Origin of the sequence: Nocardioides potassii, assembly GCF_021648885.1 — a bacterium.
Classification (GTDB): domain Bacteria; phylum Actinomycetota; class Actinomycetes; order Propionibacteriales; family Nocardioidaceae; genus Nocardioides; species Nocardioides potassii.
In genome coordinates this window covers 110,866-439,009 of record NZ_JAKJHZ010000010.1, presented here as the reverse complement: position 1 = coordinate 439,009, position 328,144 = coordinate 110,866, and the positions used below count along the sequence as shown (strand labels likewise).

Sequence of the window (328,144 nt, the reverse complement as noted above, 5' to 3'; positions counted from 1 at the left end):
AAAGAAATCCGCGACCACCCCACCCCAACCCCACAAAAGAGGCCAAGACAAGACAGTCAACGGGGCAAAACAAACTAATTCGTCGACTAATCAAACACACTGTTGAGTTCTCAAGGATCAGACGCACCCGTTCCTCGCCGGCTTGGCCGGTTCGGTCGCGGGGCAACCTGCAGAAACTTACCGGGCGCTCCACCCGCCGTCAAACTCGCGGGCTTCGTGCTCTGGTGGTCGCGCCAGGTTTCCGCTTCAGCTGACCTTCTGGCCAGGAGGCGGCGCCACTTGCGGCGACGAGAAGAACTGTAGACCCTCCGTCCGGGCGATGCCAAACCGGGGGGTGCCCGCGCGCAAAACCGCAGGTCAGGGGCGTGCAGACCGTCTCGGTGCGGCCGGCCGGTAGGTGCTGACGGTCGGGTCGCCGGTGATCCAGAACCGCCACGGTCGCTCGGCGGCGTGCCGCAGACCGACCCGAGGTCCGGTGCTGATCGCAGGGACCGGGTCCCCCGGTACCAGCGCGGGACGTACGCCGTTGTCGGACAGGTCGATGCCCAGCGCACGGCACAGGCGCGCGGGTCCGCGCGCCAGCTCGCGGTCGCGGACGCCGGGTCGACGCGCTCGCGCGACGTCGAGCCCGTCCACCACCTCGCCCGCGCGGAGCAGCACCGCGCCGGGGTCTCCGTCAGGACCGGTGACGAGGTTGGCGCAGTGGTGCATGCCGTAGACGAAGTAGACGTAGAGGTGGCCCGGCGGGCCGAACATCACCGCATTGCGCTCGGTGCGCCCGCGGTAGGCGTGCGAACCGGGGTCGGCAGGGCCGGCGTACGCCTCGACCTCGGTCAGGCGCAGCGAGACTCCCCCGTGGGTGAGGACGGAGCCCAGCAGCCGGGGCGCGACCTCGAGCGGGTCGCCCTCAGCCCAGTCGTCCACGGTGCCCCGTGGTGACGGCCCGCAGCTCGTCGAGCTGCTCGCGCACGCGGGCCGGGGCGGTGCCGCCGCGTCCGGACCGCGAGGCGACCGATCCCTCGACGGTGAGCACCGAGCGCACCTCGGGCGTCAGGTGCGGCGAGATCGCCGCAAGCTGCTCGTCAGTGAGCTCGGGCAGGTCGCAGCCGAGCTCCTCGCACCGTCGTACGCAGGCACCGGCGAGCTCGTGCGCCTCGCGGAACGGCACTCCTTGCCGCACCAGCCACTCGGCGACGTCGGTGGCGAGCGAGAAGCCCTGCGGTGCGAGCTCGGCCATCCGCGCGGTGTTGAAGGTCAGCGTGGCGACCATGCCCGTGAACGCCGGCAGCAGCACCTCGAGGGTCTGCACGGAGTCGAAGACCGGCTCCTTGTCCTCCTGGAGGTCACGGTTGTACGCGAGCGGCAGCGCCTTGAGCGTGGCCATCAGGCCGGAGAGGTTCCCGATCAGCCGGCCGGCCTTGCCGCGGGCGAGCTCGGCGATGTCGGGGTTCTTCTTCTGCGGCATGATGCTCGACCCCGTCGACCAGGAGTCGTGCAGCGTCACGAAGTCGAACTCCCGCGTGGACCAGAGGATGACCTCCTCGGCCAGCCGGCTCACATCGACGCCGACCTGGGCCAGGACGAAGGCGAGCTCGGCGACGAAGTCGCGCGCCGCGGTGCCGTCGATCGAGTTGGCGGTGGAACCGGTGAACCCGAGCTCGGCGGCCACCAGCTCGGGATCGAGGCCCAGGCTGGACCCCGCCAGCGCCCCGGAACCGTACGGCGAGTCGGCGGAGACCCGACGGCGCCAGTCGTCGAGCCGGTCGAGGTCACGCACCAGCGGCCACGCGTGGGCCAGCAGGTGGTGGGCCAGCAGCACCGGCTGCGCGTGCTGGAGGTGGGTGCGCCCCGGCATGATCACGTCCAGGTGCCCGGCAGCCTGCGTCACGAGCGCGTCGACGAGGTCCGCGACGAGGCGCGAGACGACCAGCGAGTGGTCGAGGAGGTAGGCCCGGAAGAGCGTCGCGATCTGGTCGTTGCGGCTGCGGCCCGCGCGCAGCCGGCCACCCACGTCGGGACCGACCTCCGCCAGCAGCAGCCGCTCGAGCGCGCCGTGGACGTCCTCGTCGGTCGGCTCCGGGACCAGCTCGCCGTCGGTGAACCGCTGTGCGAGCGCATCGAGGCCGCGGTGGATCTCCGCCTCCTGCTCCCCCGTCAGGTAGCCGGCGGCCCCCAGCGCCTTGGCGTGCGCGTGCGAGCCTGCGATGTCGTACAGCGCGAGCTGCCAGTCGAAGTGGGTGGAACGCGAGAGGTCCTGCAGCTCGGGTGACGGACCGCTGGCGAACCGCCCGCCCCAGAGGGAGCCCTCGTTGGTCGTGCCGGAGGTGCCGGACGGGCCAGGAGCATTGGTCATCAGTCGGTCCCGGACTCCATCGCCGCTGCGTCGAGCGCGCTGTCGTCCTCCGCCTCGGAGCGGGCGGAGGGGTTGTCGGTGATCCTGTCGTAGCCACCCTCCTCGATGGCGCCGAACAGCGTCCCGTGCTCGACGAGCACCTGGCCCTGGTCGAGCGGCTGGGCGGCGTACATCTCGAGCTTGGCGCGCGAGTCTGCGATGTCCAGGTTGCGCATCGTCAGCTGCCCGATGCGGTCGGTGGGCCCGAAGGCGGCGTTCTCGGTGCGCTCCATCGACAGCTTGTCGGGGTGGTAGGAGAACGCGGGCCCGCTGGTGCTGAGGATCGAGTAGTCCTCGCCACGGCGCAGCCGCAGGGTGACCTCGCCGGTGACGAGCGAGGCGATCCAGCGCTGGATCGACTCGCGGATCATCAGCGCCTGCGGGTCCAGCCACCGGCCCTCGTAGAGCAGGCGACCGAGCTTGCGGCCCTCGTTGTGGTACTGCGCGACGGTGTCCTCGTTGTGGATCGCGTTGACGAGCCGCTCGTAGGCGACGAAGAGCAGCGCCATGGCGGGCGCCTCGTAGATGCCGCGCGACTTGGCCTCGATGATGCGGTTCTCGATCTGGTCGGACATGCCGAGCCCGTGCCGGCCGCCGATCGCGTTGGCCTCGTGGACGAGCGCGACCGGGTCGTCGTACCGGATGCCGTTGATGGCGACCGGGCGGCCCTGGTCGAAGCGGATCGTGACGTCCTCGGTCTCGATCGCGATCGACGGGTCCCAGAACTTCACGCCCATGATCGGCTCGACGGTCTCGAGCGAGACGTCGAGGTGCTCGAGGGTCTTGGCCTCGTGGGTGGCGCCCCAGATGTTGGCGTCGGTGGAGTACGCCTTCTCCTGGCTGTCGCGGTAGGGAAGGTTGTTCTCGGTCAGCCACGCGCTCATCTCGTGCCGGCCGCCGAGCTCGGTGACGAAGTCGGCGTCGAGCCACGGCTTGTAGATCCGGAGGTCGGGGTTGGCGAGCAGGCCGTAGCGGTAGAACCGCTCGATGTCGTTGCCCTTGAAGGTCGAGCCGTCGCCCCAGATGTTGACGTCGTCCTCGTGCATCGCGCGCACCAGCATCGTGCCGGTGACCGCGCGGCCGAGCGGGGTGGTGTTGAAGTAGACGCGGCCGCCCGAGCGGATGTGGAAGGCGCCGCAGGCGATGGCCGCGAGGCCCTCCTCGACCAGCTGGGTCTTGCAGTCGACCGCACGCGCCAGCTCGGCACCGTATTGCATCGCGCGGGACGGTACGCCGGAGATGTCGGGCTCGTCGTACTGGCCGATGTCGGCGGTGTAGGTGCACGGCACCGCTCCCCTGGCGCGCATCCAGGCGACCGCCACCGAGGTGTCGAGGCCGCCGGAGAACGCGATGCCGACGCGCTCGCCGACCGGGAGGGAGGTGAGGACCTTGCTCACAGGGAGTCCTTTTCGATGTCTGGTGCGGACGTGTGGTGGTTGGCCAGGTCGAGGAACCGCTGGGCGAGCGCGTCGCCGCCCTGCGGGTCGCGGCCGATGACCAGGAGGGTGTCGTCTCCGGCGATGGTGCCGAGGACGTCGCCGAGGTCGGCCTTGTCGAAGGCGCTGGCCAGGAACTGCGCGGCGCCGGGCGGGGTGCGCAGGACGACGAGGTTGGCGCTCGCCTCGGCGCTGACGAGGAGGTCGGCGCAGAGACGGGCCAGGCGGTCGCGGCCGGCGGCGCTGTCGCGGGGTCCGACCACCGACCGGTCCCCGCCCTCGCCCGGGACGGCGTACACGAGCGCGCCGTCGGCCCCGCGCACCTTGACCGCGTCGAGCTCGACGAGGTCGCGGCTCAGCGTCGCCTGCGTGACGTGCACGCCGTGGTCGCCGAGGAGCTCGGCGAGCTCGGTCTGCGAGCGCACCGGGTGGGCGGTGACGATCTCGACGATGCGCTGGTGGCGTGCGCCCTTGGTGAGGGGTGTCAGCCCTCGGGCGCTCATGAGTGGTCCAGGAGCCAGGTGAGCACGGCCTTCTGCGCGTGCCGGCGGTTCTCGGCCTCGTCCCACACCACCGACTGCGGCCCTTCGATCACCTCGTCGGCGATCTCCTTGCCGCGGTAGGCGGGCAGGCAGTGCATGACGATGGCCTCCGGTTCGGCGTGGGCGAGCAGCTCCTCGGTGACACCGTAGGGCGGGAAGATCCGCAGCCGGTCACCCGCCTCCTCCTCGCGGCCCATGCTCACCCACGAGTCGGTGATCACGACCTCGGCGCCCTTCACGGCCTCCACCGGGTCGGTGGTCAGCTCGACGGAGCCTCCGGTGTCCTGCGCGATCTCGCGCGCCTTCGCCACGACGTCGGCGTCGGGCGAGAAGCCGTCGGGAGCGCCGATGACGACGTGCAGGCCGGCGCTCGCGCCGGCGAGGACCCAGGAGTTGCCCATGTTGCAGGCGCCGTCGCCGACGAAGGCCGCCCGGACGCCCGCGAGGCGGCCGGTGTGCTCGCGCACGGTCTGGAGGTCGGCGAGGAGCTGGCAGGGGTGGAACTCGTCGGTGAGGGCGTTGAGCACGGGCACGCCGGCGTACGACGCCATGGTGACGACGTCGGACTGGTGGGCGGTGCGCCACACGATCGCCGCGGCCTGCCGGCCGAGGATGCGGGCGACGTCCTCGACGCCCTCGCGCGAGCCCATCGCGGCGAGCCCGCCGTCCACGGTCATCGGGTTGCCGCCGAGCTCGGCGATGCCCGCCGCGAACGACACCTGCGTGCGCAGGGTCGGGCGGTCGAAGACGAGCGCGACCGTCTGCGGGCCGCTGAGCGGCTTGTGGTCGAAGGGCGCGGCCTTCATCGCATCGGCGAGGTCCAGGACCTCGAGCAGCTCGGACGGCGAGAGGTCGTCGTCGCGGAGGAAGTGGCGGGTGCTCATGGTGTCTCCTGCGCCGCGGAGCGGGCGTCGTCGAGGATCTGCGGGAGGGCGTGGCCCAGGGCATCGAGGTCCTCGGTGCTGATGACCAGCGGCGGGACGAAGCGCAGCCGCGTGGGGCCGGTGGCGTTGAGGATGAAGCCGGCCGCGCGGGCCGCCACGACGGCGTGCGGTGCGTAGGGACCGTCGAGCTCGGCGCCCCGCATCAGCCCCGCCCCGGTGACCTCGACGACCCCGGCCTGCTTCGCGAGCAGCGAGGCGAGCTGGTCGCCCCGGGCGCTGGTCGCCACGAGGAGGTCGTCGGCGACGATCGCGTCGAGGACGGCGAGCGCGGCCGCGCACGCGACGGGGTTGCCGCCGAAGGTCGTGCCGTGGTTGCCGGGCTGGAGCAGCGTCGCAGCCGCGCCCCGGGCGACGGTGGCACCGATCGGGATGCCGCCGCCCAGGCCCTTGGCGAGGGTCACCACGTCGGGCTCGACGCCGTCGAGGAGCTGGTGGCCGAACCAGGCGCCAGTCCGGGCGATGCCGGTCTGCACCTCGTCCAGCCACAGCAGCGCGCCGTGGTCGTGGGCGATCCGCTGGGCGGCGGCGAGGTAGTCGGCCGACGGGACGACGACTCCGGCCTCGCCCTGGATGGGCTCGAGGACGACCGCGGCCACGGTCTCGTCGACGGCTGCCTCGAGCGCGGCCACGTCGTCGTACGGCACGAAGGTGACGTCGCCGGGCAGCGGCTCGAACGGCTCGCGGTACGCGGCCTTGGAGGTCAGCGCGAGCGCCCCCATCGTCCGGCCGTGGAACGACCCCTCGGCGGCGACGAGCCGCGTGCGGCCCGTACGACGGGTGAGCTTGAGCGCCGCCTCGTTGGCCTCGGCGCCGGAGTTGCTGAGGAAGACCCGGGCGTCGTCGCCCCAGCCGAGCAGCGCGACCAGCCGCTCGGCGAGCGAGACCTGCGGCTCCGTGGCGAAGAAGTTCGACACGTGGCCGAGGGTCGAGAGCTGGGTGGTGACCGCCTCGACCAGCGCGGGGTGCGCATGGCCGAGCGCGTTGACGGCGATGCCGGCCAGCAGGTCGACGTACTCCTTGCCGTCGGCGTCCCAGACGTGGGCCCCCTCCCCGCGGACGAGGGCGAGGGCGGGCGGGCCGAAGGTGTTCATGACCGCGCCGGCGTAGCGGTCCTGGATCGCGCTCATGGCTGGTCTCCCTTCGGATAGGGCTTGCGTAGTTTCGTTGCCGCCCCCGGCAGCACCTGCGTGCCGACGCCCTCGTCGGTGAAGATCTCGAGCAGCACGGCGTGGGGCTCGCGGCCGTCGACGACCGTGGCGCGCGGCACTCCCCCGACGACGGCCTCGTAGCAGGCGCGCATCTTGGGGATCATCCCCGCGTCGAGGGACGGCAGCATCTCGCCGAGGGCCTCGGGACTGATCTCCTGGATGAGGTCGTCGGAGTTGCCGTAGTCGCGGTAGAGGCCCTCGACGTCGGTGAGGACCATCAGCTTCTCGGCACCCAGCGCGACCGCGAGCGCGGCGGCGGCGGTGTCCGCGTTGACGTTGTGCACCAGTCCGTGCGCATCGGGGGCGACCGAGCTGACCACCGGCACCCGGCCGGCCTCGATCAGGTCGAGGACGGCCTCGGGGCGGACCTCGGCGACCTCGCCGACGAGGCCGAGGTCGACCTCCTCGCCGTCGACGACCGTGTTGGTGCGCTCGGCGGTGAACAGGCCGGCGTCTTCACCCGACAGCCCGACCGCGAGCGCGCCGTGCTGGTTGATGAGGCCGACGAGCTCGCGCTGCACCTGCCCGACGAGCACCATCCGGACGACGTCCATCGCCTCGGGCGTGGTCACCCGCAGGCCGCCGCGGAACTCCGACCGGATGCCGAGCCGGTCGAGCATGGAGGAGATCTGGGGACCCCCGCCGTGGACGACGACGGGCTTGAAGCCGGCGAACCGCAGGAACGCGATGTCCTCCGCGAAGGCGACCTTGAGCGAGTCGTCGGTCATCGCGTTGCCGCCGTACTTCACCACGACCGTCTGGCCGTGGTAGCGCTTGAGCCACGGCAGGGCGGCCGCGAGCGTGCGGGCCTTGGCGGGGTCGGGGCGGCTGGGATGGGGCGTGGGGCCGCTGGGGTTAGTTCCGGTCTCGATCATGAGCTGTAGGCGCTGTTCTCGTGGACGTAGGCGTGGGTCAGGTCGTTGGTCCAGACGGTGGCGCGGGCGTCGCCGGACTTGAGGTCGATGGTCACGCTGACCTCGCGGCCGGTGAGGTCGATCGACGAGGGGTCCTCGGCGGGCGTGGACTGCCGGCACACCCAGACGCCGTTCATCGCGACGTCGAGGTCGGCGGGGTCGAACTGTGCCGTGGTGGTGCCGACCGAGGCGAGCACGCGGCCCCAGTTGGGGTCGTTGCCGAACACGGCGGCCTTGAAGAGGTTGCTGCGGGCGACGCTGCGGCTCACCTCGACGGCCTCCTCCTCCGAGGCGGCGTGCAGCGTGGTGATCGCGATCTCGTGGTCGGCCCCCTCGGCGTCCTTGAGCAGCTGCATGGCCAGGTCGGTGCAGGCCTGGGTGAGGGCTGCCGTGAAGTCCTCGGGCGTGGGCGTTATCCCGCTGGCGCCCGAGGCCAGGACGGTGACCGTGTCGTTGGTGGACATGCAGCCGTCGGAGTCGAGCCGGTCGAAGCTGACCCGCGTCGCGGCCCGGAGCGCGGCGTCGAGGTCGGCCGCCGGTACGACGGCGTCGGTGGTGATGACGACGAGCATCGTGGCGAGGGCGGGGGCGAGCATCCCGGCGCCCTTCGCCATCCCGCCGATCGACCAGCCGGCGCCCTCGACGACGACCGTCTTGCTCACCGAGTCGGTGGTCATGATGGCCTCGGCGGCGTCGAGACCGCCGTCGGCCGACAGCGCCGCGGTGGCCGCGTCGACGCCGGCCAGCAGGTGGCCACGGTCGTTGGCCAGGCCGATGAGGCCGGTCGAGCAGACGACGACGTCGATCGCGCCGATGCCCAGGCACGACGCGACCTGCTCGGCCACGGCGTGGGTGGTCTGGAAGCCCTCCGGGCCGGTGTAGCAGTTCGCCCCGCCGGAGTTGAGCACGACGGCCCTGACCGTGCCGTCCTTGACGACCTCCTGGCTCCACAGGACCGGGTTGGCCTTGCAGCGGTTGGAGGTGAAGACGGTGGCCGAGTCGAAGGTCGGCCCGTGGTTGACGACGAGGGCGAGGTCCTTGGCGCCGGTGGACTTGAGTCCTGCAGCGACGCCTGCCGCGGTGAAGCCGGCGGGGTGGGTGGTGGTCATGGTGCGAGTCCGATCGTGGAGAGCCCGGTGGCCTCGTCGAGGCCCAGGGCGAGGTTCATGCACTGGACGGCGGCTCCGGCGGTGCCCTTGGCGAGGTTGTCGACCACGGCCACCGCCACCAGACGTCGTACGCGCTCGTCGACGGCCACCTGTACCTGCACGGCGTTGGAGCCCAGCACCGACTGCGTCTGCGGCCACTGGCCCTCGGGCAGCAGGTGGACGAACGGCTCGCTGTCGTACGCCGTCGCGTAGGCGTCGCGCACCGCCGCGAGGTCGACCCCGTCGAGCAGGGGCGCCTGGACGGTGGCGAGGATGCCCCGCGACATCGGGACGAGGAGCGGCGTGAAGCCGACCGCCACGGGTGAGCCGTGGACGGAGCTGAGGTTCTGGACGATCTCGGGGGTGTGCCGGTGGACGCCGCCGACGCCGTAGGCGCTGGCGTTGCCCATCACCTCGCTGCCGAGCAGGTGCGGCTTGGCGGCCTTGCCGGCGCCGCTGGTGCCGGACGCCGCGACGACCGTGACGTCCGGCTCGACGAGCCCGGCGGCGAGCGCCGGGACGATCGCGAGCGTGGAGACGGTCGGGTAGCACCCCGGCACCGCGATCCGCTTCGCGCCGCGCAGCACCTCGCGCTGGCCGGGCAGCTCGGGAAGGCCGTAGGGCCACGACCCGGCGTGCTCACCGCCGTAGAAGGCGGCCCACTCCTCCGCGTCGGTCAGCCGGAAGTCCGCGCCGCAGTCCACGACCACGGTGTCCTCGCCGAGCGCCTGCGCGATCGCGGCGGACTGGCCGTGCGGGAGCGCGAGGAAGACCACGTCATGGCCGGAGAGGTTCTCCACCGTGGTGTCGGCGAGGACCCGGTCGGCCAGCGGCAGCAGGTGCGGCTGGAGCGCCCCGAGTCGCTCGCCCGCGTTGGACCCAGCGGTCAGCGTGCCGATCTCGACCCCGGGGTGGCCGAGCAGCAGGCGCAGCACCTCGCCCCCGGCGTACCCACTGGCTCCGGCGACGGCGACTGACACGGTCATGTGCATGACTATACATATCTCTGCATGTCTTGCCGAATCGAGGGAATGTGGGAGGCGCGTCGTCGGCCTCCTCCCCTACGGTGCGGGAGTGACCCGTCTCCCTACCTCGCTCTCCGCCGAGGCCTACCTCGACCACGTCCGCTCCGAGTCCGCGCGCTTCCGCGAGGTGCTGACCACCTGCGACCCCACGGCTCGCGTGCCGTCGTGCCCGGACTGGGACGCCGCCGACCTGCTCTGGCACCTCGCCACGGTGCAGCGGTGGTGGGCCGAGGTCCTGTCGGCGCGGCCGGCCCGGCCCGAGGAGGTCGACCCCGAGCGCCCCGAGGCGTACGACGACCTGCTCTCGACCTTCGACGAGCGGTCGGCCGAGCTCGTGCGCGTGCTCGGGGAGGCGGACCCGGCCGACGAGGCGTGGAACTGGTCCGACGACCACACCGTCGGCTTCATCCTGCGCCGGCAGGCACACGAGGCCCTCATCCACCGCGTGGATGCCGAGCAGACGGCGGGAGTCGACTCCGAGCTCGATCCGCTCCTCGCGAGCGACGGGGTCCACGAGTGCCTGGCGGTGATGTACGGCGGGTGTCCTCCATGGGGCCGCTGGGAGCCGGGCGAGGGTCTGGTGCGCGTCGACGTCACGGACACGGGCGAGTCGTTCTGGGTCCGGTTCGGGACCTTCTCCGGCACCGACCCGGACAGCGGGACGACGTACTCCGACGAGGAGGACTTCCACGTGGTCGATCCCCCGGGGGACGGCGACGTGGAGCCCGACGCCGTCGTCGACGGCACCGCGGCGGCGCTCGACCTGTGGCTCTGGAGCCGGGGGAACGACACCGACATCTCAGTGGTGGGTGATCGAGAGGTGCTCGACCGGTTCCGCGCGATCGTCGGGTCGCCGATCAACTGATCCACCACGTCGACAACTTCTGGGCGGCTCGCGGCGTCTTGGTCGGTATGCCTGACTCCTACGGACCAACCCGCGTGCCGCCACGCCGTCGCGCCGCGCTGGCCACCGCCCTGACGATCCCGCTGACGATCCCGCTGACGCTCATCGCCGCAGCTCCGTCGCATGCCGAGCCGCTGACGTGCCAGGGCAGGACCGTGACGGTCGAGGGCAGCACCGGCACACCTGGCGACGACGTCATGGTCGTCGGCCAGACGCTCGGCGGGGGCGCGAGCGCCGGTGAGGGCAGCGACCTGGTCTGTGTCCGGATCACCTCGAGCTCGGAACCCTTCGTCTTCACCGTCGACGCCGGTCCCGGCGACGACACGGTCGTCAACGAGTCCACCGACGGCAACGCCAGCCTCACCGTCGTCCTCGGCGCCGGCAGCGATGCCTACACGGGCAGCGAGACCGGCGAGGCCGTGCACGCAGGGACCGGTGACTGGTCGCGACTCGGGGGCTCCACCGACACCGAGAGGGACGTCATCGACACCCGCGGCGGTGGTGACTCGGTCTACTCCGGCTCGATCGACGCCGGATCGGGCAACCGCGACCAGCTGACGCTGGGCGAGGGCGACGACCGTCTGCACTGGGCAGGCGTGCAGGCGGGACCGACGCCTGACCTCGGCGGTGGCGCCAACACGCTGCACCTCTACCGCGGCTGGCAGGGCAACGACCTCGCCGTCGACCCCCCCACGGGCACCGCTGCGGTCGACGGCCGGCCGGTCCTCCGGTGGTCGGGCGCGGTGACGTCCTGGACCGTGCTCGTGGACAACCTTCGCACCACCTTCACCGGCACGGACGCCAACGAGCGCGTCGTCTTCGGCAGCGGCAGCCCGGTCCCCTCCCAAGGACTCATGGCGCCGCCGAGCCCGGACGCACGCCGTACCGTCGACCTGCGAGGTGGCGACGACAGCCTGGTGTTCTACGACACCGTCGGTGGTGACCTCGTGGGCGGCGACGGGCGGGACCGAGTCGAGCTGGGGTACTGCGTGGAGGGCGCCGTGCGGGTGGGGGTGGCCTACACCTGCCTGCGCAACTCCAGCCCGCGTCTCGAGTTCACCGGCGCCATGGATGCGTGGGAGGAGGTCGTCCTCGCCGGGGCCTACGTCTCCCTGGTGGGGACCGAGTCCTCCGAGGTGCTCAGAGGCTCCGGCGCGAGCATCCGGATGAGCGGACGCGGCGGCGACGACCTCCTCACCGCGTCTCGCCAGCGGAGCACCATGGACGCCAGGCGGCCCGTGGTCATGCGCGGTGGCGACGGTGACGACATCCTGACCGGCACGTACGGCGACGACCGGCTCGTCGGCGGAGCGGGTGGGGACCGTGTCTCCGGCAGCTCGGGTGCCGACCTGCTGCTAGGCGGCTCGGGTCGCGACCGGCTGTCCGGCGGCAAGGGGGCCGACCGGGTCCGCGGCGGCACGGGGCGCGACCGCGCTGACGGCTACGACGGCCGCGACACCTGCGCCGCCGAGGTGCGCCGCTCCTGCGAGCGCTGAGCGCGCTGGGCCTCGAGTCTCCAGGAGACTCAAGGCCCAGCGTGCAGGTGCCGAGCGTGGATCAGGCGCGCTGGACGGCCCCGGTCCGCTCGACGGCGACGGCCACGGCGGCGTCGCGGGCGGCCGCTGCCTCACCCTCCTTGAGGGTCCGGTCGGGCGCACGGAACCGCAGGGCGTAGGCCAGCGACTTCCTGCCCTCACCGACCTGGTCGCCGGTGTAGACGTCGAAGAGGCGGATGGACTCGAGCAGCTCGCCCGCCCCCTCGCGCAGCGCCGACTCGACGTCGGCGGCCGGCACGGAGGTGTCCACCACGAGGGCGACGTCCTCCTTGGCGACCGGGTACGACGAGAAGGTGGGCGCCGGCCGCAGGTGGACGGCGTGGGCGATGAGGAGGTCGAGGTCGACCTCGGCCGCGACGGTGCGCTTCGGCAGCCCGAACGCCTGGCAGACCGTCGGGTGCACCTCGCCGGCGTGACCGACGACCTCGCCGTCGACCGACAGCTCGGCGCAGCGACCGGGGTGCCACGGTGCGAGCTCGGCCGAGGTCACGGTCAGCTCCAGCCCGAGCGACGCCGCGACCGATCGCACGGCCTCGACCGCGTCGGCCCAGCCGACCGGGCGGGGCGCACCCCACCAGCCGCCCGCGACCGCGTCACCGGCGGCGACGAGGGCCAGGTGCAACGGCTGGGCAGGCAGGGCGGCGTCGAGCGCGGCGAACTCCTCGTCGGTGGGACGGCGGTCGACCGGCAGGATCGCGGCCGGGCCGGCGTGGCGCGGGAACGTCACGGTGCCGGTCTCGAAGATCGCCAGGTCGGTGTTGCCGTGCCCGACGTTCTTGCCGGCGGTGCGTAGCACGCCCGGCAGCAACGTCGTGGTCATGAACGGCGCCTCGGCGCTGAGCGGGTTCGACAGCCGCAGCAGGTCGCGCCGCGGGTCGTCCTCGGGGAGCCCGAGGTCGTCGAGGTCCGAGGTCCCGACGAACGGGAAGCTCACCACCTCCACGAACCCGTCGCCCGCGAGCGTGCGGCCGATCCTCCGGCGCAGCTGCTGCGGACGCGTCAGGCCGCGCCCTGACGGCGGCGTCGGCAGGACCGAGGGCACCTTGTCGTAGCCGACGAGCCGGATGACCTCCTCGGAGAAGTCCTGCGCGTCGGTCAGGTCGGGGCGCCACGGGGGCGGGGTGACGGACAGCGTGCCGCTGCCCGACCCGTCGACCGACACCTCGCAGCCGACGGCGCGCAGGCACTCGATGCTGCGCTCCTCGCTGATGTCCATCCCCGACACGCGGGCGGCGAGGTCACCGGGGACCTCGACGACGGGCGTCGCGGGCGGCGCGCCGACGACGGTGACCCCGGGCTCGGCCCGGCCACCGCCGTGCTCGACGAGCAGCTCGACGACGCGGTCGGCCGCGGCCTCGCAGATCGTCGGGTCGACACCGCGCTCGTTGCGCCGGCCGGCCTCGGAGGTGATCTTGTGGCGGCGACCGGTGCGGTACATCGACACGGCGTCCCAGTGGGCGGCCTCGACGAGGATCGAGGTGGTCGTCCCGGACATCTCGGTCGTCTCGCCGCCCATCACGCCGCCCAGACCGATGATCCCGGAGTCGTCGGCCACGACGAGGTCGGCCGGGTCGAGGTTCCGCTCGGTGCCGTCGAGGGTGGTCAGGCGCTCGCCGTCGCGCGCACGGCGCACGACGAGCGGGCCTTGCACCTTGTCGGCGTCGTAGCCGTGGATCGGCCGACCGGTCTCGAGCATGACGTAGTTGGTCACGTCGACGGCCAGCGAGATCGGGCGCATGCCGCTGGCGGTGATCCGCTGGACGATGTGGTCGGGCGTCCTCGCGGTCGGGTCGAAGCCGGTGACCGTGCGCGCGACGAAGACCGGGCAGCCCTCGGCATCCTCGACGACGACCGGGTGCCCCTGGTCGTTGGCCGCCGGGGTCTGGCGATCGGCGGGGTCGCGGAAGTCGCTCGCGCCGTCGACGGAGACCAGCACCTCGCGCGCGATGCCACGGATGGAGAGGGCGTAGGCGCGGTCGGGGTTGATCTCGAGCTCGATCGTCTCCTCGTCGAGCCCCAGCACGGGTCGTACGTCGTCTCCGGGCTGACCGGCGTCCGGGGGCAGCACGATGATGCCGTCGTGGTCGTCGCCGAGGCCGAGCTCGCGGGCCGAGCAGATCATCCCGGCGGACAGGTGCCCGTAGGTCTTGCGGGCGCCGATCTCGAAGCCGCCGGGCAGCACGCCGCCGGGAAGCACGGTCGCGACGAGGTCACCGGGCTCGAAGTTGTGAGCTCCGCAGACGATGCCCTGCGGCTCACCGGTGCCGTTGGCGTCACCGACGTCGACGGTGCACCAGTTGATGGTCTTGCCGTTCTTCTGCGGCTCGGGCTCCATCGTCAGCACGCGGCCGATCACCAGCGGACCGGTGATGTCGCGCCCGGGGCTGACGACCGCCTCGAGCTTGAGGCCGGTCAGCGTGAGCCGGTCGGTCAGGTGCTCGGTCGTCGTGCCCGCGGGGACGTCGACGTGCTCCAGGATCCAGGAGAGGGGTGCCTTCATGTCAGATCTCCGTCCCGAAAGCGCTGCTGAACCGCACGTCGCCCTCGAACAGCGGACGCAGGTCCTCGAGGTCGTGGCGGAACATGAACGAGCGGTCGATGCCCATGCCGAAGGCGAAGCCGCTGTAGACCGACGGGTCGACGCCGCACGCGACGAGCACCCGCGGGTTGACCACGCCGCAGCCGCCCCACTCGATCCAGCCCTCGCCGCGGCAGGTGCGGCACGACGCCGGGTCGACGTTGCGGCACACGAAGCAGAGCACGTCGACCTCGGCAGACGGCTCGGTGAAGGGGAAGTACGACGGCCGGAACCGGGTCGCGATGCCGTCGCCGAAGAGCTGGGACGCGAAGTGGTCGAGGGTGCCCTTGAGGTGGGCCATCGTGATGCCCTCGTCGACGACGAGGCCCTCGACCTGGTGGAACATCGGCGAGTGCGTGGCGTCGTACTCGTCGGTGCGGAACACCCGGCCCGGGCAGACGACGTAGATGGGCGGCTTGCGCGTCAGCATGGTGCGCGCCTGCACCGGCGAGGTCTGGGTGCGCAGGACGACGTGGTCCTCGGCCGGCTCGGTCCAGAACGTGTCCTGCATGGAGCGCGCGGGGTGGTCGGGACCGAGGTTGAGGGCGTCGAAGTTGAGCCACTCGGCCTCGACCACGGGCCCCTCGGAGACCTCGTAGCCCATGGCCACGAACAGGTCCGCGATGAGCTCGGACTGCAGGGTGATCGGGTGCCGACCGCCGCGACGGCCACGGGTCGTGGGCAGGGTGACGTCGACCGCCTCCTCGACCAGCATCCGCTCCTCGTGCTCGGCCTCGAGGACGGCCTGCCGGGCGGCGAGCGCCTGGTTGACGGCGCCGCGGGCCTGGCCGATGCGCTGGCCGGCGTCCTTGCGGGCCTGCGGCGGCAGCGCGCCGATCTCGCGGTTGGCGAGCGCCAGCGGCGACCGGTCGCCGGTGTGGTCGATGCGCACCTGCTTGAGGGACTCGAGGTCGCCGGCTGCGGCGATCGCGGCCAGGGCCGCCTCGCGCATCTCGTCGACCTGCTCGGCCTTGAGCGGGGTCACCTCGACAGGGTCGTAGTCGGTGTTGGGGCCGGACATGGCTCTCCTTCGCGCGGCGCTACCGATGTCGGCCGCGAAGTCATCGAGTGGCTTTCGCGCGGCGACAGCAGGTCAGCCGCAGAGTCTAGGGATGGACGAGCGTGGGTCGGACGGGGACTCCCCGGACCCGGATGCGTCAGCTGCCCGACGGACCAGGTCCGGGGCGCAGAAATCGCAAGCTCGTGTCCACGACCGCGATGCTACTCCCCGAAGTCGGTCCACACGTCGGCGCACCCGTCCCGCGGACCAACCGTTGGCCTGGTGCCGAGGTCGAGCGGTGCGACCGCGTCTGCCGCGCGCGCGCGACCGAGGTTCCAGGCACGCGGGTCGTCGAGGACGTCCGGGCGGAGCGCGTTGAACGGGTTGTCCTGCAGCACGCAGCGCGCGACCTCGGCCGGCAGCCGGTCCACGATCACCGGCGCGGCGTCCACGGAGAGGGTCTGCAGGTAGCGCAGGTCGAGCTTGCCGGTCGCCTCGTAGCGGTCGAGGTTGCGCTCGGCCACCCAGGCGTCCGGGTTGATCGCGGCCAGCCCGACGAGGGCGAGGGCGCCCGAGACGAGGGCGACGCGAGGCAGCCAGCGCCCCCTCCCGGCAACGCCCGCCACCATGATCGCGAGGACGACCGAGCCGAGCCACCCCTCGAAGACGTCGACGAAGAGCCGCAGCGTCGTGAAGCCGTACGCGTCCTGGTAGACCGCCATCCCGCGCAGGGCGGAGGCCACGACGAGCAGCGTCAGCACGCAGAGCAGCCCGAGGGAGCCGACGAGCCAGCGACGGTCGTCCGGGCCGTCGCCCGCGCGGCGGGACGCGACCCAGACGACCAGCACGGTGAGGGCCGTGGCGAGGGTGAGCTGGCCGAACCCCTGGTGCACGTAGTCGGCATAGGTGAGGCCCGTCGACTCCCGGATGTAGTCCTCGCCGCCGACCAGCGCGCGGGCCTGCGCGGCGATGAAGGCGAGGAAGACCGCATCGACGACGAGCACCGGGACGAGCCACTCGAACCGGTTGGTCAGCGGTGCGGGGCGCCGGCCGTCGAGCACGTCGACCTGCGAGGGGTTGAGCGCGAGGTAGGCCGCACCGAGCGTGACGGCGAAGACGAAGCAGGCCAGGAAGGCGCGACCGACGACCTCGTTGAAGCTCAGGCTGGGCACGAGCGCGTCCACCCACGACCCGAAGACGGGGTTGGCGGTGGCGAAGATCGTGCCGAAGACGCCGAGGGCCAGCACGGACCACGCCGTCGTACGCACGACGGCCGGGGTCTGCGAGCCGGTGCCGGCGAGCCGGACCGAGCGTCCGAACCACGGCAGCCCGCGCAGTGAGGCGAGCGGCCACGAGATCCCGGTGAGCACGAATCCCGGAAGCGTCCGTGCGCCGGTCACCCCGCACAGGAAGACGGCCGTCGCGGCGAGCAGGCACAGCACCTGCACCCACTCGGCGGCGAGCAGGGTCATCGGCAGCACCAGCAGGACGGCGAGGCCAGTGCAGGCAAGCGTCCACGGGTCGCGACGGCCCCGGGCGGTGAGCCAGGCGGCGGTGCCGCAGGCCAGTGCGGCGAGGGTCCAGCTGATGCCGGGACCGTGGAACGAGAGTGCGACACCGGCGACGACACCGGCGACAGCGGCGGCGAGGACCGTCCGCCAGCCCGACGACCTGCCCGGCTCTGGCCAGAACCGGCCGAAGAGCGCGTCCATGCCGGTGCCGGGGCGTGCGAGGACGGGAGCAGGCGACGTCGGCCCGGTGGGGGCAGTGGTGGTCATGACGGACTCCGGGGAGGTCGAGGCGGGAAGGGACGGGTCGGGTGAGCCGATCTCGAGCCGCAGCCGGGCGCCACGGCCGGAGTCGGGGTCGAGGAATCGCAGCGTGCCGCCGTGGAGCTGGGCGACCCACCGGGCCACCGCGAGGCCGAGCCCGGTGCCGCCGCCTCCGTCGGTGCCGAACCGCTCGAAGACGCGCTCGCGGTCCTCGGGCGCGACTCCCCCGCCCTCGTCGGTGACCTCGAGCCACCAGCGCCGTCCGGTGTCTCGATCCGCTCCTCCGGACACCCGGACGGTCGTGCCGGGCGGCGCGTGCCGACCCGCGTTGTCCAGGACGTTGACCAGCAGCTGGCGCAATCGGGCGGGGTCGCCCTCGACGTCCAGGTCGGCCGGGACGGTCACGTCGAAGGCCCCGGTGCGGCCGGCGGCGGCCACCTGGGCTACGGACTCCTCGACGAGCGAGCGGAGGACGACCGGTTGGCGGTCGAGCTCGACGACCCCGGCCTCGAGCCGCGAGAGCTGGAGCAGGTCGTCCACGAGCCGCCCGAGCCGCTGGGCCTCCTCCAGCGCGGCGCCCAGGTGCTCGGCGTCGGCCGGTACGACGCCGTCGGCGAGGTTCTCGAGCAGTGCCGTCATCGCCGTGAGCGGCGTACGCAGCTCGTGGGAGACAGTCGCGATCAGGTCGCGTCGCTCGCGGTCGACGGTCGCGAGGTCCTCGGCCATGCGGTTGAAGGCCGCAGCGAGCTGCCCGACCTCGTCGGTGGCGGTCGTGAGGACGCGCCCCGAGTAGTCACCGCGCGCCATCGCTCGCGACACCTCGGTCATCCGGCGCAGCGGCGCCACCATGCCCGCTGCGAGCAGCTGGGTGACGCCGAGGGCGAGCGCGACGGTGACCGGCAGCACCAGCAGCGGCGGCACGTGGGCCGCCGAGCCGAGCAGGCTGAGCAGGACGGCCACGACGACGGAGGCGGCGACGAGCAGCCCGAGCTTGACCTTGAGGCTCGACACGGTGTCGAGCGGTGTGGCGGTGCGCGGAGTCACGGGAGGGCCTCGAGGGCGTAGCCGACGCCGTGCACCGTACGGATGCGCTCGGCGCCGACCTTGGCGCGCAGCGCCTTCACGTGGCTGTCGACGGTGCGCGCGGCACCCGCGCTCCCCCACGAGTCGCCCCAGTCCCACACCTCGCGGAGCAGCCGGTCGCGGCCGAGCACCTGTCCTGCCTCCCGCGCCAGGCACAGCAGCAGGTCGAACTCGGTCGGGGTCAGGTGGACCGGCTCCCCCGCGACCGTCGTACGCCGGGCGCCGGGGTCGATGACGATCGCACCGACCTCGAGGGTGGCGGGTCGCTCGACGGCGAGCGCCTCGGCGCGTTCGACGCGCCGCAGCAGCGCGGCGACGCGGGCGACGACCTCGCGCATCGAGAACGGCTTGGTGAGGTAGTCGTCGGCGCCGACGCCGAGGCCGACCAGCACGTCGGCCTCGTCGTCTCGCGCGGTCAGCATGAGCACGGGGACCGGCCGCTCGGCCTGGATCCGCCGGCAGACCTCGAGCCCGTCGAAACCGGGCAGCATCACGTCGAGCAGCACGACGTCGGGCTCGACGGAGCTGGCCCGCTCGACGGCCGAGGGACCGTCGAAGGCCTGCTCGACGACGTACCCCTCGGCGCGCAACCGCTGGGCCAGGGCGTCGTTGATCGTGCGCTCGTCCTCCACCACGAGGGCGGTCCGCGAAGGCGTGCTCGACGTCATGCCCCGACCCTAGGAGCCGCGACGGGCAGGAGGCGGGGACGACTCGTGAAGGTTGTGTGGAGGTCGGGAGGGTCAGTCCGGCCGCTGGTCGTCGCTCGGCCAGTCGACCATCACCCGGGCGCCGCCGCCGGGGGCGTCGTCGATGGTGACCCAGCCACCGTGGGCGCGAGCGAGGCCGCCGACGATGTACATCCCGAGTCCGCTGCCACCCGAGTCACCGGTCGTCCAGAACTTCGTGAACACCCGGCGTCGGAGCTCGACCGGGATGCCGTCGCCCTCGTCGTCGACGGTGATGCGTACGCCGTAGGGGCTCTCCGCGCGCGCCAGGCCAACGCGGACCTCGCCCTGGCCGTGCCGGATGGCGTTCTCGACGAGGTTGGTGACGACCTGGGTGAACTTGTCGGGGTCGGCGAACACGTCGGGCAGGTCGGCCTCGACGTCGAGCCGGATCTCGCGCGACGTACCGGCCTCGATCGAGTCGACCACCCGACGCACCAGCACCTCGGCGGACGACTCGCGCGGGTAGAGCTGCAGGCGGTCGGTGTCGATGCGGGCGACGTCGAGGAGCTCGGCGATCAGGCGCGCGAGGCGGTCGGCGTCGGCGTTGACGGTGGTGAGCATCAGCTTGCGCTGGTCGTCGGTGAGCTTGTCCCAGCGGTTGAGCAGGGCCTGGACGAACCCCTTCACGCCGGTGAGGGGCGAGCGGAGCTCGTGGGCGACGGTGGCGACGAGGTCGGAGCGCTCGCGGTCCAGCCGGGCCCGCCCGCGCCCGCTGCGCAGCCCGACGGCGATGCCGAGGACCGGCCCGAGGGGCTCGTTGCGCACCAGCTTGGCGGTGGTCAGCACCTCGTCACCGGATGCGTTGAGCCAGGACTGCTCCGGCACGCCACGGACCGTCGAGATGCTGTCGAAGGGCCGGTTGACGTCGAGCCAGGTGCGGCCGTCCTGGTCGAGCAGGCGCAGCACGTCGCCCAGCGGCCGGGTCGCCGCCTCCTGGGGGTCGATGCCGAGCAGTGCAGCGCCCTGCGCGTTGAGGATGGTGACGACACCGTCCCGCGTCGCGCCGAGGATCCCGTCGGGGTAGGCGTCGGCGAGCGACCTCAGCCGGGTGGGCGTGCTGTCGACCTTCCTCTCCCCGGACACGTCGCTCACCCTAGGGCAGGTCGGGCCTCAGCGACTGCGCCTTCGGTCGGCGGAGCCCGGCGCGGCGCAGCGCGGAGACGAGCTCGCGGGACGTGACCGGCACCGCGCCGGCGGCGACCATCGCGTCGTAGAAGTCCGACGGGACGTCGTAGTGGTCGCGGTCCCAGCCGCGGGCGGGGATGCCGTGGGCGGCCGCGAACGCGTGCGCCTCGTCGTACGACGTGTCGCTGGCCAGGTGGGACCAGAGCCGGTCCCACCTGGCCACGGCAGGCGGATCGATGAGGATCACGTCCGCGAGGCTAGCCGGTCGCCGGCGCCCCGCACGCTGCTCTTCCAAGCGCCTGCGTAGAACCCGCGGATCGCGGAGGCCACCTCGGCGGGGACCTCCATCGACGCGAAGTGCCCGCCCTCGGGGTGCTCGGTCCAGGACACGATGTTCGTGTTGTCGCGCTCGGCGAAGGGACGCATGGACCGGAAGTCGTCGGCGAAGACGGCGACGCCGATCCGTCCCTCGTTCACCCGCTCCTCGACCGCCTGCTCCGCGCGGTAGGCCTGCACGGCACCGCCGCTGCTGTTGGTGAACCAGTAGAGGCTGACCTGGGTCAGGACCTGCTCGCGGGTCACTCGCGACGTGCCGTTGCCGAAGCTCTCGAACAGCTCGTTGTAGGCCAGCTGGCCGACCGGCGAGTCACTGAGGGCGGCGGCGATGGTGCGCGGGCGGGAGGCGTTCATCGAGGCGTAGCCGTTGACGGTCTGGAACCACCCGGCGAACTCGAGCGCCGCGTGGTCGGCCGGAGTCATCCTCTCGAACTCGGCCGGGTCGCCCGACGGGAACGAGAACAGCTGCAGCACGTGGGCACCGAGGAAGCCCTCCGGTGCGAGCATCGCGAGCGCGCGGGCGACGATCGCACCGTTGTCGGAGCCGTGGGCGCCGTACGACGAGTAGCCGAGGCCGCGCATGAGGGTGTCCCAGGTGCGGGCGACGCGGGTCGAGTCCCAGGCGCCGTCGCTGAGCGGCTGGCTCCAGCCGACGCCGGGGATCGAGGGGATGACGAGGTGGAAGTCGCCCGTCAGGTGCTCGATGACGTCGAGGAAGTCGACGAACGAGCCCGGGTAGGTGTGCAGGAGCAGGAGCGGCGTGGCGTCCTCGTTGGCCGAGCGGACGTGCACGAAGTGGATCGTCTGGCCGTCGATCTCCGTGAGGAACTGCGGGTGCGCGTTCATCCGCTCCTCCTGGGCACGCCAGTCGAAGTCGGTGCTCCAGTGCTGCACCATCTCGCGGAGGTAGGCGACGGGGGCTCCGGCCGACCAGTCGTCGGTGCCGGCGGTGTCGGCCGGCTCGGCGGCGTAGCGGGTGCGGGCGAGCCGGGCGTGCAGGTCGTCGATGGCGTCCTGGGGGACGGCCACCGTGAAGGGGCGCAGGTCGAGGGGTCGGGACGGGTCCTGGTGAGTGGTCATGCCGGTACGGTAGGACGCATTCCGGCACGGAACGCGCCGCTATTTCCCACCGCATCAGAGGGAGTCGTCGTGCCTCTCCAGACCTCCTCCCGCCTGCTCGCGCTGCTGGGCCTGCTGCAGGCGCGATCCGTCGTCCCGGCGGCGGACCTCGCGTCTCGGCTCGGTGTCGGGGAGCGCACCGTCCGCAAGGACGTCGAGCGCCTCCGCGAGCTCGGCTACCCGATCGACTCCGTGCGGGGACCCACGGGCGGCTACCGGTTCGGTGACCACGGCCGGCTGCCTCCCCTGCTCCTGGAGGGCGACGAGGCCGTGGCGGTGGCCGTCGGGCTCGGCTCGGCGGCGACGGTGCGGGGGCTCGAGGAGCCCAGCGCCCTGGCGCTGGGCAAGCTCGAGCAGGTGCTGCCCGACCGGCTCCGCCGCCGGGTGCGGGCGCTGCACGAGAGCACCGACGTGGGCCCGGCCAACACCGCCACCAACGTGGCGGCGCCGGCCGTCGACGTCGGGCTGCTGGCCGACCTGGCCGCGGCGATCCGCGACCACGAGGGACTGCGGATGCGGAACCACCCGGGCGGCGACCCGGACGCCGAGGAACGGGTCGAGGCCGACCCCTACCGGCTCGTGAGCTGGCAGGAGCGGTGGTACGTCGTCGCCCGCCGCCGCGACGACCGCAGCTGGCAGGCCTACCGCGCCGACTGGATCGAGCTCCGCACTCCCGGAGCCGGGCGGTTCGCGCCCGACCCGTTGGAGGGCGGCGACTACGCGGCGTTCGTGCTGCGCGACGTGGCGTCCACCGGCTGGGCGGTGCACTGCCGGATCGCGGTGGACGCCCCCGCCGAGGAGGTGCTGAGCCGGATCAACCCGACCGTGGGCGTCGTCGAGACGGTCGACGAGTCGCACAGCGTGCTGGCGACCGGCGCCGACAGCGTCGAGATGGTCGCCGTGTGGATCGGCCTGCTCGGCCTCGACTTCCACGTCGACGCCCCGCCCGAGCTGGTCACCCACGTGGCCACGCTCGCGGAGAGGTACGCCGCTGCGCTTCCCGTCGACCGCGGATGAGGTGTCAGCCGCGGTGGGCGCGGGCCGTGGCGTAGAGGCACACCGCGGCGGCGGTGGAGAGGTTGAGGCTCTCCGCCCGACCGGCGATCGGGATGCGGACCCGGTGGTCGGCGAGGCCCGCGACGTCCTCGGGCAGTCCCCACGCCTCGTTGCCGAACAACCACGCCACGTCGTCGGCGAGCAGCTCGTCGATCTCGAAGAGGTCGAGCTCGCCCGCGCCGTCCGCGGCCAGCACGTCCATGCCCGCAGCCCGCACGCGGCGCACGGCGACCTCCGTGTCGGGCTCGACGGCGACGGGGAGGTGGAACAGCGAACCCACGGACGCGCGGACGGTCTTCGGGTTGTGCGGGTCGACGCTGTGGCCGGTGAGGACCACTCCCCCGGCTCCCACCGCGTCGGCGGTGCGGATGATCGTCCCGGCGTTGCCGGGGTCTCGGACGTCGGCGCACACCACGAGGGGCGGCGAGGACGTCTCGAGCAGCTGCTGGAGCGGTACGTCGACGAAGCGGCACACCGCGACCACGCCGGCCGGCGACACGGAGTCCGACAGCGCGGCCATCGCCCGGTCGTCGACCAGGACGACGTCGTCGACGCCGCCGAGGAGGTCGTCGTACCGCTGCGCGGCGTCGGGTGTCGCGAAGACCTCGACGACGCAGGGCTCGCCGTCGTGCGTGGTGGCGCCCAGGGCGCCCTCGACAGCCTTCGGGCCGTCGGCAAGGAAGAGCCGCCGCTCGGTGCGTACCGAACGTCGGCTCAGCTTGCGAGCCTCCTTGACGCGGCTGTTCGTCGCGACGAGGGGAGTGCTCATGTGTGGCTTCCGGGGTCTCGTGACGGTCGCGGGGCGACCTCCTCGACCGACGGAGATGTCAGGCGGAGACCTTGGGCGCGTTGACGTCCTCGGGCAGCGCGGCCTTGGCGGCGTCGACGAGGGCGGCGAAGGCCGGGGCGTCGTTGACGGCGAGCTCGGCGAGGATCTTGCGGTCGACCTCGATGCCGGCGAGGCCGAGGCCCTGGATGAACCGGTTGTAGGTCATGCCGTTGGCGCGGGCCGCGGCGTTGATGCGCTGGATCCAGAGCTTGCGGAAGTTGCCCTTGTTCTTGCGGCGGTCGTTGTAGCTGTAGACCAGCGAGTGGGTGACCTGCTCCTTGGCCTTGCGGTAGAGCCGCGAGCGCTGGCCGCGGTAGCCGCTCGCGCGGTCGAGGGTGGTACGACGCTTCTTCTGGGCGTTCACTGCGCGCTTCACGCGTGCCATGGGGTTACTCCTTGGTGCATTGGGATGAAGACGGGGAAGGCGGCTGAGCCAGCCACCGGTGGGACGAGGCTCAGATGCCGAGCATCTTCTTGGCGCGGGCGACGTCGGCCTTCTCGAGCTCGACCACGCCGGCGTTGCGGCGGTGCTTCTTGCGGCTGCCGGTGGTCGGCGCGGACGCGAACGCAGCGCCGGACTTCCGGCCGGCCTGCAGGCGCTGGATCTTGCCGGAGCCGGTCACCTTGAAGCGCTTCTTCGCGCCCGAGTGGGTCTTGTTCTTCGGCATGTCTGCCTCAACTTCCTTGTGCGTGCGTGGTTCGGGGTGGATCAGACGGGGTGGTGCGAGAGCGAGGCCTGAGCGGAGCTCAGGCGTCGATCTCCGGGTCCAGGTTCTCGGAGCGGCGACGCTCCTTCTTCTGGGCGACCGGGCCGGCTGCGTGCGCGGCCTCGCGCTCGGCGTCCTCGGCGGCCTTCGCCTCCGCGCGGGCCTGCGCCTTGGTGGCACGGGCGGCGTCGGCGTCGACCTTGGCGTCGGCCTTCTTCTTGTGCGGGCCGATCACCATGGTCATGTTGCGGCCGTCCTGCTTGGGCGAGGACTCGACGAAGCCGAGCTCCTGCACGTCCTCGGCGAGCTTCTGCAGCAGGCGGAAGCCCAGCTCGGGGCGGTGCTGCTCGCGACCGCGGAACATGATCGTGATCTTGACCTTGTCGCCGGCGCCGAGGAACCGCACGACGTGACCCTTCTTGGTCTCGTAGTCGTGGGAGTCGATCTTCGGACGAAGCTTCATCTCCTTGATGATCACGTTCGTCTGGTTGCGACGGGCCTCGCGCGCCTTCTGGGCGTTCTCGTACTTGAACTTGCCGTAGTCCATGAGCTTGCAGACCGGGGGGCGTCCCTGCGGGGCGATCTCGACGAGGTCGAGGTCGGCCTCCTGGGCCAGCTTGAGTGCCTGGTCGGTCGGCACGATCCCAACGGTCTCACCGTTGGGTCCGACGAGCCGGACCTCGGGTACGCGGATCCGCTCGTTGATGCGCAGCTCGGTGCTGATGCTTCCTCCAGTGGTTCGGGTGGAGGGAGCCCGTCCTGCGTCGTCCCGGTGGAACCGGTGGGACCGGTGGGAAATGCAGAAAGGCTCCCGCTGTGTGCCAAGCGGGAGCCAGTCATCACACGTCGCCCCTCTCGGGGGACCTGCTGCCATCGCTGCGACCTACGCAGTGGTGGTGCTGGGACCGGGACCCGACGACCTGTGGTGCTGGCGGTCGATGCGGGTGGGAGACGGTGGTGCTGCCTCCGCTTGGCGGGATCGGTGTCGCACGAGTTCTGCGGCACTGATCGGTCAACACGGAAGGTTAGCGGATCATTCCCCCGGGGACCCAATCTGCGGCCCGACCCAGCCGTGCCCGTCCCCCACGCCGACGAGCCGCCAGCCCGCGGCCAGCCGGGGCAGGTCGTCGCCGTCGACGACGTACGTCACGGGGCCGGCGAGGTCGAGGAGCAGCGCCTCGGCACCGTCCTGGACCGCCGCGGTGGCCGCAGTGGCCGCGGTGACGGGCACCGGCCGCGCCTCCGGGTCCCAGCGCGCCATCGACTCGAGCGAGCTGAAGGCCAGCAGCGCGGTGCTGCCGTCCGCGGCGCGGACGAGCACCGCCGCCATGTCAGCGGTCTTGTCGTGGGCGAGCCCGTGCTCGTCGACCTCGACCTCGCCGAGCACCGCCACGACGGGCACGAGCAGGCGCGTGTCCTGCAGCACCGCGAGCACGTCGCCCGACGAGGCGTCGCCCGCGGCGTGGTCGGCCAGGACGCGGTCGAGGTCGGGATCACCCGCGCCGGCGTCGTCGGCGAAGCCCGGGTCGGGGATCGTCCGCACGAGCGGCTCGGTTGCGGGCCCGTCGTGCGCGTGGTCGTCGTGGTGCACCCCGTCATTGTCCCGGAGCCGTGGAGCGCTGTGGGACTCTGGCCCCGTGGAAGGGACTACCTGGGCCGCACTGACCGCCGCTCTCACCGTCGCCGGCGCGATCTGGACGTGGATCGCGTTCCGCCGCCGCGGTGCGGCCAACGGGCTGCGCGCGCTCGGGTTCACGCTCCTCCCGGCCGCGGCGTGGCTGACCGGGACGCTCGAGATGGTCGTCGAGATCGCCGGCTCCGTCACCGACTGGGCGACAAGCCTGGTCTTCGACGTCATGACCTGGACGGGCGTCGGCCTCGCCGGCCTCGCGCTCGTGCTGTTCGTCGTGAGCGGCTTCATCCGCGACCGCCAGCTGGCGCGGGCACAGGCGGCGGGCGGCACGTCCGGGCCCACCGGCGCGCGGTCGACCGGCCGGCGCGAGCTCCCGGCCACCTCCGAGCGCGGCAGGGGTGGGTCCCCGATCGACGACGAGATGGCCGACATCGAGGCCCTGCTGCGCAAGCGCGGCATCGAGTGAGCGAGCACTTCGTCGACCGCAACCGCCTGTGGTCACGTCTCGACGCCGCCGTCGCCGCCCTCCCCGAAGCGCCGCCGACACCGATCGCGGTCGTCGACCTCGACGCCTTCGACGACAACGCCGCCGACCTGGTGCGCCGTGCGGCCGGGAAGCCCGTCCGGGTCGCATCGAAGTCGATCCGCGTCCCTGCGCTGATCTCGCGGGCGCTGGCCCACGACGGCTTCGCGGGCGTGCTGTCCTACACGCTCGCCGAGGCGCTGTGGCTCCACGAGTCCGGGGTGAGCGACGACATCGTGGTGGCCTACCCCACCGTCGACACCGCCGCCCTGCGCCGGCTGACCTCGTCCCCCGCGGCGGCCACGGCCATCACGCTCATGGTGGACGACCCGGCCCACCTCGCGCTGCTCGACGCCGCCCGCGCGTCGGACGTCGAGGTCCGCGTCGCCCTCGACCTCGACGCGGGCCTGCGACTGGGCGGCCAGCACATCGGGCCGAAGCGCTCCCCGCTCTTCGACACCGCCGACGTCGTCGCGTTCGCCCGCCGCGTCCACGAGCACGCCGGCACCCGGCTGGTCGGCGTGATGACCTACGAGGGCCAGGTCGCCGGAGTCCAGGACGACGTGCCCGACCAGCGCACGAAGTCGCTGCTCGTACGACGCCTCAAGCAGGCGTCGATGGCACAGCTGGCGGTGCGCCGGCGCGAGATCTCCGACGCGCTCGCCGACGTGACGGAGCTCGAGTTCTGGAACGGCGGCGGGTCCGGCTCCGTCGAGGCCACCGCTGCCGACGGTGCCGTCACCGAGATCGCTGCCGGGTCCGGGCTGCTGGTCCCCGGGATCTTCGACCACTACGCGTCCTTCGACCCACGCCCGGCGGCGTACTTCGGGCTGCGCGTGTCCCGCAAGTCGAGCCCGACCATCGCGACGGTGCACGGCGGCGGGCTCATCGCCAGCGGACCGACGGGCGAGGACCGCTCCCCCGTCCCGTGGGCGCCGCCCGGGCTGCACCTCACCGGGCTCGAGGGCGCCGGAGAGGTGCAGACCCCGCTCACCGGGCACCCGGCCGCGCTGCTGAAGATCGGTGACCTGGTGTGGTTCCGGCATGCCAAGTCGGGTGAGCTGTTCGAGCACGTCCGCGACGTCCACCTCCTGGCCGGCGAGACGGTCACCGAGGTCGTGCCGTCCTACCGCGGCTGCGGCCTGGCCTTCTGATGGCCGCCGATCCCGCCGAGGTCGCACGCACCGTCATCGGCCGCGTGCTCGCCGCTCCGCCCACCCTCGGCCCCGGACGCCTGGTCTGCGTCGACGGACCCGCCGGGTCGGGCAAGACCACGGTGGCCGCGGCGATCGAGGCCGCCGCCGACGACGTGGTCGTCATCCACTGTGACGAGCTGCTGCAGGGCTGGAGCGGGCTCCCCGGCCTCGCCGCGACGGTCGAGGCCTTCCTCGCTCCGCTCGCGGAGGGACGGACCAGCCGGTGGACCCGGTGGGACTGGGCGGCGGACGACTGGGCCGAGTCCCACCCGGTCGAGCCGGGACGCCTGCTCGTGCTCGAGGGCGTCGGCTCGTGGTCACCCGCGATCGCCGGGCTGGTCGGTGTGCTCGTCTGGGTCGAGGCCGGCGAGGAGGTGCGGCTCGACCGGGGCATGGCTCGCGACGGCGAGGCCATGCGCGAGCACTGGCTGCGGTGGCAGGTCGACGAGCGCGCGCTGCACGCCGCGCTCCGCACGCGCGAGCACGCCGACCTCGTCGTGTCGACCGACTGACCGCGGCGCCCGCGCGGGCGTCGTACGGGTCCTGCGGATGTCTAGGGTGGCCGTCATGGTGTTCCCGAGCGGTGAGCAGTACGAGATCGCGGCGGCGGGGTACGTCGCCGTGGTCACCGAGAGCGGTGCCGCGCTGCGGGTGCTGCGCCACCACGGGCGCGACCTGGTCCACGGCTTCCCGGAGACGGAGATGTCGAGCGGCGGTCGGGGCCAGCTGCTGATGCCGTGGCCCAACCGGATCCGCGACGGCCGCTACTCCTTCGGCGGTCGCGACCTCCAGCTCGGCCTGACCGACCCGTCCAAGGGCAACGCCTCCCACGGGCTCGCCCGCTGGGCCGCCTGGACGCTCGAGGAGCACACGGACACGTCCGTGTCACTGGTCTACCGGGTGATGGCGCAGACCGGCTATCCGTGGGCGCTCGACCTGCACGTCCTCTACGACCTGTCGGCCGACGGCCTCGTCGTCACCCAGACCGCCACCAACCTCTCCCCCGGCCCGGCGCCGTACGCCAGCGGGGCACACCCCTACCTCGCCGTCGGCGACTCGATCGAGGACCTCGAGCTGCGGGTGCCGGCCCGCACCCGGCTGCTGGTGGACGACCGCCAGCTGCCCGTCGGCTCCGAGCCGGCGGCGGGGTCGTACGACTTCACCTCGGCCCGCCGCATCGGCGACGCGGTGCTCGACGAGGGCTACGGGGACCTCCTGCGCGAGGACGGCCGCTGCACCGTCACCCTGACGGACCCGGCCGGCGGGCGCGGCGTCGCGCTGTGGGTCGACGAGCGCCACCACTGGCTCCAGCTGTTCACGCCGCCCGCGGTCGACGGCGTACGACCAGGTGTGGCCGTCGAGCCGATGACCGCTCCCGCCGACGCCTTCAACTCCGGCACCGACCTGGTCACGCTCTCGCCCGCCGGCACCGACGGCGACGAGCTGTCCGTGTCCTGGGGCATCCACGACGTCGGGACGTCATGAGGATGCAGGGCTCGGACCCGGAATTCTCATGACGTCCGCGGGTGGACGACGTGGGACCCCGCCGAGCGTCGGGCTACCGGTCGGGCGAGGCCTCGCGGTTGATGAGGGCCCGGACCTGGCGTACGCCGTCGCGGGCGCGGGCGCCGTCCGAGCCCTGGAAGGCCATCGCCGAGATCGTCGTGCCGTCGGCGAGGTCGAGGGTCGCCCACGGGGCGCCGTCGGGCAGGTGGATGGCGAGGACCTGCTCCCAGTCGAGCTGGCGGGTGCGGAAGCCGTTGACGACCACCAACGACTCCATCTCGGCGGTCACGCGGGCCCGGGCGAGCGCCCAGCCGCAGGCGCCGAGCCCCGCTCCCATGAGCAGGACGGTGATCCGCTGCAGGACGTTGAAGCGCTCGCGCACGGAGTCGTCGAAGCCGTACCAGGCGGCGGCGCACACGACGAGGAGCATCACGCCGAAGCCGATGACGGCGATGCGGACGCCGAAGGGCCGCCACGTGCGCGGCAGGGACGGCAGGGGCTGGGGATCAGAGCCGGCAGGCATGGATGTCCGTGAGCAGGATGGCCCGGGCACCGATGGACCACAGGTCGTCCATCAGCCTCTGCGACCCGGCCCGCGGCACCATCACGCGGACAGCGACCCAGCCCTCCTTGCCGAGGGGCGAGATCGTCGGGCCCTCGCGGCCCGGTGCGAGCTCGGTGGCGGCGTCGAGGTTCGCCTGCTCGATGTCGTAGTCCATCATCACGTAGCTGCGCGCGACGAGGACGCCCTCGAGGCGGTGCTGGAAGATCTCGAACTCCTCAGGCACCTCGCCGCCGCGCGTGATGAGCACGGCCTGCGAGTCGAGGATGACCTCGCCGAAGGTCTCGAGCCCGGCGGCGCGCAGGGTCGACCCGGTCTCGACGACGTCGGCGATGACGTCGGCGACGCCGAGCTGGATGCTGGTCTCGACGGCACCGTCGAGGCGCGTGACGGTGGCGTCGATGCCGTGGCGGAAGAGGTGGTCCTCGACCACGCCGACGTACGACGTCGCGATCCGCAGTCCGGTGAGGTCCTCGAGCGAGGAGTAGCGCCCGGCGGGGCCGGCGAAGTGGAACCGCGAGCGTCCGAAGCCGAGGTTCATCACCTCCTGGGCCTTGGCGCCGGAGTCGAGGAGCAGGTCGCGGCCGGTGATCCCGGCGTCGAGCGTGCCCTCACCCACGTACAGCGCGATGTCGCGCGGGCGGAGGTAGAAGAACTCGACGTCGTTCTCCTGGTCGACGAGCGCGAGCTCCTTGGAGTCGCTGCGCTGGCGGTAGCCGGACTCGCGCAGGATCTCGGTGGCGGCGACGGACAGCGACCCCTTGTTGGGGACGGCGATGCGGAGGGTCATCCGGGTCTCACTTACAGGTGTGCGTAGACGTCATCGAGGGTCAGGCCGGAGGCGAGCATGAGCACCTGCGCGTGGTAGAGCAGCTGGCTGATCTCCAGCGCCGTCGCGTCCTTGCCCTCGTGCTCGGCGGCCATCCAGGACTCGGCGGCCTCCTCCAGGAGCTTCTTGCCGATGGCATGGACGCCGGCGTCGAGCTGCTGCACGGTGCCGGACCCCTCGGGGCGCTCCGCGGCCTTGGTGGACAGCTCTGCCCACAGGTCCTCGAACGTCTTCACGGTCCCCAAGCCTACGGCGCCCGCTCCCCCGTCCCGTCGTCGGTCCCGTGCGCGGACCACCCCTCGGGGTGCTGGGCGTGTCGGAGGGGCGCGCTACGGTCGAGGCATGACTGAATCGAACATGCATTCGGACGACCCGACCGCCGCCGGCGAGACCCAGCCCGAGACCCAGCCTGAGACCCAGCCCGAGACCCAGCCCGAGACCCTGGGCGGCCCCCAGGGCGACAGCACGCGCAAGGACCCCGAGGAGTGGGTCACCGGCGACGAGCCGATGACCGGCGCCCAGCGCAGCTACCTCGACACCCTGGCCCGCGAGGCGGGCGAGGAGCTGCCGGCCGACCTCACCAAGGCCGAGGCCTCGGAGCACATCGACCGGCTGCAGTCGAAGAGCGACCGGACGTCCTGACCCGGCGCCCGTCAGCGGTAGGCCGCCACCACGCGCGCGGTGTCGAGCGCGGCCGCCGCGGCCTCCCAGCCCTTGTCCTCCGACGAGCCCTCGAGCCCGGCCCGGTCGAGCGCCTGCTCCTCGGTGTCGCAGGTCAGGACGCCGAAGCCGACCGGGATCGCGTGGGCGACGCTGACCTGGGTGAGCCCGTCGGTGGCAGCCGAGCAGACGTAGTCGAAGTGCGGCGTACCGCCGCGGATCACGACGCCGAGCGCCACCACGGCGTCGTACCCAGCCTTCGCCAGCGCGGACGCGACCACCGGGAGCTCGAAGGTCCCCGGCACCCGGACCACCTCTGGCTCGTCGATGCCGTACGCCGCCAGCGCGCGGGTCGCGCCGTCGACGAGGCCGTCCATCACCTGGGTGTGCCAGCTCGCGGCGACGACCGCGACCTTGAGGCCGCTGGCATCGAAGGGCTGGCTCGTCGGTGCTCCTGCGCCGCTCATCTCGGTTCTCCTGTCTGGTCGATCGTCGGGTCGATCGTCGGGTCGGTCAGGTCGGGCAGGTCGTGGCCCATCCGGTCGCGCTTGGTCAGCAGGTAGGCCACGTTGTGGTCGTTGGGCCGCACGGTCAGGGGGACGCGCTCGGTGACGTGGACCCCGAAGTCCTCGAGGCTGGCGGTCTTGTCCGGGTTGTTGGTGAGCAACCGGACGGAGGTGACGCCGAGGTCGCGCAGGACCTGGGTGGCGGTGCCGTAGTGACGCGCGTCGGCCGGCAGGCCGAGGTCGAGGTTGGCGTCCACGGTGTCGCGACCGCCGTCCTGCAGCTGGTAGGCCTGCAGCTTGGCGACGAGCCCGATGCCGCGACCCTCGTGGCCGCGGAGGTAGACCACCACTCCCCTGCCCTCGGCCACGATTTTCTCCATCGCCTCCTCGAGCTGGGGTCCGCAGTCGCACCTCTCGCTGCCGAAGACGTCACCCGTGAGGCACTCGCTGTGCACCCGGGTCAGCACCGGCTCGCCCTTCTCGATCGCCTCGGAGATGTCGCCGTGGACGAGCGCGACGTGCTCGCTGTCGTCGATGGTGATGCGGTAGCCGTAGGCCGTGAAGTTGCCGTGCCTGGTGGGCAGCCGGGTCTCGGCGACCCGCTGGACGTGGCGGCCGTGGCGGCGCCGGTAGCGGACGAGGTCGTCGATCGAGATCATCGCCAGACCGTGCTCGTCGGCGAACTCGCGCAGCTCGGGGCCGCGCTTCATCGTGCCGTCGTCGTTGACGACCTCGACCAGCACGCCGGCGGGGGTGAGTCCCGCAAGGGTGGCCAGGTCGACCGCGGCCTCGGTGTGCCCGCGTCGTACGAGCACGCCGCCCTCGCGGTAGCGCAGCGGGAACACGTGACCCGGGCGGGTCAGCTCCCACGGCTCGGTCGCGGAGTCGGCCAGCGTGCGGGCGGTGTGGGCACGGTCGGCGGCGCTGATGCCGGTGCTCACGCCGTCGCGGGCGTCGACCGAGATCGTGTACGCCGTGCGGAGCTTGTCCTTGTTGTGCGGCGTCATCAGCGGGATCTCGAGCCGCTCCAGCATGTCGCCGGGCATCGGCACGCAGATCACGCCGCTGGAGTGCCGGATCGTGAAGGCCATCAGCTCCGGCGTCGCCTTCGCGGCGGCGAAGATGATGTCGCCCTCGTTCTCGCGGTCCTCGTCGTCGACGACCACGACCGCCCTGCCGGCGGCGATGTCGGCGATCGCCCGCTCGACGGAGTCGAGGCGTACGGCATCCGTCATGCGGGGATCGCGTCCTTCTCGTCGACCTCGCTGGTGTCGGTCACCGTACGGGCGTCACGCAGCCACACGACGAAGCCGATGACGACGAAGACGGCGTAGAAGAGGTACATGCCCGCGGTCGGGTAGTAGCCGGCCTGGACGAGGGTCGTCACGCCGACGACGTCGACGAGGATCCACACGAGCCAGAACTCGACCCACCCACGCGCCATGCCGTACGTCGCCAGCATCGAGCCGGCGAGGATCCACGCCTCGGTCGTCGGGCCCCACGAGCCGAGCACCTGCGTCAGCAGGACGTACGCCGCGGCGTAGCCGACGACGCCGAGGACGACCAGCTGGACGCGCTCGGCGTTCGTCGCCCAGCGCGGTGCGATGGCGCCGCCGTCGGAGGCCCCTCCTGCGTTGCGCACCTGCGACCAGCGCCACCAGCCGTAGACGGACACGACGGCGAAGAAGACCTGGCGGCCTGCCTGGCCCCACAGCGGCTCGTCGATGTGGCCGGACAGCTCACCGGTCGCGAAGACGGTGAAGAGCAGCACGTTGCCGACCAGGCCGATCGGCCAGGCCCACACGAAGCGCTTCATGCCCAGGATGGCGCTGGCGAGGCCGAAGAGGTTGCCGATGACCTCGCGGGCGCCGAGCTCCCCGCCGGGGACGGGGATGGTGCCGTGGACGAGCCACTCGAGCAGGTCGTTCATGAGTTGTCCTTGTCGTCGTTCTGCAGGGGGTGCGCGGGGGTGGGTGGGGTGGGGAGGTAGCCGCCGAGGAGCTTCTCGACGTGCTTGGCGATGACGTCGGCCTCGAGGTTGACCAGGTCGCCGACGCGGCGGCTGCCGAGCGTCGTACGGGCGAGGGTCTCGGGGATGAGGCTGACGGTGAAGCTGGTCTCGCGGGCCTCGACGACGGTGAGGCTGACTCCGTCGACGGTGATCGAGCCCTTGTCGACGAGGTAGCGCGACAGGTGGGCGGGCAGGGAGACCTCGACGACGTCCCAGTGCTCGCTGGGCGAACGCGAGACGATCTCCCCGACCCCGTCGACGTGGCCCTGGACGATGTGTCCGCCGAGCCGCTTGTCGACGGTGACCGCCCGCTCGAGGTTGACCCGGTCTCCGGCGGTGACGCCGCGCAACGAGGTCTTGTCGAGCGTCTCCTGCATGAGGTCGGCGGTCCAGCGGCCCTCGCCGAGGTCGGCGACGGTCAGGCAGCAGCCGTTGACCGAGATCGAGTCGCCCAGGCCCGTGCCCTCGAGCACGGTGTTGGCCTCGACGGTCAGGCGGATGGCGTCGCCCTGGTCGGTGACCTCGGCGACGGTGCCGAGCTCCTCGACGATGCCGGTGAACATCAGCTGCTCCTCTGCATGGTGGGGGTCTGGGTGGGGGTCCGGGTGGGGGTCTGGGTGGGGGTCATGGTCAGGCGCACGTTGGTGTCGTCGCCGTCGTGGCCCTGCAGCACTGCCACGTCGGTGACGTGGAGGTGGACGGCGTCGGCGATGGTGGTGATGCCGAGGTCGGCCACGGCGCTGCTGCCGGCGCCGAGCAGCATCGGGGCGACGTAGGCCACGACCTCGTCGACGAGCCCGGCCTCGAGGAAGGCGCGGGCGAGGGTGGGGCCGCCTTCGAGGAAGACGTGCTGGCGGTCGCGGGCGAACAGCGCGGCCAGCGCCTCGCGCGGGTCGCGGGTGCGCAGGTGCACGGTCTCCGCACGATCGTCCAGGATGCGCCGGTCGGGCGCGAGGTCGCGCAGCCCCATGACGGCGCGCAACGGCTGGTGGGCGACCGGTTCGTCGACCTCGTCGCGGACCGTCAGCTCCGGGTCGTCGACCTCGACGGTGCGCGTGCCGACGAGCATGGTGTCGCAGAGGCCGCGGAGCCGGTGGGTGTCGAGGCGCGCGGCGCGGCTGGAGACCCAGCGACTGGTGCCGTCCGAGGCGGCGCTGCGGCCGTCGAGCGTCGTGGCGAACTTCCAGGTGACGAACGGCCGGCCGTGCTCGAGGGCGAAGGTCCAGGTGCGGTTGACCGCGCGCGCCTCCTCGGCGAGCAGGCCGCCCTCCACCTCGATCCCGGCCTCGCGCAGGCGGGCGGCGCCGCCCACGGCGACAGGGTTGGTGTCGGTCTGCGCGAACACGACACGACGTACGCCGGCAGCGATGAGGGCCTCCGAGCACGGCCCCGTCCGCCCGGTGTGGTTGCACGGCTCGAGGGTGACCACCGCCGTCGTGCCGTGGGCTGCGTCGCCGGCGGCCCGCAGCGCCTCGACCTCGGCGTGCGGGTGGCCGGCGCCGCGGTGGAAGCCCTCGGCGACCCTCGATCCGTCGCTGTCGAGCAGCACGCAACCGACCCGGGGGTTGGGACCGAGTGGGACGCCGGGCGTGACGGCGAGCGTCAGGGCGCGCTGCATCGCGCTGCGCTCCGCCTCGCTGGTCGTCATCGCCGCCTCCGGGTCCTGTGGATGGACTCCGGGGGGCGTTCGACGCTGGGCGCCGCCCGACAGGGCGTGCGCCGAGCCGTCAGCGTGCACTTCTCATCCGGACTATGACCGTCGGTCCAGGAGTTCCACCTGGTCAACCGGCCACTGGCTGTGGTCGGGTCGCGGACTGTGACCGCCGGTGCGGAGTTCCACCGCCCCCAGAGCACGCAAGCTCTTCGTGGTCGCAACTGTGCCACAGCGCCGTGCATTCCCTCGCCGGTGTCCGGGGGTGACGTGCGTGACACCTTCCGGTCCCCCGATCGGCGAGGGCGATCACCCGCTGGCCGTCAGGACGTCATACGGACGGGGCAAACGGTTGCTCCGTCCGTATGACGTCGTGGGTCTCAGACGTCATCGAGGAAGCGGTCGAACACCCGCGCGCCGAACTCGAGCGCGTCGACCGGCACGCGCTCGTCGACTCCGTGGAACAGTGCGGTGAAGTCGAGCTCGGCGGGCAGGCGCAGGGGCGCGAAGCCGTACGAGCGCATGTCGAGCTTGCGGAAGTGCTTGGCATCGGTGCCGCCGCTCATCAGGAACGGCGCCACGAGCGCGTCGGGGTCCTCGGCCATCAGGCTGCGGGTCATCGCATCGACGAGGTCACCGTCGTACGGCGTCTCCCACGGCTGCTGGTGCGACTCGAGCTCGAAGTCGATGCCGTCGCCGGCGAGCTCGTGGAGGGTCGCGAAGAACTCGTCCTCGTAGCCGGGCAGGAAGCGGCCGTCGACGGTTGCGTGGGCGTCGGTCGGGATGACGTTGGTCTTGTAGCCGGCCTGCAGCGTGGTGGGGTTGGCGGTGTTGCGGATGACGGCGCCGAGCATCTTGGCGGCGTCGCCGAACTCCTCGACCAGCGCCTCGGCATTGTCCGGCGTCGCCTCGGTCCCGGCGAGGTCGCCGATCGTCGCGAGCAGCACCTCCATCGCCGGGGTCAGGCGCACCGGCCACTGGTGCGATCCGATGCGGTGCACGGCGCCGGTCAGGCGGGTCACCGCGTTGTCGGCGTTGATCATGGAGCCGTGACCGGCGCGGCCACGGGCGGTCAGGCGCATCCACGCCATGCCCTTCTCGGCTGCCTCGATCAGGTAGACGCGGCGACCCCGCACGGTCGCGGAGAAGCCGCCCACCTCACCGACGGCCTCGGTGCAGTCGGCCAGCAGGTCGGGGTGCTGCTCGACGAGGACCTCGGCACCGTGGTGGCCGCCGGCTTCCTCGTCGGCGGTGAAGCAGAGCACCACCTCCCGGCCCGGGGCCTCGCCCGCGGTGGCCCGCGCCCGGACGACGCTGAGGAGCATCGCGTCGAAGTCCTTCATGTCCACCGCGCCGCGACCCCAGACGTACCCGTCCCTGATCTCCCCGCTGAACGGGTCGACCTGCCAGTCCGACGCCTCGGCCGGTACGACGTCGAGGTGGCCGTGCAGCAGCAGCGGGGCGCGGCCGTCGCCGCCGCCCCAGCGCGCGACGACGTTGGCACGACCGGGGCTGCCCTCGATGACCTGGCTCTCGATCCCGACCTCGTCGAGCAGCGTCGCGACGTGCTCGGCGGCCTTGCGCTCCCCCGGTCCGTCGCCGTTGCCGTAGTTCGACGTGTCCATGCGAATGAGGTCCTGGCAGAGCTGCACGACCTCCGCGGCGGGGTCGTAGGAGAGGTCCCGGGAGGGCTGTGCGGAGGCGTCGTCCATGCCCTCCATCCTGCACCAGTTGTGGACGTCTTCCCCGATGCAGTGACCCACGAAAGCCTTTGCTACTGTTCTCCAGCACTCGTCCGGGTGGCGGAATTGGCAGACGCGCTAGCTTGAGGTGCTAGTGCCCGTATTAGGGCGTGGGGGTTCAAGTCCCCCCTCGGACACAGAGACGGAGAACCCCGGGTCGTCGACCCGGGGTTCTCCGCGATTTCGTGGTCCTCCTGCAACCTCCCCGGCGGCGGTGGCGTCCTGTAGGTGGACCGGCCGATCCGCGGCCGCGCACCCTCGGGAGGCACCCATGCGCCGCACCCTCACCACCCTCCTGCTCATCGCGGTCACGCTGTCGGTCGCGGCACCGGCCGGCGCCACTGCCGCACCTGGGTCGGTGCGCACCGTGACCTACCAGGGCCACGGCGCCACGGTCACCCTCGAGCACCTCGACCGCATCTCCGCGACGTCGAAGCCCTTCCAGCGCTTCGTCGAGCGCCGGCTGACGAGGCTGTGGCAGGACAACGATCCCCGACCGAGGTGCCGCACGGCGGCCACGATGGTCGTCAAGACGTGGCGCTCCGACGGCTACGCGCTCATCAGCGACATGGGCAGCTTCGCTCCCTGCCCGGACGGCGGCTACGTCCAGATCGCCGTCCGCACGGACGGGGGATGGCGCACGCCGGTCCGGCTCGGCGCGCAGGAGCCCTTCCGCTGCCGCGACCTGGTGTCGTACGACGTCCCCGCCGCGGTCGTGCCCGACGGGACGTGCTTCGCCGGTCAGGACCTCGTGTCGTACGACGACTGGCTCACGACCCACTGACACCGGTCGCACACACGACGGACCCCGGGCCACCCGACCCGGGGTCCGTCGTTCGAGGACCGCGCTCAGCTCTCGAAGGCGTTGACGACGTCCTCGTCGATCGTCTTGACCGGACCGGTGAACCAGTTCTTGGCGGAGGCCTGCCACCAGAGTGCGAGGAGCAGGAGGACGGCGACGACCATGATCGGCGCGTAGTTGACCGCCGCCCAGTCGAACTCGTCGCGCCAGGGCGCGCCGAACGGCGAGGTGGGCATCATCAGGAAGAGCCCGACGACGACGATCTCGATGACGGCGACGAGGTTCATCCACTTGTACTTGCTGCCGTTGTTCCAGCTGCCGACCTCGAACGAGTCGCCGGCGCGCCAGCGCAGGTAGATCGGGATGGCGAACGAGAAGTAGAGGCCGATGACGGACACCGACGTGACCGCGTAGAACGCCGTGGGGATGCCGTTGACCGACTTCAGCGCGGGCAGCGTGATCAGTGCACCGAGGACGGCGGCGAAGATCACCGCGTTGGCCGGGGTGCGCTGGGCGTTGACCTTCGACCAGTAGCGCGAGCCCGGCACCGCGCGGTCACGGCTGAAGGCGAACATCATCCGCGACGTGGACGTCAGGCAGGCGGTGGCGCAGAAGAGCTGTGCCGCCGAGGAGACGAAGAGCAGCAGGCCGCCCCAGGTCGAGCCGAGGGCGGTGTCGAAGACGTAGGCGACGCCACCGGCCGGGATGCTGGCGTAGTCCGGCTGGCCGTCGACCTGCGGGATCGCGAACGTCACCGCGAGCAGCAGGATGTAGCCGCCGACGGCGGAGTAGAAGATCGACTGCCAGATGGCCCGGGCGGCGGTCCGCGCCGCGCCCTGCGTCTCCTCGGACAGGTGCACCGAGGCGTCGAACCCGGTGATCGTGTACTGCGTGAGGATGAAGCCGAACGGGATGATCGCGAAGAAGTAGACGAGGCTGCTCGTCGACCCGTCGGCCCAGCCCGAGCCGTTGAACTTGTCGGTGAAGACCTGCGACACGCTGAGGTGCTGGTCGGGGACGATGATCAGGACGAGCACCAGGAACGCGGCACCGGCGACGTGCCACCACACCGAGATGTTGTTGATCACCGCGAGCAGGTGGCTTGAGAAGATGTTGACCACGGTGATGAACGCCAGGATCACCAGGAACAGCACGAACACGAAGTTGAGCGAGAAGGTGTCCTGCCAGCCCCACGCCAGGAACGTCAGGTGGAAGAAGGTCGCGCACCCGTAGGCCACCGACGCCGTCACCGCGATGAGGCCGATCAGGTTGAGCCACCCGGTGAAGAAGCCGGCCGCGGGGCCACCGAGCTTGGACGCCCAGTAGTAGATGCCGCCCGAGGTCGGCATCGCCGAGACGAGCTCGGACATCGTGAAGCCGATGATGAGGATGAAGACCGAGATGATCGGCCACGACCAGGAGATCGAGACCGGGCCGCCGTTGGCGATGCCGGCGCCGTACGTCGTCAGGCAGCCGGCGAGGATCGAGATGATCGAGAACGAGATCGCGAAGTTCGAGAAGCCGGACCAGGAGCGTGCCAGCTCCTGCTTGTAGCCGAGCTTGGCGAGGTGCTCCTCGTCCGCACTCATGCTGCGCTGCGCCGGCATCTCGGCTGGGGACTCTGCGGACATGTGCACACCTCTCGGGGCGTAGTGGATGCTCGGCAACCTAGACCCGGCCTTGCCCGCTTGTGAATACCCCGGTCCAGAACTCCGGGAAATTGGTATGAACTCCGACCATTGACGTGTGGAGGTGGTCACGTCGAGACTGTCGCGCATGACCGCCCAGCCCCACGAGCACCTCACGGCAGCGGTGCTCCGGCCGGTCCGCGGTCACCACGCGTTCGAAGGCTGCGTCGAGCAGCTCGCGACCGCGATCCGGCTCGGTGTCTACCCCGTCGGCAGCCTGCTGCCGCCGGAGCGCGAGCTGGCCGAGCGGCTGGCGGTCAGCCGCGCCACGCTGCGCGAGGCGATCGCCGCGCTGCGGCAGGCGGGACTGGTCGAGACCAGGCGCGGTCGAGGCGGAGGCTCGTCGGTGACGTCGCAGGCACGCGGTCGCTTCACGGGCGGGCTCGCGAAGGTGTCGGCGGCGACCAAGGCGGAGTGGCTCGACGCGCTGGAGTTCCGGCGGGTGGTCGAGCCGGGAGCGGCCCACCTGGCCGCCAGCCACGACCTCGGCGACGTCGACCGCGACCGGCTCGCCGCGTCCGAGGAGGCTGTGCACCAGGCCACCGGCAAGCGTGCCCACCGGCAGGCCGACTCGCGGCTGCACCTCACGATCGCGTCGCTGAGCGGTTCGTCGCTGCTGCAGGAGGCGGTCACGTCGGTCCAGTCCACCCTCGACTCGATGCTCGGTGCGATCCCCGCGCTGGAGCCCAACATCGGCCACTCGCACCGCCAGCACCGCCTGATCTGCCGAGCCATCGTCGACGGTCGACCCGACCGTGCCCGCAAGGTGATGGAGGACCACTGCGACGACACCGCCGCGCTCCTCCGCGGCCTGCTGGGATGACTTCCGCACGCCCGCACGCCCCACGCACTCCCCACGCCCTACGCCGCACTGACCAGGAGAACCCGTGAGCACACGCAACGACCGGCACCTGACCATGGACGACCTGCGCCAGCGCATCGAGGCCGGCGAGGTCGACACAGTCGTGCTCGCCTTCACCGACATGCAGGGCCGCCTCCAGGGCAAGCGGCTGCACGGGCGGTACTTCCTCGACCACGTCGTCGGCCACGGCACCGAGGGCTGCAACTACCTCCTCGCGGTCGACGTCGACATGAACACCGTCGACGGCTACGCGATGACGTCGTGGGAGCAGGGCTACGGCGACATGGAGTTCGTGATGGACGAGCAGACCATCCGGTTGCTGCCGTGGCTGCCGGCCACGGTCATGGTCCAGTGCGACCTCGAGTGGGCCGACCACCGGCCGGTGTCGGCCAGCCCGCGCGCGATCCTCAAGGCGCAGCTCGACCGGCTCGCCGAGCGCGGCCTGGTCGCGCTCGCCGGCACCGAGCTGGAGCTGGTGATCTACGACGACACCTACGAGGAGGCGGCCCGCAAGGGGTGGACCGACCTCACGCCGGCCAACCAGTACAACGTCGACTACTCGATCCTCGGCACCACGCGTGTCGAGCCGCTGCTGCGCGACATCCGCAACCACATGTACGCCGCCGGGCTGGACGTCGAGGGCGCGAAGGGCGAGTGCAACTTCGGCCAGCACGAGATCGGCTTCCTCTTCAACGACGCCCTGACCACCGCCGACAACCACGCGGTCTACAAGAACGCCGCCAAGGAGATCGCCGCCCAGCACGGCAAGTCGGTCACCTTCATGGCCAAGCCCAACCAGCGCGAGGGCAACTCGTGCCACATCCACATGTCGCTGCGCGGCGCGGACGGTGAGCTCGTGTTCTGGGACGAGGAGAAGGACGCGCGGACGCCCCTCTACGACCGGTTCATCGCCGGCGTCCTGGCGACGGCGGCGGACTTCACGCTGTTCTTCGCGCCCAACATCAACTCCTACAAGCGGTTCGCCGACGGCTCCTTCGCTCCCACCACGCTCGGCTGGGGCATGGACAACCGCACCTGCGCGATGCGCCTGGTCGGTCGCGGCGCGGGCGCCCGGATGGAGAACCGGATCCCCGGCGCGGACGCGAACCCCTACCTCGCACTGGCCGCGATGATCGCCGGCGGGCTCCACGGCATCGACGAGGAGCTGGAGCTCGAGCCCGAGCTCACCGGCAACGCCTACGCCTCGGACAAGGCGCGCGTGCCGAGCACGATGGGCGCCGCGCGCGAGAGGTTCCACACGTCTGCCGTGGCCCGGGCGGCCCTGGGCGACGAGGTGGTCGAGCACTACACCAACATGGCCGACGTCGAGCTGGCGTCGTACAACGCGACGGTCACCGACTGGGAGCTGCGCCGCGGCTTCGAGCGGCTGTGAACGAGAGGACGAGACGACCTTCATGACCACCCTGATCAACCCCACCACGGGCGAGGAGCTCGACCGCTCCCCCGCCTCGGCGACGCTCGAGGAGGCCGACGCCGCGATCCAGCGCGCGCACGACGCCTTCGGGGCGTGGCGATCCGTCGCGCCCGGCGAGCGGGCCCGGCTGCTGCGGGCCTTCGCCGCGATCGTCGACGCGCACAACGAGGAGCTGGCCCAGCTCGAGGTGCTCAACGCCGGCCACACGATCGGCAACGCGCGGTGGGAGGCGGGCAACGTCCGCGACTGCCTCAACTACTACTCGGCGGCACCCGAGCGGCTCTTCGGCCGCCAGATCCCGGTGCCGGGCGGCACCGACGTCACCTTCCACGAGCCGCTCGGCGTGGTGGGGATCATCGTCCCCTGGAACTTCCCGATGCCGATCGCCGCGTGGGGCTTCGCACCCGCGCTGGCGGCCGGCAACACCGTCGTCCTCAAGCCCGCCGAGCTCACCCCGCTCACCGCGATCCGGATCGGTGAGCTCGCGGTCGAGGCCGGCCTGCCCGCGGGCGTCCTGACCATCGTCCCGGGCAAGGGGTCCGTCGTCGGGGAGCGCTTCGTCACCCACCCGCTGGTGCGCAAGGTGTGCTTCACCGGCTCCACCGGGGTCGGCAAGAAGCTCATGGCCGGCTGCGCCGACCAGGTGAAGCGGGTGACCCTCGAGCTCGGCGGCAAGAGCGCCAACATCGTCTTCGCCGACACCGACGTCGCCGCGGCGGCCGCCAGTGCGCCGTACGCCGTCTTCGACAACGCCGGCCAGGACTGCTGCGCCCGCTCGCGGATCCTCGTCCAGCGCTCGGCGTACGACGAGTTCGTGGGGAGGCTCGAGACCGCGGTCAAGGCGCTGCGGGTCATCGACCCGGCCGACGAGCAGAGCGAGATGGGACCGATGGTCTCCTCGGGCCAGCGCGACACGGTCCAGGCCTACATCGACGGCGCCAGCGTCGCCTTCACCGGCACCGCGCCCGACGGCCCGGGCTGGTGGCTTCCGCCGACCGTCGTCGAGTCGCGCGACACGGGCGAGGCGGTGTGGCGCGAGGAGGTGTTCGGCCCGGTGGTCGCGGTCATGCCGTTCGACGACGAGGACGAGGCGATCGCGCTCGCCAACGACTCCGACTACGGCCTGTCCGGGTCGATCTTCACCTCCGACGTCGGCCGTGCCCTCCGGGTCGCGCGCAGCGTCGAGGCCGGCAACCTGTCGGTCAACAGCCACTCGTCGGTGCGCTACTGGACGCCGTTCGGCGGCTACAAGCAGTCCGGCCTCGGCCGCGAGCTCGGGCCGGACGCGCCGAACGCGTTCACCGAGGAGAAGAACGTCTTCATCGCCCACTGAGAGCCCACTGACAACCCACTGAGTCATCACAGATCTCGACACGCCGCTCGTTCCTCGCGGCTGCTCGATCACCTAGAGGAGAGGCACATTCACATGGCAGGACGCATCGAGGGCCGCACGGCCGTCGTCACCGGGGGTTGCAGCGGCATCGGCCTGGCGACCGTACGTCGTTTCGTCGAGGAGGGCGCCCGCGTCGTCATCGGCGACATCGACGACGCGAGCGGCGAGGCGCTGGTCGCCGAGCTCGGCGGCTCCGACGTGGCGACGTACGTCCACGTCGACGTCACCTCGAAGGAGCAGGTGGACGCACTCTTCAGGACGGCCAAGGACACCTACGGCTCGGTCGACATCGCCTTCAACAACGCCGGCATCTCGCCGCCGGAGGACGACTCGATCCTCGACACCGACCTCGACGCGTGGCGCAAGGTGCAGGAGGTCAACCTCACCAGCGTCTACCTGTGCTGCAAGGCGGCGCTGCCCTACATGCTCGAGCAGAAGCGTGGCTCGATCATCAACACCGCGTCCTTCGTCGCGGTGATGGGTGCCGCCACCTCGCAGATCTCCTACTCCGCCTCCAAGGGTGGCGTGCTGTCGATGTCGCGCGAGCTCGGCGTGCAGTTCGCCCGGGAGGGCGTGCGGGTCAACGCCCTGTGCCCCGGTCCGGTCAACACCCCGCTGCTCAAGGAGCTGTTCGCCAGCGACGCCGAGCGGGCCGCGCGCCGGCTCGTGCACGTGCCGATGGGCCGCTTCGCCGAGCCCGAGGAGATGGCCAACGCCGTGCTCTTCCTCGCCTCCGACGAGTCGAGCTTCATGACCGCCAACACCTTCCTGGTGGACGGCGGCATCTCCGGCGCCTACGTCACCCCGCTCTGACGCCCGCCATGTCCAACGGGACGGACGCACCGGTCGTCGGGCTGACGACGTACCGCCAGGAGGCGGCGTGGGGCGTGTGGCACACCCGGGCCGACCTCCTGCCGACGGAGTACGCCGTCGCGGTGGAGGCCGCCGGCGGCGTACCGCTGCTGCTCCCGCCCGTGGCCGCCGCGGGTGCGGCCGCGCGGGTCGTGCAGCGGGTCGACGCCCTCGTCATCTCCGGCGGCGCCGACGTCGACCCGGCGCGCTACGGCGCCGAGCCGCACGAGCGCACCACCGGCCTCCGGCCGGACCGGGACGAGTGGGAGCTGGCGCTCCTGACCGCCGCGGACGAGGCCGGCCTGCCGGTGCTGGGGATCTGCCGGGGCATGCAGCTGATGGCGGTCCACGCGGGCGGCACGCTCGACCAGCACACGCCCGACCTCGTCGGCACCGACGCCCACTCCCCCGGCGGCGACGTCTACGGCGACGTCGAGGTCGAGACCGCGCCGGGGTCCCGGCTGGCGACCCTCGTCGGGCAACGCGTCGAGGTCGGCTGCCACCACCACCAGTCGGTGGCCACCCATCCCGGCTTCACGGCCGTGGCCCGTGCCGTCGACGGGACGCTCGAGGCGATGGAGGCCGACGGCGACCGGTTCCGGATGGCCGTGCAGTGGCACCCGGAGACCCGGGTCGAGATCGGGCTGATGGCCGGCCTGGTCGCGGCCGCCCGCGAGCACGCCGCCCGCTGAGCCACACGTGTCCGCGACGTGGCCCTCGATCCGCTCGGTCGGGGGCCACGTCCCGGACACGTGTCGGGTCCGGTCCCTCAGACCCGCCGCTCGCGGTTGCGGCGCAGGGTCGACGGCAGGGTCAGGACGATCGCCAGGAAGACCCCGACGAACATCCCGATCGAGTTGGCTGCGACGTCACGCGGGTCGGAGACGCGGCCGGGGATCTCCTTCTGCACCGTCTCGATCATCGAGGTGAGGACGATGCCGGCGGCGAGGGCCACCCACCACAGCCGGGTGCCGACGAGCAGGAGCAGGAAGACGCCGAGGGGCACGAAGAGCCCGATGTTGGCCAGGAACTCGATCCGCTCCACCGAGAGCCGGTAGGTCAGCGGGTCGAGCTCGGGGTAGCGCTGCATCCGGGCCAGCACCCGCGTGGCAAGGCCGTAGTAGTCCGGGGTCCCCGACCCCGGGGTGAGGGTCACCACGGCGACGAACGCCCCGTAGAGCAGGGTCAGCAGGCCGAGGAACGGATGTCGGTGCAGCACCTCACCCATGATCCGGGTACGACCAACGCCTCAGGCGTACGCCACCCCGGTCAGCTCCTCGGAGAGGTCCCACAGGCGCGCCGCGTCCTCGGGCCTGTCCAGCGCCGGCCACAGCGACTGCCGTCCGGGCGGCCCGCCGGCGTTGCCGGGCCACTGGGGTCCGTAGAAGCCGCCGTCGTCCCCGGTCGTCACCGCCACGAGCGCGGGCAGCTTCGCTGACTCGACGGTCCCGACCAGCAACCCGTGCGCGGACAGCCAGCGGATCATCCTCACCGCGGTCGTGTCGTCGGAGCGACCGATCTCGGGGCGGGCGGCGAGCAGGCTCGTCGGCGCGACACCGGGGTGCGAGACGTTGCTGGTGATCCCCCAACCGGCGGCGGCACTGCGCCGGCTGAGCTCGAGGCCGAACAGGCCGCACGCGATCTTGGACTGCCGGTAGGCCGCCATGCCGTCGTACGACGACTCCCACGACGGGTCGTCCCAGCTGATCCTCCCGCGGCGGGCGGCGACGCTCGCCTGCGTCGTCACGCGCGCCTGCCCGGCTCGCAGGAGCGGCAGGAGCCGTCCGGTGAGGGCGAAGTGCCCCAGGTGGTTCGTGCCGAGCTGCAGCTCCAAGCCGTCCGCCGTCGTCTGCCGCTCGGGCGGCGTCATCACGCCCGCGTTGTTGACCAGGAGGTGGATCGGCTCTCCCTCCGCGACCAGCCGCTCCGCGAGCGCCTCGACGGACGCGAGCGACGACAGGTCGAGGTCGTGCAGCGTGAGGTGTGCTCCGGGCACCTCGGCGCGGATCTTCGCAACGGCGGCGTCTCCCTTCGGCCGGTTGCGCACCGGCACCAGCACCTGGGCGCCTGCGCCGGCGAGGGCGGCGGCGATGCCGAGCCCCATCCCGTCGCTCGCGCCGGTGACCAGGGCGCGCCGCCCGGTCAGGTCGGGGAGGTGGATCTCGTACTGCTTGGGTCGCACGTGCGGCTCCTCTGTCGTGGATGTCCCACCAGCGTGACCGAGTGGCCAGAGCTCATCCACGGCCTGACGATCCGTGGATCCGGTGACCACCACCGGCGAGGATGGCCGCATGATCGACCGAGCCGGACTGGCCGACTTCCTGCGCCGACGCCGCGAGGCACTGCAGCCCGAGGACGTCGGGCTGCCGCGCGGCGCGCGACGTCGTACGCCGGGCCTGCGACGCGAGGAGGTCGCGGCGCTGAGCCACATGTCGACGGACTTCTACTCGCGCATCGAGCGCGAGCGCGGGCCCCAGCCGTCCGAGCAGATGGTCGCCTCGATCGCCCAGGGCCTGCACCTCTCGCTCGACGAGCGCGACCACCTGTTCCGGCTCGCGGGGCACCACCCGCCAACCCGCGGACCGGCCGGCGACCACGTCGCGCCCGGCATGCTGCGGATCTTCGACCGGCTGGCGGACACCCCGGCGGAGATCGTCACCGAGCTCGGCGAGACGCTGCGCCAGACACCGCTCAGCGTCGCGCTCGTCGGCGACTCGCGGCGGCACAGCGGTCCCGCCCGCAGCCTCGGCTACCGCTGGTTCACCGACCCGGCCGCCCGCCGGCTGCACCCGCCCGAGGACCACGACTTCTACTCGCGGATGTACGCCTCCGGCCTGCGCGGCATCGTCACGCTGCGGGGACCGGGCTCGCGCGCAGCCGAGCTCCTCGACCTGCTCCTCGAGCGCAGCGAGGAGTTCCGCGAGCGGTGGGCCGAGCACGAGGTCGGCATCCGGCCGCGGGAGGTCAAGCGCTACCTGCACCCGGCGGTCGGCGAGCTGGAGCTGAGCTGCCAGATCGTCCAGGACCCGTTCCAGTCGCACTCGCTGCTCGTCTACACCGCGACGCCCGGCAGCCCCAGCCACGAGCGCCTGCGGCTGCTGGCCGCGGCCGACGTTCCGATCGGCTGACGCGTCAGTCGACCACGACCCGCAGCGTGGCGAGCGTGGGGTCCGCTGCATAGGCGATGCGGACGCCAGCCAACCGCGCGTGACCGAGCGCCTGGAGCGCCTGGTCCGTGATGCGCTCGCCCGGCGCCAGCACCGGGATGCCGGGTGGGTAGGGCGCCACGAGCTCGGCACTCGTCCGGCCGACAGCGCTCGTGACCGGGACGTGCTCCGACCGCGAGAAGAAGGCCTGCCGCGGCGGCACCACGGCCTCGGGCTGGACGCCGTACGACGCCGGGCCGACCGCCGCGCGCGCCGGCCCGCGGTGCCGCTCGACCGAGTCGACGAGCGCGTCGGTGAGCCCGGCCACCGTCCCGGGCGTGTCGGCGAGGGACACGACCGCGACGAGGACGTCGCGGTCGGCCGACTCCACAGGCAGGCCGGCGTCGAGCAGGTCCTGCTCGACGGCGTTGCCGTCGACGCCGGCCCGGGACAGCACGACGGTCAGCTTGAGCGGGTCCACACCCGGCCCGTCGAGGACAGCCAGCCCGTCGACCGCCCGGAGTCGCGACCGCGCCTCGCGGTTGGCGGCGATCGCCGCCCCGAGGAGCTCCTCACCGTCGCGCTCGAGCAGCGCGCGGGCGGCGTCCGTGCTGGCGAGGATCGCACCGGCCGGGCTGGTGGTGGCGGTCGCCTCGACACCGGCCTCCAACCGGGCCGCGTCGACCCGCCCGGTGCGGGCGAGCACGATCGCGGCCTGGCTCCAGGCGGGGAGCGTCTTGTGCGCGCTGGTCACCATCACGTCGGCGCCGAGCTGGAGCGGGTGCCGCGGCAGGTCCGGGTGGAAGCCGAAGTGCGCGGCCCACGCCGCGTCGACGACCAACGGCACGTCGTGCTCGTGGGCGGCGTCGGCCAGGCCTGCCACGTCGCCGACCGTGCCGACGTAGGACGGGTCGCCCACGAAGACGGCCCGCGCGTGCGGGTGCGCCTCGAGTGCGCGTCGTACGGCGTCCGGGGCGACGCCGAGCGGCAGGCCGGTCGCCGGGTCGACCTCGGGTCGGACCCACACCGGGGTCAGCCCCGCGAGCACCAGCCCCAGCAGCATCGAGCGGTGGAGCGTGCGGCTCACCACGACGGTGTCACCGTCGTCCGCGACGGCGAGGGCGACGGACTGGTTGGCGTGCGTGGCGCCTCCGGTGGAGAACCGGCACACGTCGGCGCCCCACAGCCGCGCCGCACGTCGTTCGGCGTCCGCGAGCACGCCCCCGGTCAGCTTCATCGTGTCGAGGCCGGCGTAGAGCGGGACGTCGCCCGCGACCACGTCGCCGACGAGGTCGTGCCGCTGCTTGTGCCCGGGGATGGTGAACGGCGTCGGCGCCGCCTCCTGGAACCGCAGCCACGCGTCGAGCAGCGGAGCGTCGTCGCGCAGCCCGCGCGGGTCGGTCGGCATGGGCCGCAGCCTATTGACCGACCGGGCCCGACCGGGCCCGACTAGGTCAGTCGGACTCCCAGTAGGGGCCCGTGGCGTAGCGGTCGGGCTCGACGGTGGTGACCGGGCGACGGACGGTGGTCCAGCGACCGTCGTCGGTCCTGACCCGGAACTCGGCGTAGGTGGTCGTGTAGGCGTCGCGCGAGTTCCGCGTGAGGTCCCACTGGTAGTTGAAGTTCTTGAGGTACTTCTTCGCGACCCGCGCGCCCTGGATGGTCATCCAGAGCTCGTCGTTGGCCGTGCTGAGGCTGGCCCAGTTGGACGACCCGGTCAGCACCATGTTCGTGCCCTGGACGCCGTTGTAGGTGCCCTGGATGACGAAGTACTTCTGGTGGCTGTAGTAGTCGAGGATCAGGTCGTCCTCGCCGTCCTTGTTCAGGTCGTAGTCGTCGTCGGTGTTGTAGTCCATCCCCGTCGAGCGGAGGGGGATGCGGCCGCGCGCGGTGGGCGCACCGAGGATCTGCTTGGTGTGGTAGCCGATCAGGCCGTAGCTGACCCGGAAGTCGCAGCCCTCGGCGAACTTGTTGCGGATGGCTGCGGCCAGGTAGTCGCCGCGGCGCCCGCGCATGGTGTGCATCGACAGCGCGAGCTTGGTGCGCACCGGGTTGCCGGCCGCGTCAGGCGTCACGCACTGGATCTTGTTGAGCATGTCGAGCACGAGGTCGTTCTTCGGACCGGAGAGCCGGGGGAACGCCCAGACGGTGTGCTTGTCGACCGAGTCGTCGCAGACCGCACCCGTCGGCGTCCCGCAGAAGAACCGAGGCGGGCGGCGGACGTCCCAGTCCTTCTTCATGTTGTTGAAGAGCGAGACGTACTGGCGGAACAGCTCGTGGTCGCCGTGGGAGAAGTAGAGGTCGTTCCACTGGTGGAGCGCCGCGTTGAGCATCAGGTTGGCCGACCCGACGGCGATGACGTCGCGCTGCCGCCCGGCCTTGCTGAACGAGTAGAACTTCGAGTGCAGGTTGTTGTACTCGTTCTGGGTGCTGCGGCAGCTGGCCACGCACTTGTAGATGAAGCTCTTCTTGTTGCGGTTCTTGCCGACCTCGGCACGCACCAGCTGGATGGCGCGGGTCTCGAGGTGGTCGTTGAGCAGCATCTGGACCTTGACGCCGCGCTTGTGGGCGGCCACGAGCGCGTTGGCGACCGGCACCCGGTCGAAGGAGTAGACCGCGATGCGGATGATCGCGCCGCGCTTGGTGTGGCGGATGGTCTCGATGATCTTGCGCTCGATGGCGAAGTGCCCGGCCTTGCGGTGCGGGTCGTTGAAGAAGGGGCCGTTGGGCGCCTTCCACCTCTTCTTCCGGGGCTTCGCGGCGAGGCTGGTCACGACGGGAGAGGACTGCCCGACGGACGACGGGGCCGTCACGGTCGCGGTCGCGGGGACGGCGGAGACCAGCGAGATCCCGAGCACCAACGACAGGGCCACCAGCAGGGGCGAGAACCTCGACACGACCACACACCTTCCCGCGGGGCCGTGCGCCGGCCGCACCCCCGAGGTACTAGAGGACGACATCGGAGGCACGAAGGTCAAAACGGGGCCGTCGTCGGTGGCGTGCGCGAGGGTGTCCCCGTGTCCTCCACCGCCCGCGTCCACCTCTCCCGGCTCCCCGGTGAGCGGGTGCGGGTGGTCGACGGCGACCACACCGAGGTGCTCGACCCCGCCGCGCTGCCGTCGTACGTCGCCGGGCGGGAGGCGCACGGCGACGAGCCGCGCTGGGTGTGGGACGACACCGCGCGGTGGTACCCCGCGCTGCTGGAGGCCGGGGTGCGGGTGGCGCGCTGCCACGACCTGCGGCTGTGCCACCGGCTGCTGCGCCGCGCTCCGGCCGTCGACGCCTCGCTCCTCGACGGTGAGGAGTCGGCGCTGTGGGACCGGCTTCGTCCGTTCGAGCCGTCCGATCCTGCCCTGTTCAGCGTCGACGACGCCGGCGAGCACCTGCGGGCCGACCTCGAGGACGCCCGGCAGGTCGCCGCGGTCGCGGCCTCGCCGGAGGCCGTACGCCTCTCGCTCCTCGTCGCGGCGGAGTCCGCGGGTGCCCTGGTGGCCGCCGAGATGACCCACGCCGGTGTGCCGTGGCGGGTCGACGTCCACGACCGGCTGCTCACCGAGCTGCTCGGGTCGCGCCCCCCGCGTGGCGCCCGGCCGCGGCTGCTCGAGGAGCTCGCCGACGAGGTGCGGGGCCTGCTGGACAGCCCCGACCTCAACCCCGACTCGCGACCCCACCTGCTGGCCGCGCTGCGGCGGGCCGGCGTCGAGGTGCCGGACACCCGTCGGTCGACGCTGCGGCGGGTCGACCACCCGGTCGTCGAGCCGCTCGTGCGCTACAAGCAGCTCGCGCACCTGTTCTCGACCAGCGGCTGGACGTGGATCGACCAGTGGGTGCGCGACGGCCGCTTCCGCCCGGTCTACCAGCCCGCGGGCTCGGCCACCGGTCGCTGGTCCTCCAACGGGGGCGGCGCGCTCTCCTTCCCGGTACAGGTGCGCTCGGCCGCCGTGGCCGACGAGGGGTGGGTGCTGGTGGTCGCCGACGTGGCCCAGCTCGAGCCCCGCGTCCTCGCAGGGATGAGCGGCGACCAGGCCCTGGCCCGTGCGGCCAGGGGCGCCGACCTCTACCAGGGCATGGTCGACGACGGCGCCGTCCCCACCCGGCAGGACGCCAAGCTCGGTCTCCTCGGCGCGATGTACGGCGCCACCAGCGGCGAGAGCGGCCGGATGGTCGCCGGTCTCACCCGGCGCTACCCCGCGGCCTTCGGGCTCGTCGAGGGGGCGGCGCGGTCCGGCGAGCGGGGAGAGGTGGTCCGCACCCTGCTCGGTCGCGGCTGTCCCGCCCTCGGCGGCGGCTCCTGGGACGAGTCCCCCGACGCCCCACCCGACGACCTCGACGACCAGGACCGCCACCGCCGCGCCTACGGCCGCTTCACCCGCAACTTCGTCGTCCAGGGCACGGCCGCCGAGTGGGCGTCGTGCTGGCTGGCCGACCTCCGCAACCGGCTCTGGCGTCTGGTGGACGAGGGGCCGCTCGAGGCGCGCCCCCACCTCGTCTTCTTCCTCCACGACGAGGTCGTGGTCCACACCCCCGCCGACCTGGCCGACCGGGTGGCCGACGAGATCGGCGCGTCAGCGGCCGCCGCGGGCGCGCTGCTCTTCCGCGAGCTGCCCGTCGACTTCCCGCTCAACACGTCGATCGTCCGGTCCTACGCCGAGGCCGGCAAGCCGGGCGCACCCCCTACGGTGGACGCGTGAGCACGTCACTCCGCATCGGTTTCGTCACGGGCGCGACCCCGGACAAGTGGGCCCGCCACTGGCGCGACCGCCGACCCGAGCCGCTGGAGCTGGTGCCCGTCACCGAGGCCCACCAGCTCGACGGGGTGCTCGACGGCAGCCTCGACATGGCGATCGTCCGGCTACCCGTCGACCGCGACGGCCTGCACTGCGTCCGGCTCTACGACGAGGTCCAGGTCGCGGTCGCGTCCCGCGACCACGTGCTCGCCGCCGCCGACGCCGAGGTCAACACCGGCGACCTCGTCGACGAGCAGCTCGTGCGCCCCCACAGCAGCGGGTGGCGGCCGAGCGCCGACCAGCTCGACTGGCCGCCGATGGACGAGCGGGAGGCGATCGAGACGGTCGCCGCCGGCACCGGCGTGGTGATCCTGCCCATGTCGGTGGCCCGGCTCCACCAGCGCAAGGACGTCGTCAGCAGGGTGGTGTCCGACCTCGCCCCGACCACGATCGCCCTCACGTGGAAGGTCGAGCGCGACGACGACGTCACCCAGGCGTTCGTGGGCGTCACCAAGGGACGGACCGCCAACACCTCCCGCTGATCAGGCGTCGCTCAGTCCGTCAGGAGCTGACCGACCACGAGCAGCCCGACCATCACCACGAGGAACGGCATCAGCACCCAGAAGTAGCGCAGGTCGACATACTTCTTCTTCTCGTTCGGGTCCCACGGACCCTGCGGATCATGGCTCCCCGGGTTGATGATCATGCTCCACCCTCGCACAGATCGGCGGTCTGGAGCGGGACGGACGGGGTACGGGCCCCCATGCGCATCGTGATCACCGGAGCCAGCGGCAACGTCGGGTCGGCCGTCCTGCGGCGCCTGTCGCCGGACGGCCACGACCTCGTCGGGGTCGTACGACGTCCGCCGGAGGCCGTCGGGCCGTTCGCCGGCGTCCAGTGGGCGTCGATCGACCTCGCGGCCGGTGACGTCGACGCCCTGACGGCGGTCGTCACCGGCGCCGACGCCGTCGTCCACCTGGCGTGGGGCTTCCAGCCCTCCCACCGCGAGGACCACCTGCGCGACCTCGGCGTCGGCGGCACGGGCACCGTCATCGACGCCGTCACCGCGGCCGAGGTGCCGCACCTGGTCCACATGTCCTCGGTCGGCGCCTACTCCCCCAAGCGCGACGACGAGCCGGTCGACGAGTCGTGGCCCACCGACGGGATCCGGACGTCGATGTACAGCCGGCACAAGTCGGCCGCCGAGCGTCGGCTCGACATGCTCGAGCGGGACGAACCGGCGGTGACCGTCACCCGGCTGCGACCGGGCATCGTCGGCCAGGGTGCTGCCGGCAGCGCATTGCTGAGGTACGGGTTGCCCGCGGTCGTCCCGGCCCGCGTCCTGTCCCACGTGCCCGTGCTCCCGCTCGACCGCCGGCTCGCCATCCCGATGGTGCACGCCGACGACGTCGCGGACGCGGTGGCACGGGTGCTCGCCGCCCGGGCTCCCGGCGCCTTCAACCTCTCCGCCCCGCCGACGATCACCGCCGGGTCCATCGCGGACGTGCTGGGCGCACGGCTGGTGCACGTCCCGTCGGCCGCGGTTCGGGCAACGGTCTCGGCGAGCTGGCACGCCCGGCTCCAGCCGCTCGACCCGGGGTGGATCGACCTGGCCTACGCCGTCCCGCTGCTCGACACGTCCCGGGCGAGGAGCGAGCTCGGCTGGACACCGCGCCGGGACGCCCTGTCGGTGCTCGCGGAGACCGTGGCCGGCATGCAGGACGCGGCCTCCGGTCCGTCGCCGGTCCTGAGGCCGCGCACGGTCGCCGCCGGCGTACGGCGCGCGCTCGGCCGCGGGCCGGTCAGCACTCGTCGTACGCCATGAGCGCGCGGGACGTCATGCGGTGGGAGCAAGCGCTTGCCCCGTCCGCATGACGTCCGGGATCAGCCGCGGTGCTTGCCGCGGCTGGAGTGCGGGGTCGCCATGACCTCGCGGATGCGTTGCTCGTCGAAGTCCTCGCCCAGCCAGTCGAACAGGCCGCGGAGCACTCCGGGGTCGGCGACGTAGTCGTCGTAGTGGACCCGGTACGCCGCATCGCCCAGGCCCGCGACGGTGCCGAGGATCTTGTCCTCGATCGCCGTCACCTGCGCCAGCGGGTCGTCCTTGTGCGTCCAGTAGTTGCTCGCGGCGACGTCCTCGAGGCGCCGGGTGTTGACCACGAACCGGGCGCCCGGGAAGACCTGCTGCAGGAAGTCGACGTAGTCGGGCAGGTCGGCGTCGTACCAGCGGATCTCCTTGTAGCCGGTGACCCGCGTCGACGGCTCGGGCCGCAGCAGCGTCGCCTCGGCCAGGGCCCGGATGTGCTGGAGCGAGGCCAGCTCGGGGAACGACTCGATGCCGAACCACGGGTGGGTGGGCTCGGCCGCCCGCACGGGGTCGACGCGCGCCTTCTCCGCCAGACCGCTGCGGTGGAAGTCGTAGAGGTGGCGCATGGCGTGGCGGTTCTCGCCGCGCAGCAGCCAGCCGGGGATCGAGTTGAGGATGCCCATCAGCAGCGTGGAGCCGGACCTGCCGTAGGTCATCACGAACACGTGCCTGAGGTCGCGCACGGGACTCACCACTCCCTGATCACCACGAGCGGTCCAGCGGGCGACCCTCGTGGAACCCGGCCGCCGACTGCACTCCGACCAGCGCCCGCTCGTGCAGCTCGACGAGGTCGGCCGCGCCGGCGTAGGTGCACGACGAGCGGACCCCGGAGCAGATCTGGTCGATGAGGTCCTCGACGCCGGGCCGCTGGGGGTCGAGGTACATCCGCGACGAGGAGATGCCCTCCTCGTAGAGGCCCTTGCGGGCCCGGTCGTACGACGACTCGCCCGAGGTGCGGTTGGCCACCGCGCGGGCCGAGGCCATGCCGAAGGACACCTTGAACGGCCGGCCGTCGGCGTCGTGGACGAGGTCGCCCGGCGACTCGTGCGTGCCGGCGAACCACGAGCCGATCATCACCGACGACGCCCCGGCGGCCAGGGCGAGAGCAACGTCGCGCGGGTGACGCACTCCCCCGTCGGCCCAGACGTGCTTGCCCAGCTCGCGCGCCTGGGTCGCGCACTCGAGGACCGCCGAGAACTGCGGCCGGCCGACCCCGGTCATCATCCGGGTGGTGCACATCGCGCCCGGCCCGACGCCGACCTTGACGATGTCGGCGCCCGCCTCGATCAGGGCGCGGGTCCCCTCGGCGGAGACGACGTTGCCGGCGGCGACCGGGACGCCGGGCGACAGCGACCGGACGGACTGCAGCGCCTGCACCATCCGGTCCTGGTGACCGTGCGCGGTGTCGACGACGAGGCAGTCGATGCCGGCCTCGAGCAGCGCGGCCGCGCGCTCCTTCACCTCGCCGTTGACGCCGACCGCGGCAGCGATCCGCAGGCCACCGTTCGCGTCGACCGCGGGCGTGTAGAGGGTGGCGCGGAGCGCGCCGAGCCGGGTCAGCACGCCGACGAGCTCGCCGGAGTCCGACACCGCGACGGCCAGCGGGGCCTTCGCCCGCTCGGTGGCGTCGTAGACCTCGCGGGGATCGGCGTCCTCGGCCACCGTGACGACCGAGCCGCTCATCACCGTCGACACCTGCGCGAAGCGGTCGACCTCAGCGCAGTCGGCCTCGGAGACGACGCCGACCGGACGGCCGTCCTGCACGACGACGGCTGCCTTGTGCGCGCGCTTGGGGATCAGCGACAGCGCCTCGGCGACCGTCTGGTCGGGGCGCAGCTCGATCGGGGTGTCGAAGACGAGGTGCCGCTGCTTGACCCACGCGACCACGTCGGCGACGACCGGGATCGGGATGTCCTGCGGGATCACGGTGAGGCCGCCGCGTCGCGCGACGGTCTCGGCCATCCGCTTGCCCGCGATCGCGGTCATGTTGGACACGACGATCGGCAGCGTGGCGCCCGTGCCGTCCGAGGTGCTCAGGTCGACGTCGTACCGGCTCGCCACGGAGGACGAGCGGGGCACCATGAAGACGTCGTCGTAGGTGAGGTCGTGCGCGGGGGCTGCGTCGAGGAACTGCACGTGGGCGCACTCTACGCGGCCCGTACGACGTCAGCCCTGCGCCGCGGCCGCCTCCTGCAGCGCGGCCCACGTGCGGTCGACGTCGGCCAGGGTCGTGCGCCAGCTGCCGACGGCCAGCCGGATGGCCGCGCGGCCGTTGACGGTGGTGTGGCTGAGGTAGGCCTCGCCGGAGGCGTTGACGGCCTCCATCGCCGCGAGCGTCTGCTCGTCGCCGGCCACCAGCCGGAACACCACGAGGGACAGCGACGGCTCGGTGACCATCGCGAAGCGGTCGTCCGCGGACACGAGGTCGGCGACGTGCTGCGCGAGCTCGACACCGCTGCGGACGTGCGCGCGGACGCCCTCGAGCCCGTAGGTCCGCAGCACGGACCAGAGCTTGATCGCGCGGAAGCGCCGTCCGAGCTGGGGGTGCCAGTCGCGGTAGTCGACGACCTCGCCGGACTCGGTGGCAGCGTTGCGGAGGTACTCCGGGAGGATCGAGAGCGCACCGGTGAGGGCGGCCCGGTCGCGCACCCAGAACGTGCTGCAGTCGAAGGTCGTCAACAGCCACTTGTGCGGGTTGGTGACGAACGAGTCGGCGGCCTCCACCCCGGCGAGGTGCTCGCGGTGCTCGGGGCACACCGCCGCGACGCCCGCCCAGGCGGCGTCCACGTGCAGCCACACGCCCCACTCGCGGACCACCTCGGCGACGGCCGCGATGTCGTCCATCGCACCGGTCGAGGTGCTGCCTGCTGCGACGTGGACCATCACCGGCCGGAGCCCTGCCTCGACGTCCTCGACGATCGCGTCCCGCAGCGCGTCGACGTCCATCGCCTGGGTCGCCGGGTCCACCTCGACCGCACGTACGGCGTCCTCGCCGAGGCCGGCCATCATCGCGGCCTTCACCAGCGACGAGTGCGCCTGCGTCGAGCCGTAGACCCGCCACGGGACGTCGCCGACGCCCGTGAGCCGGGTCGCTCCCCCGCTGGCCCGGTGCAGCGCCGCGAGCAGGGCCGTGAAGGTCGCCGTCGAGGCGGTGTCCTGGATGACGCCGCCGCCCGCGCCGTCGCTGCGGAACGCCTCCGGGAGCCCGAGCGCCTCGGCGAACCAGTCGAGCACGACCTGCTCCACCTCGGTGACCGCGGGGCTGGTCGCCCAGATCATCCCCTGCGCGCCGATACCGCTGGAGAGGAGGTCGCCGAGGATCGCGGCCGGCGACGAGTTGGCCGGGAAGTAGGCGAAGAAGCGCGGGTGCTGCCAGTGCGTGAGGCCCGGCACGACCACGCGGTCGAGGTCGGCGAGGACGGCGTCGAACGGCTCGCCGGTCTCGGGGGCCGAGGCGGGGAGCTGACGTCGTACGTCGCCGGGGGCGACCTGGGCGCGCACCGGCAGGTCGTCGAGCGAGGCCCAGTAGTCAGCGATCCAGTCGATCGCGGCGTGACCGTGGCGGCGGAACTCCTCGGGCGACATGTGCCCCTCCGGCAGGTGTCCGGGCTGCGTCGTCTCGTCAGGCATGGCCCGAACGTACCGGTGCGGATTGAGCCGCCGTACTCAGCCCGGATCGGTAGTTCGGCAGGTCCACCGGCGGCGGCGCGCGAGCACGCTGCTGCCATGCCCACCAAGAGCGACACCACCACCAAGAACACCCCCGCCTTCGCCGCCCAGGCCGCGATCTCCTTCGGCGCCTCGCTCTTCGCGATGCTCGTCGCCGTCTACTTCATGGACACCGACCCGTGGATCAAGGGCTTCCTCGCCCTCGGCACGCTCTACCTGACCACCTCCACGTTCACGCTCGCGAAGGTCGTGCGCGACATGCAGGAGGACAACACCGTGATCCACCGCCTCGACATGGCCCGTCTCGAGAAGATGATGGCCCAGCACGACCCCTACAAGTCCGCCTGACCCTGAAGCGCTGACCTCCCCCCTTCGTTGCCAGACCGCAGACAAGACGACCGGGCACTTCGCCGCAACGAAGTGCCCGGTCGGCGCCTGTCTGGGGTCGTGCTACTTCAGCTCGGAGCTGGTCAGCCCGAGGATCCGGCGGGCGACGATGAGCTGCTGGATCTGCTGGGTGCCCTCGAAGATGTCGAGGATCTTGGAGTCGCGCGACCACTTCTCGAGCAGCTCGACCTCGCTGTAGCCCAGGGTGCCGCACAGCTGCACGCACGACAGCGTGACGTCCGAGCCGACACGGCCGGCCTTCGCCTTGGCCATCGAGGCCTCGAGCGAGTTCGGCTGGCGGTTGTCGGCCATCCACGCCGCCTGCATCATCAGCAGCTTGGCGCCCTCCCAGTCGGCCTCGAGCTGGAGGAACTTCGCCGCCGCCGCGCTCTGCCGCTCGGCCGGCCGGTCGTAGTCGATGACCACGCCGGCCTGGTCGAGAAGGTCGCGGGTCAGGTCGAGCGACGCGCGGGCACAGCCGACCGCCATCGCAGCCACGAGCGGCCGGGTGTTGTCGAAGGTCGCCATCGCCCCGCCGAAGCCCGACTTGGTGTCGATCTCCGGCGAGCCGAGGAGGTCCTCGGCGGGCACGCGGCAGTCGGTGAAGGTGATGGCGGCGGTGTCCGAGGCCCGGATGCCGAGCTTGTGCTCGAGCCGCTCGACCTTCAGGCCGGGGTTGTCCTTGCGGACCAGGAACGACTTGATCGCGGCGCGACCCTGCTCCTTGTCGAGGGTGGCCCAGACGACGACGCTGTCCGCGCGGTCACCGGAGGTGACGTAGATCTTCTCGCCGTTGATGACGTACTCGTCGCCGTCCTTGACCGCCGTCGTCGTGAGGTTGGCGGAGTCCGAGCCGATGCCGGGCTCGGTGATCGCCATCGCGGCCCACGTGCCGGCGTACCGCTCGAGCTGCTCCTCGTTGGCGACGGAGGCGATCGCGGAGTTGCCCAGACCCTGGCGAGGCATCGAGAGCAGCAGGGCGGTGTCGCCCCAGCACATCTCGGCGACCGACAGCACGGAGGCGAGGTTGGCGCCGTTGCGGACCGTGCCGGGCTCGGCGTCGGGCTTGTCGTCACGTCGTACGCCGCCCGCACCGGCGCCGCCGGTCGCGCCGGTCTCGCTCACGCCGTCGATCAGCGCGGCGAGCATGTCGAGCTCCTTGGGGTACTCGTGCTCCGCGCGGTCGTACTTGCGCGAGATCGGGCGCAGCATGTTCATCGCCAGCTGGTGGGCCTGGTCGATCAGTGCCGCGTGCTTGCGGGGGGTCTCGAGGTTGATCATCAGAGCATCACCACGCCTTCCATCAGTCCGACCGCTCTCAGGTCGCGGTACCACCGCTCGACCGGGTGCTCCTTGACGAAGCCGTGCCCGCCGAGGAGCTGCACCCCGTCGAGGCCGATCTTCATGCCCTTCTCGGCGCAGAGCCGGCGGGCCAGCCCGACCTCGCGGGCGAAGTCCTCGCCGCGCGTCGCGCGCGAGGCCGCCTTCCACGTCAGCAGGCGCATCGCCTGCAGCTCGATCGCGATGTCGGCGACCATGAAGGCGACCGACTGGCGGTGGCTGATCGGCTCGCCGAAGGCCTCGCGCTCGTTGACGTAGTCCTTCACGTAGTCGAGGACCGCCTGGCCCGTGCCGACGGCGAGGGCGCACCACGCGAGGCGCGAGAGCCGCACGCACTCGCGGTAGGCCTCGCCGTCCGTGTCGCCGAGCAGGGCGTCCGCCCCGACGCGTACGCCGGTGAGGTGCAGGCGCGACAGCGCGGCGGCCCGCAGGCCCATGGACGGGTCGGCCTCGACCTCGAGGCCGTCGGTCCCGGCCTCCACGAGGAACAGCGCCGGCGTCCCGTCGAGCTGGGCGGCGACCACGAACAGCTCGGCGTCGGCACCGCGGACGACCGCGGACTTCACGCCGTCGAGGACGAAGCCGTCGCCGTCGCGCAGCGCGGTGGTCGACAGCTCGAACGGGTCGAAGAGCACGGTCGGCTCGGCGATCGTCAGCGCTGCGGCAGGGACGTCCGGTCCGGTGAAGGCCGGCAGGTAGGTCTGCTGCTGCTCGTCGGTGCCCCACAGGCCGATCGCGGTGGCGACGGCCCCGGGCGCAAGGGCCGCCACGGCAAGTCCCATGTCGCCCTTGGCGAGCGCCTCGGCGACGAGCGCGCCGGCGGTCGCGGACCGCTCCTCCATGATGCCGCCGAGCGACTCGGGGACGCCGAGGCCCGGCAGTCCGAGCTCCTGGGCCGCGGCGAGGACGTCGTCCGGCGGGGCACAGGCGTCGTCGGCGGCCGCGGCGCCGGGACGCAGCAGCTCGGCGGCGAGCTCGTCGACGACGGACACCAGCATGGCCTCGTCCTCGGTCGGGTTGAGGTCGAAGACACCGCGCGACTCGGCGCGGGCGGGCCGCTCCCCGGCGGTCCGGCGGCCCGCACGCGCGAAGGTGCGACCGGCAGCGGTCGCGACGCGGAAGCCGTTGCGGGTGGTCGAGTAGACGACCTGCTCGCTCTGCTTGCGCAGGCCGACGCGGTCGATCAGGTCGCTCTGGGCGAGCCGGTTCACGGCCGCGACGGCGAGGCCGATCGGGTCGCGCGTCTCACGCGACGACAACCCGTGGCGCCCGCCCGGGCGGAGGCTGTTGAGGAGGGACATGACCCAAATGTAACTCTGAGTTACACCCTTGGCCAGAGGGTTTGCCGTGGTGCCGGTCACCCGTGGCCCGGTCGTTAGGATCCTCCGCATGCCCGACGAGGACACGACCGAGCCCCGCGCCCCGCACGGCCCGCTGCCGACGGGCGGGACGCCCCGCCCGATCACCCGCTGGGGCACGCCGGTCATGCACCGCGCCCAGGCACCCGTGACGTCGTACGACGACGCGCTCGCGACGCTGGCGGCCGACATGGTCGCGACGATGTACGCCGCCGACGGTGTCGGGCTGGCCGCCTGCCAGGTGGGCGAGGACGTCGCGATGTTCGTCTTCGACTGCCCCGACGACGAGGGCGTGCGCACCGTGGGCGTCGTCTGCAACCCGGTGCTCACCCTGCCCGAGGGCAAGGACCGCCACCTCGACTCCGACGACGAGGGCTGCCTGTCCTTCCCCGGCTCCTTCGAGCCGTGCGCGCGCCCGGACTGGGCGCGCGTCGACGGCACCGGCCTCGACGGCGAGCCGGTGAGCTTCGAGGGCGACGGCCTGCTCGCGCGCTGCCTCCAGCACGAGACCGACCACACCCTCGGCACCGTCTTCGGTGACCGGCTCTCGGCCAAGTCGCGCAAGAAGCTGACCAGGAAGCACGACGCCGCGGCCGAGGACTACCCGCTCACCTGGCCCGCCTCATGAGTGCTGACCTGAGGGTCACCCGGGAGAACGCCCGGTTCCAGCAGTGGGAGGCGCTGCTGACCAACCGGTCCAAGCGGCACCGCTCGCGGGAGTTCCTCGTCCAGGGCGTGCGACCGATCACCCGCGCGGTCGAGGAGGGCTGGACGGTGCGCGCGCTGCTGCGTGCCGACGGGACGTCGTCGGCCTGGGCCGACGGACTGTGGTCGACCACGGAGGGCGAGCGGGTGCTGGTCTCCCCCGACCTCCACGCGCGGCTCAGCGGGCGCGAGGACGGGTCGGAGCTGGTCGCGGTCGTCGAGATGCCCGAGGACGGGGTCTCGCGCCTCGAGGAGTCGTCCCGGCCCCACGGCCCGGTCGTCGTGTTCGACCGGCCGACCAGCCCGGGCAACATCGGCACGCTGGCCCGCTCCGCTGACGCCTTCGGCGCCTCCGCGCTGGTGGTCACCGGCCACGCCGCGGACCCCTACGACCCACAGGCCGTCCGCGCGAGCACCGGGTCGCTCTTCGCGCTGACCGTGCTGCGGGTGCCCGGGCCCGGACCTGTCGTCGAGCACGCCCACGCCCACGGCTACCGGATCGTCGGCACCGACGAGGAGGGCAGCGCGCTCTCCGACGTCGACCTCGGCGGCCGGGTGGTCGTCGTGGTCGGCAACGAGACCCACGGCCTGTCGTCGGGGTGGCGCGCCGCCTGCGACGACATCGCGAGCATCCCGATGGTCGGCTCGGCGTCGTCCCTCAACGCCGCCGTTGCCGGGTCCATCGTGCTCCACGAGTCGCTGCGCCAGCGCGGCTGAGCCGGGGGTCGGCGCGATGGAAGCAGTGCTCGACTGGGTCGTCCTCGTCATGCGGACGGTCGGCTCACCCGGCGTCGGGCTGGCCACCGCGGTGGAGACCGTGTTCCCGCCCGTGCCGAGCGAGCTGGTGCTGCCGCTGGCGGGCTACACCGCGAGCCAGGGCCACTACAGCCTGGTCGCCGCCATCGCGTGGGCGACCGTCGGCTCGCTCCTCGGCGCGCTGCTCCTCTACTGGCTCGGCGCGGCCTGGGGGCTGGAGCGGATCTGCGCGCTCGCCGACCGGATCCCGCTCATGGACGCCGACGACGTACGGCGGGCGGTCGCGTGGTTCGGCCGGCACGGACGCACCGCGGTGTTCGTCGGCCGCCTCGTCCCCGGGGTGCGGAGCCTGATCTCGATCCCCGCGGGCATCGACCGGATGCCGCTGCTGCGCTTCTGCGTGTTCACCACGGCGGGCAGCCTGGTGTGGAACGCGGCGCTGATCCTGGCCGGCTACGAGCTCGGCGAGCAGTGGCACGTCGTCGAGGGCTACGTCGGTCCCGCGAGCAACGTCGTCTGGGTGCTGCTCGGCATCGCGCTCCTCGTCGTCGTCGCGCGGCGGCTGCGGCACCGCCTCAACCAGTCCGAGCGGTGAGCACGACAGGTCCTCCGGGTCCAGAAGCTGTCCTGCTGAGAAGTTGTCCTCCTCACCGCTCCGGGGAGCGTCAGCGGCGCGCGGCGGCGTAGCAGGCGACCGCGGTCGCGGCGGCGACGTTGAGCGAGTCGATGCCGGCGCGCATCGGGATGATGGCGCGGCGGTCGGCCGAGGACTCCCACCGCCTCGACAGCCCGTGCCCCTCCGAGCCGAGGACCAGGGCGAGCCGGTCGACGCCGTGGACGGCCTCCTCGATAGGCACCGAGTCGGCCGACAGCGTGAGCGCGACCGTGGTGAAGCCGCGGCGCGACAGGTCCGGCAGCGCGTCGTACCAGTCCGGCAACCGGGTCCACGGTGTCGAGAACACCGCGCCCATGCCGACCTTGATCGAGCGGCGGTAGAGCGGATCGGCGGTCCGCGGGGCCAGCAGCACGGCATCGAAGCCGAGGGCCGCGCCGGAGCGGAAGATCGCCCCGACGTTGGTGTGGTCGACGAGGTCCTCGAGGACCAGCACGGACCGCGCGCCGGCCAGCACCTCCTCCACCGACGGCAGCGGCCGCCGGTGCAGCGACGCGAGCGCCCCGCGGTGCACGTGGAAGCCGGTCACCTGCTCGATGAGCGCCTCGGAGAGGACGTAGCACGGCGCGCCGGTGCCGGCGATGACGTCGCCCAGGCCCTCGAGCCACCGGGGCGCCATCAGGAACGACCGGGGCGCGTAGCCCGCCTCGACCGAGCGGCGCACGACCTTCTCGCCCTCGGCGAGGAACAGCCCGTGCTCGGCCTCCAGGCTCTTGCGGAGCTCGACGTCGCGCAGGTCGCGGTAGTCGGCCAGGCGGGGGTCGTCCGGGTCGGAGAGCTCGACGACCGGGTCGGGTCTCCGGTCGGGGTCAGCCACGGGGGAAGTGTGCCGGACGCGCCACGGCGACCACGTCACCGACGACGATGATCGCCGGGGGCCGTACGACGTGCGCGACGAGGTCGTCGGCCAGCGAGCCGAGCGTGGTGAGCACCGTGCGCTCGGTCGGCATCGTGCCGTCGACGATGACGGCCACAGGGGTGTCCGCCGCGCGCCCGCCGTCGACCAGCGCGGTCGCGATCGCCGGCGCGTTGTCTACCGCCATCAGGAGGACGACGGTCCCGCGCATCCGCGCCACCGCGTCCCACGCGACGAGGGAGTCGGGGTGGCCGGGCGGGAGGTGGCCGGAGATCACGGTGAACTCGTGGGCGACGCCGCGGTGGGTCACCGGGATCCCGAGGCGGGCCGGGACCGAGATCGCCGAGGTCAGCCCGGGCACCACGGTGACGGGGACGTCCGCCGCTGCGCAGGCGAGCAGCTCCTCGAACCCACGGCCGAAGACGAAGTTGTCACCGCCCTTGAAGCGCACCACGCGCTTGCCGGCCCGCGCGCGGTCGACGATGACCTGGTTGATCGCCTCCTGGGTCGCCGAGCGCCCGCGCGGGAGCTTGGCGACGTCGATGAGCTCGACGTGGGGCCCGAGCTCGTCGAGCAGCTCGCGGGGTGCGAGCCGGTCGGCGACGACCACGTCGGCCGAGGCCAGCGCGTGGCGTGCCGCGACGGTGACGAAGTCGGGCTCCCCCGGTCCGCCGCCGACCAGGACGACACCGGGGGTGCGGTCGTGGGCGTCGGCGGCCGAGAGGTGACCATCGCGCAGCGCGGTGACGATGTCGTCGCGCAGCATCGCCGACTTCCGCGGCTCGCGGTTGCCGAGGACGCCGACCGTGACGCTGCCGTGGTGGCCGACCGCGGGCGTCCACGCCGTACCGCCGAGGGCGTCGTCCGCACGGACGCAGAAGGTGTGGCGCGCCTCCGCCGCCGCGGCGACGCGGGCGTTGACCTCGGCGTCGTCGGTGACCGCGACGACGTACCACGCACCGTCGAGGTCGGACTCGGTGAACTCGCGCAGGTGCAGGGTGAGCTCGGCCGCGAGTCCTTCGAGGGCGGGCGTCACCTCGGGGCTGACGAGGGTCACCTCCGCGCCGGCGGCCAGGAAGGTCGGCACGCGGCGCTGGGCGACGTGACCGCCGCCGACGACCACCACCTTGCGGCCCGCGAGGACGAGCCCGGCGAGGTAGGGGTGGGGATCGGCCATGCCCCGATTGTCCCTTTTCCGGGCGTGGGGGCCGTGGCTAGGTTCGGGATATGAGCACCGGCATCGAGCGACCCGTGTCCCCCAACCCCTACGACCTGCTCCCGGCGACCGCGTCCTTCACGGTCACCAGCGACGACGTCACCGACGGCCAGCCGCTGAAGGACGACCAGGTGGCGGCCCTCGGCAACACCTCCCCCCAGCTGAGCTGGTCCGGAGCGCCCGAGGGCACCCAGTCCTACGTCGTCACCTGCTTCGATCCCGACGCCCCGACCCCGAGCGGGTTCTGGCACTGGGTGCTCGTCGACCTCCCGGCGGACGTGACGTCCCTCGACACCGGTGCCGCGTCGGGCGACCTGCCCGGCTCGGCGTTCCACGTCCGCAACGACGGCGGCGAGGCCGGGTTCATGGGAGCCGCGCCCCCGGAGGGCGACCAGGCGCACCGCTACTTCTTCGTGGTCCACGCCGTGGGCGAGCCGAGCCTGGGCGTCGACGCCGACGCCTCCCCGGCCGTCGTGTCGTTCAACCTGGCCTTCAAGACGCTGGGCCGCGCGATCCTGCACGGGACCTACCAGCACTGATCCTCGCCTGACTCCCGGCTCAGACGCCCACACCGGCCCGAGGGGCCCGGTGGTCGCGGACCTCGTGGTCCAGACCACCGGGCCCCTTTTCCGATTTCACGCCCTGCAGAAACAGTCAAGACGCTTTGATCTCTCCGAGTCCGATTCTTGAGCCTTCACGCGCGCTTCACGCGTGAAGTCGGCTGAAGACTCGACACCACCCGTGAGCCGTCCTTATCGTTCGGATCAAGTTCCACTAGTTCTTCTCAAGATCCACTCCCCCGATCTCGTGGATCCGCCCCCTGGAGGACCGACCGTGCGCCACCACCGCTCCGCCGCCCGGCTCGCGACGCTCGCCGTCGCGACCGCAGTGCTGGGCGGCGTCCCGGTGGCGGCCGACGCCAAGGACTGGAGCGGACCGCGGAGCACCGCCAACTGGTCCGGACCGCGCGTCACCGCGCACGCGGTGAAGACCACCGGCACGGGCATCGACCTCGACGTCACCGAGACCCCGGTGGCCAGCGAACCGCTCGAGGACTCCCTCCTGGCCGAGATCAACGACGCCCGCGCGGCCAACGGACTGCGCAAGATCTGGAACCTCGACTCCTGCACCGACCAGCTGGCCGAGGAGTGGGGACAGCGCATTGCTCGCACCGGCATCTTCGAGCACCGCGACCAGGGCGAGGTCGTCCGCCGCTGCGACACGTCGTGGGCCGGCGAGACGCTCGTCCGCGGGGTCGGGCTCACCCCGGACGTCATGGTCGACCTCTGGCTCGACTCCCCCGACCACCGCGAGATCCTCCTCAGCCCGCGAGCACGCCGCGCCGGCATCTCGATCGAGCAGGACGCGCAGGGACGCGTGATCGGCGTCGTCAACCTGGTCCGCCAGAACTGACGTGCGCCGCACCCCACAGGTGTGAGACGATCCCCGGCCCCTCGTGGGTGAGCCGGGGGTCGTCTCGTGCAAGGGGGGTCGGATGCTGCACGTCGCTGTCGCGACCCGAGCGTTCCGCCGCTACTCGACCTACCGGGCTGCGACGCTCTCGGGCATCTTCACCAACTCCGTCTTCGGGGTCATCTACTCCTACGCCTACCTCGCGCTGTGGGACGCCAATCCCACCGCCGGCGGGTACGACGCCCGGGACGCGGTGACGTACGTCTGGCTCGGCCAGGCGCTCCTGATGACGATCGCGCTGTGGGGCGGCGGCACCACCGACGACCTCGCCGAGCGGATCCGCACCGGCGACGTGGCGATCGACCTCTACCGCCCCGTCGGGCTCGTCGGCTGGTACCTCGCGAGCGACCTCGGCCGGGCGGCGTACCACCTGCTCACCCGTGGCTTCGGCCCGACGATCATCGGCCTGGTCGTCTTCGACATCGCGCTGCCCGGCTCGGTGCTGGACGCGGCCGCCTTCGCGGTGTCGCTGGTGCTCGCGGTCGTGGTGAGCTTCGCGATCCGGTTCCTCGTGGCCAGCACCGCCTTCTGGCTGCTCGACCAGTCGGGGGTCAAGGTGATGAGCGGTGCCTTCGCCATCTTCTTCAGCGGCATGATGCTGCCGCTCGTGCTCTTCCCGGGCTGGCTCGGCACCCTGGCCACCGCGCTGCCGTGGGCGTCGTACGTCCAGGTGCCGGCCGACATCTGGCTGGGCAAGCACCGGGGTGCGGACCTGGCCGCCGCCCTCGGCTTCCAGGTGGTCTGGGCCGTCGTCCTGCTCGCGGCCTGCCAGGGCGTGCTGCGCCTCGCGACGCGCAAGGTGGTGGTCCAGGGTGGCTGAGCCCACCTCGCACCTGCGTACCTACGGGCAGATCGCCTGGCTGTGGGTCCGCGCGGCGTGGCAGTACCCGACGTCGTTCGTCCTGCTCGCCGTCGGCAACGGGCTGATCACCGGCCTGGACTTCGTCGGCCTCTGGATCATGTTCTCGCACCTGCGCGACCTGGCCGGCTTCACCCTGCACGAGGTCGCCCTGCTCTACGGCAGCGCGTCGCTCGCCCTCGCCATCGCGGACACCGCGATCGGGAGCGTCGAGCGGATCGGCACCTACATCCGCACCGGCCGGCTCGACCAGATGATGACCAAGCCGGTGCCGCTGCTCGTGCAGGTGTGCGCCGACCAGTTCACGCTGCGACGGCTGGGGCGGCTCACGCAGGCGGCCGTGGTGTTCGGGTGGGCGTGCACGTTCGTCGACTGGACCCCGTTGCGGGTCCTCGTCGCCGGGTCGATGCTCATCAGCGGCGCCCTGGTGTTCTTCGGGCTGTTCGTCGGCTTCTCGTGCGTCCAGTTCTGGACGACCGACGCCACCGAGTTCGCCAACGCGTTCACCTACGGCGGCGCCACCGTCACCCAGTACCCGCTCACGATCTTCCCCCGCGAGGTGATGGTCGGTCTCACCTTCGTCATCCCCGTGGCCTTCGTGAACTGGTACCCCTGCCTCTACCTGCTCGGCCGGTCCGACCCGTTCGGCTCGTCCGACCTGCTCCAGTTCGCCTCGCCGCTCGCCGGCGTCCTCACGATGGCTGCCGCGCTCCTCGTGTGGCGCACGGGCGTCCGCCACTACACCTCCACCGGGAGCTGACCATGTCCCCTTCGCAGCCCGACCATCCGTCCCAGCCACTGATCGACGTGCGCGACCTCGAGCGCACCTTCGACGTGCGCCGCAGGGTCGAGGGCCACCGGCGCCGCGTCCGCGAGCAGGTGCAGGCCGTGCACGACCTCACCTTCTCCGTCGAGGCGGGCGAGATGGTCGGCTACATCGGCCCCAACGGCGCCGGGAAGTCGACCACGATCAAGATGCTGACCGGCATCCTGGTGCCGACCGGCGGCGAGCTCCGGGTGGGCGGGCTCGACCCCAGCCGGCAGCGCGTCGAGCTCGCGCGGCGGATCGGGGTGGTTTTCGGGCAGCGCTCGACGCTGTGGTGGGACCTGCCGCTGATCGACTCCTTCGAGCTGCTCCAGAAGATGTACCGGATCCCGGTGCACCGCTACCGCGAGAACCTCGACCGCTTCGTCGACCTCCTCGACCTCGGCGCCCAGCTCGACACGCCCGTGCGCCAGCTCAGCCTCGGCCAGAGGATGCGCGGGGACATCACCGCCGCCCTCCTGCACGACCCCGAGGTGATCTACCTCGACGAGCCGACGATCGGCCTCGACGTGGTCAGCAAGGGCCGGCTGCGCGAGTTCCTCCGCGCGCTCAACGCCGAGCGCGGCACCACGCTGCTGCTCACCACCCACGACCTGCAGGACATCGAGGCGCTGTGCGACCGGGTCATCGTCATCGACCACGGCACGTCGGTCTACGACGGCTCGCTCGCCGGGCTGCACGCCCACGGTGGGTCGACCCGCACGCTGGTGGTCGACCTCGTCGACGAGGCGCCGCCCATCGACGTGCCCGGTGCCGAGGTGCGCGCGGTCGAGGGGCCGCGGCAGTGGCTGTCGTTCCCCGCCGACGCGAGCGCCGCCCCGGTCGTCGCCGCGGTCGCGTCGTCGTACGACGTCGCGGACCTGTCGATCCAGGAGCCGGACATCGAGGACGTGATCCGCGAGCTCTACTCACGAGGAGCCTGAGCCCGTCCCGCTCCTCAGCCGTGGAGAGAACGGTGGCGTTGTGACTCCCTCTCGGGAGAGGTGAGCGGCTGGCGCTCCAGGACGAGCATCGCGCGGTCGTCGTCGCCGCGCCTGACCTTCTTGAGCACCCGGCGGGGCAGGCCGGTGAAGCCGCGGGCGTCGACCGCCTCGAGCGCGACCCCGCGCAGCCAGTCGATGCCGGCGTCGAGGTCGCGGTCGTGGGTCTCGATGACGCCGTCGGTGTAGAACAGCAGCGCCTCGCCGGGCCGCAGCCGGCCCCGGCTCGGGGTGAAGTCCGCCTCCGGGATCACGCCGAGTGCCATCCCGCGGGCGTTGTCGACGTCCCAGCCGCGCTCGCCGAGGTGCCAGTGCAGGGCGGGCGGGTGGCCGGCGCTGGTGATCGTGTAGTCGCCGGTCACCAGGTCGACCTTGAGGTGCACGGCGGTGGCCAGCGACTCCTCGGACTCCTGGCGCAGCAGGAAGTGGTTCGCCGCGGACATCAGCTCGGCGGGCGGCAGCGCGCCGATGAGGCCGCCGAGGGCGCCCGCGAACTGGAGCGCCTGCGGGCCGACCGACGTCCCCTTGCCGCAGACGTCGACGAGCGCCATCTCGAGCCAGCGGTCCTCCCGCAGGTCGGCGACGAGGAAGTCGCCGGCATAGCTCGGTCCGTTGGCGGTGATGGTCGCCGACTGCGAGCGCCACCCGTCCGGGAGGTCGGGCACGACTCCCTGGCGCTGGAGCCGGTCGCGCAGCTGGCTGAGCACCGCCTCGCTGAGCGCCATCGGGAGGCCGGAGCGCTGCTTGCTCACCTGGTAGAGCGCCAGGGCGAGGCCGATGACGAAGATGACCAGCGCCGAGGTCCGGCTGGCCGTGGCGAAGCTCGTCTCGATCGAGGTCCACCAGGCGACGACGACCATGGCGAGCCCGAGCACGAGGAGCGGCACGAACCGGAGCAGCATCGTGCCGATCATCAGCAGGAGGAACCACAGCGAGATCGGCACGACCTTCTCGGCGATCGCCCCGATGCCGACCGCGGCGGCGACGAGGCCGAGCAGCACCGCCAGCAGGAACGCCTGGCTGCCGCGGGAACCCGTACGCCAGCCGTCGACACGTTGCCGGACATAGGTGGAGATCCCGCGCACCAGAGAATCCCACGCGTTCGACACAGGCGAAGGGTAGAACCGGGCCGCCCCCCTCGGAGGCCGAACCACGAAACCCGTCCCCCCGGCTCGATAGGCTCCGAACATGCCTTCGGTGCCGCCCCAGGACGACGTCCTCGGACCCGACTACCGGGTCGAGACGATCACCCTCCCGCCCGACGACGAGGGGCCGGTCTTCGCCACCGTCGTGACGCTGGAGCCCGAGGTCCCCAACGGTCGCGCGGTCCTGCACGTCCACGGGTTCGCCGACTACTTCTTCCACGACGAGTACGCCCGGTGGTGGGTCGCGCGCGGCTACACGTTCTACGCGCTCGACCTCCGCAAGTACGGCCGGTCCCTGCGCGACCACCAGACCCCGCACTACGTGTCGGACCTCAGCGAGTACTTCGCCGAGATCGACCTCACCTGGTGGCGCATCACCGAGCGCGACGGCTTCCGGCACGTGGTGCTGTCCGCCCACTCGACCGGCGGCCTCACCATGTCGCTGTGGGCCGACGAGCGCCGGCACCCCGAGATGGCCGCGCTCGTGCTCAACTCGCCGTGGTTCGACATGCAGGGCGCGGCCTGGCTGCGCAGCCGCGCGACCGGGGTGGCGATCGAGCGGCTCGGCACCACCCGCCCGATGCGCGAGATCCCGCGCAAGGTGAGCGAGGTCTACGGTCGCTCGCTCCACGCCGAGCACGGCGGCGAGTGGGACTACGACCTGGCGTGGAAGCCGCTGGAGTCGCGCCCGGTCTACATCGGCTGGCTGCGCGCCGTGCGCCACGGCCACGCCCGGCTGCACCGCGGGCTGGACGTCCCCTGCCCCGCGGTCGTGCTGTCCTCGGCGAGGTCGTTCTTCGGCGAGCAGACCGACGAGACCGCGTCCACCCACGACATCGTCCTCGACGTCGAGCAGATCCGTCGCTGGGCCTCGTCGGTCGGCCGACACGTCACCTCGATCGCCATCGAGGGCGCGATGCACGACGTCGTGCTCTCCCGGCCCGAGGTCCGCGAGCAGGTGTACGCCGTCCTCGACCGCTGGCTCGGCGCGTGGGTGCCGGAGGGCTGAGCGCTCACCCCTCGTGGCGCGCCTCGGCGACGACCTCGCCCGTGAGTCCGTCGACCAGCGTGCTCCCGGCGACCGCACCCCGCAGGGCGCGCAGTGCGATCGCCTTGCGGCTGAAGGAGTCCACCGGCTCCTCGTCACCGGGCGGGCTGACGACCCACCTCCGCAGGTCCCGTGCCGCTCGCGGCGCGCGGTCGGGCTCGGGCTCGCGCTCCGCCGCGGCGACGTACTCCCCCTGCAGCGCCTCCGCTAGCCGCGCGGCGCGGACCTTGCCGACGCCGGGATGGGTGCGCAGCCCGCTCGGCGCAGCGTCGGCGATCGCGGTGAGGCTGCCGTACGACGACAGCAGGCTGCGCGCCATCGCCGTACTGATGCCGGGGACGACGGACAGCATCGCCTCGGCCTGGGCGGAAGGGTGCCGGGGGCTGCGGCGCGGCCCTTCGGTCCTGGTCGTGGGGTGCGGGCGACGGGCGCGTCGCGCGAGCCGGACCAGCCACGCGGCACTGTCCTCGGCGTCGAGGCTGTGCAGGACGGTGAACCCGTCCTCGACCAGCCGGCACACGGCACCACGCCAGGCGTCCTCCGCGATGCGCGGCTCACCCTCGATCAGCAGCACGGCCTGCGGGAAGACCGACTGCAGCCGTTCGGCCTGGTCGAACAGGCGACCGTCGCGGATCGACGCGCCGAGGTCAGAGGGACCCTTCCGCTCGACGGCCAGGTCGGGACCGAGCACGTAGTCGCCCACCGGCAGGTCGGCCAGCTCCACCTCGAGGCCCGCGGCGACCAGTGCGGCCGCGATGGGGCTGTTGCGCTCGCGGTGGTCGACGAGCACGGGAGAGGTGTCCGGCACGTCACGACGCTACCCGCGAGGAGGTCGGGGCATGCGCCGCGTCAGAGCTGACGCCGTACGCCGGGGTCGTGCTGCGCGGCGCGCACCTGCGACTCCCAGCCCTCGGACATCGCCTCGGCGCTCGGGCCGCGGCGGCCGAGGGGCAGCACGGCGCGGCCGTCGCTGGCCTCCAGCTCGAGCGCGAGCGCCGCGTACAGGCTGAGCGCGGCCAGTGCGAGCCCGACCCAGCCGGCGAGGCTCATCCACCCCGTGCCACCGTCGAGGTGCGCGACGCCGGTGACGGCGAACCGGACCGCGCTGAGCGCGATGACGCACGCCGGCACGAGCTTGCTCCGGGCGGAGGCGGCCGGGACGAGCAGGCACGCCGCCGAGCCGAGGAGGACGACACCGAGCCCGTCGACGGCCGCACCGGGCGGGTTCGTGAGCGTCGCGAGCCCGACGGCTCCCCACGTCCCGGCCAGGATCCCCATCCCCGTCGCCGCCACCGGGTCACGGGCCAGGAAGCCCATGACGGACGCCACGAGCTGCAGGGGCACGGTGAGGGCCAGGACGGCCAGGGCCACCGTGCGTCCCTGCGTCGGAGCGATCCACTCGAGCTGCAGCGCGGCGAAGGACGAGGTCGCGACGCCGAGGGCGAGGAAGCCGAGCGGGAGCGGCGTGGCGATCGGTCGGAGCACCACGCGCGCGTCCACGGCGGTCGAGGTCGGTGTGCTCATGACGTCCGGTACCCGCGCGGGGTGGTGGGATACGAGGAGCCCGGGCGAGGAACGAGCACCGCGCCGATCGTCAGGGGTGGGCGGCTTGAATGTCCCCGTGTCTCCCCTCCCTCATCGGCAGCCTGCTCCGCCCTCGACCGAGCTCCGTACGAGCGGTCGCTGATGGCGCTCCTCGACAGCTCGACCGGCCTCCTGGTGACGGCCGCACCCGGCACGGGCAGCACGGCGCTCCGCGCTGCGCTGCTCGCCCGGCCGACGGTCAGCGAGGTGCCCGACGTGGAGGCGATCCGGGCCCGCGACATCGACGTCAAGCACGCCACCGCCGGCGAGCTCGTCGGCGCGGGGTTCCTGCCGGCGGACCACGGGTTGCGGATCGTGACCACCACCCGCAACCCGTTCGACTTCTACGTGGCGGAGTACGAGCGCAACCGCCGCCGGTGGGTCCACGACCTGCGCGACCCGGACTCGTGGGTGCACGCCACACCCGGTGCGGTCGGGCGCATCGTCGACGCGGTGACCCTCGAGTTCGGCGACTGGCTGAGGGGCGTCATCTCCGAGCCGGGACCGCGCCGGATCAACCGCCGCCACGTCGACGAGGCCGACGTCGTCCTCCGGATGGAGCACCTCGAGTCCGACCTCCAGGAGCTGGTCGGCCTCGAGGTCGCGGTGGCCGCCACCAACGTGACGGACCGCGGGCGGGCGTACTGGCAGGCGTACGACGTCGCCAGCCGCGCGCTCGTCGAGACCAGCCACGCCGAGGACCTGGAGCGGTTCGGGTACGCGTTCTAGGCGAGCACGTCGTCGGGTGCAGCCGGTCGCCGTGGGACCGCCCGTGGAAGCCCCATCACGCCGCGGTTTGTCGAGCCGCTCGTGAGGGACGGCGCTCCCCGCTGGTCGACTAGCCCGCGAGGGACGGACAGACGTATCGAGACCTTGCTCGCCAGCAGCCCTCGGTGGTTGAGGTGCGAGCGCAGCGAGCCTCGAAACCACCCTGTGGAGCTCGACACGGCTGTCGGTGCTCTGATCTAGAATCGAACACATGATCGACACACTGGCAGGACCCGGACCAGGTGAGGCAGACACCCTCACCGCCTCCGACCTGCTCGCGTCGATCCGTGCGGAACGTGTGGCTGAGAACGCGGCTGCCGCCCGTCAGCTCGACCTCGCCGCCCGCTGGGCCGACCTCCACCCACCCGAGTCCATCCACACCGCCGCCGCTTTCGAGGTCCGCGGGTCGGAGCACGAGGAACCCATCGCCGGTGACGGCTGCCCGCTGGTGGCGGAGTTCTGTGTCGCGGAGCTCGGCACCGTCCTCGGGATCTCGACGACGGCGGCGAAGAAGCTCATCGGTCACGCCCTCGAGCTCCGCCACCGCCTCCCACGAATCTGGGCACAAGTGCACACCGGTGCGGTGCCGGCGTGGCGTGCCCGGCTCGTCGCCGAGACCACCATCCACACCACCCCAGCGCTCACACGCGAAGCCGCCGCCCACGTCGACGCCCAGGTCGCCGCCGTCGCCGGCCGCATCGGCACCGCTCAGCTCGACAGGCTGGTCGCCGAGACGATCAAGAGGTTCGACCTCGCCGCCCCGGACCCCGCATCCGATCCCGTGGACGGCTACCTCTCGGTCGATCCGAGGCACGTGACCTTGCACGACGACGACGTCCACTTCGCCGGGACGATGCGGTGGGAGGCCGAGCTCGGTGTCGCCGACTCCCTCGACCTCGACGCGGCCGTCGCCCACGGGGCCGAGCTCCGCAAGGCCATGGGATCGACCGCCTCGTTGGACGTCCGGCGTGCCGAAGCCCTCGGGGACCTCGCCCGCACCCAGACCGCCCTCGACCTCGCCTTCGCGCGTAGCGGTGGTGGTTTCGAGGCTCGCTCCGCTCGCACCTCAACCACCGACATGGATGGTCGAGTAGCCGGTGAGGAACGAGCCGGCGTATCGAGACCCCATATCTCTGACGACCGTCTCCCGGCGGCCCGCCAGGTCGTCCTCCACGTCCACTTAGACGCCCAGACGGTAGGTGAGCAGACCGTGTTCGGTCCCACCGGCCGCATGGAGGAACGCAACAAGCTCCTGCTCCTCGACCAGCTGAAGGGTTGGTGCAGCGACTCCCGCACGAAGGTCACGGTCAAGCCGGTGGTCGACCTCAACGCCACGTTGTCCGTGCCCGGGTACGACATCCCCGACCGGATCCGCGACCAGGTCATCCTCCGCGACCAGACCTGCGTGTTCCCGTGGTGCACGAGACCCGCGCGGCGCTGCGACCTAGACCACGTCATCGCGTTCGACCACAGCGCTGAAGCAGAAGGCCGACCGCAACCCGGGCCCACCGCCACCTGGAACCTCGCGCCCTTGTGCCGGCACCACCACCGCCTCAAGACCCACACGGCGTGGCGTTATGAGATGACCGGCAACGGCGTCTTCGAGTGGACCAGCCCGCACGGCCACCGCTACCGACGCGACCACACCGGCACCATCCCAGTCGACCCATTCGACCCCATCGACTCGGTGAGCGATCCAGCGGAACCGATAGAGCTCGGGAACGGACCCGACGATGACCCGCCACGCGTTCCCCGTCAGCATCGACGATGACCCCGCCCCACACCCCGCCGGTCCACACGACGGCGGGGGTCGTGGCGCGTCCACATCCGCAGGTCTGGCCACGGCCACGTCCGACCGTGCGAGCCGGAGGCCCGACGACCAGGCGCGGCCTCAAACGGCTGTCCGATCGAACCGGACAGCCCGCCGAGGAGGGACATCGGTCGCGACCGAGGAGCGACGGCGCACCCGGCGTCGCACGACCACGACGGCGACGGCAGCTCGCACCCGCCCGCTCGTGCCTCGCGGGCTGCTCGACCAGCGGGGAGGTCACGTCTTTGTACGCCCGACCACGGATCGTCGAGCCAAGTCCGTCGCGCGCAGGCGTGTAGCCCTGTTTCGCCGTCGTGTCCTCGGAGTGCAGAAGTGCGCCGCGCCTGGTCTGGACCGCAGGCCCACGACGGCAACGCGGCAGTAACCGGACAGAAACCACCGGGCACAGGACAGCCGTTCCCCCGCTGCGCGTGGCGGCCGGTCCCACGCTGACAGGCGCACCGCATCCGTGGTGCTTATTACTCGTGGGGAGTAGGAATGAACACCTTCAGCAAGCTGGGCGGAGCCGCGCTCGCGGTCGCCCTGGGCATCACCGGAACCACGCTCGCGGCCGGCCCGGCTGACGCCGCCAAGCCGACCCGGATCAAGGGAACCGTCACCAGCGAGAGCGGCACGCCGCTCGCCGGCATCAAGGTCACCACCCTGGCCGACGTCAACGGCGAGTGGGTCGCCGTCGACGACGCCCTCACCGACGACCTCGGCAAGTACAACGTCGGCAAGCTCGACGACGGCTCCTACCTCGTGCGCTTCGACGACCCGGCCGGCACCTACGCCCCGGAGTTCTACGACGACGCCGCCACGGCCGAGACGGCGACGCCGGTCGAGCTGGCCGTCGGCGACATGCCGACCCTCGCCGTGGCAAGGCTCGCCGGGGTGGCCCACCTCGTCGGCACCGTCACCGGCAGCGACGGCGCGGGAGTCGCCGGTGCCGAGGTGACGGCGTACGCACTCCAGGGCACGGAGTGGGCCTCCGTCGGGACGGTGACCGCCGGCAGCGACGGCGCCTACGACATCGGCGGTCTTTCCGGAGGCGTCCACACGCTCGGCTTCCGCGACCCCGTGTCGGGCGTCACCGAGTACTGGAACGACAAGGCGACGCTCGCCGAGGCCGACACCGTGACGGTCCCGACCGCGGACCACTACGACGTCACCCTGGCCACGCCGCTGCCGCCCGCACCGCAGCCCCCGACGCCGTCCGTGACGCCGTCCGTGACGCCGACCCCGCCGTCGGTGACGCCGGTTGCGACGACCACGCCGGTCGAGCTCATGGCCGCCGTCGCCTCCGTCAAGCGGGGGCGCATCAAGGGCCTGGCCGAGGTCGGTCGGCGACTCCGGCTCACCACCGGGATGTGGAGCCCGTCGACCGTCACGCTCAAGGTCCAGTGGCTCGCCAACGGCAAGAAGATCCGTACCGCGACCACGATGCGCCTCAAGGTGACCGACAAGCTGGTCGGCAAGCGCATCTCGGCGCGGATCGTCGCGTCGGCTCCCGGACACACGTCCAGCAGCGTCACCACGAAGCGCACCAGCCGCGTCGTCGGCTGACGCAGCCGTCGTCGCCGCCCCTCCCCCGTCCGGGGAGGGGCGGCGCCGTCGTCCTCACACCAGCAGGACGACCAGCGCGGTCAGGCCGACGACGGCGATGACAGCGCGCAGGAGGGTCGGCGAGAGCCGCCGGCCGACCGTGGCGCCGAGCTGGCCGCCGATGACCGAGCCGAGGGCGATCAGGCCCGCCACCGTCCAGTCGATGTCGGCGACCGCGATGAAGACGACCGCGGCGACGGCGTTGACGATCAGCGCCAGGACGTTCTTGGTGGCGGTGTGCCGCTGCATCGAGTCGGCCACGCCGATGCCGAGGATCGCCATCAGCAGGACGCCCTGCGCGGCGCCGAAGTAGCCGCCGTACACACCGGCGAGCGCCACCGCCGGCCACACCCACCACACGCCGTGGTCGGGGATGCCGCCGCGGGCCTCGGCGCGGGCGGCGACGCCGCGCTGGATGCGCGGGCCGAGCACCACCAGCACGACGCCGAGCAGGATCAGCACGGGCACGATCGCGTCGAAGGCCGACGACGGCAGCACGAGCAGGAGCACGGCGCCGACCACGCCCCCGATGAACGACGCGACTCCCAGTCGCAGCACCCGCGCGCGCTGACCGGCGAGCTCGCGCCGGTAGCCGATGGCGCCCGAGAGGCTGCCGGGCACGAGTCCGACGTTGTTGCTCACGTTGGCCGTGACCGGGGGTACGCCGAACGCCAGCAGGGTCGGGAACGTGATCAACGTCCCCGACCCCACCACCGCGTTGATGGTGCCTGCGGCCACTCCCGCGAGGGTGACCAGCACGGCCTCGATCGGACTCACTGGCCGGCAGGTGCTCCCGGCTCGGCGGGGCCTGCAGGGTCCGCGGGGTCCGTGGACGCGGCCTGGGCGGACTTGCCCGGGTTGGCCGCGCTCTCGGCCTCGGCGATCGCCTGCTGCACGGCCTGGTTGGTCGCCCGGGTCTCCGGGTCGTCCGAGCCGCGCGGCAGCACGGGCTCGGACGAGCCCATGTCGACGCGCTTGCGCGGCGTGGCGTCCTTGGGGATGCCGGCGATCTCGTGGATCGAGGAACCGAGACCCTCCATCGCCTTGGTGATCTCCGACGGGATGACCCACACCTTGTTGGCGCTGCCCTCGGCGATCTTGGGCATCATCTGCAGGTACTGGTAGGCCAGCAGGGACTGGTCGGGCTGGCCGTCGTGGATCGCCTGGAAGACGGTCTGGATGGCCTGTCCCTCACCCTGGGCCCGCAGGATGGCGGCCTCGCGGTCCGCCTGGGCACGCAGGATGAGCGACTCGCGGTCACCCTCGGCGTTGAGGATCGCGGACTGCTTATTTCCCTCGGCGGTGAGGATCGCCGACTGCCGCTGGCCCTCGGCGGTCAGGATCAGCGCCCGCTTGTCGCGGTCGGCACGCATCTGCTTCTCCATGGCGTCCTTGATGGACGGCGGCGGGTCGATGCCCTTGATCTCGACGCGGTTGACGCGGATGCCCCACTTGCCGGTGGCCTCGTCGAGCACGCCGCGCAGCCCGCTGTTGATCTCGTCGCGGCTGGTGAGCGTCTGCTCGAGGTCCATGCCACCGACGATGTTGCGCAGCGTCGTCATCGTGAGCTGCTCGACGGCCTGGATGTAGTTGGCGATCTCGTAGGTCGCGGTCACCGGGTCGGTCACCTGGAAGTAGATGACGGTGTCGATCGACACGACCAGGTTGTCCTCGGTGATCACCGGCTGGGGCGGGAAGCTCACCACCTGCTCGCGCAGGTCGATGAGGTAGCGCACCTTGTCGATGAACGGAACGACGATGTTGAGTCCCGCAGGCAGCGTCCCCTTGTACTTGCCGAACCGCTCGACGATGGCCGCCCGTGCCTGGGGCACGATGCGGACCGTCTTGGCGAGCAGGACGACCACGAACAGGACGACGAGCAGGAACAGGACCAGCAGTGCTGTGCCCATGGTTTCCCCCGATCTTCTGTGGTGCTGGGTTCTGGTGTGGGTGGCGGCGGTGGTTGCGGCTGCGGCTCAGGGCTCGAGCGTGGCCACCGGGTGGACGTAGGCGGTGGCGCCCTTGATCTGGAGGATCTCGACGGTCTCGCCCGGCGCGATGCGCAGGTTCTCGTCGTAGGGCAGTGCGGACCAGATCTCGCCACCCACCTTGATCCGGCCGGAGGCGAGGCCGGTGATCTCCTCGGTGACCAGGCCGCGGGTGCCGACGAGCTTGCCGTGCCCGAGCGAGAGCTCCGGACCGGAGTGGAGGCGCTTGACGAAGGCGGGACGCACGAGCGCCAGGGCCGCGACCGACGCACCGAGGGCGAGCACGATCTGGGCGACGAACGGCAGCCCGACCAGGGCGGCGACCATCCCGATGACGGCGCCCGCCGCGAGCATCGCCAGGACGAGGTCGAGGCTGAACATCTCGGCGACGCCCAGCGCGATCGACAGCGCCAGCCACGTCTCCCAGAGGTGGTCGCGGATCCAGTCCATGCCCCGACCCTATCCAGTCGTGCGCAGCGACGGAGGAGGTCAGGACCCCATGCGGCGCGGGGGACGACGACGAGCCGCGAACCGGTCGTCGGCCCGGCTGAGCAGCAGGGGCATCCCGAAGGTCGCCGACAGCGTCTCCGCGGTCACGACGTCCTCGACCGGGCCGGCGTCGACGATGCGCCCCTCGCGCAGCAGCAGGGCGTGGGTGAAGCCGGGCGGGATCTCCTCGACGTGGTGCGAGACGAGCACCGTCGCCGGCGAGTCCGGGTCGAGGGCGAGGTCGGACAGAGTCGCGACCAGGTCCTCACGACCACCCAGGTCGAGGCCGGCGGCGGGCTCGTCGAGCAGGAGCAGCTCGGGGTCGGTCATCAGCGCCCGGGCGATCTGCACGCGCTTGCGCTCGCCCTCGCTGAGGGTGCCGAACGTGCGCTCGGCGAGGTGGCTGGCACCGACCTCGACGAGCAGGTCGTGCGCCCGGTCGTGGTCGAGGTCGTCGTAGGCCTCGCGCCACCGCCCGACGATGCCGTACGACGCCGAGACCACGACGTCCTTGACCAGCTCGGACTTCGGGATCCGGTCGGCGAGCGCGGCGCTGGTCAGCCCGATGCGCGGGCGCAGCTCGAACACGTCGGTGGTGCCGAGCACCTCGTCGAGGATCCCGGCGACGCCCGAGGTCGGGTGGAGCTGGGCGGCGGCGACCTGCAGCAGCGTCGTCTTGCCCGCACCGTTGGGGCCGAGGACCACCCAGCGCTCGTCCTCCTCGACCAGCCAGCTGACGTCGTCGAGGAGCAGGGCCTGGCCTCGACGCACGGTGACCCCTGCGAACTCGATGACCGCGACCATGGTCCGCACCCTATCCAGCAGGGAGGGCGCGGTCCGGGCGGACACGGCGGGCTGACCCGACCGGGGTAGCCTCGCCCGCGATGCTCGCGCTCCCCCACTCCGCCGTCCTCGCCTGGTGGCTCACCGCGTGGCTGCGCGGCCACGAGCAGACCGACCACGTGCTCGACGTCCTGGCCGCCGACACCCAGCTGCTCGAGGGCGGCTCGGCGCTCGACCTGCTGACGATCGCCCGCGCGTCCGGCGCGTCGTACGCCGGTCTCGCGCTGCCGGTCGAGGGCGACCTCCTCGGCCTCGGCGGGCCGGGCGACTTCAACGCCGCCGCGCTAAACGCCGGTCAGGCAGTGGTGGCCGGGACCTTGGGGCTGGTGCCCGAGGAGCAGGGCGAGACGGTGCAGTGGCGCGCGCACGACGCGGCGCCGCGCCAGCTGCCGGACGTGGGTGAGGCCGACCGCACCCTGCGCCAGACGCTGCTCGGCGCCGCCGGCGACCTGGCCGACCTCGACGTCGCCCGCTGGCGCCCCGAGGCCGCCGACGCCCTCATGAACCTGCACCACCGACCCGGCCTCGAGGCGCCGCTCGGCACGCCACCGCGCTGCGTCGACCTCGCCGCCCGTGGGCTGCAGGCGTGGGCCATCGTCGACCTGGCCCTCGTCGACGACGGGGGCGCGCTGTCGTCGTACGAGGTCGAGCGGCGGCGCGGCCTGCTGCAGCCGCTCGGCCGTGCGGCGCGGCGCGCGATCGTGGCCGCGTGCTCGCCCGACGTGTGGCCGGAGGGCTGAGCGGCGACAGACGTCCGGGCCGGGACCCCGTGAGGGATCCCGGCCCGGGATGCTCGTCGTGCTGGTGTGTCAGCTGCCGTACTGGCCGCTGCCGTAGGGCGGCGGCGGGGGCGGCGGGTAGCTGCCGTCGTAGGCCGCGCCGTAGCCCGCGTTCTTCGGGTTGGGTCCGAACCGGTTGTCGGGCTTGGAGTCGGTGCAGTACCAGACGATCAGCACGATCCAGCCGACGATCGGGATGAGGCCGATCAGGATCCACCACCCGCTGCGGTCGGTGTCGTGCAGCCGTCGCACGCTGACCGCGAGGCCGGGCAGGAACAGCGCCAGCGTCACGAGCAGGCCGACGACCTGGCTCGACAGGGCGGCGTCGATGAAGCTGGCGACGACGCTGAGGATGATGTTGAAGAGCGTGAAGTACCAGTACTCCGAGCGTCGCGCCCGGCCCGAGAAGTCGACGTACTTCGAGAAGCACGTGCGGACCGCGGTCATGAAGTCCATCTGTCCCCCTGTGTGATGGCCTCCCGCCGTGGGACGACCGTGTGCGAGAAAGGTAGGGCAGCGGGCACCTCTCTGCCAGCACCTCCACCGCACCGGGTCGGCGCGACCGCAGCGCGGACGCCGCCCCGCGGCCTCCGGAGGGCGGGGCTAGCCTCGTCCCACCATGAGCACCCAGCCGGACGAGCCGAAGACCCTGCTGGTCACCCTCACCGGCAAGGACCGGCCGGGCGTCACGTCAGCGATCTTCACCGCGCTGGCCGCGGCGGGCGTCGAGGTCATCGACATCGAGCAGATCGTGCTGCGGCGACGGCTGGTGCTCGGCATCCTCGTCACCGCCCCGCGGGACTGGAAGAAGCTGCGCGACGTCGTCGAGCGGACCGCGGCGGAGCTCGACATGAGCGTCGAGGTCGACCGCGGCGCGGGCGACAACCGCAGCCGGTCCGGCGACCGCTCGCACATCACGATCATCGGCAACCCCCTGCGGGCCACGGCGATGGCCGCGATCGCGGGCCGCATCGCCGACTCGGGTGCCAACATCGACAAGATCGAGCGGATGGCGCGCTACCCGGTGACGGCCATCGAGCTGCACGTGTCGGGCGCACCGGCCGACAAGCTGCGCCCGCTCCTCGCCGCGGAGGCGGTCCGCCAGGGCATCGACCTCGCCGTCCAGCGCGACTCGCTGCACCGCCGCGGCATCCGGTTGATCGTGATGGACGTCGACTCCACCCTGATCCAGGGCGAGGTGATCGAGATGATCGCCGCGCACGCGGGCCAGGAGGCCGAGGTGGCCCGGGTGACCGAGGCCGCGATGCGCGGGGAGATGGACTTCGAGGAGTCGCTGCGCGAGCGGGTCGCGCTGCTCGAGGGCGTGCCCGCGTCGGCGCTCGACGACGTCTACGACTCGATCGCGCTCGCGCCGGGTGCCCGCACCATGGTGCGCACGCTGCGGCGCCTGGGGTACCGCTTCGCGATCGTGTCCGGCGGGTTCACCCAGATCACCGACCGCCTGGCGGCCGACCTCGGCATCCACTTCGCCCGCGCCAACGAGCTCGAGATCGTCGACGGCCGGCTGACCGGCCGGATCCTCGGCGACGTCGTCGACCGGGCCGGCAAGGCGGCTGCGCTGCGCGAGTTCGCCGACGAGGTCGGCGTACCGCTCGACGCGGTGATCGCGATCGGCGACGGCGCCAACGACCTCGACATGCTCAACGCGGCCGGCCTCGGCATCGCCTACAACGCCAAGCCGATGGTGCGGGACGCCGCGGACACCGCGGTCAACGTGCCCTACCTCGACGCGATCCTCTACCTGCTGGGGATCTCCCGCGAGCAGATCGAGGACGCGGACGCCGCAGCGGGCTTCGTCACGCCTGCTCCCCCGCTGCTGGACTGAGCCTGCCGACCGCGACGCACCCGCCGACGTCGGGGTCGGTCCCGACCGTCGTGGTCAGCCCCGCCGCCGCCATCGCCCCGGTCGTGAGTGCGGCCTGGCCGGGACTGGTCTCGATGAGCAGCACTCCCCCGGCAGCCAGCCATTGCGGCGCGGCCGAGGCGATCCGCCGGTGCAGGTCCACGCCGTCCGCACCACCGTCGAGGGCGGCTCGCGGCTCGTGGTCGCGCGCCTCGGGCGGCATGTCGGCGATCCGGTCGGTCGGCACGTAGGGCGCATTGGCGGCCAGTACGTCGATGCGCCCGCGCAGCCGGTCCGGGAGCGCGTCGAAGAGGTGACCGAGGTGCGCCTCTGCGGTCGGGGCGTTGGTCCGGGCGCAGCGCAGCGCCACCTCGCTCAGGTCGGCGACGTGCAGGTCCACCCGGTCGTCGAGCGACGCCGCCACCGGACCCACGCCCGCGCACATCTCGACCACGACCGGCCGGCCGGTTCGGCCGGTTCGGTCGGCGACCTCGCGCAGCGCCGTACGGGCCAGCAGCTCGGTGCGGCGACGCGGCACGAAGACGCCCGGCGCCACCACGAGCCGCCGACCGAGGAACTCGACCCACCCGAGGACCGTCTCGAGCGGCTCGCCCCCGACGCGGCGGTCGACGAGCGCCTCGAGCCCCGCTGGGTCGGAGGTCGCTGCCGCCAGCAGCGCCGCCTCCTCCTCGGCCCAGACGCAGCCGGCCGCGCGGAGTCGTACGACGACGTCGTGAGCCGTCACGCGCCGCCGACGTGGAACGCGTCGAGCCGGCCGGTGCCGGGCCCGAGGTGGGTCCACGGACCGTCGACGGTGAAGACGGCGAGCGCGGCGGTCGGGAAGCCGCGGGTGACCATGCCGGTGGTCGCGTCGTCGTCGCCCTCGCCGTCGTCGATCAGCTCGGCGACGTAGGCCATGGTGGGGTTGTGGCCCACCACCACGAGGGTCGAGACGTCCGCCGCCGTCTCGCGGAGGAGGTCGAACGTCGAGTCCGCCCCGGCGGCGTAGAGCGCCTCGGAGAACTGGGCTATCTCGTCGTCCCAGCCTGCTCCTGCGGCGACCTGCGCCCACGTCTGCCGAGTGCGCAGGGCGTCGGACACGAGGGCGCGGTCGGGAGCGATGCCCTGCTCGGCGAGCCACCGCCCGGCAGCCTGGGCGTCCTCCTCGCCGCGCGCGGCGAGGGCTCGTTCGTGGTCGGACGGTGCCGTCGCCTCGGCCTTGGCGTGACGCATCACCACGAGCCGACGAGGGGACCTGCCCCCCATGTCACTGCCTGAGTCCGTCATTCGCCCAGCCTTTCAGCCGCTAGCCTCTCGTGTCATGCCCCACGGACCACTCATGATCATCGGTGGTGCCGAGGACAAGGTGCGCAAGCCGACCATCCTCAAGCACTTCGTCGCGCTCAGCGGTGGCCGCGACGCCCGCATCGCCGTGATCCCGACGGCCTCCTCGCTCGGACGCGAGGTCGTCGACGTCTACGACGCGCTCTTCAGCAAGTTCGGTGCTGCCCGGGTCGAGTCGGTACGACCCGAGAGCCGCGAGCAGGCCCACGACCCCGTGCTCGTCAAGGCCCTCGACGACGCGACCGGCATCTTCATGACCGGCGGCAACCAGCTCAAGCTCTCCTCGATCGTGTGCGGCACGCCAGTGGGCGACGCGATCATGCGCGCCCACGAGCGGGGCGCGGTGGTGGCGGGCACGTCGGCCGGCGCCAGCATCCAGTCGTCGCACATGGTCGCCTTCGGCGTCGGCGGTGCGACCCCCAAGCAGCGGATGACCCAGGTCGCCGCGGGCCTCGGGCTCGTGGACACCGCTGTCATCGACCAGCACTTCGACCAGCGCAACCGCTACGGCCGGCTGCTGATGATCGTCTCCCAGAGCCCGCAGCTGCTCGGGATCGGCGTCGACGAGGACACCTGCGGCCTCGTCGAGGACGTCGACGGCGACCTGCTGATGCGCGTGCTGGGCAAGGGCGCGGTGACGATCTTCGACGGCGCGCGGATGGTGTCGAACGCCTACGAGGCCACGCGGTCCTCGCCGCTGCTCGCCAGCGGGGTCGTGTTCCACGTGCTGCCAGAGGGCTCGGTCTTCAACCTGTCGACCCGCGTGCTCGTCCCGCAGGAGCCGGTGGTCGACCCCGAGGACGCCGACGAGCTGGCCGAGGCCACGCGTGACCTGCGCCAGCTGGCGCGCGACATCGCGGCCGCCGACGCCACGCCGGCTGCCATCCGCCGTCGCCTCGCGCTGCGGCGTACGCGCAAGCAGCCCGATGCCACGAACGAGTCCACCTCTACCGATGGAGAAGATGCATGAGCGAGCGGCCCACGCCGGACCTGCAGATCGTGGAGACCCGCGTCTACCGCGGGGCCAACGTCTGGTCCTACGACAAGTCGATCCACCTCGTCGTCGACCTGGGCTCGCTCGAGCAGTTCCCCACCAACACCATCCCCGGCTTCACCGACGACCTCGTCGCGATGCTGCCCGGGTTGCGCGAGCACTCCTGCTCGCGCGGCCGGCGCGGTGGCTTCCTCGAGCGGCTCAACGAGGGCACCTGGCTCGGCCACGTCGCCGAGCACGTAGCACTCGCGCTGCAGCAGCTCGTCGGCCACGACATCCGCCGCGGCAAGACCCGCCAGGTCAAGGGCGAGCCCGGTCGCTACAACATCATCTACGGCTACATCGACGAGAACGTCGGCCTCACCGCCGGCCGCCTCGCGGTCAGGCTCGTCAACCACCTCGTCGAGGGCGACCCCGACTTCGACTGGGAGACCGAGCGCGACGAGTTCATCCGCCGGGCCGAGCGCACCGCCTTCGGTCCCTCGACGCAGGCGATCGTCGACGAGGCCGTGTCCCGCGACATCCCGTGGATCCGGCTGAACCAGTACTCGCTCGTCCAGCTCGGCCAGGGCGTCCACGCCAAGCGGATCCGCGCGACCATGACCTCGGAGACGTCCTCCATCGCGGTGGACGTCGCCTCCGACAAGGACCTCACCACCAAGCTGCTCGGTGCCGCCGGCCTGCCGGTGCCCAAGCAGGAGTCCGTGCGCTCGGTCGACGCCGCCGTGGCCGCCGCGCGCCGGATCGGCTACCCCGTCGTCCTCAAGCCGCTCGACGGCAACCACGGGCGCGGGGTGTGCCTGGACCTGCAGGACGAGGACGACGTACGCGCTGCCTTCCCGGTCGCAGAGGGGCAGTCGCGCCGCGGCAACGTCATCGTCGAGTCGTTCATCACCGGCAAGGACTACCGGTGCCTGATCATCGACGGGAAGATGGTCGCGATCGCCGAGCGCGTCCCGGCCTCGGTGACCGGTGACGGCAGGGCGACCGTGCAGGAGCTCGTCGACCTGACCAACGCCGACCCCCGCCGCGGTGTCGGGCACGAGAAGGTGCTCACCCGGATCAAGGTCGACGAGGCGGCCGTGGAGGTGCTCGCCGACCAAGGGCACACGCTCGACTCGGTGCCCGCCGAGGGCGAGATGGTCAAGCTCGCGCTCACCGGCAACATGTCGACCGGCGGCATCTCGATCGACCGCACCTTCGAGGCGCACCCGGAGAACGTCGAGATCGCCGAGGAGGCCGCGCGGATGGTCGGCCTCGACATCGCCGGCATCGACTTCATCTGCCCCGACATCACCGAGCCGGTCCGTGAGACCGGCGGCGCGATCTGCGAGGTCAACGCGGCGCCCGGCTTCCGGATGCACACGCACCCGACGATCGGCGAGCCGCAGTTCATCGCCAAGCCCGTGGTCGACATGCTGTTCCCGCCCGGCGCGACCTCGCGGATCCCGATCGTCGCGGTGACCGGCACCAACGGCAAGACGACGACCAGCCGGATGATCGCCCACATCTTCAAGGGCCTCGGCCGCAAGGTCGGCATGACCTCGACCGACGGCGTCGTGATCGACGAGCGGCTCGTCATCCGGGCCGACGCGTCAGGCCCGCGCTCGGCGAGGATGGTGCTGCAGAACCCGCGCGTCGACTTCGCCGTCTTCGAGGTCGCCCGCGGCGGGATCCTCCGCGAGGGCCTCGGCTACGAGCGCAACGACGTCGCCGTCGTCCTCAACGTCCAGCCCGACCACCTCGGCCTGCGTGGCATCGACACCGTCGAGCAGCTCGCCGACGTGAAGGCGGTCATCGTGGAGGCGGTGCCGCGCGACGGCCACGCCGTGCTCAACGCCGACGACCCGCTGGTGCGCGAGATGCGGCGCAAGTGCTCCGGCCAGGTCGTGTGGTTCTCGATGGAGGAGCCGGGCAGCGAGGTGCGCGACATGATCGACTCGCACTGCCGTCGCGGCGGCAAGGCGATCGTGCTCAACCCGACCGAGCGCGGCGAGATGATGGTCGTGCAGCACGGACGCCGGGAGATGCAGCTGGCGTGGACCCACCTCCTGCCGGCGACCTTCAACGGCCGGGCGCGGATGAACGTCCAGAACGCCCTCGCCGCCGCGGCCGCCGCCTTCGCGGCAGGCGCGCCGCTGCACGACATCCGGCAGGGCCTGCGGACCTTCTCGACGAACTACTACCTCTCCCCCGGCCGCCTCAACGAGGTCGAGGTCAACGGCGTCAACGTGATCGTCGACTACTGCCACAACGCGCCCGGCATGAAGATGCTCGGCGACTTCGTGGACCGCGTCGGCGAGTCGCTCGAGTCCTCGCACGACCTCGCCCGCCCGTCGCGGATCGGCATCATCGCCACCGCCGGCGACCGCCGCGACCAGGACATGATCGACCTGGGCCGGGTCGCTGCCCAGCACTTCGACGTGTGCATCGTGCGGGAGGACGTGGCGCTGCGCGGTCGCGACCGCGGCGCGACCGCCGAGCTCGTGCTCCAGGGGGTTCGCGAGGCGATGGACGAGGGCGCGCGCTGCAAGCAGGCCGAGCTCGTGCTGGAGGAGATCGAGGCCGTCCGGCACGCGATGAGCCGCGCCAACCGCGGCGACCTGGTGGTGGTGTGCGTCGACAAGCACGCCGAGGTGATGGCCGAGCTGGAGAACTGGTCCGACACCGCGCAGGCCGGCTCGGCGTCGAACCCCGATGCCCCGTCCGCCGACCCCGACTACACGCCGGCCGCCTCGGAGGGCTGAGCGACCGCCGAACCCTCACACCTGCGTCGGAGACCTCGAGGGCTCGGGCGCCGGCACCCGTTCGCCGAGGAGCGCGACGCCGATCGCCCCCGCGAGAGAGACCACGGCCGTCACGATCACGGCGCGGTGCCAGCCGTCGACCAGGCCTTGGGCGGTCGCCACGCCGGTCGGCGCGGCCACCACGGACACGACGGTGACGCCGAGCGCGGACCCGAGGTAGCGCGCGGTGTTGTTGGCACCGCTGCCCAGGCCCGCCTGGCCCGCGGGCACGCTGGCCACGCTCTCCCGGCCCATCGCCGCATTGAGGATGCCGGTCGCCACACCGGCGAGCAGCAGCCCGGGGACGAACCTCGACGGGCCGCTGACCTCGCTGATCCCCAGCACGGACAGCTGGCCGGCGGCTATCACGGCGAGCGCCACGGACATCTGCGTCCGGCCACTCCACCCCACGGGCAACCGGCGGGCGAGGACGGCCGTGACGACGCTCGGCAGGGACCAGGCGAGCATCAGCCAGGCGGCCGTGGTCGCCGAGATCGCGAGGGCCGCTCCCACGAACCCGGAGACGTACGACATCAAGGCGATGATGCCGGCGCCCGTCGCCAGCCCCGCGATGTTGACCGCGCGGAAGGCCGGTCGGCGGAGCAGTCCGAGGTCGAGCATCGGGTGGGTGCTCCGACACTCCACGACGACGAAGGCGACCAGCAGCGCGACGCCGAGGCCCAGGAGTCCGAGCGTGTCCGGCCGGTCCCAGCCCGCGCGGCCCTCGGTGAGGCCTGCGAGCAGGGCGGCGGTGCCGAGCGCCATGAGCAGCACACCGGGGACGTCGAGCCTGGCCCGCGCCGCCGACCGGGACTCGGGGCACGCGCGCCCCGCCACCGCGAGGACGAGCCCGGCGACGCCGATGACCACGTACACGTCTCGCCAGGAGTGCAGCAGGCTCAGGTAGTTGCCCAGCAACGGGCCGAGGGCGATGCCCGCCCCGATGCTCGCACCCCAGAGCCCTGTGGCACGCCCGCGGTCCACCGGGTCGGGGTGGGCGGCAGCGATCATCCCGAGACCCGCCGCGACGACTGCGGCCCCGCCTGCTCCTGCGGCCACCCGGGAGAGGACGAACGTCGAGACGTCCCCCGAGAACGCCCCCAGCAGTGAGGCGATGCCGAGCACGGTGGATCCGATGACGAACCACCTCCGGCGGCCGTAGTCGTCGGCGAGCCGGCCCGCGGTGAGCAGGAGGGCGCCGAGACCGATGCTCATCGAGCTCAGCACCCAGGTGCCGCCCCGGTGCCCCGCGCCGAGTCCTGCGACGGTCTGGTTGAAGTTGGCGAGCGGAGCGGTGAAGGCCACGAGCACGGCGACCGTGCCGAGCGAGGCGGTCGCGAGGGTACGGCGTGGTGTCACGGCACGATCCTTCTGGTTCGATCAACAGACCAAAGAGACGGTAGCATCGAACCATGGCCCTCGGCACGGACTACCCACGGCAGGACTGCGGGATCGCTCGATCGCTCGAGGTGGTGGGCGAGCGCTGGACGCTGTTGATCCTGCGCGACTGCTTCCTCGGGGTGCGGCGGTTCTCCGACTTCGAGGCGCACCTCGACATCTCGAAGGCGGTCCTGACTGCCCGCCTCGAGGCCCTCGTCTCGGCCGGGCTGCTCACGCGCGTCGGCCGGGGTCATGCCAGCTACGAGCTGACTCCCGAAGCGATCGACCTCTGGCCCGTCCTCCACGGCCTCGCCCAGTGGGGCGACCGGCTGACCAGCCCCGGTCGTCCCCGGCGGACCTTCCACCACGTCGGCCACGGGGCCGAGTGCGGCCTGCTGGGCGGCGACGGCCGGTGCACGGCGTGCGGGACCGCTCCTCTCCCCAGCGACATCGAGACCCGACCCGGCCCCGGTGCCGATCCCACGCTCCGCGACGACCCGGTGTCCCGCGCGCTGCGGGCCCCGCACCGGCTCCTGGAGCCGCTGGTCACCCGGTGAGAGCGGCGCGCACCTTCTCCGCAAGGACCTCGGGGGTGTCGGCCGTGCCGCCGTGCTCCGCGATCCAGTCGTAGGCCTGCTGGCGCTCGGCGTGGCACATCAGGCCGACGACGTCGCCGGCCTCCGCGCGCCCGACGAGGGCCGCCAGGCACTCGACCTCGGTCTCGTAGGTGTCGATGTCGGTGACCCCGACGCGCGCGGCGCCGGCGCGCAGCAGCTGGTCGATCTCGTCCATGGTGCGCCCGCGGAGGTACCACTCCTTGTGGCCGATCGCGACCACGTCACTGCCCTTGGCGCCGATCTCGCCGAGGGAGTCGATCAGCTCGTCGGTGCGGTCGCCGACGGCGCCGAGGCCCAGCAGCAGGCGCGCGCCCGGACGTCGTACGCCAGCCATGATCTCCAGCAGCGCCTCGAGCCCGGCCTCGTTGTGCGCGAGGTCCATCACGACGGAGACGTCGCCGGGCAGGGAGAAGAAGTTCATCCGGCCCGGGTTGTGCTCGGCGTCCGGCCGGAACGACGTCAGCCCCGCGACGACGTCCTCCCTGGACAGGCCGATCGCGAGCGCGGCAGAGGCCGCCGCGAGGGCGTTCTCGATGTTGAAGCGGGACAGGCCGGCGAGCGTCATCGGTACGTCGACGAGCTCGACCAGCGGGTCGGGGTCGGCCCCGGGCGTGAGGACCGTGATCCAGCCGTCGATGACCGTCGTCGCGCGACCGCTGCCGTGGCTGAGGACCTCGCGGATGGCCGGGGAGTCCGGGTCGCGGCTGAAGATCCAGGGCTGCGCGGCGATGACGGACTGCATGGCGACGACGCGCGGGTCGTCGCCGTTGAGCACCGACCAGCCGTCCTTGCGGGTGATCCGCGGGACCACGGACTTCACCTCGGCGAGCTGGTCGACGGTGTCGATGCCCTGCATGCCGAGGTGGTCGGCGGTCACGTTGGTCACCACGGACACGTCGTTGCGGGTGATGCCGATGCCCTTGAGCAGGATGCCGCCACGCGCGGTCTCGGTGACGGCGAGCTGGACGCCGTCGAGACCCAGCGCACGCGCCGCACCGGACGGTCCCGAGTAGTCGCCCGCCTCCACCAGCACACCGTCGCGGTAGACGCCGTCGGTGTTGGACCAGCCGACGACGAGCCCGCTGGTCCGCGCGACGTGGGCGATCATCCGGCTCGTCGTGGTCTTGCCGTTGGTGCCGGTCACGGCGACGACCGGGATCCGGGGCGTGATGGTGGTGGGCCGGCCCCCACGTTCCGCCGATCGCACCTCGTCGGCCGCCGCGCTCACTGCGGACTCCACGTCGGGGGTCGGCAGGGCGTCGAGCGCGTGCGCCACCGCGTTGCCGAGCGCCGTGGCACGGCCGCGGTTGCGCCACGGGAAGGCGACCACGACCACGTCGGGGTCCGACGTCGGCCGCACCCGTACGGCGAGCCGCTTCGTGCCGGCCTCGCTCGCGATCGCCCGTACGAGCCTCTCCACCGCGCGCAGCGCGAACCGCTGGCGGAAGCCGGACCCGGCGCCGCCGGGACGCGACGTGCGCAGGCCGATCCGCCTGGCGAACCGCAGGACCGCCTCGTCGCCCGCCTCGGTGATCGTCGAGACGTCGAGCGTGAGCTTCACCGCGGCACGCGGGAAGTAGAGGTTCGGGCCTTCGAGGATGCGCAGCTCGACGAGGGAGGTCACCCGGGGAAACTACCGAACAGCGGACCCGGTCCTACAGGCCCATCGCGTGGAAGCCGCCGTCGACGTGGACGATCTCCCCGGTGGTGGCCGGGAAGAAGTCGCTGAGCAGCGCGCACACGGCCTGGGCGGTGGGCGTGTGGTCGGTCTCGTCCCAGCCGAGCGGAGCACGGTCCTTCCACGACGACTCGAGGTCCTCGAAGCCGGGGATCGCCTTGGCGGCCAGCGTCTTGAGCGGGCCGGCGGACACCAGGTTGCAGCGGATACCGTCGGGACCGAGGTCGCGGGCGAGGTAGCGCGAGGTGTTCTCGAGTGCGGCCTTCGCGACGCCCATCCAGTCGTACGCCGGCCACGCGGTGGTCGCGTCGAAGGTCAGCCCGACGATCGAGCCGCCGGGCTGCATCAGCGGCTTCGTGGCGACGGCGAGCGACTTGAGCGAGTACGCCGACACCTGCACGGCCTGGGCCACGTCGTCCCAGGGGCCCTCCATGAACTTGCCGCCGAGCAGCGTCTCCGGGTTGCCGTAGGCGATGGAGTGGACCACGCCGTCGAGGCCGTCGACGTGCTCGCGCACCTGGTCGGCGAGGCCGGCGAGGTGGTCCTCGTCGGTGACGTCGAGCTCGAGGACCGGCGGCTCCTGCGGCAGCCGCTTGGCGATCCGCTTCGTGATGCCGAGGGCGCGGCCGAAGTTGGAGATCAGCACGGTGGCGCCCTGCTCCTGCGCGACGCGCGCAGTGGCGAAGCCGATCGAGCTGTCCATCGTGACGCCGGCGACGAGGATGCGCTTGCCGTCGAGGATTCCCATTGCGTGTCCTTCTCTCTCGAGCTCTCTCGGGGTCGTGCGGGTCAGTGGCCCATGCCGAGGCCGCCGTCGACGGGGATGACGGCCCCGGTGACGTAGGCGGCGCCGTCGGAGGCGAGCCAGGTGACGGCCGAGGCGATCTCGGCCGGGGACGCGTAGCGACCCAGCGGCACCTGAGTCCTGATCGCCGACTTCTGCTCGTCGGTGAGGACGTCGGTCATGTCGGTCTCGACGAAGCCGGGTGCGACCACGTTGGTGGTGATCGAGCGGCTGCCGAGCTCGCGGGCCAGCGAGCGGGCGACGCCGACGAGCCCGGCCTTGGACGCGGCGTAGTTCACCTGGCCGGCCGAGCCGAGCAGGCCCACCACCGACGAGATCAGGATGATCCGGCCGTGACGCAGCCGGAGCATGCCCTTGGCGGCGCGCTTGGCGAGGCGGAAGGTGCCGGTCAGGTTCGTGTCGATGACCGAGGACCAGTCGTCCTCGCTCATCCGCAGCAGGAGCGTGTCCTTGGTGATCCCGGCGTTGGCGACGAGGACCTCGACCGGGCCGTGTGCCTCCTCGACCTGGGCGAAGGCCGCCTCGACGGCGTCGGGGTCGGTGATGTCGCAGCGGACGTCGAGCGCACCCTCGGGGGCACCGCCGTTGCGGGTCGTGACGGCCACCTTGTCGCCCTGGGCGAGGAAGGCCTCGGCGATCGCGCGGCCGATGCCGCGGTTGCCGCCGGTGACGAGTACGGAGCGAGGGGTGCCGGGCTCGGGGGTCTGGGTCACGGACCCGACGCTAGTGATTACCGCCCGGTACGAGGAAACGGGTCACTCGTCCTCGAGGCGGAACCCGACCTTCATCCCGACCTGGAAGTGCTCGACAACGCCGTCCTTGGCCTGGCCGCGCACCTGGGTGACCTCGAACCAGTCGATGTGGCGCAGCGTCTTCCCGGCGCGCTCGATGCCGTTGCGGATCGCCTGGTCGATGCCGTCGGGAGACGTCCCGACGATCTCCGTGACGCGGTAGGTGCGGTTGGTCATGGCTGCTCCTCGGGCGGTGGGATGCGGGGTGCGGGCGACGCTGTGGGAGCCGTCACGAGCCCGTGTCCTCGCGAGCCTAGCGACGTACAGTGGAGGTCATGGCGAAGGCGGACGCGGTACGCATCACGACGGCTCGTTCGAGCGCTGCCGACGACATGCGTTCGCGGCAGCGCCGCTACTTCGTGTCGATGTCGATCCGCATGGTGTGCTTCTTCGCCGCCGTCGCGGTCGGGCCGGGCATCTTTCGATGGATCCTGGTGGCGGCGGCGGTGTTCCTGCCGTTCTTCGCTGTGGTGATTGCGAATGCCGGAGACCAGCGAGACGATGGATTCCGTCTTCCTGACGGGCCGGGAGCGAAGGAACTGACGGCCGGCGATCCGGATCGTTGAGGAAAACTTGAAGCAACGGAGTCATCCAAAAGTTTGGTTTTCACTCACCGCCGTGGAATGATTCCCCTCGCGAACGCAGCATCCCCCGTCTGTGCTTCGCACCTGAGGTGCCGGACAGCTTCCCCCCGTGGCTGTCCGGCACCTCTGCTTTTCACCCCTCGATCCGTGCCACCCGGGAGGCCCGCGATGGACGACCTCGACCGACCCGTCTGCTCGGCGAAGGGCTGCCAGGCCGACGCCGTGTGGGACCTGCAGTGGAACAACCCCAAGATCCACACCCCGGAGCGCCGCAAGTCGTGGCTCGCGTGCGACGAGCACCGGGCGTCGCTCACGGACTTCCTCGGTGCGCGCGGGTTCCTGCGCGACGTCGTACGCCACGCGCCGGAGGCCTGAGCGGCGCTTCAGCCGCCGATCGCGGACATCGGGCGGTCGGGCTGGAGGAACGTCACGTCGTCGATACCGTGGCCGGCTCGCTTGCCGCGCATGGCGATCACCCAGCGCTCGGCGATCTCCTCGTCGCCGGCCCCCGAGCGCAGCGCCGCACGGAGGTCGGACTCCTCGCGGGCGAAGAGGCAGTTGCGGACCTGGCCGTCCGCGGTGAGGCGGACCCGGTCACAGTCGCCGCAGAAGGGACGGGTGACCGAGGCGATGATGCCGACGGTGGCCGGGCCGCCGTCGACGTCGAAGAGCTCGGCGGGGGCGCTCCCCCGCGGCTCGCCGTGCGGCGTGAGCGTGAACTCTGCGGCGAGCTGGTCGTAGATCTCGTCGGCCGTCACCATCGCGGCGCGGCTCCAGTCGTGCTGGGCGTCCAGGGGCATCTGCTCGATGAAGCGCAGCTCGTAGCCGTGCTCGATGCTCCAGCGCAGCAGCTCGGCCGCCTGGTCGTCGTTGGTCCCCCGCAGCAGTACGGCGTTGAGCTTGATCGGGCCGAGACCGGCGGCCTTGGCCGCCTCGAGGCCGGCCACGACGTCCTTGAGCCGGTCGCGGCGGGTGATCGTCGCGAAGGTCTCGGGACGGACGGAGTCGATGCTGGCGTTGATGCGGTCGAGACCGGCGTCGGCGAGCGCCTGCGCCGTGCGCGCGAGGCCGAGCGCGTTGGTCGTGAGCGACGTCTCGACCCCCAGGGCGTGCGTGCGGCCGACGATGTCGACGAGACCGCGCCGCAGGAGCGGCTCGCCCCCGGTGAAGCGGACCTCGCGGATGCCGAGGCGCTGGACCCCGATGGTGATGAGCCGCACGATCTCGTCGTCGGTCAGCGTCTGCTCCGTCGGGAGCCAGTCGAGCCCCTCCGCCGGCATGCAGTAGTTGCACCGCAGGTTGCACCGGTCGGTCAGGGACACGCGCAGGTCCGTGGCCACGCGGCCGAAGCGGTCCGCCAGGGGTGTCGTCACCCGGCCCAGCCTACCGAGGCACCCTGCAACGTGCTGGGCAGTCCCGGATAGCCTCGTCGGGTGCACACCCTGCGGTTCCTGGTCTCGCGCCGCTGGATCACCTTCGCCCTCGTCGTCGTCTTCCTCGCCTGGGTCGCCTGGCGCTTGGGCGAGTGGCAGTTCCACCGGCTCGACGACCGCCGCGAGCGCAACGCGATCATCGAGCGCAACGAGAAGGCCGGCCCCGCACCGGTCGCCGACGTGATGGCTCCCGGGCGGGCCGTGCCCGAGGCGTCCGAGTGGCGCATCGTCGAGGCCACCGGGACCTACGCGGTCGACGACACCGTGATCGTCCGCTACCGCACCCGGGACGGTGAGGCCGGCGTCGACGTCGTCGTACCGCTCGAGCTGGCCGACGGGACCAGCCTCCTGGTGGACCGCGGGTGGTACGCCACCACCAACCGCGGCGCGACCACCGCCGACGTACCGGCGCCTCCGAGCGGCGAGGTCACCGTGACGGGGTGGGTGCGCCGCGACGCCGAGGGCGACAGCACGGAGGTGAGCGGCCGGTCCACCCGCGCCGTCAACAGCGAGGCGATCGCCGACGCGCTCGACCGCGAGGTGGTGGGCGGCTGGGTCGACCTGCGCACGGAGTCGCCGGCTCCCGCCGAGGCACTCGTGCCGGTCGAGCTGCCCGAGCTGAACAACGGGCCGCACTTCTTCTACGGCCTGCAGTGGTGGTTCTTCGGGGCGCTGGCGGTCTTCGGTTTCTTCTACCTCGTCTACGACGAGGTGCGCGGCGGTCGCGGACCCCAGCGACCGGCGCCCAAACGGCCCGCGACACGTCCCGCGGTCCCGCGACGCAAGACGTGGCGCGAGCGCCTGGACTCCGCGAGCGAGGACGACGACCCGGAGCCCGCCTCAGAACCTGCCTCAGAGGCTCCGCAGCAGCCCGCCGTCGACGGGAAGCATCACGCCCGTCAGGAATGACGCCGCGGGCGACAGCACGAACGCCGCCACCGCACCGAACTCCTCCGGCTCGCCGTAGCGGCCCAGCGGGATGCTCGCCTCAGCGGTACGGCGAGCCGCGTCGGGGTCGCCCGTCGAGGCGTCCAGCTCGGCGACCCGCTCGGTCGCGATGCGCCCGGGCAGCAGCCCGTTGACGCGGACGCCTCGCGGTCCGAGCTCGTCGGCGAGGGTCTTGGCGACCATCGCCAGACCGGGACGCAGGCCGTTGGAGATCGCCATCTCGGGCAGCGGCGCCCGCACGCTCGAGGAGAGCACCAGGCCGAGCGAGCCGCCGGCGGGGAGCGCGGTGCCGACCTCCCGCGCGAGCCGTACGGCGCCGAGGAACACCGACGCGAAGGCCGCGCTCCACTGCTCGTCGGTGATCGACGTGACCGGGCCCTTGGGCGGCCCGCCGACGCTGATCAGGGCGCCGTCGACGCGGCCCCACGCCTCGTCGGCGGCGGCGAGCAGCCGCGCCGGGGCGTCCGGCTCGGCGTTGTCGGCGACGATCCCGACGGCGGCCTCGCGGCCGGCGCCGTCGTTGAGGGTCGCGACCGCCTCGTCCAGGGTCTGCTGCGACCGGCCGGAGACCACCACCCGGGCGCCCTCGGCGACGAGCACGTCGGCCGTCGCGCGCCCGAGCCCCCGCCCGCCGCCGGTGACGAGGTAGACACGGTCGGTCAGCTGCAGGTCCATGCTCGCGACCCTAGCCCTGAGCGGCCACGCGCTCCTCGCGGAACTGGGTCGCGTGGAGGGTCGCGTAGAGGCCGCCGGCGGCGAGGAGGTCGGCGTGGGTGCCCTGCTGGACGACGCGGCCGTCGTCGAGCACGAGGATCAGGTCGGCGTTGCGGACCGTGGAGAGCCGGTGGGCGATGACGAGCGACGTACGCCCCTCGAGCGCGGCGTCGAGCGCCTGCTGGACGGCGGCCTCGGACTCGCTGTCGAGGTGGGCCGTCGCCTCGTCGAGGACGACGATCGAGGGCGCCTTGAGCAGGAGCCGGGCGATCGCGAGCCGCTGCCGCTCGCCACCGGAGAGCCGGTAGCCGCGGTCCCCCACGACGGTGTCGAGGCCATCGGGCAGGGACCGCACGAGCGTGGCGATCTGCGCCGCCTCGAGCGCGGCCCAGACGTCGGCCTCGACGGCGCCCGGGCGGGCGTAGAGCAGGTTGGCCCGGATGGTGTCGTGGAACATGTGCGCGTCCTGGGTGACGTAGCCGACCACGTCCTCCAGCGACTGGAGCGTCACGTCGCGGACGTCGTGGCCGCCCACGCGCACGGCACCCGACTCGACGTCGTAGAGCCGGGCGACCAGGTGCGTGACGGTGGTCTTGCCCGCGCCGGACGGACCGACCAGGGCGACCATCGAGCCGGACTCGGCGACGAACGACACGTCGTGCAGCACCTGCCCGGTGTCGCGCGACTCGGTCCGGGCGACGGTCTCGAGCGAGGCGAGGGAGATCTCGTCGGCGCGGGGGTAGGTGAACGCGACGTGGTCGAACTCGAGCCGCGACGCCGTCGGCGGGAGGGCCACGGCATCGGGCTTCTCCTGGATCAGCGACGGCAGGTCGAGCACCTCGAAGACGCGGTCGAAGCTCACCAGCGCGGTCATCACGTCGATCCGGACGTTGGAGAGCCCCTGCAGGGGGCCGAGCAGCCGTGTCAGCAGCACGCCGAGGGCGACGATGGTGCCGACGGACAGGTTGCCGCGGATCGCCAGCCAGCCGCCGATGCCGTAGACGAGCGCGGTGGCGAGCGAGGGGACCAGCGTCATCGCGGCGAAGAAGATCCGGGTGAGCAGCGAGATGCGCACGCCGAGGTCGCGGACGACGGCGGCCTTCTCGGCGTAGGCGACGTCCTCGGCCTCGCGGCGGCCGAAGAGCTTGAGCAGCATCGCGCCGCCGACGTTGAACCGCTCGGTCATGGCGTTGCCGAGGTCGGCGTTGCCGTCCATCTGCTGGCGCGACAGGTCGGCGAGCCTCGCCCCGACGAGCCGGGAGGCCAGGAGCAGGATCGGGAACAGCGCGACGCACAGCAGGGTCACCGGCCAGCTCAGGAACAGCATCGTCACGCCCACCACGACGGCCGCGATGATGTTGGAGACGGTGCCCTGGAGCGTGGAGGTGAAGGCGCGCTGGGCGCCGATCACGTCGTTGTTGAGCCGGCTGACCAGTGCACCGGTCTGGGTGCGGGTGAAGAAGGCCAGCGACTGGCGCTGCACATGGGCGAAGACCTGCGTGCGGAGGTCGTAGATCAGCCCCTCACCGATGCGGCTCGACAGCCACCCGGTGATCAGGCCGAAGGCGGCGTCGACGACTGCGATGAGCGCGACCAGCGCGGCCAGCGACACCACCAGCGACGTGTCGCCCCTGCTCACGCCGTCGTCGATGATCGCCTTGAGCAGCAGCGGCGGCGCCACGACGAGGCCGGCATCGACGACGGTGATCGCGAGGAACGCGACGATCAGCCGCCGGTGGGGTCCGGCGAAGCCGAGCACCCGGCGCAGCGTCTGGCGCTCGATCTTGTTCTCGACCACGCTGCGGTCGCTACGCAGGTGCCGCCACGGCGGCCCTCCGCCCATGCCGATCGACACGCCAGTTCCTTCCGTCGAGCCCCGTGCTGCCGCAGGAGAACGCCCGCGACCCGCTCAGTGTTCCGGAGGGGTACGACGCTCAGCCGGCGAGGGCGGCCGCGACGGCGCGGAAGCGGCGTACCTGCGCCTCCCGCTCGAGCCGCCGCTGCTCGTCCAGGTCGCGGTCGGCGGCACCCTGCAGCAGCGCCTTCGTCTCCGGTACGACGCCGGGCATCGGCGCGACGAGCGCGGCCGCCAGCTCGGCGACGGCAGCGTCGAGCTCGGCGGCCGACACGGCGGCGGTGGCGAGGCCGATCCGGACGGCCTCGTCGGCGGCCACGATGCGCGCGGTGGCGCAGATCTCGAGCGCCCGGGCGTAGCCGACGTGCTCGACCAGGGGCTTGGTGCCGGTGAGGTCGGGCACGAGGCCCAGCGCCGACTCCTTCATGGAGAACTTCGCGTCGTCGGCGACCACGCGTAGGTCGCACGAGAGGGCGAGCTGGAAGCCGGCGCCGATCGCGTAGCCGCGGACCTTGGCGATCGAGACGAAGCGGGGGTCGCGCAGCCAGGTGAAGCCCCGCTGGAACTCCTCGATGCGGGCCGAGGCCTCCTCGTCGCTCAGGGACAGCAGCCCGATCACGCTCTGCTCGCCCGAGGTCGCCGGGTCGAGCATCGCCCGGTCGAGGCCGGCGGAGAAGGTCTCCCCCTCCCCCGTGACCACCACGACGCGTACGTCGTCGGGCAGCGTGCGCCCGACCTCGCCGAGCGCCAGCCACATCGCCGGCGTCTGCGCGTTGCGGACGTCGGGACGGTCCAGCGTGACCGTCGCGACCGGACCGTCGAGGTCGACGCGCAGGCCGACGGCGGCGAGCTCTTCGGGAGTCATGGCCGCAGATTACTACCCGTGAGTAATGTGTGGTTTCGAGGCTCGCTCCGCTCGCACCTCAACCATCGAACACGTGCGCTCGCACCTCGACCACCGAACACGAGCGCTCGCACCTCGACCACCGACGGAGGTCAGGCGAGGGACACCAGGTCGGCGTACTCCTCGGACCAGAGGTCCTCGTCGCCGTCGGGCAGGAGGAGCACCCGGTCGGGGTCGAGCGCGCGCACGGCGCCCTCGTCGTGGGTGACGAGGACGATCGCCCCGGTGTAGCTGCGGATGGCGTGCAGCACCTCCTCGCGGGAGGCGGGGTCCAGGTTGTTGGTGGGCTCGTCGAGCAGCAGCACGTTGGCGCTCGAGACGACGAGGATCGCCAGCGCGAGCCGGGTCTTCTCCCCGCCCGACAGCACGCCGGCGGGCTTGTGGGCGTCGTCGCCGGAGAAGAGGAACGACCCGAGCACCGACCGCGCCTGGGTGTCGGTGAGCTCAGGTGCGGCGGAGTGCAGGTTCTCCAGCACGGTCCGGTTGACGTCGAGCGTCTCGTGCTCCTGGGCGTAGTAGCCCATCTTCAGCCCGTAGCCGGGCACGACCTCACCGGTGTCGGGCTTGTCGACGCCCGCGAGGATCCGCAGCATCGTGGTCTTCCCGGCGCCGTTGAGGCCGAGGATCACCACCCGGCTCCCCCGGTCGATCGCGAGGTCGACCGCGGTGAAGACCTCGAGCGAGCCGTAGGACTTCGACAGCTCGGTGCCCATCAGCGGGGTCTTGCCGCAGGGGGCGGGATCGGGGAAGGCGATCCGGGCGACCTTGTCGGCCGCGCGCTCGCCCTCGATGCCGGCCATCATCTTCTCGGCACGCTTGAGCATGGACTGCGCGGCCTGCGCCTTGGTGGCCTTGGCGCGCATCTTGTTGGCCTGGTCGGTGAGCACCTTCGCCTTGTTCTCGGCGTTCTGCCGCTCACGCCTGCGGCGCTTCTCGTCGTCCTCGCGCTGGGTGAGGTAGTTGTGCCAGCCCATGTTGTAGATGTCGATGACGGCGCGGTTGGCGTCGAGGTGGAACACCTTGTTGACCGTCGCCTCGAGCAGGGCGTTGTCGTGGCTGATCACCACGAAGCCCCCGCGGTGCGCCTTGAGGAAGTCGCGCAGCCAGATGATCGAGTCGGCGTCGAGGTGGTTGGTGGGCTCGTCGAGCAGCATGATCTCGGCGCCGGAGAAGAGGATCCGGGCGAGCTCGACACGGCGGCGCTGGCCACCGGACAGCGTGCCGATCGGCTGGGCGAGGATGCGCTCCTCGATGCCGAGGGCGGCGGCCATCTGGGCGGCCTCCGACTCGGCGGCGTACCCGCCCCCGGCGTGCAGCTCGGCGTCCGCTCGCGCCCACCGCTTCATCCCCCGCTCGTGGACCTTCGGGTCCTCGCTGGCCATCTCGAGCTCGGCCTCGCGGAGACGTCGTACGACCTCGTCGAGGCCGCGTGCCGACAGGATGCGGTCGCGCGCGATCACCTCGGGGTCGCCGACCCGCGGGTCCTGCGGGAGGTAGCCGACGTCGCCGCTGCGGAGGACCTGGCCGTCGGCCGGGGTCCCCTCGCCGGCGAGGATGCGGGTGAGGGTCGTCTTGCCGGCGCCGTTGCGCCCCACGAGGCCGACCTTGTCGCCTGCGGCGATGCGGAAGGTGACGTCCTCCATGAGGAGCCGCGCACCGGCCCTGACCTCGAGCTTCTGGGCGGTGATCATCTCGGGCGACATCCTACGAAGGGGTGGAGGCCGGAGCCCCATCGGCGATCCCACGCGCTAACCTGCGCGCAGGATCGACGACGTGGATCGACCACCCGGATCGACCACCTGCGAAAGGCAACGCCCATGCGGTTCAACCCCAAGGCCGACATCAGCGGTGGACGTGTCCGCGACGTCGGCGGCAGCGGCGGTGGCGGGGGCGGCGGGATGCGGATCCCGATCCCCGGCGGCACGCGCGCCGGCGGCGGCATCGGTGGCCTGATCATCATCATCCTGTTCGTCGTGCTCACCCAGTGCGTCGGTGGCGGCGGTGGGCTCCCGAGCCCCGGCGGTGGGACGAGCTCGCAGGGCCAGGGCCAGCCGCAGGGCATCGACCCCAACGACGACCGCTACGCCAACTGCAAGACCGGCGCGGACGCGGCCGACGACCCGGACTGCGCGCGCAAGGCGACGGCGGTCTCCCTCGAGGACTACTGGTCGAGCGAGCTGCCGAAGGAGACGAACATCGAGTTCGTCCCGGCGACGATCAACACCTTCGCCGGCGCCGTCGACACCGGCTGCGGCCAGGCCACGTCCCAGGTCGGTCCCTTCTACTGCCCGTCGGACCAGCAGATCTACCTCGACACGACGTTCTTCAAGGACGTGCTGGAGGGCCAGCTCGGCGGCCAGGGCGGCGACTTCGTCGAGCCCTACGTGCTCGCCCACGAGTACGGCCACCACATCCAGAACCTGATGGGCACCATGGGCAAGGTCCGCACCCAGCAGGGCGCCGACTCCGACGCCGTACGCCTCGAGCTGCAGGCCGACTGCTACGCCGGCATGTGGACCGCCTACGCCGAGGACAGCAACCTGATCACCCTCGACGACGGGGACATCAAGGAGGCCCTGGACTCGGCCAAGGCAGTCGGCGACGACCGGATCCAGCAGAAGTCCGGCCAGGGCGTGGACCCCGAGGGCTGGACCCACGGCTCGTCGGAGCAGCGGATGGCGTGGTTCACCAAGGGCTACGAGGGACGCACGCTCGACTCGTGCGACACGTTCTCCGCCAGCCAGCTCTGATCAGGCGAGCAACGCCTCGATCTGGTCGACCTGGCGCTGCATCGCTCGGATGTAGGGCGCGACGCTGGGGTGGCGGAACTTCCCGGCGAGCGCTCCCTCGCCGTCGGCGACACGCGCGAGCGCCCAGTCGAGCCGGGTGAGCGCGGTGTAGACGGCCATCACGCGGGCGCCGGTGCGTACGTCGTCGGCGCCGGCGAGGCCGGGCGGCAGGGCGGCGACGTACGCCTCGACGAGCGGCTCGACGTCCTCGCGGGTGGCGAGCGAGAGGTAGCCGAGGTCCGTGCCGACCGGGCCTCGGCCGAGGTGCGCCCAGTCGATCGCGACGGCACCGCCGTCCGCGCTGCGAGCCGGGATGTTCGCCGACGACGGGTCACCGTGCTGGGCGACCTGCGGCAGCGCGTCGCACACGTCGAGCCACTGCGTGCGGTGCGTCCAGAGGTGGTCGGCGATGTCCGCCATCGGCGTCCTGGCGAGTGTCTGCCAGCCTCCCCGGTGCGCGACGAGGGCGAGCCGGCTGCGTAGCTGGTCGCGGGCGAGCCAGGCGTGGTCGCCGAGCTCCGTGGCGGCGAACCGGCCCAGGCAGGCTGCCAGCCACAGTCCCGGCGCGTCCTGGTGCTCGACGCGCTCGTGGACGAGGGTGACCCCCTCGTCGTCCTCCTCCACGCGGACCACCTCGGGCTCGCGGAGCCCGGGCGATGCGGAGACGACGCCGCTGAGGGCGACGTCCGCGGCGCGGCGCCAGTAGTTGACGTCGCCCGGCACCAGCGCGGAGGGAGCGTCGTGCGGGTCGGGCCGGCGCAGCCGCTTGACCACGACCTCGCGGCCGCCGGAGGTGGCGGTCCAGACGCCGGCGGTCGCCGGCCCTCCGCCGGGAAGCGGCCGCCATCCCGGCTCCGGTTGCCACCCCGACCCCCACGCGGAACCGTGCATGAGCGTGACGCTAGCCGATGTCACGGCTGCGGTAGCGCGTCCATGCCGCGAGGAGCGCCACGGCGGACACCGCGGTCATCACCACCTCCGGGGGCCAGGTGAACACCTCTGCGGGGTAGCGAGGCACGTGGTGGAACGGGGAGAGACCCAGTACCCAGTCCGGCAGCCCCACCCCCGGTCCGACCTGCCCGACCGTGACGAAGAGCGCGAGGAGCGCCCAGCCCGCGACCGCCCACCGGCTGCGGACCGACAGGAGGAGCAGTGACAGCGCGAGCACCAGCCACACCGCGGGAGCCTGGACCAGCGAGGCACCCACCGCGCCGAACCCGTCGCCGCGTCCCAGCGCGGTGGCGACGCCCGCGACCAGCAGCAGCCACGTGCTGCCGAGCACGGCCGATCCACCCACGGCCAGCAGGAGCAGCCGGCGCGAGGTCGCGGTCGCGAGCACCGTCTCGGTGCGACCGTCGTGCTCCTCCCCCGCGGCCCGGGTGACGGCGCCGATCCCGAAGAAGGTGATGACGACTGCGACGACGGACGCGATGGCGAAGACGAGCGAGTCCTGGAGGCGGCCGACGCCGCCCATCGCCTCGACGATCGCGCGGGTCCGGTCGGTGTCGAGCAGGTCGCCGATGCTGGGCACGATCGAGCCCATCAGCGCGCCGATGACCGCGATCCCGACGGTCCAGCCGACCAGCGCGGTCGCCTGCTGCCGTACGACGAGCGCTGCCGCGTCGCGCAGCCGCGGCGAGCCGACCGCCGGGCCGGGGCGGTCGGGCAGCACGCCCGACCCGAGGTCACGCCGCCGCCGGAGCGCCAGCGCGCCGACGGCCAGGGCACCGGCCAGCAGCAGGTAGCCGAGGAGCAGCCACACCCGTGGCTGCGACCACGCGCTGAGCTGCGTGCCCCAGCCGAAGGGCGTCAGCCACGACAGCCAGGACGCCGACGTCGTGTCACCGACCACGCGCAGGAGGTAGAGGGCGCCGATGGTCGCGGAGGCGAGGAACCCGACGCTGCGGGCGCTGCTCGAGAGCTGGGCCGCGAGCAGGGCGATGCCGGCGCCGACCAGGCCGATGCCGGTCCACGACGCGCCGAACAGCAGCGACCCGACGACCGGCAGTCCGCAGGCGATGTCGGCGACAGCCGCCAGGACGCCGAGGAGCAGCGACGCGAGAGCTGCCTCCAGCACGGCTGCGGCGGTCGGGGCGTCCGCTCCCACGGCCGTCGCGCCGACCAGCTCCGCGCGGCCGGTCTCCTCCTCGACGCGCGTGTGGCGCCGTACGAGCACCACGGACATGAAGGCGACGAACACCGCGTAGAGCACGGTCATCTTGGCCATCGAGAGCTCGCCGAGGCTCGTGGTGTCCAGGATCGGCCCGTAGAGCGCGACGATCGCCGGGCTGGCGTCGAGTGCCTCGGCCGCGGCGACACGCTCGGCCTCGGTCGCGTAGAGGGGCCCGGCCGCGGCGGCACTCGCTGCGACCGTCGCCAGGAGGACCAGCACCCACGCGGAGACGAGCACCCGGTCGCGGCGCAGCGCGAACCGGAGGAGCAGGCCGGTCCCCATCAGGTTCACGACGTGCTCCGGTAGGCGTCGAGGAAGAGCTCCTCGAGGGTGGGCGGCGTGCTGGTCAGCGACAGCACGCCCGCCGCGGTGAGCGCGGCGAGCAGGCCGGGGAGGCCGGCGGGCTCCACCGACGCGCTCACGACGCGGCCGTCGACGTCGAGGTCGTGCACGCCCTCGAGCCGGGACAGGTCGGGGACCTTGCCGGCGACCTCGGCGCGCACCCGGTTGCGGCGCAGGTGGCGCAGCTCGTCGAGCGTCCCGGACTCGACGGTGCGGCCGCCGCGGATGATCGTGACGCGGTCCGCGAGCCGCTCGACCTCGCTGAGGATGTGGCTCGACAGCAGGACCGTCGTGCCGGCGGCGCCGTGCTCGGCGACGCACTCGTTGAAGACCTGCTCCATCAGCGGGTCGAGCCCCGAGGTGGGCTCGTCGAGGACGAGGAGGTCGACCGGCGCGGCGAAGGCGGCGACCAGCGCGACCTTCTGCCGGTTGCCCTTGCTGTAGGCGCGGCCCTTCTTGGTCGGGTCGAGCTCGAAGCGCTGGAGCAGCTCGTCACGGCGTGTGCCGCGGGGGTCGATCCCCCGCATCCGCAGGAGCAGGTCGATGGTCTCGCCGCCCGACAGGTTCGGCCACAGGCTCACGTCGCCGGGGACGTAGGCCAGCCGGCGGTGGATCTCGGTCGCGTCGCGCCACGGGTCGAGCCCGAACACCGTCGCCGTGCCCGCGTCGCTCCCGAGCAGGCCGAGCAGCACCCGGATGGTGGTCGACTTGCCCGCGCCGTTGGGTCCGAGGAACCCGTGCACCTCGCCGGGAACGAGCTCGAGGTCGAGGCCGTCGAGGGCTCGCGTGCGACCGAACGTCTTGACCAGGCCGTGCACCTCGATCGGGTTGCTCACGCCAGCCACGGTACGACCTCGGGCGTCCCCAGGACGTCGGGGGGATCCGGGGTTCGAACGCCGGGTTCCCATGGCGTCAGGCGTTGGTGACCTCGACCCTGATCGCCTGCGCGTCCGTGACCGCCCGGTCGAGCACGGCACGACGCGGGTCCGGGACCGCGAGCCACGGCTCGACGACGGTGAGACGGGCCAGGCGCGGGTCCGCGAGCACCGCGTCGACGGCCGCGTGGTCGCCGCCGGTCACCACGACGCGTACGCCGCTGAGGATCCGCGCGGCGTGGTCGGCCGCGGCCTCGTAGGCCTGCCGCGCCTGGTTGTCCCGTCGCCGCGCGAACCGCTGCTGGCTCTGGCCGCCGGCCTTGGTCCGCCCCTGGACGTGGCGCTGGCCGATCTTGTGCTCGGCGAGGTCCCCGCCCGCAAGACGGGCGACCGCGAAGCCGCCCTTGCGGACGAGCAGCACGCCCCACGTGCCCGGCGCGACGACGGCCGCCGCGAAGGCTCCCGGCTCCGCCGGGCCGTCGTACGACGTCGCGAACGGCAGGTGCGCGGTGAAGTCCGAGCCGTCCTCGGCGACGCCGCGCAGCGCGCCGTCGCTGACAGCGAGATCGGCTCCCCCGTGACCCGCGACGAAGTTGTCCACCCAGCGCTCCCAGCGGGCGGACGGGACGAGGACCAGCGGCACGCCCGAAACCTAGCCCGCCGCCCTGCGATAGGTGAGCCACAGCGCGCCCCCGGGCGTGGACACCGTGTCGACCAGCTCGAGGCGGACCAGGTCGGGCAGCGCGTCGGACAGCCGACGGCCTGCGGGGTCGAGCACCGGAGCGACGGCCAGCTGCAGCTCGTCGACCAGGCCCTCGGCCAGGAGCGACTGGGTCAGCGTGATGCTGCCGTGCAGCCCGATGTCACCGTCGCCGGGCCGCTGCTTGAGGTTCGCGACCACCTGCGCGAGAGGGCCGCTGACCACCTCGACCTCACCCCACTCGCGCTCGAGCGGTCGCGAGGTGACGACGTACTTCTTCACGCGGTTGGCGAAGTCGGCGAACGGCTCGCCCGGCACCGTCGGCCAGTAGCGCGACCACTCGTCGTACATGCCGCGACCCAGCAACAGGCAGTCCTGGCGCGCGATGAGCTCGGCCTCCTTCGCCTCCATCGTGGAGTCGTACGCCGGCGGGCCGGGCGCGTCGACCGGGAAGCCGCGCGTCGGGTCGTCGACGGCGCCTTCGAGCGAGCAGAGGTGGAAGCTGACGAGGCGACGGGACATGGAGATCCTCAGGGGCGGGTGCAGGTGGGGGTTCGGGGCCATCGTGCCCGAGGCGCCGCTTCGCTCGCGGGGCTACTCTCGTGGGACCCACGACTCTCGGAGGTTGCACCGTGCGCCGACTCATCGTCCCCGTCCTGTCCACCGTCCTCGGCCTCGGCCTGGTCGCCGCTCCCCCGGCCTCGGCTGGCGTCGCCCGCGACGGCGACACCTTCCCCGCTCGGATCGACCTTCCCGACGGGTTCCAGCCCGAGGGGATCACCATCGGGCCGGGCGGCAACGCCTGGCTGGGATCGCTCGCCGACGGCGACATCGTCAAGGTGTCGTTGCGCACCGGCGAGGTGCAGCCCGCGTTCGAGGGCACCGGCGTCCCCGCCGTCGGGCTGAAGCGGTCGCGCGACGGACGGCTCTACGTCGCCGGGGGCGACTCCGGCACGCTGCGCGTCATCGACACCGCGACCGGGGCCACGACGTCGTACGACGTCGACGGCGGCTTCGTGAACGACGTGACCCTCACGACGAAGGCCGCGTGGTTCACCGACTCGCAGAAGCCGCGCCTCTACCGCCTCGACCGTGACGCCGGCGTGCCCGCCACGACCGCGACGCCCGTCCCGCTGACCGGTGAGTGGGAGCAGGGCGCCGGATTCAACGCCAACGGCGTCACCACCGCGCCCGGCGGCAAGGCGCTGCTCGTCGTCAACTCCGGCGCCGGCACGCTCTACCGCGTCACCACCGCCGGCGTCGCCACGAAGGTCGACCTGGGCGGCTACGAGCTGGTCAACGGCGACGGGATCCTGCGCCACGGCCGGCTGCTGTACGTCGTCCGCAACCGCGACAACGTCGTCGAGGTCGTCCGGCTCGACCGCACGGGGCTGGTGGGCGAGGTCGTGCGGCACATCACGAGCGACGAGTTCGACGTGCCGACGACCGTCGCCCGGTTCGGCAAGCGCCTCTACCTGCCCAACGCGCGGTTCGGCGTCGACCCGGCCGACGCCCCGACCTCGGCGTACTGGATCACCAAGGTCCGCGGCGGCCGCCGCTGAGCGGTGACGCCGCGACCTCCCACAGGTCCGCTCAGAGGAACTCGAGCGGGTCGAACTGGTCGATCGGGATGATCCGGACGCGCGGGAGCGGGGTGTTGAACGCGCCGAGGTCGTACTCGAGGTCGAAGATCCTCAGTCCCGGCAGGTTGCGGAACTGGGCGTTGACGAACTCGGTGAAGCCGATGACGCCGACCTGACGGCTGCCGTCGCACAGCGCCGAGACCTGGTCGACGAAGTCGCCGTCGTGGCTGACGAGCACCACGTCGGCGTCGCGGTCCACCAGCGCCTCGGCCGTGCGCTGGATGGCGATGTCGACGATCTTGCCCTCACCGCTCAGCGGGATCGGTCGGAAGCCGATCGCGAGCAGGGCCTGGACGAAGCTGGTCGGCAGCTCGGTGCTCGCCGCCAGGTAGAAGAGGCCGGTGACCTCCTGGTCGAAGGACCGCTCGGCCCACTCGAGCAGCCGGTCCCAGCGCGGACGCTCCTCCGGCCGCGGGCGCCGGCCCAGGATCGAGGTGCCCAGGGTGGCGTCGATGTTCTCCCCGTCGACGAGGAGGTAGGTCATCCGCTCGGCCATGCGAGGACTCTCCCACACCTCGTGTGCTGTTCTAGGGCTGGTAGACGACCCGGAAGGACTCGACCACCTCGTCGCCGGTCGCCGTCACGTCCGTCACCTCGACGAGTGCGCGAGGCCGGCCGGACCCGTCACAGAGGATCGACAGCGTCCCGGTCTCCGGGTAGTCACCGGCGTAGTCGTCGCCGGGCGCGCTCGTCCGGCCCTCCTCGTCGGCCAGCACCTGTGCGACGAAGGCGTCGGACTCCCCCGCCGAGTCGCCGTACGCCCACGCGGGCGGCGGGACGGACTCGAGCGTGGTGGGGCCGAAGTAGGTCGGCGCCGCGTTGAGCTTGGCGTGGTAGCGGGCCAGGTCCCAGAAGACGCGCAGCTCCTCGTGGTCGAACGCGACGTCGGACGGGTCTGCCTCGGGCTGCTCCATGCGGGGAGCCTAGCCACCGCCCGGGTGCGTCAGGCCACGGCGGCGACGTAGGCGGCGAAGGCTCGCGCCTCGTCGACCGAGCCGGGTCGCGGGTGGTCGTCCCGATCGAAACCGCGGTCGCGGTCGGCCTGCACCTGCTGGAGCAGCGGCCGCCAGCGCGGGTCGCCGTGCATCATCGCCCACCGCAGCGCGTCACGCTTGCTGGCCACCTGCGCGGTGCGCACGGTGTAGAGGCTGCGGCACGCCTGGACGACGAGGTAGCGCTGGCACCACGCGACGCTCGGCGGGCACCAGCCGAGGACGTCGTCGGTGAGGGTGGCGAGACCGGCTCGCGCGCGGTCGCGCAGCACCTCGTCGGGCACCGCTCCGACGACGTCGGCCGGGCACGGACCGACGAGGGTGATGCCGTGCTCGCGCAGGATCCAGCGCGCCCACGGCTGGTTGCAGTGGGTGCTCCACTCCATCTGGTCGTTCCCGTGGTCGACGTAGAGCCACTCGCGGTCCAGGCCGTCAGCGCTCAGCAGGTCGTCGGCGAGGGCGTAGGACCCCTCGAGGTGCCTGTTCCAGAAGCCGTCACGGTGCGGGAGGTCGCGGTGCAGCGCGCGCAGCGCCGCCTCCTGCTCGGCATCCGGCCGTTCCCGGACGACGACGAGGAAGTCGCAGTCGCTGTGCAGGTCACCGGCCCCGAGGGCGAACGAGCCCTGCAGGTACGCCCCGACGAACGAGTCGCCGAGCGCCTCCTGGGCGCCGGTGACGAGGTCGTGCAGCACACCGTTGAGCTCGGCGTAGCGCGTCGGGTGGGGGTTCAGCACGGGAGGAGTGTGCGCTCGTGCTCAGCGTGTCGCCACCGGTTTTCGCCTCGAGCCGTTGCTCCACCCAGGCAGGTTCCGAGCCCGACCTCAGACGTTGAAGCCCAGTGCCCTCAGCTGCTCGCGGCCGTCCTCGGTGATCTTGTCGGGACCCCACGGCGGCATCCAGACCCAGTTGATGGCGACGTCGTTGACGATGCCCTCGAGGGCGGACTCCGTCTGGTCCATGATCACGTCGGTGAGCGGGCACGCCGCCGAGGTGAGGGTCATGTCCAGCACCGCGTTGGCGCCCTCGTCGAGGTGCACCCCGTAGACGAGGCCGAGGTCGACGACGTTGATGCCGAGCTCGGGGTCGACGACGTCCTTCATCGCCTCGGTGACGTCCTCGATGGTCACCGTGGAGGTGCCACCGGTGGCCTCGGGGACCTCGGGGAGGTCGCCGTGGTCGACCTGCGGGGACTCGGTCATGAGATGGCTCCTTCGTCTTCGGCCTGGGCCTGGGTGGTCGCGTCCTTCCACGCCATCCAGGAGAGCAGTGCGCACTTCACGCGCGCGGGGAACTTGGCGACGCCGGCGAACGCGATGCCGTCCTCGAGGACGTACTCGTCGGGCTCGACCTCGCCCTTGCCCTGCATGAGCTCGAGGAAGGTCTGGTGGATCGACATCGCCTGGTCGACCGGCTTGCCGATCACGAGGTCGGTCAGCACGGACGCCGACGCCTGCGAGATCGAGCAGCCGACGCTGTCGTAGGACACGTCCTCCACGACCCCGTCCGCGAGGTGCACCCGGAGGGTCACCTCGTCGCCACAGGTCGGGTTGACGTGGTGCACCTCGGACTCGAACGGGTCACGGAGTCCCTTGTGGTGCGGGTTCTTGTAGTGGTCCAGGATGATCTCCTGGTACAGGTTGTCGAGCTCGGCGCTCATCGGTCATCCCACCTTGAAGTAGCTGCGGGTGTGGTGGAGGCCCTCGACCAGCGCGTCGATCTCCGCGGGGGTCGTGTAGAGGTACGACGACATCCGGGTCGTGCTCTGCACGCCGAACCGCGCGTGAGCGGGCTTCGCGCAGTGGTGACCGGCACGCACGGCGACGCCGCGCGAGTCGAGCACCTGGGCGATGTCGTGGGGGTGGACGCCGTCGAGCTCGAACGAGATCGCGCCACCGCGCTCGGCCGCGTCGAGCGGGCCGAGGACCTTCACGCCGGGGACGGTCTGCAGGCCCTCGAGGGCGTAGGCGGTGATGGCCTGCTCGTGCGCGTGGATCGCGTCGAGCCCGATGTGACCGAGGTAGTCGACCGCGCAGCCGAGGCCGACGGCCTCGACGATCGGCGGCGTGCCGGCCTCGAAGCGGTGCGGCGCCCTGGCGTACGTCGACCGCGCCATGGTCACCGTCTCGATCATCTCGCCGCCACCGTGGAACGGCGGCAGCTCGTTGAGCAGCTCCTCGCGACCCCACAGCACGCCGATCCCCGTCGGGCCGCAGACCTTGTGGCCGGTGAAGACCAGGAAGTCGCACCCGGCCGCTTGGACGTCGACGGTGAGCTGCGGCGCGGCCTGGGAGGCGTCGATCACCGACAGGGCACCGACGGCCTTGGCGCGGGCGACGAGGTCGGTGACGGGGTTGATCGTGCCGAGCATGTTGCTGACCCAGGTGAAGGCCAGCACCTTGGTGTGCTCGTCGACCAGCTGGTCGGCGTTCGACAGGTCGAGCCGGCCGTCGTCGGTCAGGCCGAACCACCGCAGCTCCGCGCCCGAGCGCTCGCACGCCAGCTGCCACGACACGATGTTGGAGTGGTGCTCCATCTCGGTGATCACGACGTTGTCGCCGGGACCGAGGTCGATCGTGCGGGCCAGCAGGTTGAGCGCCTCGGTGGCGTTCTTGGTGAAGACCACCTCGTTGCGCGACGGCGCGTTGAGGAAGGCCGCGACGCGGTCGCGCGCCCCCTCGTAGGCCTCGGTCGACTCCGCGCCGAGCTGGTGCATGGCACGGGCGATGTTGGCGTTGTGCCGCTCGAGGTGGTCGACCATCGTGTCGATGACGACCTGCGGCTTCTGCGAGGTGTTCGCGCTGTCGAGGTAGACCAGCGGCTGCCCGCCCGCGAGCGTGCGCTCGAGGATGGGGAAGTCCTTGCGGATCACCTCGAGATCCGGGAGCAGTCCCTTCATCGGTCTTCCTCTCTCAGTCGGTGGTCTCGTGACGGTCGCTGCGCGACCTCCTCGACCAACGGGCGGGTGCCTCAGGCGTTCGCCTTGACGTACTTGTCGTAGCCGTTGGCCTCGAGCTGCTCCGCGAGCTCCTTGCCGCCGGACTCGGCCACCTTGCCGTCGACGAACACGTGGACGAAGTCGGGCTCGATGTAGCGCAGGATGCGGGTGTAGTGGGTGATCAGCAGGACACCCTTGCCCTCGCGGGCGCGGAACCGGTTGACGCCCTCGGAGACGACCTTCAGCGCGTCGATGTCGAGGCCCGAGTCGGTCTCGTCGAGGACGGCGACCTTGGGGTCGAGCAGCTCGAGCTGCGCGATCTCGTGACGCTTCTTCTCACCACCGGAGAAGCCCTCGTTGACGCTGCGGGTGCCGAACGACGGGTCGAGGTTGAGCTGCTCGAGCGCGGCGTTGACGTCCTTGACCCACGTGCGGAGCTTGGGGGCCTCGCCGTCGAGGGCGGTCTTGGCGGTGCGCAGGAAGTTCGACACCGAGACGCCGGGGACCTCGACGGGGTACTGCATCGCGAGGAACAGGCCGGCGCGGGCGCGCTCGTCGACCGACAGCGACAGGACGTCCTGGCCGTCGAGGGTCACGGTGCCGCCGGTGATCGTGTACTTCGGGTGACCGGCGATCGAGTAGGCCAGCGTCGACTTGCCGGAGCCGTTGGGGCCCATGATCGCGTGGGTCTCGCCGTCGTTGATGGTGAGGGTGACGCCCTTGAGGATCTCCTTGGGGCCGTCCTCGGTGTCGACGGTGACGTGGAGGTCGGTGATGACGAGCTTGCTCATGCGGGGGTGACTCCGTTCAGGGTGGTCTCGGTGTCGACGTAGACGTCACTGGTGCCATGGGCGTTGGCGCGTACGTCGACGGGGAAGGTGGCGACCGGCTCGGTCGCCGGGAGGTTGGTGGGCTTGCCGGTGCGCAGGTCGAACATGGACCCGTGCAGCCAGCACTCGATCTGGCAGCCGCCGTCGGTCTGCTCGACCTCGCCCTCGCTGAGGGCGACCTCGGCGTGGCTGCAGGTGTCCTCGATCGCGAAGACCTCGTCGCCGTCGCGCGCGATCGCGACGTCGTACCGGCCGAGGGTGACCGCGAGGGCCTTGTCGGACTGGATCTCGTCCAGCGCGCAGGCACGAACGAATGCCATCAGGACTCCCGACCGAAGGCGGCGAGGTCCTGGAGGACGTTCTTGGCGAGCTCGGCCTCGACCGTGGTCAGCAGCCGGTCCTCGATCGACGGCACGCCGACCTGGCGGATCAGGTCGTTGAAGAAGCCGTGCACGACCAGGCGCTGCGCCTCCTTCTCCGACACACCCCGCGACTGGAGGTAGAAGAGCTGCTCGTCGTCGAAGCGGGCAGTGGCCGAGGCGTGACCCGCACCCTCGATCTCACCGGTCTCGATCTCGAGGTTGGGGACCGAGTCGGCGCGGCAGCCGTCGGTGAGGACGAGGTTGCGGTTCTCCTCGTAGGTCTCGATGCCCTCGGCGACCTTGCGGATCAGGACGTTGCCGATCCACACGGTGTGCGCGCCCTCGCCCTGCAGGGCTCCCTTGTAGACCACGTTGCTCTTGGTGTGCGGGGCGTTGTGGTCGGCGAAGAGCCGGTGCTCGATGTGCTGGCCGGCGTCGGCGAAGTAGAGGCCGAGCAGCTCGGCCGAGCCGCCGGGGCCGTCGTAGGTGACGTTGGCGTCCATCCGGACGACGTCGCCGCCGAACGAGACCGCGGCGTGCTTGTAGGTGGCGTCGCGACCGACCCGGGCCTGGTGGTGCGCGAGGTGGACCGCGTCGTCGGCCCAGTCCTGGATGGACACCACGGTGACGTCGGCACCGTCACCGACGACGATCTCGACGACGGCGGCCATCGCCGACGAGCCCTCGTGGTTGATCACCACGACCGCCTTGCTGTGGGCACCGAAGCGCATCGCAACGTGCCCGGCCTCGGTGGTGGAGGCGTCCTTGCCGTCGAGCGAGATGACGATCGGCTCGGCGACCTCGAGGTCGGCCGGCACGTCCACGACCAGCGAGGCCGGCACCTCGGCCAGGACACGCGCGGCGAAGCGCGTGTTGGGCACGAGACCGCTGATCCCGCGCAGGGAGCGTGCCTCGTCACCGCTCACACCCTCGATGCGGACGCCCTCGGGGGTGTTCCAGGTGCACGAGGTCGTGCTCCGGTCGAACGGCGCGTCGGCGTGCAGGCCCTTCAGCCGCTTGAGCGGCGAGAAGCGCCAGATCTCCTCGCGCCCGGTGGGCACGGGGTGGTCGGCGACGTCGAAGGAGCCGACGGGGTTGAGGTGGCTCTCGATCGTGTCCTGCTCCAGGGCGGAACGGACGGAGTCGGTCGTGACGGTCAAGGTTTCTCTTTCTACGTTCAGCAGCTGGCGTTCAGTCGGTCCTGTCCTCCGGAGCGCTCGGCGCGTCGGCTGCGCCGCCGCGTCGTGCGCTCCGGATCAGGGGTCAGCCGACCGCGCCCTCCATCTGCAGCTCGATCAGGCGGTTGAGCTCGAGGGCGTACTCCATCGGCAGCTCCTTGGCGATCGGCTCGACGAAGCCGCGCACGATCATCGCCATCGCCTCGTCCTGCTCCATGCCGCGCGACATGAGGTAGAAGAGCTGGTCGTCGGAGACCTTGGAGACACTCGCCTCGTGGCCCATCGACACGTCGTCCTCGCGGATGTCGACGTAGGGGTAGGTGTCGCTGCGGCTGATCTGGTCGACGAGCAGCGCGTCGCACAGCACGTTGGACTTCGAGCCGTGGGCGCCCTCGTTGACCTGGATCAGCCCGCGGTACGACGTACGGCCGCCGCCGCGCGCGACGGACTTGCTGAGGATCGACGAGGAGGTGTGCGGCGCGGCGTGCACCATCTTGGCGCCGGCGTCCTGGTGCTGGCCCTCGCCCGCGAAGGCGATCGACAGCGTCTCGCCCTTGGCGTGCTCGCCCATCAGGTAGATGGCGGGGTACTTCATCGTCACCTTGGAGCCGATGTTGCCGTCGACCCACTCCATCGTCGCGCCGGCCTCGCAGGTCGCGCGCTTGGTGACGAGGTTGTAGACGTTGTTGGACCAGTTCTGGATGGTCGTGTAGCGGACGCGCGCGCCCTTCTTGACGACGATCTCGACGACCGCGGAGTGCAGCGAGTCCGAGGAGTAGATCGGTGCCGTGCAGCCCTCGACGTAGTGCACGTAGGAGTCCTCGTCGGCGATGATCAGCGTCCGCTCGAACTGGCCCATGTTCTCGGTGTTGATCCGGAAGTAGGCCTGGAGCGGGATGTCGACGTGGACGCCCTTGGGCACGTAGATGAACGAGCCGCCCGACCACACCGAGGTGTTGAGCGCGGCGAACTTGTTGTCACCGACCGGGATGACGGTGCCGAAGTACTCCTTGAAGAGGTCCTCGTGCTCCTTCAGTGCGGTGTCGGTGTCGACGAAGACGACGCCCTTCTCCTCGAGGTCCTCGCGGATCGAGTGGTAGACCACCTCGGACTCGTACTGCGCGGCGACGCCGGCGACGAGGCGCTGCTTCTCAGCCTCGGGGATGCCGAGCTTGTCGTAGGTGTTCTTGATGTCCTCGGGCAGGTCCTCCCACGAGGCGGCCTGCTTCTCCGAGGAGCGCACGAAGTACTTGATGTTGTCGAAGTCGATGCCGCCGAGGTCCGAGCCCCAGGTCGGCATGGGCTTGCGGTGGAAGAGCTTGAGGCCCTTGAGGCGCAGGTCGAGCATCCACTGCGGCTCGGACTTCTTCGCGGAGATGTCGCGCACGACGTCCTCGTTGAGGCCGCGGGTGGCGGCAGCGCCGGCGTCGTCGGAGTCGGCCCAGCCGAACTCGTACTTGCCGATGCCCTTGAGCGACGGGTTGAGCTCTTCGATGGAGGTCATGCCTTCTCCTTCTTCACTGCGGGCTTGAGGGTCTGGGGGATGCACGTGGTGCAGACGCCGTCGCCGTGGGCGATGGTCGCGAGACGCTGGACGTGGGTGCCGAGGACCGCGGCGATGGCTTCGGTCTCGGCCTCGCACAGCTGCGGGAACTCGTGGGCGACGTGGGAGACCGGGCAGTGCTGCTGGCACATCTGCTCGCCCACGCTCTGCCCGTTGGCTGCAGGCAGGTCGCGCACCGAGGCGGCGTAGCCGTTCTGGGTGAAGACCTTGGCCAGCGCCTCGGCGGGGCTGAGGTCCGGGTCGAGCTCGGTGACGGCGGCGTAGTCGCGCTCGACGAACGAGACGCGCCGGCGGGCGAACTCGAGGACCGCGTCCTCACCTTGGGTCTCGGCGAGGAACCGCATCGCCTGCACGGCCAGGTCGTCGTACTGCTGGTCGAAGCTGTCGCGCCCCGCCTGGGTCAGCACGAACACCTTCGCCGGGCGGCCCCGGCCGCGGGCGCCGTAGACCTTGGGCTCGCGCGACTCCACGACGCCCTCGGCAGCGAGGTGGTCGAGGTGGCGTCGTACGGCGGCCGGGGTGAGGTCGAGCCGGTCGGCCAGGTCGGCGGCGGTGGACGGGCCGTTCTCGAGGATCGTGCGGGCGACGCGGTCACGCGTGGGCGCATCGCCCTCGCGCACTGCCGTCGACGTCCTCACGAATTCCACAACGACAGTGTGTCGTTATTGCTTCCCGCCGTTCAAGCAAGGGTCCCCTAAGTGCGGTCCCCGGACGCGCCGACGGGCGTGACACCGGGAGGAGTCACGCCCGCCGACAGGTCGAGCTGGTGGTTCTGGTGGAGCTCAGGTCACGGCACGGTCACCGTGACGAACGTCGGCGCGAGCGCGCCGTCGTACTCCAGCACGCCGAGGTAGCGAGCCGCCGGGTCCAGGCCGGACCACACCGCCTTGAAGGAGGTGGGCTGGCCCTGGGTCACCGGCACCGGGTTGGGCTCGGCGTGGAACCCGCCGAGCGTGGTGGTGGGCGTGACCAGGTACCGGTCGTAGCGGTACGCGATGCCGCTCTCGCCGCTGGCCGCGGCGTAGCCGTCGACCTCGACCAGGTAGGTCGCCGCCTTCGGGTTGGTGAGCGTGACCCGCTCGTCCGCCGAGCCCGTCGCCGACTGTCCGGCGAGCGCCACCGGCGTGCCGGCCGCGTTGAGCTCGTAGACGTAGAGGTCGAGGTCGGCCCCGTCATTGGCGGCGTCCACGTCGAAGCGGGCGAACTTCGTGCCCGCGGCGATCGTGACCTTCTCGGAGTAGGCCGTGCCAACCGCGAGCGTGCCCGCGTTGGTGGTCGCCTTGGCCAGTCCGCTGGTCTTCACGTTCAGGTCTCCGGTGAAGCCCGCCGTGATCGCCACGTCGGCGCTGCCGGCGGCACCCGAGCCCTTGACCTCGGCCGGGGCGGCGACCGCCACCGGCCGCAGCGCGACCGGGAGGCGGACCGTGGTGGGTCCGGTGAGCGTCGCGAAGCCGGTCGAGAACGCGCCGAGCTCGGCGGTCGTGCGCGTGAAGGTGAAGGTCACCGTCTGCTTCTCACCCGCCGCCCCGAACGTCAGCGACGGCTTGTCCGCCACAGCCGTGAAGCCCGGGACGGACACCGCGACGTTCCACGTGCCCGCCTTCAGCGCGGTGAACGTGCGCTTGATCGTCACGCTCGAGGTGACCTGGCCCTTGGCCATCGACGGGATGTTGAGGTCGGTGGCGTTGATCCCCGTGACCCCGGTGATCGGGTAGCCCTGACCCACCAGGAAGCTCAGCCACTCGTTCGGGGTCGACGTCACGACCAGGCCCGGGTCGAAGAACTTCGTCGGGTCGACGTGACCGGCACCCTCGTCGAACGGGTTGGTGTTGGCGGAGCCGTCGGCCTTCTTCAGGTCGTAGGCCGTCGTCATCATGGCCGACTTGACCTCCATCGGGCCCCACGTGGGGTTGACCCCCAGGATGAAGGCCGCGAGTCCGGCGATGTGCGGGCTCGACATCGAGGTACCGGAGTAGAGGTCGAAGCTGCGACCGCCACCCGACGGGGGCGCCACGGCCGCCAGCACGCTGACGCCGGGAGCCGAGATGTCCGGCTTGATGACGTCGGAGTCGTTGGCGACTGCCGGGCCGCGCGAGGAGAAGCCGGCGATCTGCGGGATGGGGGTCTCGACGCCGGTGGTGTTGCCGACCACGAACGACGCCGTGGCGCCGGCCGTCGCGGCGTACGCGCGGATGGCGTCACCCGCGGTCTTGTCGACGTGGACCGTCGGCACCGAGTGGAAGTCGGCGTCGAGGCTCTGACCCGCGGACGGGTTGGCGAGCACCATGGCCACGCCGCCGGCCCGCTTGACCTCCGCGCTCTTGGCGACACGGTCGTAGGTGCCGCGCGCGCAGACGACGATCTTGCCGGCAGCCTTGGCCGGGTCGAGGGTGTTCGGGCCGCAGAGGCTCAGCGCCGTCGCGTCCGCGCCGGCGAGACCGCTGGCGGAGGAGTTGACGATCGCCGTGGAGGGCACCGCCTGGTCGGAGATCGACGCGCCCTTGTACTTCGCGCCGTTGCCCAGCACGACGGTGTTCTCGTAGTTGACGTGGGTCGAGGCCGCCACCGTGGTGATCCACGGGCTGTTGTGCGCGACGGTCGAGGCGGTCGGGCCGCTGTTGCCGGCCGACGCCGAGACGAAGATGCCCGCGGCGGCTGCGTTGAGGAACGCGAACTCGACCGCGTCGACGACCGTGTCGGTCGCACCCGAGATCGAGTAGTTGATGACGTCCACGCCGTCGGCGATGGCGTCGTCGACCGCGTCGAGGGTCGATGAGGTGTAGCAACCGCCGGTGTCGGGGTCGGTGTCGCTGAAGCAGACCTTGTAGGCCGCGATCTTCGCCGCCGGCGCCATGCCGCTGACCTTGCCGAAGTAGCGGCCCTCGACGCTCGCGTCGACGCCGTTGTTGCCGGCGGCGGTGCTGGCGGTGTGCGAGCCGTGGCCGTCACCGTCGCGGGTCGAGATGTACTCGGCCTCGTAGCGGTCCTGCGGCTTCACGCTGTCGAGGAACGCGTCGGGGTAGTAGCGCGCGCCGATGAGCTTGCTGTTGCAGTCGTCGGCGGTCCACTTCTCGCCGGGCTCGCAGACGCCGCGGAAGGTCGAGCCGTCCGCCTTCTTGAAGTAGATCGTGTTGCCCTGGCGGTAGATGCCGTCGGCGCTGGTGGGGTTGCGGCCGATCTTGGAGCCCGCGAAGGACGCCGACTCGGGCCAGATGCCGGAGTCGAGGATGCCGACCACGACACCCTTGCCGGCCTTGGCGACACCGCCGTACTTGGCCCACTGCCCGTTGGCGCCGTCGAGCCCGAGGAACGTGGGGGACTTGTAGGTGTCCAGGCTGAACGCCGTGTCCTTGACCACCATCAGCACGTCCTTGGACTGCGAGAGGTCGGTGGCCTGCTTGCTCGACAGGCGGGCGGTGAAGGAGCTGGCAGCGAGGGTCGAGCGGCTCATCACCTCGGCACCCACCTGCGCGGCGAGCCCGTTCTGGCGCTTGGTCAGGTAGGCCTGGTAGGCGGCGACCTTGTCCGAGCGGGCGTCGAAGGACTTCCCGGGGGCGGCCGCGGTGGCCTTGAGGCCCGCCACGCCGCCCGCGTACCGGGTCGCGGCGTCGTCCCGGAGGACCACGACGTAGCGCCCCGCGGTGAGGGTCGAGGCCTTGGGGGCGATCGCGGTCGTCATCGACCGGTCGGTCTTCTTGGTGGCAGCGGTCGCGCTGGGCATGCCCGCCGCCAGGCCGCACACCACTGCGGCCGTGGTCAGGACGGCGAGGCCGCGTCGCGCGCCCCGCCCGGTGAAGTGGATCGACACGTATTTCCTCCGAGGTGTACGGACACGGCGAACGGCTCGCCGTCGGCGCGCACGACCGGATCGCGGTCTGGGTGCGAGCCAGATCACAGAAGGCCATGGGACGGCCACAGTCAAGAGCAGCGGGACGAAAAGCGACGAAGCGGTGACAAATCGATACCTACGGGTGTACCCCACGGGTGACGAGCGTCTCGCCGCCACCGCGGCGGTGGTCCTCGGGGACCCTCCCTAGACTGACGAGGTGTCCACCGCCGCGCCCGCCGTCTCGGTCGACGGCCTGGTGATGCGGTACGGCGACAAGGTGGCCGTCGACGGGCTCTCGCTCGAGGTGGCCCGCGGGACCATCACCGCCGTCCTCGGGCCCAACGGCGCCGGCAAGACCACGACGCTGGAGACGTGCGAGGGCTACCGCGCGCCCCAGCAGGGCACGGTCCGCGTGCTCGGTCTCGACCCGCAGCGCGACCGTGCCGAGCTCCTCCCCCGGATCGGCGTGATGCTGCAGGCCGGCGGTGCGTGGAGCGGCGTGCGGGCCGAGGAGATGCTCGAGCACATGGCCTCCCTGCACGCGCGGCCGCTGGACACGAGGATGCTCGGCGAGCGGCTCGGGCTGGGCGACTGCGGCCGCACGCCCTACCGCCGCCTGTCGGGTGGCCAGCAGCAGCGGCTCGGCCTGGCGATCGCGCTGGTCGGGCGGCCCGAGCTGGTCTTCGTCGACGAGCCGACCGCCGGCATGGACCCGCAGGCGCGGCGCACGACCTGGGAGCTGCTCGAGGAGGTGCGGGCCGACGGGGTCACCGTCGTGCTGACGACGCACCACATGGACGAGGCCGAGCACCTGGCCGACCGGATCCACATCATCGACCGCGGACGCGTCATCGCCACCGGGACCCCGGGCGAGCTGACCCGCGAGGGCCGGTCCGCGACCATCCGGCTCGTCGTCAACCGCCCCTTCCCGGACGGTGCTCCCGAGTCGCTGCGCGCCGAGCTCGGTCCGGGGACCGAGGTCCGCCAGCTCGACGAGGTCAGCATGCTGGTCCACGGCCCGGCCGACTCGATGACCCTCGGGCGGGTCTCGCGGTGGTGCGAGGAGCACGACGTCCTCCCCGAGACGCTCAACCTGGGCCAGCGCAACCTCGAGGACGTCTTCCTCGACCTCACCGGACGGGAGCTCACGCCGTGAGCGCGACCTTCACCCCGGCGCCCGGCGGCGCACCCCTCTCGCGGATGGTGCTCGCCCAGGCCCGGATGGAGGCGCGGCTGATGCTGCGCAACGGCGAGCAGCTCCTGCTCGCCGTCGTCATCCCCGTCATCGTCCTCGTGGGTGGTGTGGCCGGGGCGGACCGGCTCGGCCTCGACCTCCAGGGCCACCGGCCGGTCGACGTCCTCACGCCCGGCGTGCTGGCGCTCGCGGTCATGTCCACCGCCTTCACCTCCGTCGCCATCGCGACCGGCTTCGAGCGCCGCTACGGCGTCATCAAGCTGCTGGGGGCGTCGCCCCTGCCCCGTCACGGCCTGCTGCTCGGCAAGGTCGTGGCACTGCTCAACGTCGTCGCCCTGCAGCTCGTGGTGCTCGTCGTCGTCGGCCTCGCCCTCGGCTGGCGGCCCGCGCTCGACCACCCGCCCACCTCGGCCCTCGGGCTCGTGCTCGCCGTCGCTGTCGGGACCGCTGCGTTCGCCGCGCTCGGCCTGTTCGTCGCCGGCGTGCTGCGAGCCGAGGCGACGCTGGCCCTCGCCAACCTCGTCTACCTGCTGCTGATGGCCGGCGGCGGCGTCGTGCTGCCGACGTCGACGTACGGCTCTGCGGGGTCCGTCATCCAGTGGCTCCCCTCGGCCGCGCTCGGCGACGCGATGCGCGCGGCGCTGGTCGACGCTGCCGTGGACGGGCGCTCCCTGCTCGTGCTCGCCGTCTGGGCCGCCCTCGGCACCGCACTGACGGCCCGGACCTTCAGGTGGGAGTGACCGTGCTCCAGACGCTGCTCGACCGGCTGGCCCGCTACCTGTGGCCCCTGGCCCTGGCCAACCTCGTCGCCAACATCGGCATCGTGGTGACGGGCGGCGCCGTACGCCTCACCGGCTCCGGCCTCGGCTGCCCGACCTGGCCCCGCTGCTCGGACGAGTCCTACGTCGCGCACGGCGAGCTCGGGGTCCACGGCGTGATCGAGTTCGGCAACCGCATGCTGACCTTCGCGCTCGCGGCCGTCGCCGTGCTGTGCTTCCTCGCCGCACTGGGCGCCGCCCACCGTCGCGCGACGCGGCTCTCGCTCGTCATCGGCCTCGGCATCCCGCTCCAGGCGGTCATCGGCGGGATCACGGTGCTGACCGACCTCAACCCGTGGATCGTGTCGGGCCACTTCCTGCTGTCGATGGCGATGATCATGGTCTGCGTCGCGCTGGTCGACGAGCTGCGCAGCCCCGACCGGGCGCCGGCACCTCCCCTGCCCCGGGCGCTGGCCTGGGCGACGCTCGCCGTCGGCTGGGTCGTGCTCTACCTCGGCACCGTGGTGACGGGCGCCGGCCCCCACGCGGGTGACACCGAGTCGCCGCGCAACGGCCTCGACCCGGCGACGGTGTCCCACCTGCACGCGTACGCCGTCTACGCCCTCGTGGCGCTCACGGTCGCGCTGCTCGCCGTCGCCGTGCGGGGCGGCCACCCGTGGCTCGCCCGGGTCACCGGGCTCGTGCTCCTCATCGAGGTCGCGCAGGGCGTGCTGGGGTGGACGCAGTACTGGCTCGACCTGCCCGTCGCCCTCGTCGCCCTGCACATGCTCGGGGCCGGCCTGCTCGCGGCGGGACTGGCGCGGATCGCCCTGGCCGTCCTGCCCCACCACGCGCGCCACGAGGCGCGCGCGGACGGGCAGGAACAGCCGAGGGCGGCCACCCGCCTCCCCTGATCCCGTTGTCGGCAGGGGTCAGCGGCGTTCGAGCTTGCGGGCGAACACCACGGTCCGCTGGGCGTAGTCGTCGGCCTTGCACGCGACAAGCACGATCCGAGGTGGCCCGGACACCGAGTAGAGGTGCCCCATCCGCCGGGAGGCGGGCCAGTACTCGCGTCGCGTCACCTCGAACCGGCAGCCGGCCACCGTGATCCGGTCGCCTCTGCGTAGCTTCCCCCACCTGTCGGCCACGCCGTCGCCGGCCCGCCACGCGTGACCGGCGTACACGGTGCTGCCGCTGGGGTCGCAGGGTGGGTCGCCCTTCGACCACGTGTAGACCGTGCCCCGCAGGCGCGATCCCACGGCGAGGGTGCCGCGGCGCGTCGGCACCTCGACGACGACCGCGTCGGTGCCGGTGCGGGCGATCGTGAGCCGGTCAGGGGCGGCGGCGTCCGCCGCACCCTGACCGACCGGCACCAGCACTGACGCGAGCAGCGCGGCCGCGGCGACGGTGCGACGCATCACGCCCCGGTGTGGGGCGCGACCTCGGGAGCCTGCGCGCACGCCTTGCGGGTGAACGTCAGCGTCCAGACCGACCTGCCCTGCAGCCGGTACGACGCGTCGGCGGCGGTGGCACGGACCGTGACGGTGCGTGTGCGGGCCTTCAGCCACACGCCCTGCCGGAGCGCCTTGCCCTTGGCGGTGTAGACGACGCCGTCGCGCTTGGCCACCTTGAACAGGTCACCCTGGCGACCGCACTTGTCGATGCGGCGCGCGCCGGCCCTGACCACCAGCACCTGCGCGGGCAGGACCTCGGGCGGCGTGGTCACCGGAGGCGTCACGACCGGCGGGTTCGTCGTGGGCGGCGTCGGGCAGGCGACGTTGCTGTCCGTGGGCTCGGGGTAGGTGACGCTCCTCTGCCCGTTCGGGAACGTGTATCCCGGGTCGGCGGTGATCGTCAGGCTGCCGTCGGCGTTGGACGTCGAGGTCCACGGCCCGCTCGGCACGGTGCCGAAGCGGGCGTTGCCCGGACCGCAGTCGTCGACCACGGGCACGGACGGCGCGGTCACGGTCGTGACGTTGCAGCCGTCGCTGAACTCGCCGACCTCGACCGAGTCCCCGTTGGTGGAGTAGATGTTCTGCCCGTCGCGCACCCACTTGCCCTGCACGGTGAGGTTGATCGCGGACGTCGGCTTGGTGGTCACCGTCTCGGTGACGGTCCTGGTCTGCGAGCCGCCGATGACGGTGCCGACCGGCAGGACCGCCGTCCGGTTGGACTGCGTGATGGTCTCGGAGATGGTCTCGCTGTTCGCGATGGTCCAGGTGACGGTCCAGCCGCCTCCCTGCTTGCACGTCACCGTGCCCGTGACGGTGTTGTGGTGGGCACTGGCGGCCCCCGCCACCCCCAGCACGGCGAAGCCCACCGCGAGGGCGAGCGTCATCATCCGGGACACGGCGCGGTGGCCGGTCCCCCTGTTCTCCGTGCTCCCCCGTGGACGGCGTCGGCCGCTCGGTCGTGCCTCGGACAGGCGCGCGCGTGGCGCTGCTGCAGTCATCCTTCTCGTTCTCCCCGGTGTCGGGGGCAGGCCCTTGTGCCCACCCCGGCCTCCGATTGAACGAGACGGTCACGTCCCCGAACACGGGGGCTGGTCTCAAGAAGATGTCCAGAGATCGCCCGACCCCCGCACGGGGTGTCAAGGGAGTCTCAGCGTCCGAGCAGGGGGTCCAGCGCGACGGCCACGAAGAGCAGCGAGAGGTAGAGGTTGGAGGCGTGGAACAGGCGCATCGGGTTGATGTCGGAGAGCGCCTCCGAGGACTTCGCCCGCGACCACATGCGGTGCGCCTCCACGAGGAAGACCGCGCCCAGCACAGCGGCCGCGACCGGGTAGACGAGGCTGGTCCCGGCGACCGGCCAGAGCAGCAGCGACGTCGCCACCATCACCCAGCTGTAGACGACCACCTGCCGCCCCACCTCGGCGGCCGGCTTGACCACCGGCAGCATCGGGACGTCGACGTTGCGGTAGTCCTCGCGGTAGCGCAGCGCCAGCGCCCAGGTGTGCGGCGGGGTCCAGAAGAAGACGACGAGGAACAGCACGACCGGCGTCCAGGCGAGCTCGCCCGTCACCGCGGTCCAGCCGATCAGGGCCGGGAAGCAGCCGGCCAGTCCGCCCCACACGATGTTCTGGGTGGTGCGGCGCTTGAGCACCATCGTGTAGACGAACACGTAGAACGCGTTGGCGAGCACCGACAGCGCCGCCGAGAGCACGTTGACCCACAGCGCCAGGACGACGGTCGAGAGGACCGCGAGGACCGTGGCGAACACCAGGGCCGAGACCGGCGAGACGATGTGGCGCGGCAGCGCGCGACGACGCGTACGCCGCATCTGCTCGTCGATGTCGCGGTCGTAGACGCAGTTGTACGCCGACGCGGACCCGGCGGAGAGCGCGCCACCCACGACGGTCGCCGCGACCAGGCCCAGGGAAGGGATGCCCCGCTCGGCGAAGAACATCACCGGGACGGTCGTCAGCAGGAGCAGCTCGATGACCCGCGGCTTGGTCAGCCCGACGTAGGCGCCGACGACGTCGCGCCAGGTCTTGGCCGCGGTCTCGTCGAACGTCGACCCGGTCCCTTCGCCACCGTCCGACGGTCGCGCAGACGCATCGGCGTGCGGACCGGCTGAAGACACGGTGGAGGACCTCGCGGGACGGGTGGGGATGAGACGTGGACCAGGGGGAACCGAAGGGTTTCGACGAGCTGTCGAACCGGCGTCCTGAGCCACCCTCGGGTGGGGTCGAGTCTACTCGGCCACGACGCTAGGCTCGCAGTCGAGGGGCCTGTGCTCCGCGTTGCACTCCACCGAGAGGAACTGTGTTGACCACGAAGTCCGCCCTGCCCGCCACCCTCGACTGGGACGACACCGACAAGCTCGGCGTCGACACCGCCCGCGTGCTCGCGATGGACGCGGTGCAGAAGGTGGGCAACGGTCACCCCGGCACGGCGATGAGCCTGGCGCCGGTGGCCTACCTGCTGTTCCAGAAGGTCATGCGGCACAACCCCGCCGACCCGGAGTGGGTCGGCCGCGACCGCTTCGTCCTCTCGTGCGGGCACAGCTCGATCACCCTCTACACCCAGCTCTTCCTCGGCGGCTTCGGCCTCGAGCTCGACGACCTCAAGGCGCTGCGCACCTGGGGCTCGAAGACCCCCGGCCACCCCGAGCTCGGCCACACCGCCGGCGTCGAGGTCACGACCGGTCCCCTCGGCCAGGGCGTCGGCAACGCCGTCGGCATGGCCCTCTCCGGTCGACGGGTCCACGGCATGCTCGACCCCGACGCGGCTCCGGGAGAGAGCCTGTTCGACCACCAGGTCTACGTCCTCGCCTCCGACGGCGACCTCGAGGAGGGCGTCAGCTCCGAGGCCTCGTCCATCGCGGGAACGCAGCAGCTCGGCAACCTGACGATGATCTACGACCGCAACCGCATCTCGATCGAGGGCGACACCGACATCGCGTTCACCGAGGACGTCGCGGCCCGCTACGCCGCCTACGGCTGGCACGTGCAGACCGTCGACTGGACCAACGGCGGCACGGAGTACGTCGAGGACGTCGCCGCCCTCTACGCCGCCATCCGCGAGGCACACACCGTCGGCGACAAGCCGTCGATCATCGTTCTCGACACGGTCATCGCCTGGCCCGCACCCAACGCCCAGGGCACCGAGGCCGCCCACGGCAGCGCGCTCGGCGCCGACGAGGTCGCCGCGACGAAGAAGGTGCTGGGCTTCGACCCCGACAAGACCTTCGAGGTGCCGCCCAGCGTCATCGAGCGCACGCGCGACCTGCGCGAGCGCGGAGCCGCCTGGGCCGCCGAGTGGGACGAGGAGTTCGCCGCCTGGTCGTCGAAGAACACCGCGTCGGCCGACCTGCTCGCCCGGCTCAAGCGCCGGGAGATGCCGGCCGACCTCGCCGAGTCGCTGCCGACGTTCGACGCCGACGAGAAGGGCGTCGCCACGCGCTCGGCCTCCGGCAAGATCATCAACGCGCTCGCCCCGGTGCTGCCGGAGCTGTGGGGCGGCTCGGCCGACCTCGCGGGGTCCAACAACACGACCATCACCAGTGCCCCGTCGGTCGGCCCGGTGGTCGCCGAGGTCGGTGAGTGGAGCACCGACCCCCACGCCGGTCGGGTCCTCCACTTCGGCATCCGCGAGCACGGCATGGGCGCGATCATGAACGGCATCGCGGCCGACCGCCTGACCCGCGTGTTCGGCGGCACCTTCCTCACCTTCTCCGACTACATGCGCGGCTCCGTGCGCGTGGCGGCGCTCAGCCGGCTGCCGGTCACCTACGTGTGGACCCACGACTCCATCGGTCTCGGCGAGGACGGACCGACCCACCAGCCGATCGAGCACCTCGCGGCCCTGCGCGCCATGCCCGGCCTCGACGTCGTACGGCCTGCGGACGCCAACGAGACCGTCGCCGCCTGGCAGACGATCCTCGGCCACACCGACCGTCCGGCAGCGCTCGCGCTGACCCGCCAGAACGTGCCGGTGTTCCCGCGCGGCGAGGACGGCTTCGCCTCGACCGAGGGTGTCGCGCGCGGTGGCTACGTCCTCATCGACTCCGAGAAGGCCACGCCCGACGTGATCCTCATCGGCACCGGGTCCGAAGTGCAGCTCGCTGTCGAGGCCCGCACGCTGCTGGCAGCCGACGGCATCGACGCCCGGGTCGTCTCGCTGCCCTGCCTCGAGTGGTTCGAGGACCAGGACGAGGCCTACCGCGACATGGTGCTGCCGCCCACCGTCAAGGCCCGCGTCTCCGTCGAGGCCGGCGTCAAGCAGGGGTGGCGCGAGCTCGTCGGTGACCACGGCCGCATCGTCTCCATCGAGCACTACGGCGCGTCCGCCGACTACGCCCGCATCTACGCCGAGTTCGGCATCACGGCCGAGGCCGTCGCCGACGCCGCGCGCGACAGCGTCGCCGTCGTCACCGCCTGACCGCGCCACACCGACCGCCAACCGGCCACCACGTGGCCACCACTGGGAGGAAGCCCATGAACGACCGTCTCAAGGCCCTGGCCGACGCCGGGGTCTCCATCTGGCTCGACGACCTGTCCCGCGAGCGCCTGGAGACCGGCAACCTCGCCGAGCTCGTCCGGGAGAAGAACGTCGTCGGAGTGACCTCCAACCCCGCGATCTTCCAGACCGCGCTGGCCGACGGTGAGCGCTACGACGCGCAGGTGCGTGAGCTGGCCGCCGAGGGAGCCGACGTCGACCGGGCGACGCTGGTCATCACCACCGACGACGTGCGCGAGGCCTGCAAGGTGATGCGCCCCGTCTTCGACGCCACCGACGGCGTCGACGGCCGCGTCTCCATCGAGGTCTCCCCCGGCCTGGCGCACTCGACCGACGACACCGTCACCGAGGCCGCCACCCTCTACGAGACGGTCGGCGAGCCCAACGTGATGATCAAGATCCCCGGCACCAAGGAGGGCTGGCCCGCGATCACCGAGACCATCGGGGCCGGCATCTCGGTCAACGTGACGCTGATCTTCGGGCTCGAGCAGTACGAGAACGTGATGGAGGCCTACGTCGCCGGGCTCGAGAAGGCGAAGGACAACGGGCACGCCCTCGCCGACATCCACTCCGTCGCGTCGTTCTTCGTGTCCCGCGTCGACACCGAGATCGACAAGCGGCTCGACGCGATGACCGAGGGACCGGGCACCGCCGCCGACCTCAAGGGCAAGGCCGGCGTGGCCAACGCCCGGCTCGCCTTCCAGATGTACGAGGAGTTCTTCAGCGGGCCGCGCTGGGAGGCCCTCGAGGCCGAGGGTGCCCGCAAGCAGCGCCCGCTGTGGGCCTCGACGGGCGTGAAGAACCCCGACTACGACGACACGATGTACGTCGTCGACCTGGTCGTCGAGAACACCGTCAACACCATGCCGGAGAAGACCCTCGACGCCGTCGCCGACCACGGCGAGGTGCGCGGTGACCGGGTCCGCCCGTTCTACGACGACGCGCACGCCCACATGCACGCGCTGGCCGAGGCGGGCATCGACTACGACGACGTGATCGAGGCCCTCATCAAGGAGGGTGTCGACAAGTTCGTGGTCGCCTGGGACGAGCTCCAGACCACGCTCGGCAAGTCCCTCGAGGCCGCACGGCAGTGAGCGCCGGCGCCACCGACCCCAGCACGACCGACGCCTGGGCCTCGCTGGCCCGGCTCGCCGAGTCCTACACGCCCGACCTGCGCGCACAGCTGGGCGACGCCGGCTTCGTCGCGGACCGTTCGCTCACCGCGGCCGACCTGCACGTCGACCTGTCGAAGAACCTCGCCGACGCCGACGTGGAGGCGGCCCTGTTCTCCCTGGCTGACGAGGTGTCGGTGGCGGCGCGCCGGGACGCGATGTTCGCCGGCGAGCACATCAACGTCACCGAGGACCGGGCGGTGCTCCACACCGCGCTCCGGCTCCCGGCGTCGGCCTCGCTGACGGTCGACGGCCAGGACGTCGTCGCCGACGTGCACAAGGTGCTCGACCGCGCCTACGCCTTCGCGGAGCGGGTCCGCTCCGGCGAGTGGACCGGCGTCACCGGCCGGCGCATCGAGACGGTCGTCAACATCGGCATCGGCGGCTCGGACCTCGGCCCGGTCATGGCCTACGAGGCGCTCGAGCCCTACCGCCAGGACGGACTCACCTGCCGCTTCATCAGCAACATCGACCCGACCGACGCGGGCCAGACGCTGAAGGGGCTCGACCCGGAGACGACCCTCTTCATCGTCTCCAGCAAGACCTTCGGCACGCTCGAGACGCTGACCAACGCCCGGCTGTGCAAGGCCTGGCTGCTCGACCGTCTGCCGTCCGGCGCCGACGCGGACGACGCGGTGGCGAAGCACTTCGTGGCCGTCTCGACGGCGCTCGACAAGGTCGCAGACTTCGGGATCGACACCGACAACGCGTTCGGCTTCTGGGACTGGGTCGGCGGTCGCTACTCGATGGACTCGGCCATCGGGCTGTCGCTCATGGTGGCCGTCGGCCCCGACCACTTCGCCGACCTGCTCGCCGGCTTCCACGCGATGGACGAGCACTTCCGCACCGCGCCGGCCGAGGCCAACGTCCCGCTCCGGATGGGGCTCCTCAACGTCTGGTACACCAACTTCCTCGGAGCCCACACGCACGCCGTGCTGCCCTACTCGCAGCTCCTGCACCGGTTCCCGGCCTACCTGCAGCAGCTGACGATGGAGTCCAACGGCAAGGGCGTGCGGTGGGACGGCGAGCCCGTCGGCTACGACACCGGCGAGGTGTTCTGGGGCGAGCCGGGCACCAACGGACAGCACGCGTTCTACCAGCTCATCCACCAGGGCACGCGACTCGTACCGGCGGACTTCATCGCCTTCGCGCGGCCGTCGTACGACCTCAAGGACGAGGTGGACGGCGACCAGGTGGACGTCCACGAGCTGTTCCTCGCCAACTTCTTCGCCCAGACCAAGGCGCTCGCCTTCGGCAAGACGCCCGACGAGGTGCGGGCCGAGGGCGTCGACGAGGCACTCGTGTCCGCGCGGACCTTCCCCGGCAACCGGCCGACGACGTCGATCATGGCGCCCGCGCTCACGCCGTCGGTGCTGGGTCAGCTCATCGCGCTCTACGAGCACATCACGTTCGTCGAGGGCGCCGTGTGGGGCATCGACAGCTTCGACCAGTGGGGCGTCGAGCTGGGCAAGCAGCTCGCCCAGCAGCTGCGGCCGGCGGTCTCCGGCGACGCCGCCGTCGCGGCCGAGCAGGACGCGTCCACGCAGTCGCTGATCCGCTACTACCAGGAGAACCGACGCTGATGAGCACCGTCAACCCGCTCCGCGACCCGCAGGACCGCCGGCTCCCCCGGATCGCCGGGCCCTGCGGCATGGTCCTCTTCGGCGTGACCGGCGACCTGTCGCGCAAGAAGGTCATGCCGGCGATCTACGACCTCGCCAACCGCGGGCTCCTGCCGCCCGGCTTCAGCCTGGTCGGCTTCGCCCGGCGCGACTGGGCCGACCAGGACTTCGCGCAGATCGTGCACGACGCGGTCAAGGAGCACGCGCGTACGCCGTTCCGCGAGGAGGTGTGGAAGCAGCTCGCCGAGGGCTTCCGCTTCGTGCCCGGCAACTTCGACGACGACAACGCCTTCGACCAGCTGCGACGCACGGTCGAGGAGCTCGACCAGCTGCGCGGCACGGGCGGCAACATGGCGTTCTACCTCGCGATCCCACCGGGCTTCTTCGGCGACGTCGTGGGCCAGCTCAAGGAGCACGGGCTCGCGGACCACGGTCCCGACCAGTGGCGCCGCGTCGTGGTCGAGAAGCCGTTCGGGCACGACCTCGAGTCGGCGCGCGAGCTCAACGCGACGCTGGCCGAGGTCTTCCCGTCGGGATCGATCTTCCGGATCGACCACTACCTCGGCAAGGAGACGGTGCAGAACATCCTGGCGATGCGCTTCGCCAACAACATGTTCGAGCCGATCTGGAACTCCAACTACGTCGACCACGTGCAGATCACGATGGCCGAGGACATCGGCATCGGCGGCCGAGCCGGCTACTACGACGGCATCGGCGCCGCGCGCGACGTCATCCAGAACCACCTCCTCCAGCTGATGGCGCTCGTCGCCATGGAGGAGCCGATCGCCTTCGACGCCGAGAGCCTGCGGATCGAGAAGCAGAAGGTGCTCGCGTCCGCGAAGCTGCCACCGCGCCTCGACACGACCACCGCTCGCGGGCAGTACGCCCCGGGCTGGGCCGGCGGCGAGAAGGTCATCGGGTTCACCGAGGAGGAGGGCATCAAGAAGACGTCCGCCACCGAGACCTTCGCCGCGATCACCGTCCACGTCGACACCCGCCGCTGGGCCGGCGTCCCGTTCTACCTGCGCACCGGCAAGCGGCTCGGCCGACGCGTCACCGAGGTGGCCGTGGTGTTCAAGCGGGCGCCGCACCTGCCGTTCACGTCGACGGCGACCGAGGACCTGACCAAGAACGCGCTCGTCATCCGCGTCCAGCCCGACGAGGGCATGACGATGCGGTTCGGTGCGAAGGTGCCCGGCACCGCGATGGAGATCCGCGACGTCAACATGGACTTCGCCTACGGCGGCTCCTTCACCGAGGCCAGCGCCGAGGCCTACGAGCGCCTGATCCTCGACGTCCTGCTCGGCGACCCGCCGCTCTTCCCGCGCCACGAGGAGGTCGAGCTGTCGTGGAAGCTGCTCGACCCGGTCATCGCGCACTGGGCGAGGAAGGGGCGGCCGGAGCCCTACGAGTCCGGCACCTGGGGGCCGGAGTCGGCCGACAAGATGCTCGCCCGCGACGGACGCGTCTGGAGGAGGCCGTAGATGCCACCCCACGCTGTTCCTCGCCTCCCCCGCTCCGCTCCTCCGCCGAACAACACCGAGGGGACCCCGACAAGATGATCGAGCTGACCGACACCAACTCATCGAAGATCGCCGCGGAGTTCGTCCGCGCCCGCACCCGCGCCGGCAGCCCGGCGATGGGCATGGTGATGACGCTGATCATCGTCGCGCCGGAGGACGACGCCGCCGAGGCGATGATCGCCGCCAAGCGCGCCTCGCGGGAGCACCCCTCGCGCGTGCTTGGCGTGATCCTGGGGGACGCTCGCGGCTCCTCGCACGTCCACGCGCAGGTGGGCAGCGGCGACGGCTGGGGCGGCGAGACCGCGCTCATCCGGCTCAAGGGCGAGGTGGTCAAGCACGCCGAGTCCGTCGTCCTGCCGCTCCTGCTGCCCGACTCCCCCGTCGCGATCTGGTGGCCGACCGCTGCGCCCGAGGACCCGGCCTCCGACCCGCTCGGTGCCCTCGCCCAGCGACGGATCACCGACTCCGCCTCGGTCTCGCGCGGCAGGTCCACCGCGATGCGTACGCAGTGCGAGACCTACGCCCCCGGCAACACCGACCTCAGCTGGACCCGCCTCACCCCGTGGCGCGCGCTGCTCGCGGCCGCGCTCGACCAGCACCCGCTCAAGGTCACCGGGGCCAAGGTCACGGCCGAGCGGGTCAGCCCGAGCGCCGACCTGCTCGCCGCCTGGTTGACCGACCGCCTCAAGGTCGAGGTCGCCCGCGGCACGTCCGACGGCCCCGGCATCACCGAGGTCAGCATGGACACCAAGGAGGGCCCGATCCGGATCTCCCGGGCGGACGGCCGGCTCGCGACGTTCAGCTCCCCCAACCGGCCTGACCGGCCGGTGGCCCTCAAGCGGCGCGAGATACCCGCCCTCCTCGCCGAGGAGCTGCGCCGGCTGGACGAGGACGACATCTACGCCGCGACCGCCGCCAAGCTGGTCAAGCTCCGGAGCAGCAAGTGAGCGCGCCCGTCGTACGCCGTCACGACGACGCGGACGTGCTCGTCGGCGACGTGGCCTCCGCCCTGCTCGAGCGCCTCGAGGCGGCGCAGGCGCGCGGCGAGGTGCCGCAGGTCGGCCTCACCGGCGGGTCGATCGCCGAGGAGCTGCACCGTGAGCTCGCCCGGCGTGCCGCGGACTCCTCGGTGGACTGGTCGCGGGTCGTCTTCTGGTGGGGCGACGAGCGGTTCGTGCCGCGCGACTCCCCCGACCGCAACGCGCGTCAGGCGCGCGAGGCCCTGCTCGACCACGTCGGCGTCGACGAGGCCCACGTGCACGAGGTGCCCGCCAGCGACGAGGTGGAGACAGCCGAGGAGGCCGCCGAGGCCTACAGCGCGACGATGCGGTCCGAGGGGGCCGGCTTCTTCGAGGTGCTGATGCTCGGCATCGGCCCCGACGGGCACTGCGCGTCCCTCTTCCCCGGCCACCCGGCGCTCGAGGCCCGCGACGCGATCGCCGTCGCCGTCCACGACTCCCCGAAGCCCCCGCCCGACCGGGTCACCCTGACCTTCGAGGCCATGGAGCGGTGCCGCGCCGTCTGGTTCATCGCCAGCGGCGAGGGCAAGGCAGAGGCGGTCGCCCGCGCCCTCGCCGAGGACGGGTCGGTCCAGGAGACCCCCGCTCGCGGCGTCACCGGCGACGAGACGATCTGGTGGCTCGACGCCGACGCCGCGTCCGCCCTCCCCGACTGACCGGGCACGTCGTGCCCGTCCGGGCAGGTGACCGGGCACTTCGTGCCCGTCCGGACAGGTGACCGGGCACATCGTGCCCGACGCAGCAGTTGACCGGGAACTCGATGCGGGTCAACGCGACAGATCGATGTACGACCTGTGGCGCGCGCCCCGGACGGCCTCGGCCCGGAGGAAGCCGCGTCTCAGACGATCGGCAGCCGACAGCTCTGTGCCGTAGACATCTAGCTTGGTGAAGATGTCCATGCTCCACGCGCGTTGCTGCTCGAGCCACGCGATGCGCCGTTCGTCGTGCTGCCGCACGTCTTCGTCATGAAACAGCTCCCCGAAGTACTCCGCTCCATATCGCACGCCGGGCTCCCCCACGTCGATGCGGTACTTCGGACGTCCGTTGTCGTCGTGGACCCAGACCTGCGTCTGCGGTGTGCCGATGTCGGCGTCGTACCAGTGCAGGCGCAGCGCGCTCTCGGGCGGAGACTCGGCCTTGGGGTCGCCGATCGGCGCCAACGCCCGGAGCTGGATGACACCGCGATATCCCTTGAACCGTTCCACCTCGTCCAGCAGCAGGCCGTGATCGAGGCCCTGCCGCAGGAACCCGTCAATGGCGCCGAGCGCGTCGAATCGCCAGAGCAGGCGGCCGAGGTCGCAGGTCGTTCGGAGCTGCGTGGTCAACCGGAGTCCATCGATCTCCGTGAGGTCCGCCGACGAGAAGTCACGAATGCCACTCGTGACACCCGGGCGCCGCAAGCGGCTGGCTGCACCGCTGAAGATGTCGAGGTTCGGCATCGTGTGAATGGCAGATCGCGGGAGGGCGTCGACCCCGTGCACCCACGCCGCCGTGCGGTCAACGGCGACTGCGTGCTCCGGTACCAGCAGCTTGGTCGCAGCCACTCTCAACCGCAGCGAGTCGTCCAGGTGGGAGGCGACGAAGACGCCGCGAAGGACGGGTCGCAGCAGGCCCTTCTGCACGAGTCGTCTCCGCAGACTGGCTCCGACGCCGAGGGAGTCGGACTCCTTGGCTGTGAACGGTCGGTCTACCGGCAAGGGCGCATCGGAGCCGAGGACCATCACGTCCTTGGCCCAGGTCGGGGTGACGTGCATGCCCCCACCGTGCCGCGCACGACCGGGCCCGCGCTCGCGTCATCCACAGGGCTGTGCACGAAGTGCCCGGTCACCCACCGCGGCGGGCACGAAGTGCCCGGTCACCCACCACGGCGGGCACGAAGTGCCCGGTCACCCACCACGACGGGCACGAAGTGCCCGGTCACGTGCAGGTCAGAAGATGATCTCGCCGGCCTTGCGGCGCGAGCGGAGGAGGGCGACGGCCTCGTCGAGGATGTCGGCGGCCTCGGTCTCCGAGCGACGCTCCTTCACGTAGGCGAGGTGCGTCTTGTAGGGCTCGATCTTCGGCGCCGGCGGCGGGTTCTCGCTGTCGAGGCTGGCCGGCAGGCCGCACTTGGGGCAGTCCCACGACTCGGGAACGCTCGCCTCGATGGCGAAGGTCACGACCGAGCGGTGGTCATGGCTGCAGAAGTAGGTGACGGTCTGCCGAGGAGCGGCATCGCCGCGCTCGGCCTCACCCATGGGACCAGCTCCGACCCGGCTACCCCGGATCGCGTTTCCAGCACCAGCCACGACGGCTCCTTAGAAGAGTGGGGGGACTCAGTTGCCCGAGTAGGCCTTCAGCAGGCCCAGGGCGACGATGCATGCGAACCAGATGACGCCGACGCCGACCGTGAACCGATCGAGGTTGCGCTCGGCAACCGACGATCCCCCCAAGCTGCTTGAGACGCCGCCACCGAACATGTCGGAGAGGCCGCCACCGCGGCCCTTGTGGAGCAGCACCAGCAGGATCATGATCGCGCTCGTCAGGACGAGCAGGACGGTGAACAGCAGAATCACGAGCGGAAGCCTACGTCACGACGGCGGCCGACCGGCCAGCGCCTCACAGGACCGGCATGTCGTAGAACCGGCAGATGCCGCCGAACTCGTCGACCTGCAGGCTCGCGCCGCCGACCAGGCAGCCGTCGACGTCCGCCTTGTCCATGATCCCGCCGACGTTGGCGGCCTTGACCGACCCGCCGTACAGGATGCGGAGCGCGTCGGCCGCGGCGTCGCCGTGGACCTCGCGCACGCGCTCACGGATCGCCGAGCAGACCTCCTGCGCGTCGTCCGGGGTCGCGACCTCACCCGTGCCGATCGCCCAGACGGGCTCGTAGGCCACCACGAGGCCGGCGACCTGCTCGGCGGTGAACCCGGCGAGCGAGCCGTCGACCTGCGACAGCGTGAAGGGCACGTGCTCCCCCGCCTGGCGTACGTCGAGCCCCTCGCCGACACACACGATCGGGACCATGCCCGCGGAGAGCGCCTTGTGGGCCTTGGCGTTGACCAGCTCGTCGCTCTCGCCATGGTGCTGGCGCCGCTCGGAGTGGCCGACCACGACGTAGGAGCAGCCCAGCTTGCTGAGCATCGCCGCCGAGATCTCGCCGGTGTAGGCGCCGTTGTCGTGGACGGACACGTCCTGCGCGCCGTAGCGGATCGCGAGGCGGTCCCCGTCGACCAGCGTCTGCACCGAGCGGATGTCGGTGAACGGCGGCACCACGACGACCTCGACCTTGCCGAAGTCATGGCGCTTGTCCGACAGCGTCCAGGCGAGCTTCTGGACCAGCACCACCGCTTCCTGGTGGTTCAGGTTCATCTTCCAGTTGCCCGCCATCAGCGGGGTGCGGCTGTCTGCCACGGTCAGTCCCTCTCGAGTACGGCGATGCCCGGGAGCTCCTTGCCCTCCAGGAACTCCAGCGACGCGCCACCGCCGGTGGAGATGTGCCCGAACGCGGCCTCGTCGAAGCCGAGCTGGCGCACGGCGGCGGCGGAGTCGCCACCACCGACGACCGACAGGCCGTCCACCTCGGTCAGCGCCTGCGCCACGGCACGCGTGCCGTCGGCGAAGGCGTCGACCTCGAAGACGCCCATCGGGCCGTTCCAGAAGACGGTCCGCGCGTCGGCGAGCGCGGCCGCGAAGGCTGCCGCCGACTCGGGACCGATGTCGAGACCGAGCGCGTCCGACGGGATCTCGGAGGCCGGTACGACGCGGGGCTGCGGCTCGCGGTCCCCCGAGGGGAACGCGGTGTCGACCACGACGTCGGTCGGCAGGACGATCTCCACGCCCCGGTCCGCCGCCTCGGTGAGGTAGCGGGTGCAGGTGTCGAGCTGGTCCTCCTCGAGCAGGCTCTTGCCGACCTCGTGACCCTGGGCCTTGAGGAAGGTGAACACCATCCCGCCGCCGATCAGGATCTTGTCGGCCTTGTCGATGAGGTTGTCGATGACGCCGAGCTTGTCGGACACCTTCGAGCCACCCAGCACGACGACGTAGGGCCGCTCCGGGTGCTCGGTGAGCCGGCGGAGCACGTCGACCTCGGCCGCGACCAGCCCGCCCATCGCGGACGGCAGCCTCAGCGCGACGTCGTACACGCTGGCCTGCTTGCGGTGCACGACGCCGAAACCGTCGGAGACGAACGCGTCGGCCAGCTGCGCGAGCTGCCCGGCGAACGACGCGCGAACGGCGTCGTCCTTGCTGGTCTCGCCGTCGTTGAAGCGGACGTTCTCCAGGACGGCGACCTCGCCGTCCTGGAGTGCCTCCACCGTCTCCGTGGCGCTGCTGCCCACGGTGTCGGTCGCGAAGGCGACCGGCCGGCCGAGCAGCTCGGCGAGCCGTTCGGCGACCGGCTTCAACGAGTACTTCGGGTCGGGCGACCCGTCGGGGCGGCCCAGGTGGGCGGTGACGACCACCCGGGCGCCCGCCTCGGCGAGCTGCTGGATGGTCGGCACGCTCGCGCGGATCCGGCCGTCATCGGTGATGGTCGTCCCGTCGAGCGGCACGTTGAGGTCCGAGCGGACCAGCACGCGCTTGCCCGTCAGGTCGCCGAGTGACTCGATGCCTGCGGTCTCTGCCATCGACGTCAGAGCGACGAGCCGACGTGCGTGATGAGGTCCGCGAGCCGGTTCGAGTAGCCCCACTCGTTGTCGTACCAGCCGAGCACCTTGACCTGGTTGCCGATGACCTTGGTCAGCGGCGCGTCGAAGATGCACGACGCCGGGTCGGTGACGATGTCGGTGGAGACGATCGGGTCGGTGGAGTACTTGAGGAAGCGGCCGTCGGCGGCCGCCTTCACGATCTCGTTGACCTCGTCGACGCTGGTCTCGCGCGAGGCCTCGAAGGTGAGGTCGGTGGCCGAGCCGGTGGGCACGGGCACGCGCATGGCGTAGCCGTCGAGCTTGCCCTTGAGCTCGGGGAGCACCAGGCCGATGGCCTTGGCCGCACCGGTCGAGGTCGGGACCATGTTGAGGGCCGCGGCGCGGGCGCGACGCGGGTCCTTGTGGATGTTGTCCTGGAGGTTCTGGTCCGCGGTGTAGGCGTGGATCGTCGTCATCAGGCCCTTGGTGATGCCGAGGCCGTCGTTGAGCGCCTTGGCCATCGGGGCGAGGCAGTTGGTCGTGCAGGACGCGTTGGAGATGACGGTGTGCGCGGCCGGGTCGTACAGCTCGTGGTTGACGCCCATCACGATGGTGATGTCCTCGTTCGAGGCGGGCGCGGAGATGATGACCTTCTTGGCGCCCGCGTCGACGTGGGCCTTGGCCTTGGTGGCGTCGGTGAAGAAGCCGGTGGACTCGACGACGACGTCGACGCCGAGGTCGCCCCAGCTGAGGGCGGCCGGGTCGCGCTCGGCGGAGACGGCGATCTTCTGGTCCCCGACGTAGATCGAGGTGTCGTCGCTCGTCACGTCGGCGTCGAGGCGGCCGAGGATCGAGTCGAACTTGAGCAGGTGGGCCAGCGACGCGTTGTCGGTCAGGTCGTTGACGCCGACGATCTCGATGTCGGCGCCGGAAGCGCGCACGGCGCGGAAGAAGTTGCGGCCGATGCGGCCGAAGCCGTTGATGCCTACGCGGACGGTCATGAGTGATTCTCTCCTTGGGTGGGGGCCTTCGGTGACCCCGTGGACAGCTCTGGCCTTCGGTGACCAGCACGAACGACCCTAGCGGGTACGGATGGGGCGTTCGAGCGCAGTCTCCCGCGGTACGGACAGGTAACTTGGATCGATCCAATGGGTGGGACGAGCGTCACCCTATCCGGCCCCGCGGGCCTGCTCCGTGGCCGAGTCCTACGGTTGTCGGCCGAGATCTCGGCTGACAACCATTGCGGTCACCGGACATCCGGTGACTCCAGAGCCGGTGGAGCGCTCAGGCGTCCTCGGCGAGCATCTCCGGCGTGAGGGAGGCCTCGGTGTCGGGGATGCCGAGCTCCTCGGCGCGCTTGTCGGCCATCGCGAGCAGGCGGCGGATGCGGCCGGCGATCGCGTCCTTGGTGAGGACGGGGTCGTGGAGCTGGCCGAGCTCCTCGAGCGAGGCCTGCTTGTGCTCGAGGCGGAGGTGGCCGGCCTGGCGGAGGTGGTCGGGGATCTCCTCGCCGAGGATCTCGAGGGCGCGCTCGACACGAGCGCCGGCGGCGACCGCGGCGCGGGCGGAGCGGCGCAGGTTGGCGTCGTCGAAGTTGGCCAGCCGGTTGGCGGTCGCGCGGACCTCGCGGCGCATCCGGCGCTCCTCCCACGCCATCAGCGACTCGTGCGCACCGAGCCGGGTGAGGAGCGCGCCGATGGCGTCGCCGTCGCGGATCACGACACGGTCGATGCCACGCACCTCGCGCGCCTTGGCCGAGATGCCGAGGCGTCGGGCGACGCCGACGATGGCGAGCGCTGCCTCGGGGCCGGGGCAGGTGATCTCGAGCGAGGAGGACCGGCCGGGCTCGGTCAGCGAGCCGTGGGCGAGGAACGCCCCGCGCCAGGCGGCCACCGCGTCACAGCCGCCACCGCTCACGACGGCGGGCGGCAGGCCGCGCACCGGCCGGCCGCGCTGGTCGAGCAGCCCGGTCTGGCGGGCGAGGGCCTCGCCGTCCTTGGTCACCCGCACGATGTAGCGGCTGCCCTTGCGGATGCCGTTGCCCTGCACCATGACGACGTCGGAGGGGTGGCCGTAGACCTCGGAGATGTCCTTGCGCAGCCGACGCGCAGCCGCTCCGGTGTCGAGCTCGGCCTCCACGACGATCTTGCCGCTGACGATGTGGAGGCCGCCCGCGAACCGGAGCATCGAGGCGACCTCGGCCTTGCGGCAGCAGGTCTTGGTGATCTGGGTGTTGGCGAGCTCCGCCTTCACCTGCGCCGTCATTGCCATGATCGGAATCCTCGCATGCGCGTCAACGACCCTCGGCCTCGAGAGGGGCGGTGCTCGGGGCGGCTCAGCCCTCCTCGATGATGCCCCCGAACGCGGCGGCCAGCCGGTCGGGGTCGTGCCTCGGCTCGCCGGGAACGGCGATGTCCGCGACGACGAGCCGTGCACCGTGGTCCGCGACGACCTTCTCCAGCCGCTCGCGGTCGCCGGCCAGGGCGGAGGAGTCGACCAGGACGGCGTGGACGGTGAGGTCGGGGGCGTGCTCGAACAGCACGGCGAGGTGGTCGGCGGGCCCGAACCCGGTCGTCTCCCCCGCCTGTGCCTCGAGGTTGAGCACCACGACCAGGCGGCCGTCGGTCTCGGCGAGGGCGCGACGCAGGCCGGGCACCATCAGGTGCGGGATGACCGACGAGAACCACGAGCCGGGTCCGAGCACGACCCACTCCGCCGCCCGGATCGCCTCGACGGCCTCCTCGCACGCCTCGGGGTCCTCCGGGACGAGGGCGACGGACTCGATCTGGCCGCCGGTCGTGGCGACCTCGACCTGGCCGCGCACGACCGTGACGCCGTCGGGGTCGGCCGGGTCGGCGCCCCGCACCCGCGCGGAGATGTCCATCGGCGTGGTCGCCATCGGCAGCACCCGCCCGTGGGCGCCGAGCAGGCGGCCGACCCAGTCGAGCGCCCGCACGTGGTCGCCCATCAGCTCCCACAACGACACGATCAGCAGGTTGCCGGTCACGTGGCCCTGCATCTCGCCCTGTCCGGCGAACCGGTGCTGGAGCACCTCGGCCCAGGTGCGGCCCCACTCGTCGTCACCGCAGAGCGCGGCGAGGGCCATCCGCAGGTCCCCCGGGGGCAGTACGCCGAACTCGCCCCGCAGCCGGCCCGACGACCCACCGTTGTCGGCGACCGTCACGACCGCGGTCAGGTCGTCGATCGTGAGGTCGTCGTGGAGCCGGCGCAGCGCCGAGAGCGTGGCGAAGAGCCCGTGCCCGCCACCCAGGGCGACCGCGGCCTGCGCGGTCCCGCGGGCCACGTCACTCCCTGCCGAGGTCGCGGTGCGCGGTGCGGACGGAGTAGCCGGAGTCGCGCATCCGCGCGGCGATCTCCTCCGTCATCGCGACGCTGCGGTGCTTGCCGCCGGTGCAGCCGACGGCGACCTGCATGAAGCGCTTGCCCTCGCGGAGGTAGCCCTCGGCGACGGTGGCGAGCACCGGGAGGTACTGCTCGAGGAACGTCCCCGCGCCGTCCTGCGAGAGGACGTAGTCGGACACCGCCGCGTCGCGCCCGTTCTGGGGTCGCAGCTCGGGGACCCAGTGGGGGTTGGGCAGGAAGCGCATGTCGGCGACCCAGTCGGCGTCGACCGGGATGCCGTACTTGAAGCCGAAGCTGATGACCGTCACCTTGAGCTGGGTCGACGCGTCGCTGCCGAAGAGCTCGGTGATCCGGTCCTGCAGCTGGTGCACGTTGAAGTTGGAGGTGTCGAGCAGGACGTCGGCGTCGGCGCGGATGTCGGCCATCACCTCGCGCTCGCGCTGGAGGCCGTGGAGCAGGCGGCCGCCGGCCTGGAGCGGGTGGGGCCGACGTGCGGCCTCCTGGCGCCGGACGAGCACCTCGTCGCTGGCCTCGAGGAACAGCAGCGTCGTGGGGCGTCCGGTCACCTGCTGGTGGCGGTTGGCCTGGAGCGAGTCGAAGAACGACCCCGAGCGCACGTCGACGACCACGGCGATCGGCTGGTCGATCCCGCGACTGTCGTCGACGAGGCGCACGACGTCGCGCACCAGCGTCGGGGGGAGGTTGTCGACCACGAAGTAGCCGAGGTCCTCGAGCTCCTTGGCGGCCGTGCTGCGCCCCGCCCCGGTCATGCCGGTGACGATCACGAGCTCTCCGGGCGTCGGGTCCGTCACTCAGTCCTCCTCGATCTCGCCGGTGGCCGTGTTGATCCTGGGCTGGGAGGCAGTCTTGCGGGTCGCGTCGGCCTTCGCGACCGCCTCCTTGATCGCCGTCGCCGTGCGTGGACCGATGCCCGGCACGAGCGCGATGGCATCAGGCTCTGCCTCGCGCAGCTTCTTCAGCGAGCCGAAGTGCTTGAGCAGCGTCTTGCGGCGCACCTCGCCGAGGCCGGGGACGTCGTCGAGCATGCTCTCGACCATCGACTTGGAGCGCCGACCGCGGTGGTGGGTGATGGCGAAGCGGTGGGCCTCGTCGCGGATCCGCTGGAGCAGGTAGAGGCCCTCGCTGGTGCGGGCCATGATGACCGGGTCCTCCTCCCCCGGCAGCCACACCTCCTCGAGCCGCTTGGCGAGCCCGCACACGGGGATGTCGTTGATGCCGAGCTCGGACAGCGCCTGCTGGGCGGCCGCGACCTGGGGCGGGCCCCCGTCGACGACGACCAGCGACGGGGCGTAGGCGAACTTGCGGGGACGCCCCGTCTCGGGATCGACGAGCATCGGTCCGGAGTCGGTCGAGACAGTCTCGCTCCTGGCCTGCTCGTCCTGGAGCCGCTTGAAGCGGCGGGTGATCACCTCGTGCATCGAGGCGACGTCGTTCTGTCCGTCGACGCCGCGGATCACGAAGCGCCGGTACTCCGACTTGCGGGAGAGCCCGTCCTCGAAGACCACCATCGAGGCGACGACCTCGGTGCCCTGGAGGTTGGAGACGTCGTAGCACTCGATGCGCAGCGGGACCTCGTCGAGGCCGAGCGAGGCCTGGATCTCCTCCAGCGCCCGGTTGCGGGTGGTGAGGTCGCTGGCGCGCTTGGTCTTGTGGAGCGCGAGCGCCTGCGCCGCGTTGGTCGCGACCGTCTGCTGGAGGTCCTTCTTGTCCCCGCGCTGCGGCACGCGGATGGCGACCTTGCTCCCCCGCCGCTCGCCGAGGAGCTCCTCGAGCACCTCGTGGTCCGGCGGCAGCGCCGGCACGAGCACCTCGCGCGGGATGGAGTCTCTCCCCTCGTCGGCACTGACGCCGCCGTAGAGCTGGAGGAGGAAGTCCTGGACGAGCTCGGGCGTGCCGCCCTCGTCGGTGCGGTCGGCGACCCAGCCGCGCTGGCCGCGGATGCGTCCGCCCCGGACGTAGAAGATCTGCACCGCGACCTCGAGCGGGTCCTCCACGAGTGCGATGACGTCGGCGTCGGCGCCGTCGCCGAGGACGACGGCCTGCTTCTCCAGCGCCCGCTCCATGGCCCCGAGGTCGTCCCGCAGCCGGGCGGCCTTCTCGAAGTCGAGCGCCTCGCTGGCGGCGTACATCTCCTTGCGGATCCGCGCCATGAACGGCTTGGTCTGGCCGGCCATGAAGTCGCAGAAGTCGTCGACGATGCGGCGGTGCTCCTCCTCGGTGACGTTGCCGACGCACGGGGCCGAGCACTTGTCGATGTAGCCGAGCAGGCAGGGGCGGCCGATCTGGCTGGAGCGCTTGAAGACGCCGTTGGAGCACGAGCGCATCGGGAAGACGCGCAGGAGGATGTCGACGGTCTCGCGGATCGCCCAGGCGTGGCTGTAGGGGCCGAAGTAGCGGGTGCCCTTGCGCTTCGCGCCGCGCCCGACCATCACGCGCGGGAACTCGTCGCCGACGGTCACCGCCAGCCACGGATAGGACTTGTCGTCGCGGTACTTCACGTTGAACCGCGGGTCGAACTCCTTGATCCAGCTGTACTCGAGCTGGAGGGCCTCGACCTCCGTGTCGACGACGGTCCACTCGACGCTCGCCCCGGTGCTCACCATGGTGGCCGTCCGGGGGTGGAGGTTGCCGATGTCCTGGAAGTAGGACGACAGGCGGGCCCGCAGGCTCTTGGCCTTTCCGACGTAGATGACGCGGCCCTTGGCGTCGCGGAACCGGTAGACCCCCGGCTGGGTGGGGATCGACCCGGGCGCGGGTCGGTAGGAGCTGGGCGTGGCCACGGTCAAACCCTACGGGCGGCCCCCGACATCCCTGACCGGGAGGGAGGCCGCCCGATCAGGGACGTCGGACTCAGTGAGCGGTCACTTCCTGACCTTCGTGGGGCGCGACCTCGCGCTGGCCTTGACGAAGCCCAGCTTGCTGCCCGTGACCTTCACCGCGATCTTCTTGCCCTTGAGCGATCGCGAGATCCGGAGCTTCTTGCCCGTGGCCCCACGGATCGCCTTCTTCCCAACGAACCACTGATAGCGGAACTTCGTGCCGCGGGTCCAGCCCTTCGTCCTGGCCACCACGCGCTTGCCGACCTTGGCCTTGCCGCCGACGGTCGGCCGCGGCGAGGCGAGCTTGCCGATCCGGACCTTGCGCGTCTCATCGGAGCGGGTGAAGCCGCCCGTCTCGAAGCCGGGAGCGCTCGGGTACTCCTTGACCTGGATCCGCTTCTTGAGGTCGCGGAAGGTGAGGCGGTACGTCGACTTGCGGGCGCCCTTGATGAGCTTGCCGTTGCGCAGCCACTTGTAGGACAGCGTGAGGCCGGGCGGGGTCGTGCCGAGGTCACTCACCCAGTCCAGCCCGGACGCGGTCAGCACCTGGCCGACCCTGGCCTTGCCGCTGACGGTGACCCTCGACTTGGTGCCGTTGCGGTAGTAGAAGGTCGCCGGCGCGACCACCTGGGACGCGGACGCCTGGGGGCTGGGCTCGAAGCCGACCGCGTAGCCGTTGGCGGTGACGCCGAGCGTGCCGCCGACCATGCCGAGCGACGGGGTGAAGGTGGACTCGTCGGCCTGCGGGATCGGCTGGCCGTTGAAGGTCCACTGGTAGCGCACCGCGGTGGCACCCGGGAAGCTGGCCGCGGCGGTCACCGTGGTCAGCGCGGTCGGCTTGCCGAAGCCGACCGAACCGGCGCCGAGGGCTCCGTTGGGGGCGGGCGAGCGGCTCACCGTGACGGTGGAGGTGCCGCTGACCCCGACCCGCACCGTGCCAGAGGCGTTGGACCACGCCGCGTCGCCGGGACGCATGGCGCCGGTGTCGGCGGCAGCGCCGTTGGTGTCGACGAGGAACGAGCCGGTGCTGGCGTCCTCGCGCTCGATCACGACCCCGGTGCGGTAGGTCTGGCCGCGCACGAGGAAGTCGGTGCGGTTGGCGGCGTACCACGAGCCGGCGTCGGCGCCACCGCCGTCGCGGTAGTCGACGAAGTAGCGCTTGCCGTCGTCGGGGTTGATGAAGTGGACGCTGCGCAGCCCCGATCCCGACGCCCGCGGCGCGAGGTTCCACGAACCCCCGCCCAGTCCGTCGACCGCCTCGCCGGCGGCCACGATGCCCTCCTCCATGCGGTAGACGGTGCCGAGGGCCGGGTTGGAGTAGTTGCTCGGTCCCGCTCCCATCACCTCGTAGTTGCCGCCGTACTCCTGGAAGCGGTTGTTGCTGTGCTGCAGGCCCACGTTGTGGCCGTACTCGTGCTCGAGGATCACGCGGAAGCCCGTGCCGGGCTCGGCCTCGATGATCACCGGACCGCCGCTGGCGAGCGAGGTGCCGACGCGTCCGCGACCCGCGGCCTCGCTGCCACCGCAGTTGTCCGGCACGACGACGACGAGGTGGTTGGGCGAGGCGCCGGAGAAGTCGACGCCGGGGAACGCCTGGGCACCGACGTTGCCCGCGATGGCCCCGAAGCTCGCTCCGTTGTTGCTCAGCCCGCAGTCGGTCGAGGACCCGGCGCCCGCCGCCACCGGCACGACCCCGGTGACCGTGCTCCACGACGGGATCACGCCGGCCGACTCGCGCACCCAGTACTGCTGGGCGCCGGCGAGGCCGTCGAGGATCTGCTGGTCGGTCAGGCCGATCGGTCCGAAGTTGGTCACCTTCGCCACGTAGGTGCTGTGGGGCGCAGGCCCGGGGGCCGGAGCCGCCGGGGTCGCCACGCGCGCGTCGACGACCTCGAGCGGCGTGCCCGAGGAGGCGGCGCGGGCGAGGGTGCGGGAGCGGAGCGATCCGGTGAGCACGCGCCCGTCGCCGGCTCCCGGGGCGGCCACCGTGCCGCGGAAGTGGGACAGCGGCTCGGCCGTGAAGCCGTCAGCCAGCTCGACCGTGCGCCCGGAGGGCAGCAGCAGCGAGTAGCGGTCGGGGTTGCCGTCCTCGCCCGCGAGCACGACCACCGTGCCGCTGACGTCGACGGTGTCCCGGCCCGCGCTCGACGGCCCGCTGGGGGCGGCGGAGGCGCCTCCCCCGGCCGGCACCATGAGTGCGGCAGCGACGGCTGCGGCCGTCGCGATGGTGGTGCGTGGACGTGCTGGACGACGTGACATGCCGTGCTCCCCCGTGTGTTCGTGCCCGTCCGTACGGCCGGGTCGGGGAGCATCATGTCTCACCGGCCCGGGGTTCAAACCTCGGGCGCGGCGAGACCTCGTCAGGCCTGCGTGATCGAGTCGCCGTCGACGGTGATCTGGACCGACTCGAGCGGCGAGCTGGCCGGCCCGGACTGCGGCGACCCGTCCTCGAGGGAGAACTTGCTGCCGTGGCACGGGCACGGGATGTCGCCCTCGGTGCTCGACTCCACCAGGCAGCCCTGGTGGGTGCACACCGCGGAGAAGGCCTTGAAGTCCCCCGCGGTCGGCTGCGTCACCACGATCTTGGAGGCCGCGACCACGAAGCACCCGCCGACCGGTACGTCGGACGTGCTGGCGAGGGCTGCCCCACCGCCGGACGACCCGCCGCCGTCCTCCGACGGCGACGACTGGTCGCTCGGGCTGGAACTGCTCGAGGATCCGTTGTCGGTGGCCGTCGAGTCACTGCCGCACGCCGTCAGCAGCGGCACCCCCACGGCGAGAGCGGCGGATCCGGACAGGGCACGTCGTCTGTTGATGGAGGTCATGCGGCCAGACAGTAGTGAGCGGACCTGTGAGGATCCTGTGATCCGTCAGGCCTTCTTGCGCGCGGCCGCCTTCTTCGCCGGGGCCTTCTTGGCCGTGGTCCTCGTCGCAGCAGCCTTCGTCGTGGCAGCCTTCTTCGCAGCCGTCTTCTTCGTCGTCGTCGCGCGAGCCGGGGTCGAGCTCGCGGCGGCGGCCCGGCGCGGGCGACCGGGCTGCTTGGCGCCGCGTCCCTCGAGGATCGGCTTGAGGAAGGCCCCGGTGTGGCTCGCCTCGACCTCCGCGACCTCCTCCGGCGTGCCCTGCGCAACGACGTAGCCGCCGCGCGAGCCACCCTCGGGTCCCATGTCGATGAGCCAGTCGGCGGTCTTGATGACGTCGAGGTTGTGCTCGATCACCAGCACGCTGTTGCCCTTGTCGACGAGTCCGGACAGGACGTGGAGGAGCTTGCGGATGTCCTCGAAGTGGAGGCCGGTGGTCGGCTCGTCGAGGACGTAGACCGTGCGGCCGGTCGACCGCTTCTGCAGCTCGCTGGCGAGCTTGACGCGCTGCGCCTCGCCGCCCGACAGGGTCGTGGCGGGCTGGCCCAGCCGGACGTAGCCGAGACCCACCTCGCCGAGGGTGTTCATGTGGCGCGCGATAGCGGGGACGGCGGCGAAGAACTCGGCCGCCTCCTCGATCGGCATGTCGAGGACCTCGGCGATCGTCTTGCCCTTGTAGTGGACCTCGAGCGTCTCGCGGTTGTAGCGCGCTCCGTGGCACACCTCGCAGGGGACGTAGACGTCCGGGAGGAAGTTCATCTCGATCTTGATCGTGCCGTCGCCGGAGCACGCCTCGCAGCGCCCTCCCTTGACGTTGAAGGAGAAGCGGCCCTGGAGGTAGCCGCGCATCTTCGCCTCGGGCGTCGAGGCGAAGAGTCGGCGGATGTGGTCGAAGACGCCGGTGTAGGTCGCCGGGTTGGACCGCGGGGTGCGGCCGATCGGCGACTGGTCGACGTGGATGACCTTGTCGACGTGCTCGAGCCCGGTGATCTTCGTGTGCCGGCCGGGCACGGTGCGGGCGTTGTAGATCTGCTTGGCCAGCGAGGTGTAGAGGATGTCGTTGACCAGGGTCGACTTGCCGGAGCCCGAGACGCCGGTGACGGCGGTGAAGACGCCGAGCGGGAAGCTGACGTCGACGTTCTGCAGGTTGTGCTCGCGGGCGCCGTGGACGGTCAGCTCGCGGCCGACGGTGCGCGGGCGTCGTACGGCCGGGACGGGGATCTCGCGACGACCGCTCAGGTATTGACCGGTCATCGAGTCGGGGTGGTCGAGCAGGTCCTGCACGGAGCCCGAGTGGACGACCTGGCCGCCGTGCTCGCCGGCACCCGGGCCGATGTCGACGACCCAGTCCGCCACGCGCACGGTGTCCTCGTCGTGCTCGACGACGATCAGCGTGTTGCCGAGCTCCTTGAGCCGCAGCAGCGTCTCGATGAGTCGCTTGTTGTCGCGCTGGTGGAGGCCGATCGAGGGCTCGTCGAGGACGTAGAGGACGCCGACGAGGCCGGCGCCGATCTGCGTCGCGAGCCGGATCCGCTGGGCCTCGCCGCCGGACAGCGAGCCGCTGGGCCGGTCGAGGGAGAGGTAGTCGAGACCGACGTCGAGCAGGAACTGCAGGCGCTCCTGGATCTCCTTGAGGACCCGCTCACCGATCTGGCGCTCGCGCACCGACAGGTCCACGGTGCGGAGGTAGTGGGCGGTCTCGTTGATCGGCATCGCGCAGACCTCGGCGATGTTCTTGCCGCCCTGGTCGCGCGCACCGAGCGTCACCGCCACCGACACCGGCTTGAGGCGGGTGCCCTTGCAGGTCGGGCACGGCACCTCGCGCATGAACCCCTCGAACCGCTCGCGACTGGTGTCGGACTCGGCCTCGCGGTGGCGCCTCTCGACGTAGGGGCGGACGCCCTCGAACGCCGCGTAGTAGGCGCGCTGGCGGCCGTAGCGGTTCTTCGTGACGACGTGGACCTTGGTCTTGTGGCCCTCGAGCAGCGAGGTGCGGGCCTTCGGTGAGAGCTGGTCCCACGGGGTGTTGAGGTCGAAGCCGAGCTCCTCGCCGAGCGCGTTGATCAGGCGGAGGAAGTAGTCGGCGACGTGCGCGCCGCTCCACGGCGCGATCGCACCCTCGCCGAGGGTGGCGCCCGGGTCCGGGACGACCAGCTCCGGGTCGACCTCCATCTTCGTGCCGAGGCCCGAGCAGACCGGGCAGGCGCCGAACGGGGAGTTGAACGAGAACGACCGGGGCTCGAGGTCGTCGGTGTCGATGGTGTGGTCGTTGGGGCACGCCATCTTCTCGGAGAACTTCATCTCCCGGCCGGGGTCCTTGGCGTCGAGGTCGACGAAGTCGAACACGACGAGCCCGCCGGCGAGGCCCAGCGCGGTCTCGACCGAGTCGGTGAGGCGACGCTTGGACGACTCCTTGACGGCGAGGCGGTCGACGACGACCTCGATGGTGTGCTTGAGCTTCTTGTCGAGCGTCGGCGGCTCGTCGAGGCTGTGGGTCTCACCGTCGACGCGGGCCCGGCTGAAGCCCTGCTGCTGGAGCTGGCGGAACAGCTCGACGTACTCCCCCTTGCGACCGCGGATGACCGGCGCGAGCACCTGGAAGCGCCGCCCCTCCTCGAGGCCGAGGATGCGGTCGACGATCTGCTGCGGCGTCTGCCGCTCGATCGGGGCGCCGCAGGTCGGGCAGTGCGCGCGCCCGGCGCGGGCGTAGAGAAGGCGGAGGTAGTCGTAGACCTCGGTGATGGTGCCCACGGTGGAGCGCGGGTTCTTGGAGGTCGACTTCTGGTCGATGCTGACGGCCGGGCTCAGGCCCTCGATGAAGTCGACGTCGGGCTTGTCCATCTGGCCGAGGAACTGGCGCGCGTAGGCCGAGAGGGACTCGACGTAGCGGCGCTGGCCCTCGGCGAAGATCGTGTCGAAGGCGAGGCTGGACTTGCCCGACCCGGAGAGGCCGGTGAACACGATGAGGGAGTCGCGCGGGAGGTCGAGCGAGACGTCCTTCAGGTTGTGCTCACGGGCGCCCCGGATGATGAGCTGGTCGGCCACGGTGGTCCTTCGGCTGGCGGCTGTCGGCGAGTCGAACACATGTTCGCCTCGGCGGCGTCCCTCGGTCAAGGCGACGCACCACTCCAGACTAGGACCCCCCACCGACAAGGGGCTCATCGTCCACCCGGCAGGGTGGATCTGCGGGGTGGCACGATGGGTGCCGTGACCCGCTCCGAAGGCCCGCCCGCCGGGCTCGCCGACCTGATCGCGGAGGCCGACGGAGCGCTCGTCCGCACCGTCGACGGCCTGGACGCCTCGGCGTACGCCCAGCCCTCGCTGCTCCCCGGCTGGACGCGCTCGCACGTGGTGGCGCACCTGGCGCTCAACGCGGAGGGGCTGGCCGGGGTGCTGCACGGCGCCCACGTCGGACAGCCGCGGCCGATGTACGCCTCGGGCGAGGCCCGCGACGCCGACATCGCCGCGCTGGCGGACGCCGGTCCTGCCGAGCTCCGCGAGCGGCTGCTCGCGGCGACCGGCCGGTTCGCGGAGGCGCTGGCGGCGATGCAGGAGGCCGACTGGGACGGTCGTTTCGAGCGGACGCCCGGAAGCCCCGACTTCGCGCTGGCGAACGTCCCCCTGATGCGGGTGCGCGAGGTCGAGATCCACCACGCCGACCTGGGCACCGGCTACACCGCCGCCGACTGGCCGGAGTGGTTCCGCGTCATCGTGCTGGACTCGATGACCAGGCGTGCCTACCCCGCGCCCTTCGGCGTCCGGCCGACCGACCTCGACCGCACGTGGCACTACGGTGAGGGGCGCGGCGGCCCCCTCGTGAGCGGTACGTCGGCCGACCTCGGCTGGTGGCTGACGGGCCGGGGCGACGGCGACGGCCTGACATCCGACAACGGCACACTCCCGGAGGTGGAGGCATGGTGAACGACGGCTACACGGGGGACGTCTCCCCCGGCGGCGACCCCGACGTCCTGCAGCTCGGCTGCCTGACGCTCACCAAGGTCGCCGTCGACCCGGAGATGTCCAACAACTGCTACCTCCTGCACTGCGGCGAGACCGACGAGCTCGTGCTCATCGACGCCGCCGCGGAGCCCGAGCGCCTGCTCGGGCTGATCGGCGACCGGTCGCTGACGTCGATCGTGACGACCCACCAGCACTGGGACCACCACCGGGCGCTGGCAGCGGTCAGGGCCGCACACCCGGACGCCGTCGTGGTCGCCGGCGCTCCCGACGCCGACGCGATCGAGGAGCAGACCGGGGTCCCCGTCGACCGCCGGGTCGGCGAGGGCGACAAGGTGGCCGTCGGCACCTGCGACCTGCGGGTCATCCCGATCGCCGGCCACACGCCCGGCTCGATCGCGCTCCTGCTCGACGACGCCGAGGTGTCGCCCGACCCGCACCTCTTCACCGGCGACTCGCTCTTCCCCGGCGGCGTCGGCGCGACCTTCGGCGACGCCGACGCGTTCGCGCAGCTCATCGGGGAGGTCGAGACCAAGGTCTTCGACCGGCTCCCCGACGAGACCCGCTTCCACCCCGGCCACGGTGCGGACGGCGTCCTCGGCGACGAGCGGCCGCACCTCGCCGAGTGGCGCGAGCGCGGTTGGTAGCCCCGCACACCCTCGTGGCACGCTGGACGTCATGAGCACGCGTGAGCTGACCCTGGCCGACTTCGAGCAGACCGTCAGCGGTGAGGGCATCGTGCTCGTCGACTTCTGGGCGGCGTGGTGCGGTCCGTGCCGCCAGTTCGCGCCGGTCTTCGAGAAGGCGTCGGAGGACAACCCCGACATCGTCTTCGGCAAGGTCGACACCGAGGCCGAGCAGCAGCTCGCCCAGATGGCGGCGATCAGCTCCATCCCGACCCTCATGCTGTTCCGCGACGGCGTGCTGCTCTTCAACCAGGCCGGCGCCCTGCCGGCACAGGCCCTGTCCGGCGTGATCCAGCAGGCGCGCGACCTCGACATGGACGACGTACGCAAGCAGGTGGCCGCGCAGCAGGAGGCCGCCGCCAACGCCCCGCAGGACGAGGTGGGCCTCGACGACTTCGCCGCCGCGCACAGCCAGGGGGCGTACGTCGTCGACGTGCGCGAGGCCGACGAGGTGGCCGGTGGGCGCGTGCCCGGCGCCGTGCACATCCCGATGAACGAGATCCCGGCCCGCATGGCCGAGCTGCCGCAGGACCAGGCGTTCTTCGTCGTCTGCGCCGTGGGTGGGCGCAGCCGTCAGGTCGTCGACCACCTGCGTGCGCAGGGCCTCGACGCCCTCAACGTCGCGGGCGGCACGAACGGCTGGGCCCAGCGCGGCTGGCCGCTCGACCGCTGACGGCCCTACAGCATCCGGCGCAGGACCGCCGGGCGGAGGTTCGTGAACAGGTGCGCCGCCAGCGCCGCGAAGAAGGTGACGTGCGCGGCCACGTGGAGCGGCAGCCACGCGTCGTCCCCGGTGCCGAGCAGCACCAGCCCGGAGAGCGGTACGACGACGAGGAGCAGCATCAGCGCCTTCTCGGTCGCGCCGGCGAGGCGACGATCGCCCGCTGACAGGTGCTCCGACCACGGCGGCAGCCCGGCGAACCTCCGGACGACCGGGCGCAGGACGCCCAGCGCCAGCACCGAGAGGCCGAGGAACAGGTGGAGCTCGGCGAGGTCGAACCCACCGCCGAGCATGTCGTAGTCGCCGGCGCGCGCCTCGCACGCCTCCTCGAGCCGGTCGAGCCGGTCCTCGAAGGCGTCCGTGGTGTCGCCGCCGCTGAGGTCCTCCCCCGGCGGGTCGCAGTCCTCTCCCCCCTCGTCGTCGAGGTCCAGGTTGTAGCCGACGAGGAACTGGGCCGCGACCGCCGTCACCGTCAACCAGTGGACCAGCTTCTGCACCGGCCGATAGCCGCGGACAGCGTCCTCGGTGGCGGCGGTCGTCGCGGACATGCGCGCGATCGTGCCAGACGCGAGCGTCGCGACGGACCGCCCCACGGGCTGGGATAGCCTCGGCGCGTGCTCATCTCCGACGCCCAGAAGGTCCTCTTCGTCCACGTCCCCAAGACGGGCGGCGTGTCGGTCGAGGAGACCGTCAAGGAGGCCTGCGCGGACGCTCGCAAGGCGAGCAAGAAGATCGGTCGCCATGCCACGCTCGGCAAGATCCTGCGCAACGAGCCGCAGGTGATCGACTACTGGACCTTCGGCTTCGTCCGGAACCCGTGGGCGCGGATGGTGTCGTGGTACTCGATGATCGACGCCTGGAACCGGCGCCACGGCCCCGCCAGCGGGAAGCCGCAGGACGTCAAGCACGGCTCGATGCGCGACGGGAACGAGATGTGGCGCGCCGCGGCGGCGTACTCCGGGTTCGACGAGTTCGTGATGCGCGGGACCGAGGAGCTCCCCCGCGTCGGCACGCCGCAGATCTCCTACCTGCGCGCCCCGAGGTTCAACCGGGAGGTCGACTTCATCGGTCGCACCGAGAACTTCGTCGCCGACCTCCAGCGCGTCCAGGTCCACCTCGGGCTCGAGCCGAGCACGCCGGTGCACAAGAACAAGTCCAAGCACGGCACCTACCACGACTACTACACCGACGAGACGCGCCGGCGCGTCGCCGAGGTCTACGCCGAGGACATCGACCTCTTCGGCTACACCTACTGACGACTGACGACCGGCCGAGCGTTAGGACCGGGGCCGCTTCGCCAGCCTGGTGCCGCGCGCGCCGGACCACTCGCCTGTGTCGGCAAGCCGGTGCCACACGTCGTACTCCGGGGCGAACCAGGCCTCCAGCCGCTTCCTCGTCGCACCACTGAGGTGCCCGCGTTCCGCCGAGGACACGTTGCGACGCTCGAACTCCAGCGGCGCGCCGACGCGCTCGCCGAACCACGCGGACCACACCTCGGGTCGGTCGACGCTGAAGATCCGGTCGACCGCGACAGCCCCCTGCGCGCGGATGAACTTCGCCGGCCGCCCGGCCGGGACCGGCGCCTCGTCGTCGCCCGAGACGTAGCGCAGTGCAAACTCCTCGAAGTCCATGTCGGCGGTCGAGTGACGGCTCCCGTCGCGGGCGCGGTAGCGCCACCACGACTCCAGCCAACCGATCGGCTCGCGGAACATCGTGACCAGCTCGTAGGACTCGCGGGGGTGCCCGTCGGCGGCTAGCTGCTCCATCCGCGTGTGGACGAAGCCGCGGGCCGGCAGGTGCTTCTGCGCCGGCGGTGAGCCGACCACCTCGGTGGCGTACGGCGTCAGCGTCCGCTCGAGGGCCGTGCTCGCGGTCTTCGGCAGGGCGAGGAGCACGAAGTCGCGCCCGGGGCCGAGTCCGAGGAACGTCATCACGGGCCGATCATCGCACCGAGGCGATGGGCGCACGGCTGGCGCCGCCTGCCACCCGTGCGTGGGTTAGCCTCGCGCCGTGCTGATCTCCGACGCCCGGCGCGCGCTCTTCGTGCACGTGCCCAAGACCGGCGGCGTCTCGGTCGGCGTGGCCTTCGAGCGCTGCTGCCCGGACGCCCGCAGCAAGACGCCCGGCGTGAAGCCGCCGCTCGGCCGGCACGCACCGTACGAGCGGATCCTGCGCGCCGAGCCGCAGGTGGCCGACTACTGGTCGTTCGCCTTCGTGCGCAACCCGTGGGCGCGGATGGTGTCGTGGTGGTCGATGATCCAGGACTGGGACCGCGAGTGGGGACCGTCGAGCGGCCGACCGCCCGGCGAGAAGATGCAGGGCAACGACATGTGGCGCGCCGCGGCGGCCTACTCCGGCTTCGAGGAGTTCGTGCTGCGCGGCACCGAGGAGCTCCCGCGGGTCGGCCGACCGCAGGTCGACTACCTGCGCGCCGGCGACCGCGAGGTCGACTTCGTCGGCCGCACCGAGACGTTCGGCGAGGACCTCCAGGAGGTCGAGCGACGCCTCGGCGGCGAGCCCACCCGGGTGCCGCACCGCAACAAGTCGCCCCACGGCAGCTATCGCGACTACTACTCGGCCGCGTCCCGCGACCGGGTGGGCGAGGTCTACGAGGCCGACTGCGAGGCCTTCGGCTACACGTTCTGACGCCCACCGACGGTCGAGGAAGTCGCGTTGACGACCGTCACGAGACCAGGTCTCGTCACGGGACTCCGTCACTCCTCGACCGACGGTGGATGGTCCACGTCGTCCGAGCGGTCAGCTCGCGCGGTACTGCGTCCACGCGTCGCTCATGCGCGCGGCCTGGCCCGGGGTGAACTGGTACATGCAGGAGTCCTGCGTGTAGTCCATGTAGTTGTGGATCGGGTCCGTGCCGGGCTGCTTGAGGCACGAGTCGGTCGAGTCGGGCGGGCAGTTGAACTGCGGGAACGCCTCGGCCGGGGTGTCGGACACCTGGTCGCCCTGGCCGGTGCAGCCGCCCTGGAACGTGTGGTAGAGCGCCAGCCAGTGGCCGACCTCGTGGGGCAGCGTGTCGCCCTCGGAGTAGATGCCGGCCGTGCCGCCTGGCATCGACTCGTCGAGGATCACCACGCCGTCGTTGGTGTCCAGGCTCTTCTTCGGGAAGGTCGCCCACCCGAGCAGGTCGTCGCCGATGTTGGCGGTCCACACGTTGAGCGTGTTCTTGCCGCCGACACGGGTCGCGGCCTTCATCTCCTTCTCGACGCCGCCGGGGACGACGCCGTACCAGGCGTCGTTGTAGGAGAAGTCGATGGCCTGGAGGGCGAACGTGAAGGGTGTCGGAGCGGAGGCGCCCGGGGACCTCTTGCCGGCCGCGCGACCGGCGTAGGCCTCGTTGAGCACGGCGACCTGGTTGTTGACGAGTGTCGTCAGGCGCGTCTCGGCGGCGCTGATCCCGTTCGCCTCCTCGGCGGCCGGCAGCACGACGTGGAAGTACGTCGGGACGGTGACGGACCCGCTCGCGAGGGTCGCGGCGTTGGTGAGGTTGGCGTACTCCTCGCCGGTGCCCTTGAAGGGCGCCGGCTCGGCCTTCTTCGAGCCCTTGCGGACGCGGGCGTTGGCCGCGGCGTCGGAGTGGGAGTCGGCGCACGCCTGGGCGCCGGGCGAGGACGCCACGGCGGTGGCGGGGACGGCCGCGGTGGCGGAGAGGGTCGTGGCGGCCAGCGCCATCGAGCCTGCCACCACGAGGCCGCGCAGGGGACGGGAGTGTGACATCCGAGGATCACCTGTTCTGTGTGGATGAGGGACCGGAGCAACGTAACCGCGGAGTCGGTAAAAGAGATAGACCCCCAGGTGTCCAGGCTGGACACCCTCTTCCCACAGGTCGCGGCCGCTGGAAGATTTCCACCCGTGGACGCACTCGACGGCTGGACCCGCTCCGAGCACACCGACGACGTCGCGGGGAGGCCGACCACCCACCCGGTGTGGCGGCGCGGCTCGGGCCCGGGGGTGATCGTCATCCACGAGATGCCGGGTCTCACCACGGGCGTGATCGCCTTCGGCCAGGAGCTGGTGGACGCGGGCTACACCGTGCTGCTCCCCCACCTGTTCGGCCCCGTCGGCCGGCCGTTCGGCAACGCCGACGTGGCCCGCACGTTCCCGAAGGTCTGCGTCAGCCGCGAGTTCACGAAGTGGGCCACCGGCGTCACGACGCCGGTCGCCGGGTGGCTGCGCTCGCTGGCCCGCGAGCTGCACGCCGAGCTCGGCGGCCCGGGCGTCGGCGCGCTCGGCATGTGCTTCACCGGCGGGTTCGCGCTGGCGATGATGGTCGACGAGTCGACCGTCGCGCCCGTGGTCTGCCAGCCCAGCGCGCCCTTCATCGGGCCGCCCGGTCGCGCCGCGGACCTCAACCTCTCCCCCGCCGACGCGGACGTCGTACGGCGCCGGGCGCGCGAGGGTTGTGCGGTCCTGGGCGTGCAGTACGCGTCCGACCCGCTGCCGGGAACCCGCTTCGACACCCTCGCCGAGCTGATCGGCGACGCCTTCATCCGCGTCGATCTCGAGGGCAAGGGCCACTCCACCGTCACCGAGCAGCGCTCCCAGCAGGCTGTCGACGCCGTGCTGAAGTTCTTCGGCGAGCGGCTGCACGCCACGGCGTGAGCCGACCTCGCTCGGTCAGTCCATCGAGGCGAGCAGGCGCCTGAGGGTGGCGAGGGAGCGCTCGGCGATCCAGGGTGTGGTGTCGCGGTAGTAGGTCAGCGCGCTGATCGAGGGGGCGAGCGCGAAGCCGCGGGCTCGTCGGTAGGCCGCCTCGTCGAGGCCGACCTCCGAGCGGTAGAGGTCGGCGACCTCCCCCGGCAGGTAGCCCCACATCGCGTTGAGCTCGACCGCCGGGTCGCCGCGACCGGCGGCACCCCAGTCGATCACCGCGGCCAGCCGGCCGTCACGGACCAGCAGGTTGCCCTCGTGGAGGTCGCCGTGGAACCAGCGCGGCTCGCCGTCGTACGCCGGAGCGGCGAGGGCGTCCTCCCAGAGGGCCAGCACGGCGTCGAGGTCGACGAGCGACGGATCGGCCCGTGGTGCCCACTCCCGCACCCAGTCGTCGTGTGCGGCGAGCGGCGACCCTCGTCCCGCCGTCTTCGCCGGGCCGTCCATGCCGGGCACCGCGCGGCAGGCACGGACGAACGCGGCGAGCGACACCGCCCACTCCTCCGGGTCGAACGTGTCCGGCGTCGGCGTCTCGCCCTCGATCCACGGGACGACCGTCCACTGCCACGGGTAGCCGTGCCCGGGCTCGCCCAGCGCCAGTGGCGCGGGGACGGGCAGCGGCAGGTGCTCGGCCAGGCGGGGCAGCCACTCGTGCTCGAAGGCGACCGTCTCGGCAGGGCCGGGCATCCGCGGCATCCGGACGAGGAGGTCGTCCCCGAGGCGGAACAGCTGGTTGTCCGTCCCTGCGGGGGGCAGCCGGACCAGCGGCAGCGAGGCCCACTCGGGCAGCTGGTCGGCCAGCAGGTGGCGGACGGTCTCGTCGGCGACGAGGACCTCGTCGGCATGCATCCCGGTCATCGCCGAGGACACTAGTACTGGTCAGTAATGTGGGTCGCGTGAGTTTCCTGCGTCGCCAGACCGTCCTCGCCGCTCTCGTCGCCAACGCCGTGCGGCCTCCGAAGGGTCGCCGCGCCGGCGTCCCCGCGTTCTTCGCGGGCTGGATGCTCACCGAGACCGCACCCCAGGTGCTCGCGCTGACGGCCGTGGACATCGCGACCCACCTCACCCGGGGTCGCCGACAGGGACGCGCCGCCACCGCCGGGCTTGCGCTGGCCGGAGCGAGCGCGCTCGGGCTCGCCCGGATGGTGCAGCAGAGCGCGAAGGTGGCCGACCGCTTCGAGGACGCGCTCGTGGAGGGCCTCGGCGTCGACTACGTCGAGCAGCTCGACCAGGCGCCCGACCCGGCTGACCTCGCGACGCCGTGGCGGCGCCTGGCGCGGCCGTTCAGCTTCAAGGACGAGGGCGTCCGGGTCATCCGCGACGTCGCCTACAGCGACGCGGGACGCCGCGGGCACCTCGACATCTACCTCCCGGCCGCCGAGGACGCGATCGAGGACGCCCCGGTCCTGCTCCAGGTGCACGGCGGCGCCTGGGTGCTCGGCGACAAGGAGCACCAGGGCCGGCCGCTGATGAACCAGATGGCCGCCAAGGGCTGGGTGTGCGTCGCCATCAACTACCGGCTGTCGCCCCGCGACCCGTGGCCGGCCCACATCGTCGACGTCAAGCGTGCGATCGCGTGGATCAAGGACAACATCGCCGATTACGGCGGCGACCCCGACTACCTCGCGATCACCGGCGGCTCCGCCGGCGGGCACCTCACGGCGCTCGCCGCCCTGACCCCGGGCGACCCGGACTTCCAACCCGGCTTCGAGGACGCGGACACCAGCGTCCAGGCAGCCGTCCCGTTCTACGGCATCTACGACTTCGCCGGCTCGACGGGGCTGACCAACGCGATCGGGATGCGCGACTACTTCCTCGGCCCGCGGGTCATGCAGACGACGTGGGACGACGCGCCCGAGGTCTACGAGGCGGCCTCGCCGATCCTGCGGATCACGCCCGACGCACCGGACTTCTTCGTCATCCACGGCGAGGTCGACACGCTCGTCGCCGTCGAGCAGGCCCGTCTCTTCGTCGCCGCGCTCCGTCGTACGTCGCAGAGGTCCGTCGTCTTCGCCGAGCTGCCCGGCACCCACCACGCCTTCGACGTCTTCCACTCCATCCGCAGCGGCGCCGCCGTCCACGCGGTGGACCGCTACCTGACCTGGCACTGGAACACGTGGCGCCACGGGCTCGAGGCCGACAGCGGCGTGGAGCCCGAGGAGCTCCGGGGCGAGAGCGCCTGAGATGAGCATGCCGGAGGACCTGCTCGCCCGTGCCCGCGCGGCGAAGGGGTTCATGCCCGAGGACGAGGGCGAGCTGCTGCACGAGTGGGCGCGCGAGCGGCTGCCGCACGGTCCCGCCCTCGAGGTCGGCACCTACTGCGGCAAGTCGGCGATCTGGCTCGGCGCTGCCGCACGGGAGGTCGGCGGGGCGGTGTTCACGGTCGACCACCACCGCGGCTCGGAGGAGAACCAGGCCGGCTGGGAGCACCACGACGACACGCTCGTCGACCACGACCTCGGGGTGATGGACACGCTGCCCACGTTCCGGCGGACCATCCACGACGCGGGGCTCGAGGAGCACGTCGTGGCCATCGTCGGCAGGTCCGAGACGGTCGGCACGTGGTGGCGCACGCCGCTCTCCCTGCTCTTCATCGACGGCGGGCACGGCGTCGAGCCGGCGCGCACCGACTTCCGCACCTGGCCGCGGTGGGTCGCGGCCGGTGGCATGCTCGTCATCCACGACGTCTTCCCCGACCCGGCCGACGGCGGACGGCCGCCCTACGAGGACATCTACCTGCCCGCCCTGGCCAGCGGCGCCTTCACCGAGGTGGAGGCCGTCGGGTCGATGCGGGTGCTACGCCGTACGGCGGGCGAGGCCGGCGACGCGCTCTGACGAGCAGCCGCACTCCAGCCCGATCTCGGCGAAGTCGGGCGCGAAGGTCGTGCCACGCATGATGTCGGCGCCGGCCGTGCCGTCGGTCAGGGCGTCGACGGCGAGGATCACGGCCGCGGCGGTGTAGGTGGTCTGCTCGCCCGGCCAGTTGACGCCCACCTCGTCGACCTCCGTGGGGAACACGTAGCCGGTCCAGTAGGAGCCGTCGTCGGTGCGCAGGTGCTGCATGTCGGCCAGCAGCTGCTCGGCGCGCTCGCGGTCGCCGATGGCCTCGAGCGCCAGCACCAGCTCGCAGGTCTCCGCTCCGGTCACCCACGGGTTGGTCGACACGCAACGGATCCCGAGACCCGGTACGACGAACGTGTCCCACCGCTCGGCGAAGAGCTCACGCGCAGCATCCCCGCGGACGGCGCCGCCGAGGACCGGGTAGTACCAGTCCATCGAGAAGGTCGACTTGTCCAGGAACAGGTCGCGGTGCTCGCGCAGCGCGTGGCCGAGGCGTCCGCCGGCGAGCTCCCACCCGGGCTGCGGCTCCCCGACCAGCTCGGCCAGTGCCACACCCGCACGCAGCGAGTGGTGGATGCTCGAGGAGCCGGCGAGCAGTGCCTCCTCGTTGACCGAGGCGGGGGCGCCGTCGTGCCACTCCTGCGACCACGCGATGCCACCGAAGGGCAGCTGCAGCGACACGACCCAGTCGAGCGCGCGCCGCACGGTCGGCCACATGAGCCGGACGAAGGCCTCGTCGCGCGCGACCAGCCAGTGGTGCCAGGTGGCGACGGCGACGTACGCCGACATGTTGGACTCGCCGGACTGGTCCTCGACCTCGCCGGCGACGATCTTCATCGGCCACGAGCCGTCGGCCCGCTGCGTCTGGCGGGCCCACGCGAAGGCGTGCTCGGCGGCGTCCCGGCGACCACCGACCACCAGGCCCATCGCGGACTCGAGGTGGTTCCACACGTCCGTGTGCTCGCCGGCCGACCACGGGATCGCACCGGACGGCTCCTGCACGGCCTCGATCGACGCGGCGGTCTGCTCGACCTGCGCGCGGGTCAGCGTCACGGCCGACCGACCTCCGGCTTGCGGAAGTAGAGCACCAGGCTCTTGCCGATCAGCGGGTCGAGCACCTTGCCGGCGTACTGCAGCGCCTTGGGGTTCTTCATGATCTCCCAGACCAGGAGCTTGTGGTACGCCTTGGCGAGCGGGTGGTCGTCGTTGGTGACGCCGACCGCGCACTTGATCCACCAGTAGGGCGTGTGGAGGCCGTGGGCGTGGTCCCTGCCGGTGAAGACCATGGCGTCGCCGGGGGTGCCGTCGTTGGGCCGGCCCGACTTGGTGACCTTGTCGATGAGCTCCTCGGCCGTGTAGATGCGGATGTGACCGCCCTCGGCGTTGTGGTAGTCGTCGGACAGCTTCCAGTTGACGATCTCGGGCAGCCACCGCGGCACCGAGATCGCGAGGGTGCCGCCGGGTCGCAGCACCCGCACGAGCTCCTTGATGGCGTCGACGTCGGCGTGGATGTGCTCGAGCACCTCGGCGGCGACGACGCGGTCGAACTCGCCGTCGGCGAAGGGCAGCGCGAGCGCGTCACCCTCCTTGACGTCCGCCTCGGCTCCGGCGGGCACCTCGCCCGCCTCGCGCATCGCGGCGAACCACTCGCGCACGGTCGCGAGCTCGTCCGCGTCCTGGTCGAAGGCGATGACGTCGGCACCGCGCTTGTACATCTCGAACGCGTGCCGGCCGGCACCGCAGCCCATGTCGAGCACGCGGTCGCCCGGGCGCAGCCCGAGCCGGTCGAAGTCAACGGTCAGCACGGCGGCTCTCCTGCTCGCTCTCGAAATCCTGCTCGAAGTCCCTGATCGTCTCCTCGTAGGCCGCGGCGGTGGCCTCGGCCACGGCCCGCCAGCTGAAGAGCTCCTCGACGCGGGCGCGGCCCGCCGCACCCATCGCCGTACGGCGCTCGGGGTCGTCGAGCAGCGCACCGATCGCCGACACCAGCTCACCGACGTCGCCCGGGGTCACCAGGTCGGCGCAGACGCCGTCGTCGCCGACGACCTCCGGGATCGCACCGGCGCGGGACACCACGAGCGGGGTGGCGCACGCCATCAGCTCGGCCGTCGGGAGCGAGAAGCCCTCGTAGAGCGACGGGACGCACCCCACCTCGGCCGAGCCCATCACCTCGACGAGCTCGGCGTCGCTCACGCCGTTGACGAACGACACCTTGTTGGCGATGCCGAGCTGGTCGATGAGCTGCTCGGTGCGTCCGCCCGGTTCGGGGCGGGTGACCAGGACGAGCGAGACGTCGCGCTCCACGCTGAGCTTGGCGAAGGCCTCGAGGAGCGTCGCAATGCCCTTGAGCGGGGCGTCCGCGCTGGCCATGGCGAGGATCCGGCCGGGCACGCGCGGGGCGGTCGGGGGCGCAAACACGTCGTCGACGCCGAGGAGGATCGTCTGCACCCGCTGAGGGTCGACGCCGAAGTCGCGTGCGACGTCGCGGCGCGACGACTCGGAGGGCGTGAGCACCTTCCGCAGCCGCTTGGCGACCTTGGTCTGCATCCGCAGGAAGCCGTACCACCGGCGCAGCGCGAGCCGCTTGCGCCGGGTGGGAGCCGTCTGGAGGTCGATCTGCCGGTCCATCGTGATCGGGTGGTGGATCGTCGCGATCACCGGGAGCCCGAGGTCCTCGAGCTCGAGGATGCCGTGAGCGAGCACCTGGTTGTCGTGGGCGATGTCGAAGTCCCCGGCGCGGTCCTTCATCAGGCGCGCGACGCGCGCAGCGAAGGTCTTCGGCTCGGGGAACCCGGCCGTGCACATGGTGAGGAACTCCTCGACGTCGATCAGGTCGCGGAACTCGCGCAGGTGCGGCACCCGGAACGGGTCGGGCTCGCGGTAGAGGTCGAGGCTCGGCACCTTGGTGAGGACGACACCCTCGTCGAGGTCCGGGTAGGGCTGGCCGGAGAACACCTCGACCTCGTGCCCGAGGCGTACGAGCTCGCGACTGAGGTGCCGGACGTAGACGCCCTGGCCGCCGCAGTGCGGCTTGCTCCGGTAGGACAGCAGGGCGATGCGCACGGGGACATTATGCCTACTCGTCGGTAGGCGCAGACCGCCCGAGGGGGTCACCCCTCGCTGGAGTGCCCGGGGAAGACGTGCGCGGTCGGGTCGATCGCGACGGCCGCGTTGTTGACCGCGGTCGCGGCCTCGCCGAAGCCGACAGCGATCAGCCGCACCTTGCCGGGGTAGTCGGTGATGTCGCCGGCCGCGAAGACGCGCGGCAGGTTGGTGCGCATCGAGGAGTCGACGACCACGTGCCGCTTGGACGTCTCCAGCCCCCACTGCTGGATGGCGCCGAGGTCGGCGATGAAGCCGAGCGCGGCCACCAGCGCCTGCGCCTCGACCACCCGCGGCTGCTCCTCGCCGTCGACGCTGATCTCCACCTCCTCGAGGTGGGGGTCGCCACGCAGCTCGGTCACCTGGGCGTTGGTGATGATCTCGACGCTCGAGTCCTTGACCGCCGCGACCGTCCGCTCGTGCGCCCGGAAGGCGTCGCGGCGGTGCACCAGCGTCACCGAGGCCGCGACCGGCTCGAGGTGCTGCGCCCAGTCGAAGGCGCTGTCCCCTCCCCCGACGATGACGACGTCCTTGCCCGCGTAGGGCGCGAAGCTGGGCACGAAGAACTCCATGCCTCGCCCGACCCAGCCGTCGCCGGCCGGCAGCGGGCGGGGGCTGAACTTGCCGATGCCGGAGGTGATCAGCACCGCGCCCGCGGTGACGCGGGTGCCGTCGTCGAGCGTGACCACCACGTCGTCCTCATGGTGCTCGAGCGTGGTCGCGGTGCGGTCGAGGATGTACGTCGGGTTCGCCGAGGCCGCCTGCTCGACGAGCCCCTCGACGAGGTCGCGGCCCTTGACGCTGGGGAAGCCGGCGACGTCGAGGATCGCCTTCTCGGGGTACATCGCGGTGATCTGGCCGCCGAGCTCGGGCAGGGAGTCCACCACCGCCACGCTCATCCCGCGGAACCCGGCGTAGTAGGCGGAGTAGAGCCCGGTGGGGCCGGCTCCGATGATGAGCAGGTCCGTCGTCACGTCGTCCACGCCGCGATCCTTCCGTCCGGTCGGGGTCTCTACAAGGCGTCCAGGTCGTCGAGGCGCCACTCGTCGCCGTCGCGCACCAGCGTCACCAGCACCCGGTCGAGGTCGAGCGACGGCTCCTCGAGCGTGTCGCCCTCCGTCCGCTGGTTCACGAAGAGCAGCACCCGGGCGTAGGACGACGTGGCGGTCACCAGACCCGACTCGACCACCTCGGCCGACACGACCGTGTGGTCGGTCCGGCTCGCGGTGCCCACGCCCGCCATCGTGCGGTCGTAGCGACGCTGCATGTCGCGGGTCATCAGCGCCCGCGCTGCGGCCCGGTCCTCGCCCAGGGTCTCCCACGAGTAGCTGTAGGCGCGGGTCGCGGCGTCGGTCGCGACGTCGATCACCGTCGCCTTGGTCGCGGCCGAGGCCACGGTCGCCGCCGAGGACTCGGCGCTGGTCGTCGCCCGTCCGGCGGCGTGGTCACTGCCCCAGAGCAGCCAGCCGAGCACGGCCGCGGCCAGCACCACCAGCACGGCGAGGACTCCGGCGGCCCGGGTCGTCGTCACGTCGTCACCTCACGAACCGCACGTCGCTGGTCAGCCACCGGTCGCCCTCGCGGACGAGGTCGAGGCGCAGACGGAAGAAGCGCACCTGGCCCTCGTTGCCGGTCTTCTTGTTGGCGACCGTGCTGTTGGCCGCGAGCAGGACGACGGCCGAGTCGTCGTCGAGCTCCCCGACCCCGAGGGACACGACCTCGGCCGTCGAGGTGGCCTTCGTCCGTACGGCCTCGCTGGCGAGCTCGTCGCGCTGGGACTCGTACTGCTGCTTGAAGTCGCCGGTCGCGCCCGACAGCACCGCCTCGATGAGCGGCTCCATGTTGGTGTGGTCGACCGTCAGGAAGGCCAGTGCCTCCGTGCGAGCGGCTCGGGCGACGTCCCGCTGGGCCTCCGTCAGGTCCTCGTCGGTCGAGCCCCGTCCGGTGACCACGAGGCCGATCGCGACCAGCAGGCCGACGAGCGCGAGCGCGAGCGCGCCCACGAGCCACCTCCCGCTGCGTCCTCCCACGACGCGAACCTAGCGGAGCGGAGCGCCGCGGTGTCGCTGATCGGCCTCCCTAGACTGCGTTGTCGTGACCCGTCCCGTCCGGCACCTCACCGCTCACCCGTCGGCGATGCTGCTGATGGCGCAGCTCGCCCAGGTGCTCGCGTACCCCTTCCTCGGCGAGTCGAGGGTCGGTGGGGCCGTCCTGGGGGTGATCGGGATGCTCGCCGTCGGTTCGGCGGTCCTGGCCGTGCGACGTACGCCCCACGTGAGCCGCGTCGTGCTCTTCCTGGGGGCGCCCACCATCGTCTTCACGCTGCTCGAGGCGATCTTCTACGAGAACGACGCCATCGTCCTCGTCTCGGGCATGCTCCACGCGCCGTTCTACTTCTACGTCTCCTACGCGATGCTGCGCTACCTGTTCCACGACGACATCGTCACCACCGACGAGTACTACGCGACGGGGGCGGCGTTCACCGTCGTGGCATGGGGCTTCACCTACCTCTACGCCGCCGTCCAGGTGGTCTGGCCGGACTCCTACGTCAACGGCGAGGGTTTCGACCGATCGTGGTTCGAGCTGCTCTACCTGTCCTTCTCGACCCTCACCAGCGTCGGGCTGTCGGACATCGTGGCGGTCGGCGAGCAGGCACGCGCGTTGCTGATGGTCGAGATGATGGTCGGTGTCTTCTACGTCGCCATGGTCGTGTCCCGGATGGTCGGGCTCACGATGATGCGGCGCAGCCGCTGAGCACCGGTCAGCCCTCCCAGCCGGCTGGCCGGTCCTTCCTCGGCAACCTCGAGACCACGAGCCGGTAGGACTCCTCGACGGCCTCGGCCAGCTCGTCGTCGGGGATGCCTCCCTCGAGCGCGAGGTCGTTCCACCCCGAACGGCCGATGTAGGCCATCACGCTCGCGTCGTCGGGGTAGCGGTCCAGCCACTCGTCAGCCACCTCCCGCGTCGCGCCGGCCTTCACGCCCACCTTGTCCGAGCCGAGGAAGGCGAAGATCTTGCCGCGCTCCGCCGGCCCGACCTTGAACACCGGGTGCTCGTGGTCCCACGGGTTGTCGGGCCACGCACCGGGGAAGGACGCGCACAGCTCGTGCATCCCCGCGACGTCCATGCGGCCTCCACTCGCGGACCGCGCCCGGGCTCAGTCCTCGTCGTCGTCCTCCTCGTCGTCGAGGAGGCCCTCCTTCTCGGCAGCCTGCACGATGCGTCGTACGTTGTCGATGGAGCCGCAGTCGGCATCGAGCTGCTTGTTGCGCTCGGTCGCGAAGGCGAGCCCGAGCTCGGCGCGGACCTGCTCGCTGACCTCCTCGCGGGCCGGGTTGAGGATCGTCAGCTCCTCCTCCGTGAGGTGGTGGTTGAGCTTCTTGGCGAGCTCCTCGACGGCGTCGTCGAACGCCTGGGTGTCGGTGCCCTTGAGCTCCAGCACGGCCAGCATCGCCTCGTGGCCCTCCGCGTGCTCCTCCTCGCCGTGCTCCGCCTCGTGCTCGGTGATCGCGTCCTTGCGCCGCAGCTTGGGGTAAACGTGCTGCTCCTCGGCCTCGGCGTGCGCGACGTGCAGGGCGGCAAGGGCCTTGCGCACCTCGTCGCGGTCGGAGGTGCTGTCGCGCAGGTCGCGCAGCAGCGCCTCGAAGCGGCGGTGGTCGTCGAGGATCAGGTCGATGACGTCGCCCTGGACGGGGCGACCGAGGTCGATGGGAGTGCTCATGGGCCAGACGCTAGCGAGTGGTGCGAACCATGACACTCCGCATCCATCCGGATGGGTGGGGGTGCCTACGATGGAGCGGTGCCGGGCATCGAGGTGTGGAGCCAGTTCGACCACGACCCCCGCCTGCCCGCGAACACGACGATGCGCGCGTCCGACAAGGACCGCGCCGTCATCGAGACCGTGCTCGCCGACGCGTTCGCCGAGGGCCGGCTCACCCGCAGCGAGTACGACGAGCGCGCGGAGGCCGCGATGACCAGCCGGACGCTCGGCGAGCTCCTGCCGCTCGTCGAGGACCTCCCCGTCGCTCGGGAGCCCCAGTCGGGCCCGCGCTCCCTGCTGGAGCAGGCCGAGCGGAAGTGGGAGAGCGACCGGCGCGAGGCCCTCATGGGGTTCGTCGGTCTCTCCGTGCTGCTCTGGACGATCTGGGCCGCCACCATGTTCATGGGGTTTCCGTGGCCGATCTTCCCGACGGGCTTCGCCCTCATGAACCTCATCCGCATCCAGGCCAACAAGCGCGACATCATCGACGAGCACGTGAAGCGGATCGAGAAGAAGGAGCGCAAGGAGCTCAAGCGCCGCGAAGAGGGTTTCTAGCGGGCCACGCCGCTCGTCACTTCGTCGCCGGCGCACTCGCTTCGCTCGCGCGCAGCTCCTCGCTCGTCGAGGACCTTTCGAGCTCGTTCCTCGCTCGAGGCCCTCTCCTCACTTCGTCGCTTCCATCATCTGGCGGAGCTCCTTCTTGAGGTCGCTGATCTCGTCGCGGAGGCGGGCCGCCACCTCGAACTGGAGGTCGGCGGCGGCCTGCTTCATCTGCTCGGTCAGGCCCTGGATGAGCTCGGCGAGGTCGGTCGACGGGATGCCGGCGGTGTCGGGCTGGTCGGAGTGGATCCGCGACAGGGCGGGGGTCGGGGATTTGCCGGCCTTGACGCCCCCGGCGCGGCCCTTCTGGCCGACGTCGGCCCACGTCTTGAGCAGCGCCTCGGTGTTCTCGTCCTCGCGGGCGAGCATCTCGGTGATGTCGGCGATCTTCTTGCGCAGCGGCTGGGGGTCGATCCCGCGCTCGGCGTTGTAGGCGACCTGGATCGCACGGCGACGGTTGGTCTCCTGGATCGCCAGCTCCATCGACGGCGTGATCTTGTCGGCGTACATGTGGACCTGGCCGGAGACGTTGCGTGCGGCACGGCCGATGGTCTGGATGAGCGACTTGTCGGAGCGCAGGAAGCCCTCCTTGTCGGCGTCGAGGATCGCGACCAGCGACACCTCCGGCAGGTCGAGGCCCTCGCGGAGCAGGTTGATGCCGACGAGGACGTCGTACTCCCCCATCCGCAGCTCGCGGAGCAGCTCGATGCGGCGCAGCGTGTCGACCTCGGAGTGGAGGTAGCGGGTGCGGATGCCGGCGTCGAGGAGGTAGTCGGTGAGGTCCTCCGACATCTTCTTGGTGAGCGTCGTGACCAGGACGCGCTCGCCCTTCTCCGACCGCGTGCGGATCTCGTGGATGAGGTCGTCGATCTGGCCCTTGGTCGGCTTGACCACGACCTCGGGGTCGATCAGGCCGGTCGGGCGGATGATCTGCTGGACGGTGTTGTCGATGCCGCCGACCTTGTCGAGCTCGTAGTTGCCCGGGGTCGCCGAGAGGTAGACCGTCTGGCCGATCCGGTCGAGGAACTCCTCCCAGCGCAGCGGACGGTTGTCCATCGCACTCGGCAGCCGGAAGCCGTGGTCGACGAGGTTGCGCTTGCGCGACATGTCGCCCTCGTACATCCCGCCGATCTGCGGGACGGCCACGTGGGACTCGTCGATCACGAGGACGAAGTCCTCGGGGAAGTAGTCGAGCAGGGTGTTGGGGGCGCTGCCGGGCGTGCGGCCGTCCATGTGCATCGAGTAGTTCTCGATGCCCGAGCACGATCCGACCTGGCGCATCATCTCGACGTCGTAGGTCGTGCGCATCCGCAGGCGCTGCGCCTCGAGCAGCTTGCCCTGCTTCTCGAACACCGCGAGCTGGTCGTCGAGCTCGAGCTCGATGCCGCGGATCGCGCGCTCCATCCGCTCGGGACCGGCGACGTAGTGGGTGGCCGGGAAGACGTGGAGCTCGGTGTCCTCCGAGATCACCTCGCCGGTGATCGGGTGGAGCGTCATCAGCCGCTCGATCTCGTCGCCGAAGAACTCCACGCGCACGGCGAGCTCCTCGTAGACCGGGAAGATCTCGAGGGTGTCGCCGCGGACCCGGAAGGTGCCGCGGGTGAACGACATGTCGTTGCGGGTGTACTGGATCTCCACCAGGCGGCGGAGCACCGAGTCGCGGTCGTGCTCCTCGCCGACCTTGAGTCGCAGCATCCGGTCGACGTACTCCTGCGGGGTGCCGAGGCCGTAGATGCACGACACCGTCGAGACCACGATCGTGTCGCGGCGCGTGAGCAGGCTGTTGGTCGCGCTGTGGCGCAGCCGCTCGACCTCCTCGTTGATCGAGGAGTCCTTCTCGATGTAGGTGTCGGTCTGGGGGACGTAGGCCTCGGGTTGGTAGTAGTCGTAGTAGGAGACGAAGTACTCGACGGCGTTGTGCGGGAACAGCTGGCGGAGCTCGTTGGCGAACTGCGCGGCGAGGGTCTTGTTGGGCTGCAGCACCAGCACCGGACGCTGCACCTGCTCGGCCACCCAGGCGACGGTGGCGGTCTTGCCCGTGCCGGTCGCGCCGAGGAGCACGACGTCCTTCTCGCCGCTGTTGATCCGCTCGGTGATCTCCCGGATCGCCGCCGGCTGGTCACCGGACGGCTCGTAGTCGGACTCGACCTTGAACGGGGCCACCCGGCGCTGGAGATCGGTGACTGGACGCATGCGTCGAGCCTACGACCCGCCACCGACAGTGGACCGTGAGCGGGTCGTGACCCCTGGTGATCCGCTACGCCCACGCCAGCTCTCCCGCCGAGGTCGTCAACCGACGCTGACTACCATCCAGACCACCATGCAGGCAGTTCGCGCCGTGCCGAGCCGATCTGAGCGTGGCGAGGCTCCCGACGAGGCCGAACTGCCTTCCTGGTGTCCGTCCCCGGCGCCCTAGGCTCGGTCCGTGCCCCACCCGTCACGACCGCCGGACCACGTGCTCGACCTGTTCGCCGCGGAGGGTGTGCTGGAGCCGCTCGAGGGCGGCCGGGGCACGAGCTGGCGCGCCGGCGACCTGGTCCTCTCCCCCGGTCACGACGAGTCGGAGGCGTGGCTCGCCCCGATCCAGGCGAGGCTCGCCGTCCACCTCGACGAGGAGTCGCCGCGCTCGATCCGGCTCGCCCTGCCCGTCCCCGCCCGCGACGGCAACCTCACTGCCGACGGCTGGGCTGCGACGCGCTTCGAGCCGGGTACGACGCCGTGCCGCGACCTCCCGACGCTGCGGGCGACCGCCCACCTCCTCCACGCGCACCTCGCGACCCGCGTGCTCGAACGTCCGCGCGAGCTGGACGGCCGCACCGACCGGTGGGGCGTCGCCGACGAGGCGTCGTACGACGTCGAGGCGGCCGTCGCGGCCGCTGCCGACCGGCCCGAGCCGGGTCTCCGCGACCTGGTCGAGGCGATCGCGCCGGAGCTCGACGACAGCGACCTGGGCCGCGAGCAGCTCGTCCACCGCGACCTCGCGAGCAACGTCCTGCTCGACGCGTCTGGCGTCCCCTTCGTCATCGACTTCACCCCCACCTGGCGCTCGCCGTTGTGGGCCGAGGCGGTCTGCGTGCTCGACGCGGTGATCTGGCACGACGCCCCGGCCGAGGCGCTCGACGAGTGGCGTTCCGGCGCCCAGCGCCAGGCATTGCTGCGCGCCGTGCTCTTCCGCGTCCTGTCGGACCTGCCGTGCGACGTGGAGGCGTACACCGCTCTCGGGCTGGCCTGATCGAACCCACTGGACCCGCTGGATAGGTTGTCCGCGTGACCGTCGCCCGCACGCTGACCGCCGTACGGCGTGGCCTGCTCACGCTGCTCGGCCTCCAGATCGCCGTCGCCGTGGCGCTGTCGCTGGTCGACTCCTACCGCCGTCGCGGCAAGAAGCCGAAGGCGTTCCCGGTCCTCGCGCCGGAGACCGTGCCGGTCGGCGACGGGCTCATCACGACCTACACCTTCGGGCGCGACCTCTACGACGACATGCTCGCCGCGATCGACGGGGCGAAGAAGCAGATCCTCTTCGAGACCTACATCTGGAAGGGCGACGAGATCGGGTGGAAGTTCAAGTCCGCCCTCGCCGCGGCCGCGGCGCGGGGAGTCGACGTGCACTGCATCTACGACGGCTTCGCCAACGTGGTCGTCTCGCCGGCGTTCAAGCGCTTCCCGCCCTCGATGAAGGTGATGCGCTACCCGATCTGGAACGCGGGCATCCGCTTCTGGGACCTGCGCCGCTACGGCCGCAACCACCGCAAGCTGCTCGTGGTCGACGAGGAGGTCGCCTTCCTCGGCGGCTACAACATCGGCTCCGCCTACGCCACCGAGTGGCGCGACACCCACGTGCGGATCACCGGGCCGGGCGTGTGGGACCTCAAGCGCGCGTTCGCCGACTTCTGGAACCTCAACCGCCGGCGGCGGCTGACCCGCAGCGAGCGACCGCTGCTCCTCGAGACGGCGTCCGACTGGGACCCGCAGATCCGGATCCACCGCAACATCCCGCGGCAGTGGAACTTCCCGATCCGCAGCATGTACCTCGAGGCGATCAACCGCGCTAGCCGCAACGTCTGGTTGACCACGGCCTACTTCCTGCCCGACCAGGACTTCGTCGACTCGGTCGCCGACGCGGCGCGCCGCGGGGTCGACGTACGCATCCTGCTGCCGCTCAAGAGCAATCACATCGTGGCGGACTGGATCTCGCGCGGCTACTACGGCCAGCTGCTCGCCGCAGGCGTGCGGATCCTGCGCTTCAAGGACGCGATGGTGCACGCGAAGACCGCGACGATCGACGGCAGCTGGGCCACCGTCGGCACCGCGAACATCGACCGGCTGAGCCTCCAGGGCAACTACGAGATCAACCTCGAGGTCATCGACCCCGACTTCGCCGCCGTGATGGAGCAGGTCTTCCGCAACGACGAGACCAACTGCCTCGAGCTGACCCTCGACGAGTGGGAGGCCCGCGACCTCAACCGGAAGTTCACCGAGAGCTTCCTGGCTCCTCTGCGCCCGCTGCTCTGACGCCTAGCGCGTCGGCAGGTGCGTGGGGACGCTCATCCGCGGACCGCGACGCGGGCGGGCCTGGCCGCCGGCCATCGCCATCGCGGCCGCCCGGCCGCGGTGGGGCCGGTAGGGCGCGAGCAGCTCGGCCATCTCGTCGTCGGTGATGTCGTGGCCGACGAGCGCCCAGCCGACCCAGTTGGCGAGGTGGTAGTCGCCGTAGCTGACCGCGTCGGCGTCACCGAGCGCCCGCTGGCGCACCTCGGCGCTCGTCCAGACGCCGATCCCGCGGATGGACTGCAGCCGCCGGTCCGCCTCCTCGCACGAGACCTGGGTGATCCGCTCGAGCGACGACGCCAATCGGCACGCGGTCACGACCGTGCGGGACTGCGCGGGCTGCACGCCGAGGCGCAGCCACTCCCACGACGGGATCGAGGCGATCACCGCCGGCGTCGGCTGGACCATGAGGCGCAGGTGGGCGACGGGTCCGGGCGCTGGCTCCCCGTGTCGCCGGACGAGCTCGCGGAACGACCCGAACGCCTGCTTGCCGGTCACCTTCTGCTCGAGGATCGACGGCACGAGCGACTCCATGACGAGGCCGGTCGCACCGATCCGCCAGTGCTGGTGCGTGCGCCACCCGGCGGCCACCTCCGGGTGGTGGTGCGGCTCGAACCCCGTCGGGTCGTCGTCCGCGCCGAGCAGCGACGGCATCCGGTCGAGCGCCCACTCGGCGCCCGGACCCCACGCGCGCCCGAGGACGTCGCCGGTCGACGGCCGCGCCTGGACACACAGCGACGCCGGGCCCACCGGCGTACGCATCGCTCTCCAGATCCGCCCGGACTCCTCGTGCCGCTGGGTCGGGTCGCCCGCCCCTCGTCGCTGCGGCCGCAGCACCTGGCCGACGGCCACCGGCCACCCGGGCACCCAACTGCGGGTGCGCCCCTCTCGATCGGGGGTGGTGGGGTGGGCCATGCAGGCGACGGTAGACGAGCCCACCGACTACGTTGCAGCCATGTCAGAAGGAACCGGCGACAGCACGAGCAAGCGCGAGCTCGAGGACGGCATCCAGCGCGACTTCTCGACCTCGATGTCGTACGGCGACTACCTCCGCCTCGACACGCTGCTGTCGGCGCAGGTGCCGCTGTCGGACCCCCCGCAGCACGACGAGCTGCTCTTCATCATCCAGCACCAGACGAGTGAGCTCTGGCTCAAGCTGATGATCCACGAGCTGCGCTCGGCCCGCGCGCTGCTGCGCACCGACGACCTCTCCCCCGCGCTCAAGCGGATGGCGCGGATCAAGCACATCCAGCACACGCTCACCGACCAGTGGTCGGTGCTTGCCACGCTCACGCCGTCGGAGTACGCCCTGATCCGTCCGTTCCTCGCGACCAGCTCCGGCTTCCAGTCCGCGCAGTACCGCGAGGTCGAGTTCCTCCTCGGCAACAAGAACGCCGACATGGTCAAGGTCTTCAGCCACGACGAGGGCGCCCGCGCGGCACTCGACGAGCTGCTGCACGAGCCGTCGCTCTACGACGAGTTCCTCGCCCACCTCTCGCGCCAGGGGTACGCCGTCCCGGCCCGCCTCCTCGACCGCGACTGGTCGCAGCCCTACACCGCCGACGCCGAGCTGGTCGACGTCTTCGCGGGCGTCTACGCCGCGCCCGACCAGCACTGGGGCGTCTACGAGACCTGCGAGGAGCTCGTCGACATCGAGGACGCCTTCCAGCAGTGGCGCTTCCGCCACCTCCAGGTCGTCCAGCGGGTCATCGGCCACAAGGTCGGCACCGGCGGCTCGTCGGGCGTCGACTTCCTCCGCCGCGCCCTGTCGCTGACGTTCTTCCCCGAGCTCTACGAGGTGCGGACCCGCATCGGAGAGTAGGCACGACGCCGCTCTAGGCTGCGGGAGGCGCCGACCCGGGCGTCGTACGACGACCCCCGAGGACCACCCGTGCCCGTGAAGAGCCTGCGACAGGAGGAGGCCGTCGAGCGCGCGGCGATCCTGTCGGTCACCTCCTACGACATCGCCATCGACCTCACCGACCTCCCGGACGGACCGGCGTTCCGGGCGGTCAGCACGGTGCGGTTCACCGCGACCGAGGGCGCGTCGACGTTCGTCGACTGCTGCGCCGAGGTCGAGTCGGCGACGCTGAACGGCGAGCCCCTGCCCGCGGCCGAGGACGGTCGGATCACCCTCGCCGGACTCGAGGGCGACAACGAGCTGGTCGTCGCCACGGTGCAGAACGACACGAAGGACGGCCGTGGCGTGCACCGGGCGGTCGACCCGGCGGACAAGAACGTCTACCTCTGGACCACCTTCGAGCCCGACGAGGCGCGCTACGCGTGGGCGTGCTTCGACCAGCCCGACCTCAAGGCGCCGCACGCCTTCACCGTGGTGGCGCCGGAGTCGTGGACGGTCGTCAGCAACTCCGGCGACCCGACGGTCGAGCCGGTGGACAACGGCCGGCGGTGGACGTTCGAGCCGACCCCGGCGCTGTCGACGTACAACCCCGTCGTCGTCGCGGGCCCGTTCGTCGAGCTGCGCAAGGAGGCCGGCGGCTACGACCTCGGGCTCTACGCCCGGCAGACGCTCGCGTCGGTGCTGGAGCGCGACTCCGAGCAGCTCTTCACGCTGACCGAGCAGGGGCTCGGCTTCTTCGGCGACCGCTTCGGCATGCCGTTCCCGCAGCGCAGCTACGACCAGGTCTTCCTGCCGGAGTTCGGCGGGGCGATGGAGAACTACGGCTGCGTCACCTGGACCGATGCGATCCTGCGGCGCCACGAGCCGACCACGGGTGAGTGGCAGTCGTTCGCCAACGTGCTGCTGCACGAGATGGCGCACATGTGGTTCGGCAACATCGTCACGATGCGCTGGTGGGACGACCTCTGGCTCAACGAGGCGTTCGCGGAGTTCGCGTGCATGTGGGCGGCCGAGCGCGCGACGTCCTACGGCGACACGGCCGCGAACAACCTCGTGCTGGGCAAGCTCGACGCCTACCTCGCCGACCAGGGCCCGGCCTCGCACCCGATCTACCAGCCCGTGCCGAGCGTGGCCGACGCCGAGTCGATCTTCGACTCGATCACCTACCCCAAGGGCGCCGCGGTGCTCAAGCAGCTCATGTACTTCGTGGGCGAGGAGACCTTCTCGCAGGGCATGACGGCCTACTTCGCCGAGCACGCGTGGGGCAACACCACCCTCGACGACCTGGTGCGCTCGCTCGAGCAGGCCAGCGGCCGCGACCTGCAGCCATGGCGCACGGCCTGGCTCGAGACCGCCGGCGTCGACCGGCTCGGCATCGAGACGACCGACGACGGGGTCGTGCTGACCGCGGTCGGCGCCCACGGCGCGCCCCACCCGCAGGTGGTGGGCGTCGGCGCCTACCGCCGCGCGGGCGACGCGCTCGAGGAGGTCGGGGCGGTGCGGGTCGAGGTCGACGGCGAGCGGACGGTGGTCGAGGGGCTGCCCGACGCCGACCTCTACCTCGTCAACCACGACGACACGACCTTCGCCACGACGCGGCCCGACGCCGCGGGACGCGAGGTCCTCGTCGGGCGGCCCTCCGGCCTCCCGACGACCCTCGCCCGCGCGGTCGCGATGGCGACCGTCTGGGACATGCTCGCCAGCGGGGACGCGACGGCGGCCGAGGCGGTCGGCGCGATCACCGACGTGCTGTCCGTCGAGACGGTCGAGACCGTCGTCGACCCGCTCGTCTCCCTCGCCATCCTCGCCGCGCAGCAGTGGGCGCCCGACGCCGAGCGGACCGCGCTCGAGGCCCGTGTCTCGGCGGCGGCTCGCGGCCTGGTCGACCGCGGCGTGTCCCGGCAGACGGCGCTGCGCGCCCTGGTGCGTACGGCGGCGAGCGAGGGCGACCTCGACGCGCTGCTCGACGAGGTCGGCGACGACGTCGACCTCCACTGGTACGCCCTCGAGCGGCGGGCGGTCCTCGGGACGGTCGACGCCGCTGCCGTGCAGGCCCTCGAGGAGCGCGACCCCGACCCGGACGCGTGGGTCCGCGCCCTGCGCGTGCGGGCGAGCTCGCCCGACGCCGACGCCAAGGCCGAGGTGTGGAACGCCGTCGTGGTCGAGCGCACCGTCCCGATCCAGCTGGCCCGCCTGGTGGGGGCCGACTTCTGGCGCCCCGGCCAGGACGACGTGCTCGCGCCGTACCTCGACCGCTACCTCGAGGCGCTGCCCGCCTTCCACGAGGGCGGGATGATCCCCGGCCTCGCGCTCACCGCGAGCCTGTTCCCGGTCTTCGGCATCGACGAGGCATGGGTGGCGCGGGCGCGCGAGGTCGCGGCCGCCGAGGCTGCGCCCGTGGTGATCGGCGCGCTCACCGAGCGCTCCGAGGAGGTGCTGCGGATGGTGCGGGCCCGCGGCCTGTGACGCCGGTCTAGGTTGGCGCGCGTGTTCCACGTGATGTTCCTCGAGCCGCGGATCCCGCCCAACACCGGCAACGCCATCCGGATGGTCGCGGCGACCGGTGCGACCCTGCACCTCGTCGAGCCGCTCGGCTTCGACCTGTCGGAGCCCAAGCTGAAGCGGGCCGGGCTGGACTACCACGACCTCGCGTCCGTGGTGGTCCACCCGGACCTCGACACCGCGCTGGGGACCCTGCCCGACGCGCGGGTGTTCGCCTTCACCGCGCACGCCACGCGGTGGCACACCGACGTGGCGTTCGAGGCCGGCGACGTGCTGCTGTTCGGGCCGGAGCCGACCGGCCTGCCGGACGCGGCGCTCGGCCACTCACGGGTGTCCGACCGGCTGCGGATCCCGATGGTGCCCGGCCGCCGCTCGCTCAACCTCTCCAACTCCGCCGCAGTCGTGGCCTACGAGGCCTGGCGCCAGCACGGATTCCCCGGCGCTCGCTGAAGGATTGTGACGCCGGATCGTCCGCAACCGCGGTCACGATGGGGCCATGACGACCTACTCAGGAACGAACGAGTTCGAGGGCGCGACCTTCGTCCAGGCCGGCTTCAAGGGCGCAACGCTGCGGTTCTCGGACCTGACCGACGTGACGATGCGCGGCGTCGACGTCGGCGGGCTCGACATCGACAGCCACGACCTGTTCTTCGGCAGCCTCATCGTGAACGGCGTCGACGTGGTGCCCTACGTCGACGCCGAGCTCAACCGCCGGTTCCCCGGCCGCGAGCTGCAGAAGGCCGAGAGCCCCGAGGGACTGCGCGAGGGCTGGGACGCCGTACGCGCGGCGTGGCGGGAGACCGTGGACGGGACACCGCGCGAGCTCTGGGACGCCCACGTCGACGACGAGTGGTCGCTCGTCCAGACGCTCCGGCACCTCGTCCTCGCCACGGATGCATGGCTCGGCCGCGGCATCAACCGGGTCGACCAGCCCTGGCACCCGATCGGCCAGGTGTTCACCGGCGCCGCGGACATGGGCTTCGACATGTCGGTCCTGCGCGAGCCGACCTCCCCCGACGAGGTCCTCGAGGTGCGCGCCGAGCGCCAGCAGCAGGTCACCGACTTCCTCGCCCGGGCCACTCCCGTCGTGCTCGCCGAGGAGCGCGACAGCCCGTGGGGCGGCAGCTGGGGGCCCACCGTCGGCGACTGCGTCCGCGTCATCCTCGAGGAGGAGTGGGCACACCTGCGCTACGTGCGTCGCGACCTGGCGCTGCTGACATGACCGCCGGGGAACGAGAGGCACCGCGGTCGGCCCGACCGGCGTTCATCTCGTTCCCCGTACGGCGTCAGGTCAGAGCAGGCGGCCGCAGTTCGGCCAGGGCGAGCGACCGCGCTGCTTGTAGAGCAGCTTGGCGCGGTAGGTCTGCTCGGCCGCCGAGGCCGACGTCGGGAGGCCGGAGCCGCCGACGCTGCGCCACGTGCCGGTGTCGAACTGGTAGAGCCCGTAGTAGCCGGCCGGGTTGACGGCATTCGGGTTGCCGCCGGACTCGCAGTTGGCGAGCGCGCCCCAGTTGAGGCCCTCGGTGCCCGGGACGGACCAGGCCGCACGTCCGACCAGCACCCGGCGTGGCCGCGGCTCGCGGACGAGCTTCTTCCTCACGACGTTCCACCTCACCGGCTCGCCGTTGTGCAGCGTCTGGATGGCGACGGTCTTGCGGATGCCGGCGCGGCCGGTGCTGACGACCTTCCGGACGCCCGGCTTCAGCTCGGTCGTGAACTTCTCGACGGTGCCCTTGCGCACCTTCGCGCGCTTGACCTTGCGCTCCTTGGTCACGTCGGTCAGCTTCACGACGTCGCCCTGACGCAGGCGCTTGCGGTCGCCCGAGACGCGGTCGCCGTCGCGGATGACCGCGACGATGTCGTTGGCGTCCACCGGGACGCCGTACGCCTCGAGCACCGCGCCCGGCCACTCGAGCGGGGCGGTCTCGACCTGGACAGGGGCCGCGTCCGCCACCTGCAGGCGTACGCCGACCGCGTCCCGCGCCGACGCGGGGGCGACGGAGCTGCCGGGGACGAGCGTCATCGCGAGCGCCGCGGCGGCGACGCCTGCGGCGACGGATCGCGGGCGGGTGAACAGGGACGGTGTGGGGGTGGCACGCACGTGCTTGGACCTCGCGGGGGATCGGGGACGCGCCGGTCGGCGCTCGGGCGTGGCGCCGTGTCTGGGCGCCGGGCCGCGGTGCGCATCACCTCGCGAAGGGAGGCGCCTCGGTCACGAGAGCGCTGCCAGCGGCTGATCCACCAGAACATGCCTCGTCCGACATGTCGAATCACGACCGGCTGCGGGGGCAGCTGTCAGCGGGTGTTCGTGAGCAGGGTCACACCCGCTGGAGGGTCACCCGCCGGCGAGCTCCCGGCTGCGCTGGTCGAGGCCGAGCTCGCCGTACGGGTAGTCGGTGGCTGCGAGGTCGCTCGCCGCGTCGAGCCTCGCCTGCTCCTCCTCGCTGAGCACGAGGCCCGCGGCCTTCAGGTTGGCGGCCAGCTGTTCGGTGGTGCGGGCACCGAGGATGGTGGACGTGACGGCGGGACGGTTGGTGACCCAGGCGAGCGCGACCTCGGCCATCGAGACCCCGCGGTCGCGGGCCACCCCGTCGACGGCGTCGATGATGCGCCAGGTGCGCTCGCTCCCGCGACGGTCGTAGGCCTCCATGCCCCGGCCGGGGTCCTCCCCGAGCCGGGTGTCGCCGGTGGGGCGCTGGTCGCGCGTGTACTTGCCCGACAGCCAGCCACCGCCGAGCGGGCTCCACGGCAGGAGTCCCATCCCGGCGTCGAGAGCGGCGGGGACGACCTCCCACTCGATCTCGCGGACGATGAGGCTGTACTGCGGCTGCAGCGTCACCGGCTCGCGCAGCCCCAGCGCGCGGGCGGTCAGCACGGCCTTGGTCAGCTGCCAGCCGGTGAAGTTCGACAGGCCGTAGTAGTGGATCTTGCCGGACTGCACGAACCCGTCGAGGGTGCGCAGCGTCTCCTCCATCGGCGTGTGCGGGTCGAAGGCGTGCACCTGGTAGAGGTCGATCGCGTCCACACCCAGGCGCCCGAGCGATGCGTCGAGCGCACGGGTGAGGTGACGCGTCGACAGCCCGTTGCCGTTGGGCCCGTCCTCGACGGCGAACCGGCCCTTCGTCGCCAGGACCACGGGCTCCGTGACGTCGCGCGGCCGGTCGGCCAGCCAGCGACCGATGATCTCCTCGGAGACGCCGGCGGAGTAGACGTCGGCCGTGTCGACCAGCGTGCCGCCGGCCTCCACGAACATGTCGAGCTGCGCGTGCGAGCCCGCCTCGTCGGTCTCCGCGCCGAACGTCATCGTGCCGAGGCACAGCTCGGAGACCGCACAGCCGCTCTTGCCCATCACCCGGTATCTCATCCCGTCAATGTAGCCACGGGCACGCGCTCGCGGCTCGCCCGAGAAGGGGGTGGACGAACTTTGGACAAATTCGTGGCGAGGTGCATCCGATGTGACCCGGACCACGGAGAAAGGGACATCGGGTGCGTCCGCACCTACCGACGAAGGGAACAGATATGAAGCGCATGCTCGTCGCCACCTCGATCGCCGTCCTCGCCCTCATCGGCGTACCCGCAGCGGCCTCGGCCGCTCCCGCCGACGCGGCCTGCTTCGGCGGCATCCACAAGGCGATCAACACCCAGGGCGCCCTCGGCCTCGACAACGTCGGCCAGCTGGTCAAGGAGGTCGGCGGCCAGGCGAAGAACGACGCCGCGCGCGGGCTCTGCGCCGCGGGCTGACGCCGCCCCCGTACGACGGAGGGCGTCCGCTGAAGCCCCCAGCCCGGGCGCCCTCCGTCCCCGGTGTCGTATCGCCGTCGCGTCGTTCGTAGTAGGTGTGGAGGCCGCAGGTGGCGGCCGAGCACCGAGGAGACGACGATGACCCACCCCCAGCCCGTGGCCCGGCAGATGTTCGACCTGATCGAGCCAATCGGGCTCGTGAACTTCTTCGCCGACGAGCCCGACGAGGCCATGGCGAACCTCGGCTTCACGAGCTACTGGGACGGCTACTTCGCCGGTCGCGCCGCTCCCCTGGGCCGGGTACCGGCCGAGGTGGTCGACGCGGCGTTCTACAACTTCGGCCCGGGCGAGGTGGCGTGCCACATCCCCTCCGTGTGGGACACCACCACACCGGAGACCGCGCACGCGGCCAGGCAGCAGGGCTGCGTGGCTGCGCTCGTGCGGATCCTCGGCGACCTCGTGGGCACGCGCGACCTCGACCGCGCAGCCGACCTGCTCACCGAGGCAGCCGTGGGCGCACCGGTCGAGGGACGCGTGATGTACGCCGCCCTCCGCGCGCTGCCCGTCCCCGACGAGCCGGTCGCCAGGCTCTGGCACGCCGCCAACCTGCTCCGCGAGCACCGGGGGGACGGCCACATCACCGCGCTGGTGGCCGAAGAGATCGATCGCACGGAGTGCCACGTCCTCCTCGCGCTCGACCAGGGCATCCACCCCGCCGAGTCGTTCGGCCGGGTCCACCACCTGCCGAAGCCCTACCTGGCCTCGGTGATGGACCGCCTGCGCGAGCGCGGCCTCGTCGACGCCAGCGGGTGCTTCACCGACGCCGGCCGGGCGACCAAGGACCGGATCGAGGCGATGACCGACCGCCTCGCCGAGGCGCCGTACGCCGCTCTCGCCGGTGACGCGCTCGAGGAGCTGATGAGCGCGCTCGCCCCCATCAGTGCGCGGGTGAAGGACGGCCTCGACCTCCCCGCCTGACCCCTCGACGCTGCCGTGGGCTCAGGCGACCCCGTCCGTCAGCGCGGCGCCCGGCAGCCAGTCTGCCCCCAGCAGCGAGGCGACGTCAGCGAGGCCGGCGGTGTCACCGCCCACGGTGTCGGAGGCGGCGGCGATCCGCTCCACCATCACCTTGCCGACCTGCTCCTCAACGGTGCGCTCGGCATAGGCGATGTGCCACGGCGAGACCTGGTGGTCTCGGTGGGTGCGCCCGGTGACCTGTCGGCCCGCGATGCCGGAGAACCGCGCCTGGTGGAAGACGCCCACCCGCGGCTCCGTGCTCGCTTGACGTCCGTCAGCCAGGGTCTCGCCGGCGTGCAGGCTGATGGAGGCGACGGTGGTGAAGACGCACACCTTCGCCTCCCCGGTCTGGAACCGCAGCCGCTCGGCCTCCGGGTCGAACCGGTCGCGTCCGTAGATCGTGGCGACGTCGATGCCCGAGTCGCGCAGCCGGTCGGCGATCGGGTCGGCCGCCGTCACGACGAACTCGACCGAGCACGCCACCTGCCGCTCCGCCTCGACCTGCTGGCTGATCCAGGCGACCGTCGAGTCGACCCGGATGAGCCCCGCCTTCTGCCGGAACCGCAGCAGCGCCGCCCTGCCCTTCGCGACGTCGCGTCCGCGCCGGGCGAGGTCCATCTCACGGCAGAACTCGCCCCACTCCGCCTCGTACGCCGTCCGCTCCGCGGGCGAGAGCGCCACTGGCATCCCGGAGATCGGCACCGGTCCCCACGGCGCCGCGCGGTGCAGCATCGCCGGCGGTCGTTCCTCGTCGAGCCAGCCGCGGACGAGCTTGAGGTCGGCCGCACGCCGGGCGGGATCGGTCGTCCACGACGCGCCGTAGCGGCCCCGCTCGACGCCGACGCCGTGCCGCTCGAGGGCATCGGCGAAGAGCTCGCCGGGCTTCGTCGCCGAGGCCCACTCCTTCATCGGCTCGCCGAGGACCTGCGCGTAGGCAGGGGCGAGGTAGGGCAGCTCGAGCGGCGTGTGCCCGGGCGTCGCTGTGGTCGCGATGACGAACGGCGCGCGGTCGTGGGGCTTGCCGTGCCCGGAGATCCGCGCCCAGAGCTTCCACCGCTTGGTCGTCGTACGCCGCAAGGCGTGGGCCTCGTCGGCGATGATCACGTCCCAGTCGTGGTCCACGACCTTGTCGAGCCGGTCCCACGTGATCACGACCCACTCGAGGCCACCGTCGCCCAGCGCCGTGATCGTCCGGCACCAGTGGCCGATCGTGATCGCGGCAGGCCGGTCGGCGATGACCAGTACCCGCTTCGCGCCGCGCAGGTCGCCCACCGCCGTCGCACCGAGCACCGCCGAGATCGTCTTGCCGACCCCCGGCTCGTCAGCGAGCAGGAACAGCCGTCCCCCCGCCTCGGCCCGCGCCGCGATCGCGTCCGCCGCCTCGAACTGGATCCGCCGCGGCTCGAGCTCCTCCGTCGGCTCCGGGGCCGGCGTGCGGTTGTCCGGGTTGAGCGTGTTCTCGAGGAACCGGCCGAGCGTGTGCGGGCCAGGCGAGTAGGGCTCGAGGTGCTTGGGCAGTGCGCGCCCCACGTGGAGGTGCATCTTCACGGCCGGGTGCCAGGACGCCCCCTCCGCCTGGGTGCCGTACGGGACGTCGAGCACCCACAGCCGCTCCCCCGGCCCGGCCACCGGGAGCGATCGTGGCTGCTTCGACCCGCCCCGACGCCGCGCCGTGGCGCTTCCCCGTCGCGAGCTGGATCGTCGCGAGGTGGCCACCTCCCGACGCTATCTGCGCGTGGAGCCCGTACGTCGTCGGCTCGCCAGGGGTGGTGCGGGCCGGAGGGCATATGCGGCGGAAAGACGCACTCATCGCGGCAGTGCGAACGTTGCAATTCAGCCTTCCGCGGGCGGGAGAAACAGCCACAGTTGCTCGACGGTCTGGGCAACGGCCGTTGTTACTCGGAACCGCCGCGCCTTGGACGCCTCGTATCAAAGCGATCTCGTGCATCTCCTTGAAGTCAGTCGAGGACGCGAGCCCCGCCTACTGAGCCGCAGACATCCGCTCGCACGAGCACAGGCATGGAGTGATTCACATGTGGTGGAAAGCCCTGGTGGCCGTCTCGACGCTGTTGCTCGCGGCTGCGGTTTCCCTCAGAACCGGGCTTCTCGGTCTGATGAATCCAGACCTGATCATCTCGACCGGGTGGTACGGACCTGACGCAGATCGCCTCACCAGCCTCGTGCTGGCCGGAGCGCTGGCCGCGCTGATGATCAGCCTCACCTACGACCAGCTACGGCGGCGGCGCCGTAAGAACGGGGGGCGCCTCCCAGGCGAGGGTCCCACCGACTCCGGCATCGTGGTCGGGGCGGTCGCAGCTCTGCTCGGGCTCGTGACTGCCGTGACCGGCGCAGTCGCGATCGTCTTTCCGGACACTCCGTACGACGCAGCGGCTCCGGCCTGCCGCGGCGCCTACCTGCAGGGTTCGAACTTCTACGCCCAGACCCTCCCGGGAGGGGTCAGCGCACGCAGCGGCCCCGGCCGAGGCTTCACCCAGGTCGACCGCTTCGAAGGCGACTGCACCCTCGGATTCGAGGGGTACTGCATCGGTTAGTCAGTGCAGAACAACCTGACTCAACTCGGCGACTCCCGATGGCTGATCTTGAACGGCGGCAAGGCGCTTGTCTCCTCCGCTGTCATGCAGGTGCAGTCGCAGCTCACGGGCAAGGACGCGAAAGGTCCGGACAAGACTTGCAAGGAGCTGGGGGGCTTCCCGGAGCCGAGCGATCTTGAGTTCACTGCCACCATCAAGAAGGGCCGCGTCAATGAGGTCCGGCTGTCCGCGAACGCCACCGGCGCACCCTTGGTCGGCTACGCGCAGAAGATCACAAACCCCATCGACAGCGCCTATCCCTACTCGCCCATCGGTTCTCCCAAAAGCAACAGCCCTGACTTCACTGGGACATGGCTCGCCGGGTCCGACGTCGGCCTGTTGAGGGACGGCACCGGCACGATGCAGCTCGTGGCGTCGGCATGCCTGTCCGCTGCGTTCCCGACTGGTGCGCCGGCGGTCTACCAGGCAAGGTTCCGCAACGGCACCCTGGTTGCCCTCAAAGCCTTGGCAGCACTGCCATCCGACGCTGACGTGCTGGCAAACACCGCTTGCTACGGAAACCCGAGCTGATCTGGCGCCCCCCATCGCTTCATCGCCGTCGTGGCTCTCAAACACGCCGAACAAACTCCCAGGTCTCACGGCTGCTCGCCGTCAGGTGCCGCCGCCGACACGATCAGTTCGCTTGCATACGGCGCAAGAGGCGACCTCAAGACGCATTCATATCGCAGATCCAGAAGTTGCGAGCATCCCCGACAGGCGGCGTTAAGACGCAGATCGACCCGTTCCGAATGACGATCCGTCTAGGGCGACAAGCGCCCTCGTAGGCCGGGCTGCGCGACCGACCTCAACTGGTGCTGTCAAGGATCAGTCGGGTCGCCTCATGCGGTGCGTCCCATTGTGGAAAGTGGCCACACCGCTCGAACCAGTGCAGCACCGCGTCCGGAAACAGTTCCGTCGCACGTGCGGCCTGCCTCGGCACGGTCACCAGGTCACGACGACCCCAACCGATCGTGACCCGGCCGGGCACGGTGCCGGCCGGCGCACCCTGCTGCTTGGGCCCCTTGGTCAGGGCGTCCAGGGCCGCGCCAGTCGACGGGGACTCAGCCAGCCCGCGCACATCCGGCAGCACGGTCTCGCGCGAGAGTGCCCAGGGCCGCGCTGACAACTGCGCCAACAGCAGCGTCCTTCCCACGGGGTTGCCCAGCAGTGCTGGCAGCGTGCCTCGCAGCGCCCGGACCAGAGCGATCGATGGCCGAAGCGTGGCGCCGAAGACGGCGAGCTCGCGGTCGCTCCAGAAACCACCCGGGTCCAACGCCACGGTGTCGCCGCCGACGCCTCGCCGTGCGAGCTCAAGCACCATTCGGCCACCCATCGACTGGCCGACCGTCGACACCCCGTCCAGACCCTGTTCGCGGATGAATTCTGCGACGGAGTCGGTCAGGGTGGCGATCGAGACCTCGCCGGTCAAAGGAGGCGACTCGCCGAATCCCGGCAGGTCGACGGCGATGACCTCACGGCTCTCGGCCAGCTCGTCGATGATCGGGGACCAGGATCGCCATCCAGCGCCCAGACCGTGCACGAGCAACAACGGCCTGCCGCTTCCGCGGCGCGCATGGTTCAACGTCATTTCTTGAACGCTAGCCCACGCGGAAATCTGTGCATCGCCACCGCAAGCCGATCCGCAACGAAACCGACTCATCCACACTCCACCGCTGCTAGATCGGGACGTTTGAATGCGACCGACGCTGAGCGCCCTGACTTGCCGGTCCATGCAGACCGGGCTGCGTCGGCTGTTTGACCCGCGCCGACAAGCGGCGATGTTTCACCGGGCGGATAGGACTACTCGGAATCGGCAGCCCTCCGCCCGAGCCGACGGCGTGGGAACGTTCTCGACCGTGACACAGCCGTGGTGGGCTTCGACGATGCCTTTGACGATCGCCAGGCCGAATCCGGCGCATGCGGTGTGGACGTCCCGGAACTCCGGGTCTTCAGGTGTGCGGGCCGAGGTGCCGCGGTAGCCGACCTCGAAGACGCGTTCGTTCTGATCGTCTCCATCCCCGACGGCAAGGACGGGAACGTCCTCACCTCACGGAGGTCGCCTTCATCCACCGCGTCCCCATCAACGCCCTGCGCTGGTAGCGCCACTGCGGCGGCCCGGCGGCGGCGTGCGACTCGTAGATGGTCGATCTCCACGTCTGCCGCTTCGCGCTCTTGGAACCGGCCCGTCGCCGTCCTCGGTCCCGCCCGGGGTACCACGCGGTCTCATCGCCGAGGACCGATCGCTACCAGCATCCCCAGCGCCTCGTTGATCAGCGTCGTGGCCGGTTCGTCGGAGTCGAGCTCCTCCTCGATTCGCCGGTGGTCGAGCCCGCCGAACCAAGCCAACTGAAGGGCGTTGGCCTGAACGCGGTTGAGGCCGGCTGCCAGCAGGAATGAACGGCCGACGGAGGTCGCCGGCGCAGGGTGACCCACGGGCGGCCATGAGAGGCGGAGCGCGCTCACCGCGATCCGGCGGGCGATGACGAGCGTCCAAGCCGTGGCGCCCAACTGGGCCGGGTCGTAGGTCGGCGCGCGGTGCCACGCCTCGATAAACGCTTCGCAGGTGATGCGCTGCGAGGCGGCTTCGTCCCGGACCAGCCACGTAACCAAGCCGAAGACGCGCGAAGCTAGGCGATCGTATAGCTCGGCGAACGCCTCGATGTCACCGCCGCCGGACCTGACAAGTAGCTGCTCCAGCGGTTCTGCGCCACCGGCTTCAAGTTCCGGCGTCGCTCGTGTGGCCACAGGTGCCCTCCCAGACTTCCTAGTGCGGCGTCATGCCTTGTGCACTAAACCCTCGTGCACAAGGTACCGACGAATGGGGCAGAGTGTGGCGCATGGGGACAATCAAGGCGCCGCCGCTGGACGAGCAGCTGTGTTTCGACCTCTACGCCGCATCGCGCGCTGTGATCGCGGCATACCGCCCGGGCCTTGCTCAGCTCGGAATCACCTACCCGCAGTACCTCGTGCTGATCGTCCTGTGGGAACACGAGAGCTGCACCGTCCGTGACCTCGCTGCGCAACTTCGCCTGGACCACGGAACACTGACCCCGCTGCTCAAGCGGATGGAGGCGGGAGGACTCGTCGAACGCCGCCGCGACAATGCGGACGAGCGCTTCGTCGTGGTGTCGCTGGCCGACAAAGGTGATTCCCTGCGTCGGCACGCCGAGGCGATTCACTGCGACATGGTCGAGCGGCTAGGCCTCGCAACAGGAGAGTTCGAGGAGCTGCAGGCAACTCTGCGGACCCTCACAGCTCGAGTTTCGCCCACGCGCTCTGAGTCGGGCGCGGGACTGATGCGGAGCGCGGCAGATCCGGACGACTAGGTAGCGCTCGTAGGCCCCTTAGGCGCACTGGTTGTCGGAGGGACGCCCGCGTGCCGGTTGCTCTTGCGAGGCGGCCGAGCCTCGTCCTCAGGGGTGGCGTGAGGCGGAGCTATCGTTCATACGCTTGATCCCGGCCTGGACCTCGCCGATAAATGGGTGTCGCACGCGGACTTTGAGTGCGAACTCCGTAACCCAGTCCACGCAATGAACGAGTGAGGCCATGTCCGATCAGAGTCCCTACATGCTGCCCCCCGGCCCCGAACGCCGTGCATTGATGCATCGCCTGGGCATCAAGCCCTGCCTGTTGGACTACACGGACTACGAGTGGACGATCATCGTCGCGAACGCCGATGCGACGGACACGGCCGCTGCGCCGGCGGAATCGCCACCCGCTGACCCGCCAAGCCGCACGGAAACTCAGAGGCTTACCTCCGGTTGACAGTTCCCACTCAACGGAGCTCCGGGGGGTCTGCTGCAGTAGGTTCACCGCCACCGGTGCAGCAACACGCTTACTCGGTCATCACTTGCGGAGCCACAGGTACTCGCGGCGGAAGGACGCATCCTCGGCCGCGGCTCGATCGTTCCCCCAGCCCCGACATCGGCTGCAGATTGAGCCATTCGATGTCACGATGAACGGCATGGGACTACTGCTGCGCCCCGGCGATCGATTCGACATGAAGGGTCGCACGATCACTGTCACGCAGATGCAAGCCGATGTCGGGCAACGGGTGAGGGATGAGCTCATCGATGTCGCTCGGCGTGGACAGACCATCACCTACGGCGAGCTGAAAGCGTCGGCTCAGCTGAGTCATCCGCCGAACGGCATGGGCCGCCTCCTGGACGTAATCTCCGAGGATTGCCGCCTCAGAGGCGAGCCGTCTCTGGCTCCACTCGTTGTGAATGCAGAGACGCTGGAAGTAGGCGCCGACTACGAGGGAGCGCCGAACGAGGATCGCCAACGTTTGTACGACCACTGGTCCTAGGCGTCAGGTGTGCGCCCCAAGCATCCGGAGAGTGACGCACTCAGCGCGGCACGCCGGATGTCTAACGGGTGCAATTCGACCGTGACTAGATGCGTCGAAGCGCGCTGAGACCGTCAACTGCCACCTCGCCGGACCTTCTAGTTACGCACAACCACTTTGAGCACGCGGGCGCCATTTCTGTAGACGCGGATGGGGTGCTTGCCGGTCCCGGGCCGGAATGTCAAGCGCAGCACGTCGCGTTCGCCGGCGTACTGGACGATCCTTTTGGAACGACCGTCATAGGTGATCTTCCAGGTGAGGCGCCTGCCCTGCACGTACCCGGTGGGCGTCGGCGCAGACCTGAAAATGAGTTTGGCGCCACCTGCCGTAGCGCGCTTGGCGACAGTTCCCGTCACGTCAGCGACGGGTACTGGTAGGACCTCGAAGGTCAGCGGCGGGAATGCGGTGTCGACGTCGCCCGGCCAGGTCGTGATGAAGCCGGTCAGTGTGTAAGTCCCTGGCTGATCTAGGGACGAGCACAGGAGTATGTCCTCTGCGAGTGTGCCTCGCGACCAGTTGCTGCCGAGCCGAGAGGCAATGTCTGCGAGGGTCCCATCGGGAGCGAGCACTCGAATGGAGATGCCCCATTCCTCAGTCATCGGTCCGGAGTCGAAGGCGAGAGTGTATCGGTGGTAGAAGCACCCAGACTCCTTCAACTGCGCATTAGTGGTCGCGAAGGTCCCAGACGGCGGGTATGGCTCGTCGGCGTTCGCCGACGCCGCAGAGAGGCAGAGGGTTAGGAGCACCATCGCCAGCGCAGCGGCGAACCGGGTGGGGGTCATACGTAGGAACGCAGGCACAACAGCAACCTCAGGAACCTCGAGTAGCGGAGCAAGTGACGCTACCCGCTCGACAGGCTGATAGGCGGCGGTATGACGCGAGTCCGCCGGTGTTAAGGACGCCAAGCAGCGTGTTCAGATTCGTACTCGCCCGGCCAGGGTCGAAGCCGCCGCGGCCATTCGAAGAACCTGACGGCACTCGTCTGGTCGCGCGAGTAGGCAGGAGAAGTAGTTGACATGTCTCGGTAGGCGATTACCTGCGCATGTTTCGCTTCCGAACACCTGAGCCAAGACGTCTGCCGCACCGATGGCTGTGACATCCCGGGTAACGCCCAGCGGCAGCAAGTACTTAAACTCGGCGACCGCCTCTTGTTCATCAGCTCGCATAATTATCCGGGTCGACGGCGACACCGCCGGCACCGCGACCGCGGTCGCGGTGTTGTCGAGGTCAAGGGATCCAACCGCTGGCAGTACCTGCCCCGACGCGATGCCGGCGTTCCCGCTGCCGCGCACGGATGATTCCGAGAACCCGCCCACCGTTTGCGATGTCCCAGCGAGGTCAGGACACCGCTACCGAGTGCCTAGGACACGCGTCGCGGAAATGTCTTCCTTGCCGGCGGATGAACCGCCGCACAGACCAAGGAGACAGCAATGAACAGCACCACCGCCGGCATCGCGCCGGTCAGCACCACCCCCGCCGACGCCACAGTGGCGCCGTCCACGAAGACCGCGGTGCGCCCCTTCGGCGCCGCCTTCGCCGCCACGGCGCTGGTGCTCGGAGCTGCCGGCAACACTGCTCAGGCGGTCATGACGCAGCTGCTGGGCGGACGGCCCGAGACGATCGACGACATGGTGGCCCTCGCCTCCGACAGCCCCACCCTCGTGACGGCCATGTCCGTGACCGGCACGGTCGCCCTGCCGTTCATGGCCCTCGGCTTCGTCGCCGCAGCGCACCTGCTCACCAGGCGGGCGCGCCGTGCCGGAGGCATCGCCGGGACGCTCCTCGTCCTGGGCATGTGGGGCTTCCTCGGCCTCCAGCTCACCGGACTCGTGCAGATCCGGGCGCTCCTCGACGGTGAGGCCGGGCTGGCCGCCGCGACGTGGATGCAGAGCCAGCAGCAGGACCCCTTGCTCGGCGTGCTCTTCGCCCTGCCCTTCATGGCTGGGACCGTGATCGGCATGCTCGTGCTGACGATCGGGTTGCTGGTCAGGGGAGCCGGAGTGCCTCGGTGGATCCCGGGGGCGTGGCTCGTGTTCATCGTGCTCGACTTCACGATCGGCGCCGTCGGTCCGGTCGACCCGCACTGGCTGTACTTCATCGGTGCGGTCGGGCTGGCCCACCACGTCCTCCAGGACGGTGCGCGGGCGTGGAAGAACGCCTGACACCTCCCGATCCGGCCCCCTACGGTGAGCAGGTGGCTGCGGATCGCGACGGGAGCCGGGTTGCCGCGACGGCGGCCCGGCTCTTGGCCGTCCTCGCCGTCGCCTTGGCAGCTCTCGCGGTGGCGCTCCCTGTGGTGAGCGGCCTCGGCTACCTCGAGCAGCTGATCCGCACCCCCGAAGTGGTCGTTGCGACGTCGTTCTCGATCACCGGCGCGCTGCTGGTGGCGCACCCGCCGGCCCGCCGCATGGGTTGGCTGCTGCTCGCGGTCGGTGCGGCGTCGGCCGTCTACATCTCCGCGTTGTCCTGGACGGCGTACGCGCTGGGCGGCGACGACTCCGCCGTACTGCCGTCGGGCGCCGGCTTCGCCGCAGCCACCGCCTGGGTGGCCAGCTGGGCGTGGCTGCCGTCCTGGCTCGTTGTCTCGACAGTCCTCCCGCAGGTCGTGCCCCACGGCCGTCCCCTCCCTGCGCGCGGCTGGCGATGGTCGCTGGTCTGCGCGGCCGTCCTGGGCCTCGTCGGCGTGGTCACGATCGCGCTCACACCAGGACCCTTCGACTTCTTCCCGGGCATCGACAACCCGCTCGGGGTCGAGGCAGTGGGTCCGGTCGCGGAGGTGGTGCAACCGGCGGTCCAGCTCGGTATGGCCGCACCGCTGGTCATCGCCATCGCCTCGGTCGTTGTCCGCGTGCGCCGAGCCGACGGCGTCGAGCGGCGACAGGTCGGCTGGGTGGGGTACGCCGTGGCGCTCACGGTCCTGGCGATCGTCGTGGTGCCGTCGGGGTGGGCCAACCTCGTGGTCCTGCTCGTCCCGGCCGGGATCGCCGTGGCGGCTCTGCGCTACCGGCTCTACGACCTCGACCTCTTGGTGAACCGCACGATTGTCGCGGTGCTGCTCGTCGCCGGTGCCGCGTTGCTGTACGTCGCGCTGATCGGCTGGGTCGGTGCCCTCGTCGGCACGTCCGAGGGCGCCGTGCCCTTTGTCGCCGCGTTCGCCATTGCCACCGCCTTCCACCCCGCCCGGGTCCGTCTGCAACGCCTGGTGGACCGCCTGCTGTACGGACTGCGCGGCGACCCGTACGCCCTGATCCAGGCGGTGGACCAGTCGCTCCGAGAGGCCGCTACGCCGCGGGAGGCACTGGCTGCCGGCGTTGAGACAGTCCGCTCGGGCCTCAGGCTCCGCGGGGTCAGCGTCCTGGTCCGCATGCCAGATGGCTCCGAGGTGGAGGAACGGGCCGGCGAGGCCGCGACTGCCGCCACCGTGCCCCTTGAGCTGCACGGACGGCAAGTGGGCGAGCTGCGAGTCGTCCGGGCGCCCGGACGTGACGCGCCCACCGTCGACGGGCCCGCGCCGCCGACCGGGGCGGACGCGCGCGCTCTGCAGGCGGTGGCCGGACCGCTCTCGGCGGCGGCCTACGCCGTCCGTCTGTCAGGTGCGCTCGAGGAGTCGCGCACCCAGCTGGTCCAGGCGCGCGAGGACGAGCGCCGGCGCTTGCGCCGCGACCTGCACGACGGGCTCGGGCCGCTGCTGGCCGGGGTGGTCATGGCGCTGGACGTCGTGCGGTCAGCGCTGGCTCGAGGTGACGGCGACCGGGCGGCTGAGCTGTCCGGGGCCGCCGCGGAGCAGGCGCGCTCGGCCGTGACGGACGTGCGACGACTGGTCGCCGACCTGCGACCGCCCGCTCTCGACGACCTCGGCCTGGTCGGGGCACTGAAGGGGTTGGTGTCCACGCTCACCGCCGGCGGCCCCGAGATCGACGTCCACGCGACCGGGCGGCTCGACGAGCTGCCCGCTGCGGTGGAGGTCGCGGCCTACCGGATCGCGGCGGAGGCAGTGAACAACGCCGTTCGCCACTCAGACGCGTCCCGGGTCGACCTGTCGCTCGCGGCAGGGGACGCCGGGCTGAAGGTGCACGTGCGCGACGACGGGGGCGGACTGCCCGCCGAGCTGACACCGGGAGTAGGGCTCGCCTCCATGCGCGAGCGGGCCGCCGAGCTCGGCGGGTGGTGCAACGTCGAGACCACGACCGATGGGACCGGCGTACGAGCCTGGCTGCCGTACGACGCCCCCCACGCTCCGGCCGCTGGCCCGGACGACGTGCCTTCCCTGACCAGTACCACCGAGGAAGTGAGGCAGTCATGATCAAGGACCTGCGAGTCGTGCTGGTCGACGACCACCCGATGTTTCGACAGGGGCTGCGGACTCTGCTGGAGGACCTCGGTGTCACCGTCCTCGCCGAAGCGGGGGACGGGGAGTCCGGCGTCGCAGCCGTCGTCGAGCACCGACCCGACGTCGTCTTCATGGACCTCCAGATGCCCGGCGTGTCAGGTGTGGAGGCAACGAAGCGGCTGACTGACCTGCAGCCAGACGTGAAGGTGCTCGTCCTGACGATGGTCGAGGACGACCAAGCCGTCTTCGCCGCCATCCAGGCGGGCGCACTGGGATATCTACTCAAGGGCGCCGGCCAGGAGGAGATCTCGCGGGCCCTCGCATCCGTGGCGGCCGGCCAGGCTGTGTACGGCGCCGAGATCGCCCGCCGCCTCCGGGGCTTCTTCGCCGGCGGCGGGGGCTCGTCCGCGCAGCCCTTCCCGTCGCTGTCGGAGCGGGAGCGCGAGGTGCTGGCGCTCATCGCCGAGGGCACGTCCAACACCGACATCGCCCGACGCCTGTTCCTGTCGGACAAAACGGTCCGCAACTACGTGTCGAGCATCTTCGCCAAGATCGACGTCGCCGGTCGTCCGGAGGCGATCGTCAAGGCGCGCGAGGCGGGGCTCGGGCGCTGACGCTGTCGCCCTCGGCGTCCCGCCCGACAGGTGACCGGTGTCCCTGTCCCTCGGGACCTCGGGACCCCGAGGCTCGGAGTCGTTCCGCGAACGGTCGCGGACACCACGACAGGAGCACCTCGAATGAAGCACGTCCGTACCATCAACCGCACCATCAACCGCACGAGCAGGAGCTCCGGCCGGATCCGTCCACACGTCCTGCGTCGCGACGGCGTCCTCGAGGCGCCGAGCGACGTCCCGCGCCGCAGTCGCCACGACATGGCACTCGCAGCGGGGTGGAGGCCCCTCGCGTGAGCGGGTTTCGTCCGCCGAGCACCGGTCGCCCGGGTTCCCTGTCCGGGGAGCCCGGGCGACGACCATTTCTCCTCTGGTCGCGGAGCGACCGGCGCTCTCAGCCGAACGGCCCCAGCGCCGTCGCCAGCCGCCCGGCGAAGTCCTTCGGGAAGCGGTGAGCGAGTCCTTCGACGACGTCCGCAGTGAATCCAGCGAGGCGTCGGCCCGCGGCGACGACGTCGTCGCGGAGATCGTCGTCGGACCCGACGACGAGGAGCGCGGGGTCGAGGGCCGCCTGGTGCGATGGCGCAAGGTCACCACGCACGGCAGGCGCCACGGCGACCACGCCGGCGACGGCACACGGCATCCCGGACAGCGCCCATTGGACTGCCACCCGACCGCCCGCGGAGAAACCGCCAGCGACGACGGGCAGGTCGCGCGCCTCCGCCGGCAACGTCTCCAGAGCGTCGGCAATCTCCGCGCCCGCTCGCTCCTGGTCGGGCCAGGACCGGTAGCAGGGTGAGGTCCGTTGCGACGACCGTACGGCGAGCACGACGAAGCCGAGGTCCGTCGCCGGACCCCACGCGGCGAGCGCGTCGTCCGCGTCCTCCTCGGCCCCGTGCAACGCGACGACCAACCCGCGCGCTCGTCCGGACGGCAGCGCGAGACGGTCGCCCGTGCGGTCCGGTTCGGCGTTGGCCCGTGCCCAGCGCTCCCGCGACGACTCGACCAGCGCGACGAACTCCGGCAGCCCCGTCAGGGCTGACAGGTCGTCGTCCTCGACAAGGATCTCCGGGTCCCACCACCCGCCCGCGGCGTGCGCCCCGTCGAGCGTCGCCAGCGCCGCGTCAGGCTCGCCCAGCGAGCCGTGGAGACACGCCCTGAGGTGCGCCAGCTCCGAGCGCCACGGCAGCAGCTCGGGGCCCGCCCCGTCGAGCAGGTTCAGTGCCTCCCGCTGCTGCCCGGCCTCGTACAGCGCGAACACCGAGTCGCTGAGTGCGGCGTACGCCTGGTGCGGGGCGTGGTCGTCCATGAGGTCGGACGCTATCGGACGGGGTCGGGCCTCAACCGGGCTCCTGACCCAGCCCCGCCCGCCTGGCCCGGGCGATCGCCTCGGCCCGGTCGGTGACGTCGAGCTTGCCGAGGAGCATGGAGACGTTGTTGCGCACGGTCTTCTCGGACAGGAAGAGCTCGCGGGCGATCCGGCGGTTGTCGAAGCCGCGGGCGACGAGGTCGAGGACCTCGCGCTCGCGATCGCTCAGCTGGGGGAACATCTCGCGGCCGGGCTGGGCCGCCAAGCCGCTGAAGTAGCCACCGAGCCGGGCTGCGACCGCTGGGCTGAAGACGGCCCCTCCGGCAGCGACCGTCGCCACGGAATGGAGCAGGTCCGTGCGCCCGGCCCCTTTGACTACGTAGCCGCGAGCGCCCGCTCGCATCGCCGCGACCACGGCGTCGTCGTCGTCCGACATCGTGATCACCAGGATCCCCGTCTCGGGTGCCGCCGCCAGGATGTCGCGGGTGGCGTCGATGCCGGAGCCGTCGGGGAGGTTGAGGTCCATGAGGACGACGTCGGGACGCAGGGCGGCCGCCTTCTCCACGGCCTCCCGGCAGTCGTGAGCCTCCCCGACCACCTCGACGTCGGGGGCGCCTGTGAGCGCAGCCCGGACGCCGTCGAGGAAGAGCGGGTGGTCGTCGACGAGCAGGACGGTGGTCATGTGAGGTCTCCTACGGAGTGCGGCAGCAATGCATGGACGGTGGTGCCCGAGTCGGAGGTGAGCAGCTCGAGGGTGCCGCCGACCTCCTCCGCGCGCTGCCGCATCGAGGCCAGACCGAGGCCCGACCCGGCAGTGGCGTCAGCACCAGCTCTCAGGCCGACGCCGTCGTCGCTGACGTGCAGCTCGACGTGACGGCCGTCGCGGACGCGCAACGACAGGCGACGCGCGCCGGAGTGCCGGACGGCGTTGGCTAGCGCCTCAGCGGCGATGCGGTGCAGGGCGACCTCGACGGCCGGCGCAGCAGCGACGTGCTCGGCGATGTCGACCTCGACCTCGAGACCAGGAGCCCGGACGCGGTCGGCGAGTGCGGACAGGGCGCGGGCGAGCCCCAGCTCGTCGAGGGCGGCGGGCCGGAGCCCGTCGGTGATCGCGCGCACCTCGGCCACGGCCTGGGCGACACCGTCGCCCGCTGAGCCGAGCAGGCCGTCGACGTCCGGTTGGTCGGACAGGTACTGCGCGGTCTCGACCTGTAGACGGAGGCCGGCCAGGGTCGCCCCGAGCCCGTCGTGGAGGTCGCGCCTGAGCTGGAGGCGTTCGTCCTCCCGCGCGGCGACCAGGGCTTCGCGGCTGCGTTGGAGCTGCCGGTGCAGCTGGACCGCAGCGACGGCAGGCGCCACCTGGTCGGCGAGCCCGCGCACCACCAGTTCGTCTCGGGGGTGCAGCCCCTGCTCGCCGGCGCGGGGCCACACGTCGAGCTCGGCCACGACGTCACCGCGGTGCCGCAGCTCGAACTCGGCGGGCGGCTCGTCACCGACCGCGCCCGCGGTGGCAACCGGCCGGTCGCTGCTGTCACCAGCCAGCCACACCCGGGCCGCAGGCAGCCGCAGCGTCTCCACGACGGTGTCGCAGAGGACCTGCGGCACCAGGGCGACGTCGAGGCCGGCCTCGGTGAGGCGGCCTGCAAGAGCGCTCGTGACCGCGAACGGATCGGCTCGGTCGCCGTAGAACATGCGGTCCACCCCGGCGGTCAGCCGCTTCGCGAGCGGCTGCATGATGGCGCCCGTGAGGCCCGCGGCAACAGCTGCACTCAGCGCGGACTCGTGTCGGGGTAGCGCCTGGAGCAGGGCGAACAGGGTGAGGTAGGCCCCCGCGAGGCACGTACCGAGACTGACGGCGACGAGCGACCGGCGTACGGCGACGTCCATCTCGTAGAGCCCGTGCCGGGTGATGGCGACGCCGATTGCGATGGGGACCATCGCTGCGGCGACGGCCTGGGCGAGGATGTCGACCGGGGACGGCAGCGACCCCTGCGTGACGGTGACCGCGATGAGCAGCGCCGCAGCGGCCAGAAAGACGATCACCTGGCGTCGCGCCAGACCCCGGGTCCGGACGAGTCGCACGACCAGCGAGGCCACGCCGGCGAGACCCGCCGGCAGGAGCAGCGCCGCGCCGGCGTACGTGAGTCCCTGCGCAATGCCGAGGTGGCTCACCGGCTTCGGCAGCCGGATGCGGCCCTCGAAGGTCTCCGGGTAGAGGCCCAGGCCCAGGGTCAGCAGCGCGATGCCGATGACGGCCGCGCCGGCAGCGAGGCGCCACAGCCTCCCGGGCAGCAGGCCGTCGGGGTAGAACAACGGGACGAGGGTGAGCAGGGACAGGAACCCCGGCACCCACACGCTGCTGAGCAGCAGCACGGCGACGTCGGTCGCCGTCGACGGTTCGGTGGCGACCTGCGCGACCACTGTGGAGAGCGTGGCCACGCCGGAGCAACCCCCGGCCACCATGAGGATCCATGCGAGGGCGCGCGCGCCGCGGCGCAGCGCCGAGGAACTCAGCACGACCAGGGCCGTCATCGGGTAGGCGATGGCCACGACCGCATCGACCGGGACCTGCCCGTCCACCGCCAGGTCCCACGTGCCGTGCCAAGCGGCGAGGACGAGGGCGAGGACTCCACCGCCGATCCCGGGAACCGCGGCCAGCGCCGCGCCCGCGGTCACGGGGCGTGACCGGGGTGGCGACGCTGGCTGCACGTGGCGGATTGTAGGTGTGATCGACACTGCTCGACGTCAGTTCCGGGGAGTCTGGCGACGTACGACGACCGAAGCCGCCGCAGTCAGGACGCCGACCACCAGGAAGGACAGGGACCAGGCGGTGCTCTCGCCCAGAGCGAGACCGGCGGAGCCGAGCCAGACCATCGCGACGACGAAGCCCGTGGCCAGCACCCGTGCTGCCGGGAGCAGGCCGGCGAGCAGGGCGTACGCCGCGAGGACGACCGCAATCCACGCCATGTCGAAGTAGTGCGGGTTCTCGGAGTGGAAGCCGGTGGTCGCCGCGTTCTGAAGGCCGATCTGGTCCACGGCGTACGGCAGGAGCACCGCGCTGGCCGCGAGCGCGACCGGCATCAGCAACGGGTCGACCTGGACCCCGACGCGCAGCTGCGGACGCAGCGGGAGGGCGACCCAGACGAACGATCCGGTGATCCCGATGAGACCCACGAGGGCAGGTGCGCCCCCTCCGGGGGCAGCAACGGCGCAGCCCGCACCGGCAGCGACGAGGACGAGGTGCGCCCAGCCCGCCGCAGTGCCGGGCCGCCGTCCCTGCCATCCCGCGCGGAGCAGGGCCAGGAGGGGCAGCAACCAGAGGGCAAAGAGGATCTCGCCCTGCCCGGTGAGCTGGTGGAACCGGTGGTCGGTGTCGATGCCCATCACGAGCATGCGGGTGATGTTGAGGGTGAAGACGACCGGGACGCCGCAGGCCAGGACGCCGGCGACGACCAGGAGGGAGCGCCGGCCGCGACCGGGCCTGTCGGAGAGGTCAGGAAGGTGGACGGGGGACGGGGTGTTGGTGTGTGTGGTCATGACTGAAACTCTGTTTCTCCCGGTGTCCCAGGGGCATCGGTCAGATGTCCCGGCGCTGTCCCGAGCCGACCCTGTCGGGCTGCACGCCGCTGTCGACGCACCTGCGCCCGCCGACCGGGTGGTCGACGGGCGCAAGCGCTCAGCTCACTCGTGCTGCGAGCAGGGAGGAACGCGTCACGGGCTCGGCTGGAGGGGCGTGGTCGACAGTGACCACGACCAGTCGGCCCGCCCGTCAGGGGCGTTCATCGGCACGTAGCTGGCACTGCCCGCAGCCGTGAGGCCGGGCTCGACCAGGAGCTGGTCGTCGACCTGCGCGGCGTTGGTGTTCATCGGGTTGTAGTGGACGGTCTCGGGCTGGCGTCCGGGACAGGAGACCGTGACGGGCACGGTCGTCCCCGCCACGCGGTAGACCTCGTGCGCGTACGTCCCCTCCCACAGCGTGAGGCCCGCACGTCCCGGGATCGTCGCTGCGCCGGTGTAGGAACAGCCTTGTGCGTCAGTACCGCCGACGCTCCAGGCGATGCCGGCATCACCGGACCAGTAGAAGTCTGCAGCGACCGTCTCCAGGGTGTATGACGTCGACCAGGTCTCCTTGACCCCACCGAAGCTCAGCGTGCCGGAGGCTTGCCCGAACCACCGCTCGCGGGGGTTTCCCCTGCAGTTGCGCTTGACCTCGACGTCGTCACCGCACGTGTCCGGGTCGTCGGGGCTGAGCCCGTCGGTTCCGAGCGGGCCGCCGTTGCACGTGTCGTGCCCGGCGCCACCCACGCAGGTGTCCTTGCCCTCGCCGCCGAACAGCTGGTCGTCGCCCTCACCCCCGAGCAGGCCGTCGTCGTCGCCGCTGCCGGCGAGGACGTCGTTGCCGGCGCCGCCGTCGATGCTGTCGTTGCCCGCGCCGCCGTCCACGTCGGTGTCGTCACCGCCGTTGAGCGTGATGGTGTCGTTGCCCTCGGCCCCCTCGACGTGGTCGGCGAACGGGCTCCCCTCGAGCGTGTCGTTCCCCGGGCCGCCGACCATCAAGGACCCGGCACCGGTGACCAGGACCTTGTCGTCGCCCTCATCGCCGAAGATGCCGACGCCCTCGGCGATGGAGCGCACGACGTCGTTGCCGCCCCCGGCGTCGATGATTCCTGCAAATGCTGGCCCGTAGTCGACGGTGTCGTCACCGGGGCCGGCCTCGATCCTGTGCTTCTCGCCGCCGTTGACGACAATGCGGTCGCCGCCATCTCCGCCGTTGACCTCGTCGGTGCCCTCTCCCGCGTGGATGGTGTCCGCGCCGGCGTCGCCGTCGATGGTGTCGTTGTGCCTGCTCCCGGTGATGGTGTCGTCGTCCTCACCACCGGCCATGAGCATGCCTGGAGCCCGGGCGACCATCACGTCGGCGCCGCCCTCGCCGTAGAGAGCGGATCCGATGGTGGCCGAGCTCATCGTGTCCACACCTGGCCCACCCCTGGCGAAACCGTCGTAGCCGGTGCCGAAGTCGATCCTGTCGTCGCCCTCGCCGCCGTCGACGAAGTCCGTGCCCGCGTTCATGAAGATGATGTCGTTGCCCGAACCGCCGAGGACCGGCTGCTCCGGACTCCCATCGCCGTCGTTGGACCCGCGGATCGTGTCGATGCCCGGACCGCCGGTGACCAGCTCGCTGGGCTTGAGCAGGACGATTCGGTCGTTGCCCCACATTCCGTCAATCATGGCGCCGGGCTTCTCGGCACGGATCTTGTCGTCGCCCTCTTCCCCGAGCAGCCCGACGTCCTTGGCCTTGGCGAGAAGGATGTCGTTGCCGGTGCCGCCGGCGAGACTGGCGCCCGCGGACTCCGCCGTCATCGTGTCGATGCCGCCGTCACCCCAGGCTTGGTCCTCCTGTCCGCCGCCGGTCCGGATGGTGTCGTCGCCGCCACCACCGCTGACCCCGTCGGACCCGGGTCCTGCGTCGATCGTGTCCTTGCCGGCACCGCCACAGATGACGTCCTCGCCACCACCGCCCTTGATCGTGTCCTTGCCATCGGCGCCCCAGATGACGTCGGGGCCGTCGCTTCCGATGAGGACGTCGCCGGCGGGAGTGCCGACGAGGGTCGGGCGCTCGCCCAGGCAGCGCAGCGCGGCCGCCTCGGCCGGCAGGGTGCTGAGGGGCAGCGCAGTCAGGACGCCCGCAGCCAGGGCGGCGGCGACGCGCGCGAACGCGCCCGCGCCCATCAGGCGGGTCCCAGCTGGAGGGTCCACGCGCCCGGGCGCGTGACGACGGTAAAGTAGACGTCGCCGGCGGTCCCGTCGAGCTGCTCGCCCATGCCCTTGTCCTCGCGGGTGACGGAGTACGACGACGGCAGGGCCGTCTCGAGCGCGTCGAGCACCTCGGCGCCGGACGCGTCGGTGGCCCAGTCGACCACCTGGACGCCGCTCCCGGTGGCGGCCGTCTGGCACAGCGTCCCGTCGACGGCCTCCGCCGGGAAGTCGGCCGGCAGCAGGGTGGCCGCGGCGAGGTCGGGCTCGCCGAAGGCGACGGGGAAGGCCTCGAGGCACTCGGCCGGGACCCCGGACTCGAGCTGGGCCTCCGAGATGTCGCCGGAGTCGGTGGAGCCGGGCTCGGCGGAGGCCTCGGCGACGGGCTCGCTCCCGCTCGTCTCCGCTGCCTCCGAGTCCGAGCAGGAGGTGAGAAGGGTGCAGGAGAAGGTGGCGGTGCCGAGCAGCAGGGCGGCACGCATCTGGAAGGACGGACGACGGTTCACGGTGGTTCCTCTGAGTCTGGATGGCCGCGACTGTCGCGGCTCGGGTTGAGCCTGAGGTTCCTGGCGTCCCGAGCGACAGGGACAGGTGTCACTGCTCGTATCCGGGCCGAAGACGGGACACCCGCCCCTGCCAACCGGGACAGCCGCGCCGCCACGATCCAGGTGCGACATCCCGTCGCCTACGACATCACCGACGTCCGGAGGATCCATGCCCACCCGCCAATCCGCCATCATGGCGCTGGCCGCCGCGACCCTGACCGCCACCCTGGCGGCTGTAGCGGCTCCTACAAGCCCCTCTCACGCGCAAGCGACCATCCCGTCCAGCGCGACGAACCTGCCTGGAAGCATCGTCCTGCTCAAGGACTACAACGTCTGGCTCGTCCGGCCGGACGGCACCGGGCTCGTGCAGGTGACCAAGGACGGCACCTTCGCCTCGCAGTACTACTCACCCAGCATGACCGACGACGGCACCATCGCTGTAGGCAAGGGCCAAGAGATCGTCCGGCTCAAGCAGAACGGCACTGTCCTCAACACGATGGACCCGCCACCGCTGACGAACTCCGTGGGCCAGCCGCAGGACGGCGTGCCCGTCAGCGTCGCCATCTCGCCCGACGGCACAAGGATCGCGTGGTCCACCACGAGCTCCACGTGTCCGGTCGCTGCTGAGTGTGGAACCCGAGCGGTCACCGGTGTGACATCGGCGTCCGTGCTGACCCCGCCGACGACGACGTCCTACTTCGGGGACCCGAGCTGGGTGAGCAACACCCGGCTGATGGTGCACGGTGGCTACGGGAGCCAGATGATGCTCCAAGACGTCGGGGGGAGCCCGCAGCACTGGTTCGACGACCGCGACATCTTCTCCTCGGACACCGACCTCGGCGACGGCTGGGTCTCGCGCGACGGTCGCGTGCTGGTGGCCAGGCGGGGGTACGGGTCCGCCGCGAGGATCTTCACCTACAAGATTGCGGGCGACCCGCGGTCCGGCGACCCCGCCACGCTGGCGACGCCGAGTCCGGACTGCGCGACCAACGAGGACGCGAAGCTCTCGGACCCGACCGCTGCCCCCGACGGCTCGGCGTTCGCCACCGCTGAGGTCGAGGGGGTCTCGGTCATGACGATCGGCGCCACCTGCGAGACGAACGCGGCGTGGCTGCTCGTCCCGGGCGCCACCGAGCCGTTCTGGTCACCGGCTGCCATCAGTCCGGACGCCGGCGCTGGACCGGCGCCGGCGCCCGCGCCTGCTCCCGCCCCCGCTTCGGCCCCCGCTCCGTCGTTCACGATGCTGGCCAAGCCGGCCGTGCTGGGCAAGGTCGCGGTGGGCCGGAAGGTGCGCGCCAGCCTCGGGCGTTGGTCGCCCTCACCCAGCGCCACCAAGGTGGTGTGGCTGCGCAGCGGCAAGCCGATCCGCTCCGCCAGCAAGACCACCTATCGCGTCACCCGGGCCGACCGAGGCAAGCGACTGTCGGTGAGGGTGACGGTGCGCGGCTCAGGTCTGCCCGCCAAGACGGCGACGTCCGCGCCGCGAGTGGTTCGGCGTTGAGGTAGCCACGCCTGTCACCAGGCAGGTGAGGCGCCCGTTCCCCGTGGCGGGGGACGGGCGCCTCTTGCTTCGTTACCTGGGTCAGTCCGCGCCCATCCCGGCGTCCCGCGCCCGGGCCACGGCCTCCGCACGGTGGGCGACGCCGAGCTTTCCGAAGATCGTCGACACGCTGTTGCGCACCGTCTTCTCGCTGAGGAACAGGTGGCGCGCGATCGCTCCGTTGGTGAGTCCGCGGGCCACGAGGTCCAGGACCTCGAGCTCGCGATCGGTGAGCTCGGGGAACGGCACGACCCGGCCGTCACCCCGGTCGGCACCTCGGTTGAACAGCCCGAGGACCTTCGCCCCCACCGCTGGACCGAGCACCACGTCTCCGGCTGCGACTCCCTCGATCGCCCGGGCGATCTCGGCCCGTGCGGCGCCCTTCACGATGTAACCGTGGGCTCCCGCGCGAAGGGCCGACACGACGGACTCGTCGTTCTCCAGCATCGTCAGCACCAGGACGCGTGTCTCCGGCAAGTCGGCGAGGATGTGACGCGTGGCCTCGATGCCGCTGACGCCCGGCATGTGCAGGTCCATCACCACGACGTCGGGCCGCATCTCGATGGCGGTGGCCACCGCTTCCGCACCGTCCGCAGCCTCCTCCACCCGGCCTACCCTTGGCATGCCACGCACGACCTCCACCAGTCCTTCCCGGAACAGGGGGTGGTCGTCGACGACGAGGACGGACAACGAGGTGGTCACGGGGTCTCCAGCGGTAGTCGGGCTGAAAGGACGGTCCCGGCGCCCGGCCGGGTGTGGATCGCACAGGTGCCACCGACTTCGGCGGCGCGGTGGTGGACCGACTCGAGGCCCACGCCTGCCCGGACGTGCTCAGGCATCCCGGTCCCGTTGTCCGTGACGGTCAGAGCCAGCTCGTGGTCGACCACCTCGAGCACCACGTCCACCCGGGTCGGTTGCGCGTGCCGCACCGCGTTGGTGACGGCCTCGGAGGCGATCCGGTAGGCGGCGACATCGACGGCCGCCGGCAGCGTCCGCAACAGCTCGTCCGGCACGCGTACGTCGAGGCACAGTTCGACGCTGTCGCCGAACTGGTCGAGCTGTTCGCGGAGGGCGCCGGCCAGACCGAGCCCGTCCAGGGAGGGTGGGCGCAGGTCGTCGACGATGCGTCGCACCCCCGCGACGCTCGCCCGCAGCCGTTCGGCAGCCACGTCCAGGGCAGCTGCGGCCGCCTCAGGGTCACGTGCGACGAGGTCGCGGGTCGACTCCAGCTTCATCGCGGTGGCGGCCAGCGTGGGGCCCAGGTCGTCGTGGAGGTCGCGACGGAGCCTCCGCCGTTCCTCCTCGCGGGAGAGTACGAGTCGCTCCCGGGATCGGACGAGGTCCTCCGAGAGAGCCGCGGCGTGAGCCGCCAGTGCCGCCTGCCGGGCCAGGCGCTCGAGCACCGCCAGCTCTCGTGCCCCGAGCCCGGACTCGCCGGCGCGGGGTGCGACGCGCATGGTCCCGACCTCGCGGCCCTGATAGTGCAGGGGCACGTCGACGGCCAGCCCGGTCGGCGTCCCGGCCCCTCCGCGAGCGCCGCGTGCCGTCTCCACCTCCGCCCACGGCACGCGCAGAGTGCGGACGATGCCCTGGGCGACGGCCGGGAGCACGTCGGCGGGGTGCGTGGCCGCGTCAAGCCGGTCGGCGAGCCGCGCCATCGCGGCCTCGGGGTCGTCCCGGTCCCCGTACAGGAGCCGGTTCACGGCCAGCTGCAGGCGGTCGCGCAACGGTGCCGTCGCCACCGCTGCCACCACCACGGCCGCGATACGCAGGTCGGGACCCACCCCGTCGGTGAGGGAACCGGCCAGCCAGACCAGGGCGGCGTACACCACCACCACAGCGAGCGTGAGGCCTCCGTAGACCAGCGAGCGGTCGAGCACTAGGTCCAGCTGCCACAGCCCTCGACGCAGGATGGCGACGGCGAGGGCGAGCGGGACCGCGAGCATCGCCACCGCGATCAGACCCGGCCCCGTGCCCGGCGTGACGAGCGCGATCCCGAGGAGGCCTGCGAGCACGGCGGCTGCGAGGACGAGCCACGAGAGCTGGTCGCGGTCGTGAGACCGGGGCTCCGAGCGCCGCCACCGCACCACCACGGACGCGACTCCGGCGACCGCGCAGACCAGGAAGAGAGGGAGGGCAACAGTGAGCAAGACACCGGCGCCAGGGACAGCGAGCACAGGCTCGGCGTCCGCGAAGGCAGGGGGCGGGGCGAAGTCCTGCTCCTCGTACGGCGTCAGCGCCCACCCGGCCGTCGCCACGAGGACCACGACCCACGACAGTGCGACCACAGGCCGCCACCGGGGGGAGGGAGGGCGACCGGTCGGGAAAAGGAGCAGGACGAGCGTCACCGGGAGCAGGTAACCGGGCGCCCAGCTCCAGCCGGCCATCCAGTAAGCCGCCTCGGCCAGCGCCCCGAGGTCACGCCCCACGGCCCACCACGCGAGCGCGTCGCACGCAGAGGAGAAGGCGCTGCTCAACCCCGCCGCGAGCATCAGCCAACCGAGCGGCAGCTGCGGCCGCCGGCCGGCGACGAGGCCTCCCAGCACGCCGAAGCCAACCCCGCCTGCGACACCGCGGATGACGTCGGCGCCGGACGGCGCGCCGTCCACGACGAACGCGGCCGCCACGCACCACCCGACGAGCAGCAGCGTGAGCCCGGTGAGGGCCGCTGCGAGCCCGCGGGCCCAGGCAGCGGGTAGGCGGGGCGATCGGGACATGGGGTGATCATCGCTGGTCAGGAGTCCCGATGGGACGGGTTCTGTGTCCCGTCCGAAGTCGGGACAGCCACCCGGTGACGGCGGGACGGCGGCGGGGCGAGAGTTCCGGACGTCAGCACAACAATCTCCGACAATCCACAGAGGAACTCGTCATGACCCAGCAGATCACCATGGGGGCCGGCCTCACGGCTCCCGAGGGCACCTTCGCCGCCGGCGAGGCCGCCAGCAGCACCTCCCCCTCCCAGTCCCCGACCCTCGCGCGACGTCTCCTGGCTGCGAGCGCCGTCGCCGCGCCAGCGCTCTTCACCGCCTACGTCGCCACAGACCCGGCTCCACTCCCTCGGGAGCCCGCTGTCGAGTTCATCGGTGCGATCGCGGCACACCCGACCGCTTTCATCGTGTCCACGTCCTTCCAGTTCGCGGCCATGGCAGCGGGCGTCACGCTCGCGGCGTACGTCATGGTCGCGTTCGCCCGGACCGCACCGCGACTGGCCCCGGTCGTGGGGGTCCTGCTGGGCCTCGGCTACCTCGGAGGTGCGGCCTTCGCGGGAGCCAAGACTGTCGCCGCCGACCTTGTCGTCAACGGGGCTCCGCGCGCCGGCGCGCTCGAGGTGTGGTCAGCCGTCCACACCGGCCCACTGTTCGAGGTTCTGTCCTGGCCGCTGCTCATGGCGATCCCCGGCAACCTGCTGCTCGCCGTCCTGCTCCTGCGCAATCGCACGGTGGTCGGTACCTGGCCGGCCGTCGTCGTGGTGGTCGGGTTCGTCATGGGATCGGGAGAGTTCCCGGACGTCGTTACCCTCACGGGGTGGGCGATCCAGGTGCCGGCCGTGCTTCACGTCGTACGGCGCACGCTGCGCGGCTGAGCCTTGTCGCGACGCCCAACGGCGCGGGAGCCTCCATGAGGCCCCGCGCCGTTGTCGGTGTGCGTCCGGAACTTCGGAGGTCCGAAGTTGCCGGTTCCGTTCTACGCTGCACCCCGATTGATCGCTCAAGCACTCTTGAAGGGAAGACCCAGCACGTGACAGACCTGAACGTACACAGCGGCGAAGCGACGCTGGCCGGGGAGGTACGCGGCGACGGGCCAGCGTTGGTCTTCCTGCATGCCGGAGTGGCTGACCGGCGCATGTGGGACGGAGTGGTGGAGACCGTCGCGGGCACGCACCGCACCGTCGCCTACGACCGGAGGGGATTCGGCGGGACGCCACCTCACAAGGAGGCGTACTCCCACACGAACGACCTCCTCGCAGTCCTCGATGCCGCCGGCATCAGCCACGCGACCCTGGTGGGTTGTTCGCAGGGTGGCAAGGTCGCCCTGGACTTCACCCTGGCTCACCCCGAGCGCGTCTCGGCGCTGGTCCTGGTCGCCCCGGCCGTCGGCGGCGCCCCGGCCGTCGACACGTTCCCTCAGGACGTGGAAGCGCTGCTCGAGGATTTGGAAGCTGCTGAGGAGTCGGAAGACCTGGACCGCCTCAACCTCCTCGAGGCACGCGTGTGGCTCGACGGCGTCCTTGGTGCGGAGGGGCGCGTGCAGGGCGACCTTCGCGACCTCTTCGTGGAGATGAACGGTGTGGCCCTCCAGGCGGCGCCACAGGTCGGCGAGGAGACACCTCCCCCGCCGGCATGGCCTCGGTTGGGCGAGATCGCGGTGCCCACTCTGCTTGTCTGGGGCGACCTCGACTTCCCACACGCCCAAGAACGTTGCCAGACGATGAGTGAGCTCATCCCCGACGCCCGGGGTCGGGTCATGCATGGGACCGCGCACCTGCCGAGCTTCGAGGACCCTGAGTCGTTCAGCACCCTCCTGACCGATTTCCTGACGGAGGTCGAGCAGACCGACCGGCCGTGATCAGTCCGCGAGCGGCTCGGTGCACTCAAGTCCAGTTCGGACATTGCTTCCCACTCGACACTCGCTCCGTCATGCTCCGGGGCCTCGTCCCTTCCGACCACGAGGACAGTGCCTTCCTAGGCCGACGTGGCATGGAGATTACGAGCCGCTACTCAAGGAAGCCCTTGCTCACGCACGGCGGGGGCGGTCCGCGGCACCCGCAACTACTAGCGAGGAGAGTCGCGTGAGTCGACTGAGTCGGGCGTTTGTAAGTGCATCCCGTACCGCAGAACGAGGTTGAGCCACACTCACCGGGCCGCGTCATTCTGGGCGGGGTCGGCTACGCCAGGTCAGCTTGGCATGATCGCCGCCCTTGATGAGATCTCTAGGCTGCCTGTGTTGTATTCGAACATGTGTTCGTAGCACGATGACTTCATGCCTTCCGCCCAGCTCACTTCCATCGCGGCGGTCGACGCCTGGCTGGACCAGGTGAGCCACTCCGAGGCCGGGGCGCTGAGCGGCAGCGAGCAGGCGGCGCTCATCCAGGAGCTGCAGAGGATCGAGCGGCGGGTCGTCGCTGCTCGGCTGCACGTCCTTGCCGCCGCCGAGAGGTCGAGAACGGCCACGCACAACGGTGCTGCCAGCACGGCCGCCTGGGTCGCAACCCTGACGCACGCAGACCCGCAGGCCGCGTTCCGGGAGGTGCGGCTGGCCAACGGGGTGGAGGACTCCCCCGCCGTCGGCACGTCGCTCGGCCGCGGCGACATCTCGCCCGCACACGCGTCCGTGATCGTCGATGCCAGCCGCAAGCTGCCGGCGTCCATCACTCCGGCACAGCGCGAAGTGGTCGAGCAGACGCTCGTGGAGAAGGCGCAGCACTTGTCGCCGTCGCGGCTGCGCAAGGCGGCACGGCGGGCCATCGGCGCCATCGAGCCGGACGCGACCGTCGTCGACGCCCACGAGGACGCGTTGCTGCACGACGAGGAGGCCGGAGCCCTGGCGCGTACGTCCCTGACGTTCCACGACAACCAGGACGGAACGGTGAGCGGCCGGTTCACCCTGCCCACGCTGCAGGGCCACCTCCTCCGCAAGGTCATCGAGACGATGACGGCACCGCGACGCGGACGCCTCGGTGCCTCGCAGGCGCACACCGGGCCGAAGCCCGAGATTGACTGGGACCACGCCCGCGGGCTCGCCTTCGCGGAGCTGGTCGAGCACATCCCGACCGACCACCTGCACCCGGCTGCTGCAGCCACGCTGTTGGTGACCATCGACGAGACGGGTCTGCGCGATCGCCTCCGGGCGGCGCACCTCGACACCGGCGACAGGATCTCGGCGGGCGAGGCCCGCCGGTTGGCCTGCAGCGCGGGGATCATGCCGGCAGTGCTGGGCACGTCGTCGATCCCCGTCGACCTCGGTCGACAGAGCCGCCTCTTCACCGGCACCCAGCGCACCGGTCTGGCCTCCCGCCACCACACCTGCGCCGCCGATGGGTGCGAGCGGCCGTACTCCTGGTGCGAGCTGCACCACTGGGACCCGTGGAAGCGCGGCGGCCGCAGCGACCTGGTCAATGCCGTCCCCCTGTGCCACTTCCACCACCGGCGGGTGCACGACACCGGCTTCCTCCACGCGCGACTGCCCGACGGGAGCATCAGGTTCAGCAGGCGGACGTAGGCCGACCAGCCCGAAAGGACGGAGCCCGGTGTCGTACCCCGGTGACACACTTCAGCGCATGACCGCCCTCGACCGCTTCAGTGCGCCCACGCGCGCGTGGTTCGAGGCGTCGTTCGCCGCAGCGACCCCGGCCCAGGAGGGCGCGTGGACGAGCATCGCCGAGGGCCGGAACGCGCTGGTCGTCGCACCGACGGGCAGCGGCAAGACGCTGAGCGCGTTCCTCCACGCGATCGACCGGCTGCTGAGCACCGAGCCGCCGGAGGAGAAGTCCGCGCGCACCCGCGTCCTCTACATCTCCCCGCTCAAGGCCCTCGGTGTCGACGTCGAGCGCAACCTGCGCGCCCCGCTCACGGGCATCCGCAACACCGCCGAGCGGCTCGAGGCCACGGTCCCCGAGGTCACCGTCGGGCTGCGGTCGGGCGACACCAGCCCGGCCGACCGGCGCAAGCTCGGGACCACGCCGCCCGACATCCTCATCACGACGCCCGAGTCGCTCTTCCTGATGCTGACCAGCCAGGCGCGCGAGACGCTCCGCAACGTCGACACGGTGATCATCGACGAGGTCCACGCCGTGGCCGGCACCAAGCGCGGGGCACACCTCGCCCTCAGCCTCGAGCGGCTCGACGCCCTCCTCGACAAGCCCGCCCAGCGCATCGGACTCAGCGCGACGGTCCGCCCGCTCGAGGAGGTCGCCCGCTTCCTCGGCGGCGCCCAGCCGGTCGAGATCGTCTCCCCGCCCAGCACCAAGGAGTGGGACCTGCGGGTGGTGGTGCCGGTCGAGGACATGACCATGCCGGAGGAGTACGACGAGGACTCCGGCGACCCCGGCCGGTCGGCCAGCATCTGGCCCCACGTGGAGGAGCACGTGGTCGACCTCGTCGAGCAGCACCGGTCGACCATCGTCTTCGCCAACTCCCGCAGGCTCGCCGAGCGGCTCACCGCACGGCTCAACGAGATCGCCACCGAGCGGGCCGAGCGGCGCGCGGAGGAAGCAGCCGAGACCGGCGCCGCAGCGAGCGCGAGGCCCGGCAAGGTGCCCGCCCAGGTGATGGCGCAGGCCGGGCTGAGCAGCGGTGCCGACACGATCATCGCCAAGGCCCACCACGGCTCGGTGTCGAAGGAGCAGCGCGCCATCATCGAGGACGACCTCAAGCGGGGGCGCCTGCCCGCGGTGGTCGCGACGAGCAGCCTCGAGCTCGGCATCGACATGGGCTCGGTCGACCTCGTCGTCCAGATCGAGTCGCCGCCGAGCGTCGCCAGCGCGCTGCAGCGCGTCGGTCGCGCCGGCCACCAGGTCGGCGAGACCAGCCGCGGGGTGCTGTTCCCCAAGCACCGCGGTGACCTCGCGCAGACGGCCGTCTCGGTCGAGCGGATGCGCACCGGTGCCATCGAGAAGCTGTCCATCCCCGCCAACCCCCTCGACGTGCTGGCGCAGCAGGTGGTCGCGATGCTGGCCCTGGACGAGTGGGACGTCGACGAGGTGTTCGCCCTCGTCACCCGCGCCGCGTCCTACTCGCAGCTCCCCCGCAGCGCGTTCGACGCCACCCTCGACCTGTTGAGCGGGCGCTACCCGAGTGACGAGTTCGCCGAGCTGCGCCCACGCATCGTGTGGGACCGCGTCACCGGCACGCTCAGCGGTCGCCCCGGCGCGCAGCGGCTCGCGGTGACGAGCGGCGGCACGATCCCCGACCGCGGCCTGTTCGGGGTCTTCCTCGTCGGGGAGAAGGCGAGCCGCGTGGGCGAGCTCGACGAGGAGATGGTCTACGAGTCGCGGGTCGGCGACATCTTCGCCCTCGGCGCCACCAGCTGGCGGATCGAGGACATCACCCACGACCGCGTCCTGGTCACTCCCGCGCCCGGCATCCCCGGACGGTTGCCGTTCTGGAAGGGCGACTCACTCGGCCGTCCCGCCGAGCTCGGCGCGGCCGTCGGTGCCTTCACCCGCGAGCTCGCCGCCGCGCCCCCCGCCCGAGCGATCGCGAGCGTTCGGGAGCGCGGCCTCGACGAGAACGCCGCCACCAACCTCGTCACCTACCTCACCGAGCAGCGCGAGGCCACCCAGGTGGTCCCCAACGACACCCAGGTCGTGGTCGAGAGGTTCCGCGACGAGCTCGGGGACTGGCGCCTGGTCGTCCACTCCCCCTACGGCACCCCCGTCCACGCCCCGTGGGCGTTGGCGATCAACGCCCGCCTGCGCGAGCGGTTCGACGTCGACGGTCAGGCCGTCGCCTCCGACGACGGCATCGTCATCCGGATCCCCGACACCGACGCCGAGCCCCCGACGGGCGAGGTGATCGTGTTCGAGCCCGAGGAGATCGAGCAGCTCGTCACCCAGGAGGTCGGCGGCTCCGCGCTCTTCGCCAGCCGTTTCCGCGAGTGCGCCGCCCGCGCCCTGCTGCTCCCCCGCCGCGACCCGGGACGGCGCAGCCCGCTATGGCAGCAGCGCCAGCGCAGCGCCCAGCTCCTCGAGGTGGCGTCCCAGTACCCCGCCTTCCCGATCGTGCTCGAGGCGGTGCGCGAGTGCCTCCAGGACGTCTACGACCTGCCGGCGCTCGTCGCCCTGCTCGGACGGGTCCAGCGCCGCGAGGTCACCGTCGTCGACGTCGCCACCACGACGCCGAGCCCGTTCGCCCGGAGCCTGCTGTTCGGCTACGTCGCCCAGTTCGTCTACGAGGGTGACTCCCCCATCGCCGAGCGGCGTGCCGCGGCCCTCTCGCTCGACCAAGGCCTGCTCGCCGAGCTGCTCGGCCGCGCCGAGCTGCGCGAGCTGCTCGACCCCGAGGTCCTCACCGAGGTCGAGGCCGAGCTGCAGTGGCTGGCGCCCGAGCGACGGGCGCGCAACGCCGAAGCGGTCGCCGACCTGCTGCGGCTCGTCGGCCCCCTGTCCACCGACGAGATCCGCGAGCGGGCCGTCGAGGGCGCGGACGTCGAGGGCTGGCTGGCGTCACTGGCCGACGTACGACGTGTCGTGCAGGTCCGGATGGCCGGCGACGACCGCTGGACCGCGATCGAGGACATCGGCCGGCTCCGCGACGGCCTCGGCGTCCCCGTCCCCGTCGGGACGCCCGACGCGTTCCTCGAGGTGCCCGAGGACCCCCTCGGCGACCTGGTCTCCCGCTACGCCCGCAGTCACGGCCCCTTCACCACCACGGAGGTCGCCGCGAGGCTCGGCCTGGGTGAGGCCGTCGCGCGGCAGACCCTCCAGCGGCTCGCTCACCGGGGCCGTGTGCTCGACGGGGAGTTCCGGCCGTCGGGCTCCGGCAGCGAGTGGTGCGACGCCGAGGTGCTGCGCAAGCTCCGCCGACGCTCGCTCGCGCGACTGCGCCAGGAGATCGAGCCCGTCACCCATGACGCGGTCGCGCGCTTCCTGCCGGCGTGGCAGAAGGTCGGCGGCAACCTCCGCGGCCTCGACGGGGTCATCGCCGCCATCGACCAGCTGGCCGGCTGCCCCGTCCCGGCCAGCGCGCTCGAGCCGCTCGTCCTCGCCGCCCGGGTGCGTGACTACGAGCCCTCGATGCTCGACGAGCTCACCGCCTCCGGGGAGGTCATCTGGGCCGGCCACGCCCCGCTGCCCGGCAGCGACGGCTGGGTGAGCCTCCACCTCGCCGACCAGGCCCATCTGACGTTGCCCGAGGTCGAGGTCGCGACGGGCGAGGTCGACGGCGTGCAGCGTGCCGTCCTGGACGCGCTCGAGCCCGGCGGTGCCTGGTTCTTCCGCCAGATCGCCGACCGCGTCGGCCCCGTGACCGACGCCGAGCTGTCCACCGCGCTGTGGGACCTGGTGTGGCGAGGCCTGATCACCAACGACACACTGGCCCCCTTGCGGGCGCTGGTCCGCAGCGGCACCCCGTCGCACCGCACCCGTCGTACGCCGCCGCGGCTCGGGCGCACGACCGGCGGTCGCATGCCGGTGCGCAGCGGCCCCCCGGAGACCGCCGGTCGGTGGGCGGTCCTCCCCGACCGCGACGGCGACCCGACTCGGCGCGCGCACGCCCGCGCCGAGCACCTCCTCGAGCGGCACGGCGTCGTGACCCGCGGGGCCGTGGTCAGCGAGCGGGTGGTCGGCGGGTTCGCCGGCGTCTACAAGGTGCTCAGCGCCTTCGAGGACACCGGCCGCTGCCGACGCGGCTACTTCATCGAGGGCCTCGGCGCGGCCCAGTTCGGCAGTGCCGGTGCGATCGACCGCCTGCGCACCTTCTCCGAGCCCGACAGCGCGAAGGGTGGCGGCAAGCCGAGCGTCGTCGCGCTTGCCGCGACCGATCCGGCCAACGTCTTCGGCGCCGCCCTGCCGTGGCCGGAGCCGGCGGACGCCGAGCGCGCCGGGCACCGACCGGGTCGCAAGGCGGGCGCGCTGGTGGTCGTCGTCGACGGCGCACTCACCGTCTACGTCGAGCGCGGGGGCCGCACGCTCCTCACGTGGAGCGAGGACCAGGACGTGCTCACACCCGCCATGTCGGCCCTGGCCGACGCCGCCCGTCGCGGAGCGTTGGGTCGCCTCACCGTGGAGAAGGCCGACGGTCAGGCGCTGATCGGCAGCGGCGGCGAGACACCGATCCGGCTGGCGCTGTCGGCGGCCGGGTTCGTCGCGACTCCCAAGGGGCTGAGGCTGCGTGCCTGAGGGCGACACCGTCTACCGCGCCGCCCACAAGCTCGACCGCGCCCTGACCGGTCACCGGCTGACGGTCACCGACTTCCGGGTGCCGGCCTTCGCGACCGTCGACCTCACCGGCGGCACCGTGATCCGGACGCTGTCCCGCGGCAAGCACCTGCTCACGCGCATCGACCACGAGCGCGCCTGGACGGTGCACACCCACCTCAAGATGGAGGGGTCGTGGCACGTCTACCCCGAGGGCGAGCGGTGGCGCCGACCGGAGAGCCAGGTGCGCCTCCTGCTCGGGGTCGAGGGCCGCCGGGCGGTCGGCTTCCAGCTCGGCATCGTCGAGCTCGTGCCGCGCGAGGCGGAGGCCGACCTCGTCGGGCACCTCGGTCCCGACCTGCTCGGCCCCGACTGGGACGAGGACGAGGCGCTCCGGCGGCTGCGGAGTGAGCCCGACCGCCCGATGGGCGAGGCGCTCCTCGACCAGCGCAACCTGGCCGGGATCGGCAACATGTACATGGCCGAGCTCTGCTTCACCGGTGGCGTCAACCCGGCGACGGAGGTGGGGCGGGCGCCCGACCTGACCCGGCTGGTCCGGCGGGGCAAGCAGATGCTCGAGGTCAACAAGGAGCGGGCGATCCAGTCGACCACCGGCAACCTGCGCGAGCGCGAGCGGATGTGGGTCTACCGGCGCGACCGGTCACCCTGTCGTCGGTGCGGCACGCCGATCGCGGTCACGATGCTGGGCGAGCCGGGCCGCGAGCGGGCGGCCTACTGGTGCCCGAGCTGCCAGCCCGAGCGCTGAGCGCAGGAGAGCGGGCTCAGGCGGCGGAGGCGACGACGTCGCCGGAGGGACGTGCGGCCGCGATCGGCGTGCTCGTCGCGACACCGAGTGCCAGCTCCTCGATCGCCACGGCGTCGGCCACGTCACGGAGCACGTCGGAGAGCGGCAGGTCCATCGCCTCGCACAGCGACGCCAGCAGCTCCGACGACGCCTCCTTCTGGCCCCTCTCGATCTCCGAGATGTAGCCCAGGCTGACCCGGGCCTCGGCCGAGAGCTCCCGGAGCGTCATCCCGCGCTGCATCCGGGCGCTGCGCAGCACGTCGCCGAGCAGTCGTCGGAAGATCACCATGCGCGAGGTCCTTGCTCTGGGAGAGTTCTCTGTCGAGGAGGTTCGTCTGCCCCAACGCTACCGGAGGCGCGGTTCTTCCCGCAGGAGGTCCCGCAGGAGGGACACCGCGGACTCGCAGGTCGCCTCCCGGATCGCGTGGCGGTCGCCGGTGAGCGACAGCAGGCGGGCGCGCACCACCTCGGGTCCGGCGACGGCGATCCACACCGTCCCGACCGGATGTCCCTCCTGGCCGTCGGGGCCGGCGACACCGGTGGTCGCCACCCCCCAGGTGGCGTCGAGGCGACGCCGTACGCCCCGGGCCATCGCGATCGCGCACTCCTCCGACACGACGCCGTGCCGGTCCACCACGTCGGCGGGGACGTCGAGCACCGACACCTTGACGCGCGTCGCGTAGGACACGACACCGCCGACGAAGCTCCGCGAGGCGCCCGGCACGTCCGTGATGCCGCCGGCCAGCATGCCGCCCGTCAGCGACTCCGCGGTCGCCAACGTCTGCTGGCGGTCCGCCAACGACTCGAGCACCGTCGGCACGAGGTTCCCGGCACGTGACCACACGTCGGCGACACTAGCCGCATGCCACTCCCCATCGAGGACTACGCCCTCATCGGTGACCGCGGCACGGCGGCGCTCGTCGGAAAGGACGGCTCCATCGACTGGCTCTGCCTCCCCCGCTTCGACTCCCCCGCCTGCTTCGCCGCGCTGCTCGGCACCGAGGACAACGGACGTTGGCTGCTGGCGCCCGCGGACGAGGTGGTGTCGACGAGCAGGAGGTACGTCGACGGCACGGCGCTGCTGGAGACGACGTTCACCACGGTGGACGGCGAGGTCGTGCTGCTCGACGTGATGCCGACCGGGGACGGGCGCGCGGACGTCGTTCGCCGCCTCACGTGCACGCGCGGCACGGTGCGGATCCGCCACGACTGGGTGGTGCGCTGCGACTACGGCCTGGTCCGTCCGTGGGTGACGCGCGAGAAGGCACACGGCAACGACCTCATCGTCGCGGTGGCCGGGCCGGACAAGATCGTCCTGCGCGGTCCGCGGCTCCCGCGCGCGCACGACGGCCACCACTCCGACGAGTTCGAGCTGTCCGCGGGCGAGGAGGTCACCTTCTCGACGACCTGGGTCCGCTCGTGGCGCGACGTGCCCGAGCCGCTCGGCTTCGACGAGCGCATCGCGGCGACCACCGATGCCCAGCGCGAGTGGTCGGCCCGCTCCCCCGACGACGTGCCGCACGCCGACATGGTCCGTCGCAGCCTGCTCACCCTGCTGCTGATGACGCACGAGGAGACCGGCGGCATCGTCGCCGCGCCGACCACGTCGCTGCCGGAGGACTTCGGGGGCGAGCGCAACTGGGACTACCGCTTCTGCTGGCTGCGCGACGCGGCCCTGACCCTCGAGTCGCTGCTGGGAGCCGGCTACGCCGAGGTGGCCTACCACTGGCGGCACTGGTTGCTGCGCGCCGTCGCGGGCGACCCGGCGGACCTGCAGATCATGTACACCGTCGACGGCGGCCGCCAGCTGCCCGAGCGGGAGGTGCCGCACCTCCCGGGATATGCCGGCAGCAGGCCTGTGCGCATCGGCAACGGCGCCGTCGTGCAACGGCAGAACGACGTCCTGGGCGAGGTCATGCTGGCGCTCGAGCTCGCGCGGCAGTCCGGTCTCGGCGAGACCCGCAACTCGTGGTCCCTCCAGCGCGCGCTCGTCGACGAGCTCGCCGACCACTGGGACGAGCCCGACAACGGGTTGTGGGAGATCCGCGGACCGCAACGGCACTTCACCCACTCGCGCGTGATGGTCTGGGTCGCCTTCGACCGCGCCGTGCGCGCGGTCGAGGAGCACGGCCTGGAAGGCCCAGTGGAGCGGTGGCGTGACCTCCGCGACCGCGTGCGCGAGGAGATCCTCGACAAGGGCTTCGACTCCGAGCGCGGCACCTTCACCCAGCACTACGACACCCGCGAGGTCGACGCGTCGCTGCTGATCATCCCGCTCGTCGGCTTCCTCCCCGGCCACGACCCGCGGGTGCTCGGGACCATCGACGCGGTCGTCGAGGACCTCATGGCCGACGGCCTCCTGCTGCGCTACCGCACGGAGACCGGGGTCGACGGCCTGGCCGGTGCCGAGCACCCGTTCCTGGCGTGCTCCTTCTGGCTCGTGGCGGCGCTCGCCCATGCCGGCCGCCGCAACGATGCCGAGGAGCTGATGGACCGGCTGTGCGGGCTGGCCAACGACGTCGGACTGCTGTCGGAGGAGTACGACGCCGCGCACGGGCGGATGGCGGGGAACTTCCCGCAGGCGTTCAGCCACCTGACGCTCGTGCAAGCGGCCCTCGCCCTGCGCTGAGCAGGACGAGGGCCGCGAGCCTGGTGCGGTCGGACGGCGTGGCCGCCCCGTGGTCAGGCCGTCAGCGACGGACCTTGACCTTGACGGCCTCGGTGGTGCTGCGAACCTTGCGGCTGCCGGCGTACTTCACCACGATGCGCTTCTTGCCCGTCTTGGCGAACTTCGCGAGGCGGACGACGGCCTTGCCCTTCTTGAGCTTGACCGTGTACTTCTGGCCACCGGCCTTGATGATCACCTTGCCGGTCACGGCCTTGATGCCGAGGGCTGAGGCCTTGATCTTCACCTTCGTCCGGGTCTCGCCCTTGACGATGCGTCCGGGCTTGGTGCGGACCTTGAGCACGCCCTTGGCCTTGCGCACCTCGATCGGCAGCGCGAACGTCGTTCCGGTGCTGGGACCGGTGAACGTCAGCATCTGCTTGCCCGTACGGGTCTTGCCCTTGAGCTTGACGTCGACGGCGCTCCGGCCGGCCTCGTCGAACGGCGTGGCGCTGAGCGTGTTGTCCACGGCCGTCGGGGCGAGGGTCTTCTCACCGGCCTTGATGGTGAGCACGCTGTCGCGGACGTCGGCGGGCGAGGTCATCGCGAGCGACGACAGCGTGAGCTCCACGTCCTGGCCGATCCGGTAGAAGCGCGGCTTGTCGGCCGGCCAGGTGATGCCCACCTGGCGCTGCTCCTTGTTGACCGCCAGCGGGGTGGTCGCGGCCTTGGCGGCCATGTAGTCCACCATCGCCTGCAGGTCGACCTTGCCGGTGTCCCGCTTGCTGGTGCCGGCGTTGAACCCACGGAAGTTGTCGCCACCGCTGGCGAGGAACGAGTTCACCGTGACGGAGTACGACGTCGCGAGCCCCAGCGGTTGACCGTTGAGCCACATGCTGGTGATCCGGTCGCCCTCGGGCCTGGTCGGGTCGTAGGTCGAGAAGAACCCGTCGGAGACGCCCAGGCGCAGGAACGGCCGGGTGGGCACGACGCCCTTGTCGTCGCGCTGCCACTGCTGCTCGAGCACGGTCTTGATCTGCGCACCGGTCATCTTCATGTTGACCAGCGTGTTGGCGAACGGCTGGACCACGGCAGCCTGCTTGTAGGTCAGGTTGGCCGGGTAGCCGCCCGACGAGCCGGCCATGTCCGCGCGGAGGCCGCCCGGGTTCATGAACGCGATCTGTGCCGCTCCGGACTCGGGAGCGGAGGTCGCCCACCGCTGGACCTCGGCGACGAGGTTGCCGAGGGTCGACTCGCCACCGCGGTTCTCCTCACCGTTGGCGATCTTCGCCCGGTTGAACGGACCGGCGACCTTGCCCAGCACGCGCGCGCCGAGCTCGTTGGCCTTGACGAACGCCGCGTCGACGATCGCCTTGGTGTCGGCGTCGACCGGGTAGAGCGGCGGCGTGGCCTTGGGGCCGCTGCTGCCGTCGGGGTCGGGGCCGAACATCGGCAGGATCTCCTGCGACGCCACCGCGACGCTGCGGTCGCCCGTCGTCGTCGGATCGCCGTCCTGGTCGGTGACGCGGAAGACCAGCTTGTTGAGGTTCGCGCCGTACTGACCGGCGGAGACGACCGGACGGCCGCCGATCGAGTGGTTGTAGGCCAGGTGCGTGTGGCCCGAGACGATCGCGTTGACGTTGCTGTTCACGCCGGCGACGATGCGACCGAAGGTCGAGCTGTCCGTCGCGGAGGCGATGTCCTTGGTCGCCGCACCCTCGTGGACCAGCATGATGACCAGGTCGGCACCGGCCGCCTTCAGCGCGTTCGCGGCCGTGTTGGTCTCGTCGATGATGCTCGTAACCTTGATGTCGGCGATGCCGGCGGGGCTGACGAGCGAGGGAAGGTCCTCGGTGACCGCACCGACGAACCCGACCTTCACGCCGTCGGTCGTGGTGGTCATCCAGGTCGCGCCGTCGGAGTCACCGGGCGAGGCCGCGACGTCAGGCAGCGCGTAGGAGTTGTCCGAGCGCTTGCGGACGTTGGCCGCGAGGTACTGCCAATTGGCGCCGCCCTCGGGGTTGCTCGCGCTCGCGGGCTTCATGACCCGGTTGACCAGGTCGGCGTAGCCGCCGTCGAACTCGTGGTTGCCGGCCGCTGAGACCGCGAGCCCTGCCCCGTTGAGGACGTCGAGGGTCGGCTTGTCGTGCTGGATGAACGACTCGAAGGTCGAGGCACCGATCATGTCGCCGGCCGCGGCGAAGACCGTGTTGGGGTTGGCGCCTCGCAGCTGCTTGACGGCGCCCGCCATCACCGAGGCGATCTCGATCGGCTCCGGGTTGTTGGACCCGCTCGGGCGGTCGGCGAGCCGACCGTGGAAGTCGTTGGTCGCGATGATCTGGACGTCGACCTCCGTCGGCGCTGCGTTCGCCGGCGCAGCCGCCGCCACGACGGCCAGGGGGGCCGCGACCATGCCGGTGAGGGATGCCGCGAGAGCGAGTCTGCGACCTGTTCGTGATGCTGGCACGAGTTGCCTTTCCGAAGAGGGTTGTCTGGCTCCGGGGGTGAGTCGGGTCACCCTAACCCGCTTCTTTACCGAGCAGCAGACCGCGTGGCCGGTGCACGACGAACGGCCCGGCCGCCCCCCGAGGGGCGACCGGGCCGCAGCGGCCGTCGGATCAGCGGGTGATCTTGAGCTTGACCACGGTCTTGGCTCGCTTGGTCGAGTCGTCACCGAGGTACCGCACGACCACCTTCTTCGTGCCGGCCCGGGCGAAGGCGGGGAGCTTCACGACCGCCTTGCCGTCCTTCAGCCTGAATCGGAGGACCTGGTCGCTGCCCTTGACCCGCACCTTGAGCCAGCCGGTCGGCACCGTGCCGTCGGCCGTGACCTTGACCTTGAAGCGCACCCGCTTGCCGACCGTGCCGGTGGCGTTGACCGCCTTGAGCTCGGCCGCGGCCTTCTCCGGCACCGGGGTCGGGGTCGGCGTGGGCGTTGTGGTCGGGGTCGGCGTCGGGGTCGGCGTCGTGGTCGGCGTGGGCGTCGTGGTCGGCGTCGTACCGCCTGCCACCACGATCGGCACCCGCACGGTGGTGCCGGTCGTCTCCCCGGTCACGGTGAGCACCCTCGCGCCACCGGTGGTGCCGGCAGGCAGGGTGACAGTGACCGTCGCCTTGCCCGTCTCGTCGGCCGTCGGGTCTGCCGCCGTGTGGTCCACCGGGAACGAGCCGAGGGGCGCGCCGTCCAGTGCGACCGTCACCGTCGAGTCGGTGACATCACCGGCCGCCGTCATGTCGAGCGACGACAGGTCGAAGGTCACCGTCGCACCGGGTGCGTACTCGCCGGGGGCCGTGGGACCGAAGGCAACGCCCACTGCGCGCTGGCTGTAGTCCACCGGGAGCGGCGGGTCGCCCTGCCCCGGGTTCGCGAACTCGGCCATGTAGTCGACCATCGCCTGCAGGTCCGACTTGCCGGTGTCCTGCTTGTTCGCACCGCCGGCGAAGGCGAAGAAGTTGTCGCCCCCCGCCGCCAGGAACGAGTTCGCCGTCACCGAGTACACCTGCGACGCGTCGACCGGCACGCCGTCGAGCCACATCGCCGTGATGCGGGACCCGGCCGGCTTGGTCGGGTCGTAGGTGTAGGTGAAGCCCTTCGACGCCCCCAGTCGCAGGAACGGTCGGCTCGCGCCGGCCGGCTGCCACTGCTGCTCCAGCACCGTCTTGATCTGGGCACCGGTGAGGTCCATGTTGACCAGGGTGTTGGCGAACGGCTGGACGTTGGCCGCCTGACGGTAGGTCAGGGTGCCGTCGGCCGCCGGGACCATGTCCGCGCGCAGGCCACCGGGGTTCATGAAGGCGATCTGGGCACTTCCCGTGGTGGTCGACTCCGTCGCCCACCGCTGCACCTCGGCGACCAGGTTGCCCACGGTCGACTCACGCCCGCGGGCGTCCGACGACGCCGAGAGGCGCGGTCGGGTGAACGAGCCGGCGAGCTTGCCCAGCGGCCGGGCACCCAGCACGTCGGCCTTGGCGACCGCCGCGTCGACGATCGCCTTGGTGGCCGGGTCGTCGGGGTAGTTGGGCGTGTAGGAGTCGGTGCCGTCGTTGGTCTGGAGCGCCAGGATGCGCGTCCGGATCCCGAGGACCTCGCCCGTGTCGCCGTCCACCCGGAAGCGGAGCTGGTTGAGGTTGTAGCCGTACTGACCGGCCGAGACCACGGGCCGCTTGGTGACCTCGCGGTCCTGCGCCGCCCACTCCGGCACCGGCACGCGGTGGTTGTAGGCGAGGTGGGTGTGGCCGGAGATGATCGCGTCGACGTCGGCGCTGACGCCGTTGACGATCTTGCCGAAGTCGGACGCCGGGTCGACGGCCGAGCTGTAGGCCGTCGTGGCCGCACCCTCGTGGACGAGCAGGATCACGATGTCCGCACCCTGCGCCTTGAGGTCCTCGGCCTCTTCGTTGGTGGCCTCGACGATGTCCGTCACCTCGATGTCGGCGATGCCGGCGGGCGACACGAGCTCGGGAAGGTGCTCGGTCACCGCACCGACGAATCCGACCTCTACGTCACCGAAGTCCTTGATCCACGTCGCCGGCAGCGCCGGGTTGCCGGTGGCCTTGAACTTCACGTTGGCGCCGAGGTACTTCCACTCGGCCCCGCCCGTCGGGTTGTCGTCGGGGTCGTAGGACGCCATCACGCGGTTGACCAGGTCGTCGTACCCCTGGTCGAACTCGTGGTTGCCGACCGCCGACACGTCGAGACCGGCCTCGTTGAGGGCGTCGATCGTCGGCTTGTCGTTCTGGATGAACGAGTCGAACGTCGAGGCTCCGATGAGGTCGCCGGCCGCCGCGAACACGGTGTTGGGGTTCTGCTGACGCAGCTGCTTGACCGCACCGGCCAGGACGGCTGCACCCGACTCCGCACCGTCCCGCTTGATGCGACCGTGGAAGTCGTTGACGCCGAGGACCTGGATGTTCTCGACAGCGGTGTTGATGCCGACGATCTCCGGGTTGTGGTCGGAGGCGCCGTAGGGGGTGGCGGCGTGGAAGTTGGTGACGTTGTAGTTGAACCGCTCGTAGGAGTAGGCCGGTGACTCGTTGGCACCGATCTCCCAGATGTCGGCACCGGTCACCATCGCGCGCGCCGGCCCGTTGGCCAGCACGTGGTCCAGCGAGCCGGAGAGACCGCTGAAGCTGTAGGACCACTCGTTGGGGGTGCTGGACTCCACGACCTCGTAGCCACCGTTGTAGAGGACCTGCATCGGGTCCTCGAACGTGTAGCTGTTGAAGTCGCCGGTGAGGAACACCTTGGCCGTGCCGCGCGAGGCGGCGAACTGGTCGGCGAAGGTCACCAACGCCTGCGCCTGGCGCGTGCGGTCGCCGTTGTAGGCACCCTGGCCGTCACCGGTGTCGGTGTTGTCACCCGAGGCACCGGACGAGCTCTTGGACTTGAAGTGGTTCGCCACGACGGCGAACGCGTCGGTGTTGGGCGACCCCTCGGGCTTGAACGCCTGCGCCAGCGGCTGGCGAGCGTTGTTGAACGCCGTCGAGCCGACGAGGATCTGCGACTGGCCGACGCGGCTGACCGTGTCGGGGTTGAAGATGAACGCGGTGCGGATGACGTCCTCGGACGCGGGCAGCTGCTCCGGGGAGGGGGCGAACGCCCACCGCGTGTAGCCCGCCTTGGCGTTGAGCGCCGCGACCACGGCCTTGACGGCGTCGTCCCGGTCGCTCTCACCGATGGACCGCGAGTTCTCGATCTCCTCGAGGGCGACGATGTCGGCGTCGAGGTTGGTGATCGCCCGGACCATCTTGTCCTGCTGGCGCGTCAGGCTGGCCGAGGTGGCGGCACCGCGCGGGCCGTTGCCGCCCGAGCAGGTGTCGACCGTGATCGGGTTGCCCTGGCGGTCGTTGTCGTACTGGCACGAGCGCCCGGTGCCGGCGGCGACCCACGCCTGGCCCGTGGTGTTGAAGTAGTTCAGCACGTTGAACGTCGCGAGCTTGAGGTCGCCTCCGACGTTCTCGGGGCGGGCGGAGCGGGTGTTCTGGAACGTCGCGACGTCCTGGTCGGTCGCAGCCGTCACCTGCGTGGTCGGCTGCATGGTCCACGCGTTGTTGCGGAACTCGAAGATCATCGGGATCTTCAAGGTCGCCTTCGCGCCCACCCGCACCGGCTTGGGCGCCGTGGTGTCAGGCGTGAGCCACGGAAGGGGCGTGTTCTTCGTCGCCGTGTCGCCGAAGAGGAAGTCCAGGCTGGCGCCGTCGTCGAGCGTGACGGCACGGGCGTCGTTGTCGGCCTTGACGGCCTGCGCCTCGGGCGTCCCGGGACGGGCCACGTCCGTCCACTGGCGCAACGGCGTGGTGCCCGCAGCCAGGCCGACCGAGCCGTACTGGTTGGTCGTGTAGGAGTTGGTCACGGTGAAGGTGCCCGTGAGCGAGACGAGCTCGCTCTCGTGCGCCTCGCGCTCGGCCGCGTCCCGCGGGAGACCCATGACACGCGGGGTGACCGGCGCGAGCACCGGCGTCACCGCGGTGACGTCGGCGTCCTCGGCGACGATCTCGGTGAGTCCGGTGGCCGGGCCACCGCCCTCGACAGCGATGCCCTTGACCTGCACCGAGGCACCGATGGCGGGATAGGTGGCGAAGCCGTCGTTGCCGCCCCACACGAAGATCGCGTCGGACGCGCCGGGGGTGGCGTCGCTGTCGCCCCCCGTGCCGCCGGTCTGGATGGTGAAGCCGTTGAGCCCGCCGGACGGGTAGCGGGCGGTCACGACGCCGGTGGTCGTGACGATGTCCTCGGCGTGCGGGCTGGTCGCCCCCGTGCCCTGGATCTCTGCGATCGTCCCGGTGAACTCCTCACGCGGCGGCTCGCAGGCAGCGCCGCAGCCGGTCGGCGTCGGGGCCGCCTCGGAGAAGTCTGCGTCGTTGGCGTCGGTGTCGGCGCCACCGGTGCGCTGCGCCGACAGCGTGCTGCTGATGTTCACACCCGTGGCGGCCGTCTCGTAGGTGACCGCGGAGGTGCCGTAGCCCACGAGGTCGACCAGGCCGTCGGTCGTCACACCCTTCAGGTCGACGCCCGTGGTGCCCGTGCCGAACGTCGGGTAGGACGTCGTGTTGGAGACCAGTGCCACCACGCCGCTCGAGGCCGACATGGAGATGGTGCCCTGGTCGTCGACCGTGGCGAACTGCGTTCCGGTCGCGAACGTCCCCTCCTGCACGAGGTAGTGCGCCCCGGCCTTCACCACGCCGCTCAGCGGGGTGACCGCGAAGGCGCCGGTGCCCGACGCGCTCTTGTACTGCACCGACCAGCCACGCACGTCGATGTCGCTCGCGGTGGGGTTGTAGAGCTCGATGAAGTCGTTTCCAAAGGTGTCGGCGGCCCCGCTGCCGGTGCCACCTCCGTAGACCTCACTGATGACGAGGTTGGTGCCGGCCGGGTTGGCCGCTGCAGCGATGGGCGTGAGTCCGGCTGCGAGGAGAGCCAGACCCGCTCCTGCCGCGAGACGTCGCGGCGAGGGGAGCGAAGGTGAGCGCATGAAAGCTCCGAGTCTTCGAGGAATGTGTCCCGCGCATCTTCACCCGAGGGTCCGACAATTGGGATACCGGACCTGCATCAATTCCCTCGACGGTTGACGAAAGTTCACGGCCGATTTCGTGAGGTGTGGCCGTAACACGTGGAGCGGCTCAGCCGACCTGCGGTCGCTGGCTCCGGACCTCGCGGACGAACTCCCACCCGGACCACATCGTCATCGCGACGGCCCCGGCGAGGAGGAGCTGGCTGGCGTAGAACAGCACCTCGCCGAGGGGCCCGGGCCAGAGGTCGAAGGCCCCTCCGTGCGCGTCCCCGTGCGGCAGCGGCCAGATCAGGCCGGCCAGGGCGAAGGCCTGCAGCACGGTCTTGATCTTGCCGCTCTGCGCTGCCGGGATGACCACCGACTTGAGCACCGAGAGGCGCAGGAGGGTCACGCTCCACTCGCGCAGCAGGACCACGACCGTCACCCACCACCAGATGTCGCCGACGAGCGAGAGCCCGATGAACGCCATCCCGGTGATCGCCTTGTCGGCGATCGGGTCGGCGATCTTGCCGAAGTCGGTGATGAGGTTGTGCTTGCGGGCGAGGTCGCCGTCGATCTTGTCGGTGATCATGGCGACCGCGAAGAGGGCGAACGCCACCCAGCGCCACGTCGGGTCGTTGCCGCCGTCGTGCAGCAGCGCCCAGCCGAAGAGGGGCACCATCGCGATGCGGAGCACGGTCAGCACGTTGGCGATGTTGAAGTTGGAGACCTTCTGGTCGGTGCTCACGCGGCACCCCCTGCCCGCGCGACGAGGTCGACCCCGTCGGTGGCCGTGACGGTCGCCGTCACGAGGTCGCCGACCGTCGCACCGTCCGCACCCACCAGCGTCGTCGTACCGTCCACCTCGGGGCCCTGGTGGGCGGCGCGGCCCACGGTGCCGTCCTCGTCGACCGACTCGACCAGCACCACCACCTCCTCGCCGATGCGCTCCTCGGCCCGCTGGGCGTTGAGCTCCTCGACGAGGGCCGTGACGTGCTCGGTCCGCGCGCGGATCTCGTCCTCGTCGAGCTTGAGGTCGGCGGCGAAGCCGGCGGCCTCGGTGCCGTCCTCGTCGGAGTAGCCGAAGACGCCGGTGACGTCCATCCGGGCAGCGACGAGGAAGTCGCACAGGGTCTGGAGGTCCTCGTCGGTCTCGCCGGGGAAGCCGACGATGACGTTGGACCGTACGCCGGCCAGCGGGGCGAGCGTCCGGATCCGGTCCAGCAGGCCGAGGAAGCTCTCGGGGTCACCGAACCGCCGCATCCGCCGCAGCACCGAGGCGCTGGCGTGCTGGAAGGAGAGGTCAAAATAAGGGACGACGCCGGGGGTGTCGGCGATCGCCTCGATCAGGCCCGGGCGGGTCTCGGCGGGCTGGAGGTAGGACACCCGCACGCGCTCGATGCCGTCGATGCCCGACAGCTCGGGGAGCAGCGTCTCGAGCAGTCGCAGGTCGCCGAGGTCCTTGCCGTAGGAGGTCGAGTTCTCGCTGACGAGGAAGAGCTCCCTGACGCCCTGCGTGGCGAGCCACTGGCCCTCCTGCAGCACGTCGCTCGGGCGACGGCTCACGAAAGAGCCGCGGAACGCCGGGATCGCGCAGAAGGAGCAGCGGCGGTCGCACCCGCTCGCGAGCTTGAGCGGCGCCATCGGGCCTGCGTCCAGCCGCCGGCGTACGGCGCGGGGTCCCGTCGCCGGCGCGCCGTCGCCGATGTCGCTGGTGTCGGCCGCGACCTCGTGCCCCGGGATCGAGACGGTCGAGGCGTCGCGGTCGACCGGGGAGATCGGCAGCAGGCGCCGGCGGTCCGACGGGGTGTGCGGGTGGTGCACCTCTCCCCCGACGATCGCGCGCAGCTTCGCCGCGATGTCCGGGTAGTCGTCGAACCCCAGCACGGCGTCGGCCTCGGGCAGCGACTCGGCGAGGTCCTTGCCGTACCTCTCGGCGAGGCAACCCACGGCCACCACGGCCTGGGCGCGACCGCCGTGCTCGACCTTGAGGTCCGCGGCCTCGAGCAGGGTGTCGACCGAGTCCTTCTTCGCGGCCTCGACGAAGCCGCACGTGTTCACCACGACGGTGTCCGCGTCCTCGGCGTCGTCGACCAGCACGAAGCCACCCGCCTCGAGCCGTCCGGCCAGCTCCTCGGAGTCGACCTCGTTGCGTGCGCAGCCGAGGGTCACCACCGCGACGTGGAGCGGGGTGGGGGCAGCCTCTGTGTCAGTCGTCATCGCACGCCGAGTATGCCGCGTCCGCGGGCGTGAACCCGCAACGCGGGGGCGGTGAGGCGCCTCACCGGCCGCCGATCCGGGCACACGTGTCCGCGAGATGGCCCCGGAGCGACCCGATAGAGGGCGACATCTCGGACACGTGTACGCGCGAGGGCGCGCGCAGCGACGCCGGGACCAGCGCTACACGTGTCCGGGAGGTGGCCCTGGACAGCGGGAAGCAGGGGCACCTTCTCGGACACGTGTACGCGCGGGGGCGGGCTCAGTCCGCGACGAACGTGCCCTGGCCGGCGATCCCGGGCTCGCCGACCGCGCGCGCCGCGCCGCCGGCGACGGCGACGGTGACGGCGCCGTCGGTGGACATCACGCGCACGGGCGGGGAGGCCTTGAGCTCGCGGGACTGGCCGACGGCGAGGTCTCCCTTGAAGACCTCGGTGCCGGACGCGTCACGGACGACGACGCGGGCGCCGCCCGTGGCCGCCGCCGTCACGACGACCTCGACCGGCTTGGCGGGCGGCGCGTTGCCGGCGCCCTCGGGCCCGCCCGACCCGTTGAGGACCGGGGTCGAGCCGCGCAGCTCCGGCGGGGTGTCCATCACCAGGCGGGCGATCGACCAGCAGAGCACGAGCGCCATCACGACGGCGACGAGCACCGACCAGTTCGGTCCGCCGCGGGTGCCGCGGATCGAGCCGTGGGCCCCGGTGGCCAGCTCGGCCTCGAAGACGCGGCGCGGGTTGATCGGGGCGTGCGCGTAGCGCTCGTCGTACGACGCCAGCAGCGGGGCCACGTCGACACCCAGCACCCGGGCGAGGGTGCGCAGGTGGCCGCGCGCGTAGAAGTCGCCGCCGCAGGGCTCGAAGTCGTCGACCTCGACGGCCTCGATCACGTGCGGACGGATCCGGGTGCGCTCCGCGAGCTGGTCGACGGTGAGGCCGATCCGGGTGCGCGCCGCAGCGAGCTCGGGCCCGATGACCGGGTCCTCGGCCGGCTCCACCTCGAAGTCGTCGAGCACGAGCGGCTCCACCGGCTCGCCCGCGCGGGCGATCGCGCGGACGCGGTCACCCCAGGACTGGGTCTCCTCGACGAGGCTCACGCGCCCCGGCCGGTGGTGCTCGCGCCCCTCCGGCTCGTCGTTCGCGGTCGCGGGCTCGAAGTCCCGACGCACCTCGGACCGACGGGCGGCTCCGGTCTCGCGCAGCGCTGCCGGCGTCGGGCTCGCGACGACGGTCTCGTCCGCCGGTGCGTCCGAGGCGTCCACCGGGCCGTCGGCCTCGACGTCGTCCACATCGTCCACATCGACGTCGGTGACCAGTGGCTCGACCAGGACGACCTGGCTCTCGTCGCGAGCCACTCGACCCAGTGCCACCGTGAGGTCGCCACCCGCACCCACGAGGCGCGTGGAGAGACCCAGCGGCACCGCGAGCGGCGCACCGTGCAACATCCGGGAGATCGTGGTGTGGCGCTTGCCGGCACCGGTGATCTCGGACTCGATCAGCTCGAGGTTGTGGGGCACGACGACCAGGCGGCCGTCGTGGAGCAGGCCGCGCCGGGGCGTGTGCTCGACGTGGTGGACCGCTGTCCACGGCAGCCCGCGCCAGCTCCGGCCGAGCCGGATCCGGATGCCCTGGGCGTCGGCCACGAGCAGCGGCGTGCGCGCGTCGACGAAGCTGTGGAGCCAGTAGGCACCGAGCAGCCCCATCACCGCCACGAACGCCCAGTCGAGCGCCGACCCGCCCTGGGTCGCCCGGCCGAGGTAGGCGATGGCGACCGCCGAGGCGGTCAGCCCGACGCCGGCGGCGACGCCGGCGTGGCGGCGTACCTCGACGCCCTCGGGCGCGACCGACAGCTCGCCGTCGTGCGAGCCCTCGGTCACGAGGTCGGTGTCGTTCTCGTTGTCGTCCAGCACGGCGCCCATCAGGCTCCCCCCTCCAACGTGGCGATCACGGAATCGAGCTCGTCCGGCTTGACCAGGACGTCACGCGCCTTCGAGCCCTCGCTGGGTCCGACGACCCCCCGGCTCTCCAGGATGTCCATCAGCCGGCCGGCCTTGGCGAAGCCGACGCGCAGCTTGCGCTGCAGCATCGACGTCGACCCGAACTGCGTGGAGACGACCAGCTCGATGGCCTGCACCACGAGCTCCATGTCGTCGCCGATGTCGTCGTCGAGCTCGCGCTTGGACGCCGCCGGCGCGGTGACGTCCTCGACGTAGGTCGGCTCGAGCTGGTCCTTGCAGTGCTTGACGACCTTGGCGATCTCCGCCTCCGTCACCCAGGCACCCTGGATACGGGCCGGCTTGCTCGACCCCATCGGCAGGAACAGCCCGTCACCCTGGCCGACGAGCTTCTCCGCGCCCGGCTGGTCGAGGATGACCCGGCTGTCGGCGAGCGACGACGTCGCGAACGCCAGCCGGGACGGCACGTTGGCCTTGATCAGGCCTGTCACCACGTCGACCGAGGGCCGCTGCGTGGCGAGCACCAGGTGGATGCCTGCCGCACGGGCGAGCTGGGTGATGCGGACGACCGCGTCCTCGACGTCGCGCGGCGCGACCATCATCAGGTCCGCGAGCTCGTCGACGATGACGAGGAGGTAGGGGTACGGCGACAGCACGCGCTCGCTGCCCGCCGGTACCTCGACCTTCCCGGCGCGCACCGCCTTGTTGAAGTCGTCGACGTGGCGGAAGCCGAAGTTGGCCAGGTCGTCGTAGCGCATGTCCATCTCGCGCACGACCCACGCCAGCGCCTCGGCGGCCTTCTTGGGGTTGGTGATGATCGGCGTGATCAGGTGCGGCACGCCCTCGTAGGCGTTGAGCTCGACCCGCTTGGGGTCGACCATGATCATCCGGACCTCGTCGGGCGTCGACCGCATCAGGATCGAGGTGATCATCGAGTTGATGAAGCTCGACTTTCCGGACCCGGTCGCACCGGCGACCAGGAGGTGCGGCATCTTCGCCAGGTTGGCGACGACGAAGCCGCCCTCCACGTCCTTGCCCAGCCCGGCGACCATCGGGTGGTGGTCGGAGCGGGCGGTGCTCGAGCGGAGCACGTCGCCGAGGGAGACGATCTCCTTGTCGACGTTGGGGATCTCGATGCCGATCGCGGACTTGCCGGGGATCGGGCTCAGGATCCGCACGTCGGCCGAGGCGACGGCGTAGGCGATGTTCTTCGACAGCGCGGTGACCTTCTCCACCTTGACCGCGGGGCCGAGCTCGACCTCGTAGCGGGTGACGGTGGGGCCACGTGTGTAGCCGGTGACGGCGGCGTCGATCCCGAACTCCTCCATCACCTGCATCAGCCGCTCGACGACCGCGTCGCTGGCCTTGGACCGCGCCTTGTGCGGCGAGCCCGGCTTGAGCGAGGAGTTGTCGGGCAGCGAGTAGGTGATGTCGCCCGAGAGCGCGAGCTGCTCGACGCGCGCCGGGAGGGGCGTGTGCGGCGGCGGCTCGACGGTGCCGGTGTCGGCGTCCGCGCCGCTGCGGGCGGCGGGCACGGACGGGGTGACCTCGGTCGGCGCGTCGGCGACGGGGTCGGCGAACAGGTCGATGCCGTAGTCCTCGACAGCCTCGGTGTCGTCCGCGTCGCCCTTGCGGCGGCGGCGCTTCCTGAGCTCGCGGTCGGCGAGCAGCGGGCTGTCGTAGGCGGGGTCGCCCATCTCCGGGTCGATCCCGTCCGGGTCGTCGTCGAGCATCGAGCGGCGGCGGGTGCGCACCGGCTTCGTCGCCTCGTCGGCGACGGGCTCGACCTCCGGCGCCGTACGGCCCAGGGCCTTGTCGCGCAGCCCGGCGAGGCGGGCAGGGATCTGGTATACGGGCGTCGCGGTGATGATCAGGACCCCGAAGACCGCGAGCAGGCCCAGCAGCGGCACCACGACGTACGGCGTCTGCATCAGGTCGAGCAGCAGGCTCGAGGTGACGTAGCCGACCGCTCCCCCGGCCTCCTGGAGGTTGGTGGCGTCACCGAGGACCGGCTGCGGGTTGCCGTTGGCGATGTGGACGATGCCGAGCAGGCCCAGCCCGAAGGCGGTCCAGCCGATCACCTGACGGCCCGCGGGGCCGTTGCGCTCGGGGTCGCGGAGGGTGCGCCAGCCGGCGTAGACCAGGAAGAGCGGGACGAACCAGCCGACCTTGCCCACAGCGCCCGAGGTCAGCGAGCGCGCGAAGTCCATCACGCCGCCGGGGAGCTGCCACCACACCGCTGCGGCGGAGATCGTCGCCAGGCCGAAGAGGAAGAGGCCGACCCCGTCACGGCGGTGCTCGGGGTCGAGGTCGCGGGCCGACTGCCCGATGGAGCGAGCGACCGCGCCGAGCGCGTGGGCGATGCCCAGCCAGACCGCGGAGATGCCGCGGCCGATCGCGCCGAAGGAGCGCGAGACCGGCCCCGGCCCGTTGCGCACGGCACGGGGCGCCGGGCGCGAGGCAGGACGGCGCTTGGCCGCGCTGGAGCCGCTCCGGCCCCTCGTCGAGCTCGAACGAGGGGCGGGACGCTTGCTGGTACTCCGGGATCGGGTGCTCGAAGCGGTGGACCGGCTCTTCGAACCGGACGTGCTCGTGCTCCGCGACCCCGGCGGGGAAGACGTACGGGTCGCCATGCTGTGACCCTACGGTGAAGTCACACCAGCCACAGGGATCACACGCGTGCGTGTCGTGCCGCGGGCCAGGTGAGGCCGGTCAGGTGTCGCGGGTCGAGCGCAGCGGCAGCGTGAAGGTGAAGGTGCTCCCCGTGCCCAGCGCCGAGGACACCGAGAGGGTGCCGCCGTGCGTCTCGGCGATCCGCTGCGCGATCGGCAGGCCGAGGCCCGTGCCGGGGACGGAGAGCGCGTTGGGGTTGGTCGAGCGGTGGAACGCCGAGAAGACGTGCGCCTGGTCGGTGACCGAGATGCCGATCCCGGTGTCGGTGACCTCGACGCTGACCTCGTCGTCGGTGACCGTCATCCGCACCTCGACCGTGCCGTCCTCGGGGGTGTACTTCACCGCGTTGTCGACCATGTTGTCGATGACCCGGGCCAGCTCCTCCGGGTCGCCGAAGACGACCACCGGCCCCGACCCCGACGAGGTGAAGGACAGGTGCACCCCGGCCTGCTTGGCGCGGATGCCGAGCAGGTCCACGCTGGCCTCGCAGAGCTCGGCGAGGTCGACCGCGCGTCGTACGGTCTCGCGCCGGCCCTGGATCCGCGAGTAGTGGAGCAGGTTGGCGACGAGGTTGTTGAGCCGCTGGGCGTTGCGGATGATCGCGTCGATCGACGTGAGGTCGGGGTGCCGGTCGGCGATCAGCTCCGCGTGCCCGAGGATCGCGGTCAGCGGCGTCTTGAGCTCGTGGGAGATCGTCGCGATCAGCTCGCTGCGGTAGCGCGCGAGCTCGCGGAGCTCCTGCACGAGCCGCTGCTCGGTCTCCAGGACGCGGGAGGCCCGGACGGTCTGGGCGAGCAGGCGGCCGACCTCGAGGACGGCGTCGGCCTCGGCGGCGGTCAGCGGGCGGGCGTGGCGGGCGAAGCCGAGGACCAGGTAGCCGACGAGCTCCTCCCGCGAGACGAGCGGGCACACCAGCGCCCGGTCCACCCGCATGCTGCGCATCAGCCGCTGGGTGTGGGTCGCGCTGCGCGGCAGCAGGTCCGACGAGGCGTCGCTCACGCCGAGCTCGATGAGCACCGGCAGGTCCTGGAGCTGCTCGAGGTCGGTGCGGATCTCCGGGACGTCGTTCTCGGGGGTGAACGGGTGGGGGGTGGCGATCCCGATCTGGCTGCCCTGCGCGTCGGCCGGGAAGGTCCGTACGACGCACTGCGCCGTCCCGAAGCACTCCGCGACGGCACCGACCGCCGAGGTGAGCGCCTGCGGCAGGCTGTGCTGGGTGCCGGCGGCGGCCACCTCGGTGAGCATCCGGTCGAGGCGCAGCCGGTCGGTGAGGCGCTCGCGCTCGCGTGCGTTGGACAGCGCGACACCGGCCTGGACGGCGAACATCTCCAGCAGCTCGCGGTCGCCCTCGTCGGGGACGCGACCGTCCGGCGGCAGGTCGACGGCCATGTTGCCGAGAAGCTCGCCGCCGGCGGAGTAGAGGGGGGCGTAGAGGGCGTGCTCCGGGTGCCACGCCTCGGGGTCGTCGCTGAGCGGGACCTCCGGGATCCACGCGGCACGCAGGCGCTCCTCGGACATGCGACCCGCCGGGACGAAGCGGAGGATCCCCCAGCGGTCGGCCTCGCGGAACTCGTCGAGGATCTGCTCGGCCGGCGTACGGCGGTGCAGGATCTGCGCGACCACGTCGGGCGGTCCGGCGACGTTGGTCATCACGAGCGTGTCGCCCTCGAGGCGCGCGATCGCCGCTACGCCGTAGCCGAGGACGTCGACGACGCCGTGCGCGATCTCCTCGAGGATGACCTCGGTGTCGGTGGAGGAGTTGACGCGACGCATCAGCTCGGCCAGCCGGCTCAGCGCACCATGGTTGCGCGGCATGTCCACCTCCCCACCCCAACTGCTCGGACCCGCACCTGGCGGGAATCCTAGGCCGTGCGTGGGCCGCCTAGGCCTCGATCACCACAGGAATGATCATCGGGCGCCGGCGGTGTGCACGGTTGACCCAGCGGCCGACGACACGGCGCACCGTCTGCTGGAGCTGGTGGGAGTCGGTGGTGCCCTCCTGGACCGCGGCGTGGATCGCGTCGACGATCGGCTGGCGGATCTCGTCGAAGGTCGTCTCGTCCTCCGCGAAGCCGCGAGCGTGGATCTCGGGCCCGGACACGACCTTGCCCGTCACGGAGTCGACCACGACGATGACCGACAGGAAGCCCTCCTCACCGAGGATGCGACGGTCCTTCATCGACGTCTCGGACACGTCGCCGATCGTGGTGCCGTCGACGAACACGTAGCCCACCTCGACCTTCCCCGCGACGGTGGCGACGCCGTCGACGAGGTCGACGACGACGCCGTCCTCGGCCAGCACGACGTTCTCGACGCCGGTCGCCCGGGCGAGGTCGGCGTTGGCGCGCATGTGGCGCACCTCGCCGTGGACCGGCAGCACGTTGCGCGGCTTGACGATGTTGTAGCAGTAGAGCAGCTCGCCGGCGCTGGCGTGGCCGGAGACGTGGACCAGGGAGTTGCCCTTGTGCACGACGTTGGCGCCGAGCCGGGACAGGCCGTTGATCACGCGGTAGACGGCGTTCTCGTTGCCGGGGATGAGCGAGCTCGCGAGCACGACGGTGTCCCCCGGCTCGAGCTGCACGAAGTGGTGGTTGCTCTGCGACATCCGGCTCAGCGCGGCGAGCGGCTCGCCCTGCGACCCGGTCGAGATGAGCACCTGCTTGTGGGGCGGGAGGTCGGCGAGCTCCTTGGCCTCGACCATGACGCCCGGCGGCACGGTGAGGTAGCCCAGGTCCTGCGCGATGCCCATGTTGCGCACCATCGAGCGCCCGACGTAGCCGACCTTGCGACCGTGCGCGACGGCGGCGTCGAGCACCTGCTGCACGCGGTGCACGTGGGAGGCGAAGCAGGCCACGATGATGCGCTGCTCGCTCTTGGCGAAGACCCGGTCGAGGACCGGCGAGATGTCGCGCTCCGAGGTCGTGAAGCCGGGGACCTCGGCGTTGGTGGAGTCGGTGAGGAAGAGGTCGACGCCCTCGTCGCCGAGGCGCGCGAACTCGTTGAGGTCGGTGATCCGGCCGTCGAGCGGCAGCTGGTCCATCTTGAAGTCGCCGGTGTGCAGCACGACGCCGGCGCCGGTGCGGATGACCACCGCGAGCGCGTCGGGGATGGAGTGGTTGACCGCGACGAACTCGAGCACGAACGGGCCGAACGTGATCGTCTGCCCCTCCGCGACCTCGTACTGGGCGGTCTCCTTGAGGCGGTGCTCGCGGAGCTTGGAGCCCAGCAGGGCCAGGGTGAGCTTGGAGCCGACGAGCGGGATGTCGCCGCGCTCGCGCAGGAGGTACGGCGTGGCGCCGATGTGGTCCTCGTGGCCGTGGGTCAGGACGAGCGCCTCGACGGCGTCGAGGCGGTCCCGGATGGGCTCGAAGTCGGGGAGGATCAGGTCGACGCCCGGGTGGTGGTCCTCGGGGAAGAGCACGCCGCAGTCGACGAGCAGCAGGCGCCCGTCGTACTCGAACGCGGTCATGTTGCGACCGACCTCGCCCAGACCGCCGAGAGGGATGACCCGGAGGCCTCCAGCGGGGAGGGGGCCGGGCGCGCTCAGGTCGAGGTGGGGATGGCTCAAGGGATTCCTCTGCAGTTGGTCAGGACGTGGATGTCACAGGAGGCCGGCGGCGGCGAGGCCGGCGCGCAGCGCAGCGACCTCGTCGTCGTCCAGGGCGACCAGTGGGCCGCGGACGCGGCGGTTGTCGAGCACGCCGAGCAGCTCGAGGGCTGCCTTGGCGGTGGTGGCTCCGTAGTTGGGGACGCCCATCACGGCGTCGAACGCGGGAAGCAGCGAGGTGTGGATGCGCAGCGCCTCCGCGGTGTCGCCGGCGGCCCACGCGTCGAGCATCGCCTTGAGCTGGTCGCCCGCCGCGTGCGCGACGACGGACACCAGGCCGACGCCGCCGTAGGCGAGGTAGCCGAGCGTGTTGACGTCGTCGCCGGAGTAGACCGAGTAGCCGAGGTCGACGAGCTGCGCCGTGCGGGCCAGCAGGCCGGAGGCCTCCTTCACCGACACGACGTGGTCGTAGCGGCGCATCGCCTCGTAGGTCGGCAGCTCGATCAGGCTCGCGGTGCGGCCGGGGACGTCGTAGAGCATGACGGGGAGGTCGGTGGCCTCGACCACGCTCGAGAAGTGGTGCTGGAGCCCGACCTGGCCGGGCTTGTTGTAGTAGGGGCTGACCAGCAGCACCCCGTCGACGCCGACCTTCTCCGCCTGGCGTGCGAGCTCGACGGAGTGGGCCGTGGCGTTGGTCCCGACCCCCGCGACCACGACCGCGCGGTCGCCGACGGCGTCCTGGACGGCGCGCAGGATCTCGCCGTCCTCCGCGACCGAGGTCGTGGGACTCTCCCCCGTCGTACCGCTGACGACGACACCGTCGTTGCCGTGGGCGACGAGGTGGGCCGCGATCGCCGCGGTGCCGTCGAGGTCGACGCTGCCGTCCTCGTGGAACGCGGTGGCCATCGCCGTGAGGAGACGACCGAACGGGGCTTCCGAGCTCATGCCGGACAGGTTATCGCCCCGGCTCCGTGTCGCCCGCGTCGCCGAGCCGCGACCGCTGTCGGAGGGGTGGTCTACGGTCGGGCCATGGCGTACGACGAGGGGCTGGCGCAGCGGATCCACGCCGTGGTCGACGGCGAGGAGGGCTGGACGTCGAAGAAGATGTTCGGCGGCCTCGGCTTCATGCTCGACGGTCACCTGGCGGTCGCCGCGGGCAGCACCGGCGCGTTGATGGTGCGCGTCGACCCCGCGGAGGGCGAGCACCTGCTCGACGGGGACACCGTCCGGCCGATGGAGATGCGCGGGCGCGAGATGGTCGGCTGGCTGCTGGTGGCCTCCGCCGCCCTCACCGACGACGCACGGCTCGAGCAGTGGGTGCACCGCGGCGCGACCTTCGTCCGGACGCTCCCGCCGAAGTGACTGCCGACCTCACGCTGCCCGCCTGGCTCACCCCCGACCAGCGGGCCACCCTGACCGCCCTGGCCGAGCGCAACCACGCCGCCCACGGCGACGACCTGCTCGGCATCCTGCTCAGCGGCTCGGCCGGGCGCGACTACGCCACCGAGCGCTCCGACGTGGACGTCGTGGTCGTGCTGACGGACGAGGCGGCCGCGACCCGGAGCACGGTCCACTCCGCCGAGGTGGACGAGGCCGTGGACTCCTGGTCCGAGCTCGTCGACGTGCCTGCGTTCGGCACCGAGGGCTGGTGGTTCCGGTGGACCTACGCGCACGCCCCGGTCCTGCTCGACCGGACGGGCGGTGAGCTGAGTGACGCTGCTCGCCGCCAGGCCGTGGTCGCGCCGGAGGAGGCCGACTCGATCCTCATCGACCACGACCGGCTCGACGGCTGGATCAACTTCGCCTACCGCGCGCTGAAGAACGACCGCGACGGCCGGTCGGTCGAGGCCCGCCTGGACGCGGCCGAGTCCGTGCCGTGGCTGCTCGACGTGGTGTTCTCCATCGCGGGCCGGGTGCGCCCCTACAACAAGTACCTCCCGTGGGAGCTGAGGCACCACCCGGTCGAGGACTGGCCGGCCGACGTGCTGCTCGGTCTCCTCGACCGCACCCTCGCCGGCGACCCTGCGGCCGTCCGCGAGACGTTCACCCGGGTGCGTGCCGTGTGCGCGTCGTACGACGAATGGCGCGGGCACACACGCACGACCGACATGATCGACGGCTGGGGTGACGAGCTCGACGTGCTGGCCCCTCGCTAGCGCACGACCAGGCGGAAGACGCGTCGTACGGATCCGCCCTGGCCCGAGAGCACCGTTGCGAACCTGCCGGCCGACGACGCCCGCACCCGACCGCGGATCAGGATCCGGTCGCCGCGCACCTTCCAGGTCAGCCCGCGCGGCAGCCGCCAGTCCACCCGCGCCTCCGACACCGGTCCGCGGAACCGGATGGCCGCGCGGTAGACCGAGCCGGCCCGCGCCCGCGGCAGCCTCGTCGTCACGAAGCCGATGGCCGCCGTCGTCGCCCCGGTCGTGCCGCTCGGGCTCGACAGCGGCTTGGCGGTGCTGCCGCCGGTCGACAACGACACGGTGTAGGTCCCGAGGGAGCCGTAGTCGCTGTAGCGGCCGGCGTCGGACGGCGCTCCGTAGCCCGTGCCGTCGACGACCGCGACGTAGCCGGCCGGCGAGGCGGGCAGGTCGACCTGCCAGGTCGCCGACATCGACCCGTCGTCCGCGACGTCGGCGGTCGGGTCGACCGTGGCGACGGGGGCGCCTGACGGTGTGAGGATGGTGAGCCGCACGTCGGTGTTGGAGAACCCCGCCGGCCCCGCGACGCTCACCGCCGTACGGCTCCAGGCGCTGAAGGAGAAGGCATCGGTGTCGGTCCGCGTCGTGATCGTCCCGGCGACCGGCGACCCGGGGGTCAGCGGGGTGGCGCCTGCGAGCCCGTTGGCGTGGTCGTCGGCGAGCACGGGGGCCGTCCGCGCGATGATCGCGACGTCGTCCTCGGTGTTGTTCGCGTCGGCGTACTCCCCGCTCGACCAGTGCGACGCGCGCCGGCCGTAGGACGCGCCCATGATCGGGCCCCAGCCCTTCGCCCCGGCGTAGTAGGAGGTCTGGCTGGTGCCGTCGTGGCTCAGCCCGAGGGTGTGCCCGACCTCGTGGCTGATGATCTGGCCCATGTCGTAGCCCCCGGTGCCGGAGCCGTTGGTGAAGATCCACGACGGCTGGTACGACGTCGCGTTGACGGCACCGAAGACCCCGACGTAGGAGAGGCCGCCGCAGCCGCATCCCGACCCCACCGAGTTGGTCGGGCTGATGACGACGGGCATGCCGTAGGTCGGGTCGGTGCTCGACGTCCGGCTGAGGGCCAACGGGTCCGGGCGGAGCGTGGTCACGTTGACGTCGAAGGGCGCGTAGTCCTCCGCGACGGTCCGCCAGGCCAGGTAGACCTGCGCGCGCTCGACGTCGTTGAAGGTCGTCGGGTCGCCGTCGATGGAGTAGGCCGGCGACACGATCGTCGCGCCGTTGTTCCAGCGGGTGCCCGAGTAGGTCGCCCCGTCGAAGTCGAGGTAGACGGTGCGCGGCGAGCCCGGGCGCGACGACAGGTCGAACACGTCGGCGGGCACCGCGTCGGACGGGGCCGCGTCCGCCGTGACCTGCTGCGAGGACGCGACCGCCTCGTCCGCGACGAAGACCCGGCCGCACTCGTCGACCCAGCTGCTGGGGTCGTCAGCCAGGTGCTCGACCTGCTCCGCCGTCAGGCTGTTGAGCAGCCGTACGACGGCCGCGCTGAGGCCCGACTCGAGCGCTGTCGCCAGCCGCGTCGGCTGCGCCAGGAGCGGCGAGCAGGCGGCGTCGAGCAGGCCCGTCGATGCGCTCGACGGGGCGGGACCGGGCACGGTGACGCCCGCGACAGCGAGTGCTGCCACGACGAGAACGCGCGCGAAAAGGACATGGAACGACCGAACACCCACGACGGTGCACCCTCTTGCTTCTGGATCAGCGGCCCCCCACAGGGCCAGACCTCATTGGTACGGAGCAGGGATGCACGTCAGGGTGACAGCCGAGTCACCCTCGGTTCAGAGGTTGGTAACCAGTTCAGGCCTTGGTAAATCCTTGACGAACCAGCGCCGGCAGCACGTGGTGCTCCAGCATCGGGGCGAGGTCGTCCGGGTGGTCACGCAGTGGTGTCCAGCGCACCTCGGCGATCTCGGCGGACGCCACCGGCTCGGCGTCGGACTCCACGAGGAACACCGTCGAGTGCAGCGTGTGGCCCGGCTCGTTGGCCGCCTCGGAGAGGAACTCGCCGAGCAGCGTCGCGTCGTCGAGGTGCAGGCCCACCTCCTCGCGGGTCTCCCGGAGGGCCGCCTCGCGCGCCGACTCCCCCGGCTCGAGCTTGCCGCCGACGAGCATGAACCGCTCGGTCCCGCGCTTGCGCACCGTGAGCACGCACCCGTCTCGCACGAGGGCGATCGCCGCGACGACGATGTGCCGCTCGGGGTCGACCTCCACGTCCATGCCCCGAGGATCGCAGCCCACCCCGGACAGCACGCAGCCACCCTGGCCGGGGCTTACCCGCGGGTGGCTGCGTGATGCTGCTCGCTGATCCGTCAGCCGCCTCTCGGCGAAAGGCCGCTCGTAGCGGCAAGGGGTGAGGCCCGGGGGCATGATGCGGAGTCAGCTGCCCATCACAACGGGCACCGCCCACGGATCATTCCGTCTCCGTCACCGCGGCGGGGTGGTGCCGCTCACACCTCGAGCGCGCGTCGTACGGCAGCCAGGGCGTCGCGGTCGTCGAGGCCCAGCGTGCGCACCGTGGCGACGTACGACGACGCGGCGGCGCGGACCGCCGAGGACACACCTCCGCCGCTCACGAAGGTGCCGGCGCGGCCACGCGTCTCGACGACTCCGAGCGCCTCGAGCTCCTTGTAGGCGCGAGCGACGGTGTTGGCCGCGAGGCCGAGATCGGTGGCCAGCGACCGGACCGGCGGCAGGCGGAACCCGGGCTCGAGCGTCCCGGAGTCCACCTGGGCGCGGATGCCCTCGCGGACCTGCTCGAAGGGCGGCACGCCGGAGGAGGGATTGACAGTCAGGTTCAAGCGGCGGGGTCCAGCCGCTCGAGCCAGGTCCACTGGCAGCCCTCGCCCACCTCGCGTCGTACCTCCACCCACTCGCTGGCCGGGAACTCCGGGTAGAACGCGTCTCCCGGCGGCGCCAGGTCGACCTCGGTCAGCACCTGGTGCGTCGCGTGGGGCAGCGCCAGGGCGTAGATCTCGCCACCCCCGGCGACCATCACGTCACCGGGCAGTGCCGCCGCGAGGTCGAACGCCTCCTCCAGCGAGTGTGCGACCTGCACGCGCTCGAAGCCCGGGTCGAACGATGCGTCGCGCGTGACCACGATCGTCGCGCGCCCCGGCAGCGGACGTCCGATGGAGTCCCACGTCCGTCGGCCCATCACGAGCGTGTGGCCGAGCGTCTCCCGCTTGAAGTGGGCGAAGTCGTGGGGCAGGTGCCACGGGATCTCGCCGGCGTTGCCGATGACGCGGTTGCGCGCGTGCGCGGCGACGAGCACCACCCGCTGGTCGAGACGTTGGCTCATCGAGACGTTCAGACGGCGATCGGTGCCTTGATGCCCGGGTGCGGGTCGTAGCCCTCGACCGCGATGTCCTCGAGGTCGAAGCCGTCGATCTCGGTGATGTCGGGGTTGAGCACCAGTCGCGGGAGCGGGCGCGGGTCGCGCGAGAGCTGGAGACGGGCCTGCTCGACGTGGTTGAGGTAGAGGTGCGCGTCGCCCATCGTGTGGACGAACTCCCCCACCTCGAGCCCGGTCGCCTGGGCGACCATGTGCGTCAGGAGCGCGTAGGAGGCGATGTTGAAGGGCACGCCGAGGAAGGTGTCGGCCGAGCGCTGGTAGAGCTGGCAGCTGAGCCTGCCCTCGGCGACGTAGAACTGGAAGAGCGTGTGGCACGGCGGCAGGGCCATGTCGTCGACATCGGCGACGTTCCAGGCCGAGACGATGTGGCGACGCGAGTCGGGCTTGGTGCGGATGCCCTCGACGAGCCGGGCGACCTGGTCGACGTGGCGGCCGTCGGGCGTCGGCCACGAGCGCCACTGGTAGCCGTAGACGGGACCGAGGTCGCCGTTCTCGTCGGCCCACTCGTCCCAGATCGTGATGCCGCGGTCCTGCAGCCACTTCACGTTGGTGTCGCCACGCAGGAACCACAGCAGCTCGCCGAACACCGACCGCGTGTGCACCTTCTTGGTCGTCACCAGCGGGAAGCCCTCGGCCAGGTCGAAGCGCATCTGGTGGCCGAAGACGCTCAGCGTGCCGGTGCCGGTGCGATCGGACTTCTCCACGCCCTCGTCGAGGATCCGCTGGAGCAGGTCGAGGTAGGCGCGCACGGGGCGACTCTACGACTTCCGGGCTCAGCCCCGCGGGACGCGCGCCTCGACCGAGACGCACTCGACGTCGAAGCCGAGCACCCCGTCCCGAGCCACGGCGTCGTACGCCGTCCGCAGGCGGGCCTGGACGTCCGCGGACTGGGCCCGCCAGGTCACACCGGAGCTGCCGACCGCCGTGAGGCCGGCCCACAGGTCGTCGGGCGCGACCGTCCAGCGCCATGCGGACGTGCCGGCGCGCGTGACCGCCAGCCCGGCCTCGCCGAGCAGGTCGGCGAGCCCGTCCGGCGAGCGGTCGAAGTCGCGGACCTCGGGCAGTCGCGGCACCTCCGGCCGTACGGCACCGGCCTCGTCCAGGAGGCCGTTCCACATCACCGCCTGCGGTGGCGGCGTGCGGCCCCAGATGGTGGCGCGTACGACGCCTCCCGGTGCCGCGACCCGCGCCAGCTCGCGAGCGGCCGCGCGCGGGTGGTCGACGTGGTTGAGCACGAAGCTCGCCGTCACCACCTCGAAGCCGTCATCGGCCAGCGGCAGGTCGGGAAGCCCGGCGACCACGACGTCCTCCCCGAGCCTCCTCCCCGCGAGCGCCGCCATCGCAACGTCCGGCTCGACCCCGATCGCGTCCAGGCCGGCCTCGCGCGCCGCGGCCACCAGCGCACCCGTGCCGCACCCGACGTCGAGGAGCCGGGCACCGCGCGGCAGCCCGTCGACCATCACGGGGATCGCACCGGCACACAGCCCCGCGAAGCTCCGCTCGTAGTCGTCGGCCACGTCCGCCCACAGTGCCTCAGCCACGAGCCGCGACCCTACGTCGGGTGTCCGCTCGTGGGTCGAGCAGCCCGCGAGGAACGCCGGGGCGTGTCGAGACCCGCACACGTGTCCGAGAGATGGCCCTCGAACGCCTCTTTCAAGGGCCATTTCTCGGACACGTGTGCGCCCGGTGCCCTCACCGCAACCGGATCGCCCCGTCGGCACCCACGATCGTGACCGGCTCCGCGCACGTCGACCGGGTCGGGCACGCGACGAGCGCCCGCCGGCCGGTCTCCGACTGCCGTACGCCGTCCTGCGAGCCGTCGCGGCGCGAGGAGTCGATCAGGTAGGCCCACCCGCCGCCGGGCAGCGGGGCGCTCTGGAGCTCGACGTCGTACCGGCCCGGGGGCTCGTAGGCCGGGGCCGGTGTCACCGACGTGAGCGCGGGAGGCGCCTGGTCGAGCGTTCCCACGCTGCCGTCCGCCGCGATCCGGACCAGGTCGCCCGAGTCCATCCGTGCCGCCACGTCGGGCCCGACGGCAACGAACTCGTCGATGCCGGGCAGCGTCACGACGACGTCCTCGAGGTGCAGGTCGCCCCCGGCGTACCAGACGACGGGCAGCGGGTTGGCCTCCTTGCGCACCTCGGGCGTCTCGGGCCGGGCGGCCCACCACGCCCAGCCGGCGGCGAGCAGGCCGAGGACAGCCAGGCCGACCGCGCCGCGGCGCACGCCGCGCCACCGGCGAGCGCTGCGGACGTGCTCGGCCCGCGCGAGCCACGGCTGGGGGGCGTCGTCGAGGTCGAAGGGACGTACGGCGTGGGGTGCCGCCTCGCCGGGCCGTGGCGGCAGGCCCGCGCGCTCGCGCACCTCCGCCCAGAGGGAGACGTCCACCTGCTCCTCGCGCACCCGCCGCGCCCAGCCACTGCGAGCGGCCAGCAACGTGTCCGCGACCGCGAGGCGGGCGTCCTCGGGCGACACGCCCTCGTCCTCGAGACCGCCGACGAGGTCGGGCCAGCGCGCGTCGACGTACGTCGCGTAGTCGGCCCCGTCGCCCCTCACCATGTCTGCCCTTCGGAGCGGCGCCCGGTGGCGGATGGAGTCAGGCGCTGAGCGACATCGGCCCGTAGACCAGTCGCTCGTGCTCGAACAGGGTCACCGCGGCGACGCCCTGCTCGGCGAGGTCGGGCCAGACCTCGCCCACCCAGGACTCGGCGTCGCCCTGTGTGCCGAACCGCTGCTCGGAGTGCTGCGGCAGGACCACCTCGGCACCGTCGGCGTCCTCGAGCCGCCACCACCACGGGCGCTCGGCGGCCGACGGCGGGCGGAAGGTCGGTGGCTGGCCCGGCAGCATCAGGACTCCCGCACCGACGTGTCGACGAACGGCGGCTTGACCAGCTGGAAGATCTCGCGGCGCCCGCGGACGTCGACGCCGACCTGGGCGTCCTCGGCGACCATCGTGGGGATCAGCGCCATGCCGATGCCCTTCTTGAGCGTCGGGGAGAACGTGCCCGAGGTGATGTCGGCGAGGGGCACGTCGTGGGTGAGCGTCACCCCCATGCCGGGGCGCGGGATGCCACGACCCACCGCGACCAGACCGCGCAGGCGGCGCCTCGGGCCCTCCTCCTTCACCCGCAGGACCGCGTCACGTCCCCAGAAGGCGTCCTTCTTCCAGCCGACCGCCCAGGAGAGCCCGGCCTCGACCGGGTTGGTGTCGAGGCTGATGTCCTGGCCGTGGAGGGGATAGCCCATCTCGGTGCGGAGCGTGTCGCGGGCACCCAGGCCGGCGGCGGTGATGCCCCACTCCTCCCCCGCTGCTATCAGCTGGTCCCACAGGTCGCCGGCGGCGTCGTTGACGACCACCAGCTCGTAGCCCCGCTCACCGGTGTAGCCGGTGCGGCAGACGACGACCCCGACGCCGGAGTCACCGAGCTCGGCCTCGACGAAGGACATGTAGTCGTGGCCGGTCGGCAGACCGACCTTCTGCAGCACCTCGTCGGAGCGGGTGCCCTGGACGGCGAGGACGGCGTAGTCGTCGTGGTGGTCGACCACCTTGACGCCCTCCGGCGCCGCCTCCCTCAGGCGGCGGACCACCTCGGCGGTGTTGGCCGCATTGGGGATCAGGAGCACGTGCTCGTCGTCGTGCCAGTAGGCGATGAGGTCGTCGACGATGCCGCCGGACTCGTCGAGGCACAGGGTGTACTGCGCCTTGCCCGGAGCGATCTTCGCGAGGTCGTTGGACAGGGTCGCGTTGACGAAGTCGGCGGCACCGGGGCCCGACACCATCGCCTTGCCGAGGTGACTCACGTCGAAGATGCCGACGGCCTCGCGGACCGCCGTGTGCTCCTTCACGACACCGGTCGAGTACTCCAGCGGCATGGACCATCCGCCGAACTCGGCGAACTTCGCTCCGAGCGCCTCGTGGCGGTCGTGGAGGGGCGACTGCTTGAGCGTTCCTGCCATGTCGCGCAACCTACCGCAGCGCTCCGAGGCTCCCGGACTCCCCTAACATGCCCCGGGTGACCTCGTACTCCCTGCGCAGTGCCAGCCCCGCGAAGACCCGAGCCGACGCCGTGGTCGTGGGGGTCGTCGCGAGCGACAAGGGCCCGCGGCTCTGCGACGCGGCCGAGGACGTGAGCAAGGCCCACGGCCGCCGGCTGGGCGCGTTCCTGTCGACGATGGGCGTGACCGGCAAGGCCGGAGAGGCCGTGAAGGCGCCGACGCGCGACGAGGTCAACGCGCCACTGCTGGTCTTCGTGGGGCTCGGTCCCGACCCCGCCGACCCTATCGCCGTACGGCGTGCGGCGGGCGTCGCGGCGCGCAGCGTGCCCAACGCCGCGTCGGTCGCCCTCGCCCTGCCGAGCGAGACCCCCGAGCTGGTGGCGGCGGTCGTCGAGGGGCACCGCCTCGGCAGCTATGCGTTCACCGCCTACAAGAGCAGCAGGTCCGAGACCACCGAGCCCGCGGACGTCGTCGTGCTGACCCCGATCGCCCGGCGCAGCGAGGCGACCGACGCCCTGGCGCGCGCCGAGGTGCTCGCCGACGCGGTCGCACTGACCCGCGACTGGGTCAACACCCCGCCGCGCGACTGCACTCCCCCGCTGCTGGCCGACCTGGTGACGAAGGCACACAAGGAGGTCACCAAGGGCCGCGGCGCCCCCAAGGTCAAGCTCGAGGTCTTCGACCACGAGCAGCTCGCCGAGATGGGCTGCGGCGGCATCCTCAGCGTCGGCAGCTCCAGCGCCGCGCCGCCGCGCCTGGTGCGGCTGTCCTACGCCCCCAGGGGCGCGAAGGCGCACCTCGCGCTCATCGGCAAGGGCGTCACCTTCGACTCAGGTGGCCTGACGATCAAGCCGTCCTCGAGCATGCTCCACATGAAGGGCGACATGGCGGGCGCCGCCAGCGTCGTCGCCGCCACGCTCGCCATCGCCCGCCTCGGGCTGCCGCTCAGGGTGACGACCTACGCCCCGATGGCGGAGAACATGGTGTCCGGCACCGCGACGCGCCCCGGCGACGTCATCACCATGCACGGCGGGACGACCGTCGAGATCGCCAACACCGACGCCGAGGGCCGGATGCTGCTCGGCGACGCGCTCTCGATGGCCGTCGGGGACGAGCCCGACGTCGTCGTCGACATCGCCACCCTGACCGGCCACATGCAGCTCGCGCTCGGCGACAAGGTCGGAGCCGTCATGGGCACCGACGACGAGGTCGCTGCGGTGCTGGCGGCCGGCGTCGCAGCCGGCGAGCAGCACTGGCGGATGCCGATCCCCGAGGAGATGAAGGAGCGGATCAGCTCCTCGAAGGTCGCCGACCTCCTCCAGCACGACTGGGTGCGGTGGGGCGGTGGGCTCTACGCCTCGGCGTTCCTGCGCGAGTTCACCGGCGGCCTGCCGTGGGCCCACCTCGACATCGCCGGCAAGGAGATCAACACCGGCGCGCCCTACGGCCACGTCCCGAGCGGTGCCACCGGATTCGGCGTGACCACGCTGGTCGAGCTGGCCCGCTCGATGGCGGGCTAGAGGCCGCTCAGAGTCCCTGGGCCTTCTTGCGCGCGTTGTAGTCGCGCATCCGCTGCGGCACGCCGACCACGGCGGCATCGTACGACGGCACGCGGTGACGGTTGGCGAAGTCGTGGGCCCACTTCACGCTCGGCACGCGCCTGCGCGTCCACTCACCGTCATGCGCGACGAGCAGCAGCGTCACGTCGCTGACGGCCGTGCGCGGCTCGACGAAGCCCTCGACGCCCTGCCTGCTCGCCACGAACTGCTCGAGGTGCCGGACGTCCTCGCCGTCGGAGGCCCGGACGGTGGTGGAGCCGGTGCGTGCGGCGTCCCGCGCGGGGCGTCGTACGCGCCCACTGCGCCGGAATCGGTCGAACATGCCCATGGCGGACATTCTGCCGGGACACCCCTCACGCCGCCCAACGAACAAGTGCAAGGATGGGCGAGCCGCATCCGGGAGACGCGGCCCATCGAGTCCGAGCATCGGGAGGAAAGCCTGTGGCGCAGTTCGACGTCCTCGTCCTCGGGGCAGGTTCGGGCGGCTACGCCTGCGCCCTGCGAGCGGCCCAGCTGGGCCTGACGGTCGGACTGGTCGAGAAGGGCAACCTCGGCGGCACCTGCCTCCACGTGGGCTGCATCCCGACGAAGGCGCTGCTCCACGCGGCCGAGGTCGCCGACTCCGCGCGCGAGGCCGGGCAGTTCGGCGTCCGGACGAGCCTGGAGGGCGTCGACATGCCGGCCGTCAACGCCTACAAGGACAAGGTCGTCGACCGACTGTTCAGGGGCCTCACCGGCCTGATCAAGTCCCGCGGCATCACCGTCATCGAGGGCACCGGCACCCTGACGGGACCGCGCACGGTGACCGTCGACGGCACCGAGCACACGGGCACCCACGTCGTCCTCGCGTCCGGCTCCTACAGCCGTACGCTCCCCGGCCTGGAGGTCGACGGCACGCGCGTCATCACCTCCGAGCACGCCCTGCGGCTCGACCGCGTCCCCGCCTCCGCGATCGTCCTCGGCGGTGGCGTCATCGGCTGCGAGTTCGCCAGCGTGTGGAGGTCGTTCGGAAGCGACGTCACGATCATCGAGGCGCTGCCACGGCTCGTGGCCGCCGAGGACGAGGCGTCCTCCAAGGCGCTCGAGCGCGCCTTCCGCAAGCGCGGGATCAACTTCTTCACCGGCACGCCCTTCCAGAGCGTCAAGCACACCGACAGCGGTGTCGCCGTCACCGTCGAGGGCGGCGACGTCATCGAGGCCGAGGTCCTCCTCGTCGCCGTCGGCCGTGGCCCGGCCACCGATGGCCTCGGCTACGCCGAGCAGGGCATCGCGATGGAGCGTGGCTTCGTGCTCGCCGACGAGCGCTGCCGCACCAACGTCGAGGGCGTCCGCGCCGTCGGCGACATCGTCCCCGGTTTCCAGCTCGCCCACCGTGGCTTCCAGCAGGGCATCTTCGTCGCCGAGGACATCGCCGGCCGCGACCCCCGCCCGGTCGACGAGTCCGGCATCCCGCGGGTGACGTACTCCCACCCCGAGATCGCGTCGGTCGGCCTCGACGAGGCGCGCGCCCGCGAGCTCCACGGCGACGACGTCACCACCATCACCTACGACCTCGGCGGCAACGGCAAGAGCCAGATCCTCCAGACCCAGGGCTTCGTGAAGCTCGTCGGCCTGAAGGACGGCCCCGTCCTCGGCGTCCACATGGTGGGAGACCGCGTCGGCGAGCTCATCGGCGAGGCGCAGCTGATCTACAACTGGGAGGCGCACGCCGAGGACGTGGCGCCGCTCGTGCACGCGCACCCCACCCAGAACGAGGCGCTCGGCGAGGCCCACCTGGCCCTGGCCGGCAAGCCGCTGCACGCCCACTCCTGACCATCCACGAATCCCAGACACCATCCGCGAGCGAAGGAACCACATGGCCTCCGAAGTCACCCTCCCCGCACTCGGCGAGTCCGTCACCGAGGGCACCGTCACCCGCTGGCTCAAGCAGGTCGGTGACACGGTTGCCGTCGACGAGCCGCTGCTGGAGGTCTCCACCGACAAGGTCGACACCGAGATCCCCTCGCCGGTCGCCGGCACGCTGCTCGAGATCAAGGCCAACGAGGACGACACCGTCGAGGTCGGTGCGGTCCTGGGCGTGATCGGCGAGGAGGGCGAGTCCGTGGGCGACGCCACCGAGTCCGCCGAGCCCGAGGCCCAGCCGAAGGACGACGCGGAGTCGGAGAAGAAGGCCGAGCAGGAGGAGCAGGTCGCCGAGCAGACCGGCGAGCTGCCGCCCGGCGACGAGACCCCCGAGTCCGAGAAGGACGACGCCCCCGCGCAGGAGGAGCCGGCCGCCGAGAAGGCCGCCGACTCCGGCTCCTCGGGTGGCTCGGGTGGCTCCGGTGGTTCCGGTACGTCGGTGACGCTCCCGGCGCTCGGTGAGTCCGTCACCGAGGGGACCGTCACCCGCTGGCTCAAGCAGGTCGGCGACGAGGTCGCCGTCGACGAGCCGCTGCTCGAGGTCTCGACCGACAAGGTCGACACCGAGATCCCCTCGCCCGTCGCGGGCACGCTGCTCGAGATCAAGGCCGAGGAGGACGAGACCGTCGAGGTCGGCGCCGAGCTCGCCGTGATCGGGTCCGCCGACGACGCACCCGCCCAGGCCACGCCCGAGGCCCAGCCCAAGGACGAGGAGCAGGCGGAGAAGAAGGCCGAGCAGGAGGAGCAGGCGGTCGAGGAGACCGGTCAGCTCCCGCCCGGCGACGAGACCCCGGAGTCGGCGAAGCAGGACTCCCGAGGCTCGCAGCAGGACGAGCCGCAGCAGGCGGAGCCGGAGGCCAAGGGCGAGGCGCCCTACGCCCCCGCGCCGCAGGGCGAGCCCGAGCCGCAGCGCACCGACGCCGCCGCCCAGGCACCGTCGTCGCCCTCGGGTGACGGTGGCCGCGACCAGACGGCGTACGTCACGCCGCTGGTGCGCAAGATGGCCGACCAGCACGGGGTCGACCTCGGCTCGGTGACCGGCACCGGCGTCGGTGGCCGGATCCGCAAGCAGGACGTCCTCGACGCCGCTGCTGCCCAGCAGCAGCAGGCCGCGCCTGCTGCACCGGCCGCGCCCGCCGCGGCGGCACCGGCTGCCGCGGGTGCTCCGCCGGCCGCCGCCGCGCCGTCGTCGGCTGCGCCGTCGCCGCTGCGCGGGACGACCGAGCCGCTCTCGCGCCTGCGCAAGGTCATCGCCACGCGCATGGTCGAGTCGCTGCAGGAGGCGGCCCAGCTCACCCAGGTCATGGAGGTCGACGTCACGGCGATCGCCCGCCTGCGGGAGGCGTCTAAGAACGACTTCCTGGCGCGCGAGGGCGTGAAGCTGACCTACCTGCCGTTCTTCGCCAAGGCGGCGATCGACGCGCTCAAGCTGCACCCCAAGCTCAACGCGGCGATCGACACCGACAAGGGCGAGGTGACCTACTTCGACCGCGAGAACATCGCCTTCGCGGTCGACACCGAGAAGGGCCTGCTCACGCCGGTCGTCAAGGAGGCGGGCGACCTGTCGATCGCCGGCCTGGCGAAGAAGATCGCCGACGTCGCCGAGCGCACCCGCACCAACAAGATCACCCCCGACGAGCTGTCGGGCGGCACGTTCACGATCACCAACCTGGGCAGCTTCGGGGCGCTCTTCGACACCCCGATCATCAACAAGCCGCAGGTCGCGATCCTCGGCCCGGGTGCAGTCGTCAAGCGTGCCGTCGTGATCGACGACCCCAACCTGGGCGAGACGATCGCGGTGCGCCACATGGTCCACCTGTCGCTGACCTACGACCACCGGCTGGTCGACGGCGCCGACGCGGGCCGGTTCCTGCAGGAGGTCAAGAAGCGCCTCGAGGCTGGACAGTTCGAGGTCTGAGTTACGTCCCCAGCAGGACCCCGGTCGCCGTCGGCGACCGGGGTCCTGCCACGTGCGGCCCACTCCCGAAAACCGGGCGCGCGCTGTCGGTCCCACCACCTAGCCTGAAGACACCGTGACGATCACCGAAGCCTCCCGCTCCACTGGCGCGACCACCCCCGCGTCGGAGCTCCCCGCAGACCGCCAGCCCGTCGACTGGCGGCGAGTCCGCCGTCCCCTGACCGTGGTCTGCCTGGTGATGGCGCTGGTCGGCGCGGTCGCGTCCTCGCTCGGTAGCGTGGTCGCCGGCCGCCTGGCCGACACCCCCACCCAGACGCTCGTCACCCTCCTCGCCCTGTGCGTGGTGGGCGGCGCCTTCGTCGACACCGCCGCCCGCACCATCTGGGGCGTCATCGTGGACCGCGCCGAGGGCCGGCTCCGCGCCGACCTCATCGACGCAGCGATGGCGCAACCGCTCTCCGAGCTGTCCGAGCAGGCGGTCGGCGAGGTGCTCGACCGCATCGACGACGACACCTGGGAGGTGGGCCAGCTCATGCGCTGGGGCGTGTGGATGGCCCTGCGCACCGTGCTGTCGGCGGGTCCGCTGTGGATCGTCGCCAGCGTGACGTGGTGGCCGGCGGCGTTCCTGTTCCCGCTGTGCGGCGTGCTGGTGTGGTTCGCCATCCGTCGGCTCCTCCCCCAGATCGCCGAGCGCAAGGTGCTCGAGGAGGCCGCGTGGACCGACCACGCCGCCTCCACCGAGGAGGGGGTGGCCGCGCGCGACGACATCCGCACGTCCCTGGGCCAGGCCCACGTCCTGCGCCGCAACGCCCAGCTCGCCGCGGAGATCCACCGCCGCCTCACCGGCGTGCTGCAGATCGAGGTCAGCGTCACCCGGCGCAGCGGCGCGCTGCTGCACGGCGTGCTGGCCGCGACCGGGCTCATCGGCACCGCACTGGTGCTCGGTGGTGACCTCTCCACCGCCCGGCTCGTCACCCTCTTCCTCGTCACCACGATGTTCGTCGGCCAGGTCGACATGCTCGCCCGCCACCTGCCCGACCTGCAGGAGGGCATGGGCGCCGTGCTGCGGTTGCGCGGCATGCTCGCGGTGGCGGCCGAGCCGGTCGGCGGGCAGTCCCTGCCCCACGGCCCGCTGGACGTCGAGCTGCGCGGCCTGGAGTTCTCCTACGGCACCGGCTCGTTCGCCCTGCGGGACGTCGACCTCCGGGTCCCGGCCGGCCACACGTGCGCGCTCGTCGGACGCACCGGGTCCGGCAAGTCGACCCTGGCCTCGCTGCTGTCGCGCGCGGTCGAGCCGCCGCGCGGGTCCGTGTTCATCGGGGGTGTCGACGTGCGCGACCTCGACCTCCAGCGACTGCGCGCCGAGGTCGGCGTCGTCACCCAGCGCACCGAGATCCTCGCCGGCACCCTCGCCGACAACATCCGGCTCTTCGGCGACGCCCCGGTCGAGCAGGTCGCGGCAGCGGTCGACGAGCTCGGGCTGACCGACTGGGTCGCCGGGCTGCCCGAGGGTCTCGACACGCTGCTGGGGCCCGGGGGCACCAGCCTCTCCGCGGGCGAGGAGCAGCTGGTGGCGTTCGCGCGCCTGCTGGTCCGCGACGTCAGCGTGGTCGTCCTCGACGAGGCGACCGCCCGGATGGACCCGGTCACCGAGGCCCGCGTGGTGCGGGCCGCCGACCGGCTCATCGCCGGACGCACCGGCATCCTCGTCGCCCACCGGCTCTCGACCACCGAGCGCGCCGAGCAGGTCGCCGTCCTCGAGTCCGGGCGCGTCGTGCAGCACGGACCGCGCGAGCGCCTGGCGTCCGAGCCCGGTCCGTTCCGCGACCTCCTCGCCGCGGCCGCCCACGAGGTGGTCATCGAGGAGCACCACCACGAGGACGCCTCGATCGGCTCCGTGCGCCGCAGCACGACGCCGCCCGAGCCGCCCCACGTCGACCCGCCGCTCGGGCTGATGCGCCAGGTCTGGCACACCATCCGGCTCAAGCCGGAGTGGGGCCTGTTCGGGGCCTCGCTGTTCCTCGTCGCCTCCCTGACCGGTGCCTACGGCGCCGTCACCGGCTTCGTCTGGGGCCACGTCGTCACCGACCTCCAGCGTGACGAGTCCCCGGGGCTGCTGCTCGCCGCCCTGGTGCTCTCCCTGATGATCGGCCCGCTCCTGCTGTCACAGGCCTTCTGGACCTACCCGCACTGGTGGGTCGAGGCCCGGATGCGTGTCCGCGCCGCCGTCCTCGCCGGCCAGACCGAGCAGCGCCGGCTCGTCCGTACGCCGCCGGGCGAGGTCGTCGCGCGCGCCATGGACGCCGACCGCATCGCCCGCTACACCGATCGATGGGTCGACTTCGTCAACGGCCTGCTGGTCGCGACCATCACCGCCGTCATCGCCGGCACGTGGCTCGCCGGAGCCGTCCTGCTCGCCGTGATGATCGCCTCCGCGCTCGCGTCCTCGCTCGGGCGACGGGTCGCGGGCCGGTCCGCCGCGGCGGCCTCGGCGGCCCGCGCCGGCTTCGGCCAGGCCCTCGTGTCCACGCTCGAGTCGATCCGCACGGTCAAGCTCGCCGCCGCCACTCCCCACCTCCACCGCCACCTGCGCGAGGTCGACGGCGGGCGCGTCGACGCGGCCGTCCGCGAGCACCGCGTGCAGTCGCTGCTCGACGGCGTGCCGGTCGTGATGGTCCAGTGCGGCGTCGTCGCCGCCTGGGCGGGCCTGCTGTCCGGCCACTGGGGCCTGGCGACGGCCCTGCTCGTCGCCAACGCGGTCAGCGGGTTCGACTGGTTCGGCCGGGTCGCCGGGGCGGTCGTCACTGAGGCGCCCGGCGTGCGGGCGTGGATGCACGCCACCAGCGCACTGGCCGGAGGCGGTGACCTGATGCGGCTGCCGGCTGGGATGGACCTGTCCGCCGGCACCGCCGACGCACCGGCGCGAGCCCAGCGCGACCCGCTCCGCACGCTCACGATCGACGGGCTGAGCGCCGTGCACGACGACGGCACCCTCGGCGTGCAGGACGTCGACCTGACCGTCGGGGCCGGCGAGCTGGTGCTCCTGCTGGGCCAGGTCGGCTCCGGGAAGTCGAGCCTGCTCGGCGCGCTGGCCGGCCTCGTCAGCACCACCGGCGAGATCCGGTGGAACGACGAGGTCGTCACCGACCCGCAGACCACCCTGCGTCCGGCTCGCGTGGCCCACGTCGCGCAGGTGCCGCGCGTCCTGTCCGGCACCTTCACCGACAACGTGGCCCTCGACCACGACGACCGGCCCGTGATGCCCGCGCTCGAGACCTCGCGGATGGGCCGCGACGTCGCCGAGGCGGGCGGACCGGACTCGCTCGTCGGACACCGCGGCGTGCGCCTCTCGGGCGGCCAGGTGCAGCGCCTGGCGCTCGCCCGTGCGCTGGCCGCCGAGGCCGACGTCCTGCTGGCCGACGACGTGTCGTCCGCGCTCGACGCCACCACGGAGATCGAGCTCTGGCGAGCGCTGCGCGAACGCGGGGCCGCCGTGATCGGTGCGACCAGTAAGGCCGCCGCGCTCGCCCAGGCCGACCGGGTCGTCGTGCTCGACTCGGGTCGCGTGGTCGACCACGGTCCGTGGCACGAGCTGTCCTCGCGCTGGGCCCACCTCGCGGGCTGACCCACGCCCGACACCGTCTGCCCGCTTTGGCGCGCATGGTTGGGTGGAGCAATGCGCGTCGTCATCGCAGGAGCGTCCGGCTTCCTCGGCACCCACCTGAGCGACCACCTCCGCGTCCACGGGCACGAGGTGACCGCGCTCGTCCGGCGCGAGCCGACGTCGGCGCGCGAGTCCCGGTGGGACCCGAGCACCGGCCACGTCGATGACGCCGTCATCGCCCGGGCCGACGCCGTCGTCAACCTCGCCGGGGCGACGATCGCGAGCAACCCGCACTCGCGGAAGTGGGCCGACGAGGTGATGGAGTCGCGGGTGTCGACCACCGCGACCCTCGCCCGGTCGATCGCAGCCGCCGAGCGGCCGCCCGCGTTCCTCGCCGGCAACGGGATCGCCTTCTACGGCGACCACGGCGACGCGCCGGTCACGGAGGACACGGAGAGCCGGGGCGATGCGTTCCTCACCCGCGTCTCCCGCGAGTGGCAGGCCGCCACGTCGCCCGCGCAGGACGCGGGGGCCCGGGTGTGCGTGCTGCGGACCTCCCCGGTGATGGACCGGACGTCTCCCCCGCTCAAGCAGCTCAAGCTGCTCTTCCAGCTCGGCGGCGGAGCCAGGCTGGGCTCCGGGCGCCAGCACATGCCGATGATCTCGCTGCGCGACTGGATCGGTGCGGTCAGCTACCTCCTCGAGTCGCGCGACGTGTCGGGCGCGTTCAACCTCTGCTGCGCGCACACGCCGACCAACGCCGAGTTCACCCACGCCTTGGCGAAGGCGGTGCACCGCAAGGCGTTCCTCGCCGTCCCGGCGCCGATCATGAAGGTCGCCGCCGGCGACCTCGCGCCCGAGCTGCTCGGCTCGGTCAACGCCCGACCGGCCGCCCTCGAGCGCGCCGGCTACGACTTCGAGGACGAGGACGTCACGGCCGTGCTGGCCGCCGCTCTGGCGTGATCCCCCGCCGGGACGCTCGTCTCGACGACCCTCCACCCACCGCCCGAGCGCCGCAGCACCACCCGACGCGTCGTGGCGCGGTCCGCAGGCAGCGCCACCGGCGTGCTGCCGCCGACCGCCAGGCCACCGACCACCCGGTCGGTGACCACGAGCACGAGCCGGGACGGCGTACGACGGACGACGTCGAGCGCCAGCACCTGCGTCGTCAGGCCCGTCACCCGGAGACCGCGGGAGCCGTAGTGCCGCAGCAACCGGACGTCGGCGGCGCCGGTGCGCGAACCGGCGACGTAGAGGGCGGACAGCGCTGACGGGTCACCCGCGGACCAGGCCGCCGCCCGCGCCGCGTCCCAGTCGGCGAGGACGGCGGCAGGACGCAGGTCAGACGGCGCACCGGGAACCGATGCCGGCACCGGCGGGCGCCCCACGCCCGGCGACGCGTCGCGCCACGGCACCAGCGTGACCACCAGCGTCGCGACGACGCAGGCGCAGGCGACGGCCGCGAGGGCGGGCAGGAGTCGGCGCGGGTCCATCCGCCCACCTTCGCCGATACTCGCCGATCGTGCGCCCGGTCATCCACAGGCACGGCCCGCCACCCCCACGGCGTACGCTCGTCGCATGCCGCAGGAGCTGGACCACCGACTGGACTTCGAGGTCGCCGGCCTCGGTGACGACGCCGTCGACTACCTCGCCGCCTGGGATCTCCAGCGACACGTCCACGAGGAGGTCGTCGCCGGCACGCGACCCGACACCGTCCTGCTGCTCGAGCACCCGCCGGTGTTCACCGCGGGCAAGCGCACCGATGCCCACGAGCGCCCGGCCGACCCGGGCGGCGCGGCCGTGATCGACGTGGACCGCGGCGGCAAGATCACCTTCCACGGTCCCGGCCAGCTGGTCGGCTACCCCATCGTCACGCTCCCCGACCACGTCAAGGTCGTCGACTACGTGCGTCGGGTGGAGGAGGCGCTGATCGCGGTCTGCGCCGACCTCGGCGTGACCACCGCCCGCGTCCCCGGTCGCAGCGGGGTCTGGCTGCAGGCCGACCACCGCGGGCCCGAGCGCAAGGTCGCCGCGATCGGCATCCGGGTCAGTCGTGGCGTGACGATGCACGGCTTCGCGCTCAACTGCGACGTCGACCTGGGGTGGTACGACCGGTTCGTGCCGTGCGGGATCGCCGACGCGGGTGTCACGTCGCTGTCGTCCGAGCTCGGCCGCGACGTCACCGTCCGCGATGTGCTGCCGAGCGTCCAGCGGCACCTGGCGGCGTACCTGGCGTGGGAGCCCTACACCGCGACCCCCGACTACGACGCCCGGCCCGAGCCGGGTCGTGGTCCGCGCATCGAGCTCGTCCGCCCCGGCGCCTGACGACTCACGTCACCAGGTCGACCCCCACCGGCGCGGTGGCGGGACAGCACCGCCCCGCGACTGGGATTCTCGTCGCCGAGCGGGGTGAGCCCGCGTCCGAGGGGGACGGATGAGCGAGACGGTGATCGAGGCGCGTGGGCTCCGCAAGGAGTTCCGAGGGCGACGGGGCACGCACGTGGCCGTCGACGACCTCGACCTGGCGGCGTGCGAGGTGGTGGTCCAGGACTACGTCGGCGGCTGCATGCGGACGATCTCGCTGGGAGCCGGGGCGACCTACCTCACGGTGGTCCTTGACGGTGGTCGTGGCGGCCTCGCTGGTGTCGTTCCGGCGTCGTGACCTCCCGTGACCGCCCGCGGCCTCCCGTGACCTCGTCGGGCCGCATCCGAGCGACCCTGCGTGAGCTCCCGCGCACCTCACGCGTCGCCCTCGTGCTGATGCTCGTCGTTCCGACCCTCACGTGGCTGGTCGTGGTCTGGCACACCCGGCCCTACTCCGCCGAGCAGGTCGAGGCGGACCGCGCACGGGTCGAGGCGCTTCCTGCCTACGTGCGGGACGTCGCCGAGTGCCAGGCCCTTCTCGGCGAGCTCGGAGCCGGGTGCGGCGAGATCACCTTCGCCGAGTACACCTCGATCACCCGGGAGCCCCTCACCCTCGAGAGCGGGCGGAGCCTCTGGGCCGTCCTCGGAGTGGCCGCGATGGCCCTCGCGGTCGGTGCCCGCTGGCCGTCCGGTACCGGCGTGCGGGACCTCCTGGCGTCAGCGGCGCGCGTCCTCGTCCTCGGGAGCGTCGCCTCGTTGGCCATCAGCGCGGTGTGGTGGTGGGGTCTCGAGTGGATCGCCGAGCGCCGCGACCTGGCCGACACGGAGGGCCCCGGCGGGGTGTCCCTACGCGCGTCCGTGCTGGTCGGCCTGTCCGGTGTCATGGGCGTCGCCGTCCCCCAGCTGGTGCGCGGGGGGCTGATGCGGTTCGTCGCGGTCCCGCTGGCGTGCACCGGCCTCGGGCTGGTGCTCCTGCTGGCTCGCCCCGTCGCACCGTGGCTGCCCCCGCTCAACGTGCACGCCCTCCTGGTCGGCGGAGCCGACTACGCCATCCCGCCCGACCAGGTCGTGTGCACACCCCCCGGCCCCGACCGATCCGTGTTCACGACATGGTTCGGCTCCTCCTCGACGGGTGAGTACTGCCCACCCGCCGAACGCACCCGGACCACCGGGGAGGCGCTCCTCTACCTCACCGTCACCACGCTCGTCCTGACGGCGGCGGCCGTCCTGACGCGAGTACGCCGACGTCCCGCCGCGGACGCGACGCGAGCCTGACCCGTGAGTTGGGGGCCCATCGGGGTCGCCGTACAGTGGCGGGTGTGACGACGGCTCCCACTCCTGAAGGTCGCAAGCTCCTCCGGCTGGAGGTCCGCAACGCGGAGACCCCGATCGAACGCAAGCCGGAGTGGATCAAGACCCGGGCCAAGATGGGTCCCGAGTACACCGCCCTCCAGGGCCTGGTGAAGTCCGAGGGGCTCCACACGGTCTGCCAGGAGGCGGGCTGCCCCAACATCTTCGAGTGCTGGGAGGACCGCGAGGCGACGTTCCTCATCGGCGGCGACCAGTGCACCCGCCGTTGCGACTTCTGCCAGATCGACACCGGCAAGCCGCAGCCGCTCGACCGTGACGAGCCGCGCCGAGTGGCCGAGTCGGTCCAGAAGATGCAGCTTCGCTACGCCACGATCACCGGCGTCGCGCGCGACGACCTCCCCGACGGCGGCGCCTGGCTCTACGCCGAGACGGTGCGGGCGATCCACGAGCTCAACCCCGGCACCGGCGTCGAGAACCTCATCCCCGACTTCAACGGCAAGCCCGACCTGCTGACCGAGGTCTTCGAGTCCCGACCCGAGGTGCTCGCCCACAACGTCGAGACCGTGCCGCGGATCTTCAAGCGGATCCGTCCGGCCTTCCGCTACGAGCGCTCGCTCGACGTGATCACCCAGGCCCGCGACTTCGGCCTGGTGACCAAGTCCAACCTCATCCTCGGCATGGGTGAGACGCGGGAGGAGGTCAGCCAGGCGCTGCGCGACCTCCACGAGGCCGGGTGCGAGCTGATCACCATCACGCAGTACCTGCGCCCCTCGCCGCGCCACCACCCCGTCGAGCGCTGGGTGAAGCCGGAGGAGTTCGTCGAGCTCAAGGCCGAGGCCGACGAGATCGGCTTCGCCGGTGCGCTGTCCGGCCCGCTCGTCCGCTCGTCCTACCGCGCCGGCCGGCTCTACCAGCAGGCCATGGAGGCCCGCACCGCCGCTGCGGTCTGAGGGCAGTACCGGTTGGGCCCGGCGACTCCTCCGGCCGTACGATCGGGACCATGTCGACGCCCGACTCCACACCCACCTCGCGCCGGGGGCAGATCGCCCAGACCTACCGGATGGCCAAGCGCACGGACCCGCGCCTGGGCCTGATCGTCCTCGGCACCTTTGTCGTGGGTGCGGCGCTCGGCTTCGGCCTCATGTGGCTGCTTCCCGGCGAGGGCGTCCTGTCGCTGATCATCTCGATCGTCGGCGGCCTGATGATCGGCGTGCTGCTCGCCCTGCTGGTCTTCGGCCGTCGTGCCCAGGCCGCGGCGTACAAGCAGATGGAGGGCCAGCCCGCGGCCGCCGCCGGCGCGCTGCAGATGCTGCGCCGCGGCTGGAAGCTCGACCCCGTCGTGGGCTTCACCAAGCAGCAGGACGTCGTGCACCGCGTCGTCGGCCCGCCCGGGATCGTCCTCGTCGGTGAGGGCTCCAGCCCCAACCGCGTGCGCCAGCTGCTCGTCACCGAGCGCAAGAAGCACGAGCGCGTCGCCTACGGCGTCCCGATCCACGAGGTCGTCGCCGGTCGGGGCGAGGGCGAGGTCCCGCTGCCCAAGCTGGTCCGCCACGTGCAGAAGCTCGGCCGTCAGGTGAAGCCCGCCGAGATCACCGACATCCTCCAGCGCCTCAAGGCGCTCGACTCGCAGCGCGGCAAGCTGCCCGTCCCCAAGGGACCGGTCCCGACCTCCATGAAGGGCATGCGCTCCCAGCAGCGCGGTCGCTGACCTCCGCCGCTGGTCGAGGAGGTCGCGCGGCGAGCGTCACGAGACCCGATCAGACGGTGACCGTGCGGCTGCCGGCGACGACGTCGTGGAGCCCTCTCCCCTCGAAGGTCAGGAGCGGCGGCACCAGCAGCCCGACCAGGACCGAGCGGCCCAGTGCCCGGAGCAGCGAGATGGGCTGCGGGGATCCGTCCATCCGTACGACGCGCAGCCGCGTCGCGAGCTTGCCGAACGAGCCGCCCGCCAGGGCGGTGAACAGCGCCGACTCGAGGACGAAGACGCCGAGCGTGCCGAGGCTGTTGGTGTTGCCGCCGAGCACGCCGACGGCGACCAGCCACTCGGCGATGGCGAGGCAGGCGATCCAGTCGACCGCCAGGGCGGCGAGACGACGCCACCAGCTCGCGGTCGCGAGCTCGGCGACGGGGATCGAGGGGTCGGGCAGCGGCACGCGCCAACCCTAGGCGGCGCCTCCACCCTGCGGCGTCGCGCCCTTCGGTGCGATGACGGCGATGGGCGTGCCCCAGCTCGTGTAGTCGACGCGGACCCTGTCCGTGTCGCCGGCGTACTCCAGGCGCACGGGCAGCGAGGACTCGTCGATCCAGAGGTCGACGGGCACGGTGCCGCCCACGTCGACCTGCCGGTGCATCGAGTCCTCCGGCAGCGCGTCGTGCCACGCCTCCATGTCCACCGTGACCACGTAGTGGGTCGAGGCCACTCCCTCCATGTCGTCCGGGCCCTCGTTCTGCACCTTGTCGACCGCATCCGCGAGGGCGTCGTACTCCCCCGGCACGTCGAGGGCCAGCAGCGCGGGCGTGGCGCCGGCGTCGAAGCCCTTGTCGTCGCCCGTCGCGCGCGGGTCGTCGTCAGGCGTGTAGGTCCACTCGTTGCCTGCGGCCTCTCCTCCGACGTAGATCCGGCCGCCGGTGCGGATGAACTCGAGGAACTCCCCCGGGGTGTCGCCGGTGATCGCGCGGAACTCGGTCTCGCCATCGGACCAGGTGAGGTCCATCTGCACCTCGCCCCGGCCTCGCTGGTCACCGATGTCGAGACGCACAGAGTCCTGTCCACCGACGGCCTCGGCCACGGCGGGCATCAGCGTCTCGAGGCCGTAGGACCGACTGGCCGGCGCGTCGTCCCCGCCGCCCCCGTCTCCTCCGTCGCCCCCACACCCGGCCAGCACGACCGCCACAGAGGAGAGGACCAGCGTGCGTCGTGCCGAACGTCGTACCGCCTGTGCCCGAGTCATGCCTGACGATAGGCCCGTCAAGGGGTCCTGACCATCCACGGGAGGGGTGGTCAGGTGACCTCCGCGCAACACAGCGCGCGCCGCGTCAGCCACTGCTCGGACGAGGCGTAACACGGCCGAAACAATCGGGATACGGTCTAGAAACTGCCCCCGGCTAGCGTGACGGCCACGGTGCAACGACGCCCCGTTCCGTAATGCTGCAATCTCGACGTGCGCTCGTCGCCGTCAAGGAGGAACCGAATGTTCAAGAACTCCGATGAGCTGCTCAAGTTCATCAAGGACGAGGGCGTCGAGATGGTCGACGTCCGCTTCTGCGACCTGCCCGGCGTGATGCAGCACTTCACCGTGCCCGTCTCGTCGTTCGACCAGAGCGTGTTCGACGACGGCCTCGGCTTCGACGGCTCCTCGATCCGCGGGTTCCAGGCGATCAACGAGTCGGACATGTCGCTCTTCCCGGACCCCACCACGGCGTACGTCGACCCGTTCCGCAAGTCCAAGACGCTCAACGTGAACTTCTTCATCCACGACCCGATCACCGGTGAGGCCTACAGCCGCGACCCGCGCAACATCGCCCGCAAGGCGCTGGCCTACCTCGACTCGACCGGCATCGCGGACACCGCTTACTTCGCCCCCGAGGCCGAGTTCTACATCTTCGACAACGTCCGCTACAGCACGGGCGTCAACGAGGGCTACTACCACATCGACTCCGTCGAGGGCTGGTGGAACTCGGGCAAGGACGACGGCGACAACAAGGGCTACAAGACCCGGCTCAAGGGCGGCTACTTCCCCGTCGAGCCCTACGACCACTACAGCGACCTGCGCGCCGACATGGTCCGGAACCTCGAGTCGTGCGGCCTCCAGGTCGAGCGCGCGCACCACGAGGTCGGCACCGCCGGTCAGGCGGAGATCAACTACCGCTTCGACACGCTGCTCAAGGCCGCGGACGACGTGATGAAGTTCAAGTACCTCATCAAGAACACCGCGTGGGAGCAGGGCAAGTCGGTCACCTTCATGCCGAAGCCCATCTTCGGCGACAACGGCTCGGGCATGCACGTGCACCAGTCGCTGTGGAAGGACGGCGAGCCGCTGTTCTTCGACGAGACCGGGTACGCCGGCCTGTCCGACACCGCGCGCTGGTACATCGGCGGCATCCTCAAGCACGCCCCGTCGCTGCTGGCGTTCACCAACCCGACGGTGAACTCCTACCACCGCCTGGTCCCGGGCTTCGAGGCGCCGATCTCGCTGGTCTACTCCTCGCGCAACCGCTCGGCGTCGGTCCGCATCCCGATCACGGGCGCGAACCCGAAGGCCAAGCGCGTCGAGACCCGCTTCCCCGACCCGTCGGCGAACCCCTACCTCGCCTTCGCGGCCCTCATGCTCGCCGGCCTCGACGGTGTCCAGAACAAGACGGAGCCCGCGGCGCCGATCGACAAGGACATCTACGAGCTGCCGCCGGACGAGATGGCCGACATCGACCAGGTGCCCACGAGCCTCGGCGCCGTGCTCGACGCGCTCGAGGAGGACCACGAGTACCTGACGGCCGGCGGTGTCTTCACCGACGACCTGATCGAGACGTGGGTCCACTTCAAGCGGACCCAGGAGATCGCCCCGGTCCAGCTGCGGCCGCACCCGCACGAGTTCGAGCTCTACTACGACATCTAGTTTCAGCCATTCGAGGCGGTCCGGAGGGTCGCGCAACGACCGAAGAAAACCGCTTCTGACCTGCGACAACGCCGCCGAACGACCTTCTGGTCGTTCGGCGGCGCTTCTCGTGAATTCTGGATGGCGTGTTACTCAGTCGTTACACGCTTGAACGCTCAATCATTCTCGACACTCTCGGCCAACGCGCACCCCGGCACCTGGCCGACCCCCGTTCGGCCGTGAATCCGGAGTTAGGCCTTGGTGTCGAGCGAGTCGACAACCAGACACGGCGTTTGGCGCGTGCGAGAGTGCGTTGGTGAGCCAGCTGGCTAGCGAACCCCAGCTTGCCGTACGAGCTCTTCGGCCGTGTGAAGGCCATCCGTCCCAGGACAAGCATCCTCACTGCGGCATGAGCAGATGTTCACCGTGGCGGCTGACTGCCTCGTGGGCCGATGCGCCACTCTCCGTCATCGGTCCGCAGCACTAGAACCGAACGCCGCCTGAAGAGACCACGTTTGCGCTGGACTCTCCCAGCCGTCGCTGCGTACTCCACGACGGCCCGACCGAGTCTGGTGAGGGCGGCACGCACGTCGTCCTCGTCGGTGGTCGTCAGGATGAACGCGCTGCGCCGAGGTTTCCCCTCGAACCGCGCTTCTGCTACTCCGGACTCGTCAGCAGATCGCCCGCGCCGCTCTCGCCGGTCAGCCGAATAGAGCCGACCAATGATGTTCTGGAGTCAGCCACTCGACTCGGGCGGCAGTCCCAACAACTTCTGCAAGGACCTCCGCCATCAGACCCCTGTCACGCTGCTGAAGAGTCATGCGCGGAGCATGGCACTCGCGGGGACAGGTGCCCGCTCATCGGCACGAGCGAACGGTGCGGTCGCGGCATGTCCGGATGCCGCAATGGGAGTGTTGGGCATGCTCATGCTCAGGTACCTGTACGGCCGGTTTCCCCGGCGTGCGAACCGAGCGGTGCGTCGAGCCAGGCGTGCTCTAGTCGGGTTGGAGTCGGATGGGCTAAAATCGAAAGTGTCTTCCACTAGGGCGGTGGCAATCGACCCAAGCAACCTCGTTGTGTGGCTGCTTCTGAGCGGGAAGTCAGACGACGAGATACCTGAAGGGTTCCAAGTGACACCCCATCTCAAGCTGGAACTCCGCCCGAGGGCATCGACTTCGAATGGCTGCTCCACCTTCGCAAGCTGATTGTCCATGGATTTGAGCGTGTGTCCTGGCTTGACCCAAAAGCCGTGGAAGTGATGGCCGAGTCAGAGCATCGAGTCCAAACCCAGGGCGGCTGGAACTACTTTCGGTAGTGCGCTCATCGGCAGATCCGGTCGTTCGTGTGATGCGTCCGTGACGGGCTGGTCCGCACAGACGAAGTCGAGGGCCTGCCCGCCGGCGGTTCTTCAGCCAGCTAGCTGAGACTCGCCCGAAGGTCGGCTACAGCACCGAGGGCTGGGGTCCCGTCACAGCCTAGCCACTGTCCACGAGGTCTGTCTGCGAAGTGCTCCCCGGTCTAGGCACATAAGAACGTCGCGCAGACTGCGCACGGTGACGGTACCGATCGGGGAAGCACGCTCCGCTTTCTGCTTGGCAAACGTTTTCAATGTGCATTAGTCGGCGCTGCGTTGGGAACATGACGCCCAGCCGAACGAATCCCGCTGGACCGCATTGATCGGTGATAGCTGGCGGCCTCATTGATGCTGTGCTGGCTCAGCAACCTTGTCGCTTTTAATCTGCGAAAGTGCCTGACATGTCTGACCTCAAACGCCAGATTGACGAGCTGGCAGCGGCATTGGCGTCAAGTAGAGCTGATATCGCTGATTTGACCGAACGCGCTGACGTGTCGCACGCGCGACCGGATGCTGCGGAGACCCGCGCGGACGCAATGGAGCACAGGGTCGACGGCATCGAGGTGCGCGCAGACGTCGATCGTGAGATCGTCGCGGAGCTCCAGGCGGACGGCGGGCTGGCTCGCGAGAACGTCGAACAACTCCAGACCGCCCTGATGTCATCGCGGGTGGTGGGTACCGCGCTCGGCATCCTGATGACCAGCCGGAACGTCAGCCAGGTCGAAGCGCTGACGGTGCTCAAGGATGCAAGGCAGCGGACCAACACCAAGTTGCGCGACCTGGCGGCGACGATCGTGGCTGGCGCCGAGGCGGTCCGATAGGGCCGTACACCGGTCTTCTGTCCCTGGAAGACGCCCGGCACCGGGTCCTGGAGTGGTCGTCCGCATGGGCGGTGGACGCGCCCACCCGGGGAGGCGCGGGCCAGGGAGCAGCGTCAGTGCCGGGGGGGTAAGCACCGGCCAAGTCGTCGAGACGTGACCGCCTGCGATGAATTCCGTTGCTACATACACCGTCCAGCTCCAGACCCGGGCCCCTCGGACGAACACGTGAGAGGTTCGCGCCCGAATGCACGACGGTAATGGCGACCGTTCGTCGCTGTCTCAACAGGTCCGCGAGTTGCGGTCGCAGGTGGAGGAACTTGAGCGCGAGCTCGAGAGCCGAATGGTCATCGGACAGGCCGAGGGCATTCTGATGGAGCGTCTCGGCATCGACTCAAGGCAGGCCATCGACCGCATCCGACTGGCGTCGTATGAGCTAGGGCGAAAGCTCGACGTCGCGACTGAGATCGTGGTGACCCGTGAGGTGCCCGATGTCTCGTGGCCGTGACGCCGGGACGCCGGTGCATCGCCGCGTGGTGACTTCGCCATTCGGCTGGCGGCGTCCGGTGAGTACTACGTAACGTCTCTGCGTGAGTACGTCGCCTGTCCCGCGCGGCTCGGCAGACGTGCTGGCGGATGTCGCGCGCCACCTCGATGAGCGCCTCGCGGACGTGCAGGAGACGTCGGCCTAGGACGCGGTGTGACCGCCCGGCCTGAGCCGCGTCGCGCACGAGGGCCCATGTCGCATGTTGCTGATGGACCAGGCGATTCGGAACGGCGCCGGCGTGCAATGCTGCGCACATGACGGGGGACGACTCTGCGGAGTGGATCGCGACCGCAGCGCGACACCTGCAGGAGTCGCAGGACGACGTCGAGGCGACGCTTCAGAGTGCGGTCCACGTGACGCAGGTCGCGATCGAGGGTTGTGACGCGGCGGGGCTGTCGATGGTGAAGAGCGGCAAGGTCGTGAAGACGCTCGCCGCTACCGACGACATGGTCCGTGCGGTCGACGACCTGCAGTACGAGCTCGAGGAGGGCCCCTGCCTCGACGCGATGTGGCGCCACGTCGTGGTCCGTAGCCGCGACCTCGGTCGGGACGAGCGTTGGCCCACCTGGGGGCCGCGGGTCGTCGAGGAGACCGACGCGCGCAGCATGCTGTCGTTCCGGCTGTTCACCAACTCCAACCGCCTGGGCGCCCTCAACCTCTACTCGACGTCGCCCGACGCGTTCGACGATCTCGCGCTCGCCGAGGGGGTGGCGATCGCCGCGCAGGTGTCGATGGCGGTGGCGGCCGCGCAGAAGCTGGACATCATGTCGCAGGGGCTGGTGAGCAGGACCGTGATCGGGCAGGCGACGGGCATCCTGATGGAGCGTTACGACCTTGATCCGGTGCGTGCGTTCAGCGTGCTGTCGCGCATGTCGAACGAGGGCAACATCAAGATCCGAGTGCTGTCGGCGCAGATCGTCGAGCACCGTGCCGAGAGCCGCGAGGGTGGTCTGCAGCGGCCCGAGGACCCGCCATCTCGAGTCCTCGGGCCTAGGCCGACGGGGCAGTCATGACTGCAACGAGGACGTGACAACACGGTACCCCGATCCCGACACGGCAACGCCGGACGCCGCCGGTCAGGACTGTGACCTGTCACGCCTCGGGCCCGCCAGACTGGTGGCGAACCGGAGGCGTGATGGGAACTCGGTTGGCTGAACGAGCTGATGAGGAACGTCAGCGCGTCGGTCCCTGCAGCGACGCCGCACCCCATGGCGCGCTGGTTTTGTCACAGTAGCGACCTCTCCTGCCACGGTGGTGCTGGCCTCGGAACTACCGGATGCACGAGAGTTCGAGGTCTGCGCAAGTCTTCGGGCCCAGGGTCATTCGGGCGGGATCATCCTTCTCGCCGCGCATGAGACCGAGCTGGATCGTGTAGCCGGGCTCGACGCGGGAGCTGACGACTACGTCGTCCAACATGTCACTTCTGCCGAGCTCCACGCACGCATACGCGCAGTGATGCGACGCCTGGACCGGGCCGCCAGCACGGGAACGGGTGTCAGCCCGTGGGGCCTACGACTCGACGGAGCACGGCGTCGCATTCAAAGTGACGGGTATGAGACCCCCTTGAGCCCGTTGGAGTTCGAAGTCCTCGGGGTGTTGCTGCGCCACCGCGGGGATGTAGTGCCGCGTTCCGTGCTGGTGAAGCAAGTGTGGAGAAGGGATCCGACCTGCTCGACCAAGAACCTCGACATGGTGATTGGTCGGCTTCGCCGGAAAATGAAAGACGCTCGAGTCCCCGAGCAGATCACAAACGAACGCGGTGTCGGGTTTCGCCTACGGTAAGCGCGAGCGGCGCTGTCACCCACCACCATTGACGGCTTCGCGCGCGGTGAAGCGGCGAGATTCCAGGAGTGCGACCTTTTTCGATTGATCTTCGGCACGTCGCTCTACGGCGGCGGCCGGTCCCGACTGGTCAAGCACCACAGCCTGCACGGGCGTGGGCACACAACTTGAAGCAGCTGCTGGCACCCTCAGGCCGTGCGGGGAGAGATCCCCGGACACGCGGTCGGTTGAGTGTGACGACGGGGCTGCAGGCACCCAGTAAGCGTCAAAGGGGAGCTGGGCACCAGGATCGACCCTGACCCTCGCCACCACCTCGTGCGGAGCACGGACATCGGCAGATCCGGATGTAGCAAGCGCCCCCGAGACGGCCCTGGTGGGTCTGGCCCTCGGCCTCGTCGCGCACGCGATCGGGTTGCCGGCCGTCGCATCGTTGCGGGCCGTGCCCTTGTTGGCTGATCGCTTTCTGGGCGTATCGGTGGATTGGGCTCCATTCGGTACCGGCTTACCCGAGCGGCTGGCGTTCTGTGGGTCCGGGCGCGCTACGCCCCCACTGCAAGCGGGCGGAATGACGCGAGGTCGCGGCTGCCTACCCCGCGAGCGCTGTCTATCCCTCACGAAACACTTGCGACCGCCGTTCCCGAGATGCGATCAAGGAGAGATCCACTGGTCGAACCCCACACGAAGACGCAACTGCAAGCTGCTGCTTGGGTCCCCAACGACGATCCTCAACAGCCCTTGGGAAGATGCTGCCGAGCTAGCAGCCGCGCAGCTCCGGGGTGGTCAGGAGCGGGATCACCGCCCTGCGCCTCGAGGCTCTTCGTCGCGCAGTAGCACTACGCAGGTGCCACCCCCGACAGACGCGGAGCCGGGGGTGGCCGGTCCGAACCTATCCCCCGTTTACGGCGTAAGTGACATCCCCGCGGCCCGCGTCTTGAACCGCGGGGACGTCAGCACGGATGTGCCCGCTGCCAGTGCGTCGAATGCGGTGCACCCGCGCATTGCGCTGAAAATCGCAAAATGCTGCGCATCACAAAGCTTCGGTGGGGAACGTTTGGGATATGTCTGCGAAGGCAATGCACGTGTCCGACGCCGGCGCAATCGTCGCGCGAACGCCAATTGTTCTTGCTGACGCCGGCGATTGCTCGCGCCGCGGCAAAGATGATCCACTACCCCACCGGTGATCTCGCCCTCGGCACAGGGACCACGTCCCCACGCACCCCGCTGCTTGCTGCCACCGCGGTCTCTTTCGCTCTCATGGTCGGCCTGACGCCCGCACTCATCAAGCGATCACGCCGCGACCGGCTTCGCTAATTGCATCGCATGTCGCCCTGCCCGTAGCGGGGGTCACACCTTGCTCCGGAACGTCGAATTCGGTCGATGGTTGTCTTTGCTCGGCACACGCGTCCGCCTGTGCAATCTCATACTCAGCACGTCCTAGCAATCAGGGTCAGTTGGCGTCTATCTCACGTTCGGTGAGGGCGGATTGAGGGCACCGCTGCTGCTGAAGGCGTCGAACGACGGGTGCGTTCGGCGAGCGGACCTGTGACTCGTCGTCGGTGAAGGTCGCGTCGGTGCGGCGGTTCACGAGTCGTGAAGGCCCTCGGGGGACCGCTCGCCGTCGGGTCGCTTGGTGATCAAGCTGGACGTGCGTGGGGACGGCGGCCGGAGTCCAGCCGCGACTTGTTCCCGCCTGGCTGTGAGGCGTTCCGTTTCGGCGCCTAGGTTTGCCGTCGTTTCTGCTTGCTCACCCTCCGTGCAGGGCTACTGTTGAATCGTTCGCCGGTCTGGTGCCTCCCGCACCAGCCGAACCGACAGGCCGGAGTCATCGTGCGCATCCCGCCTGAATGTCCTGTGCCCAATCGGAGGCACTTGCCGGACCTCGTCCAGTCCATCGAGCTAGCACGTCTTAAGCTCGACACGGCGCGTCACGCGGGAGCCCATCCGCTGATCCAGCAACCCCTGCGTCGCGCATTGCTCACCGCGCTCGAGGACTACGCAACTGCCCTCGACCGTCTCGGCTCACCTGTGCCCTACGGAATGCGCATCGAGATGCAGCTCTACCAGAACCTCGGCCGCCGGGCTTGACGTCCGAGTCTGACCCGCGCCGCGTGGATCGCACCCGTGCTTGATCACGTTGTTCGTCAACGGCGGATACGAAGCACCGCCGGACTGCATCCGCGAAGTTCGCGCCGGATAGGGCGAACGCAACCGGGCGCGTAGGGTGGCACCACGGAGCCACCCAGGCTTCCGACCGAAGGGCCCCGATGAGCGACAAGTCGCCGCGGCAGAGCATGTCCAAGAAGTCCGGCAAGTCCATCAAGGAGAAGCGCGCCGACAAGCACGCCAAGGCGGCCGGGAGAAGCGACGCACCCGACCCCGACGCGTCGAAGAAGCGGTGAGCCACCTCAGTCTTGGCGTGATCGGGACCTCCGGCAAGGAAAACGAGTACCGGCTCCCGTTGCACCCGGAGCACCTGTCCCGGCTGTCTCCCGAGACCGCGGCGCGGACCACGCTCGAGCACGGGTATGCCGCGCACTTCGGGATCACCGATCGCGAGCTGGCGCCGCACGTGGCCGCCTTCGCCTCGCGCGAGGAGATCTTGTCCAGCTCTGACGTCGTGGTGCTGCCAAAGCCTCAGCACGCCGACCTCGCCGCCATGCACGCCGGCCAGGTGCTGTGGGGCTGGCCCCACTGCGTCCAGGACCCGGAGATGACCCAGGTGGCCATCGACCGCAGCCTCACCCTCATCGCATTCGAGGCGATGAACCACTGGAGCGCCGACGGCCACGTCGGCCTCCACGTCTTTCACAAGAACAACGAGCTCGCCGGCTACTGCTCGGTGCTGCAGGCAATGGAACTCATCGGGGTCACCGGTGGCTACGGACGGCGGCTACGCGCGGTCGTGATCGGCTTCGGCGCCACGGCACGCGGCGCGGTGACGGCGCTCAACGCACATGGCGTCGGGGACGTCACCGTCCTGACGACACGTGGCATCGCTGCCGTCGGGTCACCGATCCATTCGGTGCAGATCCGCCAGTTCGACCACGACCCTCAAGAGACCGGCGTGAGCCACGTCATCACCGACCGCGGTCGCGAGCCATTGGCCGCGTTCCTCGCAAATCACGACATCGTCGTGAACTGCACCTTCCAGGACACCTCCGCACCGTTGACCTACCTGCAGACCTCGGACCTCGACGGCTTCCGGGCCCGAAGCCTGATCGTCGACGTGTCGTGCGACAAGGGCATGGGCTTCTCGTGGGCGGTGCCGACGACGTTCGAGGACCCGATGTTCACCGTCGGAGGACGCGTCTACTACTACGCGGTCGATCACAGCCCGTCCTACCTGTGGAACTCGGCGACCTGGGAGAACAGTGAAGCGCTCCTGCCGTTCGTCGACGCCGTGCTGGGCGGCCCGCCCGCGTGGGACGCGAACCCCACGATCAACAGAGCTATCGAGATCCGAGACGGTCGCATCGTCAGTCAAGCCATCCTCGAGTTCCAAGGACGGTCGCAGGTACACCCCCACGACGTCGGGTGACTTCTGGGGCTCTCGCGAGGTCCTCGAGCAGACAGACACATCACGTGACGCCGCCTGCCGGCACGTCACCGCCGGGAACAGGGCGCATCGCGCCAGACCTGGACTAGGGTCTCTCGCCGAGCTTCCGAGGACCATGGTTGCTCACACAGGATGCGCTGCTGCACACGCGACTCTCCTCATACCCCGCCTCGGCCTCGCTCTGCCCGAGACCGCGGGGCATCTTCCGCACTCGCAGAGTGACGTGACAACCACAGATCCGGCATCGCTCATCGCTCATCGGGGGACACCGCTCACGCCATCCCAGACCGGTCAAGCACGACGTCTACCGGTACTGACCCGCAGAGGTCTGCGGCGCGTCGTTCTGCCTCGCTCCCACGACGGCGGCGGCCGCGACATGCTGCCAGGCAACGACCACGTGGGTGGGCTCGCCTGTGCTCGGGTCCATCACCCGTAGATGGCTCGTCTCGTTGCGTCCCACCCGGTCGATCTCCGCCCTCGCGACGGCAATGGCGTCCTCGGCCACCTCCCACCGTTGCGTCCACCCGGTGCCGTACAACATCACGTATGCCACGCTTGAGCCCTCCGCAGCGCTATCGCCGTTCACGAGATCTCGTCGGTCCGGCGCTCACCATCGGCAGCGCCGGTCGATGTCGCATCGACGCCATAGGCGCCGCGCAGGAGCTCCTCGCCTTCCGCGGGGGTGATGGCACTGGGGATTACGTGCAGTTTCAGTCGCCGCCCGCCCCCCACGGTGACGATCATCAGATGGGTGTCGTCGTGTGGGAAGGACCCGACCTTCACTCGGCCCCGCGCCGCGACGATGCTTCGGACACCACCACCTTCGGCCGTCGCCGACGCGTCCCAGTCGGGTCGGGAGAAGAGCAGACGCTCGACGCGGCCGGCGGAACCGGGGAAGTGATCGACCAGGTCGGCGGCCTCCGTCTGCAGGTCGCGCGACTGCGGCCACCACACCCCCGCAAGCTCGCCGGGCGCCGCGTCCTCGACGAGACGGAGCCGCACAGGCGTCCGGCCGAACGACGAAAGATGAGTCAGGTCAGGTGACGTCGCCATGACGTCCGCCCTTCATGTCCTGCCCTGGAGGCTCGACGAGCCGGGCGTGGCAGGTTGATTGCCTCCACCCTACCTCGTGATCTGTGCGACTACGTCCGAACACCTGTCGCGCGCTTCCACGGCTTCAACTCCCGCACGACACCTGCTCCGCGGGTGACGGTCCGCCCATCGGTAGCTCGCGCGTCCAGCGACAAACCAGCGCCTGTAGCGCATGTCAAAGAAGGAGCTTGCAGCTCCACATGCTGGCAGCACAGTTCGGCGGCCCGCGCCGCAAGCACGGGCAGGAGGGGTGCGGCCCGAGGACCCGCCATCATGAGTCCTCGGGCCTAGACCGCTTGGCACTCATGATTGCCAGGGGGACCTACCCATCAGGTACCCAGCCATCCACGCGTCCACCGGGTCGGGCACCAGCAAACGCTCGACGAAATGCTGACCACCGAGGGGCACGGCGACCTCGACAACCTCACGAAACGACTTGCAGGGAGCTCATCGCACGCTGCCATGGCGGGGCCACCCGGACCGCTACAGAGTCGGAGCTGTCGCCCTCGCTTGCAAAGCGCACGTCGGCTTTGAAACTGGGCGCGCCGAGTCTCGCACTATCTCGACCGATCTCCTAAGGGCCCTTCTTCGTCGTGATCTGAGTCTTGTTACCTGCGCCCCCTTCAGAAGGAACTCTCTATCGCTTCGCGCCTTCATTCGCACCTCTCACCAAGTACCTCGCACCCCATGCATTCACGGACCATGGTTTCGTCCGCACGAAATGTGACGCTCCCGTGGGAGACCGCGCGCATCACGCCTCGGTGAGCCGTCTCAACGTGCCCGGACCAGTCGGGCACGATGTACACATTGCGGGACCAGGTAGCGCAAGTGCCATTGGGTTTGACCAACGTTGGCGCCGGCTTGACCCCGTGCGCTACCGGGGGACTCGAGTGATGGATCTGCGTCAATGAAGTGGACTGTGAGCCGAACTATCGGAAAAACGAGGCTGAAGCGCCAGGACGGTGGTGTCCTTGACGCCGCCGATGCTCGTCAAGTCGTTCGCGAGGCCGAACGTCAGACTCACGCCGCATACGAAGAGGGCGTGGGCGAAGTCGAGCTAGAGCGAATCGCAGAGTCCGACGCAGCATTGCGGGACCTGCGGATGCGAGGAGGCGACGAGGATCCAAACGCCGAGCTGATGGCGTGGGTACACGCGCAGTTGCTCCTGATTAGATTCAAGAACACGCTTGACCCTGTGGATGGACGCGAGTCGGTCCAGCTGTTCCGGATGTGCTCAGGCGGTTGGATCGCCGAACAGTTCCGGCTGTACGAGGTGGCTCGCGCCCACTATGAAGTCGGCAAACGCCTTCAGGACATCGCCATGATTGAGACAGCAGCTGCTTCGTACGTTGCGTCCGCAGAGCATGCCAATCGGTTCAGCCGTTTCTCCCGACGCACAGGCAAGAACGCGACCGAGGCCCGTGAGGTTGCACGCGCCCTACGCGCGCGTCGAGTCGTGCCAGCTGGGACAGCTGTCACACCGGTGACGTTGGCGGTGCCAATGATCACGTTGTCCCTAGAGAATGACTGCGTTCACATGAGCAGGCGCTGGCGCAGCGACGAACCAAACCACTTCGACACCTCCATCGCAGGTCGGGCGTGCCTGATTCGCTTCATCGTCAGCGATGAATCTCATCTTGACCGGCTGTTCTCCCCGCCGCCAGATGTAGAGCACCGCGGTCGCGGCGCGTTTGGTCCCATGCAATTCGCGGTCGCGATACGCGGCCAGCAGTCCAACGTCGCGGTTCTCGAGTTCGCGTTCCCCGATGACGGCGAAGGGGCCAAAGCCTTCTTCGAAGAGAACTTCGAGGCGGTGCAGGGCTGGGGCGCCCGCTTCTCAAAGTGGTTCGACGTTGTGTACCCACAAGGGCCGCTGCATGGCGTCACCAACGTCACGCGCAACTTGCAAGTCCAGGTAGGCGCGGGACGTGGAATGCGGTCCGTCAGGGTGCTCGCCCCAGACGCCAAGAGTCACGTCTTGCTCAACTCAGTCGATCTCGATCGTTGCGATCGAGTGCACCTGCAACAGGTGATCGACGAGTTAGCCCACTTAGACATACCCATAGCACTGGACTTCATCCGGCGAGCGCGGGCGACCATGTCTGCCGGTGATCTCTTACGCGCCCTCATGGAGTGTGGAACTGCAGCCGAAGCAGCCCTCGCCGCTCAGTACGACTATCTCGCAACCAGTTCGCATGGACCGCGATGGACTCTTGGTCGATTGATCATCGAGGCAGAGAAGATCCCGGGTGCGCTTCCGCCGGGGGTTCCCCGGGCAGTCTTTAGTGCGGACCTCGTGCAGGTGCGAAACCGGGCTATCCATTCAGGACATACTGATGAGGACCAAGCCGAAGGCGCACTGGAACTGGCTGAACTGATCGTTGAGCACGTCTACGCTCTCGATCTCGAGGACGTAGCCGCACTGCGCGACGCAGTCCGCCAGCTTCACCCATAGAGGATCCGCAACCGAGCTGATCTCTCGCCCCCCCGCGCGAGCGCAAGCGACTATTCGACGCAAGCTGAGCCGTCTCAGGTGCCGCACGCGATTCCTGTCGGAGCCGACGGCAGATCGAATTTAGCGGCCGTTGCATCAACCAACATGTCGTTGCGTCGCTGAACTCGCACGCTCTCCTTCGTGTCGACTTTGTCCGATCACGCCTGACTCGCCCTGCTCTTCCTTATCTACGACCCAGGACCGCGCCCGGCGCCGACGCACGACCAAGGAGAACTTGCCATGCAGCACGACACCGATCGATCAGCGCAGCCGATGCTGTGGGATGACCCGCCACCAACGAAGGCGGACAAGCCTCGCAAGGTGACACGGAATGGAGCGCGGACGAGTCGCGGGATGGTTGACGCCAGCGAGCTCTGGACGATCGACGAGGTCGCCGCGTATCTCGGCGTCCCGAAGCAGACCGTCTACTGCTGGCGCACAAGTGGCTACGGCCCAGCCGGCTTCCGGGTCGGTAAGCATCTTCGCTGGCGGGCTTCCACCGTCATCGCTTGGACGCTCGAGCTCGAGCGGCAACGGTGATCCAGTCTGACCACAACGAGCAGAGCGAGGTACGGCGCTCGTGTCCGAGGTGCGGCACCGCCATCATCGAAGTCATCCCGCGGCTGCCTGGACGCCCGAAGCGATGGTGCTCGACGAAGTGCCGACGGGCAGCTTCCGAAGAGCGGCGAGCCGCAGCGGCCGGAGCGATTGCGATTGAGTACCGCTCGCTCGACGTTCCGCTCGAGGACCACGTGAAGGCGGTGCTGACGTCGCCCGCTGCGTGCCGCCGCATCGTCCGCGACCTGCGCGAGAGGCACGATGCTGGCGACCTCGATGATGCGCGCTGGAGTCCCGTGGCCGAGGAGCTTCAGCGCACCCGTCGCCACATTCATCCCACGCTTCGGTGGGGCGCGCACTGATCAACAGGTAGGCGAGCAGCCAGTGGCCGCATGTCCGTCCTGGCGGCTAGCGTCATTGCTCTCGGAGGTTCCCATGGCCAGCATCACCACGAAGCGCGGCTCCGACGGCAGCCCTCGCTACGTCGTCAACTACCGCGATCCCGAAGACCGCCAGCGACGCAAGTCGTTCAACAGGAAGGCGGACGCCGAGGCGTTCCGCAGCACCGTCGAGGCCGACAAGCTCCGCGGGACCTACCTTGACGTCGACGCCGGACGGGTCACCTTCCGTGACTACGCCACCCAGTGGTTGGCGGGCAGGACGTTCGACCGGACGACGTACGAAGCGACCGAGCTCCGGCTCCGGGTGCACGTGCTCCCGGTGATGGGCCACCTGCAGCTGCGGCAGATCAAGCCGTCGACCATCCAAGGGCTGCTGCGGACGTTGGATCTGTCCGACACCTACCGCCGCGTCATCCTGGCCAACGTTTCGGCGATCTTCGGCGCCGCGGTCGACGACGATCTGATCGCCAAGAACCCGTGCAAGGCCGGATCGGTGACAAGACCCTCCGTGGTGCGGCGCAGGGTCGTGCCCTGGCCAGCCGAGCAGGTCAGTGCCATGCACGACGCGCTACCTGCGCGATACCGGCTCGCTGTCACCCTGGGGTCCGGCCTCGGACTTCGGCAGGGCGAGATCTTCGGCCTCTCACCCACCGACTTCAACTTCCTCGCCGGAACCGTCGAGGTGCAACGCCAGGTGCGCATCCTTGCCGGCAACAAGCTGGTCTTCGCCCCACCGAAGGGCCGCAAGACGAGAACGGTCCCCCTGCCCTCGAGCGTCGCGGCCGAGGTCAACGCTCACCTGGCGAAGTTCCCGCCGGTGCAGGTGAGCCTGGCATGGCTGACGCCGGAGAACGACGAACACGTCGAGGTCTCTCTTGTGCTCACCACGCGCGAGCGCAGCGCACTGAATCGCAACTACTTCAACAGCACGCTCTGGCGATCGGCTCAGAAGCGAGCGCGTGTGGCGCCTACGCGCGACAACGGGTGCCACGCCCTGCGGCACTGGTACGCCTCGGTCCTCCTCGACGCAGGTGAGTCGATCAGGGCTGTCTCGGAGTACCTCGGCCACAGCGATCCCGGCTTCACCCTGCGCACGTACACCCACCTGATGCCCAGCAGCGCCGAGCGCACCCGCGGCGCCGTCGATGCCGCCTTCGCCGCGGCACGAGACAGCACGAGCAGCACCGCCTAACGACCACGGCGGGCCAGAGAGTCGATGGCGTGTTACACGGTCGTTACACGACGGACCGAATGCGACACGTTTCCGCAGGTCAGAGGCTTATGTCCATCTGTACTACGACATCTGAGCCCTCGGGGGACCTCTGACCCGCGGCGGAGCGATCACCGCAGCCTCCCGAGTCCGCACATGGCCCGAGAGAGTCCGCACGTGCCAGCACGGGCCGTCATCGCAGCGTCGATGGCGGCCCGTGTGCCGTCCGAGTCGGCCCGGAGGGTCGGATCACCATCTCCCCGTCGACTACGCGGCCGAGCCGAAGGGGCAGCGTGCGGCGTAGGTTGGACAAAGGATCACCGATGAGTCCGGACTCCTCGTTGTTCCAGGCCCCACCGTCGAGAAGCGTGCGGTGGGGCCGTCCCATGCACGGGGCGTGCAGGCGGGCGACCGGCTGCCCGTGCCCGCGGTCTGGACGGCGGTCGGAGCCGATGAGGCATAGGGTTGCGTCCCGTGTCGTCGAAGCTCGAGGAACTCGGACACCACGAGTTCTTCGCGACCGCGCTCAGCCCGATGGCCCTGCTCGATGCCGACGGCGTCTTCCGAGCAGTCAACGCGGCCTACCTCGATGCGACGGGCTCCACCAGGAGCGAGCTTCTGTCCAGGCAGATCTTCGAGGCCTTCCCCGACAACCCGCAGACGCCGGAGGCCCGGTCCGTCGAGCGGCTGAGGGCCTCTCTCGAGCGCGTGCTTCGCGCTCGACGTCCCGATCACATGGGGTTCCAGCGCTACGACGTACCAAACCGTGCAACTCCCGGGGAGTTCGTCACCAAGACGTGGATGCCGGTCAACAGTCCCGTTCGTGACGACGGCGCCATGATCGGAGTGCTGCACCGCGTCGACGACGTCACCCGGTTGAGCCGACCCCGTGCCGAACGTCGCGCGGATGCCGGTGGGACGAGCACTGGCGACTCCACGGCAGGGAACGAGATCGTCGCGCCGCGCTCCGAGCTGGAGGTCGTCCTGGCAGAGGCAGCTCAGCTGGCTCGGGAGAACCGGCAGCTGCAAGCGGCTCTCGAGTCCCGCTCGCACATCGACGCTGCCAAGGGCATGGTGATGCTCGAGCTCGGCTGCGACGCCGACACGGCCTTCGCCTTCCTCTCGCGGATCTCGCAGGTCACGAACGTCCGCGTCGCCGACGTGGCCACGGCCATGGCACACCACGCGAGCCAGGGACGGGACGCGGTGCGACAGGTACTGGAGCTGGCACAGGCGACCGCCGACCCGCCGGACGCTGACATCTGAGCCGAGCGCCGAGCCGGCATCGGCGGGTGAGCCGTCACCCCGTGGTCGAGGGCGTCCCTGACCAAGTGGGGGCCGTCCGTCACTCGGTGATCGCCTCAGTCTGCGCGGCGGCAGGCAGCTCGTGCGTGAGCACCCAGAGCACCGCCTGGCTTCGGCTCGACGCCCCCACCTTCGCGTAGGCGGACTTGATGTAGGACTTCACCGAGTTGACGGTCACCCCCATCTGCCTCGCGATGTCCGCGTTGCTGACGCCGGTGGCGATCCGTGCCAGGACCTCCTCCTCGCGCGTGGTCAGCACCGCTCTCGGGTCGGCAGCGATGCTGTCAACCACAGGGCGCGACCGCGAGCCTGCTGCCACGACGAACTGCCCCTCGTGGATGCTGCGCAGCGCATCTGCGAGCTCTGCGGTCCGCAGGCTCTTGCTCAAGCACCCGTGGATGCGACCCCAGCCAGTGCTCTCCATCGCTGCCGCTTCGATGCTCCAGGTGTAGATCGCCACCCGCCGGATGCGAGGGTCGTTCAGTGCCCGCCGCAGGTGCGTGGCGCCCGCGCCGACGCCCTGCACCTCCACCAGGGCGATGTCGACGCCTCCGGGAGGCTGTGTCCTCAGGGTCACGAGCTCGAACTGGTCCGGGAGGGACGCGAGCATCGCGGCGACGCCGCGCACCACGAGCTCGTCGGCGCCTGGGAGCGCGACTCGGATCGTGACGGGGGTGCCGACCATGGCAGGGGCTCCTTCGACCTCAGGAAGACCGTTGCGCCCCGTGCTCGTGACTCCGACGCTGCCAGCAGCGTCACGGCGATGATAACGGCACCGGCACGGCCGGGCGAAGGGCCGCGGCGGGACGGTGACGCCACGTCCCTCCGGGGGTTGGCCAGCGCTCGCGGGGTGGCTATACACGAGAGAGACGGCGTCGACCGGCGGCGTGTGAGCGGGCCAGAGTGCCCCGGAAGTGCAGGAGGAGGACGACATGAGTCAGTCCGAGAACGAAGGGCCCGCCGACGGCGGAGCCGAGGGGACCCCGGGCGTGCAGGACGGCGGCGCGGACGGCGGTGCCGATTCCGGGGCCCAGGGCCCCGCTGACGGTGGAGCCGAGGGTACGCCCGGCGTGCAGGACGGAGGTGCCGACGGCGGCGCCGAAGGTCCGGCGGACGGCGGCGCCGACGGCACCCCCGGCGTGCAGGACGGTGGCGCGGACGGCGGAGCCGACAGCTGAGCTCGATGGACCACCAACCTGATGACGGCAGGCCCGGGAGCTCCGGGCCTGCCGTCGGCGCGCACGCCGCGCTGTCCCGCCTCGTCGGTGACGTCGACGACTTCGCGGCGTCCACGTGGGCACGCGGGCCGCTCCTCCGCCCGTCCGCGGACCCGGGCGGCTTCGACGACCTCCTGACGGCCGGTGCGGTCGACGAGCTGCTCAGCGAACGCGGTCTGCGCACCCCTTTCCTCCGGGTCGCCAAGGCAGGGTCCACCCACCCCACGAACGCCTTCACCTCACCCGGCGGCGTGGGTGCCGGGATCGCCGACCAGGTCAGCGACGACAAGCTCACGGCGCTCTTCGCCGGCGGGTCGACCATCGTGCTCCAGGCCCTCCACCGTGTCTGGCCGCCGATCATCGAGTTCTGCCAGCAGCTGGCCGCCGACCTCGGGCACCCGGTCCAGGCCAACGCCTACGTCACGCCCCCGCAGAACCAGGGCTTCGACGACCACTACGACGTGCACGACGTCTTCGTCCTGCAGATCGCCGGACGCAAGAGGTGGTCCATCCACGCGCCGGTCCTGCCGTCGCCGCTGCGCGACCAGCCGTGGACCGACCACCGCGACGACGTGCGTCGCGCAGCCGAGGCCGAGCCCGTCATCGACGCCGTCCTCGAACCGGGCGACACGCTCTACCTCCCCCGCGGCTACCTCCACTCCGCGACCGCGCTGGGCGGCGTCACCATCCACCTGACCCTCGGTGTGCACAGCTGGACCCGGTACGCCGTGGCCGAGGAGCTCGCCGCTCTCGCCCTCCGCCGCCTCGCCGACCGCGAGGAGGCACGTGCGTCGCTGCCGCTGGGCACCGGTCTCGCACCGGACGACATCGATGCCGACCTGGTCGCCAAGCTGCTGCGCGACGCGTTGGACAGCCTCGACCCGGGCGAGGTGGCCGGGAGCCTGCGTGCTCGCAGGCGTGGCACCCAACGCGCCGCGCCCATCGGTCCCCTGGCCCAGCACGACTTTGCCGCATCGCTGTCCGACGAGACGGTCGTCCGCCTGCGGGAGCACGTCGACGCGACCCTCGTCGACGCCACGATCACCTCGCGCGTCGCGAGCATCGCGGTCGAGCACGCGCCCGCGGATGCCGTACGTCGTCTCCTGGCCGGCGAGCCGGTGGTGGTGGCTGACCTCGGGCAGGACGTCGCCCGACGGATGATCGAGGCGGGCCTGGTCGTCCGCGGATGACCCTGCGCTGCTCCGACGACGCGTCATCGCGGCACGACCCGCCGCTCGGCACCGCTCCCCCGCAGCACGACTGGCTCCTCGTCGAGCACCCCGGGCCGTGGCCGGTGACCGCCCCCTTCGGTGCCGACCTGCCCACCTCGCTGCTGCGCGAGCTCGGGCACCCCGAGCTGCGCACCCTCCTCGTGCGTCGACACGGCCGCGACGGCGCGGCGCACCGGGCGACAGGAGCGCGGCGGTGGTTCCGGTCCCGCTCGGGCACCGTGCGCACCGGGCTCTGGGACGAGCCCGCCGACCTGCTCGCCAGCCTCGGCGACGACGGAGGCGAGCCGCACCCGGACCCGCTCGTGCTGGTGTGCACGCACGGGGTGCACGACGCCTGCTGCGCGATCAAGGGCCGGCCCGTCGCCGCGGCGCTCGCGCTCCGCTGGCCGGACGCGGTCTGGGAGTGCAGCCACCTCGGCGGTGACCGCTTCGCGCCCAACGTCCTGTTGTTCCCCGACCTCGCCTGCTACGGCGGGATGCCGGCCGAGGTGGCCGTGCCCACCGTGGAGGCGCACCTGTCCGGACGTGTCCGGACCCGCTGGCTCCGCGGTGTCGCAGGACTGCATCCCGCCGAGCAGGTCGCTCTCGGCACGGTCCTCGATCGATGGGGACCGGCACCGCTCAGCTCGGCCACAGCGCACCTCACCGGCCAGGACGGCACCTTCGACGCAGGACGATGGACCGTCGAGGTGCGCGGCACGGAGCCGCTCCCCACGACCACGCGTGTCGTCGTCGACAGCAGTCGCAGGGACGAGGCCCTCCTCACCTGCCGCTCCACCCGCCCGACGCGGGCGCTGCAGTGGGACGTCGTCTCGGTGACCCCCCGGGACCAAGGTCCCGACCAGTCGTGACCTACGGCGGTGCTGCGGTCGTCTCCGCGTTCCTAGCGTGAGAGCCGACCCCGACCACGTCCGTCAGGAGAGCAAGCCGTGGACCCGCTCGACATCGCCCGGTGGCAGTTCGCCATCACCACCGTCTACCACTTCATGTTCGTCCCCATCAGCATCGGACTGTCGGCGATCGTCGCGGGGTACGAGACCGCCTGGCTGCGGACCGGTCACGAGAAGTGGCTCCGCCTGACGAAGTTCTTCGGCAAGCTGTTCCTGATCAACTTCGCGATCGGTGTGGTCACCGGGATCGTGCAGGAGTTCCAGTTCGGGATGAACTGGAGCGACTACTCGCGCTTCGTCGGCGACGTGTTCGGCGCGCCGCTCGCCGTCGAGGGACTCCTCGCCTTCTTCCTCGAGTCCACCTTCCTCGGCCTGTGGATCTTCGGCTGGGACCGGCTCCCGGCCAAGGTCCACGCCGCCTGCATCTGGCTGGTGCACGTCGGGACGCTGTTCTCGGCCTACTTCATCCTGGCCGCCAACTCGTTCATGCAGCACCCCGTGGGCTACGCCTACAACCCGACGACCGGCCGCGCCGAGATGGACGACTTCGCGGCCGTGCTGTTCAACAAGGTGCAGCTGGTGACCTTCCCGCACGTCGTGCTGTCGGCGTACATGACCGGCGCGGCCTTCGTCGTCGCCGTCGCGTTCTGGCACCTGGTGCGCCGCTCGACGCCCGAGCAGGACGTGTCGATGTACCGCAGGGCCGTGCGCACCGGAGCAGCCATCGTGATGGCCGCGGGGATCGGCGTGGCCGTGTCGGGCGACGTGCAGGGCAAGATCATGACCGAGGTGCAGCCGATGAAGATGGCTGCCGCCGAGGCGCTGTACGACACCGAGGCCCCCGCCGACTTCTCCCTCTTCACCCTCGGCAGCCTGGACGGGACCGAGGAGAAGTTCTCGATCAAGGTGCCGGGCCTGCTGTCGTTCCTCGCCACCGGCACGCCCGACGGGGAGGTGGCCGGCATCAACGACCTGCGCGCCACCTACCAGGAGACCTACGGCCAGGACCCGGGCGCGACCTACTACTCCCCCGGCAGCTACACCCCCGTCGTCCCGATCACCTACTGGACGTTCCGCATCATGATCGGCCTCGGCCTGGCCGCCGCAGCCGTCGCTGCGTGGATCCTCGTGGCCACCCGGTCGGACCGGATGCCCCGCGGCAGGGCGCTGATGTGGGCGGTGACGGCGTTGCCGTTCCTGCCGTTGCTGGCCAACTCGTCCGGCTGGATCTTCACCGAGATGGGTCGCCAGCCGTGGAGCGTCTTCGGCCTGATGACCACGGCGCAGGCGGTCTCGTCCGGCGTGAGCGCCGGCGAGGTGCTGACGTCGCTGATCGTGTTCACCCTCCTCTACGGCGTGCTCGCCGTGGTCGAGGTGCGGCTCCTCCTCGACTACATCCGCACGGGCGCCGAGCCGGTCGAGCCGACGTCCTCCACCGACCCCGACGGGGCAGCGGACAAGCCGCTGGCCTTCGCCTACTGACCCGCGACCGAGGACACCCACCATGGAACTGACCACCGTCTGGTTCGGCCTGATCACCGTGCTGTGGATCGGCTACTTCTGCCTCGAGGGCTTCGACTTCGGCGTCGGGATGCTGCTCCCGGTCCTGGCCGAGGACGACACCGAGCGCCGCGTGCTCATCAACACCATCGGCCCCGTCTGGGACGGCAACGAGGTCTGGGTCCTCGTCGCCGGCGGCGCCACCTTCGCCGCCTTCCCGGAGTGGTACGCGACGCTGTTCAGCGGGTTCTACATGCCCCTGCTGCTGATCCTCGTCGCCCTGATCGTCCGCGGCCTCGCGTTCGAGTACCGCGCGAAACGCGATGACGACGCGTGGCGTCGCAACTGGGACATCTCGATCTTCGTCGGGTCCCTGGTCCCGTCCCTGCTGTGGGGGGTGGCCTTCGCCAACATCCTCCGCGGGGTGCCGATCGACAGCGACCTGGAGTACGTCGGCGGGTTCTTCGACCTCCTCAGCCCCTACGCGCTGCTCGGTGGACTCATGACGCTGCTCCTCTTCCTGACCCACGGCGCCATGTTCATCGCCCTCAAGACCGACGGCCCCGTCCGGCACCGCGCCGGCCGGCTCGCCGTACGCGTCGGGGCGGGCGCCGCCGTCGCCGCGGTCCTCTTCCTCGGATGGACGCAGCTCGAGACCGGCTCGGCGGCATCGGCCGTCGCCTTCGCGCTGGCCGCCGCCTCCCTCCTCGCCGGTCTCCACGCCGCGCTGCAGCGACGCGAGGGGTGGGCCTTCGTCGGCACCTTCGCCGCGATCGCCCTCGGCGTCGCCGGACTGTTCCTCGCGCTCTTCCCGGACGTGATGCCGACGAGCCTCGCGGGTGGCGCGTCCCTGACGACGTCCAACGCCTCGGCCACCCACTACACCCTCACGATCATGACCGTCGTCGCGGCGATCTTCACCCCCGTGGTGCTGGCCTACCAGGCGTGGACCTACTGGGTGTTCCGGAAGCGGATCGCCGTGCACCACATCCCCCAGGCGACGGCCGTCACGAGCAGGGCATGAGGCCCTCCGACCCGTGGCTCCGCCACCAGCTGCGGCCCGCCCGCCGCCAGCTGGTGGCGGTCGTCGGCCTCGGCATGGTGTCGTGCGCCCTCGTCGTGGGCCATGCGTGGGCGGTCACCGACCTCGTCCTGGCGGTCCTGCACGGTGCGCCGCTGGGCACGCCCGCGCTCGTCCTCGTGGCCGTGCTGGCCGGTCGCGGCGTGACCGACTGGTGCAGCGGCAGGGCCGCCGCGCGCGCGGCCACCGTCGTGGGTACCTCGCTGCGCCGACAGCTCGTCGCCGCCGCGATCGAGCGCGACCTGCCGGGGCCCAGCGGCGCCCTGTCCGTGCTCACGACCCGGGGCGTCGCGGCCGCCGAGCCTTACCTCACCCGCTACCTGCCTGCGCTCGTGCTGGCGTGCCTGCTGCCGGCTCTCACCGTCGTGGTGATCGCCACCCAGGACCTGCTGAGCGCCGGCATCGTGCTGGCCACCCTCCCGCTCGTGCCGGTCTTCGGGGCGCTCGTCGGGCTCGCCACCCGCGACCGCGCACGCGAGCAGTGGCGCGAGATGACGGCGTTGTCCGGTCACTTCCTCGATGTCGTGCGCGGGCTGCCGACCCTCGTCGCCCACCGTCGGGCGACCGCGCAGGTGGGCCGCGTCGCCGCCATCTCCGACCGCTACCGGATCGCCTCGCTGCGCACGCTCCGCATCGCCTTCGCCTCCTCGCTCGTCCTCGAGCTGGTCGCCACCCTCTCCGTGGCGCTCGTCGCCGTGACCACGGGCGTCCGGCTGGCCGGCGGCACCGTCAGCCTGCACACCGCTCTCGTCGTCCTCCTGCTCGCGCCCGAGGCCTACTGGCCGCTGCGGCGGGTGGGCGCGGAGTTCCACGCCGCCGCGGAGGGTGTGGCGACCTTCGAGGCCGCACGCGACGTGCTACAGGCCCCGGCGTCCGAGGCGCGCACCGGCGGGGCCGACGGGCCGGCATCGTCCGGCGCCTCGCTCGTCCTCGCCGACCTGACCCTGGTCCACGCGGGCCGGACGATACCCGCCGTCGAGAGCCTGACCGCGGTGGTCCCGGCGCGCGGGGTGACCGTGGTGACCGGCCCGAGCGGGAGCGGGAAGTCGACGCTGCTCGAGGCCCTCGCCGGGCTCCTCCCGCCGTCGCGGGGTAGCGCGTCGGTGGACGGCGTACCGATCGACGGTGGGTGGTGGCAACGACAGGTCGCGTGGCTGCCACAGCGCCCGCACTTCGTCGCGGGAAGCATCGCCGACAACGTGAGGCTGGGGCGCCCCGACGCGAACGTCGAGCAGGTGTGGGACGCTCTCCGGGTCGTCGCACTGGAGCAGCGGATCCGGGCCCTCCCGGGCGGCCTGGACGCTCCCCTCGGCGAGGACGGCACCACCCTGTCCGCGGGCGAGCGTGCCCGGCTCGCGCTGGCGCGCGTCGTCCTGGCGGACCGGCCGTGGATGCTCCTCGACGAGCCCACCGCCCACCTCGACCCGCTCACCGAACGCGTGGTCACGGACACGATCCTCGAGCTCGGTCGGCGCGGGGCCGTGGTCGTCGTGACCCACCGCGCCGCCCTCGTCGGGGCGGCGGCGCACCGGGTGGAGCTGCCCGGTCGACCGGCCGAGGCACCCTCCGTCGTACCACGAGCCAGACCGTCGACCGTCGCGGCCGTTGACCTCCCGGGCCGTCCCGCGTCGCTCCCCCGCGCCCGCTTCGCGACGAGCACCGTCCTGTCCGCGCTCGCGTCGCTCTCCGGCGTCGCGCTCACCGCGACCGCGGGCTGGCTGATCGTCCAGGCGTCCACGCGTCCGGCCGTGCTGACCATGCTCGTCGCGATCGTCGGGGTCAGGACGTTCGGCCTGGCGCGGCCCGTGCTGCGCTACGCCGAGCGGCTGCGGGCGCACGACGCAGCGCTGAGGATGCTCGCCCGGCGTCGGGTGGAGGTCTACGAGACGCTCGTGCCGCTGACCCCGGGTGGGCTCGGGCGACGCCGGGGCGACCTGCTGACCTCGATCGTCGAGGACGTCGACGCCGTCGTCGACCGCGAGCTGAGGGTCAGGCTGCCGTGGCGCAGCTTCGTGGTGGTCGCCGCAGTGACCGCCCTCGTCGCGCTGACGGTGGCTCCCGCAGCCGCCGCGGTCATCGCAGCGGCCGGAGTGCTGGGCGGCCTCGGAGCCTGGTCCGCGGGCCGCCTCGGGGCGACCCGCTCGGAGCGACGGGCCGTGGCGCTGCGCGCCGAGCTCGCGACGCTGGTGGTGCAGGACGTCCAGCTCGGCCGCGAGCTGCGCACGTGGCAGCGGGGAGCGGCCGCTGCCGCGGAGGTCGCCCGTCTGAGCGATCGGCTCGGCGCGGCCGGCACGACGGCGGCGGCATGGACAGGGGCCGGACGCGCCTGGGTGCTGGCGACAGCGGGTGGGGCGATGGCGCTCATGGCGCACCTGCTCGCTCCGGAGGTCGCGTCCGGCGAGCTCGGTGGCCCCGTGATGGCCCTGCTGGTGCTCGTCCCGCTGGCGATGGCGGAGGTGGCGGGCCCGCTCGCCGAGGCCGGTGCGCTGTCGGTGCGCGCGCACGCCGCCTCGGAGAGGCTCGAGGCGCTGGAGCGAGCGACGCCGGCGGTCCACGACTCGTCCGGCGTCGTGCCGTCCGGCGGCCACCGACTGGTCGTCGACGCGGCGACAGGCCGCTGGGCCGCGGACGGGCGGTCGTCCGCGGAGTGCTCGCTGGAGCTGGCGCCGGGCGCGCGGGTGGCCGTGGTCGGTCCCTCCGGGTCGGGCAAGAGCACGCTCGCGGCGTTGCTCATCCGCTTCCTCGACCCGGTGGGCGGGACCATCGTCCACGGCGACCGCAGGCTCGAGGACCTGGCGCTCGACGACGTACGACGTCTCACCGGCCTCGTGGACGACGACCCGCACGTCTTCGCCACCACCCTCGCAGAGAACGTGCGCCTGGCTCGACCGGAGGCCACCGACGCCGAGGTCGCGGACGCACTCGACCGGGCCCGGCTGGCCACCTGGTCGACCTCGCTGCCGGACGGACTGGCGACCTGGCTGGGAGACGGACACAGCGGGCTCTCCGGCGGGGAGCGGGCGCGGCTGGGCGTGGCCCGGTCCATCCTCGCCCGGCAACCGGTCCTCGTCCTCGACGAGCCGGCCAGCCACCTCGACCACGCGACGGCCACCGAGCTCGCCACCGAGCTGCTCACCGGTCCTCGGGACCGGTCGGTCCTGTGGATCACCCACGACGCGGTCGGCCTGGACCTCGTCGACGCGACGGTCACCCTCGACGGTCGGGCGGGTGCGCTGCGAGCCCACTCCTCGAGCGGCGCTTCGCGAGCACGCTCCCGATGACGGCGCTGGCGACGATGCTGGCTGCGACGACGATGAGCCAGGACACGAGCGCGAGCGCGACACCGATGCTGCCGTAGCTCTCCGCGTTGCGCGCGATGAGGCGAGGCAGGCGAAGCGCGGTGCCCCAGCCGACGACGAGCTGGACGACCGCGCTGGCGGCCGCTCCGGGAAGCAGCAGCCGCAACGACTCACGACGGGCGAGGAACAGGTGGGTGGCCAGTGCCCAGCCACCGACGACCACGAGGAGCTGCGCGACGATCCCCGCGACCCGGGGCAGGGCGTGAGCACCGACGAGGTTGCCGAACCACGAGACACCGAACAGGACCACGAGCAGGACCAGCAGTCCGAGCGCGCGGCAGGCGTTGGCGCCCGGGGCTCGTCGCGGCAGCTCCCCCGCCGCGCAGAACGTGCGTTGCAGGGACCGGGCGAAGCTGTTCGTGGTGAAGAGCAGCACGACCACGCTCACGAGCGTCACGCCACCCGTCGCGCCCGGCGGGCGGTCGAACAGGACGCGCACCGACTCCTCCGCGCTCCCGTCGAGGCCGAACCGGTTGACGAGGTAGCTGCCGACGCCGCTGGACCCGTCCGCGCCGCTGATGGTCGCGACCACTATCAGGATCGGGATGACGGCGATGAACGCCTGCCCGGCCAGCATCAGGGTGCGGTCGCGTCCCTCGATCCGGAGGAACACCAGCACGAGCTGCAGGGGGACGGTGTGCTCGTAGCGGTCGTGGAGGCGGTGCGCGAGCGAGCGCGCTCGCGCGACGAGCGTCATGTGCTGCGGCGGTGGGGGTGCGTCGCCCGTCATCGGGCAGGCGCGCCGCCGCCGACCGACTCAGGGTGAGCGGCCGCAGGACCGTCCGCGCCGTCATCGCCGGGCCCTGCGAGGTCGGCGGCTCCGTGGTCCTCGACGGCGCGGCCGTTGGCCCAGGCGTACGTCGTGAGGAGTGCCGTGACCGGCCACACCAGCGTCAGGACGAGCTGGGGCACGCCGGACACGACGCCGAAGGGTGCCGGGGAGACGATGAAGATCAGCGTCGAGACCACACCGCCCAGGGCCGAGACCAGCACGGCGGACACGGCGAGGACGAGCAGGACGGTGAGCACCTGGTGGCGCACCAGCCGCCAGCTCCGGCCGAGCGCCCTCGGGCCTGCCAACCCCTCGAGCTGGACGACGGGCAGGACCAGCGACCAGGCGACGGACAGCCCCAGCGCGACGGGCGACAGGAAGCCGGTGACGAGCAGCGGGACCAGGACGAGCGCCCACAGCGCCATCGTCACGACGAGTGCGCCCACCCGGGCGCGGGTGGCGCGGGTGAGGGACCCGAGGGTCACGGGGCGCTGCTCGTCGATGTCGACCACCGCCCGGGCGGACGCGACCTGCGCCCACGCGAGCGCCAGCGCGAGCACCAGGAGGACGAGGCCGGACAGCGCCGACCACCACCACGACGACACCGGTGGGTTGACCGCGGTGAGCACCGACGACAGGACGGACGCGACCGCGGCAGGCGCGGCGACGAGCAGGAACACCCACCGACGGCTGACGAGCATCTTCAGCGCGGCGGCGACGACCTGCGCCGGACGTCGCCGCGTCACCAGCGGCAGCGGCTCGGCCTCACCCCAGCCGGAGCGCCGTACGGCCCAGCCGACGAGCAGCGCGAGCCCGACGAGGACGAGCAGCACCGGCCACGGGTCGGCCGAGAACCGCCGGAAGACGTCGGAGCCCGACGACACCAGCCCGCAGAAGTACGTCCCCGCCTTGGACCCAGCGACCTCGGCGCCCGGCAGCGAGAAGCTGTGGTCGCGCGCGCTGGCGGACCAGGTGAAGGGCTTCTTCCACGCCTGCTTCATGTAGGGCCCGGTCGGGCCCTCGTAGAACCGCTGCGGTCCCACCTCGCCCCAGTGCCCGCGGTAGGTGATCCACGGGTACGCCTCCGCCGCGTCGGTTGCGTCGGTCGGGATGGTCACGACCGCGGGCCGGGTCTCGTCGTACGGGCCGATGGTCGTGTCGCAGCCGAATCCCTCGGTGGCGGACCGCCCGAGGTAGAGGCCCTCGGAGAACTGGCTGGCGTGCGAGCCCGCGGAGACGTACACGACCGGGTGCGTGTCGTCGTCGACCTGCAGCTTGTCGTCGTCCCACGCGGCGCGCTCGGCACCGTAGTGCTGGGAGTAGATGACCTGGTCGGGCTCGGCAGCGAGAGCCTCCTCGGCGGTCCCGACCGGGAACTCGACCTGGATGCGCTCCCAGTCGGCCTCGTGCTTGTTGTTGTAGTCGTTGAACGGGTAGAAGAAGTAGTACTGCACCGCGAGGCGGTCCTCGACGCCCGACTGCAGGGCGACGTGGGCGTAGATGGTCGCGGTGGGGGTCTTGCCCCAGACGCTGTCCACCCAGGACTCGTAGGTGCAGCCCGGCTTGAGCGGATCGCCGGGCATGTCGAGCGCGTATCCCTGGAGTCCCTGGGCCAACAGCTCCTCGCTGGGAGCGGCGGTGACGAAGTCGCGGCTGGTCCACGGACCACGCAGTGCGATGGACGGCTCGTCGAACACCGCGTCGACGTCGCTGGGCACGTAGGGCTCGCCGGGACCGCAGCGCTCGTCCTGGTGGACCAGCATCATCACCGGTGCGTACGTCTCGGCCAGCTCCTGCTCGGCGGCGGGCGCAGAGCTGCTCGTGGTGTCGTCGCCCGCGCCAGAGGCCTCGTCCGCGGCAGCACCGCCCGCCGTGCCCGAGAGCACCACCGTCAGGACGGCCGCCAGCGCCGCGAGGAGCGGCCGGCGGCGGCGCGTAGCTCGAGTGCTCCCCAGCACGTGATGCGTGCGGCGCATCGCTCTCCCCTGTCCCGCGGGCGGTTCTCGACAGTGTCCAAGGTCCGTCCTACGCTACCAGTCACGTGACCGAGTCTCGGCGCACTTGAGGGGGGATCCCACCGTGTCCGACCACCAGCCCTCCGCCGGTCACCCGGCCACCGACAACAGCCCGGCGGCGGTGCAGTCACGAGGATCGATGCGCATCGCGATCGGCGTGGTGTGCCTGGTCGCGGGCATCGTCGCCTACGCGCTCCCCACCCGGACGCTGTCGTTCCTGGGGTTCCTCGTCGGCATCCAGCTGGTGATCGTCGGGCTGATGCGGATCTGGGCGATCCGCGCCTTCGTCCTCGGCAAGCAGGTCAAGATCGCCGGCTACGTCCTCGCCGTCGCCACCATCGTCGCCGGCATCCTGTGCATCACCCGGCCCAGCTCGTCGCTGGTCGTCGTGGCCGTCCTCGTCGGCGCCGGCTGGATCGCGGACGGCGTCATCGAGCTCGTCGCGTTCGGCACCGGAGCCGCCGCGGACCGCGGGTGGGCACTCATGAGCGGCGTCCTCACCCTGCTCGGCGGCATCGCGATCCTCGCCTACCCCCGCTCGACGCTCGTCACGCTCGCCCAGGTGGCCGGTGTCATCCTCGTCGTCGTCGGCGTCGGCTACCTCGCCTCCGGCGTCAACCGCTGGCGCGCCGCCGACGCCTGACCCGCTCCCCTCACCGTCGCTACATCAGCGGGCGGACGCCCGCACGCGCGATGACCATGTCGAGCAGGACCGCCAGGTCGCCGCGCGACCGATCGGCGTCGCCGTGCACCAGCAGCTGGATCATCAATCCGTCGATGCCGGCCAGCAGCAGCCGCGCCACCTCGTCGAAGGAGACGGTGAACGTCTCGCCCGACTGCGCCGACGCCTTCTCCAGCCAGTCCACCACCGCCGTCACGAACAGCTCGAGCTGCCGCCGCGCCAACCGCCCCATCCCCGGAGTCCGCAGGCTGTAGGACAGGAACTCGAGCTGCACCAGCTGCGAGTCCCGCCGAGGAGCGACCCACTCCTCCCACACGGCCGTTGCCCGCACCCGGAGCGCCTGCGCGAGGCCGCCGGCGGGTATCGGGGCGCCCGGCAGGGCGTCGATCCCGGAGATGACGGCTTCGATGACGCCCGTGAAGAGCTCCTTCTTCGAGGGGAACACGTACTGCAACGTCCCCAGCGGCACGCCGGCCTCGGCGGCCACCGACCTCATCGTCGTACGCCACACGCCGTCGCGCTCCATCGCGACCACCGCCGCGCGGACGAACTGCTGGCGACGCTCAGCAGCGTCGATGTAGACCATCGGCACCTCCGACGCCTCACCGTAGGTGCGTCGGCACGCGGCGGCCACGCCCGAACGGAGGAATGCTCGTCCGCGCGGACTGCTGTGTCAGCGGTCCGGGCGCTCCGCGAGCACCGCTGCGTGGTCGGACGCCGTCCGGACCAGCGTCACGGCAGCGGCCGGCGTCGCGGCGAACACGTCGTCGACCTTGCGGCTCGACCCGAGGGTCCCTACCGGGTCGTCGCGGCGGTCGGCCCAGGCGGACACCAGGCCGGGCAGCTCGAAGCCGTCGTAGTTCGAGTCCCCGAGCGCGATGACGGCGTCACCGGCAGCGAGCCGACGCGCGACCTGTCGCTCGAGCGCGCGGGTCTCGCTGCGGTGGCGACGGACGAGCAGGGGGCGGTCGGCGCGGTAGCTGCCGCGTGACTGCACCCCTGGGACGAGGTGGTAGTCGATCACGCTCGTCGCGGTGCCGGTGGACCGGTCGAGGAGGCGCACGAGCGTCGTCGCCCGCGGCGGCAGGACGGGTACGGGCCTGGCTCCGCGGTCGGCCAGGCCGACCTTGCCGACGAGGCGCAGGTGATGCCCGAGCAACGCGAAGCGGTCGCGGCGAAAGCCCACCACGTTGCCGCCGTAGAACGGGGCGACCCAGCCGTAGGCGTCGTGGATCCGGAGGATCCGGCGACGCGTGGGGCCCCATTCCTGCAGCCCGACGAGGTCCGGGCCGTGCTCGAGCACCGACCCCAGCGCCTCCGATGCACGACCGCGGTCCAGCCGGTCAAGGATGTTCGCGGTCGCGACGAGCACCTCGCCACAGTAGGACTGGCGTGGTGGCTCGTCGTCGGCCCACGTTGCCGTCCTCCACGCCGTGGTCGTCAGGACGCCCTACGGTTGTCCGCGTGGAGCATGGCGACGGGCAGCTGGCCGAGAGCCCGGATCGTGCGTTGCTCGCACCACAGCAGGTGGCTGAATCCACGCGAACGTGGCCATCGGCGTGGGTGGGCGCCGCGCGACTGTGGGTCGTGGTCGGCGCCTTCGTCGGCGTGGCGATCGCCCGATCCCTGCAGGTCGGGATCCCCTTCCGCGACCCGGATGGGGCCGTCCTGGTGAACCGGGTCGCCATGACCGTCGCGGTCTTCGTCGGCCTGGTGGTCGTGGACGGACTGGTGCGCACCGGCCGCACGAGGACCGTCGGGGGCGTGTGGTCGACGATCCGCGAACGGTGGACGTCGGCCAGGATCTCGCTCGCATGGGCGGCGCTGCTCGCGTACCACGTGACGTACTTCAGCTACCGCAACCTGAAGAGCTGGGACGTCCTGAACGAGCCTCGCGACGCGATGCTGACCCGGTGGGACCACTGGCTGTTCCTCGGGCACAGCCCGGCTGTCCTGCTGCACGACGCCCTCGGCCACGACACGGCGGCGGTCGTGCTGTCCGCCTGGTACCAGGCGTTCGGCACGGTCGTGGTCCTCGCCTTTCCCGCAGCGGTCGTGCTGGCCAACCGCGTGCGCGACGCCCTCGTCGGGATCGCGGCCTTCGTGTGGGTCTGGATCCTCGGCACGGCCTGCTACTACCTCATCCCGTCGCTGGGGCCGTTCCACTCCGACCCCGGTGACTTCGCCGGCCTGACCCAGACCGGGATCCAGGCCACCCAAGCCCGCTACCTCGAGCAGCGCGACCACCTGCTGGCGCACCCGAGCGCCCCTGACGCGTTCGCGCAGATCTCCGCGTTCGCCAGCCTCCACGTCGGCGTCACCGCCACGGTCCTGGGGCTGGCGTGGTGGCACCGGCGGCGTCGTACGACGGCGCTGCTCGCGGTGTTCCTGGCCGGGACGATGCTGGCCACCGTCTACCTCGGCTGGCACTTCGCCGTCGACGTGCCCGCCGGCCTCGCGATCGCCGCCCTCGCGTGGTGGCTCGCGCCCCGCACCATCGGCGTACGTGGTCGCCCCCCGACCCGGGCCGCGACCACAGCGAGGGGGTCGAACAGGCCGAGGACCACTTGATCGACGCGACGGACGCCGCCGACCGACGCGGTGGTCGATCGACGGCGCCCGAGGCCCGGGTCGGGAGTCCTCAGCCTCCCAGGCCCGTGCGGTCCACCTTGCGGTGGAAGCGCATCCCGGCGAGACCGCCGAGGATGGCCCCGCCGAGGCTCGCCGCGATGGCTGCGACGGCGGTGATGATGCCGCCCGTCGCGAGGTCTCCCTCGTCGACCGGGACTCGCGGCAGGCTGTTGAGCTGCGACAGCACGTTGTACTGGCTGCCGGCGATCGCGACCACGACGGCCACGACGATCGCGATGATCAGCGCCCACAGCCACACGGCGATGCCCTGCTTGGCGCCGTCGAAGCGTGCCATCCGCCCCGCGACGTAGCCACCGGCGTAGTACGCGACGAACAGGATCACCAGGAGGGCGACGGCACCGACGATGCCGACGGTCTCGGCGTTCTGGTTCGCCTCCTGCTGCGCCTGCTGGGGACCGGACAGCGCGCCCAGGCCGACCGCCGTACCGATGGCGCTGAGCAGCGCGGTGACGAGGATCGCCGTGCCCGCGGCCGTCAGCCACCCGAAGAACGCGGAGCCCCACTTGATGCCGCCGTGCTCCTCCTTCTGCCGGGCGACGACCGTCCTGCGGTCCGGCACACCGTCGCCGTCCACGTCGCGCACCTCACCGCGCTGCACCGGGACGTCCGCGCGGTGCTCGGCGCGGTGCTCGGCGCGGTGCGGCTGGTCGGCGCTGGTGCTCACCGGGTGCCTCGACGGTCGTCGATGTCGCCCTCGGTCTCGATGTGCTCCTTGCGGACCTCCTCAGTGACCGTCTCCTCGTCCGTGACCGTCTCCGTGCCGAGGCGGACGCGCTCGACGGGCTCTGCCGTCTTGCCGACGACGGGACGTTCCTCCTGGAGGACCACCTCGTGCTCCTCCTCGGAGATCGCCGGCCCGGAGAGGGCCTCGTCGCGGTTGGCGTCGGTAATCGGCTCGGTCTCGAGGACGGCGCGCTCCTTCTTGACCGGGACCGTGACGGTCTCCTGCTCCGTGGTGACGTACTTGCGCAGGCGGACACGTCCGGACTCCTCCTGCGTCGTGCCGACGTCGAGGCGCTCCTCCGAGCGGGTCATCGCCTCGTCGGTGTTCGGGCCCGAGGTGTCGTGCCCCTCACCGGTGAAGGTGCCCGTCGTGCCAGCGGTGCCCGCGGTGCCGGTGCCTTCACCCGTGTACGTGCCGTCGCCCGCGGGCAGGCCCGAGTCGCTGGTCCGCTCGCTGTAGGTGAGGCCGTAGTGCTCGTAGAGGCGACGCTCCTCGGACTGGTCCAGGTGACCGCCGTCGACGTCCACGTTGGGTGCGTCCTTGATCTGGTCCTTGGTGAACGGCACCCGTACGCCGTCGCCCGTCACGTCGGCGTCAGCGGCCGGGACGAACGACTCGTTCATCCCGAACAGGCCCGTGTTGACGGTGAGGAACTCGGGACGGTCGGTCTCGTCGTCGAGGAAGACCTGTCCGATCTTGCCGACCTTCTCGTCGTCGCTGGAGTAGAGGGTCTGGCCGATGAAGCGCTCGTGGTCGCTCGTGAATGTCTCAGTCATGTCAGTGCTCTCCTTGAAAGTGGTGTGGCGTCTGGTTTCGGGTGATCAGTAGCCGGGCGTGCGCGGCGTCCCGGGGTCCGTCGTCTGGTCGTAGACGGCGGTGGAGCCGGCGGACGAGCCGGTCGTGCCGGTCGTGCCGCTCGTCGTGGAGCTCGAGAAGCTGCTCGCCGCGGACGTCGCCTGGTCGCGCACGGACGGCGCGTTCTGGGCCTGCTCCTTGATGCGGGGCGCCTCGCGCTCCGCGGTGGTCAGGTAGCTCTCCCACCTCTGCTGCATGGGGCGGACGAGACCGCCTCCGACTCCGACGATGATGACGCCCGCGACAGTGGCCAGGATGGCGATGAGCACCGGGGTCGTGACCGTGGTGGCCACGCCGACCTGGTTGAGCGCCGCGACGACACCCAGGAACAGGATGAAGATCGAGGCGATGTTGGCCAGGGTGCGCCCGTAGGACAGACCACCCAGCATGTTCTCGATCAGGCCCTTGACGGCAGCCGCGATCGAGGCCGCGACCACCAGGATGATGATGGCCACGATCAGGCTCGGGATGAACCGGATGACGTCCTCGATGAGGGCGCTGATCGGGTTGGGGCCGAAGACCCCGAAGGCCAGCTGCAGCACGAACAGCAGCAGCGTGTAGTAGATGAGCTTGGCCACGATGTCGCTCGCGTCCATCTTCGACTGCGACAGGGCTCGCTTGATGCCGCCTCGCTCGACGGCGCGGTCGAAGCCGACGCGCTCGAGGATCGCGTTGAGCGCCTTCGCGATGACCTTGGCGATGATGATGCCGACGATCAGGATGACCAGGAACAGGACGAGCTTGGGCACGAACTCGGCGATCGTGCTCAAGCCGTCACGCAGTGCGTCTTTCATGTGTCCTCCGTCCGCGGCGGGGCGACGTGCCGTCACGGGGTCAGGACGTCACACCACCGCTTCGTTGTGGTTTACGACGTAAGCCGTACCCACCGCCACGGACCACATGCGAGGCAATGCCTCGAACGAACCAGTCGCTCACCCCGAGGAGGGGACAGCCGCCGGTACCCCCCGGTCAGGAGTCGATGTGCTCGTTGCGCACGATCGTCAGGCGGTCGAGGAGCGCCTCGAGCGCCTCCTCGAACTCCACGGCAGAGTGATCCTCGGACAGCGACCCTCGCAGGCGGGAGACGGACGGGTAGCGCGCGGTGCCGGCCTCGCCCGTCTGGTCGTCGAGGACGTCCAGCGGGCCGACGTCCGCCCCGTGCTCCGCTACCTCGAGCAGGAGATGGCCGAGGAGGAAGCTCGAGTAGGCGCGGTAGGCCGCGACCGCGGCCTCGTCGCTGAACCCCTCCTCGAGGAGCCCCGAGATGAACGTCTCGACGACGTCGAGGCTCCTGAGCGGGGGTCGCAGCCACGGCGCCTCGGTCGGGCGGGAGGCGACGAGCGGAAACGCCTTCGGATGGGCGAGCGCCATCCGCCGGATTCCGTGCGCGAGCCGCTGCAGGAAGTCCTGCCAGCCGTCCTGCGGGACGTCGAGGACCACCTCGTCGGCGCGGACGCCCCCCACCAGGTGGTCCACCACGGCGTCGAGCAGCTCTTCCTTGCTCGGGACGTAGCGGTACAGCGCCATCGCCTCGACGCCCAGCTGCTCCCCCAGCCGGCGCATGGTGAGACCGGGCAAGCCGTTGTCGTCGATGAAGTCGAGCGCGGCGGCCACGATGCGATCGCGGCTCAACGGCGTCCGGCTGGACGCCGGCGCCTCGCCGCCCACCGCGGCGAGGTCCGCGTCGGGGTAGTCGTCGTCGGCCTGGTCCTTGCTCACCTGTGCCCCCTTCGTCGTGCGAGCCTACGTGGTGGTGCGAGCTCACCCTCGCCACTCGTCACGCGTCGACGTCGGCGAGCAGCTCCTCCACCACGATGCGGCACGGGTGACCCTCGCCCAGCGGATGGGCACCGGCTCGCTCCACCATCTGCGCGGCGAGCTCGTGCAGGCGCATCCCGCGGGCCGCAGCGCACCGTCTCAGCGCGTTGAACGCACCGGGTGCGTCGCAACCGGTCGCGACCATGACGATCCCCCTCGCCAGGTCGACCTGGGAACGACGCTCGGCCAGACGCACCTGCGCCGCATCGCTCTCGGCCCGCGACGCGGCGTTCATCAGCTCCTCCGTGCGCACCTCGGTCAGGTCGACGAAGAACCCGGTCACCTGCTCCACGCGCCCGCGGGCGTCCAGCACTCCCCGCCCCACCGACAAGACGTACCGCACGCGGCTCGTCGCGTCGATGATCCGGTGGTAGCAGCTGAAGGGGCGGCCATCCGCCACCACGGCCTCGAGCACCTCGTAGGCACGTAGTGCGTCGTCCGGATGCTTGTGCCGCAGGACCAGGTCGGTCGTCGGCACCACGGCCTGCGGGTCGTGACCGTGAAGCTCGAACAGCCCCTCGGACCAGCTCCAGTGGTCGTCCTCCACCGTGTAGGTGAAGTAGCCCACGGGCGTGTGATGGGGCCGGCCGTCGAACGTCAGGTCGCTCACCGGCCGCCCCCGCTCGTCCTCACGGCATCAGGCTCCGTCCGGGATGGCTTGGCCGGCTCCAGCACCGCCATCAGAGCCAGCAGACCGCAGAGGCCCCCGAGGCTGGCGAGGATGATGAGCACGATCGCACCCAGGTTGTCGCTCACGGATCTCTTCTTCCCTTGCGCCGGCTCTGGACCGGGAGTCCGCCGAGTCGACATGCCGGGGACATGACGACCCACCGCACCCTCCACCTACGTCAGCGGTACCGCGCGCACCGTCGTTACGGACCTCCACCAAGTCCCGTCCGAAGGGGTGACGCCCAGCGCTCGGGCACACCGGCTACGTTCCGGGCATGGACCCTGCGACGTACTTCGACACCTCGACCTGGGACCCGCGCGACGTGGTGTCGGGAGGCGCGCGCATGGTCCCGATCACCACACCGGTGGGCGACTTCCGGGTCTGGACCAAGCGGGTCGGCACCAACCCGGACCTCAAGGTGCTGCTGCTGCACGGCGGACCCGGCGCGACCGACGAGCTCTACGAGTGCTTCGACACGTGGTTCCCGGGTGCGGGCATCGAGTACTACTACTACGACCAGCTCGGGTCCTACCGCAGCGACCAGCCGGACGATCCCTCGCTCTGGGACCTGGGTCGCTTCGTCGACGAGGTGGAGCAGGTACGCCGGGCGCTGGGGCTCGGCCGTGACAACTTCGTGCTGTTCGGCCAGTCGTGGGGCGGCCTGCTGGCGACGGAGTACGCCGTGCACCACCAGCAGCACCTCAAGGGCCTCGTCATCTCCAACATGATGTCGAGCTGCCGGCTCTACAACGACTACGCCCGCGACGTGCTGATGCCCGCGATGGACCCGGACGTGCTCGCCCGCATCCAGGAGCTGGAGGCCACCGGCGCCAACGACGACCCGAGCTACGAGCGCCTGCTCATGGAGCACCACTACGCGCTGCACGTGTGCCGGCTGCCGGTCGACGAGTGGCCCGACCCGGTCAACCGGTCCCTGGCCCACATCAACCCGGCGATCTACGTCCCGATGCAGGGGCCGAGCGAGCTCGGGATGAGCGGGTCGCTCGAGACGTGGGACCGCAGCGGCGACCTCGCCGGCATCGACGTACCGACGCTCGTCATCGGAGCCACCCACGACACCATGGACCCCGCCCACATGGAGTGGATGGCCGGTGAGCTGCCGCAGGGTCGCTACCTGCACTGCCCCGACGGGAGCCACCTGTCGCAGTTCGACGACCCGCAGCACTTCTTCCCCGGGCTGATCGACTTCCTGCAGTCCCTCCCGACGTCGCCGTAGTCAGCCCAGGTCGCGGTCCCGCGCCCCGTCCGGCGCGTTCTCGGTCGCGCAGAACGCCAGACCGGCGGGGTCGCGCAGCACGTGCCACCCCCGCCCGGGACCGACGTCCTCGGCCCCCAGCCCGACGAGCCGGCGCACCTCGGCCGCCAGGTCGTCGGTGCCGAGGTCGAGGTGTGCCCGCACCGAGCGGCCCGGCTCGTCCAGGCGCTGGAAGAGCAGCTGGAGCGGCGATCCGTCGCAGTGCCACTTCCCACCGAACTCGTCGGAACGCGACTCGACCCACCTGCCCTCGAGGAGTCCGCGCCAGAAGTGGACCTCGGTGGCGTGCGCGTCGCGCTGGGCGTCGACGCACACCTGGACCAGCCGGCTGCGGTGCCCGTCGGCCCACGTCTCCGGGCCGGGAGCGTCTCCGGTGCCGTCGACCACGCAGAACGGCAGGCCGCCCGGCGACAGCAGGGTGCGCCACCGGTCCTGTCGCCCGACCAGGCACGCGCCGTTGTCCAACGCCGACGTCACGAGGGCGTCGGCCTCGCTGCGGCCGTCGACCCGGAGGTCGAGGTGCACCCGCGGCTCGGCACCTGCCTCCTGGAGGTGGACGTACGGCGTCCCGCGCGGCGGCTCGAGGCTCCGGAGCTCCGGGTGGCCGGGCCACGGCGCGCCCAGGGGCCAACCCAGCGCCTCGGCCCAGAAGGTCGGCAGCGCGCCGGCCACGTCGGACGGGACGTCGATGACGGCGTCCACCACGATCCTGCGCATCCCCAGCCTCTCCGTGCACCACACTCGACCAGCAGGCCTCAGGTACCCCGGGACGCCGTCGTCATGAGACCCGCTGGAGCGGGCGACTCGGGGCACCGGGTCGATCTCGGCGTGCCCGACGACTCGGTCGGGTAGGCCCCGCACGCCGTCCCGAGCGGTCGGCGAACCGCTGTCCGGACTGCTCCCGCCCATCCGGGTGGGGGCGTCTGGCGACTGGTCCAGACCTGTGGCATCTTCTCCTCACCGTTCTCGCTGGAGAAGACGGCGAGCGAGCTTCGTTCATGGAAGAGCGACCACGTGACCACCGCGTCTTCTCTCGCCCCTGACCGTCCCGCCACCCGGCCCAGCGCCGATGGCCCCCGTCGCGCCCGGTGCCCGGACGACCCGCCGTCCCACCTCCGGATCGTCGCGGAGCACGAGCCCACCAGCTCGCCCTTCCTCGTCGAGGAGCTGATCGAGCAGCACGTCGAGGTGGCGCGCAGCATCGCCTCCCGCTACCGCAACCGCGGCCTCGACCTCGAGGACCTCCAGCAGGTCGCCCTCCTCGGGCTGACCAAGGCCGCTCGGCGGTTCGACCCCGGTGCGGGACACGACTTCCTGTCCTACGCCGTGCCCACCATCCGGGGCGAGGTACGACGCCACTTCCGCGACGCCGGCTGGGTGGTGCGTCCGCCACGCCGCCTCCAGGAGCTCCAGGCCCGGATCTCCCGGGCGCAGGACGACCTCGAGCAGGAGCTCGGCCGCTCCCCCCGCCCGAGCGAGCTGGCAGCGCATCTCGACGTACCCCTGGACGAGGTGGTCGAGGCGCTGTCCGCGGACGGCTGCTTCGCCCCGACGTCACTGGACGCGCCGCTCGACGACGCGACGACCGGCATCGGCGACCTCATCGGCGACCGGTCCCGCGACACGGAGGCGGCGGAGGCCCGCCTGATCCTCGAGCCGCTGCTCGCGCGCCTCGACGACCGGGACCGGCGCATCGTGTTCCTGCGGTTCCACGAGGAGCGCAGCCAGCAGGAGATCGCCGAGGCCGTCGGGATCACCCAGGCGCAGGTCTCCCGCGTCCTGGCCCGGATCCTCGCGCGACTACGCGGGGGCCTCGCCGACTAGGCTCCCGCGCGTGACTGCCACGCTCGTAGCGAAGGACCTCTCCGGCGGGCACGGGCACCGGGTGCTGTTCGAGCACCTCGACCTCACCGTCGCGCCCGGCGACGTGATCGGCGTGGTAGGTGCCAACGGTGCCGGGAAGTCGACGCTGCTGTCCCTGCTCGGCGGGGCGACCACACCGATGTCGGGGACCGTGAGCTGCGCGCCGCGGGACGCGTTCGTCGGCCTGCTGCCGCAGGAGCACGAGCGGGTGCCGGGCGAGACCGTCGGGGCGTACGTCGCCCGCCGCACCGGCGCGACCGACGCGACCCTGGCGATGGAGGAGGCGGCGGCCGCCCTCGGGACCGACCTCGCCGGTGTCGACGACGCCTACGCGGTCGCCTTCGACCGCTGGATGGCCAGCGGTGCCGCCGATCTCGACGACCGCCTCTCCCCCGTCCTCGCCGACCTCGGCCTCGACCTGGGTCCCGACGCGCTGATGACGTCACTGTCCGGCGGGCAGGCCGCGCGGGTCGCCCTGGCGGCACTCCTGCTCAGCCGCTTCGACGTGGTGCTCCTCGACGAGCCGACCAACGACCTCGACCTCGACGGCCTCGCCCGGCTCGAGTCGTTCGTGCAGGGGCTCCGCGGCGGCGTCGTGCTGGTGTCCCACGACCGCGAGTTCCTGGCCCGCTGCGTCACGCGGATCGTCGAGCTCGACATCGCGCAGGGCCGGGTCACCGTCCACGACGGCGGTTACGACGCCTTCCTGGAGGAGCGCGCGATCGCACGGCGGCACGCACGCGAGGCCTACGAGGAATACGCCGAGACGCGCGCCGACCTCGTCAAGCGCGCCCGCACGCAGCGGGAGTGGAGCTCGCAGGGCGTGCGCAACGCGATCCGCAAGAGCCCCGACAACGACAAGATCCGGCGCAAGGCGGCCACCGAGTCGTCGGAGAAGCAGGCGCAGAAAGTGCGGCAGATGGAGTCGCGGATCGCTCGGCTCGAGGAGGTGGACGAGCCCCGCAAGGAGTGGGTCCTGCAGTTCGACATCGCTGCCGCCCCTCGCTCCAGCGGCGTGGTCGCGACCCTCAACGAGGCGACCCGCCGGCTCGGCGACTTCGAGCTCGGGCCCGTGTCCCTGCAGGTGGACGCGGGCGACCGGATCGGCATCACCGGACCCAACGGCGCCGGCAAGACCACCCTCCTGCGCCTGCTGCTGGGTGACAGCACCCCCGACACGGGTACGGCGTCGCTCGGCGCCTCCGTCGCCGTCGGCGTGATCGACCAGGCGCGGACCACGCTCGACGACGACCGTCAGCTGGGCGACGCGTTCGAGGCCGTCGTCCCGGAGATGACGCAGGCCGAGGTCCGCACCCTCCTGGCCAAGTTCGGCCTGAAGGCCGACCAGGTCACGAGCGAGGTCGGCCGCCTGTCCCCCGGCGAGCGCACCCGCGCCGCGATGGCGCTGCTCCAGGCGCGCGGGGTGAACCTGCTCGTCCTCGACGAGCCCACCAACCACCTCGACCTGCCGGCCATCCAGCAGCTCGAGGAGGCGTTGTCGTCGTACGACGGCGCGCTGCTGCTCGTCTCCCACGACCGGCGGCTGCTGGAGAACGTGCGCCTCGACCAGCGCTGGGAGGTCGACGCCGGACGTGTGGTGGTCCGGCACGTCTGAGCGTCGTGCGATGCGCTCAGGGCGCCAGCAGCTCCTCGACGAGCCGCAGGAAGTGCTCGGGGTCGAAGGGCTTCGCGATGAACTCGTCGACCTCGTCGAGGCGCTGGCCGACCAGCCTCCGCTGGCCCGACACGAGCACGAAGCGGGTCGGGCTCCCTGCCGCTCGCAGGCTGCGGGCGACGTCGAGGCCGGTCATCCCCGGCATGTCGTGGTCCAGCACGCAGAGGTCGAAGGACCCGTCCGCCAGCAGGTCCCTGGCGTCGAGACCGTCCCTCGCCGTGCTCACCTCGTGGCCCGCATCGAGCAGGAGCGTCGCGATCACCTCGAGGACCGCCGGGTCGTCGTCGACGACCAACGTGCGCACCATGGGCCCGATGATCCTCGGCGCCCGTCAGGTGGACGAGACCACTCCGACGTGAGTCGTAAAGGTTCTGTGAAGACGCGACGCACCCCGTCCGTCCACGTAGGGTCGCGCCATGGCGCTGGCACTCGTGGTGGAGGACGACCGCCCCACGCTGACGATGTTCGCCGAGCTGCTCCCCTCGCTCGGCCACACCGTGCTGCTCGCAGCGACCGGCCGTGAGTGCCTCGAGCTGGCTGCGTCCGGCAAGCCCGACGTCATCCTGCTCGACCTCGGGCTCCCCGACATGCCGGGCACCACCGTCATCGGCCGGTTGCGCGAGTGGACGGACATGCCCATCATCGTGGTCTCGGGCAGCAAGCAGGTCCGCCGCAAGGCCGACGCCCTCGACGCAGGCGCCGACGACTTCATCGACAAGCCCTTCGACGTCTCCGAGCTCCGCGCGCGGCTCGACGTGGTGCAACGCCGTCTGGACGCGTCCCAGGAGCGATCGACGGCGCGTGTCTTCGACGGCCTATCGGTCGACTACACCCGCCGCCAGGTCCACCGCGACGGCGAGGAGGTGCGGCTGACCGAGACCGAGTGGCTGATCCTCGAAGGACTCAGCCGCGACGCGGGACGCATCGTCACCCACCGCTGGCTCTCGTCGCGGGTGTGGGGGCCGCATGCCGGCTCCGAGACGCACCAGACCCTGCGAGTGCACGTGAAGTCGCTGCGCGCGAAGCTCGGCGACGACGCTCGCGAGCCGCGCTACATCCGCACCGAGACCGGTCTGGGCTACCGCTGGCTGAGCACGCCCTCCGCTCCAGCCGCTCCAGCCGCTCCAGTCGTCGCCTCCGAGGACGACGACCTCGCCCGGCAGCTCGACGCCCTCCGTGACAGCGTGCGCCGCCTCGGCAAGGAGGGCGCCGCCGACCCCGAGACCGCTCGGACGACCGATCGGGTGACGGCCCTGCTCGACGAGGCGGCCGTGGAGCTCGAGCGCCTGCGACCTCCCGCGGGGAGGCACAGCGAGACGGAGCGGCCATGAGCCGGATGCGGTGGACGGACGCCCACACCTTCGTCGCGTTCGCCGTCCTCTACGCGCTCGCGATCGTGCTCGGCCGGGCGACCGTGCTGCCGGGCGAGTCGGTCAGCCTGGCCACCCCTGCTGCCGGGGTCGCCGTGCTGTGGCTGCTGCTGGTCGAGCGCCAGCGCTACGTGCTCGTCACCATTGCCGCGGTGCTGGTCCCGATCCTGCTCGCGACCGGGGCATCACCCCTGTTCGCGGTCTTCGGGACCGTCGCGGCGCTGCTGCAGGCGTCCCTGATCGTCTTCCTGCTCCGACGGTGGGTCCCGGGCGCGCTGGGCACGGGCGGCACGACGAGCATCCACTCGCTCCCAGTCCTGCTCCGCGGGACGGGGGTGGTCGTCCTGGGGTGCATCGCCGGCACCGCCGTGGGCACGACCGGGCTGTGGCTCGACTCGGGGTCGCTCACCTGGACGGACGTGGCCCTGTGGTTCGGACGCCAGGTCTGCGGCGTGATGATCGTGGCCAGCGTCGGCCACCTGACCTGGGAGCGCCTGCGCGGTGCCCGTCCGGGCGTCGTGGCGTCGGACCTCGAGCTGGGCGTGCTGTGGGCGACCTCGGTGCTCGCCTACGGCCTGATCTTCTCGCAGCAGCTGCCCCTGGCCTTTCTCGCCGTCCCGCTCTCGGTCTGGTGCGCCAAGCGGTTCTCCACCCTGGCGGCCGCGGTGCACGCGGCAGCCTTCGGGGCGATCTCGGTGACCCTCACCATCCTCGGCTACGGTCCCTTCACCCTGGTCGCGGACCCCGCGGTCGCGGCGATCCTCACCCAGTCGTTCACGCTGGTCGTCCTGATGACGGCCCTGGTCATCGCGACCATGCGCGACCAGCGCGAGGACCTCGTGGCGCAGCTGGTGCGCGCCGAGGCCACGGCCGCCGCACGGGCCGACCTCCTCACCGCGATGACCCAGGCGATGTCCGAGGGACTCGTGCTCGTGGACGAGTCGGGCGCCGTGGTGCGCACCAACGCCTCCGCCCGAGAGATGTTCTCCGGCATGGCAGCGCAGCGCACGGGAGCAGAGGGTGACTACGAGCTGCTGCGGTCGGACGGGACCCGCATGAGCGCCGCCGAGCGACCGTCGCGCCGGGTGATGGTCGAGGGCCACGTGCCGCCCACGGACATCATCGCCCCGATGGTGGACGGCAGCCGCCGCATCGTGTCGGTGCAGGCGACCCGCCTACCCGAGGGTGTCGACCACGGATCCGGCCCGATGGCGATGCTGGTCTTCCGCGACGTGACCGCCGAGCGCGCCGAGTCGAGCCGGCTCTCCGACTTCGCCGAGGTCACCGCCCACGACCTGCGCAGCCCGCTCACGACCGTGCGCGCGTGGGTCTCGATGGCCACCACCGAGCTGACCAAGCCCGATCCCTCGGTCGCCAGGGCCCACGACCTCACGGAGAAGGCGCTGACGGGCGTGGTCCGCCTCGGCGACCTGATCGACGGCATGCTGGACCACGCCATGGCCGCCGGCGCCGAGCTGGTGCACGAGCCGATCGAGCTCGCAGGTCCGGACGGACTCGTCCAGGACGTCGCCGACCTGCTGGCGGTGCCGAAGCTGTCGATCCGGTCCGCACCGAGCCAGGTGGTCGTGGGCGACGAGCGCGTGGTGCGCCAGGTGTTCGCCAACCTGCTGGGCAACGCGGTGAAGTACGCCGCTCCCGGGCGCGCGCCGGCCGTGGAGGTGCACATGGTCCGCCGCGGCAGCCGGGTGGTGGTCGACGTGTGCGACAACGGCCGCGGCATCCCCGAGGCGGACCGGGAGGCGGTCTTCGACCGATTCAAGCGCTCGGCCTCGGCGACCTCGGTCGAGGGCGCCGGGATCGGCCTCTCCATCTGCCGGCTGGTGGTCGAGCGGCACGGCGGCACCATCGTGTGCACCGCCGGCCCGGACGGCGTGGGCACGCGGTTCACCTTCGACCTGCCTGCAGACGGCTCACCGGCCACGGTCTAGTCCGCACCCACGTGCACGACGTCCTCACGTCGTCTTCACACGTCCACAATTCGGCAACAGGACATCTGTCGACCGCGCGGGCAAGGTGCTGCCATGTACCTCAGCGCCGCCGTCATCCCCCCGCTCCACGTGGCCCGCTCCGTCTTCCACGAAGTCACCACCCGCGGTTCCGAGGCGGCACCCCGGCGCTCGATGACACGGGCTGCGTCCGGCCACCCGGTGCTGACGTTCTCCCCCCGCCCCCTGTGGCAGGCGATCCCGCCCGAGCGCATGCTGACGCAGCTCTCGCGGTTCGGCTACGTCGACGTCGCGGACGCAGAGTCGCTGGGCAGGTCCCTGTCTCGTCAGGTCTCGCCCCACGGACCGTGCCTGGTCTCGGTCGGGGGCCCGGTCACCGTGGACCACAGCCGCAACCTCGTGCTGATGCGGCTGCAGGGCGAGGTCGATCGCCTCGAGGACGTCTTCCACTCGCTCCAGTCGGCCGTGCGTCGCCCCGGCTTCGTCCACGACCGGCGCCGGTTCGACCCGACGGTCCCCGTGCTGGCGTTCGACCACGACCTCAGCCCGCGCGCCCTGGACCAGGTGGTGCAGGCACTGGCCGGCTACTCCTCGAGGTCGTGGACCGCGTCGTCGGTCGCCCTGGTTGGCCGCGAGCTGTCCGGACGCGACTCACGCCACGTCGTGCTCGACCACCTGTCCCTCGGCGCAGCCCTCGTCGGCTGATCGCCGGTCGGCCCCGATCCGCAGAGCAGGACCGACATGAGGGACACGACCCCGACCGACCCACCACACTCGTGGTGGCACTGGCGCCCACGCCCGAACCGGACCGAGGTGCGCCTGGCGCGGCTCGTGGCGGTGGTGCTCGTCGTCTACGCGACCAACGACGTGCACGTGGTGGACCAGCTCATCTACAACGGCACGCTCGTCGCCGCCAGCGTGGCTGCGTGGGTCGGAGCACGGCGGGCACCCCGCGGTGCGCGACTGGCGCCCCGGCTCATCGCGCTCGGCGTGTCCCTGTCCACGCTCGGGGACCTGCTGTGGACCCTGCTCGACGCACTCGGTCTACCCACCGACGTCTCCATCGCCGACGCGGCGTGGTTCGCCAGCTACGTCGCGCTGTGCGCTGCCGTCTGGCTGGTGCTCGCCCGCAGCCGGCCGCGGGGTCAGCACGACGTGGGGTTCCTCGTGGACGCGCTGACGATCATCGTGGTCAGCGTGGTGGTCTTCTGGAACCTGACGATCCCCTCGATCCTCGGGCTGGAGGACCTCACGCCGTTCGCCAAGGCGGTGTGGGCCGCCTACCCGGTGCTGGACGCCGTGCTGCTGGCGCTCGTGGTCCGAGCCCTGCTCAGCGGCCAGGCACGCCGTTCCATCGACACGACCTTCGCCGTCGGCGTCGTCGTCTGGCTGCTGGCCGACACCGGGCCGCTGGTCCTGCCGCCTGGGGACTGGTCCCAGGTCGCGATCGACGCCGGGTGGATGGTCGCGCCCGTGCTGCTGGCCAGGGCGGCCTGGAGCGTGCGCCCCCACGACGGGGCTCCCGAGGACGACGACACCCGGCCCAGCCGTTCTGCAGCCCTCGTGATCGCCATCGCCCCCCTGTTCGTGCCACCGGGGCTCGAGGTCGTGAGCATCCTGACCGGCCGCGAGAGCCGGCCGTGGACGCTCACCATCGGCTCGACGTGCCTCATCGCCCTGACGTTCGTCCGCACCGCGCGACTGATGCTGGCGGACGAGCGGCAGACCCGCGAGCTCGTCGCGGCACGGGACGCCGCCCTCGACGCATCACGCGCCAAGTCGCTGTTCGTGGGGACGATGAGCCACGAGGTCCGTACGCCGCTCACCACCCTCGTGGGGACCATGGAGATGCTGGGTGACACCGACCTCGACGACGACCAGCGTTTCCTCGTCGAGCGCATGGGACGTGCCAGCACCCGGCTCGACTCACTCATGGAGGACGTCCTGGACTTCTCCGTGATCGAGGCGGGCAGCCTCGTGCTGGTGGACCGACCGTTCGACCTGCACAAGGCCCTCGACGACGTCAGGATGATCCATGAACCGGTCGCACTCCGGGCCGGGCTCCGCGTGGAGTGGCACTGCGACGCCGACGTTCCCGCTCGCGTGGTGGGCGACGCCCCACGCCTGCAGCGGGTGCTCGGCAACCTGCTCGACAACGCCGTGAAGTTCACGCCCGGGGGCAGTGTCGGCATGCGCGTCGCGACGGTGGGGACGGAGCCCGCCGGCGGGGCGACCGTCGTGCTGTTCAGCGTGGCCGACACCGGCATCGGGATCCCGGAGGACCGGCTCGCGGACGTGTTCGACTGCTTCACCCAGGCCGACGGCTCGCCGACGCGACCCTACGAGGGGTTGGGCCTCGGACTGACCGTCTCCCGCCGGCTGGCGGAGGCGATGGGTGGGAGCCTCAGCGTCCGCAGCGCACCCGGCCAGGGCAGCACCTTCGAGGTCTCCGTGCCGCTGCGCCGGGTGGGAGCCGCCGAGCGGACCCCGGCCCCGGCAGGGGTGGAGTGAGCAGCTCCCGGATCGACCCGGAGCGTCTCGTGCGCTGTTAGCATCGCCACGCGTCGTGAGCCGAGGGGGACTGAGGGTGGTGGACCGGCCGTGACGCTTCCCCCCGCTCCTCCGCGCGACCGGGCATTCGGCCACGACGCTCTCGTCGTCTGCGACAACGTCGTCCGGATCTACCAGACCGAGACGGTCGAGGTGCAGGCGCTCCAGGGGCTCGACCTGCTGGTCGACCGGGGCGAGCTGATCGCCGTTGTCGGGGCGTCGGGATCGGGCAAGTCCACCCTCCTCAACGTGCTGGCCGGTACCGACGCGCCCACGGCCGGGAAGGTCCGCGTCGCTGGTCACGACCTGACCGACCTGACCCGCACCGAGCAGGTGCACTACCGTCGCCACGTCGTCGGCTTCGTGCGTCAGCAGGCGGCGCGCAACCTCGTCCCCTACCTCACGGCGGCGCAGGTCGTGCAGCTGCCGATGACGATCGCCGGCACGCCCGCCCGGACCCGCGCGACGCGCGCCGACGAGCTGCTCGACCTCCTGGGCGTCGCGCACTGTAGGGACCGGAGGCCGGTCGAGATGTCGGGTGGCGAGCAGCAGCGCGTCTCGATCGCGGTGGCGCTCGCGAACGATCCGCAGCTCCTGCTGGCCGACGAGCCGACGGGCGAGCTCGACAGCGAGACCGCCGCCGAGGTGTTCTCTGCGCTGCGCACCGTCAACCGCGAGCTGGGCGCCACCGTCGTGGTGGTCACGCACGACGCGGCCGTGAGCGGGCAGGTCGCACGGACGGTCGCCATCCGGGACGGTCGCACCAGCAGCGAGGTGCTGCGCAGCGAGGAGACGGACGGGGCCCCGGCCACCGCCGAGGAGTACGCCGTGATGGACCGGGCCGGTCGGGTGCAGCTCCCGCGCGAGTACCGCGAGGCGCTGGCCCTGACGCGGCGGGTGCGGCTCGCGCTCGCCGCGGACCACGTCGAGATCCGCTCGAGCTCCGACCGGGACGGGGACGCGTGAACGAGCCGGTCCCACCGATGGTCGAGGTGCGCGGGCTGACCCGCACGTACGGCGCCGGATCGACCGCCGTGACCGCGCTGCGCGACGTGACCTTCGACATCGCGCCCGGCGAGCTGGTCGCGGTCGTGGGCAGGTCGGGATCGGGCAAGACCACCCTGCTCAACCTCCTCGGCGGGCTCGACCGTCCGGACTCCGGCACCGTGCGCGTCGACGGGACCGCGGTCAGCACCCTCGACGACAGCGGGCTCAGCGCGCTGCGCCGCGACACCGTCGCCTACGTCTTCCAGACCTTCGGGCTGATCCCCGCCCTCACCGCGGCGGAGAACGTCGGCCTCCCCCTGCGGATGCGCCGCACGCCCGTCGCCGAGCGGGAGCGGCGCGTCGAGCTGCTGCTCGACCTCGTGGGCCTGCGCGACCACGCGCGCCAGCGGCCCGACCAGCTCTCGGGAGGACAGCAGCAGCGCGTCGCGATCGCCCGCGCCCTCGCCGGGTCGCCGCGACTGCTGCTCGCGGACGAGCCCACCGGACAGCTCGACACCGAGACCGGCCTGGCCGTGATGTCGCTCCTGCGCGCCGTCGTGGAGTCCGAGGGCGTCACAGCGGTGGTGGCGACCCACGACCAGGTGCTGATGGCGCTCGCCGACCGGGTCCTCGCGATCTCGGACGGCCGGGTCGACGGCTGAGGCGTCGACGTGCCGGGACTGGTGCTGGTGCTGCGGCGGGCGTGGGTGCAGCGACGCCTGCTCACCTCCGTCGTCGCGCTGGTGGCGGCGGCCGCCGCCCTCGTGGGCGTCTGCACCCTGCTGCTCGGTCCGACGTCGGAGCGTGGCTTCCAGGTCGCGGTGGAGCGGACCGAGCCGTCCGACCTGGCCGTGACGGCGTACGTCGTCGAGGTGGCGGGCGGTGACGTCCCCGCGGTGCGCCACGACGCCGAGCGGGTGGTGGGCGACCTCCTGACCGGGACCGACCCGACCCTGCAGACGACCGCCACCTCGCGGCTGCGGCTCCTGGCCGACGGTGACCGGCAGGCCTACCTGTCGATGACCGACGGCCTCCCCTCCCGGGCGGTCCTCCTCTCCGGCCGGTGGCCGGCCGGCTCGGGTGCGCCCTACGAGGCGGCGGTGCCCGCCTCGACGGCGCGCCTGCTCGGGCTCGGCCTCGGTGACCAGGTGGTGCTCGGGCGCGAGATCGGGCTGGGCGGCCTGGACGAACCGGTCCGCGTGGTGCTCGTCGGCACCTTCCGGCCACGGGCGCACGCGGGGTGGGACCGCGACCTGCTCGCGGGAGCGGGCTACTCCCCCGCCTACAGCAACGGCCTCGACGCGGCTCCCACCTACGGCCCGTTCGTTGTCGCGGAGCAGTCCTTCCTCGAGTCGGGCTCGTCGGTCGGCGGTCTGCGCGTGACGGGGACCCCGGACCGGGCGCGAGCGTCCGACCACTCGTTGCAGGGTGTGGTGGACGGGCTGGGCGATGCCGCCGACGCGCTGGCGTCCTCGGCCGGCGACCGGGCCCGGATCACCCGGGTGGCCTCCGACCTGTCGGCCACGCTCGACCGGCTCCACGCCCAGCGGGCCGGCACGCGGGCCACGGTGCTGGTGGTCCTCCTGCTCGGAGCGGCGCTCGCCGCCGCCGCCGCGCTGCTCGCGGGATGGTCGGTCGCCGCCGTCAGGGAGGACGAGCGGGACCTGCTGGTCGCGATGGGCCTCGGCCGGCGCCAGCGCGTCGCGGCAGCCGCCGCCGAGGCCCTGCTGCTCTCCGCCGTCGCCACCGTGGTCGCCGTACCGTCGGCGGCGCTCGTCCATGCCCGCCTCACGCACCTGCCGGACCTCGCCGCCGGAGGTTTGGCGCAGGGTCCCACGCCGACCCGGTCCCTGCTGGCAGCTGTCGTCGCGACCGCCGTGCTCCTCACCGCGACGCTCGTGTCGACGACCCTGGGCACGAGTGCCGACCGGGGACCGGCCACCCGCCGCGGGCTGGTGGCCCGGCTCGGTGCCGGGCCGCTGCTCCTCGTCGTGGCCGGTGCCGCCTGGTGGCAGCTGCGCTCGCAGGTCCCCTCCCCGTCCGACACCGGCGACGTCGCCCTGACCTCCGCTCCGGTCCTCGCGGTGGCCGCACTGACCGTCCTGGGCGTGCGCGTCGTCCCCGTGCTGCTCGACCGGGCAGCGGCCACCGCTGGCCGGTCGCGAGGTCTGGCCTGGTCCCTGTCCACCCAGCAGGCGGCCCGCCGGCCGCACTCCGGCACCGCGATGGTGCTCGTCGCGGGGGCGGTGGCGGCCGCCGTCCTGGGGCTCGCGCTCCGGTCGACCTGGGTGCAGTCGCAGTCCGACCAGGCGGACCTGCGCGTCGGCACCGACCTGTCGCTGGCGCTCGCGGCGCCGGCCGGACCGGTCGAGGCGGTGCAGGTCGAGCAGGCGACCACCGGCTCGGCGGCTGCCTCACCGGTGGTCCACCGGCCGCTGGCGCTCGGCCGTTTCGTGGGAGACCCGGACGCGCGTCCCGTGCTGGTCGCCGTCGACACGCACCAGGCCGGTGCACTGCTGCGCGGCCGCACCGGCGACGACCGGGACTGGTCACAGGTCACCGCCGGACTCGCTCCGGCACCGTCAGTCGCCGGGGTCGGGCTCGCCGACGGCGGGACGGCACGCCTGCGGGGGGACAGCCCGCCCGGCGCCGCCCTCACCGTCGTGCTGACCGCCGTGGTCCAGGACGCGTCCGACGTCCTCGCTGCCGTGCCGGCCGCGCCCCTGCCGCTGGACGGCACCGCACACGAGGTGCGGTGGCTCGGCCCGCTCGGGGACGGCGTGGGCCTCGTCGGCCTGCGGCTCGAGCTCGACGGCTACGCGGGCGAGGACCCACCCGCCTCGCCGACGGAGATCAGCGTGGTCATCGACCTGCCGGGGGCGTCCGCGCAGGATGCCGGTGCCGCGTGGAGGGTGAAGCCGCTGCAGCAGCAGAGCCCCGTCGCGGGCGCGCAGGCCTCGCTCCGGACGACCGCTTCCGGGAGCGAGCTGGCAGCCACCTTCGGGCTCGACCTGGAGTACTTCTCCTACACCGGCGCGGACCTCCTCGCGACCGCCTTCCCGGCCACGGCGAGCGTGCCCGTCGTCGTCTCGCAGGCGCTCGTCGACGCGGTCGGCGCCCGCACCGGTGACGAGCTCGCCGCGGTCGTCGGCGACACCGAGCTGACCCTCGAGGTGCAGGGAGTGGTGCCGGCCGTCCCGTCGGCACCGGGGCAGGCGGCCGTCCTCGCCGACCTCGACGCGCTGGACCGCGCTCTCCTCGACGCCGGTCGACTGGACCCGGTCGTGGACTCGTGGTGGGTCGCACAGCCGTCGTCCGCCGACGTGGTGGGGCTGCGCGACCTCGGGCTGGGCGAGGTGACGACGCGCTCGGAGGTCGTGCAGCAGCTGACCCGGGGGCCGCTGCGTGTGCCGGTGCCCGCCGCGCTACTGGCCCTCGTGGCCCTCGCCGTGGCACTCCTGCTGGCCGGGACGTGGCTGGTGCTCGGCCCGGAGCGGCAGCGTCGTACGGCCGAGGTGGTGCGCCTGCGCGCCCTCGGCCTCTCGCGCCGGGACGCCCGGCGCCTCCTGCTCGCCGAGCACGTCGCATTCTTCGTCCCCACCTTCGCCGTGGGCGTCCTGGTCGGTGTGGTCGCCACCCTCCTCCTCGGCCCGCACCTGGTCCGGTCCGACCTGGGGACCGCGCCCGTGCCGGTCCCGGTCGTCGCGTGGCCATGGTCGGCCGAGCTGGTGCTGGTCGGCACCGTGGTCCTCGCCACGGTGACCCTCGCGGCCGTGCTCGGCGCGTTGCACGTGCGCGCGTCCGACCCCTCGCGCATGCGGGGGGTGCGATGACGCCGTCGGTCCCCCGCCCGCACCTGCCCACCGTCGTCGGGCGCTGGCGCAGCGATGCCGCCGTCCTGCTGCTCACCGCGCTGGTCGTGGCCCTCGCGGTCGGCGTGACGGCCGCCGTCGACCCGGTCACCGAGCACGCTGCCGACCGCGCGATCGCCGCGACGGTCCGCGACGCGGGGCGCCAGGCGGACGTGGTGGCCACCCTGCCGGAGTGGTACGACGACCCGCGCGGCAAGGAGCTCGACCCCTCCACCGCGACCCAGGTGCGGCAGGACGCCGACCTGGCACGCCAGGTCCTGCCCCCGGACCTTGCGGCGGTGGTGCGGCCCGGCGTCGTCTCGGTCACCACCCCGCCGCTCCAGCTCCTGGACGCCGGACCGGGACGGATGCTCCAGCTCGCCTTCGTCGAGACCGACGGCCGACCGCCCGCGGTGACGTACGTCGACGGGGCAGCGCCCGGCGCGGTGCGCCCCGCGGACGCCGGGTCGGTGGAGGTCGCGGTCGACCGCAGCGTGGCCGAGGCGCTCGCGATCGGTGTCGGCGACCGGCTCCCGGCCGAGGACGAGCAGGGACGGACCGCGGAGCTCCGGGTCAGCGGTGTCTTCACCGCCGACGCCCCGGCCGACGACGCCTGGCAGGTGTCGGACCGGCTGCTCCACCCGGTGCAAGGCGTCGCCGACGGCCTCGCCTACACGACCGGGGCAGCGCTGGTGTCCGCCGGGGCGCTGCCGGACCTGCGTCTCTCCCTCCCCGCCGACGACCTCGACCGCCGCCTCGTCCTGACCCCCGAGCCCTCGCGCGCGCGGTGGCGCGCGACCCGGTCGCTCGAGCGGTCGATCGTCTCACTGCAGTCCTCTTCCGGTGTCTCGGCGACGGACCTGTCGTGGGACAGCCGGTTCGGCGCCGTCCTGCAGCGCGGCCGGGAGGAGGTCGCGGCCGCCCGCGGACAGGCCCAGGTGCTCGTCGTCGGCCTCCTGGGCGCCACGATGCTGGTCCTGGTCCTCGCCGCCCAGCTGCTCGTCCGTCGCCGTCGTGACGAGCTCGCGACGCTGCGGCAGCGCGGTGCGTCCCTGGGTGGTGTCGCGCTCGAGCTGCTCGTCGAGGGACTCGCGGTCACCGTCCTCGGCGGCGTGGTCGGGTGGGGCGTCGTCCGGTTGGCGGCCGGGTCCGCGGGATGGACCTCGGCCGTGCCGGTGCTGCTCGTGGCCGCCCTCGCCGTGCCTCTGCTGGGCGCCGTGTCGGCCGACAGCCACGGCGGCGGGCGACGGGTGCCTGCCAACCGGGGCGCACGCCGTACGGCCGAGCGGGCCCGACGCCTGCGCCGGCTCGCGGCAGAGGCAGCCGTCGTGGCCGCAGCGGTCCTGACGACCTCCGCCCTGCTGCAGCGGGGAGTCACCGGCGTGGGGGTGGCCGAGGACGCGGCCTGGGGTGACGCGACGGCTGCGAGCGCACCGACCTGGTGGGCACTGGCGGGTGCGCTGCTGCTGGTCCACCTGCTGCCGCACCCCGTGCGATGGGCGATGCGCGGCACCCGTCGTTCGCCCGGAGGTGTCGGCTTCCTCGTCGCCGCACGCGTCGCGGAGACCGGCGTACGGGCCCTCCCGGTGCTCGTCCTGGTGGTCGCCGTCGCCGGCACCACCGTGGCGGGCTCGCTCGTCGCCACCGCGCGCGAGGGCCAGGCCGCCGGGGCGCTGACGGCCGTCGGCGGCGACGGACGGATCGACGCCGAGCCCCAGGCCGACCTGTCGGACGTCGCCGCCGAGGCGGAGGACGAGCCGGGCGTGGTCGCGGCCGTTGCCGGACGGGTCGAGGACGGCGTCCGGATCTCCTCGGGTGGCGCGGTCGAGGTGGTCCGGCTGGTCGTGGTGGACGCCGCGGACTACGCCGACCTGCTGGCCGCGGGCGACCTCCCCGACGCCTCCCGGCTCGCGCTCCTGGGGGCGGCGGGTGGGGACTCGGGTGGGGACCCGGGTGGGGACCCGGTGCCTGCGCTGCTCCGGAGTGGTGGGTCCCCGCTCGCCGACCGGCCGACCGTGCGCTGGGAGGACGTCCCGGTCGTGCTGGACGTGGTGGGCACGGCGCCGGACGTCGACGCCTCCACCGATCCCGTGCTCGTGGTGGACGCGTCGGCGTTCGCGGACGCCGGTGCCGTGGCCCTGCCGAACACCCTGTGGCTGTCCGGGCCGGGGACCGACCAGGTCATCGACGCGGTGGCCTCCCGGGTGACGGGGGTGGACGCAGTGGTGCGACGGTCGGAGGTGGTCGAGGCACGCCGTGCGGCACCGCTCACCTCGGCGCTGCTGGCGCTCGCCGTCGCGTCGTCGGCGCTGCTCGTCCTGCTCGGCGTCCTGGGGATCGTGCTCTCCGTGGCGGCCGAGGCGCCGGAGCGCTCACGGTCGCTCGGCCGGCTCCGCGCCCTCGGCATGGCCGACAGGGACCTGCGCCGGGTCCTGCTCGGGGAGCTGGTGGCGCCGGTCGCGGGCATCGCCCTGGTGGGGTGGTCGATCGGCGTCGCCTGCTCGTACGCCGTCCTCGGCGCGCTGTCGCTGGACCTGCTCACCGGGGAGGCGGTCGCGCCGCGGACCGTCGTCCCGTGGTGGACCGTGCTCGCGGTCCCGGTCGTGGTGGCTGCGGCACTCGGCCACGCGGTGCTCGAGGCGCGACGGGTGCGGCGCCGGGACCTGTCCCGGCTGGTACGGGCCTGAACGGACCACCTCGCCCCGAGATCAACGGGACATCCACAAAATCCTCACAACGTCTTCATGCGTGCGCCGCACCAGCCCGCGACGGATGCTCGTCCCCGGGCGAGGGTGTAGCCATGTACCTCACCGCAGCCCTGGTTCCGCCGGACCGGATCACCGCAGCCGCCCGCGACGCCGCCGTCGCCGCGTCGGAGCGCCTCCCCCGCCTGCGACTGACGGAGCGATGGGACGACGTGGTGTCCGTGCCGTCGTTCCTGCCGTCGCCCACTCCGTGGGAGGCGCTGCCGCTGGACCGGATGGACGCCGAGCTGGCGCGCTTCGGCTACGTCGCCCCCGACGAGGTCGCGACGATGCGACGCATCGTCGCGGGCCTCATCGCCCCGCACGACGCGTTCACGGTGTCCCTGGGCGGGTCGGTGCGCGTCGACCACGTCCGCAGGCTGGTGCTCCTGGGCGTCCAGGGCGAGACCGACCGGCTGGAGACGGTCTTCGACGCGCTCCACGCCAGCGTGCACCGCGCCGGCTTCGCCCGCGACCGGCGGCGTTTCCGCCCCATGGTGCCGGTGCTCTCGTTCGGTCCCCACCTCAGGCTGGGTGAGCTCGTGCGCACGGTCGAGGCCCTGGAGGGATACGTCTCCGACCCCTGGTCCGTCACGTCGATCGGACTCGTCCACCGTGAGCTCTCCAGTCGCGACGCGCGCCCCACCGAGCTCGATCGGCTCCCGCTGTCCGCTTGACCCGTTCGAACACCTGTTCGATGATGGACCCATGTCGTCCACCCGCGCCGTCGCCGCTCTCGACGAGCAGCGTGCCACGGTCGAGCGGCTCCGGGCCAGGGTGGCCGCGATGGAGGACAAGGCAGCAGGTGAGCCCGTCCCCACCTTGCCCGGACTGACCGACATCCTGCCGATGCACGCCGGGTCGACCTACGCCGTCGACAGCGCCTCGCTCGCCCTCGCGCTCGCCGCCGGCGCGTCGCGCGCAGGTGAGTGGGTGGGGTTCGCCGGGTGTCCCGACTTCGGTGCCGAGGCGGCCGCCGAGCTCGGCGTCGAGCTGTCGCGCACGGTGCTCGTCCCCGACCCCGGTGAGCACTGGCTGGAGGTGACGGCGGCGCTGGTCGACGTGCTGCGCGTCGTGGTGCTGCGCCCGCCGGCATCGGTGACCGAGCGGGCAGCGAGCGTCCTCGACTCGCGCCTGCGCACGCGCTCGGCGGTGCTGGTGGTCCACGGCGAGTGGCCGCGGGCAGCGGCCCGGCTCAGTGTGGAGACCTCGACGTGGTTCGGCCCCACGGCCGGGTCCGGCCGGCTGGTGGAGCGGCGAGCGAGTGTGGCCGTCCACCGCGGGGCGCGGCCACCGCAGCGCGCCGACCTCGTCTGGCCGGGCGTGCAGCGGGTGGACCGGCAGGTCCGTGAGGTGCGGCGGGTGTCGGGATGAGGGTCCCGGTCCAGGCGGTGCGTCGATGAGGGTCATGGTCGTGTGGTGTCCCGACTGGTCGGTGGTCGCCGCGCTCGAGGAGGCCGAACGGTCGCTGCGCTCCCCTGCCGCCGTCATGCACGCCAACCTGGTCGAGGTCTGCAACGGACCCGCCCGTCAGGAGGGCGTGCGCCGCGGGCAGCGCCGCCGCGACGCCCAGGCGCGGTGTCCCGAGCTGGTGCTGCTGCCGGCCAACCCCGACCGCGACGCCCGCGCCTTCGAGCCGGTGCTCGCGATCATCGAGGACCTCCGTCCCGGGGTGGCCGCCCTGCGCCCCGGCCTGCTCGCCGTACGGGCTCCGGGCAGCTGGTACGGCACCGAGACCAAGGCGGCCGCCGTCGCGTGCCAGGCCCTGGTCGAGGGCGGCGTCTGGGACGTGCGGATCGGGATCGCCGACGACCTCTTCACCGCCGAGCAGGCCGCCCGCACCGCCGACGTGCAGTCGTGGGTCGTCGTGGACGAGGGCGGATCACCCACCTTCCTGCGCGGGTTGCCGGTCCACGTCCTGCAGGACGAGGGCCCGCGCGGACGCGAGCTGGTCAGCCTCCTGCAGCGCCTCGGCCTGCACACGCTGGGTGACCTCGCCGACCTGCCGGGCGACGCGGTCGAGCACCGGCTCGGCACCTACGGCGCGACCGTACGGCGCCGGGCGCGGGGCGAGGACCGGGCGCTGTTCGCGGCCCGCACTCCCCCGCCCGAGCTGGAGGCCGAGGTCGCCTTCGAGACGCCGCTCGACAACGTCGAGGCGATCACCTTCAGCGTGCGCACCACAGCGGAGAGGTTCATCGGCCAGCTCGCGCGCCACCAGCTCGTGGCCACCGCAGTGCGGATCGAGGCCGAGGCCGACGGAGTCGTCTGCTCCTCCCGCGCGTGGCTGCACCCGCGCCACTTCAACGCCCGCGACCTCGTCGACCGGGTGCACTGGCAGCTGCAGGGTGCAGGCTCCACGAGCCGGATCGGCGGTGCGGTGCGCGGGCGCAAGGACGCAGGCGACGTACGTGCCCCGATCGACCGGGTCAGGTTCGTCCCCGAGACCGTCGAGCCGGCCGCCGCCCACGGCGAGGCGCTCTGGGGCACCGCGTCCGACGACCTCGTCGAGCGTGGTGTCGCGCGGGTGCAGGGCATGGTCGGCTTCGAGGCCGTACGACGACCGGTGCTGCAGGGCGGCCGCAGCCCCGCCGCCCGGCAGGCGCTCGTGCCCTGGGGCGAGCGGGCGGTCGACCTCCGCCCGGTCGACCGGCCCTGGCCGGGTCGGGTGCCGGGACCGGCGCCGGTGCGGGTGTTCGCGACGGCGCGGACGGCGGAGGTCGTCGACGACGCCGGTCGCGAGGTCCGGGTCACCGACCGCGGGGTGGTCACCGGCGAGCCACGGCGCTTCCGGGTGACCGATGGCACCGACCTGCCGTGGCAGCCCGTCACCGCGTGGGCGGGTCCGTGGCCGACCGACGAGAACTGGTGGGCAGGCGGCACGGGACCGAGCGCCCGCTTCCAGGTCGTCGGCGCCGACGGCCGCGCCTGGCTGCTGCTGCGCGCGCCCGACGGCTGGGCGCTGGAGGCGGCGTATGACTAGGGGTCTCGATACGCCTCGCTCGTTCCTCGCTCGGCTACTCGACCAGCGGAACAGGGCGGTGCGCTGATGGGGTGGAACAACCCGCAGATGCACTGGAAGGAGCTCGAGCGCCGGCTGAGCGGGCTCCCGGGTGCCGACGACGCGCCGGTGTCGCGGCGCAAGCATGCGGCCGCCGAGGCGCGGGCGATCCAGCGCCCGGCTGCGGTGACGCCCTACGCCGAGCTGCACTGCCACAGCCACTTCAGCTTCCTCGACGGTGCGAGCTCGCCGCAGGAGCTCGTCGAGGAGGCGGTCCGGCTCGGCCTGCACGCACTGGCGATCACCGACCACGACGGCTTCTACGCCGCACCCGTGCTCGCCGAGGCGGCGGCCGTCTACGACCTGCCGACCGTCTACGGCGCCGAGCTGTCGCTGGGACTGGGCGGCCCGCAGAACGGCGTACCGGATCCCGAGGGCAGCCACCTGCTCGTGCTCGCCCGCGGGGTCGAGGGCTACCACCGGCTGGCCGCCGCGATCACCGACGCCCACCTGCGCGGCGACGAGAAGGGACGCCCCGTCTACGACCTCGACGAGCTGGGCGAGCGCGGTCGCGGCCACTGGACGGTCCTCACCGGCTGCCGCAAGGGCGCAGTACGACAGGCGCTCGACCACGGCGGCGACGGGGGCGGCGACGCGGCCGCGTCCGAGGCGCTCGACCGGCTGACCTCGCTCTTCGGCCTCGAGCACGTCCTCGTCGAGCTGTCCCCGCGACCGGGTGCCGACGTGACCAACGCCGCCCTCGCCCGGCTGGCAGGGGTGCACGGCCTCGACGTGGTCGCCGCCGGCAACGTCCACCACGCGACCCCGCAGCGCCACCGGCTGGCCTCGGCGATGGCCGCCGTACGGGCCAGGCGCAGCCTCGCCGACCTCGACGGCTGGCTCGACCTGTCGGCCTCGGCCCACCTGCGCAGCGGCGACGAGGTGAACGCGGCGCTCGCCGCGCACCCGGGGGCGGTCGAGCGCAGCGTGAGCCTGGCCGACGAGCTCGCCTTCGACCTCCACAAGGCCTCGCCCGCCCTGCCCAAGCGGCAGATCCCGGAGGGTCACACCGCCGACACGTGGCTGCGGGTGCTCGCCGAGCGCGGCTTCGCCGAGCGCTACGCCGGCCTCCCGCACGAGGCCGAGGCGCGCGACCGGCTCGAGCACGAGCTGCGGATCATCTCCGAGAAGGACTTCGCCGGCTACTTCGTGATCGTCCACGACATCGTGGCCTTCGCCCGCGAGCGGAAGATCCTGTGCCAGGGGCGCGGGTCGGCGGCGAGCTCGGCGGTCTGCTTCGCGCTCGGCATCACCGCCGTCGACGCCGTCTTCTACCGGCTGCCCTTCGAGCGCTTCATCTCCGCACACCGCGACGAGGAGCCCGACATCGACGTCGACTTCGACTCCGACCGGCGCGAGGAGGTGATCCAGTGGGTCTACGACACCTATGGCCGCCGCAACGCCGCGCAGGTCTCCAACATCATCAGCTACCGCCCGCGGATGGCCGTCCGTGACGCCGCCAAGGCGCTCGGCTTCTCGCAGGGGCAGCAGGACGCGTGGTCCAAGCAGATCGACGGCTGGAAGGCCGTCGTCGCCGGCGACCAGGGCGACCCCGACGCCCACGACGTCCCTCCCCAGGTCGTCGCGCTCGCCGAGGAGCTGATGGGGGCACCGCGCCACCTCGGCATCCACTCCGGCGGGATGGTGCTCACCGAGCGGCCGATCGGCGAGGTGTGCCCGATCGAGCGCGGGCGGATGGACAAGCGCACGGTGCTGCAGTGGGACAAGGACGGCTGCGAGACGATGGGGCTGGTCAAGTTCGACCTGCTCGGTCTCGGGATGCTCGGCGCGCTCGACCACATGATGCGCCTCGTCGCCGACCACCTCGGCGAGCAGTGGGACCTCGCGACGATGCCCAAGGAGGAGCCCGCGGTCTACGACATGCTGTGCCGCGCGGACTCGATCGGCGTCTTCCAGGTCGAGAGCCGCGCCCAGATCGGCACGCTGCCGCGGCTGCGCCCCCGCGAGTTCTACGACCTCGCCATCGAGATCGCGCTGATCCGGCCGGGCCCGATCCAGGGCGGCGCCGTCCACCCCTACGTCCGCCGCGCGACCGGCAAGGAGCCGGTGACCTACGACCACCCCGAGCTCGTGCCGGTGCTCGAGCGCACCAAGGGCGTGCCGCTGTTCCAGGAGCAGCTGATGGCGATGGCCGTGACGCTCGGCGACTGCACCCGCGACGACGCCGACCTGCTGCGCCGCGCGATGGGCTCCAAGCGCGGCGTCGAGCGGATCGAGTCGGTCAAGCACAAGCTCTACACCGGCATGGAGCGCCGCGGGATCACCGGCGAGCTCGCCGACTCGATCTACGTGAAGATCCTGTCCTTCGCCAACTTCGGCTTCGCCGAGTCGCACGCGCTGTCCTTCGCGCTGCTCGTCTACGCCTCGTCGTGGTTCAAGCTCCACTACCCGGCGGCGTTCCTCGCCGGGCTGCTGCGCAACCAGCCGATGGGCTTCTACTCGCCGCAGTCGCTGGTCGGCGACGCCCGCCGCCACGGTGTCGACGTACGGCGCCCCGACGTGACGCGGTCGTCCGCGCAGGCCGACCTCGAGCCGGTCCTCGTGGGACCGGTCGCGGCCACCGGACCCGCGGTGTGCTGCGAGCCGCGGTTCGAGCGGACCGAGTGGGTGCCCGACACCCCGGACCCGGTGCCGGCGCACCGCCGCGACCACCAGGTCGCCGTACGCCTCGGGCTCGACTCGGTGCGCGGGATCGGGCTCGAGGTGGCGCGCCGGATCGTGGCGGCGCGTGACGAGGCGCCGTTCACCGGCGTCACCGACCTGTCGCGACGGGCCGGGCTGACGCCGGCGCAGCTGGAGGCGCTCGCGACGGCGGGAGCCTTCGACGCCTGGGGCATGGAGCGGCGCGAGGCGCTGTGGGCGGCCGGCTTCGCCGAGGGCGCGGAGCACCTCGCCGGCACCACGCCCGCCCCCGCGGCGCCCACCCTGCCGGGCATGAGCGAGCCGGAGCTCACCCTCGCCGACCTCTGGGCGACCGGAGTCTCCTCCGAGCGGCACCCGATCGAGCACCTGCGCGACGAGCTGCGTCGCGCCGGGATCCGCTCCGTCGCAGACCTGGCCACCGCCGAGCCCAACCGGCGGGTCCACGTCGGCGGCCTCGTCACGCACCGGCAGCGGCCGGGCACCGCGATGGGGGTCACCTTCCTCAACCTCGAGGACGAGACCGGCATGCTCAACGTCGTCTGCTCGGTCGGGGTGATGAAGGCGCACCGGCAGGCCGCCCGCAACCGCGTCGCCGTCGTCATCCGCGGCAAGCTCGAGCGCAACGAGGGCGTCACCAACCTCATCGCCGACCGGGTCGAGCCCATCGACGTCGTCGTCCCCGGCGCCGGTGCGGTGCTTCAGGCGCGGCAGTCGTCGCGCGACTTCAGGTGAGCGGGCGCACCCACGTCGCCACGCCCTCGTCCAGGGCGAGCACCGCGTCGGTCCGGGCCGCCGCCTCGGGGTCGTGGGTGGCCAGGACGACGGCGGCGCCGCGGTCGGCCTCGGCGCGCAGGGCCGCGATCATCAGCTCGCGGTTGCCCGCGTCGAGGTCGCTGGTCGACTCATCGGCCAGCAGGACCCGCGGGCGCAGCGCGAAGGCGCGGGCCAGCGCGACGCGCTGCTGCTGACCGCCGGAGAGCTGGTCGACGAGGTGCCGGCCGAAGTCCGAGAGCCCGACCCGCCCGAGCTCCTCGGCCACCCGGCCCGACGCGTCCTTCGCCGGCACGCCCAGCGCGAGCAGTGGGACGAGGATGCTCTCCTCGGCCGACAGCGTGGGGCTCAACCCGTTGCGCTGCGGCACCAGCACGACGCCTGCCCCGGCCGCGGCGTCCCGATCGCCGACCGGGCGGCCGTCGACAGCGACGGTGCCGGACACGTCGGCGACCGCCGGCCGCAGCGCGCACGCCAGCGCCCACAGCAGGGACGACTTCCCCGCTCCCGACGGGCCGGTCACGGCCAGCATCCGGCCGCCGGGCACGTGGAGGTCGAGGGGCTGGACGGCCACCCGGTCGCCGTACGACACCCCGAGACCGGTGGCCACGAGGTCACTCATCGCCCATTCCCCCGTCCTCGGCGCGCAGCTCGAAGTGGTCGTCGACCTCGTGGATCCGCACGAGCGTGCCGGGCGGGAGCTTGTCGCGCACCTGCCCGAGCAGCGGGAGGAAGCCGTCGGCGGTGACGACGGCGTACTCCTCGCCGCTGCGGCCCTCGCCGCCGATCCGCCCGTCGCGGATGGTGACCGTGCGCGGCAGCACCCGCGCGACGTCGGGGTCGTGGGTGACCAGCACGACTGTCGTGCCGTAGGTCCGGTTGACCCGCGCGAGCGCGTCGAGGACCCGGTCGCGCGCGGCGTGGTCGAGCTGGCTGGTGGGCTCGTCGCACAGCAGCAGGCCGGGCCGGGTGGAGACGGCGACCGCGACGGCCGCGAGCTGGAGGCCGCCCGGGGTGAGCTCCTCGAGCGGGGCGTCGGCGTGCCCGGCGATCCCGAGGTCGGCGAGCACGTCGCCCGGGGCGGGGAGCTCGCGACCCGCCCGTGCTGCCTGGTGCTGGGCGAACCGGACGTTGTCCGCGGGCGTGGCGTGGGGCAGCAGGTTGCGGCCCGCGCCCTGCAGCATCAGCCCGACCTCCGTCGCCCGGAGCCGGTCGAGGTCACGCGGGGCGGCGGTCGACAGCTCGGACTCGCCGACGAAGACCTTGCCGGCGCTCGGCCGGAAGATCCCGGCGAGCAGGCTCATCAGCGTCGACTTGCCGGAACCCGAGGGGCCGAGGAGGCCGACCATCTCACCCGCCCCGACGTCGAGGTCGACCCCCGAGAGCGCCGCGACGTCGTGGCCCTCGGCGTGGTAGATGTGCACCAGGCCGCGGGTGCGGATCGCGAGTCCGTGCATCACGCCCCCTCCCTGACCCGCTCGACGTGGGCCTGCCGCACGACCACCAGCCCGGCGAGCGCCGCGGTCACCGGCAGCACGACGAGGCACCCCGCGGTCACCGCCACCACCGCCGGCCACGACGTGGCGAGGTCGATGAGCGGCACCTCGGGCGGCGCGGGCAGGAGGGTCACGTCGGGCATCGCCACCTCCGCCCCGGCCAGGCCGGCCACGACGCCGCCGACGACCGCGATCAGCACCGGTGGGAGCCGGGTCCACACCGCGAGCCGCCGGGTGGTCCTCCGGTCCACGCCGTTGAGGCGCAGGATGGCGAGGTCGCGTGCACGCCCCCGCCAGCCGATGAGCGCCAGGACGAGCAGCACCAGCAGTGCGAGGAGGCCGACGGCCGGCGCGACCGCCGCTCCGAGCGACAGGCTCCAGGCGGAGACGGTGTCCTGGTAGGCCTGGCGGACGTCGGCGTAGCGCCGCACCTCGGTGATCGCGATCCCCTGGTCGAGCAACGCACCGCGGACGCCGTCCTCGAGAGCGGGGTCGTCGTCGAGCCAGACCTCGAGGTGGGAGTCGGGGGTGATCGCGGCCCCCCGGACGAGGGACTCGAGGCCCACCAGCTTGGTGTCCTTCGGCATCGCCGGGACGAGCCGCAGCTGGCCGGCGTCGACTGCCAGCCGGTCGTCGCCGTTGGGGCCGGTGACCGCGAGCGGCTTGTCGATCGGGTCGTTCTGCCCCGACGAGATCAGCGCCGGAACGAGGCTCGGCACCCAGGCGGACGTCATCTCGACCGGGTAGAACCCGGACAGGCCCAGCCCGACCCGCAGCACGCCGTCGGCGCCGCTGCCGGCCGGCTGGATGAGGGTGTCCTGGTCCTCGAAGGCGTTCCAGTCGTCGGACGACGTGCCCCAGTCCGCTGGTCGCCCGTCGACCCGGAGCCGGGACAGCTCGAGGTCGCCGGCCACGGTCGCGCCCTGCGCCGTGCTGATCCGTACGGCGACGAGGGTGCAGCCGCCCGCGCACGCCTCGGCCGTGCCCCTCGCCGTCCGGCTGCTGCCCGCGGGCGGGAGGTTGCCGAGCGGGATCGTGCGGCGGATGCCGGTGGGAGCGGTGACGACCAGGCCGAGATTGACCTCGACCTCGCTGCCGAAGATGTCGGCGGCGGTGAAGCCCTCCGCGGTCCCGACCTCCAGCGCGACCCGGGTGCCCCGGATCTCGTCGGGCTCGCGGTCGGGAGGGGCCAGCGCCCGCCACTGCTGGTCGGACGGGCCGCCGCGGGGGAAGAAGGCGACCCGACGGAAGGCCCCGGGCTCGACGGCGAGGGTGTCGCGTGCGACCAGGACCGGGGCGGCGCTGGTGCCTGTGGGGTCGGCGTCGTGCAGCGCGGCGCGTACGCCGTCGACGTCGCCGCCCGTCACCTGCAGCACCACGGGCCCGCCCGCCTCGTGCTCGGCGGCGACGGTGCGGTTGCGGGCGCCGATGGCGAGCGCGTCCATCGCGAACACCGCGAGTGCGCACGCCACCGTGACGACGACGATGACCGTGCGTCCCTCGCCGCGCCGGCCGGTGTCGAGCAGGCTGGATCCCGCCACGAGCCGGCCGCTCGTCAGCAGGCGACGCCCGAGGGCGCGACCGAGCGGAGCCACGAGGTGGGCGACCAGCAGGCCGGTGAGCAGGGCCAGGAGCGCCGGCCCCGCCAGGGCGAGGGGTCCCTGCAGGCTGCCGGTGACGAACGCCAGCACGCCCGTGCCGACGCACGCGACGACGAAGGCCTCGACCGCCCCCAGGGCCCACCGGCTCGTCGCGACCGGGCCGCTGCGCACGACGTCGTGCAACGGCTCGCGGGCCGTCCGTGCGGCCGCCGCCACCGTCGTGACGACGATCGCGGCCACCGCCAGCAGCAGCGCCGTGGCGAATCCGGGGGCGACCTCGAGAGGCCACGCGCCCGGGAGCAGCGCCTTCGCCACCACTCCCCCGGCGAGCGCCACGAGCGCCCCGGGCACCACCCCGACGAGCAGTGCGGGGAGCAGCTCGAGCAGCAGGAGCGCCGCGGCTCCCGCCGGGCCGCGGCCACGCAGTCGGGCCACCGCGACCTCGCCGCGCCGTTCGGAGGTCGCCGCGCTGAGCACGAGCCACAGGACGAAGACGGACAGCACGGCCAGCGGCGCGAGGAGCAGGGGCACCGTGCGGTGGGCCTGGGCGACCTGGTCGCGCAGGGTGTCGGTGAGGTCGACGATGCCGCTGCGCAGCTGCACGTCCTCACGTCGCTGGTAGAGGCCGGCCGTGAGCGCCCGGATGCCCTCGGCGAGCTCGAGCACCTCGTCGACGTCCGCGCTGGCGGCCGCCACCGCGGCACCGGCCTGCGAGCTCTCGCCCGTGAGCAGCGGGGCGTCGACGAAGGTCTGCTCGACGGTGAGCCAGGCGTCGTGGCTGGCCGAGGGGTCGAGACCGCGGACGACGGCGGACACCCCGGTCGTCCGCTCGCCCAGCCACCAGCCGTCCCCCTCGCCCGTCCCGTCGTCGTCCGGCACGTAGGTCCCCACCACCTCGAGGCGCACCGTGCTGTCGTCGACGGCGGTGCCCACCTGGCGGACCGCCCCGACGCGGAGGTCGAAGTTGTCGACGTCGTCCCGGCTGACGAGGATCTCGCCCGCCTCGTCGGGGCACGTGCCGTCGAGGATCCGCACGTGGTCGCACTGCCCGTTGCGCCACATCAGGACCCCGGAGGGAGGGTTGTCCCCCGCCTCCGGCGTCACGATCGCCGTACGGCCGAGCACGGCCGGTCCGGTGTGGGCGGCGACCTCCTCGGGGAAGAGGGCGTCCAGCTCGCGCGGGTCGCGCGAGTCGACCGACCCGCCCGGGTACTGGCCACTCTCCGACACCAGCACGACGGCCGCGTCGGCGGGGGTCGCGTGCGCGAGCAGCGTGTCGACGAGCGCCTGCTGCATCGCGCGGTCGTAGGCCGGTGCGAACGCCGTGCAGGCCGTGATGAGCGTGGAGATCGCGACGAGGGCGAGGGCCTGTGGGCGACGGTGGCCCCAGGCGGCGCGCCAGGCGTGCCGGGTGGGCGACCACCCGTGCCCGCTGCGCGATCGCCAGCCCCTCATGGCCACTTCCTTCGTCGTGCGGTCCCGGGAGGATATCGGTCGCTCGCCCGTGCGGGTGGGACGACAGGACCGGCCTTCCCCCCGGCAGGTGGCGTGACCCTATGCTCGCTCGGGTGACCGCGAGAGAGGACTTCACCTACTCCGTGGTCATCCCGGTCTACAACAGCCAGGACGTCGTCGGCCAGACCGTCGAGCGAGTCGCCGAGGTCTTCGAGACGGCCGGTCTCCGCTACCAGGTGGTGCTGGTCAACGACGGCAGCCGTGACCGCAGCTGGGACGTCATCGCCGACCTCGCCCGCCGCTCCCCCCACGTGGTCGCCCTCGACCTGCTGCGCAACTACGGCCAGCACCACGCCAACCTCGCCGGCCTCCGCGAGTCCACCGGCGACTACGTCATCACGATGGACGACGACCTCCAGAACCCGCCCGACCAGCTGCTCCTGCTCATCGACAAGGCGCTCGAGGGGCACGACGTCGTCTTCGGCCGGTTCGAGCGCAAGCAGGCCCGCGGCTACCGCAGGCTCGGGAGCAAGGCCATCAGCTTGGTCAACCGGCGCGTCTTCGAGCAGCCGCGCGGCCTCGCCGTCTCCAACTTCCGGATCCTGCGCCGCGACGTCGTCGAGCGGATCTGCGACTCGCGCACCGCGCACCCCTACATCACCGGCCAGGCCCTGATGTTCTCCCACAGCCCCGCCGACGTCCTGGTCCGGCACGACCCCCGCGCCAGCGGCACCAGCAACTACGGCCTGCGCCGCATCGCCTCCCTCGTGCTGACGATCCTCTTCAGCTACTCCGTCTTCCCCCTGCGGGCCGCGGCGGCGCTCGGCTTCACGGTCGCCGGGCTCAGCTTCGTGCTCGGCCTCTTCTACCTCGTGCGGTCGTTCTTCGTCGACACCGCTGTCCCCGGCTGGACCACGATCGCGGTCCTGCTGGCGGTCCTCAACGGCGTCGTGATCATGATCCTGTCGATGCTGGGCGAATACGTCGTCCGCACCCTCAACGCGGTCAGCGCGGTCACGACCTACCACGTGTCCGAGCGGGTCTCGAGGTGAACGGGGCGACGGACCACCCCGCCCGGCACGTGCTGCTGGTGGGCGCCCAGCGCTGCGGGACGACGTACCTCGGGGCCTCCCTGGACGCCCACCCGCAGATCACCCTCGCGCAGCCGTCCCGGCCCGAGCCCAAGGTGTGGTGCGACGCCGCGCTGGCGGCGCAGGGCCACGCGGCCTACGACGACCACTTCTTCGCCCACGCCCGGGACGAGCTCCTGCTGCTCGACAAGAGCACCAGCTACCTCGAGGACCCGGAGGCGCCCGGGCGGGCCGCGGCCGCTCTCGGCGACCCGCTGGTGCTGGTCGTGCTCCGCGACCCGGTGCAGCGCGCGATCAGCAACTGGCGCTTCAGCACCGACCACGGGCTCGAGACCCGCGGCCTGGAGGAGGCGCTGCTCGCCGACCTCGCCGGGGAGCAGCCCTGGGACCCCGGGACCAGCTCGGTCTCGCCGTTCGCGTACGTCCGCCGCGGTCGGTACGTCGACCACCTGCCGGCCTGGCTCGAGACGTTCCCCCGCTCCACGCACGTCGTGTTCCTCGAGGAGCTGCTCGCCGACCCCGACGTGCTGCGGGACCTCGTGGCCCGGCTGGGCGCCGCCCCCGAGCTCACGCCCGAGCCGGTGGGGCATCCTGTCAACCAGAGTTCAGCCGAGAGCCCTGTATCGAGCCACACCCTGCAGGGAACCCTGCAGGAGTACTACGAGCCGGCCAACGCCGCGCTCGCGGACCTCCTCGGAAGGAAGGTGCCCTGGTGAGCGAGCTCCCCGACGTGCTGTTCAACCTCCCCTCGATGGAGGGACGGGAGCTCGACTACGTCCAGGAGGCCGCTCGCAACGGGCACCTCGCGTCCGGCGGGGAGTTCACCCGCCGCGCCGCCAAGCTGCTGCAGGCCGAGACCGGCGCCGCCGAGGTGCTGATGACGACGTCGTGCACCGCGGCGCTCGAGCTCTCCGCGATGCTCCTCGACATCGGCGACCGCGACACGGTGATCGTGCCGTCGTTCACCTTCACCAGCACCGGCCTGGCCTTCGCCCGCCAGGGCGCCGGCCTGGTCTTCTGCGACATCGAGCCGGTCACCCTCGGCCTCGACCCGGCCCACCTCGAGACGCTCATGGACGAGCACGTCCGCGCGGTCGTGATCGTGCACTACGCGGGCATCGCCTGCGACGTCGAGGGCATCCGCTCCGTCCTCGACAAGTGGCCCGGCGTCCGCCTCATCGAGGACAACGCCCATGGCCTGTTCGGCACCTGGCGCGACCAGCCCCTCGGCAGCCTCGGCCGCTACGCCACGCTGAGCTTCCACGAGACGAAGAACTTCGTGTGCGGCGAGGGTGGCGCCCTCGTCCTCAACGACCCCGACGACGTCGAGCGGGCCCGGGTGCTCTACGACAAGGGCACCAACCGGCACGCGTTCATGCTCGGACAGGTCGACAAGTACACGTGGAAGGACACCGGCTCGTCGTTCGGCCTGTCCGACGTCCTCGCGGCCTACCTCCTCGCCCAGCTCGAGCGGCGCGAGGTGATCCAGGCCAAGCGCCGGGCCGTCGTCGAGCACTACACGACCGCCCTGGCGCCATACGCCGACGAGCTGGGCTTCCGGCTGATGACCGTGCCGCCCGAGCGCACGTCGGCCCACCACATGTTCTACGTCCTGCTGCCCGACCGCGACCGGCGCAACGACGTGCTCGAGCTGATGCGGAAGTCGGGCGTCCAGGCGACCTTCCACTACCAGCCGCTCGACGCCTCGGACGCCGGCCGCACGTTCGCCGCCCGGCGGACCGAGTGCCCGGTGTCGCGCGACGTGGCCGACCGGCTGCTGCGGCTGCCGTTCTGGAACAACCTGAGCCCCAGTCACCTCGACCGGGTGACGACCGCGTTCGTGGAGGCGACGACGGAGACCCTCGAGAGCCGGTGAGCCAGGCACCGCACCAGCCGGGCTCGTCCTCGCTGCGCACCCAGGGCTACTGGTGGCACCGCGCGCGGGCGGACCTGCTCGGCGCCGTCATGCGGCCGCACCTCGGCACGCCACGACGCACGCTGGACGTCGGCAGCGCCGACGCCCCGAGCGTCGGCTGGATGAGCAGCGGGCAGCAGCACGTCAGCCTCGACCTGCTGCCCGAGGGCCTGGTGCCCGGCCAGGGGGTGTGCGGGTCGGCGACCGAGCTGCCCTTCGCGGACGCGACCTTCGACGTGGTCTCGGCCTTCGACGTCGTGGAGCACTGCGCCGAC

302 protein-coding genes, 1 tRNA gene and 1 riboswitch (1 of these 304 cut by a window edge) are annotated in these 328,144 nt (G+C 71.7%); of the genes, 137 read left to right on the top strand and 166 right to left on the bottom strand.

Annotated features, from left to right (window positions below; genetic code table 11):
- Positions 1-357: 357 nt before the first annotated feature.
- The 9 genes from L2K70_RS18265 to argC are packed head-to-tail and all read right to left on the bottom strand — an operon-like array spanning position 358 to position 9,570.
- Positions 358-924: a DNA-3-methyladenine glycosylase gene (locus tag L2K70_RS18265; RefSeq protein ID WP_236404674.1), complete on the bottom strand. Its 567-nt coding sequence runs from the start codon at positions 922-924 to the stop codon at positions 358-360.
- Complete coding sequence (argH, locus tag L2K70_RS18260; RefSeq protein WP_236404673.1) at positions 908-2,353, bottom strand: argininosuccinate lyase; 1,446 nt, start codon at positions 2,351-2,353, stop codon at positions 908-910. The genes L2K70_RS18265 and argH overlap by 17 nt, the downstream gene beginning before the upstream one ends.
- Positions 2,353-3,789, bottom strand: coding sequence for an argininosuccinate synthase (gene argG, locus L2K70_RS18255; RefSeq protein WP_236404672.1), 1,437 nt, complete (start codon positions 3,787-3,789; stop codon positions 2,353-2,355). Before argG ends, argH begins: the two co-directional genes overlap by 1 nt.
- The gene (locus L2K70_RS18250) at positions 3,786-4,331 is read right to left on the bottom strand and encodes an arginine repressor (RefSeq protein WP_236404671.1); all 546 of its coding nucleotides are present in this window, start codon (positions 4,329-4,331) and stop codon (positions 3,786-3,788) included. Before L2K70_RS18250 ends, argG begins: the two co-directional genes overlap by 4 nt.
- Positions 4,328-5,254: an ornithine carbamoyltransferase gene (argF, locus tag L2K70_RS18245; protein WP_236404670.1), complete on the bottom strand. Its 927-nt coding sequence runs from the start codon at positions 5,252-5,254 to the stop codon at positions 4,328-4,330. Before argF ends, L2K70_RS18250 begins: the two co-directional genes overlap by 4 nt.
- The gene (locus tag L2K70_RS18240; protein WP_236404669.1) at positions 5,251-6,441 is read right to left on the bottom strand and encodes an acetylornithine transaminase; all 1,191 of its coding nucleotides are present in this window, start codon (positions 6,439-6,441) and stop codon (positions 5,251-5,253) included. The genes argF and L2K70_RS18240 overlap by 4 nt, the downstream gene beginning before the upstream one ends.
- Positions 6,438-7,397 (bottom strand): acetylglutamate kinase, encoded by a 960-nt coding sequence (gene argB / locus L2K70_RS18235; protein WP_236404667.1) that lies wholly within the window; start codon positions 7,395-7,397, stop codon positions 6,438-6,440. Before argB ends, L2K70_RS18240 begins: the two co-directional genes overlap by 4 nt.
- Entirely contained in the window at positions 7,394-8,545 is a 1,152-nt protein-coding gene (argJ, locus tag L2K70_RS18230; protein ID WP_236404666.1) for a bifunctional glutamate N-acetyltransferase/amino-acid acetyltransferase ArgJ, read from the bottom strand. Before argJ ends, argB begins: the two co-directional genes overlap by 4 nt.
- Entirely contained in the window at positions 8,542-9,570 is a 1,029-nt protein-coding gene (gene argC, locus L2K70_RS18225; protein ID WP_236404665.1) for an N-acetyl-gamma-glutamyl-phosphate reductase, read from the bottom strand. The genes argJ and argC overlap by 4 nt, the downstream gene beginning before the upstream one ends.
- 88 nt (positions 9,571-9,658) lie before the next feature.
- Between argC and L2K70_RS18220 the strand changes: the two genes are divergently transcribed.
- Entirely contained in the window at positions 9,659-10,474 is an 816-nt protein-coding gene (locus L2K70_RS18220) for a maleylpyruvate isomerase family mycothiol-dependent enzyme (RefSeq protein ID WP_236404664.1), read from the top strand.
- Positions 10,475-10,521: 47 nt separating this feature from the next.
- Complete coding sequence (locus L2K70_RS18215) at positions 10,522-12,009, top strand: calcium-binding protein (RefSeq protein ID WP_236404663.1); 1,488 nt, start codon at positions 10,522-10,524, stop codon at positions 12,007-12,009.
- 61 nt (positions 12,010-12,070) lie between these two features.
- On the opposite strand, the gene pheT is transcribed toward L2K70_RS18215, so the two are convergent.
- The 7 genes from pheT to L2K70_RS18180 form a co-directional block, all read right to left on the bottom strand.
- Positions 12,071-14,569, bottom strand: coding sequence for a phenylalanine--tRNA ligase subunit beta (pheT, locus tag L2K70_RS18210; protein WP_236404662.1), 2,499 nt, complete (start codon positions 14,567-14,569; stop codon positions 12,071-12,073).
- 1 nt (position 14,570) lies between these two features.
- The gene (pheS, locus tag L2K70_RS18205; protein WP_236404661.1) at positions 14,571-15,668 is read right to left on the bottom strand and encodes a phenylalanine--tRNA ligase subunit alpha; all 1,098 of its coding nucleotides are present in this window, start codon (positions 15,666-15,668) and stop codon (positions 14,571-14,573) included.
- A gap of 200 nt (positions 15,669-15,868) precedes the next feature.
- Positions 15,869-18,463, bottom strand: coding sequence for a DUF4153 domain-containing protein (locus L2K70_RS18200; RefSeq protein WP_236404660.1), 2,595 nt, complete (start codon positions 18,461-18,463; stop codon positions 15,869-15,871).
- Entirely contained in the window at positions 18,460-19,170 is a 711-nt protein-coding gene (locus tag L2K70_RS18195) for a response regulator transcription factor (protein ID WP_236404658.1), read from the bottom strand. Before L2K70_RS18195 ends, L2K70_RS18200 begins: the two co-directional genes overlap by 4 nt.
- 72 nt (positions 19,171-19,242) lie before the next feature.
- Entirely contained in the window at positions 19,243-20,313 is a 1,071-nt protein-coding gene (locus L2K70_RS18190) for a sensor histidine kinase (RefSeq protein WP_236404656.1), read from the bottom strand.
- 10 nt (positions 20,314-20,323) lie between these two features.
- Complete coding sequence (locus tag L2K70_RS18185) at positions 20,324-20,602, bottom strand: DUF4031 domain-containing protein (RefSeq protein WP_236404653.1); 279 nt, start codon at positions 20,600-20,602, stop codon at positions 20,324-20,326.
- The gene (locus L2K70_RS18180; protein WP_236404651.1) at positions 20,599-21,771 is read right to left on the bottom strand and encodes an epoxide hydrolase family protein; all 1,173 of its coding nucleotides are present in this window, start codon (positions 21,769-21,771) and stop codon (positions 20,599-20,601) included. The genes L2K70_RS18185 and L2K70_RS18180 overlap by 4 nt, the downstream gene beginning before the upstream one ends.
- Before the next feature lie 69 nt (positions 21,772-21,840).
- Here L2K70_RS18180 and L2K70_RS18175 point away from each other — a divergent pair, with 69 nt between their 5' ends.
- Positions 21,841-22,827 carry a helix-turn-helix transcriptional regulator gene (locus tag L2K70_RS18175; RefSeq protein ID WP_236404649.1) on the top strand — a complete coding sequence of 329 codons (987 nt, stop codon included), beginning with the start codon at positions 21,841-21,843 and terminating at the stop codon, positions 22,825-22,827.
- A 4-nt stretch (positions 22,828-22,831) separates the two neighbouring features.
- On the opposite strand, the gene L2K70_RS18170 is transcribed toward L2K70_RS18175, so the two are convergent.
- The 5 genes from L2K70_RS18170 to L2K70_RS18150 form a co-directional block, all read right to left on the bottom strand.
- Complete coding sequence (locus L2K70_RS18170) at positions 22,832-23,635, bottom strand: TrmH family RNA methyltransferase (RefSeq protein WP_236404647.1); 804 nt, start codon at positions 23,633-23,635, stop codon at positions 22,832-22,834.
- A 58-nt stretch (positions 23,636-23,693) separates the two neighbouring features.
- Positions 23,694-24,080, bottom strand: a complete 387-nt coding sequence (gene rplT, locus L2K70_RS18165) for a 50S ribosomal protein L20 (RefSeq protein ID WP_236404644.1) — start codon at positions 24,078-24,080, stop codon at positions 23,694-23,696.
- Positions 24,081-24,150: 70 nt separating this feature from the next.
- Entirely contained in the window at positions 24,151-24,363 is a 213-nt protein-coding gene (locus L2K70_RS18160) for a large ribosomal subunit protein bL35 (protein WP_211731670.1), read from the bottom strand.
- 79 nt (positions 24,364-24,442) lie between these two features.
- A complete protein-coding gene (infC, locus tag L2K70_RS18155) occupies positions 24,443-25,096 on the bottom strand; it encodes a translation initiation factor IF-3 (protein WP_372477492.1) in 654 nt (217 codons plus the stop codon).
- A gap of 339 nt (positions 25,097-25,435) precedes the next feature.
- Complete coding sequence (locus tag L2K70_RS18150; protein WP_236404642.1) at positions 25,436-25,993, bottom strand: SseB family protein; 558 nt, start codon at positions 25,991-25,993, stop codon at positions 25,436-25,438.
- Between the two features lie 46 nt (positions 25,994-26,039).
- On the opposite strand from L2K70_RS18150, the gene L2K70_RS21810 reads away from it, so the two are divergent.
- From L2K70_RS21810 to L2K70_RS18130, 4 genes are read left to right on the top strand one after another with little or no spacing between them, the layout of a single operon-like run.
- Complete coding sequence (locus L2K70_RS21810) at positions 26,040-26,501, top strand: hypothetical protein (RefSeq protein ID WP_236404640.1); 462 nt, start codon at positions 26,040-26,042, stop codon at positions 26,499-26,501.
- A complete protein-coding gene (locus L2K70_RS18140; RefSeq protein ID WP_236404639.1) occupies positions 26,498-27,712 on the top strand; it encodes an amino acid deaminase/aldolase in 1,215 nt (404 codons plus the stop codon). The genes L2K70_RS21810 and L2K70_RS18140 overlap by 4 nt, the downstream gene beginning before the upstream one ends.
- Positions 27,712-28,266, top strand: a complete 555-nt coding sequence (locus L2K70_RS18135) for a nucleoside/nucleotide kinase family protein (RefSeq protein WP_236404638.1) — start codon at positions 27,712-27,714, stop codon at positions 28,264-28,266. The genes L2K70_RS18140 and L2K70_RS18135 overlap by 1 nt, the downstream gene beginning before the upstream one ends.
- Positions 28,267-28,321: 55 nt before the next feature.
- A complete protein-coding gene (locus tag L2K70_RS18130; RefSeq protein ID WP_236404637.1) occupies positions 28,322-29,239 on the top strand; it encodes an aldose 1-epimerase family protein in 918 nt (305 codons plus the stop codon).
- Positions 29,240-29,312: 73 nt separating this feature from the next.
- Here the strand turns inward: L2K70_RS18130 and L2K70_RS18125 are convergent, their stop codons facing one another.
- Genes L2K70_RS18125 through L2K70_RS18115 form a run of 3 tightly spaced genes read right to left on the bottom strand, consistent with a single transcriptional unit; the run spans position 29,313 to position 30,887 of the window.
- Entirely contained in the window at positions 29,313-29,783 is a 471-nt protein-coding gene (locus L2K70_RS18125) for a PH domain-containing protein (protein ID WP_236404636.1), read from the bottom strand.
- Entirely contained in the window at positions 29,767-30,612 is an 846-nt protein-coding gene (gene hisG / locus L2K70_RS18120) for an ATP phosphoribosyltransferase (RefSeq protein ID WP_236404635.1), read from the bottom strand. The genes L2K70_RS18125 and hisG overlap by 17 nt, the downstream gene beginning before the upstream one ends.
- An 11-nt stretch (positions 30,613-30,623) precedes the next feature.
- Positions 30,624-30,887 (bottom strand): phosphoribosyl-ATP diphosphatase, encoded by a 264-nt coding sequence (locus L2K70_RS18115; protein WP_129424718.1) that lies wholly within the window; start codon positions 30,885-30,887, stop codon positions 30,624-30,626.
- Between the two features lie 106 nt (positions 30,888-30,993).
- Between L2K70_RS18115 and L2K70_RS18110 the strand changes: the two genes are divergently transcribed.
- Positions 30,994-31,293, top strand: a complete 300-nt coding sequence (locus L2K70_RS18110; protein ID WP_236404634.1) for a DUF3072 domain-containing protein — start codon at positions 30,994-30,996, stop codon at positions 31,291-31,293.
- An 11-nt stretch (positions 31,294-31,304) separates the two neighbouring features.
- Here L2K70_RS18110 and ribH read toward each other — a convergent pair whose 3' ends face one another.
- From ribH to L2K70_RS18080, 6 genes are all read right to left on the bottom strand, one after another.
- Positions 31,305-31,778: a 6,7-dimethyl-8-ribityllumazine synthase gene (ribH, locus tag L2K70_RS18105; protein ID WP_236404632.1), complete on the bottom strand. Its 474-nt coding sequence runs from the start codon at positions 31,776-31,778 to the stop codon at positions 31,305-31,307.
- Positions 31,775-33,052, bottom strand: coding sequence for a bifunctional 3,4-dihydroxy-2-butanone-4-phosphate synthase/GTP cyclohydrolase II (locus tag L2K70_RS18100; protein ID WP_236404631.1), 1,278 nt, complete (start codon positions 33,050-33,052; stop codon positions 31,775-31,777). The genes ribH and L2K70_RS18100 overlap by 4 nt, the downstream gene beginning before the upstream one ends.
- Positions 33,049-33,747, bottom strand: a complete 699-nt coding sequence (pnuC, locus tag L2K70_RS18095) for a nicotinamide riboside transporter PnuC (RefSeq protein WP_236404630.1) — start codon at positions 33,745-33,747, stop codon at positions 33,049-33,051. Before pnuC ends, L2K70_RS18100 begins: the two co-directional genes overlap by 4 nt.
- Complete coding sequence (locus tag L2K70_RS18090; RefSeq protein WP_236404629.1) at positions 33,744-34,391, bottom strand: riboflavin synthase; 648 nt, start codon at positions 34,389-34,391, stop codon at positions 33,744-33,746. Before L2K70_RS18090 ends, pnuC begins: the two co-directional genes overlap by 4 nt.
- Entirely contained in the window at positions 34,391-35,476 is a 1,086-nt protein-coding gene (gene ribD, locus L2K70_RS18085) for a bifunctional diaminohydroxyphosphoribosylaminopyrimidine deaminase/5-amino-6-(5-phosphoribosylamino)uracil reductase RibD (RefSeq protein ID WP_236404628.1), read from the bottom strand. The genes L2K70_RS18090 and ribD overlap by 1 nt, the downstream gene beginning before the upstream one ends.
- Positions 35,477-35,556: 80 nt before the next feature.
- Positions 35,557-35,686: riboswitch (FMN riboswitch) on the bottom strand.
- Between the two features lie 173 nt (positions 35,687-35,859).
- Positions 35,860-37,191 (bottom strand): M20/M25/M40 family metallo-hydrolase, encoded by a 1,332-nt coding sequence (locus L2K70_RS18080; protein ID WP_236404627.1) that lies wholly within the window; start codon positions 37,189-37,191, stop codon positions 35,860-35,862.
- A gap of 81 nt (positions 37,192-37,272) precedes the next feature.
- Between L2K70_RS18080 and L2K70_RS18075 the strand changes: the two genes are divergently transcribed.
- Together L2K70_RS18075 and L2K70_RS18070 are read left to right on the top strand one after the other, a co-directional pair.
- Positions 37,273-37,358: transfer RNA gene (locus L2K70_RS18075), tRNA-Leu, on the top strand.
- A gap of 134 nt (positions 37,359-37,492) precedes the next feature.
- Positions 37,493-38,005: a hypothetical protein gene (locus tag L2K70_RS18070; RefSeq protein ID WP_236404626.1), complete on the top strand. Its 513-nt coding sequence runs from the start codon at positions 37,493-37,495 to the stop codon at positions 38,003-38,005.
- Positions 38,006-38,070: 65 nt separating this feature from the next.
- On the opposite strand, the gene L2K70_RS18065 is transcribed toward L2K70_RS18070, so the two are convergent.
- Positions 38,071-39,654 (bottom strand): amino acid permease, encoded by a 1,584-nt coding sequence (locus tag L2K70_RS18065; protein ID WP_236404625.1) that lies wholly within the window; start codon positions 39,652-39,654, stop codon positions 38,071-38,073.
- Positions 39,655-39,799: 145 nt separating this feature from the next.
- Between L2K70_RS18065 and L2K70_RS18060 the strand changes: the two genes are divergently transcribed.
- The 5 genes from L2K70_RS18060 (at position 39,800) to L2K70_RS18040 (ending at position 44,945) form a co-directional block, all read left to right on the top strand.
- Complete coding sequence (locus L2K70_RS18060; RefSeq protein WP_236404624.1) at positions 39,800-40,534, top strand: FadR/GntR family transcriptional regulator; 735 nt, start codon at positions 39,800-39,802, stop codon at positions 40,532-40,534.
- A gap of 64 nt (positions 40,535-40,598) precedes the next feature.
- On the top strand, positions 40,599-41,966 hold the full coding sequence (locus L2K70_RS18055) for a glutamine synthetase family protein (RefSeq protein ID WP_308195848.1): 1,368 nt from the start codon (positions 40,599-40,601) through the stop codon (positions 41,964-41,966).
- Between the two features lie 22 nt (positions 41,967-41,988).
- A complete protein-coding gene (locus tag L2K70_RS18050) occupies positions 41,989-43,341 on the top strand; it encodes an aldehyde dehydrogenase family protein (RefSeq protein ID WP_236404623.1) in 1,353 nt (450 codons plus the stop codon).
- A gap of 93 nt (positions 43,342-43,434) precedes the next feature.
- A complete protein-coding gene (locus L2K70_RS18045) occupies positions 43,435-44,214 on the top strand; it encodes a 3-oxoacyl-ACP reductase (protein ID WP_236404622.1) in 780 nt (259 codons plus the stop codon).
- Between the two features lie 8 nt (positions 44,215-44,222).
- Positions 44,223-44,945, top strand: a complete 723-nt coding sequence (locus L2K70_RS18040) for a gamma-glutamyl-gamma-aminobutyrate hydrolase family protein (protein WP_236404621.1) — start codon at positions 44,223-44,225, stop codon at positions 44,943-44,945.
- Positions 44,946-45,022: 77 nt separating this feature from the next.
- Here the strand turns inward: L2K70_RS18040 and L2K70_RS18035 are convergent, their stop codons facing one another.
- Positions 45,023-45,472: a VanZ family protein gene (locus L2K70_RS18035; protein ID WP_236404620.1), complete on the bottom strand. Its 450-nt coding sequence runs from the start codon at positions 45,470-45,472 to the stop codon at positions 45,023-45,025.
- Positions 45,473-45,502: 30 nt separating this feature from the next.
- The gene (locus L2K70_RS18030) at positions 45,503-46,435 is read right to left on the bottom strand and encodes an SDR family oxidoreductase (protein WP_236404619.1); all 933 of its coding nucleotides are present in this window, start codon (positions 46,433-46,435) and stop codon (positions 45,503-45,505) included.
- Between the two features lie 109 nt (positions 46,436-46,544).
- Here L2K70_RS18030 and L2K70_RS18025 point away from each other — a divergent pair, with 109 nt between their 5' ends.
- The gene (locus L2K70_RS18025; RefSeq protein WP_236404618.1) at positions 46,545-47,381 is read left to right on the top strand and encodes a helix-turn-helix transcriptional regulator; all 837 of its coding nucleotides are present in this window, start codon (positions 46,545-46,547) and stop codon (positions 47,379-47,381) included.
- A gap of 4 nt (positions 47,382-47,385) precedes the next feature.
- On the opposite strand, the gene L2K70_RS18020 is transcribed toward L2K70_RS18025, so the two are convergent.
- Both L2K70_RS18020 and L2K70_RS18015 read right to left on the bottom strand, forming a co-directional pair.
- On the bottom strand, positions 47,386-48,807 hold the full coding sequence (locus tag L2K70_RS18020) for an aminotransferase class I/II-fold pyridoxal phosphate-dependent enzyme (RefSeq protein ID WP_236404617.1): 1,422 nt from the start codon (positions 48,805-48,807) through the stop codon (positions 47,386-47,388).
- A gap of 46 nt (positions 48,808-48,853) precedes the next feature.
- Positions 48,854-50,296 carry a phospholipase D-like domain-containing protein gene (locus L2K70_RS18015; RefSeq protein WP_236404616.1) on the bottom strand — a complete coding sequence of 481 codons (1,443 nt, stop codon included), beginning with the start codon at positions 50,294-50,296 and terminating at the stop codon, positions 48,854-48,856.
- Positions 50,297-50,416: 120 nt separating this feature from the next.
- Between L2K70_RS18015 and L2K70_RS18010 the strand changes: the two genes are divergently transcribed.
- Both L2K70_RS18010 and L2K70_RS18005 read left to right on the top strand, forming a co-directional pair.
- A complete protein-coding gene (locus L2K70_RS18010; protein ID WP_236404615.1) occupies positions 50,417-52,090 on the top strand; it encodes a bifunctional 3'-5' exonuclease/DNA polymerase in 1,674 nt (557 codons plus the stop codon).
- Positions 52,087-52,668 carry a LysR family substrate-binding domain-containing protein gene (locus L2K70_RS18005; protein ID WP_236404614.1) on the top strand — a complete coding sequence of 194 codons (582 nt, stop codon included), beginning with the start codon at positions 52,087-52,089 and terminating at the stop codon, positions 52,666-52,668. The genes L2K70_RS18010 and L2K70_RS18005 overlap by 4 nt, the downstream gene beginning before the upstream one ends.
- An 11-nt stretch (positions 52,669-52,679) precedes the next feature.
- Here the strand turns inward: L2K70_RS18005 and L2K70_RS18000 are convergent, their stop codons facing one another.
- Entirely contained in the window at positions 52,680-52,832 is a 153-nt protein-coding gene (locus L2K70_RS18000) for a hypothetical protein (protein WP_236404613.1), read from the bottom strand.
- Positions 52,833-52,889: 57 nt separating this feature from the next.
- Here L2K70_RS18000 and L2K70_RS17995 point away from each other — a divergent pair, with 57 nt between their 5' ends.
- Positions 52,890-53,951, top strand: a complete 1,062-nt coding sequence (locus L2K70_RS17995) for an NAD-dependent epimerase/dehydratase family protein (RefSeq protein WP_236404612.1) — start codon at positions 52,890-52,892, stop codon at positions 53,949-53,951.
- 59 nt (positions 53,952-54,010) lie between these two features.
- Here L2K70_RS17995 and L2K70_RS17990 read toward each other — a convergent pair whose 3' ends face one another.
- From L2K70_RS17990 to L2K70_RS17980, 3 genes are read right to left on the bottom strand one after another with little or no spacing between them, the layout of a single operon-like run.
- Positions 54,011-54,676: a sulfotransferase gene (locus L2K70_RS17990; protein WP_236404610.1), complete on the bottom strand. Its 666-nt coding sequence runs from the start codon at positions 54,674-54,676 to the stop codon at positions 54,011-54,013.
- A gap of 19 nt (positions 54,677-54,695) precedes the next feature.
- The gene (locus L2K70_RS17985) at positions 54,696-56,129 is read right to left on the bottom strand and encodes a GuaB1 family IMP dehydrogenase-related protein (RefSeq protein ID WP_236404608.1); all 1,434 of its coding nucleotides are present in this window, start codon (positions 56,127-56,129) and stop codon (positions 54,696-54,698) included.
- A 30-nt stretch (positions 56,130-56,159) separates the two neighbouring features.
- Positions 56,160-57,623, bottom strand: coding sequence for a pyridoxal phosphate-dependent decarboxylase family protein (locus L2K70_RS17980; RefSeq protein WP_236404605.1), 1,464 nt, complete (start codon positions 57,621-57,623; stop codon positions 56,160-56,162).
- A 96-nt stretch (positions 57,624-57,719) separates the two neighbouring features.
- Here L2K70_RS17980 and L2K70_RS17975 point away from each other — a divergent pair, with 96 nt between their 5' ends.
- Complete coding sequence (locus L2K70_RS17975; protein WP_236404603.1) at positions 57,720-58,010, top strand: YiaA/YiaB family inner membrane protein; 291 nt, start codon at positions 57,720-57,722, stop codon at positions 58,008-58,010.
- Between the two features lie 102 nt (positions 58,011-58,112).
- Here L2K70_RS17975 and L2K70_RS17970 read toward each other — a convergent pair whose 3' ends face one another.
- Entirely contained in the window at positions 58,113-59,330 is a 1,218-nt protein-coding gene (locus tag L2K70_RS17970) for an acyl-CoA dehydrogenase family protein (protein WP_236404602.1), read from the bottom strand.
- Complete coding sequence (locus L2K70_RS17965) at positions 59,330-60,691, bottom strand: acyl-CoA dehydrogenase family protein (protein WP_236404601.1); 1,362 nt, start codon at positions 60,689-60,691, stop codon at positions 59,330-59,332. Before L2K70_RS17965 ends, L2K70_RS17970 begins: the two co-directional genes overlap by 1 nt.
- A gap of 88 nt (positions 60,692-60,779) precedes the next feature.
- On the opposite strand from L2K70_RS17965, the gene def reads away from it, so the two are divergent.
- Genes def through L2K70_RS17950 form a run of 3 tightly spaced genes read left to right on the top strand, consistent with a single transcriptional unit; the run spans position 60,780 to position 62,804 of the window.
- Positions 60,780-61,376, top strand: coding sequence for a peptide deformylase (gene def, locus L2K70_RS17960; protein WP_236404600.1), 597 nt, complete (start codon positions 60,780-60,782; stop codon positions 61,374-61,376).
- Positions 61,373-62,170, top strand: a complete 798-nt coding sequence (locus L2K70_RS17955; RefSeq protein ID WP_236404599.1) for a TrmH family RNA methyltransferase — start codon at positions 61,373-61,375, stop codon at positions 62,168-62,170. The genes def and L2K70_RS17955 overlap by 4 nt, the downstream gene beginning before the upstream one ends.
- Positions 62,171-62,186: 16 nt before the next feature.
- Positions 62,187-62,804 carry a DedA family protein gene (locus tag L2K70_RS17950; protein ID WP_236404598.1) on the top strand — a complete coding sequence of 206 codons (618 nt, stop codon included), beginning with the start codon at positions 62,187-62,189 and terminating at the stop codon, positions 62,802-62,804.
- 70 nt (positions 62,805-62,874) lie between these two features.
- On the opposite strand, the gene L2K70_RS17945 is transcribed toward L2K70_RS17950, so the two are convergent.
- Both L2K70_RS17945 and cobA read right to left on the bottom strand, forming a co-directional pair.
- Positions 62,875-63,699 (bottom strand): TrmH family RNA methyltransferase, encoded by an 825-nt coding sequence (locus tag L2K70_RS17945; protein WP_236404597.1) that lies wholly within the window; start codon positions 63,697-63,699, stop codon positions 62,875-62,877.
- Positions 63,692-64,915, bottom strand: coding sequence for a uroporphyrinogen-III C-methyltransferase (gene cobA / locus L2K70_RS17940; RefSeq protein ID WP_236404595.1), 1,224 nt, complete (start codon positions 64,913-64,915; stop codon positions 63,692-63,694). The genes L2K70_RS17945 and cobA overlap by 8 nt, the downstream gene beginning before the upstream one ends.
- Before the next feature lie 50 nt (positions 64,916-64,965).
- Here cobA and L2K70_RS17935 point away from each other — a divergent pair, with 50 nt between their 5' ends.
- From L2K70_RS17935 to L2K70_RS17915, 5 genes are all read left to right on the top strand, one after another.
- On the top strand, positions 64,966-65,493 hold the full coding sequence (locus L2K70_RS17935; RefSeq protein ID WP_236404593.1) for a YbhB/YbcL family Raf kinase inhibitor-like protein: 528 nt from the start codon (positions 64,966-64,968) through the stop codon (positions 65,491-65,493).
- A 295-nt stretch (positions 65,494-65,788) separates the two neighbouring features.
- Positions 65,789-66,367, top strand: coding sequence for a CAP domain-containing protein (locus L2K70_RS21805; protein ID WP_236404592.1), 579 nt, complete (start codon positions 65,789-65,791; stop codon positions 66,365-66,367).
- A gap of 82 nt (positions 66,368-66,449) precedes the next feature.
- A complete protein-coding gene (locus L2K70_RS17925; protein WP_236404591.1) occupies positions 66,450-67,247 on the top strand; it encodes an ABC transporter permease in 798 nt (265 codons plus the stop codon).
- Positions 67,240-68,046: an ABC transporter permease gene (locus tag L2K70_RS17920; RefSeq protein WP_236404590.1), complete on the top strand. Its 807-nt coding sequence runs from the start codon at positions 67,240-67,242 to the stop codon at positions 68,044-68,046. The genes L2K70_RS17925 and L2K70_RS17920 overlap by 8 nt, the downstream gene beginning before the upstream one ends.
- A gap of 2 nt (positions 68,047-68,048) precedes the next feature.
- On the top strand, positions 68,049-69,035 hold the full coding sequence (locus L2K70_RS17915; RefSeq protein WP_236404589.1) for an ABC transporter ATP-binding protein: 987 nt from the start codon (positions 68,049-68,051) through the stop codon (positions 69,033-69,035).
- Between the two features lie 14 nt (positions 69,036-69,049).
- Here L2K70_RS17915 and L2K70_RS21800 read toward each other — a convergent pair whose 3' ends face one another.
- Entirely contained in the window at positions 69,050-70,177 is a 1,128-nt protein-coding gene (locus L2K70_RS21800) for a PP2C family protein-serine/threonine phosphatase (RefSeq protein WP_236404588.1), read from the bottom strand.
- A 103-nt stretch (positions 70,178-70,280) separates the two neighbouring features.
- Here L2K70_RS21800 and L2K70_RS17905 point away from each other — a divergent pair, with 103 nt between their 5' ends.
- A complete protein-coding gene (locus tag L2K70_RS17905; RefSeq protein WP_236404587.1) occupies positions 70,281-71,246 on the top strand; it encodes an alpha/beta hydrolase in 966 nt (321 codons plus the stop codon).
- Between the two features lie 4 nt (positions 71,247-71,250).
- On the opposite strand, the gene L2K70_RS21795 is transcribed toward L2K70_RS17905, so the two are convergent.
- Positions 71,251-72,093, bottom strand: a complete 843-nt coding sequence (locus L2K70_RS21795) for an ERCC4 domain-containing protein (RefSeq protein ID WP_236404585.1) — start codon at positions 72,091-72,093, stop codon at positions 71,251-71,253.
- 41 nt (positions 72,094-72,134) lie between these two features.
- Positions 72,135-72,809: an acetate uptake transporter family protein gene (locus tag L2K70_RS17895; protein ID WP_236404583.1), complete on the bottom strand. Its 675-nt coding sequence runs from the start codon at positions 72,807-72,809 to the stop codon at positions 72,135-72,137.
- A gap of 162 nt (positions 72,810-72,971) precedes the next feature.
- Between L2K70_RS17895 and L2K70_RS17890 the strand changes: the two genes are divergently transcribed.
- The 3 genes from L2K70_RS17890 (at position 72,972) to L2K70_RS17880 (ending at position 77,013) form a co-directional block, all read left to right on the top strand.
- The gene (locus tag L2K70_RS17890) at positions 72,972-73,598 is read left to right on the top strand and encodes a hypothetical protein (RefSeq protein ID WP_236404581.1); all 627 of its coding nucleotides are present in this window, start codon (positions 72,972-72,974) and stop codon (positions 73,596-73,598) included.
- A 250-nt stretch (positions 73,599-73,848) separates the two neighbouring features.
- Positions 73,849-75,408 carry an HNH endonuclease signature motif containing protein gene (locus tag L2K70_RS17885; protein WP_236404579.1) on the top strand — a complete coding sequence of 520 codons (1,560 nt, stop codon included), beginning with the start codon at positions 73,849-73,851 and terminating at the stop codon, positions 75,406-75,408.
- 537 nt (positions 75,409-75,945) lie between these two features.
- Positions 75,946-77,013, top strand: coding sequence for a carboxypeptidase-like regulatory domain-containing protein (locus L2K70_RS17880; RefSeq protein WP_236404577.1), 1,068 nt, complete (start codon positions 75,946-75,948; stop codon positions 77,011-77,013).
- A gap of 54 nt (positions 77,014-77,067) precedes the next feature.
- Here L2K70_RS17880 and L2K70_RS17875 read toward each other — a convergent pair whose 3' ends face one another.
- The 4 genes from L2K70_RS17875 to L2K70_RS17860 form a co-directional block, all read right to left on the bottom strand.
- Positions 77,068-77,829, bottom strand: a complete 762-nt coding sequence (locus tag L2K70_RS17875) for a sulfite exporter TauE/SafE family protein (RefSeq protein ID WP_236404576.1) — start codon at positions 77,827-77,829, stop codon at positions 77,068-77,070.
- The gene (locus L2K70_RS17870; protein WP_236404574.1) at positions 77,826-78,962 is read right to left on the bottom strand and encodes an SPFH domain-containing protein; all 1,137 of its coding nucleotides are present in this window, start codon (positions 78,960-78,962) and stop codon (positions 77,826-77,828) included. Before L2K70_RS17870 ends, L2K70_RS17875 begins: the two co-directional genes overlap by 4 nt.
- A gap of 66 nt (positions 78,963-79,028) precedes the next feature.
- Positions 79,029-79,490 carry an NfeD family protein gene (locus L2K70_RS17865; protein ID WP_236404572.1) on the bottom strand — a complete coding sequence of 154 codons (462 nt, stop codon included), beginning with the start codon at positions 79,488-79,490 and terminating at the stop codon, positions 79,029-79,031.
- Between the two features lie 39 nt (positions 79,491-79,529).
- Positions 79,530-80,333: an ABC transporter ATP-binding protein gene (locus tag L2K70_RS17860; RefSeq protein ID WP_236404569.1), complete on the bottom strand. Its 804-nt coding sequence runs from the start codon at positions 80,331-80,333 to the stop codon at positions 79,530-79,532.
- 80 nt (positions 80,334-80,413) lie between these two features.
- Here L2K70_RS17860 and L2K70_RS17855 point away from each other — a divergent pair, with 80 nt between their 5' ends.
- Positions 80,414-81,112, top strand: a complete 699-nt coding sequence (locus L2K70_RS17855; protein WP_236404567.1) for an Rv1486c family protein — start codon at positions 80,414-80,416, stop codon at positions 81,110-81,112.
- 69 nt (positions 81,113-81,181) lie between these two features.
- Here the strand turns inward: L2K70_RS17855 and L2K70_RS17850 are convergent, their stop codons facing one another.
- Positions 81,182-81,607, bottom strand: coding sequence for a DUF805 domain-containing protein (locus L2K70_RS17850; RefSeq protein WP_268930784.1), 426 nt, complete (start codon positions 81,605-81,607; stop codon positions 81,182-81,184).
- Between the two features lie 163 nt (positions 81,608-81,770).
- Here L2K70_RS17850 and serB point away from each other — a divergent pair, with 163 nt between their 5' ends.
- Positions 81,771-82,997: a phosphoserine phosphatase SerB gene (gene serB / locus L2K70_RS17845; protein WP_236404566.1), complete on the top strand. Its 1,227-nt coding sequence runs from the start codon at positions 81,771-81,773 to the stop codon at positions 82,995-82,997.
- Here serB and L2K70_RS17840 read toward each other — a convergent pair.
- Together L2K70_RS17840 and L2K70_RS17835 are read right to left on the bottom strand one after the other, a co-directional pair.
- Entirely contained in the window at positions 82,969-83,760 is a 792-nt protein-coding gene (locus tag L2K70_RS17840; protein WP_236404564.1) for a putative protein N(5)-glutamine methyltransferase, read from the bottom strand. The two genes, serB and L2K70_RS17840, sit on opposite strands and share 29 nt — an antisense overlap.
- A complete protein-coding gene (locus tag L2K70_RS17835; protein WP_236404562.1) occupies positions 83,757-84,248 on the bottom strand; it encodes a SixA phosphatase family protein in 492 nt (163 codons plus the stop codon). Before L2K70_RS17835 ends, L2K70_RS17840 begins: the two co-directional genes overlap by 4 nt.
- Before the next feature lie 88 nt (positions 84,249-84,336).
- On the opposite strand from L2K70_RS17835, the gene L2K70_RS17830 reads away from it, so the two are divergent.
- Together L2K70_RS17830 and cphA are read left to right on the top strand one after the other, a co-directional pair.
- A complete protein-coding gene (locus tag L2K70_RS17830; protein WP_236404561.1) occupies positions 84,337-85,329 on the top strand; it encodes a cyanophycinase in 993 nt (330 codons plus the stop codon).
- Entirely contained in the window at positions 85,326-88,100 is a 2,775-nt protein-coding gene (gene cphA, locus L2K70_RS17825; RefSeq protein WP_236404560.1) for a cyanophycin synthetase, read from the top strand. The genes L2K70_RS17830 and cphA overlap by 4 nt, the downstream gene beginning before the upstream one ends.
- A 15-nt stretch (positions 88,101-88,115) precedes the next feature.
- On the opposite strand, the gene L2K70_RS17820 is transcribed toward cphA, so the two are convergent.
- Complete coding sequence (locus L2K70_RS17820; protein ID WP_236404559.1) at positions 88,116-89,498, bottom strand: MFS transporter; 1,383 nt, start codon at positions 89,496-89,498, stop codon at positions 88,116-88,118.
- A gap of 53 nt (positions 89,499-89,551) precedes the next feature.
- Between L2K70_RS17820 and L2K70_RS17815 the strand changes: the two genes are divergently transcribed.
- Positions 89,552-90,076 carry a winged helix-turn-helix transcriptional regulator gene (locus L2K70_RS17815; RefSeq protein ID WP_236404558.1) on the top strand — a complete coding sequence of 175 codons (525 nt, stop codon included), beginning with the start codon at positions 89,552-89,554 and terminating at the stop codon, positions 90,074-90,076.
- Here the strand turns inward: L2K70_RS17815 and L2K70_RS17810 are convergent.
- Genes L2K70_RS17810 through L2K70_RS17795 form a run of 4 tightly spaced genes read right to left on the bottom strand, consistent with a single transcriptional unit; the run spans position 90,066 to position 93,587 of the window.
- Entirely contained in the window at positions 90,066-91,760 is a 1,695-nt protein-coding gene (locus L2K70_RS17810) for a Mur ligase family protein (RefSeq protein WP_236404557.1), read from the bottom strand. The genes L2K70_RS17815 and L2K70_RS17810 overlap by 11 nt on opposite strands.
- A gap of 31 nt (positions 91,761-91,791) precedes the next feature.
- The gene (gene fabI, locus L2K70_RS17805) at positions 91,792-92,562 is read right to left on the bottom strand and encodes an enoyl-ACP reductase FabI (protein WP_236404556.1); all 771 of its coding nucleotides are present in this window, start codon (positions 92,560-92,562) and stop codon (positions 91,792-91,794) included.
- Between the two features lie 41 nt (positions 92,563-92,603).
- Entirely contained in the window at positions 92,604-93,332 is a 729-nt protein-coding gene (gene fabG / locus L2K70_RS17800; protein WP_236404555.1) for a 3-oxoacyl-[acyl-carrier-protein] reductase, read from the bottom strand.
- Positions 93,333-93,374: 42 nt separating this feature from the next.
- The gene (locus L2K70_RS17795) at positions 93,375-93,587 is read right to left on the bottom strand and encodes a dodecin (RefSeq protein ID WP_236404553.1); all 213 of its coding nucleotides are present in this window, start codon (positions 93,585-93,587) and stop codon (positions 93,375-93,377) included.
- 98 nt (positions 93,588-93,685) lie between these two features.
- On the opposite strand from L2K70_RS17795, the gene L2K70_RS17790 reads away from it, so the two are divergent.
- Together L2K70_RS17790 and L2K70_RS17785 are read left to right on the top strand one after the other, a co-directional pair.
- Positions 93,686-93,976, top strand: coding sequence for a DUF3099 domain-containing protein (locus L2K70_RS17790; RefSeq protein ID WP_236404551.1), 291 nt, complete (start codon positions 93,686-93,688; stop codon positions 93,974-93,976).
- Between the two features lie 186 nt (positions 93,977-94,162).
- Positions 94,163-94,369 carry an acetone carboxylase gene (locus tag L2K70_RS17785; protein WP_236404549.1) on the top strand — a complete coding sequence of 69 codons (207 nt, stop codon included), beginning with the start codon at positions 94,163-94,165 and terminating at the stop codon, positions 94,367-94,369.
- 8 nt (positions 94,370-94,377) lie between these two features.
- On the opposite strand, the gene moaA is transcribed toward L2K70_RS17785, so the two are convergent.
- Complete coding sequence (gene moaA, locus L2K70_RS17780; RefSeq protein WP_236404547.1) at positions 94,378-95,367, bottom strand: GTP 3',8-cyclase MoaA; 990 nt, start codon at positions 95,365-95,367, stop codon at positions 94,378-94,380.
- Between the two features lie 60 nt (positions 95,368-95,427).
- Between moaA and L2K70_RS17775 the strand changes: the two genes are divergently transcribed.
- Entirely contained in the window at positions 95,428-96,336 is a 909-nt protein-coding gene (locus tag L2K70_RS17775; protein WP_236404544.1) for an SURF1 family cytochrome oxidase biogenesis protein, read from the top strand.
- Here the strand turns inward: L2K70_RS17775 and L2K70_RS17770 are convergent.
- The 4 genes from L2K70_RS17770 to L2K70_RS17755 all read right to left on the bottom strand — a co-directional run bounded on the left by L2K70_RS17770 (position 96,280) and on the right by L2K70_RS17755 (position 101,539).
- A complete protein-coding gene (locus L2K70_RS17770; protein ID WP_236404542.1) occupies positions 96,280-97,050 on the bottom strand; it encodes an SDR family oxidoreductase in 771 nt (256 codons plus the stop codon). The two genes, L2K70_RS17775 and L2K70_RS17770, sit on opposite strands and share 57 nt — an antisense overlap.
- Positions 97,051-97,060: 10 nt before the next feature.
- The gene (locus tag L2K70_RS17765) at positions 97,061-98,944 is read right to left on the bottom strand and encodes an ABC transporter ATP-binding protein (RefSeq protein WP_308195847.1); all 1,884 of its coding nucleotides are present in this window, start codon (positions 98,942-98,944) and stop codon (positions 97,061-97,063) included.
- 79 nt (positions 98,945-99,023) lie between these two features.
- Entirely contained in the window at positions 99,024-99,809 is a 786-nt protein-coding gene (locus tag L2K70_RS17760; RefSeq protein ID WP_236404540.1) for an enoyl-CoA hydratase/isomerase family protein, read from the bottom strand.
- A 131-nt stretch (positions 99,810-99,940) separates the two neighbouring features.
- Complete coding sequence (locus tag L2K70_RS17755) at positions 99,941-101,539, bottom strand: ABC-F family ATP-binding cassette domain-containing protein (RefSeq protein WP_236404539.1); 1,599 nt, start codon at positions 101,537-101,539, stop codon at positions 99,941-99,943.
- 126 nt (positions 101,540-101,665) lie between these two features.
- Here L2K70_RS17755 and ypfJ point away from each other — a divergent pair, with 126 nt between their 5' ends.
- Positions 101,666-102,598, top strand: coding sequence for a KPN_02809 family neutral zinc metallopeptidase (ypfJ, locus tag L2K70_RS17750; RefSeq protein WP_236404537.1), 933 nt, complete (start codon positions 101,666-101,668; stop codon positions 102,596-102,598).
- Here ypfJ and L2K70_RS17745 read toward each other — a convergent pair whose 3' ends face one another.
- From L2K70_RS17745 to L2K70_RS17725, 5 genes are all read right to left on the bottom strand, one after another.
- Positions 102,599-103,528, bottom strand: a complete 930-nt coding sequence (locus L2K70_RS17745; RefSeq protein ID WP_236404535.1) for a phosphotransferase — start codon at positions 103,526-103,528, stop codon at positions 102,599-102,601.
- A 10-nt stretch (positions 103,529-103,538) separates the two neighbouring features.
- A complete protein-coding gene (locus L2K70_RS17740; RefSeq protein WP_504928250.1) occupies positions 103,539-105,092 on the bottom strand; it encodes an ABC transporter permease in 1,554 nt (517 codons plus the stop codon).
- A gap of 5 nt (positions 105,093-105,097) precedes the next feature.
- The gene (locus tag L2K70_RS17735; protein ID WP_236404532.1) at positions 105,098-105,988 is read right to left on the bottom strand and encodes an ABC transporter ATP-binding protein; all 891 of its coding nucleotides are present in this window, start codon (positions 105,986-105,988) and stop codon (positions 105,098-105,100) included.
- Positions 105,989-106,064: 76 nt separating this feature from the next.
- On the bottom strand, positions 106,065-106,670 hold the full coding sequence (locus tag L2K70_RS17730; protein ID WP_236404531.1) for an acVLRF1 family peptidyl-tRNA hydrolase: 606 nt from the start codon (positions 106,668-106,670) through the stop codon (positions 106,065-106,067).
- Positions 106,671-106,679: 9 nt separating this feature from the next.
- On the bottom strand, positions 106,680-107,249 hold the full coding sequence (locus L2K70_RS17725; protein ID WP_236404529.1) for a dihydrofolate reductase family protein: 570 nt from the start codon (positions 107,247-107,249) through the stop codon (positions 106,680-106,682).
- Positions 107,250-107,359: 110 nt separating this feature from the next.
- Between L2K70_RS17725 and L2K70_RS17720 the strand changes: the two genes are divergently transcribed.
- The gene (locus L2K70_RS17720) at positions 107,360-108,289 is read left to right on the top strand and encodes an NHL repeat-containing protein (protein WP_236404527.1); all 930 of its coding nucleotides are present in this window, start codon (positions 107,360-107,362) and stop codon (positions 108,287-108,289) included.
- A gap of 31 nt (positions 108,290-108,320) precedes the next feature.
- Here the strand turns inward: L2K70_RS17720 and L2K70_RS17715 are convergent, their stop codons facing one another.
- From L2K70_RS17715 to L2K70_RS17660, 12 genes are all read right to left on the bottom strand, one after another.
- On the bottom strand, positions 108,321-108,866 hold the full coding sequence (locus L2K70_RS17715) for an NYN domain-containing protein (RefSeq protein ID WP_236404525.1): 546 nt from the start codon (positions 108,864-108,866) through the stop codon (positions 108,321-108,323).
- Between the two features lie 31 nt (positions 108,867-108,897).
- Positions 108,898-109,284 (bottom strand): ASCH domain-containing protein, encoded by a 387-nt coding sequence (locus L2K70_RS17710; protein ID WP_236404524.1) that lies wholly within the window; start codon positions 109,282-109,284, stop codon positions 108,898-108,900.
- Between the two features lie 29 nt (positions 109,285-109,313).
- Positions 109,314-110,096: an aminoglycoside adenylyltransferase domain-containing protein gene (locus L2K70_RS17705; RefSeq protein ID WP_236404523.1), complete on the bottom strand. Its 783-nt coding sequence runs from the start codon at positions 110,094-110,096 to the stop codon at positions 109,314-109,316.
- A gap of 87 nt (positions 110,097-110,183) precedes the next feature.
- Positions 110,184-110,561: a metal-sulfur cluster assembly factor gene (locus tag L2K70_RS17700; protein WP_268930779.1), complete on the bottom strand. Its 378-nt coding sequence runs from the start codon at positions 110,559-110,561 to the stop codon at positions 110,184-110,186.
- Entirely contained in the window at positions 110,558-111,019 is a 462-nt protein-coding gene (sufU, locus tag L2K70_RS17695; RefSeq protein WP_236404522.1) for a Fe-S cluster assembly sulfur transfer protein SufU, read from the bottom strand. Before sufU ends, L2K70_RS17700 begins: the two co-directional genes overlap by 4 nt.
- Before the next feature lie 3 nt (positions 111,020-111,022).
- The gene (locus tag L2K70_RS17690; RefSeq protein WP_372477491.1) at positions 111,023-112,258 is read right to left on the bottom strand and encodes a cysteine desulfurase; all 1,236 of its coding nucleotides are present in this window, start codon (positions 112,256-112,258) and stop codon (positions 111,023-111,025) included.
- 71 nt (positions 112,259-112,329) lie between these two features.
- The gene (gene sufC, locus L2K70_RS17685) at positions 112,330-113,088 is read right to left on the bottom strand and encodes a Fe-S cluster assembly ATPase SufC (RefSeq protein WP_236404521.1); all 759 of its coding nucleotides are present in this window, start codon (positions 113,086-113,088) and stop codon (positions 112,330-112,332) included.
- Complete coding sequence (locus L2K70_RS17680) at positions 113,085-113,447, bottom strand: non-heme iron oxygenase ferredoxin subunit (RefSeq protein ID WP_236404520.1); 363 nt, start codon at positions 113,445-113,447, stop codon at positions 113,085-113,087. The genes sufC and L2K70_RS17680 overlap by 4 nt, the downstream gene beginning before the upstream one ends.
- Positions 113,447-114,649: a Fe-S cluster assembly protein SufD gene (sufD, locus tag L2K70_RS17675; protein WP_236404518.1), complete on the bottom strand. Its 1,203-nt coding sequence runs from the start codon at positions 114,647-114,649 to the stop codon at positions 113,447-113,449. The genes L2K70_RS17680 and sufD overlap by 1 nt, the downstream gene beginning before the upstream one ends.
- Before the next feature lie 103 nt (positions 114,650-114,752).
- Positions 114,753-116,171: a Fe-S cluster assembly protein SufB gene (sufB, locus tag L2K70_RS17670; protein ID WP_236404516.1), complete on the bottom strand. Its 1,419-nt coding sequence runs from the start codon at positions 116,169-116,171 to the stop codon at positions 114,753-114,755.
- Positions 116,168-116,878: a helix-turn-helix transcriptional regulator gene (locus tag L2K70_RS17665; RefSeq protein ID WP_236404514.1), complete on the bottom strand. Its 711-nt coding sequence runs from the start codon at positions 116,876-116,878 to the stop codon at positions 116,168-116,170. Before L2K70_RS17665 ends, sufB begins: the two co-directional genes overlap by 4 nt.
- A 140-nt stretch (positions 116,879-117,018) precedes the next feature.
- Positions 117,019-120,039, bottom strand: a complete 3,021-nt coding sequence (locus L2K70_RS17660) for a S8 family serine peptidase (protein WP_236404513.1) — start codon at positions 120,037-120,039, stop codon at positions 117,019-117,021.
- Positions 120,040-120,277: 238 nt separating this feature from the next.
- Between L2K70_RS17660 and L2K70_RS17655 the strand changes: the two genes are divergently transcribed.
- Genes L2K70_RS17655 through L2K70_RS17645 form a run of 3 tightly spaced genes read left to right on the top strand, consistent with a single transcriptional unit; the run spans position 120,278 to position 122,927 of the window.
- A complete protein-coding gene (locus tag L2K70_RS17655) occupies positions 120,278-121,216 on the top strand; it encodes an ABC transporter ATP-binding protein (protein WP_236404512.1) in 939 nt (312 codons plus the stop codon).
- The gene (locus L2K70_RS17650; RefSeq protein WP_308195846.1) at positions 121,213-121,995 is read left to right on the top strand and encodes an ABC transporter permease; all 783 of its coding nucleotides are present in this window, start codon (positions 121,213-121,215) and stop codon (positions 121,993-121,995) included. The genes L2K70_RS17655 and L2K70_RS17650 overlap by 4 nt, the downstream gene beginning before the upstream one ends.
- Positions 121,996-121,997: 2 nt before the next feature.
- Entirely contained in the window at positions 121,998-122,927 is a 930-nt protein-coding gene (locus tag L2K70_RS17645; RefSeq protein ID WP_236404511.1) for a COX15/CtaA family protein, read from the top strand.
- Between the two features lie 18 nt (positions 122,928-122,945).
- On the opposite strand, the gene L2K70_RS17640 is transcribed toward L2K70_RS17645, so the two are convergent.
- The 3 genes from L2K70_RS17640 to L2K70_RS17630 all read right to left on the bottom strand — a co-directional run bounded on the left by L2K70_RS17640 (position 122,946) and on the right by L2K70_RS17630 (position 125,595).
- On the bottom strand, positions 122,946-123,431 hold the full coding sequence (locus L2K70_RS17640) for a class F sortase (RefSeq protein ID WP_236404510.1): 486 nt from the start codon (positions 123,429-123,431) through the stop codon (positions 122,946-122,948).
- Complete coding sequence (locus L2K70_RS17635; protein ID WP_236404509.1) at positions 123,431-124,354, bottom strand: hypothetical protein; 924 nt, start codon at positions 124,352-124,354, stop codon at positions 123,431-123,433. Before L2K70_RS17635 ends, L2K70_RS17640 begins: the two co-directional genes overlap by 1 nt.
- A 260-nt stretch (positions 124,355-124,614) precedes the next feature.
- Entirely contained in the window at positions 124,615-125,595 is a 981-nt protein-coding gene (locus L2K70_RS17630) for a heme o synthase (protein ID WP_236404508.1), read from the bottom strand.
- Between the two features lie 203 nt (positions 125,596-125,798).
- Here L2K70_RS17630 and tkt point away from each other — a divergent pair, with 203 nt between their 5' ends.
- From tkt to pgl, 6 genes are all read left to right on the top strand, one after another.
- Positions 125,799-127,895 carry a transketolase gene (gene tkt, locus L2K70_RS17625; protein WP_236404687.1) on the top strand — a complete coding sequence of 699 codons (2,097 nt, stop codon included), beginning with the start codon at positions 125,799-125,801 and terminating at the stop codon, positions 127,893-127,895.
- Between the two features lie 56 nt (positions 127,896-127,951).
- On the top strand, positions 127,952-129,067 hold the full coding sequence (gene tal / locus L2K70_RS17620; RefSeq protein WP_236404506.1) for a transaldolase: 1,116 nt from the start codon (positions 127,952-127,954) through the stop codon (positions 129,065-129,067).
- Positions 129,064-130,728: a glucose-6-phosphate isomerase gene (gene pgi, locus L2K70_RS17615; protein ID WP_236404504.1), complete on the top strand. Its 1,665-nt coding sequence runs from the start codon at positions 129,064-129,066 to the stop codon at positions 130,726-130,728. The genes tal and pgi overlap by 4 nt, the downstream gene beginning before the upstream one ends.
- Complete coding sequence (gene zwf, locus L2K70_RS17610; RefSeq protein ID WP_236404497.1) at positions 130,728-132,251, top strand: glucose-6-phosphate dehydrogenase; 1,524 nt, start codon at positions 130,728-130,730, stop codon at positions 132,249-132,251. Before pgi ends, zwf begins: the two co-directional genes overlap by 1 nt.
- Positions 132,252-132,325: 74 nt before the next feature.
- Complete coding sequence (locus L2K70_RS17605; RefSeq protein ID WP_236404495.1) at positions 132,326-133,237, top strand: glucose-6-phosphate dehydrogenase assembly protein OpcA; 912 nt, start codon at positions 132,326-132,328, stop codon at positions 133,235-133,237.
- On the top strand, positions 133,234-133,965 hold the full coding sequence (pgl, locus tag L2K70_RS17600) for a 6-phosphogluconolactonase (RefSeq protein ID WP_236404493.1): 732 nt from the start codon (positions 133,234-133,236) through the stop codon (positions 133,963-133,965). Before L2K70_RS17605 ends, pgl begins: the two co-directional genes overlap by 4 nt.
- A gap of 111 nt (positions 133,966-134,076) precedes the next feature.
- On the opposite strand, the gene L2K70_RS17595 is transcribed toward pgl, so the two are convergent.
- The 13 genes from L2K70_RS17595 to uvrA all read right to left on the bottom strand — a co-directional run bounded on the left by L2K70_RS17595 (position 134,077) and on the right by uvrA (position 150,025).
- Entirely contained in the window at positions 134,077-135,063 is a 987-nt protein-coding gene (locus tag L2K70_RS17595; RefSeq protein WP_236404491.1) for a hypothetical protein, read from the bottom strand.
- Between the two features lie 174 nt (positions 135,064-135,237).
- Positions 135,238-135,597 carry an RNA polymerase-binding protein RbpA gene (locus L2K70_RS17590; protein ID WP_308195845.1) on the bottom strand — a complete coding sequence of 120 codons (360 nt, stop codon included), beginning with the start codon at positions 135,595-135,597 and terminating at the stop codon, positions 135,238-135,240.
- A gap of 27 nt (positions 135,598-135,624) precedes the next feature.
- Positions 135,625-135,864, bottom strand: a complete 240-nt coding sequence (gene secG, locus L2K70_RS17585) for a preprotein translocase subunit SecG (RefSeq protein WP_236404487.1) — start codon at positions 135,862-135,864, stop codon at positions 135,625-135,627.
- A 43-nt stretch (positions 135,865-135,907) separates the two neighbouring features.
- Positions 135,908-136,678: a triose-phosphate isomerase gene (tpiA, locus tag L2K70_RS17580; protein ID WP_236404686.1), complete on the bottom strand. Its 771-nt coding sequence runs from the start codon at positions 136,676-136,678 to the stop codon at positions 135,908-135,910.
- Positions 136,679-136,704: 26 nt separating this feature from the next.
- Complete coding sequence (locus tag L2K70_RS17575) at positions 136,705-137,916, bottom strand: phosphoglycerate kinase (protein ID WP_236404485.1); 1,212 nt, start codon at positions 137,914-137,916, stop codon at positions 136,705-136,707.
- Between the two features lie 5 nt (positions 137,917-137,921).
- A complete protein-coding gene (gene gap / locus L2K70_RS17570) occupies positions 137,922-138,917 on the bottom strand; it encodes a type I glyceraldehyde-3-phosphate dehydrogenase (protein ID WP_236404483.1) in 996 nt (331 codons plus the stop codon).
- 283 nt (positions 138,918-139,200) lie between these two features.
- A complete protein-coding gene (gene whiA, locus L2K70_RS17565) occupies positions 139,201-140,187 on the bottom strand; it encodes a DNA-binding protein WhiA (RefSeq protein WP_236404479.1) in 987 nt (328 codons plus the stop codon).
- A gap of 64 nt (positions 140,188-140,251) precedes the next feature.
- Positions 140,252-141,220 carry a gluconeogenesis factor YvcK family protein gene (locus L2K70_RS17560; RefSeq protein ID WP_236404470.1) on the bottom strand — a complete coding sequence of 323 codons (969 nt, stop codon included), beginning with the start codon at positions 141,218-141,220 and terminating at the stop codon, positions 140,252-140,254.
- A 1-nt stretch (position 141,221) separates the two neighbouring features.
- A complete protein-coding gene (gene rapZ, locus L2K70_RS17555) occupies positions 141,222-142,091 on the bottom strand; it encodes an RNase adapter RapZ (protein ID WP_372477490.1) in 870 nt (289 codons plus the stop codon).
- Positions 142,092-144,080 carry an excinuclease ABC subunit UvrC gene (gene uvrC / locus L2K70_RS17550; protein WP_236404468.1) on the bottom strand — a complete coding sequence of 663 codons (1,989 nt, stop codon included), beginning with the start codon at positions 144,078-144,080 and terminating at the stop codon, positions 142,092-142,094. It abuts the gene before it with no gap.
- Positions 144,081-144,161: 81 nt separating this feature from the next.
- Positions 144,162-146,378: a metallopeptidase domain-containing protein gene (locus tag L2K70_RS17545; protein ID WP_236404466.1), complete on the bottom strand. Its 2,217-nt coding sequence runs from the start codon at positions 146,376-146,378 to the stop codon at positions 144,162-144,164.
- Positions 146,379-146,479: 101 nt separating this feature from the next.
- On the bottom strand, positions 146,480-146,944 hold the full coding sequence (locus tag L2K70_RS17540; protein WP_236404464.1) for a Rieske (2Fe-2S) protein: 465 nt from the start codon (positions 146,942-146,944) through the stop codon (positions 146,480-146,482).
- A 45-nt stretch (positions 146,945-146,989) separates the two neighbouring features.
- Positions 146,990-150,025, bottom strand: coding sequence for an excinuclease ABC subunit UvrA (gene uvrA, locus L2K70_RS17535; RefSeq protein ID WP_236404463.1), 3,036 nt, complete (start codon positions 150,023-150,025; stop codon positions 146,990-146,992).
- Between the two features lie 162 nt (positions 150,026-150,187).
- On the opposite strand from uvrA, the gene L2K70_RS17530 reads away from it, so the two are divergent.
- Genes L2K70_RS17530 through trxA form a run of 3 tightly spaced genes read left to right on the top strand, consistent with a single transcriptional unit; the run spans position 150,188 to position 152,296 of the window.
- On the top strand, positions 150,188-150,901 hold the full coding sequence (locus L2K70_RS17530; protein WP_236404459.1) for a maleylpyruvate isomerase N-terminal domain-containing protein: 714 nt from the start codon (positions 150,188-150,190) through the stop codon (positions 150,899-150,901).
- Positions 150,895-151,584, top strand: coding sequence for an MBL fold metallo-hydrolase (locus tag L2K70_RS17525; protein WP_236404458.1), 690 nt, complete (start codon positions 150,895-150,897; stop codon positions 151,582-151,584). The genes L2K70_RS17530 and L2K70_RS17525 overlap by 7 nt, the downstream gene beginning before the upstream one ends.
- A gap of 31 nt (positions 151,585-151,615) precedes the next feature.
- On the top strand, positions 151,616-152,296 hold the full coding sequence (gene trxA, locus L2K70_RS21790; protein WP_308195844.1) for a thioredoxin: 681 nt from the start codon (positions 151,616-151,618) through the stop codon (positions 152,294-152,296).
- Between the two features lie 5 nt (positions 152,297-152,301).
- Here the strand turns inward: trxA and L2K70_RS17510 are convergent, their stop codons facing one another.
- Positions 152,302-152,892: a cytochrome b/b6 domain-containing protein gene (locus L2K70_RS17510; protein WP_236404455.1), complete on the bottom strand. Its 591-nt coding sequence runs from the start codon at positions 152,890-152,892 to the stop codon at positions 152,302-152,304.
- A gap of 66 nt (positions 152,893-152,958) precedes the next feature.
- Here L2K70_RS17510 and L2K70_RS17505 point away from each other — a divergent pair, with 66 nt between their 5' ends.
- A complete protein-coding gene (locus L2K70_RS17505; protein ID WP_236404453.1) occupies positions 152,959-153,600 on the top strand; it encodes a sulfotransferase family 2 domain-containing protein in 642 nt (213 codons plus the stop codon).
- Positions 153,601-153,621: 21 nt separating this feature from the next.
- Here L2K70_RS17505 and L2K70_RS17500 read toward each other — a convergent pair whose 3' ends face one another.
- The gene (locus L2K70_RS17500; RefSeq protein WP_236404452.1) at positions 153,622-154,278 is read right to left on the bottom strand and encodes a hypothetical protein; all 657 of its coding nucleotides are present in this window, start codon (positions 154,276-154,278) and stop codon (positions 153,622-153,624) included.
- A 76-nt stretch (positions 154,279-154,354) separates the two neighbouring features.
- On the opposite strand from L2K70_RS17500, the gene L2K70_RS17495 reads away from it, so the two are divergent.
- Complete coding sequence (locus tag L2K70_RS17495; protein ID WP_236404446.1) at positions 154,355-154,990, top strand: sulfotransferase family 2 domain-containing protein; 636 nt, start codon at positions 154,355-154,357, stop codon at positions 154,988-154,990.
- A 111-nt stretch (positions 154,991-155,101) separates the two neighbouring features.
- Here the strand turns inward: L2K70_RS17495 and L2K70_RS17490 are convergent, their stop codons facing one another.
- Entirely contained in the window at positions 155,102-156,076 is a 975-nt protein-coding gene (locus L2K70_RS17490) for a zinc metalloprotease (protein ID WP_236404444.1), read from the bottom strand.
- Between the two features lie 135 nt (positions 156,077-156,211).
- Here L2K70_RS17490 and L2K70_RS17485 point away from each other — a divergent pair, with 135 nt between their 5' ends.
- Positions 156,212-156,961, top strand: coding sequence for a dienelactone hydrolase family protein (locus L2K70_RS17485; protein WP_236404442.1), 750 nt, complete (start codon positions 156,212-156,214; stop codon positions 156,959-156,961).
- Between the two features lie 15 nt (positions 156,962-156,976).
- Here the strand turns inward: L2K70_RS17485 and L2K70_RS17480 are convergent, their stop codons facing one another.
- Complete coding sequence (locus L2K70_RS17480) at positions 156,977-157,867, bottom strand: aminoglycoside phosphotransferase family protein (protein WP_236404438.1); 891 nt, start codon at positions 157,865-157,867, stop codon at positions 156,977-156,979.
- 38 nt (positions 157,868-157,905) lie between these two features.
- Between L2K70_RS17480 and L2K70_RS17475 the strand changes: the two genes are divergently transcribed.
- Positions 157,906-159,192, top strand: a complete 1,287-nt coding sequence (locus tag L2K70_RS17475) for an alpha/beta hydrolase (protein WP_236404437.1) — start codon at positions 157,906-157,908, stop codon at positions 159,190-159,192.
- Position 159,193: 1 nt separating this feature from the next.
- On the top strand, positions 159,194-159,844 hold the full coding sequence (locus L2K70_RS17470; RefSeq protein ID WP_236404435.1) for a class I SAM-dependent methyltransferase: 651 nt from the start codon (positions 159,194-159,196) through the stop codon (positions 159,842-159,844).
- On the opposite strand, the gene L2K70_RS17465 is transcribed toward L2K70_RS17470, so the two are convergent.
- From L2K70_RS17465 to L2K70_RS17440, 6 genes are read right to left on the bottom strand one after another with little or no spacing between them, the layout of a single operon-like run.
- Complete coding sequence (locus tag L2K70_RS17465; protein ID WP_236404433.1) at positions 159,806-160,903, bottom strand: glucosidase family protein; 1,098 nt, start codon at positions 160,901-160,903, stop codon at positions 159,806-159,808. The two genes, L2K70_RS17470 and L2K70_RS17465, sit on opposite strands and share 39 nt — an antisense overlap.
- Positions 160,900-161,655 (bottom strand): class I SAM-dependent methyltransferase, encoded by a 756-nt coding sequence (locus tag L2K70_RS17460; RefSeq protein ID WP_236404431.1) that lies wholly within the window; start codon positions 161,653-161,655, stop codon positions 160,900-160,902. The genes L2K70_RS17465 and L2K70_RS17460 overlap by 4 nt, the downstream gene beginning before the upstream one ends.
- Positions 161,642-162,913 carry a glycosyltransferase family 4 protein gene (locus tag L2K70_RS17455; RefSeq protein WP_236404424.1) on the bottom strand — a complete coding sequence of 424 codons (1,272 nt, stop codon included), beginning with the start codon at positions 162,911-162,913 and terminating at the stop codon, positions 161,642-161,644. The genes L2K70_RS17460 and L2K70_RS17455 overlap by 14 nt, the downstream gene beginning before the upstream one ends.
- Before the next feature lie 47 nt (positions 162,914-162,960).
- Positions 162,961-163,935, bottom strand: a complete 975-nt coding sequence (locus L2K70_RS17450; protein WP_236404421.1) for an NAD(P)/FAD-dependent oxidoreductase — start codon at positions 163,933-163,935, stop codon at positions 162,961-162,963.
- A gap of 29 nt (positions 163,936-163,964) precedes the next feature.
- Positions 163,965-164,483, bottom strand: a complete 519-nt coding sequence (locus L2K70_RS17445) for a hypothetical protein (protein ID WP_236404415.1) — start codon at positions 164,481-164,483, stop codon at positions 163,965-163,967.
- 4 nt (positions 164,484-164,487) lie between these two features.
- Complete coding sequence (locus L2K70_RS17440; protein WP_236404413.1) at positions 164,488-164,982, bottom strand: Rv1363c family protein; 495 nt, start codon at positions 164,980-164,982, stop codon at positions 164,488-164,490.
- A gap of 64 nt (positions 164,983-165,046) precedes the next feature.
- Between L2K70_RS17440 and L2K70_RS17435 the strand changes: the two genes are divergently transcribed.
- Complete coding sequence (locus tag L2K70_RS17435; RefSeq protein WP_236404412.1) at positions 165,047-165,706, top strand: potassium channel family protein; 660 nt, start codon at positions 165,047-165,049, stop codon at positions 165,704-165,706.
- Positions 165,707-165,713: 7 nt separating this feature from the next.
- Here L2K70_RS17435 and L2K70_RS17430 read toward each other — a convergent pair whose 3' ends face one another.
- Together L2K70_RS17430 and L2K70_RS17425 are read right to left on the bottom strand one after the other, a co-directional pair.
- Positions 165,714-166,079 (bottom strand): MmcQ/YjbR family DNA-binding protein, encoded by a 366-nt coding sequence (locus L2K70_RS17430; protein ID WP_236404410.1) that lies wholly within the window; start codon positions 166,077-166,079, stop codon positions 165,714-165,716.
- Between the two features lie 30 nt (positions 166,080-166,109).
- Positions 166,110-166,673 (bottom strand): hemerythrin domain-containing protein, encoded by a 564-nt coding sequence (locus L2K70_RS17425; protein ID WP_236404408.1) that lies wholly within the window; start codon positions 166,671-166,673, stop codon positions 166,110-166,112.
- Between the two features lie 78 nt (positions 166,674-166,751).
- Between L2K70_RS17425 and L2K70_RS17420 the strand changes: the two genes are divergently transcribed.
- A complete protein-coding gene (locus L2K70_RS17420) occupies positions 166,752-167,267 on the top strand; it encodes a DUF1707 SHOCT-like domain-containing protein (RefSeq protein ID WP_236404406.1) in 516 nt (171 codons plus the stop codon).
- A gap of 108 nt (positions 167,268-167,375) precedes the next feature.
- On the opposite strand, the gene uvrB is transcribed toward L2K70_RS17420, so the two are convergent.
- A complete protein-coding gene (gene uvrB, locus L2K70_RS17415; RefSeq protein WP_236404404.1) occupies positions 167,376-169,505 on the bottom strand; it encodes an excinuclease ABC subunit UvrB in 2,130 nt (709 codons plus the stop codon).
- A gap of 232 nt (positions 169,506-169,737) precedes the next feature.
- On the opposite strand from uvrB, the gene L2K70_RS17410 reads away from it, so the two are divergent.
- The gene (locus tag L2K70_RS17410; protein WP_236404403.1) at positions 169,738-170,544 is read left to right on the top strand and encodes an aminoglycoside phosphotransferase/kinase family protein; all 807 of its coding nucleotides are present in this window, start codon (positions 169,738-169,740) and stop codon (positions 170,542-170,544) included.
- Positions 170,545-170,579: 35 nt separating this feature from the next.
- The gene (locus L2K70_RS17405; protein ID WP_236404402.1) at positions 170,580-171,824 is read left to right on the top strand and encodes a phospholipase D-like domain-containing protein; all 1,245 of its coding nucleotides are present in this window, start codon (positions 170,580-170,582) and stop codon (positions 171,822-171,824) included.
- 3 nt (positions 171,825-171,827) lie between these two features.
- Here L2K70_RS17405 and L2K70_RS17400 read toward each other — a convergent pair whose 3' ends face one another.
- Positions 171,828-172,775 carry a DNA-3-methyladenine glycosylase family protein gene (locus L2K70_RS17400; RefSeq protein ID WP_236404401.1) on the bottom strand — a complete coding sequence of 316 codons (948 nt, stop codon included), beginning with the start codon at positions 172,773-172,775 and terminating at the stop codon, positions 171,828-171,830.
- Positions 172,776-172,815: 40 nt separating this feature from the next.
- Between L2K70_RS17400 and L2K70_RS17395 the strand changes: the two genes are divergently transcribed.
- The 4 genes from L2K70_RS17395 (at position 172,816) to L2K70_RS17380 (ending at position 177,445) form a co-directional block, all read left to right on the top strand.
- On the top strand, positions 172,816-173,682 hold the full coding sequence (locus tag L2K70_RS17395; RefSeq protein ID WP_236404400.1) for a tryptophan 2,3-dioxygenase: 867 nt from the start codon (positions 172,816-172,818) through the stop codon (positions 173,680-173,682).
- Between the two features lie 69 nt (positions 173,683-173,751).
- Complete coding sequence (gene pepN, locus L2K70_RS17390; RefSeq protein WP_236404393.1) at positions 173,752-176,187, top strand: aminopeptidase N; 2,436 nt, start codon at positions 173,752-173,754, stop codon at positions 176,185-176,187.
- A 21-nt stretch (positions 176,188-176,208) separates the two neighbouring features.
- Positions 176,209-176,673, top strand: a complete 465-nt coding sequence (locus tag L2K70_RS17385) for a tRNA (cytidine(34)-2'-O)-methyltransferase (protein ID WP_236404392.1) — start codon at positions 176,209-176,211, stop codon at positions 176,671-176,673.
- Between the two features lie 46 nt (positions 176,674-176,719).
- The gene (locus tag L2K70_RS17380) at positions 176,720-177,445 is read left to right on the top strand and encodes a DinB family protein (protein ID WP_236404389.1); all 726 of its coding nucleotides are present in this window, start codon (positions 176,720-176,722) and stop codon (positions 177,443-177,445) included.
- A gap of 69 nt (positions 177,446-177,514) precedes the next feature.
- Here the strand turns inward: L2K70_RS17380 and L2K70_RS17375 are convergent, their stop codons facing one another.
- Together L2K70_RS17375 and L2K70_RS17370 are read right to left on the bottom strand one after the other, a co-directional pair.
- Positions 177,515-178,324 (bottom strand): resuscitation-promoting factor, encoded by an 810-nt coding sequence (locus L2K70_RS17375; protein ID WP_236404386.1) that lies wholly within the window; start codon positions 178,322-178,324, stop codon positions 177,515-177,517.
- Between the two features lie 234 nt (positions 178,325-178,558).
- On the bottom strand, positions 178,559-179,587 hold the full coding sequence (locus L2K70_RS17370; protein WP_236404381.1) for an aldo/keto reductase: 1,029 nt from the start codon (positions 179,585-179,587) through the stop codon (positions 178,559-178,561).
- Between the two features lie 155 nt (positions 179,588-179,742).
- On the opposite strand from L2K70_RS17370, the gene L2K70_RS17365 reads away from it, so the two are divergent.
- Both L2K70_RS17365 and L2K70_RS17360 read left to right on the top strand, forming a co-directional pair.
- On the top strand, positions 179,743-179,964 hold the full coding sequence (locus L2K70_RS17365) for a hypothetical protein (RefSeq protein ID WP_236404378.1): 222 nt from the start codon (positions 179,743-179,745) through the stop codon (positions 179,962-179,964).
- 138 nt (positions 179,965-180,102) lie between these two features.
- Positions 180,103-180,942: an SCO6745 family protein gene (locus L2K70_RS17360; protein ID WP_236404375.1), complete on the top strand. Its 840-nt coding sequence runs from the start codon at positions 180,103-180,105 to the stop codon at positions 180,940-180,942.
- A 21-nt stretch (positions 180,943-180,963) separates the two neighbouring features.
- Here the strand turns inward: L2K70_RS17360 and L2K70_RS17355 are convergent, their stop codons facing one another.
- Positions 180,964-182,610, bottom strand: a complete 1,647-nt coding sequence (locus L2K70_RS17355; RefSeq protein WP_236404373.1) for a DEAD/DEAH box helicase — start codon at positions 182,608-182,610, stop codon at positions 180,964-180,966.
- Positions 182,611-183,032: 422 nt separating this feature from the next.
- On the opposite strand from L2K70_RS17355, the gene L2K70_RS17350 reads away from it, so the two are divergent.
- The gene (locus L2K70_RS17350; protein WP_236404371.1) at positions 183,033-183,533 is read left to right on the top strand and encodes a hypothetical protein; all 501 of its coding nucleotides are present in this window, start codon (positions 183,033-183,035) and stop codon (positions 183,531-183,533) included.
- 3 nt (positions 183,534-183,536) lie between these two features.
- Positions 183,537-184,103: a hypothetical protein gene (locus L2K70_RS17345; protein ID WP_236404370.1), complete on the top strand. Its 567-nt coding sequence runs from the start codon at positions 183,537-183,539 to the stop codon at positions 184,101-184,103.
- Between the two features lie 274 nt (positions 184,104-184,377).
- On the opposite strand, the gene L2K70_RS17340 is transcribed toward L2K70_RS17345, so the two are convergent.
- Together L2K70_RS17340 and L2K70_RS17335 are read right to left on the bottom strand one after the other, a co-directional pair.
- On the bottom strand, positions 184,378-185,160 hold the full coding sequence (locus L2K70_RS17340) for an alpha/beta fold hydrolase (protein WP_236404368.1): 783 nt from the start codon (positions 185,158-185,160) through the stop codon (positions 184,378-184,380).
- A gap of 635 nt (positions 185,161-185,795) precedes the next feature.
- Positions 185,796-186,317: a sigma factor gene (locus tag L2K70_RS17335; RefSeq protein ID WP_236404365.1), complete on the bottom strand. Its 522-nt coding sequence runs from the start codon at positions 186,315-186,317 to the stop codon at positions 185,796-185,798.
- A 92-nt stretch (positions 186,318-186,409) separates the two neighbouring features.
- Between L2K70_RS17335 and L2K70_RS17330 the strand changes: the two genes are divergently transcribed.
- From L2K70_RS17330 to L2K70_RS17320, 3 genes are all read left to right on the top strand, one after another.
- Positions 186,410-186,898, top strand: coding sequence for a MarR family winged helix-turn-helix transcriptional regulator (locus L2K70_RS17330; RefSeq protein ID WP_236404361.1), 489 nt, complete (start codon positions 186,410-186,412; stop codon positions 186,896-186,898).
- A gap of 241 nt (positions 186,899-187,139) precedes the next feature.
- A complete protein-coding gene (locus L2K70_RS17325) occupies positions 187,140-187,337 on the top strand; it encodes a hypothetical protein (protein WP_236404358.1) in 198 nt (65 codons plus the stop codon).
- Between the two features lie 199 nt (positions 187,338-187,536).
- The gene (locus tag L2K70_RS17320; protein ID WP_236404356.1) at positions 187,537-187,881 is read left to right on the top strand and encodes a hypothetical protein; all 345 of its coding nucleotides are present in this window, start codon (positions 187,537-187,539) and stop codon (positions 187,879-187,881) included.
- A 137-nt stretch (positions 187,882-188,018) separates the two neighbouring features.
- Here L2K70_RS17320 and L2K70_RS17315 read toward each other — a convergent pair whose 3' ends face one another.
- Entirely contained in the window at positions 188,019-188,702 is a 684-nt protein-coding gene (locus L2K70_RS17315; RefSeq protein ID WP_236404354.1) for a hypothetical protein, read from the bottom strand.
- A 648-nt stretch (positions 188,703-189,350) separates the two neighbouring features.
- On the opposite strand from L2K70_RS17315, the gene L2K70_RS17310 reads away from it, so the two are divergent.
- From L2K70_RS17310 to L2K70_RS17295, 4 genes are all read left to right on the top strand, one after another.
- Positions 189,351-190,082, top strand: a complete 732-nt coding sequence (locus tag L2K70_RS17310) for a hypothetical protein (RefSeq protein ID WP_236404351.1) — start codon at positions 189,351-189,353, stop codon at positions 190,080-190,082.
- Positions 190,083-190,114: 32 nt separating this feature from the next.
- Positions 190,115-192,223, top strand: coding sequence for a sensor histidine kinase (locus tag L2K70_RS21785; RefSeq protein ID WP_236404348.1), 2,109 nt, complete (start codon positions 190,115-190,117; stop codon positions 192,221-192,223).
- Positions 192,220-192,864, top strand: a complete 645-nt coding sequence (locus L2K70_RS17300; RefSeq protein ID WP_236404345.1) for a response regulator — start codon at positions 192,220-192,222, stop codon at positions 192,862-192,864. The genes L2K70_RS21785 and L2K70_RS17300 overlap by 4 nt, the downstream gene beginning before the upstream one ends.
- Positions 192,865-192,987: 123 nt before the next feature.
- Positions 192,988-193,158 (top strand): hypothetical protein, encoded by a 171-nt coding sequence (locus tag L2K70_RS17295; protein ID WP_236404343.1) that lies wholly within the window; start codon positions 192,988-192,990, stop codon positions 193,156-193,158.
- A 97-nt stretch (positions 193,159-193,255) separates the two neighbouring features.
- Here the strand turns inward: L2K70_RS17295 and L2K70_RS17290 are convergent, their stop codons facing one another.
- The 6 genes from L2K70_RS17290 to L2K70_RS17260 form a co-directional block, all read right to left on the bottom strand.
- On the bottom strand, positions 193,256-194,170 hold the full coding sequence (locus L2K70_RS17290) for an alpha/beta hydrolase (protein ID WP_236404334.1): 915 nt from the start codon (positions 194,168-194,170) through the stop codon (positions 193,256-193,258).
- Between the two features lie 31 nt (positions 194,171-194,201).
- Positions 194,202-194,852: a response regulator gene (locus L2K70_RS17285; RefSeq protein WP_236404331.1), complete on the bottom strand. Its 651-nt coding sequence runs from the start codon at positions 194,850-194,852 to the stop codon at positions 194,202-194,204.
- Positions 194,849-196,879: a sensor histidine kinase gene (locus tag L2K70_RS21780; RefSeq protein WP_236404329.1), complete on the bottom strand. Its 2,031-nt coding sequence runs from the start codon at positions 196,877-196,879 to the stop codon at positions 194,849-194,851. Before L2K70_RS21780 ends, L2K70_RS17285 begins: the two co-directional genes overlap by 4 nt.
- Before the next feature lie 36 nt (positions 196,880-196,915).
- A complete protein-coding gene (locus tag L2K70_RS17275; RefSeq protein WP_236404327.1) occupies positions 196,916-197,707 on the bottom strand; it encodes a hypothetical protein in 792 nt (263 codons plus the stop codon).
- A gap of 174 nt (positions 197,708-197,881) precedes the next feature.
- On the bottom strand, positions 197,882-199,900 hold the full coding sequence (locus L2K70_RS21435; protein ID WP_303645871.1) for a calcium-binding protein: 2,019 nt from the start codon (positions 199,898-199,900) through the stop codon (positions 197,882-197,884).
- Entirely contained in the window at positions 199,900-200,430 is a 531-nt protein-coding gene (locus L2K70_RS17260) for a hypothetical protein (protein WP_236404326.1), read from the bottom strand. The genes L2K70_RS21435 and L2K70_RS17260 overlap by 1 nt, the downstream gene beginning before the upstream one ends.
- A 208-nt stretch (positions 200,431-200,638) precedes the next feature.
- Here L2K70_RS17260 and L2K70_RS17255 point away from each other — a divergent pair, with 208 nt between their 5' ends.
- A complete protein-coding gene (locus tag L2K70_RS17255; protein ID WP_236404323.1) occupies positions 200,639-201,970 on the top strand; it encodes a TolB-like translocation protein in 1,332 nt (443 codons plus the stop codon).
- Between the two features lie 81 nt (positions 201,971-202,051).
- On the opposite strand, the gene L2K70_RS17250 is transcribed toward L2K70_RS17255, so the two are convergent.
- Together L2K70_RS17250 and L2K70_RS17245 are read right to left on the bottom strand one after the other, a co-directional pair.
- The gene (locus L2K70_RS17250) at positions 202,052-202,711 is read right to left on the bottom strand and encodes a response regulator (protein WP_236404314.1); all 660 of its coding nucleotides are present in this window, start codon (positions 202,709-202,711) and stop codon (positions 202,052-202,054) included.
- Positions 202,708-204,726 (bottom strand): sensor histidine kinase, encoded by a 2,019-nt coding sequence (locus L2K70_RS17245; protein WP_236404311.1) that lies wholly within the window; start codon positions 204,724-204,726, stop codon positions 202,708-202,710. The genes L2K70_RS17250 and L2K70_RS17245 overlap by 4 nt, the downstream gene beginning before the upstream one ends.
- 152 nt (positions 204,727-204,878) lie before the next feature.
- Between L2K70_RS17245 and L2K70_RS17240 the strand changes: the two genes are divergently transcribed.
- From L2K70_RS17240 to L2K70_RS17220, 5 genes are all read left to right on the top strand, one after another.
- Positions 204,879-205,592, top strand: coding sequence for a hypothetical protein (locus L2K70_RS17240; RefSeq protein WP_236404308.1), 714 nt, complete (start codon positions 204,879-204,881; stop codon positions 205,590-205,592).
- A gap of 155 nt (positions 205,593-205,747) precedes the next feature.
- Positions 205,748-206,575: an alpha/beta fold hydrolase gene (locus tag L2K70_RS17235; RefSeq protein ID WP_236404305.1), complete on the top strand. Its 828-nt coding sequence runs from the start codon at positions 205,748-205,750 to the stop codon at positions 206,573-206,575.
- 414 nt (positions 206,576-206,989) lie between these two features.
- On the top strand, positions 206,990-208,228 hold the full coding sequence (locus L2K70_RS17230; protein WP_236404302.1) for an HNH endonuclease signature motif containing protein: 1,239 nt from the start codon (positions 206,990-206,992) through the stop codon (positions 208,226-208,228).
- A 58-nt stretch (positions 208,229-208,286) separates the two neighbouring features.
- Positions 208,287-212,846: an ATP-dependent helicase gene (locus L2K70_RS17225; RefSeq protein ID WP_236404292.1), complete on the top strand. Its 4,560-nt coding sequence runs from the start codon at positions 208,287-208,289 to the stop codon at positions 212,844-212,846.
- Complete coding sequence (locus tag L2K70_RS17220; RefSeq protein WP_236404289.1) at positions 212,839-213,630, top strand: DNA-formamidopyrimidine glycosylase family protein; 792 nt, start codon at positions 212,839-212,841, stop codon at positions 213,628-213,630. The genes L2K70_RS17225 and L2K70_RS17220 overlap by 8 nt, the downstream gene beginning before the upstream one ends.
- A gap of 16 nt (positions 213,631-213,646) precedes the next feature.
- On the opposite strand, the gene L2K70_RS17215 is transcribed toward L2K70_RS17220, so the two are convergent.
- Both L2K70_RS17215 and L2K70_RS17210 read right to left on the bottom strand, forming a co-directional pair.
- A complete protein-coding gene (locus L2K70_RS17215) occupies positions 213,647-213,958 on the bottom strand; it encodes a helix-turn-helix domain-containing protein (RefSeq protein WP_236404285.1) in 312 nt (103 codons plus the stop codon).
- Between the two features lie 57 nt (positions 213,959-214,015).
- Positions 214,016-214,513 carry a CinA family protein gene (locus L2K70_RS17210; RefSeq protein WP_236404282.1) on the bottom strand — a complete coding sequence of 166 codons (498 nt, stop codon included), beginning with the start codon at positions 214,511-214,513 and terminating at the stop codon, positions 214,016-214,018.
- Between the two features lie 18 nt (positions 214,514-214,531).
- On the opposite strand from L2K70_RS17210, the gene L2K70_RS17205 reads away from it, so the two are divergent.
- Positions 214,532-216,298, top strand: a complete 1,767-nt coding sequence (locus L2K70_RS17205) for a glycoside hydrolase family 15 protein (RefSeq protein ID WP_236404279.1) — start codon at positions 214,532-214,534, stop codon at positions 216,296-216,298.
- Positions 216,299-216,359: 61 nt separating this feature from the next.
- On the opposite strand, the gene L2K70_RS17200 is transcribed toward L2K70_RS17205, so the two are convergent.
- The 9 genes from L2K70_RS17200 to dapA form a co-directional block, all read right to left on the bottom strand.
- Positions 216,360-218,687 carry a bifunctional metallophosphatase/5'-nucleotidase gene (locus L2K70_RS17200; protein WP_236404276.1) on the bottom strand — a complete coding sequence of 776 codons (2,328 nt, stop codon included), beginning with the start codon at positions 218,685-218,687 and terminating at the stop codon, positions 216,360-216,362.
- A 205-nt stretch (positions 218,688-218,892) separates the two neighbouring features.
- Entirely contained in the window at positions 218,893-223,746 is a 4,854-nt protein-coding gene (locus L2K70_RS17195) for an ExeM/NucH family extracellular endonuclease (protein WP_236404274.1), read from the bottom strand.
- 148 nt (positions 223,747-223,894) lie between these two features.
- Complete coding sequence (pgsA, locus tag L2K70_RS17190; RefSeq protein ID WP_236404264.1) at positions 223,895-224,512, bottom strand: CDP-diacylglycerol--glycerol-3-phosphate 3-phosphatidyltransferase; 618 nt, start codon at positions 224,510-224,512, stop codon at positions 223,895-223,897.
- Entirely contained in the window at positions 224,509-225,984 is a 1,476-nt protein-coding gene (gene rimO, locus L2K70_RS17185) for a 30S ribosomal protein S12 methylthiotransferase RimO (protein WP_236404262.1), read from the bottom strand. The genes pgsA and rimO overlap by 4 nt, the downstream gene beginning before the upstream one ends.
- Positions 225,985-226,243: 259 nt before the next feature.
- Positions 226,244-227,896 (bottom strand): helix-turn-helix domain-containing protein, encoded by a 1,653-nt coding sequence (locus L2K70_RS17180; RefSeq protein WP_236404254.1) that lies wholly within the window; start codon positions 227,894-227,896, stop codon positions 226,244-226,246.
- Complete coding sequence (locus tag L2K70_RS17175; RefSeq protein ID WP_236404251.1) at positions 227,896-230,370, bottom strand: FtsK/SpoIIIE family DNA translocase; 2,475 nt, start codon at positions 230,368-230,370, stop codon at positions 227,896-227,898. Before L2K70_RS17175 ends, L2K70_RS17180 begins: the two co-directional genes overlap by 1 nt.
- A gap of 274 nt (positions 230,371-230,644) precedes the next feature.
- Positions 230,645-232,420 carry a GAF domain-containing sensor histidine kinase gene (locus tag L2K70_RS17170; RefSeq protein WP_236404248.1) on the bottom strand — a complete coding sequence of 592 codons (1,776 nt, stop codon included), beginning with the start codon at positions 232,418-232,420 and terminating at the stop codon, positions 230,645-230,647.
- A 67-nt stretch (positions 232,421-232,487) separates the two neighbouring features.
- Positions 232,488-234,173: a ribonuclease J gene (locus L2K70_RS17165; protein WP_236404236.1), complete on the bottom strand. Its 1,686-nt coding sequence runs from the start codon at positions 234,171-234,173 to the stop codon at positions 232,488-232,490.
- A gap of 33 nt (positions 234,174-234,206) precedes the next feature.
- The gene (gene dapA / locus L2K70_RS17160) at positions 234,207-235,097 is read right to left on the bottom strand and encodes a 4-hydroxy-tetrahydrodipicolinate synthase (protein WP_236404233.1); all 891 of its coding nucleotides are present in this window, start codon (positions 235,095-235,097) and stop codon (positions 234,207-234,209) included.
- Between the two features lie 84 nt (positions 235,098-235,181).
- Here dapA and L2K70_RS17155 point away from each other — a divergent pair, with 84 nt between their 5' ends.
- Positions 235,182-235,514, top strand: coding sequence for a TfoX/Sxy family protein (locus tag L2K70_RS17155; protein WP_236404231.1), 333 nt, complete (start codon positions 235,182-235,184; stop codon positions 235,512-235,514).
- Positions 235,511-236,308, top strand: coding sequence for a hypothetical protein (locus L2K70_RS17150; protein WP_236404229.1), 798 nt, complete (start codon positions 235,511-235,513; stop codon positions 236,306-236,308). The genes L2K70_RS17155 and L2K70_RS17150 overlap by 4 nt, the downstream gene beginning before the upstream one ends.
- Here L2K70_RS17150 and L2K70_RS21775 read toward each other — a convergent pair.
- The 9 genes from L2K70_RS21775 to gcvT all read right to left on the bottom strand — a co-directional run bounded on the left by L2K70_RS21775 (position 236,305) and on the right by gcvT (position 243,659).
- Positions 236,305-237,978 (bottom strand): zinc metalloprotease, encoded by a 1,674-nt coding sequence (locus L2K70_RS21775; protein WP_236404227.1) that lies wholly within the window; start codon positions 237,976-237,978, stop codon positions 236,305-236,307. The two genes, L2K70_RS17150 and L2K70_RS21775, sit on opposite strands and share 4 nt — an antisense overlap.
- Before the next feature lie 169 nt (positions 237,979-238,147).
- Complete coding sequence (locus L2K70_RS17140; RefSeq protein ID WP_236404224.1) at positions 238,148-238,567, bottom strand: NUDIX hydrolase; 420 nt, start codon at positions 238,565-238,567, stop codon at positions 238,148-238,150.
- Positions 238,568-238,797: 230 nt separating this feature from the next.
- Positions 238,798-239,148, bottom strand: coding sequence for a GntR family transcriptional regulator (locus L2K70_RS17135; RefSeq protein WP_236404221.1), 351 nt, complete (start codon positions 239,146-239,148; stop codon positions 238,798-238,800).
- Entirely contained in the window at positions 239,145-239,648 is a 504-nt protein-coding gene (locus L2K70_RS17130; protein WP_236404194.1) for a dihydrofolate reductase, read from the bottom strand. Before L2K70_RS17130 ends, L2K70_RS17135 begins: the two co-directional genes overlap by 4 nt.
- A gap of 8 nt (positions 239,649-239,656) precedes the next feature.
- Positions 239,657-240,451: a thymidylate synthase gene (locus L2K70_RS17125; RefSeq protein ID WP_236404187.1), complete on the bottom strand. Its 795-nt coding sequence runs from the start codon at positions 240,449-240,451 to the stop codon at positions 239,657-239,659.
- A 24-nt stretch (positions 240,452-240,475) separates the two neighbouring features.
- Entirely contained in the window at positions 240,476-241,243 is a 768-nt protein-coding gene (locus L2K70_RS17120) for a class I SAM-dependent methyltransferase (RefSeq protein ID WP_236404184.1), read from the bottom strand.
- A gap of 151 nt (positions 241,244-241,394) precedes the next feature.
- Positions 241,395-242,261: a hypothetical protein gene (locus L2K70_RS17115; RefSeq protein ID WP_236404175.1), complete on the bottom strand. Its 867-nt coding sequence runs from the start codon at positions 242,259-242,261 to the stop codon at positions 241,395-241,397.
- 37 nt (positions 242,262-242,298) lie between these two features.
- Positions 242,299-242,550 (bottom strand): hypothetical protein, encoded by a 252-nt coding sequence (locus tag L2K70_RS17110; RefSeq protein WP_236404173.1) that lies wholly within the window; start codon positions 242,548-242,550, stop codon positions 242,299-242,301.
- Positions 242,550-243,659 (bottom strand): glycine cleavage system aminomethyltransferase GcvT, encoded by a 1,110-nt coding sequence (gcvT, locus tag L2K70_RS17105; protein WP_236404164.1) that lies wholly within the window; start codon positions 243,657-243,659, stop codon positions 242,550-242,552. The genes L2K70_RS17110 and gcvT overlap by 1 nt, the downstream gene beginning before the upstream one ends.
- Positions 243,660-243,706: 47 nt before the next feature.
- On the opposite strand from gcvT, the gene L2K70_RS17100 reads away from it, so the two are divergent.
- Positions 243,707-245,218: a leucyl aminopeptidase gene (locus L2K70_RS17100; protein ID WP_236404162.1), complete on the top strand. Its 1,512-nt coding sequence runs from the start codon at positions 243,707-243,709 to the stop codon at positions 245,216-245,218.
- 7 nt (positions 245,219-245,225) lie between these two features.
- Here L2K70_RS17100 and L2K70_RS17095 read toward each other — a convergent pair whose 3' ends face one another.
- Entirely contained in the window at positions 245,226-245,585 is a 360-nt protein-coding gene (locus L2K70_RS17095; RefSeq protein WP_236404147.1) for a hypothetical protein, read from the bottom strand.
- A 113-nt stretch (positions 245,586-245,698) separates the two neighbouring features.
- On the opposite strand from L2K70_RS17095, the gene lpdA reads away from it, so the two are divergent.
- The 4 genes from lpdA (at position 245,699) to L2K70_RS17075 (ending at position 253,644) form a co-directional block, all read left to right on the top strand.
- Positions 245,699-247,069, top strand: a complete 1,371-nt coding sequence (gene lpdA, locus L2K70_RS17090; protein WP_236404144.1) for a dihydrolipoyl dehydrogenase — start codon at positions 245,699-245,701, stop codon at positions 247,067-247,069.
- Positions 247,070-247,112: 43 nt separating this feature from the next.
- Entirely contained in the window at positions 247,113-249,077 is a 1,965-nt protein-coding gene (gene sucB / locus L2K70_RS17085; protein ID WP_236404143.1) for a 2-oxoglutarate dehydrogenase, E2 component, dihydrolipoamide succinyltransferase, read from the top strand.
- A 115-nt stretch (positions 249,078-249,192) separates the two neighbouring features.
- Positions 249,193-252,702 carry an ATP-binding cassette domain-containing protein gene (locus tag L2K70_RS17080; protein ID WP_236404136.1) on the top strand — a complete coding sequence of 1,170 codons (3,510 nt, stop codon included), beginning with the start codon at positions 249,193-249,195 and terminating at the stop codon, positions 252,700-252,702.
- Between the two features lie 51 nt (positions 252,703-252,753).
- Positions 252,754-253,644, top strand: a complete 891-nt coding sequence (locus tag L2K70_RS17075) for a TIGR01777 family oxidoreductase (RefSeq protein WP_236404134.1) — start codon at positions 252,754-252,756, stop codon at positions 253,642-253,644.
- Here the strand turns inward: L2K70_RS17075 and L2K70_RS17070 are convergent.
- Positions 253,590-254,174 (bottom strand): hypothetical protein, encoded by a 585-nt coding sequence (locus L2K70_RS17070; protein WP_236404131.1) that lies wholly within the window; start codon positions 254,172-254,174, stop codon positions 253,590-253,592. The genes L2K70_RS17075 and L2K70_RS17070 overlap by 55 nt on opposite strands.
- A gap of 85 nt (positions 254,175-254,259) precedes the next feature.
- Between L2K70_RS17070 and lipB the strand changes: the two genes are divergently transcribed.
- From lipB to L2K70_RS17045, 5 genes are all read left to right on the top strand, one after another.
- Positions 254,260-255,006: a lipoyl(octanoyl) transferase LipB gene (lipB, locus tag L2K70_RS17065; protein WP_236404129.1), complete on the top strand. Its 747-nt coding sequence runs from the start codon at positions 254,260-254,262 to the stop codon at positions 255,004-255,006.
- Positions 255,007-255,115: 109 nt separating this feature from the next.
- The gene (locus tag L2K70_RS17060; RefSeq protein WP_236404128.1) at positions 255,116-255,343 is read left to right on the top strand and encodes a hypothetical protein; all 228 of its coding nucleotides are present in this window, start codon (positions 255,116-255,118) and stop codon (positions 255,341-255,343) included.
- A 26-nt stretch (positions 255,344-255,369) separates the two neighbouring features.
- Positions 255,370-256,320, top strand: a complete 951-nt coding sequence (locus tag L2K70_RS17055) for a hypothetical protein (protein ID WP_236404120.1) — start codon at positions 255,370-255,372, stop codon at positions 256,318-256,320.
- A gap of 44 nt (positions 256,321-256,364) precedes the next feature.
- Positions 256,365-257,306, top strand: coding sequence for a lipoyl synthase (lipA, locus tag L2K70_RS17050; protein ID WP_236404116.1), 942 nt, complete (start codon positions 256,365-256,367; stop codon positions 257,304-257,306).
- 50 nt (positions 257,307-257,356) lie between these two features.
- Complete coding sequence (locus L2K70_RS17045; protein WP_236404113.1) at positions 257,357-258,064, top strand: DUF4191 domain-containing protein; 708 nt, start codon at positions 257,357-257,359, stop codon at positions 258,062-258,064.
- 49 nt (positions 258,065-258,113) lie between these two features.
- On the opposite strand, the gene L2K70_RS17040 is transcribed toward L2K70_RS17045, so the two are convergent.
- A complete protein-coding gene (locus tag L2K70_RS17040) occupies positions 258,114-258,509 on the bottom strand; it encodes an RDD family protein (protein ID WP_236404110.1) in 396 nt (131 codons plus the stop codon).
- A 9-nt stretch (positions 258,510-258,518) separates the two neighbouring features.
- Positions 258,519-259,307: an SCO4651 family lipoprotein gene (locus L2K70_RS17035; RefSeq protein WP_236404099.1), complete on the bottom strand. Its 789-nt coding sequence runs from the start codon at positions 259,305-259,307 to the stop codon at positions 258,519-258,521.
- Positions 259,308-259,547: 240 nt separating this feature from the next.
- On the opposite strand from L2K70_RS17035, the gene glnA reads away from it, so the two are divergent.
- The 8 genes from glnA (at position 259,548) to L2K70_RS21770 (ending at position 268,987) form a co-directional block, all read left to right on the top strand.
- Positions 259,548-260,969: a type I glutamate--ammonia ligase gene (gene glnA / locus L2K70_RS17030; protein WP_236404097.1), complete on the top strand. Its 1,422-nt coding sequence runs from the start codon at positions 259,548-259,550 to the stop codon at positions 260,967-260,969.
- A 1,734-nt stretch (positions 260,970-262,703) separates the two neighbouring features.
- Positions 262,704-263,123 carry an ANTAR domain-containing protein gene (locus L2K70_RS17025; RefSeq protein WP_236404094.1) on the top strand — a complete coding sequence of 140 codons (420 nt, stop codon included), beginning with the start codon at positions 262,704-262,706 and terminating at the stop codon, positions 263,121-263,123.
- Between the two features lie 244 nt (positions 263,124-263,367).
- Positions 263,368-263,628: an ANTAR domain-containing protein gene (locus L2K70_RS17020; protein ID WP_236404092.1), complete on the top strand. Its 261-nt coding sequence runs from the start codon at positions 263,368-263,370 to the stop codon at positions 263,626-263,628.
- 293 nt (positions 263,629-263,921) lie between these two features.
- A complete protein-coding gene (locus tag L2K70_RS17015) occupies positions 263,922-264,680 on the top strand; it encodes a GAF and ANTAR domain-containing protein (protein WP_236404089.1) in 759 nt (252 codons plus the stop codon).
- A gap of 238 nt (positions 264,681-264,918) precedes the next feature.
- Positions 264,919-265,449 carry a response regulator transcription factor gene (locus tag L2K70_RS21870; protein ID WP_372477489.1) on the top strand — a complete coding sequence of 177 codons (531 nt, stop codon included), beginning with the start codon at positions 264,919-264,921 and terminating at the stop codon, positions 265,447-265,449.
- 1,869 nt (positions 265,450-267,318) lie between these two features.
- On the top strand, positions 267,319-267,534 hold the full coding sequence (locus L2K70_RS17010) for a hypothetical protein (RefSeq protein WP_236404087.1): 216 nt from the start codon (positions 267,319-267,321) through the stop codon (positions 267,532-267,534).
- 179 nt (positions 267,535-267,713) lie between these two features.
- The gene (locus tag L2K70_RS21330) at positions 267,714-267,848 is read left to right on the top strand and encodes a hypothetical protein (protein WP_268930751.1); all 135 of its coding nucleotides are present in this window, start codon (positions 267,714-267,716) and stop codon (positions 267,846-267,848) included.
- A 17-nt stretch (positions 267,849-267,865) separates the two neighbouring features.
- Positions 267,866-268,987 (top strand): N(5)-(carboxyethyl)ornithine synthase, encoded by a 1,122-nt coding sequence (locus L2K70_RS21770; protein WP_236404084.1) that lies wholly within the window; start codon positions 267,866-267,868, stop codon positions 268,985-268,987.
- Between the two features lie 322 nt (positions 268,988-269,309).
- Here the strand turns inward: L2K70_RS21770 and L2K70_RS17000 are convergent, their stop codons facing one another.
- Positions 269,310-269,558, bottom strand: coding sequence for a hypothetical protein (locus L2K70_RS17000; protein WP_236404081.1), 249 nt, complete (start codon positions 269,556-269,558; stop codon positions 269,310-269,312).
- Between the two features lie 29 nt (positions 269,559-269,587).
- Complete coding sequence (locus L2K70_RS16995) at positions 269,588-270,058, bottom strand: DUF5994 family protein (protein WP_236404078.1); 471 nt, start codon at positions 270,056-270,058, stop codon at positions 269,588-269,590.
- Positions 270,059-271,139: 1,081 nt separating this feature from the next.
- On the opposite strand from L2K70_RS16995, the gene L2K70_RS16990 reads away from it, so the two are divergent.
- The 5 genes from L2K70_RS16990 (at position 271,140) to L2K70_RS16970 (ending at position 276,026) form a co-directional block, all read left to right on the top strand.
- Complete coding sequence (locus L2K70_RS16990; RefSeq protein ID WP_236404068.1) at positions 271,140-272,552, top strand: hypothetical protein; 1,413 nt, start codon at positions 271,140-271,142, stop codon at positions 272,550-272,552.
- 279 nt (positions 272,553-272,831) lie between these two features.
- Positions 272,832-273,131 carry a helix-turn-helix domain-containing protein gene (locus L2K70_RS16985; protein ID WP_236404061.1) on the top strand — a complete coding sequence of 100 codons (300 nt, stop codon included), beginning with the start codon at positions 272,832-272,834 and terminating at the stop codon, positions 273,129-273,131.
- Positions 273,128-273,511: a hypothetical protein gene (locus L2K70_RS16980; RefSeq protein WP_236404059.1), complete on the top strand. Its 384-nt coding sequence runs from the start codon at positions 273,128-273,130 to the stop codon at positions 273,509-273,511. Before L2K70_RS16985 ends, L2K70_RS16980 begins: the two co-directional genes overlap by 4 nt.
- Positions 273,512-273,584: 73 nt before the next feature.
- On the top strand, positions 273,585-274,742 hold the full coding sequence (locus L2K70_RS16975; RefSeq protein ID WP_236404046.1) for a site-specific integrase: 1,158 nt from the start codon (positions 273,585-273,587) through the stop codon (positions 274,740-274,742).
- Between the two features lie 492 nt (positions 274,743-275,234).
- The gene (locus L2K70_RS16970) at positions 275,235-276,026 is read left to right on the top strand and encodes an ANTAR domain-containing protein (RefSeq protein ID WP_236404045.1); all 792 of its coding nucleotides are present in this window, start codon (positions 275,235-275,237) and stop codon (positions 276,024-276,026) included.
- A gap of 79 nt (positions 276,027-276,105) precedes the next feature.
- Here the strand turns inward: L2K70_RS16970 and L2K70_RS16965 are convergent, their stop codons facing one another.
- Positions 276,106-276,750 (bottom strand): helix-turn-helix transcriptional regulator, encoded by a 645-nt coding sequence (locus L2K70_RS16965; protein WP_236404021.1) that lies wholly within the window; start codon positions 276,748-276,750, stop codon positions 276,106-276,108.
- A gap of 247 nt (positions 276,751-276,997) precedes the next feature.
- Between L2K70_RS16965 and L2K70_RS16960 the strand changes: the two genes are divergently transcribed.
- From L2K70_RS16960 to cydD, 6 genes are all read left to right on the top strand, one after another.
- Positions 276,998-277,243, top strand: a complete 246-nt coding sequence (locus L2K70_RS16960; RefSeq protein WP_236404697.1) for a hypothetical protein — start codon at positions 276,998-277,000, stop codon at positions 277,241-277,243.
- A 5-nt stretch (positions 277,244-277,248) separates the two neighbouring features.
- Positions 277,249-278,472, top strand: a complete 1,224-nt coding sequence (locus L2K70_RS16955; protein ID WP_236404012.1) for a cupin domain-containing protein — start codon at positions 277,249-277,251, stop codon at positions 278,470-278,472.
- Positions 278,469-279,365 (top strand): ferredoxin family protein, encoded by an 897-nt coding sequence (locus tag L2K70_RS16950; protein WP_236404010.1) that lies wholly within the window; start codon positions 278,469-278,471, stop codon positions 279,363-279,365. The genes L2K70_RS16955 and L2K70_RS16950 overlap by 4 nt, the downstream gene beginning before the upstream one ends.
- Positions 279,366-279,443: 78 nt before the next feature.
- Complete coding sequence (locus L2K70_RS16945; protein ID WP_236403998.1) at positions 279,444-280,886, top strand: cytochrome ubiquinol oxidase subunit I; 1,443 nt, start codon at positions 279,444-279,446, stop codon at positions 280,884-280,886.
- A gap of 22 nt (positions 280,887-280,908) precedes the next feature.
- Complete coding sequence (gene cydB, locus L2K70_RS16940; RefSeq protein ID WP_236403995.1) at positions 280,909-281,928, top strand: cytochrome d ubiquinol oxidase subunit II; 1,020 nt, start codon at positions 280,909-280,911, stop codon at positions 281,926-281,928.
- Positions 281,925-285,266 carry a thiol reductant ABC exporter subunit CydD gene (cydD, locus tag L2K70_RS16935; RefSeq protein WP_236403993.1) on the top strand — a complete coding sequence of 1,114 codons (3,342 nt, stop codon included), beginning with the start codon at positions 281,925-281,927 and terminating at the stop codon, positions 285,264-285,266. Before cydB ends, cydD begins: the two co-directional genes overlap by 4 nt.
- On the opposite strand, the gene L2K70_RS16930 is transcribed toward cydD, so the two are convergent.
- Positions 285,193-286,041 carry a YhjD/YihY/BrkB family envelope integrity protein gene (locus L2K70_RS16930; RefSeq protein WP_236403989.1) on the bottom strand — a complete coding sequence of 283 codons (849 nt, stop codon included), beginning with the start codon at positions 286,039-286,041 and terminating at the stop codon, positions 285,193-285,195. The two genes, cydD and L2K70_RS16930, sit on opposite strands and share 74 nt — an antisense overlap.
- 29 nt (positions 286,042-286,070) lie before the next feature.
- Complete coding sequence (locus L2K70_RS16925) at positions 286,071-288,092, bottom strand: hypothetical protein (protein WP_236403985.1); 2,022 nt, start codon at positions 288,090-288,092, stop codon at positions 286,071-286,073.
- Between the two features lie 103 nt (positions 288,093-288,195).
- On the opposite strand from L2K70_RS16925, the gene L2K70_RS16920 reads away from it, so the two are divergent.
- Entirely contained in the window at positions 288,196-288,774 is a 579-nt protein-coding gene (locus L2K70_RS16920) for an HdeD family acid-resistance protein (RefSeq protein ID WP_236403982.1), read from the top strand.
- A gap of 19 nt (positions 288,775-288,793) precedes the next feature.
- Here the strand turns inward: L2K70_RS16920 and L2K70_RS16915 are convergent, their stop codons facing one another.
- Together L2K70_RS16915 and L2K70_RS16910 are read right to left on the bottom strand one after the other, a co-directional pair.
- Positions 288,794-289,447 (bottom strand): TetR/AcrR family transcriptional regulator, encoded by a 654-nt coding sequence (locus L2K70_RS16915; protein WP_236403978.1) that lies wholly within the window; start codon positions 289,445-289,447, stop codon positions 288,794-288,796.
- A 39-nt stretch (positions 289,448-289,486) separates the two neighbouring features.
- Entirely contained in the window at positions 289,487-290,185 is a 699-nt protein-coding gene (locus L2K70_RS16910; protein ID WP_236403975.1) for an exonuclease/endonuclease/phosphatase family protein, read from the bottom strand.
- Positions 290,186-290,376: 191 nt separating this feature from the next.
- On the opposite strand from L2K70_RS16910, the gene L2K70_RS16905 reads away from it, so the two are divergent.
- Positions 290,377-291,384 carry a phosphatase PAP2 family protein gene (locus tag L2K70_RS16905; RefSeq protein ID WP_236403973.1) on the top strand — a complete coding sequence of 336 codons (1,008 nt, stop codon included), beginning with the start codon at positions 290,377-290,379 and terminating at the stop codon, positions 291,382-291,384.
- Between the two features lie 70 nt (positions 291,385-291,454).
- Here the strand turns inward: L2K70_RS16905 and L2K70_RS16900 are convergent, their stop codons facing one another.
- The 6 genes from L2K70_RS16900 to L2K70_RS16875 all read right to left on the bottom strand — a co-directional run bounded on the left by L2K70_RS16900 (position 291,455) and on the right by L2K70_RS16875 (position 295,618).
- Positions 291,455-292,129, bottom strand: coding sequence for a hypothetical protein (locus L2K70_RS16900; protein ID WP_236403971.1), 675 nt, complete (start codon positions 292,127-292,129; stop codon positions 291,455-291,457).
- Positions 292,126-292,965 carry a DUF2382 domain-containing protein gene (locus L2K70_RS16895; protein WP_236403969.1) on the bottom strand — a complete coding sequence of 280 codons (840 nt, stop codon included), beginning with the start codon at positions 292,963-292,965 and terminating at the stop codon, positions 292,126-292,128. The genes L2K70_RS16900 and L2K70_RS16895 overlap by 4 nt, the downstream gene beginning before the upstream one ends.
- Before the next feature lie 45 nt (positions 292,966-293,010).
- Positions 293,011-293,838, bottom strand: coding sequence for a mechanosensitive ion channel family protein (locus tag L2K70_RS16890; protein ID WP_236403968.1), 828 nt, complete (start codon positions 293,836-293,838; stop codon positions 293,011-293,013).
- Positions 293,839-294,013: 175 nt separating this feature from the next.
- Positions 294,014-294,763 (bottom strand): TetR/AcrR family transcriptional regulator C-terminal domain-containing protein, encoded by a 750-nt coding sequence (locus tag L2K70_RS16885; RefSeq protein ID WP_236403963.1) that lies wholly within the window; start codon positions 294,761-294,763, stop codon positions 294,014-294,016.
- A 58-nt stretch (positions 294,764-294,821) separates the two neighbouring features.
- Positions 294,822-295,472 carry a PAS and ANTAR domain-containing protein gene (locus L2K70_RS16880; protein WP_236403953.1) on the bottom strand — a complete coding sequence of 217 codons (651 nt, stop codon included), beginning with the start codon at positions 295,470-295,472 and terminating at the stop codon, positions 294,822-294,824.
- A complete protein-coding gene (locus L2K70_RS16875; protein ID WP_236403949.1) occupies positions 295,469-295,618 on the bottom strand; it encodes a hypothetical protein in 150 nt (49 codons plus the stop codon). Before L2K70_RS16875 ends, L2K70_RS16880 begins: the two co-directional genes overlap by 4 nt.
- Positions 295,619-295,806: 188 nt before the next feature.
- Here L2K70_RS16875 and L2K70_RS16870 point away from each other — a divergent pair, with 188 nt between their 5' ends.
- On the top strand, positions 295,807-296,769 hold the full coding sequence (locus L2K70_RS16870) for a proline iminopeptidase-family hydrolase (protein ID WP_236403946.1): 963 nt from the start codon (positions 295,807-295,809) through the stop codon (positions 296,767-296,769).
- On the opposite strand, the gene L2K70_RS16865 is transcribed toward L2K70_RS16870, so the two are convergent.
- Positions 296,770-297,525 (bottom strand): VOC family protein, encoded by a 756-nt coding sequence (locus L2K70_RS16865; protein ID WP_236403939.1) that lies wholly within the window; start codon positions 297,523-297,525, stop codon positions 296,770-296,772. It lies immediately after the preceding gene.
- 297 nt (positions 297,526-297,822) lie between these two features.
- Here L2K70_RS16865 and L2K70_RS16860 point away from each other — a divergent pair, with 297 nt between their 5' ends.
- Positions 297,823-298,632: a SigB/SigF/SigG family RNA polymerase sigma factor gene (locus tag L2K70_RS16860; RefSeq protein ID WP_236403936.1), complete on the top strand. Its 810-nt coding sequence runs from the start codon at positions 297,823-297,825 to the stop codon at positions 298,630-298,632.
- Positions 298,633-298,642: 10 nt separating this feature from the next.
- A complete protein-coding gene (locus L2K70_RS16855) occupies positions 298,643-300,286 on the top strand; it encodes an ABC-F family ATP-binding cassette domain-containing protein (protein ID WP_236403934.1) in 1,644 nt (547 codons plus the stop codon).
- A 16-nt stretch (positions 300,287-300,302) separates the two neighbouring features.
- Here L2K70_RS16855 and L2K70_RS16850 read toward each other — a convergent pair whose 3' ends face one another.
- Complete coding sequence (locus tag L2K70_RS16850) at positions 300,303-300,653, bottom strand: response regulator (protein ID WP_236403930.1); 351 nt, start codon at positions 300,651-300,653, stop codon at positions 300,303-300,305.
- A gap of 109 nt (positions 300,654-300,762) precedes the next feature.
- On the opposite strand from L2K70_RS16850, the gene L2K70_RS16845 reads away from it, so the two are divergent.
- From L2K70_RS16845 to L2K70_RS16790, 12 genes are all read left to right on the top strand, one after another.
- Entirely contained in the window at positions 300,763-301,677 is a 915-nt protein-coding gene (locus L2K70_RS16845) for a response regulator (RefSeq protein ID WP_236403929.1), read from the top strand.
- On the top strand, positions 301,674-303,665 hold the full coding sequence (locus tag L2K70_RS16840; protein WP_236403924.1) for a sensor histidine kinase: 1,992 nt from the start codon (positions 301,674-301,676) through the stop codon (positions 303,663-303,665). Before L2K70_RS16845 ends, L2K70_RS16840 begins: the two co-directional genes overlap by 4 nt.
- Positions 303,666-303,758: 93 nt before the next feature.
- Positions 303,759-304,388, top strand: a complete 630-nt coding sequence (locus tag L2K70_RS16835; protein ID WP_236403923.1) for a 2'-5' RNA ligase family protein — start codon at positions 303,759-303,761, stop codon at positions 304,386-304,388.
- Between the two features lie 36 nt (positions 304,389-304,424).
- Positions 304,425-306,194, top strand: coding sequence for a sensor histidine kinase (locus L2K70_RS16830; RefSeq protein ID WP_236403920.1), 1,770 nt, complete (start codon positions 304,425-304,427; stop codon positions 306,192-306,194).
- Between the two features lie 90 nt (positions 306,195-306,284).
- Positions 306,285-307,199 (top strand): ATP-binding cassette domain-containing protein, encoded by a 915-nt coding sequence (locus tag L2K70_RS16825; protein WP_236403916.1) that lies wholly within the window; start codon positions 306,285-306,287, stop codon positions 307,197-307,199.
- On the top strand, positions 307,196-307,882 hold the full coding sequence (locus L2K70_RS16820; RefSeq protein ID WP_236403897.1) for an ABC transporter ATP-binding protein: 687 nt from the start codon (positions 307,196-307,198) through the stop codon (positions 307,880-307,882). Before L2K70_RS16825 ends, L2K70_RS16820 begins: the two co-directional genes overlap by 4 nt.
- Positions 307,883-307,891: 9 nt before the next feature.
- Positions 307,892-311,053 (top strand): FtsX-like permease family protein, encoded by a 3,162-nt coding sequence (locus tag L2K70_RS16815; RefSeq protein WP_236403896.1) that lies wholly within the window; start codon positions 307,892-307,894, stop codon positions 311,051-311,053.
- Positions 311,050-313,758: an FtsX-like permease family protein gene (locus tag L2K70_RS16810; RefSeq protein ID WP_236403895.1), complete on the top strand. Its 2,709-nt coding sequence runs from the start codon at positions 311,050-311,052 to the stop codon at positions 313,756-313,758. Before L2K70_RS16815 ends, L2K70_RS16810 begins: the two co-directional genes overlap by 4 nt.
- A gap of 113 nt (positions 313,759-313,871) precedes the next feature.
- The gene (locus L2K70_RS16805; RefSeq protein WP_236403894.1) at positions 313,872-314,492 is read left to right on the top strand and encodes a 2'-5' RNA ligase family protein; all 621 of its coding nucleotides are present in this window, start codon (positions 313,872-313,874) and stop codon (positions 314,490-314,492) included.
- Between the two features lie 31 nt (positions 314,493-314,523).
- Positions 314,524-315,189, top strand: a complete 666-nt coding sequence (gene imuA', locus L2K70_RS16800) for a DnaE2-dependent mutagenesis accessory factor ImuA' (RefSeq protein WP_236403893.1) — start codon at positions 314,524-314,526, stop codon at positions 315,187-315,189.
- A 25-nt stretch (positions 315,190-315,214) separates the two neighbouring features.
- On the top strand, positions 315,215-316,798 hold the full coding sequence (locus L2K70_RS16795; protein ID WP_236403891.1) for a Y-family DNA polymerase: 1,584 nt from the start codon (positions 315,215-315,217) through the stop codon (positions 316,796-316,798).
- 66 nt (positions 316,799-316,864) lie between these two features.
- The gene (locus tag L2K70_RS16790) at positions 316,865-320,272 is read left to right on the top strand and encodes an error-prone DNA polymerase (protein WP_236403890.1); all 3,408 of its coding nucleotides are present in this window, start codon (positions 316,865-316,867) and stop codon (positions 320,270-320,272) included.
- Here L2K70_RS16790 and L2K70_RS16785 read toward each other — a convergent pair.
- From L2K70_RS16785 to L2K70_RS16775, 3 genes are read right to left on the bottom strand one after another with little or no spacing between them, the layout of a single operon-like run.
- Positions 320,265-320,933 carry an ABC transporter ATP-binding protein gene (locus L2K70_RS16785; RefSeq protein WP_236403887.1) on the bottom strand — a complete coding sequence of 223 codons (669 nt, stop codon included), beginning with the start codon at positions 320,931-320,933 and terminating at the stop codon, positions 320,265-320,267. The genes L2K70_RS16790 and L2K70_RS16785 overlap by 8 nt on opposite strands.
- Positions 320,926-321,768, bottom strand: coding sequence for an ABC transporter ATP-binding protein (locus L2K70_RS16780; RefSeq protein ID WP_236404683.1), 843 nt, complete (start codon positions 321,766-321,768; stop codon positions 320,926-320,928). Before L2K70_RS16780 ends, L2K70_RS16785 begins: the two co-directional genes overlap by 8 nt.
- The gene (locus L2K70_RS16775; RefSeq protein ID WP_236403877.1) at positions 321,768-324,863 is read right to left on the bottom strand and encodes an FtsX-like permease family protein; all 3,096 of its coding nucleotides are present in this window, start codon (positions 324,861-324,863) and stop codon (positions 321,768-321,770) included. The genes L2K70_RS16780 and L2K70_RS16775 overlap by 1 nt, the downstream gene beginning before the upstream one ends.
- 113 nt (positions 324,864-324,976) lie before the next feature.
- On the opposite strand from L2K70_RS16775, the gene L2K70_RS16770 reads away from it, so the two are divergent.
- The 4 genes in view from L2K70_RS16770 to L2K70_RS16755 are tightly spaced (each overlapping or abutting the next) and all read left to right on the top strand, a layout consistent with a single transcriptional unit that may run on beyond the window.
- Positions 324,977-325,915: a glycosyltransferase family 2 protein gene (locus tag L2K70_RS16770; protein WP_236403874.1), complete on the top strand. Its 939-nt coding sequence runs from the start codon at positions 324,977-324,979 to the stop codon at positions 325,913-325,915.
- Positions 325,912-326,670 (top strand): sulfotransferase family protein, encoded by a 759-nt coding sequence (locus L2K70_RS16765; protein WP_236403872.1) that lies wholly within the window; start codon positions 325,912-325,914, stop codon positions 326,668-326,670. The genes L2K70_RS16770 and L2K70_RS16765 overlap by 4 nt, the downstream gene beginning before the upstream one ends.
- A complete protein-coding gene (gene rffA, locus L2K70_RS16760) occupies positions 326,667-327,830 on the top strand; it encodes a dTDP-4-amino-4,6-dideoxygalactose transaminase (protein ID WP_236403868.1) in 1,164 nt (387 codons plus the stop codon). Before L2K70_RS16765 ends, rffA begins: the two co-directional genes overlap by 4 nt.
- Positions 327,827-328,144: the 5' portion of a class I SAM-dependent methyltransferase gene (locus L2K70_RS16755; RefSeq protein ID WP_236403865.1), read on the top strand. Its footprint extends 408 nt past the window's final position; only the first 318 of its 726 coding nucleotides appear in the window; the start codon lies at positions 327,827-327,829; its stop codon lies off the right edge, out of view. Before rffA ends, L2K70_RS16755 begins: the two co-directional genes overlap by 4 nt.

Excerpts from the sequence above, each read along its gene's own strand:
- L2K70_RS17855 (WP_236404567.1), top strand. The coding sequence starts at position 80,414 with ATGCTCGCGCTCCCCCACTCCGCCGTCCTCGCCTGGTGGCTCACCGCG.
- L2K70_RS18045 (WP_236404622.1), top strand. The coding sequence starts at position 43,435 with ATGGCAGGACGCATCGAGGGCCGCACGGCCGTCGTCACCGGGGGTTGC.
- L2K70_RS17215 (WP_236404285.1), bottom strand. The coding sequence starts at position 213,958 with ATGGTGATCTTCCGACGACTGCTCGGCGACGTGCTGCGCAGCGCCCGG.
- L2K70_RS17060 (WP_236404128.1), top strand. The coding sequence starts at position 255,116 with ATGAGCGAGACGGTGATCGAGGCGCGTGGGCTCCGCAAGGAGTTCCGA.
- L2K70_RS18090 (WP_236404629.1), bottom strand. The coding sequence starts at position 34,391 with ATGTTCACCGGCATCGTCGAGGAGCTCGGCACCGTCGCCGAGGTCACC.
- L2K70_RS17760 (WP_236404540.1), bottom strand. The coding sequence starts at position 99,809 with ATGACTCCCGAAGAGCTCGCCGCCGTCGGCCTGCGCGTCGACCTCGAC.
- L2K70_RS17325 (WP_236404358.1), top strand. The coding sequence starts at position 187,140 with ATGCTGCCCCCCGGCCCCGAACGCCGTGCATTGATGCATCGCCTGGGC.
- L2K70_RS17285 (WP_236404331.1), bottom strand. The coding sequence starts at position 194,852 with ATGACCACCGTCCTGCTCGTCGACGACCACCCGCTCTTCCTCGACGGC.
- L2K70_RS17865 (WP_236404572.1), bottom strand. The coding sequence starts at position 79,490 with ATGGACTGGATCCGCGACCACCTCTGGGAGACGTGGCTGGCGCTGTCG.
- L2K70_RS17320 (WP_236404356.1), top strand. The coding sequence starts at position 187,537 with ATGGGACTACTGCTGCGCCCCGGCGATCGATTCGACATGAAGGGTCGC.
- L2K70_RS17935 (WP_236404593.1), top strand. The coding sequence starts at position 64,966 with ATGAGCACCGGCATCGAGCGACCCGTGTCCCCCAACCCCTACGACCTG.
- L2K70_RS17905 (WP_236404587.1), top strand. The coding sequence starts at position 70,281 with ATGCCTTCGGTGCCGCCCCAGGACGACGTCCTCGGACCCGACTACCGG.
- sufU (WP_236404522.1), bottom strand. The coding sequence starts at position 111,019 with ATGAGCGCCGAGCTCGACAACCTGTACCAGGAGATCATCCTGGACCAC.
- L2K70_RS16925 (WP_236403985.1), bottom strand. The coding sequence starts at position 288,092 with ATGCGCCGCACGCATCACGTGCTGGGGAGCACTCGAGCTACGCGCCGC.
- L2K70_RS16790 (WP_236403890.1), top strand. The coding sequence starts at position 316,865 with ATGGGGTGGAACAACCCGCAGATGCACTGGAAGGAGCTCGAGCGCCGG.
- L2K70_RS17205 (WP_236404279.1), top strand. The coding sequence starts at position 214,532 with ATGCCACTCCCCATCGAGGACTACGCCCTCATCGGTGACCGCGGCACG.
- L2K70_RS16775 (WP_236403877.1), bottom strand. The coding sequence starts at position 324,863 with ATGAGGGGCTGGCGATCGCGCAGCGGGCACGGGTGGTCGCCCACCCGG.
- pheT (WP_236404662.1), bottom strand. The coding sequence starts at position 14,569 with ATGAAGGCACCCCTCTCCTGGATCCTGGAGCACGTCGACGTCCCCGCG.
- L2K70_RS17095 (WP_236404147.1), bottom strand. The coding sequence starts at position 245,585 with ATGGGCATGTTCGACCGATTCCGGCGCAGTGGGCGCGTACGACGCCCC.
- L2K70_RS17290 (WP_236404334.1), bottom strand. The coding sequence starts at position 194,170 with ATGGACGACCACGCCCCGCACCAGGCGTACGCCGCACTCAGCGACTCG.
- trxA (WP_308195844.1), top strand. The coding sequence starts at position 151,616 with ATGAGCACGCGTGAGCTGACCCTGGCCGACTTCGAGCAGACCGTCAGC.
- L2K70_RS18125 (WP_236404636.1), bottom strand. The coding sequence starts at position 29,783 with ATGCCTGCCGGCTCTGATCCCCAGCCCCTGCCGTCCCTGCCGCGCACG.
- L2K70_RS18060 (WP_236404624.1), top strand. The coding sequence starts at position 39,800 with ATGACCGCCCAGCCCCACGAGCACCTCACGGCAGCGGTGCTCCGGCCG.
- cphA (WP_236404560.1), top strand. The coding sequence starts at position 85,326 with ATGAGCGAGCGGCCCACGCCGGACCTGCAGATCGTGGAGACCCGCGTC.
- L2K70_RS18040 (WP_236404621.1), top strand. The coding sequence starts at position 44,223 with ATGTCCAACGGGACGGACGCACCGGTCGTCGGGCTGACGACGTACCGC.
- L2K70_RS17045 (WP_236404113.1), top strand. The coding sequence starts at position 257,357 with ATGTCGACGCCCGACTCCACACCCACCTCGCGCCGGGGGCAGATCGCC.
- L2K70_RS16930 (WP_236403989.1), bottom strand. The coding sequence starts at position 286,041 with ATGACGCTCGTCGCGCGAGCGCGCTCGCTCGCGCACCGCCTCCACGAC.
- pnuC (WP_236404630.1), bottom strand. The coding sequence starts at position 33,747 with ATGAACGACCTGCTCGAGTGGCTCGTCCACGGCACCATCCCCGTCCCC.
- L2K70_RS17755 (WP_236404539.1), bottom strand. The coding sequence starts at position 101,539 with ATGATCACCGCCCAGAAGCTCGAGGTCAGGGCCGGTGCGCGGCTCCTC.
- L2K70_RS16975 (WP_236404046.1), top strand. The coding sequence starts at position 273,585 with ATGGCCAGCATCACCACGAAGCGCGGCTCCGACGGCAGCCCTCGCTAC.
- L2K70_RS17225 (WP_236404292.1), top strand. The coding sequence starts at position 208,287 with ATGACCGCCCTCGACCGCTTCAGTGCGCCCACGCGCGCGTGGTTCGAG.
- L2K70_RS17400 (WP_236404401.1), bottom strand. The coding sequence starts at position 172,775 with ATGGCCCACCCCACCACCCCCGATCGAGAGGGGCGCACCCGCAGTTGG.
- glnA (WP_236404097.1), top strand. The coding sequence starts at position 259,548 with ATGTTCAAGAACTCCGATGAGCTGCTCAAGTTCATCAAGGACGAGGGC.
- L2K70_RS17885 (WP_236404579.1), top strand. The coding sequence starts at position 73,849 with ATGATCGACACACTGGCAGGACCCGGACCAGGTGAGGCAGACACCCTC.
- L2K70_RS16995 (WP_236404078.1), bottom strand. The coding sequence starts at position 270,058 with ATGGCGACGTCACCTGACCTGACTCATCTTTCGTCGTTCGGCCGGACG.
- L2K70_RS17155 (WP_236404231.1), top strand. The coding sequence starts at position 235,182 with ATGGCGTACGACGAGGGGCTGGCGCAGCGGATCCACGCCGTGGTCGAC.
- L2K70_RS17710 (WP_236404524.1), bottom strand. The coding sequence starts at position 109,284 with ATGGAGCAGCCCGAGGCAGACCCGTCCGACGTCGCGTTCGACCACGAG.
- L2K70_RS17915 (WP_236404589.1), top strand. The coding sequence starts at position 68,049 with ATGTCCCCTTCGCAGCCCGACCATCCGTCCCAGCCACTGATCGACGTG.
- ribD (WP_236404628.1), bottom strand. The coding sequence starts at position 35,476 with ATGACGACCAGCGAGGCGGAGCGCAGCGCGATGCAGCGCGCCCTGACG.
- L2K70_RS17395 (WP_236404400.1), top strand. The coding sequence starts at position 172,816 with ATGTCAGAAGGAACCGGCGACAGCACGAGCAAGCGCGAGCTCGAGGAC.
- L2K70_RS17425 (WP_236404408.1), bottom strand. The coding sequence starts at position 166,673 with ATGAGCACTCCCATCGACCTCGGTCGCCCCGTCCAGGGCGACGTCATC.
- L2K70_RS17970 (WP_236404602.1), bottom strand. The coding sequence starts at position 59,330 with ATGATCAACCTCGAGACCCCCCGCAAGCACGCGGCACTGATCGACCAG.
- whiA (WP_236404479.1), bottom strand. The coding sequence starts at position 140,187 with ATGGCAATGACGGCGCAGGTGAAGGCGGAGCTCGCCAACACCCAGATC.
- argH (WP_236404673.1), bottom strand. The coding sequence starts at position 2,353 with ATGACCAATGCTCCTGGCCCGTCCGGCACCTCCGGCACGACCAACGAG.
- L2K70_RS17830 (WP_236404561.1), top strand. The coding sequence starts at position 84,337 with ATGCCCCACGGACCACTCATGATCATCGGTGGTGCCGAGGACAAGGTG.
- imuA' (WP_236403893.1), top strand. The coding sequence starts at position 314,524 with ATGTCGTCCACCCGCGCCGTCGCCGCTCTCGACGAGCAGCGTGCCACG.
- L2K70_RS16805 (WP_236403894.1), top strand. The coding sequence starts at position 313,872 with ATGTACCTCACCGCAGCCCTGGTTCCGCCGGACCGGATCACCGCAGCC.
- L2K70_RS18240 (WP_236404669.1), bottom strand. The coding sequence starts at position 6,441 with ATGAGCGCGATCCAGGACCGCTACGCCGGCGCGGTCATGAACACCTTC.
- gap (WP_236404483.1), bottom strand. The coding sequence starts at position 138,917 with ATGACCGTCCGCGTAGGCATCAACGGCTTCGGCCGCATCGGCCGCAAC.
- L2K70_RS17360 (WP_236404375.1), top strand. The coding sequence starts at position 180,103 with ATGACCCACCCCCAGCCCGTGGCCCGGCAGATGTTCGACCTGATCGAG.
- zwf (WP_236404497.1), top strand. The coding sequence starts at position 130,728 with ATGAGCACCGTCAACCCGCTCCGCGACCCGCAGGACCGCCGGCTCCCC.
- fabI (WP_236404556.1), bottom strand. The coding sequence starts at position 92,562 with ATGGGAATCCTCGACGGCAAGCGCATCCTCGTCGCCGGCGTCACGATG.
- L2K70_RS16960 (WP_236404697.1), top strand. The coding sequence starts at position 276,998 with ATGAGTCAGTCCGAGAACGAAGGGCCCGCCGACGGCGGAGCCGAGGGG.
- L2K70_RS17725 (WP_236404529.1), bottom strand. The coding sequence starts at position 107,249 with ATGTCCCGTCGCCTCGTCAGCTTCCACCTCTGCTCGCTCGAAGGCGCC.
- L2K70_RS16985 (WP_236404061.1), top strand. The coding sequence starts at position 272,832 with ATGCAGCACGACACCGATCGATCAGCGCAGCCGATGCTGTGGGATGAC.
- L2K70_RS18050 (WP_236404623.1), top strand. The coding sequence starts at position 41,989 with ATGACCACCCTGATCAACCCCACCACGGGCGAGGAGCTCGACCGCTCC.
- L2K70_RS18215 (WP_236404663.1), top strand. The coding sequence starts at position 10,522 with ATGCCTGACTCCTACGGACCAACCCGCGTGCCGCCACGCCGTCGCGCC.
- L2K70_RS18100 (WP_236404631.1), bottom strand. The coding sequence starts at position 33,052 with ATGACGGATGCCGTACGCCTCGACTCCGTCGAGCGGGCGATCGCCGAC.
- L2K70_RS17340 (WP_236404368.1), bottom strand. The coding sequence starts at position 185,160 with ATGACGTTGAACCATGCGCGCCGCGGAAGCGGCAGGCCGTTGTTGCTC.
- L2K70_RS16795 (WP_236403891.1), top strand. The coding sequence starts at position 315,215 with ATGAGGGTCATGGTCGTGTGGTGTCCCGACTGGTCGGTGGTCGCCGCG.
- L2K70_RS17995 (WP_236404612.1), top strand. The coding sequence starts at position 52,890 with ATGCGCATCGTGATCACCGGAGCCAGCGGCAACGTCGGGTCGGCCGTC.
- tal (WP_236404506.1), top strand. The coding sequence starts at position 127,952 with ATGAACGACCGTCTCAAGGCCCTGGCCGACGCCGGGGTCTCCATCTGG.
- L2K70_RS16950 (WP_236404010.1), top strand. The coding sequence starts at position 278,469 with ATGACCCTGCGCTGCTCCGACGACGCGTCATCGCGGCACGACCCGCCG.
- L2K70_RS17315 (WP_236404354.1), bottom strand. The coding sequence starts at position 188,702 with ATGACCCCCACCCGGTTCGCCGCTGCGCTGGCGATGGTGCTCCTAACC.
- L2K70_RS17130 (WP_236404194.1), bottom strand. The coding sequence starts at position 239,648 with ATGAGCCAACGTCTCGACCAGCGGGTGGTGCTCGTCGCCGCGCACGCG.
- L2K70_RS17850 (WP_268930784.1), bottom strand. The coding sequence starts at position 81,607 with ATGGACTTCATGACCGCGGTCCGCACGTGCTTCTCGAAGTACGTCGAC.
- L2K70_RS17795 (WP_236404553.1), bottom strand. The coding sequence starts at position 93,587 with ATGACCAACCGCACCTACCGCGTCACGGAGATCGTCGGGACGTCTCCC.
- L2K70_RS17895 (WP_236404583.1), bottom strand. The coding sequence starts at position 72,809 with ATGAGCACACCGACCTCGACCGCCGTGGACGCGCGCGTGGTGCTCCGA.
- L2K70_RS16845 (WP_236403929.1), top strand. The coding sequence starts at position 300,763 with ATGGCGCTGGCACTCGTGGTGGAGGACGACCGCCCCACGCTGACGATG.
- L2K70_RS16865 (WP_236403939.1), bottom strand. The coding sequence starts at position 297,525 with ATGCGCAGGATCGTGGTGGACGCCGTCATCGACGTCCCGTCCGACGTG.
- L2K70_RS18250 (WP_236404671.1), bottom strand. The coding sequence starts at position 4,331 with ATGAGCGCCCGAGGGCTGACACCCCTCACCAAGGGCGCACGCCACCAG.
- L2K70_RS18135 (WP_236404638.1), top strand. The coding sequence starts at position 27,712 with ATGGCCGCCGATCCCGCCGAGGTCGCACGCACCGTCATCGGCCGCGTG.
- ypfJ (WP_236404537.1), top strand. The coding sequence starts at position 101,666 with ATGCGGTTCAACCCCAAGGCCGACATCAGCGGTGGACGTGTCCGCGAC.
- L2K70_RS18180 (WP_236404651.1), bottom strand. The coding sequence starts at position 21,771 with ATGACCACTCACCAGGACCCGTCCCGACCCCTCGACCTGCGCCCCTTC.
- L2K70_RS16780 (WP_236404683.1), bottom strand. The coding sequence starts at position 321,768 with ATGCACGGACTCGCGATCCGCACCCGCGGCCTGGTGCACATCTACCAC.
- L2K70_RS21330 (WP_268930751.1), top strand. The coding sequence starts at position 267,714 with ATGAGCGACAAGTCGCCGCGGCAGAGCATGTCCAAGAAGTCCGGCAAG.
- L2K70_RS17510 (WP_236404455.1), bottom strand. The coding sequence starts at position 152,892 with ATGTCCGCGACGACCGCCGCCACCGAGGACGCTGTCCGCGGCTATCGG.
- L2K70_RS17015 (WP_236404089.1), top strand. The coding sequence starts at position 263,922 with ATGACGGGGGACGACTCTGCGGAGTGGATCGCGACCGCAGCGCGACAC.
- L2K70_RS16965 (WP_236404021.1), bottom strand. The coding sequence starts at position 276,750 with ATGGTCGGCACCCCCGTCACGATCCGAGTCGCGCTCCCAGGCGCCGAC.
- L2K70_RS17140 (WP_236404224.1), bottom strand. The coding sequence starts at position 238,567 with ATGGACGTGGAGGTCGACCCCGAGCGGCACATCGTCGTCGCGGCGATC.
- L2K70_RS17070 (WP_236404131.1), bottom strand. The coding sequence starts at position 254,174 with ATGGACCCGCGCCGACTCCTGCCCGCCCTCGCGGCCGTCGCCTGCGCC.
- ribH (WP_236404632.1), bottom strand. The coding sequence starts at position 31,778 with ATGAGCGGCGCAGGAGCACCGACGAGCCAGCCCTTCGATGCCAGCGGC.
- L2K70_RS17740 (WP_504928250.1), bottom strand. The coding sequence starts at position 105,092 with ATGGGGACCGGCCTGCTCCTCCGGTTCGCGCTGCGCCGCGACCGGGTG.
- L2K70_RS17255 (WP_236404323.1), top strand. The coding sequence starts at position 200,639 with ATGCCCACCCGCCAATCCGCCATCATGGCGCTGGCCGCCGCGACCCTG.
- L2K70_RS17020 (WP_236404092.1), top strand. The coding sequence starts at position 263,368 with ATGCACGACGGTAATGGCGACCGTTCGTCGCTGTCTCAACAGGTCCGC.
- L2K70_RS17195 (WP_236404274.1), bottom strand. The coding sequence starts at position 223,746 with ATGCGCTCACCTTCGCTCCCCTCGCCGCGACGTCTCGCGGCAGGAGCG.
- L2K70_RS17525 (WP_236404458.1), top strand. The coding sequence starts at position 150,895 with ATGGTGAACGACGGCTACACGGGGGACGTCTCCCCCGGCGGCGACCCC.
- L2K70_RS18000 (WP_236404613.1), bottom strand. The coding sequence starts at position 52,832 with ATGATCATCAACCCGGGGAGCCATGATCCGCAGGGTCCGTGGGACCCG.
- def (WP_236404600.1), top strand. The coding sequence starts at position 60,780 with ATGCCCGACGAGGACACGACCGAGCCCCGCGCCCCGCACGGCCCGCTG.
- L2K70_RS17640 (WP_236404510.1), bottom strand. The coding sequence starts at position 123,431 with ATGCGTCGCACCGTCGCCGCGGCCGCGCTGCTCGCGTCAGTGCTGGTG.
- gcvT (WP_236404164.1), bottom strand. The coding sequence starts at position 243,659 with ATGGCAGGAACGCTCAAGCAGTCGCCCCTCCACGACCGCCACGAGGCG.
- sufC (WP_236404521.1), bottom strand. The coding sequence starts at position 113,088 with ATGAGCAAGCTCGTCATCACCGACCTCCACGTCACCGTCGACACCGAG.
- L2K70_RS17635 (WP_236404509.1), bottom strand. The coding sequence starts at position 124,354 with ATGATGACGCTCGCCCTCGCGGTGGGCTTCGCCGTGCTGGGGGTGGCG.
- L2K70_RS17680 (WP_236404520.1), bottom strand. The coding sequence starts at position 113,447 with ATGGCATTCGTTCGTGCCTGCGCGCTGGACGAGATCCAGTCCGACAAG.
- L2K70_RS17860 (WP_236404569.1), bottom strand. The coding sequence starts at position 80,333 with ATGGTCGCGGTCATCGAGTTCGCAGGGGTCACCGTGCGTCGAGGCCAG.
- L2K70_RS17950 (WP_236404598.1), top strand. The coding sequence starts at position 62,187 with ATGGAAGCAGTGCTCGACTGGGTCGTCCTCGTCATGCGGACGGTCGGC.
- L2K70_RS18110 (WP_236404634.1), top strand. The coding sequence starts at position 30,994 with ATGACTGAATCGAACATGCATTCGGACGACCCGACCGCCGCCGGCGAG.
- L2K70_RS17295 (WP_236404343.1), top strand. The coding sequence starts at position 192,988 with ATGAAGCACGTCCGTACCATCAACCGCACCATCAACCGCACGAGCAGG.
- L2K70_RS16830 (WP_236403920.1), top strand. The coding sequence starts at position 304,425 with ATGAGGGACACGACCCCGACCGACCCACCACACTCGTGGTGGCACTGG.
- L2K70_RS17370 (WP_236404381.1), bottom strand. The coding sequence starts at position 179,587 with ATGAGATACCGGGTGATGGGCAAGAGCGGCTGTGCGGTCTCCGAGCTG.
- L2K70_RS17035 (WP_236404099.1), bottom strand. The coding sequence starts at position 259,307 with ATGACTCGGGCACAGGCGGTACGACGTTCGGCACGACGCACGCTGGTC.
- L2K70_RS17115 (WP_236404175.1), bottom strand. The coding sequence starts at position 242,261 with ATGGTGAGGGGCGACGGGGCCGACTACGCGACGTACGTCGACGCGCGC.
- uvrB (WP_236404404.1), bottom strand. The coding sequence starts at position 169,505 with ATGCGTCCAGTCACCGATCTCCAGCGCCGGGTGGCCCCGTTCAAGGTC.
- L2K70_RS17975 (WP_236404603.1), top strand. The coding sequence starts at position 57,720 with ATGCCCACCAAGAGCGACACCACCACCAAGAACACCCCCGCCTTCGCC.
- L2K70_RS17980 (WP_236404605.1), bottom strand. The coding sequence starts at position 57,623 with ATGCCTGACGAGACGACGCAGCCCGGACACCTGCCGGAGGGGCACATG.
- L2K70_RS18070 (WP_236404626.1), top strand. The coding sequence starts at position 37,493 with ATGCGCCGCACCCTCACCACCCTCCTGCTCATCGCGGTCACGCTGTCG.
- L2K70_RS17240 (WP_236404308.1), top strand. The coding sequence starts at position 204,879 with ATGACCCAGCAGATCACCATGGGGGCCGGCCTCACGGCTCCCGAGGGC.
- L2K70_RS18020 (WP_236404617.1), bottom strand. The coding sequence starts at position 48,807 with ATGCCGACCGACCCGCGCGGGCTGCGCGACGACGCTCCGCTGCTCGAC.
- cobA (WP_236404595.1), bottom strand. The coding sequence starts at position 64,915 with ATGGCCGATCCCCACCCCTACCTCGCCGGGCTCGTCCTCGCGGGCCGC.
- L2K70_RS17380 (WP_236404389.1), top strand. The coding sequence starts at position 176,720 with ATGACGACCTACTCAGGAACGAACGAGTTCGAGGGCGCGACCTTCGTC.
- L2K70_RS16890 (WP_236403968.1), bottom strand. The coding sequence starts at position 293,838 with ATGAAAGACGCACTGCGTGACGGCTTGAGCACGATCGCCGAGTTCGTG.
- rplT (WP_236404644.1), bottom strand. The coding sequence starts at position 24,080 with ATGGCACGCGTGAAGCGCGCAGTGAACGCCCAGAAGAAGCGTCGTACC.
- hisG (WP_236404635.1), bottom strand. The coding sequence starts at position 30,612 with ATGACCCTCCGCATCGCCGTCCCCAACAAGGGGTCGCTGTCCGTCGCC.
- sufB (WP_236404516.1), bottom strand. The coding sequence starts at position 116,171 with ATGACCTCCATCGAAGAGCTCAACCCGTCGCTCAAGGGCATCGGCAAG.
- L2K70_RS17245 (WP_236404311.1), bottom strand. The coding sequence starts at position 204,726 with ATGTCCCGATCGCCCCGCCTACCCGCTGCCTGGGCCCGCGGGCTCGCA.
- L2K70_RS17925 (WP_236404591.1), top strand. The coding sequence starts at position 66,450 with ATGCTGCACGTCGCTGTCGCGACCCGAGCGTTCCGCCGCTACTCGACC.
- L2K70_RS18080 (WP_236404627.1), bottom strand. The coding sequence starts at position 37,191 with ATGGACGACGCCTCCGCACAGCCCTCCCGGGACCTCTCCTACGACCCC.
- dapA (WP_236404233.1), bottom strand. The coding sequence starts at position 235,097 with ATGAGCTCGGAAGCCCCGTTCGGTCGTCTCCTCACGGCGATGGCCACC.
- L2K70_RS16840 (WP_236403924.1), top strand. The coding sequence starts at position 301,674 with ATGAGCCGGATGCGGTGGACGGACGCCCACACCTTCGTCGCGTTCGCC.
- L2K70_RS17890 (WP_236404581.1), top strand. The coding sequence starts at position 72,972 with ATGGCGCTCCTCGACAGCTCGACCGGCCTCCTGGTGACGGCCGCACCC.
- serB (WP_236404566.1), top strand. The coding sequence starts at position 81,771 with ATGAGCACCCAGCCGGACGAGCCGAAGACCCTGCTGGTCACCCTCACC.
- argC (WP_236404665.1), bottom strand. The coding sequence starts at position 9,570 with ATGACCGTGTCAGTCGCCGTCGCCGGAGCCAGTGGGTACGCCGGGGGC.
- L2K70_RS21435 (WP_303645871.1), bottom strand. The coding sequence starts at position 199,900 with ATGGGCGCGGGCGCGTTCGCGCGCGTCGCCGCCGCCCTGGCTGCGGGC.
- L2K70_RS17575 (WP_236404485.1), bottom strand. The coding sequence starts at position 137,916 with ATGGCAGAGACCGCAGGCATCGAGTCACTCGGCGACCTGACGGGCAAG.
- tpiA (WP_236404686.1), bottom strand. The coding sequence starts at position 136,678 with ATGGCGGGCAACTGGAAGATGAACCTGAACCACCAGGAAGCGGTGGTG.
- L2K70_RS17430 (WP_236404410.1), bottom strand. The coding sequence starts at position 166,079 with ATGGACGTCGCGGGGATGCACGAGCTGTGCGCGTCCTTCCCCGGTGCG.
- L2K70_RS17480 (WP_236404438.1), bottom strand. The coding sequence starts at position 157,867 with ATGACCGGGATGCATGCCGACGAGGTCCTCGTCGCCGACGAGACCGTC.
- L2K70_RS17595 (WP_236404491.1), bottom strand. The coding sequence starts at position 135,063 with ATGCACGTCACCCCGACCTGGGCCAAGGACGTGATGGTCCTCGGCTCC.
- L2K70_RS17075 (WP_236404134.1), top strand. The coding sequence starts at position 252,754 with ATGCGCGTCGTCATCGCAGGAGCGTCCGGCTTCCTCGGCACCCACCTG.
- L2K70_RS17300 (WP_236404345.1), top strand. The coding sequence starts at position 192,220 with ATGATCAAGGACCTGCGAGTCGTGCTGGTCGACGACCACCCGATGTTT.
- L2K70_RS17470 (WP_236404435.1), top strand. The coding sequence starts at position 159,194 with ATGAGCATGCCGGAGGACCTGCTCGCCCGTGCCCGCGCGGCGAAGGGG.
- L2K70_RS17310 (WP_236404351.1), top strand. The coding sequence starts at position 189,351 with ATGAACAGCACCACCGCCGGCATCGCGCCGGTCAGCACCACCCCCGCC.
- L2K70_RS17100 (WP_236404162.1), top strand. The coding sequence starts at position 243,707 with ATGCCCCGGGTGACCTCGTACTCCCTGCGCAGTGCCAGCCCCGCGAAG.
- argJ (WP_236404666.1), bottom strand. The coding sequence starts at position 8,545 with ATGACCACCACCCACCCCGCCGGCTTCACCGCGGCAGGCGTCGCTGCA.
- L2K70_RS17180 (WP_236404254.1), bottom strand. The coding sequence starts at position 227,896 with ATGGGCGCCGTGCTGGACGACAACGAGAACGACACCGACCTCGTGACC.
- L2K70_RS18130 (WP_236404637.1), top strand. The coding sequence starts at position 28,322 with ATGGTGTTCCCGAGCGGTGAGCAGTACGAGATCGCGGCGGCGGGGTAC.
- L2K70_RS17605 (WP_236404495.1), top strand. The coding sequence starts at position 132,326 with ATGATCGAGCTGACCGACACCAACTCATCGAAGATCGCCGCGGAGTTC.
- L2K70_RS17690 (WP_372477491.1), bottom strand. The coding sequence starts at position 112,258 with ATGAAGGGACTGCTCCCGGATCTCGAGGTGATCCGCAAGGACTTCCCC.
- L2K70_RS17955 (WP_236404599.1), top strand. The coding sequence starts at position 61,373 with ATGAGTGCTGACCTGAGGGTCACCCGGGAGAACGCCCGGTTCCAGCAG.
- L2K70_RS18170 (WP_236404647.1), bottom strand. The coding sequence starts at position 23,635 with ATGAGCACTCCCCTCGTCGCGACGAACAGCCGCGTCAAGGAGGCTCGC.
- L2K70_RS17965 (WP_236404601.1), bottom strand. The coding sequence starts at position 60,691 with ATGTCCCTCCTCAACAGCCTCCGCCCGGGCGGGCGCCACGGGTTGTCG.
- L2K70_RS17870 (WP_236404574.1), bottom strand. The coding sequence starts at position 78,962 with ATGGGCACAGCACTGCTGGTCCTGTTCCTGCTCGTCGTCCTGTTCGTG.
- L2K70_RS17490 (WP_236404444.1), bottom strand. The coding sequence starts at position 156,076 with ATGTCACACTCCCGTCCCCTGCGCGGCCTCGTGGTGGCAGGCTCGATG.
- cydD (WP_236403993.1), top strand. The coding sequence starts at position 281,925 with ATGAGGCCCTCCGACCCGTGGCTCCGCCACCAGCTGCGGCCCGCCCGC.
- L2K70_RS18160 (WP_211731670.1), bottom strand. The coding sequence starts at position 24,363 with ATGCCGAAGAACAAGACCCACTCGGGCGCGAAGAAGCGCTTCAAGGTG.
- L2K70_RS17545 (WP_236404466.1), bottom strand. The coding sequence starts at position 146,378 with ATGTCACGTCGTCCAGCACGTCCACGCACCACCATCGCGACGGCCGCA.
- lipB (WP_236404129.1), top strand. The coding sequence starts at position 254,260 with ATGCCGCAGGAGCTGGACCACCGACTGGACTTCGAGGTCGCCGGCCTC.
- L2K70_RS17170 (WP_236404248.1), bottom strand. The coding sequence starts at position 232,420 with ATGCCGCGCAACCATGGTGCGCTGAGCCGGCTGGCCGAGCTGATGCGT.
- L2K70_RS17110 (WP_236404173.1), bottom strand. The coding sequence starts at position 242,550 with ATGCTGCCGGGCCAGCCACCGACCTTCCGCCCGCCGTCGGCCGCCGAG.
- L2K70_RS17745 (WP_236404535.1), bottom strand. The coding sequence starts at position 103,528 with ATGCACGGTTCCGCGTGGGGGTCGGGGTGGCAACCGGAGCCGGGATGG.
- L2K70_RS17275 (WP_236404327.1), bottom strand. The coding sequence starts at position 197,707 with ATGACCACACACACCAACACCCCGTCCCCCGTCCACCTTCCTGACCTC.
- L2K70_RS17365 (WP_236404378.1), top strand. The coding sequence starts at position 179,743 with ATGAAGCGCATGCTCGTCGCCACCTCGATCGCCGTCCTCGCCCTCATC.
- L2K70_RS17880 (WP_236404577.1), top strand. The coding sequence starts at position 75,946 with ATGAACACCTTCAGCAAGCTGGGCGGAGCCGCGCTCGCGGTCGCCCTG.
- L2K70_RS17770 (WP_236404542.1), bottom strand. The coding sequence starts at position 97,050 with ATGGACCTGCAGCTGACCGACCGTGTCTACCTCGTCACCGGCGGCGGG.
- L2K70_RS16895 (WP_236403969.1), bottom strand. The coding sequence starts at position 292,965 with ATGACTGAGACATTCACGAGCGACCACGAGCGCTTCATCGGCCAGACC.
- L2K70_RS17715 (WP_236404525.1), bottom strand. The coding sequence starts at position 108,866 with ATGGCCGAGCGGATGACCTACCTCCTCGTCGACGGGGAGAACATCGAC.
- L2K70_RS17815 (WP_236404558.1), top strand. The coding sequence starts at position 89,552 with ATGGCCCTCGGCACGGACTACCCACGGCAGGACTGCGGGATCGCTCGA.
- L2K70_RS16810 (WP_236403895.1), top strand. The coding sequence starts at position 311,050 with ATGACGCCGTCGGTCCCCCGCCCGCACCTGCCCACCGTCGTCGGGCGC.
- L2K70_RS17025 (WP_236404094.1), top strand. The coding sequence starts at position 262,704 with ATGTCTGACCTCAAACGCCAGATTGACGAGCTGGCAGCGGCATTGGCG.
- L2K70_RS18025 (WP_236404618.1), top strand. The coding sequence starts at position 46,545 with ATGATCGACCGAGCCGGACTGGCCGACTTCCTGCGCCGACGCCGCGAG.
- L2K70_RS17330 (WP_236404361.1), top strand. The coding sequence starts at position 186,410 with ATGGGGACAATCAAGGCGCCGCCGCTGGACGAGCAGCTGTGTTTCGAC.
- L2K70_RS16785 (WP_236403887.1), bottom strand. The coding sequence starts at position 320,933 with ATGAGTGACCTCGTGGCCACCGGTCTCGGGGTGTCGTACGGCGACCGG.
- pheS (WP_236404661.1), bottom strand. The coding sequence starts at position 15,668 with ATGTCCGGCCCCAACACCGACTACGACCCTGTCGAGGTGACCCCGCTC.
- L2K70_RS16870 (WP_236403946.1), top strand. The coding sequence starts at position 295,807 with ATGGACCCTGCGACGTACTTCGACACCTCGACCTGGGACCCGCGCGAC.
- sucB (WP_236404143.1), top strand. The coding sequence starts at position 247,113 with ATGGCCTCCGAAGTCACCCTCCCCGCACTCGGCGAGTCCGTCACCGAG.
- L2K70_RS17790 (WP_236404551.1), top strand. The coding sequence starts at position 93,686 with ATGGCGAAGGCGGACGCGGTACGCATCACGACGGCTCGTTCGAGCGCT.
- L2K70_RS16850 (WP_236403930.1), bottom strand. The coding sequence starts at position 300,653 with ATGGTGCGCACGTTGGTCGTCGACGACGACCCGGCGGTCCTCGAGGTG.
- L2K70_RS18195 (WP_236404658.1), bottom strand. The coding sequence starts at position 19,170 with ATGACGTCGAGCACGCCTTCGCGGACCGCCCTCGTGGTGGAGGACGAG.
- L2K70_RS17700 (WP_268930779.1), bottom strand. The coding sequence starts at position 110,561 with ATGACCGAGTCCCCGCAGGTCGACCACGGCGACCTCCCCGAGGTCCCC.
- argB (WP_236404667.1), bottom strand. The coding sequence starts at position 7,397 with ATGATCGAGACCGGAACTAACCCCAGCGGCCCCACGCCCCATCCCAGC.
- L2K70_RS17785 (WP_236404549.1), top strand. The coding sequence starts at position 94,163 with ATGGACGACCTCGACCGACCCGTCTGCTCGGCGAAGGGCTGCCAGGCC.
- L2K70_RS17835 (WP_236404562.1), bottom strand. The coding sequence starts at position 84,248 with ATGCGTCACGCCAAGGCCGAGGCGACGGCACCGTCCGACCACGAACGA.
- cydB (WP_236403995.1), top strand. The coding sequence starts at position 280,909 with ATGGAACTGACCACCGTCTGGTTCGGCCTGATCACCGTGCTGTGGATC.
- rimO (WP_236404262.1), bottom strand. The coding sequence starts at position 225,984 with ATGACGACTGACACAGAGGCTGCCCCCACCCCGCTCCACGTCGCGGTG.
- L2K70_RS17200 (WP_236404276.1), bottom strand. The coding sequence starts at position 218,687 with ATGGTCGCGGCCCCCCTGGCCGTCGTGGCGGCGGCTGCGCCGGCGAAC.
- L2K70_RS17230 (WP_236404302.1), top strand. The coding sequence starts at position 206,990 with ATGCCTTCCGCCCAGCTCACTTCCATCGCGGCGGTCGACGCCTGGCTG.
- L2K70_RS18065 (WP_236404625.1), bottom strand. The coding sequence starts at position 39,654 with ATGTCCGCAGAGTCCCCAGCCGAGATGCCGGCGCAGCGCAGCATGAGT.
- L2K70_RS16955 (WP_236404012.1), top strand. The coding sequence starts at position 277,249 with ATGGACCACCAACCTGATGACGGCAGGCCCGGGAGCTCCGGGCCTGCC.
- L2K70_RS17540 (WP_236404464.1), bottom strand. The coding sequence starts at position 146,944 with ATGACCTCCATCAACAGACGACGTGCCCTGTCCGGATCCGCCGCTCTC.
- L2K70_RS16835 (WP_236403923.1), top strand. The coding sequence starts at position 303,759 with ATGTACCTCAGCGCCGCCGTCATCCCCCCGCTCCACGTGGCCCGCTCC.
- argF (WP_236404670.1), bottom strand. The coding sequence starts at position 5,254 with ATGAGCACCCGCCACTTCCTCCGCGACGACGACCTCTCGCCGTCCGAG.